Origin of the sequence: Micromonospora sp. CA-248260 (assembly GCF_050942205.1) — a bacterium.
Taxonomy (GTDB): Bacteria; Actinomycetota; Actinomycetes; order Mycobacteriales; family Micromonosporaceae; genus Micromonospora; species Micromonospora antibiotica.
The window spans coordinates 392,111-848,898 of record NZ_CP192021.1; the positions used below are offsets into that span (position 1 = coordinate 392,111).

General features: G+C 72.3%; 420 protein-coding genes, 4 tRNA genes, 5 pseudogenes and 1 riboswitch (2 of these 430 running past the window's edge). Of the genes and pseudogenes, 259 read left to right on the forward strand and 170 right to left on the reverse strand.

The window, feature by feature from the left end; genetic code table 11:
* The 4 genes and pseudogenes from ACQP2H_RS01905 to ACQP2H_RS01920 form a co-directional block, all read left to right on the forward strand.
* Positions 1-437: pseudogene (locus ACQP2H_RS01905) on the forward strand (M14 family metallopeptidase); its annotated part reaches 871 nt to the left of the window's first position; the annotation flags it as partial.
* 359 nt (positions 438-796) lie between these two features.
* Positions 797-1,732 carry an ABC transporter substrate-binding protein gene (locus tag ACQP2H_RS01910; RefSeq protein ID WP_219465823.1) on the forward strand — a complete coding sequence of 312 codons (936 nt, stop codon included), beginning with the start codon at positions 797-799 and terminating at the stop codon, positions 1,730-1,732.
* A gap of 274 nt (positions 1,733-2,006) precedes the next feature.
* The gene (locus ACQP2H_RS01915; RefSeq protein ID WP_219470593.1) at positions 2,007-3,041 is read left to right on the forward strand and encodes a FecCD family ABC transporter permease; all 1,035 of its coding nucleotides are present in this window, start codon (positions 2,007-2,009) and stop codon (positions 3,039-3,041) included.
* A 56-nt stretch (positions 3,042-3,097) separates the two neighbouring features.
* Entirely contained in the window at positions 3,098-3,889 is a 792-nt protein-coding gene (locus ACQP2H_RS01920) for an ABC transporter ATP-binding protein (RefSeq protein WP_357532974.1), read from the forward strand.
* 67 nt (positions 3,890-3,956) lie between these two features.
* Here ACQP2H_RS01920 and ACQP2H_RS01925 read toward each other — a convergent pair whose 3' ends face one another.
* The 6 genes from ACQP2H_RS01925 to ACQP2H_RS01950 all read right to left on the reverse strand — a co-directional run bounded on the left by ACQP2H_RS01925 (position 3,957) and on the right by ACQP2H_RS01950 (position 9,694).
* A complete protein-coding gene (locus tag ACQP2H_RS01925) occupies positions 3,957-4,724 on the reverse strand; it encodes a VOC family protein (RefSeq protein ID WP_357532976.1) in 768 nt (255 codons plus the stop codon).
* 93 nt (positions 4,725-4,817) lie between these two features.
* Positions 4,818-5,555 carry an ABC transporter permease gene (locus ACQP2H_RS01930; protein WP_219465826.1) on the reverse strand — a complete coding sequence of 246 codons (738 nt, stop codon included), beginning with the start codon at positions 5,553-5,555 and terminating at the stop codon, positions 4,818-4,820.
* Between the two features lie 12 nt (positions 5,556-5,567).
* Positions 5,568-6,521: an ABC transporter ATP-binding protein gene (locus tag ACQP2H_RS01935; RefSeq protein WP_219465830.1), complete on the reverse strand. Its 954-nt coding sequence runs from the start codon at positions 6,519-6,521 to the stop codon at positions 5,568-5,570.
* A complete protein-coding gene (locus ACQP2H_RS01940; protein ID WP_219465831.1) occupies positions 6,518-6,829 on the reverse strand; it encodes a winged helix-turn-helix domain-containing protein in 312 nt (103 codons plus the stop codon). Before ACQP2H_RS01940 ends, ACQP2H_RS01935 begins: the two co-directional genes overlap by 4 nt.
* Entirely contained in the window at positions 6,826-7,455 is a 630-nt protein-coding gene (locus ACQP2H_RS01945; RefSeq protein ID WP_208565493.1) for a transporter, read from the reverse strand. Before ACQP2H_RS01945 ends, ACQP2H_RS01940 begins: the two co-directional genes overlap by 4 nt.
* Positions 7,456-7,621: 166 nt before the next feature.
* Positions 7,622-9,694 carry a HelD family protein gene (locus ACQP2H_RS01950; protein ID WP_433230688.1) on the reverse strand — a complete coding sequence of 691 codons (2,073 nt, stop codon included), beginning with the start codon at positions 9,692-9,694 and terminating at the stop codon, positions 7,622-7,624.
* Between the two features lie 212 nt (positions 9,695-9,906).
* On the opposite strand from ACQP2H_RS01950, the gene ACQP2H_RS01955 reads away from it, so the two are divergent.
* From ACQP2H_RS01955 to ACQP2H_RS01965, 3 genes are all read left to right on the forward strand, one after another.
* The gene (locus tag ACQP2H_RS01955; RefSeq protein WP_219465835.1) at positions 9,907-10,488 is read left to right on the forward strand and encodes an ArsR/SmtB family transcription factor; all 582 of its coding nucleotides are present in this window, start codon (positions 9,907-9,909) and stop codon (positions 10,486-10,488) included.
* A 176-nt stretch (positions 10,489-10,664) separates the two neighbouring features.
* Positions 10,665-12,002, forward strand: coding sequence for an MFS transporter (locus ACQP2H_RS01960; RefSeq protein ID WP_363818172.1), 1,338 nt, complete (start codon positions 10,665-10,667; stop codon positions 12,000-12,002).
* A gap of 33 nt (positions 12,003-12,035) precedes the next feature.
* The gene (locus ACQP2H_RS01965) at positions 12,036-12,887 is read left to right on the forward strand and encodes a menaquinone biosynthetic enzyme MqnA/MqnD family protein (protein ID WP_219465839.1); all 852 of its coding nucleotides are present in this window, start codon (positions 12,036-12,038) and stop codon (positions 12,885-12,887) included.
* Positions 12,888-12,913: 26 nt separating this feature from the next.
* Here the strand turns inward: ACQP2H_RS01965 and ACQP2H_RS01970 are convergent, their stop codons facing one another.
* Together ACQP2H_RS01970 and ACQP2H_RS01975 are read right to left on the reverse strand one after the other, a co-directional pair.
* Positions 12,914-13,870: a hypothetical protein gene (locus ACQP2H_RS01970; protein WP_357532981.1), complete on the reverse strand. Its 957-nt coding sequence runs from the start codon at positions 13,868-13,870 to the stop codon at positions 12,914-12,916.
* Positions 13,870-14,853, reverse strand: a complete 984-nt coding sequence (locus ACQP2H_RS01975; protein ID WP_219465841.1) for a hypothetical protein — start codon at positions 14,851-14,853, stop codon at positions 13,870-13,872. Before ACQP2H_RS01975 ends, ACQP2H_RS01970 begins: the two co-directional genes overlap by 1 nt.
* Before the next feature lie 370 nt (positions 14,854-15,223).
* On the opposite strand from ACQP2H_RS01975, the gene paaA reads away from it, so the two are divergent.
* From paaA to paaE, 5 genes are read left to right on the forward strand one after another with little or no spacing between them, the layout of a single operon-like run.
* Entirely contained in the window at positions 15,224-16,297 is a 1,074-nt protein-coding gene (gene paaA, locus ACQP2H_RS01980) for a 1,2-phenylacetyl-CoA epoxidase subunit PaaA (protein WP_219465842.1), read from the forward strand.
* On the forward strand, positions 16,294-16,605 hold the full coding sequence (gene paaB / locus ACQP2H_RS01985) for a 1,2-phenylacetyl-CoA epoxidase subunit PaaB (protein ID WP_219465848.1): 312 nt from the start codon (positions 16,294-16,296) through the stop codon (positions 16,603-16,605). Before paaA ends, paaB begins: the two co-directional genes overlap by 4 nt.
* Positions 16,602-17,333, forward strand: coding sequence for a 1,2-phenylacetyl-CoA epoxidase subunit PaaC (paaC, locus tag ACQP2H_RS01990; protein ID WP_433230696.1), 732 nt, complete (start codon positions 16,602-16,604; stop codon positions 17,331-17,333). The genes paaB and paaC overlap by 4 nt, the downstream gene beginning before the upstream one ends.
* A 19-nt stretch (positions 17,334-17,352) precedes the next feature.
* A complete protein-coding gene (paaD, locus tag ACQP2H_RS01995; protein ID WP_357532986.1) occupies positions 17,353-17,889 on the forward strand; it encodes a 1,2-phenylacetyl-CoA epoxidase subunit PaaD in 537 nt (178 codons plus the stop codon).
* The gene (gene paaE / locus ACQP2H_RS02000) at positions 17,886-18,986 is read left to right on the forward strand and encodes a 1,2-phenylacetyl-CoA epoxidase subunit PaaE (RefSeq protein ID WP_433230699.1); all 1,101 of its coding nucleotides are present in this window, start codon (positions 17,886-17,888) and stop codon (positions 18,984-18,986) included. The genes paaD and paaE overlap by 4 nt, the downstream gene beginning before the upstream one ends.
* A 204-nt stretch (positions 18,987-19,190) precedes the next feature.
* Here the strand turns inward: paaE and ACQP2H_RS02005 are convergent, their stop codons facing one another.
* The gene (locus ACQP2H_RS02005; protein ID WP_433230702.1) at positions 19,191-19,553 is read right to left on the reverse strand and encodes a hypothetical protein; all 363 of its coding nucleotides are present in this window, start codon (positions 19,551-19,553) and stop codon (positions 19,191-19,193) included.
* Positions 19,554-19,735: 182 nt separating this feature from the next.
* Between ACQP2H_RS02005 and ACQP2H_RS02010 the strand changes: the two genes are divergently transcribed.
* From ACQP2H_RS02010 to ACQP2H_RS02130, 25 genes are all read left to right on the forward strand, one after another.
* Positions 19,736-20,584 carry a helix-turn-helix domain-containing protein gene (locus tag ACQP2H_RS02010; RefSeq protein WP_433230704.1) on the forward strand — a complete coding sequence of 283 codons (849 nt, stop codon included), beginning with the start codon at positions 19,736-19,738 and terminating at the stop codon, positions 20,582-20,584.
* Between the two features lie 7 nt (positions 20,585-20,591).
* Positions 20,592-20,792, forward strand: a complete 201-nt coding sequence (locus tag ACQP2H_RS02015; protein WP_433230706.1) for a DUF397 domain-containing protein — start codon at positions 20,592-20,594, stop codon at positions 20,790-20,792.
* A gap of 726 nt (positions 20,793-21,518) precedes the next feature.
* On the forward strand, positions 21,519-22,865 hold the full coding sequence (locus ACQP2H_RS02020) for a hypothetical protein (RefSeq protein ID WP_219465858.1): 1,347 nt from the start codon (positions 21,519-21,521) through the stop codon (positions 22,863-22,865).
* On the forward strand, positions 22,862-23,623 hold the full coding sequence (locus tag ACQP2H_RS02025) for an endonuclease/exonuclease/phosphatase family protein (protein WP_357021680.1): 762 nt from the start codon (positions 22,862-22,864) through the stop codon (positions 23,621-23,623). The genes ACQP2H_RS02020 and ACQP2H_RS02025 overlap by 4 nt, the downstream gene beginning before the upstream one ends.
* A gap of 1 nt (position 23,624) precedes the next feature.
* Entirely contained in the window at positions 23,625-24,347 is a 723-nt protein-coding gene (locus ACQP2H_RS02030; RefSeq protein WP_357532991.1) for a hypothetical protein, read from the forward strand.
* 160 nt (positions 24,348-24,507) lie between these two features.
* A complete protein-coding gene (mqnC, locus tag ACQP2H_RS02035) occupies positions 24,508-25,698 on the forward strand; it encodes a cyclic dehypoxanthinyl futalosine synthase (protein WP_433230710.1) in 1,191 nt (396 codons plus the stop codon).
* Positions 25,699-26,183: 485 nt separating this feature from the next.
* Entirely contained in the window at positions 26,184-27,431 is a 1,248-nt protein-coding gene (locus ACQP2H_RS02040) for a cell wall anchor protein (RefSeq protein ID WP_363818194.1), read from the forward strand.
* A gap of 226 nt (positions 27,432-27,657) precedes the next feature.
* Entirely contained in the window at positions 27,658-28,305 is a 648-nt protein-coding gene (locus tag ACQP2H_RS02045; RefSeq protein ID WP_433233417.1) for a demethylmenaquinone methyltransferase, read from the forward strand.
* A gap of 67 nt (positions 28,306-28,372) precedes the next feature.
* Positions 28,373-28,594, forward strand: a complete 222-nt coding sequence (locus tag ACQP2H_RS02050) for a hypothetical protein (RefSeq protein ID WP_357532997.1) — start codon at positions 28,373-28,375, stop codon at positions 28,592-28,594.
* Between the two features lie 135 nt (positions 28,595-28,729).
* A complete protein-coding gene (locus tag ACQP2H_RS02055) occupies positions 28,730-30,004 on the forward strand; it encodes a geranylgeranyl reductase family protein (RefSeq protein ID WP_208565512.1) in 1,275 nt (424 codons plus the stop codon).
* A 135-nt stretch (positions 30,005-30,139) separates the two neighbouring features.
* Positions 30,140-30,505 carry an NADH-quinone oxidoreductase subunit A gene (locus ACQP2H_RS02060; protein WP_067300536.1) on the forward strand — a complete coding sequence of 122 codons (366 nt, stop codon included), beginning with the start codon at positions 30,140-30,142 and terminating at the stop codon, positions 30,503-30,505.
* 14 nt (positions 30,506-30,519) lie between these two features.
* The gene (locus tag ACQP2H_RS02065; RefSeq protein ID WP_067300532.1) at positions 30,520-31,197 is read left to right on the forward strand and encodes a NuoB/complex I 20 kDa subunit family protein; all 678 of its coding nucleotides are present in this window, start codon (positions 30,520-30,522) and stop codon (positions 31,195-31,197) included.
* 105 nt (positions 31,198-31,302) lie between these two features.
* The gene (locus ACQP2H_RS02070; protein ID WP_363818199.1) at positions 31,303-32,040 is read left to right on the forward strand and encodes an NADH-quinone oxidoreductase subunit C; all 738 of its coding nucleotides are present in this window, start codon (positions 31,303-31,305) and stop codon (positions 32,038-32,040) included.
* The gene (locus ACQP2H_RS02075) at positions 32,037-33,362 is read left to right on the forward strand and encodes an NADH-quinone oxidoreductase subunit D (protein WP_208565514.1); all 1,326 of its coding nucleotides are present in this window, start codon (positions 32,037-32,039) and stop codon (positions 33,360-33,362) included. Before ACQP2H_RS02070 ends, ACQP2H_RS02075 begins: the two co-directional genes overlap by 4 nt.
* Entirely contained in the window at positions 33,359-34,459 is a 1,101-nt protein-coding gene (gene nuoE / locus ACQP2H_RS02080) for an NADH-quinone oxidoreductase subunit NuoE (RefSeq protein WP_357533001.1), read from the forward strand. The genes ACQP2H_RS02075 and nuoE overlap by 4 nt, the downstream gene beginning before the upstream one ends.
* Positions 34,456-35,772 (forward strand): NADH-quinone oxidoreductase subunit NuoF, encoded by a 1,317-nt coding sequence (gene nuoF, locus ACQP2H_RS02085; protein ID WP_357533003.1) that lies wholly within the window; start codon positions 34,456-34,458, stop codon positions 35,770-35,772. Before nuoE ends, nuoF begins: the two co-directional genes overlap by 4 nt.
* A gap of 55 nt (positions 35,773-35,827) precedes the next feature.
* Positions 35,828-38,254 (forward strand): NADH-quinone oxidoreductase subunit G, encoded by a 2,427-nt coding sequence (locus ACQP2H_RS02090; protein WP_357533005.1) that lies wholly within the window; start codon positions 35,828-35,830, stop codon positions 38,252-38,254.
* On the forward strand, positions 38,251-39,603 hold the full coding sequence (nuoH, locus tag ACQP2H_RS02095) for an NADH-quinone oxidoreductase subunit NuoH (protein ID WP_219465892.1): 1,353 nt from the start codon (positions 38,251-38,253) through the stop codon (positions 39,601-39,603). Before ACQP2H_RS02090 ends, nuoH begins: the two co-directional genes overlap by 4 nt.
* 1 nt (position 39,604) lies before the next feature.
* A complete protein-coding gene (nuoI, locus tag ACQP2H_RS02100) occupies positions 39,605-40,243 on the forward strand; it encodes an NADH-quinone oxidoreductase subunit NuoI (RefSeq protein ID WP_208565519.1) in 639 nt (212 codons plus the stop codon).
* Positions 40,240-41,010, forward strand: coding sequence for an NADH-quinone oxidoreductase subunit J (locus ACQP2H_RS02105; protein WP_088646150.1), 771 nt, complete (start codon positions 40,240-40,242; stop codon positions 41,008-41,010). Before nuoI ends, ACQP2H_RS02105 begins: the two co-directional genes overlap by 4 nt.
* 175 nt (positions 41,011-41,185) lie before the next feature.
* Positions 41,186-41,485: an NADH-quinone oxidoreductase subunit NuoK gene (gene nuoK, locus ACQP2H_RS02110; RefSeq protein WP_091244416.1), complete on the forward strand. Its 300-nt coding sequence runs from the start codon at positions 41,186-41,188 to the stop codon at positions 41,483-41,485.
* Between the two features lie 12 nt (positions 41,486-41,497).
* Positions 41,498-43,459 (forward strand): NADH-quinone oxidoreductase subunit L, encoded by a 1,962-nt coding sequence (gene nuoL, locus ACQP2H_RS02115; RefSeq protein ID WP_433230719.1) that lies wholly within the window; start codon positions 41,498-41,500, stop codon positions 43,457-43,459.
* Between the two features lie 64 nt (positions 43,460-43,523).
* Positions 43,524-45,056, forward strand: a complete 1,533-nt coding sequence (locus ACQP2H_RS02120) for an NADH-quinone oxidoreductase subunit M (RefSeq protein WP_208565521.1) — start codon at positions 43,524-43,526, stop codon at positions 45,054-45,056.
* A 64-nt stretch (positions 45,057-45,120) separates the two neighbouring features.
* The gene (gene nuoN / locus ACQP2H_RS02125) at positions 45,121-46,674 is read left to right on the forward strand and encodes an NADH-quinone oxidoreductase subunit NuoN (RefSeq protein ID WP_208565522.1); all 1,554 of its coding nucleotides are present in this window, start codon (positions 45,121-45,123) and stop codon (positions 46,672-46,674) included.
* A 90-nt stretch (positions 46,675-46,764) separates the two neighbouring features.
* Positions 46,765-47,847, forward strand: a complete 1,083-nt coding sequence (locus ACQP2H_RS02130; RefSeq protein WP_357533010.1) for a polyprenyl synthetase family protein — start codon at positions 46,765-46,767, stop codon at positions 47,845-47,847.
* A 124-nt stretch (positions 47,848-47,971) separates the two neighbouring features.
* Here ACQP2H_RS02130 and ACQP2H_RS02135 read toward each other — a convergent pair whose 3' ends face one another.
* Complete coding sequence (locus tag ACQP2H_RS02135) at positions 47,972-49,162, reverse strand: MFS transporter (RefSeq protein ID WP_433230725.1); 1,191 nt, start codon at positions 49,160-49,162, stop codon at positions 47,972-47,974.
* Between the two features lie 158 nt (positions 49,163-49,320).
* Between ACQP2H_RS02135 and ACQP2H_RS02140 the strand changes: the two genes are divergently transcribed.
* Positions 49,321-50,103: an IclR family transcriptional regulator gene (locus tag ACQP2H_RS02140; protein ID WP_208565525.1), complete on the forward strand. Its 783-nt coding sequence runs from the start codon at positions 49,321-49,323 to the stop codon at positions 50,101-50,103.
* A gap of 87 nt (positions 50,104-50,190) precedes the next feature.
* Here ACQP2H_RS02140 and ACQP2H_RS02145 read toward each other — a convergent pair whose 3' ends face one another.
* A complete protein-coding gene (locus tag ACQP2H_RS02145; protein ID WP_208565526.1) occupies positions 50,191-52,317 on the reverse strand; it encodes a PhoX family protein in 2,127 nt (708 codons plus the stop codon).
* 215 nt (positions 52,318-52,532) lie between these two features.
* Here ACQP2H_RS02145 and ACQP2H_RS02150 point away from each other — a divergent pair, with 215 nt between their 5' ends.
* Both ACQP2H_RS02150 and ACQP2H_RS02155 read left to right on the forward strand, forming a co-directional pair.
* Positions 52,533-53,048 (forward strand): sigma-70 family RNA polymerase sigma factor, encoded by a 516-nt coding sequence (locus ACQP2H_RS02150; protein WP_208565835.1) that lies wholly within the window; start codon positions 52,533-52,535, stop codon positions 53,046-53,048.
* Positions 53,045-53,746 carry an anti-sigma factor family protein gene (locus ACQP2H_RS02155; RefSeq protein ID WP_208565527.1) on the forward strand — a complete coding sequence of 234 codons (702 nt, stop codon included), beginning with the start codon at positions 53,045-53,047 and terminating at the stop codon, positions 53,744-53,746. Before ACQP2H_RS02150 ends, ACQP2H_RS02155 begins: the two co-directional genes overlap by 4 nt.
* 27 nt (positions 53,747-53,773) lie before the next feature.
* Here ACQP2H_RS02155 and rarD read toward each other — a convergent pair whose 3' ends face one another.
* The 4 genes from rarD to eccE form a co-directional block, all read right to left on the reverse strand.
* Positions 53,774-54,697 (reverse strand): EamA family transporter RarD, encoded by a 924-nt coding sequence (gene rarD, locus ACQP2H_RS02160; protein ID WP_357533016.1) that lies wholly within the window; start codon positions 54,695-54,697, stop codon positions 53,774-53,776.
* Between the two features lie 52 nt (positions 54,698-54,749).
* Positions 54,750-55,184, reverse strand: coding sequence for a GNAT family N-acetyltransferase (locus tag ACQP2H_RS02165; RefSeq protein ID WP_433230730.1), 435 nt, complete (start codon positions 55,182-55,184; stop codon positions 54,750-54,752).
* Between the two features lie 151 nt (positions 55,185-55,335).
* Positions 55,336-55,722: a phage holin family protein gene (locus ACQP2H_RS02170; RefSeq protein ID WP_208565530.1), complete on the reverse strand. Its 387-nt coding sequence runs from the start codon at positions 55,720-55,722 to the stop codon at positions 55,336-55,338.
* A gap of 54 nt (positions 55,723-55,776) precedes the next feature.
* Positions 55,777-57,588: a type VII secretion protein EccE gene (eccE, locus tag ACQP2H_RS02175; protein WP_433230733.1), complete on the reverse strand. Its 1,812-nt coding sequence runs from the start codon at positions 57,586-57,588 to the stop codon at positions 55,777-55,779.
* 496 nt (positions 57,589-58,084) lie between these two features.
* On the opposite strand from eccE, the gene ACQP2H_RS02180 reads away from it, so the two are divergent.
* The gene (locus tag ACQP2H_RS02180) at positions 58,085-58,402 is read left to right on the forward strand and encodes a WXG100 family type VII secretion target (RefSeq protein WP_219465903.1); all 318 of its coding nucleotides are present in this window, start codon (positions 58,085-58,087) and stop codon (positions 58,400-58,402) included.
* 24 nt (positions 58,403-58,426) lie between these two features.
* Positions 58,427-58,720 (forward strand): WXG100 family type VII secretion target, encoded by a 294-nt coding sequence (locus ACQP2H_RS02185; protein ID WP_208565533.1) that lies wholly within the window; start codon positions 58,427-58,429, stop codon positions 58,718-58,720.
* A 132-nt stretch (positions 58,721-58,852) separates the two neighbouring features.
* On the opposite strand, the gene mycP is transcribed toward ACQP2H_RS02185, so the two are convergent.
* Positions 58,853-60,073, reverse strand: coding sequence for a type VII secretion-associated serine protease mycosin (mycP, locus tag ACQP2H_RS02190; RefSeq protein WP_433230738.1), 1,221 nt, complete (start codon positions 60,071-60,073; stop codon positions 58,853-58,855).
* Between the two features lie 153 nt (positions 60,074-60,226).
* Between mycP and ACQP2H_RS02195 the strand changes: the two genes are divergently transcribed.
* Both ACQP2H_RS02195 and ACQP2H_RS02200 read left to right on the forward strand, forming a co-directional pair.
* Complete coding sequence (locus tag ACQP2H_RS02195) at positions 60,227-63,157, forward strand: SseB family protein (RefSeq protein ID WP_433230741.1); 2,931 nt, start codon at positions 60,227-60,229, stop codon at positions 63,155-63,157.
* Entirely contained in the window at positions 63,154-63,519 is a 366-nt protein-coding gene (locus ACQP2H_RS02200; RefSeq protein ID WP_208565535.1) for a hypothetical protein, read from the forward strand. The genes ACQP2H_RS02195 and ACQP2H_RS02200 overlap by 4 nt, the downstream gene beginning before the upstream one ends.
* Before the next feature lie 186 nt (positions 63,520-63,705).
* Here ACQP2H_RS02200 and ACQP2H_RS02205 read toward each other — a convergent pair whose 3' ends face one another.
* From ACQP2H_RS02205 to acs, 8 genes are all read right to left on the reverse strand, one after another.
* Positions 63,706-64,638: an alpha/beta fold hydrolase gene (locus ACQP2H_RS02205; protein WP_357533024.1), complete on the reverse strand. Its 933-nt coding sequence runs from the start codon at positions 64,636-64,638 to the stop codon at positions 63,706-63,708.
* Between the two features lie 143 nt (positions 64,639-64,781).
* Positions 64,782-65,165 (reverse strand): hypothetical protein, encoded by a 384-nt coding sequence (locus ACQP2H_RS02210; protein WP_219465917.1) that lies wholly within the window; start codon positions 65,163-65,165, stop codon positions 64,782-64,784.
* 185 nt (positions 65,166-65,350) lie between these two features.
* Positions 65,351-67,744 (reverse strand): immune inhibitor A domain-containing protein, encoded by a 2,394-nt coding sequence (locus ACQP2H_RS02215; RefSeq protein WP_219470594.1) that lies wholly within the window; start codon positions 67,742-67,744, stop codon positions 65,351-65,353.
* Between the two features lie 370 nt (positions 67,745-68,114).
* Positions 68,115-70,910 (reverse strand): immune inhibitor A domain-containing protein, encoded by a 2,796-nt coding sequence (locus tag ACQP2H_RS02220; protein WP_219465918.1) that lies wholly within the window; start codon positions 70,908-70,910, stop codon positions 68,115-68,117.
* A 216-nt stretch (positions 70,911-71,126) separates the two neighbouring features.
* On the reverse strand, positions 71,127-72,362 hold the full coding sequence (locus ACQP2H_RS02225; protein WP_219465919.1) for a hypothetical protein: 1,236 nt from the start codon (positions 72,360-72,362) through the stop codon (positions 71,127-71,129).
* Positions 72,363-72,391: 29 nt separating this feature from the next.
* On the reverse strand, positions 72,392-73,306 hold the full coding sequence (locus ACQP2H_RS02230) for a hypothetical protein (RefSeq protein ID WP_357533030.1): 915 nt from the start codon (positions 73,304-73,306) through the stop codon (positions 72,392-72,394).
* A gap of 241 nt (positions 73,307-73,547) precedes the next feature.
* Complete coding sequence (locus ACQP2H_RS02235; protein WP_357533032.1) at positions 73,548-74,072, reverse strand: helix-turn-helix transcriptional regulator; 525 nt, start codon at positions 74,070-74,072, stop codon at positions 73,548-73,550.
* Positions 74,073-74,458: 386 nt separating this feature from the next.
* Positions 74,459-76,423: an acetate--CoA ligase gene (acs, locus tag ACQP2H_RS02240; protein ID WP_433230748.1), complete on the reverse strand. Its 1,965-nt coding sequence runs from the start codon at positions 76,421-76,423 to the stop codon at positions 74,459-74,461.
* Between the two features lie 214 nt (positions 76,424-76,637).
* Here acs and ACQP2H_RS02245 point away from each other — a divergent pair, with 214 nt between their 5' ends.
* Positions 76,638-77,384 carry an oxidoreductase gene (locus tag ACQP2H_RS02245; protein WP_433230750.1) on the forward strand — a complete coding sequence of 249 codons (747 nt, stop codon included), beginning with the start codon at positions 76,638-76,640 and terminating at the stop codon, positions 77,382-77,384.
* A gap of 90 nt (positions 77,385-77,474) precedes the next feature.
* Here ACQP2H_RS02245 and ACQP2H_RS02250 read toward each other — a convergent pair whose 3' ends face one another.
* From ACQP2H_RS02250 to ACQP2H_RS02270, 5 genes are all read right to left on the reverse strand, one after another.
* The gene (locus ACQP2H_RS02250) at positions 77,475-78,107 is read right to left on the reverse strand and encodes a TetR/AcrR family transcriptional regulator (protein ID WP_219465926.1); all 633 of its coding nucleotides are present in this window, start codon (positions 78,105-78,107) and stop codon (positions 77,475-77,477) included.
* Positions 78,002-79,366 (reverse strand): methyltransferase, encoded by a 1,365-nt coding sequence (locus ACQP2H_RS02255; protein ID WP_433230753.1) that lies wholly within the window; start codon positions 79,364-79,366, stop codon positions 78,002-78,004. The genes ACQP2H_RS02250 and ACQP2H_RS02255 overlap by 106 nt, the downstream gene beginning before the upstream one ends.
* On the reverse strand, positions 79,363-80,256 hold the full coding sequence (locus ACQP2H_RS02260; RefSeq protein WP_433230755.1) for a hypothetical protein: 894 nt from the start codon (positions 80,254-80,256) through the stop codon (positions 79,363-79,365). The genes ACQP2H_RS02255 and ACQP2H_RS02260 overlap by 4 nt, the downstream gene beginning before the upstream one ends.
* Before the next feature lie 339 nt (positions 80,257-80,595).
* Complete coding sequence (locus ACQP2H_RS02265; RefSeq protein ID WP_208565547.1) at positions 80,596-81,399, reverse strand: HAD family hydrolase; 804 nt, start codon at positions 81,397-81,399, stop codon at positions 80,596-80,598.
* A gap of 392 nt (positions 81,400-81,791) precedes the next feature.
* The gene (locus ACQP2H_RS02270; protein ID WP_433230759.1) at positions 81,792-82,628 is read right to left on the reverse strand and encodes a hypothetical protein; all 837 of its coding nucleotides are present in this window, start codon (positions 82,626-82,628) and stop codon (positions 81,792-81,794) included.
* Between the two features lie 434 nt (positions 82,629-83,062).
* Here ACQP2H_RS02270 and ssd point away from each other — a divergent pair, with 434 nt between their 5' ends.
* The 7 genes from ssd to ACQP2H_RS02305 all read left to right on the forward strand — a co-directional run bounded on the left by ssd (position 83,063) and on the right by ACQP2H_RS02305 (position 88,112).
* Positions 83,063-84,166: a septum site-determining protein Ssd gene (gene ssd / locus ACQP2H_RS02275; protein WP_357533069.1), complete on the forward strand. Its 1,104-nt coding sequence runs from the start codon at positions 83,063-83,065 to the stop codon at positions 84,164-84,166.
* A complete protein-coding gene (locus ACQP2H_RS02280) occupies positions 84,163-85,368 on the forward strand; it encodes a TadA family conjugal transfer-associated ATPase (RefSeq protein WP_433230761.1) in 1,206 nt (401 codons plus the stop codon). Before ssd ends, ACQP2H_RS02280 begins: the two co-directional genes overlap by 4 nt.
* Before the next feature lie 218 nt (positions 85,369-85,586).
* Complete coding sequence (locus tag ACQP2H_RS02285) at positions 85,587-86,375, forward strand: hypothetical protein (protein WP_433230764.1); 789 nt, start codon at positions 85,587-85,589, stop codon at positions 86,373-86,375.
* A 53-nt stretch (positions 86,376-86,428) separates the two neighbouring features.
* Positions 86,429-87,100 (forward strand): type II secretion system F family protein, encoded by a 672-nt coding sequence (locus ACQP2H_RS02290; RefSeq protein ID WP_433233420.1) that lies wholly within the window; start codon positions 86,429-86,431, stop codon positions 87,098-87,100.
* A 27-nt stretch (positions 87,101-87,127) separates the two neighbouring features.
* Complete coding sequence (locus ACQP2H_RS02295) at positions 87,128-87,307, forward strand: DUF4244 domain-containing protein (RefSeq protein ID WP_433230766.1); 180 nt, start codon at positions 87,128-87,130, stop codon at positions 87,305-87,307.
* Positions 87,304-87,687, forward strand: coding sequence for a TadE family type IV pilus minor pilin (locus ACQP2H_RS02300; RefSeq protein WP_357533075.1), 384 nt, complete (start codon positions 87,304-87,306; stop codon positions 87,685-87,687). The genes ACQP2H_RS02295 and ACQP2H_RS02300 overlap by 4 nt, the downstream gene beginning before the upstream one ends.
* Positions 87,684-88,112 carry an Rv3654c family TadE-like protein gene (locus tag ACQP2H_RS02305; RefSeq protein WP_433230769.1) on the forward strand — a complete coding sequence of 143 codons (429 nt, stop codon included), beginning with the start codon at positions 87,684-87,686 and terminating at the stop codon, positions 88,110-88,112. The genes ACQP2H_RS02300 and ACQP2H_RS02305 overlap by 4 nt, the downstream gene beginning before the upstream one ends.
* A gap of 250 nt (positions 88,113-88,362) precedes the next feature.
* Here the strand turns inward: ACQP2H_RS02305 and ACQP2H_RS02310 are convergent, their stop codons facing one another.
* The 3 genes from ACQP2H_RS02310 to ACQP2H_RS02320 form a co-directional block, all read right to left on the reverse strand.
* The gene (locus ACQP2H_RS02310; protein WP_357533077.1) at positions 88,363-88,941 is read right to left on the reverse strand and encodes a hypothetical protein; all 579 of its coding nucleotides are present in this window, start codon (positions 88,939-88,941) and stop codon (positions 88,363-88,365) included.
* A gap of 212 nt (positions 88,942-89,153) precedes the next feature.
* The gene (locus ACQP2H_RS02315) at positions 89,154-89,357 is read right to left on the reverse strand and encodes a hypothetical protein (protein ID WP_208565553.1); all 204 of its coding nucleotides are present in this window, start codon (positions 89,355-89,357) and stop codon (positions 89,154-89,156) included.
* A gap of 165 nt (positions 89,358-89,522) precedes the next feature.
* Positions 89,523-92,117: a DEAD/DEAH box helicase gene (locus ACQP2H_RS02320; protein WP_433230772.1), complete on the reverse strand. Its 2,595-nt coding sequence runs from the start codon at positions 92,115-92,117 to the stop codon at positions 89,523-89,525.
* Between the two features lie 132 nt (positions 92,118-92,249).
* Between ACQP2H_RS02320 and ACQP2H_RS02325 the strand changes: the two genes are divergently transcribed.
* The 11 genes and pseudogenes from ACQP2H_RS02325 to ACQP2H_RS02375 all read left to right on the forward strand — a co-directional run bounded on the left by ACQP2H_RS02325 (position 92,250) and on the right by ACQP2H_RS02375 (position 107,452).
* Positions 92,250-92,606 (forward strand): STAS domain-containing protein, encoded by a 357-nt coding sequence (locus ACQP2H_RS02325; RefSeq protein ID WP_219465953.1) that lies wholly within the window; start codon positions 92,250-92,252, stop codon positions 92,604-92,606.
* Entirely contained in the window at positions 92,603-93,040 is a 438-nt protein-coding gene (locus tag ACQP2H_RS02330; RefSeq protein WP_091244524.1) for an ATP-binding protein, read from the forward strand. Before ACQP2H_RS02325 ends, ACQP2H_RS02330 begins: the two co-directional genes overlap by 4 nt.
* A gap of 315 nt (positions 93,041-93,355) precedes the next feature.
* Positions 93,356-95,743 carry a sodium-translocating pyrophosphatase gene (locus ACQP2H_RS02335; RefSeq protein ID WP_219465955.1) on the forward strand — a complete coding sequence of 796 codons (2,388 nt, stop codon included), beginning with the start codon at positions 93,356-93,358 and terminating at the stop codon, positions 95,741-95,743.
* Between the two features lie 107 nt (positions 95,744-95,850).
* Complete coding sequence (locus ACQP2H_RS02340; RefSeq protein ID WP_208565556.1) at positions 95,851-96,393, forward strand: hypothetical protein; 543 nt, start codon at positions 95,851-95,853, stop codon at positions 96,391-96,393.
* A complete protein-coding gene (locus tag ACQP2H_RS02345) occupies positions 96,390-96,986 on the forward strand; it encodes a hypothetical protein (RefSeq protein WP_433233422.1) in 597 nt (198 codons plus the stop codon). Before ACQP2H_RS02340 ends, ACQP2H_RS02345 begins: the two co-directional genes overlap by 4 nt.
* Positions 96,987-97,466: 480 nt before the next feature.
* Entirely contained in the window at positions 97,467-100,310 is a 2,844-nt protein-coding gene (gene topA / locus ACQP2H_RS02350; protein ID WP_357533083.1) for a type I DNA topoisomerase, read from the forward strand.
* Between the two features lie 50 nt (positions 100,311-100,360).
* Complete coding sequence (locus ACQP2H_RS02355) at positions 100,361-101,653, forward strand: CapA family protein (protein WP_308290984.1); 1,293 nt, start codon at positions 100,361-100,363, stop codon at positions 101,651-101,653.
* Between the two features lie 144 nt (positions 101,654-101,797).
* Positions 101,798-104,059, forward strand: a complete 2,262-nt coding sequence (locus ACQP2H_RS02360) for a hypothetical protein (protein WP_433230778.1) — start codon at positions 101,798-101,800, stop codon at positions 104,057-104,059.
* A gap of 1 nt (position 104,060) precedes the next feature.
* Positions 104,061-105,149 (forward strand): annotated as a pseudogene (pgsB, locus tag ACQP2H_RS02365) (poly-gamma-glutamate synthase PgsB); the annotation flags it as partial.
* Between the two features lie 760 nt (positions 105,150-105,909).
* Positions 105,910-106,392: a poly-gamma-glutamate biosynthesis protein PgsC/CapC gene (locus ACQP2H_RS02370; protein WP_208565561.1), complete on the forward strand. Its 483-nt coding sequence runs from the start codon at positions 105,910-105,912 to the stop codon at positions 106,390-106,392.
* A 28-nt stretch (positions 106,393-106,420) separates the two neighbouring features.
* Positions 106,421-107,452, forward strand: a complete 1,032-nt coding sequence (locus ACQP2H_RS02375) for an NlpC/P60 family protein (RefSeq protein WP_219465974.1) — start codon at positions 106,421-106,423, stop codon at positions 107,450-107,452.
* 63 nt (positions 107,453-107,515) lie between these two features.
* Here ACQP2H_RS02375 and ACQP2H_RS02380 read toward each other — a convergent pair whose 3' ends face one another.
* Complete coding sequence (locus tag ACQP2H_RS02380) at positions 107,516-108,448, reverse strand: hypothetical protein (RefSeq protein ID WP_433230782.1); 933 nt, start codon at positions 108,446-108,448, stop codon at positions 107,516-107,518.
* A 57-nt stretch (positions 108,449-108,505) separates the two neighbouring features.
* Positions 108,506-109,813 carry a D-arabinono-1,4-lactone oxidase gene (locus tag ACQP2H_RS02385; protein WP_219465989.1) on the reverse strand — a complete coding sequence of 436 codons (1,308 nt, stop codon included), beginning with the start codon at positions 109,811-109,813 and terminating at the stop codon, positions 108,506-108,508.
* 225 nt (positions 109,814-110,038) lie between these two features.
* Between ACQP2H_RS02385 and ACQP2H_RS02390 the strand changes: the two genes are divergently transcribed.
* Positions 110,039-110,614 (forward strand): TetR/AcrR family transcriptional regulator, encoded by a 576-nt coding sequence (locus ACQP2H_RS02390; protein WP_208565565.1) that lies wholly within the window; start codon positions 110,039-110,041, stop codon positions 110,612-110,614.
* 59 nt (positions 110,615-110,673) lie between these two features.
* Here ACQP2H_RS02390 and ACQP2H_RS02395 read toward each other — a convergent pair whose 3' ends face one another.
* Positions 110,674-111,882, reverse strand: coding sequence for an amino acid deaminase/aldolase (locus tag ACQP2H_RS02395; protein WP_219465991.1), 1,209 nt, complete (start codon positions 111,880-111,882; stop codon positions 110,674-110,676).
* Between the two features lie 289 nt (positions 111,883-112,171).
* Between ACQP2H_RS02395 and tmk the strand changes: the two genes are divergently transcribed.
* From tmk to ACQP2H_RS02425, 6 genes are all read left to right on the forward strand, one after another.
* Positions 112,172-114,274, forward strand: coding sequence for a dTMP kinase (tmk, locus tag ACQP2H_RS02400; RefSeq protein ID WP_208565567.1), 2,103 nt, complete (start codon positions 112,172-112,174; stop codon positions 114,272-114,274).
* Entirely contained in the window at positions 114,274-115,557 is a 1,284-nt protein-coding gene (locus tag ACQP2H_RS02405; protein WP_208565568.1) for a DNA polymerase III subunit delta', read from the forward strand. The genes tmk and ACQP2H_RS02405 overlap by 1 nt, the downstream gene beginning before the upstream one ends.
* 107 nt (positions 115,558-115,664) lie before the next feature.
* A complete protein-coding gene (locus ACQP2H_RS02410; protein WP_219465994.1) occupies positions 115,665-115,994 on the forward strand; it encodes a YbaB/EbfC family nucleoid-associated protein in 330 nt (109 codons plus the stop codon).
* Position 115,995: 1 nt separating this feature from the next.
* The gene (locus ACQP2H_RS02415) at positions 115,996-116,301 is read left to right on the forward strand and encodes a hypothetical protein (RefSeq protein WP_208565570.1); all 306 of its coding nucleotides are present in this window, start codon (positions 115,996-115,998) and stop codon (positions 116,299-116,301) included.
* Complete coding sequence (locus tag ACQP2H_RS02420; RefSeq protein WP_357533097.1) at positions 116,301-116,960, forward strand: hypothetical protein; 660 nt, start codon at positions 116,301-116,303, stop codon at positions 116,958-116,960. Before ACQP2H_RS02415 ends, ACQP2H_RS02420 begins: the two co-directional genes overlap by 1 nt.
* 81 nt (positions 116,961-117,041) lie before the next feature.
* Positions 117,042-117,902, forward strand: a complete 861-nt coding sequence (locus ACQP2H_RS02425) for a PSP1 domain-containing protein (protein ID WP_433230789.1) — start codon at positions 117,042-117,044, stop codon at positions 117,900-117,902.
* A 53-nt stretch (positions 117,903-117,955) separates the two neighbouring features.
* Here ACQP2H_RS02425 and ACQP2H_RS02430 read toward each other — a convergent pair whose 3' ends face one another.
* Positions 117,956-118,324, reverse strand: coding sequence for a VOC family protein (locus ACQP2H_RS02430; RefSeq protein WP_433230791.1), 369 nt, complete (start codon positions 118,322-118,324; stop codon positions 117,956-117,958).
* Between the two features lie 62 nt (positions 118,325-118,386).
* On the opposite strand from ACQP2H_RS02430, the gene ACQP2H_RS02435 reads away from it, so the two are divergent.
* Positions 118,387-118,884 carry a MarR family winged helix-turn-helix transcriptional regulator gene (locus ACQP2H_RS02435; RefSeq protein WP_433230794.1) on the forward strand — a complete coding sequence of 166 codons (498 nt, stop codon included), beginning with the start codon at positions 118,387-118,389 and terminating at the stop codon, positions 118,882-118,884.
* A gap of 119 nt (positions 118,885-119,003) precedes the next feature.
* On the opposite strand, the gene ACQP2H_RS02440 is transcribed toward ACQP2H_RS02435, so the two are convergent.
* Complete coding sequence (locus ACQP2H_RS02440) at positions 119,004-120,881, reverse strand: metallophosphoesterase family protein (RefSeq protein ID WP_433230796.1); 1,878 nt, start codon at positions 120,879-120,881, stop codon at positions 119,004-119,006.
* Between the two features lie 112 nt (positions 120,882-120,993).
* Between ACQP2H_RS02440 and ACQP2H_RS02445 the strand changes: the two genes are divergently transcribed.
* The 5 genes from ACQP2H_RS02445 to ACQP2H_RS02465 all read left to right on the forward strand — a co-directional run bounded on the left by ACQP2H_RS02445 (position 120,994) and on the right by ACQP2H_RS02465 (position 126,269).
* Positions 120,994-121,067 (forward strand) — tRNA-Thr (locus ACQP2H_RS02445).
* 909 nt (positions 121,068-121,976) lie between these two features.
* A complete protein-coding gene (locus ACQP2H_RS02450; RefSeq protein WP_433230798.1) occupies positions 121,977-123,998 on the forward strand; it encodes a hypothetical protein in 2,022 nt (673 codons plus the stop codon).
* A 619-nt stretch (positions 123,999-124,617) separates the two neighbouring features.
* Positions 124,618-125,136 carry a hypothetical protein gene (locus ACQP2H_RS02455; protein WP_433230801.1) on the forward strand — a complete coding sequence of 173 codons (519 nt, stop codon included), beginning with the start codon at positions 124,618-124,620 and terminating at the stop codon, positions 125,134-125,136.
* A gap of 120 nt (positions 125,137-125,256) precedes the next feature.
* A complete protein-coding gene (locus ACQP2H_RS02460) occupies positions 125,257-125,775 on the forward strand; it encodes a SigE family RNA polymerase sigma factor (protein WP_219466008.1) in 519 nt (172 codons plus the stop codon).
* Positions 125,775-126,269, forward strand: coding sequence for a hypothetical protein (locus tag ACQP2H_RS02465; protein ID WP_219466010.1), 495 nt, complete (start codon positions 125,775-125,777; stop codon positions 126,267-126,269). Before ACQP2H_RS02460 ends, ACQP2H_RS02465 begins: the two co-directional genes overlap by 1 nt.
* A 55-nt stretch (positions 126,270-126,324) precedes the next feature.
* Here the strand turns inward: ACQP2H_RS02465 and ACQP2H_RS02470 are convergent, their stop codons facing one another.
* Entirely contained in the window at positions 126,325-126,687 is a 363-nt protein-coding gene (locus tag ACQP2H_RS02470) for a hypothetical protein (RefSeq protein WP_208565579.1), read from the reverse strand.
* 56 nt (positions 126,688-126,743) lie between these two features.
* Entirely contained in the window at positions 126,744-127,292 is a 549-nt protein-coding gene (locus tag ACQP2H_RS02475) for an SRPBCC family protein (protein ID WP_357533107.1), read from the reverse strand.
* A gap of 143 nt (positions 127,293-127,435) precedes the next feature.
* On the opposite strand from ACQP2H_RS02475, the gene ACQP2H_RS02480 reads away from it, so the two are divergent.
* From ACQP2H_RS02480 to ACQP2H_RS02490, 3 genes are all read left to right on the forward strand, one after another.
* Positions 127,436-128,068 (forward strand): TetR/AcrR family transcriptional regulator, encoded by a 633-nt coding sequence (locus tag ACQP2H_RS02480; RefSeq protein ID WP_219466018.1) that lies wholly within the window; start codon positions 127,436-127,438, stop codon positions 128,066-128,068.
* 288 nt (positions 128,069-128,356) lie between these two features.
* Entirely contained in the window at positions 128,357-128,509 is a 153-nt protein-coding gene (locus ACQP2H_RS02485; RefSeq protein ID WP_208565582.1) for a hypothetical protein, read from the forward strand.
* A gap of 127 nt (positions 128,510-128,636) precedes the next feature.
* Positions 128,637-129,224 carry an HAD family hydrolase gene (locus ACQP2H_RS02490; protein WP_307798981.1) on the forward strand — a complete coding sequence of 196 codons (588 nt, stop codon included), beginning with the start codon at positions 128,637-128,639 and terminating at the stop codon, positions 129,222-129,224.
* A 49-nt stretch (positions 129,225-129,273) separates the two neighbouring features.
* Here ACQP2H_RS02490 and ACQP2H_RS02495 read toward each other — a convergent pair whose 3' ends face one another.
* A complete protein-coding gene (locus ACQP2H_RS02495) occupies positions 129,274-129,894 on the reverse strand; it encodes a pyridoxamine 5'-phosphate oxidase family protein (protein ID WP_219466020.1) in 621 nt (206 codons plus the stop codon).
* Positions 129,895-130,031: 137 nt separating this feature from the next.
* On the opposite strand from ACQP2H_RS02495, the gene ACQP2H_RS02500 reads away from it, so the two are divergent.
* Genes ACQP2H_RS02500 through ACQP2H_RS02510 form a run of 3 tightly spaced genes read left to right on the forward strand, consistent with a single transcriptional unit; the run spans position 130,032 to position 132,243 of the window.
* Positions 130,032-130,538: a DUF2231 domain-containing protein gene (locus ACQP2H_RS02500; RefSeq protein WP_219466022.1), complete on the forward strand. Its 507-nt coding sequence runs from the start codon at positions 130,032-130,034 to the stop codon at positions 130,536-130,538.
* Positions 130,535-131,104, forward strand: coding sequence for an Hsp20/alpha crystallin family protein (locus ACQP2H_RS02505; RefSeq protein ID WP_357533110.1), 570 nt, complete (start codon positions 130,535-130,537; stop codon positions 131,102-131,104). The genes ACQP2H_RS02500 and ACQP2H_RS02505 overlap by 4 nt, the downstream gene beginning before the upstream one ends.
* Positions 131,105-131,112: 8 nt before the next feature.
* Complete coding sequence (locus tag ACQP2H_RS02510) at positions 131,113-132,243, forward strand: glycosyltransferase family 9 protein (protein WP_357533112.1); 1,131 nt, start codon at positions 131,113-131,115, stop codon at positions 132,241-132,243.
* Positions 132,244-132,350: 107 nt separating this feature from the next.
* Here the strand turns inward: ACQP2H_RS02510 and ACQP2H_RS02515 are convergent, their stop codons facing one another.
* Complete coding sequence (locus ACQP2H_RS02515; protein ID WP_219466028.1) at positions 132,351-133,262, reverse strand: glycosyltransferase family 2 protein; 912 nt, start codon at positions 133,260-133,262, stop codon at positions 132,351-132,353.
* Positions 133,259-135,229, reverse strand: a complete 1,971-nt coding sequence (rfaE2, locus tag ACQP2H_RS02520) for a D-glycero-beta-D-manno-heptose 1-phosphate adenylyltransferase (protein WP_433230809.1) — start codon at positions 135,227-135,229, stop codon at positions 133,259-133,261. Before rfaE2 ends, ACQP2H_RS02515 begins: the two co-directional genes overlap by 4 nt.
* A gap of 122 nt (positions 135,230-135,351) precedes the next feature.
* On the opposite strand from rfaE2, the gene ACQP2H_RS02525 reads away from it, so the two are divergent.
* Both ACQP2H_RS02525 and ACQP2H_RS02530 read left to right on the forward strand, forming a co-directional pair.
* Entirely contained in the window at positions 135,352-135,894 is a 543-nt protein-coding gene (locus tag ACQP2H_RS02525; protein WP_208565588.1) for a type 1 glutamine amidotransferase domain-containing protein, read from the forward strand.
* Between the two features lie 175 nt (positions 135,895-136,069).
* The gene (locus tag ACQP2H_RS02530; protein WP_219466034.1) at positions 136,070-137,746 is read left to right on the forward strand and encodes an MDR family MFS transporter; all 1,677 of its coding nucleotides are present in this window, start codon (positions 136,070-136,072) and stop codon (positions 137,744-137,746) included.
* A gap of 220 nt (positions 137,747-137,966) precedes the next feature.
* On the opposite strand, the gene ACQP2H_RS02535 is transcribed toward ACQP2H_RS02530, so the two are convergent.
* Complete coding sequence (locus tag ACQP2H_RS02535) at positions 137,967-138,458, reverse strand: NUDIX domain-containing protein (RefSeq protein ID WP_208565590.1); 492 nt, start codon at positions 138,456-138,458, stop codon at positions 137,967-137,969.
* Positions 138,459-138,542: 84 nt separating this feature from the next.
* Here ACQP2H_RS02535 and ACQP2H_RS02540 point away from each other — a divergent pair, with 84 nt between their 5' ends.
* Positions 138,543-140,192, forward strand: coding sequence for a fatty acid--CoA ligase (locus ACQP2H_RS02540; RefSeq protein ID WP_433230814.1), 1,650 nt, complete (start codon positions 138,543-138,545; stop codon positions 140,190-140,192).
* A gap of 178 nt (positions 140,193-140,370) precedes the next feature.
* Here ACQP2H_RS02540 and ACQP2H_RS02545 read toward each other — a convergent pair whose 3' ends face one another.
* The 4 genes from ACQP2H_RS02545 to ACQP2H_RS02560 all read right to left on the reverse strand — a co-directional run bounded on the left by ACQP2H_RS02545 (position 140,371) and on the right by ACQP2H_RS02560 (position 143,536).
* Positions 140,371-141,384: an NADPH:quinone reductase gene (locus ACQP2H_RS02545; RefSeq protein WP_433230817.1), complete on the reverse strand. Its 1,014-nt coding sequence runs from the start codon at positions 141,382-141,384 to the stop codon at positions 140,371-140,373.
* A 10-nt stretch (positions 141,385-141,394) separates the two neighbouring features.
* Entirely contained in the window at positions 141,395-142,531 is a 1,137-nt protein-coding gene (locus ACQP2H_RS02550) for a glutathione-independent formaldehyde dehydrogenase (protein ID WP_363820677.1), read from the reverse strand.
* A gap of 41 nt (positions 142,532-142,572) precedes the next feature.
* Entirely contained in the window at positions 142,573-143,229 is a 657-nt protein-coding gene (locus ACQP2H_RS02555; protein ID WP_219466057.1) for an HAD family hydrolase, read from the reverse strand.
* A gap of 82 nt (positions 143,230-143,311) precedes the next feature.
* The gene (locus ACQP2H_RS02560) at positions 143,312-143,536 is read right to left on the reverse strand and encodes a helix-turn-helix transcriptional regulator (RefSeq protein WP_219466059.1); all 225 of its coding nucleotides are present in this window, start codon (positions 143,534-143,536) and stop codon (positions 143,312-143,314) included.
* 206 nt (positions 143,537-143,742) lie between these two features.
* On the opposite strand from ACQP2H_RS02560, the gene ACQP2H_RS02565 reads away from it, so the two are divergent.
* Both ACQP2H_RS02565 and ACQP2H_RS02570 read left to right on the forward strand, forming a co-directional pair.
* The gene (locus tag ACQP2H_RS02565) at positions 143,743-143,916 is read left to right on the forward strand and encodes a hypothetical protein (RefSeq protein WP_219466060.1); all 174 of its coding nucleotides are present in this window, start codon (positions 143,743-143,745) and stop codon (positions 143,914-143,916) included.
* Positions 143,913-144,191: a hypothetical protein gene (locus tag ACQP2H_RS02570; protein WP_219466063.1), complete on the forward strand. Its 279-nt coding sequence runs from the start codon at positions 143,913-143,915 to the stop codon at positions 144,189-144,191. The genes ACQP2H_RS02565 and ACQP2H_RS02570 overlap by 4 nt, the downstream gene beginning before the upstream one ends.
* A gap of 2 nt (positions 144,192-144,193) precedes the next feature.
* Here ACQP2H_RS02570 and ACQP2H_RS02575 read toward each other — a convergent pair whose 3' ends face one another.
* From ACQP2H_RS02575 to ACQP2H_RS02605, 7 genes are all read right to left on the reverse strand, one after another.
* The gene (locus ACQP2H_RS02575; RefSeq protein ID WP_219466066.1) at positions 144,194-145,981 is read right to left on the reverse strand and encodes an ABC transporter ATP-binding protein; all 1,788 of its coding nucleotides are present in this window, start codon (positions 145,979-145,981) and stop codon (positions 144,194-144,196) included.
* Positions 145,982-145,985: 4 nt separating this feature from the next.
* A complete protein-coding gene (locus ACQP2H_RS02580) occupies positions 145,986-147,875 on the reverse strand; it encodes an ABC transporter ATP-binding protein (protein ID WP_219466069.1) in 1,890 nt (629 codons plus the stop codon).
* Positions 147,876-147,879: 4 nt separating this feature from the next.
* A complete protein-coding gene (locus tag ACQP2H_RS02585; RefSeq protein WP_219466072.1) occupies positions 147,880-148,854 on the reverse strand; it encodes a hypothetical protein in 975 nt (324 codons plus the stop codon).
* A 29-nt stretch (positions 148,855-148,883) separates the two neighbouring features.
* Positions 148,884-152,333, reverse strand: a complete 3,450-nt coding sequence (locus ACQP2H_RS02590) for an AMP-binding protein (protein WP_433230825.1) — start codon at positions 152,331-152,333, stop codon at positions 148,884-148,886.
* Entirely contained in the window at positions 152,330-154,117 is a 1,788-nt protein-coding gene (locus ACQP2H_RS02595) for a hypothetical protein (RefSeq protein WP_433230828.1), read from the reverse strand. The genes ACQP2H_RS02590 and ACQP2H_RS02595 overlap by 4 nt, the downstream gene beginning before the upstream one ends.
* A gap of 325 nt (positions 154,118-154,442) precedes the next feature.
* Positions 154,443-155,267: an SCO6745 family protein gene (locus ACQP2H_RS02600; protein WP_357533350.1), complete on the reverse strand. Its 825-nt coding sequence runs from the start codon at positions 155,265-155,267 to the stop codon at positions 154,443-154,445.
* 141 nt (positions 155,268-155,408) lie between these two features.
* Positions 155,409-156,056: an FKBP-type peptidyl-prolyl cis-trans isomerase gene (locus tag ACQP2H_RS02605; RefSeq protein ID WP_208565600.1), complete on the reverse strand. Its 648-nt coding sequence runs from the start codon at positions 156,054-156,056 to the stop codon at positions 155,409-155,411.
* 189 nt (positions 156,057-156,245) lie between these two features.
* Between ACQP2H_RS02605 and ACQP2H_RS02610 the strand changes: the two genes are divergently transcribed.
* Entirely contained in the window at positions 156,246-156,638 is a 393-nt protein-coding gene (locus ACQP2H_RS02610; protein WP_208565601.1) for a PPOX class F420-dependent oxidoreductase, read from the forward strand.
* An 85-nt stretch (positions 156,639-156,723) separates the two neighbouring features.
* On the opposite strand, the gene ACQP2H_RS02615 is transcribed toward ACQP2H_RS02610, so the two are convergent.
* Positions 156,724-157,812 carry a Ku protein gene (locus ACQP2H_RS02615; protein WP_219466082.1) on the reverse strand — a complete coding sequence of 363 codons (1,089 nt, stop codon included), beginning with the start codon at positions 157,810-157,812 and terminating at the stop codon, positions 156,724-156,726.
* An 85-nt stretch (positions 157,813-157,897) separates the two neighbouring features.
* Between ACQP2H_RS02615 and ligD (ACQP2H_RS02620) the strand changes: the two genes are divergently transcribed.
* Both ligD (ACQP2H_RS02620) and ligD (ACQP2H_RS02625) read left to right on the forward strand, forming a co-directional pair.
* A complete protein-coding gene (gene ligD / locus ACQP2H_RS02620) occupies positions 157,898-158,836 on the forward strand; it encodes a non-homologous end-joining DNA ligase (RefSeq protein ID WP_219466085.1) in 939 nt (312 codons plus the stop codon).
* Entirely contained in the window at positions 158,829-159,740 is a 912-nt protein-coding gene (ligD, locus tag ACQP2H_RS02625) for a non-homologous end-joining DNA ligase (protein WP_433230832.1), read from the forward strand. The genes ligD (ACQP2H_RS02620) and ligD (ACQP2H_RS02625) overlap by 8 nt, the downstream gene beginning before the upstream one ends.
* Positions 159,741-159,780: 40 nt before the next feature.
* Here ligD (ACQP2H_RS02625) and ACQP2H_RS02630 read toward each other — a convergent pair whose 3' ends face one another.
* Positions 159,781-160,062 (reverse strand): SCO0607 family lipoprotein, encoded by a 282-nt coding sequence (locus ACQP2H_RS02630; protein WP_357533137.1) that lies wholly within the window; start codon positions 160,060-160,062, stop codon positions 159,781-159,783.
* A 156-nt stretch (positions 160,063-160,218) separates the two neighbouring features.
* On the opposite strand from ACQP2H_RS02630, the gene ACQP2H_RS02635 reads away from it, so the two are divergent.
* Together ACQP2H_RS02635 and ACQP2H_RS02640 are read left to right on the forward strand one after the other, a co-directional pair.
* Complete coding sequence (locus ACQP2H_RS02635) at positions 160,219-160,974, forward strand: TIGR03089 family protein (protein WP_219466093.1); 756 nt, start codon at positions 160,219-160,221, stop codon at positions 160,972-160,974.
* A gap of 186 nt (positions 160,975-161,160) precedes the next feature.
* Positions 161,161-161,337, forward strand: coding sequence for a hypothetical protein (locus tag ACQP2H_RS02640; RefSeq protein WP_219466096.1), 177 nt, complete (start codon positions 161,161-161,163; stop codon positions 161,335-161,337).
* A gap of 118 nt (positions 161,338-161,455) precedes the next feature.
* On the opposite strand, the gene ACQP2H_RS02645 is transcribed toward ACQP2H_RS02640, so the two are convergent.
* The gene (locus tag ACQP2H_RS02645; RefSeq protein ID WP_363820653.1) at positions 161,456-161,752 is read right to left on the reverse strand and encodes a hypothetical protein; all 297 of its coding nucleotides are present in this window, start codon (positions 161,750-161,752) and stop codon (positions 161,456-161,458) included.
* Between the two features lie 307 nt (positions 161,753-162,059).
* Complete coding sequence (locus ACQP2H_RS02650) at positions 162,060-163,739, reverse strand: DNA repair helicase XPB (RefSeq protein WP_219466101.1); 1,680 nt, start codon at positions 163,737-163,739, stop codon at positions 162,060-162,062.
* Between the two features lie 172 nt (positions 163,740-163,911).
* Between ACQP2H_RS02650 and ACQP2H_RS02655 the strand changes: the two genes are divergently transcribed.
* Both ACQP2H_RS02655 and ACQP2H_RS02660 read left to right on the forward strand, forming a co-directional pair.
* Positions 163,912-164,799 (forward strand): L,D-transpeptidase family protein, encoded by an 888-nt coding sequence (locus ACQP2H_RS02655; protein ID WP_219466103.1) that lies wholly within the window; start codon positions 163,912-163,914, stop codon positions 164,797-164,799.
* A 190-nt stretch (positions 164,800-164,989) separates the two neighbouring features.
* Positions 164,990-165,241 carry a hypothetical protein gene (locus ACQP2H_RS02660; RefSeq protein ID WP_208565612.1) on the forward strand — a complete coding sequence of 84 codons (252 nt, stop codon included), beginning with the start codon at positions 164,990-164,992 and terminating at the stop codon, positions 165,239-165,241.
* Between the two features lie 62 nt (positions 165,242-165,303).
* Here ACQP2H_RS02660 and ACQP2H_RS02665 read toward each other — a convergent pair whose 3' ends face one another.
* Positions 165,304-167,766, reverse strand: coding sequence for a helicase-associated domain-containing protein (locus ACQP2H_RS02665; protein ID WP_433230838.1), 2,463 nt, complete (start codon positions 167,764-167,766; stop codon positions 165,304-165,306).
* An 84-nt stretch (positions 167,767-167,850) separates the two neighbouring features.
* Between ACQP2H_RS02665 and ACQP2H_RS02670 the strand changes: the two genes are divergently transcribed.
* Together ACQP2H_RS02670 and ACQP2H_RS02675 are read left to right on the forward strand one after the other, a co-directional pair.
* Positions 167,851-168,474 (forward strand): HAD family hydrolase, encoded by a 624-nt coding sequence (locus ACQP2H_RS02670; protein WP_219466109.1) that lies wholly within the window; start codon positions 167,851-167,853, stop codon positions 168,472-168,474.
* 29 nt (positions 168,475-168,503) lie between these two features.
* Positions 168,504-168,890, forward strand: a complete 387-nt coding sequence (locus ACQP2H_RS02675; RefSeq protein ID WP_204925856.1) for a cold-shock protein — start codon at positions 168,504-168,506, stop codon at positions 168,888-168,890.
* Here the strand turns inward: ACQP2H_RS02675 and ACQP2H_RS02680 are convergent.
* Together ACQP2H_RS02680 and ACQP2H_RS02685 are read right to left on the reverse strand one after the other, a co-directional pair.
* Positions 168,851-169,828 (reverse strand): 1,4-dihydroxy-6-naphthoate synthase, encoded by a 978-nt coding sequence (locus ACQP2H_RS02680; protein WP_433230842.1) that lies wholly within the window; start codon positions 169,826-169,828, stop codon positions 168,851-168,853. The genes ACQP2H_RS02675 and ACQP2H_RS02680 overlap by 40 nt on opposite strands.
* A 318-nt stretch (positions 169,829-170,146) precedes the next feature.
* Positions 170,147-170,353 (reverse strand): hypothetical protein, encoded by a 207-nt coding sequence (locus ACQP2H_RS02685; RefSeq protein WP_357533153.1) that lies wholly within the window; start codon positions 170,351-170,353, stop codon positions 170,147-170,149.
* A gap of 367 nt (positions 170,354-170,720) precedes the next feature.
* Here ACQP2H_RS02685 and ACQP2H_RS02690 point away from each other — a divergent pair, with 367 nt between their 5' ends.
* Positions 170,721-171,713, forward strand: coding sequence for a GNAT family N-acetyltransferase (locus ACQP2H_RS02690; RefSeq protein WP_357533155.1), 993 nt, complete (start codon positions 170,721-170,723; stop codon positions 171,711-171,713).
* 16 nt (positions 171,714-171,729) lie between these two features.
* On the opposite strand, the gene ACQP2H_RS02695 is transcribed toward ACQP2H_RS02690, so the two are convergent.
* Positions 171,730-172,380: a futalosine hydrolase gene (locus tag ACQP2H_RS02695; RefSeq protein ID WP_357533157.1), complete on the reverse strand. Its 651-nt coding sequence runs from the start codon at positions 172,378-172,380 to the stop codon at positions 171,730-171,732.
* Entirely contained in the window at positions 172,377-174,119 is a 1,743-nt protein-coding gene (locus ACQP2H_RS02700) for an MFS transporter (RefSeq protein ID WP_433230847.1), read from the reverse strand. Before ACQP2H_RS02700 ends, ACQP2H_RS02695 begins: the two co-directional genes overlap by 4 nt.
* An 86-nt stretch (positions 174,120-174,205) precedes the next feature.
* Here ACQP2H_RS02700 and ACQP2H_RS02705 point away from each other — a divergent pair, with 86 nt between their 5' ends.
* Positions 174,206-175,027, forward strand: coding sequence for a DUF3027 domain-containing protein (locus ACQP2H_RS02705; RefSeq protein WP_208565619.1), 822 nt, complete (start codon positions 174,206-174,208; stop codon positions 175,025-175,027).
* A 91-nt stretch (positions 175,028-175,118) separates the two neighbouring features.
* Here the strand turns inward: ACQP2H_RS02705 and ACQP2H_RS02710 are convergent, their stop codons facing one another.
* Positions 175,119-175,376, reverse strand: a complete 258-nt coding sequence (locus tag ACQP2H_RS02710) for a DUF2530 domain-containing protein (RefSeq protein ID WP_208565620.1) — start codon at positions 175,374-175,376, stop codon at positions 175,119-175,121.
* 89 nt (positions 175,377-175,465) lie between these two features.
* Between ACQP2H_RS02710 and ACQP2H_RS02715 the strand changes: the two genes are divergently transcribed.
* From ACQP2H_RS02715 to thpR, 5 genes are all read left to right on the forward strand, one after another.
* Positions 175,466-176,944 (forward strand): NCS2 family permease, encoded by a 1,479-nt coding sequence (locus ACQP2H_RS02715; RefSeq protein WP_433230850.1) that lies wholly within the window; start codon positions 175,466-175,468, stop codon positions 176,942-176,944.
* 125 nt (positions 176,945-177,069) lie between these two features.
* Positions 177,070-177,519, forward strand: a complete 450-nt coding sequence (locus tag ACQP2H_RS02720; RefSeq protein ID WP_208565622.1) for a MarR family winged helix-turn-helix transcriptional regulator — start codon at positions 177,070-177,072, stop codon at positions 177,517-177,519.
* Between the two features lie 66 nt (positions 177,520-177,585).
* Positions 177,586-178,890 (forward strand): MFS transporter, encoded by a 1,305-nt coding sequence (locus tag ACQP2H_RS02725; RefSeq protein WP_219466125.1) that lies wholly within the window; start codon positions 177,586-177,588, stop codon positions 178,888-178,890.
* 79 nt (positions 178,891-178,969) lie between these two features.
* Entirely contained in the window at positions 178,970-179,485 is a 516-nt protein-coding gene (locus tag ACQP2H_RS02730) for a hypothetical protein (protein ID WP_219466130.1), read from the forward strand.
* Positions 179,482-180,069, forward strand: coding sequence for an RNA 2',3'-cyclic phosphodiesterase (gene thpR / locus ACQP2H_RS02735; protein ID WP_219466136.1), 588 nt, complete (start codon positions 179,482-179,484; stop codon positions 180,067-180,069). Before ACQP2H_RS02730 ends, thpR begins: the two co-directional genes overlap by 4 nt.
* A gap of 120 nt (positions 180,070-180,189) precedes the next feature.
* Here the strand turns inward: thpR and ACQP2H_RS02740 are convergent, their stop codons facing one another.
* The 4 genes from ACQP2H_RS02740 to ACQP2H_RS02755 all read right to left on the reverse strand — a co-directional run bounded on the left by ACQP2H_RS02740 (position 180,190) and on the right by ACQP2H_RS02755 (position 185,127).
* The gene (locus ACQP2H_RS02740) at positions 180,190-181,176 is read right to left on the reverse strand and encodes an aldo/keto reductase (protein ID WP_208565626.1); all 987 of its coding nucleotides are present in this window, start codon (positions 181,174-181,176) and stop codon (positions 180,190-180,192) included.
* A 61-nt stretch (positions 181,177-181,237) separates the two neighbouring features.
* Positions 181,238-182,323 carry a septation protein SepH gene (gene sepH / locus ACQP2H_RS02745; protein ID WP_208565627.1) on the reverse strand — a complete coding sequence of 362 codons (1,086 nt, stop codon included), beginning with the start codon at positions 182,321-182,323 and terminating at the stop codon, positions 181,238-181,240.
* A gap of 189 nt (positions 182,324-182,512) precedes the next feature.
* Positions 182,513-183,640 (reverse strand): phosphoserine transaminase, encoded by a 1,128-nt coding sequence (serC, locus tag ACQP2H_RS02750; protein WP_208565628.1) that lies wholly within the window; start codon positions 183,638-183,640, stop codon positions 182,513-182,515.
* A gap of 380 nt (positions 183,641-184,020) precedes the next feature.
* Positions 184,021-185,127 (reverse strand): citrate synthase 2, encoded by a 1,107-nt coding sequence (locus ACQP2H_RS02755; RefSeq protein ID WP_088643529.1) that lies wholly within the window; start codon positions 185,125-185,127, stop codon positions 184,021-184,023.
* A gap of 217 nt (positions 185,128-185,344) precedes the next feature.
* On the opposite strand from ACQP2H_RS02755, the gene pdxH reads away from it, so the two are divergent.
* The 7 genes from pdxH (at position 185,345) to ACQP2H_RS02790 (ending at position 191,470) form a co-directional block, all read left to right on the forward strand.
* On the forward strand, positions 185,345-186,028 hold the full coding sequence (gene pdxH / locus ACQP2H_RS02760) for a pyridoxamine 5'-phosphate oxidase (RefSeq protein ID WP_363820738.1): 684 nt from the start codon (positions 185,345-185,347) through the stop codon (positions 186,026-186,028).
* Complete coding sequence (locus ACQP2H_RS02765) at positions 186,025-187,317, forward strand: MFS transporter (RefSeq protein WP_433230857.1); 1,293 nt, start codon at positions 186,025-186,027, stop codon at positions 187,315-187,317. The genes pdxH and ACQP2H_RS02765 overlap by 4 nt, the downstream gene beginning before the upstream one ends.
* A gap of 68 nt (positions 187,318-187,385) precedes the next feature.
* On the forward strand, positions 187,386-188,315 hold the full coding sequence (locus ACQP2H_RS02770; protein ID WP_433230859.1) for an aldose 1-epimerase family protein: 930 nt from the start codon (positions 187,386-187,388) through the stop codon (positions 188,313-188,315).
* Between the two features lie 2 nt (positions 188,316-188,317).
* A complete protein-coding gene (locus ACQP2H_RS02775) occupies positions 188,318-188,920 on the forward strand; it encodes a nitroreductase family protein (protein WP_219466141.1) in 603 nt (200 codons plus the stop codon).
* 179 nt (positions 188,921-189,099) lie between these two features.
* Positions 189,100-189,405: a type II toxin-antitoxin system VapB family antitoxin gene (locus ACQP2H_RS02780; RefSeq protein ID WP_208565632.1), complete on the forward strand. Its 306-nt coding sequence runs from the start codon at positions 189,100-189,102 to the stop codon at positions 189,403-189,405.
* A gap of 32 nt (positions 189,406-189,437) precedes the next feature.
* Positions 189,438-190,601 (forward strand): acyl-CoA dehydrogenase family protein, encoded by a 1,164-nt coding sequence (locus ACQP2H_RS02785; RefSeq protein ID WP_433230863.1) that lies wholly within the window; start codon positions 189,438-189,440, stop codon positions 190,599-190,601.
* A 101-nt stretch (positions 190,602-190,702) separates the two neighbouring features.
* The gene (locus ACQP2H_RS02790; RefSeq protein ID WP_357533170.1) at positions 190,703-191,470 is read left to right on the forward strand and encodes a DUF4230 domain-containing protein; all 768 of its coding nucleotides are present in this window, start codon (positions 190,703-190,705) and stop codon (positions 191,468-191,470) included.
* Between the two features lie 429 nt (positions 191,471-191,899).
* Here ACQP2H_RS02790 and ACQP2H_RS02795 read toward each other — a convergent pair whose 3' ends face one another.
* Positions 191,900-192,106 carry a PspC domain-containing protein gene (locus ACQP2H_RS02795; protein WP_208565635.1) on the reverse strand — a complete coding sequence of 69 codons (207 nt, stop codon included), beginning with the start codon at positions 192,104-192,106 and terminating at the stop codon, positions 191,900-191,902.
* Positions 192,107-192,723: 617 nt separating this feature from the next.
* Here ACQP2H_RS02795 and ACQP2H_RS02800 point away from each other — a divergent pair.
* The 9 genes from ACQP2H_RS02800 to ACQP2H_RS02840 all read left to right on the forward strand — a co-directional run bounded on the left by ACQP2H_RS02800 (position 192,724) and on the right by ACQP2H_RS02840 (position 205,261).
* Positions 192,724-194,094, forward strand: coding sequence for an L-serine ammonia-lyase (locus ACQP2H_RS02800; protein ID WP_433230867.1), 1,371 nt, complete (start codon positions 192,724-192,726; stop codon positions 194,092-194,094).
* A gap of 60 nt (positions 194,095-194,154) precedes the next feature.
* Positions 194,155-194,982: an ABC transporter permease gene (locus ACQP2H_RS02805; RefSeq protein ID WP_208565637.1), complete on the forward strand. Its 828-nt coding sequence runs from the start codon at positions 194,155-194,157 to the stop codon at positions 194,980-194,982.
* The gene (locus ACQP2H_RS02810; RefSeq protein ID WP_219466164.1) at positions 194,983-195,726 is read left to right on the forward strand and encodes an ABC transporter ATP-binding protein; all 744 of its coding nucleotides are present in this window, start codon (positions 194,983-194,985) and stop codon (positions 195,724-195,726) included. It abuts the gene before it with no gap.
* Positions 195,723-197,768, forward strand: coding sequence for a DUF5941 domain-containing protein (locus ACQP2H_RS02815; RefSeq protein ID WP_433230870.1), 2,046 nt, complete (start codon positions 195,723-195,725; stop codon positions 197,766-197,768). Before ACQP2H_RS02810 ends, ACQP2H_RS02815 begins: the two co-directional genes overlap by 4 nt.
* A 17-nt stretch (positions 197,769-197,785) precedes the next feature.
* Positions 197,786-199,960 (forward strand): bifunctional glycosyltransferase/CDP-glycerol:glycerophosphate glycerophosphotransferase, encoded by a 2,175-nt coding sequence (locus tag ACQP2H_RS02820; protein ID WP_433230873.1) that lies wholly within the window; start codon positions 197,786-197,788, stop codon positions 199,958-199,960.
* 131 nt (positions 199,961-200,091) lie between these two features.
* Positions 200,092-201,396 (forward strand): ABC transporter ATP-binding protein, encoded by a 1,305-nt coding sequence (locus ACQP2H_RS02825; RefSeq protein WP_219466170.1) that lies wholly within the window; start codon positions 200,092-200,094, stop codon positions 201,394-201,396.
* Positions 201,397-201,625: 229 nt separating this feature from the next.
* The gene (locus ACQP2H_RS02830; protein ID WP_363820618.1) at positions 201,626-202,093 is read left to right on the forward strand and encodes a DUF4442 domain-containing protein; all 468 of its coding nucleotides are present in this window, start codon (positions 201,626-201,628) and stop codon (positions 202,091-202,093) included.
* 49 nt (positions 202,094-202,142) lie between these two features.
* Entirely contained in the window at positions 202,143-202,892 is a 750-nt protein-coding gene (locus ACQP2H_RS02835) for a beta-phosphoglucomutase family hydrolase (RefSeq protein WP_219466175.1), read from the forward strand.
* Positions 202,889-205,261 carry a glycoside hydrolase family 65 protein gene (locus tag ACQP2H_RS02840; protein WP_219466178.1) on the forward strand — a complete coding sequence of 791 codons (2,373 nt, stop codon included), beginning with the start codon at positions 202,889-202,891 and terminating at the stop codon, positions 205,259-205,261. The genes ACQP2H_RS02835 and ACQP2H_RS02840 overlap by 4 nt, the downstream gene beginning before the upstream one ends.
* 159 nt (positions 205,262-205,420) lie before the next feature.
* Here ACQP2H_RS02840 and ACQP2H_RS02845 read toward each other — a convergent pair whose 3' ends face one another.
* The 3 genes from ACQP2H_RS02845 to ACQP2H_RS02855 all read right to left on the reverse strand — a co-directional run bounded on the left by ACQP2H_RS02845 (position 205,421) and on the right by ACQP2H_RS02855 (position 206,541).
* Positions 205,421-205,651, reverse strand: a complete 231-nt coding sequence (locus ACQP2H_RS02845) for a hypothetical protein (protein ID WP_433230877.1) — start codon at positions 205,649-205,651, stop codon at positions 205,421-205,423.
* Between the two features lie 180 nt (positions 205,652-205,831).
* Positions 205,832-206,179: a thioredoxin family protein gene (locus ACQP2H_RS02850; RefSeq protein ID WP_279632642.1), complete on the reverse strand. Its 348-nt coding sequence runs from the start codon at positions 206,177-206,179 to the stop codon at positions 205,832-205,834.
* Positions 206,149-206,541, reverse strand: coding sequence for a MerR family transcriptional regulator (locus tag ACQP2H_RS02855; protein ID WP_433230880.1), 393 nt, complete (start codon positions 206,539-206,541; stop codon positions 206,149-206,151). Before ACQP2H_RS02855 ends, ACQP2H_RS02850 begins: the two co-directional genes overlap by 31 nt.
* Before the next feature lie 153 nt (positions 206,542-206,694).
* On the opposite strand from ACQP2H_RS02855, the gene ACQP2H_RS02860 reads away from it, so the two are divergent.
* On the forward strand, positions 206,695-207,351 hold the full coding sequence (locus ACQP2H_RS02860) for a dienelactone hydrolase family protein (protein WP_219466191.1): 657 nt from the start codon (positions 206,695-206,697) through the stop codon (positions 207,349-207,351).
* A gap of 147 nt (positions 207,352-207,498) precedes the next feature.
* Here ACQP2H_RS02860 and ACQP2H_RS02865 read toward each other — a convergent pair whose 3' ends face one another.
* Positions 207,499-208,668 carry an AI-2E family transporter gene (locus ACQP2H_RS02865; RefSeq protein WP_308290988.1) on the reverse strand — a complete coding sequence of 390 codons (1,170 nt, stop codon included), beginning with the start codon at positions 208,666-208,668 and terminating at the stop codon, positions 207,499-207,501.
* Between the two features lie 323 nt (positions 208,669-208,991).
* Between ACQP2H_RS02865 and ACQP2H_RS02870 the strand changes: the two genes are divergently transcribed.
* The 3 genes from ACQP2H_RS02870 to ACQP2H_RS02880 all read left to right on the forward strand — a co-directional run bounded on the left by ACQP2H_RS02870 (position 208,992) and on the right by ACQP2H_RS02880 (position 210,816).
* Entirely contained in the window at positions 208,992-209,174 is a 183-nt protein-coding gene (locus ACQP2H_RS02870; RefSeq protein WP_219466194.1) for an antitoxin, read from the forward strand.
* Positions 209,175-209,358: 184 nt separating this feature from the next.
* Positions 209,359-210,567, forward strand: coding sequence for a cytochrome P450 (locus ACQP2H_RS02875; protein WP_219466206.1), 1,209 nt, complete (start codon positions 209,359-209,361; stop codon positions 210,565-210,567).
* A gap of 18 nt (positions 210,568-210,585) precedes the next feature.
* Complete coding sequence (locus ACQP2H_RS02880; protein WP_208565648.1) at positions 210,586-210,816, forward strand: ferredoxin; 231 nt, start codon at positions 210,586-210,588, stop codon at positions 210,814-210,816.
* A gap of 52 nt (positions 210,817-210,868) precedes the next feature.
* Here ACQP2H_RS02880 and ACQP2H_RS02885 read toward each other — a convergent pair whose 3' ends face one another.
* The 5 genes from ACQP2H_RS02885 to ACQP2H_RS02905 all read right to left on the reverse strand — a co-directional run bounded on the left by ACQP2H_RS02885 (position 210,869) and on the right by ACQP2H_RS02905 (position 213,927).
* On the reverse strand, positions 210,869-211,471 hold the full coding sequence (locus ACQP2H_RS02885; protein WP_433230885.1) for a hemerythrin domain-containing protein: 603 nt from the start codon (positions 211,469-211,471) through the stop codon (positions 210,869-210,871).
* A 218-nt stretch (positions 211,472-211,689) separates the two neighbouring features.
* Positions 211,690-212,115 (reverse strand): TIGR03618 family F420-dependent PPOX class oxidoreductase, encoded by a 426-nt coding sequence (locus tag ACQP2H_RS02890; protein WP_219466212.1) that lies wholly within the window; start codon positions 212,113-212,115, stop codon positions 211,690-211,692.
* Positions 212,116-212,161: 46 nt separating this feature from the next.
* The gene (locus ACQP2H_RS02895) at positions 212,162-212,524 is read right to left on the reverse strand and encodes a YkvA family protein (RefSeq protein WP_357025532.1); all 363 of its coding nucleotides are present in this window, start codon (positions 212,522-212,524) and stop codon (positions 212,162-212,164) included.
* Between the two features lie 78 nt (positions 212,525-212,602).
* Entirely contained in the window at positions 212,603-213,400 is a 798-nt protein-coding gene (locus ACQP2H_RS02900) for a hypothetical protein (protein ID WP_357533185.1), read from the reverse strand.
* A gap of 152 nt (positions 213,401-213,552) precedes the next feature.
* Positions 213,553-213,927, reverse strand: a complete 375-nt coding sequence (locus ACQP2H_RS02905) for a hypothetical protein (RefSeq protein WP_357533187.1) — start codon at positions 213,925-213,927, stop codon at positions 213,553-213,555.
* Between the two features lie 240 nt (positions 213,928-214,167).
* Between ACQP2H_RS02905 and ACQP2H_RS02910 the strand changes: the two genes are divergently transcribed.
* Entirely contained in the window at positions 214,168-214,770 is a 603-nt protein-coding gene (locus ACQP2H_RS02910; RefSeq protein ID WP_219466223.1) for a lipocalin family protein, read from the forward strand.
* 275 nt (positions 214,771-215,045) lie between these two features.
* On the opposite strand, the gene ACQP2H_RS02915 is transcribed toward ACQP2H_RS02910, so the two are convergent.
* Positions 215,046-215,396 carry a helix-turn-helix transcriptional regulator gene (locus ACQP2H_RS02915; RefSeq protein ID WP_219466227.1) on the reverse strand — a complete coding sequence of 117 codons (351 nt, stop codon included), beginning with the start codon at positions 215,394-215,396 and terminating at the stop codon, positions 215,046-215,048.
* Positions 215,397-215,607: 211 nt separating this feature from the next.
* On the opposite strand from ACQP2H_RS02915, the gene ACQP2H_RS02920 reads away from it, so the two are divergent.
* The gene (locus ACQP2H_RS02920; RefSeq protein ID WP_208565656.1) at positions 215,608-216,342 is read left to right on the forward strand and encodes a carbonic anhydrase; all 735 of its coding nucleotides are present in this window, start codon (positions 215,608-215,610) and stop codon (positions 216,340-216,342) included.
* Positions 216,343-216,407: 65 nt separating this feature from the next.
* Here ACQP2H_RS02920 and ACQP2H_RS02925 read toward each other — a convergent pair whose 3' ends face one another.
* Both ACQP2H_RS02925 and ACQP2H_RS02930 read right to left on the reverse strand, forming a co-directional pair.
* Positions 216,408-217,433, reverse strand: a complete 1,026-nt coding sequence (locus ACQP2H_RS02925) for a coiled-coil domain-containing protein (protein WP_219466230.1) — start codon at positions 217,431-217,433, stop codon at positions 216,408-216,410.
* Positions 217,434-217,436: 3 nt separating this feature from the next.
* Positions 217,437-217,568, reverse strand: a riboswitch (cyclic di-AMP (ydaO/yuaA leader).
* A gap of 166 nt (positions 217,569-217,734) precedes the next feature.
* Positions 217,735-219,078: a YibE/F family protein gene (locus tag ACQP2H_RS02930; RefSeq protein WP_219466232.1), complete on the reverse strand. Its 1,344-nt coding sequence runs from the start codon at positions 219,076-219,078 to the stop codon at positions 217,735-217,737.
* 219 nt (positions 219,079-219,297) lie between these two features.
* Here ACQP2H_RS02930 and ACQP2H_RS02935 point away from each other — a divergent pair, with 219 nt between their 5' ends.
* Both ACQP2H_RS02935 and ACQP2H_RS02940 read left to right on the forward strand, forming a co-directional pair.
* Entirely contained in the window at positions 219,298-219,846 is a 549-nt protein-coding gene (locus tag ACQP2H_RS02935) for a hypothetical protein (RefSeq protein ID WP_433230893.1), read from the forward strand.
* 63 nt (positions 219,847-219,909) lie between these two features.
* Positions 219,910-220,539: a DUF305 domain-containing protein gene (locus ACQP2H_RS02940; RefSeq protein WP_308290989.1), complete on the forward strand. Its 630-nt coding sequence runs from the start codon at positions 219,910-219,912 to the stop codon at positions 220,537-220,539.
* A gap of 108 nt (positions 220,540-220,647) precedes the next feature.
* On the opposite strand, the gene ACQP2H_RS02945 is transcribed toward ACQP2H_RS02940, so the two are convergent.
* On the reverse strand, positions 220,648-220,947 hold the full coding sequence (locus ACQP2H_RS02945; RefSeq protein WP_091244878.1) for a metal-sensitive transcriptional regulator: 300 nt from the start codon (positions 220,945-220,947) through the stop codon (positions 220,648-220,650).
* Positions 220,948-221,041: 94 nt separating this feature from the next.
* On the opposite strand from ACQP2H_RS02945, the gene ACQP2H_RS02950 reads away from it, so the two are divergent.
* The 5 genes from ACQP2H_RS02950 (at position 221,042) to ACQP2H_RS02970 (ending at position 224,775) form a co-directional block, all read left to right on the forward strand.
* Complete coding sequence (locus ACQP2H_RS02950) at positions 221,042-221,248, forward strand: heavy-metal-associated domain-containing protein (protein ID WP_219466249.1); 207 nt, start codon at positions 221,042-221,044, stop codon at positions 221,246-221,248.
* A gap of 16 nt (positions 221,249-221,264) precedes the next feature.
* A complete protein-coding gene (locus tag ACQP2H_RS02955) occupies positions 221,265-221,498 on the forward strand; it encodes a hypothetical protein (RefSeq protein ID WP_219470895.1) in 234 nt (77 codons plus the stop codon).
* 14 nt (positions 221,499-221,512) lie between these two features.
* On the forward strand, positions 221,513-223,789 hold the full coding sequence (locus tag ACQP2H_RS02960) for a heavy metal translocating P-type ATPase (RefSeq protein ID WP_363820593.1): 2,277 nt from the start codon (positions 221,513-221,515) through the stop codon (positions 223,787-223,789).
* Positions 223,790-223,933: 144 nt separating this feature from the next.
* A complete protein-coding gene (locus tag ACQP2H_RS02965) occupies positions 223,934-224,107 on the forward strand; it encodes a CsbD family protein (RefSeq protein WP_219466254.1) in 174 nt (57 codons plus the stop codon).
* 149 nt (positions 224,108-224,256) lie between these two features.
* Positions 224,257-224,775: a hypothetical protein gene (locus tag ACQP2H_RS02970; protein WP_219466256.1), complete on the forward strand. Its 519-nt coding sequence runs from the start codon at positions 224,257-224,259 to the stop codon at positions 224,773-224,775.
* A gap of 200 nt (positions 224,776-224,975) precedes the next feature.
* Here ACQP2H_RS02970 and ACQP2H_RS02975 read toward each other — a convergent pair whose 3' ends face one another.
* On the reverse strand, positions 224,976-226,232 hold the full coding sequence (locus tag ACQP2H_RS02975) for a DUF2786 domain-containing protein (protein WP_433230900.1): 1,257 nt from the start codon (positions 226,230-226,232) through the stop codon (positions 224,976-224,978).
* 167 nt (positions 226,233-226,399) lie between these two features.
* Between ACQP2H_RS02975 and ACQP2H_RS02980 the strand changes: the two genes are divergently transcribed.
* Positions 226,400-227,278 (forward strand): DUF3152 domain-containing protein, encoded by an 879-nt coding sequence (locus tag ACQP2H_RS02980; RefSeq protein ID WP_308290990.1) that lies wholly within the window; start codon positions 226,400-226,402, stop codon positions 227,276-227,278.
* Between the two features lie 115 nt (positions 227,279-227,393).
* Here ACQP2H_RS02980 and ACQP2H_RS02985 read toward each other — a convergent pair whose 3' ends face one another.
* Positions 227,394-227,822 (reverse strand): ATP-binding protein, encoded by a 429-nt coding sequence (locus tag ACQP2H_RS02985; protein WP_219466258.1) that lies wholly within the window; start codon positions 227,820-227,822, stop codon positions 227,394-227,396.
* Positions 227,823-228,296: 474 nt separating this feature from the next.
* Here ACQP2H_RS02985 and ACQP2H_RS02990 point away from each other — a divergent pair, with 474 nt between their 5' ends.
* From ACQP2H_RS02990 to ACQP2H_RS03020, 7 genes are all read left to right on the forward strand, one after another.
* The gene (locus tag ACQP2H_RS02990) at positions 228,297-229,832 is read left to right on the forward strand and encodes a glycosyltransferase family A protein (protein ID WP_219466259.1); all 1,536 of its coding nucleotides are present in this window, start codon (positions 228,297-228,299) and stop codon (positions 229,830-229,832) included.
* A 312-nt stretch (positions 229,833-230,144) separates the two neighbouring features.
* Complete coding sequence (gene kdpF, locus ACQP2H_RS02995; protein WP_067312053.1) at positions 230,145-230,234, forward strand: K(+)-transporting ATPase subunit F; 90 nt, start codon at positions 230,145-230,147, stop codon at positions 230,232-230,234.
* On the forward strand, positions 230,234-231,889 hold the full coding sequence (kdpA, locus tag ACQP2H_RS03000) for a potassium-transporting ATPase subunit KdpA (protein ID WP_219466267.1): 1,656 nt from the start codon (positions 230,234-230,236) through the stop codon (positions 231,887-231,889). The genes kdpF and kdpA overlap by 1 nt, the downstream gene beginning before the upstream one ends.
* A gap of 20 nt (positions 231,890-231,909) precedes the next feature.
* Entirely contained in the window at positions 231,910-234,132 is a 2,223-nt protein-coding gene (gene kdpB / locus ACQP2H_RS03005; protein ID WP_433230907.1) for a potassium-transporting ATPase subunit KdpB, read from the forward strand.
* Positions 234,132-235,013 (forward strand): potassium-transporting ATPase subunit C, encoded by an 882-nt coding sequence (locus tag ACQP2H_RS03010; RefSeq protein ID WP_433230910.1) that lies wholly within the window; start codon positions 234,132-234,134, stop codon positions 235,011-235,013. Before kdpB ends, ACQP2H_RS03010 begins: the two co-directional genes overlap by 1 nt.
* 82 nt (positions 235,014-235,095) lie before the next feature.
* Positions 235,096-237,636 (forward strand): DUF4118 domain-containing protein, encoded by a 2,541-nt coding sequence (locus tag ACQP2H_RS03015; protein ID WP_433230913.1) that lies wholly within the window; start codon positions 235,096-235,098, stop codon positions 237,634-237,636.
* The gene (locus ACQP2H_RS03020; RefSeq protein ID WP_363820578.1) at positions 237,633-238,316 is read left to right on the forward strand and encodes a response regulator; all 684 of its coding nucleotides are present in this window, start codon (positions 237,633-237,635) and stop codon (positions 238,314-238,316) included. The genes ACQP2H_RS03015 and ACQP2H_RS03020 overlap by 4 nt, the downstream gene beginning before the upstream one ends.
* A 92-nt stretch (positions 238,317-238,408) precedes the next feature.
* Here the strand turns inward: ACQP2H_RS03020 and ACQP2H_RS03025 are convergent, their stop codons facing one another.
* Positions 238,409-238,798, reverse strand: a complete 390-nt coding sequence (locus tag ACQP2H_RS03025; RefSeq protein ID WP_219466280.1) for a DUF1304 domain-containing protein — start codon at positions 238,796-238,798, stop codon at positions 238,409-238,411.
* A 139-nt stretch (positions 238,799-238,937) separates the two neighbouring features.
* On the opposite strand from ACQP2H_RS03025, the gene ACQP2H_RS03030 reads away from it, so the two are divergent.
* Positions 238,938-240,152 (forward strand): PP2C family protein-serine/threonine phosphatase, encoded by a 1,215-nt coding sequence (locus tag ACQP2H_RS03030; protein WP_255597845.1) that lies wholly within the window; start codon positions 238,938-238,940, stop codon positions 240,150-240,152.
* Positions 240,153-240,218: 66 nt separating this feature from the next.
* Here ACQP2H_RS03030 and ACQP2H_RS03035 read toward each other — a convergent pair whose 3' ends face one another.
* Both ACQP2H_RS03035 and ACQP2H_RS03040 read right to left on the reverse strand, forming a co-directional pair.
* The gene (locus tag ACQP2H_RS03035) at positions 240,219-241,451 is read right to left on the reverse strand and encodes a hypothetical protein (RefSeq protein ID WP_433230918.1); all 1,233 of its coding nucleotides are present in this window, start codon (positions 241,449-241,451) and stop codon (positions 240,219-240,221) included.
* Positions 241,452-241,588: 137 nt separating this feature from the next.
* The gene (locus ACQP2H_RS03040) at positions 241,589-244,591 is read right to left on the reverse strand and encodes a family 16 glycoside hydrolase (RefSeq protein WP_433230921.1); all 3,003 of its coding nucleotides are present in this window, start codon (positions 244,589-244,591) and stop codon (positions 241,589-241,591) included.
* Positions 244,592-244,854: 263 nt separating this feature from the next.
* Here ACQP2H_RS03040 and ACQP2H_RS03045 point away from each other — a divergent pair, with 263 nt between their 5' ends.
* On the forward strand, positions 244,855-245,526 hold the full coding sequence (locus ACQP2H_RS03045; protein ID WP_357533207.1) for a DUF305 domain-containing protein: 672 nt from the start codon (positions 244,855-244,857) through the stop codon (positions 245,524-245,526).
* 212 nt (positions 245,527-245,738) lie between these two features.
* Here ACQP2H_RS03045 and ACQP2H_RS03050 read toward each other — a convergent pair whose 3' ends face one another.
* Positions 245,739-248,288 (reverse strand): LVIVD repeat-containing protein, encoded by a 2,550-nt coding sequence (locus ACQP2H_RS03050; protein ID WP_433230924.1) that lies wholly within the window; start codon positions 248,286-248,288, stop codon positions 245,739-245,741.
* 336 nt (positions 248,289-248,624) lie between these two features.
* Between ACQP2H_RS03050 and ACQP2H_RS03055 the strand changes: the two genes are divergently transcribed.
* Positions 248,625-248,972 carry an STAS domain-containing protein gene (locus ACQP2H_RS03055; protein ID WP_433230926.1) on the forward strand — a complete coding sequence of 116 codons (348 nt, stop codon included), beginning with the start codon at positions 248,625-248,627 and terminating at the stop codon, positions 248,970-248,972.
* 5 nt (positions 248,973-248,977) lie between these two features.
* On the opposite strand, the gene ACQP2H_RS03060 is transcribed toward ACQP2H_RS03055, so the two are convergent.
* Positions 248,978-250,225, reverse strand: coding sequence for a PP2C family protein-serine/threonine phosphatase (locus ACQP2H_RS03060; protein ID WP_433230929.1), 1,248 nt, complete (start codon positions 250,223-250,225; stop codon positions 248,978-248,980).
* Positions 250,226-250,314: 89 nt separating this feature from the next.
* Positions 250,315-250,965 carry a TetR/AcrR family transcriptional regulator gene (locus ACQP2H_RS03065; protein WP_308290993.1) on the reverse strand — a complete coding sequence of 217 codons (651 nt, stop codon included), beginning with the start codon at positions 250,963-250,965 and terminating at the stop codon, positions 250,315-250,317.
* A gap of 55 nt (positions 250,966-251,020) precedes the next feature.
* On the opposite strand from ACQP2H_RS03065, the gene ACQP2H_RS03070 reads away from it, so the two are divergent.
* The 3 genes from ACQP2H_RS03070 to ACQP2H_RS03080 are packed head-to-tail and all read left to right on the forward strand — an operon-like array spanning position 251,021 to position 252,602.
* A complete protein-coding gene (locus tag ACQP2H_RS03070) occupies positions 251,021-251,314 on the forward strand; it encodes a hypothetical protein (RefSeq protein WP_141723074.1) in 294 nt (97 codons plus the stop codon).
* Positions 251,314-252,240 carry a class I SAM-dependent methyltransferase gene (locus ACQP2H_RS03075; RefSeq protein ID WP_433230933.1) on the forward strand — a complete coding sequence of 309 codons (927 nt, stop codon included), beginning with the start codon at positions 251,314-251,316 and terminating at the stop codon, positions 252,238-252,240. Before ACQP2H_RS03070 ends, ACQP2H_RS03075 begins: the two co-directional genes overlap by 1 nt.
* Positions 252,237-252,602, forward strand: a complete 366-nt coding sequence (locus ACQP2H_RS03080; protein ID WP_219466303.1) for a hypothetical protein — start codon at positions 252,237-252,239, stop codon at positions 252,600-252,602. Before ACQP2H_RS03075 ends, ACQP2H_RS03080 begins: the two co-directional genes overlap by 4 nt.
* A 56-nt stretch (positions 252,603-252,658) precedes the next feature.
* On the opposite strand, the gene ACQP2H_RS03085 is transcribed toward ACQP2H_RS03080, so the two are convergent.
* The 3 genes from ACQP2H_RS03085 to ACQP2H_RS03095 form a co-directional block, all read right to left on the reverse strand.
* Positions 252,659-253,210, reverse strand: coding sequence for a hypothetical protein (locus tag ACQP2H_RS03085; protein ID WP_357533214.1), 552 nt, complete (start codon positions 253,208-253,210; stop codon positions 252,659-252,661).
* Positions 253,211-253,242: 32 nt separating this feature from the next.
* Entirely contained in the window at positions 253,243-254,043 is an 801-nt protein-coding gene (locus ACQP2H_RS03090; RefSeq protein WP_219466310.1) for a SigB/SigF/SigG family RNA polymerase sigma factor, read from the reverse strand.
* A gap of 198 nt (positions 254,044-254,241) precedes the next feature.
* Positions 254,242-254,826 (reverse strand): hypothetical protein, encoded by a 585-nt coding sequence (locus ACQP2H_RS03095; RefSeq protein WP_357533217.1) that lies wholly within the window; start codon positions 254,824-254,826, stop codon positions 254,242-254,244.
* An 89-nt stretch (positions 254,827-254,915) separates the two neighbouring features.
* Between ACQP2H_RS03095 and ACQP2H_RS03100 the strand changes: the two genes are divergently transcribed.
* The 5 genes from ACQP2H_RS03100 (at position 254,916) to ACQP2H_RS03120 (ending at position 261,406) form a co-directional block, all read left to right on the forward strand.
* Positions 254,916-256,301: a hypothetical protein gene (locus tag ACQP2H_RS03100; protein WP_433230937.1), complete on the forward strand. Its 1,386-nt coding sequence runs from the start codon at positions 254,916-254,918 to the stop codon at positions 256,299-256,301.
* A 26-nt stretch (positions 256,302-256,327) separates the two neighbouring features.
* Positions 256,328-256,984: an ABC transporter ATP-binding protein gene (locus tag ACQP2H_RS03105; protein ID WP_433233425.1), complete on the forward strand. Its 657-nt coding sequence runs from the start codon at positions 256,328-256,330 to the stop codon at positions 256,982-256,984.
* Positions 256,981-258,228 (forward strand): ABC transporter permease, encoded by a 1,248-nt coding sequence (locus tag ACQP2H_RS03110; protein ID WP_208565681.1) that lies wholly within the window; start codon positions 256,981-256,983, stop codon positions 258,226-258,228. Before ACQP2H_RS03105 ends, ACQP2H_RS03110 begins: the two co-directional genes overlap by 4 nt.
* Positions 258,229-258,885: 657 nt before the next feature.
* Positions 258,886-259,191: a MerR family transcriptional regulator gene (locus tag ACQP2H_RS03115; protein WP_219466319.1), complete on the forward strand. Its 306-nt coding sequence runs from the start codon at positions 258,886-258,888 to the stop codon at positions 259,189-259,191.
* An 895-nt stretch (positions 259,192-260,086) separates the two neighbouring features.
* Positions 260,087-261,406 carry a cellulose binding domain-containing protein gene (locus tag ACQP2H_RS03120; RefSeq protein ID WP_433230941.1) on the forward strand — a complete coding sequence of 440 codons (1,320 nt, stop codon included), beginning with the start codon at positions 260,087-260,089 and terminating at the stop codon, positions 261,404-261,406.
* 105 nt (positions 261,407-261,511) lie between these two features.
* On the opposite strand, the gene ACQP2H_RS03125 is transcribed toward ACQP2H_RS03120, so the two are convergent.
* Entirely contained in the window at positions 261,512-263,797 is a 2,286-nt protein-coding gene (locus ACQP2H_RS03125; protein WP_219466322.1) for a WD40/YVTN/BNR-like repeat-containing protein, read from the reverse strand.
* A gap of 544 nt (positions 263,798-264,341) precedes the next feature.
* On the opposite strand from ACQP2H_RS03125, the gene ACQP2H_RS03130 reads away from it, so the two are divergent.
* Genes ACQP2H_RS03130 through ACQP2H_RS03150 form a run of 5 tightly spaced genes read left to right on the forward strand, consistent with a single transcriptional unit; the run spans position 264,342 to position 269,703 of the window.
* Entirely contained in the window at positions 264,342-265,937 is a 1,596-nt protein-coding gene (locus ACQP2H_RS03130; protein ID WP_433230944.1) for an ABC transporter substrate-binding protein, read from the forward strand.
* Positions 265,934-266,959, forward strand: coding sequence for an ABC transporter permease (locus tag ACQP2H_RS03135; protein ID WP_308290994.1), 1,026 nt, complete (start codon positions 265,934-265,936; stop codon positions 266,957-266,959). The genes ACQP2H_RS03130 and ACQP2H_RS03135 overlap by 4 nt, the downstream gene beginning before the upstream one ends.
* Positions 266,952-267,935, forward strand: coding sequence for an ABC transporter permease (locus tag ACQP2H_RS03140; protein ID WP_433230947.1), 984 nt, complete (start codon positions 266,952-266,954; stop codon positions 267,933-267,935). Before ACQP2H_RS03135 ends, ACQP2H_RS03140 begins: the two co-directional genes overlap by 8 nt.
* Positions 267,932-268,927 carry an ABC transporter ATP-binding protein gene (locus ACQP2H_RS03145; protein ID WP_433230950.1) on the forward strand — a complete coding sequence of 332 codons (996 nt, stop codon included), beginning with the start codon at positions 267,932-267,934 and terminating at the stop codon, positions 268,925-268,927. The genes ACQP2H_RS03140 and ACQP2H_RS03145 overlap by 4 nt, the downstream gene beginning before the upstream one ends.
* Positions 268,924-269,703: an ABC transporter ATP-binding protein gene (locus tag ACQP2H_RS03150; RefSeq protein WP_433230953.1), complete on the forward strand. Its 780-nt coding sequence runs from the start codon at positions 268,924-268,926 to the stop codon at positions 269,701-269,703. The genes ACQP2H_RS03145 and ACQP2H_RS03150 overlap by 4 nt, the downstream gene beginning before the upstream one ends.
* Here the strand turns inward: ACQP2H_RS03150 and ACQP2H_RS03155 are convergent.
* Complete coding sequence (locus ACQP2H_RS03155; protein WP_433230956.1) at positions 269,672-270,337, reverse strand: response regulator transcription factor; 666 nt, start codon at positions 270,335-270,337, stop codon at positions 269,672-269,674. The genes ACQP2H_RS03150 and ACQP2H_RS03155 overlap by 32 nt on opposite strands.
* Positions 270,325-271,614, reverse strand: a complete 1,290-nt coding sequence (locus ACQP2H_RS03160; RefSeq protein WP_219466339.1) for a sensor histidine kinase — start codon at positions 271,612-271,614, stop codon at positions 270,325-270,327. The genes ACQP2H_RS03155 and ACQP2H_RS03160 overlap by 13 nt, the downstream gene beginning before the upstream one ends.
* Positions 271,615-271,824: 210 nt before the next feature.
* On the opposite strand from ACQP2H_RS03160, the gene ACQP2H_RS03165 reads away from it, so the two are divergent.
* The 6 genes from ACQP2H_RS03165 to ACQP2H_RS03190 all read left to right on the forward strand — a co-directional run bounded on the left by ACQP2H_RS03165 (position 271,825) and on the right by ACQP2H_RS03190 (position 276,984).
* Entirely contained in the window at positions 271,825-272,358 is a 534-nt protein-coding gene (locus tag ACQP2H_RS03165) for a SigE family RNA polymerase sigma factor (protein WP_208565688.1), read from the forward strand.
* The gene (locus ACQP2H_RS03170; RefSeq protein WP_219466347.1) at positions 272,345-273,586 is read left to right on the forward strand and encodes a hypothetical protein; all 1,242 of its coding nucleotides are present in this window, start codon (positions 272,345-272,347) and stop codon (positions 273,584-273,586) included. Before ACQP2H_RS03165 ends, ACQP2H_RS03170 begins: the two co-directional genes overlap by 14 nt.
* A gap of 240 nt (positions 273,587-273,826) precedes the next feature.
* The gene (locus ACQP2H_RS03175) at positions 273,827-274,459 is read left to right on the forward strand and encodes a TetR/AcrR family transcriptional regulator (protein WP_308290995.1); all 633 of its coding nucleotides are present in this window, start codon (positions 273,827-273,829) and stop codon (positions 274,457-274,459) included.
* Between the two features lie 11 nt (positions 274,460-274,470).
* Positions 274,471-274,863: a PPOX class F420-dependent oxidoreductase gene (locus ACQP2H_RS03180; protein WP_219466354.1), complete on the forward strand. Its 393-nt coding sequence runs from the start codon at positions 274,471-274,473 to the stop codon at positions 274,861-274,863.
* A 200-nt stretch (positions 274,864-275,063) separates the two neighbouring features.
* On the forward strand, positions 275,064-276,458 hold the full coding sequence (locus ACQP2H_RS03185; RefSeq protein WP_308290996.1) for a glycoside hydrolase family 6 protein: 1,395 nt from the start codon (positions 275,064-275,066) through the stop codon (positions 276,456-276,458).
* A gap of 103 nt (positions 276,459-276,561) precedes the next feature.
* Positions 276,562-276,984, forward strand: a complete 423-nt coding sequence (locus ACQP2H_RS03190; protein WP_219466358.1) for a nuclear transport factor 2 family protein — start codon at positions 276,562-276,564, stop codon at positions 276,982-276,984.
* Between the two features lie 25 nt (positions 276,985-277,009).
* Here the strand turns inward: ACQP2H_RS03190 and ACQP2H_RS03195 are convergent, their stop codons facing one another.
* The 3 genes from ACQP2H_RS03195 to ACQP2H_RS03205 form a co-directional block, all read right to left on the reverse strand.
* The gene (locus ACQP2H_RS03195; protein ID WP_433233427.1) at positions 277,010-278,164 is read right to left on the reverse strand and encodes an MFS transporter; all 1,155 of its coding nucleotides are present in this window, start codon (positions 278,162-278,164) and stop codon (positions 277,010-277,012) included.
* Between the two features lie 506 nt (positions 278,165-278,670).
* The gene (locus ACQP2H_RS03200) at positions 278,671-279,234 is read right to left on the reverse strand and encodes an NADPH-dependent FMN reductase (protein ID WP_219466361.1); all 564 of its coding nucleotides are present in this window, start codon (positions 279,232-279,234) and stop codon (positions 278,671-278,673) included.
* Positions 279,235-279,277: 43 nt separating this feature from the next.
* A complete protein-coding gene (locus tag ACQP2H_RS03205; RefSeq protein WP_433230964.1) occupies positions 279,278-280,732 on the reverse strand; it encodes a DHA2 family efflux MFS transporter permease subunit in 1,455 nt (484 codons plus the stop codon).
* Between the two features lie 81 nt (positions 280,733-280,813).
* Between ACQP2H_RS03205 and ACQP2H_RS03210 the strand changes: the two genes are divergently transcribed.
* From ACQP2H_RS03210 to ACQP2H_RS03220, 3 genes are all read left to right on the forward strand, one after another.
* On the forward strand, positions 280,814-281,275 hold the full coding sequence (locus ACQP2H_RS03210) for a MarR family winged helix-turn-helix transcriptional regulator (RefSeq protein ID WP_219466365.1): 462 nt from the start codon (positions 280,814-280,816) through the stop codon (positions 281,273-281,275).
* 109 nt (positions 281,276-281,384) lie between these two features.
* Complete coding sequence (locus tag ACQP2H_RS03215) at positions 281,385-282,560, forward strand: metallophosphoesterase (RefSeq protein WP_357533233.1); 1,176 nt, start codon at positions 281,385-281,387, stop codon at positions 282,558-282,560.
* Positions 282,561-282,602: 42 nt separating this feature from the next.
* Positions 282,603-282,800, forward strand: coding sequence for a hypothetical protein (locus ACQP2H_RS03220; protein WP_219466371.1), 198 nt, complete (start codon positions 282,603-282,605; stop codon positions 282,798-282,800).
* Positions 282,801-282,835: 35 nt separating this feature from the next.
* Here the strand turns inward: ACQP2H_RS03220 and ACQP2H_RS03225 are convergent, their stop codons facing one another.
* From ACQP2H_RS03225 to ACQP2H_RS03260, 8 genes are all read right to left on the reverse strand, one after another.
* A complete protein-coding gene (locus tag ACQP2H_RS03225; RefSeq protein ID WP_219466374.1) occupies positions 282,836-283,798 on the reverse strand; it encodes an ABC transporter permease subunit in 963 nt (320 codons plus the stop codon).
* A complete protein-coding gene (locus tag ACQP2H_RS03230; RefSeq protein ID WP_357533236.1) occupies positions 283,795-284,685 on the reverse strand; it encodes an ABC transporter ATP-binding protein in 891 nt (296 codons plus the stop codon). Before ACQP2H_RS03230 ends, ACQP2H_RS03225 begins: the two co-directional genes overlap by 4 nt.
* On the reverse strand, positions 284,682-285,080 hold the full coding sequence (locus ACQP2H_RS03235) for a GntR family transcriptional regulator (RefSeq protein ID WP_219466379.1): 399 nt from the start codon (positions 285,078-285,080) through the stop codon (positions 284,682-284,684). Before ACQP2H_RS03235 ends, ACQP2H_RS03230 begins: the two co-directional genes overlap by 4 nt.
* 281 nt (positions 285,081-285,361) lie before the next feature.
* Positions 285,362-285,790 (reverse strand): hypothetical protein, encoded by a 429-nt coding sequence (locus ACQP2H_RS03240; protein WP_357533238.1) that lies wholly within the window; start codon positions 285,788-285,790, stop codon positions 285,362-285,364.
* 96 nt (positions 285,791-285,886) lie between these two features.
* Entirely contained in the window at positions 285,887-286,057 is a 171-nt protein-coding gene (locus tag ACQP2H_RS03245; protein ID WP_219466386.1) for a hypothetical protein, read from the reverse strand.
* 477 nt (positions 286,058-286,534) lie between these two features.
* Positions 286,535-287,797, reverse strand: coding sequence for an ATP-binding protein (locus ACQP2H_RS03250; protein WP_433230971.1), 1,263 nt, complete (start codon positions 287,795-287,797; stop codon positions 286,535-286,537).
* 139 nt (positions 287,798-287,936) lie between these two features.
* Positions 287,937-288,503, reverse strand: a complete 567-nt coding sequence (locus ACQP2H_RS03255; RefSeq protein WP_433230973.1) for a hypothetical protein — start codon at positions 288,501-288,503, stop codon at positions 287,937-287,939.
* A 94-nt stretch (positions 288,504-288,597) separates the two neighbouring features.
* The gene (locus ACQP2H_RS03260; protein WP_433230976.1) at positions 288,598-290,946 is read right to left on the reverse strand and encodes a TOTE conflict system archaeo-eukaryotic primase domain-containing protein; all 2,349 of its coding nucleotides are present in this window, start codon (positions 290,944-290,946) and stop codon (positions 288,598-288,600) included.
* Positions 290,947-291,007: 61 nt separating this feature from the next.
* On the opposite strand from ACQP2H_RS03260, the gene ACQP2H_RS03265 reads away from it, so the two are divergent.
* The 4 genes from ACQP2H_RS03265 (at position 291,008) to ACQP2H_RS03280 (ending at position 294,048) form a co-directional block, all read left to right on the forward strand.
* Entirely contained in the window at positions 291,008-291,319 is a 312-nt protein-coding gene (locus ACQP2H_RS03265) for a calcium-binding protein (protein WP_219466401.1), read from the forward strand.
* 6 nt (positions 291,320-291,325) lie between these two features.
* Complete coding sequence (locus tag ACQP2H_RS03270; RefSeq protein ID WP_433230979.1) at positions 291,326-292,477, forward strand: hypothetical protein; 1,152 nt, start codon at positions 291,326-291,328, stop codon at positions 292,475-292,477.
* Between the two features lie 129 nt (positions 292,478-292,606).
* Positions 292,607-293,188 carry an RNA polymerase sigma factor gene (locus ACQP2H_RS03275; RefSeq protein ID WP_433230981.1) on the forward strand — a complete coding sequence of 194 codons (582 nt, stop codon included), beginning with the start codon at positions 292,607-292,609 and terminating at the stop codon, positions 293,186-293,188.
* Positions 293,185-294,048, forward strand: a complete 864-nt coding sequence (locus ACQP2H_RS03280; protein WP_433230984.1) for a hypothetical protein — start codon at positions 293,185-293,187, stop codon at positions 294,046-294,048. The genes ACQP2H_RS03275 and ACQP2H_RS03280 overlap by 4 nt, the downstream gene beginning before the upstream one ends.
* A gap of 23 nt (positions 294,049-294,071) precedes the next feature.
* Here ACQP2H_RS03280 and ACQP2H_RS03285 read toward each other — a convergent pair whose 3' ends face one another.
* A complete protein-coding gene (locus tag ACQP2H_RS03285) occupies positions 294,072-294,356 on the reverse strand; it encodes a hypothetical protein (protein ID WP_433230986.1) in 285 nt (94 codons plus the stop codon).
* An 825-nt stretch (positions 294,357-295,181) separates the two neighbouring features.
* Between ACQP2H_RS03285 and ACQP2H_RS03290 the strand changes: the two are divergent.
* Positions 295,182-295,402, forward strand: a pseudogene (locus ACQP2H_RS03290) (IS110 family transposase); the annotation flags it as partial.
* Here the strand turns inward: ACQP2H_RS03290 and ACQP2H_RS03295 are convergent.
* Positions 295,379-295,585, reverse strand: a complete 207-nt coding sequence (locus ACQP2H_RS03295; RefSeq protein ID WP_433233429.1) for a DUF6444 domain-containing protein — start codon at positions 295,583-295,585, stop codon at positions 295,379-295,381. The pseudogene ACQP2H_RS03290 and the gene ACQP2H_RS03295 overlap by 24 nt on opposite strands.
* 440 nt (positions 295,586-296,025) lie before the next feature.
* Between ACQP2H_RS03295 and ACQP2H_RS03300 the strand changes: the two genes are divergently transcribed.
* Entirely contained in the window at positions 296,026-296,421 is a 396-nt protein-coding gene (locus tag ACQP2H_RS03300; protein WP_219466410.1) for a DUF1707 SHOCT-like domain-containing protein, read from the forward strand.
* Between the two features lie 263 nt (positions 296,422-296,684).
* Here the strand turns inward: ACQP2H_RS03300 and ACQP2H_RS03305 are convergent, their stop codons facing one another.
* Positions 296,685-297,539, reverse strand: a complete 855-nt coding sequence (locus ACQP2H_RS03305) for a transposase family protein (protein ID WP_433230989.1) — start codon at positions 297,537-297,539, stop codon at positions 296,685-296,687.
* Positions 297,540-298,238: 699 nt separating this feature from the next.
* Here ACQP2H_RS03305 and ACQP2H_RS03310 point away from each other — a divergent pair.
* The 5 genes from ACQP2H_RS03310 to ACQP2H_RS03330 all read left to right on the forward strand — a co-directional run bounded on the left by ACQP2H_RS03310 (position 298,239) and on the right by ACQP2H_RS03330 (position 302,483).
* Positions 298,239-299,354, forward strand: coding sequence for a hypothetical protein (locus tag ACQP2H_RS03310; RefSeq protein WP_219466411.1), 1,116 nt, complete (start codon positions 298,239-298,241; stop codon positions 299,352-299,354).
* Positions 299,355-299,371: 17 nt separating this feature from the next.
* The gene (locus tag ACQP2H_RS03315) at positions 299,372-299,563 is read left to right on the forward strand and encodes a hypothetical protein (RefSeq protein ID WP_219466412.1); all 192 of its coding nucleotides are present in this window, start codon (positions 299,372-299,374) and stop codon (positions 299,561-299,563) included.
* A gap of 24 nt (positions 299,564-299,587) precedes the next feature.
* The gene (locus ACQP2H_RS03320; RefSeq protein ID WP_433230993.1) at positions 299,588-299,770 is read left to right on the forward strand and encodes a hypothetical protein; all 183 of its coding nucleotides are present in this window, start codon (positions 299,588-299,590) and stop codon (positions 299,768-299,770) included.
* Between the two features lie 140 nt (positions 299,771-299,910).
* Complete coding sequence (locus tag ACQP2H_RS03325; protein WP_433230996.1) at positions 299,911-300,840, forward strand: hypothetical protein; 930 nt, start codon at positions 299,911-299,913, stop codon at positions 300,838-300,840.
* Positions 300,841-302,021: 1,181 nt separating this feature from the next.
* Positions 302,022-302,483, forward strand: coding sequence for a tetratricopeptide repeat protein (locus ACQP2H_RS03330; protein WP_363817523.1), 462 nt, complete (start codon positions 302,022-302,024; stop codon positions 302,481-302,483).
* A gap of 44 nt (positions 302,484-302,527) precedes the next feature.
* Here the strand turns inward: ACQP2H_RS03330 and ACQP2H_RS03335 are convergent, their stop codons facing one another.
* The 5 genes from ACQP2H_RS03335 to ACQP2H_RS03355 form a co-directional block, all read right to left on the reverse strand.
* Positions 302,528-303,298, reverse strand: a complete 771-nt coding sequence (locus ACQP2H_RS03335; RefSeq protein ID WP_433229932.1) for a TniQ family protein — start codon at positions 303,296-303,298, stop codon at positions 302,528-302,530.
* A complete protein-coding gene (locus ACQP2H_RS03340; protein WP_363817518.1) occupies positions 303,295-304,329 on the reverse strand; it encodes an ATP-binding protein in 1,035 nt (344 codons plus the stop codon). The genes ACQP2H_RS03335 and ACQP2H_RS03340 overlap by 4 nt, the downstream gene beginning before the upstream one ends.
* Complete coding sequence (locus tag ACQP2H_RS03345) at positions 304,323-306,326, reverse strand: integrase (protein ID WP_363817515.1); 2,004 nt, start codon at positions 306,324-306,326, stop codon at positions 304,323-304,325. The genes ACQP2H_RS03340 and ACQP2H_RS03345 overlap by 7 nt, the downstream gene beginning before the upstream one ends.
* Before the next feature lie 65 nt (positions 306,327-306,391).
* A complete protein-coding gene (locus ACQP2H_RS03350; protein ID WP_363817512.1) occupies positions 306,392-307,111 on the reverse strand; it encodes a TnsA-like heteromeric transposase endonuclease subunit in 720 nt (239 codons plus the stop codon).
* 503 nt (positions 307,112-307,614) lie between these two features.
* Positions 307,615-308,151: a plasmid pRiA4b ORF-3 family protein gene (locus ACQP2H_RS03355; RefSeq protein WP_219466415.1), complete on the reverse strand. Its 537-nt coding sequence runs from the start codon at positions 308,149-308,151 to the stop codon at positions 307,615-307,617.
* A 222-nt stretch (positions 308,152-308,373) separates the two neighbouring features.
* On the opposite strand from ACQP2H_RS03355, the gene ACQP2H_RS03360 reads away from it, so the two are divergent.
* The 5 genes from ACQP2H_RS03360 to ACQP2H_RS03380 all read left to right on the forward strand — a co-directional run bounded on the left by ACQP2H_RS03360 (position 308,374) and on the right by ACQP2H_RS03380 (position 312,988).
* The gene (locus ACQP2H_RS03360; protein ID WP_308290998.1) at positions 308,374-308,625 is read left to right on the forward strand and encodes a helix-turn-helix domain-containing protein; all 252 of its coding nucleotides are present in this window, start codon (positions 308,374-308,376) and stop codon (positions 308,623-308,625) included.
* A 175-nt stretch (positions 308,626-308,800) separates the two neighbouring features.
* Positions 308,801-310,261 carry a tyrosine-type recombinase/integrase gene (locus ACQP2H_RS03365; protein ID WP_433230999.1) on the forward strand — a complete coding sequence of 487 codons (1,461 nt, stop codon included), beginning with the start codon at positions 308,801-308,803 and terminating at the stop codon, positions 310,259-310,261.
* A gap of 53 nt (positions 310,262-310,314) precedes the next feature.
* Positions 310,315-311,010, forward strand: coding sequence for a pentapeptide repeat-containing protein (locus ACQP2H_RS03370; RefSeq protein WP_433231002.1), 696 nt, complete (start codon positions 310,315-310,317; stop codon positions 311,008-311,010).
* Positions 311,011-311,174: 164 nt separating this feature from the next.
* Positions 311,175-311,873, forward strand: coding sequence for a hypothetical protein (locus tag ACQP2H_RS03375; RefSeq protein ID WP_433231004.1), 699 nt, complete (start codon positions 311,175-311,177; stop codon positions 311,871-311,873).
* 89 nt (positions 311,874-311,962) lie between these two features.
* Positions 311,963-312,988 (forward strand): ImmA/IrrE family metallo-endopeptidase, encoded by a 1,026-nt coding sequence (locus tag ACQP2H_RS03380; RefSeq protein WP_433231006.1) that lies wholly within the window; start codon positions 311,963-311,965, stop codon positions 312,986-312,988.
* Positions 312,989-313,036: 48 nt separating this feature from the next.
* On the opposite strand, the gene ACQP2H_RS03385 is transcribed toward ACQP2H_RS03380, so the two are convergent.
* Positions 313,037-313,879 (reverse strand): hypothetical protein, encoded by an 843-nt coding sequence (locus tag ACQP2H_RS03385; protein ID WP_433231009.1) that lies wholly within the window; start codon positions 313,877-313,879, stop codon positions 313,037-313,039.
* Between the two features lie 887 nt (positions 313,880-314,766).
* Here ACQP2H_RS03385 and ACQP2H_RS03390 point away from each other — a divergent pair.
* A complete protein-coding gene (locus ACQP2H_RS03390; RefSeq protein ID WP_433231011.1) occupies positions 314,767-316,155 on the forward strand; it encodes a UDP-N-acetylmuramoyl-tripeptide--D-alanyl-D-alanine ligase in 1,389 nt (462 codons plus the stop codon).
* Positions 316,156-316,158: 3 nt separating this feature from the next.
* Here the strand turns inward: ACQP2H_RS03390 and murC are convergent, their stop codons facing one another.
* Positions 316,159-317,604, reverse strand: a complete 1,446-nt coding sequence (gene murC, locus ACQP2H_RS03395; protein WP_433231014.1) for a UDP-N-acetylmuramate--L-alanine ligase — start codon at positions 317,602-317,604, stop codon at positions 316,159-316,161.
* Positions 317,605-318,270: 666 nt separating this feature from the next.
* Between murC and ACQP2H_RS03400 the strand changes: the two genes are divergently transcribed.
* The 3 genes from ACQP2H_RS03400 (at position 318,271) to ACQP2H_RS03410 (ending at position 324,066) form a co-directional block, all read left to right on the forward strand.
* The gene (locus ACQP2H_RS03400; protein ID WP_433233431.1) at positions 318,271-319,830 is read left to right on the forward strand and encodes a helix-turn-helix domain-containing protein; all 1,560 of its coding nucleotides are present in this window, start codon (positions 318,271-318,273) and stop codon (positions 319,828-319,830) included.
* Positions 319,827-320,708 (forward strand): PfkB family carbohydrate kinase, encoded by an 882-nt coding sequence (locus ACQP2H_RS03405; protein WP_433231016.1) that lies wholly within the window; start codon positions 319,827-319,829, stop codon positions 320,706-320,708. The genes ACQP2H_RS03400 and ACQP2H_RS03405 overlap by 4 nt, the downstream gene beginning before the upstream one ends.
* A gap of 1,501 nt (positions 320,709-322,209) precedes the next feature.
* On the forward strand, positions 322,210-324,066 hold the full coding sequence (locus tag ACQP2H_RS03410) for an ATP-dependent nuclease (protein ID WP_433231019.1): 1,857 nt from the start codon (positions 322,210-322,212) through the stop codon (positions 324,064-324,066).
* Between the two features lie 672 nt (positions 324,067-324,738).
* On the opposite strand, the gene ACQP2H_RS03415 is transcribed toward ACQP2H_RS03410, so the two are convergent.
* The 4 genes from ACQP2H_RS03415 to ACQP2H_RS03430 are packed head-to-tail and all read right to left on the reverse strand — an operon-like array spanning position 324,739 to position 328,416.
* Positions 324,739-325,182 (reverse strand): DDE-type integrase/transposase/recombinase, encoded by a 444-nt coding sequence (locus ACQP2H_RS03415; protein WP_433231022.1) that lies wholly within the window; start codon positions 325,180-325,182, stop codon positions 324,739-324,741.
* Between the two features lie 53 nt (positions 325,183-325,235).
* Entirely contained in the window at positions 325,236-325,460 is a 225-nt protein-coding gene (locus tag ACQP2H_RS03420) for an IS3 family transposase (RefSeq protein WP_433231024.1), read from the reverse strand.
* Positions 325,391-327,892 (reverse strand): NACHT domain-containing protein, encoded by a 2,502-nt coding sequence (locus tag ACQP2H_RS03425; protein WP_433231027.1) that lies wholly within the window; start codon positions 327,890-327,892, stop codon positions 325,391-325,393. Before ACQP2H_RS03425 ends, ACQP2H_RS03420 begins: the two co-directional genes overlap by 70 nt.
* Positions 327,889-328,416 (reverse strand): ribosomal protein L7/L12, encoded by a 528-nt coding sequence (locus tag ACQP2H_RS03430; RefSeq protein ID WP_176738957.1) that lies wholly within the window; start codon positions 328,414-328,416, stop codon positions 327,889-327,891. The genes ACQP2H_RS03425 and ACQP2H_RS03430 overlap by 4 nt, the downstream gene beginning before the upstream one ends.
* A gap of 170 nt (positions 328,417-328,586) precedes the next feature.
* Between ACQP2H_RS03430 and ACQP2H_RS03435 the strand changes: the two genes are divergently transcribed.
* Positions 328,587-328,787: a hypothetical protein gene (locus tag ACQP2H_RS03435; RefSeq protein ID WP_091245133.1), complete on the forward strand. Its 201-nt coding sequence runs from the start codon at positions 328,587-328,589 to the stop codon at positions 328,785-328,787.
* A gap of 373 nt (positions 328,788-329,160) precedes the next feature.
* Here the strand turns inward: ACQP2H_RS03435 and ACQP2H_RS03440 are convergent.
* Positions 329,161-330,406: pseudogene (locus ACQP2H_RS03440) on the reverse strand (IS256 family transposase).
* Between the two features lie 406 nt (positions 330,407-330,812).
* Here ACQP2H_RS03440 and ACQP2H_RS03445 point away from each other — a divergent pair.
* Positions 330,813-330,888 (forward strand) — tRNA-Arg (locus ACQP2H_RS03445).
* Positions 330,889-331,092: 204 nt separating this feature from the next.
* Here ACQP2H_RS03445 and ACQP2H_RS03450 read toward each other — a convergent pair.
* Genes ACQP2H_RS03450 through amrS form a run of 4 tightly spaced genes read right to left on the reverse strand, consistent with a single transcriptional unit; the run spans position 331,093 to position 336,067 of the window.
* Positions 331,093-331,731: a LysE family transporter gene (locus tag ACQP2H_RS03450; protein WP_219466668.1), complete on the reverse strand. Its 639-nt coding sequence runs from the start codon at positions 331,729-331,731 to the stop codon at positions 331,093-331,095.
* 58 nt (positions 331,732-331,789) lie between these two features.
* On the reverse strand, positions 331,790-333,094 hold the full coding sequence (locus tag ACQP2H_RS03455) for a coproporphyrinogen-III oxidase family protein (RefSeq protein WP_208565735.1): 1,305 nt from the start codon (positions 333,092-333,094) through the stop codon (positions 331,790-331,792).
* A 20-nt stretch (positions 333,095-333,114) separates the two neighbouring features.
* A complete protein-coding gene (locus ACQP2H_RS03460) occupies positions 333,115-334,620 on the reverse strand; it encodes a radical SAM/SPASM domain-containing protein (RefSeq protein ID WP_219466675.1) in 1,506 nt (501 codons plus the stop codon).
* On the reverse strand, positions 334,613-336,067 hold the full coding sequence (gene amrS / locus ACQP2H_RS03465) for an AmmeMemoRadiSam system radical SAM enzyme (protein ID WP_219466679.1): 1,455 nt from the start codon (positions 336,065-336,067) through the stop codon (positions 334,613-334,615). Before amrS ends, ACQP2H_RS03460 begins: the two co-directional genes overlap by 8 nt.
* Positions 336,068-336,634: 567 nt before the next feature.
* Here amrS and ACQP2H_RS03470 point away from each other — a divergent pair.
* Together ACQP2H_RS03470 and ACQP2H_RS03475 are read left to right on the forward strand one after the other, a co-directional pair.
* Positions 336,635-337,882: a hypothetical protein gene (locus ACQP2H_RS03470; RefSeq protein ID WP_208565738.1), complete on the forward strand. Its 1,248-nt coding sequence runs from the start codon at positions 336,635-336,637 to the stop codon at positions 337,880-337,882.
* A gap of 112 nt (positions 337,883-337,994) precedes the next feature.
* Positions 337,995-339,686, forward strand: coding sequence for a choice-of-anchor D domain-containing protein (locus ACQP2H_RS03475; protein WP_219466682.1), 1,692 nt, complete (start codon positions 337,995-337,997; stop codon positions 339,684-339,686).
* A gap of 109 nt (positions 339,687-339,795) precedes the next feature.
* Here ACQP2H_RS03475 and ACQP2H_RS03480 read toward each other — a convergent pair whose 3' ends face one another.
* The 4 genes from ACQP2H_RS03480 to ACQP2H_RS03495 form a co-directional block, all read right to left on the reverse strand.
* Complete coding sequence (locus ACQP2H_RS03480) at positions 339,796-340,188, reverse strand: PAAR domain-containing protein (RefSeq protein ID WP_208565740.1); 393 nt, start codon at positions 340,186-340,188, stop codon at positions 339,796-339,798.
* 31 nt (positions 340,189-340,219) lie between these two features.
* Complete coding sequence (locus ACQP2H_RS03485) at positions 340,220-340,954, reverse strand: helix-turn-helix transcriptional regulator (RefSeq protein ID WP_219466684.1); 735 nt, start codon at positions 340,952-340,954, stop codon at positions 340,220-340,222.
* Complete coding sequence (locus ACQP2H_RS03490; RefSeq protein ID WP_433231035.1) at positions 340,951-342,303, reverse strand: COG1470 family protein; 1,353 nt, start codon at positions 342,301-342,303, stop codon at positions 340,951-340,953. Before ACQP2H_RS03490 ends, ACQP2H_RS03485 begins: the two co-directional genes overlap by 4 nt.
* A gap of 186 nt (positions 342,304-342,489) precedes the next feature.
* Positions 342,490-343,107 (reverse strand): Pvc16 family protein, encoded by a 618-nt coding sequence (locus ACQP2H_RS03495; protein ID WP_219466688.1) that lies wholly within the window; start codon positions 343,105-343,107, stop codon positions 342,490-342,492.
* 179 nt (positions 343,108-343,286) lie between these two features.
* Between ACQP2H_RS03495 and ACQP2H_RS03500 the strand changes: the two genes are divergently transcribed.
* The 17 genes from ACQP2H_RS03500 to ACQP2H_RS03580 all read left to right on the forward strand — a co-directional run bounded on the left by ACQP2H_RS03500 (position 343,287) and on the right by ACQP2H_RS03580 (position 362,783).
* A complete protein-coding gene (locus tag ACQP2H_RS03500) occupies positions 343,287-344,849 on the forward strand; it encodes a phage tail sheath family protein (protein ID WP_219466697.1) in 1,563 nt (520 codons plus the stop codon).
* A 54-nt stretch (positions 344,850-344,903) separates the two neighbouring features.
* Positions 344,904-345,386: a phage tail protein gene (locus tag ACQP2H_RS03505; RefSeq protein ID WP_088643766.1), complete on the forward strand. Its 483-nt coding sequence runs from the start codon at positions 344,904-344,906 to the stop codon at positions 345,384-345,386.
* Positions 345,373-345,789 (forward strand): hypothetical protein, encoded by a 417-nt coding sequence (locus tag ACQP2H_RS03510; protein ID WP_357533288.1) that lies wholly within the window; start codon positions 345,373-345,375, stop codon positions 345,787-345,789. Before ACQP2H_RS03505 ends, ACQP2H_RS03510 begins: the two co-directional genes overlap by 14 nt.
* 2,097 nt (positions 345,790-347,886) lie before the next feature.
* On the forward strand, positions 347,887-349,014 hold the full coding sequence (locus ACQP2H_RS03515) for an eCIS core domain-containing protein (protein ID WP_433231039.1): 1,128 nt from the start codon (positions 347,887-347,889) through the stop codon (positions 349,012-349,014).
* A gap of 154 nt (positions 349,015-349,168) precedes the next feature.
* Positions 349,169-349,654 (forward strand): phage tail protein, encoded by a 486-nt coding sequence (locus ACQP2H_RS03520; RefSeq protein WP_088643770.1) that lies wholly within the window; start codon positions 349,169-349,171, stop codon positions 349,652-349,654.
* Positions 349,654-350,784 (forward strand): phage tail protein, encoded by a 1,131-nt coding sequence (locus ACQP2H_RS03525; protein WP_433231042.1) that lies wholly within the window; start codon positions 349,654-349,656, stop codon positions 350,782-350,784. The genes ACQP2H_RS03520 and ACQP2H_RS03525 overlap by 1 nt, the downstream gene beginning before the upstream one ends.
* A gap of 13 nt (positions 350,785-350,797) precedes the next feature.
* Positions 350,798-351,976 carry a hypothetical protein gene (locus ACQP2H_RS03530; RefSeq protein ID WP_433231045.1) on the forward strand — a complete coding sequence of 393 codons (1,179 nt, stop codon included), beginning with the start codon at positions 350,798-350,800 and terminating at the stop codon, positions 351,974-351,976.
* Positions 351,977-352,038: 62 nt separating this feature from the next.
* On the forward strand, positions 352,039-352,725 hold the full coding sequence (locus tag ACQP2H_RS03535) for a phage baseplate assembly protein V (RefSeq protein ID WP_433233433.1): 687 nt from the start codon (positions 352,039-352,041) through the stop codon (positions 352,723-352,725).
* Between the two features lie 8 nt (positions 352,726-352,733).
* Entirely contained in the window at positions 352,734-353,162 is a 429-nt protein-coding gene (locus ACQP2H_RS03540; RefSeq protein ID WP_219466709.1) for a GPW/gp25 family protein, read from the forward strand.
* On the forward strand, positions 353,162-355,102 hold the full coding sequence (locus tag ACQP2H_RS03545; RefSeq protein ID WP_219466711.1) for a putative baseplate assembly protein: 1,941 nt from the start codon (positions 353,162-353,164) through the stop codon (positions 355,100-355,102). The genes ACQP2H_RS03540 and ACQP2H_RS03545 overlap by 1 nt, the downstream gene beginning before the upstream one ends.
* Entirely contained in the window at positions 355,102-355,650 is a 549-nt protein-coding gene (locus ACQP2H_RS03550; RefSeq protein ID WP_219466721.1) for a phage tail protein, read from the forward strand. The genes ACQP2H_RS03545 and ACQP2H_RS03550 overlap by 1 nt, the downstream gene beginning before the upstream one ends.
* A complete protein-coding gene (locus ACQP2H_RS03555) occupies positions 355,634-356,284 on the forward strand; it encodes a hypothetical protein (RefSeq protein ID WP_433231049.1) in 651 nt (216 codons plus the stop codon). The genes ACQP2H_RS03550 and ACQP2H_RS03555 overlap by 17 nt, the downstream gene beginning before the upstream one ends.
* Complete coding sequence (locus tag ACQP2H_RS03560; protein WP_433231052.1) at positions 356,257-357,585, forward strand: NADase-type glycan-binding domain-containing protein; 1,329 nt, start codon at positions 356,257-356,259, stop codon at positions 357,583-357,585. Before ACQP2H_RS03555 ends, ACQP2H_RS03560 begins: the two co-directional genes overlap by 28 nt.
* 109 nt (positions 357,586-357,694) lie before the next feature.
* Positions 357,695-359,110 (forward strand): hypothetical protein, encoded by a 1,416-nt coding sequence (locus tag ACQP2H_RS03565; RefSeq protein ID WP_363820512.1) that lies wholly within the window; start codon positions 357,695-357,697, stop codon positions 359,108-359,110.
* A gap of 14 nt (positions 359,111-359,124) precedes the next feature.
* Entirely contained in the window at positions 359,125-359,877 is a 753-nt protein-coding gene (locus ACQP2H_RS03570; RefSeq protein ID WP_433231054.1) for a hypothetical protein, read from the forward strand.
* Between the two features lie 118 nt (positions 359,878-359,995).
* Complete coding sequence (locus ACQP2H_RS03575; RefSeq protein ID WP_219466729.1) at positions 359,996-361,348, forward strand: hypothetical protein; 1,353 nt, start codon at positions 359,996-359,998, stop codon at positions 361,346-361,348.
* A gap of 13 nt (positions 361,349-361,361) precedes the next feature.
* Positions 361,362-362,783: a hypothetical protein gene (locus tag ACQP2H_RS03580; RefSeq protein WP_433231056.1), complete on the forward strand. Its 1,422-nt coding sequence runs from the start codon at positions 361,362-361,364 to the stop codon at positions 362,781-362,783.
* On the opposite strand, the gene ACQP2H_RS03585 is transcribed toward ACQP2H_RS03580, so the two are convergent.
* Positions 362,773-366,321 (reverse strand): BTAD domain-containing putative transcriptional regulator, encoded by a 3,549-nt coding sequence (locus tag ACQP2H_RS03585; protein ID WP_219466735.1) that lies wholly within the window; start codon positions 366,319-366,321, stop codon positions 362,773-362,775. The genes ACQP2H_RS03580 and ACQP2H_RS03585 overlap by 11 nt on opposite strands.
* A 479-nt stretch (positions 366,322-366,800) precedes the next feature.
* Between ACQP2H_RS03585 and ACQP2H_RS03590 the strand changes: the two genes are divergently transcribed.
* Complete coding sequence (locus ACQP2H_RS03590) at positions 366,801-367,427, forward strand: helix-turn-helix transcriptional regulator (protein WP_219466737.1); 627 nt, start codon at positions 366,801-366,803, stop codon at positions 367,425-367,427.
* A gap of 275 nt (positions 367,428-367,702) precedes the next feature.
* Complete coding sequence (locus ACQP2H_RS03595) at positions 367,703-367,951, forward strand: hypothetical protein (RefSeq protein ID WP_433231060.1); 249 nt, start codon at positions 367,703-367,705, stop codon at positions 367,949-367,951.
* Here the strand turns inward: ACQP2H_RS03595 and ACQP2H_RS03600 are convergent.
* The 5 genes from ACQP2H_RS03600 to ACQP2H_RS03620 form a co-directional block, all read right to left on the reverse strand.
* Complete coding sequence (locus ACQP2H_RS03600; RefSeq protein ID WP_433231062.1) at positions 367,926-369,116, reverse strand: cytochrome P450; 1,191 nt, start codon at positions 369,114-369,116, stop codon at positions 367,926-367,928. The two genes, ACQP2H_RS03595 and ACQP2H_RS03600, sit on opposite strands and share 26 nt — an antisense overlap.
* Positions 369,117-369,236: 120 nt before the next feature.
* Positions 369,237-370,238 carry a MupA/Atu3671 family FMN-dependent luciferase-like monooxygenase gene (locus tag ACQP2H_RS03605; RefSeq protein ID WP_219466751.1) on the reverse strand — a complete coding sequence of 334 codons (1,002 nt, stop codon included), beginning with the start codon at positions 370,236-370,238 and terminating at the stop codon, positions 369,237-369,239.
* Positions 370,229-371,461, reverse strand: a complete 1,233-nt coding sequence (locus ACQP2H_RS03610) for a condensation domain-containing protein (protein WP_433231065.1) — start codon at positions 371,459-371,461, stop codon at positions 370,229-370,231. The genes ACQP2H_RS03605 and ACQP2H_RS03610 overlap by 10 nt, the downstream gene beginning before the upstream one ends.
* The gene (locus ACQP2H_RS03615; protein WP_433231068.1) at positions 371,458-373,158 is read right to left on the reverse strand and encodes an AMP-binding protein; all 1,701 of its coding nucleotides are present in this window, start codon (positions 373,156-373,158) and stop codon (positions 371,458-371,460) included. Before ACQP2H_RS03615 ends, ACQP2H_RS03610 begins: the two co-directional genes overlap by 4 nt.
* Positions 373,155-374,852 carry a non-ribosomal peptide synthetase gene (locus ACQP2H_RS03620; RefSeq protein ID WP_433231070.1) on the reverse strand — a complete coding sequence of 566 codons (1,698 nt, stop codon included), beginning with the start codon at positions 374,850-374,852 and terminating at the stop codon, positions 373,155-373,157. Before ACQP2H_RS03620 ends, ACQP2H_RS03615 begins: the two co-directional genes overlap by 4 nt.
* Positions 374,853-375,304: 452 nt before the next feature.
* Here ACQP2H_RS03620 and ACQP2H_RS03625 point away from each other — a divergent pair, with 452 nt between their 5' ends.
* A complete protein-coding gene (locus ACQP2H_RS03625) occupies positions 375,305-375,550 on the forward strand; it encodes a hypothetical protein (RefSeq protein ID WP_219466765.1) in 246 nt (81 codons plus the stop codon).
* 96 nt (positions 375,551-375,646) lie between these two features.
* Here ACQP2H_RS03625 and ACQP2H_RS03630 read toward each other — a convergent pair whose 3' ends face one another.
* Positions 375,647-376,243 carry an ATP-dependent Clp protease proteolytic subunit gene (locus ACQP2H_RS03630; RefSeq protein ID WP_208565766.1) on the reverse strand — a complete coding sequence of 199 codons (597 nt, stop codon included), beginning with the start codon at positions 376,241-376,243 and terminating at the stop codon, positions 375,647-375,649.
* A gap of 136 nt (positions 376,244-376,379) precedes the next feature.
* The gene (locus ACQP2H_RS03635; RefSeq protein ID WP_363820486.1) at positions 376,380-377,030 is read right to left on the reverse strand and encodes a helix-turn-helix domain-containing protein; all 651 of its coding nucleotides are present in this window, start codon (positions 377,028-377,030) and stop codon (positions 376,380-376,382) included.
* A gap of 287 nt (positions 377,031-377,317) precedes the next feature.
* Between ACQP2H_RS03635 and ACQP2H_RS03640 the strand changes: the two genes are divergently transcribed.
* On the forward strand, positions 377,318-378,331 hold the full coding sequence (locus ACQP2H_RS03640) for a potassium channel family protein (protein ID WP_219466769.1): 1,014 nt from the start codon (positions 377,318-377,320) through the stop codon (positions 378,329-378,331).
* Between the two features lie 159 nt (positions 378,332-378,490).
* Here ACQP2H_RS03640 and ACQP2H_RS03645 read toward each other — a convergent pair whose 3' ends face one another.
* The 3 genes from ACQP2H_RS03645 to ACQP2H_RS03655 form a co-directional block, all read right to left on the reverse strand.
* Complete coding sequence (locus tag ACQP2H_RS03645; protein ID WP_433231076.1) at positions 378,491-379,525, reverse strand: 2-oxoacid:ferredoxin oxidoreductase subunit beta; 1,035 nt, start codon at positions 379,523-379,525, stop codon at positions 378,491-378,493.
* Positions 379,518-381,365 (reverse strand): 2-oxoacid:acceptor oxidoreductase subunit alpha, encoded by a 1,848-nt coding sequence (locus tag ACQP2H_RS03650; protein ID WP_433231078.1) that lies wholly within the window; start codon positions 381,363-381,365, stop codon positions 379,518-379,520. Before ACQP2H_RS03650 ends, ACQP2H_RS03645 begins: the two co-directional genes overlap by 8 nt.
* Positions 381,366-381,651: 286 nt before the next feature.
* A complete protein-coding gene (locus ACQP2H_RS03655) occupies positions 381,652-382,926 on the reverse strand; it encodes a hypothetical protein (protein ID WP_433231081.1) in 1,275 nt (424 codons plus the stop codon).
* 286 nt (positions 382,927-383,212) lie between these two features.
* On the opposite strand from ACQP2H_RS03655, the gene ndhC reads away from it, so the two are divergent.
* On the forward strand, positions 383,213-383,590 hold the full coding sequence (gene ndhC, locus ACQP2H_RS03660) for an NADH-quinone oxidoreductase subunit A (RefSeq protein ID WP_091254266.1): 378 nt from the start codon (positions 383,213-383,215) through the stop codon (positions 383,588-383,590).
* A 150-nt stretch (positions 383,591-383,740) separates the two neighbouring features.
* Here ndhC and folP read toward each other — a convergent pair whose 3' ends face one another.
* Positions 383,741-384,610 (reverse strand): dihydropteroate synthase, encoded by an 870-nt coding sequence (folP, locus tag ACQP2H_RS03665; protein ID WP_208570356.1) that lies wholly within the window; start codon positions 384,608-384,610, stop codon positions 383,741-383,743.
* A 190-nt stretch (positions 384,611-384,800) separates the two neighbouring features.
* Between folP and ACQP2H_RS03670 the strand changes: the two genes are divergently transcribed.
* The 5 genes from ACQP2H_RS03670 to ACQP2H_RS03690 all read left to right on the forward strand — a co-directional run bounded on the left by ACQP2H_RS03670 (position 384,801) and on the right by ACQP2H_RS03690 (position 388,002).
* Positions 384,801-385,412, forward strand: a complete 612-nt coding sequence (locus ACQP2H_RS03670; RefSeq protein ID WP_219466777.1) for a DivIVA domain-containing protein — start codon at positions 384,801-384,803, stop codon at positions 385,410-385,412.
* A complete protein-coding gene (locus tag ACQP2H_RS03675) occupies positions 385,409-385,927 on the forward strand; it encodes an SRPBCC family protein (RefSeq protein ID WP_219466780.1) in 519 nt (172 codons plus the stop codon). The genes ACQP2H_RS03670 and ACQP2H_RS03675 overlap by 4 nt, the downstream gene beginning before the upstream one ends.
* A gap of 79 nt (positions 385,928-386,006) precedes the next feature.
* A complete protein-coding gene (locus ACQP2H_RS03680; RefSeq protein WP_219466782.1) occupies positions 386,007-386,603 on the forward strand; it encodes a DNA-3-methyladenine glycosylase I in 597 nt (198 codons plus the stop codon).
* Entirely contained in the window at positions 386,600-387,184 is a 585-nt protein-coding gene (locus ACQP2H_RS03685) for a hypothetical protein (protein WP_219466783.1), read from the forward strand. Before ACQP2H_RS03680 ends, ACQP2H_RS03685 begins: the two co-directional genes overlap by 4 nt.
* A 65-nt stretch (positions 387,185-387,249) precedes the next feature.
* The gene (locus ACQP2H_RS03690; RefSeq protein WP_208570361.1) at positions 387,250-388,002 is read left to right on the forward strand and encodes an SDR family NAD(P)-dependent oxidoreductase; all 753 of its coding nucleotides are present in this window, start codon (positions 387,250-387,252) and stop codon (positions 388,000-388,002) included.
* Positions 388,003-388,106: 104 nt separating this feature from the next.
* Here ACQP2H_RS03690 and ACQP2H_RS03695 read toward each other — a convergent pair whose 3' ends face one another.
* Both ACQP2H_RS03695 and ACQP2H_RS03700 read right to left on the reverse strand, forming a co-directional pair.
* The gene (locus ACQP2H_RS03695) at positions 388,107-388,898 is read right to left on the reverse strand and encodes an enoyl-CoA hydratase/isomerase family protein (RefSeq protein WP_208570362.1); all 792 of its coding nucleotides are present in this window, start codon (positions 388,896-388,898) and stop codon (positions 388,107-388,109) included.
* A 4-nt stretch (positions 388,899-388,902) separates the two neighbouring features.
* Positions 388,903-389,721 (reverse strand): PaaX family transcriptional regulator, encoded by an 819-nt coding sequence (locus ACQP2H_RS03700; RefSeq protein WP_219466786.1) that lies wholly within the window; start codon positions 389,719-389,721, stop codon positions 388,903-388,905.
* Between the two features lie 191 nt (positions 389,722-389,912).
* Here ACQP2H_RS03700 and ACQP2H_RS03705 point away from each other — a divergent pair, with 191 nt between their 5' ends.
* Complete coding sequence (locus ACQP2H_RS03705; protein WP_007455245.1) at positions 389,913-390,080, forward strand: DUF3117 domain-containing protein; 168 nt, start codon at positions 389,913-389,915, stop codon at positions 390,078-390,080.
* 141 nt (positions 390,081-390,221) lie between these two features.
* Positions 390,222-391,691 carry a leucyl aminopeptidase family protein gene (locus ACQP2H_RS03710; RefSeq protein ID WP_374197543.1) on the forward strand — a complete coding sequence of 490 codons (1,470 nt, stop codon included), beginning with the start codon at positions 390,222-390,224 and terminating at the stop codon, positions 391,689-391,691.
* Between the two features lie 77 nt (positions 391,692-391,768).
* Here the strand turns inward: ACQP2H_RS03710 and ACQP2H_RS03715 are convergent, their stop codons facing one another.
* Positions 391,769-392,377 carry an O-methyltransferase gene (locus tag ACQP2H_RS03715; protein WP_244253447.1) on the reverse strand — a complete coding sequence of 203 codons (609 nt, stop codon included), beginning with the start codon at positions 392,375-392,377 and terminating at the stop codon, positions 391,769-391,771.
* Positions 392,378-392,801: 424 nt separating this feature from the next.
* On the opposite strand from ACQP2H_RS03715, the gene ACQP2H_RS03720 reads away from it, so the two are divergent.
* Together ACQP2H_RS03720 and ACQP2H_RS03725 are read left to right on the forward strand one after the other, a co-directional pair.
* Complete coding sequence (locus ACQP2H_RS03720; protein ID WP_219470637.1) at positions 392,802-394,154, forward strand: S1C family serine protease; 1,353 nt, start codon at positions 392,802-392,804, stop codon at positions 394,152-394,154.
* Positions 394,155-394,227: 73 nt separating this feature from the next.
* On the forward strand, positions 394,228-394,659 hold the full coding sequence (locus ACQP2H_RS03725; protein ID WP_219466789.1) for a preprotein translocase subunit TatB: 432 nt from the start codon (positions 394,228-394,230) through the stop codon (positions 394,657-394,659).
* Positions 394,660-394,765: 106 nt separating this feature from the next.
* Here ACQP2H_RS03725 and ACQP2H_RS03730 read toward each other — a convergent pair whose 3' ends face one another.
* The 3 genes from ACQP2H_RS03730 to ACQP2H_RS03740 all read right to left on the reverse strand — a co-directional run bounded on the left by ACQP2H_RS03730 (position 394,766) and on the right by ACQP2H_RS03740 (position 398,097).
* Positions 394,766-395,911, reverse strand: a complete 1,146-nt coding sequence (locus tag ACQP2H_RS03730) for an Mrp/NBP35 family ATP-binding protein (protein WP_208570365.1) — start codon at positions 395,909-395,911, stop codon at positions 394,766-394,768.
* A gap of 223 nt (positions 395,912-396,134) precedes the next feature.
* The gene (locus tag ACQP2H_RS03735) at positions 396,135-396,788 is read right to left on the reverse strand and encodes a DUF1003 domain-containing protein (protein WP_357536128.1); all 654 of its coding nucleotides are present in this window, start codon (positions 396,786-396,788) and stop codon (positions 396,135-396,137) included.
* Complete coding sequence (locus tag ACQP2H_RS03740; RefSeq protein ID WP_357536130.1) at positions 396,781-398,097, reverse strand: magnesium transporter MgtE N-terminal domain-containing protein; 1,317 nt, start codon at positions 398,095-398,097, stop codon at positions 396,781-396,783. The genes ACQP2H_RS03735 and ACQP2H_RS03740 overlap by 8 nt, the downstream gene beginning before the upstream one ends.
* 33 nt (positions 398,098-398,130) lie before the next feature.
* Between ACQP2H_RS03740 and ACQP2H_RS03745 the strand changes: the two genes are divergently transcribed.
* From ACQP2H_RS03745 to ACQP2H_RS03760, 4 genes are all read left to right on the forward strand, one after another.
* A complete protein-coding gene (locus ACQP2H_RS03745) occupies positions 398,131-399,000 on the forward strand; it encodes a PhzF family phenazine biosynthesis protein (RefSeq protein ID WP_357536132.1) in 870 nt (289 codons plus the stop codon).
* 86 nt (positions 399,001-399,086) lie between these two features.
* A complete protein-coding gene (locus tag ACQP2H_RS03750) occupies positions 399,087-399,551 on the forward strand; it encodes a hypothetical protein (protein ID WP_255598960.1) in 465 nt (154 codons plus the stop codon).
* Between the two features lie 53 nt (positions 399,552-399,604).
* Complete coding sequence (locus tag ACQP2H_RS03755) at positions 399,605-400,564, forward strand: DMT family transporter (protein ID WP_219466796.1); 960 nt, start codon at positions 399,605-399,607, stop codon at positions 400,562-400,564.
* A 66-nt stretch (positions 400,565-400,630) separates the two neighbouring features.
* Positions 400,631-402,874 carry an APC family permease gene (locus ACQP2H_RS03760; protein ID WP_433231094.1) on the forward strand — a complete coding sequence of 748 codons (2,244 nt, stop codon included), beginning with the start codon at positions 400,631-400,633 and terminating at the stop codon, positions 402,872-402,874.
* Between the two features lie 85 nt (positions 402,875-402,959).
* On the opposite strand, the gene ACQP2H_RS03765 is transcribed toward ACQP2H_RS03760, so the two are convergent.
* The 3 genes from ACQP2H_RS03765 to ACQP2H_RS03775 form a co-directional block, all read right to left on the reverse strand.
* Positions 402,960-403,127: a hypothetical protein gene (locus ACQP2H_RS03765; RefSeq protein ID WP_219466801.1), complete on the reverse strand. Its 168-nt coding sequence runs from the start codon at positions 403,125-403,127 to the stop codon at positions 402,960-402,962.
* Positions 403,128-403,422: 295 nt separating this feature from the next.
* Positions 403,423-404,247, reverse strand: a complete 825-nt coding sequence (locus tag ACQP2H_RS03770; protein ID WP_357536331.1) for an SDR family NAD(P)-dependent oxidoreductase — start codon at positions 404,245-404,247, stop codon at positions 403,423-403,425.
* A 233-nt stretch (positions 404,248-404,480) separates the two neighbouring features.
* A complete protein-coding gene (locus ACQP2H_RS03775) occupies positions 404,481-405,044 on the reverse strand; it encodes a DUF4190 domain-containing protein (protein ID WP_208570375.1) in 564 nt (187 codons plus the stop codon).
* A gap of 184 nt (positions 405,045-405,228) precedes the next feature.
* Here ACQP2H_RS03775 and ACQP2H_RS03780 point away from each other — a divergent pair, with 184 nt between their 5' ends.
* The gene (locus tag ACQP2H_RS03780) at positions 405,229-406,065 is read left to right on the forward strand and encodes an SDR family NAD(P)-dependent oxidoreductase (RefSeq protein ID WP_208570417.1); all 837 of its coding nucleotides are present in this window, start codon (positions 405,229-405,231) and stop codon (positions 406,063-406,065) included.
* On the opposite strand, the gene ACQP2H_RS03785 is transcribed toward ACQP2H_RS03780, so the two are convergent.
* The 4 genes from ACQP2H_RS03785 to trxA all read right to left on the reverse strand — a co-directional run bounded on the left by ACQP2H_RS03785 (position 406,066) and on the right by trxA (position 408,839).
* Complete coding sequence (locus tag ACQP2H_RS03785; protein WP_308291008.1) at positions 406,066-406,299, reverse strand: DUF4190 domain-containing protein; 234 nt, start codon at positions 406,297-406,299, stop codon at positions 406,066-406,068. It lies immediately after the preceding gene.
* 544 nt (positions 406,300-406,843) lie between these two features.
* Complete coding sequence (locus ACQP2H_RS03790) at positions 406,844-407,251, reverse strand: CoA-binding protein (RefSeq protein ID WP_433231098.1); 408 nt, start codon at positions 407,249-407,251, stop codon at positions 406,844-406,846.
* A gap of 108 nt (positions 407,252-407,359) precedes the next feature.
* Complete coding sequence (locus ACQP2H_RS03795) at positions 407,360-408,406, reverse strand: Rv2578c family radical SAM protein (protein ID WP_219466814.1); 1,047 nt, start codon at positions 408,404-408,406, stop codon at positions 407,360-407,362.
* Between the two features lie 70 nt (positions 408,407-408,476).
* Entirely contained in the window at positions 408,477-408,839 is a 363-nt protein-coding gene (trxA, locus tag ACQP2H_RS03800; protein WP_219466818.1) for a thioredoxin, read from the reverse strand.
* Between the two features lie 748 nt (positions 408,840-409,587).
* Between trxA and ACQP2H_RS03805 the strand changes: the two genes are divergently transcribed.
* The 10 genes from ACQP2H_RS03805 to ACQP2H_RS03850 all read left to right on the forward strand — a co-directional run bounded on the left by ACQP2H_RS03805 (position 409,588) and on the right by ACQP2H_RS03850 (position 417,580).
* Entirely contained in the window at positions 409,588-410,157 is a 570-nt protein-coding gene (locus ACQP2H_RS03805) for a hypothetical protein (protein ID WP_219466821.1), read from the forward strand.
* A 97-nt stretch (positions 410,158-410,254) separates the two neighbouring features.
* On the forward strand, positions 410,255-410,878 hold the full coding sequence (locus ACQP2H_RS03810; RefSeq protein ID WP_219466824.1) for a TrmH family RNA methyltransferase: 624 nt from the start codon (positions 410,255-410,257) through the stop codon (positions 410,876-410,878).
* A gap of 160 nt (positions 410,879-411,038) precedes the next feature.
* Positions 411,039-411,731, forward strand: a complete 693-nt coding sequence (locus ACQP2H_RS03815; RefSeq protein ID WP_308291127.1) for a DUF6758 family protein — start codon at positions 411,039-411,041, stop codon at positions 411,729-411,731.
* 116 nt (positions 411,732-411,847) lie between these two features.
* Complete coding sequence (locus tag ACQP2H_RS03820) at positions 411,848-412,006, forward strand: hypothetical protein (RefSeq protein ID WP_165942702.1); 159 nt, start codon at positions 411,848-411,850, stop codon at positions 412,004-412,006.
* 6 nt (positions 412,007-412,012) lie between these two features.
* Entirely contained in the window at positions 412,013-412,879 is an 867-nt protein-coding gene (locus ACQP2H_RS03825; protein WP_219466827.1) for a PH domain-containing protein, read from the forward strand.
* Between the two features lie 103 nt (positions 412,880-412,982).
* Entirely contained in the window at positions 412,983-413,819 is an 837-nt protein-coding gene (locus tag ACQP2H_RS03830) for a SigE family RNA polymerase sigma factor (RefSeq protein ID WP_308291009.1), read from the forward strand.
* Positions 413,816-415,060 (forward strand): hypothetical protein, encoded by a 1,245-nt coding sequence (locus ACQP2H_RS03835; RefSeq protein WP_219466830.1) that lies wholly within the window; start codon positions 413,816-413,818, stop codon positions 415,058-415,060. Before ACQP2H_RS03830 ends, ACQP2H_RS03835 begins: the two co-directional genes overlap by 4 nt.
* A 35-nt stretch (positions 415,061-415,095) precedes the next feature.
* On the forward strand, positions 415,096-415,962 hold the full coding sequence (locus tag ACQP2H_RS03840; protein ID WP_357536148.1) for a PHP domain-containing protein: 867 nt from the start codon (positions 415,096-415,098) through the stop codon (positions 415,960-415,962).
* A gap of 40 nt (positions 415,963-416,002) precedes the next feature.
* The gene (locus ACQP2H_RS03845) at positions 416,003-416,617 is read left to right on the forward strand and encodes a MarC family protein (protein ID WP_208570384.1); all 615 of its coding nucleotides are present in this window, start codon (positions 416,003-416,005) and stop codon (positions 416,615-416,617) included.
* Between the two features lie 126 nt (positions 416,618-416,743).
* Positions 416,744-417,580 carry a RecB family exonuclease gene (locus ACQP2H_RS03850; RefSeq protein ID WP_363823829.1) on the forward strand — a complete coding sequence of 279 codons (837 nt, stop codon included), beginning with the start codon at positions 416,744-416,746 and terminating at the stop codon, positions 417,578-417,580.
* A 36-nt stretch (positions 417,581-417,616) separates the two neighbouring features.
* On the opposite strand, the gene ACQP2H_RS03855 is transcribed toward ACQP2H_RS03850, so the two are convergent.
* Positions 417,617-418,471 carry an oxygenase MpaB family protein gene (locus ACQP2H_RS03855; protein ID WP_219466840.1) on the reverse strand — a complete coding sequence of 285 codons (855 nt, stop codon included), beginning with the start codon at positions 418,469-418,471 and terminating at the stop codon, positions 417,617-417,619.
* Between the two features lie 198 nt (positions 418,472-418,669).
* Between ACQP2H_RS03855 and ACQP2H_RS03860 the strand changes: the two genes are divergently transcribed.
* The gene (locus tag ACQP2H_RS03860) at positions 418,670-419,152 is read left to right on the forward strand and encodes a DUF2231 domain-containing protein (RefSeq protein WP_208570420.1); all 483 of its coding nucleotides are present in this window, start codon (positions 418,670-418,672) and stop codon (positions 419,150-419,152) included.
* A gap of 271 nt (positions 419,153-419,423) precedes the next feature.
* Here ACQP2H_RS03860 and ACQP2H_RS03865 read toward each other — a convergent pair whose 3' ends face one another.
* A complete protein-coding gene (locus ACQP2H_RS03865) occupies positions 419,424-419,588 on the reverse strand; it encodes a hypothetical protein (protein ID WP_308291010.1) in 165 nt (54 codons plus the stop codon).
* A gap of 819 nt (positions 419,589-420,407) precedes the next feature.
* Here ACQP2H_RS03865 and ACQP2H_RS03870 point away from each other — a divergent pair.
* Positions 420,408-420,590 carry a hypothetical protein gene (locus ACQP2H_RS03870; RefSeq protein ID WP_255599277.1) on the forward strand — a complete coding sequence of 61 codons (183 nt, stop codon included), beginning with the start codon at positions 420,408-420,410 and terminating at the stop codon, positions 420,588-420,590.
* A 153-nt stretch (positions 420,591-420,743) separates the two neighbouring features.
* On the opposite strand, the gene ACQP2H_RS03875 is transcribed toward ACQP2H_RS03870, so the two are convergent.
* The 3 genes from ACQP2H_RS03875 to ACQP2H_RS03885 form a co-directional block, all read right to left on the reverse strand.
* Complete coding sequence (locus ACQP2H_RS03875) at positions 420,744-421,184, reverse strand: hypothetical protein (RefSeq protein WP_255597878.1); 441 nt, start codon at positions 421,182-421,184, stop codon at positions 420,744-420,746.
* Positions 421,185-421,800: 616 nt separating this feature from the next.
* Positions 421,801-422,178: an FmdB family zinc ribbon protein gene (locus ACQP2H_RS03880; RefSeq protein ID WP_208570387.1), complete on the reverse strand. Its 378-nt coding sequence runs from the start codon at positions 422,176-422,178 to the stop codon at positions 421,801-421,803.
* A gap of 411 nt (positions 422,179-422,589) precedes the next feature.
* Complete coding sequence (locus ACQP2H_RS03885) at positions 422,590-423,255, reverse strand: 5-formyltetrahydrofolate cyclo-ligase (protein ID WP_363823817.1); 666 nt, start codon at positions 423,253-423,255, stop codon at positions 422,590-422,592.
* A gap of 85 nt (positions 423,256-423,340) precedes the next feature.
* Here ACQP2H_RS03885 and ACQP2H_RS03890 point away from each other — a divergent pair, with 85 nt between their 5' ends.
* The 6 genes and pseudogenes from ACQP2H_RS03890 (at position 423,341) to ACQP2H_RS03915 (ending at position 429,969) form a co-directional block, all read left to right on the forward strand.
* A complete protein-coding gene (locus tag ACQP2H_RS03890) occupies positions 423,341-425,647 on the forward strand; it encodes a diguanylate cyclase (RefSeq protein ID WP_433231109.1) in 2,307 nt (768 codons plus the stop codon).
* A 9-nt stretch (positions 425,648-425,656) separates the two neighbouring features.
* Positions 425,657-426,658 carry a UTP--glucose-1-phosphate uridylyltransferase gene (locus tag ACQP2H_RS03895; RefSeq protein WP_219466850.1) on the forward strand — a complete coding sequence of 334 codons (1,002 nt, stop codon included), beginning with the start codon at positions 425,657-425,659 and terminating at the stop codon, positions 426,656-426,658.
* Positions 426,655-427,947 (forward strand): molybdopterin molybdotransferase MoeA, encoded by a 1,293-nt coding sequence (locus tag ACQP2H_RS03900; RefSeq protein WP_208570391.1) that lies wholly within the window; start codon positions 426,655-426,657, stop codon positions 427,945-427,947. Before ACQP2H_RS03895 ends, ACQP2H_RS03900 begins: the two co-directional genes overlap by 4 nt.
* Positions 427,948-428,032: 85 nt before the next feature.
* On the forward strand, positions 428,033-428,641 hold the full coding sequence (locus tag ACQP2H_RS03905) for a GNAT family N-acetyltransferase (protein WP_208570421.1): 609 nt from the start codon (positions 428,033-428,035) through the stop codon (positions 428,639-428,641).
* Positions 428,642-428,820: 179 nt separating this feature from the next.
* Positions 428,821-429,632: pseudogene (sepX, locus tag ACQP2H_RS03910) on the forward strand (divisome protein SepX/GlpR).
* A 260-nt stretch (positions 429,633-429,892) separates the two neighbouring features.
* Positions 429,893-429,969 (forward strand) — tRNA-Ala (locus ACQP2H_RS03915).
* 84 nt (positions 429,970-430,053) lie between these two features.
* Here ACQP2H_RS03915 and ACQP2H_RS03920 read toward each other — a convergent pair.
* The 6 genes from ACQP2H_RS03920 to ACQP2H_RS03945 all read right to left on the reverse strand — a co-directional run bounded on the left by ACQP2H_RS03920 (position 430,054) and on the right by ACQP2H_RS03945 (position 437,632).
* Positions 430,054-430,947, reverse strand: coding sequence for a S1 family peptidase (locus ACQP2H_RS03920; RefSeq protein WP_433231113.1), 894 nt, complete (start codon positions 430,945-430,947; stop codon positions 430,054-430,056).
* A gap of 170 nt (positions 430,948-431,117) precedes the next feature.
* Positions 431,118-432,218, reverse strand: coding sequence for a DUF4352 domain-containing protein (locus ACQP2H_RS03925; protein WP_433231115.1), 1,101 nt, complete (start codon positions 432,216-432,218; stop codon positions 431,118-431,120).
* A gap of 55 nt (positions 432,219-432,273) precedes the next feature.
* Complete coding sequence (locus ACQP2H_RS03930; protein WP_208570395.1) at positions 432,274-432,930, reverse strand: 4'-phosphopantetheinyl transferase family protein; 657 nt, start codon at positions 432,928-432,930, stop codon at positions 432,274-432,276.
* A 148-nt stretch (positions 432,931-433,078) separates the two neighbouring features.
* Positions 433,079-433,858, reverse strand: a complete 780-nt coding sequence (locus ACQP2H_RS03935; protein ID WP_357536336.1) for a peptidase — start codon at positions 433,856-433,858, stop codon at positions 433,079-433,081.
* A gap of 2 nt (positions 433,859-433,860) precedes the next feature.
* Positions 433,861-435,141, reverse strand: coding sequence for a VWA domain-containing protein (locus ACQP2H_RS03940; protein WP_219466857.1), 1,281 nt, complete (start codon positions 435,139-435,141; stop codon positions 433,861-433,863).
* Between the two features lie 598 nt (positions 435,142-435,739).
* Positions 435,740-437,632 carry a phospholipid carrier-dependent glycosyltransferase gene (locus ACQP2H_RS03945; protein ID WP_433231119.1) on the reverse strand — a complete coding sequence of 631 codons (1,893 nt, stop codon included), beginning with the start codon at positions 437,630-437,632 and terminating at the stop codon, positions 435,740-435,742.
* Between the two features lie 92 nt (positions 437,633-437,724).
* On the opposite strand from ACQP2H_RS03945, the gene rsmI reads away from it, so the two are divergent.
* The gene (rsmI, locus tag ACQP2H_RS03950) at positions 437,725-438,564 is read left to right on the forward strand and encodes a 16S rRNA (cytidine(1402)-2'-O)-methyltransferase (protein WP_244253450.1); all 840 of its coding nucleotides are present in this window, start codon (positions 437,725-437,727) and stop codon (positions 438,562-438,564) included.
* Positions 438,565-438,630: 66 nt separating this feature from the next.
* On the opposite strand, the gene ACQP2H_RS03955 is transcribed toward rsmI, so the two are convergent.
* Positions 438,631-439,506: a hypothetical protein gene (locus ACQP2H_RS03955; protein WP_433231122.1), complete on the reverse strand. Its 876-nt coding sequence runs from the start codon at positions 439,504-439,506 to the stop codon at positions 438,631-438,633.
* Positions 439,507-439,649: 143 nt separating this feature from the next.
* On the opposite strand from ACQP2H_RS03955, the gene metG reads away from it, so the two are divergent.
* On the forward strand, positions 439,650-441,452 hold the full coding sequence (gene metG / locus ACQP2H_RS03960) for a methionine--tRNA ligase (RefSeq protein WP_208570398.1): 1,803 nt from the start codon (positions 439,650-439,652) through the stop codon (positions 441,450-441,452).
* A 61-nt stretch (positions 441,453-441,513) separates the two neighbouring features.
* Here metG and ACQP2H_RS03965 read toward each other — a convergent pair whose 3' ends face one another.
* Together ACQP2H_RS03965 and ACQP2H_RS03970 are read right to left on the reverse strand one after the other, a co-directional pair.
* Positions 441,514-442,365 (reverse strand): alpha/beta fold hydrolase, encoded by an 852-nt coding sequence (locus tag ACQP2H_RS03965; protein WP_219466863.1) that lies wholly within the window; start codon positions 442,363-442,365, stop codon positions 441,514-441,516.
* 65 nt (positions 442,366-442,430) lie between these two features.
* Positions 442,431-443,675: a hypothetical protein gene (locus tag ACQP2H_RS03970; RefSeq protein WP_433231126.1), complete on the reverse strand. Its 1,245-nt coding sequence runs from the start codon at positions 443,673-443,675 to the stop codon at positions 442,431-442,433.
* Positions 443,676-443,859: 184 nt separating this feature from the next.
* On the opposite strand from ACQP2H_RS03970, the gene ACQP2H_RS03975 reads away from it, so the two are divergent.
* The 7 genes from ACQP2H_RS03975 to ACQP2H_RS04005 all read left to right on the forward strand — a co-directional run bounded on the left by ACQP2H_RS03975 (position 443,860) and on the right by ACQP2H_RS04005 (position 449,907).
* Entirely contained in the window at positions 443,860-444,756 is an 897-nt protein-coding gene (locus ACQP2H_RS03975) for a TatD family hydrolase (protein ID WP_219466865.1), read from the forward strand.
* Between the two features lie 32 nt (positions 444,757-444,788).
* Positions 444,789-445,658 carry a 16S rRNA (adenine(1518)-N(6)/adenine(1519)-N(6))-dimethyltransferase RsmA gene (rsmA, locus tag ACQP2H_RS03980; protein ID WP_357536165.1) on the forward strand — a complete coding sequence of 290 codons (870 nt, stop codon included), beginning with the start codon at positions 444,789-444,791 and terminating at the stop codon, positions 445,656-445,658.
* 9 nt (positions 445,659-445,667) lie between these two features.
* The gene (locus tag ACQP2H_RS03985) at positions 445,668-445,808 is read left to right on the forward strand and encodes a hypothetical protein (protein WP_208570402.1); all 141 of its coding nucleotides are present in this window, start codon (positions 445,668-445,670) and stop codon (positions 445,806-445,808) included.
* Complete coding sequence (locus ACQP2H_RS03990) at positions 445,805-446,758, forward strand: 4-(cytidine 5'-diphospho)-2-C-methyl-D-erythritol kinase (protein ID WP_208570403.1); 954 nt, start codon at positions 445,805-445,807, stop codon at positions 446,756-446,758. The genes ACQP2H_RS03985 and ACQP2H_RS03990 overlap by 4 nt, the downstream gene beginning before the upstream one ends.
* Before the next feature lie 237 nt (positions 446,759-446,995).
* Positions 446,996-448,798 carry an ABC-F family ATP-binding cassette domain-containing protein gene (locus ACQP2H_RS03995; RefSeq protein WP_357536167.1) on the forward strand — a complete coding sequence of 601 codons (1,803 nt, stop codon included), beginning with the start codon at positions 446,996-446,998 and terminating at the stop codon, positions 448,796-448,798.
* Between the two features lie 90 nt (positions 448,799-448,888).
* Positions 448,889-449,344: a DUF4383 domain-containing protein gene (locus tag ACQP2H_RS04000; RefSeq protein WP_208570405.1), complete on the forward strand. Its 456-nt coding sequence runs from the start codon at positions 448,889-448,891 to the stop codon at positions 449,342-449,344.
* 101 nt (positions 449,345-449,445) lie between these two features.
* Positions 449,446-449,907, forward strand: coding sequence for a DUF4383 domain-containing protein (locus ACQP2H_RS04005; protein ID WP_357536169.1), 462 nt, complete (start codon positions 449,446-449,448; stop codon positions 449,905-449,907).
* 8 nt (positions 449,908-449,915) lie between these two features.
* Here ACQP2H_RS04005 and ACQP2H_RS04010 read toward each other — a convergent pair whose 3' ends face one another.
* A complete protein-coding gene (locus tag ACQP2H_RS04010) occupies positions 449,916-450,605 on the reverse strand; it encodes a TetR/AcrR family transcriptional regulator (protein WP_208570407.1) in 690 nt (229 codons plus the stop codon).
* A 268-nt stretch (positions 450,606-450,873) separates the two neighbouring features.
* On the opposite strand from ACQP2H_RS04010, the gene ACQP2H_RS04015 reads away from it, so the two are divergent.
* The 7 genes from ACQP2H_RS04015 to ACQP2H_RS04045 form a co-directional block, all read left to right on the forward strand.
* Positions 450,874-451,725, forward strand: a complete 852-nt coding sequence (locus tag ACQP2H_RS04015; RefSeq protein WP_433231133.1) for a resolvase — start codon at positions 450,874-450,876, stop codon at positions 451,723-451,725.
* Between the two features lie 46 nt (positions 451,726-451,771).
* Positions 451,772-451,842: transfer RNA gene (locus ACQP2H_RS04020), tRNA-Gln, on the forward strand.
* Between the two features lie 74 nt (positions 451,843-451,916).
* The gene (gene glmU / locus ACQP2H_RS04025) at positions 451,917-453,416 is read left to right on the forward strand and encodes a bifunctional UDP-N-acetylglucosamine diphosphorylase/glucosamine-1-phosphate N-acetyltransferase GlmU (protein ID WP_219466876.1); all 1,500 of its coding nucleotides are present in this window, start codon (positions 451,917-451,919) and stop codon (positions 453,414-453,416) included.
* Positions 453,417-453,502: 86 nt separating this feature from the next.
* Positions 453,503-454,483: a ribose-phosphate diphosphokinase gene (locus tag ACQP2H_RS04030; protein WP_208570410.1), complete on the forward strand. Its 981-nt coding sequence runs from the start codon at positions 453,503-453,505 to the stop codon at positions 454,481-454,483.
* A gap of 414 nt (positions 454,484-454,897) precedes the next feature.
* Entirely contained in the window at positions 454,898-455,590 is a 693-nt protein-coding gene (locus ACQP2H_RS04035; protein ID WP_208570411.1) for a 50S ribosomal protein L25/general stress protein Ctc, read from the forward strand.
* A 99-nt stretch (positions 455,591-455,689) separates the two neighbouring features.
* Positions 455,690-456,280: an aminoacyl-tRNA hydrolase gene (gene pth, locus ACQP2H_RS04040; protein WP_208570412.1), complete on the forward strand. Its 591-nt coding sequence runs from the start codon at positions 455,690-455,692 to the stop codon at positions 456,278-456,280.
* 116 nt (positions 456,281-456,396) lie between these two features.
* Positions 456,397-456,788 carry the 5' portion of a 3'(2'),5'-bisphosphate nucleotidase CysQ gene (locus tag ACQP2H_RS04045; RefSeq protein WP_208570425.1) on the forward strand. It continues 412 nt past the right edge of the window, so only the first 392 of its 804 coding nucleotides appear in the window; it begins with the start codon at positions 456,397-456,399; the stop codon falls past the right edge of the window.

Consider the following 456,788-nt stretch of genomic DNA (forward strand, 5'->3'; position numbering starts at 1 on the left):
GGGACTTCGTCAACAGCCGGGTCGTCGGCGGGGTGCAGCAGATCAAGGCCAACATCGACTGGCACACCTACTCGCAGCTGGTGCTCTGGCCGTTCGGCTACACCACGGCCAACACCCCCAGTGGGATGACCGCCGACCAGTACAACACCTTCGCCACCCTCGGGCAGCGGATGGCGGCCACCAACGGCTACACCCCCGAGCAGTCCAGCGACCTCTACATCACCGACGGCGACAGCCTCGACTGGATGTGGGCGACCCACAAGATCTGGGCGTACACCTTCGAGATGTACCCCGGGTCGTCCGGGGCCGGTGGCGGCTTCTACCCGCCCGACGAGGTGATCCCCGCCCAGACCTCCCGCAACAAGGAGGCGGTGCTGCTCCTGTCGGAGTACGCCGACTGCCCCTACCGGGTCATCAACAAGCAGAGCACCTACTGCTGACCCACCGGACGTGACTCCGGGTGGGGTCCCGTAAGCCCCCGACGGGACCCCACCCACCCCCACCGACCAGACGATCTTCGCTGGTCGTGCGCTACCGTGGCACCCGATCGACCCGCAGCGAAGCCGGTGCGAAACCGGCGCTGTCCCGCAACTGAGATGCCCCACCGTGGTTCCCGGCCCCGCCGGTGACCCGCCCCGGCGCCCGGCCCGAGTGGCCGGCATCGTCGTGTGTGGGGACGAGCCAGGTCGCCTGCGGTCGGTCGCGACACGCGCTCTCGAGGAAGGGCGCCTCGCGGACGGGCACGCCAGCGGCCCTGTCGGCGAAGCACCACGCTCCTCGACCGACAGGAGGACCGATGTCCCGACGTACCCCCCGGTTGTTCGCCGCGACCCTCGCGGTGGCGGCCCTCGCCCTCGGCGCATGCGCCGAGAAGACCTCCGACGACACCCCCGCCGCCGGCAGCAGCTCCGCCGCCGCCTTCCCGGCCACCGTCGGCAACCTCACGCTGGACAAGCGGCCCGAGAAGATCGTCTCGCTGTCGCCCACCGCGACCGAGATGCTGTTCGCCATCGGGGCCGGCAAGCAGGTCACCGCCGTCGACGACCAGTCGAACCACCCGGCCGACGCGCCCAAGAGCGAGCTGTCCGGTTTCCAGCCCAACGCCGAGGCGATCGCCGGCAAGAACCCCGACCTGGTGGTGCTCGCCAACGACACCAACAAGATCGTCGCCCAGCTCACCGCGCTGAAGGTCCCGGTGCTGCTCACCCCGGCGGCGGCCACCCTCGACGACACCTACCGGCAGCTCACCGACCTGGGCACGCTCACCGGCCACCCGACCGAGGCGGCCGACGTGACCACCCGGATGAAGGACGAGATCGGCAAGCTCACCAAGGACCTGCCGCAGCGGTCCACCAAGCTGACCTACTACCACGAGCTGGGGCCGGAGCTGTACAGCGCGACCAGCAAGACCTTCATCGGCTCGATCTACGCGCTGGCCGGGCTGCAGAACATCGCCGACGCCTCCGACGCCGACGGCAAGAACGGCGGCTACCCGCAGCTCTCCCAGGAGGTCATCGTCAAGGCGAACCCCGACTTCGTCTTCCTGGCCGACGTGAAGTGCTGCCAGCAGAGCGCCGACACGGTCAAGGCGCGCAGCGGCTGGGCCGGCATCACCGCCGTCAAGAACAACCAGGTCGTCGCGCTCGACGACGACGTCGCCTCCCGCTGGGGACCGCGCGTGGTCGACCTGCTCCGGTCGATCGTCGACGCCACCGCCAAGGTGCCCGCGTGACGGTCCACCCCCGGTGACCGTGCGCCCCACCGGCCCCGGACCGGCCGGGACGCCCGACGCGTCCCGGCCGTCCGGCCTGCCCGACCCCGGCCCGGCCGCCGCCGCAATCTCCCCGGCCGGGTCCGCCGGGGCCGATGTGCCGACCGGTGGGCGCGGTCGGGACGGTGGCCGCGAGTCCCGCTCGGTCGGGTCCGCGTCCGCGCCGGGTGGACGGCCCGGCGTCGGGTGGGTCCGCACCCCGAAGGTCGCCGCCGGTACGCCCCGACCGGCCGGGCTGCGTAAGCGTTGGCTCGCCGCCGGGGTGCTCGCCGTGCTGGTGGCCCTGGTCGCCGGGGTGTCCCTCGGCCCGGTGGGCCTGCCCCCCGGCAGCGTCGCCGCCGAACTGCTCAACCTGCTGCCCGGGGTACGCCTCGACAGCGGGCTGACCGAACGCGAGATCGCCATCGTCACCGAGCTGCGGCTGCCCCGGGTGGTGCTCGGCCTGCTCGTCGGTGCTCTGCTCGCCCTGGCCGGCGGCTGCTACCAGGGCGTGTTCCGCAACCCGCTGGCCGACCCGTACCTGCTGGGGGTGGCGGCCGGCGCGGGGCTCGCGGTGACCGCCGTGATCACGCTGGGCGGTGTCGGGGCGGGCGGGGCGCTGACCGGGATGCCCGTCACGATCCCGCTCGCCGCGTTCGTCGGCTCGCTCGGGGCGGTCGCCCTGACGTACCTGCTCGGGGCGGCCGGCGGGCGGGACCGGTCACCGGCCACCCTGATCCTGGCCGGGGTGGCGGTGTCGGCGTTCCTCTCCGCCGGGCAGACGTACCTGCTGCAACGGCACTCCGACAGCATCCAGATGGTCTACTCCTGGCTGCTCGGGCGGCTGGGCACCGCCGGTTGGGGCGACGTCCGGCTGATCCTGCCGTACTTCGTGCTGACCGCCGTGGTGGTGCTGCTGCACCGGCGGGAACTCGACGTGCTTTCCGTCGGCGACGACGAGGCGGCCAGCCTCGGCCTGCACCCGCAGCGGTCCCGCTACCTGCTGATCGCCGCCGCCTCGCTCGGCACCGCCGCCGCCGTCTCCGCGTCCGGCCTGATCGGCTTCGTGGGGATCATCGTGCCGCACACCGTACGGCTGCTGGCCGGGTCGAGCTACCGGGTGATCCTGCCGCTGTCGATGCTCTTCGGCGGGGCGTTCCTGGCGCTGACCGACGTGGTCGCCCGGACCGCCGCCGCCCCCGCCGAGATCCCCATCGGCGTGGTGACCGCCCTGCTCGGCGGCCCGTTCTTCGTCCTGGTCCTGCGCACCGCCCGCCGGGTGTTCCCGTGAGCGCGAGGAGTGAGCCGGTGTTGCGAGCCCCGCAGTCGCGAACGAAAGGCGGTCCCGTGAGCGGTCCGGCGGTCGAGGTGCGGGGGCTGCACGTGCGGCTCGGTGGGGAGGTGATCCTGGCCGGCGTCGACCTGACGGTCGCCGCGGGTGAGTGGGTCACCGTGATCGGACCGAACGGTGCCGGCAAGTCGACCCTGCTGCGGGCCGTCGGCGGCCTGCTGCCCGCCCCGGGCGCGGTCTCGCTGTTCGGTACGCCGTCCGGCGCGTTGCGTCGCCGGGACCGGGCCCGGGTGGTGGCGACGGTGGCGCAGTCCCCGGTGGTGCCGGCGGGCATGTCGGTGTTCGACTACGTACTGCTGGGGCGGACCCCGTACATCGCGCCGTTGGGGCGGGAGTCGGCGGCGGACCTGGCCGCCGTGCACGACGTGTTGGACCGGTTGGATCTGACCGGGTTCCAGCGGCGGGAGCTGGCGACCCTCTCCGGCGGGGAGCGGCAGCGGGTCTTCCTGGCCCGGGCGCTCGCCCAGGGCGCCACCCTGCTGTTGCTGGACGAGCCGACCAGCGCGTTGGACATCGGCCACCAGCAGGAGGTGTTGGAGTTGGTCGACCAGTTGCGCCGGGCGCACGGCCTGACCGTGCTGGCCACCATGCACGACCTCTCCGTCGCCGGTGAGTACGCCGACCGGATGGTGCTGCTCGCCGACGGCCGGGTCGTCGCGGCGGGCCCACCCGAGCAGGTGCTCACCGAGGAGTTGCTGTCCCACCACTACCGGGCCCGGGTCCGGGTCATCCCCGGCGACCACGGCCCGCTGGTGGTCCCCACCCGCCCCGAGCCACGGCGAACCTGAGGGTCGACGGTGCCGGGCCGCGCGGTCGACGGTGCCGGCGGGCGTCCGGATGCCGTCGGGCGGCTGGTCAGGGGGTGTCGGCGGCGGGGCGAAGCAGGGAGAAGTAGGCGCCCTGGGGGTCGCGGAGGGCGGCACGGCGGCCCAGCAGGGTGTCCCGGGGTGGGGTGACGATGGTGCCGCCGAGGGTGGTGGCGCGGGCGGCGGTCGCGTCCACGTCGGCCACCGCGAAGAACACCGACCAGTACGCCGGCCGCGCGCCACCGTCGTCTGTCGTCGGCAGCATCCCGGCCACGATCCGCGCCCCGCACCGCCAGCCGGTGTAGCCGGGCCCACCGGCGGGTTGCTCCTCGGGGTGCCAGCCGAAGACCAGTTCGTAGAAGACCTTCGCGCCTTCGGGGTCGGGGCTGACCAGTTCGTTCCAGCACATCGCCCCGGGGGCGTCGAGCAACTCCGCGCCGGGCATCCGCATCGGCTGCCAGACGCTGAACACCGCGCCGGCCGGGTCGGCGAAGACCGCCATCCGCCCCGCGTCGAGGACGTCGAACGGGGCGACCAGCACCTGCCCGCCGGCCGCCTCGACCCGGGTGGTGACCAGGTCGGTGTCGTCGGTCGCCACGTACGTCGACCAGACCGGCAGTTGGTCCGGGTCGGCCGGTGGGCCGGCGCCCGCCACCGCCCGGCCGTCGCGGTGGAAGGTGGTGTAGCCGGCCGGCCCGGGTTCCGGTGTGATCCGGCCGGTCCAGCCGAACAGTTCCGGGTAGAACCGCCGGGCGGCGTCCAGGTCGGGGGTCGCCAGGTCGGTCCAGCAGGGCGTGCCCGCGGCGACGGTGCGCACGTCGGCCCCTCTCGGCTGCGGGGGCGTGCCGGCGCGACGCCCTGCCGGCATCGTGGCACCGGTCGCCGGTCACCGGGCCGAACCGGCGAAAGGTCAACTGAACCGGCGACCCTCGTCGCGCCGGTACGCCCAGCCGGAGAGGGCGGCGAGCAGCACGATCCAGACCCCGAGCATGGCCAGGGCGAGCGGGTCGGGCCGCCAGTCGCCGACCGCCGCCCACATCAGTTCGACCGCCCCCCGGGTGGGCAGGAACGGCGCGACCACCTGGATGAAGCCGGGCGCGTCGCCCGGGGCGGAGAGCAGGCCGCCGCCGAAGGCCAGCGGGAAGAAGATGACCTGCGCGACGACGATCGCCGCCTTGCTCGGCAGCGAGTAGCCGATGGCGAGACCGAGCAGGGTGAACGGCACCGACACGACCGCGACGGTGACCGCGCCGAGCAGCAGCCCGACCGGGGTGACCCGGGCGGCCGTGGCGACCGCCGCGATGATCACGACGGGCAGCATCGACAGGTAGGTCAGCACCAGCCCGGCCAGGATCCGCCCGGCCAGGCGGGGTCCGGGCCCCGCCGGCAGGGTCCGGGTGTACGGGTTCCACGGCTGGTCGCGGTCCTCGGCGACGCCGATGCCGTACTGGAAGATGTTGGCGCTCATCACCGCGAAGGTGACCATCGCGGCGGTGGCGTAGGTGGCGCCGGTCGGGTCGTCCCCGGCGAACGGGACGACGAAGAAGAGCATCGCGGCGGCGGGGAAGAAGGCGCTGCCCACCACGGCGACGGGGACGCGGATGATCTCAAGGAGCTGGTAGCGGGCGTGAACCAGGGTGAGCGGCACGGCGTCGACTCCTCAGGCAATGGGTCGGCCGCCGACGGCGGCGCTGGTGGCGGTGCCGGTCCCGGTCGGGTCGGCGGTGGTCCGGGTCGGGTCGGCGGTGGTCCCGGCGGCGGTGATGGTGAGGAACGCCTCCTCCAACGAGGTGGGGCGGACCTCCAGGTCACGGAACGCCACCCCGGCGGTGACCAGGTCGCGGACCAGTTGGTCGGCGTCGGTGGTGAGCAGGTGGGTACGTCCGTCGGTGTGCTCGGTGGCGACCACGCCGGGCAGCGCGGGCAGGTCGTCGGCGGCCAGGCTGACCCGGCGGACACCGACGATGTCGCGGATCGCGCCGACGGTGTCGTCGGCGAGCACCCGGCCCTGCCCGAGCACCACGACCCGCTGCGCCAACGCCTCCACCTCTTCGAGGTAGTGGCTGCTCAGCAGCACCGTCCCGCCGTCGGCGTGGAACGACCGGATGGCCTCCCACAGGGTGTGCCGGGCCTCGACGTCGAGCCCGGTGGTGGGTTCGTCGAGGACGACCAGCCGGGGCCGGCCGACGAAGGCCAGTGCGACGGCGAGCCGTCGCCGTTGCCCCCCGGAGAGCCCGCCGGTCTGTCGTTTCGCCTGGTCGGTGAGGCCGAACCGGTCGAGCAGTTCGCCCCGGGGCACCGGGTCGGGGAAGTGCGCGGCGACGAAGTCGACCACCTCGCCGACCCGGAGGGTGCCGGGCAGGCCGGTCTCCTGCGGGGTGACGCCGAGTTGCCGCCGGGCGGCCGGCTGGCGGGGGTCGCCGCCGAAGAGTTCGACCCGGCCGGCGCTGGGCCGGCGCAGCCCGACCAGCATGTTGATCAGGGTGCTCTTGCCGGCGCCGTTCGGCCCGAGCAGGCCGACGAGTTCTCCGGCGGAGACGGTCAGGTCGACCCGGTCGAGGGCGAGGACGTCGCCGTACCGGCGGGTGGCCTGGTCGGCGTGGGCGAGGATCATCGGGTCTCCCTGGGGTCGGGCGGGTCGAGCAGGGCGCGGATGTTCTCGGTGTATTCCTCGAAGGCCCGCCGCCCGCGCCGGCTGAGCCGGACCAGGGTGGTCGGGGTGCGTCCGCGGTGGGTCTTGTCGATCTCGACGTAGCCGGCGTCCTCCAGCTTGCGCAGGTGGACGGAGAGGTTGCCGGCGGTCATCGCGAGTAGTTCCTGGAGGCGGGGGAAGGTGATCCGGTCGCCGTCGGCCAGGGTGGCGAGGGTGACCACCACCCGCAGGCGGGCCTGGGCGTGGATGACCGGGTCGAGTTCGGTCATCCGTGCCGCCGCCGGGCGAGCGCGCCGGCCACCAGCAGTCCACCGCCACCGGCCACCGAGACCACCAGCGCGTGCCAGCCGGGGCCGGCGATGACGCCGACGATGTTGACGGCGGTGAGCCAGACGCCGAGGCGGAACAGGGTGCGGTCGAGCCAGATCGCCCCGCCGGCCATGTGCAGGGCGCCGGTCAGCCCCACCGACAGCGCCGACCAGAGCAGCCCGGCGAGATCGGGCGGCAGGCTGTCGGTGACCCGGCCGATCACCACGGACAGGCTGAAGAACCCGAGGCCCCAGGCCGTGCCGTACCACCTGCCGCGCTGCGCGGACTCGCCCGCGACGTGCCGGTAGGCGCGGGCGCTGCCCACTCCGAAGACCACCGCGGCGGCGGCGAGCAGCACGAACAGCAGGGTCAGCGGCAGCCAGGCCGGCATGTCGACGAGGGTGCGCCCGTCGGGGGAGAACCGCAGGAAGTAGACCCCGAAGCCGATCAGCCAGGCGAATCCCCAGGGCCAGTAGTGCACCCGGGGGTCGGGTTCGAGCCGTTGGACCGTGCTGGCCTGCTGCTCGCGGATCAGCCGCATCGCCTCGGCGGCGTCGAGCGGGGCGGCTTCGTCATCGGGGGTCATGCAAACTACTTTAAAACACAAAGTCGAGGGGTGGTGGGCCGGGTCGCCCACCGGACAGCGGCTGTTCCACCCGGTGCGGTGGCAGCGCCACCGGCGGCACGGCGGAGGATGCCCGGCCGGGCGGCCCTCACCCTCGCCGCCGGCCGGGGTCGGCTACCGGCCGGGGTCAGGGCGTCGGTGGTTCGGCGAGCGGGCCGGGCAGCGGAGCGGTGTGCAGCACCGACAGCCCGGACACGGCCCGGGTCAGCGCCACATAGAGGCGGTGCAGGCCGCGCGGCTCGGCGGCCACGATCGCGGCCGGCTCCACGACCACCACGTGGTCGTACTCCAGGCCCTTGACCAGGGTCGCGGGGACCACGGTGACCCGCGCCGAGGCCGTCGGGTCGTCGGCGGTCGCGGTCGGCACCCCGGCGGCGGCGAGGGCCGCACGCAGCCCGTCCACCGTGTCGTCGGCGGCGATCACCCCGACCGAGCCGTCGTGCCCGAGCGCCGCGCGCACCTCGGTCACCGTCGCCGCCGCCAGATCGGCCACGGTACGCACGTCGAGCGCCCCGTCACGCCGCAACGACACCGCCGGGGGTACGTCGACCGCCAACTCCGGCAGCAGCCGGTTGGCGAACGCGACCACCACGGCGGGCACCCGGAAACCCACGGTCAGCGGCACCACCACCGCGTCCGGCTTGCCCAGGTGGGCCAGGGACTCGCGCCAGTCGGTGGCGGCCCACGGCGCGGTGCCCTGGGCCAGGTCGCCGAGCAGGGTGATCGAGCCGTGCTCACTACGCCGGGCGATGGCCCGGCACTGCATCGGGGAGAGGTCCTGCGCCTCGTCGACCACCACGTGCCCGAACCCGGCGGCCCGTTCGATCAGTCCGGCCGCCTCGTCGATCAGCACCGTGTCGGCGGCGGTCCACCGGGTCGCCTTCGGCGTCCGGCCGAGCTTCGTGCCGTGCAACAGGGCCTGCTCGGCGGTGGTGAGCAGGCCGTCGGCGGCGGCGGCCAGCAGGTCCGGACCGGCGAGCAGGGAGTGCACCAGCCCCTCCGGGGTCAGCGCCGGCCACACCGCGTCGAGGAAGGCGGTCACCGGTCGGGACTTCCCCATCCGGCGCAGCCAGGCGTCCCCCGGCGACTCGGCCCGGCGGGCCTCGGCCTGGCGTTGCAGCAACCCCACCACCCGGGCCCGGACCCGCTCCCGCCCGGTGTCGTACGGCAGGCCCTCCCGGCGGGTCTCCTCGATCACCCGGTGCAGCGGGTCCAGTCCGATCCGCCAGCGGAACGACCCGTCCGACACCATGATCGGTTCGGTGGGGGCGGTGATCCGGGCGGCTGCGGCGCGGCGGAGCACCTCGGCCATCCGGGGGTCGTGCTTGAGGGCGGCCACCGCCGGGTCGTCGACCGCCCGGACGGGCACCCGGGCGACCAGGTCCTCCACGGTGGCCTGGGCCACCTCGACCTCGCCGAGGGCGGGCAGCACCGCCGCGATGTACGACAGGAACGCCCGGTTCGGGCCGACGATCAGCACCCCGGCGCGGCGCAGCCGCTCCCGGTGCAGATAGAGCAGGTACGCCGCCCGGTGCAGCCCGACCGCCGTCTTGCCGGTGCCCGGGGCGCCCTGCACGCAGATCGAGTCGGCCAGGTCCGCCCGGACCAGCTCGTCCTGCTCGGGCTGGATGGTGGCGACGATGTCGCGCATCGGCCCGACCCGGGGGCGTTCGATCTCGGCGGTGAGGATGCGGCTGGTGGTGCCCAGCTCCTCGCCCCGGTCCAGGTGCTCGTCCTCGAAGCTGGTCAGCGCCCCGGCACTGAACCCGAACCGCCGTCGTACCGCGACGCCCTGCGGGTCGCGGGCGCTGGCCCGGTAGAACGAGCGGGACACCGGGGCCCGCCAGTCCAGCACCAGCGGCTCGCCCCGCTCGTCGGTGACGTGCCGCCGGCCGACGTGGTAGCCCCGGCCGGCGTGCTCGGGGTCGGTGGGGCCGAAGTCCAGCCGGCCGAAGAACAACGCGGTGGTCGGGTCGTCGGCCAGTTCGGCGACCCGCCGGGCCAGGTGCCGGCCGAGCTGCTCGGCGGTGTACGCGTCCCCGGCGACCTTGTCACCGGTGGCGAAGAGCGACTGGGCGCGTTCCCGCATCCGGCGGAGGGCCTGTCGGGAGGTCTCCAGGTGGGCCTGCTCGGCGCTGAGTTCCGTTTCGAGGCGGGTGGGTTCGGGGTGGGTCCTGCCGCGTTCGTCGGTTGCGGGCACGGTGATCCTCTTTGGCGGTCTCGATCGGCTCGCCCGCGTATCCAGGACAGGTCCTTGGCGCGTGGGGACGTCCGCTGCGGTGCTACCTCACCACGGCCGTCGAGCGGTCAACCAGCCTACGCGCCGTCCAGCCTCCATCTCCACCCAATTCCCCGCCCCCGCGTGGCGGCCGGTTGCTGGCCGGGGTCCCGGACAGGCGGGATCATGGGGTCATGACCGAGCCGCACCCCGAGCCGCGCCGGATGACGATCAGCGACCCGCAGGTGATGCGGGCGCTGGCCCACCCGGCCCGGATCGCGATCATGGAGCATCTGAGCACGCGTGCGGGGGGCGGGACGGCCACCGAATTGGCCGAGATCGCCGGGTTGTCGCCGAGTGCGACCAGCTACCACCTGCGGGCGTTGGCGAAGTTCGGCCTGGTCGAGCAGGCACCCAGCCGGGGTGACGCGCGGGAACGGGTGTGGCGCGCGTTCAGCCAGAGCTGGCTGGTCGAGGCCGGGCAGGGGGCCGGCCCGGAGGCGCGGGCCGCCGAACAGGCCCTGGTCGAGGCGCACTCGGCCCGGGACGCCGAGCGGATGCGGACGTGGCTGCGGCACGCTGCCGACGAGCCCGCGGAGTGGTATCGCGGTGCCCTGTTCAGTGACTCGTTGCTGCTGCTCACCGCCGAGGAACTGGCCGGGCTGAACGACGCGGTGATGGCGTTGTTCGAGCCGTACCGGCAGCGGAACCGGTTGGCCGACCCGCCGTCCGACGCCCGCGTCGTCGCGGCCCAGTACCGCACGATCCCCCTCTAGAGGGGCCCGCCCCGCCCCCGGCCCGCCCGCCTCGCCCCTGCGCCGGCCTGGCACGGTCGCCATGTCGCTGATGGTGCGGTATCAGGGCCGTCGAATACCGCTACATCGACGACAAGGAGTTGATCAGCCACGGGTAGGGGTTGCTCCGACCAGTTGTGAAGGATTATTTTCGAAGTATGTCCTTCACGACTGACGCGTCGCGCTGGTCCGACGTCTGGATCGCCGCCACCGCCCGCGGCACCACCATCTGCGGGGACTTCCTCGCCGCCACCGCACTGGCGTTGGCTCTCCAGTCCGCCGGGGCGAGCGGCCTGGCCGTCTCCGGGCTGCTGCTGGCGGCCACCCTGCCGCTGGTGCTCTGCGCGCCGCTGGCCGGCCGGCTCGCCGACCGGGTCGACAGTCGTACCCTGCTGGTCAGCGTCGGGTCGATCCAGGCGGTGATCTGCGTCCTGCTCGCCTTCGCCACGCAACCGGTGGTCGTCATCGGCCTGGTCGCCCTGCTCGCCTGCGGGCTCGCCGTCACCCAGCCCTGCCTGGCGGCGCTGCTGCCGGCGATGGTCCGCCCCGGCGACCTGCCCCGGGCCAGCGCCGTCAGCCAGACCGCCGGCTCGCTCGGCGCACTCGCCGGGCCGGTGCTCGCCGGGCTGCTGGTCGGGGAGTTCGGCACCCGCGTACCGCTGCTGTTGGATGCCGTCAGCTACCTGGCGCTGGTCGGCGCGGGCCTGGCGTTGCGCACCCGGCGGGGCGGCCGGGAGGCGGTGACCGCGACCGTCGGCACCGGTCCCGCCCCGGCCTGGCGGCTGCGCGCGGACCCGTTGATGCTCGCCCTGGTGGTCAGCACGGCGGCGGTGATCACCGCGATCGGCGGCATCAACGTGATCGAGGTGTTCTTCATCCGGGAGACGCTTGACTCCTCGGCCACCGTCTACGGCCTGGTCGGGGCGGCCTGGATGGCCGGCATGCTGCCCGGCAGCTGGCTGGCCGCCCGGGTGGCCCGCCGGCTCACCGACGACGGCGCGCTGGTCCACGGGGTGCTCGCCACGCTCGCCGGGTGCAGCCTGGTCGTGGTGCTCGCGGCGACCGTCCCGACGGCGGCGCTGCTGGTGCCGCTCTGGCTGATCGGCGGCGCGGCCAACGGCGGTGACAACGTCTTCGCCAATGTGCTGACCGCCCGGCGGGTGCCCGAGCCGCTGCGCGCCCGCGCGTACGCCGTCATCGGCGCGGCGGTCCAGGGCGGCTCCATGGCCGGCTACCTGATCGGCGGCGCGCTGCTGGCGGTGCTCCCCCCGCGCCCGCTGATCGCCGCCGCCGGGATCGCCGGCCTGCTGGTGGTGCTGGCGTTCGTGCCGGTGGTCACCCGGGCGGTGCGTCACTCCCGCTCCGGCCCGGGCACACCGACGTGGAGCGGGGACGGGCCGCCGCTGTCGGAGGCCGCCGGACCGCCCCCGGTCGGGGCAGGCCCTCCGACGAGGGGAGACGGTGCGGGGTTGACCACTCCCCGGGCCTCCCGATGAGCTGCCCCGGACCGGCGGGGATACGGTCGGGTCATGGCTGAGCGCGTGGCACGTCCCCGGGTCGGGCACATCCAGTTCCTCAACTGCCTGCCGATCTACTGGGGGCTGATGCGCTCCGGCGCGCTGCTCGACGTCGACCTGCACAAGGACTCGCCGGACCGGCTCAGCGCCGCACTGGTCGCCGGTGACCTGGACATCGGCCCGATCTCCCAGGTGGAATACCTGCGGCACGCCGACGAGCTGTTGCTCCTGCCGGACCTCGCGGTGGGCAGCGACGGGCCGGTGCTCTCGGTCAACGTGGTCTCCACCAGGCCGCTGGCCGAGCTGGACGGCGGGCGGGTCGCCCTCGGCTCGACCTCGCGTACCGGGGTGCTGCTGGCCCAGCTCCTGCTCGCCGACCGGTACGGCGTCCACCCGGAGTACTTCCGCTGCCCGCCGGACCTGACCCAGATGCTGCTGGAGGCCGACGCCGGGGTGCTCATCGGTGACGTGGCGCTACGCGCCCTCTACGAGGCGCCCCGTCGGGGGTTGGCGGTGACCGACCTCGGGCAGGCGTGGCGGGAGTGGACCGGGCTGCCGATGGTCTTCGCCGTCTGGGCGGTCCGCCGGGACTTCGCCGCCGCCCACCCGGGCCTGGTCAAGGAGGTGCACGAGGCGTTCCTGCGGTCCCGTGACCTGTGCCTGGCCGAGCTGGACCAGGTGGCCGAGGCGGCGGCCCGGTGGGAACCGTTCGACGCGGCGACGCTGGCCACGTACTTCCGTGCCCTCGACTTCTCGTTGGGCGCGCGGCAGGTCGCCGGCCTGCGCGAGTTCGCCCGTCGGGCGGCGGCGACCGGCGAGGCCCCCGCCCTGCCCGACGGCGGCCCGGAGTTCTTCGCCGGCTGAGCGCACCGGCCCCGGACCGCCCCCGGTCAGGTGGCGGGTTGGAGCAGCGCCTCGGTGATCTTCTGGCAGTTCTTCATGCCGTATTCGTAGCCCAGGTTGATCGGGTAGCGGACCATCACGCCCATCGTCCAGGTGTCGCCGATGGCCAGGCAGTTGATGTGCATCTCCTGCTCGCGGGTCCGGTCGATCCAGCCGTTCTTGATGGCGATCTTCTTCTGCTCGGCCGCCGGGAACGCCTTACGGATGCCGAAGTCGCCCGAGCCCCGGACCAGCTTCATCTCGTTGAGCAGCCACTTGGTCCACGTGGGGCCGGCGGCGCGGCCGTCGGCGATGCAGTTGCCGAGGCGGGCGGTGTCGCGGGGGGAGAGGTTGGTCCGGCTCCAGCCGCCGTCGGCGGACACGCTGCTGTCGGTGAGCTTGCAGATCGAGATCAGCCGCTTGATCGAGGCCGACCGGCCGACACCGTTGTAGAACTGCTCGGCCCGGGTGTTGTCGCTGTCCCGGATGATCCGGGTGGCGTCGGCGAGCTTGGCGTCGCTCGGGGTCTGCCCGGCGTCGGCGGCCCGACGTAGGTAGTCGGCGACGATCCACGACTTGATCAGCGAGGCGGTGGTGCTGGTCTCGCCCATGTTGTCCGAGCCGATGATCTTGCCGGTGCGGCGGTCCAGCACGCTCCAGGCGTACCAGCCCCGGAGGTTGAGGTCGAGGTCCCGGTCGGCGAAGGGCAGCGGCGTCAGCGAACGGGTCGAGGACGGTGCCGGGGTGGGCAGTTCGGGGCGGTTGTGCCGGTCGGCTGCCCCGTCGGAGCGCGGTGCGGCGGACGAGTCACCCCAGTGCGAGGCGGCGGTGGATTCCAGCGGCGAGCCGGGCAGCAGCCGCAGCGAGACCAGCACCAGGCCGACCAGGATCGCGGCCACAGCGATCAGCTTCACCGGCTGGCTGTCGTGCCGACCACGGCGGTTGCTCCGCCGGCTGCCCGCCATCAGAGCTTCCCGACCGGCTGCGGCACCTTGAGTGCGGCACCGGGCTGCGGGGTGACCAGTTGGGTGGTGACGCTGGCGCACACCTTCGCGCCGTAACTCAACGGCTGTTTGATCGAGTAGCGCATCATCACGGCGAGGCTCCACTTGTCGGTGACGGCGAGGCAGCTGACGTGCCAGTTGGCGTCGTAGCTGAGGGCGGTCCAGCCGTTCTTCATGGCGACCGGGCCCTGCGACTTGATCGCGGCGGGCAGCCCGTCGATGATGCCCCACCGGCCACCGCCGGAGCGGGCTTGCTGCTTGGTGACGCTGCCCTGGACGTGAGCCATCTCGTTGAGCACCCACTTGGTCCAGATGGGTCCGGCGGCCCGGCCGTCGGCGATGCAGTCACCGAGCCGGGTGGCGTCGCGGGGGGACATCCGGGTGAAACTCCACCAACCCTCGTAGCCGGGGACGTTGCCGCGCTTGGTGTCGGTGAGGCCGCAGATGCTGATGGCCCGCTTGAGCACCGGGCTGGGCTGGCCGTTGCCCAGCGCCCGGTACGACCCACCGGCCGCCGCGTAGAGCCGGTTGGCCGCGTCGTCGTTGCTGTCCCGGATGGCCAGGCTGGCGTTCTTCTTCATCGCCGCCGATGGCGTCCGCTTGTCGAGCTGGCGCAGGTAGTCGGAGACGATCCAGACCTTGAACATCGACTCGGTGGAGCTGGTCGAGGTCATGTTCTTGGAACCGGAGATCTGGTCGGTCTCGCGCTCCATCAGGGCCCAGCTGAAGAACGACCCCTGGAAGTCCACCGCCACCGGGCCGGCGGCGAGGGTGAGGGCCGGTGGCGGGGTGGGCGCGGGGGCGGGCACCTTCTCCGCCGCGCCGCCGCCGATGCCGCCTGCCACGTCGTCGCCGGAGAGTTCGGCGTAGGCGGCCGGGACCAGTAGGCCGGCGCCGAGCAGCACCGCCATGACGGCGAGCACCATGATCACGCGAGATCGCATGAGTTGGGTGAACTCCAGATGTCAGGGCCGGGGGGCCGGCTGTTTCCGAGGGTGTCGGCTCGATCGCCAGGCCGGGGGACGGTGGCCTATGTCGTGGTGGCGATCGTCGGCAGCCGATCGGTGGTGACCGGGGAAGTCTACGTCCGGACAGCCGACGCGCCAGAATCCGACGCACGGCAAACTGCCGGTAAGTCGAGATAAAGGCACGATATGCGGCAGTTGGGGGCATTCATCTTTGATCAGTGACCTAACTCATAGTCACAGGGGTGCCCTGGTGTCGACCGGGAGCATCCGCCTGGTGACGGAGGGGCTTACTCAAATCCTGTTACACCCTCTGGTGTCATGGGCGGCGAGCTGTAACACTTGGCGAATGTATGGCAACGACTTCGTCCCGCAGGAGGACGCGCCCGGCGGTGGCCTGCTCGGTCAGGTCGAGGCCGCCGAGGTGGCGCTGCGTGAGGCGGCGGCCCGCAGTCGGGAGGGTGCCGCCGCGCCCGGCGAGGATCCGGCGGCGTACTTCGCCGACGTGATCGACGCCGACCAGAAGATCGAACCGCGTGACTGGATGCCCGACGCCTACCGTCGGACCCTGGTCCGGCAGATCGCCCAGCACGCCCACTCGGAGATCATCGGCATGCAGCCGGAGGGGAACTGGATCAGCCGGGCCCCCTCCCTCAAACGCAAGGCCATCCTGCTGGCCAAGGTGCAGGACGAGGCCGGTCACGGCCTCTACCTCTACGCCGCCGCCGAGACCCTGGGCGTCAGCCGGGACGAGCTGGTGGAGCTGCTGCTCGACGGCCGGCAGAAGTACAGCTCGATCTTCAACTACCCCACCCTCACCTGGGCCGACGTGGGCGCGATCGGCTGGCTGGTGGACGGCGCGGCGATCGTCAACCAGGTCCCGCTGTGCCGCTGCTCCTACGGGCCGTACGCGCGGGCGATGATCCGGGTCTGCAAGGAGGAGTCCTTCCACCAGCGGCAGGGCTTCGAGATCCTGCACACCCTGTCGCACGGCACCCCGGCACAGCGGGCGATGGCGCAGGACGCGCTCGACCGCTGGTGGTATCCGTCACTGGCGATGTTCGGCCCGCCGGACGGTGACTCCACCCACTCCGCCCAGTCCATGGCCTGGAAGATCAAGCGGTTCTCCAACGACGAGCTGCGGCAACGCTTCGTCGACATGTGCGTGCAGCAGGCGGAGATCCTCGGCCTCACCATCCCCGACCCCGACCTGCGTTGGAACGAGACGCGGCAGGCGTACGACTTCACCCAGCCGGACTACGACGAGCTGATGCGGGTGATCAAGGGGGAGGGCCCGTGCAACCGGCAGCGGATGGAACACCGCCGCCGCGCGCACGCCGACGGCGCGTGGGTCCGTGAGGCGGCCACGGCGTACGCGGCGAAGCAGCGGGCCGAGTCGCAGCGGGAGAAGGTGGCCGCGTGAGCGCGCCCGGTGAACCGCCCCGGACCCCGGTGACCTCGCCGCTGTGGGAGGTCTTCGTCCGGGCCCGCCGTGGGTTGTCGCACACCCACGTCGGCAGCCTGCACGCCCCCGACGCCGAGCTGGCCCTGCGCAACGCCCGGGACCTCTACACCCGCCGGCAGGAGGGCGTCTCCATCTGGGTGGTGCCGGCCGGCGCGATCACCGCGTCCAGCCCCGACGAGAAGGACGCCTTCTTCGACCCTGCCGCCGACAAGGTCTACCGCCACCCCACCTTCTACGAGGTGCCGGACGGGGTGGACCACCTGTGAAGGGTCCTCTCGACTTCACCCTCGCCCTCGCCCTCGGCGACGACGCGCTGGTGGCCGCCCAGCGGCTCGGCGAGTGGGCCACCCGCGCCCCCGAGATGGAGGAAGACATCGCGCTGGCCAACATCGCCCTCGACCAGCTCGGCGCGGCCCGCCTCCTGCTGTCGTACGCGGGTGAGCTGGAGGGCGCCGGCCGGGACGAGGACGCGTTGGCGTTCCTGCGCGACGACCGGGAGTTCCGCAACTGCCTGCTGGTCGAGCTGCCCAACGGCGACTTCGCGGTGACCATGGTGAAGCTGCTGCTGCTCGCGGCCTACCAGCTGCCGCTCTACACCGCGCTGGCCGGATGCGCCGACGAGCGGCTCGCCGCGATCGGGGCCAAGGCCCGCAAGGAGTCCGCCTACCATCTGGACCACTCCGCGTTGTGGGTGAAGCGGCTCGGCGACGGCACCGACGAGTCGCACCGCCGCGCCCAGGCCGCGGTGGACCAGCTCTGGCCGTACCACCACGAGCTGTTCACGGCGGACCCGGCGGCCCCGGTCGACCCGGCCACCCTGCGGGCCGACTTCGACGCCGTGGTCTCCCCGGTGCTGGCCGAGGCCACCCTGACCCGGCCGGCGACCGGCTGGACGCCGGGCGGTGGGCGGGACGGCGTGCACACCGAGCACCTGTCCTTCCTGTTGGCCGAGATGCAGGTGCTGCACCGCGCGCACCCCGGGGCGCAGTGGTGAGCGGGTCGGAGCGGCGGCGGTGACCGATCCCAGGGCGGCCGTGGCGGCGGTGGTGGACCCGGAGATCCGGGTGATCACCATCGACGAGCTGGGCATCCTGCGGGCGGTCGACGAGGATCCGACGACCGGCCGGGTGCTCGTCACGATCACCCCCACCTACACCGGCTGCCCGGCGATGGACGTGATCCGGGCCGACATCCGGCGGGCCCTCGCGGTCGCCGGGCATCCCGACGCCGAGGTCCGGACGGTCTTCAGCCCGGCCTGGAGCACGGACTGGATCTCCGCCAAGGGCCGGGCGAAGCTCGCCGCCGCCGGCATCGCCCCACCTCCGATGGTCGGCCCGGTCGGCGGCGGCCCTGCCCCGGTCGGCTCGGTCGGCGGCAGGCCCGCCCCGGGCCGACCGCCCGGGGTGGTGCCGCTGACCCTGACCGTCCGCTGCCCGCGCTGCGGATCACCGGAGACGGAGCAGGTCAGCCGGTTCGGCTCCACCGCGTGCAAGGCGCTCTGGCGCTGCCGTTCCTGCTCCGAACCCTTCGACCACCTGAAGGCGCTGTGACTGTCACCATCACCCGCCCGGTCCGTCGCCGGCCGGCTTTCCATCCGCTCGCGGTCAGCGCCGTCGACCGGCTCACCGACGACGCCGTGGCGATCACCTTCGCGGTGCCCGAGGAGCTGCGGGCGACGTTCGCGTTCGCCGCCGGCCAGTACCTGACCGTCCGCCTGCCCGCCGGTGCGGACGTGCGGCGGTCGTACTCGATCTGCTCCACACCCGACGACCTGGCCCGGCACGGGCGGTTGCGGATCGGGGTGCGGGAGATCCCCGGCGGCGCGTTCTCCAGCTACGCCTGCGGCGCGCTGCGGCACGGCGACACCGTCGACGTGCTGCCCCCGCTGGGACACTTCACCACCGCGTTCGCGCCGGACCGGGTGCGGCACTACGGCGCGGTGGTCGCCGGCTCCGGCATCACCCCGGTGCTCGCGCTGGTCGCGACCGCCCTGGCCGTCGAGCCGGCCAGCACCTTCACCCTGGTGTACGGCAACCGCACGGCCAACACGGTGATGTTCGCCGAGGAGTTGGCCGACCTGAAGGACCGCTACCCGACCCGGCTGCACCTGGTGCACGTGCTCTCCCGGGAGCAGGGCGAGTCGCCGCTGCTGTCCGGCCGGATCGACGCCGACCGGCTGGGCCGGCTGCTGGACACCATCGTGCCCGGCGACGTGATCTCCGAGTGGTTCCTCTGTGGCCCCTACCAGCTGGTGCTGGACGCGAAGGCGGTGCTGACCGGTCCGGGCCGGCCGGAGTCGACGGTGCACACCGAGCTGTTCCACGTCGACGCCCCACCGGAGCCGGTCCGCCGGGCCGACCCGTCGGCGGGTGGCGCGGAGGTGACGATCGTGCTGGACGGCCGGTCGTCGCGGTTCACCATGGGCCCGGACGAGCGGGTGCTGGACGCGGCGCTCAAGGTACGCGGCGAGCTGCCGTACGCCTGCAAGGGCGGGGTCTGTTCGACCTGCCGGGCGAAGGTGGTGTCCGGTGCGGTGACGATGGCCCGCAACTATGCGCTGGAGCCGGACGAGGTGGCCGCCGGGTACGTGCTGACCTGCCAGTCCACCCCGACCACCGACGCGCTGACTGTCGACTACGACGGATAGCGCTGTGGGCCGGTGGACCGAGGCCCGGCCCGGCCCGGCCCGGCTCGATCTCGGTTCGCGGTTGGCGATCGGCGCGCCGAGGTCCGGCATGTCCCGCCCTGGCCGGCGGGTCTGATGTCTGGTGCGGGTCCTGTCGAGCTGATGACGTTAGCGACTCACCCGGGATCAGCCGGTTTGCGCCGGTTTGGCCCTTGCGGCGACCGGTCATTCGGTGCGGAGGTGGGCGGTCCAGTAGGTGAGGTCGGAGTGGTGCTCGGTGAGGGCGACCCGTTCGCCGCAGGCTTCCTCGATCAACTTGACCGCCTCGTCCAGGTGCGGCGGGTTGCCGTCCCAGTCCTCGTCGCGGAACAGTTGCAGCCCGACCTCGCCCCGGTCGTCGCCGAGGGCCTGCGCCGCGTCGGGTGACACCAGCACCACCGTGTAGCGGGCGGCCTCCCGCTCGGCCTCGCTCGGCGGCTCCGGCTCGTCCCGCCTGCGCCGCCGGAACCGCTCGACCACCGACGGGATCGGACCGGGCGAGTCGTCCGGATCGTACGGCCGCAGCCAGGCGGGCTGGGGAATCTGCATGACGGCCTCCACGCTGTGCACGGTCGATAGCAACGTTGCTGCTCATGCTTGCGCGAGATCGAGCGAGAGTCAATACTCAACGTCACTGCCCATGTCGCCACGGTGATGGTGTGGCGGCTCGGCCGCTCGTTGCTGCCGAGATCGTCGCTCGGGCGGGTTACGGTGCGATCGGGAGGATCAGCATGGCCAAGGCGAGTCAACCCACGGTGGTCGGCCGGGGGCTCGGTGGAGAACTGCGTGAGCTGCGGGACGCTCGTCGCCTGGCGCAACGGCGGGTGGCCATCCGGCTCGGCTGGCAACCGTCCAAACTGTCCCGGATCGAGAACGGCATCCAGGGCGTCTCGGCCGCCGACGTCGCGTCCCTGCTGGTGATCTACGGGGTCACCGGGGAGGCCCGCAAGCGGCTGCTCGGGATGGCCGAGCGGTCGGCCGAGGTCGGCTGGTGGGAGGCGATCGGCGGGCTCTCCGAGGAGTCGCGCACCCTGATCCAGCTGGAGGCGGAGGCGACCGCCATCGTCAACTGGCAACCGATGCTGGTGCCAGGTCTGTTGCAGACCGCGGACTACGCCCAGGCGGTGATGGTCGGCTGTGGGGTGCCGTCCGACGAGGCGCAGGGGCGGGTGGCCGCCCGGCTCGGCCGGCAGGCGGTCCTGACCCGGCCAGCCCCGCCGACCCTGCACGTGTTGCTCGACGAGATGGTGCTGCGCCGGGCACTCGGCGGCCCTCGGGTGATGGCCCGGCAACTGCGGCACCTGGCGGAGGCGGCCGACCGGCCGGGCCTGACCCTGCGGGTGGTACCGCTGGCCGTGGGCGGGCACACCGGCCTGGACGGGTCGTTCGCGCTCTTCGACTTTCCGCGCAACCGGTCGGTGGTCTTCCTCGACCACAAGCTGACCGGGCTGTTCCTGGAGGAGGCTGCGCAGGTGGCGCACTTCCGGCGGGAGGTGGATAGGCTGGCGGAGGCGGCACTGAGCCCCGTCGATTCGGTGGAACTCGTTGCGCGGTACGCAACGGAGCACGAGCGAGAGTGAGCCTCGGATGATCATCCCCGACTTTTCCGGTGTGAGCTGGCGTAAGTCGACCCGTAGCGGCTCCAACGCCGACTGTGTCGAGGTGGCCGGGGTGGCTCGGGTGGTGGGCATACGCGATTCGAAGGATCCGGCGGGGCCGGTGCTGGTTTTCGAGCGCCGGTCGTGGGCCGCGTTCGTCGCCGGCCTGCCGGTGCGTTCTGGGTTCTGACGCCGGCTGTGGGCGGTTGAGGGGTGGGGGTGCGTGATCACATTGCTGTTTCGCGCATCTTCGTCGGCGTGTCTTCTCCCTTTCGCAATCGGATCTTGATTTCTGGGGCGGGGCGGCGGTGTCGGCGGACGAAGGTCGGGTGGATGGTGCGCCGTTCCGGGCAGTCGAACTGATCGTGGGAGCTGCCGGCCACCGGTCGACGCGACCGAGGCGAAGCCGGCCGACCGCTGACCTGCCAGGCCAGCCCGGTGACCGAGGCGCTGACGGTCGACTACGACGGGTGACGGTGGGCAGGTCGGTGTCGGGTCCCGGTGGGCGGTCTGTCCCGCCGCCCAACGCAGTGGTGACCGGGCTCGGATCCTGGGATTGACGGAGCCACCCGGGTGTCGGTTTGGAGACAACCCATGCGTCTGGTGGGTCGGCCGGGCCATGGATGTGGCAGCCGGGGTGTACGACTGAGAGACGGCCGTCACGCCCATTGCCGCTGATCGAGAATGGTCTGCCGGCGTAACGGGCCGGGACGGTAGAGCCGGCGTGTCCGGTCTCCGGCGGCGAAAATCAGATCGGCGTACACATGTCAACAGTGGTGAAGAACCATGCCCGTTCGGTCATTCCTGCCCCGTACCCTCGCACGATGTTTTTCATTGACGCGTCTCGCTAGGGTTTTCCGGCAATCAAACGCTGTGTCCCAAGGCGCACACTCTGGGCGATGTGATCGGAGAGCGCGTGACGCTGAGTGAGAAGACGGCCCGTGGCAACGAGCCGTTGTCGGCGCTTGAACCTCAGCGTGAGACCGCAGGCCCGACTCGTGGCCGGCTCCGGAGCCTCGGACGGCGGATAGCCGATCTGGGTCCCTTCGCGCTCATCTTCGCGACGTACAGCCTTCTGGTCGATCACCTGCCCAATCAGTGGTTCAGCCAGGACTGGGTGCGTTATGCCTTTGCCGTGCTGGCCGCCCTCTGTATGGGGATCGCCCTCAAATGGCTCGTCCAGCGACCGGGGCTACAGAGATTCGTGGGCCCCTCGTTGGCTGCCGGCACGATGCTGCCCGGGGCCCGGGAACCGCGGCCGAGGTCGTTCGTCTCCGCACGGCAGATCATGGAGGGCACCCGGAGCCGGCTGATGGCCGATCTGCGTACCGCCAGCGGGACCCGGGGTGAGGTCTTCGGGTGGTCGCAGTTCATGGGGGAGCAGGTCCCGCCGAGCGCCATCGGGACGTCGTACGGCCTTCGTATCGCCCTCGCACTGGACCTCAGGGAGGCGCGGCTCGACCGCCGGCGGTTGGTGGACAACGTGGTGGCGCTGCAACGGCCGGCAGGGGGTTGGGTCGCCCGCTCCCAACAGGACGTCGCCCGACCGGAAGTCACGGCATGGGTGCTCACCGCACTCGTACGAACCGGCCTGGATCCCGCCATCCGCTCCGAGTTGGTGGGACAACTCGAACGCATGATGACGCCGGAGGTCGACGGTGTCGGCTGGCAGCGCGTGACGGTTCTCAGCTCGGCGATCTCGGCGCTCGCCGAGGTTGCGCCCGCCTCGGCCAAGCTCGATGAGTTGACGACCCACCTGGTGGAGGGCGCCGTCCGGCAGCAGGCGGAGGGGGAGCCGGCCTGCATGGCCTGGGGCATGACGGTGAACCACGGGAGTGCGCCATCCGTACCGCACACCGCGAGAGCCGTGGTGGCTCTCCGCAAGGCGGCTCAGGCGGTTCGCGGTGACCGACGGGAGAAGCTCGACGAGTGTGTGGACGCGGGCATCGAATGGCTGATCCGAAACTCCCACTACGACGTCACTGACGAGCAGCTACGGCGGTTGACCAGTGCGGGCGACGCGATGGACACCATCATCGTCGGCCACTTCACGCCGGCCTGGGTGGCGCGGGCGCTCATGTGTCGCGCGGTCGATGAGCGGCGCCTGCCGCACCTGCAGCAGGCGGTCAGGGCAGTGCTCGACCTTCAAGAGAATGGGGTGTGGAAGTGGAAAGAGGAGCGAAAGGAGCCCACGTGGATGACCTATCAGGGGGTGCTGGTCGTACGGGACTACTCGATGCTGAATCTGCCCTGGCCACCTTGACCGATCGGATCCGGGTCGCGACCTGGAACGTCCGGGAGGGATTGCCCGCCGCCAGTGACGACGTGACCCGTCGGCCGGAGGCGCTGGCCGAGATGGTCGATCTCGTCGACGAGTTCGACATCGACGTGCTTGCCCTGCAGGAGGTGGACTTCACGACCGAGGGCGAGTCGGAGGTCCTGTCGGCGCTGCTCACCAGAACGGCGTTGCAGTATGCGGCCACCCTGCCGCTCTCCGAGTCGTCGTTCGAGCAGGGCAAGCGGGCGGGTGTCGCCATCGCCAGCCGCTACCCGGTCAGCCGGATCGGTGGAGTCGTGCTGCCCAACCCGCAGCTCTCCGCCACCAGGGGCCGCACCGTCATGGCGCTGCACGACAAGGGAATGGTGTCCTGCACGCTCGATTTCGGGTTTACCGAGGTGACCGTCGCCTCGCTGCATTCATTCCCCTTCCACCGGTTCGGTCGGGACGCTCGCGAGCCGGCGTTCTCCGGAATATGGAAGTCGGTGTCGGCAGCCCTGCCCCGGTCCGTCAGCGGGCAGGTCGTCATCTGTGGTGACTTCAACACGGAGGATCGCGACCTGGTGCTGGGCTCGATGGCGAGCCCGATGGTGCGGGCGTTCGGCGAGATGGCGACGCACAACGGGATGGCGATCGACGACATTCTCTTCTCGGCCGACCTGTCGCGAGGTGCCGAGCCAAAGCTGGTGAGCAATTTCTCGGATCACGAACTATGTGTGGTGGATCTCGTGTCGAGGTGGTGACATGTCGTCGCTCGTGCTGGACACAAACTCGATGTCGGCTGTTGAGCGGCAGATCATGGCGGCACTCGCCGGCAGTGCGGGGCAGCCGTCCGGGCCCGCCATCAGCATCCTGCGAGGGCTGGGCCGGCCGGAACGGTTGAGTGCCCTGCTCACCGAGTTGCTGGACGACGACTCCCGCGCGGACGCGGTGGCCGCTCGTTCGCATCCGCATGCTCTCGGCTTCGACAAGTTCATTCTGGCTACCTTCGGTGAATTCGGCCAGTTGCGCATGCACGTCTGGTGGCCTGGGCGGCCCAGGATGCGCGAGCATGTCCACGATCACCGCTTCGACTTTTCCTCGGTGGTGGTCGCCGGTCGACTCGACTGCCGCTACTACCACCCGGCCAGGAGCGGAGCGGTCCTCACCCGCTACCGGGAGTCGAGCCGGGATGGCGAGTCCGCCTGGCGTTTCGACCTCGTGGACATGGTGTCCGTACGGGAGACCCTGGCAGTCCAACTCACACCGGGCTCGTCCTACTCGATGCCGTACGACCTGCTGCACCGGGTGGAGGCGGCGTCGACCACCACCGTCACCCTCATGCTCCAGGGACGGCTGTCGCGTGACTGGTCGTCGGTCCTGGTGGACACCACCGAGACAGTGCCGGCGCGGGTGGGTCGGCGCACCTTCGACACCGAGGAGATGCGTGGCAGGTTGATGGCGCTGAGAAGTCATCTCGCCGCCTGAAGGCGTGCGGAGCCACGGGCGGGTCACCCGGACGGGCCCGACGGCCAGCGCCGGGCGAGGTGGGTGGGCCTCCCGGCGCGTACCGGGTGCCGGTGGGGTGCTGGTCACCCGTCGCCGGTGCTGTGCGGAACCGGAGGGCTGCCCGGCGTACGCTCGGGATGTGACGGCGAACCGGGAGATCGACGACATCCTGCAACGTGGCGCGGACGGCGGGCGGATCACGCCCGAGGAGGCGCTGCTGCTCTACACCGAGGCGCCCTTCCACGCGTTGGGCGAAGCGGCGGACGCGGTACGCCGGCGGCGCTACCCGGACAACGTCGTCACCTACCTGATCGACCGCAACATCAACTACACCAACGTCTGCGTGACGGCGTGCAAGTTCTGCGCCTTCTACCGGGCCCCCAAGCACGCCGAGGGGTGGACCCACCCGACCGAGGAGATCCTGCGTCGCTGCGGCGAGGCGGTCGAGCTGGGCGCCACCCAGGTCATGCTCCAGGGCGGCCACCACCCGGACTACGGGGTGGAGTACTACGAGGAGCTGTTCTCCTCGGTCAAGAAGGCGTACCCGCAGCTCGCGATCCACTCGATCGGGCCGAGCGAGATCCTGCACATGGCCAAGGTCTCCCAGGTGAGCCTGGACGAGGCCATCGCCCGGATCAAGGCCGCCGGGCTGGACTCGATCGCCGGCGCCGGTGCCGAGATGCTGCCGGACCGGCCGCGCAAGGCGATCGCCCCGCTGAAGGAGTCCGGCGCGCGCTGGCTGGAGGTCATGGAGCTGGCCCACCGGCAGGGCCTGGAGTCCACCGCGACGATGATGATGGGCACCGGCGAGACCAACGCCGAGCGGATCGAGCACCTGCGGATGATCCGCGACGTGCAGGACCGCACCCGGGGGTTCCGGGCGTTCATCCCGTGGACCTACCAGCCGGAGAACAACCACCTCAAGGGCCGCACCCAGGCCACCACCCTGGAATACCTGCGTCTGGTGGCGGTGGCCCGGCTCTTCTTCGAGACCGTGCCGCACCTGCAGGCGTCCTGGCTGACCACCGGCAAGGACGTCGGCCAGCTCGCCCTGCACATGGGGGTCGACGACCTCGGCTCGATCATGCTGGAGGAGAACGTCATCTCCTCGGCGGGCGCCCGGCACCGGTCCAACCTGCACGAGCTGATCGGCATGATCCGCTCGGCCGACCGGATCCCGGCCCAGCGGGACACCCTCTACCGGCGGCTGGCGGTGCACCACACCCCCGCCGACGATCCGACCGACGACCGGGTGGTCTCGCACTTCTCCTCGATCGCCATGCCCGGTGGCGGGGCCGGCCGTTCCCTGCCGCTCGTCGAGGCCCGCTGACCCCGATCGTCACGCAGGGCCACCTGATCGGGCTTTCCGGGTGACTGGCTGATCGGGTTCGGGTGGTCGGCCCGGGGGATATTCGTGGTCGCCGTTCGGGCGAGGTGGCAGGGGACCAGCCACCACAAGACGCAGCAATTCCGGCAGGACGCGGCGCGTTGGGCGGATGCCTGCCACGCGGCACTCCGGCGCGGGGGTTGGCGCGGCCCGACAGCGCCCGCTAACGTGCGCCCGACGTACCTTGGTTTCCCCGTCGGGAAGCCCGTACGAGCGTCGTACGTCCTCCATCGGCCCGGGAGGGCCGTTCATATAAAACGGGGGCGGGACGGGTGACCGTCCCGCCCCCGCTCCTCCTCCGTTCGGCCCCGTCTGGGACAAAATCGCACGTCACGGCTGGCGCACCGGCGTCGATCTCGGATAACGTCCGCTCGGTTCGCCACATCAGCCACACCTTTCCCAGCAGTCCCTAGCCCCCCGGGGGATCGATGACTCTGTTCCACCGCTCGGCCCTGGCCCGTGTCGGCGCCGTGGCCCTGCTCGCCGTGGGTGGCCTGGCCACCGTCGCCGCCCCGGCCACCGCCGCCGACCAGGCGCAGCTCGACCTCGTTCCGCTCAGCTCCCAGCTGGCCCTGGGCGTCAAGGAGGCCAAGGCCAAGCCGTTCAAGTTCTCCGTCCAGAACTTCCGGGGTTCGGTCGACGCCAAGGACGTGAAGGTCACCGTCGAGACGGCGGGCCTGAAGGCGAACAAGGTCGGGGTGCTCAAGCCGGACGCCTGCGCCGCCAGCGGCACCGCCTTCACCTGCTCGCTGTCCGACCTGGGCGGCACCACCGACGACATCGCCGCCGGCACCACCGAGGAGTTCGGCATCCCGCTGTTCGGCACCGACACGCGCGGCAAGGGGGGCGTGCTGAAGGTGACCGTGAGCGGGTCCAACACCACCTCGGACTCGGTCGACCACGAGATCATGGTGGTCAAGCCCGGCTACGACCTGACCACCTGGGTGCAGGACGTCTATGCCGACGTGGTGGTCGACGGCGACGAGGCCGGCGAGAGCGGGCTGACCGGCGTCAAGCCCGGCGGCACCGCTCCGCTGGACTGGGCGCTCTACAACGGCGGCAGCCGCCGGGCCACCGGCATCTTCTACGGCATCGCGCTGCCCGACGGCGCCAGCTTCGTCGACCTGCCGGAGAGCTGCGTCATGCAGGACCTGGGCGGCGTGGTGGCGTACTGCGAGGACTCCGGCGCGGTGCTGCGGCCGGGCGAGTTCTACACCGCCGACGTACGGGTGAAGGTCGGCGCGGGCGTCACCGAGAAGGTGCTCACCCCGGGCGTGCTGTTCGCCGCCGGGCTGACCGAGGCCGAGGGTACGCCGGAGGAGGAGCCGCAGGTCGCCAGCAAGGCGCAGCGGAAGATCTTCATCGAGACCGACGACGGTGACAACACCTCGCTGTTCGACGTCTTCGTCGACCTGACCACCGGTCCGAGCCCGTCGCCGAGCCCGAGCCCGAGCACCAGCCCGACCGGTCAGCCGAGTCCGAGCGCCAGCGCCAGCCCGACCACCGGTGGTGGCACGGGTGGCGGCGACGGCGGTCTGCCGGTGACCGGCGCACAGGCCACCCTGATCGGGGGGATCGGTGCCGCCGTGCTGCTCGCGGGCGGGGTGCTGCTGATGCTCGCCCGTCGGCGTCGGCTCGTGCTGGTGACCCCGGGCGACGAGAAGCCGCGGAGCTGAGCGACGGCGGGTCGTCGCGCCACCGGGCGGTGGTACGTGGAGCGGGCGGGGTGGTCATCCACCCCGCCCGTCCTGCGTCCTGGTCGCCCCGGCCCGGGGTGACGGGCCGGGCGGGTGGCGACCCAGCGCCGGGTGGGTGGGCGGGGGCTGGCAGAGTGGAGGGGTGAGTCGTACCCCGCAGGGCCAGCGCGCCGGCCTGGACAAGTCCCCGCACGAGGTCGCCGCGATGTTCGACGGGGTGGCCGCCCGTTACGACCTGACGAACACGGTGCTGTCCTTCGGGCAGGACCGGTCGTGGCGGCGGGCCACCCGGGCGGCGCTCGGGCTGCTCCCCGGGGAGCGGGTGCTGGACGTGGGCGCCGGCACCGGGGTGTCGACCCAGGAGCTGGCCCGCTCCGGGGCGTACGCGGTGGGTGCGGATCTGTCGCAGGGGATGTTGCAGGCCGGGCGGCGGGTCCGGCCGGAGGTGCCGCTGCTGGCCGGGGACGCGTTGCGGCTGCCCTTCGCCGACGCCTCCTTCGACGCGGTGACGATCTCCTTCGCCCTGCGCAACGTCAACGACACCGATGCGGTGCTGCGGGAACTGGCCCGGGTGACCCGGCCGGGCGGGCGGCTGGTGGTCTGCGAGTTCAGCACTCCGGTGCAGCCGGCCTTCCGTACCGTCTATCTGTCGTATCTGATGCGGTCGTTGCCGGTGGTGGCCCGGACGGTGTCCAGCAACCCCGACGCGTACGTCTACCTGGCGGAGTCGATCCGGGCCTGGCCGGATCAGGCGGCGTTGGCGGCGCGGATCGGCGCGGCCGGTTGGGGCCGGGTGGCGTGGCGCAACCTGACCGGCGGGGTGGTGGCCCTGCACCGGGCCGTCCGTGGGTGACCGTGGGTGAACGGCGACTTTCCCTGATATCCGCTTTTGGTGCACTTTGCGACGTATGCTCCCGTGCATGACGGGAGTAGCACCCGGCGGCCCACCGGCCCCCACCGACGACGCCGCCGCCGAGCTTGCCGCCCAGCTCAGGGAGCTGGTCGGCGCGGACCCCGTCGAAGTTCGCCAGGTGGTGGCCGAGGTGCTCGGCGCGCTCGACCGGGCGGCGGGCGGAGCGCTGCGTGACCAACTTCCGGCGGCGATCAGGGCCGAAACCGGCCTGGACGGCGTCCGGAACTGACGGGCGGACCCACCCCGACCCGCATGTTTCCAGGAAGTTAGGTACCCCTCACCCGGCAGCGGAGTAACCACGGTCATAGACTCCAACCCGATCGGGCTTGTGAAGCATTTCACGAGCGTGCGGGAGGAGGCGCAGATGACTTCGGTGGAGAACGACGCCGACGTGATCGTGGTGGGCGCTGGTCCCGGCGGATCGGCGACGGCGTACCACCTGGCGCGGCACGGCGTACGCGTGCTGCTGCTGGAGAAGACCGAGTTCCCCCGCGAGAAGGTGTGCGGGGACGGGCTCACCCCCCGGGCGACCCGGCAGCTCATCCGGATGGGCGTGGACACCTCGCCCGAGGCCGGCTGGCTGCACAACAAGGGCCTGCGGGTGATCGGCGGCGGGGTACGCCTCGAACTGGACTGGCCCGACCTGGCCAGCTTCCCCAACTACGGCCTGGTCCGCACCCGGCTGGACTTCGACGACCTGCTCGCCCAGCGGGCGGTCTCCGCCGGTGCCGAGCTGCGCACCGGCGTCAACGTCATCGGCCCGGTGCTCGACGCCGACGACCGGGTGGTCGGGGTGACCGCCGAGGTCGGCCCAGACCGGGAGCCGGCCACCTTCCACGCCCCGCTGGTGGTCGCCGCCGACGGCGTCTCCGGCCGGTTCCCGCTCGCCCTCGGCCTGGCCAAGCGGGAGGACCGGCCGATCGGGGTGGCCGTGCGGCGTTACTACCGCTCGCCGGCCAAGCACGACGACGACTACCTGGAGTCCTGGCTGGAGCTGCGCAGCAAGGACAACGACGCGCTGCTGCCCGGCTACGGCTGGATCTTCGGCCTCGGCGACGGCCGGGTCAACGTCGGCCTCGGCGTGCTCAACTCCTCCTCCGCGTTCGGCAAGACCAACTACCGGCGGCTGCTCACCGACTGGCTGGCCAACACCCCGGCGGACTGGGGGATGACCGACGAGGCGAACGCCGACGGCCCGATCCTCGGCGCGGCGCTGCCGATGGGCTTCAACCGGGTGCCGCACTACACCCGGGGGGTCCTGCTGGTCGGCGACTCCGGCGGCATGGTCAACCCGTTCAACGGCGAGGGCATCGCGTACGCGATGGAGTCCGGCGAGCTGGCCGCCGAAGTCATCGTGCAGGCGCTGGCCCGGCCGGCCGGCCCCGAGCGGGAGCGGGCGTTGACCGCGTACCCGCAGGAGCTGAAGGCCCGGTTCGGCGGCTACTACCGGCTCGGCGGGATCTTCGTCAAGCTGATCGGCCGGCCCGAGGTGATGCGGATGGCGACCAAACACGGCATGCCGCACCCGATGCTGATGCGCTTCGTCCTCAAACTGCTGGCCAACCTGACCGACCCGCGCGGCGGGGACGCGATGGACCGGGTCATCAACGCGATGACGAAGGCGGCCCCGGCCGTCTAGACCGACCCGCCCGAGGCCAACGACGGTCCCGGGCGGGACAAGAGATCGACCCCCGCTGACGGACGTCACGGTGGACGTGAATAGTGTGAATTTTGTCAAGCACCTGGGGCAGGGGAAGGACGAGCAGGAGAAAAGATGTCGCTCTCGCCTTACGCACCGATCATCGGGCTGTTCGCCCTCGCCGCGGCGTTCTCGCTGTTCTCCGTGGCCGCCGCCCGCTTCGCCGGTCCCCGGCGCTACAACAAGGCCAAGCTCGAGGCGTACGAGTGTGGGATCGAGCCCAGCCCGCAGCCCGTGGGCGGCGGCCGGTTCCCGATCAAGTTCTACCTGACGGCGATGCTCTTCATCGTCTTCGACATCGAGATCATCTTCCTCTACCCCTGGGCGGTCTCCTTCGACGCCCTGCCGATCTTCGGCTTCGTGGAGATGGTCCTGTTCATCGTCGCGGTCTTCGTCGCGTATGCCTATGTGTGGCGGCGCGGCGGCCTGGACTGGGACTGAGGGAGGAACGTCAGATGGGCATCGAGGAGAAACTCCCCGCCGGCGTCCTGCTCACCTCCGTGGAGAAGCTGGTCAACTGGTCGCGGAAGTCGTCCGTCTGGGGCGCCACCTTCGGCCTGGCCTGCTGCGCCATCGAGATGATGGCGGCCGGCGGCCCGCACTACGACATGGGCCGCTGGGGCATGGAGGTCTTCCGGGCCTCGCCACGCCAGGCCGACCTGATGATCGTGGCCGGCCGGGTGAGCCAGAAGATGGCCCCGGTCCTGCGCCAGATCTACGACCAGATGGCCGAGCCCCGCTGGGTGTTGTCCATGGGCGTCTGCGCCAGCAGCGGCGGCATGTTCAACAACTACGCGATCGTGCAGGGTGTCGACCACGTCGTCCCGGTCGACATGTACCTGCCGGGCTGCCCGCCCCGCCCCGAGATGCTCATCGACGCGATCCTCAAGCTCCGCGAGAAGATCATGTACGAGCCGCTCGGCCCGAACGGCCGCAAGATGCAGGCGGCCCGCCTGGAGCGCGGCGACGTGCCCGTGGTGCCGTACGGCTCGATGCCGTCGTCGTACCGCAACGACAAGGCCCGCCGTGCCGAGTGGACGAAGGCGGTCCGCGAGGGGCGCGAGGAGCAGTTGCGGATCGAGAACTGGATGAACGCCCAGAACCACCTCCAGACCCAGGCTGGTCCCAAGTGAACGCGGCGCAGCGCAGCCCCGCAGTGGTGAACGGAGGGCAGGCAGGGTGAGCGCGAGGAGTGCAGCGCAGCGGAGCCCCGCAGTCGCGAACGGAGGGCAGGCACGGTGACCGCGCCGAACGACAGGAAGAACGACGGCGGGGTGCCGGTGCCGGTCACCCCGGCCGGTGCGACCAGCGGCGCTCCCGCCGAGCTGCCGCCGTCCAGCCCCGCCGGGCGCGGCATGTTCGGCATGCAGGGCACCGGCGACGTCTCCGGCTACGGCGGCCTGGTCCGCCATCGCACCCCGATCGAGGAGGCCCCCCGGCCGTACGGGGGCTACTTCGACGAGGTGCGCGACGCGCTGGAGGAGGCGTACCCGCACTTCGCCGACGCGATCGAGAAGGTCGTCGTCGACCGGGGCGAGCTGACCCTGCACGTGCGTCCGGAGCGGATCGCCGAGGTCTGCCAGGTGATGCGGGACGACCTGGCGCTGCGCTTCGAGCTGTGCTCCTCGGTGTCCGGTGTGGACTATCTCGGTGCCGACGAGCGCCGGCTGCACGTCGTCTACCTGCTGACCTCGATGACCTACCGGCGTCGGGTCCGGCTGGAGGCGGCGGTGTCCGCCGAGAGCCCGCACCTGCCCAGTGTCACCGCCGTCTACCCGACGGCCGACTGGCAGGAGCGCGAGGCGTACGACATGTTCGGGGTCATCTTCGACGGCCACCCCAACCTGACCCGGATCCTGATGCCGGACGACTGGGAGGGCCACCCGCAGCGCAAGGACTACCCGCTCGGCGGGGTGCCCGTCGAGTACAAGGGCGCGGAGATCCCGCCGCCGGACCGTAGGAGGTCATACCAGTGACCACGTCCAACTACGCGACCGAACGGGAGACCACCGAGGGGCGGGTCTTCACCGTCACCGGTGGGGACTGGGACCAGGTCGTCTCCGGCACCGACCCGATCAACGACGAGCGGATCGTCGTGAACATGGGTCCGCAGCACCCGTCGACGCACGGTGTGCTCCGGCTGATCCTGGAGCTGGAGGGTGAGACGGTCCGCGAGGCCCGCTCGGTCGTCGGCTACCTGCACACCGGCATCGAGAAGAACCTCGAGTACCGCAACTGGGTGCAGGGTTCGACCTTCGTGACCCGGATGGACTACCTCGCTCCGATCTTCAACGAGACTGCGTACAGCCTCGCGGTGGAGAAGCTGCTCGGCATCACCGACGACATCACCGAGCGGGCCACCACGATCCGCGTGCTGATGATGGAGCTGAACCGGATCTCCTCGCACCTGGTGTGGCTGGCCACCACCGGCATGGAGCTGGGCGCGATCTCCATCATGCTGTACGGCTTCCGCGAGCGGGAGTACATCCTCGACATCTTCGAGACCATCACCGGCCTGCGGATGAACCACGCTTACGTCCGGCCGGGCGGGGTGGCGCAGGACGTGCCGGACGCCGCGATCGTCAAGATCCGCGAGTTCCTCACGATGATGCCGAAGAAGCTCAAGGAGTACGAGGACCTGCTCTCCGGCCAGCCGATCTGGACCGAGCGCACCCAGGGTGTCGCGGTGCTCGACGCGACCGCCTGCCTCGCGCTCGGCGTGACCGGCCCGGTGCTGCGCTCCGCCGGACTCGGCTGGGACCTGCGCAAGACCATGCCGTACTGCGGTTACGACAGCTACGAGTTCGACGTGCCGACCCACCCGGACGGCGACGTCTGGGGCCGCTACCTGGTCCGGCTCGCCGAGATCCGGGAGTCGCTCAAGCTGGTCGAGCAGGCGCTGGACCGGTTGCGGCCGGGCCCGGTGATGGTGGCCGACCGCAAGATCGCCTGGCCGGCGCAGCTCGCCATCGGCGTGGACGGCATGGGCAACTCGCTGGAGCACGTCGCCAAGATCATGGGTCAGTCGATGGAGTCGCTGATCCACCACTTCAAGCTGGTCACCGAGGGCTTCCGGGTCCCGCCGGGCCAGGTGTACGTCGGCATCGAGTCCCCCCGGGGCGAGCTGGGCGTGCACGCGGTCTCCGACGGTGGCACCCGACCGTACCGGGTGCACTACCGGGAGCCGAGCTTCGTCAACCTCCAGGCCCTCCCGGCGATGGCCGAGGGCGGCCTGATCGCCGACGTGATCGCCGGTGGCGCCTCGCTGGACCCCGTGATGGGTGGATGTGACCGATGAGTGTTTTCACTGAAGAGACCCGGGCCCGGGCGCGGGAGATCATCGCCCGGTACCCGGCCGACCGGTCCCGCTCGGCGCTGCTGCCGCTGCTGCACCTCGTGCAGTCCGAGGAGGGTTACGTCTCCCCGGCCGGGGTGACGTTCTGCGCCGAGGTGCTGGGCCTGAACAAGGCCCAGGTCGGCGCGGTGGCCACCTTCTACACCATGTACAAGCGCCGGCCCACCGGTGACTACCTGGTGAGCGTCTGCACCAACACGATGTGCAACGTGCTCGGCGGCCAGGAGGTCTACGACACCCTGGTCGAGCACCTGGGCGTCGGGCACGACGAGACGACCGCCGACGGGAAGATCACCCTGGAGCACGCCGAGTGCCTGGCGGCGTGCGACTACGGCCCGGTGATGACGGTCAACTACGACTTCTTCGACGGCGTCGACCCGCAGGGCGCGGTCGGCGTGGTGGACGAGCTGCGTGCCGGGGGCCGGCCGATGCCGACCCGGGGTGCCCGGCTGTGCACGCTGAAGGAGATGGCCGTGCAGCTCGCCGGGTTCGCCGACGAGCGCGACGGTGCGGTCGCCGACGGTGGGCCGGGTGCGGCCACCCTGCGTGGCCTGCGGCTGGCCGAGCAGCACGGCATCTCGGCACCGGGCTACGACCCGAAGACCCCGATCCGCAGCAAGGCCGAGGCCGACCGGGCCGCCGCCGAGGCGAAGGCGAAGGCCGAGGCCGCCAAGGCTCCCGCGCCGGCCGCACCGGCGGCGAAGCCGGAGCAGATCACCGGCAGCACCGCGCCGGACGTCAAGGCGCCGGACGACAAGTCGCCGCAGGTGCGTACCGCCGAGACCCGGCAGCCCGACGCGGCGACCGCCGCGCCGGACGCCCCCGGCACCAAGGTCCCGACGGACGGCCCGCCACCGGCGTCCCGCGACGCGCAGGCGGCGCAGGCAGCCGGGGTGGCCGCGAACACCCCCGCCGGTGACGGCAAACCCGCCGGCGACGAGGCCGGTGCGCAGGAGCGCAACCTCAAGGAAGCCGAGGCGGAAACGGGCGCTGCCGGCGCGGGCTCCGCCGTCGCGAGCGAGACGGGGGCCCAGAAGTGACCACTCCCCGGCCGGAGACCCTGGCCAAGCTGACCCCGGTGCTGACCCGGCGCTGGATCTCCCCGGACGCCTGGCGGATCGGCACCTACGAGAATCTCGACGGCTACGCCGCGCTGCGCAAGGCCCTCAAGGCCCACCCGGACGACCTGATCCAGCTGATCAAGGACTCCGGGCTGCGTGGGCGGGGTGGCGCGGGCTTCCCCACCGGCCTGAAGTGGGGCTTCATCCCGCAGGGCGACGGCAAGCCGCACTACCTGGTGGTCAACGCCGACGAGGGCGAGCCGGGCACCTGCAAGGACCTGCCGCTGATGACCCACGACCCGCACTCGCTGGTCGAGGGGGTCATCATCGCCTCGTACGCGATCCGGGCCAACCGGGCCTACATCTACATCCGGGGCGAGGCGGTGCACGCCGCCCGCCGGCTGCGCAACGCGGTGGCCGAGGCGCAGGCCAAGGGCTACCTCGGGCGCAACATCCTCGGCACCGGGTTCGACCTGGAGCTGGTGGTGCACTCCGGTGCCGGGGCGTACATCTGCGGCGAGGAGACGGCGCTGCTGGACTCGCTGGAGGGGTTCCGGGGCCAGCCCCGGCTCCGCCCGCCGTTCCCCGCCACCCACGGCCTGTACGCCAGCCCGACGGTGGTCAACAACGTCGGCACCATCGCCAGCGTCCCGTACATCGTGCTGGGCGGTGCGGACTGGTGGAAGTCCATGGGCACCGAGAAGTCCTCCGGGCCGATGATCTACTCGCTGTCCGGCCGGATCGCCAACCCCGGCCAGTTCGAGTGCGGTCTGGGCGTCACCCTGCGCGAGCTGATCGAGCTGGCCGGCGGGATGCAGCCCGGTCACCAGCTGAGGTTCTGGACGCCGGGGGGGTCGTCGACCCCGCTGCTCACCGCCGAGCACCTCGACGTGCCGCTGGACTTCGAGGGGGTGGCGGCGGCCGGCTCGATCCTGGGCACCACGGCCACCCAGATCTTCTCCGACCAGGACTGCCCGGTCTACGCGACCTACCGGTGGCTGGAGTTCTACCACCACGAGTCGTGCGGCAAGTGCACCCCGTGCCGGGAGGGCAACTACTGGATGGTCCGGGTCTACCGGCGCATCCTCGCCGGCCAGGGCACCCACGAGGACCTGGACACCCTGCTCGACACCTGCGACAACATCCTCGGCCGCTCGTTCTGCGGTCTGGGCGACGGCGCGACCAGCTCGGTGACCTCGTCGTTGCAGTACTTCAAGCAGGACTACCTCGACTACATCGAGGGGCGTACCGCGCCGAAGCTCTCCGACAAGTCTCTGGTTGGAGCCCACTGATGAGCGCGAGGAACGAGCTTGCGAGTCCCGCAGTCGCGAATGGAAGGCGACTCTAATGACTGACGTGGCGAAGGCCGCCGAGACCGTAACGCTCACCATCGACGGCGTCGAGGTCACCGCCCCCAAGGGGGCGCTGCTGATCCGGGTCGCCGAGCAGTTGGGCACCGAGATCCCCCGCTTCTGCGACCACCCGCTGCTGGCCCCGGCCGGTGCCTGCCGGCAGTGCCTGGTGGAGGTGGAGGGGCAGCGCAAGCCGGTCGCCTCCTGCACCCAGACCGTCGCCGAGGGCATGGTGGTCCGCACCCAGCTCAGCTCCCCGGTCGCCAAGAAGGCGCAGGAGGGGGTGATGGAGCTGCTGCTGCTCAACCACCCGCTGGACTGCCCGATGTGTGACAAGGGTGGTGAGTGCCCGCTCCAGAACCAGGCGATGTCCACCGGCCGCACCGACTCCCGCTTCCACGAGCACAAGCGGGAGTACGTCAAGCCGATGGAGATCAGCACCCAGGTGCTGCTCGACCGGGAGCGCTGCGTGCTCTGCCAGCGCTGCACCCGGTTCTCCGAGGAGATCGCCGGCGACAAGTTCATCGACCTGATGGGCCGGTCGTCCGCCGAGGAGATCAACATCTACCGGGACGACGCGTACGGCGCGGAGGGCGACTCCGGCGACGTCCCGTTCAACTCGTACTTCTCCGGCAACACCGTGCAGATCTGCCCGGTCGGCGCGCTCACCGGGGCGCAGTACCGGTTCCGGGCCCGCCCGTTCGACCTGGTCTCCAGCCCGAGCGTCTGCGAGCACTGCTCGGCCGGCTGCGCGCAGCGCACCGACTGGCGGCGGGGCAAGGTGCTGCGCCGTCTGGCCGGGGACGACCCGCAGGTCAACGAGGAGTGGAACTGCGACAAGGGGCGGTGGGGCTTCCAGTACACCCGCGCCTTCGACCGGCTCACCACCCCGTTGGTCCGCGACGAGAAGTCCGGTGAGCTGCGGGAGGCGTCCTGGAGCGAGGCGCTGACCCGGGCCGCCGACGGGCTGCGGGCCGCCCGCGACGAGGGACGCGGCACGGCGGTGCTGACCGGCGGCCGGCTGACCGTCGAGGACGCCTACGCGTACGCGAAGTTCGCCCGGGTCGCCCTGAACACCAACGACATCGACTTCCGGGCCCGGCCGGTCTCCCGCGAGGAGTCCGACTTCCTGGCCAGCAGCGTCGCCGGGGTCACCGACGTGACCTACGCCGACGTGGAGAAGGCGTCCTCGGTGGTGCTGGTCGGGCTGGAGCCGGAGGAGGAGTGCCCGATCCTCTTCCTGCGGCTGCGCAAGGCGTACCTGAAGAAGAAGCTGACGGTCTACGCGATCGCCCCGTTCGCCACCCGGGGCCTGGAGAAGCTCGGGGCCAAGCTGGCCCGGGTGGTGCCGGGCGAGGAGGCGAGCGTGCTCGCCGAGCACGACACGGTGGCCGAGGCGTTGAGCGCCGAGGGCGCGATCCTGTTCGTCGGCGAGCGGCTGGCCGGGGTGCCCGGTGGCCTCTCCGCCGCCGCGGACGTCGCCCGGCGTACCGGTGCGAAGTTGGCCTGGGTGCCGCGGCGCGCGGGTGACCGGGGTGCGGTCGACGCGGGCTGCCTGCCCAACCTGCTGCCCGGCGGGCGTCCGGTGACCGAGCCGTCGGCCCGCGCCGAGCTGGGCGAGGCGTGGGACATCCCGGCCGGGGTGATCCCCAGCCAGGCCGGTCGGGACACCGACCAGATCCTGGCCGCCGCCGCGAACGGCCAGCTCGGCGCCTTGGTGGTGGCCGGGGTGGACCCGGCCGACCTGGCCGACCCGAGGCTGGCCGAGCAGGCGCTCGACGCGGTGCCGTTCCTGGTCAGCCTGGAGCTGCGCAACTCGGCGGTGGCCCGTCGGGCGGACGTGGTCCTGCCGGTCGCCCCGGTGGCCGAGAAGGCCGGCAGCTTCCTGGACTGGGAGGGTCGGCTGCGTACGTTCGAGGCGGTGTTGCACACCGCCGCGATGACCGACGCGCGGGTGCTGGACGCGATCGCCGCGCAGCTCGACGTCCGGCTCGGCACCGGCGACGTGTCGGGCATCCGCCGGGAGTTGGGCGCACTGCCGCCGACCCGGGCCGACCGGCCGGTCACCCCCTCGGTCTCCCCGGGGGCCGTGCCCCAACCGGGTGCGGGCGAGGCGGTGCTGGCCACCTGGCACCAGCTGATCGACCTGGGCAGCCTCACCGACGGCGACGAGCACCTCGCCGGCACCGCCCGCCCGCCGGTGGTCCGGCTGGGCAAGGGCACCGCCGAGACGCTCGGCGTTGCCGACGGCGACCCGGTCACGGTGGGCACCGACCGGGGTGCGGTCACCCTGCCGGCGGCCATCACCGAGATGCCCGACGGCGTCGTCTGGCTGCCGACCAACTCTCCCGGTTCGACCGTCCGGCGCAGCCTCGGCACCGCGTCCGGCACGGTGGTACGGATCTCCGGAGGTGCACAGTGAACACCCTCCTCCTGGCGCAGGACCCGACGCTCGCCGACTTCGGCCGGGACCCGTGGTGGCTGGTCCTTATCAAGATCGTCTTCGCGTTCGTCTTCGGTCTGCTCGCCACCCTGCTCGGCGTCTGGTTCGAGCGGCGGGTCGTCGGCTACATGCAGGTCCGGCCCGGCCCCAACCAGGTCGGCCCGTTCGGCCTGCTCCAGACCCTCGCCGACGGCCTCAAGATGGCCTTCAAGGAGGACATCCTCCCGAAGGCCGCCGACAAGGTGGTCTACTTCTTCGCGCCGGTCATCTCGGTGGTCTGCGCGGTCACCGCACTGTCGGTGATCCCGTTCGGCCCGATGGTGAGCATCTTCGGCCACCGGACCCCGTTGCAGGTCACCGACGTACCGGTGGCGGTGCTGGTGCTGCTGGCCTGCTCGTCGCTGGCCGTCTACGGCATCGTGCTCGGCGGCTGGGCCTCCGGCTCGACGTACCCGCTGCTCGGCGGCCTGCGCTCCAGCGCCCAGATGATCTCCTACGAGGTCGCCATGGGGTTGAGCATCGTCGCGGTGTTCATGACCGCCGGCACCATGTCCACCAGCGGGATCGTCGCCGCCCAGGGGGACGCCACCCGGCTCACCATCGCCGGCGTCGAGATCCCCGCCCCCGGCTGGTACGCGATCCTGCTGCTGCCCAGCTTCATCATCTTCTTCATCGCCACGGTCGGCGAGACCAACCGGGCGCCGTTCGACCTGCCCGAGGCGGAGTCGGAGCTGGTCGCCGGCTTCATGACCGAGTACAGCTCGCTGAAGTTCGCGCTCTTCATGCTCTCCGAGTACGTCGCCATGGTGACCATGTCCGCGGTGACCACGACGCTGTTCCTCGGCGGCTGGCGGGCACCCTGGCCGATCACCCTGTGGGCGGACGCCAACACCGGTTGGTGGCCGATGCTCTGGTTCTTCGGCAAGGTGCTGCTGCTGGTCTTCGTCTTCGTGTGGCTCCGGGGCACCCTGCCCCGGCTGCGCTACGACCAGTTCATGCGCTTCGGCTGGAAGGTGCTGCTCCCGATCAACCTGGTCTGGATCCTGGTCCTGGCCGGGCTGCGCTCCATCGAGGACTGGCAGTCGCGGGACCGGCTGCTCGCCACCGCCGTCGGCGCGGGCGTACTGCTGCTGGCGACGCTGCTGTGGCCGAGCCGCAAGCCGGCCCCGAAGCCGACCCCGCAGGAACAGGCCGACAACCGGCCGTACGGCAGCTTCCCGTTGCCCCCGCTGGATCTACAGGTACCGCCGAGCCCGCGCACGAAGCGTGTGGTCGCCGAGCGGGAGCCGGCCAACATCGCCACCGGCTCCGACTCTCAGGAGGTGTGACGTGGGCGCGATCACCGGAACGTTCAAGGGCTTCGGTGTCACCTTCTCGCACATGTTCAGGAAGGTCGTCACCACCGACTACCCGTTCAAGCCGCCGGTCTCGGCGCCGCGCTACCACGGGCGGCACATCCTCAACCGGCACCCGGACGGCCTGGAGAAGTGCATCGGCTGCGAGCTGTGCGCCTGGGCCTGCCCGGCGGACGCGATCTTCGTCGAGGGTGGCGACAACACCGACGAGCAGCGCTTCTCGCCGGGCGAGCGGTACGCCAGCGTCTACCAGATCAACTACGCCCGGTGCATCTTCTGCGGGCTCTGCATCGAGGCCTGCCCGACCCGTTCGCTGACCATGAGCAACGAGTACGAGCTGGCCCGGGACAACCGGCAGGACCTCATCTTCACCAAGGAGCAGTTGCTCGCTCCGCTGCTCGAAGGCATGGAGCAGCCGCCGCACCCGATGCGGCTCGGTGACAGCGAGAAGGACTACTACGTCGGCGCGCTGACCAACCCGGGCACCTCGGCCGGTGCCGAGCAGTCCCCGATGGGGCCCGGCCGCTACCAGGTCGAGGAGCATCCCGGGGTGACCTTCCCGGGTGCCGAGCAGGCGGCCCAGCGGGCGGCGGGCAAGGGAGCCGGAGCATGAACACGTCCACGGTGCTCGCCGCGGCGGGCCAGGTGTCCGGGGGTGAGGAGGTCACCTTCTGGATCCTCGCCCCGTTGGCGCTGATCGGCGCGATCGGCATGGTCTGGGCGCGCAACGCCGTGCACTCGGCGCTGTTCCTGGTGCTCACCATGCTCTGCCTGGGCGTGTTCTACGTGCTCCAGGCCGGGCCGTTCATCGGCATGGTGCAGATCATCGTCTACACCGGCGCGATCATGATGCTGTTCCTGTTCGTGCTGATGCTGGTCGGCCGGGACGCCTCCGACTCGCTGATCGAGACGCTGCGCGGCCAGCGGGTCGCCGCGGTGGTGCTCGGGCTCGGCTTCGCCGGGCTGGTCGGTACCGGCCTCTACCGGGCGCTGAACGGGGTCACCGCCGTCGGCCTGGACCAGGCCAACGCGGAGGGCAACGTGCAGGGCATCGCCCGGCTGCTGTTCACCAAGTACGTCCTGGCCTTCGAGCTGACCTCCGCGCTGCTGATCACGGCGGCGATCGGCGCGATGGTGCTGGCGCACATCGAGCGGCGCAAGGAAGACAAGATGGACCAGGTCGCCACGATGAAGGCCCGGTTCCGCCCCGGCAACTACCCCGGCCCGAAGCCCGGTCCGGGCGTCTTCGCCACCTCCTCCTCGGTGGCCACCCCGGCCCGGCTGCCCGACGGCCGGCTGACCGACCGCAGCACCCCGGCGATCCTGCCGCAGCGGGAGCTGACCGCCGAGGAAACCACCCTGAAGGGGACGGAACGGTGAGCGCGAGGAGTGCAGCGAAGCGGAGCCCCGCAGTCGCGAACAGCGGCGTGGCTTCGGTGAGCGCGAGGAGTGCAGCGAAGCGGAGCCCCGCAGTCGCGAACAGCGGCGTGGCCTCGGTGAGCGCGAGGAGTGCAGCGAAGCGGAGCCCCGCAGTCGCGAACGAAAGGCCGGTCCGGTGAGCCCTGACTACTACCTGATCCTGGCGGCGGTGCTGTTCACCATCGGCGCGGTCGGCGTGCTGGTGCGGCGCAACGCGATCGTGCTGTTCATGTGCGTGGAGCTGATGCTCAACGCGGCCAACCTGACGCTGGTCACCTTCAGCCGGATCAACGGTGACCTCAACGGACAGATCATGGCGTTCTTCGTGATGGTGGTGGCGGCGGCCGAGGTCGTGGTCGGGCTCGCGATCATCATGTCGATCTTCCGGACCCGGCGCTCCGCGAGCGTCGACGACGCCAACCTGCTGAAGTACTAAAGGGGCCCTGCGGTGGATGAGATTCTGACGTACGCCCAGGCGGCAGAGCCAGCGGGTGCCGTCACCTACGCGGCGGCTGACGGCCTGCTGAGCAGCGTCTGGCTGTTGGTGGCGATCCCGCTGGCCAGCGCGGCGATCCTGCTGCTGCTCGGCCGGCGGGCCGACCGCTGGGGGCACTGGCTGGGCGTGGCCGCGATCGGTGCCGCGTTCGTGCTGGGGCTCACCTCGTTCTTCCAGCTGCGCGGGCTGGAGAACAAGTCCGTCGAGCTGAGCCTCTGGGACTTCATCACGGTCGGCAACCTGCGGGTCGACTTCGGTCTGCTCTTCGACCCGCTCGCCGCCGTCTTCGTCCTGCTGATCACCGGGGTGGGTTTCCTGATCCACCTCTACGCGGTCGAGTACATGGCGCACGACGAGGGCCGGCGACGGTTCTTCGCGTACTTCAACCTGTTCGTCGCCGCGATGCTGCTGCTGGTGCTCGGCAACAACTACGTGATGCTCTACTTCGGCTGGGAGGGCGTCGGCCTGGCGTCGTACCTGCTGATCTCCTTCTGGTACGGCCGGCCGAGCGCGGCCACCGCCGGCAAGAAGGCGTTCCTGATGAACCGGGTCGGCGACGCCGGCCTGGCGATCGGCATCTTCATCCTGTTCGCCACCCTCGGCACCACCCAGTACGACGAGGTCTTCTCCTCCGTCGGCGGGCTGGCCAGCGGCACGGTGCTGGTGCTGGGCCTGCTGCTGCTGCTCGGCGCGGCCGGCAAGTCCGGTCAGTTCCCGCTCCAGGCGTGGCTGCCGGACGCGATGGAGGGCCCGACCCCGGTGTCGGCGCTCATCCACGCGGCCACCATGGTCACCGCGGGTGTCTACCTGATCGCCCGGTCCAACCCGATCTTCTCGGCCAACGAGACGCTGCAACTCGTGGTGGTCAGCGTCGGCGCGCTGACCCTGCTGATGGGCTGCATCATCGGCGCGGCCAAGGACGACATCAAGCGGGTGCTGGCCTGGTCGACCGTCAGCCAGATCGGTTACATGTTCCTCGGTGTCGGTCTCGGCGGTGCGGCGTACGCGCTGGCCATCGTGCACCTGCTCGCGCACGGCTTCTTCAAGGCGAACATGTTCCTCGGTGCCGGCTCGGTCATGCACGGCATGAACGACCAGGTGGACATCCGCCGCTTCGGCGGGCTGTCGAAGTACATGAAGATCACCTGGATCACCTTCATGATGGGCTGGCTCGCCATCATCGGCATGTTCCCGTTCTCGGGCTTCTTCTCCAAGGAGCCGATCATCGTGGCGGCGTTCGAGCGGGAGGGCTGGACGGCCTGGCTGTTCGGCGGGGCGGCGCTGCTCGGCGCGGGGCTGACCGCCTTCTACATGACCCGGTTGTTCGTCCTCACCTTCCACGGCCCGAAGCGGTGGACCGAGGACATCGAGCACCCGCACGAGTCGCCGAAGCTGATGACCATCCCGCTGATCCTGCTGGCGGTCGGTTCGGTCGGTGCCGGTTTCCTGCTCGCCACCTCGGTGCCGGACTGGCTGACCGCCACCGCCGGGCTGGGCGGCGAGCACGCCGAGCACGCGGCGGTGCTGCCGCACTGGCTGCTGACCGCACTGTCGCTGGTGGTGACGGTGCTCGGTGCCGGGCTGGCCTGGGCGCTGTTCCGCAACGGCACGGCCACCGCGCCGCAGCCGGCCGGGGTGCTGGTCACCGCCGCCCGGCGCAACCTCTACACGGACGCCTTCAACGAGGTGGTCTTCGAGAAGCCGGGCATCTTCCTCACCCGGGCGCTGGTCTTCCTCGACAACCGGGGCATCGACGGGCTGGTAAACGGCCTCGCCGCCGGGGTCGGGGGCGGTTCGGGTCGGCTCCGGCGCTGGCAGACCGGCTTCGTCCGGTCGTACGCCACCTCGATCCTGACCGGCGCGCTGCTCGTGGTGGCGGCGTTCCTGGCGGTGCAGGCGGGGTGGCTGGCGTGATCGACCTCAATGCGACAGCCCCCGCCGGCGGGCCCCGCATCCACGACGGAGGTAAGGCCGCATAATGTCCAACTTCCCGTTCCTCTCGGTGCTGACCGTGGCACCGCTGGTCGGCGCCCTGGTCGTGGCCTTCCTGCCGCGTCGCCGGCCCGACCTGGCCAAGCAGGTCGCGTTCGGCTGGTCGCTGCTGGTGCTGGCGCTGTCGGTGGTGATGTGGGTTTCGTTCCAGGCCGACGGTGACCGGCTCCAGTTCCGCGAGTCGTACCCGTGGATCCCCACCTGGGACGTCAACTTCACCTTCGCCGTCGACGGCATCGCACTGGTCATGCTGATGCTGATCGCGGTGCTGGTGCCGCTGGTGATCCTGGCGTCCTGGCACGACGCCGACGCGTCGAAGCGGTCGGTGCCGGCCTACTTCGCCCTGCTGCTCGTCCTCGAATCCACGATGATCGGCGTCTTCGCCGCCGCCGACGTCTTCCTGTTCTACGTGTTCTTCGAGGTCATGCTGGTGCCGATGTACTTCCTGATCGGCAGCTACGGCGGCCACCAGCGGCAGTACGCGGCGGTGAAGTTCTTCCTCTACTCGCTGGTCGGCGGGCTGTTCATGCTGGCCGCGGTGATCGGCCTGTGGGTGGTCGGCGGCAAGACCTTCGACTGGCAGACGCTGACCCAGGTGGACATCTCCACCGGCACGGAGCGCTGGCTGTTCCTCGGCTTCTTCCTCGCCTTCGCGATCAAGGCGCCGTTCTTCCCGTTCCACACCTGGCTGCCGGACGCCGGTCGGGCCGCCCCGGCGGGTGCCGCCGCGCTGCTGGTCGGCGTGCTGGACAAGGTCGGTACGTTCGGCATCCTGCGGTACTGCCTGCCGTTGTTCCCGGAGGCGTCGAAGTGGTTCGCCCCGTGGGCGCTGGCGCTGGGGCTGATCGGCATCCTCTACGCCGCGCTGCTCGCCGTCGGCCAGTCCGACCTGAAGCGGCTGGTGTCGTACACCTCGATCGCGCACTTCGGGTTCATCGGGGTCGGCATCTTCGCCTTCACCACCCAGGCGGGCACCGGCGCGGTGCTCTACATGCTCAACCACGGGCTCGCCACCGGCCTGCTGTTCCTGGTCGTCGGGATGCTCATCGCCCGCCGGGGCTCGTCGCTGATCTCCGACTTCGGTGGGGCGGGCAAGCTGGTGCCGCTGCTGGCCGGGGTGCTCTTCTTCGCCGGTCTGGCGTCGCTGGCACTGCCCGGCACCGCGCCGTTCGTCTCCGAGTTCCTGGTGCTGATCGGCACCTTCACGGTGAACAAGCCGGTCGCGGTGATCGCCACCCTGGGCATCATCCTGGCGGCGGCGTACGTGCTGTGGATGGTGCAGCGCACCACCCAGGGCACGCTCAACCCGGAGCTGACCGAGGTCAAGGCGATGCACCGCGACCTCACCCTGCGCGAGAAGGCAGTGGTCGCCCCGCTGATCGCCCTGATCCTGCTGCTCGGCTTCTATCCCAAGCCGGTCACCGATGTGATCAACCCCGCCGTCCAGGCGACCATGCAGGACGTCGGCAAGACCGATCCCGCCCCTGAGGTCGGCAGCGTCCAGGAGGCTGCGCAGTGAGCGCGAGGAGCGAACGAGCGCAGCGAGTGAGCCCCGCAGTCGCGATCGAAAGGCGGCATCCGCAGTGACCGAACTCAAGTTGCCGTCGATCGACTATCCGTCGATCGCCCCGATCCTGATCATGCTGGGGGTGGCCCTGCTGGGTGTCCTGGTGGAGGCGTTCGTACCGCGTCCCCGCCGGCACCTGGTGCAGCTGACGCTGTCCCTGGTGGCGGTGCTCGCCGCGCTGGTGATGGTGGTGCTCAACGCCGACGCCCGGCTGGTCACGGCGGGTGGGGCGCTGGCCGTGGACGGTCCCGCCCTGTTCCTGCAGGGCACCATCCTGGTGCTCGCCGCGATGTCGCTGCTGCTGATCGGCGAGCGGTCGGTGGAGCGCGGTGGCGCGTTCGTCGCCCAGGCGGCGGTGACCGCCGAGTCGGCCGACGACCGGAAGCAGGCCGAGGGGCGCAACGGGGCCACCGAGGTGTACCCGCTGACCAGCTTCGCGATCGGCGGCATGCTGATCTTCGTGGCGGCGAACGACCTGCTGACCATGTTCATCGCGCTGGAGGTCTTCTCCCTGCCGCTCTACCTGCTCTGCGCGCTGGCCCGTCGCCGGCGGCTGCTGAGCCAGGAAGCGGCGATGAAGTACTTCCTGCTCGGCGCGTACGCCTCGGCGTTCTTCCTGTTCGGGGTGGCCCTGGTGTACGGCTTCACCGCCGGCATCCCGGGCCGCTCGGCCGGCGTCGACTTCGCCACCGTGCACGCCGCGGTGAACGAGTCCCCGGCCAGCGAGGTGCTGCTCTTCGCCGGGATGGCGCTGATCGCCATCGGCCTGCTGTTCAAGGCTGCCGCCGCCCCGTTCCACGTCTGGACCCCGGACGTCTACCAGGGTGCGCCGACCCCGGTCACCGGCTTCATGGCGGCCTGCACGAAGGTGGCCGCGTTCGGGGCCCTGCTGCGGGTATTCCACGTGGCGTTCGATCAGACCGCCTGGGACTTCACCCCCGTCCTCGGGGTGGTGGCGGTGCTCACCATGCTGGTCGGCGCGGTGCTGGCGGTCACCCAGACCGACATCAAGCGGCTGCTGGCGTACTCGTCGATCGCCAACGCCGGTTACCTGCTGGTCGGGGTCCTCGCCCCGACCGGGGCGGGCGTCTCCGGCACGATGTTCTACCTGGCCGCGTACGGCTTCTCGGTGCTCGCCGCGTTCGCCGTGGTGACCCTGGTCCGGGACGCCGACGGGGAGGCCACCCACCTGTCCCGCTGGGCCGGGCTGGGCCGCCGCTCGCCGTTCTATGCCGGGGTCTTCACCTTCATCCTGCTGGCCTTCGCCGGTATCCCGTTGACCAGCGGCTTCATGAGCAAGTTCGCGGTCTTCGGCCCGGCTCTGGAGAGCGGGCACGCCTGGCTGGTGGTGGCCGGTGTGCTGACCAGCATGGTGCTGGCCTTCCCGTACCTGCGGGTGGTGGTGATGATGTGGCTGTCGGAGCCGGGCGAGAGCACCCCGACCGTTGCGGTGCCGGGCGGGCTGACCGCCACCGCGCTGATGATCGGGGTGGCTGCCACGCTGATCCTCGGCGTGCTGCCGGCACCCCTGCTCGACCTGGCGACGGACGCCGCAGCATTCGTCAGGTGACCTGTTCCCCGTGGCCGTGGGGCCGGTGCGCTCAGGCGTGCCGGCCCCACGGCCGTATCCCCCGTCCGGAGCAGGTCGAACGGGTGTGGCATGGTTGATGGTGTGGTGATTCCGGCGGGGGAGCGTTCAGGCGGCGTCGGCTCCGGCGGTCGTCGGGGACGGGCGGGCACGGGTCAGGTCGGCGCGCTCGGCGTGCACCTCGCCGATCCACGGGTCGAGGCGTCCGTGCTGGGCCTGCTCGACGACGTCGAGGTCGAGCTGCGGGCCAGCGTGGCCAGCGCCGATCCACTCGTCACCGAGGCGGCCCGGCACCTGGTCGAGGCGGGCGGCAAGCGGTTCCGTCCGTTGCTGGTGGCCCTGGGTGCGCAGTTCGGTGACCCGGCGGGCCCGCAGGTGGTGCCGGCGGCCGTGGTGATGGAGCTCACCCACCTGGCCACCCTCTACCACGACGACGTGATGGACGAGGCCGCCGTGCGGCGGGGTGCCCCGAGCGCCAACTCCCGCTGGACCAACTCGGTGGCCATCCTGGTCGGCGACTACCTCTTCGCGCGGGCCGCGGACATCGCCGCCGACCTGGGTCCGACGGCGGTCCGCCTCCAGGCCCGCACCTTCGCCCGGCTGGTGCACGGCCAGATCGCCGAGACCGTCGGTCCCCGCACGCAGGACCCGGTCGACCACTACCTGCGGGTGATCGCCGACAAGACAGGGTCGCTGATCGCCACCTCGGCCCGGTTCGGCGGGATGTTCGGCGGGGCGTCCGAGGAGCACACCGAGGCCCTCGCCGGCTACGGGGAGACCATCGGGGTGGCCTTCCAGCTCTCCGACGACCTGCTCGACATCGCCTCCGAGTCGACCCAGTCGGGTAAGACACCCGGCACCGACCTGCGCGAGGGGGTGCCGACCCTGCCGGTGCTCTACGCGCTGGCCGGCGACGACTCCGATGCGGCCTCGGTGCGGCTGCGGGAGATCCTGTCCACCGGCCCGCTCGTCGACGACGCGCTGCACGCCGAGGCGCTCGGCCTGCTGCGGGAGTCCCCCGCGCTCAAGCGGGCCCGGGAGACCGTCCGCAGCTACGCCGAGGACGCCCGTGCGCAGTTGGCCCCGCTGCCGCAGATCCCGGCCCGGCGGGCGCTCGAATCCCTCTGCGACTACATCGCCGACCGCACCAGCTGACCTGCGCCGCTCGACGACCGGCGGCCCGACCGGGTGCCGTCAGCCGTCCCCGTTCGTCACCAGCTGACCTGCGCCGCTCGATGACCGGCCGGCCCGACCGGGTGCCGTCAGCCGTCCCCGTTCGTCAGCCGGCGGCGGAGCGCCGCAGCAGCCGGCTGCCGGTGAGCATGAGCACGGCGGCGAGGAGCATGGCGATCGCGGCGGCCAGCCACATCACCGGGTAGCCGCGGGTGCCGGCGAGCGCCCCGAGCCCGAGCGGGCCGAGGCAGCCGCCGGCGTACACGCCGGTCTGGGTGATCGAGGTGGCGGCGGCCGGGGCCTGCGGGTGCAGCCGGACCACCGCGAAGTTCATCAGGCCGGGCCAGGCCCAGCCCAGCCCGAAGCCGAGGACCACCCCGGCGGTGAGTGGCACCGGACCGGCCACGGCCAGCAGCCCCAACCCGACCGCCCCGACCACCAGCATCGCGGCGATCAGCGCGACGTGACCGGTGTCCCGCCGGTCGGCCAGCCAGCCGACGCCGATCCGGGCGGCCACGCAGACCGCGCCCCCGAGGGTGAGCACCAGCCCGGCCGGGCCGGGGGCGAGCCCCCGGTGCACCGACGAGTCCACCACGAAGGTGCCCAGCGCGCCCGCCGCGCCCGCCGCGAGGGTCGCCGCCACCCCGACCACCACCAGCGCCGTGGTGGCCCCGCCGCCGCGTTCCGCCGCACGCTCCCGCGCCGGTCCGGCCACCTGCGGGGGTACGGCCGGCAGTGCGGCCAGCGCGGCTGCGGCGGCGGCCACGAACGCCCAGCGCCAGCCGGCGGTGAGGGCGATCGCCGGCACCGCCGCCCCGGCCAGCAGCGTGGAGGCGGGAACGGCGGCCTGCTTCACCCCGAACGACAGGCCCTGCCGCCGGGCGGGTACGTGCCGGGCCAGCGCCGCGTTGCTGGCCAGCTGGCCCAACGCGTTGGCGGTGGCGCTCAGCGCGAGCAGCCCCACCAGCACCGGGTACGACCGGGCCAGCCCGGCGATGGCGAGCAGGCAACCGGCGGCGAGACCGATGGCGACCCGGGCCACCACGGCGGGGCCGACCCGTTCCACCAGCCGGCCGGAGGGCATCGAGGCGAGCGCGCTGACGCCGAAGTAGATCGACACGGCCAGTCCCAGCCCGGCGGGGGAGAAGCCGAGGTCGTCCCCCATCTGCACGGCGAGCCCGCCGACCAGGAAGACCGGCAGGACGCTGGCGACGGTGGTCGCGACCGCTGCGACGCCGGCCCGTACGGGGCGTACGGTGGGCCGGCTCGGCGGGGGGCTGAGCGCGGTGTCGGTCATCGTGGGCTCAACCTACGCGAGTCGAGTTCCTGACAACCGTCGGCGTGTCGCCGGGTGACCCGCCGTATACCGCCTGATCTGGCATCCACCACCCGAACGGGCGTTCCGTCTCGGCCCGGTATTTCATATGGTGTAAGTCCCCGGCTGCGGAGGTGGTTGTGCGTGACCCCCTGGCGGAACCTTCGGACCTGATCCGGAGCGTTTCCCGCGCGCTACGCGTGCTCGAGTCGGTCGGTCGTGCCCCGAAAGGGCTGACCGTCAAGCAGATCGCCCGGCGGTGCGAGCTGACCGTCGCCACCACCTACCACCTGGTCCGCACCCTGGCCTACGAGGGTTACGTGATCCGTCGGGAGGACGGCACCTACATCGTCGGCCTGGAGATCGCCGACCGGTACCGCGAGCTGGTCACCGCGTTCCGGGGGCCGGCCGCCGTCGGGGAGTCGCTGCGGCGGGCCGCCATCGACACCGGGTGGAGCCACTACCTGGGCCGGTTCGTCGGCGGTCAGGTGGCGGTCACCGCCGTCGCCGAGGGAGCCCGCTCGCCCTACCTGGAGGACATGGTCCCCGGCTTCGACGAGGGTGCACACGCCACCGCCCTGGGCAAGGCGCTGCTGGCCACCCTCACCACCGAACAGCGCCTGCGCTACCTGCGCGAGTACGGCATGCGGCCGTTCACCACCGCCACCCTGACCACCCCGGAGGCGTTCGAGGCGGACCTGGCCGCCGGCGACCGGCGCGGGATGCAGTTGGAGCTGGGGCAGTTCCGGCAGGGGGTGGCCTGTGCCGCCGTGCTGGTCACCCCGGACAAGGACATGGAACGGCGGGTGGTGCTGGCCTGCGCGCTGCCGGCCAGCGAGATGATGACCTCGGCCCGGGTGGTACGGGCCAAGCTGCTCACCGCCGCCCGCGCCGTCGCCGACGGCATCGCCGCCGACGCCTGACCCGTCACGGGCGAGGGCCCCCTCCCGGACCGAAGCGGGAGAGGGCCCTCGTGGCCGGTCCGGCGGTGGACCGACCCGGGGAGCGCGTCAGCTGCCGATCGGGCCGCCGTCGAGCCGCCAGGTGACCACCACGCCCGGCTTGGCGTAGTCGCCGTCCGGCCAGGTCGACGCCGGCTTCTCCACCGACGCGCCGGTGATCTCGCCGGGGTGCTGCACGGCCACGAACACCGACCGGTTGTCGCCGGTGATGAACGGCCCGCAGGTCTCCGCGCCCAGCGGCACGGTCAGGAACTGCTTCAGGTGCCCCCGCTCCGGCCCCTCGACGGCGGTGGCGAAGAGGCCGTCGTTGCTGCCCAACGCGTTGCCGTCGGTCGAGATCCACAGGTTGCCGGTGGCGTCGAAGGCGACGTTGTCCGGGCAGGAGATCGGCGACACCTTGGTCTTGTCGTACCCGGCGAAGTAGGTCGACGGGTCGGTCGGGTCACCGGCGACGATCGGCAGCGACCAGGCGAAGGACTCCGCCGTGTTGTCGCCCCGGTCCTCGACCAGCTCCAGGATCTGCCCGTGCTTGTTGAGGTTGCGCGGGTTGATCTCGTCGGCCGCCGGCTTACCGGCCTTGCCCCGGTCGGTGTTGTTGGTCAGCGCCACGTACACCTTGCCGGTGAGCAGACTCGGCTCGACGTCCTCCGGGCGGTCCATCTTGGTCGCGCCGACCTTGTCCCCGGCGAGCCGGGTGAAGGTGAGCACGTCGGCGGCGGTCATCCCGTCGACGAAACTGCGGTTGCCGCTGACCAGCTTGATCCACCGTCCGGTGCCGTTGAACGCGCCGTCGGCGGGCAGCTTGCCCGTGCCGTCGATCTCGGCGGCGCTGGTCTGGGCGAACTGCGCCACGTAGAGGGTGCCCGACTCGAGCAGGGTCAGGTTGTTCTTGCGGGCCACCCAGGAGTCACCAGGCATGAACTTCTTGTCGGAGACGAACTTGTAGAGGTAGTCGAAGCGCTCGTCGTCGCCCATGTACGCGACCACCCGCTTGTCGCGGGCCACGATCACGTTGGCGCCCTCGTGCTTGAACCGGCCCAGCGCGGTGTGCTTGCGCGGACGGCTCTCCGGGTCGAACGGGTCGATCTCGACGATCCACCCGAACCGGTGCGCCTCGTTGGGGTGCTTGGCCAGGTCGAACCGTTCGTCGGCCCGCTCCCACTTGCGGCTGCCGCTGGGGTAACGGGCGGCGGTGGTGATGCCGTACCTGTCGAACCTGGGCTTCAACTCGGCCGGCGCGGCGTCGGCGCCGACGAAGTACTGGTTGAAGTTCTCCTCGCCGGACAGCACCGTCCCCCACGGGGTGACCCCACCGGCGCAGTTGTTCAGCGTGCCGACCACCGTGCGGCCCTTCGGGTCGGCGGCGGTGCGCAGCCAGGCCGAACCGGCGGCCGGGCCGGTCAGCTCGAACTTCGTGGCCAGCGCGGTGACCCGCCGGTTGTACGGCCGGCGGCCCTGGCCCACCGGCCGCCACTGCCCGGTGCCGTCCACCCGCTCCAGTTCCACCACGGACATGCCGTGCGCGGCCATCGCGGTGCGCAGCTGCTCGACGGTGAGGTTGTCCAGGCCGGTGAAGCCGGGGAACATCAGATCCTCGTTGGTGTACTCGTGGTTGACCACGAGCAGCGCCCGCTTGCCCCGCCGGTCCAGCGGCAGCACCCCGACGAAGTCGTTGTTGTAGCCGAACTGCTTGGCCTGGGCGGCGGCGGTCTGCCCGTGCAGGTCGAACCGGGGCGCACCGGGCAGCACCGGGTCACCCCAGCGGATGACCACGTGGTGGTCGTACCCGTTGGGGACGACCAGGGTGTCGAGCTGGTTCGGCGGGATCGGCTTGAAGGTCAGCGCCCCGCTGCCGACACCTCGCTGCGGGGCGGTCGGGTCGCCGACCTCCGGCACCACCGGGGTGGCCGGCGCGGCGGCGGCGGGGACGGCCCCGGCCAGCGCGCCGGTGGCGGCACCGCCGAAGCCGAGCACCAGCGCGCCCACCGCACCCGCCCGGACGACGCCCCGACGGGACACCTCGCCCTCGACGAGGTCGCCGAAGTAGGTGTTGTCGGACGTGTTGGGCACCGGGTGGTCGCAGGCGTTGCCGCAGCGGTACAGACAGGTCATCGCATCGCGGCTGCCGTGCCGGGTGGCACCGAGCAGCGGGAGCAGCCGGGGACGGTCGCTCATGGGAAGGAGCCTCCTGGAGACAGGTCGGTGGCACGCCGTTTTCACCTGCTCGACGTGCGTACCGGGCGGACGCTGCCAGGACGGGGTGAGCGGCCACCGGACGCGGTGTGAACCGGATGTGAACAGCAGTGGCCGGTGAACCGATCAGCGTCACGGCGCGTAGTAACGGGCGGACACATTCGCCGGACTCGTCGCGCGGGAAGCGAGGGATCACCATCAGCGACCACGACGCCCAACTGCTGCGCGCGCTGCACGACGAGCACGCCGAGGCGCTCTACGCGCACGCGTTGCGGTTGGTCAACGGGGACCGCACCCGGGCCGAGGACCTGGTGCAGGAGACCCTGCTGCGCGCCTGGCGTCACCCGGAGTCACTGGACCCGCGACGCGGCTCGGTGCGGGCCTGGCTCTTCACGACCGCCCGGAACCTGGCGATCGACGCCTGGCGGCGGCGGTCGACCCGGGTCGGCGAGGTGTTCACCGACGACCTGCCCGAGCAGCCGGAGACGATTGACGAAGCGGAACGCGCGGTGGAGGCCTGGACCATCGCCGAGGCGCTGAGCCGACTGAGCCCCACCCACCGGGAGGTGCTGGTCGAGTGCTTCTACCAGGGCCGCTCAGTGTCCGAGGCGGCGGCCCGGCTGGGGGTGCCACCGGGGACGGTCAAGTCCCGCACCCACTACGCGCTGCGTTCACTGCGGCTGGCCCTGGCCGAGATGGGGGTGACCGGATGACCCGCTGCGAGTTCGCACACGACGACGGCGCGTACGTGCTGGGTGCCCTCGCCCCCGCCGACCGGGCCGCCTACGAGCGGCACCTGTCCGGCTGTGCGGCGTGCCGGGAGGCGGTGGCCGAGGTCGCGGTGCTGCCGGGCCTGCTGGGCCGGCTCGACCCGACCACGCTGGAGGAGTTCCTCCCCCCGCCGCCGGAGATCAGCCGGGTGCCCGACCTGATCGCTGTGGCCCGGGACCGCCGCCGCCGCGAGCGGACCCGCAACCGCCGACGGTACGCGCTGACCGCGCTCGTCGCCGCCGCGTTCGCCCTGGTGCTGGGCTTCGGCGGGGCTGCCGCCCTGCGACCGGCCGGCCCGCCCGCGCCGACCACCCAGGCGGTGCGGATGGTGTCCATGGCACCGGTGTCGCCGAAGACCCCGGCGTTGCACGCGGAGATCGGGCTGAGCGGCACCAAGTGGGGCACCGAGGTCACCATGCACTGCGGGTACGACGCGACGGCCGGCTACGGCAAGGCGAACACGTTCCGACTGGTGGCGCGCGGCCCCGACGACGCGACGGAACAGATCGCCTCCTGGCTGGCCGCCCCCGGCGACGACGTGAACCTGCGTGGCGCGACCCGGTTCACCGACGCCGACCTGGTCCGACTCGAACTCCTGCGCGCCGACGGGACCCTCGTCCTCAGCTACGACGTCCGCTGACCCCCGGGGAGCGTCGGGTCGGGTGGCTCAGTGGGCGGCGGCCGGGAGCGGCGCGGCGGCGCGGGCGGCGGCCCGGTTGCGCCGGCCGTGCCGCACCGCGTCCAGGGTGAAGATCAGCAGGGCCAGCCAGACCAGGGCGAAGCCGGCCAGCCGGGCCGGGGGCATCGGCTCGTGGAAGATCAGCACGCCGCAGCCGAGCTGGAGGATCGGGGCCACGTACTGGAGCATGCCGAGCGCGGTCAGCGGCAACCGGTTGGCCGCGCCCGCGAAGAGCAGCAGCGGGATGGCGGTCGCCGCCCCGGCCGCCACCAGCAGCGCGGTGTGCCCGGCCGAGACCTGCCCGAACGTCGAGCCGCCCCGGCTCGCCAGCCAACCCAGGTAGCCCAGGGCGGGCAGCGCCAGCACCGCCGACTCGACGAACAGCCCCTCCGCCGCCGGCAGCCCGAGCCGCTTCTTGGCCAACCCGTACCCGGCGAAGCTGACCGCCAGGGTCAGCGCCAGGTAGGGCAGCCGACCGTAGTCGACGGTGAGCACCGCGACGGCCGCCGCCCCCACCCCGAGCGCCACCCACTGCGCCGGGCGCAGCCGCTCCCGCAGCACGAACACCCCGAGCAGCACCGACACCAGCGGGTTGATGAAGTAGCCGAGCGCGGTCTCCACCACCCGGTCGGAGTTCACCCCGTAGATGTAGGTGCCCCAGTTCACCGCGATCAGGGCCGCCGCGACGACGATCCCGGCCAGCGTCCGGGGGCGGCGGGCCAGCGAGCGCAGGAAACCGATGTTGCGCAGGGCGGCGAGCAGCAGCGCGACGAACAGCACCGACCAGATGATCCGGTGGGCAAGGATCTCCACCGGCCCGGCCGGGCGCAAAAGCTTGAGGTAGATCGGGAAGAAACCCCAGATCAGGTACGCGCCAAAGCCGTAGAGATAGCCGAGCCGCAACGGAGTCACGGTCCCACCGTAAGGGGTGGGACCGGCTCGGGTTCGTTGCCGGTGAGCGGGGTCACCGCCCGTTCACCCACGCCATCCACTGCTGCGGTGGCGCGGGCGTGAAGCCCACCTTCGCGTACACCCCGTGGGCGTCGAGGGTCGTCAAGGCGATCCGGCGTACGCCGAACCCGGCGAGGTGGTCGCGGACCGCGCCGGCCAGCCAGGTGCCCAACCCGCGACCCCGCGCCTCGGGGGCGACGTAGACGTCGCAGAGCCAACCGAAGGTCGCCCGGTCGGTGACCACCCGCCCGACAGCCACCTGCGCGCCGTCCTCCGGGCGGTAGACGCCGTACGGGATCGACCCGGCGAAGGCCCGTTCCGTCGTTTCCCGACTACGGCCGAGCGCCCAGTAGGCGTCGGTGGAGAGCCAGTGGTGCACCCGGTCCCGGTCGATCCGCTCCGGGTCGGTGCTGAGCTGGTAGCCGTCAGGGCGGGTCAGCGAGAACACGTCGTCACGCTAACCCCATCCGGGGCCCGTCCCGCCAGCCAATTTCCGTCAGGTGGCCGCAGCTGGCCGGCCCGGCCACCGCCGTGCCGGCTGGCATCCTGCCGGCCACCGCCGTGCCGGCTGGCATCGGGCGCGGTGGCCGGCAGGCGGGTCAGTCGCGGTCGAGGATGGCGCCCAGGATCCAGGTCACGATGCCGACGAGCAGCGCGCCCAGCACCGCCTCCGGCCAGAACCCGTCCACGTGGAAGGGTAGGTTCGCCTGGTCGGCGATCCAGCTGGTGAGCAGGAACAGCAGACCGTTGACGACCAGTGCGATCAGGCCGAGGGTGAGCAGGTAGAAACCACAGCCGACGGTCTTGATGATCGGCTGGAGCACCGCGTTGACCACGCCGAAGATCACCGAGACGAGCACCAGGGTGACGATCGCCTCGCCGGCCGAACCGGTGTCGAGCGTGATGCCCGGGATGAACAACGTCGCCAGCCAGAAGGCCACCACCGTGGAGCCCAGCCGGATCAGAAGGCCCTTCAGAAAATCCATGGCCGGGATCGTGCCACGCCTGGTCCACCTGGGGAAACCGCCGTGGCTTTCCGGTCAGCGCCGGCCGGGGCGACCGACCAGCTGCGACTCGATCGCGGTGGGCGAAAGCAGTGCCCACCGCAACGCCCGCCGGTTGACCACCGCCACCATGTCGTCCCGGATCCGGGTCAGCCACTCCGCCGAGCCGCCCAACCCCAGCGCGGTGCCCGCCAGGGCGGCCTCCGCCGGGTCGAGGGGTTGCAGCACCGCCAGGTCGGCCCGACCCAGGGTGTCGACGTCCAGCGGGGTCAGCTCGTCCCGGACCACCAGGGTGGACACCCAGGCCGCCCCGGGTGGCGGCTCGGCCATGGTGCCCGCGTCGACCACCACCAGCAGCGGTCGCAGTGGCGAACCGGTGGCACCCGGTGGCCGCCCGGTCGGGACCACCACGACCCCGCCCTGCTGCCCGCCGACCCCCCGCACGAACGGCTCCCAGGAGCGCGGCCGGCCGGTCTGCACCAGCACCCCCGCGCCCAGCGCCAACGACCGCAGCACCAGCAGTTGGGCTGCGGCCAGCCCACCGACCAGCACCAGCCGGGTGCCCTCGGCGCGGAACAGCCGGACGGTCACCGCACCACCGTGCCGGTTGGCCCCCACCATCAGCCCGGCCCCACCCAGGGTCAGTTCCGGTGGCTCCACCTGCGGTGCGGTCCCCTTCGCCAGCACCGGCACCGCCAACGGCAGTGTGGCGGCCAGGCCGGGGAGCTGCCCGCCGTCGAGCCGGCGCAGCTCACCACCGGCGTCGGCGGCGAGCCGGCACAACCCTTCGGCGGCGAGCGCCAACCCGGCCGGCGTCGGGGCGGCCAGTCGTACCGTCAACTCGGCCGGTGGGGGTGCGGTGTCGCCGCCGGACTGCGGACCGGCACAGAGCGACACGCTGGTGGCGGTCGCCGGCAGCGCCAGCAGCCGGGCCACCAACCGGCGACCCGGATCGACCCGGGCGTCCGGCCAGCGGTCCCACCGGAAGGTGGCCTGGTGCAGGCCGCCGGTGCGCACCGTCGACCAGTTCTCCCGCACGGGCTGACCGGCCTCGTGGTGGGCGAGTTCACCCAGCACCCGCAGCGCCGCGTGCTCACCGAGCGGTCGGGCCGGCACCGGCCCGACCCGGCGGCCGATCCGGCGTACCGTACCGGCCAGCGCCCGGCGCAGGTCGCTGTCGGACCAGCCGGGCGCACGCAGCACCCGGACCGCGAGCAGGGCATGTTCCTGCCCCGGCAGCCGCCCCTCGGTCAGCTGTCGGTAGGACGTGCCCGCCGCGCCACCGGCCACCCCCGCCGCCGGGGCGGGCACGGCGTGCAGCAGCACCTGCACCCGCACGGGCGGTTGCGCCGTCCCGGCCGGCGGCAGCAGCGTGCCGGGGGCCGGCAGCGGGTGGGGCCGGTCGCCGAGCAGGTCACCCGGGTCGCCCAGGTCGAGCAGGACGGTCAGCCCGGTGCCGTCGTCGATCACCCCGGCCGGCCCGTCGGCCAGCTCCACCGGGCCCAGCACGGCGCCGGGGAGCACCAGGTCCAGCAGGGCCGCCGGGGCGGCGTCGCGGGGTAGCCCGCGCCGTCGGGTGAGGTAACCGGTGGCGGTGCCCCACCAGGCGAAGAGCCACCGCCCACGCCACCGCCCCCAGGCGAGGCCGGCCAGGACGACCGCCCCGACCGCGGCGAGTACGGCCAGCCCCGCGCCGCGACCGTACGCGGCCAGCGGCAACGCGAGCGCCACCTGCGTGGCGACCACCTGGCCGGCACGCACGGCGGAGCCCGTGCGGGCTCGGGGCGGGCCCCCGTGGCTCCGCGGCGGCTGACGCCGGGCCGGACGATCGGTCGTGCCCGCCGACACCGCGCCTCCTCCGTCACGCTCTCCGCCCACCCCGGGACGTGGTGGTCGATCTGCTGCTGTGTCGTGGCCGATCCCGGCGCGGCCGGTGTCGGCGTCGTCGTGGTGCGGGCACCTCGTGCTGCGGGTGGGCCCCGGTGCGGGTGGGCCCGTGGTGATGTGCGTGCGGCTCGTGGTGTGCCGGTGACCGACCCGGGTGGGGTCGGGTGTCCAGGTGGATCGCCCCCACCGGTGGGGGTGGGTCCGACCACATCGGACCGCAACGCGACGGAGGCGTGACCCATGGTAGTGGCCCGGGCGGTCCGATGGGGACCCCGGCCGTCGCGCGTGCGGAGGTTGTCCACAGGGGATAGCGGCGGGGTAGCACAACCGGGATGGTGCGACTACCGTCAGCGACGAGTTTCGCCGACATCATCCCGCCAGGCCCACCGCCGGCGGGCCGCCGTCCCCCATGGAGGGCGTGGATCGGCTCCGACCGAAGAGACGAGGTGACGTCCGGATGGCCCAGACCCAGGCAGAGGCTGCGGTGATGCAGCGCACCGCTGCGAAGTTCGAGCAGGTCGACCAGTCGTTGCAGGCCATGCTGACCGGCCTGATGACCGAGCTGGAGGTGTTGCAGCAGGCCTGGCGGGGTGCCGGTGGGCGTTCGTTCGCGCAGGTCAAACAGCAGTGGGGAAAGGACCAGGCCGCGCTGCACCAGGCGCTGCGGGAGACCGCGACGGCCATCCGCACCGCCGGCCGGCACTACGACGTCTCGGACACCGAGGCCGCCAGCCGGGTCGCCGGCACCAATCGCGGCATCCAACTGCCACTCTGAACCATCCCGGGGAGGGACCATCCGATGGACCACGGTGTGCTGGTCGTCAACTTCGCCGCCTTGCACCAGGCCGGCGCGGACATCCAGAAGGCGTTGAACACCCTCGACGCGCAGCTCGGTCAACTGGAGCGGGATGCCGCCCCGCTGATCGCCGGCTGGGACGGTGAGGCCCGGCAGGCGTACGAGCAACGGCAGGCGCGGTGGCGGTCCGCCTCGCAGGACCTCCAGGCCATGCTGCGCGACATCAAGCTCGCGGTGGACGACTCCGCCGCCGACTACCTCAACACCGAGAAGCGCAACGTCGGCCTGTTCCAGTGAGCCGCCCGTGCTGGCGGCAGCGTCCGACGACCCACCGGTCGGGCGCTGCCGCCAGGCGGACCCGGTCGGGCGCTGCCGCCAGGCGGACCCGGTCGGGTGTCGTCGTCGGGCGGACCCGGTCGGGTGTCGTCGTCAGGCGGACCGGGCCGGGTGCCAGCGTCGGCGGCCGCCCCGGGGGAGCACCACCGCCAGCAGCACCGCCACCGCGAGCACCCCGCCGGTGACCGTGGCGACCAGCAGTGCCCGGTCCCGGGCCGCCGCCCGGCGGTGCTGCCGGGCCAGCAGCGCCGGGTCGGCCCGCTCCGCCGGCAGCGCCAGCGTCGACCGGGCGACCGGCCCGGGACCGGTGCCGGTCTCCACGACCGCCCGGTACGGGTTGAGCACGCCGGCCCCGTAGCCACCCCGCCGCCCGCCCGGCGCCGGATCGGTGGTGCCCACGATCCGGCGCGTCACCTCGGCGGCGCTGAGTTCCGGCCGGTACTGCCGCAGCAGCGCCGCGGTGGCCGCCACGAACGGGGCGGCGTAACTGGTCCCCTCGGCACGCTGATGGCCCTGCCCCGGCGCGGCCATCAACACCTCACTGCCCGGGGCGACCAGGTCGACGTACGTCCCGACCTGCGAGAACGAGGTGCGGATGCCCGCCGGGGTGATCGCACCGACACCGAGCACCCCGTCGTACGCGGCGGGGTAGGGCAGCGGGTCGCCACCGTCGTGCAGGTTGCCGGCGGCGGCCACCACGACCACGTCGCGCCGGACCGCGTAGTCGATGGCGTCCCGCACGGCCGGGTTGTCGGCGTACAGGACGACGGAGAGGTTGAGCACGTCGGCGTCGTGGTCCACCGCCCAGCGGACGGCCCGGGCGAAGTCGGCGGCGCTGACCGTACGCCCCGACTCGCGCCCCTCGACGACCTGCTGTTCGCTCACCCGTACCGGCAGGATGCGGGACCCGGGTGCGAGCCCGCGGAAGGCCACCCCTGCCCCCTCCCCAGCGGCGATGATGCTGGCCACTCCGGTGCCGTGACCGGCGCAGTCGCGGGTGCCGTCGCCGCCCGGGTCGAGGAAGTCCGCGCCGTCGAGCACCCGGCCCCGCAACTGGGGGTGCCGCCGGTCGACACCCGAGTCGATCACCGCGACGGTGACGCCGGTGCCGGTGGCGAGCGGGGCGATCCGCTCCGGGGCGTACCGTCGCTGGGGCCAGGGGAGGGCGGCGACCGGCCTGGCCGGCGCGGGCGCGGTGGCGCAGGCCGGGGCGGCGTGGGCCGGGGTGACCGACGACACGGTGACCGCCGGCAGCGCGGCGAGCAGGGCCGCCGCCAGAATGGTGGGCGCTTGTCGGCTGCCGGGTCGGGACATCGACCGCCTCCGTATCGTGTCGACTCCGTAACGCGATGTTAGTGCCTGGTCGGCTGCCAGGTCGGCCGGCTGGTGACCGACTTATTGTGATCTTGTTTTCACCTTGTAGGTTGTACGCGACGCCTGTGGCCTGATCCGGGAGGAGAGGTGGCCGTGACCGACTGGGAGCCGGCTACCGAGGCCGAGACGGCGATGCGTGACGCGCTGCGCGCCAGCGACCAGGAACGCTACTTCCGGATTCTGGCTGGTACGGACCTTTTCCTTCCGGTCTCCGGCCAGGCTCTCGCCGGGGCGACGCCGATGGGTTGGGGCACCTGGACCACCGGTGGCCGGACCCACGTGTTGGCCTTCACCTCGGCCGCCGCCATGCACGCCTGCCTCGGCGCCTCCGCCGGTCCGTGCCGGCGCAGCCGCTACGCCGACCTGGCCGTCGAGTGGCCCAACCACGAGTGGTGGCTGGCGGTGAATCCCGGGCTGCCGATCGAGGGCTACCTGCCTGCGTGGTTCGTGTCCCAGCTCTCCCGGGGCGACGTGCGGTTGCCCGGTCGCGCCCCGGGCGTGCGGTCCCGCCAGGAGCCCGACCGGACGCCGGGTTGGCTCCCGGCCGACGGGACGTCCGACGTCGAACCGACCGCCGACCTCTCCACCGGCCCCGCCGGCTGGGCCCCGCCCCGCCCGGTCCCCTCAGCAGCCTCGGTACCACCCGCCGGTGGTGCCGTCCGCCCGGCGGAGGGTGCGTCGCTGACCGACGAGCGGGGTCGTCCGGTCGCCGCGCCCGGTGGCCCACGCGACGTCGCTGCCGGGTCGCCCGATCACGGCCGGTCCGCCGGCCCGGCGTCCCCCGACCCCGCTCCGGCACCCGGCCAGCACAACGGCGGCTGGTCCACGGTCCCCCGCCGCCGCCTCCTGGGCGAGGAGGCCGCCGGTCCGACCAACGGGCGTACGTCGTTCTTCGAACCGTCCGCCGCCCGGGGCGCCTCCCGGTCACCACGGGACAACCCGCTGCGTTCCGGCGAACGGGCGACGCCACCGGCCCGGCCCGGCATGGGTGGTCAGCCCTTCCCCCGGCGTCGTCCGGCGCCCGCCCAACCGGTCGAGGACGAAACCACCCGGGCGTTCCAGGTCGGCCCGCCCGGCCAGCCGTCCCGCCCCGCTCCGGGCAACGGGCCGCCGGCCGTCGGCCGTCAACGCGACCCGCTGGCCGAGGAGCCGACCCGGGCCTTCCGGGTGGGACCGCCTGCCGCAGAGGCGACCCAGGCCCTGCCCCGCCGGCAGCCGGCCCCGGACGCGTCGGCGGGCATCCGGCAGCCGCCACCGGCCGGCCCGTCCGGCGGCAGGGCCGACATGTTCGCCAGCGCGAACGGCATGCCCGGCGCGAACGGCATGCCCGGCGCGAACGGCATGCCCGGTCCGGTGCCGGACGAGGCGGAGGAGGTGCCGTCCTCCGCCGCCGAACCGGTCTCCGGGCCGCCGGCGTCGCGCCGGGGGTTCACGCCCATCGTCATAGAGGGGGTGATCCTGGAGTCCCGCGACCTGCCCGTCGCCCCCGCTCCGGCCGCTGCCCCGACCCCACCGGTCGTCCCGACGCCAGCTCCCGCGCCGCCGGTCGTGCCCGCGCCAGCTCCCGCACCGCCGGTGGTCCCGACGCCAGCTCCCGCGTCGCCGGTCGTGCCCGCGCCAGCTCCCGCGTCGCCGGTGGTCCCTGAGCCGCCGGTGGTCCCGGTGGCGGCTGGGGGCGGCCCGGTCGCCGAGGACACGGTCAACCTCAACGGGAACGCCGGGCCGCCCGCGCCACCCGTTCAGCCCTCCGCCGCCGGGCCGACCTCCCCGACGTCAGTCGCCGGGTCGACCTCCCCGACGCCCGCCTCGGGTGCGGCCACCCGGCCCGCCTCCGACGACCTGTGGACTCCGGCCTCCGAACGGGCCGCGAAGGCGGTTCCATCGCAGGTGGCGGCGGGGCCCGCTGCCGGCCCGGTGGCTCCGCCGGCCGCTGCGCCCACCGCGCCGGTCGCTGCGGCGGTGGACCCGGGTCCGGTCACCGCCGCGTCGGCCGGGTTCGCCACGACGCCCCCGCCCGTCGCCGCCCCGACAGCCCCGCCCGTCGCCGCCGTCGACGAGTCGTTCCTGCCCGCCAACGAGGTCGAGGAGAACCTGCTGGACGCCGCCGGTGCCGGCAGCACCGACGGTTTCCTCTCCACCCTGCTGCTGGCCCGGGTGCTGCTGCCGGTCAATCCCGATTCGGTGACCGGCAGCCGGCCCGGCGAGCCCGGCTTCGCGTGGCGCACCGGCACCACGGACGGCGAGACGTTCGTGGTGGTCTACACCTCACCGGAACGGCTGGCCGAGCACGACGTACCACCGGTCGAGACGATCGAGGTGCGCTTCGTGCAGTTGATCCGGTGTTGGCCGGACCCGGGTTGGGCGTTCGCCGTCAACCCCGGCACCCCGGTCGGGGCCAAGCTCCCCGGCGAGCAGATCGTCGCCCTGGCCAGCTGGGCGGCCGAGGTCGGGCTGGGTGACGAGGCGGACCTGGAGCCGGTGGCCGCCGCCGAGGCGCCGGCCGAACGCACCCGGTACGCCCCGCCGGCCACCGATCCGTCCCGCCCGGTGGTGATGCAGAAGGCGATCGCCCCGAGTCAGCTCGCCTACTACCTGGAACGCGGCTACGACCGGGTCTCCGGTTTCGTGCACCGGGCCGGTGAACTGGCCCACCTGACCACCCCGGCGGAACTGCACGACGCCCTGGGACTGGGCTACCCGGGCTCCCCCTTCGCCCGCGACGCCGAGGCGGCCTACGTGCTGCGCTGGCCGGCGTACCGGCCGAGCCTCTACCGCATCCCGTACGGCGGGCAGAACGAGGCGGCGATGCGGGCCATGGAGGGCTGGGTCATCGAACGCGCGCCGTTCCGGGGCAACGGATTCGCCCCGGGGGAGAGCAGCGACGTGGTGGCCGAGTTCAAGGTGGACAGTGCCCGGCTGCCGCACGGGGCGCAGCTCTGGCGGATCGGCGCGGAGGGCACCGAACGGGTTATCGCCATCCTGGACACCGACGCGCTGGTCTGGCGACGGGTGGGGCAGTCGTGATGCGCGACGGCTACGTGGCCCGCTGGCAGGGCCGGGAATACCAGGTCAGCCCGGACGGCGACCATGTGCGGATCTACCAGCCGGAGCCCGCGGACGGCTTCGAGGAGGTACGCCCCGGCCGGTACGTGCGGGTCGTCCCGGCCGGCGAGGTCGAGAAGTTGGCGTACGTGCGGACCACCTGCACCTGGCAGGGGCAACCGTTCATCGTGCTCGGTGAGCACGACGGCTGGCTGCGGGTCGAGTACACCGGTGGTCGTTGGCCGGTGGCGCAGGCGATGGGGCTGGAGGTCTTCGACTTCGGTGTCTACCAGGGTTGGGCACCGGCCGCCGAGGTCGTCGACCTGCGCGAACAGCGGGTCTGACCCTCGGCCCACGGTCATCGGACCAGCCGGCAGTGGATCAGCCGGCAGCGGACCAGCCGGCAGCGGACCAGCCGGCAGCGGACCAGCCGGCAGTGGATCCGTCGACACCGCGCTCGTGACCGTCGGCAGCGGGTGGCCGGCGGCGAGGGTGGCCCGCTCACCGTCGTCGCCCGGGTACGGGCGGGGTCAGGACTTGGTCCAGCGCAGGATCTCGCCGAGCACCACGTCCCCGGCCTCCACGTGGGGGAAGTGGCCCACCCCGTCGAGCAGCCGCCACTCGTAGGGGGCGCTGACGTACCGGCCGGAGCCCTGGGCGGTACGCGGCAGGGAGGCGACGTCGGCCGCCCCGTGCAGTTGCAGGGTGGGGGTGACCAGGGGCCTCTGCATCAACCGGACGAAGCGGTAGCCGTGTAGGCGCAGCACCGAGCGGAAGGCCCACCGGTAGCCCTCCAGGGCGCAGAAGGCGGCCTGCGGAATCAGCATCGCCTCCCGGCAGCGTTGCGCGTAACCGTCGAACTCCGGGCCGGCTACCCAGCGGGGTCCACCCCAGCGGTGCAGCATCCGGGTCACCTCGGCGGCGTCGTCCCGGGTGAGCACGTGTTCGTACCGGGGGAGCTGGAACTTCAGCGCCGGCGTGGAGGCGGCGAACTGGCCGCGCGGGTCGGCGAAGATGGCCGCGCGCAGCCGCAGCGGGTGGGGTGCGCCGAGCACCACCAGCCGGCGTACCAGGGTGGGGTGGAACGAGGCGGCCGTCCAGCCGATCAGTCCGCCCGAACCGGCGCCGACCACGGTGGCGGAGCGTTCCCCGAGGGCGCGGATCAGGCCGGCGACGTCGGCGGCGAGGGTGTAGCCGTCGTACCCCCGGGGGGGTTTGTCGCTGGCGCCGTAGCCGCGCAGGTCCACCGCGACGGCCCGGAAGCCGGCGTCGGCGACGGCGGGGAGCATGGTGTGCCAGGCCCACCAGTGCTCGGGGAAGCCGTGCAGGAAGAGCACCATCGGGCCGGTGCCCGCCTCGACGACGTGGAACCGGCTGCCGTTAGCGCCGACGAACCGGTGCGTCCACGGCCCCTCGGTGAGGACGCAGGACTCGTCGACGGGCCCGCCACGCTGCTCGGTCATGGGGCACAGCCTAGGACCTCGGCACCGGTCGATCGCCCCGCCGACCCGGGCGGCGCGGCCGAACCGGCTGAGCGGGCTCAACCGGGGCCGGTCGGATCGGGTGGAATCGGGCCGCCGGCAGTGCTCCGTCGGGCTGAGTGGGCTCAGCGGACCACGTTGATGGCGACGATGCCCACCGGGATGCCGGGACCGCAGGTGGCGGCCGGATCGGCCGGCCCGACGGTGACCAGGACGGTGGTGCCGGTGGCGAAGGTGCCCAGACCGGTGCCGTGTAGCGCGTACTCCCGGCCGTCGTCGGTGACCAGGCCGTAGCAGGGGCCGTCGCCGCCCCGGCTGATCCGGCCGGCGAGCCGGTCGGCCCGGCGCAGGTCGGTGGGGTGCCGTGGGGGCGCGGCGGGCCGCCGCAGGGCCGGCGGGGTGGCGGAGAGTGGCGTCGGCCGGCCGGCGGGCGGGGCCCCACCCGGGCCGGGGTCCGACGCCCGGGTGTCGGGCGACGGGTCGGTGGTCGGGGTCCGGTCGTCGGTCACGGTGCCTCCGTTCCCGGCGCACCCGACGTGGGTACGCGCACGGCCAGCGTGCCACGTCGTCGGTGGGCCGGCACCCCTCGCTCGGAGCCGGGGCGGCTGACAGCGACCTGCCCGGAACGGGCCGATGCCCGGGCAGGAGACCTGCCCGGGCATCGGGTAAAGCGGATGGTGCGCTGATCAGCGGATCAGGAGAAGCGGACCTTCAGCGAGGTGCCGTTCTGCTCCACAACCTTGATCTTGGTGCCGGTGGCCGGGAGCTTGACGCCGTGGTTCGGCAGCTCCGGGTACCAGTACTGCTTGGTGTCGTCGAACAGCGGCTGCGCGGCCTGACCACGGACGTACTGCGGCACGCTGTTGATGTGCAGCGTGAACGAGTCCGCCTTCTTCAGGCTGAACGGCGCGTCGTACACCTGGACGCGGGCCCGCCAGGGGGCACCGGTCAGGTTGTACAGCGGCTCCGGGTGCGCGTCGATGATCATGTTCCGACCCTCGCCCGGGTGGTCGAAGGTGTCGTTGTCGGCCCACCGGAGGTTCCAGTAGGAGATCAGCAGACCCTCCTGGTACGCGTAGTGGTCCACGTAGTCCGGGCGGGTGTTCGCGTAACCGAAGTAGTACGGGCCGGTCTTGAGGTACTGGTCGTACGACACGTACGACCGGTTGCCCGCGATGTAGTAGTTGTCGAACTTGCGGATGTAGGTCTCGGCCACGACGCTGAACCCGTTCAGGGTCCAGCCGGCGGCACCGGCCTCCGCACCATCGGTGAGCACGGTCTGCCCATCGGCGGTGATGGTGATCGCGTCACCGTAGAAGCCGCCCTCGGAGACACCGCCGTCGGTCTGGTAGCGCAGCCGGAACTGCACCACCTTGCCGGCCGCCGCGTTCATCGGGATGTTGACGTCGACCCACTGGCCGTTGCTGGAGCCGTCCAGGGCGAAGCGCCCGGGAGAGATCTCCTTGAGGGCCTTGCCGTTGGCGGTACCCGGCAGGGTGGACCAGGTCTGGCCACCGTCGGTGCTGGCCTCGAAGAAGAGGTAGTCGTAGTCCGCCTCGATCGAGTAACGACCCTTCATGGTGAGCGCGGCGCTGGTCTTCCCCGTGAGGTCGATCGTCCGCGTCATCGTGGTGTTCAGGTCGTCGTCGTTGCCGGAGAAGAACTGCTTCGTCCCCTCGAACGGCTTGCCGTTCTGGAAGCTGTACTCCCGCTGCGGCAGCACGACCACGGCACCCTGCGCCTTGTCGGAGTTGTACTCCTGCGGGCCCAGGTTGAGGGTCTTCTGCTGGCCGGCCACCACGACCTCGTAGTCGAGCCAGTTGAGCTGGAGCTTGTTCCATGCGCCGAGGTCGCCGCCCCGGTCGCCGATGCCCTGGTCGTTCTTGGCACCGAGCCGGCTCTGGGCCATCAGGGTCCAGTGCTCGTTGTTGTTGTCACCGCTGTTGATGACGTTGTAGTCGTCCGGCAGACCGAGGTCGTGACCGTACTCGTGGTAGAAGACGCTCCGGCCACCGTTCTCCGGCTGGATCGTGTAGTCGCCGATCCAGACGCCGGTGTTGCCGATCTGGGTGCCGCCGCCCGGGAAGGTCGACGGGCCCGTGTTGCCCTGGTCAGAGGCGAAGGCGTACCACCGGTGGCTCCAGATGGCGTCCTCACCCTGGATCGGGTCGCCGTCGGCCTGGTCGCCGCCGGAGTGGACGATCTGGAAGTGGTCGATGTAGCCGTCCGGCTCGTTGAAGTTGCCGTCGCCGTCGTAGTCGTACCGGTCCCACTCGTCCATCGACTTGACGTCGGCGGCGATCTGGGCGTCGGTGCGGCCGGCCGCCTTCTGGTCGGCGACCCACTGGTTGGCGGCGTCCCGGACCAGGTTCCAGGTGTTGTTGCAGACGTTCGAGGCGCAGGGGTAGCCGTTGGAACGGCCGTACCGGGCCTCGTTGTACTTCACCTTGACCCAGTCGGTGACCTCACCGTCGACGCTGTAGCGACCCGAGGACTGGGCCTCGTAGTACTGCTTCAGCGACTCGTCACCCTGACCGGTGCCGAAGTAGATCTTCCGGTAGTAGTCGGCGTTGTAGTCCGGCTGCCAGACGGTGGAGTTGTCCACCGCCCGGTTGGGCGCCGGGATCTCGTTGTGCAGCGGCCCGTCGAACCGGGTCGGGCCGGGGACGGCCGGGGCCGTGTCCTGGTCCGGGTAGCTCGGGTGCCGCTCGTTGCCGAACTCCGCGAGGATGACGAAGATCTTGTCGGTCTTCTCGCGGCCCAGTTCGACGTACTGGTCCTGCGTCTGGGCGACGCCCGAAGCCGTCGTCCGGGCGTTGTTCCGCCCCGCAGCCTGGGTCTTGCCAACCTTGACGACCGTGCTGCCGTTGATCTTCTGCGCCTTGACCTTACCCGAGAGGACCTCGCTGAGGCCCTCCTGGCGCAGTGCCCGCCGCTTCGTCTCGAGCGGGTTGGGCAGATCGTGGTCCGCGTTGGCGGGCTCCGCGATCGACGGGGCGGCCGTCGGGAGCTTCGGCGTCGGCGCAGCGCTGGCGGACGTACCCGTCACCAGACCTGTCGCCGTCAGCGAGAGCCCGAGCAGACCCACTGCGACTTTGCGCACGTGGTACCTCCGGTGTGAGGGAACCGACCCAACGGGGGTACGGGCCGGCATGGAACGTCCCACTAGTGGGACCCATGGTGAACATAGACACTGCCGGGACGGGTGGGAAGATGTACGCGTCGATTTGTTGCAAGATTTTGATGAGATCGCTTTTCACCGTCACACACCGCATGTTCATCAACGGTCATGAGCAGCGCGGACGCCTCGGCAGGGAATCGCAGTGATGTATTTCGATTGGATTGCTGCGATGCGTGAAACAGTGGGCCGGCGGCATCTCCGCCACCGGCCCACTGTTCACCAAACGGTCAGTTGCTGACCCTTACCGCCGCATCGTCGGATTTACCCGACGCGGGGTTCAGTACTTCGCCGGAGTGATCCGGACGACCGCGTACGAGTTGTCCGGCGCGGCCGACTCGATCTTGATGGAGACCCCGTTGCGGACCTTCGAGTCCGACGGGTTGCCGGTGCCGAGCACGATCGCCCCACCGCCCAGCGTCACGCCGTAGAACTCGGTGGCCGGCGTGCCGTCCGGGTTCACCACCCGGGTGGTGTACGGCTTGTTGCCCCGCGACGGGACCACCACCGAGGCGTCGTTGTCCCGGGCGTACGGCGCACCGTCGCGCATCTCGATGCCCGGGTACCAGCCCTTGGCGTCGTTGAAGCCCGACACCGGGTGCTGCCGCGGGAACTTCGTGCAGTACGCGCTGTACGGCTCGTCCGCCGCCTCCAGGCACTCGGTGAACGGGTACGTCGGGTTCAGCGAGAACGCCGCGTTCGCCGACTGCGGCCGGCTCGGCAGGTTGTCCAGCACCGACGGGTCCTTCGCCGCCGCCTCACCGGTACGCCGCAGCGGATCGTAGTGCGAGTCCACGATCAGCAGTCCGCCCTTGGCCCCGTAGCTGGGCAGCGCGGTCATCTGCCCGGTGACGTGGTTGACGTCGCCCAGCATCGTGTCCCGGTACCAGACCAGCATCCCCGGCGCGTTGTACGAGATCCGGTCCACCTTCCACGCCTCGTGCGAGTAGATGGTGTCGTAGGCGTACTTCAGGCCCATGTCGAAGCCGTCGAAGTTGCGCCACTCGGCCAGGTAGTACTGCGCCTTGACCTGGGTGCCCGGGTCGATGTGCCAGCCCGCGCCGGTGGTGTCGGTGAAGGTGCCACCGGTCAGCGTCCAGCCGTTCGTGCCGCCCTCGACGTCGTCGCTGAACGTGGTGGCCCCACCGCCGGTGACCGAGAGGTCGTCGGCGAACCAGCCCCGCTCCTGGAACGCCTCGTCGGTGGCGTACCGCAGCCGCACCTGCACGGTCGTGCCGGCGTACGCCGACAGGTCGATCCAGTCGTGCCGCCAGCCGTCGGTGCTGCCGGTCAGGCCGTACTTCTTGTTGCCGAAGTCGACCATGCGGCCGTTCGGGTCGGCGTACCCGTCGTTCGTGGAGACCAGCGCACCGGCCGCGTCGTAGACCTTCTGCTCGGCCCAGGTGGCTCCGCCGTCGGTGGAGACCTCGACGAAGCCGTAGTCCCAGTCCTCCTCGATGACGTAGTTGTTCCACATCCAGAACTTCGCGTCGGTGGCGGCCGGGACGGCCACCTGCCGGCTGAGCTTGACGTCCGCCCAGGCCTGGTCGGAGCCGCTGTACCACATCCCGGTGCCGCTGTGCGGCTGGGCGAGGGTGACCACCTTGTCCGGCAGGTCGATCTTGATGCCGTCCTGGGTGCCCACCGGGGTCCGCGAGGTCTGCCCGAGCGACGCCGTACGGGTCCGCGTGCCGGGGGCGATGGTGAGCGGATCGGCCCAGCCCAGCACCCACTTGTCCCAGATGCCCATGTGCGTCGGCAGAGCCTGGAAGATCTCACCGGTGTGCGAGCCGGACGCCATCAGGTCCCAGAAGTCGACGTCCGAGTCGGCGTTGCCCGAGGTGTCGTAGAGGTCCGGCAGGCCCAGGTCGTGACCGAACTCGTGGGCGAAGACGCCGACCCCGGCGTCCTCCGGCTGCACGATGTAGTTGGACGCCTTCAGGTTCGTGCCGGGGATGGTGTAGCCACCGGCGACCGTGGAGGAGTGCGCCCAGACCGCGTACACGCCCTGGTCGCCGCCGCCACGGGACTTGCCCTGACCGGCGTGCACCAGCACCAGGTGGTCGATCACGCCGTCCGGCTCGTTGACGTTGCCGTCGCCGTCGCGGTCGCCCTGGTCCTCGATGTCGTAGTCGGCCCAGGGGAAGTTCGGGTCGGCCGCAGCCAGCGCGTCGATCGCGTCGGTGGCGAGCCGCCCCGCGCCCTGCGGGTTGTCCGGGTGGCCGTTCATCGCCTGCTGCCGACCGGCGACCCAGGCGCCCGTCTCGTCCTGGAAGCAGCGCGAGGCCGCGTACCAGCCCTCCGAGTGCGGCACGGTGATCCACGGGCTGGCCTGCCCGTCCACCGTGTACGCGCCCTTGGACATCTCCAGGTACATGTTGTGCATGGTGCGGCCGGACAGGTCGATGCCCTTCTTGCCGTCCGGTCCCTTGAGGTCCTTACGGACCCGCTCGGTGATGCCCTGCTTGGTGTAGAGCATCTTGTCGAAGTGGGCGGGCGAGAAGTCCGGCACCCACATCGAGTTGTTGTCCTCGTGCGGCAGGGTCGCCGGGTTGGGGATGTTGTTGTGCTTCGGTCCGTTCTGGACGGTGCCGGGCACGCAGGTGCGGTCCTCGAAGACCGTCTTGGGGACCATCACCCCGGTGAAGTCGTCGTTGGCCTGGTCGTTGAACTCCACCAGCAGGGTGAGCAGCTTGGCCGTCTGGGTGCTCTTGGCCTTCTTGAACGCGCGCGGGCTCTGCCCGGTGCGGATCGCCCGCGCCTCGTTGCGGGCCAGTTCCCGGGCGGCCAGCGGGTTGCCGCCGGCGAACTTGCGGTCGTAGGCGCGGGCCTCGTCCGCAGCCGGGGTGCGGATCCCGTCGGCGCCGCGCACCTCCTTACCCGCGGTGTCCGGCTGCACCTCCGGCTCGGCGTAGTTGAGGTAGTGCTCGTCGGCCCCGATCCGGGTCGGTGTGGCCGGCCCGGCGGGCTGGGCCGCCGCACTGCCGGTCACGGTCAGTGACGCGGCGACGAGGGCGAGGGTGGGCAACGCGACGAGTAGGCGTCGGCGTGCGCCGGTTGGCGGGACAATGTTCATGCCGCTCCAAGTCATGAGGGCGTGAGGGCGAAGGAGCGCCTGACCTGAAAGGCCGGCGCTCATGAGAGGCAAAATAAGCATATTCATCAATACCTGGCAAGGGGCTCGACCGTTCTCCGTCCGCCCAGCCACCGGGGCCGGACCGATCAGCCGGTTCCGGTGGCTCCCACCCGCCACACCGGACACGCCGACGGCCCGTCCGGTGTGGCGGAACAGTCAGCCGCCGGTGGCCGCCAGTCTGGCCACCGTGAGGGAGTTCTGGTCCGGCTTCTGCGGCTCCGCGCCGAGCTTCGACCAGGCGACGTAGTCACCTGCGGCGAACACGAGGCTCAACCCGGGCGCTTCGCCGAGCCGCCAGAGCCGCTGCGTCCTGACGTCCAGGGCGTACTGGCCGGCATCGCCACCGCCGCTGCCGTTGCTCCAGCAGACGTAGCGCGGGGAGGAGCTCAGCGTCATGGAGGTGCCGTCGTCACCGAGTGTGACCTCGGTGGCGTCTCCGGTGGCGGTGTCCAGGACGAACAGCGACGCGTTCGGCTCCGGTGCCGGGGCCGATACGATCCAGGCAACCCGACCGGGCTCCGCTGTCAGGGCGGTGACCTGCTGTTCCTTTGTCAGCGGGCCCGTGGTGAGCAGGTCGTCCCGGCCACCGGTCACCTTGCGGATCTCGTACCGGTCCGCCGGGAAGCCGGGGGACACGTCCGCTGAGCGCACGTAGTAGAGGTCGCTGCCTGCGGCAGCGGGGAGCTTCGCGCGTTCGGCCACCACCTCCGCCGCCCGGCTCCCGGTGACGGACCTGCCCAGGACCTGGGCACCGAACTCGGGTTGACCGGTGGTGGGGACGGCCGTGGTCCAGTAGACCCGGTCGGTGCCCACCGAGAGCATCGACGAACCGGGTGGGATGGGCATCTTCCTGCCCTTGGCGACGGCTGCGGAATCGCCAAGCAGCACCGTCCGGCCAGCAGCTCGGTCGAAGCCGTAGACCCGCCAGTCCATCTGGTACATGTCGGTGCTGGTCGTCTCGAGCCAGGCCACGGTCCGCTCGTCGGCGTCCCCGTAGATGGCCTGACGGGCCGCGCCGTGCGGGGCGGGGGACATGCCGCGCACTCGGCTGCCTGCGTAGAGCCCCACCTGGCTCTGGCCGATGACCACCTCGCCGCTGCGGGTGGTGGCGGCCGGGTTGGCCGCGGTGATCATCTGCCCGTCCGGCGTCAGGCCCAGGTGGTTGAGGGTACGCCCGGGCGCCGTCGTGCCGCTCAGGCTGAAGCTGACCCGGAACTCGCGGCCCGGTACGGCGTCGACCGCGTCGGTCGTGGCGTACCGGGACCGAACCCGGAAGGAGGCCCCAGGGCTGCTGGCGGAGCCGCTCGCCGAGATGCTGGGGGCGGGCGCGTCCCGGTGTCCGGGCGAGCCCACCCCCTGCTCGTCGTCGCAGCCACCGACAGCGAGGAGCAACAGCGCCACTGTCAGTGTTCGTCGCACGGTCAGTACACGATCCCGTTGGACTGGAGGAAGCGGGTTGCGAAGCTCGAGGTGCTGTAGCTGAACGACGGCTTCGTGGCGGACCACACCGTGGTCGCCGGGTCGGCCCAGCTTGAGGTCTGACCGGACGCAGTGTAGCCGAATCCGACGATCCAGTGACCGATCGTCTTGTTGGTCGGGTGTCCGTTGTAGTGCGATCCGCCGGCGAACTCCACGGTGTCGGCCCCGATCGGCATGCCGTTACCGCCGATGCTGTGGGCGAAGACGGCGACCAGCAGCGAACCACTGGGCTTGGGAACCTGCACGTACCAGTTGAAGCCGCGCCAGCGGTTGATGCCGGTGGCGAATCGCTTGCTGGTCCAGGTGGTGGCCCCGTTCGCCTCGGTGGCCATGTGCGAGCTGGTGGCCAGGTTGGGCTGGGAGAGGCTGGCCCCGTTGTACTTGCTCTTGAACCCGGTCCCGTGCAGGTAACGGAGGATCATGTAACCCGAGGCTGGGCCGCAGTAGTATCCCTTGCTCTGGCCGGTCTGGCTCAGACCCAGGATGCGGCTGCTGGCCGCTGTGGTGCGCAGACCGGCACCGTCTCCCGGATCGACGTAGCCGGAGTCGCCGTACTGGGCGACGTAGTCCGCTTCGAGCATGTTGAGCTGGGTCGGATCGGCCCCTTGGAAGTTGACCGCGTAGTACTCCTGGGACAGCTGGATCTTGAGGGACGTCTGGGTGTCCGTCGGCTGCTCGATCGAGGGATCGGTGACGTCACCGCCGGTGAAGTTGCCTTCGATGCCGTTGTACGGCTGGTCGGGGTCGATCACCTCGGCCAGTGCCGAGGTGGGGGCGGTGAGCGCGACGGCGCACCCGATCATCAGGGCGGCGAAACCGCCGGCAGCGCGCCGGTAGCTCGTCATCGCTGTCTTCAAGTGATCCTCCACAATGCGGGTAGGGTGAACCGCCCGGCCTTTCCGGCGGTTCACAGAATCGATTCGGTGCGGCTGGGTCGAATCGTAATAACGGTGCGACGGATCCGCCTGTCCCGCATTCTGGGGACAGGAGCGCCTTGGTGGTGGTAAAGCGGTCCAACGACTACCGCGTCGAGCGAAGAACCGCGTTCACCACGGCGAAAACAACGTCACGAATCGGTACGCGGAAAGGCGTACCGCCTCAGGGCTGAGGAGCGAGCGCCGCCCGGGTGAGGAACGCCTTGTTGCCGTGTCCGAGTTTCGCCTTGAGCCGCTTGACGTAGGTGTTGACGGTGTGCACGCTCACCCGCAGTCGAGCTGCCGTCTGGTTGTGGGTGAGCCCGTTGGCGATGCAGTCGAGAACCTCACGTTCCCGCTGGGAGAGTCGTTGTCGGCCAGGACCGGGGTCGCGCTGCCCGGTGCCCGGCGTGGGCTGGTCGACGGGTGTCGGGACGGTGTCGGCCGGTCCACGCCCGGCCAGCATGGTCACCAGGTCGTGGACACCGTCCTGCTCGTCCGGTGCCGCGCCGGTGACCAGCAGGAGGCAGTGCCCGGCGGGCAGACTCCTCGCTGCGTCAGCCTGGGCCCCGGCGGAGCCGCTGCGCGGCAACTCGCCCGGGTCGGTGGCCGGTGCCGGCTGGGTGACGGTCAGACCGGCCGAGCCGAGCAGGTCGCCGACGACACGCCGGAAAGCCGGATCGCCGCCGAGAACTGAGATTTGAATCATCGGTCGTCCTCTGAATAGGAACACGGCAGCCCGATCCGACGGTCGGTATTCACCGTTGGATTGAACTCGATCGAAAGAACGCGGAACGGGATCTCGTTCGGCGCTTCTGTCGCTATTGCTGCAACCTGCAGCCGGCCTGGTGTTCCGGAGGACGTTCAGTCTCTGATCGAAAATGCCACATCGATGCCATCACCCCCGTGTAGGCAAACTTTCCAATAGCTCGGTCAGGTGCTCGACGGTCTTGCACAATCTCGTACCTTGACGGTGACGATTGTCGCACGGGCGGTTCCCCGTGCGCTGCCCCGTCCGAGCGCGCAGCCAGGCGTAGAAACGGCGGTGGGTGCCGGTCCGCGCGGACCGGCACCCACCGACGGGTAGGGCTGTGGTCAGTCCTCGTCGGACTTCCCGCCACTGAGCCCGGAGGAGATCAGCTCCATCACCGAGGAATCCTGGAGCGTGGTGACGTCACCGAGCGAACGGTTCTCCGCCACGTCCCGCAGCAACCGGCGCATGATCTTGCCGGAGCGGGTCTTCGGCAGCTCCGGCACCAGCATGATCTGCCGGGGCTTGGCGATCGGGCCCAGCGTCTTGGCCACGTGGTTGCGCAGCTCGGTGATCAGCCGCTCGCCCGCCTCACCCGAGATGTCGGTGGTGCCGCGCGGAATGGCGAACGCGACGATCGCCTGCCCGGTGGTCGGGTCGGTCGCGCCGACCACCGCCGCCTCGGCCACCGACGGGTGCGACACCAGCGCCGACTCGACCTCGGTGGTGGAGATGTTGTGCCCGGACACCAGCATCACGTCGTCGACCCGGCCGAGCAGCCAGATGTGCCCGTCGTCGTCCTTCTTGGCCCCGTCACCGGCGAAGTACATCCCTTCGAACCGGGACCAGTACGTCTCGATGAACCGGTTGTCGTCGCCCCAGATGGTGCGCAGCATCGACGGCCACGGCTCGCGCAGCACCAGGTAGCCACCGCCGCCGTTGGGCACCGACTGGCCCTGGTCGTCCACCACGTCGGCGACGACACCGGGCAGCGGGGTCATCGCCGAGCCCGGCTTGGTCGCGGTCACCCCGGGCAGCGGGGAGATCATGATCGCGCCGGTCTCGGTCTGCCACCAGGTGTCCACGATCGGCAGCTCACCCCGACCGACGTGCTGGCGGTACCACATCCACGCCTCCGGGTTGATCGGCTCGCCGACGCTGCCCAGCAGGCGCAGCGACGACAGGTCGAAGCCCGCCGGGATGTCGTCGCCCCACTTCATCATGGTGCGGATCAGCGTCGGCGCGGTGTAGAGGATGCTGACCTTGTACTTGTCGACGATTTCCCAGAACCGGCCCTTGTGCGGGGTGTCCGGGGTGCCCTCGTACATCACCTGGGTGGCGCCGTTGGCCAGCGGCCCGTACACGATGTAGGAGTGCCCGGTGACCCAGCCGATGTCGGCGGTGCACCAGTAGACGTCGGTCGCAGGCTTCAGGTCGAACACCGCGTGCGCCGTCCACGCGGCCTGGGTGAGGTAACCGCCGGTGGTGTGCAGGATGCCCTTCGGGCGGGCGGTGGTGCCGCTGGTGTAGAGGATGAACAGCGGGTGCTCGGCGTCGAACGGCTGCGCGACGTGCTCCGCCGACGCCTGCTCCACCGCCTCGTGCCACCAGTGGTCCTTCGCCGACCAGGCGACCTCCTCGCCGGTGCGCCGGACCACCAGCACGTGCTCGATCGACGGACAGTTCGCCACCGCCTCGTCCACGGTCGGCTTCAACGCCGACGGCTTGCCCCGTCGGTAGCCGCCGTCGGCGGTGATCACCACCTTGGCGCTGGCGTCGGAGATGCGGTTGCTCAGCGCGTCGGCGGAGAAACCGCCGAAGACCACGCTGTGGGTCGCGCCGATCCGGGCGCAGGCCAGCATCGCCACCGCCGCCTCGGGGATCATCGGCAGGTAGATCGCCACCCGGTCACCGGCGACCACCCCCAGGTCGGTCAGCGCGTTCGCCGCCTGGCAGGTCAGCCGGTGCAGGTCGGCGTAGGTGAGGGTGCGGGTGTCGCCCGGCTCGCCCTCCCAGTGGATCGCCACCCGGTCGCCGTTGCCGGCCTCCACGTGCCGGTCCAGGCAGTTGTACGCCACGTTGAGCTGACCGCCGACGAACCACTTCGCGAACGGCGGGTTCGACCAGTCGAGCACCTCGTCCCACGGCCTGGCCCAGGCCAACCGGCCGGCCTGCCGCTCCCAGAAGGCGAGCCGGTCCGCGCCGGCCTCGTCGTACGCGTCGGCGGTGACGTTGGCCTGGGCGGCGAGTGCGGCCGGCGGCGGGAACTGGCGCGTCTCGTTCAGCAGGTTGGCCAAGGCCTCGCTCATGCGGTGACTCCTTCGTCGGGTGACCTGCGTCTCTACCCGGCCGAGGTTAGTCCGGGCAGCTCGGGACCGCGACACCCCCGGTGCCGGCCGGCGCGCTCAGCGGCCGTCCCGGCGCGCTCGACGGCCCACCCGTCCCGACCTGATCAGGATCGGACTCGACGGGCCGGCGGCGGGTGGCGTCCGGCCGGAGTCACCCGGTCGCTAGCGTGGCGGAGTGACCACCGACCCGCTCGCGCCCCTGCTCGCGCTCGCCGACATCGCCCCCGCCGTCGAGCGGGCCCGCGAGCGGGTCGACCAGGCGATGCGGCACCGCGCGCTGCGCCGCCAGGGTGGCCAGGTCGTGGCCGAGGTCGGCCTGCGCTGCGCGGTGGCCAGCGCCGCCCTGGAGGGGTACGACCACGAGCGCGAGGCGGTCCGCGCCGGCACCGTCACCGAACCGGTGCTCCAGGGGGCGCTACGGGTGGCCGGGGCGCTGCCCGGGTTGACCGAGCTGTGGCCGAAGGCCCCCCGGCAGGCGCTGGCCCGGCTGCACGTGCTCGCCGCCCGGGACGTGGTCGCCGAGGCAGAGCTGGGGCGTCCGGTCGCCGACCCGGTGGTGGCCGCCCGGCTCGACGGGCTGGCCGGGCTGGTCGCCGGCGGGACGACGGTCTCCCCGCTGGTCCTCGCCGCCGTGGTGCACGGCGAGCTGCTCAACCTGCGGCCCTTCGCCGGCCCGTCCGGGGTGGTCGCCCGCGCCGCCGCCCGGTTGGTGCTGATGTCCCGGGGGTTCGACCCGCGTGGCCTGGTCGCCGTCGACGTCGGCCACCGGGAGCGGGAGCCGGAGTACGTCGGGGCGGCCGGGGCCTTCGCCACCGGCACCCCGGACGGCCTGCGTTCCTGGCTGCGGCACTACCTGAGCGCGGTCGAGGTGGGCGCCGACCAGCTCACCGCCGTCGGCGACGAGATCATCGCCGCCGCCTGACCCGGTGGCTGTCCGCGCGCCCCACCCGACCGCCGCCGCCTGACCCGGTGGCCGCCCGCGCGCCCCACCGGAGCGGTGCCGGGTGCGCGGTCAGTCCCGGCGGGCGGCCCGGTTCACCCGGGAGCGCAGCGCCCGCCGGGCGACCGGTCCGAGGTCGTCGACGATCTCGATGAGCACGGCGAGCTGGTCGAGTGCCGACATCGCCTGCCGCACGCCCGCCCGGTCCACCCCGTCATAGAGTTCCAGCCCGACGAACGCGGCGCAGACGGCCCGGGACAGGCCGGGCACGTCGGCGATCTCGGCGAAGGGTGACCCGGCGAGCAGCCGGCGCAGCACCGACTCGATCTCGTCCACCCAGAGTTGGAGCGCGGCGGCGGTGGGCGCGGCGAGCCGCTCGTCGGTCTGTGCCCCGGCCAGCATCTGGGCCAGGAAGGAGACGTTGCCCAGCTCGCGTTCCTGCTCGTGCAGCTCCTGCCCGACGGTGAGCAGTTCCCGCAGCGAGCCCACCCCGGCCAGCCGGGCCGACCAGTGCGCGAGCCGGTCGGCCGTGCTGGCCCGGCAGGCCGCCGTCAGCAGGTCGTCGACCGTGCCGAAGTGGTAGAAGACCAGCGCCTGGTTCACCCCGGCGGCGGCGGCGATGGTGCGGGCGGACACACCGGCGATGCCGTGCGTACGGATGGCGGTGATGGCGCCGTCCAGGAGGCGCTGCTTGGTGCCGGACATCGTCCTCCTCGTGGGCCCGCCGGATGCGGCGGTGTGATCATCGCATCGGTCACCAGCTGCGCCAGCCAACCGACGCCGGGCAACCGCAGGATCCAGCCGACCACCGCCCACCCGAGGTGCAGGTGCCCGAGGGCGCGGGCGACGGCGGCCACCCCCCGTTCCGACCGACCGCCGCCGTCGGTGTACTCCGCCCGCCACAGCACCCCGTCGGCTTCGGCGGCGGGGCGGACCAGCAGACCCACCGGGCGGCGACGGGCGACGAACCGCCAGGTCGCGGCGCACGGACCGCAGTCGTCGTCGAGGAACAGCACCGCCGCCGGCCCCACGTGGTACGGCCGCCAACGCGGCCACCAGTCCCGGATCTGCCGCCGGTACGCGTGCCACGCCCCGCCGTGCCGGTCGGCCAGGTCGTGTTCCTCGTGCGGTCTGGCCACCGCCACGCTGAAGGCGACCGCCACCACCGCTGCCAGCACCAGCGCGCAACTGCGGGTGAGCGCGGCGGTGAGCAGCACCAGGGCCACGGCGCAGGTCTGCATCGGATTGGCCAGATAGGCGTACGGCCCGGTGGTGACCAGCCGTACGGGCGGGTCCCACGGGTACGGCGTGCCGCCACCGTGGGTGACGAACTCGCGGACCGCGGCGAGCGCCGGGGCGGCCAGCACCAGCGCCACCTGGGCGAGGAGCAGCAGGACGGGCCGGGGTAGTTCGGTCACCGTCGTCCATGACCCGTCGCCGACCTCGAAGGCCAGGCTGGGGACGAACCACAGCAGCAGGGCGGTGAAGACCCCGACCTGGAGCAGCGTGCGCGCCGTCAGGTGTCGCCGGTCGGCACACCAGCGGCCGAGCAGTTGCGCCGGCAGGGCCACCACGAGCAGCCCGACCAGCTCGCCGACCAGCCAGTGCGGGCCGAGCCGGACCAGCGGGTGCAGCGCGGGCATGGCCACCGCGTCGATCCAGAGCAGCAGGCCCAGCGCCACCGGCAACGGGAGGCTCCGGCGCAGCAGCACGGGCAGTGGACCCCAGAGCACGGCCCAGCCGATCCACAGGTCGACCGGCATCCCCCGGTAGCTCCCCCGCACCGGGGCGAACGTGTACCAGCCGGTGCGCCGGGCCACCTCGTCGAGGGCGGCGATGCCGATGCCGGCGGCGAGGAAGGCCAGCAGCGCCGCCGCCCGACCGGCGCGGCTCCGGTCGACCCGGGCGGCGGCGAGGAAGGCCAGCAGCGGCACCGCGAGGCTGAGGTAGCGGGCGGCGATCATCGCAGCGTCATCATGTCCAGCAGGTGTCCCGTGCCCGCACCGAGCAGGACCTGCTGGATCGGCCCGAAGTACCAGGAGGGGTCGAGCCCCCGGGTGTAGTCCACCCGGATGCGCACCTCGGTGTGCCGCTCGTCGACGGCCCGCCAGCTCACCTCGGCGTGCCGCCAACTGAACCAGCGCGCGGTGATCGAGCTGTCCTCGACGAACCGGAACCCGACCCGCTGCACCCCCACCGTCTCCACCTCGGCGAGCAGGTGACCGCCGGGGCCGTGGGCGCTGCCGTGGTAGCCGAACATCCACCTGTCGCCCGGGTCGAGCCCGTCCCCGCCCACCTGGCCGGGCGTGGGCACCCCGAGCAGCCGCAGCGGCACCGACCGGACCGGTACGGGCCGGGGGCCGGCGGCGAGCCGGGCGGCCACCTGGTCGGCCGGCAGGGTCACCACCCGGACCACCTCGACGGACTGGTCGGGTGCGATCCGGGGTGCCGGTCCGCTGCCCTCCAATCCCGGCAGGAGCAGCAACGGCACCGCGATGACGGCGTACGTACGGGAGGCGTCGCGCAGTGCGCGGATCAGGGCGGTGGTCCCGTGGGACACCGCGTAGACCAGGGGGGCGGCGAGGATCACGCAGATCGCCCCCTCGTGCAGCGCGACCGCCGCCAGCAGCAGGGCGACCGTGGTGATCACGAAGACCCGGCCGTGTGCGGTGCGACCGGGCAGCAGGGCGAGTGCGGCGGCGAGGGCCGTCGGGAGCACCACGAACAGCAGGGCGCTGTCAGCCCGCCCGTCGAGCACGGTGGCGACGAACACCATCATGCCGAAAGCCAAGATCACGCCAGCGAGCACCCAGTTCGCGGCGGTCCGGCGGGGCGGTCGATCCTGCTCGTTCATTGCTACCTCCCGGTTTTGAGCACCTGCTCAAAACCGAGCATAGGCTTATTTGAGCGATCGCTCAATCGGGGGTACGCGGGGAGAGTGCTGCGTGGTGGGGTGCCGCTCGTCACTTCGGGTGCGGGTGCCGCATAGCGGTTCCGGCACCCACCCCGCGGGCGGTGCGGTCAGCGACAGTGGGTGCGGTTGCGGCGGTGGGGCCGGCCGGCGTGCCTCGACGGCCCGTCCGGGCGGTCGGGTGGCCCGGGTCGGTCAGGTGGTTCAGGCGGCCCGGGTCGGTCAGGTGGTTCAGGTGGCCCGGATCGTCAGGTCGCCCGGGTAGTCAGGCGGCCCGGGTAGTCAGGCGGCCTGTACAGCGCGGGTGCGGCGGTGTCGGCCGTACCAGGCGATGCCGATCGCCACCCCCACGCCGACGCCGAGCGCCGCCGCGGCCACCGGGACCGCCGGGCGCTCCCGCAGCCGCCGGCCCAGCGGGATCGGATGCCGGAACTCCAGCACCGGCCAGGCGTTCTCCACCGCGAGCCGGCGCAACGCCCGGTCCGGATTGACCACGCTCGGATGACCCACGCACTCCAACAACGGCCGGTCACTGTACGAGTCGGAATAGGCGTACGAGTCGGCCAGGTCGTACCCCCGGGCGGCGGCCAACTCGGTGACCGCCTCGACCTTGCTCGGACCGGCCGCGTAGAACTCCACCTCACCGCTGTAGCGGCCGTCCTGCACGCTCATCCGGGTGGCGATCACGTCGGTCACCCCGAGCAACGCGCCGATCGGCCGGACCATCTCCTCGCCCGATGCGGAGACCAGCACGACGTCCCGCCCGGCGGCCTGGTGCTCCTCGATCAGCACGGCGGCCTCGGCGTACACGTAGGGGTTGATCAGCTCGTGGAGGGTCTCCGCGACGATCTGACGGACCTGCTCCACCCGCCAGCCCTTGCAGAGCGCGGCGAGATAATCCCTGGTCCTGGCCATGGTCTGCTCGTCGGTGCCGCCCAGCCGGAACATCAGCTGCGCGTACGCCGACTTCACGACGTCCCGTCGTGTGATCAGCCCGTCCCGGTAGAACGGCCGACCGAATGCCAAGGCGCTCGACTTGGCGATGACGGTCTTGTCCAGATCGAAAAAAGCGGCACTTCGGCCCACGGCGCGCAAGTCTAGTCCGACGATGCGGGGTCGGCGGGTGCCCCGGGGTCAATACCCCACTCGACCTGCGGGAGTACCCGGGCCGCGAATGCTCAACGTGACCGCAGTCACACTCTGCGGTAATAATTTCGCAGGGAGTGGGGTCAACAACACTCGACGTGAACAGTCTGCTCGGGCAGACTTGTCCGCACGACAACGATTCACGTCCCCGAAAGCTGACAGACCCTCGGCGGTCGCACCCCCCCGTGACCGCCGGGCCGGTTCGGCTCAACCCCCCCGGAGCCGAACCATTCGACGACCCCCGTCTCCCCCCGACGGGGGTCGTCCCTTTCCGGTGGGAGCGCTCCGCCCCGCGAACTGGTGGATCTGCGCGCCGTCGACCGGTCGGTGGCCTACCGCGCCACCGCCCTCATCGTCGTACGGGCGGGCAGGAAGCAGGCCAGGGCGCGGCCGTGCCGGTCGGTGACCACCCACGGGTGCCCCAGGTACGTCTGCTGGCGGTAGGACCGGCCGGCGTCGAGCACCTTGTACTGCCGTCGTTGGCCCTGGTAGTCGAGCCAGTAGACGACGACCTGCGAACTGCGGGCGTTGACGAACTCGACGTACGTCGAGGCTCCGTTCGAGCTGGACCGCAGCGAGTGTTCCCGGGATGCCGGCAGCGGCGTCAGTTCACCCGGTCCGGGCTGGTTGGTCGGCGGCTTCGTCGTGGGCCGGGGTGGGGTCGTCGGGGCGGGCCGGGGTGGGGTCGTCGTCGCGGCCGGGCGGGACGTCGTACCCGTGGCGGGTTGGTGTGACTGGTGGGGCGCCGGCGCGACCGGGGCGGCGGCGCGGGTGGCGAGTGAGGCCGGCGCGGGCGCGTGTTCGGCGACCGGCGTGGGGCTCTCGACGGCCGCGAGGTCCGGGCGGTCCGCGATCCACGAGGGCGTCATCGGGAGGGCGGCGGTGTCGCGCCGCGGGCCCGACCACAACGGTGACAGGGCGAGAACGAGGCTGGCGACCAGGCCGAATGCCACTCCGGCCAGCAGTAGGGTCCGTCCGATGCCGGCGGGTTCGACGGCGTGGGCGGGCGCCGGCAGTGGGCCGGTCGGTGACCCGGTCGGGGAGGCGTCGATCAGATGCCGGCCGGCCGGGGGGACGAGATAAGGCGGCAGTGTCTGGTGGTGCCGGGGTGCCGGCAGCCAGCCACCGATGCGCAGGGTGGTGGTGGTTTCGTCGGATGAGTCGGCCATGGCCCCGGTTCCGAGAGCGGCGGATGCCACCTTCGCGGTGGCGTGCGGTCACGATTATTGACGTACGACGCCGTATGCCGTCAATCACTCGGGCGGGGTGAACAGGACATTTTTTCGCGTTCCTTCCCGCACGTCCCCGGGACTGCCGGCGTCGTTCGGCCGCTCCGGCCCACCAGATGGTGTGCTGGCGGTGGCTCCGGTGCTGGTCAGGGACCTCCGGTCGGGTTCTGCGGGCGGTCGAACGGGCGGTCGGGGAGGGGCCTGCGGCCAGTCCGCCCACCAACCCGCCGGCCGGTGGTCATAGCAGATCACCTGCGGTGGCGGGGGCTGTCCACAGGCCGTCCCGTTGTCCACAGGCAAGCCGTCGCGGGCGGCACGCACCGGGGGACCCGGCGCAGGGTCTGACCCAGCACCCCCGACCGCTGGAGGCCGTGATGCCACCCCGTACCTCCCTTCCGCCCCACCGACGACTGCCGTTGCTGGTCACCTCCGACAGTGACCTCCTCGACGAGCTGCTGCGGCTCGCCGCAGCGGGCGGCACCGAGGTGGAGGTGGCCGCCGACGCGGCTGCCGCCCGTTCCCGCTGGCTCCCCGCGCCCCTGGTGCTCGTCGGCAGCGACCAGGCCCAGGCCTGCCTGCGGGGCCGGCTGCCCCGCAGGCCCCGCACGGTGCTGGTCGGGCGGTCGGGTGAACTCGACCCGGGCTGGGAGATCGCCGAGCTGATCGGTGCCGAGCACGTCGCCGTTCTGCCCGCCGCCGAGCCCTGGCTGGTCGACCGGTTCACCGAGTGCGCGCCGGGCGGCAACCCGGCCGGCCCGGCCCGGACGGTCGCGGTGCTCGGCGGCCGGGGAGGGGCCGGTGCCAGCGTCCTCGCCGGTGGCCTGGCGGTCACCGCCGCCCGCGCCCACCTGCGGACCCTGCTGGTCGACGCGGACCCGCTCGGCGGCGGGCTCGACCTGGTGCTCGGCTGGGAGGAACTGGACGGGCTGCGCTGGCCGTCCCTCACCGACGCCGACGGCCGGGTCGACGCGCCCGCCCTGGTCCGCGCCCTGCCGCACCGGGGTGACCTGGTCGTCCTCTCCTGGGACCGGGGTGAGCCGCTGGCCCTGCCCGCGCAGGCGATGGCCGCAACCGTGGACGCGGCCCGGCGGGGTCGGGACTTCGTCGTGGTCGACCTGCCGCGCCAGCTCGACGACGCCGCAGTGATCGCGTTGCAGGCCGCCGACCAGGCGTACGTGGTGGTGCCGGCGGAGCTGCGGGCCACCGCGGCGGCGGCCCGGGTGGTCGCCGCCGCAGCCCCGCACTGCGCCACCCTGGGAGTGATCGTCCGGGGCCCCGCCCCCGGCCGGTTGCGAGCGACCGAGGTGGCTCGGGCCCTGGGGCTCCCGCTGGCCGGGACGCTGCGCCCCGAACCGGCGCTGTGCCGGGGGCTGGAACGCGGTGAGGCACCGGCCGCCGCTGGCCGTGGCCCCCTCGCCGCACTCTGCCGCCGACTGGTCACCGAGCTGACCGGGCTGCCCGTGCCGGGTGCGGCATGACCGACCGGTCCGACGGGTTCGCCGCCCGGGTCCGACAACGGATGGCCGAAGCGGCGACCCCGGTCACCCCGGCGGCGATCGTCTCCGCCGTCCGTGCCGAACCCTCCGCCGCCGTCCTCGGCGACACCGCCGTGCTGCGGATCGCCAACCGGGTGCACGACGATCTGGTGGGTGCCGGGCCGCTCGCCCCACTGCTCGAAGACCCGCAGGTCACCGACGTACTCGTCAACGGTGTCCGGGTCTGGGTCGACCGGGGCGCCGGGCTGCACCAGGTGGCGGTGCCGCTCGGCACGGTCGACGACGTACGCCGGCTGGCGCAACGGCTCACCGCTGCCGCCGGGCGTCGACTCGACGACGGCTCGCCCTACGCTGACGCGCGGCTGCCCGACGGCACCCGGCTGCACGCCGTACTGCCTCCGGTGGCCACCGACGGGCCGTACCTGTCCCTGCGGACCTTCCGACACCGCCCGTTCACCCTCGACGAGCTGGTCCAACAGGGCACCGTGCCGCACCCGGTGGCACCGGTGCTCGCCGCGGTGGTCGCCGCCCGGCTGGCCTACCTGGTCACCGGCGGCACCGGCTCGGGCAAGACCACCCTGCTCAACACGATGCTGGGCCTGGTGCCGACGACGGAACGCATCGTGCTGGTGGAGGACGCCGCCGAGCTGCACCCGGTGCACCCGCACGTGGTCGGTCTCCAGGCCCGGACGGCCAACGTGGAGGGCGCGGGCGTGGTCGGCCTGAGCGCGCTGGTCCGGCAGGCGTTGCGGATGCGTCCCGACCGGCTGGTCGTGGGCGAGTGCCGGGGTGCGGAGGTGGTGGACCTGCTGGCCGCGCTCAACACCGGCCACGACGGCGGGGCGGGCACCCTGCACGCCAACACCCCGGCCGACGTGCCGGCCCGGTTGGAGGCCCTCGGGCTGCTCGGCGGGCTGCCCCGGGCGGCGCTGCACGCCCAGGTCGCCGCTGCGCTCCAGGTGCTGGTGCAGGTCCGTCGAGGCGCCGACGGCCGACTGCTGGAGTCGATCTGCCTACTGTTGGCGGACGGGTCGGAGCGGCTGGTGACGGTGGTGCCGGCCTGGGTACGGGGCCACGGCGTCGGGCCTGCCGGGCCCGCGCTGGTCACCCTGCTGCGGGATCGGGGAGTCCCGGTGCCGTCCCTGCTGCGGGCACCCGGGTCCGGTACGGCGGGGCTGGCGTGACATCCCCGTGGTGGCTGGTCACGGCCCTCCTGGCCGGTGCGGCCCTGGTGGTCGCCTGGCCGGTAAGCCCCAACCGGCGTCGCCGCCGCCGTGTGCTCGCCACACCGCCGGGGACCCCGGCCCCTCCGGACACCCGTGGCGCACCTCCGACGGTCTATCGGTGGGTAACCGGTCTAGGCCCGCTGCGGTGGCGGGCGTCCGACCGTCCGCGACGGATCATGCTGCTGGTCGGGCTCGTGGGAGCGGGTGCGGGTGGTGTCGCCGCCGGGCCGGTCGCCGCCGCTCTCCTGGCCGGCTACGGGATGCTCGGGGTCCGTGCCGTGCGTCGCAGGCGGGCGGCAGGGCAGGCCAGCCGGGAGCGTCGCCGCCAACTGGACCGGCTGGGGGCGCTCGCTGCGGACCTGCGTGCTGGTCTGCCCGTTCCGACGCTCGACCGCACCGCCGCCCCATCGGGCGCGGACCGTCCGAGCGGCCCCGGCCGACCGGTGGCCGGGCCGGCTCCGCTGACCGCCCTCCGCCTGCTCGGCACCGACCCCGGACCCGCTACCGACCATGGCGTCAATACGGGCACACCGGTGGGCCTGCTGTCAGTGTCCCGGTCGGGCGACGGACTCCCGGGCCGGGGAAGCCGCTCGGGCACGACGACGGATGATCCGGCCGGGACGGACCGGCTCGAACGGTTGGCTCGGGCGGCGGTCCGACTCGCCGACCGGACGGGGGCACCCCTGGCCGACCTCCTCGAACGGGTCGAGGCCGACGCGCGGGCGTTCGACCGGGGAATGGCCGCCGCGGCCGCCCAGGCGGCGGGTGCCAACGCCACCGCGCTGCTGCTGGCCGCGCTTCCACTCGGTGGTGTCGCCCTCGGCTACGGCATCGGCGTCGACCCACTGGCGGTGCTGCTGCACACCCCGGTGGGTGCCGGGTGCGCGCTGACCGCGATGGGTCTCCAGGTCGGCGGGTTGCTCTGGGCCGAGCGGCTGGGTGCCACGCCGGGTGGCGGCGGCTGATGTCACCGGCAAACGTGTCAGCCGGTTGCCTGGTCACGGCCGCGCTGCTGGTCATGGTGCGTGGCAACCGGGCCGGCCGGAGGTGGGACGTACTGACCGGCCGGCGGACCGGCAGACGCCGGCCAGGCTGGTGGCCCGACCGGGTACGGCTCGGAGCCGCCCTGGCGGGGCTGGCGGTCCTACTGCTGGCCGGCGGTTGGGTCGGAGCCCTGGGCGGGGCACTGACCGCGCTGACGGCGGACCGGATGCTCCGCCGGATCGAACCACCTGCCGTTCGCAAGAGCCGGTCACGGGAGACCGCCGACCTGCCACTCGCCGCCGACCTGCTGGCAGCAGCCATGCGAGCGGGTGCACCGGTGGACCGCTCGGTGCTCGCGGTGGCCGATGCTCTGGACGGTCCACTGGCGGTCCGGCTCGGACGGATCGGGCGGACCCTGCTGCTCGGCGGCGAGCCAGCGGAGGCGTGGGCACACCTCACGCCGGTGCCCGGGGCCGACCGGGTGGTCGGTGCCGCGCTGCGCTCTTCCCGCAGCGGTGCGGCGCTGGCCGGTGCCCTGACCCGCGTCGCCGACGACCTTCGGGCCGACCGGTCCACGGCGGCGGAGGCGTCCGCCCGACGGGCCGGCGTGCTGATCGTGCTGCCGCTGGGCCTGTGCTTCCTGCCGGCCTTCATTCTCGCCGGCCTGGTGCCGGTGATCGTCGCCGTCCTCGGCGACGTGCTGTGACCCCTCATCGAGAAAGGGAAACGACAGATGCGCAAACTTCTCCGCCGGCTCTACACCCGGCTGCGCGGCGACGCGGGGATGAACACCGCCGAGTACGCCGTGGGCACCCTCGCCGCCGTCGCCTTCGCCGGCATCCTGCTCAAGGTGCTCACCTCGGGCAACGTGCAGTCGGCCCTGACGGCCGTGATCGATCGGGCGTTGAAGTGAGACCGCGCCGGCCGGCCGGTCGGGACCGGGGTTCGTTCACCGCCGAACTGGCGGCCGGCCTGCCGGCGCTGCTCGTGCTCCTGTTCGCCGGGCTCACCGCCGTCGACGCGGTCACCACGAAGGCGACCTGCCTGGACGCGGCCCGGGAGGCGGCGCTCGCCGCCGCCCGGGGCGGGGACGGCACCGACACGGGCACCCGGATCGCACCCGAGGCTGCGGTCGTCTCGATCTCGGTGCAGGCGGACCGGGTCACCGTGACGGTGCGGGCCCCCGTCCGGGCGCTCGGGGCCCGGCTGCCACGGCTGACCGTCGAGGCCAGCACGGTCGCCGCCATCGAACCGGGCCTGCCGGCTTCGGGCCTGCCGGGCACCGGCTCGTGATCCGCGCCTGCCGGACCGTCCGCGTCCCGGGCACCGCCGAGGCCACCGCCAGGGAGCATGCGCCGGTCCGCGCTGACCGCGCGTCGGAGCGGGGCGGGGCGACCGTGCTGTTGCTCGCCGTCGGCATGGTCTTCGTGCTGGTCGGGGGGTTCGGGGCGGCGATCGGCGCAGCCCGGCTGGCACGGCACCAGGCCCGGGTCGGTGCCGACTTCGGGGCGCTGGCCGGGGCCGGTCAGGTGTGGCAGGGGGCCGGGCCGGCTTGTGCGACCGCCGACGAGTTCGTCCGCGCCAACGCCGCCCGGCTGGTCGCCTGTCAGGTGGACGGGCTCGACGTGGTGGTGACGGTCGAGGTGGCGGTCACCCCGCTGCCGGGACTGCGGCGGTTCGCCACCGTCACCGCCCGCGCCGGACCGGTGCGCGGCTGACCGCCGCACGCCGGTGCGGCAACCCGTCTCCGGCTGCCGTGCCCGAGCACGGCGCGGCAGCCGGAAGGCGGGTTCCGGAGGTCCCGGCGAGACGTCGACGCCGTGGAGGCGAGCCGGGCGACGGCCGTCCCGGGCCGTACGGCGGCGAGCCGAGACCGGGCCGGCCGGTGGCGAGCCGAGACCGGGCCGGCCGGTGGCGAGCCGAGACCGGGCCGGCCGGTGGCGAGCCGAGACCGGGCCGGCCGGTGGCTCAGCGGCCCTGGAGTGCGTCCAGGCCGATCGCCATGGCGATCACCAGCCGCCGGTCGATCTGCGGGTGCGACACCTCGACGACGTAACGGTCCCGCAGCCCCCACTTCTTGATCACGGAGAAGACCGACTGGCCACCCGCGATGAAATCGAAGTGGTAGGGCAGCCACGACAGCGAGTCGACGAACCGGCGCAGCAGCGCCACCGGCATGCTGCGTTCCTGACCGGTGATCTGCGGCAGGCCGGCCTGCTCGACGTGCCAGGTCGAGCGGAGCAGGGACTGGGCGAAGTCCTTGCGGAACAGCCCGATCGGCGTGCCGGCGTGGTCGGTCACGTCGTACGTGGCACCGAGGTCGAGCCGCTGCCGGGCCTTGAAACCGAGCAGGGGGTGCTGCTTGGAGTCGTCGGTGTAGATGGTGACCTGCTCCTTGAAGGCGAGCCGCTTCTGCTGCGCGAACGCCAACAACTCGCCCTCGGTGCCGTCCGCCGCCACGGCCCGGACCTCGTACTGGTTGACCATCATCCGGATCCGCTGTCGGACGTGGAACTGGTGCTGCGCCTGCAAACTGTCTAGCTGCATGAAAACTCCTCCGAAGGGTGCGCCGGAGTCTCGCACAACCCCACGGTCAGCGCCCGCCACCAGGCACCAGGCAGCAGCCGGCGATCACCACCGTCAGTGCCAGCCAGCAATCAGCGATCACCACCGTCAGTAGTGAGCCTCGCCGTCGTCAGTGGTGAGCCTCGCCGTGGTCAGTGGTGAGCCTCGCCGTCGTCAGCGGTGAGCGGTCGCCGTCAACGCCCCTCGGCGGTCGCCTTGAGCGCCCAGGTGTTGAGCACCTGGTGGATGCCCCGCAGTCGTTCGTTGATCTGGTCCAGGCGTTCCGCCTGCGCCAGGCTGGCCAGTGCGGCACCCAGCGCGATCAACTGGTCCGGGGTGAGATTGTCCTGGTCGATGGTGTAGAGCAGGTCGACGGTCTCGGCGATGGTGTCGGCCACGGCTTCTCCTCCAAAGGGGGAAGAACGGCAGGGTCGGCGGTGGGGCTGCACTCCCCATTATCGATGGAAGCGCTCCCATGCATCAATGCCCACTTGTCCTCCGGCTCAAGCACGATCACGGGCCGGAATCGCACCGCACCCGCAGCAACCGCCGACCGCGCCGCGCTACCGCTCGGCGGAGGCCCGCTGGGCAGCAGCGGGAGCGGGAGCCGGTTGGGCAGCAGCCGGTTGGGCGGGAGCTGGCTGGGCGGGAGCCGGTTGGACGGGAGCCGGTTGGGCAGCAGCCGGCTGGGCGGGAGCCGGTTGGGCAGCAGCCGGGGCGGGAGCCGGTTCGGCGGGAGTCAGCTGGGCGGGAGCCGGTGGGACAGGAACCAGCGGGGCAGGGGTCGGCTGGGTGGGGACGGGCATCCCGGTGGGGAGGTTGGTCAGGACCACGTCGAGGACCCGGACCGCATCCGGCTTGGACAGCGGGTTGTTGCCGTTGCCGCACTTGGGGGACTGGACGCAGGACGGGCAGCCCGACTCGCAGCCGCACTCGACGATGGCGTCCCGGGTGGCGCCCAGCCAGGCCGCTGCCGTCCGGTAGGCCCGCTCGGCGAAGCCGGCCCCGCCGGGGTGACCGTCGTAGACGAACACGGTGGGCGCCTCGGTGTCCGGGTGCAGGGCGGTGGACAGCCCGCCGATGTCCCACCGGTCGCAGGTGGCCATCAGCGGCAGCAACCCGATCGCGGCGTGCTCGGCGGCATGCAGGGCCCCCGGCGCGTCCGCCGGCTCGACCCCGGCCGCCGCCAGCGACTGCGGGGAGAGCGTGAACCAGACCGCGACGGTCCGTAGCTCCCGGGCGGGCAGGTCCAGCGGGCGGGTGTCGATGACCTCGCCGGAGGCGATCCGGCGACGCTGGTAGGAGACCACCTGGCTGGTCACGTCCACCTCACCGAGGAAGAGCCCGACCGGCCCGGCGTCCCGGTAGGAGCGGACCGACACCACCGAGAGCGAGGTGACGTCCCGGGCGTGGGTGGACCAGTCCGGCTCCTCGGCGTGCACCAGCGCGCACCCGTCGTCGAGGTCCAACGCGTCGACCACGTACGAGACGCCCTGGTGCAAATAGACAGCCCCGGGGTGGACGAGGAAGTGCGCCGACCCGCCGTCGACGGTGCCGAGCAGCCGGCCGGTGGACGCCTCCACCACGCAGACCGGCGCCCCGCCCTGGCCACGCAGGTCGACCTCGGGGCGTTCCCGGTGCCGCCAGTACCAGCCGGTGGGCCGCTGCCGCAGGTCACCGGCCCGCACCAACTCGTCGACGGCCTCCTTCGCCCCCTCGCCGAACAGGTCCAGGTCGGTAGGGGTGAGCGGGGACTCGGCGGCGGCGCAGGCGAGCTGCGGGGTGAGCACGTACGGGTTGGCCGGGTCGAGCACCGTTGCCTCGACGGGCCGGCCGAACAGGGCCTCCGGGTGGTGCACCAGGTAGGTGTCGAGCGGGTCGTCCCGGGCCACCAGCACGGCGAGCGCCTCGTCGCCGGAGCGGCCGGCCCGGCCGGCCTGCTGCCACAGCGACGCCCGGGTGCCCGGCCAGCCGCAGATCAGCACCGCGTCCAGCCCGACCAGGTCGACGCCGAGCTCCAGCGCGTTGGTGGACGCCAGCCCGAGCAACTCACCGTGGAGCAGGGCCCGTTCCAGCTCCCGGCGTTCCTCGCGCAGGTAGCCGGCCCGGTAGGCGGCGACCCGTTCGCCGAGGCCGGGCACCGCCTCGTCCAGGGCCCGTCGGGCGTTCGCGGCGACGACCTCCGCGCCGCGTCGGGACCGGACGAAGGCGAGCGTGCGTACCCCCTCGGCGACAGTGTCGGCGAGCAGGTCGGCGGTCTCCCGCAGCGCCGACCGGCGGACCTGGGTCAGGTCGTCGGCGACGGCCTCGACGTCGGTGTTCGGCGGCAGCAGCGGCGGTTCCCAGAGCGCGAAGGTGACCCCGCCGCGCGGCGAGGTGTCCTCGGTGACGGCGGTGACCGGCAGGCCGGTGAGCCGCCCGGCGGTCGCCGCCGGGTCGCCCGACGTGGCCGAGGCCAGCAGGAACACGGGGGTACGGCCGAACTGGTCGCACCGGCGGCGTAGCCGACGCAGCACGTGCGCCACGTGGGAGCCGAAGACGCCCCGGTAGGTGTGGCACTCGTCGACGATCACGTACGTCAGCCGGCGCAGGAACCCAGACCAGTGCGCGTGCCCGGGGAGGATGCCGTGGTGCAGCATGTCCGGGTTGGTGAGTACGAACCGGGAGTGACGGCGGATCCACTCCCGTTCGGTGCGCGGGGTGTCGCCGTCGTAGCAGGCGGGGCGTACCCCGTCGAGGTCGAGGCCGGCGACGGCGCGCAGCTGGTCGGCGGCGAGGGCCTTGGTGGGGGCCAGGTAGAGCACCGTGGCCCGGGGGTCGGCGAGCAGGGTGGCCAGCGCCGGGAGCTGGTACGCCAGGGACTTTCCGGACGCCGTGCCGGTGGCGACCACCACGTGCTGCCCGGCGTACGCCAGCTCGGCGGCCTCGGCCTGGTGCCGCCAGGGGGCGGTGACGCCGCGTCGGGCGAACGCCGCCCGTAGTTCCTCGGGTGCCCACTGCGGCCAGGGCGCCTGTTGCCCGGCGCGGGCCGGCACCCGCTCGACGTGGGTGACCGGGTCGGCCCGGTGCCGGGTGCGCAGCCGGTGCAGCAGCTCGGCGGGCCCTCGCCCGGTGCCGGGGCCTGCGGTAGCGGTGGCTGCGGGGTTCACGTCCTGCACTCTCGCACTGGTGTTCGGTGCTGAACAACCGGCCCGGTGGGTATGGAGGAGCCGCCGCCGGTGACCTCGCCGGGCCGTCCGGCGGGGATGGTTAGATGCCCAGGAGAGTTTACGGCTCTCGGAGGAGGACTGATGGAGCTGTCGCTGGCGACCCGCACCGTGGGGGAGCACACGGTGCTCGAGGTCGGCGGTGAGGTGGACGTCTACACCGCACCACGACTGCGCGAACGGCTCCTGGAGTTGATCGACGGCGGCGCCCGGCAGGTCGTGGTCGACCTGGGCCGGGTGGACTTTCTCGACTCCACGGGCCTGGGGGTGCTGGTCGGCGCCCTCAAGCGGCTGCGTTCGGCCGGGGGGTCGTTCGCCCTGGTCTGCGACAAGGAGCCGCTGCTGAAGATCTTCCGGATCACCGCCCTGGACCAGGTCTTCCCCCTGCATCCGACGGTCGACGCGGCGATCGCCGCCGACCCCACCGGCTCCGGCACGTGATGGCGACGGTCCGGCTCTCCTTCTCGCCGGCCCCGGTGCACGTGCGTACCGCCCGCCTGGTCGGTGTCGCGGTGGCCCGTCGGGCCGGGGTTCGGGAGGATCTGCTCGACGAGGTGCGGTTGGCCATCGGTGAGGCGTGCACCCGGGCGGTCGCCCTGCACCACCAGTACGGGTTGGCCGATCCGGTGCTGGTGGAGATGTCCGACTCCGGAGCGTATTCGGTGCGGGTGGTGGACCGGGCGCCGATCGAGGCGGGGCTGGGCCTGGCCGCGTTGAACGCCGACGAGTTGGCCAACGAGGCGTTGACCGACGAGGCCCTGACCACCGGGGTGGGCTTCGCGTTGCTCGCTGGTTTCGTGGAGGATCTCCAGGTCCGTCCGGTGGCCGAGGGCGTCGGGACCGAGGTCCGGATGGTGTGGCCGGTCGGCCGCTGATCGACACTCTGCGTACATGAGGCGGTGACCCTTGGTGGGTCACCGCCTCCTATTGTTGATGGCCTCCTATATCAGATTTTTCCTCATAACACAGTTACGGAGATCATCCGGACACGGTGTCCCCCAGGTGTGACCTCCAACACTGACCAGGGCTACAGTCTGTGAGTTGTCAGCACGTGATCCTTCCCGCAGCCAGCGAACATAGATGTTGATCATCTGCCGTCGGGGCGGGTCGGAGCAGGTGCGCCACCGCATCCAGGCGTCGGCCATACGTCCACTGGCCGGCGCGACAGTGTTCGGTACAGGAGGACATAGATGTCCGGGACCTTGGCCGCCGATAGCGGCGCGCTGTCCCTCACCGGTGAGAACCTGACGTACGTCGTCATCGCCGCGGTCATCGCGCTGGTGGCACTCGTCTTCGCCGCCGCCTTGACCAAGGCCGTGCTGGCAGCCGGTAAGGGCACCACCAACATGCAGGAGATCTCCGGCGCGGTGCAGGAGGGCGCCTCCGCCTATCTGCTCCGGCAGTTCAGGACGTTGGCGATCTTCGTGGTCGTCGCCGTCGTGCTGCTCTTCCTGTTGCCGGTGCACGACACCGACGGCAGCGAACTCGCGGTGAAGATCGGCCGATCGGTGTTCTTCGTGGTCGGCGCCCTGTTCAGCGCGTTCATCGGCGGTGCCGGCATGTGGCTGGCCACCCGCGCCAACCTGCGGGTCGCCGCGGCGGCCCGGGAGGCGACCGGTGGCCGGGAAGCCGCCATGAAGATCGCCTTCCGCACCGGTGGCGTGGTCGGCTTCCTCACCGTCGGTCTCGGCCTGTTCGGCGCGGCGATGGTGGTCGTCTTCTTCAAGGGTGACGCGCCGACCGTGCTGGAGGGCTTCGGCTTCGGTGCCGCCCTGCTCGCCATGTTCATGCGGGTCGGCGGCGGCATCTTCACCAAGGCCGCCGACGTCGGTGCCGACCTGGTCGGCAAGGTGGAGCAGGGCATCCCGGAGGACGACCCGCGCAACGCCGCCACCATCGCCGACAACGTGGGTGACAACGTCGGCGACTGCGCCGGCATGGCCGCCGACCTCTTCGAGTCGTACGCGGTGACGCTGGTCGCGGCGCTGATCCTCGGCCGTGCCGCGTTCGGTGAGGACGGCCTGGTCCTGCCGCTGATCATCTCCACGATCGGGGTCCTGGTGGCGATCGTCGGGGTGTTCATCACCCGGCTGCGCGCCTCCGACCGCAACGGCCTCACCGCCATCAACCGGGCCTTCTACCTCTCGGCCCTGTTCTCCGCGGTGCTGGTCGCGATCGCCTCCTACTTCTACCTCCAGCCGACCTGGGCCGACCTGCTCGGCCCCGAGTGGCGGGCCAGCCTCGGCGTGGACGGCGGCGACCCGCCGCTCGGCCCGCGCGGGGTGACCATCGCCGCGGTCGTCATCGGCATCGGGCTGGCCGCCGCCATCCAGGCGCTGACCGGCTACTTCACCGAGACCACCCGCCGCCCGGTGCAGGACATCGGCAAGAGCTCGCAGACCGGTGCCGCCACCGTCATCCTCGCCGGCATCAGCGTCGGCCTGGAGTCGGCGGTCTACTCGGCGCTGCTGATCGCTGCCGGGGTCTTCGGCGCGTTCCTGCTCGGCGGCGGCTCCATCACCCTGTCGCTGTTCGCGGTGGCGCTGGCCGGCACCGGCCTGCTCACCACCGTCGGCGTGATCGTCGCGATGGACACCTTCGGCCCGATCTCCGACAACGCGCAGGGCGTGGCCGAGATGTCCGGCGACATCGACGAGAACGGCGCGCGGATCCTCACCGAGCTGGACGCGGTCGGCAACACCACCAAGGCGATCACCAAGGGCATCGCGATCGCCACCGCCGTGCTCGCGGCCACCGCGCTGTTCGGCTCGTACACCGACACGCTGCGTACCGCGTACTCCGACGCGGGCGTGGGTGACGTCGGTGCCGAGATCCTCGGCGCGCTCAACGTCGCCAACCCGCGCAACCTGGTCGGTCTGATCATCGGTGCGGCGGTGGTCTTCCTCTTCTCCGGGCTGGCCATCAACGCGGTCTCCCGCTCGGCCGGCGCGGTCGTGATGGAGGTCCGCCGGCAGTTCCGCGAGCTGCCCGGGATCATGGACGGCACCCAGCGCCCCGAGTACGGCAAGGTCGTCGACATCTGCACCCGGGACGCCCAGCGTGAACTGATGACCCCCGGCCTGCTGGCCATCCTCGCCCCCATCGCGGTCGGTTTCGGCCTCGGGCCGGGCGCACTGGCCTCCTACCTGGCCGGGGCGATCGGGGCGGGCACCCTGATGGCGGTCTTCCTGTCCAACTCCGGTGGGGCCTGGGACAACGCCAAGAAGCTCGTCGAGGACGGCGCGTACGGCGGCAAGGGTTCCGAGGCGCACGAGGCGACGGTCATCGGCGACACCGTCGGTGACCCGTTCAAGGACACCGCCGGCCCGGCGATCAACCCGCTGATCAAGGTGATGAACCTGGTCTCGTTGCTGATCGCGCCGGCCGTGGTGGCCTGGAGCGTCGGCGACGACCGGAACACCCCGCTGCGCCTGACGATCGCGGCGGTCGCCACCCTGATCGTGGTCGCGGCGGTGGTGTTCAGCAAGCGCAAGGGCGTCGCGATGGACTCCACCCCGGACGGTGGTGGCACCGGTGCGGGCAACGACCCCAAGCAGGTCGAACCGGCCAACGTCTGAGTGACGACGCAGCGGGTTCCCGGCCGTCCCGGGGACCCGCTGCGGGGGCCGACCAGCGCGAAACCTGATCGCTGGCGCAATCGCCCGGAGGCCGTACGCTGCATCGCATGCGTACGTGTCGGGCGAGTGCCGCCGGAAAGCTCACGGTGGTCCTCACCACGGCCGTCCTCGTCGTCGCCGGCTGCGGCGGCGGTCCCAGCCCACGGGCCTGGGCGGCCTCGGTCTGCGAGGCGCTCACCCCGTGGCGGGCCGAGATCAGCAAGCTCACCAGCAGCACCCACCAGCAGATGACCGCGCAGACCACCCCGGCACAGGCGAAGGAGAACCTGGTGCGGCTCTTCGCCGGTGCCGAGCAGGCCAGCGAGACGGCCCGCCGCCGGATCGCCGACGCGGGCATCCCGGAGACCGACCGCGGCGACGAGGTGTCGAAGGGGTTCCGGACGTCCCTGGAGAGGATCAGGGACGCCTACGGACGCGCCGGTGACACCATCGACGCGCTGGACACCGGGCGGGCCACCGTGTTCTACGACGGCGTCCAGGCGGCGGTGGACAAGCTCAACAAGGAGTACGACGCGAGCGCGCTGGACACCGGGCGGCTCAACTCGAAAGAGCTCAAACAGGCCTTCGACGAGGTCCCGGAGTGTCGCTGAGTCGTTCCGACCCGCCCGGGGAGCCGGTGCGTCAGTTGTCGCTGTTCGGCTCCGAGGCGGCCGATCCGTCCGTCGCCGATCTGTCCGGGCTGTTGGCCGGCCCGGGGGAGGTGCACCGGATGGGGCGTACCGCCCGGTTGTCCGTCGAGGTGGACGCGGCCTGGCGGGTGCACGTGCTCGTCGCCGAGCTGGCCCGGCGGGGGCTCGCGGCGGGCTGGGAGGCGACCGGGGAGCAGCGCTGGGTCGTGCGTACCTCGTATCTGACCACCCTCGCCCCGCTGGCGACGGCCTGGCTGGCCGGCGGGGTCAAGCGTCCGCCGGGCCACTTCCACCTGCACGGCCGGCGGTTGCGGCTGTGGCTGGCCGCCGCGGGGGCGGCCGACGAGGCCGGCCTGTTGCTGCGCCTGCATCCCCGGGACGAGCCGTGGTGGCCGGTGGTGCGGGCGGCGCTCGCCGTGGTGGGTCTGCCGGCGGCGCTGCTGGAGGCGGAGGCGGGTGGCCCGGCGTTCCGGATCGGCGGGCGGCGGCTGGCCCGGCTGGCCGAGCTGGTGGGCGACCGACCGCCCACCGCCCCCGTCGACCTCTGGCCGTGACCGCCCCGCCTGGCGACGCTCTGCCCGGCCCCACCCTGCCCTGCACCGCCTGGCCCCGTTGGCCCGGGCCCGGGTGGTGATCGACCCGACGGCGGCGATGTTGCGCTGTCGGGACGCCCCGGATGCGGCACCATCGGCCTACCGGAGGCGGTCGTGCAGACTGGCCAAGTGTCCGATCATGGACAGTATCGCGGACAGTATGCTGACCGTCTCACTCCGTGAGCAGCGGGATTCGCCCAGGTCGGGGGTCCGTCCCCGTCACCGTGGCCCACTTCCGGGCCTACCCACGGTGTACGGTGGCGCCGTCCGGCCGCTGCGGCCGGCGTGGCGTCGGTGGTGTCGCCGCGCGGACGTTGATTGCCGCCCCCGGGACCCGGAACCCGGGCGGCGCGTTACGTTGGACATCCGGACCAACCGTGGTCCGGCGGGCGCGACACGGCCCGAATCGGGCCTGGAGCAGGAGCGGAGTCGGGGAGAGACGTGCCGAGCAACGCTGGAACCACCCGTCTGGTCATCGTCGAGTCACCGGCGAAGGCCAAGACGATCTCGGGCTATCTCGGCCCGGGGTACGTCGTGGAGGCCAGCTTCGGCCACGTCCGGGACCTCCCCCGTAACGCCGCCGACGTGCCGGCCAAGTACAAGGGTGAGCCGTGGGCCCGCCTCGGGGTGGACGTCGACAACGGCTTCCATGCCCTCTACGTCGTCTCCGCCGACCGTAAGCAGCAGATCAACAAGCTGGTCAAGCTGGCCAAGGAGGTCGACGAGATCTTCCTGGCCACGGATGAGGACCGCGAGGGCGAGGCCATCGCCTGGCACCTGGTGGAGACCCTCAAGCCCAAGGTGCCGGTCAAGCGGATGGTCTTCCACGAGATCACCAAGCCGGCCATCCAGGCCGCGGTGGCCAACCCCCGGGAGATCGACCGGGACCTGGTCGACGCCCAGGAGGCCCGCCGCATCCTCGACCGGCTGTACGGCTACGAGGTCTCCCCGGTGCTGTGGAAGAAGGTCATGCCGAGGCTCTCGGCGGGCCGGGTGCAGTCCGTGGCGACCCGGATCGTGGTCGAGCGGGAACGCCAGCGGATGGCCTTCCGCACCGCGGAATACTGGGACATCCTCGCCACCCTGGCGGTGGCGAAGCCGGGCGAGGGCCCACGTACCTTCAACGCCACCCTGGTCGCCCTCAACGGCGACCGGATCGCCACCGGCAAGGACTTCGAGCCGACCACCGGCCGGGTACGCCCCGGCGCGGGCGTGGTGCACCTCGACGAGAGCGGGGCGCGGGGCCTGGCGGCCCGGTTGGACGGGCGGCCGTTCACCGTCACCCGGGTCGAGGAGAAGCCCTACCGTCGTCGCCCCTACGCGCCGTTCATCACCTCCACCCTCCAGCAGGAGGCGGCCCGCAAGATGCGGTTCTCGTCGCAGCAGACGATGCGCACCGCGCAGCGGCTCTACGAGAACGGCTACATCACCTACATGCGTACCGACTCGGTGAACCTGTCGGAGACCGCCATCGCGGCGGCCCGCCGGCAGATCGTCGAGCTGTACGGCGAGCGCAGCGTGCCACCGGAGCCGCGCCGCTACACCGGCAAGGTGAAGAACGCCCAGGAGGCGCACGAGGCGATCCGCCCGGCGGGGGACAACTTCCGCACCCCGGGCGACGTGGCCAAGGAGCTGTCCGGCGAGGAGTTCAAGCTCTACGAGCTGATCTGGCGGCGCACCATCGCCTCGCAGATGACCGACGCGGTCGGCTCCAGCGTCTCGGTGCGCATCCGGGCGGTCTCCGCCGCGCAGGAGGAGGCGGACTTCGGGGCCACCGGCAAGACCATCACCGACCCGGGTTTCCTGCGGGCCTACGTCGAGTCCAGCGACGACGAGAACGCCGAGGCCGAGGACGCCGAGCGGCGGCTGCCCACCCTGGTCAAGGACCAGCCGTTGACCGCCGACGAGCTGGCCGCGCAGGGCCACCACACCCAGCCGCCGTCGCGCTACACCGAGGCGTCGCTGGTCAAGTCGCTGGAGGAGCTGGGCATCGGCCGCCCGTCGACGTACGCGTCGATCATGCAGACGATCCAGGACCGCGGCTACGTCACCAAGCGCGGCCAGGCGATGATCCCGACGTTCCTGGCGTTCGCGGTGATCGGGCTGATGGAACGGCACTACCCGCGCCTGATCGACTACGACTTCACCGCCAGCATGGAAAACGAGCTGGACGAGATCGCCGGGGGCGACCACGCCGCCGTCGACTTCCTCACCGCGTTCTACTTCGGCAGCAGCAACGGCACCGGTGACCAGGCCATCGCCCACGCGGGCGGGTTGAAGAAACTGGTCACCGAGGACCTCAGCGAGATCGACGCGCGCAGCGTCAACTCGATCCCGCTGCACACCGACGACGAGGGGCGTGAGGTCGTCGTGCGGGTGGGCCGGTTCGGGCCGTACCTGCAACGGGCCCTGCCCGGCGAGCAGCCGACGCCGAAGGCCGAGGGCGAGGAGGGCGGCGGCCAGGGCGACCGGGCGCCGATCCCGGAAGGGTTGGCCCCCGACGAGCTGACCCCGGAGAAGGTGCACGAGTTGTTCCTCGGCGGGGGCGGCGAGCGCAAGCTCGGCGACGACCCGGCCACCGGGGAACCGATCGTGCTCAAGTCCGGCCGGTTCGGCCCGTACGTCGCCAGCGGCGAGCGCAAGTCGTCGCTGCTGCGGACGCAGACCCCCGACTCGCTCACCCTCGACGAGGCGTTGAAGCTGCTCAGCCTGCCCCGGGTGATCGGGGTCGCCCCGGACGGCGGTGAGGTGGTCGCCAACAACGGCCGCTACGGTCCGTACGTCAAGCGTGGTGACGAGTTCCGCTCGCTGGACTCGGAAGACAAGATGTTCACCGTCACCCTCGACGAGGCGCTGGCCCTGCTGGCCGCCCCGAAGACCCGCCAGCGTCGGGCCGCCGCGCCCCCGCTGCGCGAGATGGGCGTCGACCCGCTGACCGAGAAGCCACTGGTGATCAAGGACGGCCGGTTCGGGCCGTACGTCACCGACGGGGAGTTCAACGCGTCGCTGCGGCGCGGGCAGACCCCGGAGGAACTGACCGTCGAGCAGGCGTCGGAGATGCTGGCCGAGAAGCGGGCGAAGGGCCCGGCCCCGAAGAAGGCGGCGGCGAAGAAGGCCCCCGCCAAGAAGGCGCCGGCCAAGAAGACCACGGCGGCGAAGAAGACGACGGCGGCCAAGGCCACGACCACCAAGGCCACCGCGACGAAGCAGGCCACGACGGCCAAGAAGACGCCGGCCCGCAAGGCTGCTCCCCGCAAGGCCACGGTGGCTGCCGACGGCGAGTGAGCCGCTGAAAGGGGCCTCACGTCCGGTGCGTGATGGCCTACTCTGTCGCGGTGTCCAAATCGGAGAGTGCGGGTGGCGGCCGGCCGCTGAAGGTGGCGGGCATCGTCGCCCTCGTCGGGACGGTGCTGGCCGGAGCGGGGCTGATCGTCTGGCGTACCAGCGGGACACGGGGCGATTCGCCCGCTGACCCGCCGGGTATCGGTGCGGGTGCGCCGGTCGCCGAGGTCGGGCCGGTCAGCACCCCGCCCGACCCGGCCGTACGCCAGGACTCCTCCGGGCGTCGGCTGTTCACCATCCTGGGCGCCGGTGACGTGCTGGTGCACCCGGAACTGACCCATCAGGCGGGCCGGGACGCCAAGCGTGCGGGGCGTTCCGCCGCGCTCGACTTCAACCCGTTGTTCCGGCACGCCCGCCCGGCGGTCGAGGGTGCTGACCTGGCGATCTGTCACCTGGAGACCCCGCTGGCCAAGCCGGACGGGCCGTTCGTCGGCTTCCCGAAGTTCAGCGTCCCTCCGCAGGTGGTGGACGCGATCCGGGGCACCGGCTTCGATGCCTGCTCGACGGCGTCCAACCACAGCATCGACCAGGGCGAGGCGGGGGTCGTCCGTACCCTGGACGCGTTGGACGCGGCGAAGATCGGGCACACCGGCAGCGCGCGGACCAAGAAGGAGTCGCTCACCCCACGGATCTACACCAAGAACGGGGTACGGGTCGGGCACCTGGCCTACAGCCTGCACTTCAACGGGCTGCGACGGCCGGCGGGCAAGGAGTGGATCGCCAACCTCATCGAGCCGCCCAGGATCCTCGCGGCGGCGCGCAAGCTGCGCGCGGCGGGTGCGGAGATCGTGGTGCTGAGTCTGCACTGGGGCACCGAGTACGAGAACCTGCCGGACGCCAAGCAGGAGGAGTGGTCGAAGCTGTTGATCGCGTCCCCGGACATCGATCTGATCCTGGGTCACCATGCGCACGTGGTGCAGCCGATCGAGAAGATCGGCCAGAAGTGGGTGGTCTTCGGGATGGGCAACCAGGTCGCCCGGCACGCGGAACCGATCCCCGCCAACCGGGAGGGCGTGATGGGGCGGTTCACCTTCACCGAGACGGCCAAGGGGAAGTGGCGGGTGACCCGGGCCGAGGCCGTTCCCACCTGGATCGATCTGAATCCGGACATCCGGTTGGTGGATCTGCCGACCGCGCTGGCGGATCCGGCGACCCCGGCGCACCGCCGGGAGATCTACCGGGCTGCTGCCGCCCGCATCCGGGGCTACCTCTTGGCCCGTGGGGGAGAAGCGGATGGTCTTGAGGTTCTTGGCCCGCCCGGTGGTTCGGCCACGCCGAACGGGTAAATCACGCGGTTGAATATCCGATTCGCTCGATAGTTGGCGAATCGCGCCATCCGGCGGGCGGTGAGCGCTGTTAGCCTCGCACGCCGGCTGGTCCACGGGGAGGAACGGTTACATGGGTGACGACTGTCTACTGTGGGTGCGTGGATGAACCATCCGCCACCGCCGGTGCGGGCGGGCCTCCACCGCCCCGGGGACGGGCAGGGAGAGTTGGCCCGTTGGCGTCTGATCAGCCTGGAGAAACAGCTTCCGCAGCCCCGTCTGCTGACCGGGGTCGGTACGCCGGCGCTGGTGGCCGCCCTGCTGCTCACCCTGCTCGCCGTCTTCGCCTTCGCCTACCTGGGCCGCGACAGCGAGGCCGGCGTGCCCCGGGCCGTGACCGACTCGCAGCGGGACTTCGTCAGGGCGGTCGCCCGTGGCCTCGACAGCTCGGTCGCCCGTAGCCGGGAGGAGTTGGCCCGCACGGCAGGCGCCTACGACGCGCGGCCGGCCGGGGCGGCCACCCAACTCGCCGCACTCACCAGAGACCAACCGAAGTGGCGGGGCGTCGGCGTCCTCGACGCGGCCGGAAAGTCCACTGTGGCTGCTGTCGGTCAACCGGTGGCGCTGCCCCCCGGCACCGCCGCCGGCCGGATCGCCCTGCCGGTGGTCGAGGGCAACGACCCCCGGCTGCTCCTGGTCGAACCGCTGTCCGACGGGCGGTTGCTCGTCGCCGAGCTGAACCTGCACATCCGTACCCTCCGGCTGGACCCGAAGGCGAAGCAGGCCGTCCTGATCGCCGTGCCCGGAGGTGGGCGGTCCCTCGTGCAGGGGGCACCCGTACCGGCCGATCCCGCGCTGGACGGGCTGATCACCGGCGCGGTGGGCGCGACGTCCGGGGGGTCCACCGCCACCCGCACCGGCGCACCGGCCGCCGGCCCGGTCGACCGGGACCCGGCCGCGCCGATCGCCCCGGTGGCCACCGCCGACGCCGTCGGCAAGGTCGGTGTCGTGGTGGTCTCCCTGGTGTACGTCCCGGTCACCGCCGCTGCGGTCACCCGGGAGCCCCTGCTGGCCGCGCTCGTCCTACTGGTGGGTGCCGGTGCGGTGCTGCTGATCCTCCAGTTCGGACTGGTCCGGCCGATGCGGCTGCTCCTCGTCCACGCCAAGGCGGTGGCCTCGGGCAACCCCACGCAGGGGCCGCCGAGGACGGCGAACGCCCAGGTCAACCGGATCGCCTCGGCGTTCGGCACGCTCGCCGCCCAGCAGCACGCGACCCCGGCGGGGCGCGGCCCGGACGACCCGACCGGCGGCGTACCGGCAGGTCTTGCGGTCGTCACGGCGGTCGTCGCGGTGCTGTTGGCCGCAGGCGGGATCCTGGCCACCCTCGCCCCCCACGAGGACGACCTCCCGGCCCAGGTGGTGCGGGACTCGGAGAACCAGGTCGCCGCCGTGGCCGGCGCGGTCGACGACACCCTGGACGGTGGCTACACCAAGCTCGCCCTGGTCGGCGCGGACAACCGCACCGCCGGCACCGGCCAGCTGCGCCGGGCGCTCGACCGCCTGCTCGACGACAACCGCAGGTTCCGCAGCGGCTACCTCATGTCGGCGAACGGCGGTGTGGTCACCAGCGTGGGCCGGACCCCGCTGCGACCCGGTGGTCCGTTGCCGGGGGAGGGCGGTGTGGTGCTGCACGACGTGCAGGGCCGACTGCCGATCGTCTACGCGTACACGCAGCTGGCGGACGGGCGGTCGCTGGTCGCCGAGTTCGACGTGCGTTACCTGACCCGGCTGTTGGAGCGGGTCGACGGGCGACTGCGGGTGGTCGACGTGGACCAGCGGGACATCCTGGATTCGGCCGGCTACCTCGCCTTCGAGCAGGTCTCCAGCCGGCAGGTGCGCACCGCGGCGGCGGAGGCGCTCAGCGGGAAGCCGTACGCCCGGGTGGCGGAGGTCGACGGTGACCGTGAGCTGTTGATCACCGCGCCGGTCGCGCTGGAGGGCTCGGCGGCGCACCTGGAGTGGACGGTGGTGGCCGAGCGCCCGGTCACCGACTACGCGCTGCCCGGCAACGAGATGCGTCAGGGCGCGCTCCTGGTCGCGGTCGTCGCGGCGGGCATCGGCCTGCTGCTGTTCAGCTGGTACTACTTCTTCCAACTCCGGCCGTTGCGCAACCTGTCCCGGGAGGCGGCGGCGCTCGCCGGTGGGGACAGCAGCCGGGTGATCTCACCGCGCTGGCACGACGACATCGGCGCGGTGGCGGTCTGCCTGGAGGTGTGTCGTCAGGCGGCGGTCCACGGCGAGCAGCGGCTCGGGGGTGCGGCACGACTGCGCGGCACCGAGGGCATGCCCACGGCGATCATGACGAAGGTCCCGCCACGACGGAAGGCGGGTAGCCGTGGTGTCCGGTCGTCCCGCAGGGGTGACTGAGATGCTCTTCCTCTATCTGGTGTTTCTCCTCGCGTGCCTCGGATTGCTGGCGGGCGGCATCATCGAGCAGCGCAACCATCACCGCAGCCTGCACCGCATCCCGCAGCGGGTGCTCGTCAACGGCATCCGGGGCAAGAGTTCGATCACCCGGCTCACCGCCGGTGCGCTGCGTGGTGGCCGGCTGGTCGTGGTGGCCAAGACGACCGGCACGGCGGCCCGGTTCATCTTCCCGGACGCCAGCGAAGAGCCGGTCTACCGCAAGTTCGGCATCGCCAACGTGGTGGAGCAGATCGGCATCGTCCGCCGGGCCGCCGCCTACTACCCGGACGCGTTGGTGATCGAGTGCATGGCGGTCATGCCGCCGTTGCAGGAGCTGAACCAGACCAAGCTGATCCAGTCCACCATCGGCATCCTCTGCAACGTCCGGGAGGACCACCTCGCCGAGATGGGGCCGACCCTGGACGACGTGGCCCGTTCGCTGAGCCGGTCCATGCCGGTCGGCGGGATCTGCGTCACCGCCGAGTCCGACCGGCTGCACATCCTGCAGGCGGAGGCGGACAAGCGGTCCTGCAAGCTGATCCCGGTCGACCCCGAATCGGTCACCGACGACGAGATGGCGGGCTTCACCTGGACCACGTTCAAGGAGAACGTGGCCATCGCCCTCAAGGTGGCCGAACTGCTCGGGGTGCCCCGGGAGGCCGCCCTGACCGGTATGTGGACGGCACCCCCCGATCCGGGGGTGCTCAGCGTCGAGGAGTACCGCCGGGACGGCACGTCGCTGCGGTTCGCGAACATCTTCGCCGCCAACGACCCCGAGTCGACGTTCATGAACATCAAGCAGTTGCAGGAACAGGGGTCGATCCCCCGACCACTGCACGTGCTGATCAACTGTCGGCCGGACCGGGTGGAGCGGAACGGCCAGATGGGCGCGCTGGTCTCCCGGATCGACCCGGACAAGGTCGTCCTGATCGGTGAGCCGACCCGGAGCGCCCGCGTCAAGATCGAGGAGAGCTGGCAGGGCCGGGTGGTCGACCTGGGCGGTCGGATCGGGGCCGAGGAACTGCTCGACGGGGTGCTCGGCAGCATCGACGGGTTCGCCTCGGTGCTGGCGATCGGCAACATCCACGGTCAGGGCGAGATCCTGCTCGCGCAGCTCAGCCGTCTGGACCGTCCCGTATCCCAGGAGCCACCTGCTCGTGCGGTGCCGCCGGGTCCGGCTGCTCGTGTCGTGCCGCCGGGTCCGCCTGCTCGTGTGGTGCCGTCGGGTCCGGCTGTGCGTGCGGTGCCGCCGGGTCCGGCTGTGCGTGCGGTGCCGGCGGGTCCGCCTGCTCGTGTCGTGCCGCCGGGTCCGAGTGTTCGGCCAGTCGGCGAGGCCCCTGCCCGTCGGTACGGCGCACCGGGGGGCGACTCGCCGCCCGGACCGGCCTCCGGTGCCTCCCGGCGGCCGGCGACGACGTACGGCAACCCTCCCGCGCCCCCGGCACCCCCGTGCCCCTCGCGCCCCCGGCGCCGTGGCCCGGCCCCCCGACGGCCCGACCGTACGACGGGCCGGAACGCCCCGGCGTGCCCGCCCCCGGGCGTCCGGACCGGTACGCCGCGCTGGCCCCCGAGCAGTTGGACCGGTACCACGCCCAGTCTCCGGGCCAGCGGGACCCGTTCGGCCTGGTGGAGCAGGAGCCGCCGACCCGGCGCGGCCGGCCGGTGGGCGGGCCCCCGGAGCAGGCCCCGGTGGACCACGATCCGCGCCGGGACCGGAGCCGCCGGCCACCGGCCGACGGCACCGCTGCGACACCACCCGATCCCGATCCGCAGTCGTCGCATCGACGGCCGTCTTTCTACCGGAGTTCCTCATGATCAACGGAGAACTGACGCCCGAGCTGTCCACGCTCTGCCTGGGCGTCGGGCTGGTCCTCGCGCTGGCCTGCTACCTCACCACCAATCTCTCCCCCGGTGGCATGATCACGCCGGGTTGGCTGGCGCTGGCCCTGGTCGAGGAGTACCGCCAGGTGCTGGTGATCGTCGCGATGACCGGGGTGACCTGGGGACTCACCCGGGTCATGCAGCGGGTGGTCATCCTTTACGGCAAGCGGCTGTTCGCGGCGATCGTGCTGCTCAGCGTGCTGCTCCAGACCACCCTCTTCCTGGTCATCCAGCAGGACTTCCCGCTGCTGTTCTCGCACCAGACCCTCGGCTTCGTGGCACCTGGCCTGATCGCCTACCAGCTGGTCCGTCAACCGCCGCTGGCGACGATCCTGGCCACCGGGGCGGTCTCCGTGGGTTCGTACCTGATCATCTTCAGTGGCATCCTGGCCGGCCTGGTGCCGGTGAGTTGAGCCGAGACTACGGAAGCAGGCATCCCCCGTGTCACAGAGCAGGAACGGGATCTGGGCGACGCTGGCCGTCGTCCTGATCGCCGCGGGTGTGATCGTCGTCGTGGCGCTCCGTCCCGACCGGTCCGCGTCGACCGCCCCGCCGGGCAGCGCGGCCGGCCCGGGCGCGGCGTCGGTCGAGTCCGCCGAGCTGACCTTCACCCGGCTGGGCAAACCGTCGCGGACCCAGGTCCGCGACGCGGCCGGGCGGGTGCTGGCGGTGTTCACCGACAAGGCCCGCACGGTACGCGTCGCCGGCCCCGAGCGGACCTTCACCGAGCCCCGCTTCACGAAGTCGTCGGTGACCACCGACGCCTGGATCCGGCTCGCCCCGACCCCGTGGAAGGCCGGTGAGGAGAAGGCGGCATGGTTCCGGCCGTGGCTGGACAAGGCGGTGGGGGACGACAGCCCGGACGCCCTCGCCATCGCGATGGACTACCTGGACGACGCGCCCGCCCGTAAGGACGCCAAGGGCCGCCAGTTCGCCGGTGACGCCTCCTTCGGCCCACTCTCGGCGGCGGACCCGGACGGTCGTGCCGAGAACTCCGACTTCTACGACTACCTCGGTGTGGAGTGGGACTTCCCGGACGGCAAGCACGAGCGGCCGGCCAAGGACCACTTCCGCAGCCTGGACTGCTCGGGTTTCATCCGGATGGTCTACGGCTACCGGATGAAGTACCCGTTGCGGGGCACCAACACCAAGGGTGCCGGACTGCCCCGCCGGGCGTACGCGATGGCCGGTTTCGGCCCCGGCGCGTTGCTGATCCCGAACACCGGTCGGGCGGCCCGGGACTACGGCGTCCTCCAGGAGGGTGACCTGGTCTTCTTCAACCACGGGGCGAACGCCGGCCCGAGCATCGAGCACTCCGGCATCTATCTCGGTGTCGACGATGCCGGTCACCACCGGTTCTTCTCCAGCCGGGTCAAGGCGGACGGTCCGACGTTCGGTGACTTCGGCGGTGAGTCGCTGCTGGACGGGCCGGGCTACTGGTCGGGCCGGTTCCTGTCGGCACGCCGGGTCTGACCCCGGCCGGCCGGCAACGCGGGGGTGGCGTTCTCGGGTGCCGGGGCTGCGGGCCGGTGGGTGTCAGCGGCGGGGAAGGTCGGCGGCCACCAGTGCCGCCACCAGGTCCGCCCGACGGTCCTCGGCACGGCGTACCGCCCAGGTGATCTCCAGATGGACGAAGACCGCGCCCTGCTTGCGGGCCGCCTCGGCCTGGGTGTTGGTGGTGCCCTCCAACTCACCGCACCTGCTGGTCCAGGCCCGGCAGGCGACGAAGCCGGCGGTGTCCAGCGCGTCGGCCGTGCGGCGCAGGGCGGGGGTGGAGCGCTTCTGCCCGTTGGAGACCACCATCTCCTCGCCGGGGAGGCTCTGCTCGGCGAAGCCGTGCAGTTGGATCTGGTTGATCCGGTTGCGGGCGAACCGCTCGCTGGCCAGTTGGAACAGGCCCTGGGAGTTGTGCGCCGCGTCCGCCCGCCCGTCGCCGGCCCGGCGGTGTGCGCCGGCGACCAGCATGATGCTGCCCGGCGTCGCCCGGAACAGCCGCAGTCCGATGTCCTCCGTGTGCAGGTCCGAGTTGGGGTGGGGCACCTCGACGGCGAGCCGTACCGGCTGGGACAGGTCCACCATGATCAGGCCCCAGGGCCGCTCCGCGCCGGCCCCGGTGACGAACAGCGCGTAGTCGCGCCCGGTCTGCGGATCGCGGCCCCTGCTGGCGGTGAAGCCCAGCTTGGCCAGCAGCCCGCTCGCCTCCGGCAGCCCCGACTGGTCCCCGGTCACCAACAGTGTCACCGCCCGACGGGCCGTCTGCCGTTCCGTCGGGTCCGGGTCGCGGTAGGGATCGGTCGGCTTGAGCCGGCTGACGAAGTCGGTCACCACCGTGTCCGGGGCTGCCGGGGCTGCCGGGGCGGGCGGGGCGGCGGTGGGCTCGTCGGGTGGCTCGCCACACGCGACGAGCCACAGCGACAGGGCCGCGCAGCACGCCAGGAGACCGTTACGGCGGGTGGAGATTCGGGGCATCGCAGGCAGGCTACCGTGCCGTTCCCGCCGTCGTCGTCACCCCTGGCGGCGGGTGGGTCACTCGCCGAGGATGTGGTCGAGGTGGGGGTTGGTGAGGACCCGGCCGGGGTCGAGTCGGGCGCGGAGGTCCTGGAAGTCGGCGAATCTCGGGTACGCGGTCGCCAGGGACGCCGCGTCCCGGTAGTGCAGCTTGCCCCAGTGGGGTCGGCCGCCCAGCCCGGCAGCGACCTCCTCGAAGGCCCGGAAGTACGGCTCGTACGGCATGCCGACGTACTGGTGGACGGCGAGGTAGGCCGAGTCACGCCCGTAGCCGTGGGACAGCCAGATGTCGTCGGCGGCGGTGAACCGCACCTCGACCGGGAAGAGCACCTTGAACGGCAGCCGGTCGACGATGCGGCGCAGCTCCGCCAGCGCCTGCGGCAGGGCGGCGCGCGGGATGCCGTACTCCATCTCGACGAAGCGGACCCGGCGCGGGGTGCAGAAGACGGTGTCGGAGCGGCCGGTGTAGGTGCGCTCGGTCAGTGCCCGCGCGGACACCGCGCTGATGGTGGGGACCAGCGGCGGCACGGCGCGGCCCAGCCGGCAGGCCCCGGCGAAGACCGTGTTGGCGAGGAGTTCGTCGTCCAGCCAGCCCCGCCAGCGCGGCAGCGGCCGGTCGTCGGCCGGCACCCGGTCGTTGGTCTTGAGCTGCACCCGGTCGGTGTACGGGAACCAGTAGAACTCGACGTGGTCGTGCCGGCCGATGAGACCGGACAGGTCGCCCAGCACCTCGTCGAGCGGGGCGGGGCGTTCGTGTGCGCGCAGGGTGAACGCGTCGACGCAGCGCAGGGTGACCTCGGCGAGCACGCCGAGCGCTCCCAGGCCGACCCGGGCGGCGGCGAAGATCTCCGGGTGTTCCTCGGCCGAGCAGCGCAGCACCTCGCCGGTGCCGGTGACCAGGGTGAGCGCCTCGACGAAGGTGGACAGGCAGCCGTACGCGGCACCGGTGCCGTGGGTGCCGGTGGAGATCGCCCCGGCGATGGTCTGCGCGTCGATGTCGCCCAGGTTGGGCATGGCCAGGCCGTGCCCGGCGAGCAGCGCGTTGAGCGCCCGCAGGGTGGTCCCGGCGGGGACGGTGACCAGTCGGGCCGCCCGGTCGACCCGGACTTCGGTCCGCAGGGCGGACAGCTCCATCCGCCGCCCGTCGGACACGGCGATGGGGGTGAACGAGTGGCCGCTGCCGACCACTCTGATCCGCTCACCTGCGCCCGCCACGTCCAGGACCGCCTCGGCTATGTCCTCGACGGTGGTAGGGCGCAGGATGGCGGTGGCGACGCTGTGTTGGTTGCCCGCCCAGTTGGACCAGGCGGTGGCGGTACCGGCCATCGGCGCTCCTCGACATGAATGTGAACTGCCTTCATATCAGGAACGTTGTGCCTGGTAAATACCGCAATCGAGGTCCGCTCGTTGTACCGGTAGTCACGGTCTCGTGACATGTGGATATGTTCTTCCGTCGAAGGGGGGTGGCGTCGAGTGTCCACACCAGCCGCCACGACCGGGCCGCTGCGCCGCGTTCCGGTGCAGGGTCGAAGTGTCGCGCGCGTCCAACGGATGTTGGACGCCTGTGCCGAACTCGTCGACGAGGTGGGGTACGAGGGGTTGACCACCACGTTGCTCGCCGAGCGGGCCGAGGTGGCGATCGGGTCGGTCTACCAGTTCTTCCCGGACAAGCGGGCGATCGTGCAGGCGTTGACCCTGCGCACCATGGAGTCCTACCTCCAGCGCCTCGACGAGCGGTTCGCCTCCGACGACCTGACCCACTGGTGGGACGGCGTCGACGCGGGCATCGACGAGTACATCTCGATGCACCGCACCGTCCCGGGGTTCCGCACCCTGCACTTCGGCGACGTCGTCGACCTGCACCTGCTCGACGAGCAGCGGGACAACAACGGCGTGATCGCCGACCAGTTGGCCCGGGTGCTCACCGAACGGTTCGGCATGGTCGACGAGCCGCGCCTGCGGTTCTGCCTGGAGATCGCAGTCGAGGCCGCGGACGCCCTGATCAAGCTGGCGTTCCGCCGCAAGCAGGAGGGCGACGAGCGGGTCCTGGCCGAGGCCAAGGCGCTCATCCGCGAATACCTGCACCGGCACGTCGAGGCCCCCACCCCGCCCGTCGCCCAGCCCTGACCGCCCCGCCCGCCGCGGACCGGGGAACGGCCCGGCGTCGGGCGAGGGGCGCGCGACGGTCAGAGGAAGGCGTGGCCCTCCCCCCGGTAGGTGGGCACCGTGTCGACGACCGTGTCGCCGTCGACCAGGTGCAGCTCGTTGACCCGCTCGCAGAGTTCACCCGCCTTGGCGTGCCGGAACCACACCCGGTCGCCGATCCGCAGCCCGGCTGCGGCGGCACCGGTCAGCGGGGTCTGTACCTCGCCCGCGCCCTCGCTGCCGACCAGCGCCAGCCCGGCCGGCAGCCACGGCCGGGGCAGCCGGCTCGTGGCGGCGGGTCCGGAGGCGATCCAGCCCCCGCCCAGCACGGTGGCGATCTCCGGCGTCGGCCGGCGGACCACCGTGCAGGCGAAGAACGCCGCCGGGGTCGGCCGCCAGGCCCGGTAGGCGTCGAACAGCGTCGGCCCGTACAGCCCCGATCCGGCGGTGACCTCGGTGACCGCGGGGTCGGCGCTGGTGGCGGCCACGCTGCCGGTGCCGCCGCCGTTGACGAACTCCAGGTCGGCGTGTTCCCGGACGGCGGCGACCGCCGCACCCCGGCGGGCCAGCAGCTCCCGGTACGACCCGCGCTGGGCGATCCGGATCGCGGCGCTGAGCGCGGCCTGTCCGGGCGGGGCGTCCCCGAGGCCGGCGATCTGTGCCTCGTACGACATCAGGCCGACCAACCGGAAGCCGGGTCGGCGGGCGACGGCGGCGGCCAGCGCGCCGGCCGCCCGGGCGCTGTGCACCGGCGAGCGGCGTACTCCGACGTGCACCCGCCCGCGCAGCGGTCGCCAGGAGGCGTCCAGGTCGAGGCAGACCCGCAGCTCGGGGCGGCTGCCCGGTGGGCACACGACGTCGATCAGGTCCAGTTGCTCGGTGCTGTCGATCATGAGGGTGACCGCCGCGACGAGCTGCGGGTCGGCGGCCAGCTCGGCGAGCGCCCCCCGGTCGGCGCTCGGGTACGCCACCAGCGCGTCGTCGGTGACACCGGAGCGGACCAGCCAGTTCGCCTCGGGAACGGTGAACGCCATCACACCGGACCAGCCGGGTTGCCGCAGCGCCCGGGTGAGCAGGTCGCGGGCCCGGATCGACTTGCTGGCGGCGCGGACCGGTTTGCCCGCGCTGCGGGCGGCCAGCGCGGCGGCGTTGGCGTCGTAGGCGGTGAGGTCCACCACGGCGTAGGGCGGGTCGAGGTGGGCGGTCGCCTTGTCGAGGCGTTCGCGCAGGGTGTCGCTGTCGATGGCCACGAATGCACGCTAACTGTCCGGACGGCAATGCGAAATACCCTCACGTCCTACCGGGCTGCGGTCGGTGGCGTTCGCGGCCTAGGCTCGGCGAGCAGGAGAATGTCGCCGGTGGGGAGGCCCCCACCGGGTCTAGAGTGTTCCACCGGGACTGCCCAGCGTTGGGCCGGCACGTGGAGGTACGGCCATCGAAAGCCAGCAGCACGGCGAGTCGTCCGGCGCGTCGTCATCCGGCCCACCGCCCGGCGGCACCGCCCCGACCGACCGGTCCGGGGCGGCGGCGATCCGTTCCGTGCTGCGCATCAGGCCGTTCCGGCGGCTCTGGATCGTCCTCGGCGCGGCCTCCTTCGGCGACTGGCTCGGCCTGCTCGCCACCTCGGTCTTCGCCGCCGCACAGGTGTCCGGCAGCACCGCCCAGGGCGCCGTGTTCGGTGGCGTGATCGCGATCCGGCTGCTCCCGGCGCTGGTGCTCGGGCCGGTGGCCGGCGTGCTCGCCGACCGGTTCGACAGGCGCTGGACGATGGTCATCTGCGACCTGCTGCGGTTCGTGCTCTTCGCCTCGATCCCGCTGGTCGCGCTGCTCGGCGTCCGGGGCGGCGTGGTCGTCACCTGGGCGGCGATCGCCACCTTCCTCATCGAGTCGATCACCCTGCTCTGGATTCCGGCCAAGGAGGCCGCGGTCCCCAACCTCATCCCGCGCGCCCGGCTGGAGACGGCCAACCAGCTCACCCTGATCACCACGTACGGCCTGACCCCGGTCGCCGCCGCGATCGGACTGGCGGTGCTGGACCGCAGCGTGCGGGGGATCACCGGCGGGGAGATGCCCGGCTGGGCCGAGCCGGCCCAGCTCGCCCTCTGGTTCAACGCCTTCTCCCGGCTGGCCACCGCGCTGGTGGTGGCCTTCGGCATCAAGGAGATCAGCCAGGCCCAGGCCCGGGAGCGGGGTGAGCGCGCCGAGCAGGGCATGTTCAGCCAGTTCACCGAGGGCTGGAAGTTCATCGGCCAGACCCCGCTGGTCCGGGGCCTGGTGCTGGGGATCTTCGGCGCGTTCGCCGGCGGCGGCATCGTGATCGGCACCGCCAAGTTCTTCGCCGCCTCGCTGGGCGCCGGCGACGCCGCCTTCTACATGCTGTTCGGCGCGATCTTCATCGGGCTGGCGGTCGGCATCGGGCTCGGCCCGATGATCGTGCGGGACATGTCCCGCCGCCGCTGGTTCGGCATGAGCATCGTGCTGGCCAGCGCGTCCGTGCTGGTGCTGGCCTTCGCCATCCACCTGTCGATGGCCATCCTCGGTGCGATCATGGTCGGCGCGGGTGCCGGCATGGCCTTCCTCGCCGGCACCACGCTGCTCGGCGGCGAGGTCGCCGACGAGGTACGCGGCCGGGTCTTCGCCGTGGTGCAGATCGGCACCCGGCTGGTGCTGATCCTGGCCATCGCCCTGAGCAGCCTGCTGGTCGGGGTCGGCGGCTCACGCCAGCTGACCATCGCCGACCTCGGCATCTCGGTCTCGTCCACCCGACTGCTGCTGCTCGCCGCCGGCCTGGCCGGCATCTTCGCCGGGATCAGCGCGTTCGGCCAGATGGACGACAAGAAGGGCGTGCCGGTCCTGGCCGACCTGTGGGGTTCGATGCGCGGCCGGCCACTGATGCCGGCCGAGCCGTTCGTCTCCAACGGGCTCTTCGTGGTCTTCGAGGGCGGCGAGGGGGCCGGCAAGTCCACCCAGCTGGAAACGCTCGCCACCCGCCTGCGTGAGCAGGGCCGCGACGTGGTGGTGACCCGCGAGCCGGGTGCCACGGCCGTGGGTGAGCGGATCCGGGCCCTGGTGCTGGAGGACTCCGGCGCGGACGCCCCGTCCCCGCGCGCCGAGGCGCTGCTGTACGCCGCCGACCGGGCCCACCACGTCGCCACCGTGGTCCGACCCGCCCTGATCCGGGGTGCGGTGGTGATCAGCGACCGGTACGTCGACTCGTCCCTGGCCTACCAGGGTGCCGGTCGTACGCTGCCGGTCGACGAGGTCTCCTGGCTCTCCTCGTGGGCCACCGGCGGGCTCAAGCCCGACCTGGTGGTGCTGCTCGACGTCGATCCGCGCACCGGCCTGTCCCGGGCGGCGGCCCGTAACCGGGGGACCGACCGGCTGGAGGCGGAGTCGGTCGCCTTCCACGAGCGGGTCCGGTACGCCTTCCTCGACCTCGCGGCCAACGACCCGAAGCGTTACCTGGTGCTCGACGGGGCCCGCCCGGTCGACGAGATCGCCCGCCTGGTCGCCCGCCGGGTGCAGGAGCTGCTGGTGGACCCGGCCGGCATCGTGCATCCCCGCCCGGCGCACGGGCCGGACACCTCGGTGCAGCCCGAGTTATCCGACTCTGAGCTGGTGGGGATGGAGCACCGCACCTGATGTCGGACGTCTTCGCCGACCTGGTCGGTCAGGCCGACGCGGTCGACACCCTGCGCCGGGCCGCCGCGTCGGCCGCCGCCGTGCTGCGCACCGCCCACCTGCCCACCCCCACCGGTGACCCGGACGACGACCTGGCCGCCCTGGCCGAGGCCGACGAGGGGGCCACCGCCGGGGGGACCCCCCCGCCCGTCGACCCGGCGGCCGGGATGACCCACGCCTGGATCTTCACCGGCCCGCCCGGCTCGGGTCGCTCGGTGGCCGCCCGGGCCTTCGCCGCCGCCCTCCAGTGCGTGCACGGCACCGGCTGCGGCAGTTGCCCCGGCTGCCACACCACGCTCACCGGCACCCACGCCGACGTCCGGCTGGTGGCCCCCGAAGGGCTCTCCATCGGCGTCGGCGAGATGCGCGCCCTGGTGCTGCGGGCAGCGAGCACCCCGTCCGGCGGGCGCTGGCAGGTGGTGATCATCGAGGACGCCGACCGGCTCACCGAGGCGGCCGGCAACGCGTTGCTCAAGGCGGTCGAGGAGCCACCGCCCCGCACGGTCTTCCTGCTCTGCGCCCCGTCCACCCACCCGGAGGACGTCTCGGTGACGATCCGGTCGCGCTGTCGGGTCGTACCGCTGCGGCAGCCCTCGGCGGCGGCGGTCGCCGAGGTGCTGGTCCGGCGGGACGGCGTCACGCCCGACGTGGCGCAGTGGGCCGCCGCTGCCGCGCAGGGGCACGTGGGGCGGGCCCGACGGTTGGCCCGCGATCCCGAGGCACGCCAGCGCCGGGACGCGGTGCTGGCGGTGCCGCGCCGGCTGACCGGGGTGGGCACCGCGCTCGACGCGGCGTCGGCGCTGATCGAGGCGGCCGAGGCGGAGGCGGCGGCTTCGGTGGCGGAATCCGACGCGGCCGAGCGGGCCGCGTTGCAGACCGCGCTGGGCGCGGGCGGCACCGGCCGGGGCGCGGCGGGCGCGACCCGTGGCTCCGCCGGCCAGCTCAAGGACCTGGAGAAGCGGCAGAAGTCCCGGGCCACCCGGGCCCAGCGGGACGCCCTGGACCGGGCCCTGGTGGACCTGGCCGGTTTCTACCGGGACGCGCTCACCTCGGCGTTGCGCGCGCCGGTCGCCCCGGTGCACACCGACACCGCGACGTTGGCCGAGGCGGGCGGGCAGAAATGGGCCCCCGAGGGCTCGCTGCGCCGGTTGGAGGCGGTGCTGGAGTGCCGGGCGGCGATCGAGGCGAACGTGAAACCCCGCATCGCCGTGGAGGCGATGATGCTCTCCCTCTGGCGCGGCTGACCCCCGTTTCCGCCCATCGACACGTGTTGACGGGGTGCGGTACGGTCCCGGTGGGCCGCAGTGATCGTGGTGGCACGCAGGGTGAGGTCTACCTGGGGGGAGATCGGATGCCGCGCGGCGAGATCGACGAGGCGTGGATCGAGGAGGCGGTGCGGCGGTACCGCCGGATCGAGTCCCTCCAGGCCGAGTTCGACCGGGCGGTCGACACCGTCGAGGTGACCGTCCGCTCGCCCGACGGGCTGGTCGAGGTGGTGGTGACCGCCGGGGGCCGGATCACCGACGTGCGTTTCCTCGGGCCGCTGCACAACCGCCACCCCCGGGACGTGGCCGGTTCGGTGCAGGCCGTCGTCACGGCCGCCGCCGACGCCGCCCAGTGGGCCCGGGAGAAGCTGCACAACGAGACCTTCACCGCCTACCGCCCGCTCGCGGGGGCCTGAGGTGGACGCCCTGCGTGCCCTCGCTGCCCGCCTTGACGAGGCCAGCGCCACCCTCGCCGCGCTCTCCCGCACGGTCACGGTGAGTGACCCGCCGCATCCGGCGTTCGGTGCGCACGCCGCCGGTCGCCCCGGTGAGGTCGGACGGGCCCTGCACCGGCAGTGGACCGCCGCCACCGACGGCCGGGCCCGCGAGGCGGGTGCCGCCGCCGCCCGGTTGGCCGCCGCCGCGTCGGCCGTCCGCAGCGCCGCCGACCGCTACGCCACCGCCGACGACGCCGCCCGCCGCCGGCTGGGCGGGGAGGCGTGATGGACCCGCTGGACCGCCTCGCCGAGCCGGGCCTCGACCTGCTCGCCCGGGTCGACACGCTGCTCGCCGCCGGGGCCCCCGAGGGGCACCCCGTCTGGCCGTTGCTGCGCCGGATGCAGCTGCTGCCGGGGGAGGCCCTGCGCGCCTTCCTCGACCTGCACCCCGCGCCACTGGCGACCGCCGGCCACGCCGTGCGCCGGCTCATCCGGGGGTACGACGACGCGTGCGCCGCCCTCACCGACCCGGGGATCTGGTCCGGCCCGGCCGGGTCGTCCTACGACGAGGCCCGTACCGCCCTGCTGCGCCATCTGGACGAGGGGCCGGAGAGCCTGGTGGGCCGCTTGGAGTCCACCGCCGGTTACGCCGACGCGTTGGCCGACTGGGTGGAGGGCAGCCGGTTGGCGGTGGCCCGGGTGCTGGCCGAGGTGCTCGGCTCCACCGAGGCGGTCCGGGTCCGGGCGGCGACCGCCTCCGGTGCCGGGCCCGCCGTCGGGTCCGGGGCGGCGGCCGAGATCGCCACCCGGGTGCTCGCGGTGCTCGGGGTGGCCTACGACGGGGCGGAGACGCTGCTGCGCCAGTGGTCACCCAGCCTGGCCGAGTCGACCTGGCGGTCGGCCGGCGGTCCGTCGTACCACGGCGGCCCGCTGCGGATCGGCTGACCGTGACCGGGTCGACTCCCCGGCGGGATGCCCGCCCGCCGCACCCGACCGGGTCCCGCCGATCCGTCGTAGGCTGATGTCATGGGCATGCTCTGCGCGGTCAGCTTCAACCGGTACGGGCGGCTCTACTACCTCGACCCGGGGGAGTTCCGTCCGCAGGTCGGTGACCGGGTGCTCGTCCCCACCGACGACGGCCCCGAGGTGGCGGAGTGCGTCTGGGCGGCGCAGTGGGTCACCGAGGAGACCGACGGTTTCCCGAAGCTGGCCGGGCTGGCCGGCGACGACGACCTGCGCCGCGACGAGTTGCTGCGGCGGCGTAAGGCGGAGGCGAAGGTGGCGGCGAAGCGGCTGATCCGGGAGCACGGCCTGCCGATGAAGGTGGTCGCGGTGGACCACGTCCTCGCCGCCACCGAGGGCACCGGGGACCGGACGACGGTCTACTTCACCGCCCCGCACCGGGTGGACTTCCGCTCCCTGGTCCGGGACCTGGGTGCGACCCTGCACTGCCGGGTGGAGCTGCGGCAGCTCTCCGCCCGTGACTCCGCCCGGGTGCAGGGTGGCATCGGCTCCTGCGGCCGGGACCTGTGCTGCGCCACCTTCCTCAACGACTTCGAGCCGGTGACCATCCGGATGGCCAAGGACCAGGACCTCCCGTTGAACCCGCTGCGGATCTCCGGGGCCTGTGGCCGGCTGATGTGCTGCCTCAAGTACGAGCACCCGCTCTATGCCAGGTTCACCGAGTCCGCCCCGGCGGTCGGCAGCCGGGTCACCACACCCGAGGGGGAGGGCCGGGTGGTCGGCCACAGCGTCCCCCGGGACGCGGTGACCGTCCGGTTGGACGCCGACGGCTCGCGCTCCATGTGTTCCCGTGCCGACGTCTGCGGGTCCCGCAGCGCCTACGAGAGCCGTGACCTGTCCGGCCCGGAGGCGGCGACGCGCTGATCGACGTGCCCCGCGTGCGTGTGCCCGGGCCGCTTACCGCCAGGGCCGGCACCTCAGGCGCGGTCGTGCAGGGTGACCTGGTAGCCGTCGGGGTCGGCGAAGGTGAACGTCCGGCCGAAGGGGCCGTCGACAGGTGCGGAGACGATGGTGTGCCCGTCGGTGACGAGCGTGTCGTGGATGGCCTGCACGTCCGTGGCGTGTAGCCAGATCGCGGCACCGATGCCGGGCTGGGCGACGGAGTCGAGATCGGTGCCGGTGACGACGTCGCGCAGGGCGAACGCGATCGGCTTGGTCGCGAAGACGACGGCGTGCGGGGGCCCGGCCGGCGAGCGGATGAGGCCGAGATAGTGCTCGTAGAACGCCTGTGAGGCGGCGAGGTCGCGTGCCTGGAGCGAGATGAAGTCGGGGCCGGTGACGGGCATGGTGGTACTCCTTCTTTCATGTCAGGTTCCTGACACGGCTCAACCTATGTCAGAATCCTGACATGAGTCAAGGTGATGCCGGCATCGACCTGAACACGTCCCTGGGCTACCTGCTGAAAGAGGCGTCGAGCGCCCTGCGGGCGGCGATGGAGGAGGTGCTCCGCCCGCTCGGGATGGGTGTGACGCACTACGCCTGCCTCGAACTGCTGGCGCAGCGACCGGGCCTGTCGAACTCCGAGCTCGCGCGGGGGGCGTTCGTGACCCGGCAGACGATGAACGTCCTGCTCCAGAACCTGGAACGGGAGGGCTACGTGACCAGGCCCGCCGAGGCTCCCGTGGGCAAGGCGCTGCCCGCGCGGCTCACGCCGAGCGGTCGACGCAGCCTGGACCAGGCGACCGCCGCCGTCCGCTCGGTCGAGGTCAGAATGCTCTCCGGCATGACCGAGGCCGAACGCTCAGCCGCCTTCCACGCCCTCAAATCCATGATCCACTCCCTGACCTCCCCGCCCGCCCCGCCCGCCCCGCCCGCCCCGCCTCCACCCCCCTCTGATCGGGGTTGATCAAGAGGTTTACGTCAGTTTGATCGCGCCTGGTGACGCAAACCTCTTGATCAACATCGGCGGGCGGGCGGGCGGGGGGAGGGCGGCGGGCCGGCGGGTGGCGCGTGGTGGGTGGGGAGTCAGGTGAGGGTGATCGGGGGTTCGGCCAGGTGGGGGGTCAGCGGAGTGCGGGGGGTCAGCCAGGAGGCGGTGGGGGACTGGTCGGGGTTGAGCTGCCAGTCGTGGCAGACCCGGTCGACGGCGATCGGATAGACGGTCAGCGTGCCGTCCGGGTCGATGCGCATCCGCAGGAACGACTTCGAGTCCTCGATGCCCTGCCCGGCGAAGAGTTCGTTGACGTTGACCCCGAAGGTGCCCGCCACCAGCAGGTATGCGGCCACCACCTGGGTGGCGACCAGCCCGATCACCGGGCCGTAGACCACGGCGGCGGCGACTGCCGGCAGCGGCCACGGCCAGTGGTAGAACGGCAGGTGCAGCCAGACCCAGGTGCCGGCGACCGCGAGCGCCACGTGCGCCAGCCCGTGACCGATGCCGAGCAGCCAGTGCCGGACGTGCCGTTTCCCGCTGGCGCTGGGCGGCTGGGCGAAGAACGCCGCGCTGAGCAGCGTCACCGCCAACATGATCACCAGCGGGACGCTGAGCAGCCGCTGCTCGGTGCCGGTCCGGTTGGCCGTGACCCCGGCCATGGCGAGCATCAGCAGCGTGTGCAGGGTGCCGAGCAGGGTCCCGAAACCCGGGTTGCGCCGGGGCAGCCGGTGGAAGATCCCCCAGCCGTAGCGGCGGGAGCGGGCCGCGTCGGGGAACCGGGCCACCAGGTCGTACGCCCGGGTGCGGCTGGCCCGGCGGGACAGGGTGTCCTTCGGGGGCACCTCGATCCGCTCGGGCAGGGTGTGCGTCGGGTACAGGTACGCGCCGCCCCCGCCGCAGGTGATCAACTGTCGTTCCGGGCCGGCGTACCGGGCGTAGTGGTGCAGGTCGCCGGAGACCAGCAGCCGCACGTGCGCGCCGGTGGGCGCGATGATCGTCCGGACGAAGTAGTCGATCGAGTCGTACGCGGTGGGATGGTCGACGGACTTCACCCAGGTCGGTGCCGGCACCGCCAGGATCACCCGGGAGTCGGGGCCGAGCCGGCGGGCCACCTCGTCGAAGTACGACAGCTGCGGGTCGTCCAGGTAGGACCCCGACTGGTCGTCGAGGCCGAGCAGCCACCACCCGGCCGGCAGTTCCACCGCGAAGTACGACCGGGACTGGCCGGTGCCCCAGCCGCCGAAGTTGCGGTCCCGGGAGCGGACGAACAGCCGCAGGAACGCGGTCAGCCCGTCGTACCAGTCATGATTGCCGGGCACGGCGAACAGCGTCGGCCGCTGCGGCGGGGCCACCGGCAGCGCCGCCTGGTACGGCCCCTTGCACCGGTCCTCGTACGCCTCGTAGGCCGCCGACGGGTAGACCTGGTCGCCCCCCATCACCAGGGTCTGCGCCCGGGGCAGCCGGTGCCCGTCGACCGTCAGCTCCGGCTGGGCCAGCAGGTACGCCACCGAGTAGGTGGCGTCGAAGCCGTCGCCCAGGTCGGCCACGTAGTCCAGCCACAGCCCACCGTCCGGGCCGACCTGCGCGCCGATCCGCGCGTCGAGCGCGTTCTGCAACTCCCGTTTGTCGAGGTACGCCCCGAAGAGCATCGCCAGCAGGGTACGGATGCCGGTGCTGATCAACAGGAACGGCGCGAGCCAGGGGACCGGCTTACGGGGAGTGAAACCCAGCTCCACCGGATCGGTGCCCCGTGGCCTGCGGACGGCCCGCTCACCGGGAGCGTGCTCGGCGTCCGGATCGACGGTCGGGTGCGGTGCGGCGCGGTCCGCCGGGGCGTCGACGGGGGCGGGACCGGCCGAAGCACGGTCGTCGACGCTCTGTCCACCGCCGTCGGGGGTGGTGGGGCCGCCGGAAGTGGCGTGGCCGTCGGGGGTGGCGTGGCCGTCGGGGGTGGCGTGGTCGTCGCTCACCGGAGCAGCCTAGTCGTCCCGCACGACACCGATGTCCCATGATGTCCGGGTCACCCGACGCCGGAACCCTCTCGGTTCCGTCGGGGACCGTACCGTATACTCGATGATCGTTGCCGCCTTAGCTCAGTCGGCTAGAGCGACGCACTCGTAATGCGTAGGTCGACGGTTCGATTCCGTCAGGCGGCTCAGAGAGCGGCCCTGATCGGCGAGTTCGCTGGTCAGGGCCGCATTATCATCGATGTAGTGTCGAACCGCCCCCGAAACCCCGCCGGCGAGGCGGCTGGATGCCGGTGCGGGCTCGTGCCGGAGCACCAGGTCGAGAAGGTCTTCTTCCCCACCGGGCAACCCGCAGACTACAGTGGCCCCGGTCGGTATCAGCGCTGGCCAGGGCCGCATCTTCGTCGATACGGTTGTGAATCGCCCCTGAATCCCCCGCAAACGCCTACCGGTGATCGTCAGATCCCTGTATCTTCCGGTCCGTTTCGCCTCCCCCGGAAACCAGCCACCCATCGATTCGCTGCTGCGGCTTCACGCCGGTCCCCCCCCGCAGCCCGGGCGCATGGTCGCCGGTCTCTGCCTGTTCTCGAAGCCATTCCCGGTGAAGGTGTGGGGCCGCTCCGGGTCGCGGTCCAGCCGGCCGGTGCCCCGGCACTGTAGTCAGCGCCTCGCGGGCAGCCGCATCTCGGGCTGCTGATTGCGCCGGACGAGGGAGCGAGCCGTCGACCAGGTGCTGCTCGCCGCGTTGGCCATCACCGTTCGCTGCGCCGAGCGCCAACAGCACCGCCAGCAGCGCCGTGACCACGGTCGCGAGCTGACGCCTGTCTATGCGCCTCATCCTCCCGCCTGGCAGCCGGAACTGTGCCTGCTGCTATGGCCGACGATATGGTGAAAACGGTGCAGCCTACCGAGAGCATCGCTTCCGGTCGACATTCGGTCGAACGGTAACCGTCAGTCGAACTCGCCGCGCTCCTGGGCGCTGCGGATCCGCCGACGACACGTGCGGCAAAGCCGGGGTGCCCTCTTTTCAATTCGTTTGGTCCTTGGTTGACTTCTCCACCAGTCAGCATCCTCCCTCGGAAAGCAGCAGCCGCAGCGATGGCCGAAATTGTTTCGTATCCTGATCCGTTGCCGCAGCTCGCCACCCCTGGCGAACGCCTGGGATGGATCTTCAACGATCGGAACCTCTACCTGCGCCGCTATCCCGAACCGCCGCCACCACCCCGTCGGGTACCGGCTCACCTGTACGAGCGACTGATGCGGGCCGAACGGTGGGCCACGAAGGGGATCCTGATCTCGATCTGCGTGGGCTTCGGCCTGGCCGGCCTGCTGGTGTGCTGCGGCGGTGTCGTGTCCATGGGCAGCGCCGGCAGCGACGACGACGGCGGCGGTTGGGTGTACAGCTTCCTGGCCACCCTCGTGAGCATCGGCGGCATCGGCGGGGCGGTGATCGCCGGAATGGCGCCCTTGATCGCGCGCAGTTCGATCGAGACCGCCCGGCAGCAGGCCCAGCACGAGTACCACCAGGCGTACGCCGCGTGGGACGGGCGACGCCGGAGGCACGACATGCAGCAACGGCGGAAGGTCGACGCCATGTGCGAGTGGTCGGCCGTCACTCCGGCAGCGAGTACCCGACGGGTCGACATCATCGGGGGCACGATGTATGGCTGGGAAGCGGTGTTGACCGTGTTCGGTGGATCGTTGCTCGCCACCCGTGGCGGCATGACCCTGGTCGACTTCACCGGTGAGGCGCTCTGCGGCGAACTCATGCAGCTCGGCGTCACGACCGACCGCACCGTGCAGGAGTACCGGCTGCCGTCCCAGCTCGCCCAACTCGATCTGGTCGGTGGGCTGAAACCGGACGAGCTGGTCGATTGCCTGGTAGAGGCGATGTACGGCGATGCGCAGGGGCCCAGCCGGGCCGACCGGTCGCAGGACTCGATGCTGCTGCGCGAGCTGTGCGGTGTGCTGGCACCGAATCTCGGCATGGCTCGGCTGCTGGCCGCGCTGCGGGTGCTTACCGATCGGCCGGTGCAGGACGCGCTCACTCCGCAGGAGACCGCCCGACTGCTCGACCTCCGGTCGGGCGGCAGCCGTCGGCAGATGTACCAGCAGTTGCGCCGCATCGAGGCATTGCTGCATCCGTTGGAGGTGATGGGTGCCGAGCCGGGCGACGCCGGGAACGCCGATCTGACCTGTCTGATCGCCGACAGCGGCGGTCGTAACGCCCAGAACGAGTTGCTCAAGGACCTGCTGGTGCAGTGGTTGGCACGACGGGTGCTGCGCGAGTCCGCTCCGACGGGTTCCTTGGTGATCATCGGTGCGGACGAGGTGCATCACCGTTCGATCGAGATGCTCAGCACTCTCTGTGAGCGCCGGGGCATCCGGCTCGTGCTGTTCTTCGGCCATCTGCGGGAGGAGTCGCTGCGCACCATCGGCGGCGGCGAGGTCGCGCTGATGCGGCTCGGCAATCACCAGGAGGCGACCCAGGCCGCGGACTTCATTGGCAAGGGACACCGGTTCGTGCTCAGCCAGCTCACTCGTACTCTGGGCGGCAACGACACACACACGCTCGCCGATACGTACTCCGAGTCGGAGACCGAGGGCGGCTCCTCCGCCACCAGCCGCAGCGCACTGACGTTCAGTAGTCAGCGCGGTGCCAACTGGAGCAAGACCCGGAATTGGAGCCAGACCGAATCACTCGCAAAGGGCACCAATTGGAGCGACGCCCGATCGGTTCAGCGGGTGTATGAGTACACCGTTGAGCCGCAGGTGCTCCAGGACCTGCCCGAATACGCGATGATCCTGGTCAAGGCCGAGGGCCGGTGCTCGGTCGTGCAGGCGGTCGAGGTCGATCCGGCGATCATCACGCTTCCCCGGGTGTCGATGACACCGGTCGAACTGGAACCCTTGCCCGATGCCGTCGAGGCGGTCATCCCGGCCAGTCGGCAGCCCAGCCAGGTGACCGTGTCGTGGCCACAGCCGCTGGCGGCCCGGAGGACCAGCCCGCACCAGATCGCCGGGCAGGTCCTACCGGGCTGGGGAGCGGCACCCGCCAACCAGCCCCAGCAGGTGTACGGGCCGCAGCCGCGCCGGGGACCGTGGGGTGAGCCACGGTGACCGGCGTCGTCGGCCTACCACGCCGGCACGCCGCTGCTGCTCGGCTGGCACCGGGCAGCCGCCGCCCGGCCGGTCGAGGTGCTCGCGGCCGGCGGGCTCAGCGGTGAGCCGGACTCGCGCGGGTGGACCCCGCTGTCTTTGCCTCCGGGCGCGCTCGGGCCCCCGTACGCCGGCCCGGATCTGCTCGGGAAGCTGCGCTCGCTGCGGTTCTGGGCCCGGATGGCCGGGCTGGGCAACGGGCTCCTGGTTGACGATCGGACGCTGCGCGAGCGGGGGTAGGCCACGGTTCCGGCCCGGGGCGTACGGGTCGCCGGGAAAATTCTGAGAAAGAGTTCTGGGGGCGGCAACCTGCGGGCGGTGGATCGCATGTACCCGGATGTAAGCAACGATCGCCACGATCCATAGGGGTCCGAATATGTCCGCACGTCGTCTTCTGCTGCTGCCCGCTGTCACCGTTCTGTTCGCCCTGACCGCCTGCGGCGCCACCGAGGAATCAGGTCCCGGTTCGACGGCGTCCGCTCCGGCGAGTGGCACCCCGAGCCCGACGTCCACGGTGAACATCACGACGGCCGGGGATGTCAAGAGTGCCGACTGTCCCTCCGCGAGCACCTTGCAGAAGTTGGTCGAGCTGCCGGCGGGGATGACCTTCGGCAAGGTCGAGTGTGTGAAGGACTGGGCGGGGGCCGCGCCGCAGGGTCCGAAGGCCGGTGACGGCGTCTACCTGTTCCACTACACCGCTGGTACGGGCTGGAAGTACTACGGCGAGGGCAGCGGTTACGACTGCAAGGACCTGGGTCTGACCGTGCCGGCCCCGTTCTGCATCTCGGATTCGGCGCCCGCGACGAAGAAGCCGACCACGAAGCCGGCAACGACGAAGCCGGCGACCACGAGTCCCTCGTGTCCTTCGGTGAATATGCTGGAATCCCTGGTCGAGCTGCCGAAGGGGATGACCTTCGGCAAGGTCGAGTGTGTGAAGGACTGGGCGGGGGCCGCGCCGCAGGGTCCGAAGGCCGGTGACGGCGTCTACCTGTTCCACCACACGGCTGGTACGGGCTGGAAGTACTACGGCGAGGGCAGCGGTTACGACTGCAAGGACCTGGGTCTGACCGTGCCGGCCCCGTTCTGCATCTCCGACTGACCAGAGTGGTCGCGGTTGCGCGCTGTGGCGCACACTGGCTACGGTGTGCGCCACAGTCAGCCGGCAGCACCGCCGCCGCGCCCTGACAACCTGTGCGGCACCAGGGGGCACGAGCGGGGCATGGCGGAGTCGATCGACGACCAGTTCCGGGAGTTCGTGCAGACCCGCTCGCCGGCGTTGCTCCGGACGGCGTTCCTGCTGACCGGTGACCGTCACCTCGCCGAGGATCTGGTGCAGGACGCCCTGGCCCGTACGCATCGGGGCCGGCGGCGGCTGGGCGATCCGGGGCACTTCGAGGCGTACACCCGCACTGCGATGTACCACCAGCAGGTGAGCTGGTGGCGGCGACGCAGGGTGGCCGAGTCCCTGCCCGGGGAACTGGCCGACGTGGCGCAGCCCGGCAGCGACCACACCCACCGGACCGATCTCAAGCTGGCCCTGCACCAGGCTCTCGCCCAGCTCACCCAGCGGCAGCGCGCGGTGCTGGTGATCCGGTTCTTCGAGGACCGCAGCGAGGCCGAGGCCGCGCATCTGTTGCAGTGCTCGGTCGGCACGATCAAGAGTCAGACCAGTAAGGCACTGGCCCGGATGCGGCAGATCGCGCCCGAACTGCTCTCGGCCGTGTTGGAGGAGGCCTGATGACCGACAACCTCGGGCCGCTGCGTCAGGCCATGTCTGATCTGAGCGAGCACGGCGGCAGCGCCGACCTGTACGAGCGGACCCTGCGCCGGTCGCGGCAGACGCAGCGGCGGGCGACCATCGCCACCGGCGTCGCCGCCGCAACGGTGGTGTTCGCCATCGGCGGTACGGTCGCCTTCGTCGCCGGTCACCGGCCCGACGCGTCGACACCCGCAGCCGCCCCCAGTGGTGCCGGACCCGGTCAACCCGACTGTCCGTCGGTCGAAACCCTCGGCAGCCTGGTCGAACTGCCACCGGACTGGTCCTTCGCGTCCCCGCAGGTGCAGTGCGTGCAGACCTGGGCGACGGCCGACGTGAAGCGCCCGTCCGGCGGCGACATCCGCTACCTGTTCCACTACACGGCCGAGGTGGGCTGGCGGTACCAGGACCAGGGTGCCGGGTGGGACTGCAAGAAACTCGGCCTCACCCAGCCGGCGCCGTTCTGCACCTCCTGACCGCAGGCCCCCGGGGAACGCCCGGCCGGACCAGCGCGGGCGAACGGCTGCCCGGTCAGCGGGCACCGTGGCGTCTGCGCAGGGCGTGGTAGGCGACCGCGAGGGCGGTGCCGAGGACGACGATGACGACCTCGTGCCCGGGGTGGAGGTTCTTCGACAGGCTGGGGGCGCGGTCCGGGCCGATCGCCCAGAGCGCCAGACCCGCGCCGTAGGCCGCGCCGAGTGCGACGGCCCACCACCGTAGCGGGCGGAGGGCGTCGCGGCGCAGCACGGTGACCAGCGCGATCGCCACTGGGACGACGGCCACCATGGCGAACTGGACGGCGACGAGGACGGCGACCGCCCAGGCGCTGATGACGAGGGGTCGTGAGCGGGGCAGGGCACCCGGGTTCGCGAGCGCAGGCGGGGCATGGGACATGGTGGTTCCTTCCGGTGCGAGGGGTCGGGTGACGGGACGGCGTCCGGTGGGCGGGCTCAGGGGCGGGTCCGCCCGGCTTCCGCCTTCTCGGCGGCGGTCCTGAGGTCGGCCAGCCACGCCTGCAGCCCGTACCCGAGGTAGGTGGTGGAGGTTGCCACGTCGGCCTCGACCTGGGCGCCGGTCCAGGTCTCCTCGGTGCGGACCAGTACGCCGCCGGGGACCTCGGTGAAGGTCCAGACGTGGACGCCGTTGTCGATGTGGAGTCCGTCGCCGGTCCCCGGGCCGGCCCAGCGAATGCACCGGTAGGGCGTCAGCTGCGTGACGGTCGAGGTGATGGTCAGCGTCGTCGCCGGGGTCATCGGGGTTTCCGGGACCGGCGTGGTCCAGCGGAACGCCGACCCCGCGCGCAGGTCGCCGTCGTCGAGGCGGGCGACGGTGGTGACCGGGGCCTGCCAGGAGGGCCAGTTCTCGACGTCGGTCTGGAGGTGCCAGACGGTGTGCAGCGACGCGTCGATCAGCATCTCGGCGCGGTACCGGATGCGGGCCGTCGGGTCGACGCCCTGCCCGTCGCAGGCGATCACCGGCTGGTTCGTGGTCGATGCCATCTGACCCCACCTCTCTCACTTTGCGACGCCATGTCGCTTGAGTTAGACCGTATAACTTCAGGGAACTTCGGTCAATAGCGGAAGTGATAGCCTGTAACTGTCGTGATGGTAGGTGTGCGAACGGGGGGTCCATGGGTGCCGACGTGACCGGTCCGCGCGAGCGGTACCGCGCCCAGGTGCGGGCGGAGATCAAACAACGGGCCTGGGAGCAGCTCGCCACGACCGGGGTGTCGGCGCTGTCCCTCAAGGCGATCGCCGAGCAACTGGGGATGAGTGGCCCGGCCCTCTACCGGTACTTCGCCAGTCGGGACGAGCTGATCACCGCCCTGATCCGCGACGCGTACCGCAGCCTCGCCGACGCGCTCCGGACCGCCGCCGACGCCGGTGCCGACGTCGCCGGACTGGCGAACACCGTGCGGGCCTGGGCCCTGGACGATCCGCAGCGCTACCTGCTGATCTGGGGTACGCCCGTGCCCGGCTACCACGCCCCCGACGACACCACCGCCATCTCGGCCGAGATCATGGCGACGGTCGTCGACGCCTACCGCAGACGCGACGTCCAGCCCTCCGGGCGGCGGATCGAGGCCCATCTCGACGACCATCGCGGCTGGGCCGGGGACCCGACCGTGCCGGCTGCCGCGTTGCGGCAGGCGCTGGCCTTCTGGACCCGGGTGCACGGCGTCCTGTCCCTCGAACTCGCCGGCCACTTCGCCGACATGGGATTCGACCCCGCGCTGCTGTTCGACGACGAGATCGACGACCTCCTCGGCCGCTGACCGCCGCCTCGACCGCCGACGCCGCCCGCCTGCCCGACCGCTGAGCCGGCCGCCTGCCCCGACCGCCGACGCCGACCGCCCCTGCCGGCAGCCGACGCCCGCCGGCTGACCGTCCGCACCCGCCGCCGACCGCCCCTGCCGGCCGCCGACGCGGACGCCCACGGGGGCGTCCGCGTCGGTGCAGGGCTGCGCTCCGGCCACCCGCGTCGGCACGGGTCGGTGCCCATGGCCCGGCACGACTAATGTGAGCAGTCGGCCACCGTACGCTTGCGAGGATGGGACCCCTCGATGAGATGTGCCTTCTGTGGCCGGTGGTGGCCGCTGCCCTGGGCGTGCGGCCGGTGCCGGCGTGACCGTCGCCGGATGCGCCGCGACTACCTGCGCCGCGCCGCCCCGCAGGACGCGCTGCGCGACCTGACCCGCACCGACCCGGACCACTGACCGGACCGCAGCCCGACCCACCACGCAGCCCGGTCGTCGCGTGTCGGCGGGAGACGGCCGGTGGGAGAGGGTCGGGGGAGACGGCCGGTGGGAGAGGGGCAGGTCCCGGCGTGGCTATCCTGGGCCCGTGCTGCCCCTGCCGCCCGGCGACTTCCGGGCCTACCTGTTCGACTGCGACGGCACCATCGTCGACTCCATGCCGGTGCACCACCTGGCCTGGCGGGCCGCGCTCGACGAGTGGGGCTGCGACCTGCCCGAGGACCTCTTCTACGCCTGGGGCGGCCGGCCGGTGGCCGACATCGTCGTCGACCTCAACGCGCGGCACGGGCTGGCCATGCCGGTCGACGTGGTGGCGCGTCGCCGGGAGGACGCCTATCAGACCTTCCTGCCGCAGCTCACCGCCGTGCCCGGGGTGCTGGCGCACATCGAGCGGGCACACCGGCGGGTGCCGTTCGCGGTGGTCTCCGGCAGCACCCGGGAATCGGTGACCGCCTCGCTGTCCGCGCTCGACCTGCTCGACCGGTTCGACGTGCTGGTCTGCGCGGAGGACTACGCGCGGGCCAAGCCGGACCCGGAGTGCTATCTGCTGGCGGCCCGGCTGCTCGACGTACCGCCGGAGCAGTGTCTGGTGTTCGAGGACACCGACCTGGGGGTCGCGGCGGCGACGGCGGCGGGCATGGCCTCGGTCCGCGTCCCGCCGCCCTGGCAACGCTGAACCCGGTCGGGCCGCCGGCCCCGACCACCGCCGGCCCGGGACCCGCCGGTCAACCCCGGTAGAGCTTCTCCGCGTACGCCGGGCCGTAGTAGCGCTCCAGGTCGGCCAGGCTCTCGGCCGGCGTCTCGACCTCCTTGACCAGCCGGGCGCGGGACGGCAGCGTGTCCGGCTGCCAGGTCTCCGGCTGCCACAGCTCGGAGCGGAGGAACGCCTTCGCGCAGTGGTAGAAGATCTGCTCGACGGCCACTTCGACGGCGAGCACCGGCCGGTGCCCCTGGACCAGCATGTCGTCGAAGTAGGGCGCGTCGCGCACCAGCTTCGCCCGGCCGTTGATCCGCAGGGTGTCCGTCCGGCCCGGGATCAGGAAGATCAGCCCGACGTGCGGGTTGTCGAGGATGTTGCGGTAGCCGTCGGCCCGCCGGTTGCCCGGCCGCTCCGGGACGGCGATCGTCCGGTCGTCGAGCACCAGCGCGAAGCCGGGCGGGTCGCCCTTGGGGGAGACGTCGCAGCTGCCGTCCGCGCCGGCCGTGGCGACCAGGCAGAACGGCGAGGCGGCCAACCACTGCCGGTCCCGTTCGTGCAGCACGGTGCGTTCCTTGGCCGCCGCCCGGGGCATCGGTGCCCCCAGTAGCGCGCGTAGCTCCTCGTGTGAGGTGATCTCCACCGTCACGTCCGCCTCCCCCGTCCGTTGATCTCGGTGGCGGGCGGTGGCACACCGGCCGCCGTACGCAGCCTATGCGGGCATGGCGAGCCGGTTTGTCCCCGACCGGCCACCCTGCCCCCGGACGAAGCAGTGGAGGGCCCGCGATGGAGAGCCGACTGAAGGTGCTCGGGCACCCGGTGCATCCGATGCTGGTGATGTTCCCGGTCGCGTTGCTGGTCACCGGCACCCTCTTCGACGTCGTGGACACGGTCGGCGGCCCCGACTTCCTCGCCGAGGTGGCGTACTGGAACATCACCGTCGGCCTGGTCGGTGGTCTGCTGGCCGCGGTGGCCGGCGCGTTCGACCTGCTGGCCATCCCGGCCGGCACCCGGGCGAAGCGGGTGGCGCTCACCCACGCGGCGGCGAACGTCGCGGTGATCCTGCTCTTCGCCGCCGTCTGGGCGGTCCGGTTGAACGCCGGCTCCCGGGCGGCCGGTGGCGCGTTGATCGCCATCGAGGTGGTCGGCCTGGCCATCCTCGGCGTCAGCGCCTGGCTCGGCGGGGAACTGGTCGACCGGTTGGGGGTGGGCGTCGACTCCGACGCCGGCCTGGACGCCCCCAGCTCGCTGCGGCCCGTCCCGGCCAGCCGACCGGTGGGAGAGGTGCGATGACGGAGCAGCCGGGCCGGGGCAGCCGCCAGCAGGGCGGGGAGCAGCCGGGCCGGGGCAGCCGCCAGCAGGGCGGGGACCTGACGGGCGAACTCCAGGCGTTGCGCGCCGAGCTGAGCCGGCTGGCCGGCGGCCGGGGTGTGTCGCCCGACGTCGAGCTGACCGAGGTCGCCGACGGCTGGCAGGTGACCGTGCGGCTGCCCGGGGTGGCCCCGGAGGAGGTCGCCGTCGAGCTGGACGACCGGGAACTCTGCGTCCGGGCCCGGTCGGAGGCCGAGGTCAACGCCGACCAGGGCATCCCCGGTGGGGTCGAGACCCGCAGCTTCGAACACCGGGTGGACCTGCCGTCGCGGGTCGACCCCGACGCCATCGACGCGGTGATGGACCACGGCCTGCTCCGGGTCCACCTGCCCCGGGCGGCGCGGCCCACGCCGCGCACCATCACCGTCGGCCGCGCCGGCTACCCGCCCGGCCCCACCCGCACCGGTACGCCCACCGGCGTGGACCCGGCGGCGGACCGGGAACTGCACCACCCGGACACCGCCGTCGACCCGCCCGACCGGCCGTAGGGGCCCCGGTGGACAGCCCGGCACTGGGTGGCCCGTTGGGCGAGCGGGTGCCCGACGTGGCCCGGATCGCCGTGCTGCGCGCCAACGCGCTCGGCGACCTCATCTTCCTGCTGCCCGCCCTGGAGTCGCTGCGGGCGGCGTACCCGACGGCGGAGATCGTGCTGTTCGGTGCGCCGTGGCACGCGACGCTGTGGCGCGACCGGCCCGGCCCGGTCGACCGGGTGCTGGTCGTCCCACCGGCTCCCGGCATCCGCGAGCCCGGCCCCGACGAGCCGCCCGGGTCGCTCGACGACTTCCTGGCCGACGCGGCCCGGGAGGGCTACGACCTGGCGTTGCAGGTGCACGGTGGCGGAGCCAACTCGAATCCGATCATGAGCCGGTTGGGGGCCCGGGTCACCGCCGGGTTGCGCGCCGAGGACGCCCCACCGCTGGACCGCTGGCTGCGCTACGTCTACTACCAGCCCGAGGTGACCCGCTACCTGGAGGTGGTGGCCCTGGTCGGGGCGGGTGCGGTCACCGTCGTACCGACGCTTTCGGTGACCGACGCGGACCGGGCGCAGGCGCGGGCGGTGCTTGGCGAGCCGGACCGGCCCCGGGTGGCGCTGCACCCCGGGGCGAGCGACACCCGGCGGCGCTGGCCCGCGCGGCGGTTCGCCGAGGTGGCCCGGACCCTGCACGACGACGGGTACGAGGTGCTGGTCACCGGCACCCCCGCCGAGCGGGCGGTGGTGGACGAGGTGGTCGCGGCGGCCGGGGTGCCGGTCCGTCCCCAGGTCGGCACGCTCAGCCTCGGCGGGCTGGCCGCCGCTTACGCGGGCTGCGCGTTGGTGGTCTCCAACGACACCGGCCCGCTGCACCTGGCCGGCGCGGTGGGCACCCCGACGGTGGGTGTCTACTGGGTCGGCAACATGATCAACGGGGCGACCCCGCTGCGCGGCCGGCACCGCCCGATCGCCGCCTGGACGACGCGCTGCCCGGTCTGCGGGGTCGACTGCACCCCGGGCATCTATCCGCACCGGCCCGGCGACGGCAACTGCCCGCACCGGGACTCGTTCGTCGCCGACGTGCCGGTGGTCGAGGTGCTCGAAGCCGCCGCCGACCTGCTCCACCCCGAACCGGGCGCGGTGACCGCCCCCTGACCGCCACGCCCCTGACCGCCCACGCCCCAGACCGCCCTCACCGCGACCGGCGACCGGGGTCGAGTTGGCCGGTGCGACCCGGGCTGGTTGTGCGGTGTGGGGCCGGATCAGGCCGGTTGGGTGGTGTCGGCGCGGGCCGGACGCGTGGTGGTCTGCCGTGTGGTGTCGGCGGCGACCACCTCCCACGCCTCGACGGCACGTTCGGTGACCGTGGTCGGTGACTCCAGGTGGTAGGCGCCGCTGGGCAGCACACCCGCGCCGCCGTACCGGGCCAGCACCGCGAGCTGGGCGGCGACGTCCTCGCCCTGGTGGTTCGCCGGAACCCGCCGCCAGAACTCGAAGCCGCCCGAGTCGACAAGCGCCGCCCGGTCGTAGAGCACGCAACCGCCGATCCAGGAGATCTTGTACGCCCGCCACGCCCCCGGCGGCAGGCCCACCTTCTGCTGGACGTGCAGCAGGTTCGCGGCCGGGTGGATGGCGGCCCGCTGCCACTGCGGGGTGTCGGGGCGGACCAGTTCCGGCACCACCGGCCCGTCCCACTCCTCGTAGTGCCCGTGCGTCTCGGGGCGGACGTCGTCGGCGTACGACAGGCCGTGCACCGCGTTGCCGACGAACCCGCAGCCCAGTTTCCCGATCGCGGTGACCAGCCGGCCGAGGGTGCCCGGTTCGAGCCAGACGTCGTCGTCGAGGCAGAGCACGTACCGGGCCACCGACCGGTCCAGCAGGTACGCCCGGTGTTCGGCCAGCCCGCGCCGGGGCAGTCGGCGGGTCAGCAGCACCGGGTGCCCCCGGTGGCGCAACGCCCGGACCATGGTGGCCGCCGCCGGGTGCGCGTACGCCGGGTCGTCGTCGGACTGGTCGCTGACCACCACCCCGAAGTCGGGGATCTCGACCTGGGCGGCCAGCCCGGCCAGGGTGACCGCCAGTTCGGCCGGGCGGTTGCGGGTGGGGATCAGCACGTCGAGCCGACGGGGTCGGCGGAACTCCCCGGGCGTGCCGAGGTCGAGCGGTCGGTTCACGGGGTCCTGCCCAGGCTCTGCGCGGTCGGGGTCGGGGTCGGGTGGGTCGTCGTCGGCTCCGGGCCGGGTGCCGCCGACGGGTCGACGGCGGGTCGTACCGCCCCGGCACGACCGTCGGCGGCGGCCCGGTCGGCGGTGTGGGCGGCCCGGCCGGCGGTGGTCCGGGTGGCCTGGCCGGCGGTGGTCCGGGTGGCCTGGCCGGCGGCGCCCTCGGCGGCCTGGGCGCGGATCCGGTCGATGATCGCCGAGGTGGACCGGTCCGGCACGTAGCCGAGGGTGCGTACCTGACCGCCGAGCCGGCGGACCAGCGACGCCTCCGGGACCATCTCCGGCGGGTAGTCGCCGCCCTTGACGTACACGTCGGGGCGGACCGCCTCGATCAGGCCGACCGGCGAGTCCTCCTCGAAGACCACCACGTGGTCCACGCAGGACAACGCGGCGAGCAGGGTGATCCGGTCCTCGACCGGGTTGACCGGCCGGTCGGCACCCTTGAGCCGGCGGACGCTGGAGTCGGAGTTGACCGCGACCACCAGCAGATCCCCCAGGGCCCGCGCCTGCTCCAGGTAACGCACGTGACCGGGGTGCAGCACGTCGAAGCAGCCGTTGGTGAAGACCACCGACCGGCCGGCCCGCCGGTGGTCGGCGACGATCGCGTCCAGCTCGCCGGTGCCGACCAGCGTCGGGTGGGCGGTGCCGTCGGGTGCGCCACCGAGCGCGTCGAGCAGGTCCTCCCACCGGCACACACAGGTGCCGGTGTCGGAGACGGTGATGGTGGCGGCGAGCTGGGCCAACTGGGCGGCGGTCGGCAGCGACGCCTCGGCGGCCAGCGCGAGGGTCATCGCCGCCAGGTAGGCGTCCCCCGCGCCGACGGCGTGACTGGCCGGGACGGGCGTGCTGTGGCTGCGCCGGTGTGCGCCGTCCGCGCCGCCGACGATGGCGCCCTCGGTGTCCAGGGTCACCGCGACGACGTCCGCGCCGGTGTGCGCGCGCAGCTCGGCCAGCCGCGCCTGCGCCAGTTCGGCCCGGTCGACGCCCTCCCCGACGGTGGCGTTGACGGTCACCCCGGCCCCGGTCACGCTCAACCCGTCGCCGGTCATCGCGACCCGCCCCTCACCGGGGGTCGGTTCGCCGGTCGGGCCGGCGGGTGCCCGGCCGACCCCACCCGGGGCGGTGCCCACGACCAGCTCCGACGGCCCGTCCGTCGGATCGCTCGGCGGGTGGTCCAGGTGCAGGCCGGTGCCGCCGGTACGGGTCGGGGTGGGCGGTGCGCCGAAGCCGGCGGCGGCGCGGGCCAGCAGCCGGGTCGCCTCGGCGAAGCTGGGGGTGACCACCGTCGGGTTCAGCCCCCGCCAGTCGGCCAGGTCGTGGGCGTCCAGGGCGACGGTGGCGTACCGGTGCCGGTGGGCGAACAGCCAGGCGCGCACCGGGGCGGGCAGCGCGCCGAGACCGTAGTCGCAGACCACCAGGGTGGGCGCGGCCCCGCCGGCCACCGCCCGCAGCTCCTCGGTGGCGCAGCTCAGGGCGGTGAGCAGCCGGGCGACACCGTCGTCGTCGAGCGGTTCGTCGGGCTCGCCGGAGTCCTCCCGGAGCAGGATCTGGTTGCCGGCCAGCATCCGGCGTTTCACCGGCGTCGGCCGGTGCGGTTCGCCGACCGTACGGTCCCAGACGCCGGCCCGGTCCAGGCAATCGTGCAGTTCGTCGCCGGCCACGTCCGCCCCGACCGGGGCGACCAGCAGCGCCCTTCCGCCGAGGGTGGCGACGTTGACCGCGGTGTTCGCGGCCCCACCTGCGGCGGTGATCCGTCGACGCAGGGTGAGGATCGGCGCGGGCGCCTCCCGGCACAGCCGCTCCGACTCGGCGAAGCGCCACTCGTCGAGCATGGCGTCGCCGACGACGAGGACGGCCCGGTCCCGCCAGCTCTCCACCACGGTGGCGAGCCGGCGCTGTTCCGCTGCTGCTCCTGCCATGCCCACCGGGGTCCCCCGCGCCGACCAGGCCAAACCCTCCGCCATGCCCGGCGACCAGGGTCACGTTTCGGGCCCTACACCCCGGGAACCGACCAGAGGTATCCGGAGAGGGGAAAACCGACATGGCAGCCACGACATTGCAGGGCAAGCGGATCGCGTTCCTCGCCACCGACGGCGTGGAGGAGGTCGAGTACGTCCAGCCGCGTGAGGCGGTCGAGAAGGCGGGCGCGACCGCCGAGCTGGTATCGCTCAAGCCCGGCACCATCCAGGCCTTCAACCATCTGGACCAGGGCAAGACGTACGACGTGGCGGTGACGGCGGCCGACGCGGACGCCGACGGCTACGACGCGCTGGTGCTGCCCGGCGGGGTGGCCAACCCGGACTTCCTGCGTACGGACCCGGACGCGGTCCGGTTCGTGCAGGCGTTCTTCGCGGCCGGCAAGCCGGTCGGGGTGATCTGCCACGGCCCGTGGACCCTGGTCGAGGCGGGCGTGGTGGCCGGTCGTCGGATCACCAGCTGGCCGAGCCTGCGTACCGACCTGACCAACGCCGGTGCGACCTGGGTGGACGAGCAGGTGGTGACCGACGGCAACCTGGTCAGCAGCCGCAATCCCGACGACCTCCCGGCGTTCTGCGCCGCGCTCGTCGACCGGTTCGCCGCCTGAGGCGTACCCCCGAGGGGCAGGTGGGTCCCCGGTGGCCCGCGTGCCCGCCTGAGGCGTACCCCCGACGGGCAGGCGGGTCCCTGGTGGCCCGCGTGCCCGTCGGTGCCGGGCGGGTCCGCGGGCAGGTTTCCTGCGGTGGTAGGCATGTTCGCGGGGGAGCGGGAAAGAAGGCGGGATGACCGCCCAGACCCACGGCAGCCCGGTGCTCCAGGCCCGCCAGCTGCGCATGTTGATGTTCGGCCTGATGACCGGCATGTTGTTGGCCGCGCTGGACCAGACCATCGTCGGTACGGCGTTGCCCACCATCGTCGGCGAGCTGGGCGGGATCGACCACTACTCGTGGGTGGTCACCGCCTACCTGCTCGCCTCGACCGCCTCCACCCCGCTCTACGGCAAGATGGCCGACCTGTACGGCCGCCGACCCGTCTTCCTGTTCTCGATCGGCACGTTCCTGCTCGGCTCGCTGCTGGCCGGCCTGTCGCAGGACATGACCCAGCTGATCGTCACCCGGGGCGTGCAGGGCATCGGCGCGGGTGGCCTGATGACGTTGGCGTTCACCATCATCTCGGACGTGGTGTCGCCCCGGGAACGTGGCCGCTACCAGGGGTTGTTCGGCGCGGTCTTCGGCGTCTCCTCGGTGGCCGGGCCGCTGGTCGGCGGCTACTTCGCGGAGACCAACTGGCGGTGGATCTTCTATCTGAACGTGCCGTTGGCGCTGTTGGCGATCGTGGTCTGCTACCACGTGCTGCGGTTGATCCCGTTCGAGCGGCGGGAGCACACCGTCGACTGGTTGGGCGCGGCGCTGCTGGTCGCCGGGGTGAGCGCGTTGCTGCTGGCGCTGAGCTGGGGCGGCAACTCGTACGCCTGGGGCTCGCCGACGATCATCGGGCTGTTCGTGGCGGGTGCGGTGCTCGGGGTTGCGTTCGTGCTCCAGGAGGCCCGGGTCACCGAACCGATCCTGCCGCTGGGGCTGTTCCGCTCCGCGACGTTCGCGCTGGCCAACTCGGCGGGCTTCGTGCTCGGTCTGGTGATGTTCGGGTCGATCATCTTCATCCCGCTCTACCTGCAGATCGTCAAGGGCGCCTCGCCCACCCGCAGCGGCCTGCTGATGCTGCCGATGATGGCCGGCATCATCGTCACCTCGATCGTCACCGGCCGGGCGATGAGCCGGATCGGCCGGTACAAGTGGTTCCCGGTGGCCGGTTCGGTGGTGCTGGTCGTCGGGATGCTGCTGTTCACCCGGCTCCAGGTGGACAGCTCGCTCTGGGCGGCGTTCGGCTACATGGTGGTGATCGGCGTCGGGCTGGGCCTGTGCATGCAGTCGCTGATCCTCGGCGTACAAAACGCCGTGGACGTGCGGAACCTCGGCGCGGCGACCTCCTCGGCGACGTTCTTCCGGTCGCTGGGCGGTTCGTTCGGGGTGGCCATCCTGGGCGCGGTGCTCTCCACCCGGCTCGCCAGCGGGCTCGCCGACCGGCTGCCCGGCGCGATCGCCCAGCTCCCGGCCGACCAGCAGGCGGCGGTGGCGGCCAGCGGCGGCACCAGCATCTCGATCAACGATCCGGCGACCATCCTGGCCCTGCCCGGCCCGGTCCGGGCGGCCATCCAGGCGTCCTTCGTCGAGTCGCTGCACCTGGTGTTCCTGACCACCGGCCTGATCGCCCTGGTGGCCGTGCTGGTCACCCTGGCCCTGCCCAACGACCAGCTCCGGGGTGCCGGCCCGCAGGGCGCGACCGGCGGCGTCGACCCCCTCGGCGGCAAGGCCCCCGCCCCCGGCGGCAAACCCCTGACCAAGGAGTCCAAGGCGGAAGCCGCCGCCGACCTCAACGCCAAATCCCAAACCATGCTCTAACCCCACCCCACCCCACCCCACCCCACCCCACCCACCCCCGGCCCCACCCCCGCCCCGGTGATCAAGAAGTTTGCGTCAGAAATCGCGCGGAGGTTGACGTAAACCTCTTGATCACCGGGGCGGGAATGGGGGTGAAGTGGGCTAAGCGGGCGCAGGTGGAGAGGCTGCTCTCGGCGGGGGCGGGGGCGGGGGCGGGAAGGGCGAGGGCGAGGGCGGGGGGCTACTTGAGGATGAGGCGGTTGGTTTGGTCGAAGACGGTGAGGTCGGCGAGGGTTTCCGGGACCGAGAGGGAGAGCGGGGCGGGGAACTCGTGCGGGTGCAGGAAGGCGGCGTCGGTGGTCTCGTCGGTGACGCGGGTGAGTTCGCCGTCCCAGTCGTCGACCCGGAACGCGGTGGTGAAGATCTGGTAGGTGTGGCCGTACATGTTGGTGTGGGTGCGGTCGGGGCCGGTGTAGAGGGCGAAGGCGCTGACCCGCAGGGCGCGCAGGCCGGTCTCCTCGCGGACTTCGCGGACCGCGCAGTCGGCGATCGACTCGCCGAGTTCCATCGCGCCCGCCGGCAGCGCCCACTGGCCGTTGTCCGAGCGGCGGATCAGCAGCACCCGGCCGGCGTTGTCGCGTACCACGGCCCGCGCGCCGACGAACATCAGCGTCCGATCGCCGGCCAGGGCGCGTAGCTGTCCCACGTACGAGTCGGCCCAGGAGATACTCACCCGGACAATCTACGCACCATCCGGGGAGGGGTTCGGCGTTCCGGGGGTTCCCAAGGTGTGACCGGCGACACTAGCTTGTCACCCATGCGTAGCACGATGATGGACGCCCCGCTCCAGGTCGCCCGGATCCTCGAACACGGTGCGACGGTGCACGGCACGGCCGAGGTGGTCACCTGGACGGGTGCCGAGCCGCGCCGGATGTCGTACGCCGAGGTGGGTCGCGCGGCGGCCCGGCTGGCCCACGCGCTGCGCGACGAGTGCGGGGTGACCGGTGACGAACGGGTCGCCACCTTCATGTGGAACAACAACGAGCACCTGGTGGCGTACTTCGCGGTGCCGAGCATGGGGGCGGTGCTGCACACGCTCAACCTGCGGCTCTTTCCCGACCAGGTCGCCTACATCGCCAACCACGCGCAGGACCGGGTGGTGCTTGTCGACTCGACGTTGATCCCGCTGCTGGCCCGGGTGCTCGGCGAGCTGACCACCGTGCGGCACGTGGTGGTGGTGGGCGGTGCGGACCCCGGGCCGCTGCGGGCGGTCGCCGGTGACCGGGTCACCTTCCACCAGTGGGACGAGCTGCTGGCCGGCCGTCCCGAGCACTACGACTGGCCGGAGCTGGACGAGCGGGACGCCGCCGCGCTCTGCTACACCTCCGGCACCACCGGCAACCCCAAGGGGGTCGCCTACTCGCACCGGTCGATCTATCTGCACTCGTTGCAGGTGTGCCTGCCGGAGGGGTTCGGGCTCGGGCCGGGCGACCGGGAGTTGGCCATCGTGCCGATGTTCCATGCGATGTCGTGGGGCTTGCCGTACGCGGCGTTCCTCTCCGGCGCGTCACTGATCATGCCGGACCGGTTCCTCCAGGCCGCGCCGATCGCCGAGATGATCGCCACCGAGCGGCCCACCCTGGCCGGCGCGGTGCCGACCATCTGGAACGACCTGCTGGCCCACCTGGACGCCCACGACGTGGACACCTCGTCGCTCAAGGAGGTGATCGTCGGCGGCTCGGCCTGCCCGCCCGCGCTGATGCACGCGTTCGCCGAGCGGCACGGCATCGAGGTGATCCACGCCTGGGGGATGACCGAGATGTCCCCGCTGGGTTCGGTGTCCCGGGCCCCGGCCGGGGCGACCGGGGACGACGCCTGGCGGTACCGCCACACGCAGGGCCGGATTCCGGCCGGGGTGGCGGCCCGGATCGTCGACCCGCTGGGTGAGCCGCTGCCCGCCGACGGGACGTCCGTGGGTGAGCTGGAGGTACGCGGGCCGTGGGTGACCGCGCGGTACGTCGGCGAGGACGCCCCCGACCCGGAGAAGTTCCACGACGGCTGGCTGCGTACCGGCGACGTCGGCATGCTCTCGCCGGACGGGTTCCTCACCCTCACCGACCGGGCCAAGGACGTGATCAAGTCGGGTGGGGAGTGGATCTCCTCGGTGGAGTTGGAGAATGCCCTGATGGCCCACCCGGACGTGCAGGAGGCCTGTGTGGTCGGGGTGCCGGACCAGCGGTGGGGTGAGCGTCCACTGGCCACGGTGGTGGTGCGTGCGGGCGCGTCGACCAGTGTGGAGCAGCTCCGTGCGTTCCTCGCCGGCTCGGTGGCACACTGGCAGGTGCCGGAGCGCTGGGCGGTCATCGACGCGGTGCCCAAGACCAGCGTCGGCAAGTTCGACAAGAAGGTGGTGCGTGCGCGGTACGCCGACGGCGACCTGGAGGTACGGGAGCTGGCGGGGCCGTAACACTTTTCGGCGACTCGTCGCCGATGGGGTAGGGACGTCACTCCTGAAACATCCCTCCCCAGGGGCGGCCCCGGCGTTCGCACCGCGCCGGGGCCGCCCTTCCTCGCGGGCGACCCGCTATGTCATTCTTGCGAAACTTCCTCGCGTCTGTCCGGGCTATTGCGAACTGTCCTCGGAACTACTGCCCGGCGGTGTCGATCAGCACCTTCCCCACCACCGCGTCCTCCACCGCCTGGTGCGCGTCGGCGGCCTGCGCCAACGGAAAACGGTGCAGCGGCAGGCCGGCCGCCTCACCCACCCGCACGGCCCCCTGGGCGACGGCCGCCGCCACGTCGGTGACCGCGTGCGCCTTGGCCGCCTTCGGGGCCGTGTAGACCAGCACGAACTGCCAGCGGGCGTTGGGCGCCATCAGCGGCCGGATCGGCAGGGTCAGCTCACCCCCACCGTCGTCGGCGTAGACGCAGACCACCCCGCCGGTACGCAGCAGCTGCACGTCGACGGCGGCGTTGCGGGCGGCCGAGACCTCGACGATCGTGTGCACCCCGTCGGGGGCGATCTTGCGGACCTCCTCGACCACGTCCTGCTCCCGGTAGTTGACCACGAAGGAGGCTCCGGCCGCCGCCGCCAACTGCGCCTTCTCCGGGCTGCTCACCGTCGCGACGACGCAGGCGTCGGCCCAGCGGGCCAACTGGATCGCCGCGTTGCCGACCGCACCCGCCCCACCCTGCACCAGCACCACGTGGTCGCTGAGCGCCCCGGCGTGCAGGGTGTCCGGCACGTACTCCCCGACGGTCAGGCAGCGGTGCGCGGTGAGGAACGGGATGCCCAGGCAGGCACCCAGGTCGAACGAGGCGTCCCCGAGCGGCACCACCTGCCGGACCGGCACCACCGTGTATTCGGCGGCGGTGCCCCAGGGCCGCTGCCAGGCGGCTTCCCAGAGCCACACCCGTTCACCGGTGAGGGCCCGGTCGACCCCCGCGCCGACCGCCTCCACCACCCCCGCGCCGTCCTGCCCCGGGGTCTGCCAGCCGACCGGCAACGGCTGCTGCCGCCGGCTCTTCCAGTCGGTCGGGTTCACCCCGGCCACCGCCACCCGGACCAGCACCTCTCCCGGGCCCGGTTCGGGCACCGGCCGGTCGACCAGTTGGAGCACCGACGGGTCGCCGGTGCGCTCGTACACGATCGTCTGCATCGCCGTCTCCTCAGGCCGCCGGTTTGAGCACCACCTTCGAGTAGCCCTCCTCGCGACGGTCGAAACGTTGGTACGCGTCCGGTGCCGCGTCCAGCGGCAACTCCTTGCTCACCACGAAGCTCGGTGTGGCCCGCCCCGCCATGATCAGGTTCCGCAGGTACTCGTTGTAGGTCTTGACGTTGGCCTGCCCGGTGCCCATCCGCAGGCCCTTCTCGAAGAGCTTGCCCATCTTGAACAGCAGCTCACCCTTGCCGGAGTGCTCGTCCGGCGCACCCGGGTCGTGCGCCAGGTAGAGGCCGACCACGCCGATCGCGCCGGTCGCCCGGACCACCTCGACCAGGCTGTTCAGCACCGACGCCGGCTGCTCCGCACCACCCGCCCCGGTGGCCTGGTAGCCGACCGCGTCCACCCCGTGGTCGGTGCCCACCCCGTCGGTCCGGTCGAGGATCTGCGCCACCGGGTCCCCGGCCGAGAAGTCGATCGGGGTCGCGCCGATCGACTCGGCCAGCCGCAGCCGGTCCGGCACCCGGTCCACCAGGAACACCTCGGCGGCACCCATCAGGACCGCCGAGTACGCGGCCATCAACCCGACCGGCCCGCCACCCATCACGGTGATCCGCTCGCCGGGCCGCAGCCCGGTCATCGCCACCCCGTGGTAACCGGTGGGGAAGATGTCGGCGAGCATCGCGTAGTCGTTCTCGTGCTCGGTGCCGGGCGGCAGCTTCAGGCAGTTGAAGTCGGCGAACGGCACCCGCAGGTACTCCGCCTGACCACCCCGGTACGGCCCCATCGCCACATAGCCGTACGCGCCACCGGCGAAGCCGGGGTTGACGGTGAGGCAGAAGCCGGTCTTCTGTTCCCGGCAGTTGCGGCAGAACCCGCACCCCACGTTGAACGGCATCGACACCCGGTCGCCGACCTTGATCCCGCGTACCCCGGTGCCGGCCTCGACCACCGTGCCCATGTTCTCGTGGCCGAAGACGATGCCCGGTTCGGCGAGCGTGCGCCCCTCGTACATGTGCAGGTCCGAACCGCAGATCGCGGTCGTGGTGATCTGCACGACCACGTCGTCGGGGTGCTCGATGCGCGGGTCCTCGACCTCGTTGACGGCCACCTCGTGCGGCCCCTGGTAAACCACAGCTCTCATGGTTCCGACGCTAAGCGGACCGGCCGGGTCGCGGGGGCGGTTCAGCCGAGCTGGTCAACCACCTCGGGAGTGAGATCGTGCACCGAGGTGAGCACCACGGCGGCCAGCTCCGCCGCGTCCGGGTCCAGCGGGTACGACCCGTGCGGCACCGCGATCACCCGCATCCCGGCGGCGGCGGCCGAGCGGACCCCGTTGGAGGAGTCCTCCACGGCGGCGCACCGGGCCGGGTCGACCCCGAGCCGTTCGGCGACGGCGAGATAGACGTCGGGTGCGGGCTTGCCCCGGGCGGTCCGCTCGGTCGACAGGGTCACCCGGAACTCGGCGGTGAGGTCTGCGGCGGTCAGCGCCGCGACGATCAGCCGGGTCGGCGAGGAACTGGCCAACCCCAGCGGCCACCGCGCGGCCAGCCGGCGTACCACCAGGTCGGCGTCGTCGATCAGCGGTACGCGCACCGCGTACCGCCGGGCCATCTCCTCGACCACCTCGGCGGCGACCTGCTCGGCGCTGCGGTCGACGCCCAGCTCACCGCTGAGGTACTCGGCCCACTCGCCGGTGCTCATCCCCATCAGCCGCCGTTGGGTGTCGGGCTGCCAGGTGCCGCCCCGCGCCGCCACGTACGCCCGGCGCACCTCCTCCCAGACCGGCTCCGAGTCCACGATCACGCCGTCCAGGTCGAACACCACCGCATCCACCGTCACCCCGCCATCCTCCCCGACCCCGCCGGAGCCCGGTCGCCCGGTGCCGGCAGCGCCCGCCGGCCTCGGGGTGGTCCCGATGGAGTCAGCCCTGCTCGTCCTCGTCCGCTGGCGGCTTGGGGCGGCGGTATTCCCTGATGTACGCCTCGACTTCTGACCGCAGCCACACAGAGCCGCCTTGCAGCGTCTGGAACGGGCGCGGGAACTTCGGGTGAGCGGTGATCTGGCGCAGCCGGGAGCGTCCTACGCCGAGCATGGTCAACATCTCCGCCGGGCCGACGAGCGGCCCAGGCACCTCTGGCTCACCCATGCCAAACAAGGTAGGCATCGCCATGCCTACCCCATTTGGCAGCGCATAATTACGCCCGACCAAAGTATGTCCCACCAAATTATGCCTACCAGGATTGACAGGTGCGTAACTCGGGGTGTGGAATCGGTGACGCGGTGCCCCCGCCCTGGTGGAGCTGGGCTCGGTGGGGCGGGGTGCCGCAATGACCCGAGCCCTGGGAGGCGACCGTGACGCGTGAGGTGCCGTTGTTGGTGGAGCTGGCCTGGGACTGCCTGGAGTGCCACCGCTACGAACATTGCGACAAGTGCTCCGACAGTGGCTTCTGCGCGGTGCTGGAGGCCGCCCGCACCCGGATCAGGGCGTGGCGCAGGTACCGCGGAGTGTTTGGTTGGCGTCGATGAGGGCGCCCCTGCCGGCGGCGGGAGACCTGATCCAGGTGACCCGTGCGGCCAGCGTGCAGTTCGTCAAGCCCATCCGGTGCCGGGTGATCCGGATGCTGGACTGGATCACCTACGACGGCTGGTGCTGGCTCGACGTCTACCAACTGGACGACAAGGGCGACGCGGTGGCCCGACGGTCGATCTTTGTGCAGCCGGCGGGGCTGGTCGTCCACCGCCGGACCGCCCCCGTGCCGGTCGGGCAGCAGCGGCGGCCCAGCTCGAAGGTGCGGCCATGAACTCAGCGGTAGGCGGTGGCCTGGGTGGCGTAGAGGGTGGCGTACACCCCGTCGAGGCGGATCAGCTCGTCGTGGGTGCCCATCTCGCGTACCCCGCCGTCGCCGATCACGATGATCAGGTCGGCGCTGCGGACGGTGGAGAGCCGGTGCGACACGAACACCGTCACCCCGCCGCTGTCGGCGGCGACCCGGGCCGCGCCGTCGGTGAACCGCGCGAACAGCCGGTGCTCGGCCTCGGCGTCCAGCGCCGACGCCGGCTCGTCCAGCACCATCAGCAGCGGGGCGTCGCGCATCATCGCCCGGCCCAGTGCGAGCTGCTGCCACTGCCCGCCGGAGGCGTCCACCCCGCCGTCGGCGTGACTACGACCCAGGCGGGTGTCCAACCCGTAGGGCAGCCGGTCGACGACGCCGCTGTGCGCGCGGGCCAGGCCGGTGCGAACCGCGTCGTCGTCGGTGGCCCGGGGCAGGTCGCCGATGCCCACGGCCAGCCGGGCGGTCAGCTCCGGGCGGGCGTAGTCCTGGAACGCGGCCGTGGTCCGCTCCCGCCAGGCGGCGAGGTCGATGTGGCGCAGGTCGACGCCGTCGATCAGGATCGCGCCCCGGTCGGGCTCGTAGAACCGGTTGAGCAGCTTGACCAGCGTGGTCTTGCCCGCGCCGTTCTCGCCGACGATCGCCACCGTGCTGCCGGCGGGCAGCAGCAGGTCCACGTCGCGCAGCACCGGCCCGTCCGCGCCGGGATAGCCGAAGGTGACCCCGCGCAGGCGGATGCCCTCCAGTAGCCGCTCGGGCGGGCGCAGCGGGGTGACCGGCGCACCGGGCGGCGGGACCGGCTGCGGCACCAGCTCCCGCACCTCGTCGAGCCGGCGCAGCGACCGGCCGCTGCGCACCAGCTGCTGCGTGATCGTCACCGCACCGGCCACCTGCTGGTTGAGCTGCGAGGCGAGCAGGATGGCCAGCACCACGTCGCCGACGTCCGCGTGGCCCCGGATCGCGTCGCCGACGACCAGGACCAGCGCGGCGACGTAGCCGAGGCCGAACACGGCCTGCCCGGCCGCACGCCACCACCCGGCGGTCAGCTCGCCCCGCCAGATCCGGGCGGTGGCCCGCTGCCAGTGCTCGGCGTAACGCTGTTGCAGGTGCTCGACCAGGCCCAACAGCCGCAGCTCCTTGGCCGAGGCCGCGTCGGTGGTCAGCTCGAACAGGTGCCGGGCCTGCCGGGTGTCGACGATGCTCTCCTCGCGGGCCCGGTCGGCGGCGGCCTGGGCCCACCGGCCCGCCAGCACCGGCAGGGCGGCCAGCAGCGGCAACGCCACCAGCGCCGGGTGGACCAGGGTGAGCAGCACGGTGGTCAGCAACAGGCTGACCGCCAGCGAACCGCCGGTCAGCAGCGCCTGCAACCCCTCGCCGATGCGCTGCAACTCGTCCTGGGCCAGGGCCATCCGGTCGGCGCTGTCGGGCCGCTCGTGGTGGTCGAGGTACGGCGTGCCGTTGCTGATCTCGACGAGCTGCTCGTCGGTGCTGAGCACGTTGAGTTCGGACACCTCGAAGTACGCGATGTGCGCGAAGTGGGCGCAGGTCAGCGCCGCGATCGCGGCCACCGCGACGGCCAGGCCCGACCAGGCGGCCGTCCCGGCGTGACCCGCCGCCGCCGCGTTGGTGAGGTGTTTCAGCGCCACCGCCGCCGCCGGAACCGCGACCGCGTTGCCCGCCATCAGCGCCAACGCCACGGTCATCTTGCGGCGGTCCTGCCGCCACGACAACCGCATCAACCCGCTGATCGACCTCATCATCGGCTCACCTCACCACCTCGGTCTGCGGGCCGCTGCCGGCGTCGTCGTCGGCGAAACGTTCCGCCTGGAGGGTGAACATGGCGGCGTACCGGCCACCCGCCGCCATCAGCTCGTCGTGGCTGCCCTGCTCGACGACCTTCCCCTGGTCGAGCAGGACGATCCGGTCGGCCAACCGGACGCTGGACAGCCGGTGCGAGATGAGGATCGTCGTCCGGCCCCGGGTCAGCTCGGCGAACCGGGCGAAGAACTCGGCTTCGGCGCGGACGTCCAACGCCGCCGTGGGCTCGTCGAGCACGAGCACGGTGCTGCCGTGGTAGAGCGCGAACAGGGCACGTGCGATGGCGATCCGCTGCCACTGCCCACCGGACAGGTCCAGACCACCCTCGTAGGCCCGGGACAACACCGTGTCCAGGCCGTTCGGCAACGCGTCGAGGGTGTCGAGCAGCCCTGCCGCCTGTGCCGCGCGGCGTACCCCGGCCCGGTCGTCGAGGTGCTCGACGGCACCGAAGCCGATGTTGGCGGCGGCGGAGAGCTCGTAGCGCACGAAGTCCTGGAACACCACGGCGATCCGGCGTTGCCAGTCCCGCGCCGGCAGGTCGGCGATGTCGGCGCCGTCGGCGCGTACCGTGCCGGCGTCGGGCGAGTACAGCCGGGCCAGGAGCTTCACCAGGGTGGTCTTGCCCGCCCCGTTCGCCCCCACCAGGGCGGTGCACTGCCCGGCGGGGATGTGCAGGTCCAGGTCGTCGAGCACCGGCCGGGCCGCACCGGGGTAGCCGAAACGTACCCCGGTGAAGTCGATCGCCGGGGCGGTGGTGGCGGGCGGCCCGGCCCGGCCGGTGTCGGGTGGCTCGGCATAGCGGGCCATGGCCCGCTCGAACGCCGTGACGGCGGTCTCGGCGTTCATGCCGTACTGGGTCTGGGTGTCGGAGTCGGGATAGAACTCCCCCAGCCGGATCAGCGCCATCACCGCCTGCAACACCAGCGCCAACCCGGCCAGGTCGACCGCCCCGTCGGCGGCGCGTACCCCGGCCAGCGCCAGCACGGCGGCCACGCCGACCAACCCGACGGCCGTGTAGAGCAGGTAGGGCCGCAGGTAGATGCGCCGCCGCTCGGCCCACACCGGGGCCAGGACCCGACGGTAGACCTGCCGGTAGCGCTCCGTCAGCCAGCCGGTCAGGCCGAAGACACGCAGCTCCTTCGCGGCGGCCGGACCCATCGCCAGCCCGCGCAGGTAACGGCTCTCCCGGCGCAGCGCCGCCACGTCGCGGATGACCCGGGCGTAGCGGCGCAACCCACCCCGCTGGCCGTGCCGGAACAACAGCACCACCACCAGCATCGCCAGCGCCGCCCACGGGCCCAGCACCACCGCGACCACCACCGTGAACCCGACGACCTGGGTGTACGGCCCGATCAGCGCGATCAGCCCGGCGTACGCCGCGCCGGGGGTGCGGAACGCGAACCGCAGCTCGTGCCCGGCCTCACCCAACTCGTCCAGGACCGCCGGGTCCTCCAGCGGGGTGATCTCCCGGGTCGACAGCGACGCGGCGATGAGCCGCCGGTACATGTGCCCGTCGACCCGTCGACCGAGCTGCTCGGCGACGGCCTTCTGCGCCGCCTCGGCCAGTTGCAGCGCGATCAACGCCGCCCCGGCCGCGGCCAGCGGCCACCACACCTCGGCCTGCGCGGTGGTGCCGGCCAGCACCGGGCCGATCCGCCCCACGGTGACGCTGACGGCGATCGCGAACACGACCGGCAGCACCCCCCGGGACACGCTGAGCGCGAGCGCGACGGCACTCCAGCCGGGCCCGGCGGCGGGGAACTGCCGGGCGATGCGCAGCCGGGCGGCGGCGGCCTCGCGCCACTGCTGACCGGTGCCGGTGGTGGAGGTGGTCATCGGGTCAGCCGAAGACCTTGTCCCGCAGCACCACGGGCAGCTCCAGCTCCTGGGCGCAGCCACGCACCGAGAGCTGGTAGGAGTCGACCACCTCGGGGCTGTCCGCCACGGCCAGCTCCGCCTCGGTGAGGGCCGTGACCTGACGCTCCCGGAAGCGGTACTCGTCGGCGTTGCCGTGCAGGCCGGGCACGACGTACGGCTCCGGCTCGACCGGATTGTGGATCTTGGACTGGTCGGAGTTGAGGTCACCGGCGGCACCCCAACCGGTGAGCATCTCCGGCCGGTACAGGTGACCGATGTCGAGGCGGGTGAACAACCGCGACACCGTCTCCTGCGGGAACCGGCTGCACTCGTACGGGAAGTGCGTCACCGCCAGCCCCTCCGCCGCCGCGTACCGGCGCATCCGCGCGTAGTTGAGGGTGCTGAGCACGAAGTTCTGCACCACCCGCTCCCGGCCGATCTTGCCGGCCCACTTGGCCATCCACGAGTCGAGCGACGCCCGGGGCTGACGGTCCAGCACCAGCAGGCGCAGCCGGTCGACCGGCCACCCCGCCTCGATCAGGCAACGCGCCGGGTTGAACAACGCCTCGAACGGCACGTACGGCCCGGCCATCTCCTTGGCGAACAGCACCGGCTCACCGTCGGGCAGTTTCCACGGCGAACCCTCACCACCGGTGAGCGCGAACCGGCCGATGGTCTTGACCGGCTGGTAGTAGGCCGCCGCCTGGGCCATGCCGAACAGGTTCGTCACCGCGGTCGAACCCACCCGGCAGCGCCCCCAGCCGAGCACCAGCAGCGGGAAGTCGGCCGGGCTGCGGCCGGCGAACCCGTGCGTGAGGGTACGCACGATCTGGGCGGTTACCTCGTCGATGGTGGTGGTGACGACCTGGTAGCGACCGTCGGGCGGCAGCGGGGTGCCGGTGAGCGCGTCGTCGTCGGCGGCGGCCAACCGGTGCAGCAGCGGGTACGGGTCGGTCATCGAGGCTCCTTGCGGTGGGGTGGGGCGGTTCAACCGAGGTCCAGCAGCGCGGCGACGTCCCGGACCGGCACCGGTCGCAGCACCGCCTCGCACAGCAACGTCTCGATGCCCCGCAGCGCCCGCAGGCAGGTGGCTGCGGGCACGCGCCGGGTGTCGGCGAGCAGGTGCAGCGCGCAGCCCCCGGCGAGGTGGGGCATGGCGAGGAAGAAGGTCATGTCGTGCCGGGCGACGGCGGTGAGCTGCCGCACCGTGGTGTGCGCGGCCAGTTCCTCAAGCGTCGCAAGGTCGGGCGTACCCGTCGGCGGGTCGAAGTCCCGGCCCATCCGGGAGTCGTTGAAGTACACCGACAGGTCGGCCTGGGCGCCCTCGGCCGCGATCAGGTCGTCCAACGCCTCCGGCGGGTAGGTGGCGTGGAAGTAGGACTCGGTCGAGTCGCGGTAGCAGCGCCGTACCGCGTCCTCGACGTCGCCGTCGCCGACGTCGAAGACCAGCAACGCGTTCTGGGCGATGCCGGTGGCGAGTTGCCGCTGACGGGGGGTGTTCCGGTTGCCCGCGATGAGCTTCACCACGGCCCGGTCCCGGCCGGTCAGCGCCGCCTGGACCAGCAGCGCGGCGGTCAGCACCACCGTGGACGACGACGCGCCGGTCCGCTCGGCCAGGGTGGCGGCGGCAGCGGCCACGGCGGTCGACTCCATCCGCCAGGTGACGACCGGCAGCGTACCCCCGTCGTGTTCCGGCCCGTCGAAGATCCGGTGCGGCACCGCAGGCAACCGGGCCCGCCAGTACGCCAGTGACTGGCGGGCCCGGCGCTGCCCGGCGGGCGAAGCCTCGTAGCCGGCCTGGTCCAACGGCTGCCAGCCCGGTGCGGGCAGGGCGCGTTCCCCGTCGACCAGGGTGCGCAGCTCGGCCAGCAGCAACTCCAGCGACCAGGCGTCCAGCGACACGTGCGACGCGGCCACGGCGACGGCCTCGACCAGCCCGTCGACCCGCAGCAGCGCCCACCGCACCGGCCACTCCCGGTCCAGTTGGAACGCGGTGCCGGCCAGCTCGGCGGCGGCGTCGTCGGCGGCCTGCGGCAGCGCGTCGGCGGTGGTGTCCCGCACCAGCGGCGGGTACGTCCCGTCGGCACGCAGGTGCTGGCGGGGGCCGTCGCCGTCGTCGGTCATCAGGGTCCGCAGCACCTGGTGCCGCAGCACCAGCTCCGACCAGGCCGCAGTCACCCGCTCGGCCGGGGCCGGGGCGGTCAACCGCAGCACCCGCCTGATGTTGAAGTCCTTGCTGGCCTCCCCGAACCACTGCATGGGCCGGTACATCGCCACCTGACCCCAGGTCAGCGGTGCGGAGGCGGTGGGCGCTCCGGCGAACCGCGCCTGGATCGCCGTGTCCGGGGCGACCGGCTGCCCGACCCCGGTCGGCGTCGACCGGTCCGCCGGCTCCACGGCCACGACCGTCGGGGTCCCGACCGTCGGGGTGCCGGGGCCGTCCAACGCGGCGGCCAGGGCGCGCACCGTACGGCGGTCGAACAGGTCGGCGATACCCACCGGCAGGCCCAGTTCCTCGTCGAGCCGGGTGACCACCTCGACGACCTGCATGGAGTCGCCGCCCAGCTCGAAGAAGTCGTCGTCGACCCCCAGCCGGTCCACCCGCAGCACCCCGGCGATCACCGCCGCCACCGCCGTCTGCAACTCCCCGGACGGCGCGACGTACGTGGTGCTCAGTGCGGGTCGTACCGTCGCGGTGGTGGGCAGCAGACGGGTGTCGACCTTGCCGTTCGGGGTGAGCGGGTACTGCGTGACGTAGCGGAACCGGCTCGGGACGGACGCCTCCGGCAGCAACCCGGCGGCGTGGGCGCGCAACTGCGCCTCGGTGGGTCGCGGCTCCGCCTCGGACCGCAGGTAGGCGACCAGGTGCAGGTCGTGGCCGTCGGGTTCGGCGATCACCACCGCCTCGGCGACACCGGGGCACCGGCGCAGCGCGTCCTCGACCGCCGGCGGCTCGACCCGCTGGCCACGGATCTTCACCTGCCGGTCGGCGCGGCCGAGCACGTCCAACACCCCGTCGGGACCCAACCGGCCGAGGTCACCGGTGCGCAGCAGCCGGGCACCGCCGCCCGCCGGATGGGGGATCCACCGTTGGGCGGTCAGCACCGGCTGACCGTGGTAGCCACGGCCGATGACGGCCCCGCCGAGGCAGATCTCGCCGGTCCCACCCGGTGGCACGGGCCGACCCTGCTCGTCGAGGATGTGCACCTCGGCATTGGGGATGGGCGCACCGACCGGCAGCCGTCGGCCGACCGTACGGTCCGTGCCGATCCAGTACCAGGTGGCGCCGACGGTCTCGCTCATGCCGTAGTGGTTGCCGAAGCCCGACTTCGGGCTGTTGCTGATCCACCTGTCGAACTCGGGGGTCAGGTACAGCGGCTCACTGCCGATCATGACCTGACGGGCGACGTCGTCCACGCCACCGAGGGCGGTCATCGCCCGTACGTGCGACGGGGTGAGTTTCAGGAACCCGCACGGTGCGACGCCCGTCAACGCGATCAGGTCGTCGAAGGCGACCGGCTCCGGGGCGACCTCCAGCTCCCAGCCCGCGACGAGGGCGGTGAACAGGGTCATCACCGACCCGACGAAGTACAGCGGGGCGTGCAGCACCGCCCGCTCCTGCGGCTGGAACGCGAACTCCTCGGCGCACCAGCGCACATAGTTGACCAGCTGGCGGTGGGTGCCGAGGACACCCTTGGGTGCGCCGCTGGTGCCTGAGGTGTACATGATGAACGCCAGGTTCTCCACCCGGCAGCCACCGTCACCGTCGCCGCCGCCGGGCGCGTCGGGCAACGCCGACACGTCGAGCACGGCCGCCGGGTAGCCGGCGGGCACCAGGCCCCGGTGCCCCGGCCCGGTCAGCAGCACCGGGTCACCCGCGTCCGCCAGGATCCGGGTCCGCCGGTCCGCCGGGTCGTGGACGGACAGCGGCAGGTACGCCGACCCGGCGGCCAGCACCCCGAGGATCGCCACCACCGCGTCCACCGAGCGGGGCAGCAGCACCGCGACCGGCGTCTCCGGACCCGCACCGTGGGCCCGCAGCACCCGGGCGGTGTGCCGGACCCGGGCCAGCAGGTCACCCGCGGTGACCTCGACACCTGCGAAGCGCACCGCGATCCGCCCCGGGTCGGCCGCGAGCGCCTCGTCGACGAGCACGTGCAACGGGACCTGGTCGATCGGACGGCGCGGCCCGGTGGCGACCGACCGCGCGGTGTCCACCGTGGCCGGACCCCGCCGCCCGTCGGGGGAGGAGAACCCGTCGGCGGTACGCAGCGACGCGGGCCGCAGGTCGGTCCAGTGCTCGGCGACGTACGCCAGGCACGCCTCGGTCGACGCGGTGAAGACCGTCGTCCAACCGTCGGGCACGGGCCGGTCCGTCGGCCACAGGGAATGCTGGTCCTCGTCGTTGACGACGACGTGGTGCGGGTGGACGCTCACGCGCGCCCGCCGACCGTCTGGGTGCTCGCGACCAGCCGCTCCACCGGCTCGTGCCAGGTGTGCTTCGCGTACCAGTCGGCGTCGAACGAGGCGATCGTCGGGGTCCAACCGTCGTGGGCCTCGGCGTAGCCGGCGATCTCCCGCCAGAACACGTCGACCAGCGCGGAGTACCGGGAGGCGATCCGCAGGTCGTCCAGGGTGAACGGTGGCCCGTCCATGCGTACCAGCCGGATGTCGAACGCGCCCCGGTACTGTCGACCGGCGACGGTGAGCGGCTGCTTCCACATCGCCGCGCCGGGGGCGCGCAGGGTGTAACGGACGCGGGCGGTGCTGTGACCACCGTGGCGCAGGTCGCCCCACTCGCCGATGTCGGGCACCAGCGGCGGGAAGAAGTAGTGCCGTTGCCGGGGCACCTCGACCCGGTCGAAGTTGCCGGGCACGAAGTGCCAACGGTTGTACATCATCCGCTGGGCGACCTGCCACAGGATGTCGGTGACGGCGTCGCCGGGCAGGTCGGCGGCCATCTGCGGGCTGGGCAGCACGCAGCAGAAGAAGTCCGGCTTCTTCAGGCCCGCCACCTCCTCGCCGTACTGCCCGGCCGGCCCGCTCAGCCGGGACAGGTCCCGGATGCCGCTGGACATGCCGTAGTCGGCGTGGGCGTCGACGACCGCGCCCAGCACGATGCCCTCCAGGATCCGGGTCAGCTCGTGCCGGTCACCACCGCGGTGGGCGGTACGCAGCGCGGCGGCGGTGGCGTCCCGTACCCAGGTGGGGGCGTCCCCGTCGTCGACCTGCTCGGTCAGGAGGCCGCTGAGGGTACGAAGCGTCTGGGGCAGCTCGTCCTGATGGCGCTGGTCCTGCGCCCATGGCAGCAGGTACTCGTCCTTGGCGTAGGTCAGCCCGTTGACCCGCCGGTAGCGCATGTGGTCGCCGCCGTCGACGAGTTCCACCAGGTCACCGGCGAGGACGGCCAGCTCGGTCAGGGTCGCCGTGCTCACCTGCCCGGTGACCGGCTCGCCGAGCGCCCGCAGGTACGTCGCACAGCGGGTGGTGAGCACCCGCCGCAGGCTGACCGCGCTGAGCTGGCGGCCGTTGAACTCCTCGAACCGCACCGCCCGGCCGGTGCGGAACAGCAACTGGATCGCCGACACGAACAGCCGCTCCTCCGGGCTCCAGCCGGTCGGGGCGCGGTCCCGCAGCGCGGGCAGCACGCCGTCGCGGATCAGGGTGCTGGAACCGGAGTCGGAGCGGGAGAACACCCGACGCTGCACGTAGATCAGCACCGTCTCGACGCGTTCGACCCAGTCGATGACCTCCTCGAGCCGTTGCGGCAGGCTGCCGTCGGCGTGCCAGGCGTGCAGCAGCTGGTCCAGCTCGTGGCGCTGGTGCTCCTCCTCGGCCTCGGCCGCCAGGCACTCCTCGTCGAGCATCTCGGTCATCCAGTCGGGCAGCGCGATCTCGGCCACGACCTCCTCGGTCGGCAGGTCACCCCGGGCCGGTTCGTGCACGGTCAGCTTGCCGAGCGTCGAGTGGGACAGCACGAACCGGGCGGGCGACACGTCGTCGCCGGGCGGGGTCAGGCGCAGCTGCTGCCGGCCGAGCAGGTGCCGGACGAATGCCTGCTCACGCAGGGTCAGCCCGTCGAAGGCGGACCGGAAGGGAACCTTGCCCGCCATGGTGAGCAGGCGGAGAACCGCCGTCTGGGCGCTTCCACCGAACAGTTCGGCGGGGTCTCGCACGTCGCGCAGTTCCTGGGTCCACTGGTCGGTCTTCGTACGTCGCACGTTCCTACCTTTCGCGACCGGGCAGGCTGCGGCGCACAGGGGCCGGCCCGCACGACGGTCGTCGTTGCGGTGGTCGATGGGGCTGGCGGCGACCGGCAGCCGACCTGGAGAGTGGGGGCCCGTGGCGGTGCCACGGGGACTAGGGGACGGCTCTCCACCTCGACGTGGGAGCGCTCCCGACGTCGCGGTCATCCTGAGGTTAATAGGTGTGTCAATATCGCGCCGGGCGGAGCGGGAGGGGTCGCGACCAGCCCGGACCGGCGTGGTCGACCGCGACCGCCCCGGCAGCCGGGCCGGCGCGGTCAGGGGTGCAGAGCGGGGGCGGTCAGGGGTGCAGAGCGGGCAGCCCGATGGGGCTGTCCGTAGGGATGACCGTGTGACAGGCGCGGGCGACGGGGACGAGCAACTCCCGCAGCCGCCCGGTGCCGTCCGGCCCGAGGACCCGCCAGGGCCGGCCGGCGGCGACGTCCGTGGCGTCCTCCACGGCCTGGAAGCCGGCCCGCCCCTCCTCGGTGGTCTCGCCGTCGCCGGTCAGCCAACCCCGGTCGACCAGCCGGCCCCGGGCCTGCACCCACTGCTCCGGCGTCCAACCCCGGCCGAGCAGGTGCTCCGCCGGCATGCCCCCGGCCACCCGGAAGGCCAACGTCTCGACCGGGTCGAGACCGGCGGCGACCAGGGCGGCCACGTGCCCGTCGCCCCGGTGCTCCCGCAGCGTGGTGGCGGCCTGCCAGAGCCGGGCCAGCGGATAGTCGCCCCGGGGCAGGGCGGCGTTGGCCGCACCGAGCACCCGGCCGGCGGTGTCCGCCCCGACAGCCGCCGCCTCCAGCAGCTCCGCCGCCTCGGCCAGGTGCGCCTCGGGCAGCTCGTAGGTGAGTTCGGCCAGCGCCTGCACGGCACCGGTGAGTCGGGCGCGCAACGCCTCCTCGGGGGAGGCCAGCTGCCACACCGCCGGCAGCGCACGGCTCACCATGGGCGGGGCGAAGGTGAAGAAAGCGGCGATCACCGGGGCGGCGTCGACCGGGCCCAGCGGGGCGGCCCGGCCGGCGAAGTAGCCCCGCCAGTAGCCGCGCAGCCCGATCGCCTCGTGGGCGGCGCGGGCCCGGGGATGGAAGTAGGTGATCGCGTGCAGGGGTTCGACGTGCGTCCACATCACCCGGGCGGTCCGCCCGGGAACGTCAAGCGCCGGCACGCGCACCTCCGGGTCGGTGGGGGTCACCGTGGCACGGGCCGGCCGCCCACGGTGACCCCGAACCTACTGCCGGTAGGTGTCGGGCCGGAAGACCCCTGTGGTCTACTGCACCGCCAGCACGTCGACGATGAACCGCAGCGGGCCGGAGGGCGCACCCGGACGCTGCGGCTTGTCGCCGTACGCCAGGTCGGCGGGAATGTCGAGCTGCACCCGGCTGCCCACGGTCTGGCCCTGCATGCCCTGGTCCCAGCCCGGGATGACGTTGCCCTGGCCGAGGCCGAAGGTGAACGGCTCGGACCGCTTCCAGGAGGCGTCGAACTCCTCACCGGTCTTGTACGACACACCCACGTAGTTCACGGTGATCTGCTGGCCGGCCTGCGCGGCCGGGCCGGTGCCCCGGATCAACGGGGTCGCCTTCAGCCCGGTCAGCTCACCCTCGCCCTTGGTGGCCTGCGGCTTCGTGCAGAGCGCCTGGTCGGCACCCTCGGGCAGCTTGGGGAAGTCACCCGCGCAGCCGACGGGAGCGGCAGCCGGCTTCGGGTCCTCCTTCTCGCCGTTGCGCACCACCACGAACACCCCGACGATCACCGCGATGACGGCGACGCCGGCCACGGCACCCAACCACGCCTGCCGGCGCTTGCGCGCCTCGGCGGCCTTCTGCGCCGCCAACTGGGCGGCGAGCCGCCGCTGTGCCTTCGTCTCCGAGCCCTGGCCCTGGCCCGCCGAACGGTTCTCCGTACGCTCGCTCACGTCCTCGACTCCCTGCTGATGTGGGTGGCCGGCCCGGCGACCCGGTGCCGTGGCCAGCGCACACGGTACCCGGGTCGATGCCGTGGGTGGGCCGTCGCCTGCCCGCCGTGTCCCCGAACGGGCCGGGGCCTCCGGTTTCCTCCCTCTCTTGGCGGGTGCCGGACGCCGGGCGGCGGTAGGTTCTCGACCATGGCGATCCTCACCGACGACGACCGGGCTCTGCTCTCCGAGCCGCAACTCGCCCACGTGGCGACCATCGAGGCGGACGGCACGCCGCACGTCACCCCGGTCTGGGTGGACGTCGATGGCGAGCACATCCTGTTCAACACCGCCCTGGGGCGGCAGAAATACCACAACATCGCCCGGAACCCCGTGGTCGCGATCTCGGTGGTCGACCGGGCCGACGACTTCCGCACCCTCTGGGTGAGGGGCACCGCCGAGTTCGTCACCGAGGGCGCCGACGCGCACATCGACCGGCTGGCCAAGAAGTACCTCGGGCAGGACACCTACCCGTTCCGGCGGCCGGGCGAGGAGCGGGTGATCGTCCGGATCACCCCCACCCAGAAGCTCGGCATGGGCTGACCGCCGGGGGTGGGCCCCGGCGGACGGTCCGCCGTCGCGCCGGGGCAACGCCGGACCTGCCCCGACGGCGTCGGAACCCGCCCGGTCAGGCGCTCCTGCGCGGGGCGGTCTTCTTCTCGGCGGCCTGCTTCGCGGGGGCCCTGGTGGCCTTCTTCTCGGCGGTCTTCTTCGCGGGGGCCTTGGCGGTCTTCTTCTCGGCGGTTCTCTTCGCCGGTTCCGCTTTCTGCGCCGGGGCCTTCCGGGCCGGGGTCTTCTTCGCCGGTTCCGCCTTCGCCGCCTGGGCCTTCGCCGCCTTCGCCGTCGGGGTCTTCGCCGGCTGGGCCTTCGACGCCCGCTTGGCCGACCGGGCCGACGAGATCGGCGTCGGCTCGCCCGCCCCGCCGGACGGCGTCTCGCCCCGGGCCACCCGGGCCCGCTCGACGGACGCCTTCAACGCCGCCATCAGGTCCACCGCGGCGGCCGGCGCGGCCTCCTCCTCCGCCGGCTGGACCACCTCACGGCCCTCCACCTTGGCGTCGATGACCTCCTGCAACGCCGCCCGGTAGTCGTCGGTGAAGGCGTCCGGCTGGAACTCCCCGGCCATCGAGTCGATCAGCGAGGCGGCCATCGCCAGCTCCGGCGGGCGGACCTTCAGGTCCTCGTCGAGGAAACCGAAGTCGGGGGTACGCACCTCGTCGGGCCAGAGCATCGTGTTGAGCAGCAGCACCCCGTCGCGGACCCGCAGGGTGGCCAACTGTTCCCGCTGGCGCAGCGCCACCTTGACGATCGCCACCCGCTCCGAGTCGGCCAGCGCGTCCCGCAACAGCACGTACGGCTTGGTGGCGGTCCCCTCGGGCTCCAGGAAGTACGCCTTGTTGTAGAGGATCGGGTCGACCTGCTCGGCGGGGACGAACTCCAGCACGTCGATCGCCCGGGAACTGGTCAACGGCAGGTCGGCGAAGTCGGCGTCGGTCAGGATCACCAGCTCGCCGCCGCCCAGGTCGTACCCCTTGGCGATGTCGTCGTAGCTGACCTCCTCGCCGCAGACCGAGCAGGTGCGCTTGTAGCGGATCCGGCCGCCGTCGTCGCGGTGCACCTGGTGGAACCGGATGTCCTTCTCCTCGGTGGCCGAGTAGAGCTTCACCCCGATCGAGACCAGCCCGAACGACACCGCTCCTTTCCAGATCGCCCGCATCCCCTGCTCCTCTCCCCGATCTGACCAGGATCGCAAACGATCGAAGCCGCCGCACGCGCTTCCGTGCGCAACTACAGTCGGACAGGTGCCCGGCCCGCCGTTGAAGCCGATGCTCGCGACGACCGGGCCGCTCCCGGTGGGTGCCGGCTGGGCGTACGAGTTCAAGTGGGACGGGGTACGCGCGCTCGCCGACCTGGTCGGTGGCCACCCGCACCTGTACGCCCGCTCCGGTGTGGAGATCACCGCCGCGTACCCGGAGCTGGTGACCCTGGCCGAGCAGGTCGACGACGCGCTGCTCGACGGTGAGGTGGTCCTCTTCGACCCGGCCGGGCAGCCCTCGTTCACCGCCCTCGCCGAGCGGATGCACGTGCGGGACCGGGCGAAGGCGGCCCGGCTGGCGGCCACCATCCCGGTCACCTACATGATCTTCGACGTGTTGCGGTTGCGGGGCGAGGACCTCACCGGGTGGCCTTACCACGAACGGCGGGCGGCGCTCGACGGCCTGGGGCTGGGGGCGGCCCGGTGGGCGGTGCCACCCTGCTTCACCGACGGTGCCGCCACCTACCAGGCGGCCGGGGAACACGGCCTGGAGGGGGTGCTGGCCAAGCGGGCCGACTCGGTCTACCGGCCCGGGGTGCGCTCGCCGGACTGGGTGAAGGTCAAACTGGAGGTGACCGGCGACTTCGTGGTCGGCGGCTGGCGGCCCGGCGCGCGGAAGATCGGCGGGCTGCTGGTCGGGGTGCCCGGCCCGGACGGGCGGCTCACCTACCGGGGGCGGGTCGGCGGTGGGATCGGCGCGGCCCTGGAACGGGAACTGCTACGCGAACTCGAACCGCTGCGCACCGACGGGTCGCCGTTCGGCGGGGACGTGCCGCGCGAGGATGCCCGGGGGGCGATCTGGGTAACCCCCCTCATCGTGGTGGAGGTCAAGTACGGCCAGCGCACCCCGGACGGGCGGCTGCGGTTCCCCCGGGTGCTGCGGCTGCGCCCCGACAAGCCGCCCGGGGAGGTGGAGGATGCCTGAGCGGGTGAAGGTCGAGGTCGACGGCCGGGCGTTGGACCTGTCCAACCTGGACAAGGTGCTCTTTCCGGAGGTCGGCTTCACCAAGGGCGAGGTGATCGACTACTACACCCGGATCGCCCCGGTGCTGCTGCCGCACCTGGCCGACCGGGCGTTGACCCGGATCAGGTTTCCCAACGGCGTCACCGGTGGCTCGTTCTTCGAGAAGAACGCCCCCGCCGCCACCCCCACCTGGGTACGCACCGAGACGCTGCCCGTGCCCGGATCGAGCAAGGGTCGGGAGACCATCGACTACGTGGTCGCCGACGACCTGCCCACCCTGGTCTGGCTGGCCAATCTCGCCGCCCTCGAACTGCACACCCCGCAGTGGCGGATCGGCACCCACCCGGACCTGATGGTGGTCGACCTCGACCCCGGCCCGCCGGCCACCCTGCGGCAGTGCTGCCGGGTGGCCGTCCTGCTGCGCGACCGGCTCGCCCTCGACGGGGTGACGGCCTACCCGAAGACCTCCGGCAAGAAGGGCATGCAGCTCTGCTGCCCGATCAGCGCCACCCAGGACGCCGAGGTCGTCTCCGACTACGCGAAACGGATCGCCCAGGAGTTGGAGCAGGCACACCCGAAACTGGTCGTGTCGCGGATGGCGAAGAACCTGCGGCCCGGGAAGGTCTTCATCGACTGGAGCCAGAACAACGCGGCGAAGACGACAGTCGCGCCGTACTCGCTGCGGGCGCAGTCGATGCCGGCGGTGTCCACGCCGCTGACCTGGGACGAGGTCGAGGCGGGGGCGGCCGGGAAACGGCCTTCGGCTAAGCCGTACACCGCAGGGGAGGTGCTGCGGCGGGTGGAGAAGTCCGGCGACCTGCTCGCCGCGCTGCTCGACGGCGGCCCCGAACTGCCGGTGGCATGAGCCGCGTCGTGCCACGCGCCACCATGCCCGGTCGAACCGGTCACCGCTCGATGACGGTGCCGTTCGCGTCGATGCCGTGGTCCCGCCAGTAGACGTCCCACTCGTCGTCGACATGCTGCGGGACCTTGCCCTGCGGGTAACGCACGTACGGTGCGGTCGGCTCCTGACCGTCGGGGAAGCAGGCGCTGCCGCCCTGCCCACCCACCGCGATCGCCGGGTACTCGCCACCGCTGCAGATGCTCTCCCGGTAGCCGCAGCCGCTGGTCAACATCAGCCCGCTCAGGCCGACCCCGGCAAGGGCGACCATGATCCTCGTTCGCATGGGTCGAGTCTTGTCGCGGCGGGTGCCGATGTCATGCGCACGCGTACTCAACTCTCCCCGTTGCGGTGCGGTGCGGTGGGTGGGTGGTGGCTGGACCGGCGCTCGGTGGCTCGTGGGCTCGGTAGGGTGGGGCGTTCCGTCCGGACAGGAGGCCCGATGGTTGCCCACCTCGCCGTCACCACGTCGACCGATGTGCCCGAACAGGTCGATCTGCCGCTGCTGACCTACTGCGACGACGCGACCGGGGAGCGGACGGAGTTGACCGCGAACCAGCTCGGTGACTGGGCGGCGCGCACCGCCGGACTGCTGCGCGACGGGTGCGGGCTGGGGCCGGGCAGTCGGGTCGCGGTGCTGCTGCCGCCGCACTGGCGTACCGCTGCGGTGTTGCTCGGGGCCTGGTCGGTGGGGATGGCGGTGTCGTTCCGGCCGCGCGCCACCGCCGGGTTGCCGGTCCTCGAACCGGGCGGCGACCGACCGTACGACGCGGTGTTCGTCACCCCGGAACGCCTCGACGACTGGCTGGAGGACGTGCCCGACGGGGTGCACCGCTACCTCGTCGGCACCGGCCCCGGATTGTTGGCCGACGTGCCGGTGGGCTGGCTCGACTGGTCCGCCGAGGTGCTCCGGCACCCCGCCGCCCCACCCGACTACGCCGCCGTCCACCCGGCTGCCCCGGCCACCCCCGACGGCACGAGCTACGCCGTCTGGGGACGCCTGGCGAAGGAGGTCGCCGCCCAACTCGACCTGCGCCCCGGCGACCGCCTGCTGGTCGACGCCGCCGAGCACGAACAACCGGTGAAATGGCTGCTCGCCCCGCTGGCCGCCGGCGCCTCCGTGGTCATCTGCGCCAACCCCGACCCCACCAGGTCGGCTGCCCGAATCTCCACCGAACACATCACCCGCACCCTCTAGTAACCCCCGCACGCCCCCGCCCCGCGCTGCGCCTCCGCGCGCCCCTGCTGCCCCGTCGCCCGGCCGCCCCCGTTCGCCCCGGTGATCAAGAGGTTTGCGTCAACTTTGATCTTCAGATTGACGCAAACCTCTTGATCACCGGGGCTGGGTCGGCCGCGGTCGATGGGTGCAGGAGTCCACCCGGCGGTGACCGGTCGCCGCGTGGTCGGTGTGCTGGTCTATGACGCGACCTGTCTGCTGGCCTCCTCGCGGGAAGGCGATGCGTTTGTTCGGCAGCCGGACCCGGAGGTGGGGTTCGCCGCCTTCGGCGCGGCCATCCTGGCCCGGATCGAGGAGATCGGCATCCCGCCCCGGCGGAACTGAGCCTTCCGGGCACGCCGTGATGAACTCAAGGGAGCCGATGTAGCGCTGCCGAGCAATCCCGGCGATGCTACATCGGCTCCCCTTAGTGGATCATGGTGGCGTATACCGGCGGGTGGGGTCAGCAGGTGGTGTTGCCGGCCGGGACCCAGCCGTCCAGGGACGGGTCCTCGGCGCCGTGGCCGTAGATCCAGGTGTCGTTGTCCTCGGAGGAGCCCTGGCCGTGCCAGCGGAACCCACGTCCGGCGGTCAGGGTGCGCAGCACCTGGCCGTGCGGTGCGGTGCGCAGCCAGGTGTTCTGGGTGAGGTTGCAGACGTAGCCGGGCGCGTCGCTGGCCGAGGCCGGTGCGGCGGCCACGACGGTGCCCGGGACGGCGACGACCGCGATCGTCAGGACGTGCAGAATTCGGCGCTTCACTCGGATCCCCTTCGACGTGCCGGTGTCCACAGTCGACTGTGGACACCGTACCCGCCGGGGGAGACGACCGCCTGTCGGGCGGGACGACCCCGGCTGAGCGAGCCGAGGAAATGCCGGCTGAATCGCTGACGTCATCAGCTCCAAAGGACGCACGAGGGACAACCCACCCCCGCCGCACGCAGGGCGAGAGGATCGACGCAACGGGGCCCGGGCGCGCGAGGGGACCAGCGCACCCCGGCCCGGCCGCAGCCGCCCTGCGCGTGGGGCACGCCTGCCGCGACCGGCTGCCGGCACCCCACCGCGCAGGTCAGTCGACCGTGGGCAGGGGCGGGCCGAGGACGTCGTCGGCGTCGACGATGGTGTACGCGTACCCCTGCTCGGCGAGGAAGCGCTGGCGGTGGGCGGCGTACTCGGTGTCGATGGTGTCCCGGGAGACCACCGTGTAGAAGTGCGCCTGCCGGCCGTCGGCCTTCGGCCGGAGCACCCGACCCAACCGCTGTGCCTCCTCCTGCCGGGAGCCGAACGTGCCGGACACCTGGATCGCCACCGCCGCCTCCGGCAGGTCGATGGAGAAGTTGCCCACCTTCGAGATGACCAGGGTCCGCAGCTCGCCGGAGCGGAACGCGTCGAACAGCCGCTCCCGCTCCTTGTTGGTGGTGGAACCCTGGATGATCGGCGCGTCCAGGTACTCCCCGAGCTGGTGCAACTGGTCGATGTAGGCCCCGATCACCAACACCTGGTCGTCGGGGTGCCGCTGCACGAGGGCGCGGACCACCGGCAGCTTCGTGCGGGCGGTCGCCGCCATCCGGTAACGCTCCTCGGCCTCCGCCGTCGCGTACGACATCCGCTCCGCGTCGGTCAGGGTGACCCGGACCTCGGTGCACTCGGCCGGGGCGATCCAGCCCTGCGACTCGATGTCCTTCCACGGCGCGTCGTACCGCTTGGGGCCGATCAGGCTGAACACGTCACCCTCCCGGCCGTCCTCGCGGACCAGGGTGGCCGTCAGGCCCAGCCGGCGGCGGGCCTGGAGGTCCGCGGTGAACCGGAAGATCGGCGCGGGCAGCAGGTGCACCTCGTCATAGACGACCAGACCCCAGTCGCGGGCGCCGAACAGGTCCAGGTGGGTGAACGCGCCGCCGCGCCGCGAGGTGAGCACCTGGTACGTGGCGATGGTGACCGGACGGATCTCCTTGCGCTCGCCGGAGTACTCCCCGATCTCCTCCTCGGTGAGCGACGTGCGGGCGATCAGCTCCCGCTTCCACTGCCGGCCCGCGACCGTGTTGGTGACCAGGATCAGCGTGGTCGCCTTCGCCTCGGCCATCGCCGCCGCGCCGACCATGGTCTTGCCCGCGCCGCAGGGCAGCACCACCACCCCGGAACCACCGGCCCAGAACGCCTCCACCGCCTCCCGCTGGTACGACCGCAGCGTCCACGGCTTGCCGCCGTCCTTGCCGGCCTCGGCCAGCTCGATCTGGTGCGCCTCACCGTCGACGTACCCGGCCAGGTCCTCCGCCGGCCAGCCCAGCTTGAGCAGCGCCTGCTTGAGTCGACCCCGCTCGGACGGGTGCACCCGGATCGTGTCGTCGTCGATCTTGTCACCGAGCATCCCGGCGAGCTTCTTGCTCTTGGCGACCTCGATCAGCACCATCCGGTCCAACCCGCGCAGCACCAGGCCGTACGCCGGGTCGTTGGCGAGCTGGAGGCGGCCGTACCGGTCCATCGTGTCGGCCACGTCCACCAGCAGGGCGTGCGGCACCGGATAGCGGGAGTATTTCAGCAGCGCGTCGACCACCGCCTCGGCGTCGTGGCCGGCGGCGCGGGCGTTCCACAGGCCCAGCGGGGTGAGCCGGTAGGTGTGCACGTGCTCCGGGGAACGTTCCAGCTCGGCGAAGGGCGCGATCGCCATCCGGCAGGACTGCGCGTCCGGGTGGTCGATCTCCAGCAGCAGCGTCTTGTCGGACTGCACGATCAGTGGTCCACCGCTCACGCCAGGTCCCTCTCCTCGGCCGGATTCCCCGATCTGCGGCGGATCCCGCCGCAGGTCGACCATCCAGTGTTGCACGGGGGTGGGAGACTGCCAGAAAATCTTCGCAATGGGTGCAACGTTTCCCGGGGGACACACGTCTACCAGTGGGACGACCGATCCGGGGAGGCACACGATGCAGGTCCGCCACAGAGCCCGGGTCGTCGCCCTGGCCATGGTCATGCTGGTCGGCGCGGGTGGGTGTGCGTCCGTGCCGCAGGCCGACCCGGGTGGCACTGGAGGAGGGCTCGCCCCGGTCGGCAGTGCGGAACAGGTAACGGGGGCGGGCGCCGGCTCCCTGCCCGACCAGCTGACCGGGTCCGACACGAAGCCCCGGCACCGGGAGAAGCCGCAGCCGAAGGTCCGCGCCACCAAGACCCCGAAGGCGTCGACCGGGCGTCGCCCGCGTGTCCCGCAGAAGTCCAACCAGACCCGCTGCCAGCTGGGCGAGCACCAGCGTGAGGTGGAGACGTACCTGGCCCGGCTGGGCGGGTTCGGCACGGTCACCGTGGACGGTCGGCAGACCGACGCCGACTGCGCCGCGATCAAGAAGTTCCAGCAGCGGTACGACATCCGCCCCGCCGAGGGTCGTGCCGGCCCGTTGACGCTCGACGTGGCGAAGCGACTCGCCACCACCGACGTCAAGCGCTGCTCCGCCGGCTCCGGCACCACCTTCTGCGTGGACCTCACCCGGCAGACCACCTGGGTGATGCGCGACGGCAAGGTGGTCGCCAAGCCCACCGTCACCCGCACCGGAATGGCCGGGTACGCCACCCCCGCCGGCACCTACAAGGTGAACCTGCGCAACCTCAAGGAGTGGTCCAACCCGTACGAGGTGTGGCTGCCCTACTGGCAGCGCTTCAACGGCGGGATCGGCTTCCACGAGACCACCACCTACCTGCACAACGCGGGCATCGGTTCGCACGGCTGCGTCAACCTGCTGCACACCGACGCGGTGCGCTGGTGGGAGCTGGGCAAGGTGGGCTCCCGGGTGGTCCTGGTCGGCCGCCGCCCCGGCACCTGACCCGCACCTCCTGCGCCCCTGCCCGGCAACGCCGCCGCGCCGGCCCTGACCCGTCTCGCCGCAGCCCGTCTCGCCTCCGGCACCTCGGTAGTTGTCCATAGGGGCCGGATCGGGGGTATTTCCCCCTGTCCGTCCTGGCAACCGGGTGCCACCCTGGAAGTCAGGGGCCGGACGGGGTGGGAGGGCTGGGATGACCGTCGATCACGAGATGATCGCCGAGGACGCGTCGAACGGCGACCGGGTGACACCGACCGACGAGGTCTCCACGGCCACCATGGTCGGGTACGCCGTCGCCGGGATCGCCGTCGTCGGCTGGTTCCTCTTCGGCTGGTTGGTGCAACGGCAGGGCTTCATCGACTCGGTCGGTGAGGCCGCCGGCACCGGCTTCGCCCTGCTGCTCATCGTCTCCGTCGTCGGCACCGTACGCCGCAGCCGCCGCTGAGCGTCGGCAGTGACCGTCGCGCCGCACGTCGGCCACGGGTGACGAGGGTGCCGGGGTGCCGGTCAGTCCTCCCGCACCGCCGCGGTGATCCGGTGCAGGGCGAAGGTGTGCAGCATCTCGGTCCGCTCGTCCTCGGCACGCAGGTAACCCGCGCCGATCGACACCGGCCGCAGCAGCCGGGACAGCGTCGCCCCGTGCGCGTCGACGTAACCGACCCAGACCAGCGCCTTGTCCCGGACCGCCTGCTGGAGCACCGCCAGGGCCTCGGCGTGACCGTGCGCGGGTAGCGGACCGGCCGCAGCCCGGCCCGCGCCACCCCGGACCACCGCCGGGGCCCGCCGGGCCGCCCGCGCCGCCGCCTCACCCCGCCGGATCTGCTCCACCACACCGAGCAGCCGGGGCAGCGCCAACCGGGGCGTGGCCAGCGGGTCCACCGCCCGGCCGGTCGGCACCCGGGCCGGGGCCCGCCGGACCCGGGGACGGGCCAGCACCATCGTGCCGCTGGCGTCCTCCGGCACCGGGGCGTACCCGGCGTCACGCAGTGCGGTCAGCATCCGCCCCACCTGGTAGGACGTGCACAGCACCGTCGGGGCCAGCCGGCGGAACGCCAACGGCGTCAACCGCCGGTCGGCCAGCACCTCCGCCAGCAGCGCCTCGTCGTCACTGCGCACGTACCCACCGGCGGAGCCGACCCGCAACCCGCCGTGCTGCCGGGCCACGTCGTCCACCAGGTAGGTCAACCCCTGCGGGATCGGGGTACGCGACCGGCGGCGGAACAGTTCGTGCAGGTCGTCGGCGGTGTAACCGGCGTCAAGGGCCCGCCGGACACTGGCCGTGGTGACCCGGTGCACGCTGGCCCCACCCGCCGACTCCGGCTCGGTCACCGCCTCCAGCTCACCGGCCAACGTCGGGTCCGGTGGGCCGGGCACCACCACGCTCAGGTCGGCCTGCACCAGGAAATGGTCGACCGGGGCGGGGAGCAGGGCGTCCAACGCCCGCACCGTGCCCGAGGGGTCACCGCTCTCGGTGTCGGTGCGCAACCCCAGCGGGTCGTCCCCGCCCCGCTCGTCGGGCTCCGTGACGCTCGCGAGCAGCAGCCGCCCGTACGAGGTGAGCGCACCGAGGCCGGTCACCCCGAGCCGGGCCGCCTCGGTCAGCACCTCCCGGTGTGCGGCCTCCCGCCCCCTGCTGCGCCGGGGTGCCCGCCAGTCGAGCAGCGCCAGCACCTCATCGACGGTGGGGGCGGTACCCGGTTCCAGGTCGGCCAGCACCCCGAGCACCGCCCGGCGGGCGGCCGGCGCACCGGCCCGTTCCGCCTCGGCGGAGAGCACACTGATCGGCCGGTCCCGGTCGTCGCGCTGCCCCACCAGGCCGGCCTGCCGGCTCATCGTCAACCAACCCCGGGCCAACTGCTCCCAGCGGTGGGCCAGCGACATCGCCCGCCACACCTCGTACGCCCCGGTGGGCAGCACCTGCTGCTCTCCGCCGTAGCGGCTGGCGGCGGCGGGCAGGTCCAGCTCACCGAGGAGACCGGCCGCGTACGCAACCTCGACCAGGAGCGCGGTCGTCGACTCGTCCAGGGCCACCGCACGGGCCAGCCGGCGCAGGTCGCGGACCCCGACCCCGCCGGAGCGCAGCACCGGGGCCGGCTCGCCGGTCAGCTCCTCCAGCAGCGCCTCGGTGTGCCGTACCACCTCCATGGTCTGCCCGACCCCGGCGGAGTCGGCGGCCTTCGGTTCGCGGGGTGGTGCGTCGACCGGGGGTGGGCTGGTCCGCAGCGGCCCGAGCGGGCCGGTGTCGCGGCGCAGCAGCAACCCCACCTCGCGGGGCAGCTCGACCGTCCCGGCGGAGACCGCCACCAGCAGCCGCGCCTCGACCAGCCAACGCACCGGCGACCCGGTCGGGGCACCGCCGTTGGTGGGGTCGGGCGGCAGGTCGGCCTCCGCGCCGAGCGCCGGGGCCTGGAGTGAGCCCGGCGGCACGCTGCCGACGGGCGGGCCGGCGGCGAGCCGGTCCAGGATCGCCCGCGCCGACGGGGGCGCGGCGAGCAGCGTCCGGCGCAGCTTCGCGGCGTCCGCACACAGCGCCGCCGCCCGCGGGTCCAGCTCGTCGGCCGGTCGCCCCAGCCCCGCCGGGTACGGGGCGAGCTCGTCCACGCTGCCGGCGACCCGCAGCGCCTGCTCCGGGCCGTACAGCAGGAACCGGGCGCGGAGCCGGTCGAGCGCACTGCGGACGGTGGTCGAGGCGGGTGGGTGCGGCCCGGCGGTGGCCATGGCGAGCACCGCCTCGGTGGAGCTGGTGCCGTCCGAGGGGTGCCGGGTGAGCCGGGCGGCGTCGAGGATCTGGAGGGTGAACTGGTCCAGCCCGTCGAGCGCGCGGGCGACCGACACCCGCGACTCGGCCCGCAGGGCGAGCGCGGAGACGTCGGCCGGCACCGGTACGACGAGGTCGGGGCGCAGCTGGAGCAGCGCGGCGAGCGCCTCGTCGGGCAGCGCGCGCAACTGGTCGGCGAGTGAGGTGGTCATCGTCGTTCCACGCTAGCCCGCAGGCGGGCGATTGCGCCCCCCGGACGTCCGGCTCGGACTGACCTGTCCGGGTACCTTCGCAGAATGTCCGCGCTGATGGTCGGTTTCGACCTCGACATGACCCTGATCGACTCCCGCCCCGGCATCGCCGCCGCCTACCGGGCGCTCACCGCCCGCACCGGTGTGCCGGTCGACGCCGAACTGGCGGTCTCCCGGCTCGGTCCGCCGCTGCGCACCGAACTCGCCCACTGGTTCCCGACCGAGCGGATCGAGGAGGCGGTGGTCCTCTACCGGGAGCTGTACCCGGCGTACGCGATCGCCCCGTCGGTGCCGATGCCCGGCGCCCGGGAGGCGGTCGACGCGGTGCACGCACACGGCGGCCGGGTGATGGTCGTCACCTCCAAGATCGGCCGGTTGGCCCGGCTGCACCTGGACCACCTCGGGCTGGCGGTCGACGAGTTGGCCGGGGACCTGTTCGCCGAGCAGAAGGCGACGTCGTTGCGGGAGCACGGTGCCGCGCTCTACGTCGGTGACCACGTGGCGGACATGGTGGCGGCCGGGGCGGCCGGTATCCCGGGGGTGGCGGTGGCGACCGGCCCGTGCCCGGCGGACGACCTGCGGGCCGCCGGAGCGCAGCTGGTCCTCGACGACCTCACCGGATTCCCGGCGGCGCTCGACCGGATCATCGGGCTAGCCTTGGAGCAGTAGTCGTATCGAGTGAAGCAGGGGTTTCCAAGGTGCCGACGGGTCGAGTGAAGTGGTATGACGCGGCCAAGGGATACGGGTTCGTCACCAGCGACGAGGGTGGCGACGTGTTCCTGCCGAAGGGCGCGCTGCCGGCGGGTGTCACCGACCTCAAGGGCGGTCAACGGGTCGACTTCAGCGTGGTGGACAGCCGGCGTGGCGCCCAGGCGATGGGGGTCAAGCTGCTGGACGCCCCGCCGTCCATGGCGGAGCTGCGCCGCCGGCCGGCCGAGGAGTTGCACGGTCTGGTCGAGGACATGATCAAGGTGCTGGAGGCGAAGGTGCAGCCGGACCTGCGCCGGGGCCGCTTCCCCGACCGCAAGACCGCGCAGAAGATCGCTCAGCTGGTCCACGCGGTGGCCAGCGAGTTGGAGGTCTGAGGCACCAGCCCGGCGTCGGCGGCCCGGCCCAGCAGCGCCTCCACGGCGGCGAACCCCGCGTCCCCCAGGTCGGCGGTGAACTCGTTGACGTAGAGGCCGATGTGCCGGTCCACCACGTCGGGCTCCATCTCCTGCGCGTGCGCGAGCACGTACCCCCGGCTGGCCGACGGGTCGGCCCACGCCTGGCGTACCGACTCCCGGATCCAGTCGGCGGCGGCCACCGGGTCGACCGTGCCCTTGCGGGCCAGGATCGCCCCGAGCGGGATGGGTAGGCCGGTGTCGGCCTCCCACCATTCACCCAGGTCCACCAGCGCGGTCAACCCGTGCCGGTGGTAGGTGAACCGGGCCTCGTGGATCACCAGGCCGGCGTCGTAGCGGCCGGCTGCCACGCCCGGCATGATCTCGTGGAACGGCACGATCTCGATCCGGGCCGGTGGCTGTCCCGCCGACCAGAGCCGGAACAGCAGGTACGCGGTGGTCCGGTCACCCGGCACCGCCACCGTGGCCCCGCTCAGGTCGACCCGGTCCGCCCGCCCCGCCCCGCCGGCTGCGCTGGCCGGCCGGGTGGCCGTGCTGGCGGGCCCGGTTGCCGTGCTGGCGTCGGTGGTGGCCCCGCCTGCGGTGGTGGTGCCGTCGGTGGTGGTGCCGTCGGTGGTGGCGTCCTGAGCTTCGGTGCCACGGGTGAGTACGAGGGGGCCGCAGCCCCGGCCGAGCGCACCGCCGCAGGGCAGCAGGTGGTAGTCGTCGAGCAGCCAGGGCAGCGCCGCGTAGCTGACCTTCACCAGGTCGAAGGCCCCCCGTTCGGCGGCGGTGTTGGTGACGTCGACGTCGGCGAAGGTCACCTCGACCGGCGGCGCACCCGGCACCCGGCCGTGCACCAGCGCGTCGAAGACGAAGGTGTCGTTGGGGCAGGGGGAGATCGCCAGGGAGAGCGCCACGCCCCCACGGTAGCGCCGCTGCGGCATCCGCCCCGCCATCCCCCGATGTGACGCCCACCCCGCCCACCCCCGGCGGCCGTTCTGGCCGGTGGGCCCGTTCTGGCCGTGCGCGGGCCCGTTCTGGCCGGCGGGCCGTTCTGGCCGTGCGGTGGGCCCGTTCTGGCCGGTGGGCTGTTCTGGCCGGGTCGTTCTGGCCCGGTGGGTCTCACCCGCTCGGGAGGACCTGCGTCCGGCTCGTGATCCCACCAGGCCCGGGCGGGGCGGGGCGGGGCGACGAGTACTACGTGTGCGCCCTTTCGAGCTGATGACGCCATCGAGTCAGCGCGGGCCGAGCGGCAGCGGGGTCAGCCTGGGGTCGAGCGGCAGCGGGGTCAGCGTGGGGCGGGGCGGTGGCGGGGTCAGCGTGGGGTAGGGCGGTGGCGGGGTCAGCGTGGGGTAGGGCGGTGGCGGGGTGAGGGTGTGGCGGAGTGGTGGCGGGGTCAGCGTGGGGCGGAGCGCCGGGCGCGGAGGTGACGCGTACCCCACCCTGGCCGAGGCGTGGTGGTTTGACCTTTTCTCGGTATGCCCGGGGCCGCGCTACCCGGCCGGACACCGGTGTCGAGACCATGGCGGGCTGACGACCCGGGGCATGAGCCGGAAGCGGCCCGGGACTCCCTCACCGGTCTCAAGACCCATCCGTCTTTCAAGACTTATCTATCTTTCAAGACCTATCCGTCACCGACGTCTTTGGTCGGTATGCCTGGATAGACCAATCCGTGAATCGCTGACGTCATCAGCTCTAAAGGACGCGAGCTTGCTACCTTGTCCCCAGCTCCACCGGTTTTCCACAGGGTTGTCCACAGTCGGAGATGAGGTTGTTGAAGCCGAGGCGTAGCACCGGGAGCATGGTGGTGTGACGACGGAGGAGGCCCTGCCGGCCGATCTGGGCCGGACGGTGCGGGCGCTGCGCCGGGAGGCCGACCTGAGCCAGCGGGAGCTGGCCCGGCGTTCGGGGGTGCCCCAGGCGACCATCGCCCGGATCGAGTCCGGCAGTGCGGCCGATCCACGGTTCCACACGGTCGAGCGACTGGTGCGGGCCGTCGGTGGCACCCTGACGATCTCACTGCCCACCACCTCACTGCCCACCACCTCACCTCCCGCGCCGACCGACGCCCCGCCCCCGACGGACGCCCCGCCCCCGACCGACGGCCCGCCCCCGCCCGCAGCCCTGCCCCCGATCACCGCCACGTCGACCGTCCAGGCGCCGACCGCCGGGGTGACCTGTTCGCTGCCGCCGGTGCCGCACGACGACCTACGGGACACCGCCGGTCGGCGCTATCCGGCCCACCTCGACGTCTGGCCGGTGCGGGAGCCGAAGGACTGGCCGGGTGCCTGGTGGGCGGACTGGTACAACCTGCCGCCCCCGCTGTGGCCGCTGCGGTTGCCGCCGGCGGCGTATGAACGGAACCGGGGTTACCGGGACCGGAGGCGGGCGGCGGAGCGGGTCCGTCGGGACGCAACGGTCCGCTGGGTGATCGGCGACGGCCGGCCCTCGACGGCCTGGCGGTTTGTGGCCGAACTGCCCGACGGCACCCTGCTGGGGGAGTTGCGTGCCCACGAGCGTGATCCGCAGCTGATCTACGGCGACGACCTGGACTGGCCGCGCGAGCTGGTGCTCGACGGGGTGTTGGTCGCGGCCGGGCACCGTCGGATCGGCATCGGTGGCCGGCTGGTGGCGGCCATGGCGCAGCGGATGGAGGACATGGGCATCGGCCTGGTCCACACGGTGGTCGAGGACCAGTTCAGCAGCTCTTTCCTGGCATCCTGCGGTTTCCGGGTGGCCGCCGGTCGCCCGCTCGCCATGTCCCTGCGACGCCCGGTCGGCCCGGCACCCCGACCGCCGTAGCACCCGTCCGCATCTGTCAGGACAGCGCGCGGGCAGCCTGGCTCAGGGCGGTGAACGCCTCGCGCATCCGCCAGCCGTCGCGGTCCCGGGGACCGATCGGATTGGAGACGGTACGCAGCTCGACGAAGGGGAGGCCGGCCTGCGCGGCGGCGACCGCCACCGCGTACCCCTCCATGGCCTCGGCCACCGCGTCGGGGTGCCGGTCGGCCAGGGCGGTGGTGCTCGCGGCGGTGCCGGTGACCGTGCTGACCGTGAGCACCGCCCCGACGACGGCCGTCGGGAGGGCGGCGCGTAGCGCGCCCAGCAGCGCCGGGTCGGTGTCGATGGTGGGGCCGCCACCGAGCAGTTCCGGGGGCATCCCCAGCTCGTCGACGGGGATGAAGCCGGTCGGGGACTCGGCCCCGAGGTCCGCGGCGACGCTGCGGGAGGCGAGCACCGTTGCGCCGACCGGGGCCCGGCCGGCGAAGCCCCCGGCGATCCCCGCGCTGACCACCGCCCGGTACGGACGACCGGCAGCCTCGGCCAGAGCCAGCAGGCGGGCCGTGGCGGCGCCGGCCACGGCCGGTCCCACGCCGATCGTCCGGACCGTCACCGTCGGGTCGGCCAGCCCGGCCCGGACGGCCTCCGCCTCGGCCGGTACGGCGGTCAACACCAGCAGACCCGTCACGACACCGACCCCGGCGACTGCCGTGGCTGGTCGTCGACACCGCTGCCCGGGACCGCCGAGGACGGCCGGTAGATGTGGTAGCCCGGCGGGGCCAACCCGTCGTCGTGCCGTCCGGCCGCCCCGCTCGGGGCCGGTGAGGTCGGTGCGGCCCGGGCCGCCGCCTCGGTCGCCTCGTCGTCGGCGCTGTCGGCCGGACGATCGCCGGCCATATCGACCCGCGTGCCGGCGGAACGACCGGCAGCGGCGTCGGTGGAGCCGGCGGCAGGACCGGGCGGGTCGGTCACCCCGGAAGCCGGGTCGGTCGTCCGCGCGGCAGTGGTGTCGGCCCGGTCCTGGGCGGCCAACTCCTCGTCGGTCAACGGTCGGCCCAGCAGCCGCTCGGCGCGCAGCCGGCCCGCGACGACGATTCCCCGCGCAGCGGCGAGGACGCCCACCCCGGCGGCGACCGCGATGCCGATGCGGCCCTCGAACGGGACGAGGCCGAGCCCACCACCGGCGACGAAGGCGAGCATCAGGGCGGTCTCGGAGTGGGCGAAGGAGCTGGCCCGCAACCGTTCGGGAATGCGTTCCTGGATCGAGGCGTCGACGGCGAGCTTGGCGATGCCGCTGGACAGGGCTGCGACCAGGCAGAACAGCGCCACCATCGGCAGGGAGAACTTCAGCACGGTCAGGATGCCCACCCCGGCCACGATGATCATCGTGCTGGACTGGATCGCCGCCGGTCGGTGGATCCGCAGCCGGGTGCCGACCGCGGTGGCCAGGAAGCCGCCGATCGCCAGCGCCCCGCCGATGATGCCCAGCGCCGCCTGGTCGCTGAGCCGGCGGCCGAAGAGGTCGTTGGTCAGGTCCCCCTTCTTGAGCGCGAACGCCAGGAAGAGCAGCAGGAAACCGTAGAGCGCGCGGACCCCCGCCGCGCCGATCAGGGTGGCGATCACCAGTCGACCCGCCGGCCGCCCCCGGCCCAACGGGCGGTCCCCCTTGCGGCGCAGCGCCCGCAGTGGTCGGGGCACCCGCTCCGGTGGCTCGGAGTCCGCCCGGGGCGGCAACCGCAACGCGATCACCATGCCGACCAGGAAGATCACCGAGGCGACCCGGAGTGGCCACTGCGGCCCGAACCAGAACGCCGCCAACCCCAGCGGGGCCACCAACGCCCCGGCCACCGTGCCGTAGACACTGGCCCGCGCCCCCACCTGGGACAGTCCGAGCCCCTCCGGCAGCAGTCGGGGCACGGCGGCGGACCGGGCCACCCCGTACGCCCGGGACAGCGCCAGCACCCCGAACGCGGCGGGATAGAGCCCGAGGCTGCCGATGTAGTCCGAGATCAGCCAGGCCAGGAAGGCCCGGCCGAGCATGGTGGTGGCCAGCGCGTACCGCCGGCCGTGCCGGAAGTGGTCGAGCAGGGGGCCGACCACGGGTGCCAGCATCGCGAACGGCACCATCGTGACCAGCAGGTAGAGCGCCACCTTGCTGCGTGCCTCACCGAGCGGGACGTCGAAGAAGATGGTCCCGGCCAGGCCGATGGCGATCAACGTGTCCCCGGCACAGGAGACGGCGTGCAGGTCGAAGAGGCGGACCATGCCGGTCTCTCCGCCGGCACCCTTCGCGCGGGCCGAACCGGCCCGTCGGGTCATCCAGCGTCCGCCGTTGACCGAGCCGCGCAGCAGCAGGCGGGTGGCGCGGATGCCGGTGCCGACGGTCCGTCCCAGTACGGACCGCCCGGAGCGGGAGAACAGCGGCATGTGCACCATCCTCGCCCATCTGATCCAGGTGTGCCGCACCACGGGGGAAGACTCACTCGGGGAGTGCCTGTCGGTGCGTGCCGCGCATGGGGAACAATGGTCGGGTGACCAGGCCCGCTCCCGCTCGTGCCGCCCGCCTCGACCAGGTCTGCGCCGCCGCCGTCGAGGTGGCCCGCGACGCGATCACCGAGGTGGAGCCCGCCGACATCGGCGACCACCTGCGGGCTGTCGCCGAAGGTGACCGGGTGGTCACCCATTATTTCGAATGCCTGCTCGGTGGTTACCGGGGTTGGCGCTGGGCGGTGACCGTCACCCGGGTCCCCCGCAGCCGGCAGGTCACTGTCTGTGAGACGGTGCTGCTGCCCGGCTCGGACGCGTTGCTCGCGCCCGGTTGGCTGCCGTGGCAGGAACGCCTCCAGCCGGGTGACCTCGGCCCGGGTGACCTGCTCCTCACTCCGTCGGACGACGACCGGCTCGCCCCCGGCTACCTGCTCTCCGACGACCCGGCGGTCGAGGAGACCTCCTGGGAGTTGGGTCTCGGCCGGCCCCGGGTGCTGTCCCGCGAGGGCCGGGCCGAGGCGGCCCAGCGCTGGTACGACGGCGACCACGGCCCGTCCGCCCCGATCTCCACCGCTGCCCCCGCCTCGGCCCGCTGCGGCACCTGTGGCTTCTATCTGCCGCTGGCCGGTGCGCTGCGGCAGGCGTTCGGGGCCTGCGGCAACTTCTACGCCCCCGACGACGGTCGGGTGGTCAGCGCCGAGCACGGTTGCGGCGCGCACTCGGAGACCCTGGTGGAGACCGCCGAGCCGGCGGTCGACGAGCTTCCGACGGTGTACGACGACAGCGCGGTCGAGTCGATGACGGTGGACGGGGCATCCGACCCGGCGGAGGAGTCCGAGCCGGTGTAGCCGTCCGGCCGGTCCTGGCTGCGGGGCCGGTCCGCCGGCAGGCGGGCTCGGCGTGGGCGTGACGCCCCGGACGCCCGGTGTGCGGGGCGGGTCAGTCCTGCCGGGCGGATGCCCGACGGCGACGACGGTGGGCGTCGTGCCGCATCATCGTGGCCAGACCGGGAAAGCCCCACAGGAACCCGGCCAGGCAGGTCCAGAGCCAGTCCTGGTGGCCGTGTTCGGTGAGCCAGCCACGGAAGAAGACCAGCATCAGCAGGCCCACCACCGCCCAGGCGATCAACCCGGCCACCGCGAACGGGACCATCGGCGGGTCGAGTGGCTCGGGTCGTGGTGGTTGCTCCTGCGGCACGGGCAGAAGCGTACCGCGAAGCATCTTCCCGGCCCGCCGCTGATCTGGGACGATGCGCGCGACAACGGTAGATCACCTGCGAGGACCTGATGGCCATAGCGCCGCCGGACAACGGCATTCCTTCTGATCCCGCCCATCCCCGGAACGGTTTCGACCGTTTCTTCGAGATCTCCGCCCGTGGCTCGACGATGAGCCGCGAGGTACGGGGTGGTCTGGCGACCTTCTTCACGATGGCGTACATCGTGGTGCTGAACCCGCTGATCCTGGGCGGAGCCGCCGACGGTGACGGCAGGAAGCTGTCGATTCCCGCCCTGGCCGCGGCGACCGCGCTGGTGGCCGGCCTGATGACGATCCTGATGGGGGTCGTCGGGCGGTTCCCGATGGCGCTGGCCGCCGGTCTGGGGGTGAACGCGCTCGTCGCGTTCGAGATCGCCCCGCAGATGACCTGGGCGGACGCGATGGGGCTGGTGGTGATCGAGGGTGTGCTCATCGCGATCCTCGTGCTCACCGGCCTGCGTACGGCGGTGTTCCGCTCGGTCCCGACGCAGCTCAAGACCGCGATCGGGGTGGGCATCGGGCTGTTCCTGACCATCATCGGGCTGGTCGACGCCGGTTTCGTCAGGCGGGTGCCGGACGCGGCGAACACCACAGTGCCGGTGGGGCTCGGCATCAACGGCAAGATCGTCAGCTGGCCGATGCTGGTCTTCGTGGTCGGCCTGCTGGTGACGCTGGTGCTGGTGGTGCGGCGGGTGCGCGGCGCGATCCTGATCGGCATCCTGGCCTCGACCGCGCTGGCGATCATCGTGGAGGCGGTCGCCAAGGTGGGGCCGTCCTTCGTCGACGGCAAGCCCAACCCGCACGGCTGGTCGTTGAACGTGCCGAAGCTGCCCGAGCGGATCGTGGACATCCCCGACCTGTCGCTGCTGGGCAACTTCAACGTGCTGGGCTCGTGGAGCCGGGCCGGCTGGTTGATCCCGCTGATGTTCGTCTTCACCCTGTTGATCACGGACTTCTTCGACACGATGGGCACGATGGTCGCGATCGGCCAGGAGGGGGACATGCTCGACGAGCAGGGCACCCCGCCCCGGGCGAAGGAGATCCTGCTGGTCGACTCGATCGCCGCGGCGGCGGGTGGCGCGGCGAGCGTCTCCAGCAACACGTCGTACATCGAGAGTGCCTCGGGGGTCGCGGAGGGTGCCCGGACCGGGGTGGCCAACCTGGTCGCCGGTGGGCTGTTTCTGCTGGCGATGTTCCTGTCGCCGCTGTCCACGGTGATCCCGTTCGAGGCGGCCTCGACGGCGCTGGTGGTGGTCGGCTTCCTGATGATGACCGCGGTGCGGACCATCGACTGGACCGACTACGAGATCGCCATCCCGGCGTTCCTCACCATCACCCTGATGCCCTTCACCTATTCGATCTCCAACGGCATCGGGGCGGGCATCATCAGCTACGTGCTGCTCAAGCTGGCGAAGGGCAGGGCGCGGGAGATCCATCCGCTGCTCTACGCGGTGGCGGTGCTGTTCGTGCTGTACTTCCTGCGCGGGCCGATCGAGTCCGCGCTGGCGTAGCGCCACCCGTCGGTCTGTGGGCCGGGCGACCCGTCAGGTTGCCCGGCCCGCAGCGGCGGTATTCCCCTCGTGAGCATGGTCATATCGGATGTCGTTAGCCAGGCTCATTAGTTAGGCTAACGACTGTGACGGAGCGGACGGTGACGGCAAACCGCGTGCCACCGGCGCAGCTGGCACCCCAGTTGCGTGATGCGATCACCCGACTCAACCGGCGGGTCCGGCAGGCCCGCCCGGTCGGCGACCTGACGGTCACCCAGCTCTCCGCGCTCACCAGCCTCCGGCTGGCGGGCGCGCTGACGCCCCGGGAGCTGGCCGACGTCGAACGGGTCCAGCCACCGACGATGAGCAAGATCGTCGCGAAGCTGGAGGAGCGCGGCCTGGTGCAGCGCACCCCCCACCCGACCGACGGCCGGCAGGTCATCCTGGCGGCCACCGAGTCAGGCCGGGCCGTGCTCGACCAGTTCGAGCGGGCCCGCGACGAGTGGCTTGCCAGCCGGCTGGCCGCGCTCGCGGAGGACGAACGCGACACGCTACGGCGGGCCGCCGAGATCCTCCAGCAGCTCGCCCGCGCCTGACGCCCCACCGGGTCCGCGCCGTCCGCCGTCGATGACGCGTACGCGACCCGAGGAGGCGCACCAAGAGTGCAGGCGAAGCTGAGCACGATGTTCCAGTCCCTACGAGTCCGCAACTACCGACTCTTCGCCACCGGACAGCTGGTCAAACTGATCGGCGTCTGGATGATGTTCATCGCCCAGGACTGGCTCGTCCTTGAGCTTTCGGACAACTCCGCCACCGCGCTCGGCGTGGTGACCGCCCTGCAGTTCACCCCGGTGCTGCTGCTCACCCTGCTCTCCGGCCGGCTCGCCGACCGCTACGACAAGCGGATGCTGCTCTTCGTCGCCAACGCCTTCTGGACGGTGCTGGCGCTGGGGATGAGCCTGCTGGTGCTCACCGGCCTGGTCGAGCTGTGGCACGTCTTCGCGTTCGCCGCCCTGCTCGGCACCGCCAACGCGGTGGAGACCCCGGTCCGGCAGGCGTTCGTCAGCGAACTCGTCGGCACCACCCTGCTGCCCAACGCGCTCTCCCTCAACGCGGCGGTGTTCAACTCGGCCCGGATCATCGGCCCCGCCGTCGCCGGCCTGGCCATCGCCGCGTTCGACGTCGGCCCGGTCTTCCTGTTCACCGCCGTCAGCTCCGTCGCGCCGTTGGCCAACGTGGTCCGGATGCGCCCGGCCGAGCTGTACCGCAAGGACCTGCTCCCGATCGGCGAACGGGACTCGGCAAAGATCATCGACGGGTTGCGCTACGTCCGGCAACGCCCCGACCTGCTGCTGCCCATGGTGGTCATGTCGGTGATCGGGATGTCGCTGTTCAACTTCCAGCTCACCCTCGCCGCACTGGCCAAGACGGTCTTCCACACCGGGGCCGCCTCGTTCGGCCTGTTCAGCACCGCGCTGGCGGTCGGCGCGCTGGTCGGGGCGCTCGCCGGCACCGGACGGCGCAGCCGCCCGTCGGTATGGCTGGTGCTCGGTGCGGCCGTCGGCTGCGCGGTCTTCGGCACCCTGGTCGGCCTCGCCCCGGCGTACTGGCTGGTGGTGACCCTGCTCATGCCGACCGGCTTCTTCATGGTCTTCTTCGCCCAGGCGGCCAACCAGCGGGTGCAGCTCGGCACCGACGCGGCCTTCCGGGGCCGGGTGATGGCGCTGTGGGTGCTGGTGTTCCTCGGCACCAACCCGGTCGGCGCACCGATCATCGGCTGGGTCGCCGAGACCTTCGGCGCCGGCGCGAGCATCTGGATGGGTGGACTCATCTCGCTGGCCACCGCCCTGCTCGCGCTCACCTGGCAACTGCGGCGCTCCGGGGCCCGACTGCGCTTCCGGGTGCTGCCGATGCCCCGCTTCTACGTGGTGTCCCGCCCCCGCCTGCTCACCCCCAGCGGGCGGTGAGCGGTGGGGCGGACACGCAGAGCGTGCAGATAGCAACAAAGCGGTGGCGCGCGGCCCCGCCGGGCCCTAGCGTCGAGGTGTGGCAGGCGGGAGCGCGCTGACGCTGATACTGGCTATCCTCGCCGTGGCCTGCCTGCCGGTGGCCTTCGCCCTGCTCTTCTGCCTCGACGAGATCGCCGACCGGGTGGCCTGCGGCTGGGCCGAGTGGCGGGAACGCCGCCGGGAACGCCGCACCATCGCCCGCCTCGACCGGGCCCTCGCCGCCGACCCGGCCACCCGCGACATCGACCTGACCGAGCTGGACCGGGCCGACCGCCGCCCCCTCGAACTCCTCGCCGCCGACCTGCGCCGCCTGGGCCAGCACCGGCTCGCCGCCGGCGGTCGCTCGGTGGTCTGGCACAGCTCGGTCATCGAGGCGTACGACGACCGGCTCCGCGCCGCCTGCCGGGCACTGGAGATCCCCGAGCACCTGGCCGAGCTGACCGGGGTCGACCGGGAGATCGAACGGGTCCGGGTCGAGGGCGTGCTGGCCGCGGCGGGGCTCACGCTGCCGACCACACCCGCCGACCGCCGCCCCCGTGACCGGCGGGCGTGAGACTCTTCGTCGCGGTCCACCCGCCACCGTCCGCCGTCGCCGACCTCACCGCCCGGGTGTCCCGGCTGCGGGTCGGCACAGCCGGTGCCGCCGGCCTCGACGTACGCCTGGCGCAGCCGGCACACCTGCACGTCACGCTGGCCTTCCTCGGTGAGGTCGAGCCCGGCCGGCTGCCCGAGGTGGCAGGTGCCCTCGGCGCGGCCGCCGAAGCCGCCCGCGCCGGCTGGACGCACCCACCCCTGTTACGGCTGGGCGGCGGGGGCCTGTTCGGGCAGGGCCGGTCCACCGTGCTGTGGGTGGACGTGCGGGGTGAGGTGACCGCGCTGCGGACGCTGGCCGGGCTGATCCGGGCCGAGCTGGACCGGGCCGGCCTGCCGTACGACGGGAAGCCGTTCCGTCCACACCTGACGGTGGCGCGGCCCGGTGACCGGCTCGACCCGTCCGAGGTGGACGCCGACCGGCTCGCCCTCGACGCCCACCTCGGTCCGCGATGGCCGGCCGATGAGCTGGTGCTGGTGCACAGCCGCCCCGGCCCCCACCACACCCCCCTCGCCACCTGGCCGCTCCGCCCCGCCCCCTGCTGATCATGACGATCGGGGCCGGGCCCGGCGGGCGACGGTTCCGTGACGGCGACGCGAAGGGGGGTGCAGTGGCGGTGTCCGAGGCGCTCGGATGCCGCTGTTTGGTCCCCGTCGGGGGACCGGTCACCAGGCCCAGGCCTCCGGGCCGGGACCACCGTTGCCGACCGGCGGGAACAACTCGTCGAGCCGCTGCTCCGTCGCCTCGTCGATCTCCACGGTCAGCGCGCCCAGGGTGTTGTCGAGCTGGGCGACGGTGCGCGGGCCGATGATCGGGGCGGTCACCCCGGGCCGGGAAAGCAACCAGGCCAACGCCACGTCGGCCGGGTCGTCACCCCGCTCGGCGCAGAACTTCTCGTACGCCTCGATGGCCGGCCGGTGCGCGGCGAGCCCGTCGGCGGCCCGGCCGGCGGTGCCCCGCGCGGCCCCGCCCTCGGCCATCTTGCGCAGCACCCCGGAGAGCAGCCCCCCGTGCAGCGGCGACCACGGGATGACCCCCAGCCCGTAGTGCTGCGCGGCCGGGATCACCTCCAGCTCGACGTGCCGGGTGAGCAGGTTGTAGATGGACTGCTCGGCGACCAGGCCGAGGAAGTTGCGCTTCCCGGCGGCGGCCTGCGCCTGGGCGATGTGCCAACCGGCGAAGTTGGACGACCCGACGTAGATCACCTTGCCCTGGGCGACCAGGGTCTCCATCGCCTGCCAGATCTCCTCCCACGGGGTGCTGCGGGAGACGTGGTGCATCTGGTAGAGGTCGATCACGTCGGTCTGGAGCCGGCGCAGCGAGTCCTCACAGGCCCGGACGATGTGCCGGGCGCTCAGGCCCTGGTCGTTGGGCCACTCGCCCATCTTGCCGAAGACCTTGGTGGCCAGGACGACCTTGTCCCGCCGGCCCCCGCCCTGGGCGAACCAACGACCGATGATCTGCTCGGTGATCCCCTCACCGGTCTGCCAGCCGTAGACGTTGGCGGTGTCGAAGAAGTTGATGCCGTGTTCGAGCGCCCGGTCCATGATGGCGAAGCTGTCCGGCTCGGAGGTCTGCGGCCCGAAGTTCATCGTGCCGAGGCAGAGCCGGCTCACCGACAGACCGGTACGTCCCAGATTCGTGTACTCCATGGGACCACCCTGACACGCGCGGACCTCGAGTGCCTCACGATGCCAGAGTGGCCCACTGCGATCAGGAGGACTCGCGGGCCGCCGGGCCGGTGCCGAACAGGACGTCGTCCCAGCTGGGCAGGCGCTTACGCGGCTTGCCCGAGGCGTCCGTCGACTCGCCGCCCGCGGCGGCCGCCGCGGCCGTGCCCGTGCGGCGCGGCCGGAGCACGGCAAGCGACGGCACGGCCGGGACCTCCTTGGGCGCGTCCGAGTCGTCGTCGAAGGCGGAACCCTGCCCACCGCCGAGCAGTGCGGCGGCACCACCGCCGACGGCCCGCTGACGGGGCGCGTCGGAGCCGGCCAGCGCGGCCGGGGAACGCGGGTCGAGACCCCGCCCCGAGGTGCCGCCGAGCGGACGGTCCAGCGACGCGAGCAGGGCGTCCCGCCCGGCCCGGATCGGGTCCCGGCCCGGACGGGCCTGCTCGCTGGCGGCCGGCAGGCCGTGTCCGCCCCGACTCGGCTCGCCCCGCGACGGGCCGGGCAGCGCGTGGCCGCCCCGTTCCGGTGCCGGCTCCTGGCCGAGGATCGGCGTGGGACGCTCGGCGCACAGGTACTGCGCCATGTCGTCGTGCGGGGTGACGTTCTGCCGGAGCTTGTCGAGATCCCAGACGGCCTGCGCGGTGGCCTTGCCGGACGGCCAGGTGGCGATGATCCGCCAGGTGCCGTCGTCCCGCCGGAACGCGTCCCAGGAGATCTTCTCGGTGTCGATGCCGTGCTGGGCCAGCCGACCGTTGACCACCTCGGCCAGCGGGGTGGCCTTCTCGGCACCCTTGAGCCGGGTGCGCCGGGCGTGCTGGGCGAGCATGGCCCGCTCCTGGAGCACCGGGCCGGCGTAGCGCAGCACCCGGTCGACGGGCACACCGGCGATCCGGGCGACGTCCTCGGCGGACTCGCCCGAACGGATGCGGGCCTGGATGTCCCGAGGGGACAGTGACGGGGTCGGGTCGACCCCGGTGGGAACCACGGTGAGCGGCGGCGCACCGGGCTCGGCGTGCAGCACGGTCGCGATGCGTTCGTCGATGGGGAGGGCGAGCAGGCGCCCGACCTCGTCGGCGAGCACCAGCGCCTGGCCGTCCTCGGAGAGGGCGACGAAGCGTACTGGGCGCATGGCGTAGCCTCCGTCCCGCTTCGCTGGCCGTCACGCCACGAGCCGGCCACCCGGGCGTCCTCGCACCACCGTACGCTCATCTGCCCACAGGTGGGGGATGCGACTTGCGCATGTCGCGACTGAGCTGCGGCAATGATCACCGTGGGTGGCCGCAGCAGCCGCTGCGACCACCCACCGTGACGGGTGTGACTAGAGCCGCTCGACCACGTAGTCGATGGCGGCGGTGAGCGCCTCCACGTCGGCCGGCTCCACCGCCGGGAACAGCGCGACCCGCAGCTGGTTGCGACCGAGCTTGCGGTAGGGCTCGGTGTCGACGATCCCGTTGGCCCGCAGCACCTTCGCGATCGCGGCGGCGTCCACCCCGTCGGCGAAGTCGATGGTGGCGACCACGTTGGAACGCAGCGCCGGGTCGGTGACGAACGGGGTGGCGAACGCGGCCCGCTCGGCCCAGCCGTAGACGATCCCGGCGCTCTCGGCGGTGCGCTTGGCCGCCCAGCTCAGGCCGCCCTGCGAGTTCATCCAGTCGGTCTGCTCGGCGGCCAGGAAGACGGTCGCCAACGCCGGGGTGTTGTAGGTCTGCTCCAGCCGCGAGTTGTCGATCGCGGTGACCAGGTCGAGGAAGGCCGGGATGTAACGGCCGGAGCCCTTGATCTCGGTGGCCCGCTCCAACGCGGCCGGCGACATCAGGGCCAGCCAGAGGCCGCCGTCGGAGCCGAAGCACTTCTGCGGGGCGAAGTAGTAGACGTCGGTCTCGCCGACGTTGACGTCCAGGCCGCCCGCGCCGGAGGTGGCGTCGACCAGCAGCAGCGAGCCCGGGTCGGCGTCGGCGACCCGGTTGATCGGCACCGCGACCCCGGTGGAGGTCTCGTTGTGCGGGGTGGCGTAGACGTCCACCCCGGCCTCGGCCAGCAGGCCCGGGGCGCTGCCCGGCTCGGCCTTGCGGACCGTCGGCTCACCGAGGAACGGCGCGTCCTTGACCGACTTGGCGAACTTCGCGCCGAACTCGCCGAAGCTGGCGAACTGGGCCCGGTCGCGGACCAGACCGAAGGTGGCGACCTCCCAGAAGGCGGTGGCGCCACCGTTGCCGATGATCACCTCGTAGCCCTCGGGCAGGGAGAAGAACTCGGCGATGCCCTTGCGCAGCCGGGCGACCTCGGCGCGGACGGTCTGCTGCCGGTGCGAGGTGCCCAGGTAGCTGGTCGCCACGTCGGCGAGTGCGGACACCGCCTCCGGACGGACCTTGGACGGCCCGCAGCCGAACCGCCCGTCGGCGGGCTTGATGTCGTCGGGAATCCGGATGGTCGGTGCGTCAGCCACGGTTTTCTCGATCCTTCCGCATGGGGCTAGGGCGGGCCCTTCACCAGGCGCGGGACTGCCGGCGGACGGGTGCGCGGGGCGCACCACGTGGCCGGGTCCGTGCCCGGTCCGGCGACACTGCCGGCCTTCATCCTCGCACCCGCGGTGGCCCGGATGCCGGCTGGTCCCAGGCCCGGACCTGAGGCGTCGGCCACACCGCTGCGTGATCAACGGCCGGTCGCCGGCCGGGCCGCTCCTGATCGTCCACCCGTCGCCGACCGGCCGGCCGGTGGTCGCGGTCGGCCGGGTCGCGCGTCGCCGGGTCGTCCGTCCGGCCGGACCCGGGTGACACGCGCGGGGGCGTCGACCGGTCGGTCGACGCCCCCCCGGTGCGAACGGGATCAGACGCCGTGCGGGATGGCGTCCCAGCCCTCGACCTGCTGCGGCTTGCGGGTGCCCGGGCCGACGTACCGGGCCGACGGGCGGACCAGCCGCTGGAGCTTCTTCTGCTCCAGGATGTGCGCCGACCAGCCGCCCATCCGGGCGCAGGTGAACATCGAGGTGAACATGTGCGCCGGCACCTCGGCGAAGTCGAGCACCACGGCCGACCAGAACTCGACGTTGGTGGCGAGGACGCGGTCCGGGCGGCGGGCCTGGAGCTCGGCCAGGGCGGCCTTCTCCAGCGCCTCGGCCACCTCGAAACGCGGTGCGCCCAGCTCCCGGGCGGTGCGCCGGAGCACCCGGGCGCGCGGGTCCTCCGCCCGGTAGACGCGGTGGCCGAAGCCCATCAGCCGCTCGCCCCGGTCGAGGACGCCCTTGACGTACCCCTCGGCGTCACCGCTGCGTTCGACGGCCTCCAGCATCGTGAGCACCCGCGACGGGGCACCACCGTGCAGCGGGCCGGAGAGCGCGCCGATGCCCGACGAGATGCAGGCCGCCGCGTCGGCCCCGGTGGAGGCGACGATCCGGGCGGTGAAGGTCGAGGCGTTCAGGCCGTGCTCGGCGGCCGAGATGAAGTACGCGTCGACGGCCTTGACGTGCCGGGGATCCGGCTCGCCCCGCCAGCGCTTCATGAACCGCTCGACGATCGTCTCCGCCTTGTCGATCTCCTTCTGCGGCACCGCCGGCAGGCCCAGGCCACGCGCGGACTGGGCGACGAAGGAGAGCGCGGTGACCGAGACCCGGGCCAGGTCGGCGCGGGCCTGGGAGTCGGAGATGTCCAGCAGCTGACTGAGCCCCCAGTACGGGGCGAGCATCGCGACCGCGGACTGCACGTCGACGCGGATGTCGCCGGAGTGCACCGGCACCGGGAACGGCTCGGCGGGCGGCAGGCCGGGGCCGAAGCGCCCGTCGACCAGCAGCGCCCAGACGTTGCCGAAGGAGACCTGACCGATCAGATCCTCGATGTCCACGCCCCGGTAGCGCAGCGCGCCACCCTCGCGGTCCGGCTCGGCGATCTCTGTCTCGAAGGCCACGACGCCTTCGAGGCCCGGTTTGAAGTCGGCCATGTCGTCTCCTGGCTTCTGGCTCGGTGCGCCCGCCACGGGCTCGGTCCGGCCCGGTACCTTAGGCGACCCTCAGGGATGTGTTCTCGCCATCTTGCCTGGTGAGTAACCAAGCGCGCGACCCACCGCGACTGTGCTGCACGCGACATCCCCGCCGCTGGACGCCGGGGCGCTCTCCGTGAGACTGATCAGTGGGCTGGCCAGCGTCTCCAGACGCCGGATGCCCGGCGAGAGGGAGAACGACGTGACGGGCGACACACCCGCCCTGGCGGCGATGCGCAACGAGTACGCCGCCGACCGGGGCCTTTCCGAGCCGGACCTGGCCGCCGACTGGCCCACCCAGTTCGGCCGCTGGCTCGCCGACGCGGTCGCGGTCGGGCTGCCCGAGCCCAACGCGATGGTCCTCGGCACCGCCGACGCCACCGGCCGGCCCAGCGGCCGGACCGTGCTGCTCAAGGAGTACGACCCGCAGGGGTTCGTCTTCTTCACCAACCACTCCTCGCGTAAGGGCGTCGAGCTGGCCGCCAACCCGTGGGCCAGTCTGGTCTTCCCCTGGTTCGCGATGCAGCGGCAGGTGGTGGTGACCGGTCGGGTGGAGCACGTCGACCGGGCCGGGACCGAGGCGTACTTCGCCAGCCGGCCGCGCGGCTCCCAGCTCGGCGCCTGGGCCAGCACCCAGTCCGAGGTGGTGCCGGACCGGGCCGCGCTGGAGGAGGCGTACCGGGCGGCGGAGCAGCGTTTCCCGGCCGGCACGCCGGTCCCGGCGCCCCCGCACTGGGGTGGGTTCCGGGTCCGGCCGCAGACGGTGGAGTTCTGGCAGGGCCGGGCCGGTCGGCTGCACGACCGGCTGCGGTTCCGTGGGGTCGAGGGGGGCGGCTGGGCCGTCGAGCGGCTGGCCCCGTGACCGCCGTCAAACCGGCCCGTACGGGCCGGGCCCGGCGGCTGGCCATCGACCTGCGGCCGCTGCGGGTCCCCGCGTACCGCCGGATGTGGCTCGGCAACACGGTGGCGATGTTCGGGTTTCAATTCACCGCGGTCGCCGTGCCGGTGGAGATGTACGCGCTGACCCGGGACTCGTTCTGGGTCGGGCTGCTCGGGGTGGCCGGGTTCCTGCCGCTGCTGGTCTTCGGCCTCTGGGGCGGGGCGGTGGCCGACGCCCGGGACCGGCGGCGGGTGCTGCTGGTCGGCTCGGCGCTGCTCTGGGTGTCGATGCTCGGCCTGCTCGGGCACGCGCTGTCCGGCCTCGGCAGCCCGGTGCTGCTGCTGGCGTTGGTGACCGTGCACTCGGTCGCGTTCGCGATCAGCTCGCCGGCCCGTTCGGCGATCCTGCCCCGGCTGCTCCCGCCCGAGCTGGTCCCGGCGGGCACCACCCTGAACTACACCACCTTCACCGCCGCGTCGGTGGCCGGCCCGCTCGCCGCCGGCCTGGTCTTCGCCACCTTCGGCACCGGCACCGGGCTGCCCGTCGCCTACGCGGCCGACGCGCTGCTGTTCACCGCGCTGGTGGTGGCGACGGTCCGGCTGCCCGCGATGCCCCCGGCCCCACCGGCCGAGGGGGAGGCGCGTCGGGGTGGCCTGGCCGGCATCCTCGACGGGTTCCGCTACCTGGCGACCACACCGGTGCTGCTCTCCTCGTTCGCCATCGACCTGATCGCGATGATCCTGGCCATGCCCCGGGCGCTCTTCCCCGAGGTGGCGCAGGAACGGTTCGGCGGCGGGGCGGCGGTGGGGTGGCTCTACAGCGCCATCGCGATCGGCGCGATGCTCGGCGGGTTGACCTCCGGTTGGATCGGCCGGCTGCGGCGGCAGGGGCTCGCCCTGGTGGTGGCGGTGGTTGGCTGGGGGCTGGCCATCGCGGCGGCCGGGCTGGCCCGCCAGCTCTGGCTGGTGGTGCTGCTGCTCGCGGTGGCCGGGGCGGCGGACCTGGTCAGCGCGGTGCTGCGGCAGTCGATGCTGCTGGTCTACGCGCCGGACCGGATGCGGGGCCGGCTCCAGGGGGTCAACACGGTGGTGGTGGCCGGCGGGCCACGGCTGGGCGACCTGCGGGCCGGGGCGATGGCCGCCGGGTTCGGTGGTGGCGTCGCCTGGGTGGCCGGCGGGCTGCTCTCGGCCGGGCTGGCGGTGCTGCTGGTGGCGTGCTTCCCGGCCCTGCTGCGCTACCGGGCCGGCTCGGTGACCGAGGACCGCCGCTGACCGCACGCCAGGTGGGACGGGCCAGCCGGGTCCGGCGGGCGGGCCAGGGCACCGACTAGGGTCACGACATGGACAACGCCATGCACCGGCCGCCCTCGGGGACACAGTGGACCATCGCCGCCGACGGCCACGAGGCCGTCATCGTCGAGGTCGGCGGTGGGGTTCGGACGTACCGGCGCGACGGGGTGGACTACCTCGACGGGTACGCCGAGGACGAGATCAGCCCCGGCAGCGCTGGACACGTGCTGGCCCCCTGGCCGAACCGGATCAGGGACGGGAAGTACACCTTCGGGGACCGGTCGTTGCAGCTCGACCTGACCGAGCCGACCCGGGGGGTCGCCCTGCACGGCCTGGTCAACTGGGTGCGCTGGCAGCTGGTCGAGGAGTCCGCCGACACGGTCACCCTCGGTTACGACCTGCCGCCGACCCCGGGTTACCCGTGGTCGTTGCGGCTGCGTACCCGGTGGAGCGTCGGGGCGGACGGGTTGCGCGGCGAGCACGAGGTGACCAACACCGGGGGCGAGGCCGCGCCGTTCGGGTTCTCCGTGCACCCCTACCTGCGGCTGGCGGGGGTCGCGGTGGACGACCTCACGATGCGGTTGCCGGCCCGCAGCCGGTTGCAGGTCGACGCCCGGCTGCTGCCGATCGGGGCGACCCCGGTGGCCGGCACCGAGTACGACTGGACCAGCCCCCGCCCGATCGGTGCCGCGCAGCTCGACCTCTGTTTCGGTGACGTGATCCGGGACTCCGACGGCGGCTCGTCGGTGACCCTGACCGCCCCCGACGACGCGGACGGGGTGCACCTCTGGGCGGACCGCGAGTTCGGCTGGTGGCAGGTCTTCACCGGTGACGCGCTCACCGGTGAGCGGCACCGCCGGTCGGTGGCGGTGGAGCCGATGACCTGCCCGCCCGACGCGTTCCGGTCCGGCCGGGACGTGATCGTGCTGGCCCCGGGGGAGACCTGGCGGGGCAACTGGGGCATCCGGCCCGGGGTCTGAGCATGGAGTTCGGCGAGGTGGTCCGGCGTCGCCGGATGGTCCGCAACTACGACCCGGACCGGCCGGTCCCGCCGGAGGTGGTGGACCGGCTGCTCGACCACGCGGTCCGGGCGCCGTCGGCGGGCTTCGCCCAGGGCTGGGGTTTCCTGGTGCTGGAGGAGCCGGCTGACCGGGAGCGGTTCTGGGCGGCGGCCACCCCCTCGGGCGGTGGCCGCGACCGGTGGCTGGCGGGGATGCGCCGCGCCCCGCTGATCGTGGTGCCGCACGCCAACCGGTCGGTCTACCTGGAGCGGTACGCGGAGCCGGACAAAGGGTGGGCGGACCGTTCGGAGGACCGCTGGCCGGTGCCCTACTGGTACGTCGACACCGGCTTCGCCGCGCTGCTGATGCTGCTCACCGCCGTGGACGAGGGGTTGGGGGCGTGTTTCTTCGGCATTCCGCCCGACCGGTTGGCGGCGTACCGGGAGGCGTTCGGGGTGCCGCCGGATTACCATCCGATCGGCGCGGTCACGGTGGGTTACCGCTCGGCTGACCATCGGTCACCGTCGCTGCGGCGGGGGCGTCGGCCGGTGGACGAGGTGGTCCGGCGCGGTCGGTGGAGTTGATGCCGGTTCGTACCCTGCGCAGTGGGTGACGGAGCGAGAGAAACCGACAACGGGGAGCAAAACGCGGTGTGGCAGGGGCGGATAGGCTGGCACCGTCATCGGTGCCGCACGGCGCGGCACCTCGGCGTGACCCGGCACCACGCCGAGGGTCGGCCTGACCACGGGGAGGGGAGCGTGCCGTGATTTTCCGAGCGGTCCGGGACGGGCGTCCCTACCCGGAACACAACCTGACTCTCAAACAGTGGGCGGAGATCCCACCGCGCCCGCTGCGGCTCGACCAGCTCATCACCACCAAGCGTGAGCTGGCACTCGACAAGCTCCTCGCCGAGGACTCCACCTTCTATGGCGACCTGTTCCCGCACGTGGTCGAGTGGGGCGGCGGCCTCTACCTGGAAGACGGCCTGCACCGGGCGCTGCGGGCGGCGTTGCAGCAACGCAACCAGATCCACGCCCGGGTGCTGGTCTACACCGGCCAGCCCGAGTGACGCCCGCCTGAGCACTCGTTAAGGTGGCGGCCATGGGCACCGTACTGGACCTGCTGGACGTCGACGCCTCGCTGAGCGAGGAGGAACGGCAGATCCGGGCCGTCGTCCGCCGGCTCGTCGACGACCGGGTCCGCCCGCACGTCGCCGGCTGGTACGAGGACGGCCACGTCCCGGCGCGCGAGCTGGCCCGGGAATTCGGCCGGCTCGGCCTGCTCGGCATGCACCTGAACGGGTACGGCTGCGCCGGCGCCCCGGCCGTCGCGTACGGGCTGGCCTGCCTGGAGCTGGAGGCCGGCGACTCCGGCGTCCGCTCCCTGGTGTCGGTGCAGGGTTCGCTGGCCATGTACGCCATCTGGCGCTTCGGCAGCGAGGACCACAAGCAACGCTGGCTGCCCGCGATGGCCGCCGGTGAGGCGATCGGCTGTTTCGGCCTGACCGAGCCCGACCACGGCTCCGACCCGGCCTCGATGACCACCCGGGCCCGCCGCGACGGCGACGACTGGATCCTCGACGGCGCGAAAATGTGGATCACCAATGCGCCGATCGCCGACGTCGGGGTGATCTGGGCCCGCACCGACGAGGGGGTGCGGGGTTTCCTCGTACCGATGGACAGCCCCGGGGTGACGGCGCGGGAGATCCGCCGCAAGATGTCGCTGCGCGCCTCGGTGACCGGCGAGATCACCCTCGACGGGGTCCGGCTGCCGGCGGACGCCCTGCTGCCGGCGGCGGTCGGGCTGCGGGCACCGCTGAGCTGCCTGACGGAGGCCCGGCAGGGCATCGTCTGGGGGGCGCTCGGCGCCGCCCGCGACTGCCTGGAGACCACCCTGGCGTACGCCGCCACCCGCACCCAGTTCGGCCGGCCGCTCGCCGGGTTCCAACTCACCCAGGCCAAACTCGCCGACATGGCCGTGGAGTGGAACAAGGGACTGCTGCTCGCCCTGCACCTGGGCCGGCTGGCCGACGCGGGAACACTGCGACCCGACCAGGTCAGCGTGGGCAAGCTGAACAACGTGCGGGAGGCGCTGGCGATCGCCCGCCAGTGCCGGACGATCCTCGGCGCGAACGGGGTGTCCGGCGAGTACCCGGTGATGCGGCACGCCAACAACCTGGAGAGCGTGCTCACCTACGAGGGCACCTCCGAGATCCACCAGCTGGTCATCGGGCAGCGGCTCACCGGGCTGTCCGCCTTCGGCTGACGACCGCCCGTCACCCGTTCGGGGCGCTCGCCGCGCGCGCGTCGCACGGTGGCCGTACCGTCATCGACAGAGGCACGTGTCTGACGAGGACGGTGAGGGCGATGGCCCGCGACGGTGAGACCCCCCAGAGTGAGTTCCCCGGCTACCCGACCGCCGACACACTGCGTACCCGGTCGGGCGACCCGGTCGACCCCGACACCCCACCGGCCGACCCGCCCCGCACCGGTGGCGGCCCGGCCCGGGGGCTGCTCTGGGTGCTCGGCGCGGCGGCGCTGGTCGTGGTGGTGCTGCTCGGTACGCAGGTGACCGGGCTCTTCCCGGACTTCCGCAACCCGTTCGCCAAGGAACAGACCGACCGCAGCCAGCCGCCGCTGCTCAAGTCGATCCAGGACCTCAGCCGCTACGTCGCGGCCGAGGGCAACTTCCAGGTCGTGGTCGACCTCCAGAACGACCGTAAGAACGTGCCGGAGTTCCTGCTCAACCAGCGGACCCTCTTCGTCGGGGCGGGCAGCGTCGAGGCGTACGTGGACTTCGGCAAGATCGGCGAGGGGGCGGTGGTGCCGTCCGCCGACGGTAAGTCCGTCGAGATCAAGCTGCCCGCGCCGCAGCTCGGCCAGACCAACCTCGACATGGACAAGAGCTACGTCTTCGCCGAGGAGCGCGGCCTGTTCAACCGGATCGGTGAGCTGGTCCAGGGCGACCCCAACCGGCAGCAGCAGGTCTACCGGATGGCCGAGGAGCGGATCACCACGGCGGCCCGGGACAGCGGGCTGGCCAAGCGCGCCGAGGAGAACACCCGCAAGATGCTGGAGGGCCTGCTCCGCTCGCTCGGCTACGAAAAGATCACCATCACCTACACGGCCCCCTGACCCGCAGCGCCCCCACCGTCCGCGCCCCGGCCAACCCGCAGCCCCTCACCGCAAGCGCACAGCACCACGCCCAACGGCGACCCCGGCGACCCCGGTGCCCCCGGTGCCCCGGCTGATCCCGGTGATCAAGAGGTTTACGTCATTCTTGATCTTCAAGTTGACGTAAACCTCTTGATCACCGCGTGTAACCCCATCTGCACGCTGTCGACGGGTGATTGATCGGGTGGGGGCTTGTGGATGTCGATGGGGTTGGTGTCAGGGAGTGGGAACGCCAGGATGCCGCCTCCCTGGGACGGGAGGCGGCATCCACGGTGACCGGGCGACGCCCGGCGCGGCGGCAGCGATGCGATCTTCGTCGGGCGGCGCGGCGGCAGCGATGCGCCTCGTCGGGCGGCGGCGTTACGGTCTTCGTCGGGTGGCCCGGCGCGGTCAGTAGGTGGTGGTGGCGTAGCGGTCCTCGTTGGGCATCAGGATCCACAGCACCAGGTAGACGATCACCTGCGTGCCGGGCAGCAGCAGGGAGAGCAGGAACAGCAGCCGGACCAGGGTGGCCGAGGTGTTGAACCGGCGGGCCAGGCCGGCACAGACACCGGCGAGCATGCGCCCCTCGCGGGGTCGGACCAGTTTGCGACTCATCGTCTAACTCCACTCTGCGGCGATCCGCCGCGCTGCATTCCACGGTAGGAAGGGGTGGCCACCTTGCCCTCCGTCCCGAGAGTGATCCGGTGACCCCGTACCCGTAGGTGGTTACCCGAGTCGGCCCCGGCTGATGCCCCGGGCGCTGCCCGCGCTGCCTGGCCGTTGCCCGCGCTGCCTGGCCGTTGCCCGCGCTGCCTGCGTTGCCCGCCGTTGCCCGCGCTGTCTGGCCGCTGCCCGCGCTGTCTGGCCGCTGCCCGCCACAGCCCGCGCCGCCTACCCCGGCCGTTCGGGCACCAAGATCACGCTCGATCCTGGTTGTAGTGGCCTCGCCCAAGGCGCAGGGATGCCACTACAACCAGGATCGAGCACGATCTTGGTGCGGGGTGCGGGGTGCGGGGTGCGGGGTGCGGGGTGCGGGGTGCGGGGTGCGGGGTGCGGGGTGCGGGGTGCGGGGTGCGGGGTGCGGGAAGGGGCTGGGGTGGGGTGGGCGGGTAGGCTCGCCGGTCGACACCGCCCCCACCCCGGGCGGGATCAGCAGGTCACCGGCGGACCCCGGGCGGCCACGGACCCGGCCCGGACCCGGCACCACCGGGCGACGGCGAGGAAGCGCAGCGATGATCAGTGTCTTCGACCTTTTCAGTGTCGGTATCGGGCCGTCCAGTTCCCACACGGTGGGCCCGATGCGGGCCGCGCGTACCTTCGTCGCCGGGCTGAAGGCCGACGGGTTGCTGCACACCGTCACCCGGGTCCGGGCGGAGCTGTTCGGTTCGCTGGGTGCGACCGGTCACGGTCACGGCAGCGACCGGGCGGTGCTGCTCGGGCTGGCCGGTGAGAGCCCGGAGACGGTGGACACCGACAGTGTCGGCCCCCGGGTCGCCGAGGTCCGCACCCGGCGTCGGCTCGCCCTGCCCGGTGGCCAGGAGATCGACTTCGAGCCGGACCGGGACCTGGTGCTGCACCGCCGCCGGTCGCTGCCGTACCACCCGAACGGGATGACCTTCGTGGCCTGGGACGCGGCCGGGGTCGAGGTGCGGACCCGGACGTACTACTCGGTCGGTGGCGGGTTCGTGGTGGACGAGGCGGCGGCCGGGGCGGACCGGATCACGTCGGACACCACGGCCGTACGGCACCCGTTCTCGACCGGCGCCGAGCTGCTGGACGTCACCGCCGACACCGGCCTGTCGATCAGTGCGGTGATGCTCGCCAACGAGTTGTCCTGGCGCAGCGAGGCGGATGTCCGGGCCGGGTTGCTGGACATCTGGCGGGTGATGCGGGAGTGCGTGGCCCGGGGTGGCGAGCGGGACGGGGTGCTGCCGGGTGGGTTGCGGGTCCGTCGTCGGGCCGCTGAGCTGCGCCGCAGCCTGGAGGCCGACGCCGGCTCGACGGACCCGCTGCGCGCGATGGACTGGGTGACCCTGTTCGCGCTCGCGGTCAACGAGGAGAACGCCGCCGGTGGCCGGGTGGTGACCGCTCCGACGAACGGTGCGGCCGGGATCATCCCGGCGGTGTTGCACTACTACACCCGGTTCGTGCCGGGGGCCTCCGACGAGGGGGTGGTGCGGTTCCTGCTGGCCGCCGGGGCGATCGGGGTGCTGTTCAAGGAGAACGCCTCGATCTCCGGGGCGGAGGTGGGCTGTCAGGGTGAGGTCGGGTCGGCGTGTTCGATGGCCGCCGCCGGGCTGGCCGAGGCGCTCGGCGGCACCCCCGAGCAGGTGGAGAACGCCGCCGAGATCGGCATGGAGCACAACCTCGGGCTGACCTGCGACCCGGTCGGGGGGCTGGTGCAGATCCCCTGCATCGAGCGCAACGCGGTGGCTAGCATCAAGGCGATCACGGCGGCCCGGTTGGCGTTGCGCGGCGACGGGGTGCACCACGTCTCGCTCGACAAGGTCATCAAGACCATGCGCGAGACCGGGGCGGACATGAAGGTCAAATACAAGGAGACGGCACGCGGCGGCCTGGCCGTCAACGTGATCGAGTGCTGAGGGGGCGTTCGTTCACCGACTGCTAACCTGTCGTCCGTTGTTGTCAGGCGGGAGGCGACGGTGACCGCAGGCGTCACGGCGTTGTGGTCGCACCGCAACTCGCTGCGCATCCTGGTCAGACGCGATCTCGCGGTGAAATACCAGCAGTCCGTGCTCGGTTACTTCTGGTCGCTGATCGAGCCGCTGGGGATGGGCGCGATCTACTTCTTCGTCTTCGGGGTGCTCTACTCCGGGCCGACCAACCGGCACCTCGGCGAGGCCGCCGGGTCGTACCCGCTGTTCCTGATCACCGGCATCTTCGCCTGGATGTGGACCAGTTCGGCGTTGAGCGAGGCGACCAATGCGCTGACCGGGCAGTCCCGCCTGATCACCACGATGAACCTACCCCGGCAGGTCTTCCCGATCGGCCGGGTCACCGGCCGGTTCGCCGAGTACGTCGCGGGCCTGCCGATCCTGCTGGCCGTCGCCGCCGTCTACGCCGTACACGGCCGGATCGAGCTGGGCTGGTCGCTGCTGAGCCTGCCGCTGGCCGTCGCCGTGCAGGGCACCCTGCTGGTCGGGCTGGCCCTGCTGCTGTCGGCGGTCAACGTGTTGATGCGCGACGTGGAACGGTTCATGCGGCTGGTCATCCGGGTGCTGTTCTACGCCACCCCGATCATCTATCCGTTGAGCCTGGTCCGGGAGTCCGGCATGCCGGCCTGGGTGAAGGTGGCGTACGAGCTGAACCCGCTGGTCGGCATCTTCCAGCTCCAGCACGCCATCTGGTACCCGGACGAGTTCCCGGACGCCCGGCTGCTGACCACCACGATCGCCGGCAGCCTGCTGGTGCTGGTGGCCGGCTGGTGGGCGTTCCGCAAGCTCGAACCGGCCGTGCTGAAGGAACTCTAGGTGCCGCCGATCATCGAGGCGCAGGGTCTCGGCATCCGTTTCGTCCGCAACCGGCGTCGGCAGTTGCGGCTGCGGGAGTTGTTCATCCACCGGGGCGGCCGGGCCACCACCGCCGGTCAGTTCTGGCCGCTGCGGGACGTCTCGTTCACCGTCGCGCCGGGCGACACGCTCGGTGTGATCGGGCGTAACGGCACCGGCAAGAGCACCCTGCTGCGGCTGATCGCGGGGGTGCTGATCCCCGACGAGGGGCGGATCACCGTCCGGGGTGACGTCGCGCCGCTGCTGGAACTCTCCGCCGGGTTCTCCAACGACCTGACCGGTCGGGAGAACCTCTATCTGGTCGGCGGGCTGCACGGACTGTCCCCGGGCTACCTGCGGCGACACTTCGACGACATCGTGTCGTTCGCCGGTGAGCAGGTGGAACGGGCCATCGACACGTCGGTGCGGCACTACTCGTCGGGGATGAAGGTCCGGCTCGGGTTCGCGATCATCTCGCACCTGCCGCACCCGATCCTGCTGATGGACGAGGTGACCGCGGTGGGCGACGCGGAGTTCCGCCGGAAGTGTTATTCGACGATCGACCGACTGCTCGCGGAGGGGCGCACCTTGGTGCTGGTGTCACACAACGAGAAGGATCTGACCCGGTTCTGCCGTCGGGGGCTCTACCTCGACGGCGGGCGGTTGACCGTGGACGGGACGGTCGCGGAGGCGCTCGACGCGTACCACGCCGCGGTGCCGAGGTGACCCTGGCGATCGTGCTCGCCGCCGGTGCGCCGGCCGCGGGCCCCCCCACCGGCGCGGGCGTACCCCTGGCCGACCGGCTCGCCGACCAGTTGCGCCGGGCCGGGGCGGACCGGGTGCACACCGTCGCCGGTCTCGCCGAGCTGGCCGCCCTGGTCGACACCGTCACCGGTCCGGTGCTGGTCACCGGGGGCGACCTGGTCGCGCACACGGCCGTACTGCGGCATCTGGTGACCAGCCCGGTCGGCCCGACGGTGGCCCTGGTGCTCACCGACGCGCCGGCCGCCGGTCAGACGGTGGTCCGCGAGGAACGCGGCCAGGTGGTCGACGCGGGCCCGGAGCTGGCCGACGCCACCGGCGTCTTCGGCGGCGCGGTGCGGGTCGGGGCGGACGACCTGCCGACCCTGGCCGCCGCGGCCCGCGCCGCCGCCGGCCCGGCGTCGCCGCAGGCCGTCCACGGCCCGCAGGCCGCCGATGGCCGGGTGGCGGGGCAGGCCGCCCACGGCCCGGTAGCGGGGGGCGTGGCCGGTGCCGCCGTGGACCGGCTGTTCGCGGCGCTCACCGACCTCGGCACCCTGACCTTCGCCCACCGGGTACGCCTGCTCGTGGCGCACCGGGTCACCGACCCGGCCGGCCTGGCCGCCGCCGAGGCGGCCCTGGCCGGGGTGGACGAGGACCGGGCGGAGCTGCGGCTGTCGGTGAAGGAACGCGACGACTTCTTCACCACCTACTTCGTCAGCACCTGGTCGCCGTACGTGACGAAGGCGTGTGCCCGGCTGGGTCTGACGCCGACCGGGGTCACCATGATCTCGGTGTTGTTCGCGGTGGTCGCGGCGGTGCTCTTCGGCGCGGGTGGCCGGGTCGCCCTGGTGGCCGGCGCGGTGCTGCTCTACCTGGGTTTCGTGCTCGACTGCGTGGACGGGCAGTTGGCCCGGTACACCAGGCACTTCAGCGCCTGGGGCGGCTGGCTGGACACGATGGCCGACCGGGCGAAGGAGTACCTGGTCTACGCCGGGCTGGGCTACGGCGCGACGCACGCCGGGTTCCGTTACGGCTGGGCGTTGGCGATCGCCGCGATGACGTTGCAGACCGTCCGGCACATGACCGACGCCTGGTACGGGGTGCTGCACGACGAGGCGGCCCGGCGACCCCGCCCGGCCACCCCGACCGCCGGGGGGATCGGCGGGAAGCTGAACGCCGCCTCGACCCGGGTGCAGGCGGACACCGGCTCGGTGTCGTACTGGCTGAAGCGGACGGTGGTCTTCCCGATCGGTGAGCGGTGGGCGTTGATCGCGGTCACCGCCGCGCTGTTCGGGCCGCTGGTCAGCCTGGTCTCGGTGCTGGTGTGGGGGGTGCTGGCGTTCGGTTACACGGGCGCGTTGCGGACCTTGCGGGCGCGCTGGATGTGGGTGCCGGTGCTGGACACGGTCGACGCGACGTTGCACCGTGACGACGGGCCGGTGGCGGCCCGGTTGCCGGTGGTCCGCCCGATGGGCCCGTTGACCCTGGCGGTGCTCGGGGTGCTCGGGCCGGCGGTGCTGCTGGTGGTGGGGTTGTTCCGGGCGGCCGGCGACGGTGATCCGGGCGGTCTGCGCTGGTGGCTGCCGGTGGCGCTGCTGGTGTTGCTGGTGGCCGGGTTGGGTGCGGGTGCGGCGCACAACGGGCCGCTGGACTGGCTGGTGCCGGCGGCGTTGCGGGCCGGCGAGTACCTGTTCGCCGCCGTGGTCGGGGTGGTCGGCGGGGTGCCGGCGTGGCTGCTCTTCGGGTACGTCTTCGTGCTGACCGTGCACCACTACGACCTGACCGCCCGGTTGGAGAAGCGGCAGGTGGCCCCGCCCCTGCACCGGTGGACGCTGGGCTGGGAGGGGCGTTCGGTGCTGTTGGCGGTGGCGGCGATCGCCGGATTTGCCAGCCCTGTAATGGCTACACTCGGTGCGTACCTTCTGCTGGTGTTCGTGGCAAGTGTCGTGCTGGCCTGGGTCGTCCTGCCGGCCCGCGCGAGCCGGGCGGCGGCCGTACCCGTGCGGGGTGGTTCGCCGGGCTGACGACAGGGGCGGGGCGGATGACGCTGATCAGCTTCGTCGTACCGGCCTTCCGGGTGCAGGGTTACCTGCGCGAATGCCTGGACTCGCTGCTCGGCCAGCCGGTGCGGGACATCGAGGTGATCGGGGTCGACGACGGCTCCCCGGACACCTGCGGCGACATCCTCGACGAGTACACCACCCGTGACCCCCGGGTCCGGGCGCTCCGCCTGCCACGCAACGTGGGGCTCGGTCCGGCCCGCAACGCCGGGCTGGACCGGGCCACCGGCGAGTACGTCTGGTTCCTCGACGGCGACGACTGGCTCGCCCCCGACTGCCTGCCCGAGGTCGCCGACCGGCTCACCGCCACCCGTCCGGACGTGCTGCTGGTCGACCACGTCCGGGTGCACTGGGACGAGCGGGCCACCCGCAGCGCCCTGTCGGAGGTGTTTCCCGAACCGCCAGGCGCGGCGACGTTCCGCCTGGCGGAGCGGCCGGAGGCGCTGCGCCTGCTGCACACCGCCTGGAACCGGCTGGTCCGCCGGGAGTTCCTCACCGGCCTCGGGCTGCGTTTCGCCCCCGGCTGGTACGAGGACGTCGCGTTCAGCTACCCGGTGCTGCTGGCCGCCGGGCGGATCGGGGTGCTCGACCGGGTCTGCGTCAACTACCGGCAGCGCCGGGCCGGTGCGATCACCCGGACCCTCGACGACCGGCACTTCGAGGTCTTCGACCAGTGGCACCGGGTGTTCGGGTTCCTCGACGAGCGGCCCGACCTGGCTGAGCTGCGACCGGTGGTCTTCGAACGGATGATCTGGCACTACCTGACCGTGCTCGGCAACGGCGACCGGATCGCCCCGCAGCTGCGGCCGGCGTTCTTCCAGCGGATCACCGCCGACCACCGGCGGTTCCGACCCACCGGAGGCTATCCGGTGCCGGACGGGTGGGACGGGCTCAAGCACCGGCTGGTCGCCGCCGGCAGGTGGCGGACGTTCAGCGCGCTGCGTACCGCCAACCAGGCCCGGGAGGTCGCCCGCAGCGCCGGTCGGCGGGCCCGGCCGGTGGCCCGGCGCACCGCCCGGCTGGCCCGGGACGCGCTGCTGCACGAGTGCTACCGGGCCGAGATGCGCCGGCCGATCGACCCGACGCTGGCCGTCTACGCCGCCTACTGGTACCGGGGTTACGCCTGCAACCCGGCGGCGGTGCACGCCGCCGCCCGCCGGCTCGCCCCGCAGGTACGCGGGGTGTGGATCGTCCGTCGGGACCGGATCGACACCCTCCCGCCCGGCACCGAGTACGTCGTGGCCGGCACCCTCGACTGTCAGCGGGTGCTGGCGCGGGCCCGTTGGCTGGTCAACAACGTCAACTTCCCGGACTTCGTGCGTAAGCGCCCCGGTCAGGTGCACGTGCAGACCCACCACGGCACCCCGGTCAAGGTGATGGGGCTGGACCAGCAGCGGTACCCGCTCGGTGCGGTCGGGATGGACTTCGCGGGGCTGCTGCGCCGGGTGGAGCGTTGGGACTACAGCGTCAGCTCCAACGCGTTCTCCACCCAGATGTGGGACCGCGCCTATCCGGCGGACTACGTCCGGCTGGAGGTGGGCTACCCGCGCAACGACCGGCTGGTCACCGCCACCACCGAGGAGGTGGCTGCGGTGCGGGCCCGGCTCGGCGTCACCCCGGACGAGCGGGTGGTGCTCTACGCGCCGACCCACCGGGAGCACCTGCCCGGTTACCGGCCGCCGTTCGACCCGTACCGGCTGCTGGAGGTGCTCGGGCCGGCCGGGCGGTTGCTGGTGCGCAGCCACTACTTCCACGACCGGCAGGGCCGGGCCCGGCGGCGGGCCGGGGGTCGGGTGGTCGACGTCAGTGACGTCGCCAGCGTGGAGGACCTCTATCTGGCGGCCGACGTGCTGGTCACCGACTACTCGTCGGCGATGTTCGACTACGCGGTGCTGGACCGGCCGATCGTCATCTACGCCCCGGACCACGACGCCTACCGGCTGGCCCGGGGGGTCTACTTCGACGTCACCGCCGAGCCGCCGGGGGAGGTCGCGCTGACCTTCGACGAGCTGTGTGCGGTCTTCCGTTGCGGCGCGGTGACCGGGGAGTCGGCCGAGCGGGCGCGGCAGGCGTTCCGGGAGCGGTTCTGCGGTTGGGACGACGGGCACGCGGCGGAGCGGGTGGTCCGCCGGGTCTTCCTGGGGGAACCTGGGTGATCCGGGCGGATCGCCGTACTGGCCCGTAATAGGGCTGTCATCAGTCGAACATGGCACGTTTACCCGATGTGCTAACCCGATGATGCTCGTCACAGTCAACCCGGGGTTCGGCCAAGCTGGGGGAGGAGACGGTGACCACCGTCGCGTTGAAGGACGTCACAAAGGTATTCCCGGATGGGACAGTTGCCGTCGACAACGTCAGTCTCGACGTCGTCGACGGTGAGTTCATGGTGTTGCTCGGCCCGTCCGGTTGCGGAAAGTCGACCGTGCTGCGGATGATCGCGGGACTGGCGGAGCCGACCACCGGCGCGGTGATGCTCGACGGTGAGGTCGCCAACGACCTGCCGCCGCGCGACCGGAAGATCGCCATGGTCTTCCAGGATTTCGCGCTCTACCCGCACATGACCGTCGGTGACAACATCGGCTTCCCGCTCAAGCTGTCCGGGGTGGAGCCGGTGCCCCGGGGCGAGCGGGTACAGGACGTGGCCAGCGCGCTCGGCATCGGCGACGTGCTCGGCCGCAAACCGAGCCAGCTCTCCGGCGGCCAACGGCAGCGGGTCGCGATGGGTCGGGCGATCGTCCGCCGGCCGGGGCTGTTCCTGATGGACGAGCCGCTGTCGAACCTCGACAGCGGGCTGCGGGCGGAGCTGCGTGCCGAGATCTCCGCGCTGACCCGCGAGCTGGGCGTCACCACCATCTACGTCACCCACGACCAGGCCGAGGCGCTGACCATGGCCGACCGGGTGGCCATCATGCGCAAGGGCGTGCTCCAGGACGTCGGCACCCCCACCCAGGTGTACGGCCGGCCGGCGACCCTCTACGTCGCCGCGTTCCTCGGCAGCCCCCGGATGAACCTGCTGGAGGCGTCGGTCTACGTCCACCTCGACCGGTACGTCACGCTCACCCTCGGTGACCAGGCGCTCTACCTGCCGTGGGACGACATCCGCAGTCGGGCCGTGGCGCACTACCACGGCGAGCGGATCGTGGTCGGGATGCGGGCCGAGGCGCTCACCCCGGTCGCCCCGGACACCCCCGGTGACGTGCTCCAGGGCCGGGTCCGTTACCTGGAGCACCACGGGCACGAGTCGCTGGCCTTCCTCGACATCGGCGCCACCGCCATCATGGTCGACGAGATGAGCGCCCCCGCTGAGGACGCCGCCCCGGGCCAGCGGGGACTGCGCCGGTTCGGCCAGGTCATGTCCCGGCTCACCGGGCGGGCCGGCGAGCCGGAGGAGGTCGAACGGACGGCCGGCGACAACCGCACCAGTGTGCTGAACGACCCCGGCCGCCACCACCGCCGCCCGGCCGAGCTGGCGGTCCGGCTGGCCCCGTACCCGGCGATCTCGGCGGGGCACCCGATGGCGGTGGCGGTCCGGATGGACGCCCTGCACTTCTTCGACGAACGCGGCGACCGCATCGACGTCGGCTGGCGCTGACCCCACCCTGCCCCCGGCGCTTCTCTGCCCCTGGCGCTGCGCGCAACTTCGTGGATGTAGTGGTCTCCGCCCGCCTGGATGCCGCTATTTCCAGGGAACTGTGTGGATCATGAGGTCGTGGCGGTCGACCGGGGCGGGGGTGCGCGTGGGTCGACCGGTTCTGGCGGGGTGGTGGTCGGGGGTCGGCAGGTGCTGGTGGGGGTTTTTACCGGCGGGTAACCTCGGGGTCATGACCATCGACTCCCGCGAGGTGGCGGCCGGGGTGCTCCGGGCCGTCCCGTTCGCCCGCACGCTCGGCTTCGAGATCGTCGAGGTCGCGCCCGAGGCCGAGGGTGGGGTCCGGGCGGTCGTCCGGCTGCCCGACTCGCCGGCCACCCACAACCACGTCGGCGGCCCGCACGCCGGGGCCATGTTCACCCTCGGCGAGACCGCCTCCGGCGCGGTGGTGATGGCCGCGTTCGGGCAGGTGCTCGACCGGGCCGTGCCGCTGGCCGTGCGGGCTGACATCGCGTACCGGCGGGTGGCGATGGGGGAGGTGCGGGCCACCGCGCGGCTCGGTCGCACCCCGGCCGAGGTGCTCGCCGAACTGGACGCCGGGCAACGCCCCGAGTTCCCGGTCGCGGTGGAGATCGGCACCGCCGACGGCACCGTCACCGCCACCATGACCGTCCTGTGGACCCTGCGCCCGCACCGCTGACCCGCGTGGCGGGGGTTTGCCCGGTGGGGGCGGTGGATAGATTCGTAGCGTGCTGGGCCTACCTGCTCATGTGACCGCCTGCCTCTTCGACCTCGACGGCGTGCTGACCCAGACCGCCAAGGTGCACAACGCCGCCTGGAAACAGACCTTCGACGACCTGCTGCGCCGGCACGCCGAGGCCGGCGGCGAACCGTTCCGGCCGTTCGATCCCGGCCCGGACTACAACCGCTACGTCGACGGGAAACCGCGCGCCGACGGGGTGCGCTCGTTCCTCGCCTCCCGGGGCATCACCCTGCCCGAGGGGAGCCCTGACGACCCGCCCGACGCGGACACCGTCAACGGCGTCGGCAACCGCAAGAACGTCGTCCTGCTGGACCGGATCCACCACGACGGCGTCGAGGCGTACCCGGGCTCGGTGGCCTACCTGAAGGCGGCCGAGCAGGCCGGGTTGCGCCGCGCGGTGGTCTCGGCCAGCGCCAACTGCCGCGACGTGGTCGCCGCCGCCGGCCTGGAACCCCTGCTGGAGGTACGCGTCGACGGGCTGGTCGCCCGCGCCGAGGGGTTGCGCGGCAAACCGCACCCGGACACCTTCCTCGCCGCCGCCGAGCTGCTCGGGGTGGCCCCCGCCGACGCGGCCGTGTTCGAGGACGCGCTGGCCGGGGTGGCCGCCGGGCGGGCCGGTGGCTTCGGGCACGTGATCGGGGTGGACCGGGCCGGCCAGGCCGACGAGCTGCGCGCCCACGGCGCCGACGTGGTCGTCACCGACCTCGCCGACCTGCTGACCGGGCCGGCCGCATGATCCGGGAACGCGCCTATCCGGTCGAGCCGTGGCACATCCGGGAGACCCGCCTCGACATGGACGTGCTGGCCCAGTCCGAGTCGGTGTTCGCGCTCTCCAACGGTCACATCGGGCTGCGGGGCAACCTCGACGAGGGTGAGCCGCACGGCCTGCCCGGCACCTACCTCAACTCGTTCTACGAGCTGCGTCCGCTGCCGTACGCGGAGGCCGGGTTCGGGTTCCCCGAGTCGGGGCAGACCATCGTCAACGTCACCAACGGCAAGCTGATCCGGCTGCTCGTCGACGACGAACCCCTCGACCTGCGCTACGGCGAGCTGCTCAGCCATGAACGGGTCCTCGACCTGCGGGCCGGCACCCTGCACCGGGAGATGCACTGGCGCTCGCCCGCCGGCCGGGAGGTGAAGGTCCGCAGCACCCGGCTGGTCTCCTTCACCCAACGGTCGGTCGCCGCGATCCACTACGAGGTGGAGGCGGTCAGCGGCCCGCTGCGGCTCATCCTCCAGTCCGAGCTGGTCGCCAACGAGAACCTGCCGGCGCAGAGCCGCGACCCCCGGGTCGCCGCCGTGCTGGAGTCGCCGTTGCAGGCCGAGGAGGAGCTGACCACCGACGACGGCGGGCTGCTCATCCACCGCACCAAGGTCAGCGGGCTGCGGGTGGCCGCCGGGATGGGCCACGACGTGGACGCCCCGGGCAAGACCACCATCGAGTCCGAGGGGTACGAGGACTGGGTCCGGACCACCATCGGCTGCGTGCTCCAACCCGGCGAGACGATGCGGGTGGTCAAGTTCTTCGCGTACGGCTGGTCCAGCCGACGCTCGCTGCCCGCCCTGCGCGACCAGGTCGGCGCGGCGTTGGCCGCCGCCCGGCTGACCGGCTGGGACGGGCTGCACCGGGAACAGCGCGAATATCTCGACGGGTTCTGGGACGCCGCCGACGTCCGGGTCGAGGGGGACCCGGAGGTGCAGCAGGCGGTCCGGTTCGGACTGTTCCACGTGCTCCAGGCCGGTGCGCGGGCCGAACGCCGGCCGATCTCCGCCAAGGGGCTCACCGGCCCGGGCTACGACGGGCACGCGTTCTGGGACACCGAGATGTTCGTCCTGCCGGTGTTGACGTACACCCAGCCGGGCGCGGTCCGCGACGCCCTGTACTGGCGGCACGCCACGCTGGAGCAGGCCCGGGAGCGGGCCCGCACGTTGAACCTGGCCGGGGCGGCGTTCCCGTGGCGCACCATCGAGGGCCCGGAGTCCTCGGCGTACTGGCCGGCCGGCACCGCCGCCTTCCACATCGCCGCCGACATCGCCGACGCGTTGCGCCGCTACGTCCTGGTCACCGGTGACGATCAGCTGGAACGTGACATAGGTCTGGAACTGCTGGTGGAGACCGCCCGGCTGTGGCGCTCGCTGGGCCACCACGACCGCAACGGCCGGTTCCACCTCGACGGGGTGACCGGCCCCGACGAGTACACCGCCGTCAAGAACGACAACATCTACACCAACCTGATGGCGCAGCGGAACCTCCTCACCGCCGCCGACTGCGCGATGCGCCTGCGCGACGAGGCGCTCGACCTGGGGGTGACCGAGGAGGAGGCGGCCGAGTGGCGGGACGCCGCCCAGGCCATGCACGTCCCGTACGACGAGGACCTCGACGTGCACGAGCAGGTGGAGGGCTTCACCCGGCTCCAGGAGTGGGACTTCGCGCACACCCCGACCGAGAAGTACCCGCTGCTGCTGCACTACCCGTACTTCGACCTGTACCGCAAGCAGGTGGTCAAGCAGGCCGACCTGGTGCTGGCGATGCACTGGCGGGGGGACGCCTTCACCGACGCGCAGAAGCTGCGCAACTTTCTCTACTACGAGCGGCGTACCGTGCGCGACTCGTCCCTGTCGGCCTGCACCCAGGCGGTGCTCGCCGCCGAGGTTGGGCACCCCGAGCTGGCGCACAGCTACCTGCGGGAAGCCGCGCTGATGGACCTGCACGACCTCAACGAGAACACCCGCGACGGCGTACACATGGCGTCGTTGGCGGGGGCCTGGATCGCGTTGGTGGCCGGGTTCGGTGGGCTGCGCGACCACGACGGCGAGCTGTCGTTCGCCCCCCGGCTGTCCAGCGGGTTGAGCCGGTTGGAGTTCTCGTTGCAGTGGCGGTCGATGCGGCTGCGGGTGGACGTCCGGCCCCACCAGACGACCTACTCGCTGCGTAACGGTGGCCCCGACACGGCCCTGGAGCTGCGACACCACGGGGAGACCGTCCGGGTCACCTCCGCCGCGCCGGTCACCGTACCCGTGCCGCAGACCCACGAACGGACCCCCGCGCCGGAACAACCACCCGGCCGGGCCCCGCTGCTGCGCCTTCCGGAGTCCCGCGCCTGATCCCGTCCGGCCCGGCCCGGCCGGGTCGTGCCCGTCGACCGGTCGTGTCCGGTCGTGCCGGACCGGTTCGATCGTGGAGAGTTCTTGTCGCGGGAGCGACAAGAACTCTCCACGATCACGTGCCTGGTGCCCTCCCTCGACCCCGAAGGCCCCCGGGGCTCAGAACTGGGGGCCGTCGGAGGGGCGGCCACCGGCATCGCGCGGTGCGACCGCCCGTGGGTCGTCCGGGGTACGCGCCTGAGCCGCCTCGTCCGCCCAGTCGAGGTTGCGCTCGGCGTCCTGTTCGGGGCGTTCCTGCTCGATGGTCCGGGTCTGCTGACGTGTCTTCCGCTTGGCCATGGCGAACCTCGTGATCCGTGCGGGGCGCTGCTGCGCCGGTGCCGACGTCACGCGCGTCTTCCCGCCCGCCGCCCCCGCAAACGCCGTCCCCGCTCGCCACCGCCACCCTGCTACCGCCCGCCGACGTCGCCGGCCACCGCCATCGCCATCGCCCGCCGACGTCGCTGTGCCCCTACCACCGCCGCGCGCCGACGTCGCCGGACAGCGCCGTGGACGCCGCCGGTCCGGTGTTCAGGCGTCGAGGTGGCGGGTGAAGGCGAGCCGCAGGTGGTTCTTCGGACGGGCGCCGACGATCGAGCCGACCACCTCACCGCCGACGAACACCAGCATGGTGGGCAGCGACATCACCCCGTAGGCCCGGGCGGTGGCGGGGTTGGCGTCGGTGTCCACGGTGACCACCCGCAGCCGGTCGCCGAATTCGTCGGCCAGCTCGGCCAGGTGTCGTGAGGTCCCCACGCAGGGCGGGCACCAGTCCGCCCAGAAGTCGACCACCACCGGCCGGTCGGCGGCGAGCACCGTGTCGGCGAAGGTCGCGTCGGTGACGGCGGTCAACTGTCCCGCTGCCGTGTCCTGAGGCATGTTTCCTCCCGTTGGATGATCGCCTGGGTGAGTTGGTCGTGCAGCTGCCGCCGTACCGTGCCCAGCCGGTCGAGGTAGGCGTCCACCTCGGCCAGCTTGCGACGCAGCACGGCGACCGAGTCGGGGCAGACGTCCCCGGAGGCGTGGCCGGCCCGCAGGCAGGCCACGAACGGCCGGATGTCGTCGAGGCCGAAGCCGACCGCCAGCAGCGCCCGGATCTCGTGCACCACCCGCAGCTCCGCCTCGTCGTACACCCGGTAGCCGTTGGCCGAGCGGCGTGGCCGGACCAGCCCGCGCGTCTCGTAGTACCGCAGCGTGCGGGTGCTCGTTCCGGCCCGTTCCGCCAGCTCACCGATCAGCATCCGACCTCCTCGGCGGAGTTCCTGGCGTCACGCTAGACCTTGTCGCCGGTGTCAAGGCAACGGGCAGACGCGGCGCGGGTGAGAGTGGCACGGGTGAGAGCGGTCGCCGGGCGGGTAACCGCCACCGACCGCACGGCGGAAAGGAGCAACACCATGGGGGTACGCGCCGAGGCGACGGTGCCGCTGCGGGACGCCCGGTTGCCGGCCGACGTCGACGGGCCGGACGACGCGGTGGGAGTGGTGCTCTTCGCCCACGGCAGCGGCAGCTCCCGGCACAGCCCACGTAACGTGGCGGTGGCCCGTGTGCTGCAACGCCGGAGGCTGGTGACGGTGCTGGTGGACCTGCTCACCGCCGAGGAGGATGCGGTCGACGCCCGTACCGCCGAGCTGCGCTTCGACATCGAACTGCTGGCCGGTCGGCTCGCCGGGATCGTCGACTGGCTCGCTGCCGAACCGGCGCTGGGCCGGCTGCCGGTCGGCCTGTTCGGGGCGAGCACCGGTGCGGCCGCCGCCCTGGTGGCCGCCGCCGCACGTCCGCAGCGGGTCGCCGCAGTGGTGTCTCGGGGTGGTCGACCCGACCTGGCCGGGCCGGCCCTGGCCGGGGTACGTGCGCCGACGTTGCTGCTGGTGGGCGGCCTCGACGAGCAGGTGATCACGCTGAACGAACAGGCCGCCGGGCTGCTGACCGGCCCGCACGAGTTCCGGGTGGTGCCCGGTGCCACCCACCTGTTCGAGGAACCGGGCACCCTGGACGAGGTCGCCGACGCCGCAGCCGACTGGTTCAGCCGCCACCTCCCTGTCCCGGCCTGACCGCTCCCACCGTGACGATCCTGGGTGGCTGTACCGCTGACGATCGTGCTCGATCCATGGTGCGGCGGGCTCGGATCAGGCGGAAGCCGCTACGACACGGATCGAGCACGATCGTGGCCCGACGGTGTGGGGTGCCGGATCGGTGGGTCAGGCGGGGGTGGCGGGTGACTCGTCGTCGTGGCGGTGGTGCGGGCGGTCTTCCGGCGGGGCCGACGCGACCTGCTCCCGGTGCCGTTGGACGGTGTCGACCACCCGGTAGGCGACCGCCGCGATCGGCACCGAGACGAACGCCCCCGCGATGCCGGCGATCAGGGTGCCCGCCGTGACCACCACCAGGATCACCGCCGGGTGCAGCTGCACCTGCCGCTTCATGACCAACGGCTCCAGCAGGTTGCCCTCGATCTGCTGGACGGCGATCACCGCAGCCAGCACCAGCAGCGCCGTGGTCGGACCGTTGGCGGCCAGCGCCACCAGCACGGCGACCGCGCCGGCGACCGTCGCCCCGATGATCGGTACGAAGCCGCCGAGGAACGTGATCAGCGCCAGCGGCAGCGCCAACGGCACCCCGAGCAGCACCAGCGCCAGCCCGATGCCGAGCGCGTCGATGGCCGCGATGAGCATCGTGCCCCGGCTGTACGCGCCGAGGGTGCGCCAACCGGCCCGACCGGCCTCGGCGGTCACCGCCCGGTTCGGGCCGGTCATCCGACGCAGCACCCAGTGCCACATCGACCGGCCGTCCTTCAACAGGAAGAACAGCAGTACCAGGGCGAGTAGGGCGGAGCCGACCGCCTCGGCCGCCGTACGGGCCCCGCCGACCGGGTCCGGGGCGCTGCCACCCAGGCCGTCGCGGACCTGCTGGACCAGCTTGTCGAGTTGGGCGTCACTGACCGGCAGGGTCCCGGTGACGAAGTCGCGGGAGCGTTGCAGGCCCTCGTCGAGCTGCTGGCTCAGCTCCCCGAACTGGGCGGCGGTCAGGTTCCACACCAGCACCCCCACCCCGACCAGCACCCCGAGCAGCAGCAGGACGCTCAGCAGCGCGGCGAGCGCGGCCGGTACCCGCAGCCGGCGCAGGGCCAACAGCACCGGGTCGAGCAGCGCGGTGAGGAAGAAGGTGACCGCCACCGCGATCGCCAGCGGCGCGAGCAGCACCGCCACCTTCCCCAGCAGGTAGCACCCGAACACCACGACCACCAGGCAGGCGCTCCAGACCACCGCCGTGCGGACCAGCCAGGGCAGCGCCGCCCAGGCCTGCCGTGGGCTGGGGCGGGCACCCGCAGCCGTCACTTCGGGCGTACGCCCGGTACCGTCCTCGACCACGTCGGATCCTCCTCGGTCTCGGCGGGGTCGATACCCGACCCGGTCGGCCGCGACACCCGGTGGCTCAACGTCGTGCCGACCGGTGGGTTCCGCTCAGGACGGTCGCACCCGGTCGGCCACGCCCAGCAAGGGTGACGCCGGCACGCTGTCGCCGCACGGTGCCGTCCGGACTGTCCTGTCGCGCCGCTCAGCGGGGGTGTCGTGCCGGTCCCTGGTGGTGCGGTCGACCCGCCGGGCGCTGTGGTCCGCCCGCTGCCGCCGCGCTGCGGTGTTTGTGCCCGGGCGGACGGGGAACGCAACAGGCCGACGACGAGGAGGACACCATGAGCGACTTCATGAACAAGGTCAAGGATTTCGCCGACAAGCACGACAAGCAGGTCGACCAGGGCCTGGACAAGGCCGGCGACTTCGCCGACGAGCGGACCGGCGGCAAGCACGACGAGCAGATCGACAAGGGTGTCGACGCGATCCAGGCGCGCACCGGTGAGGGCGACCAGGGTCGCTGAGCCGTTCCCAATGCCGGGTCACCCGTTCGGGTGGTCCGGCATTGTCGTGTCAATAGCTGCTCACCTCTGGTAACCATCGACGAGGCTCGCTACTATCCGCAGTCGGGGCATGACTCACCGTTGAGTCGTGTGGAGTGGACCGGCACGCGGCACTGCGGGCCGTCGACGAGAGGGAGCATCCCCGGTGACCGACACAACGCACGCCACGATCGCCCGGCCCTACCCGTTCAGCGATCCGCACCGGCTCGACGTCGACCCCCGTTACGCCGGGCTGCGCCGCGACGAACCGCTGATCCGGGTCCAACTCCCGTTCGGTGAGCCGGCCTGGCTGGCCACCCGGCACGCGGACGTACGAGCCGTGCTGGGTGACCTCCGGTTCAGCCGGGCCGCCGCCGTCGGGCGGGACGAGCCGCGCAGCAGCCCCTACCAGCGGGAGGCCGGCATCCTTGGGATGGACCCGCCCGAGCACAGCCGGCTGCGCCGGTTGGCGGCGAAGGCGTTCACCGCCCGACGGGTCGAGGAACTCCGCCCGCGGACCCGGGAACTGGCCGAGGACCTGGTGGCCGGGATGATCGCCGCAGGGTCGCCGGCCGATCTGGTCAGCCATGTCGCGACCCCGCTGCCGATCCGGGTCATCTGCGATCTGCTGGGCGTGCCGGTCAGTGACCAGGACCGTTTCCACACCTGGTCGGAGGCGATCGTGTCGACCACGTCCCTGCGACCGGAGGTGGCGCAGAGCTACATCGACAACCTGCTGTCGTACATGGCGGGGCTGATCGCCCAGCGGCGGGTGACCCCCACCGACGACCTGATCGGGGCGATGGTCCGGGCCCGCGACGACAACGCCGACCGACTCACCGAGGACGAGATGGTACGCCTGGCGGCGGGCCTGCTGGCCGCCGGCCACGAGACCACCGTGACCCAGATCCCCAACCTGGTCTACGTCCTGCTCACCGAGCCGGACGTCTGGCAGCGGCTGTGCGCCGAACCGGCCCTGGTGCCGTCCGCCGTGGAGGAACTGCTGCGCTTCATCCCACTCGGTGCCACCGCCGCGTTCGCCCGGTACGCCCTGGAGGACGTCGAACTCGGTGGGGTGCTGGTCCGGGCCGGTGAACCGGTGCTGGTCTCCATCCCCTCGGCCAACCGGGACGAGAGCGTCTTCCCCGACGCCGACCGGCTGGACCTCGACCGAAAGGTGAACCCGCACCTCGCCTTCGGGCACGGCCCGCACCACTGCATCGGGGCCCAACTGGCCCGGATGGAACTCCAGGTGGTCCTGGAGACCCTGCTGGCCCGTACCCCGGGCCTGCGGTTGGCGGTGCCCGAGTCGGCACTGACCTGGAAGAGCGGCCTGCTGGTCCGGGGCCTGACGGCGTTGCCCGTCACCTGGTGACGGAAGGACGGAGGACAGATGGGGGAGCACGGCTGGCGGGTGCACGTGGACCCGACCCGGTGCATCGGGGCAGGAATCTGCGCGGGCTACGCCCCGGCCCACTTCGTGCTGGTCGACGGATTGTCCCGGCCGCTGGCCGAACGGATCGATCCGGCGGACGCGGTGCTGGATGCCGCCGAGTCCTGCCCGATGGAGGCGATCGTGGTGTCCGACGCGGCCGACGACAGCCGGATCGCCCCGGGCGCCTGAGCGGGTGGTGGCCGGCCCCGGCGGGGTACCCGGAGACGGCCACCACCCCCGCTCAACCCTGCTGGTCGTGCAGCTCTGCCCTGGTGGTGGGCCGCCCGCTCAGCGCGTCCCTGATCCGGTCGACCAGGCCGGCACCGGGATTGAGCAGCCGGTTCGCCGGTGGATGGTCCGGGGCACCGGGGTGCGGGCGGGTCGGCAGGTGTCCCTTCGCCGCCTGAACCCGGTCGGCCAGTTCGACCAGCTCCTCGTGGGCGACGGCGGCCCGCAGCCGGGGAAAGAGCTCAGCCTCCTCCTCTTTCACGTGGTGCCGGATGCTCTTCGTCAGGTGGCTGATCAGCGGCTCGAAGCGGGCGTCGGACGGGTCCAGCGGCTCCAGCTCCTTCAGCGTCCGTTCGGCCACGGCGTGCTCGGCGATCTCGTGTTCGGCGAGCTGGTCGCCGTCGGGCAACGCCCGGCGGGCGGTCGGGTAGACGTACATCTCCTCGGCGACCGCGTGCCGGACCAACTCGGCGATCAGCACGTCGGCCAGCCGGCGACGGTGCTCGGCGCTGCCCTGTCGGCTCTCCAGCTCCACGAAGATCGTCTCGATCTCGTGGTGGTCGGCGGTCAGGACGTCCACGACATCCTGACCCGTGGTGGCCTGTGCGTTGCTCATCTCGGTGCCCCTTACCGGTTGCGGGCGGATCGGCTCCTGGCGGGGCCTGTACCCACCACCGGGCACCCGAACCATCACCGTCGATGAGCTGCCGGTTCCGACTTCCCGGGCCGACCCGCCGGGGACGCACCCCGGGGCCGACCTCAGGCCGGGCGACGGACGCCCGCTGCCGGTGTTGCCGCGCGGGGCCGTCCCGGCGCACGGTCGGTGGATCGGTCCTAGTCGGACGGGAGGGGCGGGAGGGAACCCAGCAGCCGGGTCACGGTGATCTCGATGACGACCCGCTCCGGGTTCGGGCGCGGCTGGCGGTAGCGCTCCGCGTACCGGCGCTCCGCCTCGGCCACCGCGTCGGGGTCCGTGCGCAGCACCGCCCGACCCTCGACGGTCAGCCACCAACGGCCGTCGAGGTGGCAGGCCGCCACCGGGACGCCGGCCGATCCGGCGGCGGCGACGTACCGGGCCTTGGCCGAACCACCGGAGGTGATCACCCGGGCCAGCCCGGCCGTCGCGTCGTAGGTCAACCCGACCGGTACGACGTGCGGCGTGCCGTCGGGACGTGGGGTGGTCAGCGTGGCCAGGTGCCGCTCCCGGCAGAAGGTGAGGACCCGCTCGTCGTGCGGGTCCAACTGGTGTCTGCCGGCCATGTCCGTTTCCCGTCCCGTGCGGGGCGTCGCCCCGGTTCAGCCCCGATCATGACATCATCCGCCCGGTCCGACCCTGGCCGGGCGGGGAGGATGAGGCGTCGGACAGGGCACCAGGTCGGCCGGGCAGCGGCGGCCCGGCGGCCCGACGGCGTTGGGCCAGGCGACCCAGGTAGATCAGCGCACCGGCCAGCACACCCATGTCGTCCAGGTAGATCGGGTCGGGCAACACGTCGACCGGCAGGATCGTGTAGATGAGCGCGCCGTAGAAGGCCACCTTGCCGCCCACGCCCAGCGTGCCGAGCAGCCGTCGGGTGCGGATGACCCGTACCGCCAGCAGGACCGCGCCGACCAGCGTCGCCAGCGCCAGGATGCCGCCGACGACCACGAGCGCCCACATCTCCCGGGACATGCCCGCAACGCTAGCCCAGCCCGGCCCGTCGCGCCGGATTCCGTCGCCGACCCGACGGGCCGACCGGTCGCGGTCGGGTCAGTAGGCGGCGACAGCGGCCCGGCCGCGTGCCACGGTGGGGTTCTCCCGGGTGGTTTCGGCCGACGGGCGCGGGCTGTCCGCCATCGGCAGCACCGACTCGGCCCGCTCCGGCCGGCGCTCCCGCGCGGCGAACGCCTCGTCCCGCAGGCTGCGCGCCGCCGCCCCGGCCAGGTCGGCAGCCCGCCACGCCGCCTGTTCCCGGGCGACCGCCGCCCGGTGCCGGGCGGCCAGGTGGTCCCGGGTGGCGCGGCGCAGCACCAGTTCCTGCTCCACGGGGTGCCGGCGCGGGTCCCAGCCGGCTCGGTGGGCGAGGGCGTCGTCGAGTTGCGCGTCCGACAGCTCGCCCCGGCGGTGTGCCTCCTCGGCGGCCCGGTGCAGCCAGCGCTCCCGGTCGGCGTACTCGGCCGGGGTCTGCCCGGTGTGCGGCAGCGGCATGGCCGCGGCGGCGGCGAGCCGACGCAGGTGCGCCTCGGCCGACTCCAGGGCCGTCCAGGCCGACTCGACCTCGTCCTGGGTGGCCAGCCACTCGGCCCGCAGCCGGCTCGCGGTGGTGCCCGCCCGGTCGGCCGCCACGGCGACCTCCTCGGCGTACCGGGTGTGCTCCCGGTCCTGTTCGGTGCGCTCCCGATCGTCGGGCAGGGCGGCGTCGCGGAACCGGCGGGCCACCGCCAGCCGGAACCGGTCGGGACGGACGACCAGGGCCGCGACGGCGACGGCCGCGACGGCGAGCAGGATCAGCCAGATTCCGGCGGCGGCGGGGACGTCGGGCAGGACGGCGGAGAAGACGGTCTGCATCACCAGCACCTCACGGTGGAACAACGATGTGGACGGACGGGGGCCCGGTCGGGGCGGGAGCTACGGGCGGCGTGTCCTCAACGGACCGGATCCGGCCGGCCCACCTCGGACCGGGGCGCGGTCGGGGACGGGGACCAGGAGGGCCGCGCCGCTCAGTGCCGGGGCGGGCCGCGCCGGCCGGTGGCGTCCCGGGCCGGGTCCGGCGTCGCCACGTCCAACCGGGCGGCTGGCCGGACCGTGGGCTCGTCGGCGGATCCGGCCGGCAGCGGCCGGCTGGGCCCGTGGGCGGGTCGCCCGGCACCGGGACGGGTCTCGGTGGACGCGTCGTCACCGGCGCAGGTGTCGGCGGGTAGCTCGGCCACCCGCGAGGTCACCACGAGCGGCTGGGCGGCAGCGGCGGCCGGGCCGCCGGTGGCGGCGAACAGCCCGCCGAGGCCGACGGTGAGCACCAGGGCGGTGACCGCCAACCGGGTCAGGTCGCGCAGCCTCGACACCCAGACGGGCCGGGTGGAAGCTGGGCGGATCACCCGTCCAACCTATCCCCACCCGGCCGTGCGCGCAGCGTCGGCGACCCGATCGGGCCAGTGACCCGGGCCACGGTGTGCCCTGTGGACGGACCGTTCCCAGCAGGGATACGCGCGCTGACCTGCTCCCGGATGCATCGACGGCGATGAGAATGCCGACAGTTTCCGTCCGGTCGGTCCGGGCAATTGGCCGGCGGCGCGACATCCTGCCGCGCCGGGACCGAACAGACCGGAGGAGACACCATGGGAGTACGTCGTCAGGTCGCCGCGGCCGTCGCCGTCGCCACCGCGACGGTGCTGGCCACCGCCGTACCCGCGCAGGCCGCGCCGACCGCCGTCGACACCGGGCCACTCACCCCGGTCGCCGACGTCGACGTCGAGCGGTACGCGGGCGACTGGTACCAGGTCGCGGCCATCCCGGCGATCTTCGAGATCCAGTGCTTCAAGAACGTCAAGGCCCGGTACGACGTCCAGCCCGACGGCACCGTCGGGGTCCGCAACACCTGCCAGACCATCGTCGGCACCACCAGTGCGGTCACCGGTCGGGCCCGCAGCGAGAACCCGCCGGCCGACTCGGCGTTGACCGTGTCGTTCCTCAAGCTCGGCAGCCGGTGGCTCTACCTGGGTGGGCCGAACTACGTGGTGATCGGGCTCGACCCCGACTACCGCTGGGCGGTCGTCGGTGACCCGGACCGCAGCACCGGCTTCGTCCTGTCCCGGGAGCCGGCGCTGACCGGGGCGCAGACGACGGCGGCGAAGGCGGCGCTCACCGCCAACGGCTACGACCTCTGCGACCTCCGTACCACCCGGCAGGACGGCGGCGCGCGGGCCGGCAGCTTCTGCTGAGCCGTCCCCGGGCCGGTTCTGTCGAGCCGTCCCCGGGCCGGTTCTGTCGAGCCGTCCCGGCCTGGGGGCGCGGTCCGGGTGCCGCCACCGCGCCGTGGCCCGGATGAAGCACCGGACGCCCGACGGCCCGCCCACGCACGCACCGGGGGTGGGCCGTCGACTCGGCACCGGTCACCTGGGCTGCCGCCTGGGGCCCCGGTCACCTGGGCTGCCGCCTGGGGCGTGGTCGCCCGGGCTGTCGCCGCCGGGTTCGGGCGGGCAGGTGGGCTGATGCCTCAGGCGTCGGTCGGGTGGGCCGTGGGCCCCGACGCCTGAGTCGGCGTGGTGGGGGTGAAGAGGGCGAGCAGGGCACCGACCTGGCGGTCGGCCTCGGCGGGGTGCCGGAAGTGACCGCTCGGGTCGATCGTGTACTCGTTGCGTCGGCCGACCCGGGTACGCCGCAGGTAGCCACCGGTCTCCAGGTCCGCCACGATGGCCTGGGCGGCCCGCTCGGTCACCCCGACCTCCTCGGCGACGTCCCGCAGCCGGGCGGTGGGGTTGCGGGCGATGGCGAGCAGCACGTGACCGTGGTTGGTGAGGAACGTCCAGTTCCGGGTGCTCCCGGTGCCGCCCGTCGTCGTCGCCATGACGTCATCGTATGGCCCGTACCTGGGAGGCCCGCCGTCGGCCGCCGGGTCGACCGTGGGCCTCGACCCCTGGTCGACATCGTGGCGACCAAAGCCTGAAACGTGGATCACGAAATCTTGACGTACCTTTCGCTGCGTGTGACCGTGGGAACACGGCCGTCGTCGCCGCCGGCCGGCGTGACCAGGTGCGATTCCGGACCGAGGTGAGGCAATGGCCCCGATCACTCCGACCCAGGCGCTGGCCGAACTACAGGCGGGCAACCGGCGTTTCGTCGCCGGGGAGCCCCACCACCCCAACCAGGGTGCCAGCCACCGGGCCGCCGTCGCCGACGGCCAGCATCCCTTCGCCGTCATCGTCGGCTGCTCCGACTCCCGGCTGGCCGCCGAGATCATCTTTGACCGGGGTCTGGGTGACCTCTTCGTGGTCCGGACCGCCGGGCACACCGCCGGGCCGGAGGTGCTCGGCAGCGTCGAGTACGCGGTGACGATCCTCGGCACCCCGCTGGTGGTGGTCCTCGGGCACGACTCCTGCGGGGCGGTGCAGGCGGCCCGGGAGGCGGCCCGTACCGGCACCCAGCCCCCGGGGCACCTCTACTCGGTGGTCGCCGCCGTCGGGCCGAGCCTGCGTCGCGCCGACCAGCAGGGAGTGCACGACATCGACGGGATCGTCGACATCCACATCGCGCAGACCGTCGAGGTGCTGCTCGGCAACTCCCCGGTGATCGCCGCCGAGGTGGCCGCCGGGCGGTGCGCGGTGGTCGGCATGTCCTACCGCCTCGCCGCCGGTGAGGTCCGCCAGGTCGCGCCGGCCCACGAGGCCGCCGCTCCCGCCACCCGGGCGGCTGCGCCCACCACCGCGGCGGCCGCTGCCGTCGTACCCGGGCCGGCCGTGCCGACGGGTGTCGACGCCGTGCCGACCGGCGAGCCCGCGGCCGTCCCCGGCTGAGGCGTACCACGCACGACGAAGGCCGCCCGGCTCAGCCGGGCGGCCTTCGTGCTGGTGAGGGCCGGCTACAGCAATGACACGTGGACGTGGTCGGTGTGGTTGGAGGGCCCGGAGTACGAACTCCAGCCGTTGGCCGGGAACCAGATCTGCCGGTTCCAGATCACGTAGTAGATGCCCAACCGGTCCGAGTTGCGGATCAGGAACGCGGCGAGGTTGTTGCCGTACATCCGGGTGTCGTTGTTGTGCCACGGGCTGAAGCCGCTCTTCTGCAACGACCAGTCGCACGCCTTGCCCTTGGGGTGCTCCCACGGCCCGCCGGGGCGGTAGCAGCCGACGAACCGGTTGAAGCCGGCCCGCTTGACCTCCTTGTACATGTGCAGCGTGCGCGGGGTGATGCAGCCGGACGTGGTGGGGTCGTTCTCGCTGCACGACTCGCCGCGCCAGTCGCCGTCGGCCGTCTGGCCCGGGGCGATCCGGGCGACCGGCGAGGTGGCGTCGACCAGGCCACCGGTGAAGCCCCGACCGCCGACCAGGGCGAGCGCCTTGTCGGCCTCGGTCTTCTTCTTGGCCATCAGGTTGGTCTGCTTCTGCTGCTCACGGACCTCGGTGTCGACGGCGAGCTTGGCCTGCTCGGCACGCTTCTTGACCTTGTTGACCTCGGCCAGCTTGCCGGCGTTGACCATGTTCAGCTCGTCCAGGGCGGCGGCCCGCCGGACGAAGGTGTCCGGGGCGTTGCTCTCCAGCAGCGCCGCGACCGCGCCGACCCGACCCGTCCGGTACGACTGGGCCGCGATCTCGTTGACCTGCGGAGCCAACGCCGCCAGCTCCTGCTCCGCCTTCTCCACCTCGATGGCGTACTCGAGTTGGCGCTTCTTGGACTTCTCCAGCCGGTTCTTCGCCGCCGAATACTCCCGGTTCGTCGCCTCGATGACGTCGGTGAGCAGCTTCGGCTCCTCGTCCTCCTCGTGCCCCGAGGGGGTGGGCGCGTTGGGTGCTGCCGCCGCGGGGGAGGCGGCGGGCCCGGCGACCAGCGCCAGGGCGGCGAGCACGGCCACCACCGGAGTCCACCAGTGGCGTAGGGGTGCCGTCACAGTTGTCCCTTCCGTCGACCGCCGACCGGGTTAGCTGACGGGTTCGGGACGGAAGTGGCCCCTACCGCTGGCGCGGATTCACCCCAGGTGCTCGGTTCCCCGGCTCGCCGTACGGCGATTGGGCGGTGGCACCGCTGGCTCCGGTGGGCGCCTTCGGCGGTGACCGGCAGCGAGGTTACCCGAGAGTCGTACCGGGGATCTACGGTCACAACCCGGCAAAATGCGTATTTTCCCGATAGCGAGGGGTAATCAGTGACGCGACCGACAGCCGCGACCTCACCTCCGGTCACACAGCGCAGTGTCACCATGCGGTGTCCGTGCTCCTTTCCGGGTCTGGCCACCGTGCGGGGGCCGGGGTGGACGGTTCGCCGTGCCGGGGGCCGCTCAGCGCCGCCAGCGCCTCGGCACGGTCGGGGGCGGGGCGTGGGGTGGGCGTCGGTCCGGTCGCGTCGGCGTCGGCGGGACCGCGCCCGGCGGTGACGACGAGCGCGGCCAATCCGGTGGTCAGCGGCACCGCCGCCACCAGCCCCAGGGTCGCCACCGCGCTGCGGACGATCTCCTGGGCCAGGAACTCGCTGGTCAGGATCTGGCTCACCGGCCGGCTGTCGGCGGTGAGCAGGAGCAGCAACGGCAACGAGGCCCCCGCGTACGCCAGCACGATCGTGTTGACCGTGGACGCGATGTGCGCCCGCCCGACCCGGGTCGCCGCCCGGTAGAGCTGCAACCGGGACAGCCCCGGATTGGCGTGCGCCAGCTCGGTGACGGTGGCCGACTGGGTGACCGTGACATCGTCCAGGACCCCCAGCGAACCGATGATGATCCCGGCCAGCAGCAGTCCGTGCAGGTCCACGTCGCGCTGGTACATCGACAGCGTGGTGGCCTCCTCGCTGCCGTACCCGGTCAGATGGGTGGCGGCGGTGGCCAGCGTGCCCAGGACGCCGGTCAGCACCAGGCTGCCCAGCGTGCCGAGCACCGCCACCGAGGTCTGCGCGGTGACCCCGTGGGTCAGGTACAGCACCACGAACATGATCAGCGCGGCGCCGGTGACCGCGATCGGCAGCGGTGCGCCCCCGGCGGAGATGCCCGGCACCACGAAGGTCAACAGGATGGCGAAGCTCGCCCCGAGGCCGGCCAGGGCGGCCAGCCCGCGCAGCCGGCCGAACGCGACGATCGCCGCCGCGAACAGGGCGACCAGCCAGAGCAGCGGCATGCCCCGCTGGTGCTCGGCGATGTGGTAGCTGCTCACCGACGGGTCGGTGGGGTCGGCCAACGCGACCAGCACCACCTCGTCGCCGACCGCCACCGTCGGTGCCCCCGGCCCCGACGGGACCGGCGTCTCGACCTGCTCACCACTGTCCGGGCCCTGCCCGACGGTGACCGTCACCGTCCCGCACGGCCCGTCGGCCGCCCCCGACGGGCCGTCGGGGGTCTGCGGGGCGGGCGGGCACGGCTCGGTCACCACCCGGGTCACCGTGCCGTGGTAGCGGGGCACCTGCTCGCCCTGGTCGATCTTCGGGGTCTCCCCCGGCCAGAGCAGCAGCGTGGCGATCACCGTGACGACGATGAGCGGCACCACCGTCATGACGAGGATCCGCCGCACCCGGGGTGGGGTGGACGGAGCGGGACGGGTGTGGTCGGCGCCCATGTGCGAGTACTCCCAACGATCCGGGACGGGATACGTGTCAGCCGGCCAGCCGGTTCATCCACGGGCGGCGGGTCGTCGGACGATGGTAGCCAGCACCAGGTCGGGCCGCGCGGTTCACGTGCTGGTGGCAGGCCCCGCCACCGCTGCGGCGGGTACGCCCGTGTCGGGTGGCCGACCCGTCCGGGCCCGCCGGTCGTCCGGGACGGCTAGCGTGGAACCGTGCGGCGGGCGGGAACGACGACGGCCGGGCGGTGGCTGCGGCTGCTGCTGCTCGTCGGCACCCTGCTGGGGCTGTCCGCGATGCACACCCTCGGCCACGACGCGCACCCGGCCGCCGGTCATCCCGCCGACGGTCGGCCGGTCGGCCACTCCACGGTCGGCCACTCCACCTCGGCGGACCGGGCCTCCGTCGGGCACGACACCCCGGTCGAGCGCCCCCACCGGACGTCCGTCGTGTCGCCGGTCATGGACCGGGGGGACCTGACCGGTCCGGTACGGCTCGCGATGGTGACGGCCCGTCCCCTCGGGTGCGGGGCCGGATGTGTGGTGGTGCTGCCCGACGAGCCGAGCGGCTCACCGGCCACCGGGTGGAGCGTCTGCCTGGCGGTGCTCGGGGCGCTCACCGTGACGCTGCTGGTGCTGCTCTGCGCGGTGCGTACCAGGCCGGCCGGGGTGGCCCGTCCGCCGTCGCGGCCCCGGGAGCCGCGCGCCCCGCCACCGCGCCCGCTCGGGCTCCGGCTCGCCACGGTGTCGGTACTGCGCAGATAGGACACCCGGGCGCGGCTCCGCCGTGTCCGCCGTCCGTCTCCCGTCGTACCGAAAGGTCTGCCCGTGTCCACTCGTACCCTTGCCCGTCGCGCCGCCCTGGCCGGCGTCGCTCTCACCACCGCGTCCGCCCTGACCGCCTGCGGTGGGGGCCATTCCTCCGACGGCGGCCACGGCCGTCCGGCCGCGGGCACCGCCCCGGCCGCCTCCGTGTCCGCCGGGGTCGCCCCGGCGGACGTGATGTTCGCCCAGATGATGATTCCGCACCACCAGCAGGCGGTACGCATGTCGGAGCTGGCCGGGAGCCGGGCCGCCGATCCGGAGGTCACCCGGCTGGCCGAACGGATCCGCGCCGCCCAGGCCCCGGAGATCGCCACCATGACCGGGTGGCTGACCGCCTGGGGCCGGCCCGTCCCGTCCGGCGGCCCGGCCGACGGTCACCTGCCGGGGATGGACCACGGCATGCCGGGGATGATGTCCGACGCCGACCTGGCCCGGTTGGAGGGGGCGACCGGTCGGGACTTCGACCGCCGGTTCCTCACCCTGATGATCGCCCACCACGAGGGTGCGATCACCATGGCCCGGCAGGAGTTGGCGGACGGCCGGCACGCCGGGGCCAGGGCCATGGCGCAGCAGATCGTCACCACCCAGCAGGGCGAGATCGACACCATGCGCAAGATCCTCGCCCGGCGCTGACCGCCACCCGTGAGGCGTCGCGGGGCCGGATCCCACCGGCCCCGCGACGCCGGGCAGTCCGCCCGTCCGATGCCCCGCCGACCGCAGGTCGCCGGACGGGCGGGCCGGTCAGCCGCGTTTCATCAGGCGGCCGACGGCGGCCATCATCTCGGCGGCCATCTCGTCGGCGCGGCCCTCGGCGGCCCCCTCGTGCATGCAGTGCCGGGCGTGGCCGTCGAGCAGCCCGAGGGCGACCTTGTCCAGGGCGGCCTGCACGGCGGAGATCTGGGTGAGCACGTCGATGCAGTACCGGTCGTCGTCGACCATCTTCTCGATGCCCCGGACCTGCCCCTCCACGCGGCGCAGCCGCGCGAGCAGTTGGTCCTTGCTGGCGGTGTAGCCCCGGACCGGGGTGCTCGGTGTGGTCATGGCGACCAGGATAGCGTACCCCCGGGGGGTATGCTACGGTCGCAGGGTGACGTACCCCTGGGGGGTATGTTGGACGAGTGGAGGGAAGAGCCGCATGATCACGAACTACCAGGTGAAGGGCATGACCTGCGGGCACTGCGTCAGCGCGGTCAGCGCCGAGGTGGGTGCCCTCGACGGTGTCACCGACGTCCAGGTCGACCTGGCCTCCGGCCGGGTCGCCGTCACCAGCGACCGCCCGCTGGACACCGCGTCCGTGCGGGCCGCCGTCGACGAGGCCGGCTACGACCTCGTCGAGGCGTGACGGTCCGGGGGGACCGGTGAACACACCGACCAGGCTGGGCGGATTCGCCCTCGCCCTCGCGGTGGTGTTCGGCGCGGCGTACGGGGTCGGCCAGCTGACCGGCCCCGTCACCCCGCCCGCCGAGACCCGCCACGACCCCACGAACACCCCGCGACCCGTCCCCAGCCCCGTTGGCCCGGAGCCCACCACCGACCCGACGCCGAGCGTGCCCGTCACCGGCACCGGCGGGGCCGGTCACACCCACGGTTGACCGGAGGTGCCGCGATGACCCCGAACACGTCGAACCTGCCCACCGCACCCCACCTGATCGAACTGGCCATCGGCGGAATGACCTGCGCGTCCTGCGCCGCCCGGATCGAGAAGAAGCTCAACCGGCTCGACGGCGTCGAGGCGAGCGTCAACTACGCCACCGAGAAGGCCACCGTCCGGTACGCCGACGGGGTCACCCCCGACGACCTGATCACCACCGTCGAGAAGACCGGCTACACCGCCGTCGTCCCCCCGCCGCCCACCCCCGCCGGCACGGAACCGGCCGCAGGGCCGGTCGACGAGCTGGGCGCCCTGCGGACCCGGCTGCGGGTGTCGACCGTGCTCACCGTGCCGGTGATCGTGCTGGCGATGGTGCCGGCCTGGCAGTTCACCTACTGGCAGTGGCTGTCACTGACCCTGGCCGCCCCGGTGGTCGCGTACGGCGGGCTGCCGTTCCACCGGGCCGCCTGGACCAACCTGCGACACGGCGCGGCGACCATGGACACCCTCGTGTCGCTCGGCACCCTGGCCGCGTTCGGCTGGTCGCTCTGGGCGCTCTTCCTCGGCGACGCCGGGATGCCCGGGATGACCCACCCGTTCCGGCTGGACATCGTCCGCACCGACGGGGCCGGCAACATCTATCTGGAGGCCGCCGCCGGGGTGACCGTGTTCCTGCTGGCCGGCCGCTACTTCGAGGCCCGCTCCAAGCGGACCGCCGGGGCGGCCCTGCGGGCCCTGCTCGAACTCGGCGCGCGGGACGTCGCCGTGCTGCGCGGCGGCACGGAGACCCGCGTTCCGGTCGACCAGCTCGTGGTGGGCGACCGGTTCGTGGTCCGGCCCGGCGAGAAGATCGCCACCGACGGGCGGGTCGACGAGGGCACCTCGGCGGTCGACGCCAGCATGCTCACCGGCGAGTCGGTGCCGGTCGAGGTGGGGCCGGGCGACACGGTGGCCGGTGCCACCGTCAACGCGGGCGGCCGGCTGGTCGTCACCGCCACCCGGGTCGGCGCGGACACCCAGCTCGCCCAGATGGCCCGGCTGGTGGAGGCGGCACAGACCGGCAAGGCCGCCGTGCAGCGGCTCGCCGACCGGATCTCCGGGGTCTTCGTGCCGATCGTCATCGTGCTCGCCGTCGGCACGCTGGGCTGGTGGCTGGGCAGCGGGGCCGGCCCCACCGCCGCCTTCACCGCCGCGGTGGCCGTGCTGATCATCGCCTGCCCGTGCGCGCTCGGCCTGGCCACCCCGACCGCGCTGCTGGTCGGCACCGGGCGGGGTGCCCAGCTCGGCATCCTGATCAAGGGACCGGAGGTGCTGGAATCCACCCGGCAGGTCGACACGGTGGTGCTGGACAAGACCGGCACCGTCACCACCGGCCGGATGACCCTGGTCGACGTCCGTCCCGCCGAGGGGCAGGACCGGGCCGAACTGCTCCGGCTCGCCGGGGCGCTGGAGGCCGGCTCCGAGCACCCGATCGCCCGCGCCGTGGCGGCCGGCGCCGCCGAGGCCGGGGAACTGCCCCCGGTCACCGGGTTCGCCGCCGCCGAGGGGCTCGGCGTCACCGGCACCGTCGACGGCCACGACCTGGTCGTCGGGCGGCCGAGGCTGCTCCGCGAGCGGGGTCTGGACGTACCGGAGGAGGTGGTCCGGGCGGTGGCCGAGGCGGAGGCCGCCGGTCGTACGGCGGTGGTGGCGGGCTGGTCCGGGCGGGCCCGTGGGGTCCTCGCGGTCGCCGACGTGGTCCGGCCCACCAGCCGGGAGGCGGTCGCCGGGCTGCGTGCCCTGGGCCTGACCCCGGTGCTGCTCACCGGGGACAACGCGACCGTCGCCAAGGCGGTGGCCGCCGAGGTGGGCATCGACCAGGTGACCGCCGAGGTGCTGCCGGCCGACAAGGTCGACGTGATCCGCCGGCTCCAGGCGCAGGGTCGTACGGTCGCCATGGTCGGTGACGGGATCAACGACGCGCCGGCCCTGGCCCAGGCCGACCTGGGGCTGGCCATGGGCACCGGCACCGACGTGGCGATCGAGGCGTCCGACCTGACCCTGGTCCGGGGCGACCTGACCGCCGCGGTGGACGCGATCCGGCTCTCCCGGCGCACCCTCGCCGTGATCAAGGGCAACCTGTTCTGGGCGTTCGCCTACAACGTGGCCGCCCTCCCGCTGGCCGCCGCCGGCCTGCTGAACCCGATGATCGCGGGCGCGGCGATGGCCTTCTCGTCGGTCTTCGTGGTGGCCAACAGCCTCCGCCTCCGCCGCTTCTCCACCACCAGCCTCCACCCCGGACGACCGCGTTGATCAAGAGGTTTGCGTCACCAGTCGGCTTGCTGGTGACGCAAACCTCTTGGTCAACGGGCCGGAGCGGGTGGTGGGGGTGTTTTGGGGATAGGGGGTGGGGGTAGTTGAGGGGCGTTGGAAAAAATGCTTATTCGGGAGGCTCTCATGGGGTTCGACGACAAGATCGAAAACACGACCGAGAACGCCGCCGGCAAGGTCAAGGAAGGCGTGGGTCGGGCGACCGACAACGAGCGTCTGGAGGCCGAGGGTCGCAGCGACCAGGCCAAGTCCAGCCTCAAGCAGGCCGCCGAGAAGGTCAAGGACGCTTTCAAGAGCTGAACCGCGCCACCCGTCACGCCGGACCGACCTCGTCGGTCCGGCGTGAGGCGCGTCGGGGGGTGCGGCGCGTCGGGGGTGAGACGTCGGCCGAGCGGGCCGTGCGGCATCGTGTCCGTGGTACCGCCCGACACATCGAAACGGGGAAGTCGATGCACCGCAGCTCCGCCACCGCGCTCACGTTCGCCGTCCTCGCCGTCCTCGCCAGCGGCTGCTCGGACAGCGGGGACGACACCGACGCCGCACCCGCAACGCCGACCAGTGCCGCCGATGCCCCCACCGGGCAGGCCACGCCCGACACGGTGACGACCACCACCCCGACGGCCGGCACCCCGACCGCCGGCACCGCCGCGAACACCGCGCAGGTCTGTCGCGCCGTCGACCAGCTGATCATCGACGGCAGCCGGCAGATCACCGCCGACTCGGCCGCCGCCACCCGGGAGGAACTCACCCCGGAGCAGCTCAACGGCAAGCTCAAGGGGCGACTGAGCGGGCTCGCCGACGACCTCCGTGCGCAGGCCCGAAAGGCCCGGGACGCCCGGATCAAGAAGTTGGTCGACGAGACCGCCACGAAGATCGAGGGCGGCGCGGCGGCCAAGAGCCCGGCAAGCTGGATGGGCACCGACTTCGTCGAGATCCCGGCCCGGCTCACCCGCGACTGCCACGTCTGACCCGGACCCCACCCGGTCCTGCCCGCCCGGCAGCGGTCCTGCCCGGCGGACCCAGCGGTCCTGCCCGGCCTGGAGTCCTGCCCGGCCCAGCGGTCCTGCCCGGCCCGGGAGACTTACCTGGGCCGAGGGTCTGCCCGGGCCGGGGACGCCCGGTCGGGCGCGGGCACAGGGACGTGGTGGGCGGATCCCGGGCCGTCGGGTCAGCGTCGACCGGGCAGCGGCCGGCCCGGCGGGGCGGTACCGGCCAGCGAGGCACGGTCGGCGGCCGAGGTGCCGGACTGCCAGCCCTCGGCGTCCCGCACGGTCAGCCGGGCCCGGGTGACACCGGGGAAGAGGGTGTCCATCCGCTCCCGTACCGCACCGGAGCGGGCGGCGAGCACCGGCAGCAGCCGGTCCGCCCCGGCGTCCTGCGCCGCCTGCCGGTTCGCCTCGTCGGTCGCGGTCCGCAGCCGCTCGCCGATACGCCGGGCGAAGGCGTGCAGGAAAGCCTCGTCGTACGCCTTGGTGCGTCGACCGCCGCCCTGACGTTCCCGGCGTCCGCGCAGCATCGCGGCGGTGGCCTGCACCAACAGTGAGGTGTGCAGCAGTTCGACGGCCTCCAGGTCGGCGGAGAAGCCGAGCACGGTGGCGAAACCGAGATCGTCGGACCAGACCGACTCGCACCGGTTCGCCGCCGCCACCTCCTGCACCAGCAGCGCTTTCGCACCCGCGTACGGGGCGTCGGTGCTGATCCGGACCCCACCGGGCCGGTCCGGGTGGGCGGTGTCCGCCTCGACCAGCGCCCGTTCCAGGCTGTGCCGGGCGATCAGCTCCTGCGCCTTGCCGGTGAACGCCTCAGCCTCGGCCGGGAACGTGGTGGACTCCGCCTTGGCGAGCAACGCCCGTACCCGGTCGAGCACCCGGGATCCGCTCGGACCGCTCGACGCGGTCGTGGCCGGTCCGCCGACGCCGCCGGGCGGGGGGCGCAGCACCGCGACCGGCGGCAGGCCGGTCAGCAGGGCCAGCACCTCGATGGCGTCGCGCAGGGCGGTGATCCGGTCCGTACCCTCCCGGGTGGTCCAGCCGGTCAGCCATCCGGCGTCGTCGTCCCCGTGGACCCGGGCGTCCAGGCCGGCCAACTGGTCGTCCCACCACTGCGGCACCGGGCCGGGCTGGGCCGCCCGGTCGGCGGCGAGGGCCTCGGTGACCAGCCGGCCGGGGCGCGCGCCCAGCCGTCGGGTCACGATCCGGGCCACGTCGGCCGGCTGCCAGCCCCGTGGCCAGAGCCGACCCAGGGCGGCCACCAACCGGCCGAGCAGGGCGGCGTCCACCGCCGCTGGGCCTTCGGGTCCGCCGGGTGTCGGCCGGCCACCGTCACCGCCGACCACGAGCTGGTCCAGCTTCCGCTCCGCATCGCGTACGTCGGTGCCGCGCACCGCCGCGACCGCGGCGGCGATGAGGGCGTCGGCGTCCGGCACGGGTGGTCCTTCCTCGGCGTGACGGCCGGGTGGTGTCCGGATCGTCGGGAGTGTCTGCCCGGCAACGGTACCCGGGTCCGGATTGCTCCTCCCGGGCACTCATCCGTTCGGGCCTCGCGCCCGTACTCCTGCCCGGAGTGGACCACAGGTGGACGGGGAGGACGACGGTGAGCACCCTGACGGTGAGCGAGGCCGCTGACCGGGGCCGGCACCGGGGGCGACGCCGGGGCGTGACCCCGGCCGGTGTCCTGTCGGTGGTGCTGGTGGTGGCCGGGCTGGCTGCCGGCGGTGCGGTGGTGGCCCAGCGGCAGGGCGTCGACCTGGGCGCGCTCATCGGCGACGTCCGCCGGGAGCCGGTCCGGCCGCCCGCCGCCGCGGTACCACCCGTGCCGACCCGGGCGGAGGCACCCGTCCCGCTCGGATCCGCCGCCGCGCCCGCCCCGGCGGCGCTGCGCTACCCGCAACGGGGGACCGGCACCTGGCGGACGGCGACCGCTGAGGGTGCGGTCGCCGGGCGGGACGGCCAGCTGCTGCGCTACCGGGTGGCGGTGGAGGGTGGCATCGACGCCGTCGACCCGGAGCGGTTCGGCCGGGAGGTGGCGGTGGTGCTCGCCGACCGCCGGGGCTGGACCGCCGACGGCCGGTGGCGGCTGCAACGGGTCGGTGCCGACGGCCCGGCGGACTTCACCGTGCTGCTGACCACCCCGGTCACCCGGGGCGAGCTGTGCGGGGACACCTCGGACCGCTACACCTCCTGCCGCAACGGTGACCGGGTGGTGATCAACGTGGCGCGGTGGGCACGGGGCGTACCGGACTTCAGGGGTGATCTCGCTACTTACCGGTCGTACGTGCTCAATCACGAGGTGGGGCACCGGCTGGGCCGGGGTCACGAGCGGTGCCCGGCGGCAGGCGGGCCGGCACCGGTGATGCAGCAGCAGACGCTCGGCCTGCACGGCTGCCGGCCGAACGCCTGGCCGATGGCGGGCGGCACCCTGTTCACCGGTCCCGCCGGTGAGTACGACGACCCGATCCCGGCCGGCGACTGACCCCTTCCGCCGGGCCGGCCAACTCGGCTGCGGCCGTGCGGCGGGGCTTCTCGGCTGTGACCATGTGACGGGCCAACTCGGCTGTGGCCATGTGGCGGGGCCTTGCCCGGTCGGGTCAGCGGCGGGGGAAGGACGCCCAGATGTTCTTGGTGCGGTCGGTGGCGTACCAGCCGACCTCCAGGGAGACCGCCATGGCGATCTGGAGTCCCCGGCCGCCGGCCCCCATCGGCCGGGTGTCGGACAGCTCGGGGATGGTGCTGAGGTCGTGGTCGGCGACGTCGAGGATGAGCGACTCGTCGATGGTGAGTAGTCGGACAATTGTCGGCGGAATGCCGTGTTTGAGGGCATTAGTGGCCAACTCGGTGGCGACCAGGACGATCAGCTCGGGGACCTCGTCCAGGTTCTGACCGTCGAGCAGGCGCTCACCGGTGAGCGCCTCGTGCAGCGAGGCGCGCAGGGCACGCAGGCCGGCGGGATCGGCCAGTTCCCACCGGCGCAACTCGGTGGCCTGAGGCGGGGGCGGCGAGGTGCGAAGCGGTGCCATGATCTCGGTTTACCCTGCGTAGCGGTTTCCCATGCTTGGGTCCGCTGTCGAGGATTCGTCCTTCCGGCACCCGGATCACCGCCCCGCCGGCCGAGCTCCGAGCCGCCCGGCCAGCCCAGTTCGGAGCCGGCCGGCCAGCCCAGTTCGGAGCCGGCCGACCAGCTCAGGTCGGGGCCGGCCGACCAGCTCAGGTCGGGGCCGGCCGTGCGGTGATCCGGGGTTCGGTGGGTGCCCGGTGGAGTGTGGTCCCGGCCACTGTCGAGGGTGGCGTTCCAGGCGGGAACGGGTCGTCCTGCACCGCCGGGCCGAGGATCGAGAAATCATCCGATTCGGGGCCTGCGTCAGCCCCTGCGGTCGCGTAAAGTCCGCAAACTGAACGGGCCATGTCGGCGACGGAACGCCCCCCAAACGGGTGCCCGTCCGCACGGTTGGGCGCATCCCCGCGCCGGCTCACGGACCGCCTCAGGAAGAGCCATGACCGCCAGTACGAATGACCCCAAGGTGACCGTCGTGGTCCCGGCGTACAACTCCGGACCGCACATCGAGAAGCTCGTCACCTCGTTGTTGAGCCAGTCGCTGCCGGCCGGCGAGTTCGAGGTCATGTTCGTCGACGACGGCTCGACCGACTCGACCGGCGCCCGGCTCGACGAACTGGCTGCCGCCCACCCGCACATCCGGGTGCTGCACATCGACAACTCCGGCTGGCCGTCGCGGCCCCGTAACCTCGGCGTCCAACACGCCCGGGGCGAGTACGTCTTCTTCGCCGACGACGACGACTGGTTCGGCGAGGAGGCGCTGGAACGGCTGTACGCCTGCGCCCGCGAGCACGACGCGGACCTGGTGGTCGGCAAGATGGCCGGGCACCGCCGTTCGGTGCCGCGCGAACTGTTCCGGCGCAACCGGTTCGACGCCACCCTGGCGAACGCGCCCCTGATCGACAGCCTCACCGCGCACAAGCTGTTCCGGCGCTCCTTCCTCATCGAGCACGACCTGCGTTTCCCGGAGGGCAAGCGCCGGCTGGAGGACCACGTCTTCGTCACCCGGGCGTACTTCCTGTCCCGCCGCACCTGCGTGCTGGCCGACTACGTCTGCTACCACCACCAGCGGCGGGTCGACGCCGGCAACGTCACCGCCACCGCGCTGGAGCCGGCCGGCTACTTCGTCAACCTGCGTGAGGCGCTCGACATCGTCGACGCGCACACCGAGCCCGGTGCGCTGCGGGACCGGCTGCACCGGCGGTGGCTGCGCAACGAGATGGTCTCCCGACTTCGCGGCCGGCGGTTGCTCGACGCGCCCGCCGACTGGGTGGACCAGTTGGTCGGCGAGGCACAACGCACGATCCGGGACCGGTTCGCCCCGGGCGTCGCCGCCGGTCTGCCGCCACTGCAACGGATCATCACCCGGCTCATCGAGCAGGGCCGCACCGCCGACCTGCGCCGGTTGGCCCAGTGGGAGGCGGCCGTCCGGGCCCAGCCCACCGTGCAGCGGGTCGAGCAGGACGGCGGCGTCCTGACCGTCACCCTCACCGGCGAGTTGTTCTTCGGCGACCAGCCGCTCACCCTCACCGCCGACGGGGAGCAGCGGCTGCTGGTGGTGCCGGTGGACGACGTACCGGCCGACCTGCGGGACGCGACCCCCGGGATCAAGCAGTCCAAGCTCGACGTCATCGCCCGGCGGCGGGACACCCGGGAGGAGTTCTTCGTGCCGGTCACCGGCGCAGTCGAGCTGGTCCCGGTGGGCGACGGCACGCTGCGGCTGGTCCGGCGCGGCACCGCCCGACTCGACGTCGGCGCGCTCAACGGTGGCCGCAGCAGCGGCACCTGGGACCTGAAGGCCCGGGTCACTTGCTGTGGCTGGACCGAGGACGCCACGCTGCCGGTGGCGTTCCGCTGCGCGGCCGACGGTGCCCGCCCGGTCACCGTGGCGCACCTGGACAGCCTGCGTTTCCGGCTGCGGCGGGCGGTGGCCCGGCGGGTGCCCGAGTCGATCCGGCGGGCCATCCGCCGCTGATCCGGCCGGTACGACCGCCCGGGCCGTCCCGCCCGTCCACGCACCGACCTCCCCTCCGCACCGTGACCGCCGTCACCGGCTGCGGTGGCCGGCGTGAAGAACACGTCAAGAAACCGCGGCTGCCCGTCTAGGTCGCGTTATGGACCCTGCCCGATCGGATCAGAGCGCGTTGTGATTGCCCGGCGTGGCCGGAAGGCGGTCACGGCGTTCGGGTCCGGTTGAGGGAGTCCGCGTGTCTGACGTGGTGTTCGTACTGGTGACGGTGGTGCTGTTCGCGGCGCTCGCCCTCGTGGTGAGGGGCGTGGAGAAGCGGTGAACGCCGTCAACGCCGTCGGCCTGGTGCTGGCGATCGGCCTGGGTGTGTTCATGGTCGTCGCGCTGCTGTTCCCGGAGCGCTTCTGATGACCACGACCACAGCGGGCGTCATCTTCATCCTGTCCCTGGTGGTGGCGCTGGTCGTCGCGTACCGCCCGGTCGGCGACCACCTGTACCGGGTGGTCGCCGGCACCCGACAGTCCCGGGTGGAGCGCGGGGTGTTCCGGCTGGTCGGGGTGAACCCGGCCGCCGAGCAGTCGTGGGGCGTCTACGCCCGCAGCGTGCTGGCCTTCTCCGCCGTCTCGGTGCTGTTCCTCTACGCCTTCCAGCGGTGGCAGGACCACCTGTGGCTGTCGCTGGGCTTCGACCCGGTCGTCCCGCACGGTGCCTGGAACACCGCCGTGTCGTTCGTGACCAACACGAACTGGCAGTGGTACGCGGGTGAGTCGACCATGGGTCACCTGGTGCAGATGGCCGGGCTGGCGGTGCAGAACTTCCTGTCCGCCGCGGTGGGCATCGCGGTGGCGGTGGCCCTGGTCCGGGGGTTCGCCCGCAGCCGTACCGGCGAGCTGGGCAACTTCTGGGTGGACCTGGTCCGGATCACGCTGCGGGTGCTGCTGCCGGTGGCGGTGCTCGGCGCGGTCGTGCTGATGCTCGGCGGGGTGGTGCAGAACCTCTCCGCCGGCACCGACGTGACCACCCTGACCGGCGGCGGGCAGAGCATCCCCGGTGGTCCGGTGGCCGGCCAGGAGGTGATCAAGGAGTTGGGCACCAACGGCGGTGGCTTCTACAACGCCAACAGCGCCCACCCGTTCGAGAACCCGACGGCCTGGACGAACTGGGTCGAGCTGTTCCTGATCCTGCTGATCCCGTTCAGCCTGCCCCGGGTCTTCGGCCGGATGGTCGGCCAGCACCGGCAGGGCTACGCGATCGTCGCGGTGATGGCCGTCCTGGCGCTCGGCAGCGTCACCCTCACCAACGTGTTCGAGCTGGCCGGGCACGGCACCGTGCCGCAGGCGGTCGGTGCGGCGCTGGAGGGCAAGGAGGTCCGTTTCGACGTGTCGAACTCGGCGACCTTCGGCGCGGTCACCACACTGACCTCGACCGGCGCGGTGAACTCCGCCCACGACTCGTACACCGCGCTGGGCGGGATGATGACGCTGGGCAACATGATGCTGGGCGAGGTCGCCCCCGGCGGCGTCGGCGCGGGCCTGTACGGGCTGCTGGTCCTCGCGGTGATCACGGTGTTCGTCGCCGGTCTGATGGTCGGCCGGACCCCGGAGTACCTGGGTAAGAAGATCGGTTCCCGCGAGATCACCTTCGCCTCGCTGTACTTCCTGGTCACCCCGGCCCTGGTGCTGATCGGCACGGCTGCCGCCTTCGCCACCGGCAACGCCTCGACCGCGTTGAACGTCGGCCCGCACGGACTGTCCGAGGTGCTCTACGCGTTCACCTCGGCGAGCAACAACAACGGTTCGGCGTTCGCCGGGATCACCGTGAACACCCCGTGGTGGAACACCGCCCTCGGGTTGTGCATGCTGCTCGGCCGGTTCCTGCCGATCATCCTGGTGCTCGCGCTGGCCGGCTCGCTCGCCCGCCAGGCACCCACCCCCGCCTCCGAGGGCACCCTGCCGACCCACCGCCCGCTCTTCGTGGGGATGGTCGTCGGCGTCACGGTGATCCTGGTGGCGTTGACCTTCCTGCCCGCGCTCGCCCTCGGCCCGCTGGCCGAAGGGCGGTGACCACCATGGGGAAGAACGACATGACCGTCCCGTCCGTGGCATCCGGTGGCGAGCAGCCGCCGACCGCCGGCCCAGCCGAGGCCCGGGTGGCGGTGGGCCCACCCGACGGCCGGGCACCGGGTGGTGGCCGGGCCGGTGGCGGCCTGCTGGACCCCCGGCAGCTGCTCCGCTCCCTGCCCGACGCGCTGCGCAAGCTCGACCCGCGCACCCTGTGGCGCAACCCGGTGCTGCTGATCGTGGAGATCGGCGCGGCCTTCACCACCGTCCTGGCGGTGACCGACCCGTCGGTGTTCGGTTGGGCGATCACCGGCTGGCTCTGGCTCACCGCGCTCTTCGCCAACCTCGCCGAGGCGGTCGCCGAGGGCCGGGGCAAGGCGCAGGCCGCCTCGCTGCGGCAGGCCAAGCGGGACACCATCGCCACCCGCCTGGTCGGCTGGTCGCCGGGTGCCCGCGCCGACACCTACACCGACGAGGCGGTGCCCGCGCCGCAGCTGCGGCAGGGCGACGTCGTCCTGGTCAGCGCCGGTGGGACCATCCCCGGCGACGGTGACGTCGTCGAGGGCATCGCCAGCGTCGACGAGTCCGCGATCACCGGTGAGTCCGCGCCGGTGATCCGGGAGTCCGGCGGTGACCGCAGCGCCGTGACCGGCGGCACCCGGGTGCTCTCGGACCGGATCGTCGTGCGGATCACCCAGCGGCCCGGGGAGAGCTTCATCGACCGGATGATCGCCCTGGTCGAGGGGGCCGACCGGCAGAAGACCCCGAACGAGATCGCGCTGAACGTCCTGCTCGCCGCGCTCACCCTGATCTTCCTGCTGGCCGTGGTCACCCTCCAACCGTTGGCGATCTTCGCCAAGGGTTGGCAGGCCGCCGCGCCCGACACCGGGGCGGTCACCGACGACGGGGTGACCGGGGTGGTGCTGGTGTCCCTGCTGGTCTGCCTGATCCCGACCACCATCGGGGCGCTGCTGTCGGCGATCGGCATCGCCGGCATGGACCGGCTCGTGCAGCGCAACGTGCTGGCCATGAGCGGCCGGGCGGTGGAGGCGGCGGGGGACGTCGACACCCTGCTGTTGGACAAGACCGGCACGATCACCCTGGGCAACCGGCAGGCCGTCGCGTTCCTGCCGGCCGACGGGGTCACCACCGCCGACGTGGCCGCCGCCGCGCAGCTGGCCAGCCTCGCCGACGAGACCCCGGAGGGCCGGTCGGTGGTTGCGCTGGCGACGCAGGAGTTCGGCCTGCGCGCGGAGGAGCCGGGGCTGCTGCCGTACGCCGACTTCGTGCCGTTCACCGCGCAGACCCGGATGAGCGGCGTCGACCTGACGCCGGAGGACGCGCCGGCCCGCCGGGTCCGTAAGGGGGCGGCGACGGCGGTGCTGACCTGGGTACGGGAGCACGGCGGTCACCCCGGCGAACAGGTCGGTCAGCTGGTCGACGAGATCAGCGGGCTCGGCGGCACCCCGTTGGTGGTGGCCGAACACGTCGCCGGGGAGCCGGCCCGCGCGCTCGGCGTCATCCACCTCAAGGACGTGGTGAAGACCGGGATGCGGGAGCGGTTCGCCGAGCTGCGCCGGATGGGCATCCGGACCGTGATGGTCACCGGCGACAACCCGCGTACCGCGCAGGCGATCGCCGACGAGGCCGGGGTGGACGACGTCCTCGCCGAGGCCACCCCGGAGGACAAGCTCGCCCTGATCCGCCGGGAACAGGAGGGCGGCCGGCTGGTCGCGATGACCGGGGACGGCACCAACGACGCCCCGGCGCTGGCCCAGGCCGACGTCGGGGTCGCGATGAACACCGGCACGTCGGCGGCGAAGGAGGCCGGCAACATGGTCGACCTGGACTCCGACCCGACCAAGCTGATCGAGATCGTGGAGATCGGCAAGCAGTTGCTGATCACCCGGGGCGCGTTGACCACCTTCAGCATCGCCAACGACGTGGCGAAGTACTTCGCGATCATCCCGGCCATGTTCGCCGGCATCTACCCGGGCCTGGACCGGCTCAACGTGATGCGGCTGGGCAGCCCCGAGTCGGCGATCCTTGCGGCGGTGATCTTCAACGCCCTGGTGATCATCGCGCTCGTACCGTTGGCGCTGCGCGGGGTGCGTTACCGGCCGGCTGCCGCGTCCCGGCTGCTCGGCCGCAACCTGCTGGTCTACGGCCTCGGCGGCATCGTCGCGCCGTTCGTCGGCATCAAACTCATCGACCTGCTCATCCAGTTCGTTCCGGGAGTCTCGTGATGCGCCCACCCGCCTGGCTCGCCGCCCACCTCGCCGCGTTGCGCGCCCTGCTCGTGTTCACCGTGCTGCTCGGGGTGGCCTACCCGCTGACCCTGGTCGCCGTCGGCCGGCTCCCCGGCCTCGACGCGAAGACCGACGGTTCGCTGCTGACCGTGGACGGCCGGACCGTCGGCAGCACCCTGATCGGGCAGTCCTTCACCGACGTCGACGGCGACCCCGTCCCGCGCTACTTCCAGTCCCGCCCGTCGGGGGCCGGCGACGGCTACGACCCGACCGCCTCCGGCGCCTCGAACCTCGGCCCGGAGAGCGTGCTGGACGCCCTCGCCGTCGACCCGCAGGACTCGACCCGGAGCCTGCTCAGCCAGGTCTGCGCCCGCAGCCGGGCGGTCGGCCTGCTCGACGGCGTCGACGGGCGGCGGCCGTACTGCACGCCCGACGGGGTGGGGGCGGTGCTGGCGGTGTTCCGCGCCGACGGGCTGACCGGCCGGATCACCCGGGTGGTCAGCGTCAACCAGACCGCCCCGGCCACCCCGTTCGTCACCTCCTGGCAGGGGGTGCCGGTGGAGCTGGCGCAACCCGGGGAGGACTACCGGGCCGCCGGTGGGCTGATCACCCCGGTCCGGGGGGACGCGCCGGCACACCCCGCCGTCCCCGCCGACGCGGTCACCGCCGGCGGCAGCGGCCTCGACCCACACATCAGCCCCGCGTACGCCGGGATCCAGGTGGCCCGGGTGGCGCGGGAGCGCGGCGCGGACCCGGCGGTGGTCCGGCGGCTGGTCGCCGAGCACACCACCGGCCGGACGCTCGGCTTCATGGGTGCCCCCGCGGTGAACGTGCTGGCCCTCAACCTGGCCCTCGACCGGAGCCTGCCCGCCCGCTGAGCCCCGACGCCGGCACCCCTGCCCGGGGTGCCGGCCCGGCGGTCGCGCCCCGGGGCGGTACGCACAGCGAGAGGATGGTCCTGTGCCACGAGGTGAACTGCGCATCTACCTGGGTGCCGCCCCCGGCGTCGGCAAGACGTACGCCATGTTGGAGGAGGCCCGGCGGCGGGCCGAGCGGGGCACCGACGTGCTGGTCGGCCTGGTGGAGACGCACGGCCGGCCGCACACCGCCGCGATGATCGGCGACCTGGCGGTGCTGCCCCGGCGCACGCTGCGCTACCGGGACGCCGAGTTCACCGAGCTGGACCTCGACGCCGTGCTGGCCCGCCGCCCGGAGCTGGTCGTGGTCGACGAGTTGGCGCACACCAACGTGCCCGGCTCCCGGCACGGCAAGCGCTGGCAGGACGTCCAGGAACTGCTCGACGCGGGCATCTCGGTGCTGTCGACGGTCAACGTCCAGCACCTGGAGTCACTCAACGACGTGGTCGCCCGGATCACCGGCACCACCCAGCGGGAGACCGTCCCGGACGCCGTGGTCCGCGCCGCCGAACAGGTCGAACTGGTCGACATGACCCCGGAGGCGCTGCGCCGGCGGATGGCGCACGGCAACATCTACCGGCCCGACCGGATCGACGCGGCGCTGGGCAACTACTTCCGGGTCGGCAACCTCACCGCGCTGCGTGAGCTGGCCCTGCTCTGGCTGGCCGACAAGGTCGACGACCAGCTCGACCGGTACCGGGCCCAGGAGGGCATCTCCGCCACCTGGGAGGCCCGGGAACGGGTCGTCGTCGCCCTCACCGGCGGCCCGGAGGGGGACACCCTGATCCGCCGGGCGGCCCGGATCGCCGCCCGCAGCAAGGGGGCCGACCTGCTCGCCGTGCACGTGGCCCGCGACGACGGGCTGGCCGGGGCGGACCCGGCCCAGCTCGCCCGGCAGCGGGTCCTGGTGGAGAGCCTCGGCGGCAGCTACCACCAGGTGCTCGGCGGGGACGTCCCGGCCGCCCTGCTCGACTTCGCCCGGGGGGTCAACGCCACCCAACTGGTGCTCGGCGCGAGCCGGCGCGGCCGGTTCGCCCAGCTGATCGCCCGGGGCGTCGGCGTCACCACCACGGCCCGCTCCGGGGCGATCGACGTGCACCTGGTCACCCACCCGCAGGCCGGGCGGGGCCGGCGCGGGGCCGGGATGCCGGCCGCGCTGTCCCGACGGCGTCGGCTGCTCGGGTTCGCCCTCGCCGGGCTGGGCCTGCCGCTGCTCACCCTGCTGCTGTCGGTGTTGCCGGACCTCACCCTGACCAACGACATCCTGATCTTCCTGGCCGGGGTGGTCGGAGTGGCGCTGGTCGGTGGGCTCTGGCCGGCGCTGGTCGCCGCGCTCGGCGGATCGCTGCTGCTGAACTGGTTCTTCACCCCGCCGTACCGCACGCTGACCATCGCCGAGGCGGACAATCTCCTCGCGCTGGGCGTCTTCGTCGGGGTGGCGGTCGCGGTGAGCTGGGTGGTGGACGTGGCGGCCCGGCGTACCCGGGAAGCGGCCCGGGCCGCCGCCGACGCGCAGACCCTGGCCACCGTCGCCGGTGGCGTGCTGAGCGGTGAACGGCCGCTGCCGGCGCTGCTCGACCGGCTGCGGGAGACCTTCGGGCTGCGCGCGGTCAGCGTCCTGGAACTCGTCCCCGACGCGCGGGGGCGGCCCGGCCGGGCCCACGAGGAGGGGGCCTGGCGTCGGGTCGCCAGCGTCGGGGTGGACCCGGCGGGCAGCCCTGGCGCGGGGGAGACCACGGTGCCGGTCGACGACCGGCTGACCGTGGTGCTCAGCGGCCGTCGGCTGGAGGCCGCCGACCGGCGCATCGTCGAGGCGTTCGCCGCGCAGGCCGCCGTCGCGCTGCGCCAGGAACGACTCGCCGAGGAAGCCGCCACCGCCCGGCCGCTCGCCGAGGCCGACCGGTTACGCACCGCGCTGCTCGCCGCCGTCAGCCACGACCTGCGTACCCCGCTGGCGTCGGCGAAGGCCGCGGTGAGCAGCCTGCGCAGCCCCGACGTCGACTTCGACCCCGAGGACCGGGCCGAGTTGCTCGCCACCGCCGACGAGTCCCTGGACCGGCTCGGCCGGCTGGTGGCGAACCTGCTCGACATGAGCCGGTTGCAGGCCGGCGCGCTGGGTGTCACCCGCACCGCGATCGGGCTGGAGGACGCCGTACCGCTGGCCCTGGACGAGCTGGGGCCGGCCGCCGCCGACGTACGGACCGACATTCCCGCCGACCTGCCGGCGGTCGACGCCGACCCGGGCCTGCTGGAACGGGTGCTGGTCAACATCGTCGCGAACGCCCTGCGGCACAGCCCGGCCGGGCAGCCGCCCACGCTCACCGCCAGCAGCCACGCCGGGCAGGTGGAGCTGCGGGTCATCGACACTGGCCCCGGCATCCCCGAGGACCGTTGGGAGCACGTCTTCCTGCCGTTCCAGCGGCTCGGCGACCGGGACAACCAGACCGGGGTGGGGTTGGGGCTGGCCCTGTCGCGGGGGCTGGCCGAGGCGATGGGTGGCAGCATCACCCCGGAGACCACCCCCGGTGGGGGGCTGACCATGGTGTTGCGGCTGCCCGCCGCCGACGAGAGGCCGGACCGGTGACCCGCATCCTGGTCGTCGACGACGAACCGCAGATCCTCCGCGCGCTGCGGATCAACCTGCGCGCCCGGGGGTACGACGTCGAGGTCGCCGGGACCGGCACGGCCGCGCTGAAGGCCGCCGCCGCCCACCCGCCGGACCTGGTGGTGCTCGACCTGGGCCTGCCCGACCTCGACGGCGTGGAGGTCATCCGGGGCCTGCGCGGCTGGACCACCATCCCGATCATCGTGCTGTCCGGGCGGGCCGGCAGCGCGGACAAGGTAGCCGCCCTCGACGCCGGTGCCGACGACTACGTCACCAAGCCGTTCGGGGTCGACGAACTCCTCGCCCGGATCCGCGCCGTCACCCGCCGCCTCGCCTCCTCACCCGTCGACGCGACGGCCACCGCCCAGGTGGGTCGGCACACCGTCGATCTCGCCACCCGCACCGTCACCCGGGACGACGGCACCGAGGTCCGGCTCACCCCCACCCAGTGGGCGGTGCTGGAACGGCTGCTGCGTCACCCCGGCAAGCTGATCAGCCAACGTCAGCTCCTGCACGAGGTGTGGGGGCCGGAGTACCAGCAGGAGACCAACTACCTGCGGCAGTACCTGGCGCAGCTGCGACGCAAGCTGGAGGACGACCCGGCCCGGCCCCGGCACCTGATCACCGAGCCGGGCATGGGCTACCGCTACCGCCCCTGACCGCCTCAGGCCGTGCCCCGACGGTCACCGGGCTGGCGGTTCTCGTCGGTTCACGGCCGCCTCCGTCACCGGGCGTCGCTGTCCCGCCTCCGCTACCCGAGGCTGAGCCCGATCGCCAGGGCGGCGACGGCGAGGAGCGGGGGGACGAGCTGCTTGAGCGCGGCACTGGCCTTGTCGGGTGCCGAGATCAGCAGCACCAGCCCGGCGGCGACCATCGACCCGGCGCCGACGAAGACCAGGGTCGCGCCGACGGTGTGCGCGCCGACGGCGTAGGCGACGATGCCGACGACGATCGCGACGGCCAGGAAGAGGTTGTAGAAACCCTGGTTGAAGGCGAGCTGCCGGGTGGCCTCCGCCTCCTCGCGGCTGGTGCCGAAGACCGCGCGGGCGCGGGCGGTGGTCCAGACGACCGACTCCAGGTAGAAGATGTAGACATGGATGAGGCCGGCGATGCCGGCCAGGACGAGTCCCGCGACGACCACGACCCTGCCTCCTTCGTTGGCGCGGACCCGAGATGTCCGCCACGGTCATTCTCCCTGCCCGCCGTGCTGCCCGAATCAGGTGTTGGCGGTTTGCCGTGTGCCTCCTACGGTGTGGAGGACAAGATGGGGGAGGTTCAGGTTGGCCGACGCGGGTGACGCGGTGCGGTGGCTCCAGCTCGCCGCACCCCGCGGCGGGCCGGACGATCTGCCCCTGCTGGTGAACCGGGCCGCGCCGGCCATGGACGCCACCGAGATCGTGATCTACCTGGCGGACTACCAGCAGGCCAGCCTCGTACCGTTGCTCGGTGCCGGTCTCGACCGGGGTGAGCTGGCGATCGAGACGACCCTCGCCGGTCGGGCGTTCACCGGCCTCGACGTGCAGCACGCGGCCGACAGCGCGGACCGGATCTGGGTGCCGCTGCTCGTCGGGTGCGAACGGATGGGCGTGCTGGAGATCGTCTCGCCGGCCGCCGGGGACCCGGCGATGAACGAGCCGGCCTGGGAGTTGGCGACCTGCGTCGCGCAACTCGTGGTGAACCGCCGACCGTACGGCGACGTGGTGGAGCGGCTGCGGCGTCGGCTGCCGATGCAGGTCGCCGCCGAGATCGTCTGGGGCCTGCTGCCCCCGCTGACCTTCGCCACCGACGACATGCTGCTCACCACCATCCTCGAACCGTGCTACGACGTCGGCGGGGACATCTTCGACTACGCGCTCAACGGTGACGTGCTCAGCGTCGGGCTGTTCGACACCTGCGGACACGGCATCAAGGCGAGCACCCTGGCCTCCCTGGTGGTCAGCGCCTACCGCAACGCGCGCCGCTGTGGCCTAGACCTGGTCGACACGGCGACCAGCATCGACAGGTGGGTGCGCTCCGAGCACCCGCACATGTTCGCCACGGCGCTCCTGGTCGAGTTGGAGCGGAGCACCGGCCGGCTCCGGGTGATCAACGCCGGCCACCCGGGCGCGCTGCTGCTGCGCGACGGCAAGGCGATCCGTGAGTTGCCGGGCCCGACCGCGCTCCCGCTCGGCCTGGGCCACCTGGCGACCCAGCGCCCCGAGGTGTACGAGGAGGAGCTGCACCCCGGGGACCGCATCCTCGCCTACACCGACGGCATCACCGACGCGCGGGGCGTCGACGGGGAACGGTTCGGGTTGACGCGTCTCGTCGACTTCGTCAACCGGGCCCTCAACGACAAGTTGGCTACCCCGGAGACGATGCGCCGGCTGGTGCGCGCGGTGGTCGCCTACCAGGAGGGGCAGCTCGACGACGACGCGACGGCGCTGCTGCTGGAGTGGCGTCCACCGCACGCACCGCTGTCCCACCTGCGCGAGCGCACGACCAGCGGACCGTGAGGGCGACGACCCCAGGGTGAGCGTCGCCAGGTGCCCGGGAGCCCTGGTCACGAGGATGCGCACCGCTCAGCCGGCGAGACCACGTTCCGTCGCCCAGTGGTGGGGGCGGGGCATGGGGACGGGGTCGGTCTGCTGCCGCTGGTCGGGCTCGGCAAGCCGGAGCAGGCGGTACATGGTGCGCCGCAGCAGCACGCCGGCATTGCCCGGGCGGGCGGTCAACGCAGCCATCACCGTCTCGGGGTCGACCTCGCCGGTCAGGGCGAGTTGGGAGATCAGCGGCTGTCGGGGGTCCAGGCGGGGTGCGTGGGTGGCGAGCAGGTGCTGGGCCGTACCGGTGGCCGGTACCGGTCCCTGGGCGGGGAGCAGCAGGGTCCGGCGTCCGATGGCGGCGGCGTAGGCCGTGACGGAGCCGTGGTCGCCGACGACGTGGTCGGCGGCAACCACCGGGCCACGCCAGTCCTCGGTCGGATCGGGCAGCAGCAACCCGGCGTCGAGGCAGCCCCGGAGCCAGGCGCGGATCTGGCGGTGCCCGTGTCCGTCCCAGATCGCGGGGTGCAGCAGCGCGGCCACCCGGTACCGGTCCGCCGGGAGCTGTTTCATCAACTGTGGAAGCAGGTCCGGCCAGCGGCCGAAGGCACCGTCCCTGCCCCAGGTGGAGGAGACCACGACGAGTTGCTGATGCGCGCCCAACCCCATGGCCCGCCGGTAGTCCGGGCGGCGGGGAAGGCTGGCGACGAGCCGGTCGACGCAGGGGTCGCCGACGACCACAGCCGCCTCGACCGCCTCCGGGCACTGCCGACGCAGCACCTCCAACTCACGGTCGTGGGAGAGGGCGAGGGCTGTCGGGAGCACGCGCCCGTCATGGGTCAGCCGTTGGGCGTCGAGACCGTACACCGGTGGGTCTGCGAGCACCGGCGCGTCGGACGAACCGGGTCGCACCCGCTTGCTCCGTCCGGCCCCGTGGGCCAGCAGCAGGAGCGGCGCGTGCAGTTGGTGCAGCCCGCCGTGGGCGGCGGCGATGCCGAGGTCGAAGTGCTCCCGGACGGCCTGGTACCAGGGCAGGACGAGCGCGCCGAGCCGGTCGAGGAACCGTGCCACCTGATGGTTGAAGACGTCCGGCGCCACGGTGAAGACCACCTGCACGCGGGGGTCGCCCTCGACGTACCCGATGACGTCCAGCAAGCGTTGGCAGCTCGCGATGGTGTGGGCCACGACGAGCGTCGGCCGGCAACCCGACCGGCTCACCCAGCGGCTGGCGTCGATGCCGACGGGGGCGGGTGACCACTCCAGCGACGTCATTGACGTAACTCTATCCAGGCTCGCGCGGAGTTCGGTGCCGGGGCGGATCCGCGCCTGAAGGAGGTGCCGATCAGGCCAGCCCGCGACGCGGCGCGGCCGGGGCCGTCGAAACGGTCCCGGCCGCGTCTCCTACCGGGTCACCCGTCGAGCGGCTTGATCCAGATGTTGCGGTACTGGACCGGGTTGCCGTGGTCCTGGAGCCGGATCGCGCCGGCCGCCGGGCCCTCCGGCCGGCTGCCGCCGGTCGGGCCGAGGATCTCCACGTCGTCGTGCACGGTGACGCCGTTCCACACCACGGTCACCCGGGGGTTCGCCACCTTGTTCCCGGCCGCGTCGTAGCGGGCCTGCCGGTACTCGATGTCGTACGTCTGCCAGGTCTGGGGCGGTCGGGCCGCGTTCACGTCGGGCGCCTTCTGGGTGTAGATGGCGGCGGAGTCGTTGTTCTGCGGCGGGTCGACGCCGAACGAGTCGAGCACCTGGATCTCGTAGCGGTCCTGGAGGTAGACCCCGCTGTTGGCGCGCTGCTGCCCGGTCACCTCCGGTGGGTAGAGCGGCAGGTTGAACTCCACGTGCAGCCGGAAGTCGCCGAACGCCTGCACGGTGCGCAGGTCACCGCCGCGTACGGTCATGGTGTTGCCGGCGAGCGTCCACTCCGGTTCGCGCCCGTCGGTGTGCTGCCACTCGGTGAGGTCGCCGCCGTCGAACAGGGTGATCCGTTCGCCGCGTGGCCGGACGGCGAGCACGTCGAGGTTGACGTGCCCGGAGTCGGCGCTCTCCTTGCGGTACTCGACGATGTTGCGACCCCGCCGCAGGTGTGCCCTGCTGGTGACGGTGCCCCACTCCTCCCAGGTGACGGTGGACGGGAAGACCGTCTGTTCGATCCGCTTGCCGTTGACGTACAGGCTGAGCTGTTTCGGGCCGGAGAACGGGTTGGGGCCGTTGCTGTAGCGCATCGCCAGGTCGTGGTTGCCGGCCTCGGGGACGTCGACGGAGATCCGGGTCGACGCGCCGTCGTCGGCGAACCCGGCGGCGAAGCCGGCACCGGAGTAGGCGGCGTGGTCGGTGGCCAGGCCGACGCCGACGGTGCGACCCTCCTCGGCCTCGAAGAAGGTCTGCGGCTGGGCCACCCGGCCGGGGATCTCGTTGAGCGTGTACCAGGCCTCGGTGTTCCACAACTGCTCGCCGTCGGCGGCGGAGAACGGGCGCGGGGAGCGGACGTGCACCACCCGGTTCTCCTTCAGGCCGGGGATGCGCAGCCGGACGGTGCGCCCGTTGGCCGCCAGCACCGCCCGGGTCACGGTGAGTGTCTCCATGTCGAGCTTGGGCCCGCCGTACTGGCTGGTCGCCCCGTAGCGCCACTGCGTCACCTGGTACGCCCCGGCGAGCCGCGCGGCGGTCTCGGCCGAGATCGGCTCGGTGTATTCCAGGTCGAACCCGTTGGCGGTGGCCCGCATCTGCTTGACCTCGAAGGCCGAGGTGCCGTTGGGGGTGAGCTTCTGCAGGCCGTAGGTGAGTTTGCCCTCCTGGCCCCAGTTGCCGCCGGCCCCCACGCCGCCCACGTAGACCGCGCCGTCGGGGCCGAGGGTGACCTCGTTGACGCCGGCCTCCAGGCCCTGCGTGTGCCGGAACACCGCCCCCTGGTACTGCCCCTCGACCTCGTCGAGGTAGACCCGTTGCAGGCCGCCGTAGGTGACGTCGCCGACGACGAGCTGCCCGGCGTACGGCCCCTGCGCGAGCAGCACGGGGCTGGACGGGGAGTTGCCGATCTCGTTCTGCGGGAGCCAGACGATCGGTCGGGTCACCGGCTTGTCGTCGTACGGCCCGTCGGGGCTGGTGTAGTGGTTGAAGAACGCCCCCTGCTGGATCTGGACCAGCTTGGACGCGGGCAGCCAGCCACCCTGGTTGTCGGTGACGAGGACCTCGCCGCGCGGCCCCCAGCCAATCCCGTTCGGGGTGCGCAGCCCACCGGCCACATAGGTGATCTTGCCGGTCCGGGCGTTGACCTTGATCGAGGTGCCCCGGTTCGCGGCGGGCTGCGGCACTGTGGTGGCGCCGCCCTGGTTGATCGCGACCGACAGGTTGAGGTGGAAGAACCCGTCCCGGTAGAGCAGGCCGAAGGCGAACTCGTGGAAGTTGCCGCCCCACGGCCAGGTGGCGACCGTACGGCGGTCGTCGGCGTCGCCGTCGCCGTCGGTGTCGCGCAGCGCGGTCAGCTCGTGCTTCTGGCTGACGTAGACGGTGCCGTCGACCACGGCGACGCCCTGCGGCTCGCGCAGCCCGTCGGCGAACCGGTGGTAGGTCACCTGGTCGGGGCCGGTCGCGCCGGTAGCGCCCTCGGCCACCCAGATCTCGCCGGTGGCGTTGTCGGTGCCGCCCCAGGTGCTCAGGACCAGCGCGCCGTCGGGGCGGAACGCCATCCCGGTGACCTGCGGCCGGAACCCGTCGGGGCGCAGGTCGGTGAGGGTGTAGCCGGGGTGCACCCGGTCGAGCGGCAGACCGTCGCCGGCCGAGTCGGTCGCCCCCTCGCAGTACTTCCAGCCCGGCGCGGTCACCCGGACCACCCCGGCCTCGGTGCTCAGCGCGGAGTTCGGGACGAGGGTGAAGTCGGCGTTGCCCGGTGGACGCCATTCCAGCCGCAGCACCTGGCCGCCGCCGTCGTCGAAGTGCTCGATGCGCAGCGGGTGCCGGCCGGCGGTGAGGGTGACCGTGCCGTCCTTGGCGGTCTCGCCGTGCAGCCCGTCGTGGTCGACGACGACCGCGTCGCCGATGGTCAGCCGGGAGCCGTCGTCACTGGTGAGGCGGAAGGCGTAGGTGCCGTCCACGGGCGCGGCGAGGTTGGCGGTGACGTGGCTGATGAACCGGTCGGCGAGCCCGAAGTCATCCGTGCTGGTCCAGTTGACCTGCGGCATCAGCTTGTCGACGTTGGGCGTCTGCGCGGGCTTGAGGGTGCACAGCGCGGACAGCGGGGTGCCCATGTCGTACGAGCGCAGGGTGACGCCGGGTTCCTGGGGCGGGAGGTCGGCGGTGGGTGCGGCGGTGGCCGGGGTGACGGAGGCGGTGGCGAGCACGGTGGCCAGGGCGGTGCCGGCGGCCACGAGCACGGGTCTGCGACGCCAGCGACGCCGGTGCGGGGCGGTCATGGTTCCTCCAGTGGTGGTGGGCCCGGCCGGGGAGGGACCGCGCCACTTTCTCCCGATGGCGGGTCGGTATGGAACGCGTCACACCAAAGATTGATCGCAGACACTAGCACTTTGGATCGATTCGGGGAAACTTTTCGATGAGTGAGCGAAAGTGGCTACGGATGGGCCCGATTCCACCGATTCGTGGGCTGGTGGGGGTGCCGGGATTGAGGCACTATTCCCAGGGACTCTGCGCAGCTCAAGCCCAGACTGGTAGGTGAATCGTGCCGCTGCCCCGTCGCGTGGTCGTTTCCGGTGTGGTCGCCACGGTCGTCCTCGGCGCGGTGGTGGGAGTGGCCCTCTGGGTGGGCCGGGACGACCCGGCCTACCAGCCGCCGACATCACGCGTGGTGCAGCCGGGCGCACCCGGCCAGCCGGGTCGGCAACTGTCCGGCACCGACCTGGCGCAGGTCTCGCCGCCCGGGTTCACCGCAGCCGACAGCCGGTTCGTCCAGGGCATGATCCCGCACCACACGCAGGCGCTGGCGATGACCGCGCTGCTGGCCGGACGGACCACCAGCCCGGACGTGACGCTGCTGGCCAAGCGGATCGAGGTGTCGCAGGGCGACGAGATCGCCCGGATGCGCACCTGGCTGGCCGAGCGCAACGTGCCGGCCGCCGGCCCGCACGACGGGGCGGCGCACGACGCGCTCATGCCGGGAATGCTGACCGCCGCCCAGTTCGACCAGCTCAAGCAGGCTAGTGGTACGGAGTTCGACCGGCTCTTCCTCACCGCGATGATCCGCCACCACCAGGGCGCGTTGACCATGGTGGAGCAGCTGTACGCGGGCGGCGGCGGGCTGGAGCCGGCGAGCGACCAGTTCGCCCGCGAGGTCAACGCCGACCAGGGCATCGAGATCCAACGGATGCAGCAGATGCTGGCCAGACTCGGCTGAGCTGCCGTCGGGCGGCACCGGTTCGGGTGCTGGCCAAACTCGGCTGAGCTGCCGTCGGGCGGCACCGGTTCGGGTGCTGGCCAAACTCGGCTGAGCCGCCGTCGGGCGGCACCGGACCGGGCCGCAGGAGTCGGGGAACGGCCGGGGCCCGCCCAGCGACGCTGGGCAGGCCCCGGTTCGTGCGATCCGTCGGTCCGGCCGGACCGGGCGGGTTACCTGTCGAGCTGGTCGATCAGCGCCTGGGCGTCGCGGACCAGCAGGTTGCGCGCGCCGACGGCGTTGAGCGCGCGGGCCTGGTCGACGAAGGTGGTCAGGTGGGTGACCGCCTCCGCCGGCTGCCCGCCGCTGGCCGCCGCGGCGGCCTTGCCGAGGCTGGTGGTCAGCTTGTCGGCGTTGCCCGCGCTGACGGTGCCGGCGGACCGGTAACCGTCCACGAGGGACCGCAGGTCGGCGAAGGACGTCGTCGTGGTGAACGTGACGGACCGGTTGGTGGTGTTGCCGGCCTTGTCCTTCGCGGTCACCGTCAGGGTGTGGCTGCCCAGCGGGAGGCTGGACAGGGCGACCGTCGTCCCCCGGGCGACCCGCTTGCCGTCCAGCAGCGCGCTGTCCGGGTTGATGCCGGGCCCGGAACCGGTGTCGGTGACCGACCAGTCCACCGTCAGCGCACCGGAGTCACCGTACGAGGTGCCGTCGGTGAGCCCGGAAACCTGCACGGCGGGTGCCGTCCGGTCGATCTTGAGCCACTGGCTGCCCTGCCGGGAGGTGTTGCCGGCCCCGTCGACGGCCCGGTAGCGCACCGGACCCTTGACGTCGGCGCTGATCGTCGCGACACCGCTGGCCGGGACGTCCACCCAGGTCACGCCGTCGTCGATCGAGTACTGACCGGTCCAGAGACCGGCGATCAGGCCGGTGAGGGTGAGCGTGACGTCACCGGTGTACCAGCCGTTGCTGCCGGTCGGCTCGGCCGGGCCCACCGTGGCGGCGACCCTCGGGTTGAAGGTGTCCGCCAGGTCCACCACGGACTGCCGGAGCGTGCGGTGCGCTGCGGTGTCGAGCTTGTCGGCCAGGGCACGCAGTTGCTCCTCGGCGGCGAACCGCCTGCCCTCGGCGGCGAATCCGCTGGCCCGGGAGAGGACCGCGTCGACCTCCGTGCTCAGCGCCGGGTCGATCGCGCCGGCCCGTACCACCTGGTCGTGGTAGGCGCGGACGAGCGCGAAGCTCGGCGTCCAGCTGATCTTCGGCTGGCCCTGGGCGTTGAACCCGGCCAGCTTCACCTGGCCGGCGGCCTCGATCTCGGCGGCCGACAGGTGCGCGCTGGGGGTCAGCTTGAACACGTCGAAACCGCGGGCGATCTCGTTGCCGTAGAGGTTGCCGTTGTACCAGTACGCCGACCAGAAGCCACCGAGCACGAGTGAGGTCGGGCTGACCGGCCCCCGGTCGAAGTACGCGATCTCCCGTGGGTGCGCCGAGTCGGTGAAGTCGAACACCGAGATGCCGCCCTGGTACCAGGCCTGCATCATGATGTCGCGGCCCGGCACCGGAATCAGCGAGCCGTTGTGCGCGACGCAGTTCTCCTGCAGCGACTGGGGCACCGGCAGCTTGTAGTAGCTGGCGAAGGTCATCTTCCGGTCGACGATGTCGAAGATGGCGTTGGCGCCCCACTGCGGCTGGTCGGTGTCGCGGCAGCGTGCGCCGCTGCCCCCGCCCCACTCGTCAGTGAAGATCACCTTGGTGCCGTCGTTGTTGAACGTCGCCGAGTGCCAGTACGCGAAGTTCGGGTCGGCCACCTCGTCGATCCGCTTCGGGTTGGCCGGGTCCGAGATGTCGATCAGGATGCCGTTGCCCTGACACGCGCCGGCCGCCAGGCCGATCGCCGGGTAGGCGGTGATGTCGTGGCAGGCGTTGGTGTTCGGCGTGGGCGACCAGGTCGACCCGGACGGGTGCCGGGGCGTCACCGGGCCGTTCTGGAGGCCGTCGACCCGACCCGTGGCCGGGTCCTGGAACAGTCGCGGTTGGTTGACCACGGCGGCGTTCTGGGGTGCGGCCACCGGCACCTTGATCACGTCGATCCGCCACCGCGACGGGTTCTCCCCGTCGGCGGCGTTGTTGTTGCACCCCTCCATCGTGGTCGCCGGGCGCACGGATGCCGTACCGGAGACGTAGATGTAGATGTTGTCGGCGTCGCGGGGGTCGGTCACCACCGTGTGGGTGTGCGAGCCACGGCAGAGCTGAACCCCCGCGACCTGCACCGGGTTGCGGACGTCGCTGATGTCGAAGATCCGCACGCCCTGGAACCGGGTGCCGACGTTGGGGTTCGTGCCGCAGTCGACCCGTCCCCGGGTCTCCTCGACCGACATGAAGAGCAGGTTGCCCTGGACGGAGAGGTCACCCTGCCCACCGGGGCACACCACGCTGGTGACCAGGGTCGGCTCGGCCGGGTTGGCCACGTCGGTGATCGTGAAGCCGTTGTAGTTGCCCTGGAAGGCGTACCGGCCGCCGAAGGCGAGGTCCGAGTTGTAGTACCCGCCGTTGCCAGGGTTGGTCGGGTCGACGAATCCGGCCGGCTTGTCGCGGTGCGCCACCTGTTCGAGGTTGCTGATCGCGGACTGTGCGTCGAGCCAGCCCGCGCCGAGGCCGACGCGTGGGTCGGGCTCGGCCGCCGACGCCGTACCGGGGATCGCGCCGGCCAGGAGCAGCCCGGCGGCCATCAGGCCGAGTGCCCGTCGGCCCCGGCGTGCCCTGGGGGTTGAGGGAGTGGTCATGTATCGCCTTCCGATCGAAGGACCAGCCGCGACGTCCACATAGGGAGAAACGCGCCGCGTGAGTAAGGACCGTACCGACGATCAGTCGCTGGTCAAGATACTCATGTGAGTTATGTACGCGTTTGCGCGGCAAGCCGTGCGCAATTGCCTCCGGACGACCGCGCAGGTCACGACAGGCGTAGGAAGCGTCGGCCCGGTCCGTGCGCCAGTCGTCGAGTCGCCACCGACCCGCCCACCCGGCGGGCGTCGCCGAGCGCTCATGGGTGGTTTCTGGCACCGTGGGAACGACGTACTGCGTCATCGGATGTCCGGTACGTCGCAACGAAGGGGGTTCACGTGGAATTCACGCTGTCGACCCGCCAGGAGGGTGCCGGCACAGTGGTGGAGATCGCCGGTGACCTGGACATGAGCACCACCCCGCAGTTGCGGGAACGGTTACGCGAAGTGGTCGAGGGCGGCGCCCGGGTCGTGGTGGTCGACCTGACCGGTGTCGGGTTCATGGACTCCAGCGGCCTCGGCGCGCTCGTGGTCGCCTATCGGGAGCTGCGGGAACGCAACGGCTGGCTCGGGCTGGCCGGGGTCCGCCGGTCGGTCCGTACGGTGTTGTCGATCACGTCGGTCGACCAGGTCATCGGCATCTTCGACACGGTGCCCGACGCCGAGGCGGCGGCCCGGGTGTCGTGATCCCCTCAGTGGGGCCGGACGCTGGCCCGGGTGGTGTCCGCGCCGGCGGTGCTACGGCGCGGCCCGTGGTCGCCGTACCAGTCGATGATCAGCAGGGTCGCGTCGTCGGCCAGGGCCGGACCGGCGATGGACAGCACCGCGTCCGACAGCGCCCGGACCGCCTCCCGGGGGTGCAACGGCGCGATGTCGAGCAGGGCGGCCGGTAGGTCGAGATCGGCGGCGTTGCGTTCGCGCATCCCGTCGGTGACCACGACCAGCCGGTCACCGGGGCGCAGGGCGACCTCCCCGCTGCGGAAGCCCGCCTCGGGGAACATGCCCAGCGGGAAGTTGCCGGGCAGTTCCAGGGCCGTGGTCCGGCCGTCGCGGACCAGCATCGGCGGGACGTGCCCGGCGTTGAGCAACTCGCAGCGCCCGGTGGGCAGGTCGATGCGGCCCAGCACCGCCGTCACGTACGCGCCACGGACGTTGGCGTGCTCAGCGATGGCGCTGTTGGCCTGGTCGGCCTGCGCGGTCAGGCTCAGGCCACGGCGGCGGGTGTTGCGCAGACTGCCCACCCCGAGAGTGGCGGTCAGCGCGCTGGCGACCCCGTGGCCCATCGCATCGGTGACACTCAGGTGCAGCACGTCGCGGGCCACGCTGTAGTCGAAGGTGTCGCCGCCGACGCTCGCGGCCGGCTCCAGCCAGCCGGAGAGGGTGAACGCGCCGCCCTCGCAGGTGAACGAGGCGGGTAGCAGCCGGCGTTGGATCTCGGCGGAGAGGGTGAACGGGGTGCTGCGCTGCCCCCACTCGAACAGGTCGGTGTGCCGCCGGTTGGCGATTATCACGAACGCCAACGCGTGCGCGGTCCGGGCGACCCGGGCGATCACCTCGTCGTCCGGCTCGTCGGGCAGGTCGATCTCCAGCAGGCCGATGACCTCGCCGCGCTCGGTGACGGGTGCGAGCAGCCGCCACCGGCCGTTGCCGGGCAGCACCTGGGGGAGCTGGAGGCGCACCGCCTGCTCGTAGGGCCCGCCGTCGAACGGGAGCACCTCGGCGGCCTCCTCGTCCTGGAGGCGGCCCGGCCCGTCGGCGCTCGGCTGGTGGGTCAGCCGGACCAGGGCCCGACCGCTGAGATCGGCGATCAGCAGCGAGACGCCGAGCGCGTCCAGCGCCGAGGCGATGGCTCCGGTGACCGCCTCGACGGCCTCGACCGGGGCGGCGTCCTCGGCCGACTGCAGCATCTCGGCCAGCACGATCTGGTCGCTGTCCTCCACCCGTCGAGCATAGGCACTCCGGGTGCCGCCCGCCTCACGAGCCGACCGTGGGTCGGCGGGGACCCCGCCGGGACCGGTCACGCTGTCGGTCACCCCGGCGGGGGGCCGGCGAGGACGGCCCCACCGACCGTGTCCACGTACCACCGCTGGTACTGCTCCGGTGGCCAGCCCCGTTGCCGGACGAGCCAGTCGAAGTTGCGGACGTCCTGCGCCAGCCAGAGGATGTCCGCGACCTGGTCGACGTCCAGGTCGGGGCGGAGGGCCCCGGTGCCGACGAGTTCCGCGGCGAACATGGCCATGCCCCGGCGGCGCTCGTCGACGTTCTTGCGCCAGATCTCGGCGGCGTCCTGATCGGCGGTGGCGGCCCCGGCCAGCGCGAGCATCACCTGGGCCTGCCGGGCGTTCACCTCGACCAGGTGGCGGGCGTAGCGGATGAGCTTGGCGCGGGGGTCGGCGAGTGCCCGGATCTCGGCGACGAAGGGCCGGTCCGGCAGGGCCACCGGTTCGTCGTCGCCGGCCAGGGTGACGTCGACCAGGTCGGAGAGCAGTTGGCGCTTGCTGCCGAACAGCGCGTACACCGTCTGGACCGCGACGCCTGCCGTTGCGGCGACGGCGGTCAGCGGGGTGGCCGCGTAACCGGGGTCGACGAACAGTCGACCGGCCGCTTCGAGGATCGCCCCTCGGGTCTGTCGGGATTGTTCCTTCCGCCGGGAGGAGTCATAGCGCCTCTTGACAACCACGCCACGAGTGTAGTGCTCTATTCGATAGATGATAACTCTATCGAAAGTGGTGGCCATGCCGTTCGGTGTGTTGCAGGAGATGCCCGGCGTCAGCGAGGCGGAGTACCGCCAGGTCGAACGGCACCTCGGACCGGACCGGCCGCCGGGGCTCGTCGCCCACGTCGCCGGCCCGGTCGAGGACGGCTGGCGCATCATCAACATCTGGCAGGACGAGGCCGCGTTCCGCCGGTTCCAGTCCGAACGGCTGGTCCGGGCGGCGGGCCTGGCAGCGCAGGAGGACGGCTTCGACCCGACGAAGGCGGCCGGCTTCCGCGCGGTGAGCGTCGACGGCACCGAGATGCCGTTCTGATGGCCGACGCCGCCGCCCTGCGGTCCCGAGGTGCCACCTTCTGGGCAGGGGCGGCGGCCGGCTGGATCCGGCACGCCGACTGGCAGGACGGGATCGGGCGACCGTTGGGCGCGGCGGCCATGGATCGCCTGGCCGTACGGCCCGCCGAACGAGTGCTCGACGTGGGCTGCGGTTGCGGCGGCACCACGGCCGAACTCGCCTCGGCCGTGGGCGCGGCCGGCACGGCGGTCGGCGTCGACATCGCCGAGGCGATGGTGGCCGCCGCCCGGCGACGGTTCCCCCCGGACCGGTACCCCGGAATCCGGTTCCACGCGGCGGACATCGACACCCTCGATGCCGTACCGGGAGCGCCGTTCGACGCCGCGTACTCGCGGATGGCCCTGATGCTGCTGGCGGACCCGGTCGCCGGCTGCACCGCGATCCGGCGGTCGATGCGCCCGGCAGGCCGACTGGCCGCGACCGTGTTCCGCGACGGCACCGTCAACCAGTGGCTGTTCGCCGCGATGCTCGGCGCGGCACCGCACCTCGGAGCGCTGCCACCGCTACCGGTTGGAGCCGAACCCGGTCCGTTCGCCTTCGCCGACCCGGCGCGGCTCATCCGGATCCTCACCGCTGCGGGCTGGACCACTGTCACGACCACGCCGTGTGACGTGGTCATGCAGGCACCCAACGACGCCGAGGCGGTGGCCGAGTGGCTCGTCGAGATCGGCCCGGCCGGTGCCGCGTACCGGGCGGCCCCGCCCGCCGGGCAGGCAGCGGCGCGCGCGGGAGCGGCCCGGTTGCTCGACCGGTTCCGGGAACCCGACGTCGGCTACCGGCTGCCCGCCGGCCTCTGGCTCGTCACCGCGACCGCCGGGGCGGCCGACGAGCCGTCCGCTGCGGACGACCCGTCCTACCCACCCCCTGAAGGGACGAAGAACCGATGAAAACCGTGCGTACGCTCGTGTCGACCCTCTGTCTCGTGCTCACCCTGTCCGCGTGCGACACCGCCGCCGCGCCACCCGACGCCGCGTCCAGCGCGGCCGGGTCCGCCGCGGCCGGCGACTCGACGCCGGTGTCGGCGAAGGAGGTGTGCGCCTACCTGGAGGGGCGGTTGCCGACACTGCGGGGTATCGGGTCCGAGACCGGCGCGATGGCCAACCTCACCGTGAACCTCTATTCCTGGTACGAGAAGCAGGGCGCGGTGCCGAGTGGCCGCCAGATCGACGACCAGACCGGGCAGGAGTGCCCGACTGTCCGGACCGAGTTGCTAGACCTTGCCGGCATGGAGAGCTTCGACCGGCTGTAGGTCGTCCGATGCCGGCTCACCGCGTATCTCGTGCCGCCGCGATGTCCCGCTCGGGGTCAGCGACGGTCGAGGGCCGACTCCAGCCGACGGATCAGCGTCTTGCGGCCCTTGCCCCGGCGCTCGGCACGCAGGGCCGCTCTGAGCTGCGTGGTGTCAAGATCGCGGACGTGCCGGGTCGCCTCGGCGACGGTCAGCTCGGTGAGGGACCCGGCCGACGTGACGCTCCGGCGGGCCCGCCGGGCCGGCCCGGTGTTGGCGACGTACTGCCGGCCGGCCGTCGACGACTTGCGCTTGCGGGCGTCGGTGGCGCGCTGCTGCTGCGGGGAGAGCTGCTTCCAGGCCCGGTCGGGCAGGTAACGGTCGGTCTCGCCGTCGTGCCGGGCCCGGGTGGTGCCCTGCCGGGTCCGCCACTTCTGGTCACCCCAGCGCCGCAGGGACTGCTGCCGCTCGTCGCGCGGGCCCTGGTAGCCACCGCCGCGCTTCTGGTATTCCCGGGTCAGCAACTGCGACTTGCGCGCCGACCACTGTCCCGGCCGACCACCCCGGTCACCGGCCCTGATCTCGTCCTTGAGCCGCTCCCGCAGCTCGGGTTCCGTGTACCGCGCCATGGGGGCGGAGTACCCGTGGTCGCCCGCCGTACTCACCCCCGGTCGTCGGTGAGCCGGCCGCGCAGGACGGCCAGCGCCCGGGTGATGAGCCGGGAGACGTGCATCTGGGAGATGCCGACCCGGTCGGCGATCTCCGCCTGGGTCAGGTTGCCGTAGAAGCGCAGGGCCAGGATCCGGCGTTCGCGGTCCGGCAGGGTGGCGAGGGCGGGGCCGAGGGCGACGTGGATCTCGACCAGTTCGAGTTCGTGGTCCTCGACGCCGAGGGTGTCGGCGAGTTCCATGCCGCCGTCGGTGCCGATGGGGGTGGACAGCGAGGTGGCCTGGTAGGCGCGGGCCCCCTCCAACCCTTCCAGGACGGCCTCCTCGGACACGTCGAGGTAGCTGGCGATGTCGGCGACGGTCGGCGAACGCCCCAGGGTGTGGGTGAGCGTGCTGTTCGCCTCGCTGATTGCCAGGCGCAGCTCCTGGAGCCGGCGGGGGACCCGCACCGACCAGGTGCGGTCCCGGAAGTACCGCTTGATCTCGCCGACGACGGTGGGGATGGCGTACCCGGTGAAGGCGACGCCCCGCTCGGGGTCGAAGTGGTCGACCGCCTTGATCAGCCCGAGCGCGGCGGTCTGGGCCAGGTCGTCGTCCTGGACGCCGCGCCCCGAGTAGCGGCGGGCCAGGTGCCGGGCGAGCGGCAACCACGCCTCGATGGCGCGGGCCCGCAGCACCGGGCGGCGCGGGTCGTCGGCGGCCAGCGCCGCCATCGCGGCCACGAGCTCGTCGGCGCTGGCGGCGCGGTGCTGGTCGGTGGGGGTGCCGGCGGTCGGTTCGGACGTGGTGAGCATGCTGGGCCTTCCGCACGTGCCCGCTGATCGGAGCGACCGGAGGAACCTCCGCATCGGCTGACGCCGGAGCACGCGGACGGGCTGCGCGCTGTCACAGGGTCACGATCACGGGACTGGCCACCGCGTCATGTCGTCCATCTGGTGGAGCGAACGCTACCCGAAGGACGGAAGGATGGCTACCCGAAAGGATGATGCCGGTCATCGGCTGAACGCCTCCCGCCGGCACGCCGTCATCCGGGGCGACTGGAAGTCACCGTTCGGGCCGACCTCGGTGATGCCGAACTCGCCGTCCTCGTCCGGCTCGGTGAGCCGGTAACCGGCCTTCTTGGCGCACTGGTACCACTGCCGTTGGTTGTCCCGGAACGCGGCGTTGTCCGTGCGCTTCTGCCGTTCATCGAAGAACTCCGGCTCCTTCGACCGGCACGCCGCCCGCACCTCCTTCGCCCTCGGGTCCTTCTGGCTCTCCTTCCAGATGACGCTCCGACCGTCCTCGTACCCGGGGCCGCCCTCCTTCGCCACGCACTCACCCCAGACCGCCCGCAGGGCCTCGATCTCGTCGTTGGTCGCGTCCAGGGGGATCAGGGGACGCTGGTCCTCGACGGAGCCGGCCGGGCTGCTCGACGCCGGGTCCGGGCTCTGCAACGAGGCGACCCGGGAACTGTCGGCCCGTGGGCCGTCGGCCCGGTCGTCGGTGCGGGCGGTGGAACAACCACTGAGCAGGCAACCGACCACCAGCACCGGTACGGCGAAGCGACGGGCCTGCACGGAGAGCATCTTCGGCATGGTGCCCACGGTCGTCGCCTGATGTCAGAAACCCGTGAGGCGGGGCGATCCTGACAGGTTTCTGAAGAACCGTCGCCATGCTCGGCGGTGTGCCAACAGAACAGTCACCAGCGCAGAGCCCACCGCGCCGCACCGGTCGACGCCTCGTCGTCCCGGCGATACTGATCCTGGCGGTGGCGGTCGTCGGCGGCGGCGTCGCCTGGTCCGTCCACCGTGGTCCGGGTACGCCCGCCGGGGACCCGCTGGTCCCGGTGCAGACCACCACCGTCGTCCGGACCGACCTCGCCACCACCGTGTCGCTGACCGGCACCCTCGGGTACGGGCGGGCGGAACCGGTGAAGGGCGGTCGGAGCGGGACGGTCACCTGGCTGCCGGCGGCCGGTGCGACGGTCACCCGGGGCAAACAGCTCTACCGGATCGACGACCAGCCGGTGCCGTTGTTCTACGGTGGCCTGCCGCTCTACCGCGATCTCGCCGAACCCGGCACGGTGGGCCGTGACGTGCGGATCATCGCCACCAACCTCAAGGCGCTGGGTTACGAGATCGGCTACCAGCCCGTACCGGGGGAGAAGGTCGTCCGGCCGGCGAAGGCGGGCCCCGCCACACCGGCGTCCGGCCAGAAGTCGACGTCCGGGCAGCAGAAGTCGACGTCCGGCCAGAAGTCGGCGTCCGGGCCCGGGGAGACCGCCACGGGGCAGCAGCGCGCGGGGTCGGAGCCGGGGCAGCCGGCGTCGGCGCAGGCGGCCTCTGGTCAGCCCGCGTCCGGGCAGGAGGCTGCTGGGCAGGGCGCGGCGGCACCCACACCGGCGGCGGGCGGCACCGCCGCCACCCCCGCCCGGGTCGTCGTCCGCAAGGGTGAAGGGGTGCTGACCGGCTCGCTGATGCGGGCGATCAAGCGCTGGCAGCAGGACGTCGAACTGCCGGTGACCGGCCGGATCGCCGTCGGCGACGTCGTCGTGCTGCCCGGCGCGGTCCGGGTCGACGCCGTCACCGCCCTACGCGGGGACGACGCCGAGACCCCGCTGTTGACCGTCACGCCCACCGCGAAGGTGATCACCGTCCAGGCCACGGTGACCGAGGCCGGGACGGTCCACCGGGGCGACCGGGTGACGGTCACCCTGCCGGGCGACAAGACGGTCGACGGCACCGTGTCGGCGGTCGGCACCACCGTCGCGCAGGACGACGCTGCGGGCCCGACCAGTGAGCCCAAGCGGGCCGTCACGGTGACCGTCGACGAGGACCTGACCGGGACCGACGCCGCCGACGTGCGGGTCGACCTGGCCGGCGAGACCCGACCGGACGTGCTCGCCGTGCCGGTCGGCGCGCTGGTGGCGCTCAGCGAGGGCGGCTACGCGCTGCAACGGGCCGACGACGACCGGTTCGTGGCCGTCGCCACCGGCATGTTCGCCAAGGGGATGGTCGAGGTCTCCGGCGACGGGATCACCGAGGACCTCAAGGTGGTGACGACCTCGTGACCGTGCTGGCCGTACGCGATGCCGCCATGCGCTATCCCGGCGGGGTCACCGCCCTCGCCGGTGTCTCGCTCGACATCACCGGGGGCGAGATGCTGGCCATCGTCGGCCCGTCCGGCTCCGGCAAGTCGACCCTGCTGCACATCATGGGCACCCTGGACCGGCCGACGTCCGGCACGGTGCACCTGGGTGGGCTCGACGTCGGCGGGCTCTCCGACCGGCAACTGTCCGCGTTGCGGGGGCGCTGGCTGGGCTTCGTCTTCCAACAGTTCCACCTCACCGCCGGGCTGAGCGCGGCCGAGAACGTCGCCACCGGGCTGCTCTACGCCGGGGTGCCGCGCCGGCACCGCCGGTCGTTGGCCCTCGCGGCGCTCGACCGGGTCGGCCTGACGCACCGCGTCACGCACCTGCCGCACCAGCTCTCCGGTGGTGAGCGGCAGCGGGTGGCGATCGCCCGGGCGCTGGTCCACCAGCCCGCTCTGCTGCTCGCCGACGAACCCACCGGCGCGCTGGACACCCGCACCGGCCAGGCCGTCCTGGAGCTGCTGTACCGGCTGCACGCCGAGGGCACCACCATCGCCGTGATCACCCACGACCGGGACATCGCCGCCCGACTGCCCCGTCGGGTGGAGCTGCGCGACGGTCACCTGGTCGCCGACTCCGGCCGGGTGGTGACGCCCCGATGAGCACGGACACCCCGCAGGCGTCGCATCCGGGTACCGCACGTGACGCCGCCCGGCCGGTCCGACTGGCCCTGACCGACCTGCTCGGACTGGGTCTGCTCGGCATCCGTACCCGGCGAACCCGGGCCGCGCTGTCCGCGCTCGGCATCGCCATCGGGATCGCCACGATGATCGTGGTCACCGGCATCCCCGCCTCCAGCCAGGCCCAGCTCATGCGGGAACTGGCCGCGCTCGGCACCAACATGCTGGAGGTACGGGCCCTGCCCGACCAGGACCCACCGGCGCTGCTGCCGCAGGAATCGACCGGCATGGTACGTCGGGTCGGCCCGGTGACCAGCGTCAGCGCGGTGGCCAACACCCACACCCTGGTACGCCGGTCCGACCGCGCCGACCCCGATGACGGCTCCGGCCTGACGGTGCTGGCCAGTCAGCTCGACCTGCTCCCGATCATCAACGCCCGCGTCCAGCACGGCAGTTGGCTCACCCCGGCGACCGCACGGTTTCCCACCGTGGTGCTCGGGTCGGTCGCGGCGGCCCGGCTGGGGGTGGTCGACGTGGGCACCGGGGGTGGCCCCGGTCAGCAGGTGATGATCGGCGACCGGTGGTTCACCGTCGTCGGCATCCTGGCCGCCGTCCCGCTGCTGCCGGAGATCGACCGGTCCGTGCTGGTCGGCTGGCCGGCCGCGCAGTCCGAACTCGGCTTCGACGGGCACCCCACCGTGCTCTACGTCCGGTCGCTGGAGCCGGCGGTGGAGCAGGTCCGGGCGGTGCTGCCCGAGACGGTCAGCCCGCAGAGCCCGGCCGACGTGCTGGTCAGCCGACCGTCGGACGCCCTGGCCGCGAAGCGCGCCACGGAGAGCGCCTTCTCGTCGCTGTTTCTCGCCCTCGCTGCGGTGGCGTTGCTGGTCGGTGGGATCGGGGTGGCCAACACCATGGTCATCTCGGTGCTGGAACGGCGGGCCGAGATCGGCCTGCGGCGGGCGCTGGGGGCCAACCGGGGCCAGATCCGGGGCCAGTTCCTCACCGAGTCGGTGGCCCTGGCGGCGTTGGGCGGGGTGGCCGGGACGGTGCTCGGCGTGGCCGTCACCGTCGGTTACGCCACGTACCACCACTGGCCGGTGGTGATCCCGCTGTCGTCGACGCTGGCCGGGCTGGGGGGTGCGGTGGTGGTGGGCGTGGTGGCCGGCGTCTACCCGTCGATGCGCGCCGCCGCCCTGTCGCCGACCGAGGCGTTGGCCAGCGTCTGACCACGGCGGCCCGTTGCGTTACGTCAGGTGTCCACGCGCTCACGGAGAAAAACTATGTGCGAAACGCTAGATATTCTTGCCGGCAGTGGTTAGTGTTCCTGTCGTTGACAGCAGAGATCGGCGAAAACGCCGACGAAGTGACCGAGCGGGGCCCCGGACATGTCTCGTGGCCCGGCCGGCACGGCGGTGAGTTCTGATCACCGCAGCAAGCAGAGCAAGAGCGTGATGGTGAACGACAAGACCCTGATGTAATTCCAGGTCAGGGCGGACAGGTGGGCCAGTGCTGGTTCGGGGCTCGCCTGGTGGGACAGTCCGTTGCACGTGGACGGGGCCATGAAGTCGCGTGGGGCTCCGACACCGATGGACAGCACGACGAACGTCAGGAAGTGAAAGCAGAGGAAAGGGAGGGCCCCGAACACCGTTGGATCGCCCGCCTCCAGGACGCACGTGTCGATTCTGGAGCCGGACACCGCAGTTTCCATCGAACGAGAGGTGGTCTCCGGTCACGCTTATGCGATCCTCGCGCCCTGGTCCGCCGATGGCGGCGGGTGCGGATACGACAAACCGACGAACCTGTCGGTAGATGGTGTTTCAGACCCGTAAACCCCGGGCCCCGGCGCGAAAGCGCCGGGGCCCTCGTCACGGAGAGGTGTGTGTATGGCCCAACCCGACGACATGTTCGATGACGAGGACTTTCCCGCCTACACGATGGGCCGCGCCGCCGAGATGACCGGTGCCACCCAGGACTTTTTGCGTCGCCTTGACGAGGCGAAGCTGATCACCCCGGTCCGGTCGGCCGGCGGTCACCGCCGCTACTCCCGTTACCAGCTGCGCCTTGCCGCGCGGGCGCGGGAGATGGTCGACCAGGGCACAGCCCTGGAAGCCGCTTGTCGGATCATCATTCTCGAAGACCAACTCGAAGAAGCCCTCCGGCGCAACCAGCAGGACCAGCGGCCGAGTTGACCGGCGACCCGCTGCCCCGGGTGGGCGCGGCGGGCCCGGCCGGTGTCGGGCCCGCCACGGGTCGTTCGCCCGATCCTGACCGTGGGTCGCGACACCGGCCACCGCGGGCGACGCCCGGTGTCGCCCATGACGATTCAGCAGCCCTCGGGTGGGGGTGAGATCGGAGCATGGTGGTGGCCATCGACGGTGTCCCCCGGTCGACCGCCCTGAGCGCCTCCGGTGTTAGCGGTCACAGTCGTCGACGGGTCCAGATTCCGGAAAGTTACGAATTTCGCCACCGATAGTTTCGAGGAGAGCTGTCGGTTCCCGGTGCCGTCGGGCTCGGTGAACCCCGTGCGGGGCTACAGCGGTCGACGCCGCGCGCGTCGTCCCCGACCCGTTCCGGAGCGTCGCCCCGACCTGCGGAAGGGGTTCCTGGCCAGGGGAAATGGCGCGGTCGTGCGGGCCGGGTCCGACCTGCCGCCGCGCGCCGGACCCCGGCTGCGGCGGGTCGGGCGTCCGCCGGCGGTGGGCCCGGTCGTGGTGTGTCGGCGGATCCGCGCCGACCGCCCCGGGGCGTGACCGGTTGAGCATGTTATCGATAACCTGCTATCTTTCGGCCGGGAGCGAAGGGCACGTTCCCAGTCATCCCCGTCACTCGGCGGCGGTGCGCGAGGGCACCCCTCCCGCGCCCCCTGCCGGTCGGTGAACAGTCCGGGCCGCCCCACCGAGCCGTCGTGCCGCCCGCGCCGAACGGGCGCGTCCGCCCACCCGAGTCGACTCGCCGATGGCGAACCGACGGGTCCGAGTCGTCCTCCGTGCGCATCGTGCTGTCCCCGTCGGGCCGGCCGACGCCCGCCCGTTCGACGTCGCGTACCACCACCGGGACAAAAGACCCATGGCAAGGAGCCAAGCAATGGTGAGACACAGACATCTACTTCCGACCATCGCCGCCGCGGCCGTTCTCCTCGCGGCGACCGTCGGCGGCGCGCTCAACGGCGGGCTGTCCGCCACGGCGGAGGCCGCGACGAACGGCACCCTCGCGGCGACCGCGGGTTGCGGCAAGGCGCCCACGCTGAGCAACGGCACGCGTACCATCACCAGCAGTGGCCAGAACCGCAGCTACATCCTGCGGATCCCGGACGGGTACGACCGCAACCGCCAGTACCGGCTGGTCGTCGGCTTCCACTGGTTGAACGGTTCGGCGCAGAACGTGTCCTCCGCCGGCTACTACGGCCTGCTGCCGCTGTCGAACAACAGCACCATCTTCGTCGCCCCGCAGGGCATCGACGCAGGGTGGGCCAACACCAACGGTCGGGACCTGACCCTCTTCGACGACATCACCCGGCAGGTCGAGAACGACCTGTGCGTCGACACCACCCAGCGGTTCGTGCTGGGCTGGAGCTACGGCGGGGCGATGAGCTACGCGGTGGCCTGCGCCCGGCCCACCGTCGTCCGCGCGGTCGCCGTGCTCTCCGGCGCCCAGCTGAGCGGCTGCAACGGTGGCACCCAGCCGGTGCCGTACTTCGGCATCCACGGCACCCACGACAGCGTGCTGAACATCTCGATGGGCCGGTCGCTGCGGGACACGTTCGTCCGGAACAACGGCTGCACCGCGCAGAGCCCCCGCGAGCCGGGCCTCAACACCTTCACCCACATCACCACCGTCTACTCGGGCTGCCGCTCCGGCTTCCCGGTGCAGTGGGCCGCGTTCGACGGGGACCACACCCCCAGCCCGGTCGACGGCTCGGGCAGCCCCAACGACTCGCGGACCTGGACCTCGGGCGAGATCTGGCGCTTCTTCAGCCAGTTCCAGTCCACCACGCCGCCGACCACGCCCCCGCCGACCACCGCTCCGCCGACGACCCCGCCGCCCACCACCGCCCCGCCGACCACGCCTCCGCCCACCACCCCGCCGCCCACCAGCGGGCCCGGCGGCTGCACCGCCACCTACAAGGCGATCAACAACTGGCCCGGCGGTTTCCAGGGTGAGGTCACCGTGGCCAACACCAGCTCCGGCGCGATCACCGGCTGGGCCGTGGGCCTGAGCCTGGGCAGTGGCCAGGCGATCAGCAGCGTCTGGAACGGCGTCAACACCGGCACCACCGGCAACGTCACCGTCCGCAACGCCGCCTACAACGGTGCGCTCGCGCCCAACGGCTCGACCACCTTCGGCTTCACCGCCACCGGCAACGGCACCCCGCCGCCCGGCAACATCACCTGCGCCATCTCCTGACCGCAGGCAGCACCGAGGGCCCGGAGCCGACCGGCTCCGGGCCCTCGTGCCGTCAAACCCACCGGAACCTGCCGGGCCCCGGAACATGCCGGGCCCCGGCAGGTCTCACCGACGTGCCGGGTCGCCGTAGACGATGCCCCGCCCGTAGCCGCTCAGGTAGACCCGACCGTAGACGTCAGGATCGCCGGTGAGTGACTCGGGGAGACCGCCGTACTGATGCCGGTCGTCATTGATCCGCACCCAGCTGCGGCCGGCGTCGTCGGAGCGGAAGACGCCCTGCTGGCCGCGTACCTTGGCGGCGACGTAGAGCGCCGGGTAGGACCGCCCCGGTGCCGCCTTGCCGAAGCCCACGTTGTCGGCGGTGTCCACTGTCGACACCCGCAGGAACGAGGCACCGGAGTCGGTCGACCGCCACAGCCCGTACGAGGTCCAGGACGCGCCACCGGCGACCCAGATCTCACCCTCGTGTCCGGGTACCGCCTTGAGGCGTACCCCCCAGTTGGTCGTGGGGAGGCCGGTGGCCGCCGAGGCGGTGAAGCTGGCCCCGCCGTCGGTGCTGACGTGCACCGTGCCGTTGGAGTAGGCGTAGAACTTCAGCGGGTTCACCCGGTCGGCGATGACCATGGCGTTGGCCGGAACTCCCACGGACGGTGTCCACGAGGTGCCGAACCCGACCGAGTGGACGACCGGTTGGCCCGAGTCGCCCGGGGCCCAGACGAACCGGCTGCCGTCGGCCGAGGCGGCGATGCTGCCGCCGGAGTTGACGCCGTTCGGCTCGGTGCCCTGGAACCAGGTCGCACCGCCGTCGGTGGAGAACGCCGCGTGACTGTCGCCGGGGCGGTCGGCGTCGTTGAAGTCACCGGCCCGCACGATCACCCGGGGGTTGCGCTCGGCGAAGTCGACGCTGCGGGTGGTGGAGAAGATCGGGTTGGTGAAGATCGTCTTTGGGGCGGCGTCGAGGTCGTCGTGGCGGAAGCCACCCACGTCGCCCATCGCGCTGACCAGCGGGCCACCGGGCGGCTTGACCAGGCCCTGCACCGCCCCCTCCTCCAGGCCGTCCACCATCGGGGTGATGGTGAAGGTGTCACCGGAGTCCCAGGCGGTCAGGTCCGTGGTGCCGGCGATGCCGGGGCCGCCGTTGAACAGCAGGCGGTCGGAGTCGAACGGGTCGATCTCCAGCGCGGAGATCACCTGGCCGATGTTGGGGGCGTAGAGCGGTGGGTCGTCCTGCCTGCCCATCGTCATCCACGGGTTCGGGCTGCTGTCGATGGTGTAACGCAGCTTGCGGTTCGGCCAGGCGTCCCAGTCCCAGATCCGCGACCAGGTGCCGCCGCCGTCGGTGCTGCGCCAGATGATGCCGTCCGGCCACCAGGAGACCTGGGAACCGACCATGATCGTGTCCGGGTCGCTGCGGTCGACGGTCAGGCCGGAGTAGCCGAAGTAGTTGTCGCCGCTGCTCGACGGGACCGGACTGATCTGCGTCCAGGTGCCCGGGGTGGCCGCGTACCTCCACACGTCGCCCTTGCCGCCGCCGAACGGGCCGATGTTGTCGGCGGTGGTGACGTAGAGCAGGTGGTTGACCGGGTCGACCACGCCCCGGTGCGGGAAGTAGCCGGTCGGTGCCCCGGCCAGCGGGCTCCAGGTCGCACCGCCGTCGGTGCTGCGGTAGACCGGGTCGTCCGGGTCGGCGACCCCGACGTAGATGGTCTTCGTCGTGGTTCCGTGCCGTTCGGTGTTCCGGTCGAACGCCACCCAGACCAGCCCGGGGTCCTCGGCGGTGCCGGTCGTCTGCGGGTTGTCCCCGGTGTGGGGGAAGCTGGTCACCCGCGACCAGCGGGCACCGCCGTCGGTGCTGCGCCAGAGGCCGTTGCCGCTCGGCGCACCCAGGTAGAGCACCCTGTCGTTGGCCGGGTCCACGGCCAACCGCTCGCCCATGCCGCGACCGCTCATGTTGCCACCCAGGGTGAACGGCAGCTCGGTGGCCTGCCACGAGTCACCCCGGTCCCGGGAGCGCAGGATCGCGCCGTGGTGCGGGTCCACGCCGTTGGTGTACATCCCGACCGCCGCCCAGACCCGGTCGGCGTCGGACGGGCTGGCGGCGACACTCGCCACCCCCATGTAACCCCAGTGGTCCCAGTCCACCCAGTCCAGCAGCGGCTTCCACGTGCCGGTCGCCCCGTTCCACCGGTACATGCCGCCCACGTCGGTACGCGCGTAGGCCAGGTTCTTCCGGGCCTGGCTGAACACGATCCCACTGACGAAACCCGTACCGCCGATCTTCACGTTCTCGAAGGAGTAGCGCGTCGAGGCCGGCGGGTGTGCTCCCGCAGCCGTCGGGGCCACCCCCGGCGCAACGGCGCCGAGCGCCGCCGCCAGCAGGATGCTGGTCATCCTGCCGATCCCGCGTCGCCAATGTGTGCTTATTCCTGACATGTGCCGCTTCTCCGTTCATCTTGTCGTCGTTGGTGGTCCTCCCCTCGATCGCCGTCGACGGCTCGCCATGCCCTCGAATTCGGCCGAGCTGTGTCCCGGCCAGTGCGGCTCGCCCGGTGAGCCCTGGCCGTGGACACCTATTCCATCGACTCTGGGCGATCAGATGAGCCTCGTCAAGACTGTGTCGTCCGGGCCCGGGCCCAGGCCCCGATCCGGATCGGGGCGAGCGGGGCGTCGACCAGGCGGGCCTGGCCGGTGCCGCTCTTATTGCCAATACAGTGCAACTGCGGAATAGTGGCAACAGTGGTGGGCAACCCCGGCGCGATGATCCGCACCTCGTCGGGGTGCCCGCCCGCCAGCGACCGCCGCATCCGGGGAGCTGTCGCTGGGCCCCGCCTCGCTGTCCGCCCCGCTGATCCGCCGACCGGCCCGCAGCCGACAGGCGCTCCCACGGCACCGCCCGAGCCGCCGGCCCCGCACCGGACAATCCCAGGAGTACGTCATGGTCAAGCCCCGGTCCGTACGCGTGTCGGCGGTGGTCGGCGTCGCGCTGCTCGCCGCCGTCGGCTGTTCGTCCCCGGTCCCGTCGGCCGGCGGGACGAGCGGTGGCGGCACCGTGGTGGTGGCCACCGCGGGCGAGCCGGACACCCTCAACCCGGTGCTCAACTACGGCCCCGACGGCGCGTCGCTGATCTTCGACGGACTGGTCGCCCGGGACGCCCGCAACCAGCTCGTGCCGGCCCTGGCGCGGGAGTTGCCGCAGGTGTCGGCGGACGGCCGGACCGTCACGGCGACCCTGCGCGAGGGGGTGCTCTTCCACGACGGCAGCCCGCTCACCGCCCAGGACGTGGTCTTCACCTACCAGGCGGTGCTGGACCCCAAGGTCGACTCGACGCTGCGTTCGGACCTGGACATGCTCGCCTCCGTCGCCGCTCCCGACCCGTCCACCGTGGTCTTCACCCTGAAACACGCGTACGCGCCGTTCCTGCAACGGTTGGCGCTGGGTGTCGTCCCGGCGAAGGCGTTCGCGGGGCAGGACGTCAACAAGGCGGAGTTCAACCGCAGGCCGATCGGCACCGGCCCGTACCGGATGACGTCGTGGACGCCGGGGGACCGGCTGGTGCTGGCGGCCAACGACCGGTACTGGGGCGGCAAGCCGGCGAACCCGGGCGTGGTGGTGGCGTTCGTCGCCGACGACAACGTGCGCGCGCAACGGATGCGGGCCGGGGAGTTCGACGCGGCCGAGCTGCCGCCGAAGCTCGCGGTCGGGTTCGACGGGCTGGGCGGCCACCGGGTGCATCGGGTCCCCACCGCCGACTACCGGGGGGTGATGCTTCCGACGGGCAACCCGGTCCTGGGCGACCTGGCGGTCCGTCGGGCGCTGAACGCGGCGGTCGACCGGCAGGCCATGGTGACCGGGGTGCTCGGCGGGGCGGGGGAACCGGCGTTCGGGCCGGTGCCGCCCTCGTCGGAGTTCGTCGAGGCGTCGGTCGCCGGCCGGCCCGCCGCCGACCCGGCCGCCGCCACCGCGATCCTGGACGCCGCCGGCTGGACGCCCGGCGCGGACGGCATCCGGGCCAGGGCCGGCCGGAAGGCCGCGTTCACCCTGATGTACCCGGCCACCGACAGCCTGCGCAAGGAACTCGCCCTCGCGGTCACCGCCGACGCCAGGAAGATCGGCATCGCCGTCAGCCCGCAGGGCCTCACCTGGGACGCGATCACCCCCCGGATGAAGACCGACGCGCTGATCATGGGGTACGGCACGCCGTACGACCCGGATTTCGTCTCGTTCAAGCTGTTCGGGTCGGCCTTCGCCGGGCAGGGCTTCTTCAACCCCGGCTCCTACCGGTCCGCCACCGTCGACGCCGCGCTACAGGCCGGCCGGGACAGCGCCGACCCGGCCGCCCGCCGGGCCGCGTACGCCACCTTCCAGCGGCAGCTCGCCGCCGACGTGCCGTGGGTGTTCCTCACCTACCTGCAACACACCTACGTGGTGCGGGACACCGTGGCGGGGGTGACGCCCCGGGTCGAGCCGCACGAGCACGACGTCGCCAACAGCATCTGGTGGAACGTGCACACCTGGACGAAGACACCGTGACGACGAAGGCCCCACCCACCGGCCCGCCACGGGTGCGACGTCGGCGGCTGGCCGGGGCCGGGGTGGTGATCCGCCGCCGGCTGCTGGTGGCCGTACCGGTGCTCGCCGCGACCAGCATGGGCATGTTCGCCCTCGGCGCGGCCTCCCCGATCGACCCCGCCCAGCAGTACGCGGGCGCGGCGGCCTTCACCACCACCGAGGAGAACCTCGCGCAGTTGCGCGCCAACTGGGGTGTCGACGATCCGCTGCCGGTGCAGTACGCCCGCTGGGTGGGCAACCTGCTACGCGGTGACCTCGGCTGGTCCACCAGCCGGCACGAACCCGTCACCTCCGTGCTGGCCGCCCGCGCCGGCTGGACCCTGCTGCTCGTCGGTGTCGCCCTCGCCCTCGTCCTGGTGGCCAGCGTGCTGCTCGGCACCCTCGCCGCGTACCGGCGCGGTGGCTGGTTCGACCGGGCCCTGCGGTCCGTCGCGTACGCCGTGCAGTCGATGCCGGTGTTCTGGATCGGGTTGGCCGCGATCGCCCTGTTCGCCCTCACCCTCGGCTGGCTGCCCGCCGGTGGGCTCACCGACCTCACCGCCACCGGCACCGACCCGGCCGACGTGGCCCGGCACCTGGTGCTGCCGGTGACGGTGCTGGCGATCTCCCAGGCCCCGTGGTTCGTGCTGTTCGTCCGGGACGCCGTCGCCGAGAGCCTGCGCGACGACCACGTGCTGGCCGCCCGCGCCCGGGGGCTGCCCGGGCGTACCGTCCTGTTCGGCCACGCGCTGCGGACCGCGCTGCTGCCCTTCCTCACCCTGGTCGGCACCCACCTGCCCGAACTCGTCGGCGGCGCGGTGCTGGTGGAGACCGTGTTCTCACTGCCCGGCCTCGGCGCGGTCACCGTGCAGGCCGCGCTGGGCGCGGACTTCCCGCTGCTGGCCGCCACCACCCTGGCCACCACCGTCGTGGTGCTGACCGCGAACCTGGCCACCGACCTCGGCTACGCCGCCGCCGACCCCCGGGTACGCCTCGATGACTGACCCCGCCCCCGCCCCGGCACCGGCCACCACGCCCGCCCCGCCCTCGGCCGGCCCGCCCTCGGCCGCCCCGCCCTCGGCCGCCCCGCCCGCCCCGGCACCGGCCACCAGGCCCGCCCGGCGACGGCCGTCGCGTCGGCTGTCGACCCTGCTGCGGGGCGGTCGTCCCGGCGTGGTGCTGGCCGCCGGTGTGCTCACCGCCGCGGTCGTCGCCTGCCTGCTCGCGCCTCTGCTCTGGCCGCTCGACCAGAGCGCGGTCGACCTCGCCCGGACCCGGCTCGCACCCTCGCCCGACCACCTGGCCGGCACCGACGACCTCGGCCGTGACGTGGCGTTGCGCAGCCTCTACGGGCTACGCGTCTCGCTGCTCGTCGGCGCGGTCGCCGCCCTGGTCGCCACCGTCATCGGCGGCCTCGTCGGCGCGGTCGCCGGCACCGTCGGCGGGCGGGTCGACCGGGCCCTGATGCGCGTCGTGGACACCATCGCCGCGCTGCCGCACCTGCTGCTGGGCATCTTCATCGTGGCGATGCTGCGCCCCAGCCTCGGCGCGGTCGTCGCCTCCATCGCGTTGACGCACTGGCTGTCCACCGCCCGCATCGTCCGCTCCGAACTGCTCAGCCTGCGCAGCCGCCCGTTCATCGACGCGGCGGTCTCCGGCGGGGCGAGCCGGGCCCGGGTGCTCACCCGGCACCTGCTGCCGCACGTGCTCCCGCGCCTCGCGTTGGCCACCACGCTGATGGTCCCGCATGCCGTCTGGCACGAGACAGCACTGTCCTTCCTCGGCCTGGGCCTGCCCCCGCACCTCGCCTCCATCGGCAACATGATCAACGACGGTCAGCGGTCCCTGCTCACCGGTGCCTGGTGGGCCAGCATCGTCCCCGGTCTCGCCCTGGTCACCGTCACCCTCGCCCTCGCCGCGCTCACCGGCCGCTGGCGGGACCGCCTCGACCCCCGGGTACGAGCGGAGTTGCAGCTGTGACCACGACCGCCCCCGCCGGCACCGGCCACCGACGCGCCCTGCTGGCGGTCGACGGGCTCACCGTCCGCTTCCGGCTCCGCGACACCGTCGTGCACGCCGTCAGCGACCTGAGTCTCGACCTGCACCCCGGCGAGCTGCTGGCCGTGGTCGGCGAGTCGGGCTGCGGCAAGTCCGTCCTCGCGCACGCCCTGCTCGGCCTGCTGCCCCGCAACGCCACCGTCACCGGGCGGGCCCGCCTGCACCCGACGGCGGGTGACCCGGTCGACCTGATCGCGGTGGGGGAGCGCCACCTCGCCCGGCAGGTCCGGGGTCGGGCCGTCGGTCTCGTCCCGCAGAGCCCGGCCACCGCCCTCACCCCCGTGCGCACCGGCCGGCGACTGCTGGCGGAGACCCTGCGCGCCCACGGCCACCCCCGCCGGGCTGCCGCCGGGGCCGCCGAACGGATCGCCGCCGACGTCGGCCTGCACCCGACCGACCTCGACCGCTACCCCCACGAACTGTCCGGCGGGATGGCCCAGCGGCTGGCCACCGCCCTGGCGCTGGCCCCCGACCCGCCGCTGCTGCTCGCCGACGAACCCACCACCGGCCTCGACCGCCCGCTGGTCGACCACACCCTGGACCTGCTGCGCCGCCGCTGCGACACCGGGGCCGCCGTGCTGCTGATCACCCACGACCTCGCCGCCGCCCGCCGCGTCGCCGACACCGTCGCCGTGATGTACGCCAGCCGCATCGTCGAACACCGCCCCACCCCGGACCTGTTCGACCGGCCCGCCCACCCCTACACCGCCGGGCTGCTCGACGCCCTGCCCGACCGGGCGTTCACCCCCGTGCACGGCAACCCGCCGATGCTCACCGACCTGCCCGCCGGATGCGCCTTCGCCCCGCGCTGCCCCCGGGCCACGGACGCCTGCCACACCCCACCCCGCCTCGTCGCCGACGGCGGGGGGCGGCTCGCCTGCCACCACCCGCTCACCTCGAAGGCACCGGCATGACGACCACCGTCGACGACCCGACGGGCCCACCCGACACCACGGCCGTGGCCCCCACCGGACTCGCCGCGCACCAGATCACCGTCCACTTCGGTCGGCAGCGCGTCCTCGACCGCGTCGATCTGCACATCGCCCCCGGCGAGACGGTCGGGTTGCGCGGGCCCTCCGGCAGCGGCAAGTCCACCCTGGCCCGCGTGCTGGCCCTCCTGCACGCCCCGGACAGCGGTCGGGTGACCCTGGACGGGCGGCCCGTCGGGGGCGTCCGTCACCGGGTGCCGGCCGCCGTGCGGACCCGCGTGGCGATCCTGTTCCAGAGCCCCCGCGCCGCCAGCGACCCCCGGCTGAGCCTGGCCGACCTGATCGCCGAACCGCTGCGGGCGACCGGCACCCCGACCGCGGCGACGACCGCCCGTACCGCCGAATTGGCCGACCTGGTCGGGCTCACCCCCGACCTGCTCACCCGGCGTCCGCACGCGGTCAGCGACGGGCAGCTGCAACGCGCCTGCCTGGCCCGTGCCCTCGCGCACCGGCCCGACCACCTGCTCTGCGACGAGGCGACCGCGATGCTCGACGCCTCCACCCAGGCCCACGTCGCCGCCGTCGTCACCGACTACCAGCGCCGGCACTCCGCCAGCGTGCTGCTGATCACCCACGACCCGGCCCTGCTGGCCCGCTGGGCGACCCGGGTGGTGGACCTGCCCGGGGCCGTCGGTGACCCGCTGGCGGCGACGCCCGACCCCGCAGTGGTCACCGGGCCGGGCCGGTACGCAGGTAGGTGAGGACGGCGAGTACCCGACGGTTGGTGTCGTCGCTGGGCGGCAGGTCCAGCTTGGCCAGGATGTTGCCGACGTGCTTGCCGATCGCGGCCTCGGTGACGTGCAGCCGGGCCGCGATCGCCGTGTTGGAGTGCCCCTCGGCCAGCAGCACCAGCACCTCCCGCTCCCGGGCCGACAGGGCGGCGAGCGGGTCGCGGGGGCGGTGCAGCAGGTGCCGTACCACGTCGGGGTCGATGGCCGTGCCGCCGTCGGTGACCCGACGCAGGGTCGCGGCGAACTCGGCGACGTCGGCGACCCGGTCCTTGAGCAGGTAGCCGACCCGGCGGCGGTCACCGCTGTCGAGCAGCGCCGAGGCGTACTCGGCCTGCACGTGCTGGCTGAGCACCACCACCGCGAGGTGCGGGTGCCGGGTGCGGGCGGTGACGGCGGCCCGTAGCCCGTCGTCGCGGTGCTGCGGCGGCATCCGGATGTCGGTCACCACCAGATCCGGCTCGTGCGCGTCCACCGCGTCCAGCAGCTCCGGGGCGGAGCCGACGGCGGCGACCACCATGAAGTCGAACCGGCTCAGCAGGCCGACCAGACCCTCCCGCAGGAGCACCTCGTCCTCGGCGAGCACGACCCGGGTCACCGGGGGCACGGCAGCTCCACCCGCACCAGGGTAGGACCACCGGGCGGGCTGGACAGCAGCAGCCGGCCGTCGACGGCGGCGACCCGGTCGGCGAGCCCGGTCAGTCCGCTGCCCCGGGCCGGGTCGGCGTCGCCGCACCCGTCGTCCCCGATCTCCACCACGAGACTGCCGGCGGACCGGGTCAGCCGCACCTCGGCCCGGCTGGCCCGGGCGTGCCGGGCGACGTTGCCCAGGGACTCGGACACCACGAAGTAGGCGGTGGTCTCGACCACCTCCGGCAGCGGCTGCCCGAGGTCGGCGTGGACGTCGACCGGGATGGTGGCCGCCCCGGCCAGTTCCCGGACTGCGCCGGCCAGGCCGAGTTCGGTGAGGTGCTGCGGGCGGATGCCCTGCACGATCTGCCGGAGGGTGACCATCAGCCCCTTGGCCTGCTCGTGCGCGACGGCCAACGGCCGGGCCGCGGGGGAGTCGTCGGGCACGTCCAGCCGGGCCAGGCCGAGCTGGAGGGTGAGGCTGGTCAGGCGGGGCTGCGCGCCGTCGTGCACGTCCCGTTCGATGCGGCGACGTTCGGCCTCGTACGCGTCGACCAGGCGGGCCCGGGACCGGGTGACCTCCCGCAGCGCCGTGGTCTCGGCGGACCCGTCGAGCAGCCGTCGGGCCACCGTCGCCTGGCCGGCGGCGAGCAGGCCGGCCAGGTACACCAGCGCCGGGACGCACACGACGCCCACGGCCGCGTACGGGATCGCCTGGTGGGCGGTGTCGATCGTGGTCCAGACCACGGTGACCGAGTCGGCGTCGCCGACCAGCCAAGGGCTGGCGACCAGCGTCCCGTCGAGCAGCACGACCAGGAACAGCAGCCAGTACGCCAGCGGCACCAGGCCGCCGAGCAGGAAGGTGTAGCCGACCTCCCGCCAGGCGCCGGCGCTGGTGTAGCGCGCGACCAGATCGGTGAAGCGGGGCCGGTGCAGCGGGCGCGGGTCGACCAGACGCAGCCGCCACCGCTCGACCGGGGCCACCGCGACGCTGACGATCGGGGCCAACGCCAGCACCGTCAGGGCGACGACGGTGAGGAACACGATGATGGGCAGCTCCACCGTCCGGTCCTGGCGTGCCGCGTTGAGCACCGCCAGCAGGGGTGCCCCGACGACGAGCAGGCCGATCGACAGGGGTCCGGCGACCGGCAGGGTGGTGGCGAGGTACGCCAGCGCGCGCCACGGCCACGGGGAGACCAGGTAGTCGCGTCGGCGCAGCGCCGTCGCCAGGTGCAGAGGTACGGGCGAGGTCATGCTCGAACCCTGTCAGGGCGACACCGGCCGACCCAGCCCACTGGCCGTAGCGTTTCCGGTATGCCTGGCCCTACCCCGCCGGGATCCGCCCTGCGGGGTAGCGGGCGGCCGCCTTCGCTACGCGTAGTGGTTCGGCAACTACTTTCGCCGGACGTGCAACTCCCCGGCCCGGTGGCTCCGTTCTACCTCCGTCACGAGGAGGCAGTCGACTTGAAAGCCGAAGACGAACAAGCGTTCCGCGAGTTCGTGACGTCGCAGATGGCGTCGCTGCGCAAGCTGGCGTACATGACCTGCGGCGACTGGCACGCGGCCGAGGATGCCGTGGCCAACGCCCTGGTCAAGCTCTACCCCCGGTGGCGGAAGCTGGACCGACCGGACCTGTACGTCAAGACGATGGTCTACCGCGCCGCGATCGACGAGACCCGGCGGCCCTGGCGGCGGGAGCGGTCGGCCGGCGACGCCATGCCGGACCTCGCGCTGCGGGACCCGGCCGACGCGACCGACGAGCGGATGCGCCTGCGGGCGGCGCTCGACGCGGTGCCGGCCCGGCAGCGGGCCGCCGTGGTGCTGCGGCACTACCTGGGTCTGAGCCTGGAGGACACGGCGGGCGTCCTCGACTGCACGGTGGGGACGGCCAAGAGTCAGGTCTCCCGTGGTCTGGCGAAGCTGCGCGAGTCACTCGCCGCCGAACGCATCAATCTCACCGGGAAGCCGACAGAGGAGTGGACCAATGCAGTTGCATGAGCTGGTGGACGCCGTGACGGGGGAGGAGCCGCCGATGACGCGTACCGCCGACGACATCGTCGCGGCCGGGCGGCGGGCGCAGCGGCGTCGCCGGGCCGGGTTCGCGTCGGCCGGGGTGGCCGGTCTCGTCGTGGTCGCGGTCGCCGGTGCGTTCACCCTGCCGACCCTGGGCGCCGGGCAGCGCACCACTGCCGCACCGCCCCCGGTGGGTGTGGCGGCCGCCGGCCCGGCCGAGGCCCGCTGGGCCGACGCCCCGCCGTTCACCTTCACCTTCAAGGGGTACGACGCGGGCCCGCTGCACGTGCAGGACCCGATCGTCGCGTCGGTCGGTTACCAGATCGCCTCGGTCTACTCCGACGGCCACATCTCGAACGACAAGCCGGTCACGGCCGACGAGATCGAGGCGCGCGGCGATGAGATCGAGCAGAAGAAGCGGGCCACCGGGGGCAAGCCCAGCCTGTGGGCGTACCTGACCGTCTACCGGCCGGGCGTCTTCGACCCGGCCGGGATCAAGAACGGCCGGAAGGTCACCGTGGCCGGGCACAAGGCCGTGCAGGCGACCCTGCCGGTCGGCCTCGACCCGAGCAAGCCGGTCGACGAGGGCAACAAGTTGCTCGCCTGGGAGTACGCGCCCGACGCCTGGGCGGCGGTGACGTCGATCTCCGGTTCCGTCGCCTCGCCCAGCTTCCAGGACCTCGGCGGCCTGGTCGGCGGTCTGAAGCCCAGCCGGCCGAAGCCGGCCACGGTGCCGTTCACCGTCGGCTACGTGCCGGCCGGCTACCGCCCGTTGCAGTCCGGCACGCACGCCATGCCCGGCCTCAGCGGCATCGCCGCGGCCCGCGCCGGTGACTTCGGTGGCGCGACGTACACCCGGCCGGCCGCGCCCACCTCGGGCCTGAGCGCGCCGTACGACGCGACCGAGAACGGCATCAAGGACGGCTTCCACATCTTCGTCACGCCGGGCAGCAGCTCGAACCAGTCCCCGGAGCCGGGCGTGACGAAGTGCTACCCCGGCTCGGACCGGCCGGTCCCGGGCGGCGACGCCGCAGGCGGCGGCTTCTGCAACATCTGGAACGCCAACGGCTCGGTCGTGCTCCAGGTCAGCGGGATGGGGCTGGGCAACAAGCTGCCGGTGGCCGAGCTGAAGAAGATCGCCCAGGGGATCAGGGTCGCCGACGTCAGCAACGAGTCGACCTGGACCCCGGCCGCGCAGGCTCTGCGGCCGTAACGGAACCCCTCCGACGAGGGCGGGTCGGCACGCGGCAGGGGTCGGGGCCGCCTGCCCCCCGGCGACAGCGGTACCGCGCACGACGGCGGTGCCGCTGTCGCCGTGTGTGGGCGCTGTCGCCGTGTGTGGGCGATGTCGCCCCGATCCGGCGCCGGGAGGTGGGGCGGGCCTCGGCGCAACCATGATGTGGAATGCTTCTTCCACTTGGAATTTTTATTCCATTTGGCTAGGCTCCGGCAGGTGAGCGATCCGCCCCCCACCCTGCGCCGCGACGCCGAGCGCAACCGTCAACTGCTGCTGCGCACCGCGTACGCGCTGATGGCCACCAACGGCCTGGAGGTGTCGTACGAGGACATCGCCCGGGCGGCCGGCACCGGGATGGGCACCGTCTACCGCCGTTTCCCGCAGCGGCAGGACCTGCTGGACGCCCTGTTCAGCGAGCACATCGACCGGGTCGTCAGCTTCGCCGAGGAGGCCGCGCGCCACGACGACGCCCTCACCGGGCTCACCTGGTTCCTCGAACGGCAACTGGAGATCGAGGCGCAGAGCCGGGGGCTGGGGGAGCTGCTCCGGGGGCGCGACCAGGCCACCGCCCAGGTGCAGCGGGCGCACGAGCGGATGACCCCGTTGGTGGCGGGCCTCGTCGACCGGGCCGTACGGGCCGGGCAGTTGCCGGCCGGCGCGACCCCGGCCGACTTCGCCGCCGTACACCTGATGGTGGGCAGCGTCATGGACGCCTCCCGCGCCTTCGCCCCGCAGTTGTGGCGGCGCGCGCTGCGGATCGCCCTGGCGGGCCTGCGCGGCGCCGACCTGTCCGACGACCCGCCGCAGGAGTCGGTCATCGCCCGGCTCTACCACCACACCCCGAGATGAAGGCGCAGCCCATGACGGCTCTCCCCGACGACCTGACCGCGGTCCTCCGCGGCACGGCGATCTGTTTCGTGACCACGCTCATGCCGGACGGGTCACCGCAGATTTCCCAGACCTGGGTCGGCACCGACGGCGAACACGTCCTCGTCAACACCGTGGACACCCACCAGAAGACCCGCAACGTCCGGCGCGACCCGCGCGTCGCCCTCGGCGTCGCCGACCCCGCCGCCCCGGCCCGGTACTGGGCGCTGCGCGGCAGCGTGGTGGACATCGCCACCGCCGGTGCCCGCGAGCACATCGACGAGTTGTCCCGGAGATACCTCGGCCGTCCCTATCCCGGTTTCGGCGGTGGCGGGCAGCAGCGCGTCGTGCTCACCGTCAAGGTCGACCGGGTGCACACGCCGTGACCCGGTGAGCGGGGCCGCCTTCCGTTCCCGTCGCCGGGCCTCCACACCGGCGGTACGCTGCCGCCCGGCCCGTCCGGACCGTGAAGTTGGTCGATGCCCCAATGAGCGGGCCGTACGTCTTGGCAGCGGCGCGTGCCTCGGCTACCGTCGTGGGAACGCTCCCATGTAGAAACATCTATGTGACCAGGAGGCAATACGTCGTGGCTACCCTCTCCTCGCTCCGCCGCAGATCGGTGGCGGCCTTCAGTGTGGCGGCCGTCGCGGGCGTCACCGCCGCCGGCGTCTGCCTCGCCGGCGGCACCGCCTCCGCCGGGACGATATCCGGACCGCTCTACCGTGACCCGACCACGGCCGTCGTCCGCTGGGTCTCCGCCAACCCCGGCGACTCGCGGGTCGGCGTCATCCGGGACAAGATCGCCAGCCAGCCGCAGGCCCGGTGGTTCGCCAACTTCAACCCGTCGACCGCGCAGTCCGAGGCCGCGTCGTTCGTCGGCGCCGCCAACTCCGCGCGGCAGATCCCGGTGCTCTCCATCTACGAGATCACCAACCGGGACTGCGGTGGGGCCAGCGCCGGTGGGGCACCCGACCTCAACCAGTACCAGACCTGGGTGTCGAACTTCGCCCGGGGGCTGGGCAACCAGACGGTCATCATCATCCTGGAGACCGACTCGCTCGCCCTGCTGACCTGCCTGAACAGCAACGAGATCAACGCCCGTAACCAGGCGATCTCGACGGCCACCCGGACCCTCAAGGCGGCCAACCCCAACGCCAAGGTCTACCTCGACGGCGGCCACTCCACCTGGAACAGCCCCAGCGAGACGGCCAACCGTCTGCGCGCGGCCGGCGTCCAGTACGCCGACGGCTTCTTCACCAACGTGTCGAACTACAACCCCACCTCCAGCGAGGCGAACTTCGGCCGGAACGTCATCAACGCCCTCAACGGCATGGGCCTGTCGGGCAAGCGTCAGGTCATCGACACCAGCCGCAACGGCGGTGCCAGCGGTGACTGGTGCGGCGACGACAACACCGACCGCCGCATCGGGCAGTACCCGACGACCAACACCGGCGACAACAACATCGACGCGTACCTGTGGGTGAAGCCGCCGGGCGAGGCCGACGGTTGCCGCTACACCGCCGGCTCGTTCCAGCCCGACCTGGCCTTCAGCCTGGCCAACGGCGCACCCAACCCGCCCGTGACGACCCCGCCGACCACCCCGCCGCCCACCACGGCCCCGCCGACGACCCCGCCGCCCACCACGGCCCCGCCCACCACGCCGCCGCCCACCACCCCGCCGCCTGCGGGCAACGGCTGCACCGCGTCGGTGGTGGTCAACCAGTGGAACGGCGGCTTCACGGCGAGCGTGACGGTCACCGCCGGCGCCACCGCCCTCAACGGCTGGAACGTCAGCATCAACCTGCCCGGTGGTGCCAGCGTCACCAGCACCTGGAGCGCACAGTCCAGCGGCACCAGCGGGACCGTCCGGTTCACCAACGTGAGCTACAACGGGCAGGTCGGTGCCGGGCAGTCGACCAACTTCGGCTTCCAGGGCAACGGCACCGGCCCCGGTGCGACCGCCACCTGCGCGGCCAGCTGACCCCACCCGAACGACGACGGCCCGACGCGGAAGGGTTCTCCGCGTCGGGCCGTCGTCGTTCGGCGTCCCCCCGCTCCGGCTCGTCCGCAGGCTAAACTGGAGGGTGGACCTCACACACCAGGAAATCTTCCAACGGTACGTCTACGCCGGTGCGGTCACCCGGGACCCGGATGCGATCGCCGCGTTGTTCACCGAGGACGGCGTCTACGAAGCACCGCTGGTTCCCGCCGGCCATCCGCTGCACGGCCGACTGGTCGGTCGGGCGGCGATCCGGGCCGGGACCAACGCCTACCACCAGCTTCCGACCCCCGAGGGCACGGTGAACCTGACGCGCTCCGCCCACCTCCTGCACGACACTCCGGACCCCGACGTGTTCATCGCCGAGATCGACGTCGCCTTCGACGGGACGGACGGGCAGCAGACGACGATGTCGCTCGTGCAGATATTCCGACTCCGCGCCGGGCAGATCGCCGTGCTCCGCGACTACTTCACCGAGCCGCCATCCGACGCCCCCGCCGGTCGGTAGCCCAGTCGGGCACCCCGGGCCACTGCTACAGGGCGGCGCGGCGTAGCGCGGCGCGGGACAGGAACACGGTGACGGCACCCACCGCGATCACCGCGTGCACGAGCAGGGCCGTGGCCATGCCGAAGCGCGCCGCCAGGACGCCGATCAGCAGGTTGCCGAGGGGGATCGAGGCGAACGCCACCAGCGCCAGCACCGCCAGCACCCGGCCCCGGTACTGCGGATCGCACCACGACTGCAACAGGGACGTGCCCAGGCTGGCGGTCACCCCGAGTAGCGCGCCGAGCGCCATGAAGATCGCCACCGCGAGGGCGGTGGAGTCCGCTGCGGACAGTGCGACGAGCAGCGCGGCCTGGACGAGCAGCGCCACGCCGAACACCGGCCCGGCCGCCCGCCGGGCCGGCACCACGATCAGGGCGAGAGCACCGATCGCCGAGCCGACAGCGAAGCCGGTGAGCAGCAGCCCCGCACCGCCCTCGTCGAGCCCGCGGTCGCGGGCGAACAACGCCAGCCCGACGTTGAGCACCCCCGCGCAGCTCAGCTCGTTGAGGAACAGCACGAGCATCAGGCTCCGCAGCCGGGTGTGCCGCCAGGCGTAGGCCAGACCGGCGCGGACACCGGAAGCCCCGGCGCGGGAGGGTTGCTCAGGCACCGACTTCAGCGGGGGCGTGGGAAGAGGGCGGGTGGCAGCGACGGCAGCCATCGAAAACAGGTAGGAGACGGCGTTGACCAGCGCGACCAGCAGGCCCCCGCCCAGGGCGAGCGCATAGGCGCCGACCGGTCCACCCGCCGCCTGCCCGCCGCGTAACGCCAGGGAGTAGAGGGCGTTGCCCCGGATGAGATCGTCCCTGGCCAGGAGTTGGGGTCGCAGCGCGGCCGAGGCGGGGACGAAGAACGCTCCGGTCACCGAGAGCGCCCCCGCAGCCAGTAACAGCACCCACCACGGGCCACCGCCCAGCAGCGCGACGGCCGCGCCGACCATGACGACGGCGGAGACACCGTCGCTGACGATGATCACCTTCCGGCGGCTGTGCCGGTCGGCGACAGCCCCTCCGTACAGCAGCACCGCCAGGCGGGGCAGCGTGGCCAGCGCCAGCAGCAGTCCTGCCACGTCCGGGCTGACGGTGCTGGCCAGGGTCCAGGACAGGGCGATGTACCAGGCGGCGTTACCTACGGAGGACAGCCCGGTCCCGGTGACGAAGGCGAGCTAGTTGGCACCGAAGATGCGGCCCGAAGGCGGCGACGCCGGCACCCCGGTCCGAGCGGCGGGCCCAATGGCCGATCCCATCGCCTCTCCTCCCTCCGGGACTGGGCTCCGTCTCATTCCCCGCCGGAGAACGCCCCAACCCTCGCGTGGGCGGTCAGCGCATCCCTTGTGGACCGGACGGGGAGGGCGGCGGGAGCAGGTCAGGCCGCAGGGGCGAGGACGACGGTCTTGCCGGACAACTCACCCGCGCCGGCCTGGGCGTGCAGCGCGGGCAGGTCGGCCAGCGCCACCCGTCGGTTGACCTCGACCCGCAACTCACCGGTGCCGACGGACGGAAAGCGGATCTACGGCAGACCGACCAGCGGCGCCGGGCCGCCGAGAAGTGGCGACGGTAGCTCCCGCCGGACGCCCCGTGGACGTCCCGGAGCGTCACCGGCAGCGCAACGGTGGGGTGCCGTCGTCGACGGCACCCCACCGGCCGGTCACTTCTGGCGCAGCGTGGCCAGGGCGCCGCCCCAGGCCACCACCTGGTCCAGCATCCGGTGCAGGATGGGCTCCTGGTGCTCGGCCGGCAGCACCTCGCCGTTCGGGCCGAACTCGGTGAAGTAGTTCAGGGTGACCTGGTCACGGACACCGGCGACGTGCAGCTCCGCCAGCACCAGCCGCAGGTGCTCGACGGCCCGGATCCCGCCGTGGAGGCCGTACCCGACGAAGCCGGCCGACTTGTCGCGCCACTCCGAGTAGAGGTAGTCGATGGCGTTCTTCAGTACGCCCGGGTAGGAGTGGTTGTACTCCGGGGTGACGAAGACGTACCCGTCGTAGCGCGAGATGGTCTCCGCCCAGCGCCTGGTGTGGTCGCCCACGTAGTTCTCCGGTCCCATCGCCGCCGGCACCGCCTCGTCGAGGTGCGGCAGGTCGTGGTCGGCCAGGTCGACGATCTCGTAGCTGGCGTCTCCGCGCTGCGTGGCCAGCTTGTGGACCCACTGCGCCACCGCCTCGCCCCGCCGTCCCGGGCGGGTGCTGCCGATGATGATGCCGATACGCATTGGTTGACCTCCTGATTGTTGGACGTGCTCAGCGGTGCCCGGGTCACTTCGGCCCCGTCCGGCGGGCGCCTCGTTGCGCCCGGGTGAGCCAGGTGGCGAGGACGAGGGCGACGGCGGCCATCCCGGTCAGCCACCAGAAGGTGCTCCGGAACGCCGCGGCGACCTCGACCTCGGATCGGGCGTCGGCCAGCGCGTCGGCGAGTACCACGACGCAGAGCGCGCTGCCGACGGCGCCGCCGACCCGGGACAGGATGTTCACCTGCGCACTGGCGTCCGGCATCTGGTGGGACCGGACCCGGGCCAGCGCGGCGGAGACCACCGGGGATCCGGCGAGGGCCAGGCCGACACCCCGGACCACCTGGAGGGCCTCGACGAGGACGACGTTCGGATCGGACGGCAGGACCGCCATCGGGACGGTGCCGGCGACGGTGACCACGAGCCCGACCACGGTGACGATGCCGCCGCCGTGTCTGTCGGTCAGCCGTCCGGCGACCGGGAAGGTGACCGTGGCGCCGAGGCTGAACGCCATCAGCAGCAGACCGGTGTCGATGATGCCCCTGGCCATTGCGAGTTGGAAGTACAGCGGCATCACGATCAGCCCTCCGAAGAGTGCCGCGCTGGAGAAGAAGATGGTGCTGGCGGCGGCGGCGTAGACCGGATCCCTGGTCAGTCGCAGGTCCATCAGCGGCTCGGCGGCGCGCAGCGACCGGTGGACGAAGAGCACGAGCGCGACCAGCGCGACCGCCAGTGGGGCCAGCACGGCCGCCGCGAACAGCCCGCGCCGGTCCATCGCTGCGGTGACGGCGTAGGTGAGCAGCGGCAGCCCCAGGGCGACCAGGAACAGGGCCGGCACGTCCGGCCGGGCGGCCCGACCGGCCGCACCACGCGGAACGACCCGCAGGGCCACCAGCAGCCCGACGATCCCGATCGGCACGTTGACCAGGAACATCCAGCGCCAGGAGAAGTTGTCGATGAGTAGGGCGCCGATGATCGGGCCGAAGGCCGGGGCCAGGATGGCCGGCACGCTGGACACGGCGATCACCCGACCCATCCGTCCGCTCCCCGCGACCTGACCGAGGATGGCCATTCCGGTGGGGATGAGCAGTCCGCCGGTCAGCCCCTGGAGCACCCGGGCGGCGATGAGCGTGTCGGCGCTGCGGGCGAGCGCGCAGAGCGCGGAGGTGAGGGTGAATCCGGCCAGCGCCCAGAGCCAGAGCCGACCGGTGCCGATCCGCCGGCTGACCCAGCCGCAGGTGGGCAGGGCCGCGGCGAGGGCGAGCAGGTAGCCGCTGTTGATCCACTGCATCTCGGTCAGTGAGGCGTCCAGTTCCCGACCGATGATCTCGATGCCCACGTTGACGAGCGAGGTGTCCAGGCCGGTCATCACCGAACCGGACGCCAGGACGACCGCGACCCGCCACACCGGGGCGGGAACCGCCGTGGTGGGGGTCCGTCCCGCGCTGGTGTCCGTGCCGGCGCTCGCGCTGCCCACTGTCATCGCCGCCCCATCACAGATCGTTGGACAACCAACGATAATCGCCAGGTCGTTGGAAGTCCAACGTTTAGCTACACTGGTCGGGTGAGTGAGCACGAACCCGCTCAGCAGCCGGGGGCCCCGCCGGCTCGGCTCCGGCGGCTGACCTCCTGGCTGCTCCACCACGGGGCGGCCCGCGCGAACCGGGTCGTCGGGACGCACCTGGACCGCCCCGGCGACCGGATGCGGTACGGCATCCTTGCCGCGCTCGACGAGTTCGGCGGGATCAGCCAGGCAGAGCTGTGTCGCCGGCTGGGCATCGACCGGGGCGACGCGGTCACCACGCTGAGCGGGATGGAGACCGACGGCCTGCTCCGCCGGGAACCCGACCCGGTGGACCGGCGCCGCAACGTCGTTCACATCACCGACGCCGGAACCGCCCGGATGCGGGAGATGGACACACTGGTCGACGCCGCCCAGAACGACCTGCTCGACCGGTTCACAGTGGCCGAACGCGCCCAGTTCAGCGCCCTGCTGCGCCGCCTGGTCGACATCCCGCCACCCTGAGCTGCCAGGTCGCCGGCACACCGGTCACGCCACCGGTGGGCAGGTTGCCGGCATGGTCGATCCAGCCCGGGGCGTGTCATGCTGCACGGACCCCGACGGGAGGATGACGATGGCTTCTGGCGATGCCGTACAGGTGCGGCCGGCGCGAGGGCTGCTGCGACCTCTGCTGTCCGGGGCGACGCTGATCGCGGTCCTGGCGTTGCTGTTCGGGCTGCCGTGGTGGACGTTGACGGTGGCGGCGCGCTGGCCGGCGGCGGTGATGGGCGCCGGCACGGCCGTGTTCGTGGTCGCGGTGGTCGCATTCCCCGTTCTGATGTATCTCGGGCACGGCCGCCGGCGGCTGGATTCGGCGGCGCGCATCGCGGACTCACTGCTTGGCCTGGTCTGGATCCTGTTCGTCTGGACGCTGATCGCGAACGTGCTCCGGCTCCCGCTCGCCGTGGCGGGAGTCGCCGATCCGGTCCGGTCCCGGGCCGTGGCGGTCGGTGCGGCGTTCGTCTCGGTCGTCCTGGCCATCTGGGGGTACGCCGAGGCGATGCGGGTGCCCCGGGTCCGGCGGGTGGACATCACCATCGACCGGCTGGGTGCCGGTCTCGACGGGGTCCGGGTCGTGCTACTGACCGACACCCACTATGGCCCGATCGACCGGGCCCGCTGGTCCGCCCGCACGATCGAGGTGGTCAACGACCTGGCCCCCGACATCGTCTGCCACACCGGCGACATCGCCGACGGCACGGTCGACCAGCGCCGGGCGCAGGCAGCGCCGCTGGGCACCGTGCAGGCCCGGCTGGCCCGGGTGTACGTGACGGGCAACCACGAGTACTACGGCCAGGCGCAGGGCTGGGTCGACCACATGCGGACCCTCGGCTGGGAGCCTCTGCACAACAGGCACCTCGTGGTGGAGCGGGGCGGCGCACGGCTCGTCGTGGCCGGGGTCGACGACGTGACCGCCGCCGCGTCGGGCGTGGCCGGTCACCGCGCCGACCACGCGGCGGCGCTGGCCGGCGCCGACCCGCAGCTGCCTGTGCTGCTGCTGGCGCACCAGCCGAAGCAGATCGACGACGCGGTCGCGGCCGGTGTGGATCTGCAGCTGTCCGGGCACACCCACGGCGGCCAGATGTGGCCGTTCCACTACATGGTCCGGCTCGACCAGCCGGTCGTGCAGGGCCTCAGCCGGCACGGTCGGACCCAGCTCTACACGAGCCGGGGGACCGGTTTCTGGGGCCCACCATTCCGGATCTTCGCGCCGAGCGAGATCACCCTGCTCACCCTCAGGGCTGGTTAGGCGACTGCCGGCGCCCACGAATCCCTTCGAATAGTCGCCGACGTGACCGGCGAACACCACGCCCGCCGGTACGCCGCACTGCTCCTCGCCAGCGCCGACGGCATCGCCGGCATGGAACTCACCGGTCAGCTCGAAGGCGACAAATGGCGTACCACCGCCGAAGAGTTGATCGACACCCTCGTCACCATGGTCGCCGCTCAAACCCACGGAAGCGCCGTGGAAGCGACTGGCAGTTCCTGACCCGTTCCCTCTGGGATCCCGGTGGGACCATCTGGTCAGAACGTGGGGCGGCGGATCCGCCAGAAGACCAGCGCCAGCAACAGCAGGGCCAGCGCGACGAACGTGGCGGTCTCGATGGCCTGGAAGGTCCAGTAGCGTTCGACGGGTTGGTAGACAGCCCACCGTTGGATGCCGTGGTCGTGGAGGTAGACGGTGGGGTCGCCGCCCCCCTCCCGGGCCCTTCCCTCCATGATCACGGCGTCGAGGCCGGTGATGTGGCGGCCGTTGGCGTCGACGAACCCCTGGTCGAGGACCATGTCCCGGGCACTGGTCGTACCGTCGGTGATGTCGCCCGCTCCCGGCACGAAGGCCTGGACGTGGGTGACCGGCGTGCGGAAGTGCGGGCGGATCCAGCCGGCGACGGTGAAGCGTACGGCCAGGAATGCCACGAACGCCACGGCGGCGGCCGGCAGGCTGCGGCGCAGCACCGGCCCGGCTGCGACGCCCAGCGCGAACGCGAACAGGGCGTACGCCATGGGCACGACTCCGGTCAGGTCGAAGCCGGTGATGTCGAACCCGCCCAGCAGGTCGAGTGGCTGCCGGTACCAGGCGACCACCGTGGACAGTCCCGCCGCGAGAAGGACGCTGACGGTGCCGAGTACCAGGATCTTGACGGTCAGCCAGCGCCGGCGCGGCACCGCCTGGGTCCAGGCCAGCTGCCAGGTGCCCGCCTCCAGCTCCCGGGCGAGCAGCGGCGCACCGAGGAAACCGCCGATCGCGTACGGGACGAAGTTGAGCAGGATCAGCACGGTGGTGCTGTAGCCGTGGTCCTGCTGTAGCCGGGCCAGCGCGGATCGGCAGCCCTGGTCCAGCGGTGGCACCAGGCAGTGTGTCGGACCCATCGGGAACAGGGCGTGCATCGGCCGGCCGAGGACGAACAGCGCCACCGCGACGACGCCGACGAAGACCGTCAGTGCCAGGACCTCGGTACGGTGCTGACGCCACATCATCCACGTCATGCGGTCTGCTCCCGGTGTTCGGCGTCGAGGCCGGCGGGCCGGCGCAGATAGGCCAGCACGAGCTCTTCCAGCCCGACGGGGTTCGCCTGCCAGCCGGGTATGACCGGCGTTGCCGCCTGGCGTACCAGCATGGTGGTGTGCCTGTCGCTGTGGCTGACCTCGACCACGGACGGGCCGTGAGGGTCCGCCCCGACCCGTGGACCCAGGAGCAGCCGGTGTTCGGCCAGCAGCGAGTCGATGTCGCCGTCGAGTACGACCCGGCCGTGGTTGATCACCACGAGGTGGTCGCAGACCCGTTCCAGTTCGTGGATGGCGTGGGAGGAGAACAACACGGTCAGCTGGCTGTCGGCGACCGCGCCCATCAGGGTCCGCTGGAACTCCTGCCGGGCCAGCGGATCCAGGCTGGACAGTGGCTCGTCCAGGACCAGCAGGTCGGGTCGCTTGGCCAGCGCCAGCGTGAGCGCCACCTGGGACTGCTGCCCGCCGGAGAGCGCGCCGGCGCGGGCGTGCAACGGGATGCCCAGTTGGGTCAGGCGTCGCGCGGCCAGCCCGTGGTCGAAGCGTACGTTGCAGGAGCGGCCGAAGCGCAGCAGGTCCGCCACGGTGAACTGGCGGTAGAGCGGGTGGTCCTGCGCGAGGAAACCGATGCGGGTCAGGGCCCGCACACTGTTGGTGGCGGGCGATTCGCCGAACACCTCGACCGATCCCGTCGTCGGCGTGAGCAGCCCGACCGCCAGGCGCAGCAAGGTGGTCTTGCCGGCGCCGTTCGGGCCGACCAGGGCGCTGACGCGGCCGGGGGGCAGCTCCAGGGTGCAGTCGCGCAGGGCCCAGGCTTTGCGGTACCGCTTGCCGAGGTTCCTGGTACGCAGCGCGGGGTGGGCCGTCATGCTGACTCCGCAGTCGTCTTGGTCTGGTGGTGGACGCTGGCGAACAGCGCGGCGATCGCCTGATCGTCCAGCCCTGCGGCGTACGCCCTCCGCAGCCAGGTCTGCAGGCCGCTCCGCAAGGAGGTGTAGGTGGCCGGGGGCACCGCAGCCGGCAGCGCGTCGTTGACGAACGTGCCGTGGCCTGGCCGGCCGGTGACGAGGTTCTCCTGCTCCAGCTGGCGGTATGCCTTCGCCACCGTGTTCGGATTGATGGCCAGCGACTCGACGACCTCCCGGATCAGGGGCAGGCGGTCACCGGGTCGCAGGAAACCCAGCAGGACAGCCTGCTGGACCTGGTGGACCAGCTGCAGATACGGCGGTACGCCGGAGCCGGTGTCGAGCCGGAAGTGGAACATCGAGCCTCCCTGCTTTACTAGGGTAGTAGTAAAGCGGTAGGGCTCGCCCGCCGTCAAACCGCGTCACCGCGTACTCGCCGAGACGCAGCTCGACCCGCCGGAACCGGCGCGGGCCGAGGGCGTCCGCGCGGTCGCGGCGGCGGCACGCCGGGAGCTCGGGCTCGACGGCGGCCGGTGTCGCACCCGGTACGGCTGCTGGAGGCGCACGGGGTGATCGTGTTGTCCCTGCCGGACACCGTCGAACGGGTCGACGCGTTCTCACCCTGGCTCGGGTGCGTCGCCTACTCAGGCGGTGTGGCGGTGGGTGCTGTCGGTTCGACGTGGCGGCTGTCCCACACCCACTGGTCGTCGTCGTGGTCGGTCAGGGTGCTGCATCGGTAACGCAGGAGGCCCACGTCCGTGCTCGGATCTTGGCCGCCGGGATGGGGAGGTGTCGGGTCCAGCGCCACGTCCGTGTTGTAGACGAGCCGGTCGGCCAGTCGGTGGTCACGACGGAATCCGGTGCGCCACTGTGAGTCGCCGCCCCAGCCGTGCGACAGGTCGGCCGCCTGCCGGTACCGCCGCCGCCACGCCCAGTACAACGTCGAGTTAGCGGCGAGTACGGGATCCAGGTGGCGGGCACCGGCGCGGACGCTCACGCCGCCCCGCATGAGCAGCAGCGACCCGAGCAGGCACCCCGGCCACCACTGCCCGGCCAGCACCGGCGGCAACTGCGGATCGTCCGCCGGCTCGACCTCGACGATCTCGTGCAGGAACGGATGGAACCCTTCCCCCGCTGGGAACGTGCCGCCGATCGCCGCGACGAACTATTGGTACGCCGAGGACGGGAGCCAGTCCGTGGGATCGTCGGGATCGGTGGCGTGGGGCTGGCTGGGCAGGATCAGTAATTCCATCACCCTGCTCACCGCGTACAACGTCCACAGGTCCTCGTGCGCCAGCGCGACGGCGGCCATCTGCGGCTCGCCGACCTGCCGCAATGCCGTCAGGATCGACGGGTGGGTAGCAACCCGCGGGTCGAGGACGTCCCGATCCCATGCGCTGCCGCTGTAGTCGAGGGTCGGCGCGAACAGGCCGAAGCTGACCCCCTGCCACGCTGTGGGGAGTGCCTGCGCATCGATCGATGGCGTTTGAGTGCGCTCCTGGGCTGGGACAACGGCGATCCGAGGAACGTGGGTTACTCTCTGACATCCCAGGTGAACCTGCGGGGTCGCTAGACTCGGCGCTCACGCCCTCGTAACTCAGGGGGATGGAGCATCGGTTTCCTAAGAATGGCCTCCGCCGGTGTTCGCAGGCCGATGACCTGCGGCTTCTTACTTCTTGGCCTCGTGTGCCGGTCGCTGCGGGGCGCTGCTGGGATCGCTTACTGAAGATCAGCAGGGCCGCGCCCTTTCGGTCCTCGAAACCCTTCAGTCCTCGATGGCCCTGACCGGTTGAGGAGTGACCTGCGGGCGAGGTCAGTCTGCTGCCGGGGCGGGAACCTGCCACAGGGTACTGACCGGCATGGCGCGGAGTTTGTCGCCGAACGGCAGTGTGGCGGTTCCGGTGTGAAGGACGATGCCGGCGATGAAGTCATTGCCGAGGCGGTCGGCGAGTCGGCGTAGCCCGCGGAAGTCGTCGGGTCCGACGGTGGTGGCTGCTTTGACCTCGATCCCGACCACCTGCCCAGCTCGGTTCTCGAGCACCGCGTCGACTTCGTACCTGCTCTGGTCGCGGTAGTGGGACAGATCGACGGGCTGCTCGGACCAGGTGAGCTGCCGGGACAGCTCGGACAGGACGAATGACTCGAGTAACGGGCCGAACGGTGCGCCCGGCCGGAGCAGTGCCCGGGCGTCGGTCGCGATCTCGTTGGCGGCGATGCCCGAGTCGACGAAGATCAGTTTGGGCGCGGCGGTGGCGCGGGTGCCCAGGTTGCGGGACCAGCCCGGGATCCGTTTGATCAGGAAGATCTCTTCCAGGGCCTGGAGGTAGCGGGCGATCGTCGGCCGGCTGAGTCCGAGGGCGGACTCGAGGGAGTTGGCGGCGATGACGGTCGCGGATCGGGCCGCGAGGAGGCGTACCAGCTTGCGTAGCTCGCCCTTGTGCTGGATGTCGGACAGCTGGCGGACGTCGCGGTCGATGAGCGCCTGGACGTAGGCGTCGAGGAACCGTTGGCGGCGGCGCGGGTCGGTACGGGTGGTGGCCTCGGGTAGGCCGCCGCGCACTATCCTGGCCGCGTAGTCGGCACGGGTGACGTCCGACTCGTGTCGCAGGTCCGGACCGAGCGTGAAGACGGCGTCGATGAATCCGTCCGGCGCTGCGTCGAGTTCGCCTTGGGAAAACGGCCAGAGTTCGACGGTCTCCATCCGGCCGGGCAACGCGTCCGGGGCGGCAACCATGCCGAACAACCGTGACGAGCCGGTGAGCAGATACCGGCCCGGACGGGGGTCCTCGTCGACTGCTGCCTTGATGGCCAACAGGAGTTCCGGAGCGCGCTGGATCTCGTCGATGACCAGGAGTTCGGCGGAGTCCACGAAGCCGACCGGGTCGGCTATCGCTGCCGCCCTGTCCTGGGCCCGATCAAGATCGCGGCGCTCGGCTAGACGATCGCCGGCAACAAGGCGGACCAGGGTGCTCTTGCCTGCTTGCCGTGCTCCGTTGATCAAGACGACGCGGGTGTCTGCCAAGGCGGCATTGACCTGCGCGGCGGCGCGGCGGGGGATCAGCTGCGGTGTGGGCACGGCGTCATCTTAACGGCCAAACTTTCGATCTGCGGGACCCTGGATTTCGATTTGCGGGATAGTGTGCGTTCGTTATGCGGTCATCTGGTGTTCGATCTGCGGGCCCCGTCAGCGGGGCGGCCGTGGAAGAGATCCGCGACTACGTCGCATTACTGCCGGTTGCGACGAGCTCGGGGAAGGTGCCCTCCCAGCGCTGGCGGAGTTGGGGTGGCAGCCAGAGGGTGGGCCAGAGCCGTCGGAGGAGGTCGGCGTCGAGCCAGGTGTTCAGGTCCTCGACGGTGCTGGCTTCGGTGAGTACCACCTTGTACATACTGGCCAGGCGTGCGGGCCCGTCAAGGTCGTACTCGGCATGCCCGGACCAGTCGAGGTGACGCGGAAGCGTCACCGTGCCTTCGGTCGGGCCGCGCAATTCGGCGAGGCTTTCGGCCACCACGTAGGGCTTCCGGTCACCGTAGGGTCGGTAGTCCGCCGGCGGCTGAGGTGGTGTCCGGCGCCGGCTGATGTTGGTCGCCCGCCGGACTTCCGGTCGGAGTGCCTGACGGATCGTCTCCCGGCTGTACCCGGTGACCCGCTGCAGGTCGACCGGCCGCCAGCCGGCCGCGTGGAACGCCCGTAGCTGCTCGTCCCGTTCGGTCAATGCCTGCGCCCGCGTCGCCTCGTACCGGGAGACAACCGCATGCAGCTCATCCTCGGAGAACCGACCCATGCAGTCAGCCTACTACGCTAGGCCCAGCGCGCTTGGCCTTCTCCGTATCTCGGTGACCGGCGGGACCAGCCAAGGTGATCATGATCGGATGCACTCATGTGCGGGTGAAACCGAGTGCCCGGTATCCGGGCATGCGGCGTGGGAGTGAGGCGGCGAGGATGGGGGTGGCCGGTTCGTGGTAGTCGTGAACCTCGGCGAGGTCCTTGCCGGGCGCGGCGCGGATGACACGGCCGGCGCACTGGACGAGTAGGCCGTCGTAGGAGATCGGGCCGGCGAGGAAAAGGGTGTCGAGGGCGGGGGCGTCGAAGCCTTCACCGATGAACGGTGTGGTGCCGATGACCAGCAGCCCGTCGCCGGCTTTCGCGCCGTCGAGCCGGTCAACGACGCTTCGCCGATCACTGGTGCTCATCGCGCCTTGGAGGACGAGCGCCTGGTGTCCGCGTGCGGCGAGCAGGGCGGCGAGTGTCTCAACCTGGGCGACCCGCCGGGTCAGGACGAGACAGTTTCGGCCACGGGCCAGGGCCGCGGCGACGTCATCGGCGATCTGGGTGTTGCGGGGCTCGTCGGCGGCGAGTCTTCGGTGCACCTCGGCGAGCGCGCCGGGGGCGTCAAGGTCGATGTCGCCGGGCTGGAAGTTGGTCTCGTGGATGAACAGCGCTCGACGGGGTCCGGCGTCGGTGTGCATCGCTGCGGCGAGGGTGCCTTGTTCCTCGTCGGTAAGGGTGTGGCGGACGGGTCCGAGTTGCCAGGTGACGAGTTGGCCGAGGCCGTCGCGTCGGGTGGGGGTGGCGGTGAGGCCGAGCCAGAACTGTGCGGCGATCCGTTTGACCGAGTGCTCGTACGCGGCGGCGCCGAGGTGGTGGCATTCGTCGACGATGACGTGCCCGTACCCCTGGGTCAGGGTGGCGACGTCGTCGCGCCGGGCGAGGGAGGGCAGCAGCGCGATGTCCACGGTGCCGGTGAGCTTGCGTCGGCCGCCGCCGAACTGACCGGGCTTGATGCCGAGGAACTGCTCGACGCGGGTGCGCCACTGGTCGGCGAGGGCTTTGCGGTCGACGAGGACGAGGGTGGAGGTGTTGCGTTCGGCGATCACGGCGCAGGCCATGACGGTCTTGCCGGAGCCCGGTGGGGCGACCAGGATCCCGTCGTCGTGGGCGAGAAGCGCGCCGACCGCATCGGCCTGCCTGCTCGTGAGTTCGGCGGTGAACGCGGTGTCGATCTCGGTCCCGGGGTTTCGTGCGTCCGTGACGGCCAGCCGTGACCCGGCATGTTCGACGATGGTGGCGATGGTGTGCCGCAGGCCCCGCGGGAGGACCAGGTGGTCATCGAGGGTGAGGTCGTAGCCCTGGACGAAGCGTGGGGTGTCCCAGGTGGACTTACGGAGTCGCTGCAACTCGTAGAACTTCGGGTTGGCCATGGCGGCGGCGTGCTTGAACGTCGCCAGTGCGGCGGGGGTGAGTTGTCCGGCGTCGATGCTCAGCCCGGCACCGGCCTCCGCGTGAACCGCCGGAGGAAGCGGAGGATGCACCTGCGTTGCGGCGGACCGGCTCATCGCGGCGACGTCGGCCCCGGTGACGGCTTGCTTCGCCTGCCGAGCGATGTGTTCGGCGTCGCCGGGGGTAAGCCGGTCCAGCGTCGACAGGAACGCCCACTGGTCGGTGTACGGCTCGAGGGTGCCGAGGTCGAGGAACGTGGTCAGTCCATCCTTGCGGCGGCGTCCCTGAAGCGGTGCGGCGATGAGGTTGCCGAAGCCACCCTCGGGCAGGACGTCCTGGTTGGGGAACAGCCGGTCGTACGACCGCAGGTCCATCGATCCGCGCAGCACCATCGCCTCGCGCAACAGGACCGTGCCGACGGCGCGCGCGGTGGCCGCGGGAACAGCGCCGGTGAAGAAGATCCACACGTGGGCGCCGCGGCCTGACTGGGAGATCTCCATCGCGGCGGGCACCGCGCTGGCTCGTGCCGCTTTCACGTAGGCGAGGGCGTCGAGCATCGCCGTCGGCCCGTCGAAGTCGGCCACGACGAAGTGGCAGGTGTTGCCGGGCATCAGCGGGTACAGGCCCATGAACACGTCGCCGACCAGATGCGCCGCGACGACCTCCGTCGTCCGGGGCAGGTAGGCGGCGCCCCGCCGGTCCATCCCCTTACGCCAACCGCCGGCGACCGCGGGCATCCACCCGGCAGTGCCGGTACGGGCACTCTCCCACCGTACGGCGTACACGTCGGCCCGGGCCCGGAACCGGTCGGCGAACAACGCCAGCTTGTCCCGAGTCGGCGAGGTCATGGTGACCAGCCCTGGCGGCTCGACCGGCGCGGACAACTGCTCCGGCGCCGCAGTCGTGTCCTGGCCGCGCAGCTCCAGCAGACGTCCCAGCCGGGCGTTCTCCGCCCGTAACCGCTCCACTTCCCGGTGAAGATCAGCGAACCCGGCCACCGAACCCACGCCGACCATCCTCGCGTATCGGGCTCCGAACACCCCTACACCGGTCCGATATCCTCCGCCGATGGCATCGAAAGGCGACGCCGCGCTGGAGGCGATGATCGAGGAAGCCACGGTCGACGCGTACGGCGACGACGAGCAACTCACCGGCCTGTTCACCATGCTCGAGGAGCACCTGGCGGTGCCATTCACCACCACCGTCCTCGGCGTCGAGGTCACCGTGCGCAAGATCGACCTGACCGCGGACACCATCGCTGCGGTATGCGCCCGAGGCCGCCACCGGCAGAGGATCGATCTCCTCGACCTGCCGCTACCCACCCCCGCGCCCGACGGCGCCGCGTGGATCGACGCCTACCGGCACTGGGCCGGAAGGTAGGCCGCGGTGAGCGAGTACCAGTACTACGAGTTCACCACCGTCGACCAGCCCCTCACTGCCGGGGAGCGGGCCGAGCTGCGGTCGCTGTCGACCCGCGCCGACATCACCGCCACCAGCTTCGTCAACATCTACGAGTGGGGCAACTTCAAGGGCGACCCGCGCAAGCTGATGGAACGGTACTTCGACGCGCACCTGTACCTGGCGAACTGGGGCACCCGCAGGCTCATGCTGCGGCTACCGAAACACGTACTCGACCCCGCCACCGTCGCCCAGTACTGCCAAGGCGACAGCGCATCCGCCTGGACCACCGGCAAGCACGTCATCATCGACCTGCATGACGAGGACGAGGACGGCACCGACGAGTGGGACCTCGACGGCCACGGTCTGCTCGCCTCGATCATCCCGGCCCGGGCCGACCTCGCCGCCGGCGACCTGCGACTGCTCTACCTGGCCTGGCTGCGCTGCGTACAGTCCGAGGACATCGCCGACGACGAGCCCGAACCGCCCGTACCCGCCGGCATGGGCACCCTTGACGCGACTCTCACCGCCGTCGCCGAGTTCCTGCGCATCGACCGTGACCTGATCGCGGCAGCGGCGGCCGGGTCGTCGCCAGCCGCCTCCGGGGAACCGACCGCCGCGCAACTGCGTACCTGGGTCGTCGGGCTGCCCGCCCGGGACAAGGACGCCATCCTGGCCGATCTGGTCACCGGCGGCGACAGCCACCTGCGCAGCCGACTGCTGCGCCGGTACCGCGACGCACACCGCACTGATACGCCCACCCCGGCAGTCGCCCGCACCGCCGGGGAACTGCTCGCCAGCGCCGCAGAGTTGCGCGCCGAGCGGGAACGACGGGACGCCGAGCAGCGTGAACGCGACCGGGTTCGCCGGGAACGGTCCGCTGCGGCAGCCCGGCAACGACACCTCGACACCCTCGCAGTCGACCAACCCGCCGCCTGGCAGCGGGTCAACGAACTCATCACCACGAAGAAACCCCGCGAATACGACACCGCCGTTCAACTCCTCGTCGACCTGCGCGACCTCGCCGAGCGCGACGGGGACAGCTCATCGTTCCGGAAGCGGCTGGCCGAGCTACGGGTGGTGCACGCCCGCAAGCCCAGCCTGCTCGAACGCCTCAACCTCGCAGCCCTCGACACCTGACGCCTGGTCCGCCGCCCGGTGGGCTGGCCACCAACGCCTAAACGCGCTGCGGCTCTCGCGCCGGCGCCACGACCTCGGACGTTGACCGTCGGCCTGCAACAGAGTCGGCGTGGGCGGCCATAGTGTGCTGTGAGGCATCAGGTGCAGCCGTCGGACGAGGAACTGTGGTCTTCGATCACCGCCGGTGACGAGTTGGCGTTCGGTCGGTTCTTCGACCGGTACTCCCGCCCGGTCTACAACCACGCGTTCCGGCTGACCGGTTCGTGGTCCACGGCCGAGGACGTCACCCAGGCAACGTTCCTCGTCGCGTGGCGCCGCCGACACGACGCCCGACTCGTGGACGGATCGGCGCTGCCGTGGCTGTTGGTCGTCGCCACGAACGCGGTCCGCTCCGAGTGGCGGTCGGCGCGCCGGTGGCTGGCGCTGATTCGGCGTCTACCGGCGGAGCGGTACGCCGATGGTGACCTCGCCGAGGAGGTTTCCGCGCGGCTCGACGACGAGCGGCGGATGACCGAGGTCCTCTCGGTGGTCCGCCGGTTGTCGCCGGCCGAGCGGGAGGCGGTGGCCTTGTGCCTGTGGTCCGGCGTGTCGTACCCGGACGCGTCAGCCGTTTTGGGCATCAGCGAGGTGGCGGTGCGGTCGAGGGTGAGTCGTGCGCGCAGCCGCCTGGCCCATTTGATGCCGGATGAGATCCAGGAGGGGAAGCGGTGAACGACATTCTCGACCTGCCCATAGAGCGGGACCTGCCGCCGGAAACGGCGCGCGCGATGCGGGCCCGGATCCTCGGCTTCGTGAACCCGCCTCCCGCGCGTACGCCACGGCTGAGGATCGCCGTGGCCGTGGCAGTGCTGCTGGCCGTGGCGTCCGGTGCCGCGGCGGTGGTGTGGGACCGGCCGGAGCGCTCGACCGTACGGGTGCTGGCCATGGGGCCCGGGGAGCTGTCGCCGACGCTGCAGGATGCGGCCGATCGGTGCTTGCAGTGGAACTCCCCGCAACGGCAGGACCGGCAGAACCCGGGTGAGCAACCCGTTCCGGTGTCCCTGGCCGACCTCGCAGTGGCCACCGCGCGAGGTGACCGGGCACTGGTGTTGTTCATGACTGACGTCGGCTACGCCACCTGCAATGTGCAAGGGGCGGGAACAGCTCGGGAGTCCGGCGGGGGCGCCACCGAGCCGTGGCCGCACGGCGCCTGGCTGCCCGGGCCGGTGCAGCGGCTGCTGCTGGCCTCCACCGAGTCCGACGGCGGGGACGTCAGCGTCAGCGGCAGGGTCAGCAGCCGCGTCCACCGGCTCGTGCTCGACCACGGCGACGGCCACACCACAGCAGCCCGGCTCTCCGAAGGCGCGTTCGGCCTCATGACCAGCGACGCAAGACTCAAAGCGAGCAACGACCCTCAACTGGTCAGCTACGACGCCGGAGGGACGGAGATCGACAGGCGTCCGCTGTTCCAGGCCGAAGACCAACTCGAGCGCTGCTACACGGGCCCCGACGGGAAGCGGATCTACGGGAAAGCGACCAGCCACTGCCGTCCTGCCGAGAAGTGGGGGGCGTTAGCCACGATCGGAGGCTGACCGCCGACCCGGGACGTGGGTCGTCACTCGCGGGCCAGCCCCGGCGGCAGCGCGTCCTCGTCGAGTCGGACCTGGCGGGCGTTGGCCACGGGGTCGCGTTCGAGGGTGTGGATCAGTGGTGCCGGGCCGTCGACGCAGGTCCAGGTGTCGTCCCAGAGCGCGGAGACCAGCCATGACCGGTCGGCGGGGAAGAAGAGGTCGGGTAGCGCCCCGTGCGGGTGGCGGATATGACCACCGCTGCGCCAGGTGAGGGCCTGCTCGGGGCCGGCCTGGACCAGCACGTAGGGCCAGCTCCAGCAGAGGAACACCCTTGGGGGGCATAGGGAAAGACGACGTCGTGGGCGCCGGTGTCGAGGTAGGCCAGCAACCACGGCTGTTCGGCGGTGTGGGTGGTGAGGTCCTCGACCAGGGCCTGCTCGTAGGCGGCGGCGGTGACGTCGTCGGTCTGGTACGTGGTGGCGTAGGCGTCGAAGACCGGTAGGATGGCGGTGGTGATCGTGACGCCGGCAGTGGTGTGCCCGGCGATCCAGCTCACGTCGGCGGCGGCACCGACGCGCCAGTCCCGTCCGTCCTTGTAGACCTGCACATCGCTATTCAAGCCGCTGCCGCGACGGTTGGCGTGGGAATCAGACCGGTCGCGGAACGGCGGCCGGCGACCAGCCGTCGTGGGTCACCATGCCGTACGTCTGCCCTGCGCGCGGTGGAGCGCTGATGCTCCGCAGGTCCCGCACATCGTGTCCGGGGTGCCGGCGGGCGACGGCGGCAGGCTTAGGGTTGCCGCACCCGCTGGGCCGGGGGTGGGGATGGCTGAAGTGTGTTCCGCCGTGATCGTGGCTGAGCCTCGAGGTGCCACCCGCTTCTCGCTCCGCGGGCGGGCCGGGTTGAACGGGCGCGGCACCGACAGCCGTAGACCCTGATGCCCGGGAGCGGTGGGTATGGCTGCGTGTGTTTCGCCGAGATCGCTTGGCTCACGGTAGGAGATGCCGCCCGCTGCTTCGTCGTCTGCGAGATTCGGTAGACCGCTGATGGAGATCCGCGACCTGCGTTCGCCTCGTGAGAAGGTGCCGGCAAGTCCGAACCCGCAGACCAGGGCCATTCGCAAAAACAGACCGATCATGTGAAGGAGCGCGAGGGTGGCGAAGCTGTGGATCGGCGTGGACATCGGCAAGACTCACCACCACGTCACCGCCGTCGACGGCGACGGCCGTCTGGTCTACTCCCGCCGAGTCGCCAACGACGAGACCTCACTGCTCACGGTCATGGCCGAGGTGTCACGCATGGCCGGCCCCTGTGCTGGGCCGTGGATGTCACCACGGGCCTGTCCGCCCTGCTACTGACCCTGCTGTGGCGCCGGTGTGGTTGGAACACCGGGATGTGGGAAATGCGGGACCTCCGGCACCGCCACCTGCGACAGCGTCGTACCCGAGGTTCCCGGCTGCTTGCCGGGCTTGCGGCCGCTACGCCTACGCATCGACGTCGGCGGCGGCTTGGCCAGCCAATCCGACGACGGCGGCTTGCTGGAGTTCGTCGAGTTCAACCCAACCGGCGCCGCAACTCGCTGTTCTCGGCACGCAGGACCGCGTTCTCCTGCTGCAGCCGGGCGTTATCCGCCTCCAGACCGCTAACCCGCACGGACAACTCGTCGAGACGCGCTGTCAGCCCGACAACTACAGCGGCGAGTTCGTCGTAGGAAGGGCACTCACCATCCCGGCCAGGCACTGCACCAAGATCATCCTTTAGTGGACGTCACGCCCAGAACCCGGAGGCTCACACCGAACTCAAGCGACCTGAACAGTTACCTTCCGATAGTGGTAGAGGCAGCATCTAAGACCATGATATGGGAGCCGCTGTTGTAGAATTGTTTGAGCTTGGGGTCCTAGACCGCCGTAGGCCCCGGACAGTCGTCACGTTGAGGCGGAGACGAGTACCCCTCTGCACGGGAGGTAGGCAGAAGTGACTGAACGCATAGTGCCCAACGTGGAGCCTGTCGGCACAATCGATCGTTGGCGGCTAACTGATCGAGAGCGCGAGATCGCATCAACTCGGCTCGCGGCCGCAGTCCACGAGGGGCAGCTGGACCTGTGGGAGTACGACGCGCGCCTGCAGGCGCTTGCCGTAGCTAAAACTAAGGGTGAACTTCATCCGCTTCTCGCCGATTTACAGCCACCCCAAAGTCTGCGTGAAGGCCATAAGCAGCGAGCGCTTGCGATGCTCTGGACCATTTGGGCCGGCGTGGTTTCTCTTAACTTCGCACTCTGGGCAATGTGGACAGTCGCGGCGGGTGGTGGAATTCATCCGTGGCCGGTGTGGATCGCGGTGCCAACCGTGGTGCCGCTGATTACTCTTACCGTAGCGCGGAGGATCCGTCGGTAGGATCGGTCCATGGAAGTGTGGTGGGAAAGGGCAAGTTCTCCGTATTGAGGTTGTCATCATCGCAATTCGAATCGTGCTGGTTCCGGTAGGGCTTCGTGGTCGCGGGCCAGGTGGCGGTGGAGCATTAGCCAGCCAAGGGTGCGTTCGAGGACCTATCGGCGTTGCCACCGAGAACCCTCGGATCTGCAGGTTTTCTGATGACATCGACGGGGAGTGTCAAGTTAGCGGCTCTGTCTCCCATTCGGTGGTGACGGAGGGTGCTGCTATCTGAGGAGGATGCGGTGGCGAAGCAGGGTGAAGCCCGCTCGTCCAGGTATTGAGGTGATCTCACAAGATTCGGGTAGGTAGCGATACTCGAAGTGTGTGAGGTGGAGTGCGGCGCGGACGGTTGCTCCCATTTGGGTGGGGCTGCTGGTGTTGTGGCGTGGGGTGCGCCAGCGGCCGGTCAGGATTGCGAAGCCGCGTTCTCCGGAGCACCGTATTGATCGAAGGAGGGCGTTGTAGGTGCGGTTGTCGACCGCGAGGCGACGGCCGTCGGCGGGTTGCTTGTACGGGGTATGGATGCCCTGGCCAGCGCCTTCGTAGCCGGAGTCGGTCTGTGTGGGTAGGCGCAGGTCGGAGGCTGCCCAGTGCAGGGCGCCGGTGATGTCCAACGTCTCGGCGCAGGTGAGGTCGTGCAGGTGCCCTAGCATCGCCTCCGAGGTCCAGATCGGTAGGCCGTCGGGGCGCATCACCGCCTGAATGTTCGCGCCGAAGTCGCGGTGCTTTCCCGAGTGCCAGGCGTCGATGGTGTCGCCCTTCACTCTCACGGTGGTCTCGGCCAGCCGGTCGGTGTCGAACAGCTTCCCGTCGAGGATCACGTGCGACCAGCCGTCAGCGGCGACCCGACGCAACGCGTCGTGCAGGGTGGGAGTCTGCGCGGCCAAGACCCTCACGGCCTCGGCGACGTACCGGTATGCGGTGGCACGCGACACCCCGCACCCGGCCCCGAGGGTGGTCTTGTCCTCGCCCTTGCGGAACCACACCAGCACCAGAAGCGCCTGGTAGAAGCACGTCAACGCCCTGGCGCGGCGGCGAGTGCCCACCGCCCGACGTTCGGCGCGCAGAAGCCGCGCCACGTGCTGAACGAGTTCCCTCGGGACGTCGAGCGGGATACAGAACGTATCCGGCCGTACCGCAACGGTGGTGGGGAGGTCGGCTTCTGTCGACTTGAATTAACGCTCAATGAGCTGGGCAAGGCGTTCTTGGTCGTGGACAGGTTCGCCACTAAGGGTGAAAGGTTGCTTACGGGGAGTTGGGTGAGCAAGTAGTGTCTTGTTGGACTGTTGCAGTGGGTCGCTTATGGCGCGGCTCAGGGACATGCTTGGCCCGATAGCATCGGCTTTGTTACGAGACCACAGTCGGCGCGACGCTAATCGACATTGCCCTCCCAGGTGGGCTGCCGTGTCGGTGGATTGCCGGCGGCGAGGCCTACGGCGGTGATCCGCACCTGGCGGCGGCCCTGCGCAGCAGATACGACCGGGGCCGCTCCTCGTCACCTGAAGCTCAAGACCTGGAAGATCCTGGTCAAGGTGGGCTGCTGCCCACGCCAAGCCATCGCCATCATCCGAGCCGTCCTCGTGCTGAACCGCGTCGAAACGAGCCGCCGGCCCAGGATGAAATACTCCTTGTCCGTGCGGAGCCCACGTCCCACCAGAATCCGCCCGTCAGGCTCAGTTTTCAGCCGGGTGCGCCAGTTCGGTCGTTCGTCGGACGGGGATGCCACTTACAGCCGTGTTCCGCGCCATCGAGTACGCCGTGCCCCTTACTGTCGGGTGGTGCAGCGATGGGACTCGCTCAATGAGCGGCAGCTCGACCTGCTTCGCCGGATCCACGGCGGTGATGACCTCAGCGGCCCGGACGGCGTTGTGTACCGGCGGTCGGCGCGTGCGCTTCAGGACCGGAACCTGGTGACGGTGACACGCAAGGCAGGGGTGTGGAGGGCGTGCTCGACCGATGCCGGTCGCTTCTACCTTGAGCATGGCCACCATTCCGATCATCCCGACCACCGTGCTTCCCTCCCGCGGCCTGAGACGCCGGCACCCGGCGGCAACGCCGGCGGTGCTTCGTCGGCGGAACTGCTGCGATCGGCTTGCGAACTGCTCGACCGCCTGCAGCAAGAGGGCGGCATGGTCCGTATCGAGAGTCCCGACAGTGGAACGCGGGCCCGGTACCGCCGGATCATTCACGCGTTCAAGCAGCAGGGACTTGTGCCATCGGGGCACCATCTGCGTCACACTGGCCGCGACGCCGGGGACATCGTCATCCGCCTCTACACCGACGCGGGCCCGGACGAGACCGACTGGAACCGGATCCGGCTCAACACCCGACGTGTCACCACCGACCCGCATCTGGCGTTCAGCGCTCTCGAAGCCGATCCGACCAACCTTGCCGTCAGCTCAGACCTACTGCCCCGGGCGTTGCTGCTGATCCGGCAGCTCGCCGGCGAGGCACCCCGGCGTGGGCACCGGCTCGGGGTCAACACCAAGGCGAAACACCCGCGGGTGTTCCTCCAGTCCGGGCAGGTCCGACGCACGGTCACCCTGACCGAGGAACGCGACCAGGTCCCGCACGAACCCACCGCCGAGGAGCTGAAGGTGCTGCGCCTGCGTCCGTGGATGAAACCCGCGGAGTTCGACGTCGTCGACTCCGGCAGGCTCCGCTTGGAGATCGCCCGGGCCGGACACGACAACCGGGACACCTGGACCGACACCCCACGCGTACGTCTGGAACAGCGCGTCGCGCAGATCATCCAAGGGTTCGAGGCTGGCGCACGGCCGACGAGCAGCAACGGCGGGCAGCCGAAGCCGCGCGGGAGAAGGCCGCGGCCGAACACCGGCGGCGGCAGGAGGAAGCCGCGGCCGAGCGCAGACGGCAGGAGGAGGCCACCCTAGCCCAATGGCACGCCGCAATGGCCGACGCCCGCTTCCGGGCCGCGGACACCATCCGCGCGGAAACCTTCCGCAACGCCTACCAGGCGTGGACCACCGCAGCTGGCATCCGCGCGTTCTGCACCGCCCTTGAACAAGCGGCCGAGGGGCGGACCGGCGCCGGCGGGTACCTCGCCAGCTGGGTCGCGTGGGGCAGGGCCGCCGCCGACTAGATCGACCCCACCCGCAGTCCCCGTGTGCTGGCTGACATCGACTACAACCCCGAACCCGGACCTGACGACCTGCGCCCGTTCCTCGGTGACTGGAGCCCCCACGGACCACGCAAGGAGCGCCGCCCTGATCACGACCGGCAGGCCCACGCCGGCATCCGCCGACAGGCCGAATCGTGGCACCACGGGCTGCTCGACAGCGGCGCCTGAAGTGCGTCGACACCTCAACCGCCACCACAGTCCGGCCGAATGCGCACGAGCCTGCGCCGGGACCCGTCGCCATCGCGGCGCAAACCGCCAGCACGACCCGGAACCACGCAACAAGCGACGCTTACCCGAAGGACAGCTGGATGAGAATCGACCCCTCCCGCTTCACCATCGGTGACGAATGGGCGTACCGGCAGTCGGACCACGCACCGTCCGAACGCGTCCGCATCCTGGCCGTCGAGCCGAAGAAGACCAGCGCCCGCCTCGAGATCAGATTCCTCGACGACCCCGACGAACGGGTGGAGAAGGTCCCCGGGTCGCGGCTGCGGGTGCCGTGGAGCGAGGTCGGGACCTTCGACGCGCTGATGGCGAACTGGCAACGCATCAACGATCTGAGCCTCGATCACACAGAGCAAGCCTGCGTCGAGGAGATCTTCGGCCTTTTGATCAGCGATGACGTAGCCGAACTGCTCTGGTCCCCGGTGTCATGCGCCACCGGCATCCACGACAGGGCCCGGCTGAGCGAGATCATCGGCGGCCCGATCGACGACATCCTCGCCTCGGCCCAATGGTTCGACCACGACGGCCGGACCATCCTGTCACCGGCCGGCACCCTTCAACTGGTCGAGGCCGCGTGCCGTGCCCATTCGACCCAGCTCCTCGACCTCGTCATCGAGCAGGAAGCCCAGTCCCGCCACAAATGCAAGTTCGGCGACGACTACCGCGTCGGCCGCGACAGCCGATCGACGACACCGGAATGGGAGTACGACTGGTACCGCCGCCACGACCGGCCCCGCCACGAACTACTACGCCAGTGGTGCGGCCACCGGGCGGTCACCCACCACGAACGGTTCCTCGCCGCCGAAGCCGAAACCCACCGCCTCGACATCCTGGTGACCGACCTTCTGAAGGCCCTGAACAACCTTGGCGAGCACGAACAGGCCGGCCGGTTCGCCGAGGAACATGAGCGCGACCGCATCACACCCCACACGATGCGCCCCGTCGTCGAACGCCCTCTACACCCCTCTGAGATACCCGTACGCGAGATCAGGGTCAGGCGTCGCTGGTGGTGAACTCCCCTGCGCGACATGGACGCGCTGTCGTCCCGCGCTGAGTGGGCAGCGACGATGGCAGGGGCCGATTCGTGCGTCGCACCGCACCCGTGTCACAGCTTCAGCCCGCCAGGACCGTCAGCGACACGACGCTCGTGTCACTGGCAGGAGGTGTTGTGACATCGATTGCGTCCTGATGGGCAGATCGCCTTTGACAGCGCGGCTCCCGCGCCGGCCTCCTGCTTCGCCGTGGCTGGCCGCTCTCGCGGAGAGAACCGGACGCGTCAGCGGTAACGACGATCATCGGACTGATCGCTGACAGAGCGGTTCTGAACTGCGGATTGACAGACAGAGCCGCAGTGCCATCCGCGATTGGGGGATGCGTCGGTGGGGAGACGGTTGACTCTTCGAAACATCGCGGGTGGTCAGACGGCCATCTCTTTCGGCAGCTCTGACAGCACCCACTGTCAGAGGCCCGTCAGGCTGTTGAGCGTGCTTGTCAGAGCACCGAGAGCAGCTGTCGGACCGGCGGCCTCTGTCAGAGCCACCATCGCGGCGCGGTGACATCTGTCAGAGGTCCGCCATGACGGCGGACCTCTGACAGAAGTCGACCCCGGAAGATAGTGACAGCGCCACGACGACTGTCAAGGGCTACGTCGACGAGTCGGAGGACTGACAGCGCCGGGCCAACCGGCGATCCCGCCGGTCCTGCTCTCTGTGCGGCCGGAGGCGGTGAGGCTTGGGCTCCCTACAGGAGGTATTTCGGCCTGCCGACCGGCCGGGTAGGCCGAAATACCGCGAGCCCAGCGGGTGGACTGTGAGCAGCAGTGACCAGCGTCTTTTGTCTGTTCTGTCAGGTCGCTGTCCGTTCTCAGTTGAGGTGATCCGGGATCAGCGCGCTGAGCTGGGGGGATCAGTTCGATTGAGAAAGCTGGTGGTTGAGTTTTCTCAACTGATCTGATCCGCGTCGGCGTTAGGTGCTGGTTTTCTCAGTTGACCTGCTCCGGAGAGCGCTATGGCGGCGGATCTTCTCCACGATGGAGTTGCGCGTTATCGACGGCGGCGCGGGCGACCACGGGACGGTTCCCATCGGGTCTGGGACGCGACAGGCGAACCTGCGGTGGCGTCGGGGTCCTGCTGATGGTCTTGAGGCAAGTACGATTCATGCCGTCGTCGCCAGATGAGCCGTGCAGGAGCAGCTGATGATCACTGATGAGACGCTCACGCGTATCAACCAAGGGGTGCAGTTGCATCATCATCAGGGTCAGCGCGAAGCTGCTCGCGGTTTGTTCGCGCAGATCTGGGATGAGATCGGCGGTGAGCAGGGTGATCCCTTGCATGTGTGCGTCCTCGCGCACTCGATGGCCGATGTGCAGGACGACGTCCATCAGGAGTTGATCTGGGATCAGCGAGCGCTGGCGGCGGCTGACTTGCTCACCGATGACCGGGTTGCGCAGGCTGGGGTGCCGATGTCGGTGGCTGGTTTGTATCCGTCGTTGCATCTCAATCTGGGCGAGTGCTACCGCAAGTTAGGCGATCTCGGCCGTGCCCGTGAGTGCCTCCAACGCGCGCAGGCGGGGATCGGCGCGCTTGGTGATGACGACTACGCGCAGCTGATCAAGGGCGGCCTGGACCGGCTGGCGCAGCAGTTGGCGTCCAAGTAGGCGCGTTTCCGATGGGGTCAGCCGGTGGCTGATTGTCGGTCTTCTCAGTCGATCCGTCCCGTGTTCCCGTTGTCGGCTGGGTCTTTCACGCTTCTTTTCCGGGGGATGCCTTGGTTGCGGATCTTGCCGGTGATGTAGTGGCAGACGGAGCCGTAGGACAGTTCGGCGTCGTGTTCGTCGACGAGGCGTTCCCAGATCGCCCAGCGGGAGAGGGGCGGTTTCTGGGCGAGGAGGTCGTCGATGATGTGGGCGTAGGGGTCGTAGACGCGGTTGCCTCGGGGTGGTGCTCGCCTGAAGGCCATCGGGTTCGGGTCGGTGGTGAGGGTGAGCAGGACGGTGTCGGCCCGGACCCTGAACTTGCGGGTGATGGCGCGCATCGACGGGTTGATCTTCGCTTCGTGGCGGATGGCGTCGAGAAGTTCGCGGGCGCCTTGCTGGCCGCGTCGTTTGATCAGGTTGGCGATGCTGCGCGGCCGGCGCGGAGGGCTGTCGGGTCCGGGCTGGCGTGGTATGGGCAGCTCGGGTTCGGGGTGCAGGCGGTGGGGGCGGGGCTCGGTTTGCAGGGCGGTGAAGTGGCGGGTCAGGGCGTCGACGGTGCGGTTGGTGAGCACGGCCAGGCGTGCGGCGCGTACTGATCCTTGGTGGCCGGGTGGGGCGCAGAGGTAGCGGCGTAGGTAGCTGGGTCGTAGGTGGTTGGCGTGGGCGAGGCGGCGGACGTAGGAGTTCAGGGTCTCGCCGCGGTGTGGGCGGGGTATGACCGGCAGTGGCTGCGGCCGGTCGGCCAGGACATCGCTGCTGGTGTCGGGGTTGGTCATCGTCGGGTCCTGCGGGTGGTCTCGGCGGCGATGTCGACGGCGATGCTGTCGAGGCTGGCGCGGGTGATGGCTTCGGTGGTGTCGATGACGGCTTGGATGGCGGCGCTGCGGATCAGCCGTAGGAGGCTGCCGATCATGCCGGCGGTGCGGTGGTGCAGGTAGCGGTCGAGGTCGGCCAGGGTGCCGGGGGTGTGGTGGTGCAGCCGCAGGCTGGTCTCGACGGCGCTGACCAGGGCGGTCCAGTCGGGTCCGAGGGGGAACGCGCCGGTGGGAACCATGCCGAAGCGGCCGGCGATCTGCTCGCCTCGGGTGCCGGTGAGCAGGCCGTTGCGTTCGACGTTGATGCCGGCGTAGACGAACGTGGCGGGGATGCGTTCGGCGAAGTACTTGAGGGTGTCGGAGACCTCGGCGCCGTTGCGGGTGGTCAGGCTGATGTTGTGGATCTCGTCGACGACGATGAGGTTGGTGCGGGCGTCGAGGCAGACGCCGCAGACGGCTTCCATGACCTCGGTGATGTTGGATCTGCGCAGCAGCGGGATGCCGAGGAACCGGGCGAACTCGACGGCGATCATCCGGCCGGTGGCCGCCGGTGGGGCGGTGATGTAGACGACCGGGATGTCCCCGCCGTTGTGGGGGTGGCGTTGCCGGTGGATGACCTCGAGGGTCTTGGCCATTTGGATGATCGCGGTGGTCTTGCCGGTGCGGGCGGGGCCGGAGACGATCAGCCCGCAGCGTCCGGTTTCCGCGCGCCGGTTGAGGTAGGTCAACCGGCGGCCTTCAAGGATTACCCGGCGGATGGTGGCGGTGGCGATGACCACGAGCTGGGCGTGGTGGGTGAGCCGGGCCTCGTCGTAGGCCAGCCGCTGGCTGGCGGTGAGCGTGGCCAGTTGGTCATGGTCGAGCAGGTCGGGGACGTGCGGGGCGGTCTGCACGAACCGTCGCCATCCCCGCAGCGTGGTCAGCTGCAGGTGTTCGGCGTCGGTGTCGGGTTGGGTCGGCGGGGCGGCGGGGGCGTGGGCCGCAGTCACCATCGTTTGGTTGCCTCCAGGTAGGGGTCGAACACGCCCAGCGGGATGACCTCGGCCAGTGCTTGCCCGGTGTCGTCGTCGGGTGTGTCGGTGTGGGTGGGGCCGGTCTCGGGCTCCGGGGTGGCCTCCGGTGCGGGGCGTGGCCAGGTGGGTTGGGTGGTGGAGCGGGTGCGGGCGCGGACTCGCCGGTCCCGCTTGGACGTCGACGACGCCGCCTCGGGGCCGCAGTTGGCGCGTCGCAGCAGCGCCTGCACCGCCTCGGCGATTTCGGTTTCGGTCGCGTCGGGCAGCTTCGCGCGGACGTGATCCCAGGCCAGTTCCCCGAACGGCAGCCCGTCGCGGCGCAGGTGGGTCCAGAACACGGTGATCCAGCCGCCGGTGCCCGGGTCGCGTATCCAGATCCGGGAGACGTCGTAGGGGTCGTGGTGGACCTGCCACAGGTTGTTGTGGGTCGTGTTGCCCGAGGGCTGACGGCGCAGCGGGTTGAGTTGTTCGGCGTCGTAGGTGCGGTGCCGGTGCTTGATGCCGTAGGCGTTGATCGCCTTCCAGCAGGTCGGCAGCAGGGCGATGTAGTCCTCGCCGGACAACGCGACCGGCAGGTAGCCGGTCGACTCGACCAACGCGGCGTACTTCTCGTTCGGGGTGAACGTGCGTCCCGGCGTCGCCGGATCGCGTAGGCCGTCGTGGGGCCGGTTCTGCCAGGCCGCGACGATCCACTCGTCGAGCAGATCCTGCAGTTCCAGCATCGACCACAGCGCCTTGGCCTCCAGCCGGCGGCCCCGCCGTTCGGTGTTGGAACCGGCGTAGCCGGACACGAACTGGGCGAACAGCGTTCCGACCGCCGACATCAGCTTCTCGACGTGCGGTTTCTCCGCCGGCGAACCGGGGTGGGTGGGCTGGAAGTTGATCCCCAGGAAGGCGCAGGACGAGCGGAAGTTGCGTGACAGGAACACGCTGCCCTGGTCGACCACGATCGTCTCCGGGACGATAACCGGCCGGGCGGCGGCGTGTTCGAGTCGCTCGTCGATGCCGGCCAGCCGCCGGTGCGGCAACACCGACCTCGACATCGCCAAGGCCTGCGTCCAGCCCGGCCGCATCGGCTCCGGTGTCAGGGTCCGGGCCAGCAGGATGCTGGCGTCGACCGATTTCGTGCTCGGGCGCAGCACCGCCGCGGTCACCGTCCTGGTCGCGACGTCGATCACCCCGGTCAGCTCCACCCGCCCCGGCGTGCCGTCATCGAGCAGGACCAGCACGTCCAGCGGTGTGGAGTCCATCTCCATCAGCTCACCCGGGGCGAACACCCGAGGCCGGTGAAACGGCGCCGCCGGCGCTGCCGCCACCGAGCGGCGGGTGCGAGCCGAGCCCGTCGTGTGCAGGCCGACGGTCAGCTTGTCCAGCAGCCGATACGACGTCGCCTGCGACGGCATCGCCACCAGGCCGTGATGGCGCTCATCCAGGATCTGCCGCGCCCGCCACAACACAAAACCACCCGTGCGGGTCGAGTCGTCGGTGGCCTCGGCGACCGCCGCCCGCACCGCCTCCACAACCCGCTCATCCACACGGCCGAACCGCGACGGCTGCCGCAACATCCGCTGATCGACCAGCGCCGCGACCCCGCCGGCCTCGTAACGCTGCCGCTGCCGCTTCACCGTCGCCACGCTCACGGCATGCCCGGCCTCCCGCAGTTCGGCGGCCTTGGCCTTCTCCCGGCTGGTCACCGTCGTGACCGCCGGGTCGAAACCGGGCCGGGCCACCGCACCGGCAGGCGCGTCCGGCGCCAGACCGTGGATGACCTCCAACACGTGCCGTTCCCACCACAACGCCTGCTCCGCCACGTCCTGCGGCAGACGATCCAACGTCGCCGCGTTCATCGGCGCGGCGACGCTGCGCTGCCCGAGCACCGAGAAGTCCGGCTCCGACAGCAGATGCGCCAACCGGACCTCCTCGGTCTGTCCGGCCTCGTCGGTCAGCAGCACCAACGTCCCGGACCAACCCACCACCGTCCGCACGACACCTGCGGACCGCACCCGATCCCCCGCACGCAGCCGGGGCAGCCGCCGCCCGCTCACCACGGCGGTCTCGCCACGTGCACCACCGTCGCCGGGCCCACCAACGCACCAGCCAGATCCGCCGCCAGCACCTGCCGCCAGAGCAGGTGAAACAGCACCGGCAGCACCAACAGCCGATCACCGGCCCGCGCGGCGCCCTCGAACAACGGCGTGGGCTGGTCGAACACCTCCACCAGCCGGGCGGTGACGTCCTCACGCCGGCCGCACCGCGGATGCCGATACCGCGACAACCAGCGCACGTTCGCCGCGAACACCGACTCCACGGCACCAACCCTGCGGAACCGCCACCCCACCGCGGAGCAGGCCGCAGCCGTCACCGCGAACGCCTCCGCGTCACGAGCCTTGATCCGCCCGTCGGGGCGCACATCAATCACCAGCCCGGTGCCGTCGTCGACGCGGGCGAAGTAGTCCGGCAGATGACGGCGCACCCCGTCTCCCGCCGGCCAGGACAACCAGAACGGCTGCGAGGCGATCCCCACCACCGCCGGATCGAAGTCCAGCAGCATCACATGATCACGTTCCAGCCACGACTCGTAGCCCACATGCCCGACAACAGTCGACGACCACCACCGGCCCGGGAAGTTCCGCTGACCCTTGAACATCGCGAACGACCGCGCCGGCGCGACGTCCTCGAACCGCACCCCACCACAGCGCGTCAACGGCTCACAGCGCAGCTCACCGCCCTCACCGACGAACTCGACCCTGAAGTCGGCCACATCGATGACGCGCGCAGCGGTGACGGAATCCGAAGAGAATCTCACGAACCTGACAAACGAGCCGCAGCCCTGTGAGAAACCCCCTGGCGGTCACCCGCTCACAGGAAGCCAGAGCACCTTGACTGAGAAAACCTGCCCATCGGAGCAGAAACATTGAGAAACGAGCAGGTCAACTGAGAAAGGACAGTCGCCGTGGCCTTGTGAGTCGTCGCTGTCAGAGGGCTGTGAGGCTGGGAAGTGTTCGCCAGAGCTGACAGAGCCCGGTTTGGGGGTGTGAGCGCATCGTGGCCGGTGAGCATGGTCGGCAGCCGGCCGGTCGATGCCGGACGACCTCAGCCCGCTTGGCCAGTCGCTGCAGCGGGTTTCCTCGTCTCGCGCCGGGTTCCCATCGCTCTGTCAGGGGCAGACAGTGGTCGGCCAGGTCACCGCCGTCCGCCGACGTCACCTACGACACGTGGCGCTGCGCGGACGTGGTGGCCGGCGACGACGTTCGTCGGCTGTAGCTACCCCCGTCGGGGTCCCCACCAGGGCAGGATGGGCGGCAGGTCGGCCAGGGGATTGCTGGGTCGTCTCGGCGCGGCGGACCCGTCGTCGCTGTCCCAGCGGCGGCCGTACTGGTCCGGTATGTCGCCCCAGCCCCGGTACGGGGTGGGTTGGGCGACCGCCAGGCCGAGTTCGTCGAGTGGGTCGACGCGGTGGTCGGCGACGGTGCACAGGTGGGCCCAGTCGTCGCCCATGTCGAACACGTAGGCGAACTGATCACCTGGCGCGAGTCGGTTCAGTGTGGTCCTTTCGCTGTCCACCGCGCCGTCCGGTGTGTCTTCCCAGGTCCGGAAGGAGCAGACCGGGGTCTGGTCGGCCAGGGTGAACAGCCGTAGGTGCGCCAGGTCCCAGCGGGCGAAGGCCAGGTCGATGGCTGTGCCCAGTTGCTCGAACGTGTGAGATCTGGCGGCGGCGATGATTCGGCCCGGTCGGGGCCAGTAGTCCTCGCCCCGCCCGGAGACGAGTTCGACCCGGATCGACAGCCACGTCCGGGCCACCGTTCACCTCCCGCTGCCGCCGGCCGACCACGCTACCGCCGCTCTACGGCCCGTACACCAAGACACGCCTCGCACCGCTCGGACCCGGCGTCCTTCGTCGCCGGGTCTTTCACCATGCCACCGCGAGTTTCTTCATCAGGGAGACTGAGCATGCGACCGCCACGACGAACCCGAACCGCTACACCCGCCACCGGTGGGGTGTCCCGTTGTGAGGAGCGGCAGGTGTGGACGGCCGAGCGGATCCGCGCGTTGGGTCCGAGCACGGACCTCGCCACGGCCGCTGCCGTCCTGGGCATGTCCCGTTCGGCCGCTTACAAGTTGGCCCGCCGTGACGCGTTTCCCACGCCGCTGTACCGGGTCGGTGCCCGCTACCGGGTACCGACCGCGCCGATCCTGGCCATGCTGCACCTGCCGCATCCGAGCGGTCCCGGGCCGCACGCAGGGGACGCCGACAGCGTCGGGGACCCGCCCTGACCGCCTCCGTGCTGCCCTCCGGTCTCGCCGGGACCGGAGGGCGGACCCGCCGGCCGCAGCGTCGACCCCGCCGACGGTCGGTGTCCGTCGATGACTTGATCGTCGCGGCGTGTCACGCGTGGATGTCGATCGACAAACCGATGCCGCACCACGAACCCGAGGAGCACCACGAGCTATGCCAGACGGGAGCATCTTCAAACGCTGCGGCTGCCGCCATCCCGATACCGGCAGGCCGTTGGGCAACGAGTGCCCGAAGCTGCGTCGCCCCAACCGGTCCTGGAGTTTCGAGCACGGTCACTGGACCTATCAGTTGGAACTGCCGCCGACCGGTGACGGTCGGCGTCGGCAGTTGCGCCGGTCCGGGCTGTCGACCCGCCGTGACGCCGCCGCCGAGTTGGACCACGCGCGGGCCCTGCTCGCCCTCGCGGTCCGGGACCGGGGCCGTCGTACCGAGATCGCCGACCTGTTGCAGACCTGTGTGCGGTCGGGCCGGCCGCTGCCCGAGGTGGACCGGATCCGGCAACGGTTGCGTGGTGACGGTTCGCTGGCTGACATGGTGACCGTCGGCGAGTACCTCACCGAGTGGCTCACGCACCTGACCGTCGATGACAACACCGTGTGTGGTTACGAGTCGCTCGTCCGGGTGCACCTGATCCCGCATCTCGGGGAGGTCCCGCTGGACCGGCTGCGTACCGGCCACATCAGGGCCATGTTCGCCGCGATCGAACGCCGCAACCAGGAGATCCGTGCGGCGAGGGCCAGCGGCGACCCTGACGTGCGTGCGTCGGTTGTCGGTGTCCGGACCACGGGCGCGTCGACCCGGCAGCGTATCCGCGCCTGCCTGCGTAAGGCGATCAACGACGCTCTCGCCGAGGAGGTGATCGTCGGTTCCAACCCGGCCGCGCTGGTCAAGGTTCCCGGCGACCGGCCGGTGCCGATCGTGTGGGAGGCCGAACGCGTGGAGCGGTGGAGGGCCACCGGGCAGGTTCCCGGTCCGGTCATGGTGTGGACCGACGAGCAGATCGTCGCGTTCCTCGACCACGCCCGGGTGCACGCGCCCGACCTGTACCCGATGTGGCACCTCATGGCCTACCGGGGTCCCCGGCGTGGCGAGGTCTGTGGGCTGCTCGACGCCGAGGTCCGCCTCGACAGGCGGGAGCTGACGATCAACCAGCAGATCGCCACCCACGGCTACACCGCGGTACGCAAGAAGCCCAAGAGCAGGGCGGGTAACCGTGACCTCGCCCTCGACGCCGAGACGGTCAGGGTTCTCGCCGCCTACCGGGCCCGCCGCGCCCAGTGGCGCCTGGCCGCCGGTGAGGCGTGGCCCGACACGGGCCTGTTCTTCGTCCGCCCCGACGGCCGGCCGTGGCATCCCAGCGGGGTCACCCAGCGTTTCCGTAGGCTTGTGCGCCAGGCCGGGCTACCGCCGACCCGCCTGCACGACCTGCGGCACAGCGCGGCCACCATCGCCCTGGCCGCCGGGGTGGACATCAAGGTTGTCTCCGAGCAGCTCGGTCACTCCACCACCACCCTCACCCGCGACACGTACCAGAGCGTCACCAGGGCGATGCACCACGACGCCGCCGACGCCGTCGCGGAGAAGATCCGCCGGAACCGGCCCAGAACCGCCTGACCGCCCGCGTGCCGCCGTCGGCGGTCTGCACCTGTTGGGCTAGCGTGCGCGGCATGGTGGCGCGTTCGTCCGTTCGTGGTGCCGCCCGGTGGCGGGCTCCGGCGGCACCGAAACTGCCGGCGTCGCCGGACCTGACCTCCGCCAGCGACCTGACCATCGGCGACGAGGCGACGTTCGAGCGGCTGGGCCTGGGCGATCTCGACCTGTCCGGGCGGTCGGCGGACGGGGCCGAGTTCACCCGGTGCCGCCTCACCCGCACCGACCTCAGCGGTACCCGACTGGAGGCGGCGCGGTTCACCGACTGCGTGTTCGAGGGTACGAACCTGGCGAACCTGCGGACGGACAGGTCGTCGATGCTCCGGGTACGGCTGTCCACGGCGCGGATGACGGGCCTGCAGTGGGTCAACGGGGTACTGCGGGACGTCACGATCGCGGACTGCCGACTCGACCTGTCGTCGTGGCGGTTCACCACCTTCTCGAACGTGGCGTTCGAGGGCTGCAACCTGACCCGCGCCGACTTCCAGCACGCGGACCTACGCGGCACCCGCTTCACCGACTGCGACCTGACCGGCGCCCAGTTCTCCCAGGCGGGCATGGACGGCACCCGTTTCACCCGCTGCGACCTCACCGGGATCGGCGGCGTGACCAGCATGACCGGCGCGATCCTCGCCCACCAGGACCTCATCGCCCTGTCCTACGCCCTCGCCGGGGCACTGGGCGTCCGCATCGAGGACCCCGACGACGAGTAGGTCTGTCGCACCCGAAGCCGCGTCGGGAGGGCTGCCCGGGCGGCGGGTGAAGTGCCTCTGGCGTCATTCGGTGAGGCTGCGTTGGCGGCAGCTTGTTCGACGCCGGGCGTGTCGGCTGCTTGATTTCCGCAACATCAACTGCGGTATGGACTAGATTCTGCGGCATGGGGTTGCTGGATGACGCGGTGGCGGTGCTGGACGAGCGGGGCGTGCTGGAGCCGCTGGGCGGGTTGATCCGGCAGGTGTACCGGCGCGCGGCGGACCGGCACGAGCCGGAACTCGGCGACGACGCGATGAGTTTCGGCACCACGGTGTGGCGGAACCTGACGAACCTCGGCAAGGCGTCCTTCGACGGGATCGACGGGGTACGGGTGCGGGTGGAGGACAACTCGCTGGAGATCCTCTGCGCCGGCTATGTGGTGCGGTTGTATTCGTTGCAGGGTGGGATCGAGTCGATCCGGTGGGAGGGCAGCGAAGCCCGACTGGGTGGGGCGGTGGAGAACAGCCGCGACGGGCAGTTGGCCTTCGACGACGCCGAGCAGTTCCCGGAGGTCTTCGCCGGGGTGGTGCCCCCGAAGCGGCACCTGCGGGTCGCGCACACCGGTGACATCGGCACGGGTAAGGCGACGGCCTACCTCGGGTTGCCCCGTGACAACCGTGAGGGCGGGTCGCCGTGGTTCGAGGTGATGCTGTGGTTCGGTGACGCTGTCACTGTGGGGACGCCGCTGCCGATCGTCGCCGGCCCGGTCGGGGTGCCTGGGCAGCGCCACGACGAGCTGCCCGTGCCGGAGCTGCCGCTCGGGACGCTGCGGCCCGCCTCCGGTGCCGGCCGTACCCTCGGTGTCGCCGGCCGACGGGCGTGACGGGCGGGATTCGCCCGCCGGTGCCGGTCACCGTGGCCGTGGCGGGGTTCGAGCCGCACGCGCTGGGGTTGGCGCGCAGGTGGCGGCGGATGCGGAAGAACGAGTTGGCCCGGCAGGTCGGGGTGACGGCGGCGGCGGTCAGCCAGTACGAGTTGGGGCAGGCCCGCCCCTCGGCGGCGGTGCTGGCGCGGTTGGCGTTGGCGTTGGCGATGCCTGTGGAGTTCTTCGCCGCCGGTGTCCCGGCTCCGGCGTCGCCGGGGCGGGCGCACTTCCGTAGCCTGCGGGCCACCAGTCAGGCGGAGCGGGACCAGGCGGAGGCGTTCGGTGAGGTCGCCTGGCGGGTCGTCGAGGCCGTGGGCCGGCAGTTGCGGCTGCCGGAGTTGCGGCTGCCGCAGCTCGACTGGCCGGAACCGGCGCGGGCCGAGGACGTCCGCACGGTCGCCGCGGCGGCACGTGCGGAGTTCGGGCTCGACGACGGGCCGGTGCCGCACATGGTGCGGCTGCTGGAGGCGCACGGGGTGATCGTGTTGTCCCTACCGGACGCCTCCGAACGGGTCGACGCGTTCTCACACTGGTACGGCCAGCGGCCGTTCGTCTTCCTCAACCCGGCCAAGAACGACAAGGCCCGCTCCCGGATGGACGCCGCCCACGAACTCGGCCACCTGCTGCTGCACCACGACGCCGAGCCGGGCAGCCAACTCCTGGAACGGGAGGCCACCGCCTTCGCCTCCGAGTTCCTCGCCCCCAGCACCACCCTCGCCGCCGAGCTTCCCGCCCGGCTGGACTTCGACCGGCTGCACGAGCTGAAACGCCGCTGGGGCATCAGCCTGAAAGCCCTCGTCTACCGGGGACACGACCTCGGCGTCTACCGGGACCACACCTACCGGCGCGGGATGAGCCTGCTCGCCCAGTGGGGCCACCCCGAACCCGGCGACCTCGGCCCCCGCGAACAACCCTCCCTCCTCGGCAAGGCCGTCGACCTCCTCAACCAGCAGCACACCACCATCGAGGACCTCGCCGCGCAGGCCGGCCTCCCGGCAACCCTCGCCCGCACCGTGATCGACGCCGCCACCGAACACCTCCCCGAACTACGACTCACCCCAACCAGCCCCTGACGGAGCCGGGCCCTCCCGGCCAGAGGATCTCCGCTCGGGGTGCATCGCTTACTCAGGCGGTGTGGCGGTGGGTGCTGTCGGTTCGACGTGGTGGCTGTCCCACACCCACTGGTCGTCGCCGTGGTCGATCAGGGTGCTGCACCGGTACCGCAGCAGGTCCACGTCCGTGCTCGGGTCCGGGCCGCCGGGACGCGGAGGGGTCGGGTCCAGCGCCGCGTCGGCGTTGTAGACGAGCCGGTCGGCCAGCCGGTAGTCACGGCGGAAGCCGGTACGCCACTGCGAGTTGCTGCCCCAACCGTGCGACAGGTCGGCCACCTGCCGGTACCGCCGCCGCCACGCCCAGTACAACGTCGAGGTCGCGGCGAGCCCAGGATCCAGGTGGTCGGCACCGGCGCGGACGCGCACGCCGCCGCGCATGAGCAGGAGCGACCCGACCAGGCAACCCGGCCACCACTGCCCGGCCAGCACCGGCGACGCCTGCGGATCGTCTGCCGGCTCGACCTCGACGATCTCGTGCAGGAACGGATGGAACCCTTCCCCCGCCGGGAACGTGCCGCCGATCGCCGCGACGAACCGCCGGTACGCCGAAGCCGGAAGCCAGTCCGTAGGGTCGCCGGGATCGGTGGCGGGCGGCTGGCCGGGCAGGATCAGCAAGTCCATCACCCTGCTCAACGCGTACAACGTCCACAGGTCCTCGTGCGCCAACGCGACGGCGGCCATCCTCGGCTCGCCGACCTGCCGCAACGCCGCCAGGATCGACGAATGGGCGGCAACCCACGGGTCGAGGACGTCCCGGGCCCACGCGCTGCCGCTGTAGTCGAGGGTCGGCTCGAACAGGCCGAACCTGACCTCCTGCCACGCGCCGTCCGGGAACACCATCTCGGCTCTCACGACCGCCAGTCTCCCGACCGCTCGGAAGCGCGTCGAGCGAGATCCGACCACCCCCGCCGCCCCACCCACGCAGGCGAACGAACCCGCCGACCGGGCTCGATGAAAACGCCGTGTGGGAAGCCGGTACGGAGGTGGACCGGATTCCCGGCTCGACGCATGGGTCCCCACATCGGCGGTCTTGGCGTCTTGGGCTCGATGGGCAAGCCGAGTGGCGGAAACAGTAAGTTACGCGACGTTCCTCCTGGGCAGGAAGAGGTTCCCTCCCGATCGGGAGGGTGTCTGGACCGGGTAGGGACGGCACGGAGGGCCTGTCAGGGGGTGTGTGCAGCACTGACAGCCCTGGTCAGCACTGTGCCGGGCATGTCCGGCGGTCACGGGTGACGATCCCGGGAACGAGCCGGTGCGCGACCCGGTCGACGCCACCGCCTGACAGTGAGGCCCTCAATGCCGCTCGGTCCTCGGACGGGACCGGTATTCGTCGGGCCGCAGTGGAGCTTCTCGACGAGGTCGCCGACGCCGCGGGGGCCTTGGCCCTATACCTCGCGTACGCCCATCATCAGGCGCACCGGCCCGATGACCTTGTTGCGCACCAAGCCGGGTTTCCGCCGCCACGTTCATTGTCGCCGCTGGGCCTCGCTGGCTGGCGGCATTCCGCCACGCTAGTCCGAACTGCGGCACGACCACACCAAGGGCAGTCAAGAGGTGCGCTGTCGGAGTTTGTCGGAGTCGAACTCCGACAAACTCCCTATGTCGTGGGTCCGCGCATGGCGAGAAGCGGTGCCAACGTCCGGACCTGGTGTTTCGGGTACGACTTGCGGTCGGTGGCCTGTGTCCGGATCTGCGGCTGGTCCATATCCTCGGGCGGTAGGTTCGTCGGTGTGCTTGCGATGACTCTGGGAGAGATCGCCGCCGCCGTGGGCGCGACGGTGCGGGACGGGTCCGACGAGGTGACGGTCACGGCGCCGGTGGTGTTCGACAGCCGGCGGATCGAGCCGGGTGGGATGTTCGTCGCGCTGCCCGGTGAGCGGGTCGACGGCCATGACTACGCCGCGCAGGCGGTGGAGGCGGGCGCGGTGGCGGTCCTGGCGTCCCGGCCGGTCGGTGTCCCCGCTGTCGTCGTCGACGACGTGCCCACCGCATACGGCCGGCTGGCCCGCATGGTCGTCGACCGCCTGCCGGACACGACGGTGATCGGGGTGACCGGGTCGGTGGGGAAGACCTCGACCAAGGACATCCTGGCGCAGGTGTTGTCGGCGTTCGGGGAGACGGTCGCGAACCGGGCGTCGAACAACAACGAGCTCGGCCTGCCGTACACGGTCACCCGAGCCACCGCCGACACCCGCTACCTGGTGCTGGAGATGGGGGCCCGGGGCGTCGGGCACGTGGCCTACCTGACCCGGCTCGCCCCGCCGTCGGTCAGTGTCGTGACGCGGGTCGGACACGCGCACCTGGGCGAGTTCGGGTCGGTGGAGAACATCGCGCTGGCCAAGGGCGAGATCGTGGAGGCACTGCCGGGCGAGGGCGGGTTGGCGGTGCTCAACGGCGACGATCCGCTCGTGGCCGCCATGGCCACCCGCACCCGGGCGAGGGTCCTCACCTACGGCATCGACGGGCCGGCCGACGTTCAGGCCGAGGACGTGACGGTCGACGAGTTGGGCCGCGCGGCGTTCCGGCTCGTCCACGAGGGGCAGGCCGCACGGGTACGGCTGCGCCTGTACGGGCTGCACCAGGCGTCCAACGCGCTGGCCGCCGCCACCGTCGCCTTGGGCCTCGGGCATCCGGTCGGGGCGGTGGCCGAGGTGTTGTCGCGGGCCGAGGCGGTGTCACCGGGACGGATGCAGGTCACCACCCGCCCGGACGGGGTGACGATCATCAACGACGCCTACAACGCGGCACCGGATGCCATGCGGGCGGCACTGCGGGCCCTGCGGACGATGACCGGTGGGGACCGGCGGGCGGTCGCGGTGCTGGGTGAGATGGCCGAGCTGGGTGAACACGCCGCTCAGGTGCACCGGGAGATCGGCCGGCAGGTCGTCGAGGTCGGCGCGGGTTGGCTGGTCGCGATCGGTGGCGTGGCCGCCGCCCACTACGCCGCCGGCGCCGCCGCCGGCGGCGTGACGGTGGTCGATCGGGCGGCCGACGTGGCGGCGGCGTGGGAGTTGCTGCGTGACGGGCTGCGTCCGGGCGACGTCGTCCTGGTCAAGGCCGCCAACAGCGCCGGGCTCCTGATGCTTGCCGACAAGCTGGTCGAGGAGCCCGGCGCTGTCACGGCGTGAAGGTCAGGCGGACAGCAGCACCTCGGACCGGCTGCCGAGGCTGTCCATGATCACCCGCTGGTAGCCGGTCACGTCGCCGGTGCCCATCGTCAGCACCACGTCACCCGGCCTCGCCAGCCCGCCCACGAGCCGGCCCACCTGATCCGGGTCGGCGGACATGCGGTAGCGACCCTTCGGCAGCCGGGCGGCGATGGACGAGACGTCCGCCCGCGAGTGGCCCGGTGGGACGGTGCCGTGCACGTCGAGCAGCAGGACATGGTCGGCCTTGTCGGCCAGGACTTGGCCGATCCGCGCGCCGAACGCCAGCACCCGGGCGTGACCGGACGGCTGGAACGCCACGATCACCCGTCCACTGGCCAGGGCGCGGGCGGCGTCGAGATCGGCGGCGATCTCGTGCGGGTGATCGGCGTACGAGTCGACCACCGTGACCCCGGCACGGGTGTCGACGTGCTCGAAGCGGCGACGTACCCCCGGGAAGGTGCCCGCCGCCGCGGCCGCGCCCACGGGATCCAGGCCGAGTACGGACGCGCACGCCATGGCGGCTGCCGCGTTGTCCAGGTGGTGCGGTGCCGGGGTCGGCAGGGACAACGTGACTTCACCGCCGTCGGGCATCCGCACCGTGGCCACGCCGGACCACCCGTCGACCCGGGTGTCGGTCAGGCGCACGTCGGCGGAGCGGTCCCGGCCGTACCGCAGCACCGTCACGTCAGGCCGCTCACTCTGGATGACGTCGGCGGCGACGGTGGCGCCGACGCAGTCGGCGTTGACGACGAGGAAGCCGGCGGGCGCGATCCGGCTACCGAAGCCGACGTAGGCGCGCAGGAGCGCGGCGTGGTCGACGAAGTTCTCCGGGTGGTCGTCGGTGACGTTGGTGATCACGGCGATCAACGGGGTGAGGAAGTGGAACGACCGGTCGGACTCGTCGGCCTCGGCCACCAGCAGCGGTGACCGGCCCAGGTGGGCACCGGAACCCGGGCCTGTCAGGTCGGCCCCGATCAGGTACGTGGGATCCTCGCCCAGGGTGCGCAGGAGATGGGCCACGATGGCCGTCGTGGTCGACTTGCCGTGCGATCCGGACACCGCGATGAGCCGGCGGGTCGCCGCGAGGGCGTCGAGCACCTGTGCCCGGTGCACCACCGGGATACCTGCGGCGCGGGCGGCGTCGATCTCCGGAGCGTTGCGGGCCACGGTGGTGTAGACGACGCAGCTCGCCCCGGCGATGTGCCCGGCGTCGTGTCCGACGTGCACCCGCACGCCGATGCTGCGCAGTCCTGCCAGGTTGGTCGAGTCGTGCACGTCGCTGCCGCTCACCTCGTGTCCCAGCGCGGCCAGGAGGCGGGCCAGGCCGGACATGGCGCTGCCGCCGATGCCCACGAAGTGGGCACGGGACAGATCCACCTCGCCGGTGTAGGCCTCGATCGTCGGGTTACCAGTGATCGTGTCGGTCATGGTGTCGTTTCTCCTTCTGCGAAAGCGTGTCGGGCTGGTGCCACGTACCTGTTGGGCTGGGCTGTCCGGTCCTTCCGTGAGAGGGGTCCTCCTTGCGGTGCGGTCGGGGTCGGCCCCGGGTCATCAACTCGGCTGAGCGACCTCTGTCCGTGTGTCGCCGATTGGCCCGGTGGTGACGGGCGCTCCGGCTACCTGTGCACCCCGTTCTGGCGACGAAGGCGCGCGAGGTGAGCAGACGACTGCTTGCGGCAGGTCGGCGAGGGATTGCGAGGGTCGGTGATCGCGTCAGCGTGAATCGGAGTGCGATCCACCACCGCCGTGTCCGGGAGCCGCCGTGATCGAGCCTCCACTAAAGGTCCTTCCCTTCCGACACCCGAGAGCGATACATGCCGGCACCACCGGCCACGATTCAGAGCATTCAGCCCTCCCAGTTCTGACGTTCGAGAGCTCCACTTCGAGCGCTTGACGACGCCGATCGAACTGATGGCACCCGCTGGGTCAACACGCTGGGCTCGTTATCGGACAGCAACCCATTCGCGGTGCCGCCAGTGGCTTCTCTCGATCCGCTGTGGCAGGATCAGAACACCCGGTCGGCGGGAGTGTCGGCCAGCTCTGACAAACTGCCGACATTTCGAATGACAATTCTGATCACACAACTGGTCGGTGATGTGGATGCTGATTACGCCGGAGCAGGTGACCGAGTCGCAGAAGGCGCTCGGCGCGCAGTTGACCGCGCGGCGGGCGGCCGCAGGGCTGACACAGGCCAGCCTGGCCGCGCGAATCCGCTACTCCCGAAGCACCGTCGCCAACCTCGAGATCGGCCGGAGCCAGTCACCCGCCAGCTTCTGGCAGCTTGCCGATCAGGCGCTCTCGGCAGACGGCGCGCTCATCGCGCAGCACCGGAAGGTCGCTGAGCTGCAGGCACGGTACCGAGCGCAGAGCGCCTTGGCCCGTGAACAGGCGCGGATGGCCCGGATCGCCGCTGCCCTGACACCGGTACCCCACGATGACGACCTTCCACTGTCGAGCTCGTGGCAGCCAGCGGTCGCTGCCGGCACTGCGGATCCGCGCGATCGCGCTCACCCTGCAACGCCGAGCGATGGTGTAGACGCGATCGCGGACACCATGCCCTGCACTGTGGCACCGATGTCGGCTGTTGCCGACATCGCCCTCACACCTGACGAGGAGCACCGTGACGGCGTCGCCACGGCTACCCTTGAGGTCATGTCCGACGGGCAGGCGATGTCATTCCGGGTGACCCGGCGGGCACTGCTGGAACTCGCCGCCGGTCTCACCGCCCTGAAGGCTGCAGGCCCTGTTGGAGCGTCCCGCCCGACAGCCGTCGACCCCGCTGTCGTGGACCACTTCGCCGAACTCCGCGCCCTCCTGGTGCAGGCCGACGACAAGCTCGGCGGGCGCACCATCCTGGCGACCGTCGAGCAGCAGATCACGCAGATCGCCGCCCTCCGCCGACAGGCCCGGGGGCAGCTTCGCGACCGGCTTCTGAGCACCGAGGCCCGCTGGAGCGAGTTCGGCGGCTGGCTCAGCGACGACCTCGGCGACCGGGCAGCCGGGGACCGCTGGCTCGACCGCGCGTCCGGCATGGCCCAAGAGGCCGACGACCGGGAATTCAGCTCCTACGTGCTGGCACGCAGGGCGCAACGCATGGTCGGCACCGGTGACGACGACCGCGTCGTCGGACTGGCCCGCGCCGCCTCCCGCCACCCCGACGTGCCCCCGCTCGTCCACGCCTTCGCCGCCGTGCAGGAAGCACACGGCAGCACCCTCGACAACGACACCACCGGCTTCCAGACCGCGATCGAGCGCGCCCACACGCTCGTCGCGACCGACCCGGCCACCGACGACGAGCACGCGCTCGGATCCTTCTGCACACCGCCGTACCTGGCCGCCCAGGAGGGCGAGGGATGGCTCCGCCTCAACCAACCACACCTGGCCATCACCAGCTTCACCACCGCCGTCAACCATTGGCCTGACCGCTACCGGCGGGAACGCGGCATGTACCTCTCCCGGACAGCACACGCCTACCTGGCCGCCGCCGAACCGGAGCAGGCCGCGACCACCGCCGACGAAGCGCTGACCCTCGCCACCACGACCGGCTCAGCACGCGTCCACCGGGACATCCTCGCCCTGACCCGACAGCTCAAGCCCTTCTCCCACCACCCGCAGGTCCGGGAACTCCTCGACCGGGTCGCCGCCACCGGATGACCGAACACCAGCCCGACGAGACGTCCCCATCGCCACCGCAGGTGATCGTCGTCGGCCGCGCCAACATCGACATCACCGTCCGGACCCCCCAGCGACCCCAGCCGGGCCGCACGACATTCGCCTCGGCACCCGCCACCACCACAGCCGGCGGAAAGAGCCTCAACCAGGCCAGGGCCGCTGCCGGCGCAGGTGCCCGGACCACCCTGGTCGCCAACGCCGGCACCGACGAATGGGGCACCTTCCTGCAACGCGCCCTCACCGACGCGGGCGTCGACGTGTCGTACTTCCAGCTCATACCGTCGGCACCGACCGGCGTGGCGATCGTGGAAGTCACCCCCGACGCCGAGAACCACATCGTCCTCGCACTGTCTCCCGCCACAGAACTCACCGCCGACCAGGTGCGCGACGCGCTACGGCGGCTGCACGCACCAACCGTGCTCACCCAGCTCGACCTTCCACCCGACGCCGTCCACGCCGTCCTCCAGCACCACCGAGCCGAGACACTCATCGGCAACCTCGTACCGCACCCCACGCTCGGGTCAGCCGTGCTCGCAGCCCTCGACCTCTTCGTCTGCAACGAACACGAGGCCGCAGCGATCCTCGGCCGTCACCATGCCGAGCCGACGACCGCAGCTCAGGAGCTTCATAAGCTGGGACCACGGGCAGCCGTGGTAACCGCAGGCGCTCGCGGTGCCGCCTACAGCACCGCCGAACACACCAAGCTGGTCCCCGCACCACACGTCCACGCCACCGACACCACCGGCGCAGGCGACCACTTCCTCGGCACCCTCACTGCCCGACTCACCCAGAACACTCCGCTGGGGCAAGCCATCGTCGATGCGGTCACCGTCGCGACGGCAGTGGTAGGTGGCGATTGATACCGCTAGCAGGGAACCATCGCCTAGTTTCAGGTCACCAGGTAGCCGGCAGGCCTACGTCGTCCTAGGCGGAACCGTCTCAGTGACGCCGACGCGGCCGAAACGAGCGACTGGCGCCGCCCAAAGACCGCTTAGGGAAAGTCTACGTAGTAGGTGGCCGACGCGTAGCGGGTGGCGCCAGTGTCTACTAGAGGCTGTCCGTCCGCCTGGCAGCACCGAGCAAGAACTACCGCTGCTCGAGGAACCTGCAGGTCAGCATTGACGCCCATACCCGCTTGGTCGTGACCCCTCGGATCCACAGCCCTGCAACCGCAACGGCATCATCGTTTAGAAAATCACCGGGTGGCCGGTCATGGCCGACTGTGCCTACCGGGGAAACCCCGAGGTGATCATCGCGTAGCGCAACCTTCCGACGGCGACGAACCGCCCGAGTAGAAGAGAGACCTGAACAAGCAGCACCGCACGATCCGCGCCCAGGCCGAACACGCTCTGGCCCGCATGAAGAGCTGCAAGATTCCACCAGACTACCCACGTGCCGCCCGTACATTGACCGGCATCGCCGCCGACATCGCCCACCTGCATCTGGCGATTGCACCTACTAAAACCTGCTGAGGAAACCGCTGCATCTTGCGATTAGGTCAGGCGAACACAAAGGCCGGAATTAGGCCCGGATGGCAGTCCGAGAAACGTGTCGACTCCGATGTTTCGGCGGAGGTCTTCAAGTAACTCGGCTGGGTTGACGATACTCCCGATTTTGACCCCCGACTCTGGACGGGGATTCGTGACGAGCTTGGCGCGATATACGCGAATCTTCGCGCTTAGGTCCAGAGCTTGGATGCAAACTGCCCTCATGTAGAACCGCACGAATTCTCCTTCGGCCAAGATTTCAGCCGCATTGGCCGGAACCTTCCTTTCATATGGTTTACCGTTTCGGTAAGCGATCTCTCGGCTGACAAGCAAGGCCTCGGCCTGTATGCGGGTTGCTAGCGACGCCGGATCGCCACTTCGTAGGGCATCGAGCAAAACCTGGGGCCACCGGCTTGTGCCACGGTCGTTCAAGCGCCGACTCATGTAGAGGACTCTCGCCTTGATGTCCGCTTCAGCCTCCTCGATCATCGCTGCTCGTGTCGCGTCGTTCAGATCATGAAGATCCACATCGTATCCTTGATCTTGAGTTTTGGGCCGGATTCTACTGAGGATGCCGACCGTGGAGCAACGCGATAACTGGCGGGGTCTAGGGCCCGGGGTCGAGACAAGATGCGAAACAATCTCGAATACTGCCTTGGTTGCCGGGTCATGGAGAGGCTGCGGACGTCTGACACGCGTCCGTTAGGGCGCAACGCGAGCGCGGCTAGGGTCGGGCGCCAAGTGACCTGCGGCCCTACCACGTGCGGGGACTGGCCTGGTATAGCCTGTCTTCTCGCGCGGGACGCTCATCACGAGCTGCACGCGCGACGCTGTCGCGTTTGGCGGAGGCGAGGCGGAAGCGGGAAGGACATGCATGCAGCTCGTTTCGATTTCGGTGTGCGGTTTCCGAAGCTTGCAGGATGTCGGCCCTATCCCAGTGCGTCGTCCTACGATCTTGACGGGCCCTAACGACAGCGGGAAATCCGCGACGATCAGCGCCCTTGCTTTTCTGCTCGGAGCCCATCCGCTCACTGACGAGGATCGGACCTTCGCAACGGCGTCCGGCGGCGATGGCACGGCAGGGCGCGAAGTCGACGACCACGATCCCGTCGAGCGGGTTGAAACCACCTGGGTAGAGGGCGAATTTCGACTCTCGAAGAAGGAGGAAGCAGACTTTTCGCTTCCCGGCACGGTCCGGATTCGCCGCATCCGCGACCAGGAGTCAGGGGTTCGCCTGGAATTGCTAGTCGACGCTCCGGAGGACGAGAACCTCCGCAACCTTGAGGCGCGGCCACTCGCCGACTTAAAACGCATCGCAGGCAGGTTCGGCGTTACGGCTAGCGCTGATGCCAGGTCCAAAAGTAGTTGGGTGACCGCACTTGACCAGTTCGCCGCTACTCGGCCGCGGACGCAGGCGTGGGTTTCGGTCAGTAAGCAGGCCAGGGCAGCACTGCCAAAGTTCCTGCTTTTCGGCGACGCCGAATCAGCCGAAGCCGCGATTAGGGCAGCGCTGAACACTCGCTACAGATCCCACCTTGAAGACGAGGATCTTAAACAGCGAGTGCGGGACTTGGAGGCGGAACTCGGCCGACGGGTTCGCGAGGATGCGCAGGGACTCGTCGAACATATTCAGCAGCGATGCCCGGACCTAGTCCGCGTCGACGTCGAGCCAGACGTGTCTTTCACTTCCGGACTTCGGTCGACCAAGCTGCTGCTGGCCCGCACCAACGGTGAGACCGTTAGCCTCGGCACTGTGGGGGCGGGGCGCAATCGCCGGATCAGCCTTGCCGTCTGGGAGTGGGCAAGCGAGCTCCTCAGACGCGATGCTGAGAGCCACCCCGCTGCCGACGACCAACAGCACGTCGTTCTGGCATACGACGAGCCCGATACCCACCTTGACTACCTTCAGCAGCGACGGGTTATGGCGCTTATACGCGAGCAATGCTCAGTGCCGGGTATCTCGATGGTGATAGCGACCCACTCCATGAACCTGATCGACGGTGCCGCTATCGAGGACATCGTTCACCTTAGGCTCGAAGGTGAACGCACGAGGATTAATCGACTGCTGTCCGACCTCGATAACGACGCGAACGGGCAGTACCTTGCCGACATTGCCATCGCGTTGGGGCTGCGCAACACGGTTCTCCTCCATGAGCGATGCTTCGTAGGGGTGGAAGGCGTAACGGAGCAACTGTCGTTCCCGCTACTTTTTCGTCTTAGCACAGGTCGACCGGTGCACGCCGCAGGAATAGTGATCGTTGGATGCCACAACAACGAGGGTGCGCTGAAGTTCGTTGGATATTTGGCACGATCAGGGCGGCAGGTGATGCTGATCATCGATGCTGATAGCCGGAAGAATAACAAGATTTTCAGCGATGCTAACCTGGCGAAGGAGGGCATCGATATTGTTAACCACGTGCGATTCGTGGGCACGCCAAATAAGGAATTTGAGTTTATCTTCACGAATGACCAGTGGTGCGATGTAGCAAGCGTGGTTTGGCCCCGCAACGACGGGGAGCCCTGGGGGCCGGAGGCAGTTGAATCGCTACGCGCCGGTAAGTTCAGCACCTCGTTGCTGAACTTATTCAAGGAGGGAAGCGACAGTGGTCCCATCTCGAAAGCATCGATGATGTATGAGATGACGCGAAGCCTCAAGAGCGCGGCGGATGTTCCTGCAGAACTCCGCGACGCATTTCTGCAGCTGGAGAAGCTAGCCGCCCTTGATTCGTAACGTGCTTCGCGCGAGCATTCGTGCGCGCCGCTGAGTGGCAGTCGGGGCCTCCCAGGTGTGCCACCTCTTCGAAGGGGTCCACCGTTGTGCGTGTTCGCGCTCTGGTATTCCACACCAACGGCAGGAGTTGGGCTGGGGCGTCACGGCATGGCGCACGCGATGCGCGGCAGGCGTCACGGTACTCCTCCCTCCGTCGACGGTCTTACCATCGCACGGACGTACGACAGTTTCTAGCCCAACCCTGGTCAAACACCTGGTCAGGGCGTCGTTTGCTTGTCCGCAGTACTATGCGTAAACGGACTATAGGCTCAATATTCTCACCGCAGTGAACGGTTGGAGCGAAGGGCGTGGCGAGTCCAGCAACCGCGCATCATCCGACTTCGGTCCTTGGTGATCAATCCGGCGGAGGCTGAGCTGAAGACGGTTGCGTCGAGCTTGCCATCTAGCGCCAAGAAGGAGAAGCTCGACTCCTGAGGTTCCTCAGTTCGGAGGGTTTGTTGCCTGGCTCCGGTGGGCTCAGGCTGAACGATAGTCGTCTCGTTCTGTCGTGCCTGGTGGGTGTGCCAAGCGGTTTCGCACCCGTCTAGGGATCGCCAGCCGAGTTCTTTTGGATGCGGCGGGTGTGCCAGCCGTAATGGTGAAGACCGCGTTCTCTGCTTCGTCGCGGGTTCGTCAGAAGTTGCGGTAGACCACTTCGATCTTCAGGGTGGCCCAGAAGTGCTCCATGAGCGCGTTGTCATAGCTGTCGTCGACCGATCCGATCGAGGGCAGGATGCCGTTGTCGGCCAGGCATCGCGCGAAGCGGAACAACGTGTGATTCGACCTGCGGTCTGAGTGGTGGATCAGTTGGCCGTCGCGGATGTCGCGGGACCAGATGTTGTATTCGAGGGCGCCGACGATCAGGTCGGTGTCGCAGCGATCGGAGCAGCGCCAGCCCACGATGCGGTTGGAGAACACGTCTCGGACGGCGGCGAGCCAGAACACGTCCTCGCCGCAGGGGATTCGCGTGGCGTCAGCGACCCACAACAGGTTCGGCACCGCAGCGGTGAACTGCCGGTTGGCCAGATCCGGCGCCGGTGTCGCCTTCGGGTTCGACTGGGTGGCGGAATGCGCCACTTCTTGCGCAGGAATGCCCCCTGCAGACCTTGGTCACGCATCAACCGCTCCACTTACTTGCGGCCGACGTGCCGGCCTTGGTGCCGGAGCCTGGCGTGCACCCTTGGGTTGCCGTAGGTTCCATCCGACACGTCGTGGATCTCGGCGATCTCGACGGCCTGCCCCGCTGCGCCGCCTGAAACAACCGGCCCTCCCTGCCCTGCCCGGCTCATTCCAGCAACTCGGGCGAATCCGTACCGCGTTCCATGAACGCGACGTCGAGACCGAGCGCCGCGCATGCCGTCCTGACCGGCTCGAGAACGTCCAGGATCTGGTCGCGGACCGCCGGAGTTATCTCGAAGTCCTCGTTCAACTGCACGTCGGCGGCGAGGTCACCGCTGGGTGCTAGCCAGTCGGAGATGAACCCGGCCGTCGGGAGCCACATGCCGAACACCGGTCGGAGCGAGCGCAGTATGGCCCGGGCGTTCGCCGTCCGGCCGCGGCCGATGTCGAGTCGCAGCGCGAGATGGATCCCGGCTATCGCCAGCCAGCGCACACGCAGCTCGTTGCCGCCAACCAGGCTCGGCCGACCGTTTCGCCCGGTCTCCACGCGAGCCTCGCCCGTGCGGCGGCCGAAGCTCCACGGGCCGTTCAATCGGCTGAGGTACACGTAGTCGCCGCTGGGCCGGGCCTGCCCGCCGGTGACGAGCGCCGACCTTACGGCCTGCGGAGTGCCCCCGTCGACCAGCATCGCCACCAGCTTCTGGAATGCCTCCTCGACCCTTCGCGGGGTGCCGCCCAGCCGCAGGACGCAGAAGAGCGCAGTGAGCGTGAAGTCCTCGGCCTGGGCCAGCTTGAGGACCTCCTGGATGGTGACGCCGGCGTCGCTCTGCGGATGCTTCCTCGTCCAGGTGGTAAGCAAGAGCAGCTCCCACGAGGTGATCTTTCCCTGGTTGCGGCGATTGGCCCGGCCGGTACGAACGGAGAGGTGCGCGTCCAATCGCTCCCGGATGGTGAGCATGACCTCCTCGGCCATAAACACTGCGGTTACCAAGCGCCAGCAGAGCGTCGTGCCCGGCTTCAGCGCCTTCACCAGACGGGTGGCCGCCGCCGTTTCCTGCCGCCCGCGCTGCAAGCTCATGAAGGACGAAACCTCCTGGCTGACCAGCGGGTCGGCCTCGGCCAGGGTCAGGGTGCCGGTACGCAGCCGACTCCAGATCGTCTCGGCCACCAGGAACTCCTGGAACGACCGGTGCGGGAACCCGAATCGCTCGCCGATGCGGCGGTCGAGCGGTGACCCAGCGAACAGGTCCCGGCGGACTGCAAGCAGATCACGACCCTTCGCATACGGCTCGACCAGTTCCAGCGGGACGGTCTCGCTCGCGACGAAGGTTGCCTTCTGCTCCTTCCACAGCCAGAACGCAAGCGAAGTGAGGAAGGCGCGCCGTTCGGTCGAGTCGAACGCGGCTCGGCTGTTCTTGTCGTCCTCGCGCTGGATTATGGTGTCGATGAGGTGCCCGATGAAGATGTCGTAGATGCGGGCTAGGTCGAGCTCGCTGATCTCGCCGGCGTACTCGGGGAGGATCTCGGCCAGCATCCGCAGCTGGACCGGGCGCCGGGCCACGTCCCGCAGGTGCCGCGAGCCGACCTTGTCCCACAGGGCCGCCACCTCGGCGTCCGGGTCGGCCAAGTCCGGGCGGCGGTACCGGACATAGCGGCCGAGGAACAACCGGATCTCGTCGTTGTTGAACGGCGAGAGCTCGACCTCGAAGCAGTTGGGCCAGCCCGCGTCGGCGCGCCCGCCGCCGGCATGCAACGCCATCTCCTGTTCCTCGTCGGTCTCGAACGCGGTGGGCCGGCCGAGCACGATCAGCCGCGAGTCCCCGTCGTGCAGCCGGTAGAGCTGGCCCAGGTTGTACTCGAAATCGTTCCAGGACAGCAGCTGCTTCATCTCGTCGAAGCCGTCGAGGATGACGACGAAGCGCCCAGCCTGGTTGAGGCTCTGAAAGGCCGCGAACGAGTAGCCCGGCACGTGGTAGGTGGCGGTGAACTGCTTGCCCAGCAGGCCTTCGAGAGTCTGCTCTCCGGCCAGATCGCCGAGGCGGATCAGGATGGGGATGCGGGCGTGCGGATCGTCCTTGGCGGCCTCTGCGAGAACGGCGGCGAGGTGGCTAGAGAAGGAGCTTTTGCCCATTCCGTACGCGCCGAGCACCGCGATGGGCTGATCCGGTTCCGGGCCGTCCGGCTCGTCCGGCTCCCGTGTTCCGCGGATCCACCGCCGCACCACCGTCTCGAGATCCTCATCGACGCGGGTGCGCGGCTGGATGTAGTAGTCCGGCAGGCCGTCCGGCGAGGTGGCGAACGTGTCGAGCAGGTCCTGGAGGTATTCGCCGAAGTCGAGGGCTGCGGCGAGCAGCTCATCGAGCCGAAGCACCTTGAGGTGACGGATGCCGACCGCATACTCCTTGAGGTCGTCGGCGGCGTCTACAGCCGTGATCACGTACACCGAGTCGATCTCGCGGCGTTCAAGCAAGTCGAGCGGGGTCGCCAGCGTCGACCAGAGGCCGGCCGCCGTCACGGGCTCGGAGCCGTCACGGCAGATGACCGCCATCCGCCGGTCGTCGTCGAGTCGGCGTTCGGTGGCCAGCAGCTCGCCGTCGGTCCCGGTGTGCTCAACGGTCCAGCCGCTCGCCCGCAACGCCTGGCTCACCTGCTTGTCGAAGTCGGTCATCGCTCTCCCTCCCTGGCCTCGGCGAGCGCGCCGAGCGCCTCAATCCGGGAGACGAGGCGCTCGGCGCCTTCCTGGGTGAGGCCGGCGGCCAGCGTCGCGGGGCAGTGGACGAGCATCTCGGTCACCTCGGCCAGACCGGCACCGGTGACCGAGCGGATCAGCACTACCAGCGGGATCTTCCGGCCGCCGGCGTCGGTGAGCACGACCGACCAGGCCGGCGTGCGGGCGTCCTCGGCCTGCGCGGCCATGTCCCATAGCTGATGGAAGCGGTTGACCTGCTCGTCGGCGTCCATTTGGGGTACCCGGCTGGCGAGTTCCGGTACCAGGACACTGAGTACGCCCCACGCCGGAAGCCGCGGCGAGGTGAAGGCGTCGTAGATGCGAGTGCGCCGGACGAGGTCGACGTTAATGGCTCGCTCGAGATCGCGTACGGACGGCCAGCCGGCCTTGCGATGCAGCTCGTGCAGGGCCAGCGAGAGGTCGCGGTGCGCCCCGGCCGGCAGCTCTGGCTTCCTCAGCGTCATGACCGCAGCCCGCCCGTCCGAATCTGTCCGTCGATGACCGGACCTCATGAAATCATGTCCTTTCCCGGCGTCGATAGTCCCTGATCGACGGAGGTTGTCCCGGGTGCGGAAGAGGGCTGGACGGTGGACTCCGGGCGGCAGAGAGCCGTCATCCAGAGTCAGGAGAAACCATGCGGCGCAGACCCGTCACCACCCGCCTCGCGTTCATCACCACCGCCTCGCTCTCGGTCGCCTCGGCGGTGGGCAGCGTCGCGGAGGCGGTTGCCACACATTTCCACTACGAGACCGGCGCGGCCGGTCACGCGGCGGCCGCCGTGATCGCGATCTGGGTCTTCGACAAGCTCAACAATCTCATCGACGACAAGGAGTAGGCGGAAGATCGCCAGGGGTGGGGATTCATGCGTCAGGTGGCTCGGCTGTTGTCGGGTTCTCTGGCGATGGGTCGCGCGGGGTAGCAGCCCGCATAGCTCCGCTCGGACCTGTGGGTAACCCTGTTGCCAGAAGGGAGGCCAGGTCGCGGGTGACCGCGACTTGACCTCCCTTACAGGGTGTACGGCGGGCCCGCTCTATTCGAGCACCGTTACCGTCACAGCCCTGCCTGCGGTCCTGGCCTGAACCTCCGCTCGCTGCCGGGCCCGAGAGAACTGGCAGCCTCGCGTATTTGGACTGATGCGAGTTCCAAGACTCTCGGTCATGTCCGCGCTGGTGGTGTGAGAGACGGCCATCGCGTGATCCGGTCTGATGTTATGCGGCGATCGGTGTCGGGTCGGGCTGGTCGGTGGCGTGTTGGCCGGTGTTGATCGTGATAGTGCGGGCTTTGGTGAGGAGTTTCCAGGCCCATGTAGCGGCGTCCCTCGGCCCATTCGTCGGTTTGTTCGGCCAGGATGGCGCCGACGAGGCGGATGATCGCCGCCCGGTTGGGGAAGATCCCGACGACGTCAGTGCGGTGGCGGATCTCCTTGTTCAGGCGTTCCTGCGGGTTGTTCGACCAGATTTGACGCCAGATCTCACGCGGGAAGCCGGTGAAGGCGAGGAGGTCGTCGCGGGCGGTGTCGAGGTGCTCGGCGGCGGCGGGGAACTTCGCCTCGATCGTGGTCACGGCCCGCTGGAACTGGGCGTGGACGGCGTCGGTGTCGGGCTGGTCGAAGATCGTGCGGACCAGGGTGGCGATCCACGGCTACGCCGACTTGGGCACTTTCGTGAGCAGGTTGCGCAGGTAGTGGGTGCGGCACCGTTGCCAGGTTGCGCCGGGCAGGGCGGCGCCGATCGCGGCGACGAGGCCGGCGTGGGCGTCGGAGATGACCAGCTGGACGCCGGACAGTCCGCGGGCCGTCAGTGACCGCAGGAACGCCAGCCATCCCGCGCCGTCCTCGTCCGAGGCGACGTCCACGCCCAAGACTTCACGCCCGCCGTCGGCGTTGGCCCCGACCGCGACCAGGGCGTGGACGTTGACGGTCCGGCCAGCCTCGCGGACCTTCATGGTCAGGGCGTCGGTCCACACGAACGTGTAGTGGGCGGCGTCCAGGGGCCGGTTGCGGAACGCCTCCACCTGGGCGTCGAGGTGGGCGGCCATCTCCGAGACCTGCGACTTCGACAGCTGCCGGATCCCGAGCTGCTCGACCAGCTTCTCCACCCGCCGCGTCGACACCCCCAGCAGATAAGACGTCGCGACCACCGACACCAGGGCCTGCTCGGCCCGCCGCCGATGCGTCAGCAACCAGTCGGGAAAGCAGGAGCCCTGCCGCAGCTTCGGAATCGCCAGGTCGATCGTGCCTGCGCGCGTGTCCCATTCCCGGGTCCGGTAGCCGTTGCGGGAGTTGACCCGCTCCTCATTGCGCTGCCCGTAACCGGCGCCGCAGATCGCGTCCGCCTCAGCGGACATCACCGCCTGCGCGAACGCCTTGATCATCGCCTGCAACACGTCCGGCGACGCGCCCTCGATCTGCTCGCGCAGTAGGTCAACAGGGCTCACGCTCTCTGAAGCGGCCATTGCGTCCTCATCTCCTTCTCTGACTTGGTCGTCTTGAAGGATCGACGCGATGGTCGTCTCTCACCTACGTAACACCCCCAAAACGGGCAAGTCGTACATCGCTCCAGCGGATGCAACCCGGGGTGAGCGCTCCGTGCTCCCCTCGTGGCGACAGCCGGAGTGGGTATATAGGCGAGGCCTAGTTGATCTCCGATGATGTGCTCGGCGTGTGCTCGCCAGCGGATGCCAACCCGGGTCACCCGGTGCCGACGCGGGCCACCGCAGCCGCTCGTGGTCGCAAACGGGGGTTCGTGTGCTCGGGCTGTGGTCCTGGGCTGGGCGAACACGGGTCCGGGTGCTGCGGGTGAACGTGGGCTGCTCCCTGCCACCCCAGGTGAACCCGCAGGTCGCTAGACTAGGCGCTCGCGCCCTCGTAGCTCAGGGGATAGAGCATCGGTTTCCTAAACCGTGTGTCGCAGGTTCGAATCCTGCCGGGGGCACCAGTTGAGGTCCAGCGGGCAAAGTGCCGATCGTCGATGAACTTCGACCGGCTGCGGGACCACCGCTGTCGGATCGCCGCCCACGGTGAACCTGCTGCCCGAACTCCGACGACGCCGTCAAAGCCGCGATGCGGGTCATGACGGCGTCGTCGACGGCGGTGGGGCGGTGTTGCAGGCCGTTGAGCGGTCCGTGTTGTCGCGGGCGGATCAGAGGTACGGGTCGCTCGCGGCGTAGATGCCCAGAACGATCATGAGGGTGCCGGACACTGCCGTGAGGACCTGCCCGGCCCTCGGCGTCATGAGCTTGCGGGAGACCGCCCCGACTCCCACCAGCAGCCCCTGCCAGCCCGCCGAGGCGGCGAAGATGCCGGCTACGAAGAGCACGCCGGCACCCCAGGACATCGTGCCGCCGATGCCCACCGCCGCCGAGGCGAAGTAGCCGATGGTCAGTGGATTAGCGGCGGTGAGGCCCAGGAGGAGCAGGTAGGCGCGCAGCCCGGTGGTCGGCATGCCACGATCCGTCGGCCCACCAGGGGTCGTCGATCCTTTCATCCGACGCAGGGCGAGCAGTTCCCGCGCCCCCAGGAGCACCAGGACGGCACCGGCGATGATCCGCATCGGTGTCAGGAGCGACCCGACGGCGGCGGCGACGCCGCCGCCGACCGAGACCGCCAGTGCGGCGAAGACCAGGTCGGTCGTGGCGACGCCCAGCGCCGCCGCCAGGCCCACCCGTAGGCCCCGCGCCTGACCGGTGCGGATGACCAGCAGCCCGATGGCGCCCAGTGGCACCGCTACTGCCAGCCCGGCCAACAGCCCGGCCAGCAGGTATCCCATCATGACAGACATCGCAGCGTCCCCCGTCAGTGCGCGCGTTACGACACTGCGGGACACTACCAGGTATGGGCTATTCCATAAGCTCAGATATCCCGAATCTGACCTCGTCGCCGTCCGCCGGGCTCAGGTCCTCCCGGGTGTAGAACATCTCATAGACGTTGGTCGAATACAGTTGACCTGCCCTGGTCAGCTCGTATCGGTCGCCCTCCAGGCGTAGCCAGTCCTTGTCCACCAGCTCCTGGAGCTCGCTGCCGAAAACCGACTCCATCGGTACGCCGAAGCGCTGTAGGAACTCTGTCTGAGATACCTCACACATCTTCAGGCCGCGGATCATGACCCGCCGCATCTCCTGCTCCTTGGTGAGCACCGTGGCGAAGTCAATGGGAATCCTGCCCTCGTCCACCATCTCGTAGTACCGCTTGAGGGGCTGGACGTTGACGTAGAGGCGGTCATGGATCACGCTCTTTGACGACACCCCGAAACCGATCATCGGCCAGGTGCGCCAGTAGTATTCCAGGAAGCGGGACAGATCGGGACACCGGTCCGGGTGGAAGTACCCGGTGGAGCTGCGCCGACGGAATCCGGCGGCCTCCAACGCGTCGATGGCGTACTCGTACATCATGGCTTCCTCGGCCGGCGACGGCAGCTGCATCTTGCCCGAGCCGATCAGGGTGTGGAAGGCCGTCTTGGGCCAGATCTCCAGGCCGTACGCCGTGATGCAGGCCGGTTCCAGCTCGATGGCCCGGTCCACGCTGCGCTTCCAGTCGTCGAGGGACTGGTCCGGCAACGGGAAGATCAGGTCGATGTTGGTGTGCCGGAACCCACCGTCGACCACCATGCGGTACGCGTTCTCGGCGGTCGCCACGTCGTGCGAGCGGTTGCAGATCTCCAGGAGCCGGTCGTCGAACGCCTGCACCCCCACGTTCACCCGGTTGAATCCGCCGGCCACCAGTGTCTCGACCTTGTGCGGGTCGACGGTCGACGGGTCGAATTCCAGGGCGATCTCACAGCCGTCGTTGAATTCGAACGTTTCCCGGCACGCGTCGAGCAGGCGGACCAGTTGCTCACCGGTCAGGATTCCGGGCGTCCCACCGCCGAAGTAAACGGCGTCGATCGAGAATCCGGGAAAGGTGCGGTTGGTGGCGAAGTTGCGGATTTCCTTCTCCAGCGCGTCGACATACCGCGCGAAGTGTGACTCGTTCTTGTTGACATAGACGGTGTAGTCGCAGAACCCGCACTTCTTGATGCAGAACGGCACGTGCAGATAGAGCACCGCGCTCTGCCGCCGGAAGTAGTCGTCGTAGTCCACGTAGCGGTACTTGAAGGGGTAGGTGTGGATGTTGCGGCGGATGATCTGGCCCTCGGGCTGATACATCTGCGATTCCTCCGCTTCGCTCAGTGAATCGGCGTGAACGGTTGCGTGGCTACGTCGGGCAGCGCATTGCTGACCCGACCGTTCGGGACCACCGGCCGGCCGCACGACACGAAAAGGTCGTCGAAGACCTCGCGCCGCCGGTCCCGGTAGTCCGAGCCGGACCGGCCCACCAGCCGGACCATCTCCTCGGCGAGCATCAGCTGGTACCGGCAGGACTCCTCGTTGAGCACGTTGAGGTCCCCGCTCGCGACGAAGTTCTCCTGGCGGCAGCCGCCACCACACAGGTAGCGCGCCCAGCACTGGCCGCAGACGGGGTGCTCGTCGACGGTGCGACGCCATTCCGGGTGCGGCACGGTGAGCCCGTCCTCGCCGGTCCCCACGTCGAACGCCTCGTCGCCGACGAGACGGTGGCAGGGACTGATGGTGCCGTCCGGCGAATGGGTGTAGTAGGTCCGCCCGCCGGAACAGAACGACAACGCGGTGAGACCCTCGATCATCATCTGGGCGGTGCGTTCGTACTCGAGCACCCCGGCGAAGCGGTTGTCGGGCGTGAAGAACGACGGGTAGGCGTGCAGGAAGTCGCGGAACTGCTCGATCATGCCGGGCCGCAGGAAGTGGTTGACGTAGGTGACCTGGCGTGGACTGCTGAGCACCTTGTCGCCCAGGGTCAGGGTGAGGGCGACGCTGCGCCCCTGCTGGTCGACCGGATAGACACCGGGGTAGATCTGGAAGAAGTCGAACAGGTTGAGTTCCCACAGCTCGCGCACGCTGTCGAGCAGGGTCGGCGTCTCCGTCGCGATGGTCATCCGGGCCACGAGGATGACGTTGTCGCCCGCTTCCCTGCGCAGCGTCCACAGATTGCGCATGATCCGGTCGTACGAGCCGCTGCCGTTCTTGGACGGACGGTTGCGGTCCTGCACCTCCCGGGGCCCGTCGAGGGAGACGGAGACGATGAACCGGTGCCGGCGGAACAGGTCGATGACGCCGGTGGGCATCAGCGTGAGGTTGGTGGAGATGCGGTGGACGAACGTCACCCCCCGTTCGTCGGCCACCCGCTCGGCCCGCTCGCAGATCTTGCTGATCAGGGCGAAGTTGGCCAGCGGCTCGCCGCCGAAGAACTCGAAGCGCACCCGCTGGCCGGGTGCCACGTTCTCGTCGATGAAGCGGAAGATCCACGCCACGGAGTGTTCGCCCATGGCTTCCTTCATCCGGCCGTAGTCGCCGCCCTCGGCGAAGCAGTACGTGCAGGCCAGGTTGCAGATGTTCGTCAGGTTCACGTTGACCGCGAAGTCCGCGCCGTCGGCCAGCGAGCTGGCGCGCAGCGTCTCGGCGTTGCTGTCGGCGTCCGGGGTCAGCGTGAAAGCCTCCCAGGCCGAGTGTTCCTCGGCACGCAGGTGCTCGATCCCCTGTTCCAGGCGCTCACCCACCTCCCGTGGCATTCGGGCGATGCGGTGGTTGCCGGTGACCAGCACCGCGGACTCCTGCTCGTCGAGGTGCACGACGAAGTAGTCGGTGCCGCTACGCACGGCGGGTCTCCTGGAGTCGGATCGCGGCCTCGGGGACGGCGTCGCTGGAGTGTTGGATCTCCAGGACCGTGCTGATGGGGAAGTGCGCCCGGTCGTACACCTCGTAGAGGTTGGCGTGGACGCCGGGGGGCAGCTGCACGCTGACGCCGCGGTCGTCCGAGGCGGACTTGCACGCGATGAAGCGGTACTGCGAACCGGGCAGGATGGGCACCCGCTTGACCTCGCGGCCGTGGGAGGCCCCGCCCAGCACGCGGACGGTCACCTCGTGCGCCGCGGACGCCTCACTGGACAACTCCACGTGTACGGCCTTGACGTCGCCGCGCCACTCGTGCTCGATGTGGTGCAGGTCGGCGGCGTCGACGTCGAGAATGTCGAGGGCGGTGTTGTCCGGTGCCGCCAGCAGCCGGAACGGCAGGGGGTTGGCGCACCCCTGGCAGTGGGCCTCCCCGGTGAGCCCGACGGGGGACGCGATCAGCCCGTACCGCTCGACCACCAGCAGACCGCAGTGCGGGCAGTAGGAGTTCGTCGCCTCGTTGTCGTAGACGTTGCCGAGGTAGCAGTAGCGGACCCCCTCCTCCAGCGCGATCTCCCGGGCCCGTTCCAGCCGCTCGACCGGGGTCCGGTCGACGTGGGTGTACTTGTAGTCGGGGTGGAAGCGGACGAAGTGCACGGGCACGTCGGGGCCGAGCCGGTCGAGCACCCAGCGGGACAGTTTCCGCGCGTCGCCCTCGGTGTCGTTGGCGTCGGTGACCAGCAGGCTGGAAACCTCGACGTGCTTGCCCCGGTCGAACACGTAGGCCGTGGCGTCCAGGACGGGCTGCAGCTGGCCCTTGGTCACCCGCTTGTAGAACGTGGGGTCCATCGACTTGAGCGAGATGCTGAAGATGTCGATGACCTCGCAGAGTTCCTTGGCCCCTTCGAGCGAGATGTAGAACGCCGACTTGAAAAGGTTGACCAGGCCGTGCTCGCGGGCGAGCCGGGCGGTGTCCAGGACGAATTCGTGCCAGACGACCGGGTCGTTGTAGGTCCAGGAGATGACCTGGATCCCTCTTTCGAGGGCGCTCTGCACGACCTGTTCCGGGGTGTAGTAATGCACCGATTGGTCCTCTACGAACCGCGCCTGCGAGGTCTGCCAGTTGTGGCAGTAGTCGCAGTTCATCATGCAGCCGATGTTTCCCATCGAAAGGATGCGGGCGCCGGGGGCGTAGTGGTAGACGGCCTCGGTTTCGATCGTCTCCTCGGTCATGGCGACCGACTTGCCGTAGTTGAGCGTCACCAGTTCACCGCCGCGGTTGGCGCGTACCCGGCAGAACCCGACCGCTCCTGGGCGGATGACGCAGTTTCGGGGGGAGAGGTGGCACTGGACCGTTCCGTCCGGGCGGGAACTGTAGAGAACGGCGGGATGGGTGTCCTGCTGCCAGCTCCATTGTTGCTGATCCTTTGGCACGGTGCGTCCTTCCGTGGCGGGATGGCGGGAATTCAGCGTGAACTGCGGTGAATGTGCGCAGGTGCCGAGGGCGCGGGCGGGGTGACCCGTGCCGGGAAGGTGTCAGGCTGTCGCGCGCCAAGATCTGTGATCATTGTATCGCTTACGGTGACGACCCCCGAACGAACGGTATGTCTTGACATGTGTTGGCGTCAATACTTTCGGCATAGGACGGTGACGTGAAGTGGTCTTGGCCGGAAGAGATGGGACGTGCCTGACGCGGAGCTGAAGATCAGTTATCCGTTGCGTCGGTGGAGTTGTTCTTGGGGCAACGGATAACTGATCTTCCGACTCTCGGCGTGGGACGGGTGACGACCGCCGCCGCCGTCGTCCACTTCGTGGCCGCGGTGCCGCGCGTCCGGGCGCCGCTGCCGCGTCCCGGCGGCGGCGTCGGGGTCATCCGTCGGCCCGCATGCCCGCAGGGGCAGGAGGAACTGCCCCTAAGGCGGCCGGCGGTCGCGTACCCCGCGGGCGGGTGCCCGGGGCAGGGTGGCCGGGTTGACTGTCGCCGACGTGAAAAGAGCGGTCATGACCTGGCGCGAGAACTACTGGGACGATGCCACGCAGAGCCCGGACTACTTCGAGTCCGTCGAGTTCGCCACCGTCCTCGACGGCGACTACGGCACCCGGATGTTCGGCCGGTGGATCGCGCAGATGCATCCGGACCGCCACGACCTGATCCGCAGCCTGGAGTACCTGCTGGTCACCTACCGGCACGGCGATGACGTGCAGGCGACGCTGGACACGTTCGAGCGCCAGCTACCCCGGCCGTGGGACGACTGGGCGATGACCACGGCACTGACGGAGACCGCCCGCCGCAACCCGGACGTGCCGGTCGAACTCCGCGACGACGACGACTTCGCCGCCCTGGCCGAGCAGTTGCGCGACGACGCTCAGCTCTTCGCGCTCTGGCGGGAGGAGGTGCAGCAGGCTGCCGTCATGGCGCTGTCCGTCCCGGAGGTGATGCCCGCCTTCGTCACCTCCTGCCAGACCCTCGCGGCGGAGGCACACGGCTATGGGGACAGGGGCAAGGAGGAGGAGAGCGAGCAGGAGAGCGAGGACGAGGAGGAGGCCAGCTACGACTACTCCGGGTACGACCGGGCGTTCGGGCACATCGCGTCCGACGACGACCTGGTGGTGGCCCCCGGCCCGGAGAAGTCGGTCCGGTTCGCGGAGCCGCTGGTGCAGGGGGAGGACGCGCCGCAGTGGCAGCACGGCGAGTTCAAGATCGGGGTGGCCTTCACCCTGAACCCGGAGGCCAACTCCAACCTGGCCGGCCTCTACTCCTGGGCGCAGACGCAGGCCCTCGTCGGCCTGTGGGGGGTGGACGTGGACGAACTCGCCACCATGATCGGCTCGGCGATGGAGCGGATGCCCCGGATGTACCGGGACGACCGGATGACCATCCACGTCTTCCCGCAGTACGTCTTCATCACGGTCACGATCGACTCGGCGCTGAACGCGCACAACACCGGGATCATCGCCACCCTCACCGACGAGGGGGCGTACGCGCACTACGTGCAGTTCAAGGACCTGGTGATGTTCTACACCGACGAGAGTGACATGGACACCCCGATCTACAACGTGCTCAAGACGTTCGGGGACCCGTGGGCCGGCGGCACGGCCGAGAGCTACGTGGTGCGCCACGGCCGGGGCCGCAAGGCGTACTTCACTGTCGACCCGGTGCGGACCAGCCACGAGCAGAGCGTGGCGGCGGTGGTCCGGCGCTGCTCCGGTGGGCTCGACGTCCGGGTGCTGTCGGCCCGGCCGCAGTAGGGTGACGACCGCCGGCGGTGGTGGGGTGGTGCCCGAAGGTGCAGGCGGGACTGCCCGGAGGGCTTCCCGTGGGGTTGCGGCCGACCCGGGCGGGCCGCGTTCACTGGCCCCCATGGCTGCATCAGCGTCCCGGTCCCTGCGCGCCACGTCGGCGCTCGCTGTGGTGGCACTCCTGGTGGCCGGGGCACCGCCGGCGGCGTACGCCGAGTTCTTCGCGGCACCGCGACCGGCCGGTGGCCCGGCGCTGCGGATCAGCGTGAGCGACGGCGCCGCCCCGCTGGTCGGCGAGCCGGCCGGGACGACCCTCGGGCTGACCCCCGGTGGCTCGGCGGTGGTCACCCGCACGGTGACCACCGCGACCATCCCGCCCCGCCCCGACGTGGTGCTGCTCGCCGACACGACCGGCAGCATGCAGGCGGCGCTGAACGACGTCCGGGTCAACGCGAAACGGATCATCGGCGACATCAGCGCCGTCCAACCCGACGCCCGCTTCGCGGTCGCCGAATTCCGGGACGAGGGCGACGAGTTCGTCTTCCGGCTCAACCGGGACCTGACCGCCGTGCCGTCCGAGGTGCAGGAGGCGGTGAACGTCTGGACCGCCGCCGGAGGCGGCGACGGCCCGGAGGCCGGCCTGAACGCCCTGTACGCCGTCGCCACCGGAGCGGTCGGCCTGCGGACCGAGAGCAGCCCGATCGTGGTGATCTTCGGGGACGCGCCGTCGCACGACCCGAGCGTCGGCCACGACCTCGCCGGGACGATCCAGGCGTTGACCACCCGGGGCGTGCGGGTGGTGGCCGTGGACGTCGGCAACCCGGGCAGCTACTCCCTCGACGAGTCCGGACAGTTCACCGAGATCACCCGGCAGACCGGGGGCGTGCTGCTCGACGCCGCCGGCCCGGCCGAGGTCTCCAACGCCATCCTGGCCGGCATCCGCGCCATCCAGGCCACCGTCAGCGCCCGGACCACCGACTGCGACCCGCAGCTCTCGGCCTCGGTCACCCCGGCCGAGCAGACCGTCGACAGTGGCGGCACCGTCGACCTCACCGTCTCCGTCGCGGTCGATGCCGCCGCCCGCAACGGGGAGTACGCCTGCCACCTGGAAGTCTCCGTGGACGGCATCGTGCAGGGCGAACCGGAACGCCTGGTGGTGAACGTCAGCGGGGCGGCACCGGACGTACCGGTGCTCCACTCCGACGCCGCCGCGCTCGACCTCGGGGAGGCCCCCCTCGGCGTGCCCTCGGCGACCCGGACGGTGACCCTCACCAACACCGGCGACTACCCGCTGACCGTGGCCGCCGCCCTCGCCGAACAGCCGCTCCCGGCGGTGTTCGCGGTCACCGCCTCGACCTGCGGCGGAACCCTGGCCGTCGCCCGGTCCTGCACGGTGGCCCTCACCGCCACCCCCCGGGCGATCGGGGCCGCGACGTCGGTGCTCAGCCTCGCCAGCGCCACCGACACCGGCGGGGTCGCCGCCCAGTCGCTGGCGCTGAGCGTCTCGGGTCGCAGCCCGACGTTGCAGTTCAACCCCGGCGTCGGCCGCCCCGGCCAGGTGGTCACCGCACTCGGCCAGGGCTTTCCGGCGGGGGCCGAGGTGCTGGTCACCTGGGTCGACGGCACGGGCGCGGTGCCGGTGGTCGCCGACGCGTCCGGCCGGTTCGCGGTGCCGATGGTGGTCTTCGAGGAGGGGATCGCCGGTCCCCGGGCCGCGCTCGCCTCGGTGCCGGCGGTCGGCCAGGTGACCAGCGGTACCTTCCTGGTGCAGTCGGCGACCGCCCAGCCGGGACCCTTCACCCGCCGTCGCTGACCGGCCCACCCGTCGGGGCGCACCGGCCCCGGGCCACGGCCGGGGCGCCCCGGGACCCGGGCCACCGCCGAGCCACCCCCGGCGGGATCGCCCGGGGCCCGTACCCCGGTCAGCCGACCAGCACCTGACCGGTGGCGATGATGCTGCCGGCCGGCAGGGGAGCGGGGTCGTTGCAGGTGTTGACCTTGTCGCCGTGCCGGGCCGCCGGCTTACCGTTGATCAGCACCAGGGCGCTGCCGGCGATGATCGTGCCCTGGTTGTTCGGTGGCGTCTGGAACGGCCCCCCGGTCGGCAGGTGCGGCGGGGAGTTCACCGCGACGCTGCCGACCACGGCGGCCGGCTTGCCCTCGATCAGCACGTCGGTGCTGCACCCGTTGGCGATGGTCCCGGCGAAGGGCATCGGGGTGGGTGTCGGCACCGGACCGGTCGGCGAGGGCACCATGATGATGTGCGTGTCGGTGCCGACCACCTTGTCACCGAGCTTCGCGGCAGGTACGCCCACGATGGAACCCTCCCTTGGGCAGCGGAACCGGTCAGATCAGCCCCTCGCGGATGGCGTGCGCGACCGCCTGGGTGCGGTTGCGGACACCGAGCTGGGTGGTGATCTCGTGCACGATGTTCTTGATGCTGCGTTCCGAGTAGGACAGCTCCCGGGCGATCGTCGCGATGTCCGCCCCGGCGGCGATCATCCGGAGCACCGCGAGCTGGCGCGGTGACAGCGGCAGGATGGTCAGCCCCCGGGGGGCGAGCACCTGCCGCTGGGCCCGACCGACCCGGGTCAGCAGCGAGCTGAGCAGGTCGGTGGGGAGCCTCGCCTCGCCCCGGGCGGCAGCCCGGACCACCTCGCGCAGCAGGGCGGCGGTGCTCTCCGAACGGCGTACCAGACTGAGACCACCCGCCTCGATCGCCTGCAACCCGGCGGTGTCGTCGAGCTGCCCGACCACCAGCACCGGTCGGGGGGCCGGCCGGCCGGTCAACGCGTCGAGCTGGGCCAGCAGCCACCCGTCCACCGTGTCGGCGACGATCACCAGGATGTCCGGGGTGTCGTCGGGTTCGGCCAGCACCACCGGGCGCGCGCCGACCGGGTCGTCGGTCGCCGCAGTGCCGAGCTGGGCCATGACACCGGCCTGGGAGATCGGGTCGCGGGAACGGACCGCCGTACGGATCGGTGCCGGGCCCGGGGCGGTGCCCGCCCGGTGGGCGCTGGCGGCCGGATCGGTGGTGTCCGGACCGGGGACCTGCCCGACGGTGGGGTGCGGGTCGCTCATCGGCTGGGGGAGGGGCTCGGGGTGGGCGCGACCGGCACGAGCTGTCCGGCGAAGTACGCGGCCGGGGTGCACGCCGTGGTGCCCGGGTTCGCACACTTCACCGCGACGGTCACCGGTTGGCCGGCGGAGAACCGCAACGGCTGGACGAAGTGGTAGTCCAGGTCCCGGAAGTTGTTCAGGCCGGTCTCCAGCAGCACGGTGTCGCCCCGCCGCACCTGGAGCAGCCCGGCGTCGCCGTGCGGATTCTGCAGCACGATGTCGGTCACCCAGAGCACCTTCTTGTCGGCCGGCCGGTAGGTGGAGAGGGTGAACTCATTGGCGGTGGTCGGTGAAGCGCTGGTCGCCACCCGGAAGTCGGCGGCGGTCTCCGGGTCGGCGTTGTCCAGTGTCCCGCCCTGGGCACCCGGCCCGTTGCCGTTGCCCTTTCCGGTTTCGGTCGGCGGGCTCGGGGCCGCGCTCGGTTTCGGGCTGGCGCCGGCCGCGACGATGGCCACCTTCTCGGCCTTCTCGGCGGTCTCCGCCGCCTCGCTGGCCTGGGTCTTCACCTCGGCCACCTCCTGGGACAACTCCTTGGTCTCCACCTTGGCAGCCTCCTTGGCGGTGGACTGCACGGTGGGTTTGAGCACCGCGAACCAGAGCCCGACCAGGGCGACCGCCACCGCGGCGGCCACCAGCACCACCCGGGGCGACCAGGCCGGCAGGACGGACCGCTGCACCAGCAGTCCGTCGCTGGTGATCGGCTCGGCGTCGGGACGGGTCACCGCCACCTGGAACGGCAGGTTGCGGTCCGGGCCCAGCAGGAACCGCTTCCGGGGGCGTACCCGCAGCTTCACGAACGTGGCCGTGCCCGGACGCAGCACCGGCGCGACCGGAAGCACCCGGAAGGTCAGCAGGCGGTCCGGATCGGCCGGCAGCACCTCGACCGTGGTCTCGACGTTGCCGGTGTTGTCGATCACCAGCTGGTGCCGGGCGGCGCGACGCGCCTGGGAGGTACGGGGCACCAGCTCCGTCGCCAGCTCCACGAAGGGCTGCACGGTGACGGTGCCCTCCTCGACCACCGAACCCTCGGGATTCTCCCGCCCCCGGACCCGTACCCCGAAGGCGACGCTGCCGGCCGGCACGGTCGCCGCACGCGGCGGCGTGAACGTCACCCGGGCCTCCTGCTCGGTGCCGGGCAGCAGGTTCATCGTCGCCGGCTCGACCTCGGCCCACGGTGCGGCGTCGCCGACCACGTCCAGGGTGAACCGGTCGACGACGGCGGCGGTGTTGCGCACCCGGACGGTGCAGCCGACCGTGCCGCCCGCGGCGACGGTGAGGTCGGTCTCGACAAGTCCCACAGCGACACTCATGCGGGCAGTCTCGCCGTGCGGGTGGGCCGGCAGAACCACGAACGAGGAACACCAAGGGGCAGCCGTGGCTACCTGAACGGGCAACGGAAAGCCTGATCGGGCAACCGGCGACCCGACGGGCGGCCCTCGCCCGGGTGGCCGGGGACCGGCAGGGGCGGCCCGGGCGACCGGGAAGACGGCGGGGCGTCAGCGGGGCTCGCTGATCCCACCCCTGGGCCGGGGCCCCGGCGGGCCACCCGGACCGCCGGGGCGGCCACCGCCACTGTTGACGCTGACCTCACGCGGCGGCGGTGCCAGGTCGGTCTGCGGCTCGGGCACGAACGGCACGAGCAGTTGCAGGTGCAACCCGGTCCGGGCGGTCCCGCCGTGCGCCACCCAGGCGGAGCCGGTGTCCCCCTCGCGCCGGGGCGCGGAGCGCACCACCACCGGCTGGTTCGCCCGGGCCACCGCACCGGTCAGGAACCGGGCCGGCAGGGCGGTGCAGCTCGCACAGCCGACCAGCAGTTCACCCAGCAGCCGGTGCTCCCGCTCGGTGTCAGTGGCCCAGGCGGTCAACAGGTAGCTGAACCGGTACCGGCGGCCCGGTGGGCGACGCCCCACCAGCTGACCGGTGGCGTCGCGCAACTCGTCCCAGGTCGCCGAGACGCCCGCCGAGTCCTCCTCGACGTCCAGCAGGAAGGCCGAGACCAGGTCACCCTCGCCGCGCTGCGCACACCGGTCCGGCGGGTCGAAGACGACCGGCACGTCCGACGGCAGGTAGTGGCCCAGCCAGGCCCGGACCGACAGGTCGACATCCCAGATCATCCACCCACCCTGCCCGCTGCCCGGACGGCACCGCGCCCGGCGGCCGGGCAGGCCGTCGGGGCGGATCGGTTGCCCTTGGGGGCAGAACTGCCTACCCCGGCGGCGGTCCGGCGGGCAGCCCTCGCGGCCGGCCGGCGTTGGCAAGCTCGGCCCCATCACACCGTCGTACAGGAGGTTCGATGCCGACGTATCTGTCGCCGGGCGTCTACGTGGAGGAGGTTTCCTCCGGGTCGAGGCCGATCGAAGCGGTCGGGACGGCCGTCGCCGCGTTCGTCGGCTTCGCCGAGAAGGGGCCGGTCGACGAGCCCACACTGATCACGAACTGGACGCAGTACACCCGCACCTTCGGGGGCTTCGTGGCGGGCAGCTTCCTGCCACTGTCGGTCTACGGCTACTTCCTCAACGGCGGCGGCTCCGCGTACGTGGTCCGGGTGGGTGGTGGTGCCGGTGCGGACTCCGCCGCCGAAGCCGCCGGTGAGTCGTACCCGGCCGCGGCCGTACCGGCGGCCGGCGACAACGGGCGGCTCTCCTTCACCGTGCGGGCCGCGCTGCCCGGCCCGGCCGGGCAGGACCTCTCGGTCGAGGTCGCCGACGCCTCCGAGGGCGGCGACGACGCGTTCAAGCTCGTCGTCAAGCAGGCCGGCAAGCCGGTCGAGACGCTGGACAACCTGACCACCAAGCGCGGTGCGGGCAACGTGGTCACCGTCGTCCGCCAGCAGTCCAAGCTGATCCAGATCGAGGAGACGAAGGGCGCCACCCTCGCCCCGCCCCGACGCGGCGCCGAGGTCACCCTCGCCGCGCCCGCGCTGCCGGCCACCACGACCGGCACCGGCGACCTGCGGGTACGCGCCGAGGACTACGTCGGTGACGTCAGCGACCGGACCGGCTTCGCCGGGCTGGAGGCGATCGAGGACATCACCATGCTCTGCGTGCCCGACCTGGCCGCCGCCCACCAGCAGGGCGCCATCGACGACGAGGCGTTCAAGGCCGTCCAGTTGGCGATGATCGCGCACTGCGAGCTGATGGGTGACCGGGTGGCCATCCTGGACCCGCCGCCCGGCCTGCACCCGCAGCGCCTCAAGGAATGGCGGATGGACGTCGCCGGCTACGACTCCAAGTACGCGACCCTCTACTGGCCCTGGGTCAAGGTGATGGACCCGGCGCAGGGCCGGGCGGTCTTCATGCCGCCGAGCGGGCACGTCGCCGGGGTGTGGGCCCGCAACGACGACACCCGGGGTGTCCACAAGGCACCCGCCAACGAGATCATCCGGGGCGCGCTCGCCCTGGAGAGCGGGCTGACCAAGGGCGAACACGACCAGCTCAACCCGATCGGGGTCAACTGCATCCGGGCCTTCCCCGGGCAGGGCATCCGGATCTGGGGCGCACGGACCCTGTCCAGCGACGCCGAGTGGCGTTACCTCAACGTCCGGCGGCTGTTCAACTGGATCGAGAAGTCGATCCTGCTCGGCACCAACTGGGTGGTCTTCGAACCCAACGACCCCCGCCTCTGGGACGCGGTACGCCGGGTCATCACGATGTTCCTGCGCCGGGTCTGGCGCAGTGGGGCGCTGATGGGCGACACCTGGTCCGAGGCGTTCTTCGTCAAGTGCGACGCCGAGAACAACCCGCCGGAGAACCTCGACGCCGGCATCCTCACCGTCGACATCGGCATCGCCCCGGTCAAGCCGGCCGAGTTCGTGGTGTTCCGCCTCTCCCAGCTCTCCCAGGGCTCCGGCGACTGACCGGCCCGCGGCGAGCACCCGACCTGAGCGACGACGAGACCAGGAGAACCGAGCATGGCCGGTCAGGGCACCCAGGACCCGAAGCAGAACACCCAGATCATCAGTGCCGCCGTCTTCCGGCTGGAGGTGCCGGGCATGTCGGCGATCAACTTCGCCGAACTGGTCGGGATCAGCAGCGAGGTGGAGAACGCGGAGTACATGGCCGCCGGCACCACCGGGCCGATCTTCTCCCGGCACTTCGGTCGGACCAAGCCGCCGACGGTCACCCTCAAGCGGGGCCTCGACCTCAACGGCGACCTGTGGCTCTGGCACCAGAAGGTGCGCAACATGATGTACGACGCCTACCGGGACTGCGCGTTGAAGCTCTACGGCCCCGGTGACGACCTCAACGGCGACGCCCGGTTGACGTACATGATGACCAACGCCTGGCCGTCACGGGTGGAGGTCAGCGGAGTCAAGGCCGGAGCCACCGACATCGTCTACCAGACGGTCACGCTGATGTGCGACGACCTGTTCGACTTCAATGCGCGCATCTAGCCTCGCCGAGCCCGCCGCCGGACCGGCGGCGGGTCTGCGGACCGAGTACCCGTTCGTGCTGCCGCGCGGGCTGGTCGACGACCGGGGCGGGGTGCACCGCGAGGGCACCATGCGGCTGGCCACCGCCCGCGACGAGATCACCCCCCAGGGCGATCCCCGGGTACGCCACAATCCGGCGTTCCTCATCGTGCTGCTGCTCGCCCGGACGGTCACCCGCATCGGCGGGGTGCAGGCCGTCGACGTCGACGTGATCGAGCACCTCTTCGCCTCCGACCTGGCCTTCCTCCAGGACCTCTACCGGCGGGTCAACCAGCAGGGGCACACCGGGGCCGAGGTGGCCTGCCCCAGCTGCGGGGGGCGCTTCGCGGTGGACCTGGCCGGCGGCCGACCGGGCGACTCCTGACCCACCCGGCAGCCCGACGCCGCACACCCGTACCGGAATCTGAAGGAGGTGGGCATGGCCTGGTCGTTACGGCCCGGACAGCCGTTCTGGCCACGTCGCCGCCGGACGGTCGGGGCACCTGCTCCGGTCGCGCCGGTGCCGCTCGCGTCGTCGGTGCCCACCGACCGGTACCCGGTCCTGCCAAGCCTGCCTCTGCTGACCGTGGCACCCGCCGCGGCGATGGTGACCATCCCGCAACCGGGGACGGCCACGGACGACCCGTCGTGGCCCCCGACCTCCGCTCACCGCCCGTTCCCCGGCCCGGTCCCGGTGGTCTCCGCGCGGTCCGTCGGGCCGGCTGCGGTCACCGACCCGACCCCGATCCGGTACGACACCGGTGCGGCCCACCGCCCGCCGACCGCTCCGACCCGGTGGGGCAGCAACGGTCCGGCCTTCGACCGTGGCCTGGCTCCCGATCACGGTTCGGCCCCCGGTCATGGTCTGGCTCCCGATCACGGTTCGGACCCCGGCCGTGGCGTGACTTCCGGCCACGGTTCGGCCCTCGACCGTGGGCCGGTGGTGGTGCCGGGGGCGATTGCGGGTCCGGCGGGAGACAGCTTTTCGTCGCCTGAGGTGGGGTGGAACGTGGCCGGTGGTCCGGCCGTAGACGAGGGTTCGACGGTGGGGCATGGCCCGAGCGGGGCGGCGGGCAGGCCCGGCGGAGAGGGTGCCTTCCCGGCATCGGGTCCGTCGGCTGGGCCGGAGAATCCGCAGGGACCAACGTCCGCCGGGCGATCCGACGGGCCCGACGTGGATGCCGCAGCCGCCCGGACGGCAGCGCAGTTCGCCGCCGCCGGTCTGCCCACCGCGCAGGTCTGGCCGCCACCGGGATTCGAGGTCGCCTACCTGGCGGCGGAGGCCACCCGGGCCGCCGAGGAGTCCCGGGCATCGGGCGGCAGCGGGCGTGCCCGGCCGGCGCAGCCGGACACCGGCCGGGGCGCGGCCACCGCCGCCCCCGGTCACGACGGTCGGAGCGACCCGGAGGGGACCCCGCCGTCGGCCGGTGAGGTGCGCCCGGTCGAGGTGGCCTTCGCCGGACGCCGGGGTCGCTCCGCCCGACCGACGACCGCGCGACCGGGCCAGGAGCCGGCCTCCCCGGCGGAACAGGGACCAGCCGATTCGGGTGGCACTACCGACCCGCCCACCGCCGCCCCGGGGTGGCTCGCCGGGCCCGCGACCCAGGAAGCCGGGTCCGCCATCCGGGACCAGCCCGACCCGGGCGGCCGGGTCGGCCCGGACGACGCCACCGGCAGTGGCCGCGACGCCCCCGTCGACCGTCGGCGGGACGGCTCGCCGGACGTCGGGCAGGACCGGCCGGCGGGCGTCGGGCAGGACCGGCCGGCGGGCGTCGGGCAGGACCGGCCGGAGTATCCGGCGCAGGCTACCGGGCCGGCGGACCACCGGGGCGGGACCCTCGACGAGGCAGGTGCCGTGGTCGGATCGGAAGCCGCACCGTCGGCGCACCCGCCCGGAGGAACACCGGACGGCGTGACCTCGCCGGTCGCAGATGCCACGGCACCGACCCGGGGCACGAACCCGGCCGGGCGACCGGGGTCCGAGAACCTGCCAGTCGCGGACCCCGCCGAGCGGTCGGCGTCCGGGAACCGGCTACTCACGGACCCTGCCGAGCGGTCGGCGTCCGGGAGCCGGACACTCACGGACCCTGACCAGTGGTCGGCGTCCGGGATCCGGACACTCGCGGGCCTTGCGGAGCGGCCGGCATCGGAGGGACGGCCAGGACCGGCGGGGCCCGACATCGCGGACGACCGGCCGGGTCCGGCGGCAGCGCACGACACCGGGGACTATCGGCCCGCCCCACCGGTGGGGCGCGACACCCACCGCCCCGAGCCGGTGTCCCCGCCGTCGTCCTTCTTCCTCACCCGGCGTCCGGAGCAGCCCACGCCGGCCGGCCCTCCGTCGGGTGTGGACCGGGAGCACGGCGGGGCCGGGCAGGGACCGCCGGCCGGCCCGGGACAGGCGGAAACGGTGCCGTCGGTCGTCCCGCACCCACCCGTACCGTCGGCCGAGCGGGTCGACCGGCCGACGGTCGTACCAGCCATGGACGAGCAGGTCCCGGCGTACCCCGTCAGGGTCTTCACGGCCGTGCCGACGGTGGCGGCCGACCGGCCGGGCCCGATACCGAGCACCGGGCAGGGGCCCGGGTCGCTGGCGCACCGCGCGGGTCCGCCGCCTACCGAGGTGGGCGACCCGGAGCTGCCGGAGCAGGTGCCGGCCGCCCTGGTGGACGGCTTCCGGCAGCGGTACGGCGTGGACGTCGCGGCGGTGCCGGTGTGGCGGGGCGCGGCGGCCACGGAGGTGGTGCAGCAGGCCGGGGCACGGGCCGCGACCCGGGGTGGTGAAGTCCTGTTGCCGGCCTCGGCCGGGCCGCTGGACGCGCCGCCCGCCCGCGCGCTGCTCGCCCACGAGCTGGCCCACGTGGTGCAGCAGCGGGCGTTCGGGGCGACACCGCCAGCCGAGTCGACAGGCACCGGCCGGGACCTGGAGGCGCGTGCGCTCGCCGCCGAGCACGCCTTCGGCGACGGCGGCGGGCCGGGCGTCGGAGGTCCGCTGCCACCTGCCGCGCTGCTGACCGGCGCGGGTGCCGCGTCGACACCTGCGGGTGCTGCCGGCACCTGGGGGATCACCCCCGGCGGTGGGCTGACCTGGCAGGCGAAGCCCGGTGCGGGAGGCGTGCCCCCGGCCGCACTGACCGGCCCGCCGGCCGCACCGACCGGCCCGCCGGCTGCGGCCCACCCGCTCCAGCGGGCGTCGATGGACACCTCGGCGGCCACCCTCGACGACCTGCGGGCGTTGGTGCGGGGCGAACTCGACCAGCAGCAGGACCAGGCCGCCGATCCGCCGGCCGGGCCGCCGTCGGACGCCCTGCGGCCCGGCCCGCAGCGCCCGCGACGCCCGCGATCGACCGCAGCGCGGGCCGGATCGCCGAGGTACGCGACGCGGTGGAGCGGCTCCGGGCCGAGCTGCGCACGGTGGCCGACCGGGGGCGGGCCACTGCCGCCCGGCTGGACCAGGAGGCCGATCGGGTGCCGGACCGGTCGCCGGGCCGGCCGGTCGACCTGGAGAACCCCGACGACCTGGAGGAACTGGCCGGCCGCCTGTACGGGCGGTTACGCGGGCGGCTCCGGCAGGAGCTGCTGGTCGACCGGGAGCGCAGCGGGCGGCTGACCCAGTTCCGCTGAGCACGCCAGGTGGCACGAGGCACGCCAGGTGGCACGAGGCACGGCAGGTGGCAGGACACACGGCAGGCGGCAGGACGCACGGCAGGTGGCACGACCGCACGGACGCGGGTCCAGGACGAGGCGACGAGGAGGGCGAAACGATGGCAGGCGGTCTTTCCACCGCGGCCCGCTTGATGGGCGGCTTCTTCGAGGTCACCGGCGTCAACCACAGGTACCTCGTGGTCATCGACGACGAGCGGTACAACCTCGGCTCCTGGTCCCGGGTCTCCGGGCTGGGGGTGACCTGGCAGGTCTGCGAGTACCGGGCCGGGGACAGCAACGACGTCTTCACGTACGTGGGTGAGCCGACCTACAGCCGGATCAGGCTCAGCCGGGCGGTGTGCTTCGACTCGCAGGTCGTCCAGGAGTGGCTCTGCCAGCAGGCCAACCGGTACCGCCCGCTCAGCGGCACGATCCAACTCGTCGACAGCGTCGGCCTGAAGATCGTCGGCTGGGACCTGAAGCACTTCTTCCCGGTCGGCTGGTCGGTGTCGGAACTCGACCCGAGCCACAGCGGGGTGGCGGTCGAGACACTGGAACTGGCGCACACCGGCTTCCTGCACGACGACGTGAAGTTCTCGCTCTGATGGCCGCCATCTCCGCAGGTCAGCTCGGCGGGATGCTGGGCGACCCGAGCCAGACCGCGCAGGGGCTCGCCTCCGGTGGCCTGCTGCAGATGTTCCGCGACGGGCCGGGGGTCAAGCGGACCCTCAAGCTCGGCCTGGCGATGCGTTTCCAGGTGACCATCGGGGACGGCCCGATCGGGCTGTGGCGGTCCTGCCGGGGGTTGCGGGCCGACTTCCGGCCCGAGGTGGTCCGGGTGACCGGGGACTACGTCGGCCAGTACCACCTGCCCGGCGAGGTCAGCTACGCCCCGGTCGTGCTGGAACGGGCGGTGCACCGGGAGAGTTCCGCGCAACTGCAACAGTGGCTGGTCGGGGTGCTGCGCTCATGGCAGGACGGCACCGGCGACGACACCCGGACCACCGCCCGGATCACCCTGCTCGACGCCGACGGCGAACCGGTCAACAGTTGGCTGCTCTACGGCGTACGGCCGTCGTCGTGGACCGGGCCGGACCTCTCCTCGGACAGCAACCAGGTCGCGGTGGAACGGCTGGAACTGGTGCACGAGGGGTTCTTCCCCGACCTGCAGGCCAAGGCGGAGACGGCCACCCTGTCGTCCCCGTCGCTGGGCCGGGTCACGTTCTCCTACAACCCGGCCAAGATGGGCATCACCCGCTCCTCCCGGGCCAGTCAGCTCGTCGGTCGGGGCCGGGGCGTGGAGCTGACCTCCGACACCGCATTGCGGGTGATGGCCGGCGAGGTGCTGCTGGTCGGTGCCGGGGTGGCCCAGGACGTGCAGAAGCTGATCGCCTTCTCCGGCCCACCGAGCGTCGACGAGCAGAGCCGCAGCGCGTCCAGCATCGAGCTGCCCCGGTTGACGTTCACCTGGGGAAAGCTGTCGATGGCCGTCAACCTGAGCACCCTCAACGTCAACCTGACCCGGTTCGACGGTGAGGGGCAGCCGGTGCGGGCGCAGGCCACCCTGGACCTGATCGTGATCGAAGGGGAGATCTTCCCCAAGCGGGGTGGCCCGGTGCCGACCCGGTCGGTGCGGACCGACCCGGCGCAGTGGCGGCAGCGGGCGCTGGCCAGCGGGCTCGACGACCCGATGCGGGCGCAGGCCAGGGGCGCGTCCGTCGGGGCGCGGCGGTAGTGGGGGCGAGACGATGACCGCGATCGACCGGCACGGTCTGCTCTGGGGTACGGCGACCCTGCGCCCCCGGGTCACCGTCGGCACCGCCGGCCGGGCGCTGCCGACGGCCGCCGCCGACCAGCTGGTACGGGTGGTGGTGGACACCCAGGCCGCCCTGCCGGACATGTTCGAGCTGACCTTCGCCGACCTCGACGGCAGTGTGCTGCGTACGGCCGGGTTGGAGCTGGGCACCGCCGTGCAGGTCTTCGGCCCGACCGGGGACGGCTCGGCCGAGCACCGGTTGATCAGCGGCGAGGTGACCGCCGTGGAGGGGCACTTCGTGGACGTCAGCGCCCACGTGGTGGTACGCGGTTACACCCACGACCACCGGCTGCACCGGGTACGGCGGACGCGTACCTTCCTCAACCAGTCGGATGCCGACGTCGCCCGGCAGGTGGCGACCGCCGCGAAACTGTCGGTCGGCACGATCGACGCCACCACCGGCCGGTTGGCCCACCTCTCCCAGGTCGCCCAGACCGACTGGGAGTTCCTCAGCGCCCGCGCCCGGGAGATCGGCTACGAGATCGGCGCGGACGGGGACCGGTTCCACTTCCGCCGGGCGGCCACCGCCCGCCGGGCCGGCAGCCCGGTGCCGTTGACCTTCCGGGGCAACCTGCGCCGCTTCCTGCCCCGGGTCAGCGCCGGCAACCTCGCCCCCGAGGTCGAGGTGCGCGCCTGGGACCCGGTCGCCGCGACGGTGGTGGCGAGCCGTACCGCGACGACCGCCGACGGGGTGAGCCTGGCCGGCCCGACGCCGACCGCCGCCGCCGACACCTTCGTCCCCGGGGCGCGGCGGCACCGCCACGGGCCGGCAACAGCGCGGTCGGTGACGTCGGGCCGGCCCCCGGACCCCGCGCGCACGTCCTGGTCGGCCGGGGGCTGCCCGTGCCCGGTCGGGCCGACGGCGCGGTCACCCAGGTCGCGAAGGGGCTCGCCGCCAGCGTCGGTGGCGGGTTCGCCGAGGCGGAGGGGGAGGCGCTGGGCGACGCCCGGTTGGTCGCCGGCAAGGCCGTCAAGGTCGACGGGGTGCCCGCACCCTTCGCCGGCACCTGGACGCTCAGCGCCGCCCGGCACGTCTTCGACGAGACCGGGGAGGGCTACCGCACCGAGTTCACCGTCGGCGGTGCCGAGGACCGTTCGTTGCTCGGGCTGACGAACGTCGGCGGGACCGGCGGGGGCGGTGATCCGGCCCGGATCGACGGGGTGGTCTGCGGGGTGGTCAGCAACGTCAAGGACCCGCAGAACCTGGGCCGGGTCACCCTGGCGCTGCCGTGGCTGTCGCCGGACCACGAGACCGACTGGGCGCCGGTGGGGCAGCTCTTCGCCGGCCCGACCGGGGGCGCGTTCTTCGTGCCGGAGCCGGGTGACCAGGTGCTCGTCGCGTTCGAGTTCGGCGACGTACGCCGCCCGTACGTGCTCGGCAGCCTGCCCAGCCGGCACACCGGGTACGGCCTCGACGGCGGCCAGTCGTCGTCGACGAAGCCCGGGGCGACCGGGGTGAAGTCGGTGGGGCAGACCAGTTCGGTGATCCGGCGCGGCCTGCTGTCACCCGCCGGCAGCCGGTTGGTCTTCCACGACGAGGTGCCGCCCGGCGGCAAGGGCCAGCCGACCGCCGCCGACGTGGTGCTCGGCACCAAGGGCGACAAGCTGTCGCTGGCGATGGACCAGGTTGCCGGGACGGTGACCCTGCGCTGCGCCCCCGACAAACCCGGCAAGCTGGTCATCGAGTGCACCGGGCAGACCGCCGTGGAGATCAAGGCGGGGCCGGGCGGCAGCCTCACCCTCGACGGCGGCACCAGCCTGAAGCTCAAGGGCAAGACGGTCGACATCAGCGGTACGCAGGTCAACATCAGCGGCACCGCGTCGACCGCCATCAAGGGCAAACCCATCCAGCTCAACTGAGGAGTGCCATGCAGGCCGACGTCATCGGCACCGGGTGTGCCTTTCCGCTGCGGGTCCAGCCCAACGGCCGACTCGCCATGATCAGTGGTACCGCCCTGCTGGAGCAGGCGATGTGCGTGATCCTGGCGACCTACCCGGGCGAGCGTCCGATGCGCCCGGAGTTCGGCTCCCGGCTGCGGGACTTCGTCTTCGAGCCGGTCACCGGGCAGACCCGGCGGGCGGTGGCGGTGGAGGTGCGCGCCGCGTTGGAACGCTGGGAGACCCGGGTCGAGATCGACGACGTCACCGTCACCGAGGACCCGGCCGGTGGTGACGGGCTGCTGCACATCGAGGTCCGTTACCGGGTACGCGACACCGACGAGCCCGGCACCCTCGGGCTCAACCTGCAGACCCTGCCCGGGGACCGGGAACTGACCGGCTCGGGGGTGCTCGGCTGATGGCACTGCCCGCCCCCGACCTCGACGACCGGGGCTTCGACGACCTGGTCGGTGACGCCCGCCGGTTGATCGCCGACCGCTGCCCGGAGTGGACGGACCTGCACCCCGCCGATCCGGGGATCACCCTGATCGAGACGTTCGCCTCCCTGACCGACCAGCTCATCTACCGGCTCAACCGGGTGCCCGACCGGCTCTACGTGAAGTTCCTGGAGCTGATCGGGGTACGCCTGGTGCCGCCCACGGCCGCCCGGACCACCCTGACGTTCTGGTTGTCCACGCCGGCCCGCGCCACCCAGCTCGTCCCGGCGGGGACCCGGGCGGTGACCGTCGCCGACGGCGGGGACCCCCTGGTCTTCGCCACCCTCACCGACCTCGCCGTGCCGCCGTGCGCGCTGACCCAGCTGCGGGTCCGGACCGCCGACGGGGTCACCGACCAGACCGGCGCCCTGGAACTGGGTGGGCCGGTGGTGGCGTTCTCCCCGGTGCCGCAGCCCGGCGACGAACTGCTGATCGGGCTGGACCGGCCGGTGGGCGGCTGCGCGGTGCGGCTGGAGTTCGAGGGCCGGGTCGACGGTGTCGGGGTCAACCCGCTGCACCCGCCGCTGCGCTGGGAGGCGCGCGGTGCCGACGGTTGGCTCGACTGTGAGGTCGGGTTGGACGAGACCGGTGCGCTGAACCGGCCCGGCGCGATCCTGCTGCACGTGCCCGACGGGCACCAGGCCAGCCTGGTCGACGGGGTGCTGGCCGGCTGGCTGCGGGCCCGGGTGGTCACCCCGCAGGAGGGGCAGCCCGGCTACAGCGCCTCACCGGTGGTCCTCGGGCTGGCCGCGAACACCGTCGGCGGCACCACCGAGGCGGTGCACGCCGACCTGGTGGACGACGAGGAGTTCGGCGACTCCGAGGGGGTGCCCGGCCAGCGGTTCACGCTGACCCGCCGGCCGGTGCTGGCCGGCTTCGGCGACCCGGTGCTGGAGGTCAGTTCCGACGACGGCTGGCAGCGGTGGTCGCCGGTCGAGCACTTCGCCGGTAGCGGCCCCGGGGACCGGCACTTCCTGCTCGACGGGGTGGCCGGTGAGGTGGTGTTCGGCCCGGCCGTCCGGCAACCCGACGGCACGTTGCGCCGCTACGGCGCGGTGCCGCCCCGGGGCGGCCGGCTGCGGCTGCGCCGGTACGCGGTCGGCGGCGGCAGCCGGGGCAACGTCGGCGTCGGCGCGATCACCGCGCTGCGTGCCTCGATCCCGTACGTGGCGGGGGTGGAGAACCGGCACCCGGCCAGCGGCGGGGTGGACGGCGAGACCCTGGACGAGGCGCGTCGCCGGGGCCCGTTGACCCTGCGCAGCCGCAGTCGCGCGGTGACCGCCGAGGACCACGAGGTGCTGGCCCGGGAGGCCGCCCCGGAGTTGGCCCGGGTCCGCTGCGTGCCGAGCAACGGGGACGGGCCGCCGGTGGCGCGGCTGCTGGTGGTGCCGGCAGCCCCCGCCGAGGAGGGGCGGCTGCGGCTGGAGGACCTGATCCCGGCCGAGTCGAGCCTCGCCCGGGTGGCCGGCCGGCTGGACGAGACGCGGCTGATCGGCACCCGGGTGGTCGTCGAGCCACCCCGCTACCGGGGGGTGACCGTGGTGGCCCGGGTCGTCGCCCGGCCCCGGGTCGTCGTCGAGCGGGTCCGGGAGGAGGGCCTGGCCGCCCTGTACGGCTTCCTCAGCCCGCTGGCCGGCGGTGGCCCGGACGGTCAGGGCTGGCCGTTCGGGCGTCCGGTGCAGGCCGGTGAACTCTTCGCCGTGTTGCAGCGGGTACGCGGGGTGGAGCTGGTGGAGGACCTGCGGCTGTTCACCGCCAACCCGGTGACCGGTGAGCGGGGCACCGAGGCCGGCCGGATCGACCTGGAACCGGACAGTCTGGTCTTCTCCTTCGACCACCAGCTCCGGGTGGAGGAGCACTGATGCGCGGCCCGGTCGACGTGGCGATGCCGTACCCGATCGCCGGTTTCCTGCCCGCCCTGTTGCAGGAGGACGACCTGCTGGTGCGCTGGACCGAAGGGCTGGACCAGGTGCTCGCACCGGTGGTGTCCACGCTGGACTGTCTCGACGCGTACCTGGACCCGTGGTTGGCCCCGCCGGATTTCCTGCTCTGGCTCGGTGCCTGGGTGGGTGCCCACCTCGACGAGAACTGGCCGGTGGATCGGCAACGCGCGATGGTGGCCGGCGCGGTCGCCGCGCACCGGCTGCGGGGGACGGTCGCCGGGCTGCAGATGGCCCTGGAGCTGGCCACCGGGGGTGAGGTGGAGGTCCTCGACTCGACCGGGGTGTCCTGGTCGACCCGGCCGGAGCCGTCGTCGGCCGCGCTGCCGCCGGCCCGGGTGCACGTACGGGTGTGGGTGGCCGAGCCCGGGAGGGTCGCCGGGCACGCCCTCGACGAGTTGTGCCGCGCGGTCGTACCGGCGCACGTGACGACGACCCTGGAGGTGCTCGACCGTGATCATCTGTCGTGAGTGCGGGAACCACAACGGTGACGCGGACACCTTCTGTGGTTCCTGCGGCAGCTTCCTGGAGTGGACCGGCGAGAAGACCGCGCCGAAGATCCCGGTCGAGACGGTACGGGAGGCCGAGCAGGAGTTCCGGCAGAAGCCCACGCTGTTGCAGCGCATCGCCGGGGTGATCGCACCGGCCCCGGGTGGCTCCCCGGTCGACGAGGGTGTGGTGCGGGTCGGTGACGGGACGGGCCGGGGGTCGGCCGGTGGACCGCCGGGTCTGCGTCCCGGCCCGCCCGGGGTGCGTCCGGGGCCGCCTGGCGCGGGTCCGCCCGGAGTGCGTCCCGGTCCGCCGGGGACGACACCGCCCGGGGTGCGTCCCGGGCCACCCGGCCTGAGCCCGCCCGGGGTGCGTCCCGGTCCGCCGGGGACGACACCGCCGGGGGCCGCTCCGGTCCGCCCGGGTCGGGTCCGCCCGGGTCGCGGCCGGGTCCGCCGGGGTCGGGTCCGCCGGGCGTGCGCTCCGCCCCGCCGGGAGCCGGCTCTCCGGGGCGCGGCCCGCACCCCGGGGTCACGCCCGCCGGGGGCCTGCCGCCGGGTGCTGCCGGCGGGTCGGCCGCGCAGGTCGTGGCGGGCGACGGGCCGGCGGCGGTGACGGTGCCGTCGCGCCGGCTGCCACCGCCACCGCCGGGCGTGCCGGCGGCCCGGCTGCCGGACCGGGCGGCCCGCCCCGGTCCGCCGACGTCCGGCCCGGCGGGACTACCCGGTGGTCCGCCCGCCCCGCCAGCGGTCGACGGGTCGGCCGGCACCGGCGCGGCGTCCACCGCCGCGTCGTCGGCGTGGGACGGCACCCCGGACACCACCGCGTCGGAGGTCGCGGTGCCGCCGCGTCGGCTGCCGCCACCGCCACCCGGGGTGGCGGGTGCCCGCCTGCCGACCGCCCCGGCCCGCCGTGACCCGCGCGCCGCGCCGCACACCAGTGCCCTGGTCGCGGCCGAGGGCCCGGCCGACCTCGCGCCGCCCGGGTCGACCACCACCGGCGGGCGGGTCGGCGCGCGGCGGGCGACCACCGCCGCGGCGACGACCGGACCCGGGGAGGTCAGTCCGCAGGCGGTACGCCCCCGGGCGGCGACCGTCGGCCACCAGCCGCCCACCCGACGCCTGCAACCCGGTGACCTGGTCTGCGGCGAGTGCGGCGAGGGCAACGTGCCGACCCGCCGGTTCTGTAGCCGGTGCGGGGACTCGCTGCGTACCGCCGAGGTGGCCCGCCGCCGCTGGTGGCAGCGCCTGCTGCCGCGACGGGGCCCCCGGGTCACCGCCGCCGGGGCCCGCCCCGGCACCCCCGGCGGTGGCGGGGCGGGTGGGGTCGGCGGCGTGCTGCACTCCATCTACCAGCGGTCGAACGCGGTCGCCGCGGTGCTGCTCTTCGCGATCGGGGTGGCCTACCTGATCTATCCGCCGCTGCGGGAACGGATCAACGGTGCGGTCTCCGGGCCGGTGACCGGGGCGCGGGACTGGGCCGACCGGAAGATCAACCCACGGTTCGTGGCCGTCCGGCCGGTCGAGGTGACCGGCGGCGCGTCGGTACGGGACCACGGGCCGGCGCTCAGCGTCGACCAGTACCGCAACACGCACTGGCAGGTGCGCTGGGACGCCGAGAAACCGCCGACGGTCACCCTGCGCTTCGCGGCCGAGGTCGACCTCCAGCGGCTCATCGTGACCGCCGGCACGGCCGAGGACTACACCGCGTCGCACCGGCCGAAGACCCTGCACCTGGTCTATTCCACCAACCGGTCGGACACCCTGGCCATCGAGGACACCGGGGAACCGCAGACGCTGACCCTCGACGGGGCCGACGGGGTCACCAGCGTGCAGATCCAGGTCACCGACGTGCACCGGGCCGAGAAGGGCACCGACGTGACGGTCAGCGAATTCGAGTTCTTCGCCCGGGAGTGAGCGTGCCGGGCAGCGGGTGACGCCGGGGCGCGGCCCCGGGGAGCGGCACCTGACAACCACCACCACCGTCGGCCAACGGGCCCGACGGTCCCACGTCGGAGGTGTATCCGTGACAGAAGTCGCCATCGCCCTGAACACCACCGCGAACATGATCGGGTTCGCGCAGGGGCAGGCCAAGGGGCTGACAGACGGGGTGTTCCAGGTCAGCGGGTTCAGCAACGCCGGCTTCCCGACGGAAGTGCCGCTGAACCAGTTGATCTCACCGGCGCCGATCGCCGACGGCCAGCTCGTCATGGTCCGGGGCGGCCAGTCCCGGCAGCACGTCTACTGGCTGCGTTACCTGCGCCGGGGCATCGGCGTCACGGACAAGAAGCGGGTCTGTGTGGAGCTGCTGGTGCGCTTCACGACCTTCGACTACGTGCCGAAGGTCGGTGACGACGGCCCGACCGCGCAGGAACGGGCGGTCCTGCGTGACTACCCGTGCTGGGGGATCACCGACCTGAGCGTGTCGCTGATGCCGACCGGCCGGGGGCGCAACCCGTTCAACAAGTTCAACGAGTCCGGCAGCCTGACCTTCGACGCGGCCGTCGCCAACGACGGTATGCCCCACCTGCGGATCAACTACCGGGTGCAGCACCAGGCGAAGAACCTGCTCGGCGCACCCCTCGGGTTGAGCCACAACGACGCCGGCGCGTTCCTGGTGCACAGCAACGGCAGCTTCGAGATCAACCACGGTGAGGGGCGTACCGACAAGCACTTCCGGATCACCCCGCTCAGCGGCAGCGTGCACCAGCGCCCGACCCGGGTCGACCAGGTCGGCCAGGCGGGCACCACCACCGTGCTCAACGCCCAGCGCATCGAGCTGGGCGGGATCGACCACGGTGGCCGGATGCTCGACCCGCACGAGTACCGGGGCATGCAGGTGATCGGCTTCGAGCGGATGAACGGCCCGAACACCATCACCGTCCTTAACAACGGCCAGCAGCCGGTCGTCGCCTCGGCGGCGGAGGCCGACGGGCACGAGGCGGCGCTGCGACTGGAGTACGTCCGCGACGGTGCCGTGCTGGGCCGGAAGGTCCGCACCAAGATCAGGGCGTTGCTGCTGCTGCGTTTCACCCTGGTGCCCTACCTCACCGCACCGGACGACCAGGGCAACCGGCAGATCGTCTACGTGAACGGGGTGCGGTACACCGCCTTCCGCGACGTCTCCCTGCGGGTGCTGGAGGTGGGGCGCGGCGAGGCGGCGGTGGTCGGGGAGAAAGGCGAACGGTACGACGTCGACGCGGTCAAGAACCGGCACCACGAGGAGTCGACGCTGTTCTTCGGGCCGTACGTCGAGGAGGTCGAGGGGCAGGTCGGCGTGCAGCTCAGGATCGACTGGGCCGCCGAACACGCCGGTGCCGAGGGCCGCTCCCGCAGCCACCGCAACAAGGGTCAGTTCCGGCTCGGGGTCAACCAGTCGGGCAGCCCGGTGCTGCGCCTGCTGGACGCCGACAGCAACAAGTACTTCACCGTCACGGGCTGAGCGGGAGACGAGCGATGAACTATCCAGAGAACTTCGACACCACCGGCCCGGCCGGTCTGGACGACTCGTACGCCTATCTGAGCTGGGCGGTCGTCAGTGCGCACCGGATCATCGCCGAGCAGCCGGAGACCGGCTGGGAGCTGCTGCCCGACCTGCTCGGACAGGGCTGGGGCGACCCGGACTGGTACCAGCGCAACGGTTGGCTGGCCGACTTCTACGACACCGTCTACCACCAGGCCAGTTCCCTCACGCCGGTGCAGGTCTTCGCCGTCGACGAGCTGGGTGAGCCGGCGGCGGAGATGGCCCGGATGATCGACTCGGTGACCCAGCACTGGGTGGCCGCCGCCCATCAGGCCGCCGAGCAGGACCAGCAGAGCTACGACGAGCAGGCTGACGACCAGCACCCGTACGACGGTCAGGCCCACGACGGGCAGGCCTACGACGAGTCGGGCTATGACGGGCAGGCCTACGAGGGGCAGGCCTATGACGGGCCGGCCTACGAGGGGCAGGCCTACGAGGGGCAGGCCTATGACGGGCCGGGCCTCGACGGGTCGGGCGGGTCGGCGTACCCCGTCGAGCAGCCGGAGCCGGACGCGTCGTCGCCGGAACCGCTGGCCGACCTCGACCCGGCTGCCGCCCGGGAGGTGCTCGACCGCGTGCTGGACGACGAGGTGGACGATCTCTCCGAGGCCGACCAGCGGGTCCTGGCCACGGTGCTGACCGACGAGAAGTTCCAGTACCTGGCCCGCGAGTACGACCTGGTGTGACCGCCGACGCCGGGCCGGCACCCCGCCTGCCGGCCCGGCGTCCGCCCCACCCCACGGACCCACCGGTCACCGCCACGACCCCGGACCCCCGACCGGGCGGACAGAGGGAAAGCACGCCGTGACCACCATCGAGTACGAGCCCGAGGAACTCTCCGGCAACCGGTTCACCGTGACCGGCTTCCGCGACGCCGCCCTGCCGGTCGGGGAGTTCCTCGCCGACGAGTTGTGGCCGGACGAGCAGGACGGTGCGGTGTGGCTGGACCGGGGCACCCAGACCCGGCGGCACTGCTACTGGCTGCGGTACCGCTACCGGGGCCCGGGTCCGGGGCACCCGAAGCTGGTGGCGGTGGAGCTGGTGATCCGGTTCAGCACCTTCCCCTACCAGGTCCGACCCGGCACCGACCGGTATTCACCCCGGTCGACGCTGCCGGTGCCGGGCCTGTGGGGCATCGAGGATCTCAGCATCTCGTTGCGGGACACCGGGGCCGGCGGTCGGAACCCGTTCAACAAGTTCAACGACGCCGGTCAGCTGGTCTTCGAGCCGGAGATCGGGTTCGTTCCCGCCGCCGGCACGGGCGTCGCGGTGCCGGCGATCCGGGTCGTGCACCGGGTGCGGCACGTGGCCAACCCGATCGTCGGGGACGGGTACGCCCCCGGGCACGAGGAGACCGGGGCGCTGACCGTGCACAGCGACGGCGGGATCACCCTGGAGCCGGCGTCCGGGACGCCCGGGTGCTCGTCGTGGCGAATCGTCCCGGTCAGCGGGTCGGTGCACGACCGGCCGATCGTCGGGGCCGAGCCGCCACCCGGGCGCAGCCTCACCGTCTACCGGGCGACCGGCGTCACGGCCCCGCCACCGGTCACCGCGATGCGGGTGTCGACCGGTCGGGCCCGCCGGGGCGCGGTCGAGGTGCAGGGATTCGAGCGGGTCGCCGGCCCCGACCAGATCGGGGTCTGGCACACCGGTCACCCCCGCTGGTACAGCGCGTCGATGGGCGGCGACATCCGCGACGACGGGATGATCGTGGAGTACGCCCGCGCCGGTGACCGGGGTGACGACCGCCGGGCCGGCCGGGTCCGGGCCCGCCTGGCGTTGCACCTGCGCACCTGCTGCTACCTGATCGAGCAGAACGAGTTCGCCGACGCCGTCGTCTTCCACCACGGCCGCCGGCACCCCGGCTTCGTCGACGTGTCGCTGCGTCCCCTGCCCGACGACGGCGACCCTACCGGGGCCGCCGCCCCTACCGGGCCGGTCGGGTCGCGGCTGCGGTTCGTCCCCGAGTGGTACGAGGGCACCGACGACGAGGTGCCGGGGTTGCTGGTCCGCTGGTCCGAGGAGGCGGTGGGCCCGGCAGCCGACCCCGCCGTGCCGGTCGGTGGCGCGTTCCTGATCACCGTGGACGCCTCCGGCGGGCCGGTGGTCCGTTTCGCCGACGAGCAGACCTACCAGCATCTGACCGTGTTGAGCTGAGCGGAGACAAACTGTGCCTGGTCGGATACGGCTGACCGGATACCGGCCCGACGAGCCGGTGGGTGACGCCTTCACGGTGACCGGGTTCGGCGGCGCGGGCTTCCCGGAGCAGGCGACGCTGCGGGAGTTGATCTCCCCGGCGCAGCCCCACCTCGCCGGCACCATCATGGTCCGTGGCGACCAGCAACGGCAGCACTCCTACTGGTTGCGTTACCTGCGCCGTCGATCCGGCCCGGCCGGCCCGAAGCGGGTCTGTGTGGACCTGCTGGTCCGGTTCAGCACCTTCGACTACGTGGTGGCCGACGTCGGGGTGGGGGCGCTGGTGCTCCGACAGAGCGCGCTGTCGCACTTCCCCTGCTGGGGGATCACCGACCTGAGCGTGTCGCCCCATGCCGTCGAGGCCGGCCGTAACCCGTTCAACAAGTTCAACGAGGTCGGCTCGCTGGTCTTCACCGCCCGGCTGGAGGCCGCCCACGGCACGGTGCCGGCGATCCGGGTCGGCTACCGGGTGCACCACGAGCAGACCACGGTCGGGGGAGTCCGGTTGACCCCGGAACACGACGAGGCGGGTTCGTTCCTGGTGCACAGCGACGGTCTCTTCGAGGTGGCCGACCAGTCGCTGGCCACCCGTACCCACTTCCTCGTCACCCCGGTCAACGCGGGGGTGCACGACCGGCCTGCGGTGCCGGTGCACGCCGCCCGCCGGCCCGGCGGTGGCCGCCCGGCGTGGCACGCGACCGGGCTCACCGCCGCGCCGGCCGAGCTGCCGCAGGCCCACCCCACGCCCTACGTCGACGACACCGTCACGGTGACCGGTTTCCAGGGCCTGGACGGTCCACAGACCCTGGCGGTACGCGACGCCGCCGGTCAGGCACGGTCGGCGATGCTGCACTTCGCAGCCGCGGACCCGGGTGCGGTGCTGCTGACCTACCACGGTGGGCCCGCCCTCCGGGGGACGGTCCGGCTGCTGCTGGGGCTCCGGTGCACCATGCACCGCTACCTGGTCGCCCCGGCCGGCGTCCACCGCAGCGTCACCCACCGAACCGTCGGGGACGATGTCGGCATCGACGCCCACTACGGTGACGACCCGACGGCCAACCGGGAGTCGTGGCCGGTGCTGTGGCACCGGGGGCGTCGGCACCTCGGCTTCCGGCAGGTCACGCTGCTGGTGGCCGGGGTCGACGGCGGACCCGGCCGGGGCGGCCCCGACGCCGTACGCAACAGCACCGGATCCCCGGTACGGCTGGCCCTCACCCCCCGGTGGGAGCCGGGCGGTGACGACCGGGGGCCGGAGCTGCGGATCAGGTGGCACGCGTCGCACCAGGACGACGCCCCGGTCGAGGGCCTGCTGGCGCTCGGGACCGACGACGGCGGCCGGCCGACCCTGACCCCGCTGGACGACGAGAGCCGCCGCCACTTCACCGTCACGGGCTGACCGGCAGGTCCTCGTCGACCACCGGGCGGACCCGCCGGGACAGCTCGGTGATCTCCCGCCGGTACGCCGACTGCTGGGCGGCGTCGACGCCACCGGCCGGGCCGAGCGCGACCAGCAACCGCAGCGCCCGGACCTGACCGAGCAGGTGCCCGGTCTCCCGGTGGGTGGCCAGCGCCTCCTCGGCGGTCCGCGCCGAGGTCACCGGGTCGGTGTTCCGCATCGCCTCGGCGGCGGCCACCAGGGCGTGCCCCTCCCAGACCCGGTAGCCGGCGGCGCGGGCCACCGTCCGGGCCTGCCGGGCCAACGCGACCGCCTCCGTCGGGTCGGTGTCGCCGAAGACCTCGGCCAGCCCGATGAGCGCCTCGACCTCCTCACCCCGGGCACCACCGGCCCGGGCGAGTTCGAGTGCCCGCCGGTGTTCGATGGCCGCCGCCGGGTCGCCGTTGCGCTGGTGGATCGCGCCGCGCACGTTGCGGGCGGCCGCCTGCTGGGCGGTGTCGCCGATCAGGTCGGCGAGGGCCAGCGCCTCGTCGGCCAGCTTTGTCGCCGGGCCCAGGTCGCCGGTCTGCACGCGCAGCGCCGCCAACCGGCGCAGGCTCTCCGTCTCGGTGGGCCGGTAGCCCGTCCGCCGGCTGAGATCCAGCGCCTCCCGCAGGTGGTCGAGAGCCTCGCCATGCTGGCCGAGGGCGTGCTGGACCTCGCCCAGGTTGCTCAGGCTGATCCCGGCGCTCATCCACATCCCGGTGCTGCGGGTCAGCGCCAGGGACTGCCGGAAGACCTCGGCTGCCTCGCGGAGCCGCCCCATGTCCCGGTAGATCACCCCGAGGTTGCCGAGGCTGGTGCTGAGCCGTTCGGGACCGCCCAGGCGTTCGTGGATGCTCACCGCCAGCCGGGTCAACTCGGCCCCCTCGGCCAGCCGGCCGGCCCGCAGGTGCAGCAGCCCACAGGTGCCGTACGCCGCCGCCAACCCCTCGGGCCAGGCCGCCCGGTGGGCCGCGTCGATCATCGCGGTGGCGTGGGACAGACCCACCGCGTACTCGCCACGGCGCAGATGCAGGCTGGCCAGCCCGAGCCGGCTCGCGGCCTCACCGGCATGGTCGCCGACCTGCTGTGCGGCGTGCAGTGCGCTGGTCGCGGCGACCAGGCCGTCGCTGTGCGGGCGGAACTGGTAGTAGCCGCGTAGCGCGTCCGGGATCCGCCAGGCGGCCGGGTCGGCCCCGTTCTCGGCGGCGTGCGCGATCACCCGCATCAGGTTGGTGTGTTCCTCCTCCAGCCAGGCCATCGCCCCGGCTGAGCTGGGAAACGGGGACCCACCGGGGTGCGGTTCGGCCCCGTCGGGTGGCAACCGCACGAGGTGGGGATAGATCGTGGCGGCGGCGGCGTCGGTGCGCTGCCGGTACCAGCCGTAGAGGCGTCGGATGGCGGACCGCAGTTGCCCGGCGGGGTCCTCGGCGGTGGCCCGCTCCAGGGCGTAGAGCCGTAGCAGGTCGTGGAAGGCGTACCGGCCGGGGGTGACCTGCTGGACGAGGTGCGCGGCGGCGAGCCGGTCCAGCTCGTGTGCGGCGGTCGGCTCACCGATCCCGGCCAGGGCGGCGGCGGCGGTCACCGTGACGTCCGTCCCCGGCGCGGTGCCCAGCAGCCGGAACAGCCGGCGGGCCGGGGCGGGCAGCGCGGCGTACGACAGGTCGAACGCCGCCCGGACGGCCGCCTGGTCGTCTCCCTCGACACGGAGGCCGGCGAGTTGGTTACCGGCGGTCAGCCGGGCGGTGTGCGCGCTGATCGACTGTTGGGGCTGGTCGATCAGGTTGGCGGCGGCGATCCGCAGGGCCAACGGCAGCCGGGCGCAGACCGTCGCCAGTTCGGCGATCTCACCTGAGCGGGCCACCCGGTCGGGCGGGATGATCCGGGTGAGCAAGGTGCCGGCCTCGTCCACGGTGAGCACGTCGAGGTCGAGGCGGCGTGCTCCGTCCACGGCGACGAGCCCGCTGAGCCGGTCCCGGCTGGTGACCAGCGCCAGGCAGCCGGCGGCCCCCGGCAGGAGCGGGCGGACCTGGTCGGCGCTGGCGGCGTTGTCCAGCATCACCAGCATCCGGCGACCGTCCAGCATGGTGCGGAACAGCGCGGCGGCCTGCCCGGGGTCGACCGGCACCTGGTCGGCCGGCACCCCGAGCGCGTGCAGGAACCCGGCGAGGGCCTCCGACTCGCGGACCGGGCTGGCCGTCGAGTAGCCACGCAGGTTGACGTAGAGCTGCCCGTCTGGAAAGTGCCGGCGGACCCGGTGCGCCCAGTGCACCGCCAGGGCGGTCTTGCCGACCCCGGCCATCCCGGTGATGGTGGAGATGACCACCGGCCCCCGGGCCGCCGTCGCCCCGACCAGCAGCGCGTCGAGGGCGGCCAGTTGGGTGCTGCGCCCGGTGAAGTACGCGACGTCGGGCGGCAGCTGCGCCGGTGACCGGTGGCGCGACGGTGGGGTCGGCTGCGCCACCTCGGGCCGGCGGGGTGCCACTTCGGTCAGGCGGGGTGCCGGCACGGTGCCGGTCACCGGCCCGCCCGGGTGGGTGACCATCCGGGGCAGGTCCTGGCGCAGGATGCGCAGCTGTGCCTCCCGCAGTTCCGGGCCGGGCTCCACGCCGAGCTGTTCGGCGAGGCGGTCGCGCAGGTTGCGGTGCAGGGCCAACGCGCGGGCCTGCTGGCCGCAGGCGGCCAGGGCGAGCATCAGCCGGGCGTGCACCTGCTCGTGCAGCGGTTCGTGGCTGGCCACCGCGTGCAGTTCCCGGACCGCCCGGTCGGGCAGGCCCAGGTCGACGGCGAGCGTGGCGTAGGTGACGGCGGTGGCGATGCGACGTCGGTTCAGGGCGGCGGCGGTCGGGTGCTGGGTCAGGCTCGGCGCCGCGTCGGCCAGCACCGGCCCCCGCCACAGCGCCAGTGCCCCGGCCAGTCGGTCCAGGCTCGGCAGGTCGCCCGCGACGCTGCCCTCGGCGCGTTCGATCGCGGCGGCGAACCGGCTCAGGTCGAGCTGGGCGGGGTCGACCCTCAACCGGTAGCCGCCGCCGACGTGGGTGATGGTGGCGGCGGGGCCGCCGGGCTGGTCCAGCACCCGACGCAACCGGGCGACGTAGGTGTGGACGAGGTTGAGGCAGCTGTCCGGCGGGTCGTGGCCCCAGAGCACGTCGACGATCTCGTGGCGGGACACGATCGCGTCCGGGTGCAGGGCGAGCAGGCCGAGCAGCATCCGTTGGCGGTTGGAGCCGAGCGTGACCGGTTCGACGCCGACCTGGATGCGCAGCGGCCCCAGCACGTCGATGCGCAGGGTCGGTGCCGGCGTGGCGACGGGTGGCGCCGGGCCGGGTGGCTTCAGCTGCGGCGGACCGACGGCGGCGGCGATCCGCCGGAGGGACTCGGCCCGGGGGTTGCGGACCCGGCCCTGCTCGATGTCGCGCACCGCCCGGACGCTGATTCCCGCCCGTTCGGCCAGCTGCTCCTGGGTCAGTCCGGCACCCAGTCGTCGTCGTCGGATCTCACCACCGCTGTCGGCCATCAACGGGCCTCCCTGTCATGGCTGCGCGTCCGTCCCACCAGCGCTGCCAGCACATGATTCTGCCGGTTGACCGGTCGGATGACCATGATCTTCGCCACTGAATCACCGGGCTACCCGCAGGTCAAACCTGCCGATGGGGCAGGGCCGTCCGCCCTTGGGGGCAACGGTTCTGCCGGTTCTGCCGGTGCCCCCATCGTTCACTTGTGGACGCACGGGCATTTGAGCAGCTCAAAACGTTGTCACCCGGCAAGGATGTCTATCTGCCGGCGTCCAGCCGGCCTCCAGTGCGCGACCGACCGCCGTCTCTACCGTGGACGACGGGCACCGCCACCACCCGCTGGCCGGTGTCCATCTCGGCGAAGCGACTCCCACCCGGTCACGGAACCGCTCGGCACCGGCCTCCGGACCACCGATCTGCCCCTGCTGAGCGTCAGCCTGGCAGCCGACGCCCGCCTCAGCCCGGAAGCTAAGGAACCGCCATGAACGGACGTGCCCAGACCTACATCCGTACCCCCGACCCGATCTCCACGGCCGGGATCACCGCGGCGCTGCGTGGCCGGGCCGAGATCGAGGTCGTACCCGCGCAGATGATCACCGCCGAGACCGTCGGTGTGGTCGCCGCCGACACCCTCGACCGGGACACGCTCGACGTGCTCAGGGCCGTGCGCCGGTTGGGCTGCCGGCGCTTCGTGCTGGTCGCCACCGTCGAGTCGGACTCGGCGCTGATCCCCGCCGTGGAGCTGGGGGTACGCGCCCTCGCCTCACGCACCGAGGCGACCGGCCACCGGCTGGCCCAACTCGTGGTCAGCACCGCCTCCGGCGGGGCGGCGATGCCTCCGGAGGTGCTCGGTCTGCTGGTCAAGCAGGTGACCCGGCTCCAGCAGACGGTGCTCGCCCCGCGCGGCATCGACGTCAACGGGCTCTCGGTGCGGGAGAGCGAGATCCTGCGGCTGGTGGCGGACGGGATGGACACCCGGGAGGTGGCGACCCGGCTGAGCTACTCGGAGCGGACCGTCAAGAACGTGCTGCACGACATCACCAGCCGGTTCCAGCTGCGCAACCGCACCCACGCGGTAGCCTACGCGGTCCGGGAGGGGCTGATCTGACTGCCGAGGAGGACCCGACGTGCCGCACGCACGCACCGACGAACGTCAGGTGACCCGGGACGACCTGGGCGCCTGGCTGATCAAGGGCAATGCGGACCTGGTCGACCTCGCCGGCCGGTTCGCCCGGGACCCCCGGGTGACGGGCTGGTGCGTACGCCCCGGCTACCGGGCCCGGCTGATGCGGGCCGGTCAGCCCGTGGTGTTCTGGGCCAGCGGCAGCCGGGGTCGGTTGCCGTACGGCGTCTGGGGGGATCGGCCGGCTCACCGGCGAGCCGGTGCCCGGCGGGGAGGCCCGCGCGCCCTGGACGGTGCCACTGGACCTGACCGTCCTGCCCGAGCCACGACGGCTGCACCGGGACCGGTTGCGCGCCGACCCCCGGTTGGCCGGGCTGGAGGTGTTCCGCCAGCCACAGGCGGCCAACCCGTCGTACCTGACCCGGGCGCAGTTCACCGCCCTCGCCGACCACCTGCCCGAGGCGGCCGACGTGGTGTCCGGCGCTACCAGCGCACCGGTAACGTGGTGACGACCCCACCCACCTCCCGCTCCGCGATGGGGAACGGCCCGTCGGTGGCGAGGCGCAGGCCGGGCAACCGGGCCCGCAGCCGCTCCAGCCCCACCGCCAGGATCGCCCGGCCGAGCCGTCGACCCGGGCAGTAGTGGCGGCCCCCGCCGAACCCGACGAACTTCGGGCCGCTGCGGTGCGGCAGGAGCGCCTCCGGCTGCTGGTAGACCTCCGGGTCGTGCAGTGCCGAGATCCAGGCGAGGAGCACGGCCGTGCCCCGGGGCACGGTGCCGGAGGGCAGCACGAGGTCGGTGGTCGCGGTCCGCAGCGCGGCCACGTTGCCGGCGTACACCAGGCGGAGCAGCTCGTCGGCCGTCGCCGTGGGGTCGGTGCCGTGCCGGACGAAGGCCCGCCAGTCCGCCGCGTCGTCCCCCAGGAGCCGTAGCATCGCCCGGCCGAGCACGGTCGCCGGGGCCTCGACCCCCGCCGACAGCATCAGCCTGGTCAGGCTGACCAGCTCGTCCGTCGAGAGCCGGGTGGCGGTGTCCGGTGGGTCGACCAGGTCGGCCAGCAGCGCGGCGTCCGACCCGCCCGTGACGACCCCGCGTACGTATGCGCCGAACTCGGCGACGAGCCGGGCCCGTTCCTGCGGCGTGCCGGGATGCGAATGGGTGTACGCCCCCGACCAGCGGCGGATCCTGTCGCAGTCCTCGGGCGGAATGCCGAGCAGCCGCGTGATCGTCAGCAGCGGGAGCCGGTCGGTGTACCCGACGACGAGGTCACCGTCGCGGCGGCCGTCGGCGGTCATCGCGTCCAGAAGGGAGCCGGCCACCTGCCGGACCACCGGTAGGTGGGCGGCGACCCGCGCGTGGTCCATCGCCCGGGTGGCGACCCGGTGCACCGCCGTGTGGGACCGCTCGGACTGGTTGATGAGCAGGTCCGGGTCGTAGAGGAAGTTGGGTTCGCCGCTGCGCCGGGGAGCGTCGGCGAGCAGGTGGTTGCGGGACAGCGCGGGGCTGGCGACGGCGGCGGCGACGTCGGCGTGCCGGACGAGCAGGATCGCGCTGTCGCCGCTGGGCAGCCGGACGCGGCCGAACGGGCACTGCTCGCGTCGGCGGGCGAAGTCGGCGGCGGGAGCGAGCCCCGACGCGGGCGGCAGCGGGAATGCGGGGAGGTCGTCGTCCATCAGCGCTCCTTCGATCGGCAGACGTGGGTGTGGGCACCGCCCGACGCGGGCACCGGCCTCGCCGGGGGTCCGGTGGCGCGGACGCCGCCGGTAGGCAGGGGCGCCGGTCCGCCGCCGGGGTCACCGCTCGACGAGTCGGGCCAGGTGGGTGAGGCCGGATCTGGTCGCCGCCGCCGGCAGGCCGAAGTCGATCAGGCAGGCGACCTCGTCCACGCCCGCCTCGGCGAGCCGGCGCAGGGTACGGGCGCAGGTCGGCACCGAGCCGAAGAGCCCCCGTTCGGCCAGGAACCGGTCGAGCACCCGGCCGATGAGGAAGTCCGCCTCGTCCTCGGTGATCGTGGAGTCGTGGAAAGGGGAGCCGGGCAGCATCCCCGCCACGAGGTCGAGCGAGGACCGCAGGTAACGGGTCATCGGCTCCCGGGCCAGGGCGGACACGCCCTGGTCGTCCGGCCCGACCAGGGTGTGCAGCATGAGGGTGACCCGGCCCTGCCCGGGGTGCAGCCGCCGGTACCGCCCGATCTTGGTGTGCAGCTCGTCGAGGCTCTGGGTGAGCAGGTGGGTGAGGACGCCGACGCCGAGCCGCCCGGCGAGTTCGAAGGTGGCCAGGTCACCGGCGCTGGTGATCCAGACCGGCAGGTCGGCCTGCACCGGCTTGGGGAACACCTCGACGTCGACGCGACCGCCGGTGCCGTCGGGACGTGGCGTGGTGCCGCCCCGCCACAGGGCACGCACCTCGTCGATCAGCTCCGGCAACGCCGACCTGCGGTGCGGGTACCGGTCGGGGGCGAGGACGAAGTCGACGGCGTGCCAACCGGAGGCGAACGCGACCCCGGCCCGGCCGTGGGAGATCCGGTCCACGACCGCCCACTCCTCGGCCACCCGCAACGGGTCGTGCAGGGGGAGCACGACGCTGCCGGCGCGGACACCGACCCGCCGGGTGACCGCCGCGACGGCGGCACCGGTCACCGCCGGGTTCGGGTAGGGGCCGCCGAATTCGTGGAAGTGCCGCTCCGGCGTCCAGACCGCCGCGAAGCCGTGGTCGTCGGCGAACCGTGCGCTGTCGAGCAGCAGGTCGTGGGCGTCGTCGGCGCTGGCGGAGAAGAAGAACAGGCTCAGGTCCACGGGGGCGGCTCCTCCTGCGGCCGGACGAGGGTCGCCTGCGGCGCGGTGAGGCTGCGGTCGAGCACCACCAGGATCCGGTCGATCAGGGCGTCGGCCCGTCGGCGTGCCCCGGCCGACGCCGGGAACTGGAACGTGACGTGGGTCTGCTCGCCGTCGGCGATCATGACGTGCAGGGCGTTGCGGGCGACCCCGTTGAACGCCGACCAGTCCACAGTGGTGGCGACGCCGGCGAAGACCGGGCCGGGGGCGATCCGCCGGTAGCTGACCGAGACGGCGGCGGTGGCCAGGAACGGCCGTGTCCCGGGCCGGCACATCGCCAACGGGACCGTCCGGTGGGCGTACAGCTCCCGCAGGCCGGCGCGGACGGTCGTCAGCGCCGCCGCGTACGAGCCGGTCGGTGGCGTGGGGAGGGTGAGTGGAAGCTCGTTGACGTACATGCCGATCCGGTCCGCCTCGGCCGGCGTACGCACCGACAGCTCGATCGCGATCGAGGTGGGCCCGTCGTCGGGGGCGAGGCAGTTGGCGAGCACGGTGAGCAGCAACTCGAACCGGGTCGCGTCCAATGCGACGGCCGCCTCGGCCAGCCTCGTACGGGTCCGGGGGGTCAGCGCGCGGACGACCGTGTCGCCGGGGCGTACCCCGCCGTCGCGGGGCAGCTCGACAGGTCGTGGGGGGTTCCGCCACCAGTATTCGGTGGCCGCGACGACCAGGTGCTCCGGCGGCGTCCGGTACCCGGGTTCGGCCGGCTGCGCCGCCACCGCCGGTGCGTCGGGGCCGTAGCGGTCGGCCAGGTCCCGCAGCAGGATGTCCTTGGACCGGCCGTCGACGATCAGGTGGTGGGCGGCCAGGACGAGCACCCCACCTCCGTTCGGGAGGGGGAACCACCAGACCCGGGCCAGCGGCCCGGCCGACAGGTCGAACCGGGTGCGGCAGGCCCGCTCGACCCGCTCGCGGACGGTCCCGCCGGCGGCGGGTTCGACCGCGAGCGTCAGCGGGTGCTCGCCGACCGCCAGCCAGGGCAGGCCGTCGAGGTTGTGGCAGCCGGCGGTCAGCAGCGGGTGCCGCGCGGCCAGCGCCGTGCAGGCCCGCGCCAGCCGGCCCACGTCGACCGGGCCGCGCAGGTGGGCGGTGACCGCGACCGTGTACGCCGACCCGAGCGCGACCAGCTGCTCGTTGAACCAGATGCCCCGTTGCAGCGGCGAGGTCGGCACGAACTGCGTCACGGTGACCCGGACATCCGGTCGGCGATCCAGGCGGCCTGCGCGGCCAGGCCCGGCCGGGCGTACAGCGCCGACACCGGCGTGGCGACCGCGAACTGGTCGGAGACGAGACGGGCCAGCCGCAACGCCGACATCGAGTTGCCGCCCAGGGCGAGGAAGTCGTCGTCGCGGCCCACGGCGGCCACGCCCAGCACGGTCGCCCAGATGTCGGCCAGTCGTCGTTCGACCACGGTCACCGGGGCGGCGGCGGGCGTCGATCCGGCCGGCGGGAAGAGGTCCCGCAGCGACCGGGTGACCACCTTGCCGCCGTCGTTGCGCGGCAACGCGTCCACACAGACGATCCGCTGCGGGATCTCCGCGCCGGACAGCCGGCCGGCGAGGAAGGCCCGCAGGTCCGCCGGTACGGCACCGGTACGGGTCACCAGCACGGCGGCGGGCCGTTCGCCCAACACCGGATCGGCGAGGGCGAGCACCGCGCAGTCCCGGACGTCGGGGTGCTCGTGCAGCGCCTGTTCGACAGCGAACGGCGAGACCTTCGTGCCGCCGGAGTGGATGGTCGACGCGGCGCGGCCGGTGAGGTGCAGGTAGCCCTCGTCGTCGAGCCGGCCGCAGTCACCGGTGCGGGTCCAACCGTCGCGGAACGTCGCGGCGTCACCACCGTCGAGGTAGCGGCGCGGTGGGGCGTCGGAGCCGATCCAGACCTGACCCACCTCGCCCGCAGCGACCTCCCGGCCGGCGTCGTCGGTGATCCGCACGGTGCCCCGACCGACCGCGTCCGGGCGTCGGCTGTCGAACACCATCGTCGTGCGGGCCGGCGCCGCCTCGGTCGAGCTGTAGGTGTTGACGATGGTGGCGTACGGCAGGGCGTCGCCGAGGGCCCGCGCGACGGCGGCGGGCAGCACGTCGCCTGTCGTTCCCACGAGCACCAGCGACGACAGGTCACGACGGTCGGGTTCGCCGGAGGCCAGCAGCTCCCGGGCCATCGACGGGACGAGGAAGAGGGTGCCGACCCGGAACTCCTCGACGGCGGCGCAGACCTCGGCGGCGTCGAACCGGGGCACGACGAGCGCGGCGGGTTCGGCGGCCAGGCCGGTGAGGAGCATGGTCTGGGCGGCGTTCGTCCCGATGGGGAAGGCGTGCAGGAAATGGCGGGAGTGCGCGAGTTGCCGCCGGCCGGGTGCGGTGTCGTGCCCGTGGGTGAGGTTGCCGTGGGTGGCGACGACCGCCCTGGCCGACCCTTCGGTCCCCGAGGTGAAGATGATCTGGGCCGCGCCGTCCGGGGTCGCCCGGTCGGGCACGGCGTCGGTTGCGGTCCCGGCCGGCCCGCGCTGCCAGCCGCCCAGCTCCGGGGGGACGGCGCAGCCTTCCCGGATGATCCCGACCGCCCCGGCGACTCTGACCCGCTCGACGAGCTGTCCCGGCGGGAGCCGGGCCGACAGCGGCACCGCCACCCCACCGGCCCGCAGCACGCCACAGAACGCGGTGGCGTACCCGAACCACTCCCGCTCGTCGAAGAGCAACGCCACCCGCTGGCCGACCCGTAGCCCGTCGTCGACGAGCGCGGCGGCGAGCGCGTCCGCCGACCGGTCCCACTGCGCGAACGTCAGCGTCGCGCCGTCGGGGTGGCACAGGGCGACGGCGTCCGGTGTGTCCGCCGCCCGCTGCCGCAGCAGGCCGGGCACGGTTGGTCCGCCGCTCATCGGGGGTCCGGTGTCCGGTCGGCGGCGACCGCCGCGATCCGCCCGATCGTGCCGGCCCGCACGATCTCCTCCAGGGTGAGCCGGATGCCCAGCCGTCGCTCGATCCGGAACGCGACCTGGGTGGTCAGCAGCGAGTGCCAGCCCACGTCGGTCAGGTCGTCGTCCAGGCCGACCCCGTCGACGCCGACCAGTTCCTCGACGATCGCGGCGATGGCGCGTTCGGTCGGGGTGTGCGGTGGTCGGGACCCGGCCGGTACCGCCAACCGCCGCCGGTCGACCTTCCCGGCGGCGGTGAGCGGCAGGGCGTCCACCACCACGACCAGGTCCGGCACCAGGTGGGCGGGGACGGCGCGGGCCAGGGCCGCCCGCAGCGCCGTACCGGAGGGTCGGTAGCCCGGTGTCGGTACGACGTGCGCCACGAGCGAGACCGGGCCGGCGTCCGCCGCGACGGCGGAGACGGCCGCCGAGCGGGCCCCGGGTAGCCGCAGCAGCGCGGCCTCGACGCCGGCCGGCTCGACCCGGAAGCCACGGACCTTCACCTGCGCGTCCAGCCGACCGAGCAGGTGGACGAGGCCGTCGGGGTCCCGGCGGCCCCGGTCCCCGGTGCGGTAGGACGGGCCGCCGTCGACCTGCCCGAACCGGGCGGCGGTGAGTTCGGGGGCGTCGAGGTAGCCGCGCGCCACGCCACGGCCGACGATGACGATCTCGCCCGGCTGCCCGTCGGCGACGACCCGGCCGTCGGGGTCGACGACGAGGACGTCGTATCCGGCTATCGGCCGGCCGATCGGGATGCGCTCGCCGTCGGTGTCCGCCCGGCTGACCCGGTGCAGGGTGCTGGCCACGGTGGCCTCGGTGGGGCCGTAACCGTTGACCAGTTCGCACCGGTCGACCCAGCGCCGCGCCGTGGCCGGTGCCAACGGACTGCCGACACTGAGCAGCGTCCGCAGCCGGGGAAGGTCGTCCTCCGGCAGGGAGTCGAGCACGGCGGCGGGCAGGACCGCGTGGGTGACGGCCCGCTCCGCGAGCAGCCGCGCCAGCGGCGCACCGACCAGTGCATCCCGGTCGACGACCTCCAGCCGGCAGGCGGCACCGAGGCCGAGGAGAAGTTCGAAGATCCAGCCGTCCGCCACCGGGCTGGCATGGAGCAGGACGCGGGCGTCGTCGCCGAGGTCACCGAACCAGCGCTGCTGCGCGGCCATGAGGTTGGCGACCGCGTCGTGGCCGATCATGACCAGCTTCGGGGTGCCGGTCGTGCCGGCGGTGGGGATGACGTACGCCAGCCCGGTCGGGTCGCCGGCAGCGGGCCGGCCTCCCGGTCGCGGTGGCCCGGCGGCCGGCCGCGTCGGGTCCACCTGGCGCATGCCGGGGGCCCGGTGCAGCACGGACGTCGACACGAGCACCGTGGCGTCCGCCGCCGTCGCGACCGACTGGTTCCAGGCCGGCGGGCTGGCCGGATCGAGGGGTAGCAGGACGCCCCCGCTGCGCCAGGTGGCGAGGGCCGCCGTGACGAGGGGAACGCCGCGTTCCAGGACGACCGCCACCACGGTCGCCGGCCCGACGCCGGCCCCGGACAGGCTGTCGGCGAGCACGTCCGCCCGCTGGTCCAGATCGGCGTACGTGACCTCCCCGGTCCGGTCGGCCAGGGCCACCCGGTGCGGGAACCGGCGGGCGAGTGCGGACACCCGGTCGCTCACCGGGACGACGTCCCTGTCGCGCAACGGCGACCCCCTCGTCGACTCACCTGACCATGGACGATGATCTATCCGTGAGGCTGTCACGACGGTGCGGGCCGGTCAAGGTGCAGCCCGCTGTCCGGCAGGTGCCTCCCGTTTGCCGGGCGGCACCGGGGAGTCCGGTGGGAATGGCGGCGGAATCGCCGTACGACCCGCTTGTCCCGTACGGCCGCGTCCGCCGTTGAATTCGGGGAAAGGTCCTTTCTGGCGAGGGCGCGGTCGACCCCGTCGCATACGCCGATCGCGCCGGTCGGCGATCGCTACCACGCTGACCTGCTGCTCGGCCCGCACGATACGGACCGGCGAGCAGGGGGAGTGATCGCCCGCCCGGATTTGTCTGATTGATGTTCGCCTTTCTCGATCTGCCTCGGTCCACTTAGGATGTCAGTCCTGATTCGTTCGAGGAGGCAGACATGCGCCGGTTCGGAAGTCGGATCACCTCGTTCCTCGTCGTCGCTGCGGTGACCTGCCTGGGGCTGGTCGGTGCCGCCGCGCCCGCCCAGGCGAAGGGGGTGATCGTCTTCGTCGCCTACTTCGACAACGCCGCCCACTCCAACCTGGTCGGCGGTTCGACCTTCAGCGAGTGCCCCGGCGACCCGAGCTACCACTGGGGCGCCTACACCGAGTTCCACGAGATCACCTCCGAGCCCTGCCCCTGACCGTCGATCGGCCGTCCCCGGGTGAGGTGGGTGGGGCACTGGGCCGGGCCGCCCCGGAGCCGACGGCGTCGGGCTACCGGTTCGTCGACCTGGCGGTCAGCCGGGGAGCTGGTCGACCCGGGTGAGGACCTGGTCGATCAGGCCGTACTCCCGGGCCTGCTCGGCGGTGAACCACCGGTCCCGGTCCCAGTCGGCCTGGATCTCGTCGAGGGTGCGCCCGCTGTGCTCGGCGATCAGCTCCTGCATGGTCCGCTTCACGTGCAGCATGTTCTCCGCCTGGATGGTGATGTCGGCGGCGGTGCCACCCATCCCCCCGGACGGCTGGTGCATCATGACCCGCGCGTGCGGCAGGGCGAACCGCTTACCTGCCGCCCCGGCGCAGAGCAGGAACTGCCCCATCGACCCGGCGAGCCCCAACGCCAGGGTGGCCACGTCGTTGCGGACGTACCGCATGGTGTCGTAGACGGCCATGCCGGCGCTGACCGAACCACCCGGTGAGTTGATGTAGAGATAGATGTCCCGCTTGCTGTCCTCGGCGGCGAGCAGCAGGATCTGCGCACAGATCTGGTTGGCCGAGGCGTCGGTGACCTCGGTGCCCAGGAAGATGATCCGTTCCCGCAGCAGCCGCTCGAAGACCTGGTCGCCGAAGGCCGGCTGCCCGCCGTCCAGCATGCGCACGTCGTACCCGATCATGGTGACCACCCTCCGCGTTGCCGGCGGGCGACCTCGCTCCGCCCGGGGACCGGCGGGTTCAGCCTGCACCGTCGGGCGGCCACCGCCCCAGCCTTTCTGCCCCCGGCAGATCCGCCCTCGGCAGAACCCGGCCGGCCTACCCGACCAGCAGCCGCCGCCGGCCCGTGCCGACCCGCCGCCGTCCCGGCACCCTGGCGGTACGCGCAGCGGGGCGGGCGGTCGACACGACGGCGACCACCCGGACGGACACGCCGACGGTCGTCGTCCCGAACCCGAATCCGAATCCGCCGACGGTCGTCATCCCGGTCCCGCCCTTGGTCGTCATCCCGGTCCCGGCGCCGCCGACGGTTGCCGTCCCGGCCCCGCCGACGGTCGTCCCCCAGGGCCCGGCCCTGCCCACGGTCGTCCCCCAGGGCCCGGCCCTGCCCACGGTCGTCCCCCAGGGCCCGGCCCTGCCCACGGTCGTCATTCCGGGTCCGGTTCGGCCCTGGCGGGCGGTCGGCACCCGGTCCAGTCGGGCGAGGCTCCCGCCCGGCGGCACGGGGACCCGACGCTCGACCCGGCGCAGCTCGTCGCGGGCCTCTTCGAGCAGGTCGGACAGGTTGATGCCGAGTGCCCGGCAGATCGCCGCCAGCACCTCGGAGGAGGCTTCCTTGCGCCCGCGCTCGACCTCGGACAGGTAGGGCAGGGACACCCCGGCGGCGGCGGCCACCTCGCGCAACGTGCGGCCCTGACGCAGCCGTACCCGGCGTAGCACCCCGCCGATCACCCGACGCAGCAGCGACATGCGGGCCTCCTCGTGGCCGGTGTCCCGGAACCCTCCCATCATGCCCCGTCGGCGGCCCCGGTGGGTCACGGCAAGCCGACCGCACCGGGGGCCCCGGGAGCCTGCGGCACCGGGCCCCCGCACCGGCCGGTACGGGGGTGACGGGCCGGCTACCGCCGACCGCTTCCGGCGGGTACGAGGTGACGGGGTGCTCACCGTTGGTGCAGGTCGACGTCCCGGCGGGTCGACCTGCCTGGTAACCGCTATGTTGTGCTCGTGCAGGCGACCCAGGGGGAGCAGGACCGACCGTGATCCATTTCCCGGCGCAGCGGCGCGGTCCGCTCAGCGCGTTGAGTCTCCGCCTGGCCGCCGCCCTCGGTCTGGTCCTGCTCACCGTCGCGGTGGTCTATCTCGACCGCGACGGCTACCGCGACGTGGACGAGAACGGGCTGACCCTGCTCGACTGCTTCTACTACACGGTGGTCACCCTCTCCACCACCGGGTACGGCGACATCACCCCGTTCGAGCAGTCGGCCCGGCTGGTGAACGTCCTGTTCATCACCCCGGCCCGGGTGATCTTCCTGATCATCCTGGTCGGCACCACCCTGGAAGTCCTGACCGAGCAGTACCGGACCGGCCGTCGGCTGGGTCGGTGGAGGAGAACCGTGAAGGACCACGTCATCATCTGCGGCTACGGCACCAAGGGCCGCAGTGCGGTCTCCGCCCTGCTGGAGAACGGGCTGGACAAGTCCCGGATCGTGGTGGTGGAACGCAACGGCACCGCCCTGCGGCAGGCCACCTCGGCCGGGCTGGTCGCCATCGAGGGCTCCGCCACCCGCTCGTCGGTGCTGGAGGAGGCGCACGTCCGCAACGCCAAGGCCGTCATCATCGCCACCGACAGCGACGACGCCTCGGTGCTGGTGGCGCTGACCACCCGGCAGCTCACCGCCGGTCAGGTACGCATCATCGCGGCGGTCCGGGAGGCCGAGAACGCCCCGCTGCTGCGGCAGAGCGGGGCGCACCACGTGATCGTGTCCTCGGCGACCGCCGGTCGACTGCTCGGCCTCTCCACCTCCGCGCCGCCGCTGATCGACGTGGTGGAGGATCTGCTCACCCCGGGGCAGGGGATGGCCCTGGCGATGCGTTCCGCCGAGCGGCACGAGGTGGGCAAGTCCCCCCGTGAGCTGGAGTCCCTGGTCATCGCCCTGGTACGCCGGGGCAAGGTGGTCACCCTGGCGGACCGGGCCGGCGCGGTGATCGAGACCGGCGACATGCTCGTGCACGTCCGCGACGACCGACCCACCGCCACCACCAGCTCCTGACCCCGGCTGGCTCGCCCCGCACCCCGGCTGGCTGCGCCTGACGCTGGCTGTCCCGCCCCGCATCCCGGCTGGTCCGCGCCTGACGCGGCTGGTCTTCCGAACCGACGAGTGGCCGGCCCCCTGCGCGGGGAACGGCCACTTCGACGTGTCGACGGGCGACTAGCTGATCGTCCAGGTGTCGCCGGTGTGGAGGAGGTTGGTGAGTTGTTGTTCGGGGGTGTCGGTGGTGGTGTTTTTGGCGGTGGTGATTTGGTGTTGGACGAGGGTGTCGTAGGAGGGGCGGTTGATTTGGCGGAGGACGCCGATGGGGGTGTTGCGGTGGTTGTGTTCGGGGAGGCGGGTGAGGGCGAAGGCGTAGGCGGGGTCGGTGATGGTGGTGTCGTGGATGACGATGTTTTCGGGTGGGGTGGTGGCGGTGTCGCGGATTTCGAGGCCGAATCCGTGGGGTGGGTGGACGACGCAGTGTTGTCGGTCGCGGCCGAAGGTGATGGGTTGGCCGTGTTCGAGGGGGATGAGGTGGTCGTCGCGGGTGTCGGGTTGTTTGAGTTGGTCGAAGGCGCCGTCGTTGAAGATGTTGCAGTTTTGGTAGATCTCGACGAAGGCGGCGCCGTGGTGTTGGGCGGCGGCGCGGAGGACGGTTTGGAGGTGTTTGCGGTCGGAGTCGATGGTGCGGGCGACGAAGGTGGCTTCGGCTCCGAGGGCGAGGGAGAGGGGGTTGAAGGGGGCGTCGGCGGATCCGGCGGGGGTGGATTTGGTGATTTTGCCGGTTTCGCTGGTGGGGGAGTATTGGCCTTTGGTGAGGCCGTAGATGCGGTTGTTGAATAGCAGGATGGTGATGTTGACGTTGCGGCGTAGGGCGTGGATGAGGTGGTTACCGCCGATGGAGAGGGCGTCGCCGTCGCCGGTGACGACCCAGACGGACAGGTCGGGGCGGGTGACGGACAGTCCGGTGGCGATGGCGGGGGCGCGGCCGTGGATGGAGTGCATCCCGTAGGTGTTCATGTAGTAGGGGAAGCGGGATGAGCAGCCGATGCCGGAGATGAAGACGGTGTTTTCGCGGGGGATGTTGAGTTCGGGCATGAATTGTTGGATGGCGGCGAGGATGGCGTAGTCGCCGCAGCCGGGGCACCAGCGGACTTCCTGGTCGGATTTGAAGTCTTTGGTGGTGAGTTTCACGGCGACGGGTTCAGGCATTTTTGCAGACCTCTTCCAGCATCGTCTCCAGTTCGGCGGCGGTGAAGGGTAGGCCGCGGACCTGGTTGTAGGCGATCGCGTCGATCAGGTATCGGGCGCGGATGATCTGGGCGAGTTGGCCGAGGTTCATCTCGGGGATGACGACGCGGTCGTAGGTGGCCAGGACGTCGCCGAGGTTGGCCGGTAGGGGGTTGAGGTGGCGCAGGTGGGCTTGGGCGATGGGTTGGCCGTGGTGGCGCAGGGTGCGGCAGGCGGCGCCGATGGGTCCGTAGGTGGAGCCCCAGCCGAGCACGAGGGTCCGGGCGGTGCCGTCGGGGTCGTCGACGTCGAGGTCGGGCACGGGGATGGCCTGGATGCGGGCGGCGCGGGTGCGGACCATGTAGTCGTGGTTGGCGGGGTCGTAGGAGATGTCGCCGGTCTTGTCGGCTTTCTCCAGTCCACCGATGCGGTGTTCGAGGCCGGGGGTGCCGGGGATCGCCCAGGGGCGGGCGAGGGTGTCGGGGTCGCGTAGGTAGGGCAGGAACGTGACGCCGTCGTCGTGGTTGGGTGCGGTCGCGAAGTCGACGCGTAGGTCGGGTAGATCCTGCACGTCGGGTAGGAGCCAGGGTTCGGAGCCGTTGGCGACGTAGTTGTCCGACAGCAGGATCACCGGGGTGCGGTAGGTGACCGCGATGCGGGCGGCTTCGAGGGCGGCGTGGAAGCAGTCCGAGGGTGACTTCGCGGCGATCACCGCGACGGGGGCTTCACCGTGGCGGCCGTGTAGGGCCATGTTCAGGTCGGCCTGTTCGGTTTTCGTGGGTAGCCCGGTGGAGGGGCCGGCGCGTTGGACGTCGACGATGACCAGGGGTAGTTCCAGGGCGACGGCCAGGGAGATCGTCTCGGATTTCAGGGCGACACCGGGGCCGCTGGTCGTGGTCACCCCCAACGCGCCGCCGTAGGAGGCGCCGAGGGCGGCGCCGACCGCGGCGATCTCGTCTTCGGCCTGCATGGTGACCACACCGAGTTTCTTGTGTTTCGACAACTCGTGCAGGATGTCCGACGCCGGGGTGATCGGGTACGCGCCGAGGAACACCGGCAGACCGGACCGGACCCCGGCCGCGACCAGACCGAGGGACAGGGCGGCGTTGCCGGTGATGTTGCGGTACGTGCCCGGCAGCATCTTCGCGGGTTTCACCTCGTACCGTACGGAGAAACTGTCGGTGGTCTCGCCGTAGTTCCAGCCCGCCCGGAACGCGGCGATGTTCGCCGCGACGAGATCCGGACGCTTGGCGAACTTCCGTTCCAGGAACCGTAGCGTCGAGTCGTACGGGCGGGAGTACATCCACGACAACAACCCCAACGCGAACATGTTCTTCGCCCGCTCGGCGTCTTTCTTCGACACCGACAACTCCGCCAACGCCCCGACGGTCATCGACGTCAACGCCACCGGATGCACCACGAACCCATCCAGGGTGTCATCGTCGAGAGGACTGACCGCGTAACCGACCTTGACCAGGTTCCGGCGGGTGAACTCATCGGTGTTCACGATGATGTCCGCACCCCGACGAAGATCCCCCAGATTCGCCTTCAACGCCGCCGGATTCATCGCGACGAGAACGTTCGGCGCGTCACCCGGCGTCAGGATGTCATAGTCAGCGAAATGCACCTGGAAACTCGACACCCCCGGCAACGTCCCCGCCGGCGCCCGAATCTCCGCCGGGAAATTCGGCAACGTCGAAATATCATTCCCCAACTGCGCCGTCTCCGAGGTGAACCTGTCCCCCGTCAACTGCATCCCATCACCCGAGTCACCCGCAAACCGGATCACCACCCGGTCCAACTGACGGATCTGCTTGGTCACGCCTGCACCTCGCTTCGCTCGGCCCCGCCGCGCGCGCGGCTGCACATGATGGTGACCCCGCCTTGCCCGGCCACGCGACCTCCCTGATGCGCCGCTGCGCGGTCCGCCCGTGGGCGGGCCCCGGCCCGCTGTCGTCTCTCGCTCCGAGCCTACGTCCCGGGCTTAGGGTCTCCTTGGTGGAGGTCCGACACCTGGGAAACTGGTCGAGGACATCTGGGAGACTATGCGGTGATTTGCGATGGCCGCCGTAATTGAGATCACCGCCCCACTCGTGGCGCCCCGCCGGTCAGCCGGAGCGCTCCGTCGCCGACGGCTCCGTCGCCCGCCCGGCCGTCCACCGTCGTAGCGAGCCGGTGGCCAGCCCGAGCGCCAGCGCCACCAGCAGGACGGAGGCCACGATCAGCCCGAGCGCGGTCCGCTGGGCGGAGGACATCGCGCTGACGTCCACCGACCCGCCCTGCGCCGCGATCAACCCCTGCGAACCGGTCGGCGCGGGAGCACCCACCGGCGAGGTGGCCAGCGCGGCGGCGGCGGTGATCCGGAAGCTCATCTGGACCTGCCGGGTCGGTCCCTGCTCCGGGTCCAGCCAGCCGATCACCGCCCCGGCCAGGGGGGCGTCGCGCTGGGCGTCCGGGGTGGCGGCGACCGTGAACCGGAGCGTCCGGGTCTGCCCCGCCGGCACGACGTCCAGGTCGCAGCGGGTCCGCGTCGGCGACATCGACGCACAGCCGGCCGGCGGGCTCAGCACGCTGACCCCGGCCGGCAACAGCACGTCGACCCGTCCGGCGGCGTCCACCCTGCCGGTGTTGCCCAGGTGGGCCGCGAGCGCGGTGGGGCCGCCGCCGATGTCGAAGACCACCTCCTCGGCGTCCAGCAGTATCCCGGGCACCGGCGGGCCGGGTGGGAAGAGGACCGCGAAGCCCTCGTGGTCCTGCGTGGTGTCACCGGCGTCCGGCCCGGTCGCGGTGACCCGTACCGTGCCGCTGAGGGGCATCTGCCGCCAGGCGGTGCCGCTGACCCGGACCTGGATCAGGCTGCTGAACCGGTCGCCGGGCGCGGTGGTCCACTCGCCGCACTGCCAGCCGCCGTCACCGGCCGCCGCGCAACCCGGCGTCCCGGCGTCGGTGAGCCCGGCCGGCAGCGTGTAGGCCAGCCGCAGCCGTTCCGGCACGACGCCGGTGTTGGTGACCGTCACCTGCAGGGTGGCGACCGTGCTCCGGGCACTCCAGTACCGGTCGTCGAGGGTGATGTCCCCGGTCGTGACCTGGACCCCGACCCGACCGCCACCCGGCTGGGCGGGGTTCGGCCCGGAGGGTCGCGCGGACCGGGTGGGCAGCGGCGGCCTCGGGGTGGGAGTGGTGCTCGGCGTGCCGGCGGCCGTCGGCACCGGCGCCGACGTCGTGCCGGTCGGCTCGGGTGCGCCGGTCGGAGTCGGGCCCGGCGGCAGCGTCGGCGGCGCGCTGGTCGTGGCCGGTCCGGTCGCCGACGGCTCGACCGGGGGCGTCGGGTCGTCCGTCGGGTCACCGCCGGGGAGCCAGTCGTCGGTCGGGTCGACGGCCACCCGCGTCACGGTGGGGGGCGCCGCCAGGCCCGGTGTAACCCCGAGGGCGACCGCCAGCCCCGCCGCCAACACCGCTCCGACCAGAGCGGGGGTACGCCGGGCGAGGGACCGCCGAACGGTACGCGCGTCCACGCGGGACAATCTGACCTCCGTGACCCTGGGTGAGAGTTCATTATTCGGTAACAGTTGCGGCGGGGCACTAGTACCGGCGGAAAATAATCGGTGACGGGTCCCGGAGCCGCTCGCGTCGTCCCGGCCGGCCCGACGCCCGGTAGGCTCAGCCACCGTGACCGGTTACCTGGGCTCGTACGCGACGCTCGGGCTGCTGCTGCTCGCTGCCGTCCTCTTCTTCGTTACGGCGTTCTCCGCCAACCGGGTGTTACGTCCCGCCCGCCCGGCCGACCCGGCCGGTAAGCGGGCCGGCTACGAGTGCGGCCTCGACCCGGTCGGTGGCGACTGGGCGCAGATGCAGATCCGCTACTACGTGTACGCGTACCTTTACGTGCTCTTCGCCGTGGAGGCGGTCTTCCTCTTCCCCTGGGCGATGGTCTTCGACCGGCCCGGCTTCGGTGCGGTGACGGTCGCCGAGATGGGTGTCTTCGTCGCCGTGGTGGCGCTCGGCATCCTCTACGCCTGGCGCAAGCGCATCCTGCACTGGACCTGACCGCCCCCGCCGCCCGGCCGGCGGAGGCGGGGGTCAGCGGGGGCGGGAGTCAGCAGGGGCGGGGCGGCGGCCAGAGCCGGCCCGACCACGGCCCGACCACGGCCCGACCACGGCCCGACCACGGCCCGACCACGGCGACGTCGCGGGCGCTCAGGCCAGGCCACGGCGGGTGACGGCGGGCGGCCGGTCGCCCCGGATCGAGGCCACCATGTCGAGCACCCGCCGGGTGGGCAGCACCTGATGGGCGCGGAACACCCGGGCGCCGAGCCAGGCCGACACCGCCGTCGCCGCCAGGGTGCCCTCCAACCGTTGCGCCACCGGCAGGTCGAGGGTCTCGCCGATGAAGTCCTTGTTCGACAACGCCACCAGCAGCGGCCAGCCGGTGTCGGACAGCTCGCCCAACCGCCGGGTGATCTCCAACGAGTGCCTGGTGTTCTTGCCGAAGTCGTGCGCCGGGTCGATCAGGATGCCGTCGGGGCGTACCCCCAGGGACACCGCGCGTTCGGCGAGCCCGGTCACCGTCGTGACCACGTCGGCGACCACGTCGGTGAAGGCGGCCCGGTGCGGCCGGGTCCGCGGGGCCAACCCGCCGGCGTGCGAGCAGACCAGGCCGACACCGGTCTCGGCGGCCACCCGGGCGAGCGCCGGATCGGCCCCGGACCAGGTGTCGTTGAGCAGGTCCGCGCCGGCCGCCACCGCCTCGACCGCCACCTCGGCCCGCCAGGTGTCGATCGAGATGACCACCTCGGGGAACGCGGCCCGCACGGCGGCGATGGTGTCCACCGTCCGGCGGATCTCCTCGGCCACGTCGACCTCGTCGCCCGGCCCGGCCTTCACCCCGCCGATGTCGATGATCTCCGCGCCCTCGGTGACCGCCCGCTGCACCGCGCGCAGGGCGCTGTCCTGCGCGAAGGTGGCACCCCGGTCGAAGAAGGAATCCGGCGTTCGATTGACGATCGCCATCACCACCGGCTCACCCGGGGCGAAGGTCCGCCCCCCGAGCCGCAGCGCCCCGGACAATTCAGCCTCCCGCAGGTCACCGGCCGGACGACCCGGCCGATGCCGACGCTAGCCGGTCGCCCGCCCCCGCCCTCGGGCCGGTTCGGCACCCGCTACCCGCACCGCTGCGGGCCGGGTAGCGCCAGAAGATCGGTGACGATGATGGTGGTTGGGGTCGCTCCGGAGGGTGTCGCCGTGCCACGATCTCCTCATGGGTCAGACTCTGCTCATTCTGGTCGTCGCGTTGACCGTGGCGGCGGTCGTGTTCGGCGTGACGGTGCTGATCTCGGGTCGGGACGGGCTCGCCCCCGCCGAACCCGACGGCAGAGCCGTCCCGCTGCCCGGCGGCCGGCCCCTGCGGGAGTCGGACGTCGGCGCGCTGCGCTTCGACACCGCCCTGCGCGGCTACCGGATGGACCAGGTCGACCAGGCGATGCGCCGGGCCGGCTACGACATCGGTTACAAGACCGAGCTGATCGGGGTGTTGGAGGCCGAGATCACCGCGCTGCGGGAGGGCCGTACCGACGACGCCGACGTGCTGCGCCGTACCCGGGAGGAGGCCGTGGGCACCCCGCCCGACGGCCCCCCGGCGACGCCCGCCGCCGAGGCACCCGGCCCGGAGGACGGCCCGACCGTCGAGGTCGGGCCTGCGGACCCGGTCCCCGCGCCGACGACCTCCGGGGCCGGGGCGACCGGCGACCGCACCGACACCGACCAGCCCGGGACCGACAAGCCCGATACCGACAAGCCCGGGACCGACCGGGCCGAGGGTGCCGCCGCGGACCGCCCCGGCGGTGCGGTGGTCCGGTCGGAGCCGGTGTGACCGGACCCGGCCCGGCCGGTGGTGGGGTGGCCGACGAGGCCGCCCAGCCCGGCGCGGGCGAGTTCACCGCCACGGTGATCGTCAACGCTCCCGCCGCGCGGGTCTTCGCCGCGCTGACCGACTGGGAGGGGCAGTCCGACTGGATCCCGTTGACCCGGGTGCGGGTGGTCGAGGGCGACGGCGGGGAGGGCAGCCTCGTCGAGGCGGTCACCGCGCTCGGCCCGGCCGTGCTACGCGACGAGATGCGGGTGGTCCGGGTCGACGCCCCGTACGAGGTGGGTGTGGTGCACTGCGGCAGGCTGCTGCGTGGCCCCGGCGTGCTGCGGTGCACCCCGCTGGCCGACGACCGTACGCAGGTGGTCTGGCACGAGTGGTTCCACCTGCCCGGCGGGTCGGCCGGGCGGGTCGCCTGGCCGTTGCTCTGGCCCGGTTCCAAGGCTAGCCTGACGCTGGCGCTGAAGCGTTTCGCCCGCCTGGTCGAGGCCGGCCGCCTGCCCCGCCCGCCCACGCCCTGACGCCCCGCAGCGCGGCCGGCCGGGTCGCGTCACCCGGCCCCGATGCCGGGTGTCAGGCCCCTGGCCTAGCGTGTGACGGGTGACTGACCTGGTGACCGGCCCCGACGGCCTGCCCCGCTGCGCCTGGGGGGCGAGCACCCCGGACTACGCGTTCTACCACGACACCGAGTGGGGTCGGCCGGTGCGGGGCGACGACGCCCTCTACGAGCGACTCACCCTGGAGGCGTTCCAGTCCGGGCTGTCCTGGCTGACGATCCTGCGCAAACGCCCCGCGTTCCGGCTCGCCTTCGCCGACTTCCGGATCGAGCGGGTCGCCACCTTCGGCGACGCGGACGTGACCCGGCTGCTCGCCGACGCGGGCATCGTCCGCAACCGTGCCAAGATCGAATCGGCGATCGTCAACGCCCGCGCCGCACTGGCCCTGCCCGAGGGGCTCTCCGCGCTGCTCTGGTCCCATGCGCCGGCACCCCGGCCGACCCGGCCCGGGTCGTTCGCCGAGGTGCCGGCGACCACCCCGGAGTCCGTCGCGCTGGCCAAGGCGCTCAAGAAGCGGGGCTTCCGCTTCGTCGGCCCCACCACGGCGTACGCGCTGATGCAGGCCACCGGCATGGTCGACGACCATCTCGCGGGCTGCCACGCCGGCACCGTCTCCTCCCGTGATGGGATGGCTCCATGACCGTGACCGACCACCGCAGCACCGGCCCGACCGACGTCGACGGCGGGCCGGGCGGCGACGCCTGGGCGGTGCTGCTCCCGGCCGGGCGGTACGACGCCGAACGCCTCGTCCACCATGACACCCTGGAGCTGACCGTCCCGCCCGGTGTGCCCGCCCCCCGCCCCGGCGACCCGGTGGCGGTGCTGGCCGACGAGCCGTCCCGGCTGGTGGCGCTGGGCCGGGTGGCCCGCCTCGACGGGGAGACGCTGCTGGTGACCTACACCCGGCGGTCGTTCGACGCGCCGGTGCCGACCGGGCAGGTGAGCGTCGCCGGGCCGGTCACCCCGCTCGCCCCGGGCACCTACCGTGAGCTGGCCGACCGGCTCGGCCCGCCGCCGCCCCGCCGGACCTGGCTGGTCAGCCTCGACCTGCCGATCGAGGCCGAGTCGCCGGCCGAGGCGGTCCGGCTCTTCTGGTCGTACGTGCGGGAGTTGGGCCCGGCGGAGCTGCCCGCGTTCGTCTCGCCCAGCGGCGACGAGTTGGCCATGCAGGCGTTCGTGCTGGGCGTCGAGGCCAACCAGGACCCGGAGGAGGACGACTAGCCACCCGCCGACCGGGTATGGGCGCTCGGGTGCCGGCAGCCGGTCGGCGGGGTGAGGGAGAGCCGATGCGGTTCCAGGACAAGGTCGCGTTCGTCACCGGTGGTGCCTCGGGGCTCGGGGAGGCCACCGCCCGTCGGTTCGCCGCCGAGGGGGCCCGGCTGGTGATCGCCGACATCAACGCCGAGGGTGCGCAGCGGGTGGCCGCCGAGCTGCCCGACGCGCTCGCGGTGACCGTCGACACCGGTGACGCCGACGCGGTGGAACAGGGCATCGCCGACACGGTGCGGCGTTACGGCCGGCTCGACGTCATCTTCAACAACGCCGGCATCGACGGCCGGCAGCAGCCCCTGCACGAGATGGACGTGGACAACTGGCAGAAGGTCCGGCGGATCAACGGTGACGGCGTGTTCCACGTGCTCAAGTACGGCATCGAGGCGATGCTGCGGGGTGGTGGGGGTGCGATCGTCAACACCTCGTCCACGACCGGCCTGGCGGCGCAGGAGAACATCTCCCCGTACACCTTCACCAAGGCCGGCATCGTGGGGCTGACCCGGTCGGCGGCGGTGGAGTACGCGGCCCGCAACATCCGGGTCAACGCGGTCGCTCCCACGGTGGTGATGACTCCGCTGGTGCAGCACTTCATCGACAGCGCCCCCGACCCGGCGCAGATGCGGGCCCGGATGGAGTCGTTCAACCCGAAGCCGGGCATTCCCACCCCGGACGACGTGGCCGGTGTGGTGCTCTTCCTCTGCTCCGACGACGCCACCTGGATCACCGGCCACACCGTCCCCATCGACGGCGGTTACGTGGCCCGATGACGGCCGACCGGATGTCGTCCGGGATCCGCGTCACCGCCACGGCGTGGCCGGCACGGTGTCCCGGGTCGGTCCACCCGGCCCGGGACACCGTGCCGGTCCGACGCTCAGTTGCCCTGGAAGACGGGCTTCTGCTTGTTGACGAAGGCGGTGGTGGCGGCCCGGTGGTCGGCGGTGGCCCCGCAGATCGACTGGGCCTGCGCCTCGGCGGAGAGGGCGTCGGCGAGGGTGCCGGCGTCGGCGATGGACAGCTGCCGCTTGATCGCCCCGTACGCGACGGTCGGGCCGGCGGCGAGCCGGGCGGCCAGCTCGTGTGCGGTGGGCAGCACCTGCTCGTCGTCGTCGACCAGCCGGGTGAGCAGACCCAGCCGGGTCGCCTCGGCGGCGTCCACCGGCTCGGCGAGCATCAGCAGCTCGACGGCCTTGGCGTGGCCGACCAGCCGGGGCAGCGTCCAGGACGCCCCGGTGTCGGCGGCGAGGCCCACCCCGGCGAACGCCATCAGGAACTTCGTCTTCGGCCCGCCGATGCGGAAGTCGGCCAGGAACGCCAGCGAGGCGCCCGCCCCGGCGGCCATGCCCCGGACCGCGGCGACCACCGGTTTGGGCAGGTTGGCCAGCCGGGCGGCGATCGGGTTGTAGTGCGCCCGGACGGTGTCCAGCGGGTCGCGGCCCGGCGACTCCAGGACCTGGACGTGCTCGCGCAGGTCCTGCCCGGCGCTGAACGAACCGCCCGCCCCGGCCAGCACCACGGCCCGGCAGGACCGGTCGGTCTCCAACGCGGCCAGGGCGTCCCGCAGGGCCTCCTTGAGCGCCACGTCGAGCGCGTTCATCGCGGTGGGGCGGTTCATGGTCAGGGTGACCACGCCATCGGTGCGGTCGACGAGCAGCGGCTCGGTCACGTCTCTAACGGCCCTTCTGTCGGGGGACCCGGTTGCCGGCGTCGAGGCACTGCTCGACGTACCGGTCGGCGGCCGGCCGGAGCCGGGCGGCGTGCCGGTCGAAGAAGCTGGCGGCGGCGGTGCCGGGCCAGCGTTCGGGGAGCAGTGCCGGAGGGAGTTGAGGGTCCTGGAACAGGAAGGTACGCCACGCGTGCACCAGCCGGAACCGGGCCGCGTACGCCTCCTCGTCGCCGCTGCGCACGGTCACCCCGGCCAGTTGGGCGCGCTGTTCGGCGACGAACCGTTCGTAGGCGTGCCCGATCTCGCGGAGGTCCCAGGCTCGGCGGACCACTCCCATCGCGCCGGGGGTGCCGGCGGCGTGGGCGGCGGTGAACCGCTCGTAGCGCACCCCGGCCTCCTCCAGCAGCACGTCGACGTCCTCGCTGGCCCGGGTCGCCACCCAGGTGTGCTCGTCGAGGGTGCCGTAGCCGAGGAAGCTGAGGTTGGCGGCGAGCCGCTGCCGGTCCCGGCGGGCGGTCGGGGTCGCCAGGACGAGCAGGTCGAACCGCCCGTCCCAGGTGATCCGGCCGGTCCGGTAGATTCGGGCGGCGGCCTCGTCGAGCCGACGGACCGCCTTCGGTGTGATCGAGTAACCCGGGCCGGAGGCGAGCCGCAGGGGCTCCAGCCAGCCCTGGCGGACCATCCGGGACACGGCGGTCCGCACGGCCGGGGGAGCGACGCCGAGCGGGGCCAGCAACTTCACCAGGGCGGCGACCGGTGCGCGCCCACCTCTCGTGCGGAGATGGTCGCCGTAGAGGTCGAAGAGTGCCGACCGTGCCTGCATGACCGCACATTGTGACAGGCCTTCTCAAGATAAGCTAGGTGCTGTTACATCAATGCCGCTCCGGTTTGGGTCCGGCGGTGTTCATCAGGGAAAATCGTGGTCGACGCCCCCGCGTACCTTGCGGGTGGTCAGCACGAAGTGGCTGTGGGGCAGTACACCGACCCTGATGTTCAGGTCTGAGGGGAGACAACATGGCGGCGATGAAGCCGCGGACGGGCGACGGTCCGCTGGAAGTCACCAAGGAGGGTCGGGGCATCGTCATGCGGGTCCCGCTGGAGGGCGGTGGCCGGCTCGTCGTCGAGATGACTCCCGACGAGGCCAACGCGCTCGGTGACGCGCTGAAGGCGGCTGCCGGCTGATCGGCCGACACTCCGTGCGGTGCCGCGCGGAAGGTCCTGGTCCCTGAGTCACCGGCACTGCCGGTGACTCAGGGACTTCGTCTGTCCCACGCGGGTCGTCGAGGTCCCGCACCACGAATTTTCCCGGAGGTACGGTCCAGCGTGCTCGCCATCAGTCTCGCCGTCACCACCGACGGGCCGGACGTCCTCGTCCTGCCCGTCCGCGCCGCCACCGCACCGGACGACGCCGCGCCGTCGCTGGTCGCCACCGCACCACCACCCGCCGACGAGGTGCGGGGCGAGGCGGAGGCACTGCTGCCGGTGACCCGGTTGACCGGCCGGGCCGGCGAGACACTGACCCAGCTGCGTCCCGGCCGTACCCCGGTCCGGCTGCTGCTGCTCGGCGTGGGTGACGGCGGGGAACGGGCCTGGCGGACGGCGGGCGCCGCCCTGGCCCGGGCCGCCGTAGATGAGACACATGTCACGTTGGCGCTGCCTGTCGACGTGCCGGCCGGGGTGGTCCGGGCCCTCGTCGAAGGGCTGCTGCTCGCCTCGTACCGGTTCCGGCTGACCGAGGCGGGGCCGACGCCCGCACTGGCCGGGGTGACCCTGCTGACCGCCGCACCGGACGCGTACACCGGGGCGGTCGAGACGGCCCGGACCACCGCCGCGATGACCCGGCTCGCCCGGGATCTCACCAACACCCCCTCCGCGGTGAAGAACCCGGAGTGGTTCGCCGCCCAGGTGGCCGACGCCGCCGCCGACCAACCCGACCTGCACCTGCGGGTACGCGGGCCGCAGGAGCTGGCGGACGAGGGCTTCGGTGGCATCGTCGCCGTCGGTGCCGGCTCGGCCAGCGGCCCCCGCCTGGTCGAGCTGGACTGGCGGCCGGCCGACGCCCGGCTGCACGTCGTGCTGGTCGGCAAGGGGATCACCTTCGACACCGGCGGCATCTCGATCAAGCCGGTGCCGGCGATGAAGCTGATGCGCAAGGACATGGCCGGTGCGGCGGCGGTCGTCGCGGCCACCCTCGGCGCGGCGGCGCTGCGGCTGCCCGTGCGGGTCACCGCCCTGACCCCGTTGGCCGAGAACATGGTCAGCGGGGCCGCGTTCCGCCCCGGCGACATCATCCGGCACTACGACGGCACGACCAGCGAGAGCACCAACTCCGACGCGGAGGGCCGGCTGGTGCTCGCCGACGCGCTCGGCTACGCGGCCCGGGAACTCCGCCCCGACCTGCTGATCGACCTGGCCACCCTGACCGGGGCCAACGCGGTGGCGTTGGGCAAGCGGACCGGCGCGCTCTACAGCGAAAACGACGAGCTGGCCGCCGCCGTGCTGGCAGCCGTGGCCGACGCCGGTGAGGCGGCCTGGCGGATGCCGCTGCCCGCCGACTACCTCGAACACCTGGGCAGTGACCTGGCCGACCGGCACAGCTCCCCGGACCGGGGTGCCGGCTCGGTGATGGCCGCGCTCTACCTGCGCGAGTTCACCGGTGAACTGCGGGACCGTTGGCTACACGTCGACATGTCCGCGCCGTCCTGGGCCGACGGCGACGACGCGGAGCTGACCCGGGGCGCGACCGGCTGGGGTGTCCGGGGCCTGCTGCGCTGGCTGGCGACGCTGGACTGAGCGGCCGCCGGGCCGGGTGCCCGCCCCGCGTCCCGACGCGGTCGGCGCCCGGTCGCCGGTCGGCGCCCGGTCGCCGGTCAGCACTTGACCGCGGCCAGCAGGCCGTGGCCGACCGGGAGCAGGGCCGGGATCCACTGCTCGGCCTCCCGGATCGCCTTGACCGTCTCCCGCATGGTCACCGTCTCGGCGTCCCGGGCGGCCGGGTCGCCGATCCGGCCGCTGGCGAAGCCGCCGTTGAGGGCGAGCACCCCACCGGGGCGCAGCAGCCGCAGGGCGGCGTCGACGTACGCGGCGGAGCCGGTCGCCTCACCGTCCACGAAGACCAGGTCGTACGCGCCGTCGGCGAGCCGGGGCAGCACGTCCAACGCCCGCCCGGTGATGATCCGGGTGCGGCCGGACGGGAAACCCGCCTCGACGAGGATCCGCCGGGCGATCCGCTGGTGCTCGATCTCGACGTCGATGGTGGTGAGCACCCCGTCGGCGCGCATCCCGCGCAGCAGCCACACCCCGCTGACCCCGGTGCCGGTGCCGATCTCCACCACCGCGCGGGCGTTGCCGGCGGCGGCGAGCAGGCGCAGTGCCGCCCCGGCCCCGGGGGTGACCGCGTCGAGGCCGACCTCCCGGGCGAGGCTACGGGCGGTGGCCAGCACGATGTCCTCGCCGACGTACGACTCGGCGAACTGCAACGACTGCGCCGTCGGGCTGCCGGAACTGGCGACCGTGGCGATGGGACACCTCCGGGCGGTGGCGATGGTGCGAGGGGCGGGTGGGCGGTATGAGCCTAGAGGCGAGGTACTTTCCGCGCAGCCGCGAGTCCACCCCTGGCGGTTCCGGCGGGGCGGAAGCCGCCGTGGACGGCTCCGCCCGGGGCGGGAGTTGCCCGTGGCCGCCGGCTTGCCCGTGCTGGGTGCCGGAAGGTCAGTGGCTACCCCGGGGAAGGTCGGCGGCGGCCCGGGGAAGGCCAGTGGCGGCCCGGGGGAAGGCCGGCGGCGGGCGGTCGCGGCCGGGCAACAGCTGACTGCGTCCGGCGCATCCGTGCAATCCTGGATGCGGTGCCCCCTGCGCCGTGACCGCCACCCCCGGTCGTGGCCCGGGGCGCCGGGGGACGGACTGGGAGGCACCGACGTGACCGACGGCTGGGACTGGCGAGCGCCCGGCGGGACTCCGGGGTCGGCGGGGCCGCCCCCCGGTCCGCCGCAGACGGGCCCGACGACGCCGTACGGCGGTCCGCCGTCGTCCGGCGGCCACGGCGGGTCGGCGTCGCCGTGGTGGTCCGACGCGCTCGCCGACCCGTGGCGGGACCCGTACGCCCCGTCGGCGGTCGTGCTGCCGAGCGTGCCGGCCCCCGGGGCGGCCCCGGAACCGGTCACCGACCCGGATGCGCCGGGCCGGCCGAAGCTGCGCCAACTGCTGATCGTCCCGTTGATCGTCGCGTTGCTCGCCGGCACCCTGGGCGGTGCCCTCGGTTATGCCTTCGCGGTGCGCGGCGGGGTCGGCGGTGGGGTCACCCTGGGGGCTCCGGGCGAGGGTCCGGCTCTGGCCCAGCGTCGCCCGGACTCGCTGGCCGGGGTCGCCGGTCGGGTCCTGCCCAGCGTGGTGACCATCCGGGTGGCCAGCCTGGGCGGCACCAGCGAGGGGTCCGGGTTCATCGTCAGCGCCGACGGTTACGTGGTGACCAACGACCACGTGGTCGCCGACGGCACCGGCCGGGCGTCGGTGACCTTCAACGACGGCAGCAGCTCCCCGGCGACGGTGGTGGGTCAGGACCCGGAGTCGGACATCGCGGTGATCAAGGTGAACCGCAAGGGGCTGCGGCCGATCGAGTTCGGTGACTCCGAGTCGCTCGCGGTGGGGGACCCGGTGCTGGCCATCGGCTCGCCCCTGTCGCTGGCGAACACGGTGACCGCCGGAATCATCAGCGCCCTGGACCGCACCATGCAGGCGGGGGAGCCCGGCGGGCCGGTCCGCTACTACGCCGCGATCCAGACCGACGCGGCCGTCAACCACGGCAACTCGGGTGGCCCGCTGGTCGACTCGGCCGGCCGGGTGATCGGGGTGAACTCGACGATCAGGTCGCTGGTCGCGGAGGGGCAGGAGGCGGGGAACATCGGGCTCGCCTTCGCCATCCCGATCAACCAGGCGAAGCGGATCACCCAGGACATCATCGGCACCGGCAAGGCCCGGCGTACCGTGATCGGGGCCCAGGTCGCCGGCACCGGGACCGCCACCCGGGCCGGCACCGGCGTGCGCCTGGCGGCCGTGGAACCGGCCGGCCCGGCGGCGGCGGCGGGCCTGCAGACGGGCGATGTCGTCCTGCGGCTCAACGGGCGGCCGATGAACGAGCCGACCGACCTGATCGCCCTGGTCCGCAAGTTCGCCCCGGGGTCGGTGGTGACGGTGGAGTACCGGCGTGGTTCGACCCGGCAGAACGCCTCGGTGACGCTTGCCGCGGATGCCAAGTGAGGGCCGGTCACCCCCTCCCGAAGCGGGGCCTGACGTGCGTAGTCTTGGTACGACGCGACGAGGAGGCCCCGCGGTGCTCGACAACCTGAACTGGTGGGAGATCGGCGTACTGCTGCTCCTGGCGTTGCTGATCTTCGGGGACCGGTTGCCCAACGTCATCAGCGACGGCCTGCGGATGGTGCGCAACCTGCGCAACATGGCCCGCAACGCGACCGGTGACCTGAGCCGTGAGCTGGGCACCGACATCCAGCTGGAGGATCTGCACCCGAAGGCGTTCATCCGCAAGCACCTCCTCAGCGAGGAGGACGAGCAGGCGATCCGCAAGCCCCTCCAGGGTGTCTACGACAATCTGCGGGCGGATGTCACCGGGGTGCACGAGGAACTCAAGGACATCGCCGACCGGGTCGACCCGCGCGCCGCCGTCCGGCGGAGCACCGCGACGAGCACCGCCGCCGTTCCTGCTCCCGCGCCGGCCCCCCGCCCCAGCTACGACGACGCCACCTGACGGTCTGATCCACTCGGTGCCGGGCCGGTTGCGGTGTCCCCGGCCGGGGACACCGCAACATCGGCTCACATGAGTGGACCACCCCTGCCCGCCGGGGCGGGTGTGGTCAGCGGCCGGCGGGGGTGAGACCCAGCGGCTTGCCGAGCAGCGACTCGCGACGTACCGCCAGCCGGTCGGCGACCTGGCGCAGCGCCTTCGCGGCGGGCGCGTCCGGTGCGGACAGCACGATCGGGATGCCGGCGTCGCCGCCCTCACGGACCCGGGTGTCCATCGGGATCTGCCCCAGCAGCGGCACCTGCGCGCCGATCGTCCGGGTCAGCGACTCGGCCACCTCCTGGCCGCCACCGGCGCCGAAGACCTCCATCCGGGAACCGTCCGGCAGCTCCAGCCAGGACATGTTCTCGATGACACCGACGATCCGCTGGTGGGTCTGCAGGGAGATCGCGCCGGCCCGCTCGGCGACCTCGGCGGCTGCGGCCTGCGGGGTGGTCACCACCAGGATCTCGGCGTTCGGCAGCAGCTGGGCGACCGAGATGGCGATGTCGCCGGTGCCCGGGGGCAGGTCGAGCAGCAGGACGTCCAGCTCACCCCAGTAGACGTCACCGAGGAACTGCTGCAACGCCCGGTGCAGCATCGGGCCGCGCCATACCACGGCCGCGTTGCCCGGGGTGAACATGCCGATCGAGATGACCTTCACGCCGTTCGCCTGCGGCGGCATGATCATGTCTTCCACCCGGGTGGGCTTGCCGTCCGCGCCGAGCATCCGGGGCACCGAGTGGCCGTAGATGTCGGCGTCGACCACACCGACGGACAGGCCCCGGGCGGCCAGCGCGGCGGCCAGGTTGACCGTGACGCTGGACTTGCCCACGCCGCCCTTGCCGCTGGCCACCGCGTAGACCCGGGTGCGGGAGCCGGGCTGGGCGAACGGGATCACCGCCTCGTCGGTGCTGCCGCCGCGCAGCTTGCCCTGCAACTCCTGCCGCTGCTCCGGGCTCATCACCCCGAAGTCGATCTCGACGCCGGTCACCCCGGGCACCGCGCCGACGGCGGCGGTGATGTCCCCGCGCAGCTTGTCCTTCAGCGGACAGCCGGCCACGGTGAGCAGCAGCCCGACCCGGACCACGCCGTCCTCGCCGATCTCGGCGGAGCGGACCATGCCGAGGTCGGTGATGGGCCGGCGGATCTCCGGGTCGTTGACGGTGGCCAGCGCGGCCTGGATCGCGTCGGAGAGGGTGCTGACGGGAGCTGACATGCGGGCAATGCTACGTCGGCCGGGCGGGACGACCGCCGGCAGCGGGGCCGGGTGTGAGCGAATCGATCGGTCGGTCCGGGCCGCCCCGCTCCACGGACAAACCTGGACGATCAGGTACGGGGCCCGCTGGCGCTCCGGCCCGCGACAAGCGGGTCACCGACGCGGGGTCGACCCCCGGGCGGGGCCGCCGCCAGCCCACCCGTGACGGTCCGGCGTCGCGGGCTCAGCTCTCCGGGCGGTGGCCGTCGCGCACGTAGTCGCCGTCGAGATCGTCCCGGGGCTCGTCGAGCGGCGGCTCACCACCCCCGGAGCGTCCCTCACCCCCGGAGCGTCCCTCACCACCTCCGGGGCGTGCGGTAGGCCGGTCCAGCTGCCGCAGCTCCCGCTTCTGCCGGCGCTGCGCCGCCGCGTCTAGCTCCTCGGCCAACCGGACCAGCTCGGAACGGAGGAAATCCCGGGTGGCCACCTCGCCCAGGGCGATCCGCAGCGCGGCGACCTCCCGGGCCAGGTACTCGGTGTCCGCCTTCTGCATGGTCGCCCGGCGGCGGTCCTCCTCCAGCGCCACCCGGTCCCGGTCCGTCTGCCGGTTCTGCGCGAGCAGGATCAACGGGGCCGCGTAGGACGCCTGCAACGACAACACCAGGGTCAGGAACGTGAAGGTGTACGGGTCGAAGCGCAGGTCCGCCGGGGCCAGGGTGTTCCAGCCGAACCACAGGGCGATCACCACCGTCATGTAGACGATGAAGTTCGCCGTACCCATCCCCCGGGCGATCCCCTCCGACCAGCGCCCGAACGCCTCCGGGTCGAACCGGGGCAGCTGGACGCCCCGGGGCTCGCGCGGCTGGTCCAGCCGTTCGGCCCGTCGTTGGTCAGCCATCGGTGCCACCGCCCGTCGGCCCGGCCACCGCGGCGGAGGACCCCGCGTCGTCGTCGTCGGACGGGGTGGTCACGGCGTCGCGGTCCCGCCAGTCCCGGGGCAGCGAGTGGTCCAGCACGTCGTCGACGGTGACCGCGCCGACCAGCCGGTTGTTCCGGTCGACCACGGGCATCGCCACCAGGTCGTAGGTGGCCATCCGGCGGGTTATCTCCGGCAACGGGGTGGTCGGGCGCAGCGGGTCGATGTCGTTGATCACGATCCCGCCGAGCAGGTCGGCCGGGGGCTCGCGCAGCAACCGCTGGAAGTGCACGATGCCCAGGTAACGGCCCGTCGGGGTGGTCATCGGGGCGCGGGTCACGAAGACCTGCGCGGCGATCGCCGGGGAGAGCTGCTCCTCCCTGATCCGGGCCAGTGCCTCGGCGACCGTGGCGTCCGGCGGCAGGATCACCGGCTCCGAGGTCATCACGCTGCCCGCCGTACCGGAGGTGTACTTGAGCAGTTGGCGGACCGGGTCGGCCTCGTCCGGTTCCATCAGGTCGAGCAGCACGTCCTGTTCGGGCGGGGGCAGCTCGTTGAGCAGGTCGGCGGCGTCGTCCGGGTCCATCTCCTCCAGCACGTCGGCGGCCCGCTCCCGATCCAGTGCGGCGAGGATCTCCACCTGGTCGCGTTCGGGCAGCTCGCCGAGCACGTCGGCGAGGCGTTCGTCGTCGAGGGCCGCCGCGACCTCGTTGCGCCGGGCGTCGGGCAGGTCCTGGAGCGCGTTGGCCAGGTCGGCGGGGCGCATGTCCTCCAGCACCGCCAGCAGATTGGCGGTGCCCCGGTTGTCGGCGATGCCGCTCAGCCCGCGTACCCGGTCCCAGTCGACCTGGTGCAGGTGGCCACGGCGGGTCAACCGGCTGGTCTGCTCGCGGACGGCGACCCGGGACAGCGCCCATTCGCCGCCCCGGCTGCGCTCCATCGCCACGTCCACCACCGCGCCGGGCTGGCCGCCCGGGTCGAGCTGCACCCGCCGGTCCAGCAGCTCCTGGAGGACGAGCAGCTCGTTGGGGCGTTTGGAGAAGCGGCGCAGGTTGAGGGTGCCGCTGCCGAGGACGACCGCGTCGGGGTCGATGGAGGTGATCCGGTTGATGGACAGGAAGATCCGGCGGCGCATCGGCATCTCGGCCACCAGCCCCACCACCTCGGGCGGGCGCTGGGTCGGCCGGATCCGGGCGACCGCGTCGCGAACCCGCCCCACCTGGTCGCCGTTCGGGTCGAAGACGGCGACTCCGGCGAGTCGAGCGATGTAGACCCGGTTCGGCGTACTCACGGCCACCAGCCTAAGCGCCTAGTGTTTATCACCATGTCGACCCTGGCCTACGAGATCGTGGACGTCTTCACCGACCGCCCGTTCGCCGGCAACCCCCTGGCCGTGGTGTTCGGCGCCGAAGCGCTGGCCACCGAGCAGATGCAGGCGCTGGCGATGGAGTTCAACCTGTCGGAGACGGTGTTCGTGCTGCCGCCGACCCAGGTGGGCGCCACCTACCGGGCCCGGATCTTCACCCCGACCGAGGAGCTGCCGTTCGCCGGGCACCCCAGCGTGGGCGCGGCGGTCACCGCCGGTCGCCGGGGGCTGTTCGGGGTCGGGTCGGTCAGTCAGGAGTGCCACGCCGGGGTGCTCCCCCTCGAGGTGACCGCGACGGGAGCCACCCTGACCGGCGGCACCCCCACCCTCGGACCGGAACTCGATCCCGAGCCGCTGCTGGAAATGGCCGGGCTCACCGCCGACGACCACACCGGCCCGGCCCCCCGGGTGGCCGGCTGCGGGCTGGAGTTCCCCTACCTCCCGGTGCGTCCGGACGCGGTGGCCCGCGCCCGGGTCAACGCGGCGGCGGCCCAGCGGTACGGAGTCGAACACGTCAGCGTCTTCTCCTGGGACGCCGACACGCAAACCGCACACGCCCGGGTATTCGTGCCCGGCCTCGGCATCCCGGAGGACCCGGCCACCGGCTCGGCCGCCCTGGGGTTGGGGGTGTGGCTGGTCGCCAGCGGTCTGCTCCCCGGGGAGGGGCGCAGCGGGTACGCCGTCCGGCAGGGCGCGGAGATCGGCCGCCCGTCCGCGTTGACGTGCACGGTGACCGCCGAGGGCGGGATGGCGGTCGGGACGACCGTGGCCGGCCAGGTGATGCCGGTGGCCCGGGGTGAGATCGTCGTCCCACCGTTCGTGGGCTGACCGCGGTCGGGTGGGAGCTGCGAGAGGATGCGGGTGTGACGGACGAGGTGGCTGCCTCCCGGTCGACGCCACTGGTCGACGAGGCGATGAAGAAGGCCGCGGTGGCATGGGTGGGCGTCGCGGACGGGCCGGCGACCGCACTGTGGTGCGTACCCCTGGAGGGGGCGTTGTTCGTGGTCAGCGGGCCGGGGGAGCAGACCGCGCCGGGCCTGGCCGACGCCGACGCCGCCCGGGTGACCCTGCGCGGTGACCACGGCGGACGCATCGTGACCTGGCCGGCCCGGGTGACCCGGCTAGCCCCGGGCACCCCGGAGTGGGAGACGTCGGCACCGCTGGTGGCGGCGAAGCGGCTGAACGCCTCCGGCCCGACCGCCGACCTGGTGGCCCGCTGGGCGGCCGACGGCTGCGCGCTGACCCGCCTCGCCCCGGACGGCCCGCCGGACGCCGGGCCGGCCCTGCCGGACGCCTCCCTCGCCGCCGAGCCGCGCGGCGCGGCCGTGGTCCGGGCCACCCGCAAGCCGTTCCGCCTGCACCGGGTCCGCCGCCGCTGACCCACCGCCCGGCGTCCACACCCGCGACGCCGCCCGTGTGAGGATGACGCACCGTGTCCTCCGCTGCCCCGCACCCGCGCCCACCTGTCGATCCGCTGACCGTCGGTGTGCTCGCGATCGCCGTCGCCTCGGTCTCGTCGTCGGCCCCGCTGATCGCCTTCGCGGCGGCTCCCGCGCTGGCCGTCGCAGCGTGGCGGAACCTGCTCTCGGCCGCCGTGCTCGTCCCGTTCACACTGGTCCGCCGGCGGGCCGAGCTGCGCACCCTGACCGTGGGGGCGGGCCGTCGGGAGGGCTGGTACTGCGTGCTGTCCGGGGTGGCGTTGGCCGCGCACTTCGCCACCTGGATGCCGAGCGCCCAGCTCACCTCGGTCGCGGCGGCCACCGCCCTGGGCGCCACCCAGCCGGTCTGGCAGGGGCTGATCGCCCGCTGGCAGGGTCGGCGGCTGCCGTACGCCGTCTGGGTCGGTATCGGGCTGGCGGTGACCGGCGCGGTGCTGGCGACCGGCGCGGACGTCGGCGTCTCCGGCCGGGCCTTCGCCGGTGACCTGCTCGCGGTGGTCGGCGGGATGTTCGCCGCCGTCTACACCGCCTTCGGCGAACGGGCCCGCGCCACCATCAGCACCGCCACCTACACCACCATCTGCTACGGGGTGTGCGCGGTGATCCTGCTGGTCGTCTGCCTGGCCGGCGGGGTACGGCTGCACGGCTACGGCACCAGCACCTGGCTGGCGATCGCCGGGCTGGTGGTGGGGGCCCAACTGCTCGGCCACTCGATGTTCAACCACGCGCTGCGCCGGGTGTCGGCGACCACGATCAGCGTGTTGATCCTGCTGGAGGCGCCCGGTGCGGCACTGATCGCCTGGGCCTGGCTGGGGCAGCTGCCGCGCCCGTTCGCCCTGCCCGGGTTGGCGCTGCTGCTCGCCGGGGTGGCCGTGGTGGTGCTCGGCGGGGCCCGCGCCGGCCGTCGCCCCGCCCCGCCGGCGGTCCCCGCCGACGCCGCCCCGCCCTCCTGAGCGATTCCGCCCAAACCACGGGCAGGGGACCCCGGCACGCGTGAGAGTGCGGGGGGAGGTGGGGCGATGTCGGGGCGCAACGTGGACGACGACCGCAGCGGCACCGTGGTCACCCCGTCGGCCGAGTTCCCGCCGCTCGACCCCGCCGAGGTGGACACCCTGCGCCGGGTCGGCGCGCACTGGCGGACCGGGAGCCGGCCCGCCCTGCCGGTCGACCCGACGCTGGACCGCTACCGGAACCGGCCCGCCCCGGGCCGGTTCAGCCGACTGGCCCCGATCGCGCTGTTCGAGCCGGAGCCGGGTGGCCGGGGCGGGCGGGACGGGTTGATCGCCGCCGAACCGGCGAACCGCCCCGACTCCCACCTCGGCCGACGGCTGGGCCGGGTCCGGCGGGTGGTGCTCGGCCCACCGTTGGCCAGCGCTGCCGTGCTGCACGAGCGGATGCGCAAACTGGTGGCCCTGCCGGTGCTCTCCTCCGACCTGCTCAGCTCGGTGGCGTACGGGCCGGAGGCGCTGCTGACCGTGCTGGTGCTGGCCGGCAGCGGGGCGCTGGGCCTGGCGCTGCCCCTGTCGGCCGGGCTGGTGCTGTTGATGGTGGCCGTCGGGATCTCCTACCGGCAGACCATCCCGGCGTACCCGCACGGGGCCGGGTCGTACCTGGTGGCGGGGGACAACCTGGGGGTCGGGGCGGGGTTGACCGCCGCCGCCGGGCTGATGCTGGACTACGTGCTGACCGTGTCGGTGTCGATCGCCGCCGGCCTGCACGCGGTCACCTCGGCGCTGCCGGGGCTGACGCCGTTCACCGTGCCGCTCGGGGTGCTGGTGATCCTGCTGCTGCTCGCCGGCAACCTGCGCGGGGTACGCACCGCCGGCAACATCTTCGTCCTGCCCACGTACGCCTTCGTGGTCGCCGTGCTGGGGTTGCTGGTGGTCGGCTACCTGCGGGCGGCCGGCCGGGGGTTCACACCGGTGGCCCCGCCGGTCGTGCCGGCGGCAGAGGGTCTGGGCCTGCTGCTGGTGCTGCGGGCGTTCGCCTCCGGGGCGGTGTCGATGACCGGCATCGAGGCGGTCTCCAACGCGGTCCCGGCGTTCCGCCCGACGGAGTGGCGCAACGCGCGGACCACGCTGGGCTGGATGGTGGCGATGCTGGTGGTCCTCTTCGCCGGGCTGACCCTGCTGATCCACCTGGCCGGTCTGGTGCCCCGCCCCGGTGAGACGCTGCTGTCCCAGCTCGCCCGGGTCACCTTCCCGACCGGCCCCTGGTACGCCGTCGTCCAGGCGACCACCGCGCTGATCCTGCTGCTGGCGGCGAACACCGCGTTCAACGACTTTCCCCGGCTGCTGTTCTTCATGGCCCGCGCCGGTCACGCGCCGCGCCGCTTCCTGCACCTGGGCGACCGGCTGGCGTTCGGCAACGGCCTGGTGGCGTTGTCCGGGACGGCGATCGTGGTGTTCGTCGCGTTCGGCGGGCACACCGAGAAACTGATCCCGCTGTACGCGGTGGGGGTGTTCCTCGCCTTCACCCTGTCGCAGAGCGGCATGGTGGTGCACTGGCGGCGGCACCGGGACGCCGGCTGGCGGCGTCGGGCGCTGGTCAACGGGGTGGGCGCGGTCCTGTCCGGCCTGGTGCTGCTGACCGCGGCGGTGGCGAAGTTCACCGAGGGCGCCTGGGTGGTGGTCGTCGCCGTACCGCTGCTGGTGCTGCTCTTCCGCCGGATCCACCGGCACTACCGCGACCTGCACACCGCCCTGGCCCTGCGAGCCCCGCCGGCAGCTGCGGAGCCTGGGGCGGGGCCGCAGCCGGTGGCGGGAGGGGGCCCGCCGCCCTCCGGGACGGGGCACGGGGTCGGGCCGCCCCGGCCTCCGGCGGGCAGGTCCGTCGAGGGCGAGGAGCTGCCGCAGGAGCTGCGGCACCTGGTGGTGGTCCCGGTGGTACGCCTCAACCGGGCCTCGATGCGTGCCCTGGCGTACGCGGTGTCGCTGGGCCGGCCGACGCTGGCGGTGCACCTCGCTCCGGAGGACGCCGAGGCGGACCGGTTCCGGGAGCAGTGGCGGGCCTGGGGGGACCACGTGCGGCTGGAGACGATCGTCTCGCCCTACCGGGCGGTGGTCGGGCCGTTGGCGCACTACCTGGCGGCGTTGCACGTCGCCGCGCCGGAGCTGGTGCTGACCGTGGTGGTGCCGGAGGTGCTGCTGCGCCGGCCGTGGCACCGCCTGCTGCACAACCGCACCGGTCGCCGGCTGCGCCGGGCCCTGCGGGCGCTGCCCGGCGTGGTGGTCACCACCGTCCCGGTCCACGTCGTCGAGTGAGGACCACCCCGGCGGCGCGGGGCGGTCGCCCACGCCACCGTTGGCCGGCCGGGTGGCGGCGTCCTCGCCTACTGCCCACGCCCGATCATGCGCTCCTGCTGGGGCGAGTCAGGATGAGGTCGACTAGGAGGATCGGCGTCATCGCGACCGCCCCCACGAGCGCCGCCTGCCAGACCGGCAGATCCGCGATCAATCCGACGACGACCAGGATCAGCAGTGCCACTGGATACGCAACCCGCACGTGACGCGCCATGACCCGACTGTAGCGACCGCCGGCACCTGCCGAGCACGCCGCGAACAGGGCCCCGGCGGACCGTCGAGCAACGCGTCGCCGGGGCCAAGGAGAACATCAGGATCGTGGAGATCTGTTGTCGCTCCAGCAGCAGGAGATCTCCACAGAACAGGGTGTCTCGCAGGGCCTGCTCGTTTCGACGGATGGGATCAGTCTGCCGGCACCGCCTTCACGTAGACGCCTTCGCCCTGGCGCCCCGGGCATCCCGCGACGGCCACGTCGGTCCCGGGCGCAGGGCAGTTGGTGTGGGGCCCCGTCAGGCGGTGAGGCCGACGGCGGTGGCGCTGGCGGTCCAGAGGCGGGCGGCCAGGGCCGGGTCGGCCGCTCTCGGCCAGGGGCGGCGCAGCCGCCGGTCGGCGTAGTAGCCCCCGTCGACCAGCCGGGACGCGGGCTGGTTGGCGAGCCAGAGCAGGGTCTCTGCGCCCTTCTCCGGGCTGCGGAACGGCATCACCCGCATGCCGAGGGCGACCAGCCTGCTGTCCGCGCCGAACCGGGTCCGCACCACCCCCGGGTGGAACGAGTACGCCGGCACGTCGGGCCAGCGTCGGGCCGCCTCGGCGGCGAACAGGATGTTGGCCTGCTTGCTGGTGCCGTACGCGCGCATCGGCCGGTAACGGCGCAGCGCGGCGTTGAGGTCGTCGGGGTCGAGGGTCCCGCTGCGGTGCGCACCGGAGGCGGTCACCACCAGCCGGCCGACCCGGTCGATCAGCAGGTTGCTCAACAGGAACGGGGCCAGGTGGTTGGCCTGGATCGACAGCTCGAACCCGTCGACCGTGGTGAGCGGCTCCAACACGATCGCCCCGGCGTTGTTGGCCAGCACGTCGATCCGGTCGTACGCCGCCCGCAGCCGCTCGGCGAGCCCGCGTACGTCGTCCAGCACGGCGAAGTCGGCGCGGAAGAGCTCGGGGCGCTCGCCGGACGCCTCGCGTACCCGGTCACCGGCGGCCTGGAGGCGGGCCGGGTCCCGGCCGACCAGCACCACCCGGTCGCCCCGCCGGGCCAGCGCCACGGAGGCGGCCAGGCCGATGCCGGAGCTGGCCCCGGTCACCACCACGGTCCGCCGCCCGGCGAGATCTTCCACAGGTCCGTTCACCCCGGTCACGGCACGAGGTTACCGCGAGGTCACCAAGCCCCGGGGACCGTCGGGTCCCTGTCATGTCCAGCGCCGTGCGGGCCATCGACGCCGCCGCTCCTGCGGGTCCGCCAACACCGACGCGCCCTGGCGGTCCCGGCCGGGTCGACCCGCACCCGCACGTCACCCCATCGGGGCAGCGACCCGGTGGGCCGCCCCGGGTCCCGGGGCGGCCCCGCTGCTCAGTAGCTGGTGCCGTAGCCGGTCGTCGACTCCTGGTTGGCCAGCCAGACGAAGAAGACCACCAGGGCGATGGTGGCCAGCACCGCGATGACGGTGGAGATCCAGCCGACGACGATGCCGGCGGTGGCGAAGCCGGCGCCGCCCTCGCCCCGCTCCCTGATCTGCTTGCGGGCCACGTGGCCGAGGATCGCGCCGATGATGCCGATGTAGCCGCCGAGCCCGTAACCGCACAGGCCGATCGCGCCGATGATCGAGACGATCATCGAGGCGATGGCGAGGCCGCTCTGCGGGGGCGGGGGCTGGTAGCCGCCGTAGCCGGGGAACCCGGCCGGCTGCGGGTAACCGGACGGTTGCGGGTAGGCGGCTGCGGCAGCGTACGGGTCGACCGGGCCGGCCTGGCCGGGGATGAGCGGCGCACCCGCGTACGGGTCAGCCGGGGCGTACGGGTCCTTGCCGATCGGTTGGGCGGAAACCGGTGGGCCGCTGGCCGGCAGTGTCGGATCGGGCTGGTGGCCCGACCATGCCGGGTCCTGCCAGCCGTCCGAGGGCGGGGGGTAGGTCATCTGATCTTCTCCGTCGCATGTAGGTGCGCCGTCAGGGTAGCCAGGGTGCAACAGCGGTGGGGTCCGCCCGTGGTGGCTCGTTGCCCACGTCGCACCGAGCGGGCAGGATCGCGGCATGGCTATCGACGCACGTGGGGCCGACCGATCCGGCAGCCGACCGAGGCGGGACGTGAGCCGTCCCGGCCTGGCCCGGCGCACCCGCGCCGTCGGCGGCGGCAGCGACGCCGGCCAGGACGAGCCGGTGCCGGTGGCCGACCCGGTGACCATGCGGCTGGACGGCCGGGTCGCGCTGGTCACCGGCGCGGGCAGCGCGGACGGCATCGGGTACGCGACCGCCCGCCGACTGGCCGACCTGGGTGCCCGGGTGGCGATCGTCTCCACCACCCGGCGCATCCACGACCGGGCCGGGGAACTGGGCGTGACCGGCTTCGTCGCCGACCTGACCGACGAGTCCGAGGTCGGTGCACTGGCCGACGCGGTCGCCGAGCAGCTCGGTGACGTCGAGGTGCTGGTCAACAACGCCGGCCTGGCCAGCCGGGCCAGCCCCGAGGTGCTGCGTCCGGTGGCCCAGCTCAGCTATGACGAGTGGCGCGGCGAGATCGACCGGAACCTGACCACCGCGTTCCTGTGCAGCCGGGCCTTCATCGGCGGGATGGCCGAACGGGGCTGGGGGCGGATCGTCAACCTCTCGGCGACCGCCGGGCCGGTCAAGGCGCTGCCCACCGAGGCGGCGTACGCGGCGGCCAAGGCGGGGGTGGTCGGGCTGACCCGGGCGCTGGCGATGGAGATGATCGCCGACGGGGTGACGGTGAACGCGGTGGCCCCGGGGACGATCTACACGGCGGCGTCCACGATCGCGGAGATCAAGCAGGGGTTGGGCACCCCGGTCGGCCGCCCCGGCACCCCCGACGAGGTGGCCGCCGCGATCAGTTTCCTCTGCTCGCCGGCGGCGTCGTACATCACCGGGCAGATGTTGGTGGTCGACGGCGGCAACAGCGTCCGGGAGGCGCAGTTCCGCTGATCAGTACCCGGTGTCGCTGCTGCCGCTGGCGCCGGCCCACACGACGAGGGCCAGCCAGCCGCAGCAGACGAGCACCCCGATCACGGTGAACGCGTAGCCCAGGACCAGCCCCCAGGTGGCGAGCTGGTCGCCAGCCTCGCCGGTGCGGCGGATCTGCCGCTTGGCCAGGTGGCCGAGGACGATGCCGGCCGGGGCGAAGACGAAGGCGAGGACCAGGGACAGGATCGCCAGCACGTTGGTTTCACCGCCGGGCCGCCCGTACTGCCCGGACGGCGGGTACGCCGGCTGCTCCCACGGCTGTCGCCCCCACTGTTGCTGTCCCCAGGGCTGTTCGCCCGGCGTCGGCTGCCCCCAGGGTGGTTCAGCGGGAGCCGGCGGTGTCCGGTCCGGCGACCCGTCCTGCGGTGGCTGCCCCCACGGCGGTGGCTCGTCCGGCGATGGCTGTCCCCAGGACGGTGGGGTCGGCGGAGCGGACTGCGGCGGTTCGGCCGGCTCACCGGTCGGCGGTGGTTCGGCCGGGTGGCCCGACGGGGACGGTCCGGTGGGCTGCGCCCAGGGCGACGGGTCGGGCCGGGGCGGTTCGTACGGCGATGGTGGCTGCTCCGGTCCCCCCGGTGGCGTACTCACGGTGTCCGCCTTCCGCCGCAGGTCAGTGGTCCTTTCTCCTGCGGACGCTACCGGTAGCGGTGCACCTTTTCCCGGCGGTTGGCGGGACGGGGTCGCCCGGCGGTAGGCGGGACGGGTCGCCGGCGGGTCCGGCTCCGGATCGGCGTCGGTCTCAGCCGAGTCGGCTGAGACCGACGGCGGCCCGTTCGACGATCAGACAACGGTCCTCGACGTAGTCGATGCCGGCCTCCTCGGAGATCCGCCGCGCCTCGGCCGAGACGATGCCGAGCTGGAGCCAGACCGCCGGAGCACCGATCGCGACCGCCTGACGGACCACCTCCACCGCGTCCCGGGCCGGTCGGAAGACGTTCACCAGGTCCACCGGGTGCGGGATGTCGGCCAGCGAGGCGTACGCCCGCTCACCGAACAACTCGTCCACCGTCGGGTTGACCGGGATGATCCGCCAGCCGTACCGCTGCATCTGCGCCGGCACCCGGTGTGCGGCCTTGCCCGGGTCGCGGGACGCACCCACGACGGCGATCACGGCTGAGTCGGCGAGGAGCTGCTGGGCGGTCCGCATCCGCCGAGCCTAGCTCCGAGGGTCAGAACCATCCTGCGCGCAGCGCAGCGCCGGGTGGGGGCACGGCGGCGCGGCCACCGTCGCGGACGGACCAGGCCAGCCTCACAGTCAGAGCAGGGCGAGCTGTTCGCCGGTGGGCGTGGGCGACGGGTCCGGGGGCCGGCGCGTGTCGCCGGGTCCGCCCTGGTGCAGGCCGTGCCGGCGAGCCGCGATCCGCACCCGGGCGGTCACCTCCCGCTGGTACGCCTGCGGCGGGTAGGCCCCGGACCGGTACAGCTCGCGATAGCGGGGGACCAGGTGGGGGAACTCCCGACCGAGCCAGTACGCATACCACTGGCGGGCACCGGGACGCAGGTGCAGGGTCAGCGGGGTGACGCCGGTGGCGCCTGCGGCGGCGATCGCCGCGACGGTGGCGTCGATCGACTCGTCGTCGTCGCTGAGGCCGGGCAGGATCGGCGCCATCAGCACCCCCACCTCGAAACCGGCGTCGGTGAGCCGGCGCACCGCGTCGAGCCGGCGGGCCGGGCTCGGGGTGCCGGGCTCCACCGCCCGCCACAGCGCCTCGTCGACGAAGCCGACCGAGAACGACAGGCTGACCCGGGTGACCTCGGCGGCCTGCCGCAGCAGCGGCAGGTCGCGCAGGATCAGGGTGCCCTTGGTGAGGATCGAGAACGGGTTGGCGAAGTCGCGCAGCGCCTCGATGATCGGCGGCAGCAGCCGGTAACGGCCCTCGGCCCGCTGGTAGCAGTCGACGTTGGTGCCCATCGCGATCGCCGCGCCCCGCCAGCGCGGGGCGGCCAGCTCGCGGCGGACCAGCTCCCCGGCGTTGACCTTGACGATCACCTTGCGGTCGAAGTCCGCCCCGGCGTCGAGATCGAGATAGGTGTGGGAGCTGCGCGCGAAGCAGTAGACACAGGCATGGGTGCAGCCCCGGTAGGGGTTGATCGTCCAGCTGAACGGCACCCGTGACTCGCCCGGCACCCGATTGATGATCGACTTTGCCTGCACCTCGTAGAAGGTCATCCCGGCGAAGTCAGGGGTGTCGAAGGTGCGGACGATCGCTCCGGGCAGCGCCAGCGGCAGGGGTGGCGTCGCTGGCACTGCCCGGTCGGGATGCTCCTCGTCCGGGGGAGCGGAGAGGTGATCCCAGCGCATGCCGATTATTCGAACATGTGTGCGACCGGAACGCAAGTGACCTGACGTGGCCCGGCCGTGGGTGCGGTGCTCAGTGCTGGTGGTTGGCCAGCTGCTTACGCACGTCGTCCATGTCGAGGGCCTGGACCTGCTCGATCAGGTTCTCCAGGGCCGACTCGGGCAGCGCGCCCGGCTGGGCGAAGACGATCACGCCGTCCCGGATCGCCATGATCGTCGGGATGGAGCGGATGTCGAACTTGGCCCCCAGATCCTGCTGCGCCTCGGTGTCGACCTTGCCGAAGGTGATGTCGGGGTGCTTTTCCGACGAACGCTCATAGACCGGGGCGAACCGCTTGCACGGGCCACACCACTCGGCCCAGAAGTCGACCAGCACGATGCCGCTGCTCTCGGTCACCTCGTCGAAGTTGGCCGTGGTCAGCTCAACGGTTGCCATTGGACTCTCCGATCAGCGCAGATTGCGTTTTCCGTCCGGTAGAACCAGGTGGTACCCCGGCAAATTCCCGGGTGGGGGACGCCGAAACCGGCACGCTCGGGACGGCCTGATCATGCTCATCGAACCGCGTCGGTCGATGTGCGCATGCGGACTGCACTTGCATGACGCATTTGCGTGACCGCCCGTGATGGGAGCGTTTCCAGGGAGATCGCCCCCCGGACCAGCGAACACGCATCGATTTGTGGCCTGACAAGGTGCTACTTCACCTGCGGAGATCGCTCTCTCGTTGATCAATAATGACTCTCCGTATTGTTACGAAAAGATAAATGTGACCTCCGTCTCTGTCCGTTCATCGCTTCGGTGGGGCAGAATCTTCGACATCAGAGCGTGGGCGGCGGGTGCCGGGGAGGGCCCCGCCGCTCATTGCGTCTCCCCCCGGGTTGGCCCTGGTGTGACATTTCCCCGGCCCCCACGCCCCCCGCATCTCCTTAACCACCGCTAAGGCGGGAACCGGCGGTAAGACGCGCCGGGTCGGACTCCGTCGGCTCGTCGGCCAGGGCCCGGCAGGGCGTCGTCACCCGTCGACGGGCAGGACGCAGATCCGCAACAACCACGACGAGGGCCAGTCGGGCGTCTTCCGGTCCGGCCGCCACGGCGCCGGGTGTCTCGAGGCCCGCCCCGGGCGGTTCGAGGCCGGCTGTGGGGCGGATCGAGGCAGGACCGGCCCGTCGCCCGTCGCGGTGGGCATATGCTGACGGCGGAGGTCCTGATGAGCCACTCCCTCGCCGGAGAGCCGCCCTCTGCCGGACGGCGTGCCGCACCGCTGACCACCGCCGCCTACTCCGCCGTCGAGTGGGACCTGCTCACCACCCTGCCCGGCCGGGTGCTGGTGGCCGCCGCGTCGCCCGGTCCCGGTCGTCCGGCCCGGGACGTCGCCGCCGGTCTCGTCGGACTGGACGCCGTCGCCGCCGGTCGGGCCTCCGACAGTGACCTGGTACGCGCCGTGGCCGCCGCGATCTACGCCCGGCACGACGGTGCGACCGCCCCGACCGGCAGCGCGACCGCCCCGACCGGCAGCGCGACCGCCCCGACCGACAGTGCTGCTGCCCTGGCCGGCGGGCTCGCCGATCCGGCGGAGCTGCCACAGGTGTGCCGGGCCGCCGTGCGGGTGCTGCGCCGCCGGGCCGACCCGGCCGACTCCGCCGCGTACCGGCAGTGGGTGGAGTCGGTGGCGGTGCGGGTCTGCCGGACCGGCACCCCGCAACCGAGCCACCGGCGCTTCCTGGACCGCCTCGGCGACGCCCTGGACCTGCGCTGACAGGTGCACCGTCGACCGGTGGTGCCGCCGACCCGTCGTGGTGTCGGCCGGGGTGGCGTGCGGCGGTGGCGGCGGCGGGCCGTACCCTCTGGCAATCGTGACCGAGGACCAGCTCGACGTGGGTGTCGGACCGTGGGTCGGCGACCTGCCGGACGACCCACGCTACGACCCGGAGCTGCTCGCGGCGGGCGACCGGCGCAACGTGGTGGACCGCTACCGCTACTGGCGGCGGGAGGCCGTCGTGGCCGACCTGGACGAGCGGCGACACGACTTCCACGTGGCCATCGAGAACTGGCAGCACGACTTCAACATCGGCACGGTGGTCCGGAACGCCAACGCGTTCCTCGCCGCCGAGGTGCACATCGTCGGGCTGCGGCGGTGGAACCGTCGGGGCGCGATGGTGACCGACCGCTACCAGCACGTCCGGCACCACCCGACGATCGAGGAGTTCGTCGGCTGGGCCGGCGGGCACGACCTGCCGGTGGTCGGCATCGACAACCTGCCCGGTTCCCGGCCGCTGGAGACCACCACCCTGCCCCGGCGCTGCGTGCTGCTCTTCGGCCAGGAGGGCCCCGGCCTGTCCGACGCCGCGCGGGCCGCCTGCGGCCAGCTCTTCTCGATCGCCCAGTACGGCTCGACCCGGTCGATCAACGCCGGGGTGGCCAGCGGCATCGCCATGCACGCCTGGATCCGCGCCCACGCCGCCGCCCCGCCGTCCTGACCGGCACGCCGCTGGTCGGACCGTGGCCGGCCCGGCCCCGGGCGGCTGCCCCCGATCCTCGCCGGCTGGGCGGGACACCGTAGTGGGAAAGGTGGCGGCGGGTCGGCGGGGTCGGCTTGACGGACCCGCATCGTCGGGCCACGGTGGGGATGTGAGTGTCATGGTGAGTTGTCCGAGGTGTGCGGGGCAGGTGCGCCCACCGGACCTGATGCACGGTGAGTCGCGCTGCGTCCGTTGTGGGCCGGTCGCCCCGCTGCACGTGCCCGAGCACATCGACGCCGAGATCGTGGCGAGCGTGGTGGAGCGGGTGGCTGCCGAGGGTGGCCCAGAGCGGCCCGCGCTGCCGCTGTGGTGCCCGTGGCCGCTGCCGGCCGGCTGGACGGTCACCGGGGTGGCCTGGGCCGGGGACGAGGCCGGTGGTGTCCGGGCCACCGCCGTCGCGTGCGCCGGTCCGGCGCCCCTCGGTGGCGGTCCGGCCGAACTGGTCCTGGTGGCGGAGGAGCCCGGGGTCGGACTGGGCACCCGATTCGCCGGGCTGGCCGGTCCGGACCCCGGTCCAGAGTTGACGGAGGTGCTGGCCGGGCCGGGTCCCGGCCCTGGTCATCCCGAGCACGTCGAGCCGGCGCGGATCCGGGCGGGCGGTCATCCGACTCCACTGTGGTTGGTCAATTCCGCCACGGATCGAAGCGCGTACGCCGGTGAGGCTCGGGGAATGTGGCTTCATGCGATAGCCTGGCCGGCGAGCGCGGGTCACCTCCTCGCGGAAGATGTCGTCCTGCACGACCTCACCGAGTGGACTCCGCCCGAGCTCGTGTTCGGCGCACCGTCCCCGTACCTGCACGGAGGGGCTTGACGGCCCTCCGGGTGAGTCGGAGATGGGACGCAGATATTCACGCTACGACATCATGCTGATACTCTGGGTGCCGCTGCGGTAAACGGACCCGGCGCCGCGCGAGAGGATGGCCCGCTATGGTCAAGAAGGTCCTCACCTGGGCCGGTATCGCATTCTTGATCTTCTTCGTTGCCTACCGGCCAAACTCGGCAGCGGACGTCTTCAAGTCGCTCGGCGGTGGCATCGTGGACATCGCCCAGGGCTTCGGCGACTTCTTCACGAGCCTCGTCGCCTAGCCGCCGATGGGCAGCCCCTCCGGACCCCCGTTCGACCCGGACGATCCCGGCCGGGACCGCCGGGAGCGGGACACCGAACCCATCCCGAGGTACCGACCCGACGACGGGCCGGCCTACGGGTCCGGGGCGGGACCCGCCAGTGGACCGTCCTTCTCGGACGACGCCGGCTACGGCGACGTCCCGGGATTCGGGGGTCAGGGGCGGACCTGGGTCCGTGATCCGGAGGCGGGCTACCAACCGCCGGTCATCTCCGAAGAGGAGCTGTCCGGTCTGCGGTCCGACTCCCAGGGCATGGCTCCCCGCCGGGTGCTCCCCCTGGAGGACGAGCCCAGCTCCCTCGTCGCCCGCTACCTCTTCCCGACCGAGCGCTACCGGGGCGAGTGGAAGCGGCACTGGATCCACCTCGCCACCCCGATCGTCGTCGGCGTGGCGGCCACCTTCATCCTCGGCTACCTCTCCGGCTTCCTCGCCGGGCAGGACGTCGGCGCCCTCACCACCATCGCCGTGCTGCTCTGGTTCGGGGTGATGGGCTGGGTCGCCTGGAAGGTCGCCGACTGGTGGTACGACCGGTTCATCCTGACCAACAAGCGGGTCATGGTGGTCAACGGCATCGTCACGCGCAAGGTCGCCATGATGCCGCTGGCCCGGGTCACCGACATGAAATACGAGCAGACCCCGACCGGCCGGGCACTCAACTACGGCACCTTCGTGCTGGAGTCCGCCGGCCAGGAGCAGGCGCTACGGGAGATCAAGAACCTGCCCAACCCGAACGAGCTCTACCTGCGGGTGGTCGAGGAGATGTACGAGCCGCAGGCGGTCGAGGCCCGGTTGGGCAAGGAGGCCGACGAGGCCAAGGCCGACGACGGCGCCTGACACGTGTCGTCCGTCCGTCGGACGAACTGCACACCTTCCGCCGTCGACCGGGTGATGCCCGGCATGGCAGTCTGCCAGGCGGGACGGCGTGCGGAGGTGAGCGGTGGCCGACCGGGATCCGCTGGAGGACGAGTTCCGTGACTTCGTCGCGGCGCGCTCCAGTGCCCTGCTGCGGACCGCCTACCTGCTCGCCGGGGACTGGGCCACCGCCGAGGACCTCCTCCAGACCGCGTTGACCAAGACGTACCTGGCCTGGCGGCGCCTGGGTGGGATCGAGGCGGTCGAACCGTACGCCCGGCGGGTGCTGGTCAACACGTCCACCAGTTGGTGGCGGCGGCGGTGGCACGGTGAGCGGCCCACCGAGGTGCTGCCCGAGCGGGCCGGAGTGGACGAGATCGAGCAGCAGCTCGACCGCGACGTCCTCTGGCGGCACCTGCGGGCGTTACCCGCCCGGCAACGTGCCGTGCTGGTGTTGCGCTACTACGAGGACCTGTCGGAGGCCCAGACGGCGGCCCTGCTGGAGATCTCCCCCGGCACGGTGAAGAGTCAGACGTCCCGGGCCCTGGCCACCCTGCGCCGCCGGCTCGGGGCGGAGGCGTTGCACGACCTGACCCCCGAACCGGTCACCCGTCCGACCACAGCCACGACCACCCGGACCACGTCCACCGGGGCAGTTCAGGCCTCCCGGCCGCCGTCACCCGGGCGCACCACCGGGCAGACCCGGACATCCGCACCGGGCACCCCGGGCGAGCCTGTGCCGGGCCACACCGGGGTGATGCCGGCCCGCCCCGGTGCACCGGCCCGGACGGGGACGGGGCGGTCCGGCGCGGCGCGCGTCGTACCCGGGGAGCGGGCGGGTACCGGCCCGGCGTCGCCCCGGCCGGTGGGCGCGGGCGTCCTGCCGATCCCGACCGCGCCGCTCGCCACGGAGACCCGATGAAGCCCGCACCGTCGCGGCCCGGCAACCAGACCGACGGGTCGGGGCGTCAACTCCTCGTGACGCACGACGACGAGCTGGAGCGGGCGCTGCGGGAGACGTTGTCCCAGCGGGTCGCGGTGCCGCACCGGCTCCCCGTCGACCCGGCCGGGTTGGCGCTCGGCCGGGCCCGGCGGGTCAGGCGGCGGCGCACGGTCGCCGGGCTCACCCTGGCCAGCATCGTGACCGCCCTGGCGGCCGGCGGCATGACCCAGCTCGGTGGGCAGGCGGACCAGCCCACCGCCCCGACCGTCGTGCTCGGCGACCCGCAGGGGGTGGCCACCCTGTCCCCCGACCCGGTCGCTCCCCACCCGGCGGACCGGCCGACCGACGGCGAGGTCGACCTGATCGTGGCCGGTGCGCTGGTCACCGCCGCCGGGCAGCGGTACGAGCTGGGGATCGGGCCGGTCGAACGCGCGCAACGCCTGCCCGACCGCGGCGGCTGGCTGCTGACCGGGGCGGTCACCGCTGCCGGCCGTACCCTCTGGGTGGTGCCCTCGGGCGGGAAACCGCAGGCGTTGCTCGCCGGTGCCGACGAGATCGTGCTGTCACCCGACAGCCGGCAGGTGGCCTGGCGCGACGACGGCCGACTCTTCGCCGCCGGGATCGTGGCCGGGCAGCTCATCGCCTCCGTCGCCGGGCCTTCCGTCGACGCGGTCCCGGTCCGGGTGGTCGGCGACCGGGTCCTGCTGCGGGCCGCCCCCGAGGGTGGTCACCTGTGGTGGCGGTGGAGCCCGGCGGGGCCGCCCGGCATCGTCGCGCCGGACGTCCAGGAGGTCTACGGGACCCGGCCGGACGGCCGGCTGGTCGCCCGGGTGCGGGTCGGCAGCGGGAGCTGCCTGGCCCTGCTCGACCCCGACCTGGCCCCGGCGAGCACCCGGTGCGACGTGACCCCGACCGCCGACGGCCGGGGCGCGGTCTCTCCCGACGGACGTTGGTTGCTGGTCAACGGCCGACTCGCCGGATCGGACGACGCCATCCTGGTCGACCTGGCCGGCACCGTCCCAGCCCCACGCGGCGCCGGCCCGGCGATCGGCGGTGCGGTGGTCTGGACCGACGACCACGATGCGGCGTACGTCGACGGGGACGGCGACCTCGCCCGGGTGCGCCCCGACGAGGTGCTGGCGGACAGGCCGGCCACCCCGACCCCGGTGGCCGGGGCCGGGGCCGACGCCCGACCGGTGGTGGTGGCCGGCACCGGGTGACCTGCCCCGACCCGCCCGCCGGTAGCGTCGGGACCATGCCCGCCCGCCCGCTGATCGACCTGCACGCCCACTCCACCGCCAGCGACGGCACGCTCGGCCCGGCCGAGCTGGTCCGGGCCGCCGCCGACGCCGGGTTGGACGTCGTGGCGATCACCGACCACGACACCACCGCCGGTTGGGCGGCGGCGGTCGACGCGTTACCGGCCGGGCTCAGCCTCGTGCGGGGGGCGGAGCTGTCCTGCCGCTGGCACGGTGCCGAACCGGCGCTGCCGCTGCACCTGCTGGCGTACCTGTTCGATCCGGAGCACCCGGAGCTGGTCGCCGAGCTGGCCCGGGTCCGGCAGGCCCGGGAGGTACGCGGGGAACGGATCGTCGAGCTGCTGCGCGCCGACGGGATCGACGTGAGCTGGCCGGAGATCCTGGCCGCCGCCGACGGAGGCACGGTGGGTCGCCCGCACATCGCCGCCGCGCTGATCCGGTCCGGCCTGGTCACCACCACCACCGAGGCGTTCGGCCCGCAGTGGCTGGGGCAGCGGTACCGGCTACCCAAGGACGACATCGACGTGTTCCGGGCCGTGGCCCTGGTCCGGGCGGCCGGCGGCGTGCCGGTGTTCGCCCATCCCCGGGCCAGCCGGCGGGGGCGGATCGTCCCGGACACGCTGATCGCCGAGCTGGCCGACGCGGGGCTCGCCGGCCTGGAGGCCGACCACGAGGACCACACCCCCGCCGAGGCGGCGCACGTCCGGCGGCTCGCCACCGACCTGGGCCTGCTGGTCACCGGCTCGTCGGACTTCCACGGCAGCCACAAGACCGTCCGGCTGGGCGCGCACACCACCGCGCTGGAGGCGTACGAGCGGATCGTCGCGGCGTCCTCCGGAGTGACCGGCGTCGCTTCCGGCTGATCCGCGTTCCGCCTGCCAGCGGCACCGCTACCCTCGTCCGGTGGATCTCAAGCTCTTCGGTGAGGTCTTCGTGACCCTGCTGGTCATCGTCGACCCGCCGGGCATGATGCCGATCTTCCTCGCCCTGACCGGCCCGCTGCCGGCCCGTGACCGTAACCGGGCCGCCTGGCAGGCGGTCGCGTTGGCGCTCGGCGTCATCGTGGTCTTCGCCGTCGCCGGCCAGACCCTCCTCGCCTACCTGCACGTCGACCTGCCGGCGTTGCAGGCGGCCGGTGGCCTGCTGCTGATCCTGGTCGCGCTGGAACTGCTCACCGGCAAGGCGGACGACCCCAGCCAGCAGGCCACCTCCAACATCGCCCTGGTGCCGTTGGGCACCCCGCTGCTGGCCGGCCCCGGCGCGATCGTGGCGACCATGCTGTTCGTGCAGCAGGCCGACGGGGTGGGACAGGTCTCGGCGATCGCCGCCGCGATCGTCGCGGTGATGCTGGCGGTCTGGATCGTGCTGCGGTTCTCCGGCGGCATCGTCAAGATCCTCCGGCCGGGTGGCATCGAGGTGCTGACCCGGATCGCCGGCCTGCTGCTGGCCGCCATCGCGGTGCAGCTCATCGCCGACGCGGTGGCCGCCTTCGTCACCCAGTACGTGAACATGAGCTGAGTCGCCCGTCGTGCCGCCGCCGGGCTGTCGCACCGGGCTGGCAGGATCACCGGGGTGCGACGAGCCTCCTCCGCCGGTACTCCCCGGCCCCGCTCCGGCCAACCCGAGCAACTCGGCTTCGCCGGCATGCCCGAACGGCTCTTCACCTGCACACCCAGCAAACTCGGCGCGTATGCCGACTGCCCCCGCCGCTACCGCTACGCCTACCTGGACCGGCCCGCCCCGCCCAAGGGGCCGCCGTGGGCGCACAACTCGCTCGGCGCGAGCGTGCACACCGCCCTGAAGAACTGGTATGCGCTGCCCGTCGACCGGCGGCGCCCCGAGGCGCTGCCCGCCCTGCTCAAGGGCACCTGGGTCCGCGAGGGCTACCGCGACGACGAGCAGGAGCGGGCGGCCTACCAGCGGGCGCTGGGCTGGCTGGAGGGGTACGTCGCCACCCTCGACCCCGGCGACGACCCGCTGGGCGTGGAACGCGTGGTCGCCGTCAAGACCGCCGTGCTGGCCTTCAACGGGCGGGCCGACCGGATCGACTCCCGCCCCGGCCCGGACGGCCCCGAACTGGTCATCGTCGACTACAAGACCGGCCGCACCGGGCTGGACGCCGACGACGCGCGCGGCTCGCAGGCACTGGCCCTCTACGCGTACGCCGCCGAGCGGACGTTCCGCCGACCCTGCCGCCGGGTGGAGCTGCACCATCTGCCGACCGGCACCGTCGCCGGGCACGACCACACCGTCGAGTCGCTGACCCGGCAGCTCAGCCGCGCCGAGGACACCGCCCGGGACATCATGGCCGCCGAGCGGTCGGTGGCCGACGGAACCGACCCGGACGAGGCGTTCCCTGCCGTCGCCGGGCCCCGCTGCGGCTGGTGCGACTACCGGCGTACCTGCCCGGTCGGCGCGCAGACCCCCGGCCGCGAGCCGTGGTCGGCGATCGACCGCCCCACCGCTCCGCAGGCCGACTGACCGACCTCCCGCGTCGGGTCTACCCGTCCCGGATGGTCAGGCGGCGGCGGTGAGACGGGCGGCACGGTCCTTCGCCGCCTGCTGGATCGGGCTCTCCCGCCAGTTGCGGGGCAACGCCGCCAGGGCCAGTCGCAGCGTCCGGACGCTCAGGTCGGCCGACAGCGCGGTGGTGGGCAGTCCCAGCCCGCCGTAGAGTCGCAGCGCCCACGGTGGCAGCAGCCCGAGCGCCGTGCCGGCCACCCCGAAGTACGCCCAGCGTGGCGGCCCCAGGCTCAACCCGAGGCGGGCCGGCCGGCTCAGCTTCCACGGGATCGGCGGGGCGGTCAGGAACAGCGCGGTCTCCGCCGCCTCCCTGGTCATCCGCAGCTCGGGCCGGACCGCCCGGTAGTAGTCGGCCACCTCGGCGGCGCTGCCGGGCACCCCGGCCGGGTCGAGCCCGACAAGTGCGGCGGCCCGCCGCTGCTCGGCGTAATATCCGTCCACCTCGGCATCGGTCAGCGACAGACCGGCCCGGCGGGCGGTGCCGACGAACGACTCGGCCCCGGTGACGTGCACCCAGCGCAGCAGATCCGGCTCGTCGATCCGGAACCGCTCGCCGGTGAACGGGTCGGTGGCGCGCAGCCGGGCATGCAGGGCCCGCAACCGCCGGCCGGCCGCCTCGGCCTCGGCGGTGGTGCCGTAGTTCACCGTGTCGATGTACGTGCCGGTGCGGACCAGCCGCCCCCAGGCGTCCGACCGGTAGTTGCTGTTCTGGGCCACCCCGGCCATCGCCCGGGGGTGCAGGGTCTGAAGATAGAGGGAGCGCAGGCCGGCGACGATCAGGATCGGTTCGTCGTGCACCTTCCAGGTGACCGAACCGGGACCGAAGAGGCCGAGATCGTCGGTGTCCACCCGTCAACAGTGCCACGCTCGACGAGGTACCGCCGTCCGTCGTCGTGACCCTCGCCCGGAACCAGCGGGTGCGGGACGGGCCGGGACGCGGTGAACCGGAACCTCCGCCACCGCGTGTACGCGTACGGCGAGACGCTGCGACACCAGGCTCGACGTACGCTGTCTGCCGCAACCCGCATTCCACGCTCGGAGGTGTCGGTGTTCAAGGAGATCAACGGTCTGCCAGGTCACGTCCTGGTGGTCCATGCCGTGGTCGTCTTCGTCCCACTACTCGCGCTGCTGGCCAGCGCCTACGGGCTGATGCCGCGCTGGCGGCCCCGCCTCGACTGGGCGGTGGCCATCCTGGCCGTGATCACCCCGGTCCTCGCCTGGGTGGCGACCGAATCGGGGGAGGCGTTCGAGGAGGCGCTGCGGGCGAAGGGCTACTCGCCCGAGCTACTCGCCAAGATCCACGAACATTCCGAGTACGGCGAGACGCTGCAGTGGTTCACCATCGGGCTGGCCGTGGCGGCGCTGCTGCTGCTGGCGGTGACCAGCAGTCGGGTGCGTACCCCGAACCTGCCCGGCTGGGCACCCTGGGTCCTCACCGCGATCGTCGTGGTGCTGTCGGTGTTCGCGCTCGTCTACGTCTATCTCACCGGGGACAGCGGTGCCGCCTCGGTGTGGAGCAACACGTTCTGACCAGTCGCCTGCGTGCTGACCGGTCGGCCTGGCTGCCCGGCAGCATGGCGGCCCGGTCGGCATGGCGGCCCGGTCGGGCCCGTTCGGCCTGGCTGCCCGGTCGGGCCCGGTCGGTTGTCCGCCTGCTGACCGGTTGTCCGGGTGCTGAGCGGTCTTGTTCGTGCTGACCGGTCGGCCTGGTCGGCCTGGTTGGCCTGGTCGGTCGGCGCGTGGGCCGGGCAGCGCCTTCGGCGTGTGCGCCGGATGGCGTTCGGGAGTGTTCGGCGGGTGTTCAGAACAGTGCCCGGGAGCAGAGCAGACAGAGCAGCAGTAGCAACACGGTGCCGATGACCGCGCCGACGCTCCAGGTGACCCGCTGCGCCCGTTGCTCTGCCGCGTCCATCGCCTCCATGTCCTGCGCCGGCAGGGTGCGGGCGGGAGTCGCTTCCAGGTGCACCGGGGGACGCCAGCCCGGCGGCGGTGGCGTGGTGGGCGGCGGCCCGTGGTAACCACCCCGCCCCGACCAGGCCGAACTCGTCCCCGGTGCGGTACTGCCCGTCCAGGGAGTGGTCGGGACCGTTCCGGGGATCGACGTACCCACCCTCGGCGGCGCGGCCGGCTCACCGGACGGCGGGCCGGCCGGTGGGCTGGCGGGTCGACCGGACGGCAGGCCGGGTGCCGGCGCGTCGACCGGGCTGGCCCAGGGCGAAGGCTGGTGCGTCGCCCCACCTTCCGCTTCCGCAGCACCCCCGGTACCCGCGCCGGTCGCGACCCCGCTCTCTGCCCCGGCCTCCTCTGCGGCACGAGTTCCGGTCCCGGCACCTCCTCCCGTCCGGGCCTCTTGTTCGGTCGCGCCCCTTTGTTCGCTCCCGGCCCCGTGTTCGGTTCCGGCCCCGTGTTCGGTTCCGGCCCTTTGTTCGGTTCCGGCACTGGTTCTGGTCTCGGCCCTGGTTTCGGCCCCGGCCTCAGGGGCCGCGTCAACCCCGGTGGTGGGAGATCCGTCAAGGTGGTGCGGGGCACCCGTTCCGCCGGGGATGGTGCTCGGGTGAGGCTGGCGGGTCGGGGGTGTCGGCCCGGCGGGTGCGGGGGTGGGCGGCTGTGCGGGTGGGCGTCGCCAGTATTCGTCGTCGGGGCTGGCACCGCTGGGGGTCGTCACGCCATCCGACGCTACCAACGTGAGGGCCAGACGCGGCGGACCCTTGCCGGGGAGACCCGGCAGTTGGCCGCCGCGGTGGTGTGCGGGAAGTGGGCGGTCTGAGGAGTAACCTTGCCGCTCGTGAGCACCGAGGATCTGGCCGGCGGCGGTGTGCCCGGCGATGACGACCGCGCGGTCGACCTCAGCGACGACTTCGTGGTGCTGCCTGAGCAGACCGCCGACGACACCGACTTCGGGTGGGGTGAGCGCCGGGACGGCAACGACGACTGGTTGCTCGCCGAGCGCCCCCCACACTGGAGTTGACCATCGTCGGCCGCCGGTGGGCCGCAACATCCACTCCAGGGTGGCGACAATGCGGTTCCGGATGGGCGCGATATCGCTGTCTCGGCCCGCAGTCTGGCGGTCAGGCGGTGTGGTCGACGACGACCTTGCCGAAGACCTCGCCGCAGGAGTGGATCATCCTCGGATGACGACGCTGAAGCGGCTCCCTTCCGGCTGACCGACGGACCGTTGCGCCTGATCGGGGCGTACGGCCAGGTAGAGCGCAGACGAGCCGTCCCCGGCCCCGGCGCCCACCACGTCGAGGACCAGGGCGTCGGCCGCCAGCAGAACAGGTGCTCCAGCGCTGCGCCCGGCCGGCAGCACGAGCAGGTCGACCCGTGCACCGGGGCGCAGGACCGCGAGGGCGGCCGGTTCGGCCAGGCGGACGGGCACTCCCACGAAGCCGCTCGGCAGCGGTACGGCAGTCGGGGTGCCTTCCTCGGCGGGCCTTCCGGTCTCCTGCGTACCGGACCGGGGGTCGCCCACCCCGTCGGGGACGCCGGCCCCGCTGACGCCCGGTCGTACCGTCCGATGGTGCGGCTGGCCGGACTGGCCGCCGACGGCGGGCCCGGCCACGGTCGGTGGGTCCGGACATCCCGCCGCGTTGAATGTGCCGGCGGGAGGTCCGGCCGCGCTGGGCCTGCCGGTGGCGGGATCTGTGGCATGGGGCCTCCCCATGGGAGGTCCCGCCGGGCCGAGGGCGACGGCAGGTGGTGGGGCACCGGTGGAACAGCCAGCCGGGGTGTCCATGACGATCACCGCCAGCCCCAGCAGGACCGCCACCAAGGCCGCCCGCAACATGGTCCCCCCACCGGGGCGACGCGGCCAGCGGAATGCTCGCAGCGAGCCTTCTCCATCGACCGCACCGGTCACCATGCAACACCCTCTGCCGCTCACCGGATGCCCTGGCGGCACCCCCCGGCCCAGCAGGCTATGTCGCACCCACCCAAACCCCACGCCCCCTCACCCACGCCCTGTGGACAACACCCCGCCTGTGGAAAACCCCACCCCCACCCGTCCCCCCACCCCCGTCCCCCCACCCCCGCCCGTCCACCCACCCACCCACAAGTGGCGTGATCAAGAGGTTTGCGTCAAATACCGCGATCAACTTGACGCAAATCTCTTGATCACTGCGTCAACGTGACGCAAAGCTCTTGATCGCGGGGGCGGGGTGGGGCGGTGGGGGAGGGGGTCAGGAGGTCGTGGTGGTGGGGGCGGGCTTGGTGGAACTGGTCGAGCCCGACGGGCCGGAGGTGGTGGACGAGGAGGACGAGTTGGGGGTCGAGGAACCGCCCGAGGTCGACGACGAGCCGGAGCCCGAGGAGTCGCCACCGGAAGAGGTGCCCTCCGACTTCGCCGGCTTCGTCGTGCCGCCCTTGCCCTCGGTGCCCGCCGCCCGGGAGTCGGTGCGGTAGAAGCCGGAGCCCTTGAACACGACCCCGACCGAGTTGAAGACCTTGCGCAGCCGCCCCTCGCACGCGGGGCACTCGGTCAGCGGCTCGTCGGAGAACGACTGCACCGCCTCGAGCTGGTGGCCGCACGCGGTGCAGGCGTACTGGTACGTGGGCACGTTCTCCTCCGGATCTGGTTCAGCCGATTGGCACTCGACGTATTCGAGTGCCAATGGTGCGTCATCGGACCCGGGTTCGTCCAGCGGACGTGATCGTCACCCACCCGCCGGGAGGTCCGGACCAGCGGGGGAGCAGGCGCGAACCGGACCTCGGCGAGCCGGGTCCGCACCCCACCACCGGCGAAGTTCGACGCCGTCGGCGCACCGCCCGCCGTCGGCGCACCGCCCGCCGTCGGCGCACCGCCCGCCGTCGGCAGGGCGCCACCAGCGAAGTCCGACGTCGTCACTGCACCGCGCCGCCGCAGAGCCCGACGCCGTCACCGGACCGCAGAATCAGCGGAGTCCGACGTCGTCAGCGCACCGTGCCACCACGGAGCCCGACGCCGTCAGCCGAAGCGGGGCCCGACGCCGTCAGCCGACCGCAGCATCAGCGGAGCCCGACGCCGTCAGCGCAATCCCGTCCCGGGTGAGCAGGCGCAGACCTTCCGACGGGGTGAGAGCCGCCCGCACCGGCCGGTCGTGTGGCTGGGCGGGCAGCACCGGGAGCAGTTCACCGTCGTGCAGCAGCGCCACGGTCATGGTGGCCGCCGGTACCCGGGCCAGCGCCCGGTCGTAGGAGCCGCCGCCCCGGCCCAGCCGTAGGCCGTGCCGGTCCACCGCCAGGGCGGGCACCACCACCAGGGATGCTCCGACGATCGCCGTCCGGCCCCGCCGGGGTCCGTGCGGCTCGCGCATCCCCCGGCCGGCGGCGACCAGGGTGCCCGGTCCGGCGTACGGGGCCCAGTCCAGGTCGAGGTCGTCGCGGAGCACGGGCAGCAGCAGCTCCGCCCCGGCCGGCAGCGCGGCCCGGAGCACCTCGGGCAGGTCGGGGCCGCCCGGCTCGGAGCCGACCGGCACGTACCCGGTCATCGTGGCCGGCCGCAGGCGGCGTACCAGCGCGGTCAGTTCGGCTTGGACGCGCGTCGCGGCGGCGGAGCGGTGGGCTGCGGTGAGCGCCCGGCGGTGGGCGAGCAGCACGGCGCGTGTCTCGCGTTTGGCCGCGTGGAGGGCTTCCGCTTCATCAGAAAAATCGGGCACGCAACACTCCTGACGCAACGCTGTCAATGTGGTCGCTCTGTGTCAGCATCGCAGGAACGGGCCTGGAACTTCCGGGGGGACAGCGTTGACGCTACGCGGGCGGTTGACGGCGGCCTTCCTCACGGTGGTGCTCGGTCCCGTGCTGCTCGGCGCGGTCTTCGTCGGCACCACCCTGTCGACGGTGGACCGCACCCGGTCCACCGAACGGCTCGGCCTGGCCGCGTCCGCCGTGCGTACCTCGATCGACGCGTTGTGCCAGCAGTTGCGGGCCGCCGCCGACGCGGTGGCCCTGCGCCCCGACCCGGCGACCCGGGCGGGCGCGGCCGGTCAGGTGGTCAGCCGGGGGTTGGCCACCGCCGTGCTGGTCACCGACGTGACCGGTGGCACCACGTACGCCACCCCGGGTGGGCCGGCGACTCCGTGGCAGGACTGCGCGGGCGTCCGCACCGGCGGACCGGTCCGGGCGCTGAGCGCCCAGGTGGACCTGCGTGACCCGGCGGGCACGCCGCTCGGCGCGGTGGCCGCCGCCGAGGTGGTCGACCCGGCGTTCGTGGCCCGGCTGGCCGCCGCGACCGGCGTCGCGGTCACCCTCCTCGACGACACCGCCGGCCCCGACCGGATCACCCACACCACCGAGACCCGTCGGGTACGCGACGCGGTGCTCGCCGCGGCCGGCACCCTCGATGGTGACCGGGTCACCGCGACCCGGGACGGCCGGTACGTGCGGCGGCTCGGGCCGGCCCCGGGGCAGCCGTTGCCTCTGGTCCTTTCCGTGGCCGGGGAGCGACCGTCGGGCCTGCCGGCGGCACTGGTCGGGGCGGTGCTGCTCGCCGTGGTGGTGGCGGTGCTGACGGCGTGGCGGCTGGCCCGGGTCACCACCCGGCCGTTGGTGGAGTTGGCCGGTGCGGTGGACCGGGTCGCCCGGGGTGACCTGACCGCCCGGGTGCCGGTGCGCAGCCGGGACGAGATCGGCGGGCTCGCCGCCGCGTTCAACCGGATGATCCGGGAGACCGCCGGGTACGTGGCTGCGCTGACCAGCAGCCGGGACCAGTTGCGGGGGCACCTGAGGGTGCTCGGGGACACCCTGGCCAGCACCCACGACCTGCAACGCATCCTGCGGGTGATCCTGCACAGCGCGATCGCGGCGACCGGGGCGCGGGCCGGGGCGGTGCTGCTGGTCGACGACGCCGGGGTGCTCGTCGGGCAGTGCGCGGAAGGGCTGGCCGGGCGTTGCCCACCGGGCACCGAGCCGGAGGAGTTGCGGGTGCCGGTGGGCACGGGGGTGGTCGGTGCGGTCGCCGCCACGGGTGAACCGCAGCGGGGCCGGGTCCCGTCGGGCCCGACGCCGACCGGCGAACCGTGGTGCGAGACGTACGTGGCGGTGCCGTTCACCGCACCCGGTGGGGACGCCGCCGGCCGGGACCCGGCGGTCGGGGTGCTGGTCCTCTACGACCGGTTGGGCGTCGGCGAGTTCGACGACGACGACCTGGCGACCCTGCGGACCTTCGCCGGGCACGCGGCGGTGGCGGTGGAGAACGTCCGGGTGCACGAGGAGGCGCAGCGGTTGTCGTTGACCGACCCGCTGACCGGGCTGTGGAACTACCGGTACCTGCGTGAGTCGCTGCGCCGGGAGGTGGAGCGGGCCAGCCGGTTCGGCCGGATGCTCAGCATCCTCGTCCTCGACCTGGACCGGTTCAAGATCGTCAACGACAGTTACGGGCACGCCGCCGGGGACGCCGTGCTCGCCGAGTTCGCCCGCCGGGTCCGGGGCGAGATCCGCGAGGTGGACCTGGCCTTCCGGCAGGGCGGTGAGGAGTTCGTGGTGCTGCTGCCGGAGACCGACGCCCGGGGCGCGGCGACCGTCGCCGAGCGGTTGGGCGCGGCGGTGCGGGAGGCCCCGGTCGTGGTCGCCGGCCACGCGGGTGTCCCGACCACGATCGCGGTGTCGGTCTCGATCGGCATCGCCGTCTATCCCGACCACGCCTGCACCGGCGCGGAGGTGCTGGACGCCGCCGACGAGGCGTTGTACGCGGCCAAGGGCGCCGGCCGTGACGGCTACCGGGTGGCGACGGCGCGGCCCCGACCGACGCCGGCAGCCGACGGTGCGGTCGAGGAGATCGCCGTACCGGCGGGGGCGACCAGCCCGGACGACGGCCTGCCCCGGGCCGGTCCGCCCGTCGGGCCGACCAGCGCCACCCGGCCACCCGCCCACCGGCCGCCCACCGACCGGGTAGCCGGCGACGACCTGCCGACCGACGGGTCGATCGACCTACCTGCCGACGGGTCGACCGGTGGGCCGGCCGGTCGGCACGCCGTCGGTGCTCCCGGTGTGACGCAGCCGGGCGGCGCGTCTTCCGGTCCTCACCCGCCGCGGCAGAGCCGTGGCCGATAGTCTCGCGGCATGTCGGAGCACTCAGCGAACCCCTCAACGACCGCCGCGACCGGTCGCGCCCGCGCGGTCAAGGCCGTGATCCCGGCCGCCGGCCTGGCCACCCGGTTCCTGCCGGCCACGAAGGCGGTGCCCAAGGAGCTGCTACCGGTGATCGACCGACCGGTGCTCCAGTACATCGTCGAGGAAGCCGCCCAGGCCGGCATCGGTGACGTGCTGCTGATCACCGGTCGCGGCAAGACGTCGATGGTGGACCACTTCGACCGTCGCCCCGACCTGGAGGCCCGGCTGGAGGCCAAGGGCGACGCCGAGCGGCTCGCCGCGGTCAAGCGCCCCAGCGAGCTGGCCGAGATCTACACCTGCCGGCAGCCGGAGCAGCTCGGCCTCGGCCACGCCGTCGGGTACGCCGAGTCGCACGTCGGCGACCAGCCCTTCGCGGTGCTCCTCGGTGACGAGTTCGTCAAGCCGTCGGAGCCGCTGCTGCCGGCCATGTTGGAGCTCCAGGCCCGTACCGGCGGGGTGGTGCTGGCGTTCTTCGAGGTCGACCCGGCCGAGACCAAGCGGTACGGCATCGCCTCGGTCGAACCGGCCGAAGCGGAGCTGACCGACATCGGAGAGGTCGTCCGGGTCACCGGCATGGTGGAGAAGCCCCAGCCGGAGGACGCCCCGAGCAACCTCGCCGTCCTCGGCCGGTACGTCCTGCCGGGGCGGATCTTCGACGCGATCCGGCGTACCGAACCGGGCAGCGGCGGGGAGATCCAGCTGACCGACGCGATGGAACTGCTGCGCAGCGAGGGGGTGCCGGTGCACGCGATCGTCTACCGGGGCACCCGCTACGACACCGGCATGCCGCTGGGCTACCTCCAGACAGTCGTGCAGATCGCCGTCGAGCGGGAGGACCTCGGCGCCGAGTTCCGCGCCTGGCTGACCGAGTTCGTCAACAACGGCGACGAGACGGTCACCGCGGCGATCATCAACGGGGTACGCGACACGGCGGGCGGCTCCGGTACATGACCTCGACGGCCGACGCCGAGGCGGCCGCGAACGAGTTGACGCCGCTCGCCGACTACCTGGGCAGCGTGCTGCGCAGGTTGCGCGCGCTGCCCCCGCTCGACCTCGACCTCACCCAGGCGTACGGCAACGTCCTCGCCTCGGACGTCGTCGCCCCGCACTCGTTCCCCGCCTTCGACCAGGCGGCGGTGGACGGGTACGCCGCGCGCTGGGAGGACCTCGTCGGGTACGGCCCGATCCCCACGCAGGGACCGGGCCGGGCGGTGCGGCTCAACGTGGTCGGCGACCTGGGCGCGGCGAGTTGGCGGCCGGTCCGGCTGACCCCCGGCTCGTGTTTCTCGGTGGCGGCCGGTGCGCCGATGCCGATCGCCGCCGACGTGGTGGTGCCGGTGGAGTGGACCGACCAGGGCATGGCGGCGGTGGAGATCTTCCGTACCCCCAAGCGGGGGTACGGTGTCCGTCGTGCCGGTGAGGAGTTGCCCGCCGGTACCGTCCTCGCCCGCGCCGGCACGTACGTCGCCCCGGCGTTGGTGGCCGTGTTCGCCGCCACCGGCATCGGACACGTGGTGGTCCGGCCCAGCCCCCGGGTGGTGATCGTGGCCACCGGCGACGAACTCGTCGACGTGGGCCGGGGCAGCCAGCCCGGTCAGGTGGTGGACGCCAACTCGCACGCGTTGACCGCCGCCGCCGCCGAGGTGGGCGCGTTGGCGTACCGGGTGGGGATCTGCGACGACGACCCGGAGGGGCTGCGTGGCCTCCTGGAGGACCAGACCCTGCGGGCCGATCTGATCATCACCACCGGCGGCACCGGCACCGGCCCCGGTGACATGGTCCGGCGGATCCTGTCCCGCCGGGAGGGCGGCCGGGCCGGGCCGGTGACGTTCACCGATGTGGCGCTGTACCCCGGCACGGCCCTCGGGTTCGGTACCGTCGGGGCCGAGGAGGTGCCGGTGGTCTGTCTTCCCGGTGAGCCCGGTGCGGCGTTGATCGGCTTCGAGGTGCTGGCCCGGCCGGCGATCCAGCTGCTGGCCGGTGCGGAGCCGGTGTTCCGGCCGAGCGTACGGGCGCACCTGTTGGAGACCATCTCGTCGCCCGGTGGGCTGCGCGAGTTCCGGCCGGCGCACGTGGCCGAGCGGCGCGGCGGGGGCTACACCGTGCAGCCGCTCAGCGGTGGGCCGTACACCCTCTCCGGGTTGGCCGAGGCGAACGGCCTGATGGTGCTCGGTGAGCGGGTGACCACTGCGGCGGCCGGCTCCACGGTGGACGTGTTGTTGCTGGACCGACGGCGGTGAGCCGGCGCGGGTCGGCCGTCGCCCCGGGCGTGGACGGGAGGTCGGCGCGGTGAGCTGGTTCGGGCGGGTGCCGGGGTGGCCGGTGATGCTGATGGACGGTCCGGTGGTGCTGCGACCGTACCGGCGGTCCGACGCCACCGCCTGGTCGGCGGTTCGTCGGGCGAACCGGGCCTGGTTGGCGCCCTGGGAGTCGCACCTGCCAGGCAGTTGGGACGAGACGAACTCGCCGGCTGCGTTCCGTTACGTGCACGCCGACCAGCGGCGTTCGGCGCGTAGCGGTGAGGGGATGCCGTTCGCGGTCTGCCTGCGCGAGGACGGGCAGGAACGGCTGGTCGGGCACCTGAACGTGGGCAACATCGTCCGGCGGGCGTTCTGCTCCGGCTACGTCGGCTACTGGGTGGACTCCCGGGTGGCCGGGCGTGGGGTGATCCCCACCGCGATGGCGCTCGCCGTCGACCACGCGTTCGGCCCGGGTGGACTGCACCGGGTCGAGGTGAACATCCGGCCGGAGAACAAGCCGTCCCGGCGGGTGGTGGAGAAGCTGGGCTTCCGCGAGGAGGCGTACCACGTGCGCTACATGCACATCGACGGGGTCTGGCGGGACCACATCGGATACGCGCTGACCAGCGAGGAGGTGGCCGCCGAGGGTGGTCTGCTGGCCCGCTGGCACCGGATGCGTCACGAGGCCGGGTGAGTCGTCCCACGGACGGGATCCGGCGCGGCGCGTCGGCATCCCGGTCGGCGGCCCGTAACCTCAAGTAACTGCAAGCTGCGGCAAGCACCGCCCGACCGCAGGATCTGCGTCGAGAGTGATCTTTCGGGGAAGATCTTGCTGATGTTCGGTGGTTGCCCCGAAATTCGGTGACGGGAGGGGTGAGGGTGCCGACCTCGGTGCTCCTCGCCGTCCTCGCCGCCGCCGGCCTGCTCGCCCTCGCGCCGGCGCTGGTCCGTCGGTACGACGCCACCGAGCGGCTGGTGGCGGAGCGGGCGCAGTCGACGGCGCGGGTGCTCCAGCGCCGCCGGCGGCGTCGTACCGTCCCCGGTCGGCGACCGGTCAACCAGCCCCGGGCGCTCGTCGTCACCCTCGCCGAGGACGCCACCACCGGGAACCTTGCCGCCCCGGTCTCCGCGCCCCGGCCCCCGGCCGTCGTGCCGCCCTGTCGGCGTCCGCCCGCCGCTCCGGCCGGCTGCGCGCGGTGCCGCCCGCCCCCCGGCAGGCCCGTCGGCGTCCACCCCGGCCGCACACCCCGGCCGTGTACCGGCGGCGTCGGGTGCTCGCCGCGCTGCTGCTGCTCAACCTCGTCGAGCTGGTCGGCGTGATCGTGGTCAGCCCCGGCTTCTGGATCAGTTTCTCGGTCACCGCCGCCCTGCTCGTCGTGTACGTCGTACATCTGCGGCGGCGGGCGCTGGCCGAACGCCGTCGGCGGCGGCTACGGGCCCGGGAGGCGGCGTGGCTCGCCGCCCGGCAGGCCGAGGTGCGCCGCGAACAGGCCCGTCGGGCGGCGGCCCGCCGGGAGGCGCAGCGCCGCCTGGCCGCCCAACGCGAGGCGGTACGCCGCACGGCGATGGGCCTGGACCGGCCGACCGACCTGCCGGCGGCGGCCAGCGGGGGTGGTTCGGTGTCCTACCGCCGCTCCGGCGGCCTGCGTGGCCGCCCCTACCAGTCCGGCCGCGACCCCCGCTGAACCCGGGTCCGGCCTGCCGCCCCGCCCGCCCTACGTGCTCGCCCTGCTCGGGCTGGTCGGGTCTCCTGATCGACTCACGTGGGCCGAAGTGGCGCTACCCGGGCGCTCGGATACCCCAACGTCGGCTCACCGGTGCGGCGGACCAGCCGGTTCGCGCGGCGGGAGGGGTGATTCGCCCGGGGGGCGGGTGGGCTGTTAGTCTTGCTGCCGGCCCGCCCGGTGAAAGCCGGGTGGGACCGAAGCCGGTTCCATCCGGCGGAGGGGCTGTGGCGCAGTCTGGTAGCGCACCTCGTTCGCATCGAGGGGGTCTGGGGTTCGAATCCCCACAGCTCCACCAGCAACATTCGATCAAGGGCGGGCCCCACTCGGGGCCCGCCCTTGATCGTCGTGGGCCGGGACCGGGCGACGCCGACCGGGGCGCTCAGGGGATGGTCACGCCGTAGACGGCGAGCGCCTCGGCGATCGGCTGGTAGAAGGTGGTGCCGCCGCTGGTGCAGTTGCCGCTGCCGCCGGAGAGGATGCCGAGGATCAGCCCGGTCCCGGCGACGTAGAGCGGCCCGCCACTGTCGCCGGGCTCGGCGCAGATGTTGGTGCGGATCAGCCCGGTCACGCTGCCCTCGGCATAGTTGACCGTCTGGTTGAGGCCGGTCACCGTGCCGCACCGGACGCCGGTGGTGGTGCCGCTGCGGCAGACCGCCTGACCCACGTACGGGGTGCCGACGCCGTTGATGGTGAGCAGGCCGGGATGGGTGTAGACGGCGCTCGGGTGGCTGACCCTCCCGGTGTAGCGCACCAGACCGAAGTCGTTACCGGGGAAGCTGCTGCCGGCCCGGCTGCCCAGCACGGTCGTCCCGCCGCTGTCGGCGTACCAGGTCGTCGCGGCGGCGGTGCAGTGCCCGGCGGTGAGGAAGTAGTAGGTGCTGCCGCTGTGCACGTTCGCGCCGAGCGAGCAGCGGGTGCCCCCGCCGTAGACGGCCTGCCCCCCGGCGATGAGCAGGCGCAGCCGGCCGGGCTCCTGGCGCAGGTCCGCGCCGGCCCGCGCGGCGGTGGCGCGCAGCGCGCGTACCTGCTCGGGTGCGACGGTGTCGTCGACGGTGAGCGTCAGGCGACCGGTGACCGGGTCGGGTCCCCAGGCGGTGCCGACGGTCCGCACGTCCTGCACGGTCGGCCCGACGGCCCCGGGAGATGCGGCGGCCGGTCCGGCGGCACCGGGGTGCACGGCGGCCGGGTCGGTGCCGCCTGCGTACGCGCTGGCCGGGGTCGCCGGCAGCACGACGACGGTCAGGGCCAGGGCGACGAGCGAGAGACGACGCATCTCCCACCTCCCTCTGGATCGGTAGAGTTCGATTCGTTAAGCATCCGCCGATGCCGGGGCCGATTCAAGCGACGGCAGCGATTCCGGCCCGCCCGCGGTGCTGCCGGGGCCCGACAACGCAACGGGCCGGCCCCCGTCGAGGGAGCCGGCCCGGCACGGGACCCGGGAGATCAGGGCTTCCAGGAACCCGCCGCCTCGAACCGGTGCTGGTATTCGACCACGCCCTTCTTGTCGGCGACGTCGAACACCACCGCACCGGAGCGCTTGCTGCCGGCCCGGATGTTGCTGCCCGAGTCGAGCATGTCGCCACCGCAGCCGGAGAGCGCGCCGGCCAGCCCGTTGACCGTGGTGCCGTTGTCGGCCACCCACTGGAAGTAGAACGGGTTGATCGACGCGGTGCCCTTGGTCACCGTGGCGGTGACGTCGGCGATCAGGTACATGCCCTTGTCCGGCGGCGGGGCGAACGAGCGGCACCCCTTGGTCGAGGTGCTGAAGCTGCGGACGGTGATCTCGATGGTGCCGTCGTCGTCGCTGATCACCAGCGTCTCGCCGGCCTTCAGGTTGAACGTCTCGTCGTCGGTGGACGACGGTGCCGCCGACGGCCTCCCGCCCGGCAGCGTCGGCACAGCGGTGGCACCGGGGGTGGGCAACGAGCGTTCCCAGTCATCGGCCGCCTCGTTGGCCCGGTTGCCCCCGACGACCGCGGCGACCACGATGCCACCGCAGCAGAGCAGCACCAGCACGGCGACCACGATGCCGATGACGATCCAGACCTTCTTGCCCGAGGAGCCGCCCGGCGGCGGACCCAACGGATAGCCGGGCGGAGCCGGAGCACCGGGCGGCGGCGGGTAACCCCCACCGGGCGGCGGATAGCCCCCACCGGGCGGCGGATAGCCCCCACCGTGAGGCGGGTAACCCGCACCCGACACCGGTGGGTAGCCCGCGCCGGACACCGGTGGGTAGCCCGCACCTGACACCGGCGGGTAGCCCGCACCTGACACCGGCGGTGCCGTCCCCGGCTCGTACGACGGGAACGGCTGTCCCGACGTCGGCGGCGGCGGGTACGTCGGCTGCGGTGCTGCAGAGACCGGCGGCTGCGGCGCGTACGGCGACGGCGGAGCGTACGGGTCGGTGGAGTAGGTCGGTTGCGGCGGTTCGGGGACCGGGGGCGGCGGGGCGGTCGGATCGACCGGGGGCGGCGGGGCGGTCGGATCGACCGGGGGCAGCTGGTTGGGGTCCTGCGGCCCGGAAGGGGGTTGGGGCTGGCTCACCGTACTCCTCGCACACGGTCGTCACTCGGGAAAGCTGGTGGTGCTGACGAAGGGGTCAGCGTAGTGGCAGCACCGCCGCCGTGCGGACCAGATCGCCCTCGATCACGAACCGGCCGGTGACCACCGAGGGCGGATCCGCCACGGTGGCCGCCGACACCCGCGCCGGGTCGATCCGGGCGGTGAAGACGCCGGTGTCCGGGTCCAGGTCGACGGTGGCGTCCAGGAAGTCCAACCAGGAGCCCACCACCGGGTGCCAGACCTTGTAGACGGTCTCCTTGGCGCTGAACACCACCACCGGCCAGCTCACCCCGGCCGGCAACCGGGCCAGCCGGTCGGCCTCCTCGGGGCGCAGGATCATCCGGCGTACCCCCGGGTCGAGTTCCCGGTGCCGCTCGGCGTCCATGCCGACCGCACGCAGGTCGGCGCGGCGGGCGACCGCGGCGGCGCAGTAGCCCCGGGTGTGGGTGATGGTGCCGATCAGCCCGGTCGGCCAGACCGGTGCGCGGTTCGGTGCGGCGGGGACCGGCGTGGCCGGTAGGCCGAGGGCGGTCATCGCGCGTCGGGCGCAGACCCGACCGGCGGTGAAGTCCCGTCGCCGGCTCTCCACGGCCCGTTCGCCCAGCCCGGCCCGCTCCTCCGGGAGCAGCTCACCGACCCAGTCGGCGCCCTCGGCCACCGCCACCGAGACCGCCGCCGGCAGCAGGTCACGCATAACCCACCCCTCTCCGGTACGACCACCGCCGGGTCCGCCCGGTGTGCGGACCATCGGCCATGGTTGGTGAACGTACCGCAACCGGGCGACACCGGAGGGTCCCGTCGTGGTGGCCGGCCCGGTACCCGGGGTCGGCCACCACGACGGGTCAGCGGCGGCGGGGGCGGCGGGTCAGCGCGAAGCCGAACACCCCGGCCACGGCGGCGAGCACGCCGCCGACCGCGCTCCACGCCCAGCGGGAGCCGAGCGCGGGCAGCCAGTCGCCGTCGAACCAGTCGTCGTCGGCGTCGGCGGGTGCGGCCGCCGGCTCACCGGTCAGCACCGCGCCGGCCTTGGTGTTCGGCACCAGCGGCGCCTTCAACTCGCCGTCGTCGCGCGAGCCCTCGCCCTCGGCGGAGACCAGCAGCTCCACGTCGACGGGGAGCCCCAGGTCGGGTTCGGGCAGGTCGGTGACCGACAGCCGGACGTAGTAGGTGCCGGGCAGCGGGTCGGCCGACCACGGCTCCGCCCAGGAGCGCACCTGACGCAACGTGCAGCCGAGCGCCACGCTGCCGGCGGAGGCGGCCACCGTCGGGGTCTGCGCCCCGGCCGTGCACGCCTGCCGGCGGCGCAGCCCGTCGAACACCTCCACCGTCCAGGTGGACGCGCCGGTGCGGGCCTTGGGCAGGGACACCGTGGCGGTGATGTGGTGCCGCTGTCCCGCCGAGGCCGGGAACGACCAGTACAGGAAATCGCCGGTGGAGGCGTCCACCCGGACCGGTTGGCCGGCCGCGATGCCGGTGGCGGTCAGGAAGGACGTGCCGGCCCGGGTGACCGGGGTGGCGCCGGGGGAGGGGGTGGGCGCGGCCGGGGCCGGCGTCGGGGCGACGAGCAGGGTGAGTCCGGCGGCGGCCAGTGCCGCGCCGGTCCGCATGATCGGGGTACGCATCGTCAGTTCGTCCTCCACGTCGCCACCCACCAGCGGGTGAGCAGCCCGACGACCAGGCCGGTGAGTAGGCCGGCCAGGGTGAGCAGGAGCAGCAGCACCCAGCCGCGCCCCAGGTCCGGCGCGGTCGGGGCGGGTGACGAGGCGACCACGTCGATGGTCAGCTCGACCGGCATGCCCGGCTCGGCCCGGGTGCCCGGTCGGGGTGCGAACGCGTTGCTGACCACCAGGCAGACCGTGGTGGCCGGGACCGGCGCGTCGCTGGCCGACGGGCTCGGCGACACCTCGTCCTCCGCCCCCGACCAGCGCAATCCCGCCGACACCACGTCGGTACGACCGCTGCCCGCGTCGACGCCCCGGACCAGTTCCCGGCCGTCGGCGGCGGTCGCCCGCAGCAGCACCGCGTGGTCGGGGTTCACCGGCCGGTCCAGTGCCACGCTGACCGAGGCGCGCAGCTCCTGCCCCGGTCGGACGGGCACCCGGTACCAGCGGTGCTCGGAGAACGCCTCCCGGTCGGCGTAGACGCCGGGGGCGAGCAACGGGGCGTCGGCGCACCCGGCCCGGCCGGTGACCACCGTCGGTGCGGCGGTGTAGGTGTCCTTCGCGCGCTCGACGAGCTGCTTGATCCGACCGGTCAGCTCGTCGGCGCTCTGGGCCGCCGTGTAGGTGCCGCCGGTCGCGGTGGCGATGCAGAGCAGCTGCTTGCGGACCTTCTCGTCCGGGGCGAGGCCGAGCGTGTCGACCACCAGTTTGGTGCCCTGGGCGGCCAACTCCCGGGCCACCTCGCACGGGTCGGGCGGGGCGCAGGTGTCCTCGCCGTCGGTGATCAGCACGATCCGGCGGGCGGTCGTGCCGGTGCCGAGGTCCCGGGCGGCGGAGCGCAGGGCCAGCCCGACCGGGGTGAAGCCGGTCGGGCGCAGCGTCGCCACCGCGGCCTTGGCGGCGGTCCGGTCCACCGGGCCGACCGGCACGATCTGCTGGGTGTCCAGGCAGCCCTGCTTCTTGTCCTTGCCCCGGTAGGTCGCGCCGAGCACCCGGATGCCGAGCTGGGTCTCCTCGGGCAGCGCGTCGACCACCTCGTTGAACGCCTGCTGGGCGACCGAGATCCGGCTGCGTCCGTCGATGTCGTTGGCCCGCATCGAGCCGCTGACGTCGAGGACCAGCTCGACCTTGGGTGGCTCGGCGGGCTCCTCGTTGTCGGCGAGGGCCGGCACGGGGCCGGTCAGCGCGGTCGCCGCCAACACTCCGATCAGGACGGTCGTTGATCGTCGTCTCGTGTTGATCACCGGGCGAAGTGTAGTGAGATCCACTATGGAGATTCGTCGGGGTGCACCCGGGCGAGTCTCGACCACGGGATCGTCGGCCCGGCGCGGTGCGTCGGCGGACCGGTGTGAGATCGATGACCGTCGACCGTCCGTTAGATGCTAGATGTAAAGCATTTGCCGCGCGACGCATCGGTCGGAAATCTGACCCAAGTCGACCCGTTGTGCCGGTGGCATAACGTGGTTAAGCTCTCCATGCGCGCCCCAATCGCCCGCTTCCCCCGTGGCAGGCGATCGGGGCGCGTCCTTTCGTTGCGGCACACTCGTGGGACACCCCCTCCCGCGCCACCGCCACCGCTCCCGGTGCCGCCGACGGTTCCCGCCGGAGATCCCGGCCGATGCGATCCGCCCCCGGTCTTCCGCCCCGCTGCCGGCCCGTCGTCTCCCCGGCCCGCCGGTGTCTGATCCCGACCCGTGGTGCCTGCGGTGTCGGCCGGCGCCCTCCCGTCTGCCCTCGTCCACTGTGGTGCCGGGTGACGACCGTCCCGGAACGCGCCGGACCCGCCTCGACCGGTGGGGTCGGGCGGGTCCGGGGCAGACGCGCAGCGGTGGACGGGGTGGGTCAGATCCAGCGGCCGTCCAGCCACATCCGGGCGGACCAGTCGTCGTACGGCAGGAGGTTGCCGACGAAGATGGGATAGAAGTAGGCGAAACAGAGCGCCACCAGCAGCACGTACGCGCCGACGATGACCCCGCCGATCAGTCGCCGGTCGGCGAGCTGCTCGGCCGTGGCGGCATCGGCCTGCGCGACCATGACCGTGGCCTTCGGGTCGACCGGTCGGCCGACGTCCGACCCCGTGTCGTCGGGTGCGGTGCCGTCCGGTGGCGTGACGTCCGGGGCGGTGCCCGCCGGTGGTGTGTCGTCCCGGGCGGTGCCGTCGGGTGTGGTGCCGGGCTGGGCGGTGCCGTCGGGTGGTGTGCCGTCGGGGGCGGTCCCGGGCTGGGCGCGGCCGGTCGGGGTGGTGGGGTCCGGGGTGGTGGGGGTGGCGATCGCGCCGAGCACGTAGACCACCGCCAGCACCATGAACGGCAGCGCCGGGGCGGCGTAGAAGGAGAACATCGTCCGGCCGTCGAGGGCGTACCAGAACCAGGGCAGCAGGCCGGCGGCGACCGCCGCCAGGATCGCCCCGGCCCGCCAGTCCCGACGGGCCACGCCGAGCCAGAGCGTGGCGGCCAGGGCCGGCAGGAACGACCACCAGAGCAGCGGGGTGCCCAGGAGCAGGATCTCCGAGGCGCAGGTCGGCGCACCGCAGGCACCGTCGCCGGACCAGTGGAACGCCACCGGCCGGCCCAGCAGCAACCACTGCCACGGCCACGACTGGTACTTGTGGGCGGTCTCCAGGCCGGTATGGAACTCGAACGCCGCCTTGTGGTAGTGGAAGAGGTTGTTGAGCGCGCCGATGATCGGGGTGTCGTTCAGGCCCGGAAGGTTCGGGTACTTGGCCGCGGACCGGTAGTAGCCCTCGTCGGAGAGCAGCCACCCCGACCAGCTCAGCACGTACGTCCCGACCACCAGCAGCCCGGCGAGCACCAGCCAGGGCAACTCGTCCAGGAGCGCGTCGCGCCACGGTCGGCGGGTTCCGGCCGACCGGCGGACGCCGACCTCCCAGAGCAGCACCAGCAGCCCGAAGACCGGCACGAAGTAGATCCCGCTCCACTTCACCGCACACGCGCAGCCGAGCAGCACCCCGGCGAGCAGCCGCCACCAGGGCCAGTTCCGCCAGCCACCGGCGGGTCGGCCGGCCCGACCGGGGAGGGTCGGGTCGAGACCCTCGTCGAGGGCGCGGGCCCAGCGCCGTCGCCGGGCGTCCCGGTCGAGCACCAGCGCGCCGAAGGCGGCGAGCACGAACAGCAGCAGGAAGATGTCGAGCAGCGCGGTGCGGGAGAGCACCAGGTGGAAGCCGTCCAGGGCGAGCAGCAGACCGGCGGCGCAACCGAGGGTGGTGGAGCGGAACAGCCGGCGGGCGATGCGGGTCAGCAGCAGCACCGAGACGATGCCGGCGAGCGCGGCGCCGATGCGCCAGCCGAACTCCGGGGCGGTGGTCATCAGGTGGCCTGGTACGGAGATGTTGGTTTCCGCGTCCTGGTAGCCGAAGGCCCACTCACCGAGCCCGATCAGCCACTTGCCCAGCGGCGGGTGCACCACGTAGGAGGGACCGTTGTCCTTGTAGTTCCACTCGACGCCCTTGTCGATCAGGCCGTAGCCGTCCCGGGCGTAGTAGATCTCGTCGAAGATCTTGCCCTTGGGGCTGCTCAGCCCGAGCAGGCGCAGGACGGCGGCGATCGTCACCACCACGGCGGTGGCGATCCACGAGTTCACGTCCAGCCGGGTCTCGACGGTGGCCAGCCTGCGGCGGATGATCGCCGGCACGCCGCCTCCTCCGCCCTCGGGAGGCGGGGCCTCCGGGTCGGTCCGGTCCGCGCTCGCACTCTGTGCTGTCGACGCACTCGTCACCCGGCGATCGTAGGCTGCGAAGGTGCCCGGTGGCGCCCATCGTCCCCGAGATTGGTACGACTATCGATGAAGGAGCACGTCTCGTGGGTGAAATGTCCGAGATTGGACGGCTGGTTCTGCTCGGTGCGCCACTGGGCAACCCGGCCGACGCGTCCACTCGGCTCCGCGATGTCCTCGCCACCGCCGACGTGGTCGCCGCCGAGGACACCCGCCGGCTGACCCGGCTCGCCCGCGATCTCGGCGTCACCGTCGGCGGCCGGATCGTCTCCTACTTCGAGGGCAACGAGGAACGCCGTACCCCGGAACTGGTCGACGTGCTCCGGGAGGGCTACCTGGTCGCGCTGGTCACCGACGGCGGCATGCCCAGCGTCTCCGACCCCGGCTACCGGCTGGTCACCGCCGCACTCGACGCCGGGGTGCCGGTCACCGCCGCGCCCGGCCCGAGCGCCGTCACCACCGCCCTGGCCCTGTCCGGGCTGCCCAGCGACCGGTTCTGCTTCGAGGGCTTCCTGCCCCGCTCGCCCGGCGGCCGGCGGGCCCGGCTCAAGGCGCTCGCCGCCGAACCGCGCACCCTGGTCCTCTTCGAGGCCCCGCACCGGATCGCCGCCGCCCTGACCGACCTCGCCGCCGCGTTCGGCGTCGACCGGCCCGCCGCGCTCTGCCGGGAGTTGACCAAGACCTACGAGGAGGTCGTCCGCCGGCCGCTCGGCGAACTGGCCGACTGGGCGGCCCAGGGTGAACCGCGCGGCGAGATCACCCTGGTCGTCGCGGGGGCCCCGGAAACCCCCGCCGAGCGCCCCGACGACGACACGCTGCGGGCCCGGGTGGCCGACCGGGAGGCCGCCGGCATGTCCCGGCGGGACGCGATCAGCGACGTGGCCACCGGGTACGGGCTGCGCCGCCGGGACGTGTACACCGTCGTGCACCGCTGAGCCGCGGTACGGGCCGATCCGCGCGGGCCGATCCGCTGGACCGCGACGCGCGTCGGCCCGCCCGCCTCACCAGGCGGCGACGAGGAAGCCGAGGGTGATCAGCACGGGCCCGGCGTACCCGCCGCCGGTCGCCCAGCGGCGCTGCCGGGGGTCGGCCAGCAGGCTCGCCCCGGTCCACCGGACGATCCCCGCCGAACAGCCGGCCACCGCCAGCAGGCCGAGCAGCCAGCGCAGGTGCGCACCCGCCCCGGTGTCCACGTACGCGGTGTCCGCGCCCGGCCCGGTCACCCGCGCCGGCAGCGTGGTGCCGGTGTCGGTGTGATCGGCGGGGACCCCGCTGACCCGTATCCCGTGGACCAGGAACCGGTCGTCGCCGGCGGCGAAGATGCCCCGGCAGCGTTGGGTGAGCCCACCGCCCGAACAGTGGGTGATCATCACCGTCCCCCTCGTGGAGTGCCCGACGGCCAGCCAGAGCGGCCCGGCGCTCACCCAGGCGAAGAACGCCGCCACCAGGCTCAACGCCAGCAGCACGGCGAGCCCCCGCACCGGGTCCGGCGGATGGGTGAGCCGGGTGGGCCGGGGTCGGCGCGGGGACCGCAGCCGCTGCTTCGGCTCCTTGCGCAGCGGGGTGCCGTCCCAGTGCACCTGTTCGATCGGTGCCCAGAAGAAGGAGTCGTCGTCCGTACCGCCGTCGGGGGAGCGGCCGGGGCGGTGCTTGCGCGGTTGACGGACCGGGACCCGACGGGGCACCGCGTCGACCGGCGCTCCGGTGGTCGGCTCGACCTCGACGGTCGCGTCGTCCGGGCCGGGGACGGGTCGGGGCTGCGGGGCGACGGCCGACCCGCGCGGCGGCGGGCCGTCCCCGGGGCCCGGACGCGGTGGTCGTCGGGTGCCCGCCGTCGATTCGTCGTGCCCCGATCGTCTGCCCGTCACGTCAGCCATTGGACACCGCGTGGCGCTCGGTGTCCGTGAGCTGACTCCGCGTGTCGGTGGGCAATTCCGGTGGACGGCAATTCCCGCCGCTGCGGCGCGGGTGACCCTATTGGTTCGCCGCCCCCCGACCCGGGTCACTAGGCTTGCTGGTCATGAGTCACGTTCTCGCCGCGGTCGCCTGGCCCTACGCCAACGGTCCGCGCCACATCGGCCACGTGTCCGGCTTCGGCGTACCCTCCGACGTCTTCGCCCGGTACATGCGGATGGCCGGTCACGACGTGCTCATGGTCTCCGGCACCGACGAGCACGGCACCCCGATCCAGGTGCAGGCCGACGCCGAGGGGGTCACCCCGCGCGAACTGGCCGACCGGTACAACCGGGTGATCGCCGAGGACCTGCTGGCGCTGGGCCTGTCGTACGACCTGTTCACCCGGACGACCACCCGCAACCACTACGCGGTGGTGCAGGAGCTGTTCGCCGGGCTGCACCGCAACGGCTACATCGTCCCCAAGGTCACCACCGGGGCGATCTCCCCGTCCACCGGGCGGACCCTGCCCGACCGCTACATCGAGGGCACCTGCCCGATCTGCGGCTACGACAGCGCCCGCGGCGACCAGTGCGACAACTGCGGTAACCAGCTCGACCCGATCGACCTGATCGACCCCAAGTCCAAGATCAACGGCGAGACGCCGGAGTTCGTGGAGACCGAACACTTCTTCCTCGACCTCCCCGCCCTCGCCGACGCGCTGCGCCAGTGGCTCGACACCCGCGAGGGCTGGCGGCCCAACGTGCTGCGCTTCTCCCGCAACCTGCTCGACGACCTCCAGCCCCGGGCCATCACCCGGGACCTCGAATGGGGCGTGCCGATCCCGCTCGAAGGCTGGCAGGACCGCGGCGACAAACGGATCTACGTCTGGTTCGACGCGGTGATCGGCTACCTGTCCGCGTCCATCGAGTGGGCCCGACGCACCGGCGACCCGGACGCGTGGCGCAGGTGGTGGTCGGCCGACGGGGAAGGCAAGGACTCCCCGGGCTACTACTTCATGGGCAAGGACAACATCGTCTTCCACTCGGTGATCTGGCCGGCCCTGCTCGGCGGCTACTCTGGGGCCGGGGCGCACGACGGCCAGCCCGGCGAGCTGGGCCGGCTCAACCTCCCCACCGAGGTCGTCTCCAGCGAATACCTGACCATGGAGGGGCGCAAGTTCTCCTCGTCCCGCAAGGTCGTCATCTACGTCCGGGACTTCCTGGAACGCTACGACGCCGACGCGCTGCGCTACTTCATCGCCGTCGCCGGCCCGGAGAGCAACGACACCGACTTCACCTGGGCCGAGTTCCTCCGCCGCAACAACGACGAACTCGTCGCCGGCTGGGGCAACCTGGTCAACCGGTCGGTCTCCATGGCGGCCAAGAACTTCGGCGCGGTCCCGCCGGTCGACCCGGCCGGGCTCACCGAGGCCGACGAGGCGCTGCTCGCGGTGGCCCGCGCCGGCTTCGCCACGGTCGGCGACCTGATCGCCCGGCACCGGCAGAAGCAGGCCATCGGCGAGGCCATGAAGGTCGTCGCCGAGGCCAACCGCTACCTGTCCGAACAGGCCCCCTGGAAGCTCAAGGCCGACGCCGACAAGCCCCGGATGGGCACCATCCTGCACGTCGCCCTCCAGGTGATCAGCGACGCCAACACCCTGCTCACCCCGTTCCTGCCGCACTCCGCGCAGCAGATCCACGAGCTGCTCGGCGGCACCGGCGTGCACGCCCCGATGCCGGTCCTCGAAGAGGTCGACGACCTCGACGGCGGCCCCGGCTACCCGGTGCTCACCGGGGACTACACCGTCGGCGCGCGCTGGGAGTCCGTGCCGCTACCCGCCGGCCGGCCGCTCACCGCGCCCAAGCCGGTCTTCCGCAAGCTCGACCCGTCGATCGTCGACGAGGAACTGGCCCGGCTGGAGAGCTGACCGGCCGCCACGGACGGGCAACGGCCCCGGGGGAACCCCCCGGGGCCGCGCCGGCACAACGTCAGGCGTGGGCCATCGACGGCGCACCGACGAACTCCATGAGCGCCCGGTACACCTCGGTCGGATGCGTCCACGGAATGCCGTGCGGCGCACCCTTCAGGGTGACCAGCTTGCCGTTGGGCAGCATCGGCGCCAACCGCTGACCCGTCTTCGGGTACGGCAGCACGTTGTCCTTGTCGCCCTGGATGATCAGCACCGGGACGTCGATGTTGGGCACGTCGCCCCGGAAGTCGGTCTGCCAGGCGTCCACCGAGTCGTGGGTGCCCTTGGCCGACGCCTGCGCACCGATCTGCCAGTGCGCCCGGTACGCCTCCTCGCTGACCCACCTGCCCTTGTTCTCGCTGTAGTTGAAGAACGCGTCGCAGAACTGCGTCAGGTAGGCGAACCGGTCCGCGACGATCGCCTGCTGGAACCCGTCGAAGAGGCTCTTCTCGACGCCCTCCGGGTTGTCCTCCGTCTGCAACAGGTACGGCGCCAACGGCGCCATCAGCACCGCCCGGTCCACCCGGTCCGCCCCGTACGTGCCGAGGTAGCGGGTCACCTCGCCGGTGCCCATCGAGTGACCCACCAGGATCGTGTCGCGCAGGTCCAACTCGGTCATCAGCACGTCGAGGTCGGCGGCGAACGTGTCGTAGTCGTAGCCCGTCGCCGGCTGGGCCGAGCTGCCGAACCCGCGCCGGTCGTAGGTGATCACCCGGTACCCGGCCGCGAGCAGCGGACCCGACATCTTCTCCCAGGTCGCCCCGTTGAACGGGAAGCCGTGGATCAGCACGATCGGTTGACCCTGGCCGTGGTCCTCGTAGTACAGGTCGATGGGGGCGGAGTTCTCCGTACCCACGGTGATGAAGGGCATGCGCTTCTCCTGATCCGTCGGTGTCGGACCCCCCGCGCTTTCCCCGACCGACCCCCGGTATGCCCTCACAGCGCGTACGGCAGGTCCACCACCTGGTCGTCGGTCACCTCGGCGGTCGGCGCCCACGTCTCGTACACGCCCCGTTCGTGGCACTGCGCCCCGGTGTCGCGCACCGCGTCCGGATCGGGGCGGCGCAGCCGCAGCCGCAGCCAGCCCGCCTCCTCCCGGAGCACCAGGCACGGCACCCCCCGCCACCGGACGTACCGCAGCCGGCGGGTCACCTGGTCCACCGGGTACCGGGCCGCCCGGGTCATCGCCAACACCCGGAACCCGCCCGGCAGGTCCGCCACCGCCTCGTACTCGCCACCCGCGTACCCGCCGACGAGCTGGGTGGAGCGGGGCACCTCGCCGGTCGGCACGTACTCCTGGTCGGGCGACAGGCCCGGCACCGCGGCCAGCAGGTGCCGCCACTGCGGCCCCACCATCCGCAACCAGCCCCGCTGCTCCGCCTGGTAGCTGTAGAGCACCACCTCGGCCCCCTCTGCGGTGTACGCCAGCAGGGTGGCGTTGGCCGGCATCGGCAGGTCGGCGAAGTCCCGGGTGACGAACTCGGGGATCAACTGCGCCGAGCTCGGCACGAACCCGGTGCCCAGCACCGGCGGGCCGAGCCGCTCCCGGGGCGCCAACCCCAGCAGGCCCCGGTGCGCCTCGCCGACCGGCACGTCGTAGTCGCCCGGGTCGGCGGCCCGCCAGCGCAGCGCGTACCCGATGTCGGTGCCGTCGCCACTGGTGCCGTCACCGCGCAGCACCGCCAGCGCGGCCGGCGTGCGCAGGTGCGCCACGTCGTGCTCGCGGTAGCAGAAACCGTGCGGCAACCAACCCCGTACGTACCCGGCGAGCTGCCGGGCCGAGAGCACCTTGACCATCCGGGTGCCCCGGCGCAGCACCGCCGACCCGCGCACCGCAACCACCGTCGGGTCGCCGGCCGCCGTCGGCTGCTGACTGAGCTGGTGCACGTACGACCAGCCCCGGTCCCGGTGCACCGGCATCAGCAGCGCCGCCTCCGGCTCCTCGGCCGGCGTCCCGCCGCCGGTCACCTCGGTCACCTCGGTGACGTGCACGAACCGCCGCCACGGCCAGGTCGAACCCGGGCGGGGCGCCCACTCGAAGCCGGGTGCCGCCTCGGCGCTGAACAGCTCGTAGGCCGCGCCCCGGGCCAGCTCCTCCGCCGGGTGGACCACCCCGCCGTAGGTGACGCGTAACCCGGTCCGCTCGGAGGCGGCGCCGCTGGCCCGGTCGGTGACGCTCATCCCGGCGAGGCTAAGCCGGTCAGATGCCGGCCCGGTGAACATCCGGTGGCGTACCGGGAACGCTCCCGACCCGGGACCCCACCGCGCCGGCCCTGGCCGTCCCGCCGCCACCCCTCGATCCGCCGACGCCGTCGGCGGCACGGCCCCGGTCCGGGTCGGTGCCGACCGGGACGCCGGGTGTGTGATGCTGACCGCGATGACCGGACCGACCGAATCCCGCAAGCAGCGCGCCGCCCGCCGGGCCGGTGAGTTCCCGCCCGCCCCGCCGCCGCTGCCCCGTCCCGTGCTGGACAGCCACACCCACCTCGACATCACCGTCGCCGAGGCCGGGGCGCCCGGCGGCGACACCACCGACCCGGTGGCCGCCGCGATCGGGGTGGCCGCCACCGTCGGCGTGGACCGCCTCGTGCAGGTCGGGGTGGACGTCGACTCGTCGCGCTGGGGCGCCGACGTCGCCGACCGGTACCCGGCGGTGCTCGCCACCGTGGCGCTGCACCCCAACGAGGCACCCCGGCTGGCCGACCTGGACGCCGCGCTGCGCGAGATCGAGACGCTGGCCGCCCGGGACCGGGTCCGGGGCGTCGGCGAGACCGGGATGGACTTCTTCCGCACCGGCGACGACGGCCGGGCCGCCCAGGAGGAGAGCTTCCGGGCGCACATCGCCATCGCCAAGCGGTACGGCAAGGCCCTGGTCATCCACGACCGGGAGGCCCACGCCGACGTGCTGCGCATCCTCGACGACGAGGGCGCCCCGGACACGGTGGTGCTGCACTGCTTCTCCGGCGACGCCGACTTCGCCCGCGAGTGCGTCCGCCGGGGCCACCTGCTCAGCTTCGCCGGCACGGTCACCTTCGGCAGCGCCGCCGCGCTACGCGAGGCCGCCGCGCTCACCCCGATCGACCAGTTGCTGGTGGAGACCGACGCGCCGTACCTGACGCCGATGCCGCACCGGGGCCGGCCCAACGCGTCGTACCTGATCCCGCTGACGGTGCGGTCGCTGGCCGAGACCACCGGGGCCGACCTCGACGAGCTGTGCGCGGCCATCTCCGCCACCGGGGACCGGGTCTTCGGCCCGTGGTGAACGCCCCGGAACCCACGACTACGCTTCGGGGCGTGACCGGCCTGCTCGGCCCGGCGGAGATCCGGGAACTCGCCGCGCGCCTCGGCGTCAACCCGACCAAGAAGCTCGGCCAGAACTTCGTGCACGACCCGAACACCGTCCGTCGGATCGTCACCACCGCCGGGCTCACCGGAGACGACGTGGCGCTGGAGGTCGGCCCCGGGCTCGGCTCGCTCACCCTGGCCCTGCTGCCGGTCGCCGCCCACGTACACGCGGTGGAGATCGACCCGGTGCTGGCCGGCGCGTTGCCGCAGACCGCCGCCGCCCACGCCGGCCCGGACGCCGCCCGGCTCACCGTGCACCGGGCCGACGCGCTGCGGATCACCGCCGCCGAACTGGCCGACCCGCCGCCGACCGCGCTGGTGGCGAACCTGCCCTACAACGTCGCCGTGCCGGTGGTGCTGCACCTGCTCGCCGGGCTGCCCACCCTGCGGCACGGGCTGGTGATGGTGCAGAAGGAGGTCGCCGACCGACTGGTCGCCGGCCCCGGCTCCAAGGTGTACGGCATCCCGTCGGTCAAGCTCGCCTGGTACGCCCGCTCCCGTGCCGCCGGCCGGGTGCCACCGAACGTGTTCTGGCCGGTGCCGAACGTCGACTCCGGCCTGGTCGCCTTCACCCGCCGCGAACCGCCCCGCGACGACGTGCCCCGGCAGGCGGTCTTCGCCGTGGTCGACGCCGCGTTCGCCCAGCGGAGGAAGACGCTGCGGGCCGCGCTGGCGGGTTGGGCGGGCGGCCCCGACCGGGCCGCTGCGGCGCTCACCGCCGCCGGGGTGGACCCCGGCGCACGCGGGGAGTCACTCACCGTGGAGCAGTTCGCGGCGATCGCCGCGTCGGCTCCGACCGCCGCGCCGGTCGCACAGTAGGCTGACGCCGTGCCCGCCGAGGGACACGCCGCGCCTGCGCGTACGACCTGGTTGCCGGCCGGTTCGCCGCCGGCCGCCGACTCCGCCGAGGAGCTGATCGTGGAGATGCCGTTCGACATCCGCCCGTGCCGGTGGGACGTCACCCGGTGACCGAGGCCTGGCGACCGGACGACGACGACCAGCATCGGCGCGGCAGCAGCGGACCGGTCCGGGTCCGGGTCCCCGCGAAGGTCAACCTGCACCTCGGGGTGGGCCCGCTGCGCCGGGACGGCTACCACGAGCTGAACACCGTCTACCACGCGATCTCGATCTACGACGAGCTGACCGCCCGACGGGGCGACACGCTCACCCTGACCATGGAGGGTGAGGGCACCGGCGAGCTGGCCCTGGACGACTCCAACCTGGCCATCCGCGCCGCTCACGCCCTCGCCGGGTACGCCGGGGTGCTGCCGCACGCCCGGCTGCACCTGCGCAAGCAGATCCCGCTCGCCGGTGGGCTGGCCGGGGGCAGCGCCGACGCCGCCGCCGCGCTGGTCGCCTGCGACGCCCTGTGGGGCACCGGGCTGTCCCGCGACGAACTGGCCGGGATCGCCGCCGACCTCGGCTCGGACGTGCCGTTCCTGATTCACGGCGGCACCGCGTTGGGCACCGGCCGGGGCGAGGCGGTCAGCCCGGTGCTGGCCCGCCCCACCTCCTGGCACTGGGTGGTGGCCGTCGCCGACGGTGGCCTGTCCACCCCCGCCGCCTACCGGGAGTTGGACCGGCTGCGCGACGCCGGCACCGCCGGCACCCCGTTGGGCAGCACCGACGGACTGCTCGGTGCGCTGCGCCAACGTGACCCCCGGGTGCTGGCCGGCTGCCTCGGCAACGACCTGCAGGACGCCGCCCTGTCGATGCGCCCGGCCCTGGCCGACACGTTGAAGGCCGGGGAGGCCGCCGGGGCGCTCGCCGGGATCGTCTCGGGCTCCGGTCCGACCTGCGTCTTCCTGGCCCGGGACGCCGCCGACGCGCAGCGGATCGCCGCCGAGGTGGAATCCGCCGGGGTGTGCCGGGAGACCCGGGTGGCCCACGGCCCCGTGCCCGGTGCCCGCGTCGGCTGAGCCTTACCCAGGGTCGGGATCGACTCCCGTGGGCCGGGGGCGCGGTATCCGGTGACCGGGAACCCGCAACATCGGCCCCGATGAGTTGATCAACGTGCCTCGACCTGCTGTCCGGGGCGGTCCGACCCCGGTTCCGGCACGGGCGGGTGGGGCGGCGCGGGTGCCCGCGTACCCTTGCCCCAGGCGTCCCGAGGTGCCCGCCGGCACCGGGACGCCTTGATCATGAGAGGTGGGACCGTGGCCAACATCGTCAACCTGGACCGGGTGTCCAAGGGGTACGGCGCCGCCGGGCCGCTGCTCACCGACGTCTCGCTCGGCCTCGACGACGCCGACCGGATCGGTGTGGTCGGTCTCAACGGGGCCGGCAAGTCCACCCTGCTGCGGATGCTCACCAAGCAGGAGGGCCCCGACGACGGCCGGGTCACCCACCGCCGCGACCTGCGGGTGCTCTGGCTGCCGCAGGCCCTCACCCTCGCCCCCGAAGCCACCGTCCGGGACGTGGTGCTCGGCACCGCCTGGCTCGCCGAGGGCATGGGCGCCGAACACGAGTGGGCCGGCGACGCCGGGGTCCGGGCCATCCTCGACGGCCTCGGGATGCCCCACCTCGGCCTCGACCAGCCGGTCGGCCCGATGTCCGGCGGTGAACGCCGTCGGGTGGCCCTGGCCGCGCTGCTGGTCCGCGAATCCGACCTGCTCATCCTCGACGAGCCCACCAACCACCTCGACGTCGGCGGCGTCGACTGGCTGGCGAAACACCTGGTCGGCCGCCGGGGCGCGCTCGTCGTGGTCACCCACGACCGGTGGTTCCTCGACGCGGTCTGCACCACCACCTGGGAGGTCGCCGACCAGACCGTCCGGGCCTACGAGGGCGGCTTCGCCGCCTGGACGCTGGCCCGGGTCGAGCGGGAACGGGTCGCCGCCGCCACCGAGGCCCGCCGGCAGAACCTGCTCCGCAAGGAGATCGCCTGGCTGCGGCGCGGCCCGCCCGCCCGTACCTCCAAGCCGAAGTTCCGCATCGACGCCGCCAACGCGCTCATCGACGACGTGCCGCCGCCGCGCGACACCATGTCGTTGCAGCGGATGGCGACCGCCCGGCTCGGCAAGCAGGTGTACGACCTGGAGCACGTCCGGTTGCACGCCGGCCCCAAGGAGATCCTGCACGACACCACCTGGCAGGTCGGCCCCGGCGACCGGATCGCCATCCTCGGGCGCAACGGGGCCGGCAAGACCACCCTGCTGCGGCTGCTGGCCGGCATCACCCGCGCCGACGGCGGCCGGTTCCACACCGGGTCCACCGTCAAGCCGGCGTTCCTCTCCCAGGAGCTCGCCGAACTCCCCGGCCACCTGCGCGTCCTGGAGGCCGTCGAGGAGGTCGCCCGCCGGGTGCAGCTCGGTGACCGGGAGATCTCCGCCGCCCAGCTCGCCGAGGTGTTCGGCTTCGACGACCGGCGGCTCTGGACCCCGGTGAGCGACCTCTCCGGTGGGGAGCGCCGCCGGTTGCAGATGCTCCGGCTGCTCGCCGGGGAGCCCAACGTGCTGCTGTTCGACGAGCCCACCAACGACCTGGACACCGACACCCTCGCCGCGCTGGAGGACCTGCTCGACTCCTGGCCCGGCACGATCATCGTGGCCAGCCACGACCGCTACCTGATCGAACGGGTCACCGACGCCGCGTACGGGATGTTCGGCGACGGGCGGCTGGTGCACCTGCCGGGCGGCGTCGACGAGTACCTGGCCCGCGCCGCCGGACCCGGCCCGGCCCGGACGGCGACCGCCCCCACCGGCACGCCCGACGCCCCGGCCGGGGGCGGCATGTCCGCCGCCGACGCCCGGCAGGGCCGCAAGGAGCTGACCCGGCTGGAACGGCAGATCGGCAAGCTCGACCAGAAGGAGGCCGCCCTCCTCGACCAGCTCGCCACGCACGCCACCGACTACGCCCGGGTCGCCGACCTCGACGCGCAGCTCAAGGAGGTACGCGCCGAACGGGAGCGGACCGAGGAGACCTGGCTGACCCTGGCCGAGGAGATCCCGCCCCTGTAGACCGGGGACGACCCCGTGTGCGGCGTCACACTCCGGCGTACGGGACAATCGTCGGCGACCCTCACCTCGAACGGCGTTGGAGACACAGTCATGGCCCACACCCCCGTCAACCACCCCGCGCGGCCGGTCTACCGGGCGATCGGCGGGCTCATCGGTCTCTACCTCGTGGTTTTCGGCGCGCTCGGCGTCATCGCCAGCGCCGGCAACGACATCTTCGCCCAGGACGACACCAAGGTCCTCGGTCAGGGCACCAACCTCGGGTTCTCGCTGCTGTCCGTGCTGTTCGGGGTGGTCATCCTGGTCGGCACGGTGATCGGCCGCAACCTCGACGTGGCGATCAACCAGTGGTTGTCCTACACCCTGATGGTGATCAGCCTCGCCGGCCTGGCCTTCCTCCAGACCGACGCCAACGTGGTCAACTTCAGCATCCTGACGGTGATCGTGCTGATGACGCTCAGCCTCGTCCTGCTGATGGTCGGCATGTACGGCAAGGTCGGCACCGACGACGAGCAGGAAGCCTGGCAGAAGGCCCGCCTGGTGCTCTGACCCGGCTCGCGGGGTGGGCCGGGTGCCTGGCGTTTCGCCCACGCCGGACGGCGGGACGGGGGACAATTCTCCCGATATCGCGTCCGCGTGCAGGAGGGGTCATGGCGCACTTTCCGGTCAACCACCCGGCCCGCCCGCTGTACCGGGTCTTCGCCGGGCTCGTCGGCGTCTACATCCTGGTCTTCGGGGTGTGGGGCGTCGTGCAGTCCTGGGGTGAGCCGCTCTTCGCCCGGGGTGGTCACTGGGTGCTGGGCCTGCGTACCAACCTGGCGTTCTCGCTGGTCTCGGTGCTCTTCGGGCTCGTGCTGATCATCGGGGCGTCCCGGCGCGGCAACCTCGGGCACGTCATGAACCTCACCGCCGGGGTGGTCTTCATGGTCACCGGCATCGCGATGATGAGCGTGCTCCAGACCCGGGCCAACGTCCTCAACTTCTCCATGTCGACGGTGATCGTCTCGTTGCTGTTCGGGCTGCTGCTCCTCGCCACCGGCCTGTACGACAAGATCGGCACCGACGAGCACGCCGAACAGGAACGGGCCGACCGGCTCCACCCAGCCCGCTGAGTCGTCGCTCAGCCGGGCTGGCGGGTGGTGATCAGGCCCGGGTTCGCCTCCAGGTGGGACAGCCCGTTCCAGGCCAGGTTCACCAGGTGCGCCGCCACCGTCTCCTTACGCGGCCTGCGGACCTCCAACCACCAGCGGCCGGTCAACGCCACCATCCCCACCAGGGCCTGCGAATACAGCTCGGCCAGCTTCGGGTCGTAGCCCCGGCTGGAGAACTCGGCCGCCAGGATGTGCTCCACCTGGTGTCCCACGTCGTTCATCACACTGCTGAAGTTGCCGGTCGCCGACATCAACGGCGACTCCCGCACCAGCACCCGGAACCCGCTGGTCTCCTCCTCGATGTAGCCCAGCAGGGCCAGCGCCGCCTGCTCCAGCAGCTCCCGGGGATGACCGGCGGTCAGCGCCGTGCTGAGCCGGTCCAGCAGGGCCCGCACCTCCCGGTCGACGACCACCGCGTACAGGCCCTCCTTGCCGCCGAAGTGCTCGTAGATCACCGGCTTGGAGACCTGCGCCCGCGCCGCCACCTCCTCGATCGAGGTCGCGTCGAAGCCCTTCTCGGCGAAGACCTGCCGACCGATCGCGATCAGCTGCTCGCGCCGCCGCGCGGCCGACATCCGTACCCGGGACGCCGGTTTCGCGTCCGCCGCCGACAGCGCCCGTCGGGCACCGGTGTTCTCCCCGTCCGGGGCCTGCGCCATGTCGTCACCTCGTCGGCGCTCGGTGACGCCCTGTCGTGGAATGCTCCGGTCGTGCCCGCCTGTCTCGGTCACCCGGCCATCCTGCCAGGTGATCCACCCCGGCACCGCCGGGTTCAGCGCCGGATCGGCTCCCGCACCCGCCCGGCCACGACCCGGCGTGGACCCAGGCGGGCGGGCACGGCTGCCGACGGACCCGCGGGCCGCCGCCGGGGGCCCGGTGGCATGGCGACCGGGCCTGATGTCGTACGCCTGTTCTAATCTGCCGGTCATGACCGATCCCACGGCCGCCGAGGTGCGCCGGCTGCGCGCCGAGGAGGGGCTCTCCGTCCGGCAGATCCAGGCCCGCACCGGTCTGGGCCGCAACCGGGTGTACGCGCTGCTGCGCGGCGTTGCGGCACCGGCGTGGACCCGACGGCCGACGGCCAAGGACGGGCTGCGCGCGGCGGCGTTGGCACTGCGCGGCGAGGGCTGTTCGGTCAACGACATCGCGGTCCGGCTGGGGGTGGCGAAGTCGACCGCCTACCTCTGGGTCAGGCACCTGCCCCTCGACCCGGACGAGGAGATCGCCGCAGAGCGTCGACGGGCGCACTCCAAGGTGATGACGGATGCCCGGTGGTCGGCCCACCGGCAGGCACGGGACACCGCCCGGGCGGCGACCGTGGCGGACGCCGCGACCTGGGTCGGGTCGATGCGGCACCGTGAGCTGATCATGGTGGGCGCTGCGCTCTACTGGGCGGAGGGGGAGAAGGCCAAGCCCTGGCGGCCCCACGAGTGTCGGGTCAGGTTCATCAACAGCGATCCAGGGCTGGTCGACATCTTCGTCCGTTTCGTCGAGGCGATGGGCGCACCGCGGGCGACCCTGCGCTTCCGGGTGAGCATCCACGAAACCGCTGACTCCGAGGCGGCTGTCCGTTGGTGGGCTGAGCGGGTGGGTGTCCCGGCCGAGACGTTCCGCCCCACGTCGCTCAAGCGTCATCGCCCGACCACGGTGCGGCACAACACCGGTGAGGACTATCGAGGTTGTCTGATCGTCGACGTGCCCAGGTCGCGGCAGATGTACTGGCGGATAGAGGGGATCATGAAGGGAATGGGCGATGGCGGCGACGGTGAGGGGCGGTAAGGTGTAGGAGGTCGACCGAGCTACTCGGTTTGTCCGTTATAGACCGTCCCGGGTCGTCTAATGGCAGGACGTCAGGTTTTGGTCCTGATTGTAGGGGTTCGAGTCCTCTCCCGGGAGCTTCTGCTGATCCGCCCCCGTCGTCTGGTTAGCATGGCGTCGAGACTGTCGCCTTCCCCGACGGGAGCCCACCCGTGTCCCAGCCCCACCGCCGTACCGTCGTCGTGCTCGCCGCCGGGGAGGGCAAGCGGATGAAGTCGGCGCTGCCCAAGGTGTTGCATCCACTGCTCGGCCGGACGCTGCTCGGTCACGTGCTGGCCGCCGCCGGCCCGCTGGGCGCGGACCGCACCGTGGTGGTGGTCGGGCACGGTGCCGAGCAGGTACGCGCCCACCTGGCCGAGATCGCCCCGGACGCCACCGGGGTCCTCCAGGCCGAGCAACTCGGCACCGGGCACGCCGTGCGGATCGCGTTGGACGCGGTGCCGGAGTCCACCGGCACCGTCGTGGTGATCAACGGGGACGTGCCGCTGCTGCGGACCGGGACGGTGGACGCACTGGTCACGGCGCACGAGGGTGAGGGCGCGGCGGCCACCGTGCTCGCCGCGGAGGTGCCCGACCCGACCGGCCTGGGGCGCATCGTCCGGGACGCCGCCGGCCGGCTGGAACAGATCGTCGAGGAACGCGACGCGACCCCCGCCCAACGCGCGCTGCGGGAGATCAACGCCGGCATCTACGCCTTCGACCTGGCCCGGCTGCGGGCCGCGCTGGGCAAGCTCTCCACCGACAACGACCAGGGCGAGGAGTACCTCACCGACGTCTTCGGGCTGCTCGTCTCGGCCGGTGAGCCGGTGGGCGTGCACGTGGCCGCCGACCACGTCGAGACGCTGGGCTGCAACGACCGGGTGGAGCTGGCCGGGTTGCGCCGGCTGCTGCGGGACCGGGTCAACGAGGCGTGGATGCGGACCGGGGTGACGATCCTCGACCCGGCGACGACCTGGATCGACGTGACCGTCACCGTCGAGCGGGACGCGGTGCTCGACCAGAACACCCAGTTGCGTGGCGCGACGGTGGTGGGGGCCGAGGCGGTGGTCGGGCCGGACGTGACGCTGATCGACACGGTGGTGGGCCCGGCGGCGACGGTGCTGCGCAGCCACGCCACCGGCGCCGAGGTGGGCCCGGGGGCGAGCGTCGGCCCGTACGCCTACCTGCGGCCGGCGGCGCGGCTGGCCGAGAAGGCGAAGGTGGGCACCTTCGTCGAGGTGAAGAACTCCGACGTCGGGCCGGGCGCGAAGGTGCCGCACCTGTCGTACGTGGGGGACGCGACGATCGGGGCGAGGGCGAACATCGGCGCGGCGACGATCTTCGTGAACTACGACGGGGTGAACAAGCACCGCACGGTGGTCGGTGACGGCGCGTTCGTCGGCTGCGACACCAACCTGATCGCACCGGTCGAGGTGGGTGCGGGGGCGTACGTGGCGGCGGGCAGTGCGCTCAGCCAGGACGTGCCGCCGGGGGCGTTGGGGGTGACCCGGGCACCGCAGCGCAACATCGAGGGTTGGGTGCTGCGCAACCGGCCGGGCACGGTCTCCGCTCGCGCGGCGGAGCAGGCCCGCGCGGCTGGTGAGGATGCGTCGGGCGGGTCGCCGTCGGCAAGTGAAGGTGAGGCAATCCACGGGGGTGCCGAGACGGTGTGAGGGTCGGCGGGGCCGGGGCATACTGCAACCGAATACCCCGGCCCACCACCGCCGGGCACCACCGACCAACGGGAGCAGACGGGCCCATGGGCAGCATCGTCGCCGAAAACCGTAAGAGCCTGATGCTCTTTTCCGGACGTGGCTTTCCGGAGTTGGCCAAGGAGATCGGTGAGGTGCTCGGCGTGGCGCCGACCCCTTCCGACGCGTACGAGTTCGCCAACGGTGAGATCTTCGTACGGTTCCGCGACTCGGTACGTGGTTCGGACGCCTTCGTGGTGCAGTCCGTCACGCACGGGGTCAACACCTGGGTCATGGAGACCCTGATCATGGTCGACGCGTTGAAGCGGGGGTCGGCGAAGCGGATCACCGTGGTCCTGCCGTTCTACCCGTACTCCCGGCAGGACAAGAAGCACCGCGGTCGCGAGCCGATCTCGGCGCGGCTGGTGGCCGACCTACTCAAGACGGCCGGGGCGAACCGGATCCTCACCGTCGACCTGCACACCGCGCAGATCCAGGGCTTCTTCGACGGCCCGGTGGACCACCTCTTCGCGATGGACATCCTCGCCGAGTACGTGGAGCACAAGTTCGCCGGCCGGCCGATGACGGTCGTGGCCCCGGACTCGGGTCGGGTACGGGTGGCGGAGCGGTGGACGGACCGGCTGGGCGGCTGCCCGCTGGCGTTCATCCACAAGACCCGGGACCCGTTGAAGCCCAACCAGGTGGTGGCGAACCGGGTGGTCGGCGAGGTGGAGGGCCGGGTCTGCCTGATCGTCGACGACATGATCGACACCGGGGGGACGATCGCCAAGGCGGCCGAGATCCTCAAGGAGTCCGGTGCGGCGGAGATCGTGGTGGCCTCCACCCACGCCCTGTTGTCCGACCCGGCGACCGAGCGGTTGAAGAACAGCCCGATCACCGAGGTGGTGGTGACCAACACCCTGCCGTTGCCGGCGGACAAGCAACTCGACAAGCTCACCGTGCTGTCGATCGCGCCGCTGCTGGCCCGGGCGATCCGGGAGGTCTTCGACGACGGGTCGGTGACCACCCTCTTCGGTGGCCTGAGCTGACGGGGCACCTGGTCAGCAGCGGCGGCTGACCGCCGGCCGGGACGGCGTACGACGGCGTCCCGGGCCGGTGGGCCGGTGTGGTCGGGGCCGCGTCCGGCAATGCGGTCCGGACCCGGTGGGCCCGCCGGTCGGGGCACGTCGGGTGGCGCGGCCGACGGTGCGGTCCGGCCCGGTGGGGCGGGGCCGCGCCCGGAGACGGGGACTGCCGGAGAGCGCGGAAAGACCTCGGGTAGACTGGTGCGGTTGCCACGGCGAGGGTGCCCGGCGGGTCGCTGATCGAGCGCCGCACGGAGGCACCGTCATCGACGCGGTGCTCCGGGCAGTCGTTCATGACGCATGAGCCCCAAGCGAGCCCCTCGCCCCAGCACCGCCAGACGACAAGCCGCCGTAGCGTTGAGCATCAGGAGTTTTCCCGTGTCCGAGGTAAAGATCAGCGCCGAGCCCCGTACGGAGTTCGGCAAGGGTGGTGCCCGTCGTACCCGCCGGGCCGGCAAGGTGCCCGCCGTGCTGTACGGCCACGGCGAGAAGCCCAAGCACATCGCGCTTCCGGCGCGGGAGTTCGCCGCCGCGATCCGTAAGGGCGGTGCCAACCAGCTCTTCGCGATCGAGGTCAGCGACGGCACCCAGGTGCTGGCCCTGCCGAAGGCGATCCAGCGTGACCCGATCCGGGACAGCTTCGAGCACGTGGACCTGCTGCTGGTCCGTCGGGGCGAGAAGGTCACCGTCGACGTCCCGGTCCAGCTGACCGGTGAGGCCGCGCGGGACACCCTGATCGTGCACGACCACGACACCCTCTCGGTGACCGCCGACGCCACCAAGGTGCCGGACCACCTGGAGGCCTCGATCGAGGGCCTGGAGGCCGGCAGCCAGGTCACCGCCGCCGACGTCGAGCTGCCCTCGGGTGTCGAGCTGGCCGCCGACGCGGACCAGACGGTCGCCTCGGTGACCGCCGCCCCGACCGCCGAGCAGCTCGAGGCGACCCTGCCCGAGATCGAGACCCCGGCGACGGAGGCCGAAGAGGCCGCCGAGGGTGCGGAGACCGCCGAGGCCGGCGAGACTCCGGCCGCCGAGGGCGCGGAGAGCACCGAGGCGAAGACCGAGGCCTGACCGGTCGCATCGTTCACGGCAGGCGCTCCCGTCGCGGGGGCGCCTGCCGGCGTATCGGGGCACCGGCGGCGGGCAGACGGCGAGCGGGAGGTACGGGACGTGACGGACGAGACGGGGCCGTGGCTGGTGGTCGGCCTGGGCAATCCGGGTCGGGAGTACGCCGGCAACCGGCACAACGTCGGCTTCATGGTCGCCGAGTTGCTCGCCGTACGGCTGGGTGGGCGGTTCGGGCGGTACAAGCGGGTGGTGGCGGACGTCGCCGAGGGGCGGCTCGGTTTCGGTGGGCCGAAGCTGGTGCTGCTCAAGCCGCAGACGTACATGAACCTCTCCGGTGGGCCGGTGGCCGCGCTGGCGCAGTTCCACAAGATCCCAGTCGACCGGGTGATCGCCGTGCACGACGAGTTGGACATCCCGTACGGGCAGCTGCGGGTGAAGCAGGGCGGTGGCGAGGGCGGGCACAACGGTCTGCGCTCGATGTCGAAGTCGCTCGGGACGAAGGACTACGTGCGGGTGCGGTTCGGCATCGGCCGGCCGCCGGGGCGGCAGGACCCGGCGGATTTTGTGCTGTCGGATTTCGGCACCGCGGAGCGCAAGGAGTTGGAGTTTCTGGTGGATCGGGCTGCTGACATGGTGGAGTCGGTGGTCAGCAAGGGTGTGGAGCCGACCCAGAACGCCTACCACGGGGCCTGATTTCGCGGGGGCGTACTCGTGGCGCGGCGGGGATGGCGGTAGTCTGCGCGTTCTGACGTGGCGTGCCCCCAACGGGCCGTGGTTGGGACGGGAGCGAGTTCGTGGGCAGTCCTCCGATGATCGACGGCGCGTTCGCCCGCTGGCTGGCGGACCGGGCCGGGCAGGCCCTGCTGGCGCTGCGCGACGAGATGGGGTTCGCGGACGCGGCGGCGTTGAAGTCGGCCGGGGACAAGGTCTCCCACGATCTGATCCGCAGCGAGTTGGCGAAGTGGCGGCCCGGTGACGCCGTCCTCTCCGAGGAGGACGAGGGGTCCCGGCTGGTGGACTCCACGGACGGCGTCTCCCGGCTGACCGCCGACCGGGTGTGGATCATCGACCCGTTGGACGGCACCCGGGAGTTCTCCGAGCAGGGGCGTGCCGACTGGGCGGTGCACGTGGCGCTCTGGGCGCGCAACGCGCCGACGCCGCACGGGCTGGTGGCGGGCGCGGTGGGTCTGCCGGCGCAGCA

Coding starts and splice junctions, on each gene's coding strand:
- ACQP2H_RS01910 (WP_219465823.1), top strand. CDS start 797: ATGTCCCGACGTACCCCCCGGTTGTTCGCCGCGACCCTCGCGGTGGCG.
- ACQP2H_RS01935 (WP_219465830.1), bottom strand. CDS start 6,521: ATGATCCTCGCCCACGCCGACCAGGCCACCCGCCGGTACGGCGACGTC.
- ACQP2H_RS01940 (WP_219465831.1), bottom strand. CDS start 6,829: ATGACCGAACTCGACCCGGTCATCCACGCCCAGGCCCGCCTGCGGGTG.
- ACQP2H_RS01945 (WP_208565493.1), bottom strand. CDS start 7,455: ATGACCCCCGATGACGAAGCCGCCCCGCTCGACGCCGCCGAGGCGATG.
- ACQP2H_RS01955 (WP_219465835.1), top strand. CDS start 9,907: ATGACCGAGCCGCACCCCGAGCCGCGCCGGATGACGATCAGCGACCCG.
- ACQP2H_RS01960 (WP_363818172.1), top strand. CDS start 10,665: ATGTCCTTCACGACTGACGCGTCGCGCTGGTCCGACGTCTGGATCGCC.
- ACQP2H_RS01965 (WP_219465839.1), top strand. CDS start 12,036: ATGGCTGAGCGCGTGGCACGTCCCCGGGTCGGGCACATCCAGTTCCTC.
- ACQP2H_RS01970 (WP_357532981.1), bottom strand. CDS start 13,870: ATGGCGGGCAGCCGGCGGAGCAACCGCCGTGGTCGGCACGACAGCCAG.
- ACQP2H_RS01975 (WP_219465841.1), bottom strand. CDS start 14,853: ATGCGATCTCGCGTGATCATGGTGCTCGCCGTCATGGCGGTGCTGCTC.
- paaA (WP_219465842.1), top strand. CDS start 15,224: ATGTATGGCAACGACTTCGTCCCGCAGGAGGACGCGCCCGGCGGTGGC.
- ACQP2H_RS02005 (WP_433230702.1), bottom strand. CDS start 19,553: ATGCAGATTCCCCAGCCCGCCTGGCTGCGGCCGTACGATCCGGACGAC.
- ACQP2H_RS02010 (WP_433230704.1), top strand. CDS start 19,736: ATGGCCAAGGCGAGTCAACCCACGGTGGTCGGCCGGGGGCTCGGTGGA.
- ACQP2H_RS02015 (WP_433230706.1), top strand. CDS start 20,592: ATGATCATCCCCGACTTTTCCGGTGTGAGCTGGCGTAAGTCGACCCGT.
- ACQP2H_RS02030 (WP_357532991.1), top strand. CDS start 23,625: ATGTCGTCGCTCGTGCTGGACACAAACTCGATGTCGGCTGTTGAGCGG.
- ACQP2H_RS02040 (WP_363818194.1), top strand. CDS start 26,184: ATGACTCTGTTCCACCGCTCGGCCCTGGCCCGTGTCGGCGCCGTGGCC.
- ACQP2H_RS02045 (WP_433233417.1), top strand. CDS start 27,658: ATGTTCGACGGGGTGGCCGCCCGTTACGACCTGACGAACACGGTGCTG.
- ACQP2H_RS02050 (WP_357532997.1), top strand. CDS start 28,373: ATGACGGGAGTAGCACCCGGCGGCCCACCGGCCCCCACCGACGACGCC.
- ACQP2H_RS02055 (WP_208565512.1), top strand. CDS start 28,730: ATGACTTCGGTGGAGAACGACGCCGACGTGATCGTGGTGGGCGCTGGT.
- ACQP2H_RS02060 (WP_067300536.1), top strand. CDS start 30,140: ATGTCGCTCTCGCCTTACGCACCGATCATCGGGCTGTTCGCCCTCGCC.
- ACQP2H_RS02065 (WP_067300532.1), top strand. CDS start 30,520: ATGGGCATCGAGGAGAAACTCCCCGCCGGCGTCCTGCTCACCTCCGTG.
- nuoE (WP_357533001.1), top strand. CDS start 33,359: ATGAGTGTTTTCACTGAAGAGACCCGGGCCCGGGCGCGGGAGATCATC.
- ACQP2H_RS02090 (WP_357533005.1), top strand. CDS start 35,828: ATGACTGACGTGGCGAAGGCCGCCGAGACCGTAACGCTCACCATCGAC.
- ACQP2H_RS02105 (WP_088646150.1), top strand. CDS start 40,240: ATGAACACGTCCACGGTGCTCGCCGCGGCGGGCCAGGTGTCCGGGGGT.
- ACQP2H_RS02120 (WP_208565521.1), top strand. CDS start 43,524: ATGTCCAACTTCCCGTTCCTCTCGGTGCTGACCGTGGCACCGCTGGTC.
- ACQP2H_RS02130 (WP_357533010.1), top strand. CDS start 46,765: ATGGTTGATGGTGTGGTGATTCCGGCGGGGGAGCGTTCAGGCGGCGTC.
- ACQP2H_RS02135 (WP_433230725.1), bottom strand. CDS start 49,162: ATGACCGACACCGCGCTCAGCCCCCCGCCGAGCCGGCCCACCGTACGC.
- ACQP2H_RS02145 (WP_208565526.1), bottom strand. CDS start 52,317: ATGAGCGACCGTCCCCGGCTGCTCCCGCTGCTCGGTGCCACCCGGCAC.
- ACQP2H_RS02155 (WP_208565527.1), top strand. CDS start 53,045: ATGACCCGCTGCGAGTTCGCACACGACGACGGCGCGTACGTGCTGGGT.
- ACQP2H_RS02170 (WP_208565530.1), bottom strand. CDS start 55,722: ATGGATTTTCTGAAGGGCCTTCTGATCCGGCTGGGCTCCACGGTGGTG.
- ACQP2H_RS02180 (WP_219465903.1), top strand. CDS start 58,085: ATGGCCCAGACCCAGGCAGAGGCTGCGGTGATGCAGCGCACCGCTGCG.
- ACQP2H_RS02185 (WP_208565533.1), top strand. CDS start 58,427: ATGGACCACGGTGTGCTGGTCGTCAACTTCGCCGCCTTGCACCAGGCC.
- mycP (WP_433230738.1), bottom strand. CDS start 60,073: ATGTCCCGACCCGGCAGCCGACAAGCGCCCACCATTCTGGCGGCGGCC.
- ACQP2H_RS02205 (WP_357533024.1), bottom strand. CDS start 64,638: ATGACCGAGCAGCGTGGCGGGCCCGTCGACGAGTCCTGCGTCCTCACC.
- ACQP2H_RS02220 (WP_219465918.1), bottom strand. CDS start 70,910: ATGAACATTGTCCCGCCAACCGGCGCACGCCGACGCCTACTCGTCGCG.
- ACQP2H_RS02235 (WP_357533032.1), bottom strand. CDS start 74,072: ATGATTCAAATCTCAGTTCTCGGCGGCGATCCGGCTTTCCGGCGTGTC.
- acs (WP_433230748.1), bottom strand. CDS start 76,423: ATGAGCGAGGCCTTGGCCAACCTGCTGAACGAGACGCGCCAGTTCCCG.
- ACQP2H_RS02250 (WP_219465926.1), bottom strand. CDS start 78,107: ATGTCCGGCACCAAGCAGCGCCTCCTGGACGGCGCCATCACCGCCATC.
- ACQP2H_RS02255 (WP_433230753.1), bottom strand. CDS start 79,366: ATGATCGCCGCCCGCTACCTCAGCCTCGCGGTGCCGCTGCTGGCCTTC.
- ACQP2H_RS02260 (WP_433230755.1), bottom strand. CDS start 80,256: ATGAACGAGCAGGATCGACCGCCCCGCCGGACCGCCGCGAACTGGGTG.
- ACQP2H_RS02270 (WP_433230759.1), bottom strand. CDS start 82,628: ATGGCCGACTCATCCGACGAAACCACCACCACCCTGCGCATCGGTGGC.
- ssd (WP_357533069.1), top strand. CDS start 83,063: ATGCCACCCCGTACCTCCCTTCCGCCCCACCGACGACTGCCGTTGCTG.
- ACQP2H_RS02280 (WP_433230761.1), top strand. CDS start 84,163: ATGACCGACCGGTCCGACGGGTTCGCCGCCCGGGTCCGACAACGGATG.
- ACQP2H_RS02285 (WP_433230764.1), top strand. CDS start 85,587: ATGCTGCTGGTCGGGCTCGTGGGAGCGGGTGCGGGTGGTGTCGCCGCC.
- ACQP2H_RS02290 (WP_433233420.1), top strand. CDS start 86,429: ATGGTGCGTGGCAACCGGGCCGGCCGGAGGTGGGACGTACTGACCGGC.
- ACQP2H_RS02295 (WP_433230766.1), top strand. CDS start 87,128: ATGCGCAAACTTCTCCGCCGGCTCTACACCCGGCTGCGCGGCGACGCG.
- ACQP2H_RS02310 (WP_357533077.1), bottom strand. CDS start 88,941: ATGCAGCTAGACAGTTTGCAGGCGCAGCACCAGTTCCACGTCCGACAG.
- ACQP2H_RS02325 (WP_219465953.1), top strand. CDS start 92,250: ATGGAGCTGTCGCTGGCGACCCGCACCGTGGGGGAGCACACGGTGCTC.
- ACQP2H_RS02335 (WP_219465955.1), top strand. CDS start 93,356: ATGTCCGGGACCTTGGCCGCCGATAGCGGCGCGCTGTCCCTCACCGGT.
- ACQP2H_RS02340 (WP_208565556.1), top strand. CDS start 95,851: ATGCGTACGTGTCGGGCGAGTGCCGCCGGAAAGCTCACGGTGGTCCTC.
- ACQP2H_RS02360 (WP_433230778.1), top strand. CDS start 101,798: ATGAACCATCCGCCACCGCCGGTGCGGGCGGGCCTCCACCGCCCCGGG.
- ACQP2H_RS02370 (WP_208565561.1), top strand. CDS start 105,910: ATGATCAACGGAGAACTGACGCCCGAGCTGTCCACGCTCTGCCTGGGC.
- ACQP2H_RS02380 (WP_433230782.1), bottom strand. CDS start 108,448: ATGCCCCGAATCTCCACCCGCCGTAACGGTCTCCTGGCGTGCTGCGCG.
- ACQP2H_RS02385 (WP_219465989.1), bottom strand. CDS start 109,813: ATGGCCGGTACCGCCACCGCCTGGTCCAACTGGGCGGGCAACCAACAC.
- ACQP2H_RS02390 (WP_208565565.1), top strand. CDS start 110,039: ATGTTGGACGCCTGTGCCGAACTCGTCGACGAGGTGGGGTACGAGGGG.
- ACQP2H_RS02405 (WP_208565568.1), top strand. CDS start 114,274: ATGTCGGACGTCTTCGCCGACCTGGTCGGTCAGGCCGACGCGGTCGAC.
- ACQP2H_RS02410 (WP_219465994.1), top strand. CDS start 115,665: ATGCCGCGCGGCGAGATCGACGAGGCGTGGATCGAGGAGGCGGTGCGG.
- ACQP2H_RS02420 (WP_357533097.1), top strand. CDS start 116,301: ATGGACCCGCTGGACCGCCTCGCCGAGCCGGGCCTCGACCTGCTCGCC.
- ACQP2H_RS02425 (WP_433230789.1), top strand. CDS start 117,042: ATGGGCATGCTCTGCGCGGTCAGCTTCAACCGGTACGGGCGGCTCTAC.
- ACQP2H_RS02430 (WP_433230791.1), bottom strand. CDS start 118,324: ATGCCCGTCACCGGCCCCGACTTCATCTCGCTCCAGGCACGCGACCTC.
- ACQP2H_RS02435 (WP_433230794.1), top strand. CDS start 118,387: ATGAGTCAAGGTGATGCCGGCATCGACCTGAACACGTCCCTGGGCTAC.
- ACQP2H_RS02450 (WP_433230798.1), top strand. CDS start 121,977: ATGGCCGAAATTGTTTCGTATCCTGATCCGTTGCCGCAGCTCGCCACC.
- ACQP2H_RS02460 (WP_219466008.1), top strand. CDS start 125,257: ATGGCGGAGTCGATCGACGACCAGTTCCGGGAGTTCGTGCAGACCCGC.
- ACQP2H_RS02465 (WP_219466010.1), top strand. CDS start 125,775: ATGACCGACAACCTCGGGCCGCTGCGTCAGGCCATGTCTGATCTGAGC.
- ACQP2H_RS02470 (WP_208565579.1), bottom strand. CDS start 126,687: ATGTCCCATGCCCCGCCTGCGCTCGCGAACCCGGGTGCCCTGCCCCGC.
- ACQP2H_RS02475 (WP_357533107.1), bottom strand. CDS start 127,292: ATGGCATCGACCACGAACCAGCCGGTGATCGCCTGCGACGGGCAGGGC.
- ACQP2H_RS02485 (WP_208565582.1), top strand. CDS start 128,357: ATGAGATGTGCCTTCTGTGGCCGGTGGTGGCCGCTGCCCTGGGCGTGC.
- ACQP2H_RS02500 (WP_219466022.1), top strand. CDS start 130,032: ATGGAGAGCCGACTGAAGGTGCTCGGGCACCCGGTGCATCCGATGCTG.
- ACQP2H_RS02505 (WP_357533110.1), top strand. CDS start 130,535: ATGACGGAGCAGCCGGGCCGGGGCAGCCGCCAGCAGGGCGGGGAGCAG.
- rfaE2 (WP_433230809.1), bottom strand. CDS start 135,229: ATGGCAGGAGCAGCAGCGGAACAGCGCCGGCTCGCCACCGTGGTGGAG.
- ACQP2H_RS02525 (WP_208565588.1), top strand. CDS start 135,352: ATGGCAGCCACGACATTGCAGGGCAAGCGGATCGCGTTCCTCGCCACC.
- ACQP2H_RS02530 (WP_219466034.1), top strand. CDS start 136,070: ATGACCGCCCAGACCCACGGCAGCCCGGTGCTCCAGGCCCGCCAGCTG.
- ACQP2H_RS02540 (WP_433230814.1), top strand. CDS start 138,543: ATGCGTAGCACGATGATGGACGCCCCGCTCCAGGTCGCCCGGATCCTC.
- ACQP2H_RS02545 (WP_433230817.1), bottom strand. CDS start 141,384: ATGCAGACGATCGTGTACGAGCGCACCGGCGACCCGTCGGTGCTCCAA.
- ACQP2H_RS02550 (WP_363820677.1), bottom strand. CDS start 142,531: ATGAGAGCTGTGGTTTACCAGGGGCCGCACGAGGTGGCCGTCAACGAG.
- ACQP2H_RS02560 (WP_219466059.1), bottom strand. CDS start 143,536: ATGGGTGAGCCAGAGGTGCCTGGGCCGCTCGTCGGCCCGGCGGAGATG.
- ACQP2H_RS02570 (WP_219466063.1), top strand. CDS start 143,913: ATGAGGGCGCCCCTGCCGGCGGCGGGAGACCTGATCCAGGTGACCCGT.
- ACQP2H_RS02575 (WP_219466066.1), bottom strand. CDS start 145,981: ATGATGAGGTCGATCAGCGGGTTGATGCGGTTGTCGTGGCGGCAGGAC.
- ACQP2H_RS02580 (WP_219466069.1), bottom strand. CDS start 147,875: ATGACCACCTCCACCACCGGCACCGGTCAGCAGTGGCGCGAGGCCGCC.
- ACQP2H_RS02585 (WP_219466072.1), bottom strand. CDS start 148,854: ATGACCGACCCGTACCCGCTGCTGCACCGGTTGGCCGCCGCCGACGAC.
- ACQP2H_RS02600 (WP_357533350.1), bottom strand. CDS start 155,267: ATGTGGACGCACGTCGAACCCCTGCACGCGATCACCTACTTCCATCCC.
- ACQP2H_RS02610 (WP_208565601.1), top strand. CDS start 156,246: ATGGCGATCCTCACCGACGACGACCGGGCTCTGCTCTCCGAGCCGCAA.
- ACQP2H_RS02615 (WP_219466082.1), bottom strand. CDS start 157,812: ATGCGGGCGATCTGGAAAGGAGCGGTGTCGTTCGGGCTGGTCTCGATC.
- ligD (WP_433230832.1), top strand. CDS start 158,829: ATGCCTGAGCGGGTGAAGGTCGAGGTCGACGGCCGGGCGTTGGACCTG.
- ACQP2H_RS02630 (WP_357533137.1), bottom strand. CDS start 160,062: ATGCGAACGAGGATCATGGTCGCCCTTGCCGGGGTCGGCCTGAGCGGG.
- ACQP2H_RS02635 (WP_219466093.1), top strand. CDS start 160,219: ATGGTTGCCCACCTCGCCGTCACCACGTCGACCGATGTGCCCGAACAG.
- ACQP2H_RS02655 (WP_219466103.1), top strand. CDS start 163,912: ATGCAGGTCCGCCACAGAGCCCGGGTCGTCGCCCTGGCCATGGTCATG.
- ACQP2H_RS02660 (WP_208565612.1), top strand. CDS start 164,990: ATGACCGTCGATCACGAGATGATCGCCGAGGACGCGTCGAACGGCGAC.
- ACQP2H_RS02665 (WP_433230838.1), bottom strand. CDS start 167,766: ATGACCACCTCACTCGCCGACCAGTTGCGCGCGCTGCCCGACGAGGCG.
- ACQP2H_RS02670 (WP_219466109.1), top strand. CDS start 167,851: ATGTCCGCGCTGATGGTCGGTTTCGACCTCGACATGACCCTGATCGAC.
- ACQP2H_RS02700 (WP_433230847.1), bottom strand. CDS start 174,119: ATGCCGCTGTTCTCCCGCTCCGGGCGGTCCGTACTGGGACGGACCGTC.
- ACQP2H_RS02705 (WP_208565619.1), top strand. CDS start 174,206: ATGGGGAACAATGGTCGGGTGACCAGGCCCGCTCCCGCTCGTGCCGCC.
- ACQP2H_RS02715 (WP_433230850.1), top strand. CDS start 175,466: ATGGCCATAGCGCCGCCGGACAACGGCATTCCTTCTGATCCCGCCCAT.
- ACQP2H_RS02740 (WP_208565626.1), bottom strand. CDS start 181,176: ATGGAGTACACGAATCTGGGACGTACCGGTCTGTCGGTGAGCCGGCTC.
- sepH (WP_208565627.1), bottom strand. CDS start 182,323: ATGCGCCCAGTACGCTTCGTCGCCCTCTCCGAGGACGGCCAGGCGCTG.
- ACQP2H_RS02755 (WP_088643529.1), bottom strand. CDS start 185,127: ATGGCCGACTTCAAACCGGGCCTCGAAGGCGTCGTGGCCTTCGAGACA.
- pdxH (WP_363820738.1), top strand. CDS start 185,345: ATGCCCGGCGAGAGGGAGAACGACGTGACGGGCGACACACCCGCCCTG.
- ACQP2H_RS02770 (WP_433230859.1), top strand. CDS start 187,386: ATGGACAACGCCATGCACCGGCCGCCCTCGGGGACACAGTGGACCATC.
- ACQP2H_RS02775 (WP_219466141.1), top strand. CDS start 188,318: ATGGAGTTCGGCGAGGTGGTCCGGCGTCGCCGGATGGTCCGCAACTAC.
- ACQP2H_RS02785 (WP_433230863.1), top strand. CDS start 189,438: ATGGGCACCGTACTGGACCTGCTGGACGTCGACGCCTCGCTGAGCGAG.
- ACQP2H_RS02790 (WP_357533170.1), top strand. CDS start 190,703: ATGGCCCGCGACGGTGAGACCCCCCAGAGTGAGTTCCCCGGCTACCCG.
- ACQP2H_RS02795 (WP_208565635.1), bottom strand. CDS start 192,106: ATGAGTCGCAAACTGGTCCGACCCCGCGAGGGGCGCATGCTCGCCGGT.
- ACQP2H_RS02800 (WP_433230867.1), top strand. CDS start 192,724: ATGATCAGTGTCTTCGACCTTTTCAGTGTCGGTATCGGGCCGTCCAGT.
- ACQP2H_RS02820 (WP_433230873.1), top strand. CDS start 197,786: ATGACGCTGATCAGCTTCGTCGTACCGGCCTTCCGGGTGCAGGGTTAC.
- ACQP2H_RS02830 (WP_363820618.1), top strand. CDS start 201,626: ATGACCATCGACTCCCGCGAGGTGGCGGCCGGGGTGCTCCGGGCCGTC.
- ACQP2H_RS02840 (WP_219466178.1), top strand. CDS start 202,889: ATGATCCGGGAACGCGCCTATCCGGTCGAGCCGTGGCACATCCGGGAG.
- ACQP2H_RS02850 (WP_279632642.1), bottom strand. CDS start 206,179: ATGCCTCAGGACACGGCAGCGGGACAGTTGACCGCCGTCACCGACGCG.
- ACQP2H_RS02855 (WP_433230880.1), bottom strand. CDS start 206,541: ATGCTGATCGGTGAGCTGGCGGAACGGGCCGGAACGAGCACCCGCACG.
- ACQP2H_RS02860 (WP_219466191.1), top strand. CDS start 206,695: ATGGGGGTACGCGCCGAGGCGACGGTGCCGCTGCGGGACGCCCGGTTG.
- ACQP2H_RS02870 (WP_219466194.1), top strand. CDS start 208,992: ATGAGCGACTTCATGAACAAGGTCAAGGATTTCGCCGACAAGCACGAC.
- ACQP2H_RS02880 (WP_208565648.1), top strand. CDS start 210,586: ATGGGGGAGCACGGCTGGCGGGTGCACGTGGACCCGACCCGGTGCATC.
- ACQP2H_RS02885 (WP_433230885.1), bottom strand. CDS start 211,471: ATGAGCAACGCACAGGCCACCACGGGTCAGGATGTCGTGGACGTCCTG.
- ACQP2H_RS02890 (WP_219466212.1), bottom strand. CDS start 212,115: ATGGCCGGCAGACACCAGTTGGACCCGCACGACGAGCGGGTCCTCACC.
- ACQP2H_RS02895 (WP_357025532.1), bottom strand. CDS start 212,524: ATGTCCCGGGAGATGTGGGCGCTCGTGGTCGTCGGCGGCATCCTGGCG.
- ACQP2H_RS02900 (WP_357533185.1), bottom strand. CDS start 213,400: ATGCAGACCGTCTTCTCCGCCGTCCTGCCCGACGTCCCCGCCGCCGCC.
- ACQP2H_RS02910 (WP_219466223.1), top strand. CDS start 214,168: ATGGGAGTACGTCGTCAGGTCGCCGCGGCCGTCGCCGTCGCCACCGCG.
- ACQP2H_RS02915 (WP_219466227.1), bottom strand. CDS start 215,396: ATGGCGACGACGACGGGCGGCACCGGGAGCACCCGGAACTGGACGTTC.
- ACQP2H_RS02920 (WP_208565656.1), top strand. CDS start 215,608: ATGGCCCCGATCACTCCGACCCAGGCGCTGGCCGAACTACAGGCGGGC.
- ACQP2H_RS02930 (WP_219466232.1), bottom strand. CDS start 219,078: ATGGGCGCCGACCACACCCGTCCCGCTCCGTCCACCCCACCCCGGGTG.
- ACQP2H_RS02945 (WP_091244878.1), bottom strand. CDS start 220,947: ATGACCACACCGAGCACCCCGGTCCGGGGCTACACCGCCAGCAAGGAC.
- ACQP2H_RS02950 (WP_219466249.1), top strand. CDS start 221,042: ATGATCACGAACTACCAGGTGAAGGGCATGACCTGCGGGCACTGCGTC.
- ACQP2H_RS02960 (WP_363820593.1), top strand. CDS start 221,513: ATGACCCCGAACACGTCGAACCTGCCCACCGCACCCCACCTGATCGAA.
- ACQP2H_RS02965 (WP_219466254.1), top strand. CDS start 223,934: ATGGGGTTCGACGACAAGATCGAAAACACGACCGAGAACGCCGCCGGC.
- ACQP2H_RS02970 (WP_219466256.1), top strand. CDS start 224,257: ATGCACCGCAGCTCCGCCACCGCGCTCACGTTCGCCGTCCTCGCCGTC.
- ACQP2H_RS02985 (WP_219466258.1), bottom strand. CDS start 227,822: ATGGCACCGCTTCGCACCTCGCCGCCCCCGCCTCAGGCCACCGAGTTG.
- ACQP2H_RS02990 (WP_219466259.1), top strand. CDS start 228,297: ATGACCGCCAGTACGAATGACCCCAAGGTGACCGTCGTGGTCCCGGCG.
- kdpA (WP_219466267.1), top strand. CDS start 230,234: ATGACCACGACCACAGCGGGCGTCATCTTCATCCTGTCCCTGGTGGTG.
- kdpB (WP_433230907.1), top strand. CDS start 231,910: ATGACCGTCCCGTCCGTGGCATCCGGTGGCGAGCAGCCGCCGACCGCC.
- ACQP2H_RS03010 (WP_433230910.1), top strand. CDS start 234,132: ATGCGCCCACCCGCCTGGCTCGCCGCCCACCTCGCCGCGTTGCGCGCC.
- ACQP2H_RS03035 (WP_433230918.1), bottom strand. CDS start 241,451: ATGACGTCGCTGGAGTGGTCACCCGCCCCCGTCGGCATCGACGCCAGC.
- ACQP2H_RS03040 (WP_433230921.1), bottom strand. CDS start 244,591: ATGACCGCCCCGCACCGGCGTCGCTGGCGTCGCAGACCCGTGCTCGTG.
- ACQP2H_RS03050 (WP_433230924.1), bottom strand. CDS start 248,288: ATGACCACTCCCTCAACCCCCAGGGCACGCCGGGGCCGACGGGCACTC.
- ACQP2H_RS03070 (WP_141723074.1), top strand. CDS start 251,021: ATGCCGTTCGGTGTGTTGCAGGAGATGCCCGGCGTCAGCGAGGCGGAG.
- ACQP2H_RS03075 (WP_433230933.1), top strand. CDS start 251,314: ATGGCCGACGCCGCCGCCCTGCGGTCCCGAGGTGCCACCTTCTGGGCA.
- ACQP2H_RS03080 (WP_219466303.1), top strand. CDS start 252,237: ATGAAAACCGTGCGTACGCTCGTGTCGACCCTCTGTCTCGTGCTCACC.
- ACQP2H_RS03085 (WP_357533214.1), bottom strand. CDS start 253,210: ATGGCGCGGTACACGGAACCCGAGCTGCGGGAGCGGCTCAAGGACGAG.
- ACQP2H_RS03090 (WP_219466310.1), bottom strand. CDS start 254,043: ATGCTCACCACGTCCGAACCGACCGCCGGCACCCCCACCGACCAGCAC.
- ACQP2H_RS03095 (WP_357533217.1), bottom strand. CDS start 254,826: ATGCCGAAGATGCTCTCCGTGCAGGCCCGTCGCTTCGCCGTACCGGTG.
- ACQP2H_RS03105 (WP_433233425.1), top strand. CDS start 256,328: ATGCGCTATCCCGGCGGGGTCACCGCCCTCGCCGGTGTCTCGCTCGAC.
- ACQP2H_RS03110 (WP_208565681.1), top strand. CDS start 256,981: ATGAGCACGGACACCCCGCAGGCGTCGCATCCGGGTACCGCACGTGAC.
- ACQP2H_RS03115 (WP_219466319.1), top strand. CDS start 258,886: ATGGCCCAACCCGACGACATGTTCGATGACGAGGACTTTCCCGCCTAC.
- ACQP2H_RS03120 (WP_433230941.1), top strand. CDS start 260,087: ATGGTGAGACACAGACATCTACTTCCGACCATCGCCGCCGCGGCCGTT.
- ACQP2H_RS03125 (WP_219466322.1), bottom strand. CDS start 263,797: ATGACCAGCATCCTGCTGGCGGCGGCGCTCGGCGCCGTTGCGCCGGGG.
- ACQP2H_RS03130 (WP_433230944.1), top strand. CDS start 264,342: ATGGTCAAGCCCCGGTCCGTACGCGTGTCGGCGGTGGTCGGCGTCGCG.
- ACQP2H_RS03140 (WP_433230947.1), top strand. CDS start 266,952: ATGACTGACCCCGCCCCCGCCCCGGCACCGGCCACCACGCCCGCCCCG.
- ACQP2H_RS03150 (WP_433230953.1), top strand. CDS start 268,924: ATGACGACCACCGTCGACGACCCGACGGGCCCACCCGACACCACGGCC.
- ACQP2H_RS03160 (WP_219466339.1), bottom strand. CDS start 271,614: ATGACCTCGCCCGTACCTCTGCACCTGGCGACGGCGCTGCGCCGACGC.
- ACQP2H_RS03170 (WP_219466347.1), top strand. CDS start 272,345: ATGCAGTTGCATGAGCTGGTGGACGCCGTGACGGGGGAGGAGCCGCCG.
- ACQP2H_RS03180 (WP_219466354.1), top strand. CDS start 274,471: ATGACGGCTCTCCCCGACGACCTGACCGCGGTCCTCCGCGGCACGGCG.
- ACQP2H_RS03200 (WP_219466361.1), bottom strand. CDS start 279,234: ATGCGTATCGGCATCATCATCGGCAGCACCCGCCCGGGACGGCGGGGC.
- ACQP2H_RS03205 (WP_433230964.1), bottom strand. CDS start 280,732: ATGACAGTGGGCAGCGCGAGCGCCGGCACGGACACCAGCGCGGGACGG.
- ACQP2H_RS03215 (WP_357533233.1), top strand. CDS start 281,385: ATGGCTTCTGGCGATGCCGTACAGGTGCGGCCGGCGCGAGGGCTGCTG.
- ACQP2H_RS03225 (WP_219466374.1), bottom strand. CDS start 283,798: ATGACGTGGATGATGTGGCGTCAGCACCGTACCGAGGTCCTGGCACTG.
- ACQP2H_RS03230 (WP_357533236.1), bottom strand. CDS start 284,685: ATGACGGCCCACCCCGCGCTGCGTACCAGGAACCTCGGCAAGCGGTAC.
- ACQP2H_RS03235 (WP_219466379.1), bottom strand. CDS start 285,080: ATGTTCCACTTCCGGCTCGACACCGGCTCCGGCGTACCGCCGTATCTG.
- ACQP2H_RS03255 (WP_433230973.1), bottom strand. CDS start 288,503: ATGGGTCGGTTCTCCGAGGATGAGCTGCATGCGGTTGTCTCCCGGTAC.
- ACQP2H_RS03265 (WP_219466401.1), top strand. CDS start 291,008: ATGGCATCGAAAGGCGACGCCGCGCTGGAGGCGATGATCGAGGAAGCC.
- ACQP2H_RS03315 (WP_219466412.1), top strand. CDS start 299,372: ATGGCCGACGCCCGCTTCCGGGCCGCGGACACCATCCGCGCGGAAACC.
- ACQP2H_RS03325 (WP_433230996.1), top strand. CDS start 299,911: ATGAGAATCGACCCCTCCCGCTTCACCATCGGTGACGAATGGGCGTAC.
- ACQP2H_RS03330 (WP_363817523.1), top strand. CDS start 302,022: ATGATCACTGATGAGACGCTCACGCGTATCAACCAAGGGGTGCAGTTG.
- ACQP2H_RS03335 (WP_433229932.1), bottom strand. CDS start 303,298: ATGACCAACCCCGACACCAGCAGCGATGTCCTGGCCGACCGGCCGCAG.
- ACQP2H_RS03340 (WP_363817518.1), bottom strand. CDS start 304,329: ATGGTGACTGCGGCCCACGCCCCCGCCGCCCCGCCGACCCAACCCGAC.
- ACQP2H_RS03365 (WP_433230999.1), top strand. CDS start 308,801: ATGCCAGACGGGAGCATCTTCAAACGCTGCGGCTGCCGCCATCCCGAT.
- ACQP2H_RS03370 (WP_433231002.1), top strand. CDS start 310,315: ATGGTGGCGCGTTCGTCCGTTCGTGGTGCCGCCCGGTGGCGGGCTCCG.
- ACQP2H_RS03375 (WP_433231004.1), top strand. CDS start 311,175: ATGGGGTTGCTGGATGACGCGGTGGCGGTGCTGGACGAGCGGGGCGTG.
- ACQP2H_RS03380 (WP_433231006.1), top strand. CDS start 311,963: ATGCGGAAGAACGAGTTGGCCCGGCAGGTCGGGGTGACGGCGGCGGCG.
- ACQP2H_RS03390 (WP_433231011.1), top strand. CDS start 314,767: ATGACTCTGGGAGAGATCGCCGCCGCCGTGGGCGCGACGGTGCGGGAC.
- murC (WP_433231014.1), bottom strand. CDS start 317,604: ATGACCGACACGATCACTGGTAACCCGACGATCGAGGCCTACACCGGC.
- ACQP2H_RS03400 (WP_433233431.1), top strand. CDS start 318,271: ATGTGGATGCTGATTACGCCGGAGCAGGTGACCGAGTCGCAGAAGGCG.
- ACQP2H_RS03405 (WP_433231016.1), top strand. CDS start 319,827: ATGACCGAACACCAGCCCGACGAGACGTCCCCATCGCCACCGCAGGTG.
- ACQP2H_RS03410 (WP_433231019.1), top strand. CDS start 322,210: ATGCAGCTCGTTTCGATTTCGGTGTGCGGTTTCCGAAGCTTGCAGGAT.
- ACQP2H_RS03420 (WP_433231024.1), bottom strand. CDS start 325,460: ATGCGCGGCGCTCGGTCTCGACGTCGCGTTCATGGAACGCGGTACGGA.
- ACQP2H_RS03425 (WP_433231027.1), bottom strand. CDS start 327,892: ATGACCGACTTCGACAAGCAGGTGAGCCAGGCGTTGCGGGCGAGCGGC.
- ACQP2H_RS03430 (WP_176738957.1), bottom strand. CDS start 328,416: ATGACGCTGAGGAAGCCAGAGCTGCCGGCCGGGGCGCACCGCGACCTC.
- ACQP2H_RS03435 (WP_091245133.1), top strand. CDS start 328,587: ATGCGGCGCAGACCCGTCACCACCCGCCTCGCGTTCATCACCACCGCC.
- ACQP2H_RS03450 (WP_219466668.1), bottom strand. CDS start 331,731: ATGTCTGTCATGATGGGATACCTGCTGGCCGGGCTGTTGGCCGGGCTG.
- ACQP2H_RS03455 (WP_208565735.1), bottom strand. CDS start 333,094: ATGTATCAGCCCGAGGGCCAGATCATCCGCCGCAACATCCACACCTAC.
- ACQP2H_RS03470 (WP_208565738.1), top strand. CDS start 336,635: ATGACCTGGCGCGAGAACTACTGGGACGATGCCACGCAGAGCCCGGAC.
- ACQP2H_RS03475 (WP_219466682.1), top strand. CDS start 337,995: ATGGCTGCATCAGCGTCCCGGTCCCTGCGCGCCACGTCGGCGCTCGCT.
- ACQP2H_RS03485 (WP_219466684.1), bottom strand. CDS start 340,954: ATGAGCGACCCGCACCCCACCGTCGGGCAGGTCCCCGGTCCGGACACC.
- ACQP2H_RS03490 (WP_433231035.1), bottom strand. CDS start 342,303: ATGAGTGTCGCTGTGGGACTTGTCGAGACCGACCTCACCGTCGCCGCG.
- ACQP2H_RS03495 (WP_219466688.1), bottom strand. CDS start 343,107: ATGATCTGGGATGTCGACCTGTCGGTCCGGGCCTGGCTGGGCCACTAC.
- ACQP2H_RS03500 (WP_219466697.1), top strand. CDS start 343,287: ATGCCGACGTATCTGTCGCCGGGCGTCTACGTGGAGGAGGTTTCCTCC.
- ACQP2H_RS03505 (WP_088643766.1), top strand. CDS start 344,904: ATGGCCGGTCAGGGCACCCAGGACCCGAAGCAGAACACCCAGATCATC.
- ACQP2H_RS03510 (WP_357533288.1), top strand. CDS start 345,373: ATGCGCGCATCTAGCCTCGCCGAGCCCGCCGCCGGACCGGCGGCGGGT.
- ACQP2H_RS03515 (WP_433231039.1), top strand. CDS start 347,887: ATGGACGAGCAGGTCCCGGCGTACCCCGTCAGGGTCTTCACGGCCGTG.
- ACQP2H_RS03520 (WP_088643770.1), top strand. CDS start 349,169: ATGGCAGGCGGTCTTTCCACCGCGGCCCGCTTGATGGGCGGCTTCTTC.
- ACQP2H_RS03525 (WP_433231042.1), top strand. CDS start 349,654: ATGGCCGCCATCTCCGCAGGTCAGCTCGGCGGGATGCTGGGCGACCCG.
- ACQP2H_RS03530 (WP_433231045.1), top strand. CDS start 350,798: ATGACCGCGATCGACCGGCACGGTCTGCTCTGGGGTACGGCGACCCTG.
- ACQP2H_RS03540 (WP_219466709.1), top strand. CDS start 352,734: ATGCAGGCCGACGTCATCGGCACCGGGTGTGCCTTTCCGCTGCGGGTC.
- ACQP2H_RS03545 (WP_219466711.1), top strand. CDS start 353,162: ATGGCACTGCCCGCCCCCGACCTCGACGACCGGGGCTTCGACGACCTG.
- ACQP2H_RS03550 (WP_219466721.1), top strand. CDS start 355,102: ATGCGCGGCCCGGTCGACGTGGCGATGCCGTACCCGATCGCCGGTTTC.
- ACQP2H_RS03570 (WP_433231054.1), top strand. CDS start 359,125: ATGAACTATCCAGAGAACTTCGACACCACCGGCCCGGCCGGTCTGGAC.
- ACQP2H_RS03585 (WP_219466735.1), bottom strand. CDS start 366,321: ATGGCCGACAGCGGTGGTGAGATCCGACGACGACGACTGGGTGCCGGA.
- ACQP2H_RS03590 (WP_219466737.1), top strand. CDS start 366,801: ATGAACGGACGTGCCCAGACCTACATCCGTACCCCCGACCCGATCTCC.
- ACQP2H_RS03600 (WP_433231062.1), bottom strand. CDS start 369,116: ATGGACGACGACCTCCCCGCATTCCCGCTGCCGCCCGCGTCGGGGCTC.
- ACQP2H_RS03615 (WP_433231068.1), bottom strand. CDS start 373,158: ATGAGCGGCGGACCAACCGTGCCCGGCCTGCTGCGGCAGCGGGCGGCG.
- ACQP2H_RS03625 (WP_219466765.1), top strand. CDS start 375,305: ATGCGCCGGTTCGGAAGTCGGATCACCTCGTTCCTCGTCGTCGCTGCG.
- ACQP2H_RS03630 (WP_208565766.1), bottom strand. CDS start 376,243: ATGATCGGGTACGACGTGCGCATGCTGGACGGCGGGCAGCCGGCCTTC.
- ACQP2H_RS03635 (WP_363820486.1), bottom strand. CDS start 377,030: ATGTCGCTGCTGCGTCGGGTGATCGGCGGGGTGCTACGCCGGGTACGG.
- ACQP2H_RS03645 (WP_433231076.1), bottom strand. CDS start 379,525: ATGCCTGAACCCGTCGCCGTGAAACTCACCACCAAAGACTTCAAATCC.
- ACQP2H_RS03670 (WP_219466777.1), top strand. CDS start 384,801: ATGGGTCAGACTCTGCTCATTCTGGTCGTCGCGTTGACCGTGGCGGCG.
- ACQP2H_RS03685 (WP_219466783.1), top strand. CDS start 386,600: ATGACCGTGACCGACCACCGCAGCACCGGCCCGACCGACGTCGACGGC.
- ACQP2H_RS03690 (WP_208570361.1), top strand. CDS start 387,250: ATGCGGTTCCAGGACAAGGTCGCGTTCGTCACCGGTGGTGCCTCGGGG.
- ACQP2H_RS03700 (WP_219466786.1), bottom strand. CDS start 389,721: ATGCAGGCACGGTCGGCACTCTTCGACCTCTACGGCGACCATCTCCGC.
- ACQP2H_RS03705 (WP_007455245.1), top strand. CDS start 389,913: ATGGCGGCGATGAAGCCGCGGACGGGCGACGGTCCGCTGGAAGTCACC.
- ACQP2H_RS03730 (WP_208570365.1), bottom strand. CDS start 395,911: ATGTCAGCTCCCGTCAGCACCCTCTCCGACGCGATCCAGGCCGCGCTG.
- ACQP2H_RS03735 (WP_357536128.1), bottom strand. CDS start 396,788: ATGGCTGACCAACGACGGGCCGAACGGCTGGACCAGCCGCGCGAGCCC.
- ACQP2H_RS03745 (WP_357536132.1), top strand. CDS start 398,131: ATGTCGACCCTGGCCTACGAGATCGTGGACGTCTTCACCGACCGCCCG.
- ACQP2H_RS03750 (WP_255598960.1), top strand. CDS start 399,087: ATGAAGAAGGCCGCGGTGGCATGGGTGGGCGTCGCGGACGGGCCGGCG.
- ACQP2H_RS03760 (WP_433231094.1), top strand. CDS start 400,631: ATGTCGGGGCGCAACGTGGACGACGACCGCAGCGGCACCGTGGTCACC.
- ACQP2H_RS03765 (WP_219466801.1), bottom strand. CDS start 403,127: ATGGCGCGTCACGTGCGGGTTGCGTATCCAGTGGCACTGCTGATCCTG.
- ACQP2H_RS03775 (WP_208570375.1), bottom strand. CDS start 405,044: ATGACCTACCCCCCGCCCTCGGACGGCTGGCAGGACCCGGCATGGTCG.
- ACQP2H_RS03790 (WP_433231098.1), bottom strand. CDS start 407,251: ATGCGGACCGCCCAGCAGCTCCTCGCCGACTCAGCCGTGATCGCCGTC.
- ACQP2H_RS03795 (WP_219466814.1), bottom strand. CDS start 408,406: ATGCGCTGGGATCACCTCTCCGCTCCCCCGGACGAGGAGCATCCCGAC.
- trxA (WP_219466818.1), bottom strand. CDS start 408,839: ATGGCAACCGTTGAGCTGACCACGGCCAACTTCGACGAGGTGACCGAG.
- ACQP2H_RS03805 (WP_219466821.1), top strand. CDS start 409,588: ATGCTGACGGCGGAGGTCCTGATGAGCCACTCCCTCGCCGGAGAGCCG.
- ACQP2H_RS03815 (WP_308291127.1), top strand. CDS start 411,039: ATGGTGAGTTGTCCGAGGTGTGCGGGGCAGGTGCGCCCACCGGACCTG.
- ACQP2H_RS03820 (WP_165942702.1), top strand. CDS start 411,848: ATGGTCAAGAAGGTCCTCACCTGGGCCGGTATCGCATTCTTGATCTTC.
- ACQP2H_RS03825 (WP_219466827.1), top strand. CDS start 412,013: ATGGGCAGCCCCTCCGGACCCCCGTTCGACCCGGACGATCCCGGCCGG.
- ACQP2H_RS03835 (WP_219466830.1), top strand. CDS start 413,816: ATGAAGCCCGCACCGTCGCGGCCCGGCAACCAGACCGACGGGTCGGGG.
- ACQP2H_RS03840 (WP_357536148.1), top strand. CDS start 415,096: ATGCCCGCCCGCCCGCTGATCGACCTGCACGCCCACTCCACCGCCAGC.
- ACQP2H_RS03850 (WP_363823829.1), top strand. CDS start 416,744: ATGCCCGAACGGCTCTTCACCTGCACACCCAGCAAACTCGGCGCGTAT.
- ACQP2H_RS03895 (WP_219466850.1), top strand. CDS start 425,657: ATGTCGGAGCACTCAGCGAACCCCTCAACGACCGCCGCGACCGGTCGC.
- ACQP2H_RS03900 (WP_208570391.1), top strand. CDS start 426,655: ATGACCTCGACGGCCGACGCCGAGGCGGCCGCGAACGAGTTGACGCCG.
- ACQP2H_RS03905 (WP_208570421.1), top strand. CDS start 428,033: ATGCTGATGGACGGTCCGGTGGTGCTGCGACCGTACCGGCGGTCCGAC.
- ACQP2H_RS03920 (WP_433231113.1), bottom strand. CDS start 430,947: ATGCGTCGTCTCTCGCTCGTCGCCCTGGCCCTGACCGTCGTCGTGCTG.
- ACQP2H_RS03930 (WP_208570395.1), bottom strand. CDS start 432,930: ATGCGTGACCTGCTGCCGGCGGCGGTCTCGGTGGCGGTGGCCGAGGGC.
- ACQP2H_RS03935 (WP_357536336.1), bottom strand. CDS start 433,858: ATGCGTACCCCGATCATGCGGACCGGCGCGGCACTGGCCGCCGCCGGA.
- rsmI (WP_244253450.1), top strand. CDS start 437,725: ATGTCCGAGATTGGACGGCTGGTTCTGCTCGGTGCGCCACTGGGCAAC.
- ACQP2H_RS03955 (WP_433231122.1), bottom strand. CDS start 439,506: ATGGCTGACGTGACGGGCAGACGATCGGGGCACGACGAATCGACGGCG.
- metG (WP_208570398.1), top strand. CDS start 439,650: ATGAGTCACGTTCTCGCCGCGGTCGCCTGGCCCTACGCCAACGGTCCG.
- ACQP2H_RS03965 (WP_219466863.1), bottom strand. CDS start 442,365: ATGCCCTTCATCACCGTGGGTACGGAGAACTCCGCCCCCATCGACCTG.
- ACQP2H_RS03970 (WP_433231126.1), bottom strand. CDS start 443,675: ATGAGCGTCACCGACCGGGCCAGCGGCGCCGCCTCCGAGCGGACCGGG.
- ACQP2H_RS03975 (WP_219466865.1), top strand. CDS start 443,860: ATGCTGACCGCGATGACCGGACCGACCGAATCCCGCAAGCAGCGCGCC.
- ACQP2H_RS04000 (WP_208570405.1), top strand. CDS start 448,889: ATGGCCCACACCCCCGTCAACCACCCCGCGCGGCCGGTCTACCGGGCG.
- ACQP2H_RS04005 (WP_357536169.1), top strand. CDS start 449,446: ATGGCGCACTTTCCGGTCAACCACCCGGCCCGCCCGCTGTACCGGGTC.
- ACQP2H_RS04010 (WP_208570407.1), bottom strand. CDS start 450,605: ATGGCGCAGGCCCCGGACGGGGAGAACACCGGTGCCCGACGGGCGCTG.
- ACQP2H_RS04015 (WP_433231133.1), top strand. CDS start 450,874: ATGACCGATCCCACGGCCGCCGAGGTGCGCCGGCTGCGCGCCGAGGAG.
- ACQP2H_RS04030 (WP_208570410.1), top strand. CDS start 453,503: ATGGGCAGCATCGTCGCCGAAAACCGTAAGAGCCTGATGCTCTTTTCC.